At 67.1% G+C, this 461373-nt stretch carries 434 protein-coding genes, 6 tRNA genes and 3 pseudogenes (1 of these 443 only partly in view); 290 read left to right on the top strand and 153 right to left on the bottom strand.

The genetic code is table 11. The annotated features are described in order from the left end of the window. On the top strand, nt 1-7000 hold the 3' portion of the coding sequence (locus ACOGW9_RS08200; protein WP_419910162.1) for a fibronectin type III domain-containing protein. Its footprint begins 10016 nt before the window's first position; only the last 7000 of its 17016 coding nucleotides appear in the window; the start codon falls outside the window, past its left edge; it ends in the stop codon at nt 6998-7000. 122 nt (nt 7001-7122) lie between these two features. Continuing rightward, nucleotides 7123-8322: a Fic family protein gene (locus ACOGW9_RS08195; RefSeq protein WP_419910144.1), complete on the top strand. Its 1200-nt coding sequence runs from the start codon at nt 7123-7125 to the stop codon at nt 8320-8322. 15 nt (nt 8323-8337) lie between these two features. Here ACOGW9_RS08195 and orn read toward each other — a convergent pair whose 3' ends face one another. Next, entirely contained in the window at nt 8338-8922 is a 585-nt protein-coding gene (gene orn / locus ACOGW9_RS08190; RefSeq protein ID WP_419910160.1) for an oligoribonuclease, read from the bottom strand. Nucleotides 8923-8965: 43 nt separating this feature from the next. On the opposite strand from orn, the gene ACOGW9_RS08185 reads away from it, so the two are divergent. Further along, entirely contained in the window at nt 8966-9781 is an 816-nt protein-coding gene (locus ACOGW9_RS08185) for a potassium channel family protein (protein ID WP_419854868.1), read from the top strand. Here ACOGW9_RS08185 and ACOGW9_RS08180 read toward each other — a convergent pair. After that, nucleotides 9778-10068 (bottom strand): hypothetical protein, encoded by a 291-nt coding sequence (locus tag ACOGW9_RS08180; protein WP_419854867.1) that lies wholly within the window; start codon nt 10066-10068, stop codon nt 9778-9780. The two genes, ACOGW9_RS08185 and ACOGW9_RS08180, sit on opposite strands and share 4 nt — an antisense overlap. A 52-nt stretch (nt 10069-10120) precedes the next feature. Beyond that, complete coding sequence (dut, locus tag ACOGW9_RS08175; RefSeq protein WP_419910141.1) at nt 10121-10603, bottom strand: dUTP diphosphatase; 483 nt, start codon at nt 10601-10603, stop codon at nt 10121-10123. 343 nt (nt 10604-10946) lie between these two features. Between dut and ACOGW9_RS08170 the strand changes: the two genes are divergently transcribed. From ACOGW9_RS08170 to ACOGW9_RS08140, 7 genes are all read left to right on the top strand, one after another. After that, nucleotides 10947-11318, top strand: a complete 372-nt coding sequence (locus tag ACOGW9_RS08170; protein WP_419910139.1) for a hypothetical protein — start codon at nt 10947-10949, stop codon at nt 11316-11318. Further along, nucleotides 11315-11962, top strand: coding sequence for a hypothetical protein (locus ACOGW9_RS08165; RefSeq protein ID WP_419910137.1), 648 nt, complete (start codon nt 11315-11317; stop codon nt 11960-11962). The genes ACOGW9_RS08170 and ACOGW9_RS08165 overlap by 4 nt, the downstream gene beginning before the upstream one ends. Then, the gene (locus tag ACOGW9_RS08160) at nt 11947-15420 is read left to right on the top strand and encodes a pre-peptidase C-terminal domain-containing protein (RefSeq protein ID WP_419910135.1); all 3474 of its coding nucleotides are present in this window, start codon (nt 11947-11949) and stop codon (nt 15418-15420) included. The genes ACOGW9_RS08165 and ACOGW9_RS08160 overlap by 16 nt, the downstream gene beginning before the upstream one ends. A gap of 191 nt (nt 15421-15611) precedes the next feature. Then, nucleotides 15612-16805, top strand: a complete 1194-nt coding sequence (locus tag ACOGW9_RS08155; protein WP_419910133.1) for a hypothetical protein — start codon at nt 15612-15614, stop codon at nt 16803-16805. A 74-nt stretch (nt 16806-16879) separates the two neighbouring features. Beyond that, nucleotides 16880-17461 (top strand): hypothetical protein, encoded by a 582-nt coding sequence (locus ACOGW9_RS08150; protein ID WP_419910131.1) that lies wholly within the window; start codon nt 16880-16882, stop codon nt 17459-17461. Next, nucleotides 17458-17742, top strand: a complete 285-nt coding sequence (locus ACOGW9_RS08145; protein ID WP_419910129.1) for a hypothetical protein — start codon at nt 17458-17460, stop codon at nt 17740-17742. The genes ACOGW9_RS08150 and ACOGW9_RS08145 overlap by 4 nt, the downstream gene beginning before the upstream one ends. A gap of 75 nt (nt 17743-17817) precedes the next feature. Next, a complete protein-coding gene (locus ACOGW9_RS08140) occupies nt 17818-18294 on the top strand; it encodes an RDD family protein (RefSeq protein WP_419910127.1) in 477 nt (158 codons plus the stop codon). Between the two features lie 186 nt (nt 18295-18480). Here ACOGW9_RS08140 and ACOGW9_RS08135 read toward each other — a convergent pair whose 3' ends face one another. From ACOGW9_RS08135 to ACOGW9_RS08125, 3 genes are all read right to left on the bottom strand, one after another. Next, nucleotides 18481-18768 (bottom strand): hypothetical protein, encoded by a 288-nt coding sequence (locus tag ACOGW9_RS08135; protein ID WP_419910125.1) that lies wholly within the window; start codon nt 18766-18768, stop codon nt 18481-18483. Continuing rightward, nucleotides 18740-19294 carry an AAA family ATPase gene (locus ACOGW9_RS08130; RefSeq protein WP_419910123.1) on the bottom strand — a complete coding sequence of 185 codons (555 nt, stop codon included), beginning with the start codon at nt 19292-19294 and terminating at the stop codon, nt 18740-18742. The genes ACOGW9_RS08135 and ACOGW9_RS08130 overlap by 29 nt, the downstream gene beginning before the upstream one ends. Nucleotides 19295-19369: 75 nt before the next feature. After that, a tRNA-Lys gene (locus ACOGW9_RS08125) sits at nt 19370-19442 on the bottom strand. A gap of 97 nt (nt 19443-19539) precedes the next feature. On the opposite strand from ACOGW9_RS08125, the gene ACOGW9_RS08120 reads away from it, so the two are divergent. Further along, nucleotides 19540-19755 carry a hypothetical protein gene (locus tag ACOGW9_RS08120; RefSeq protein WP_419910121.1) on the top strand — a complete coding sequence of 72 codons (216 nt, stop codon included), beginning with the start codon at nt 19540-19542 and terminating at the stop codon, nt 19753-19755. On the opposite strand, the gene ACOGW9_RS08115 is transcribed toward ACOGW9_RS08120, so the two are convergent. Next, on the bottom strand, nt 19742-20446 hold the full coding sequence (locus ACOGW9_RS08115; RefSeq protein ID WP_419910119.1) for a histidine phosphatase family protein: 705 nt from the start codon (nt 20444-20446) through the stop codon (nt 19742-19744). The genes ACOGW9_RS08120 and ACOGW9_RS08115 overlap by 14 nt on opposite strands. Nucleotides 20447-20497: 51 nt before the next feature. Here ACOGW9_RS08115 and ACOGW9_RS08110 point away from each other — a divergent pair, with 51 nt between their 5' ends. The 10 genes from ACOGW9_RS08110 to hemL all read left to right on the top strand — a co-directional run bounded on the left by ACOGW9_RS08110 (nt 20498) and on the right by hemL (nt 30006). Further along, on the top strand, nt 20498-20740 hold the full coding sequence (locus tag ACOGW9_RS08110) for a MoaD/ThiS family protein (protein WP_419910117.1): 243 nt from the start codon (nt 20498-20500) through the stop codon (nt 20738-20740). A 17-nt stretch (nt 20741-20757) separates the two neighbouring features. Next, a complete protein-coding gene (locus ACOGW9_RS08105; protein ID WP_419910115.1) occupies nt 20758-21747 on the top strand; it encodes a hypothetical protein in 990 nt (329 codons plus the stop codon). A gap of 78 nt (nt 21748-21825) precedes the next feature. Next, complete coding sequence (locus ACOGW9_RS08100; RefSeq protein ID WP_419910113.1) at nt 21826-23121, top strand: glycosyltransferase; 1296 nt, start codon at nt 21826-21828, stop codon at nt 23119-23121. A 19-nt stretch (nt 23122-23140) separates the two neighbouring features. Next, nucleotides 23141-23623 (top strand): YbjN domain-containing protein, encoded by a 483-nt coding sequence (locus ACOGW9_RS08095; RefSeq protein ID WP_419910111.1) that lies wholly within the window; start codon nt 23141-23143, stop codon nt 23621-23623. 218 nt (nt 23624-23841) lie between these two features. Further along, nucleotides 23842-24633, top strand: a complete 792-nt coding sequence (gene proC, locus ACOGW9_RS08090) for a pyrroline-5-carboxylate reductase (RefSeq protein WP_419910109.1) — start codon at nt 23842-23844, stop codon at nt 24631-24633. 31 nt (nt 24634-24664) lie between these two features. Continuing rightward, the gene (locus ACOGW9_RS08085) at nt 24665-25489 is read left to right on the top strand and encodes an SAM-dependent chlorinase/fluorinase (RefSeq protein WP_419910107.1); all 825 of its coding nucleotides are present in this window, start codon (nt 24665-24667) and stop codon (nt 25487-25489) included. A 192-nt stretch (nt 25490-25681) separates the two neighbouring features. Then, entirely contained in the window at nt 25682-26941 is a 1260-nt protein-coding gene (locus ACOGW9_RS08080; protein WP_419910105.1) for a glutamyl-tRNA reductase, read from the top strand. Nucleotides 26942-26952: 11 nt separating this feature from the next. After that, entirely contained in the window at nt 26953-27840 is an 888-nt protein-coding gene (gene hemC, locus ACOGW9_RS08075; RefSeq protein ID WP_419910103.1) for a hydroxymethylbilane synthase, read from the top strand. Then, complete coding sequence (locus tag ACOGW9_RS08070) at nt 27833-28600, top strand: uroporphyrinogen-III synthase (protein WP_419910101.1); 768 nt, start codon at nt 27833-27835, stop codon at nt 28598-28600. The genes hemC and ACOGW9_RS08070 overlap by 8 nt, the downstream gene beginning before the upstream one ends. Nucleotides 28601-28713: 113 nt before the next feature. Continuing rightward, nucleotides 28714-30006 (top strand): glutamate-1-semialdehyde 2,1-aminomutase, encoded by a 1293-nt coding sequence (gene hemL, locus ACOGW9_RS08065; protein WP_419910099.1) that lies wholly within the window; start codon nt 28714-28716, stop codon nt 30004-30006. Nucleotides 30007-30059: 53 nt separating this feature from the next. Here hemL and ACOGW9_RS08060 read toward each other — a convergent pair whose 3' ends face one another. Then, the gene (locus tag ACOGW9_RS08060) at nt 30060-31331 is read right to left on the bottom strand and encodes a geranylgeranyl reductase family protein (RefSeq protein WP_419910097.1); all 1272 of its coding nucleotides are present in this window, start codon (nt 31329-31331) and stop codon (nt 30060-30062) included. A gap of 60 nt (nt 31332-31391) precedes the next feature. Continuing rightward, complete coding sequence (locus ACOGW9_RS08055; protein ID WP_419910095.1) at nt 31392-32168, bottom strand: c-type cytochrome; 777 nt, start codon at nt 32166-32168, stop codon at nt 31392-31394. Between the two features lie 365 nt (nt 32169-32533). On the opposite strand from ACOGW9_RS08055, the gene ACOGW9_RS08050 reads away from it, so the two are divergent. From ACOGW9_RS08050 to ACOGW9_RS07945, 22 genes are all read left to right on the top strand, one after another. Beyond that, nucleotides 32534-32968 (top strand): hypothetical protein, encoded by a 435-nt coding sequence (locus ACOGW9_RS08050; protein WP_419910094.1) that lies wholly within the window; start codon nt 32534-32536, stop codon nt 32966-32968. Between the two features lie 12 nt (nt 32969-32980). After that, nucleotides 32981-33397, top strand: a complete 417-nt coding sequence (locus ACOGW9_RS08045) for a 4Fe-4S dicluster domain-containing protein (protein WP_419910092.1) — start codon at nt 32981-32983, stop codon at nt 33395-33397. 114 nt (nt 33398-33511) lie between these two features. Continuing rightward, entirely contained in the window at nt 33512-34261 is a 750-nt protein-coding gene (gene extP, locus ACOGW9_RS08040) for a selenite/tellurite reduction operon b-type cytochrome ExtP (RefSeq protein ID WP_419910158.1), read from the top strand. A gap of 35 nt (nt 34262-34296) precedes the next feature. Next, entirely contained in the window at nt 34297-35064 is a 768-nt protein-coding gene (locus ACOGW9_RS08035) for a menaquinol-cytochrome c reductase cytochrome b subunit (protein WP_419910090.1), read from the top strand. Nucleotides 35065-35076: 12 nt separating this feature from the next. After that, nucleotides 35077-35964 (top strand): ubiquinol-cytochrome c reductase iron-sulfur subunit, encoded by an 888-nt coding sequence (locus ACOGW9_RS08030; RefSeq protein ID WP_419910088.1) that lies wholly within the window; start codon nt 35077-35079, stop codon nt 35962-35964. Next, nucleotides 35957-37105 (top strand): c-type cytochrome, encoded by a 1149-nt coding sequence (locus tag ACOGW9_RS08025; RefSeq protein ID WP_419910086.1) that lies wholly within the window; start codon nt 35957-35959, stop codon nt 37103-37105. The genes ACOGW9_RS08030 and ACOGW9_RS08025 overlap by 8 nt, the downstream gene beginning before the upstream one ends. Further along, on the top strand, nt 37102-38022 hold the full coding sequence (locus ACOGW9_RS08020; RefSeq protein WP_419910084.1) for a hypothetical protein: 921 nt from the start codon (nt 37102-37104) through the stop codon (nt 38020-38022). Before ACOGW9_RS08025 ends, ACOGW9_RS08020 begins: the two co-directional genes overlap by 4 nt. 69 nt (nt 38023-38091) lie before the next feature. After that, nucleotides 38092-38595, top strand: coding sequence for an NADH-quinone oxidoreductase subunit A (locus tag ACOGW9_RS08015; protein ID WP_419910082.1), 504 nt, complete (start codon nt 38092-38094; stop codon nt 38593-38595). Then, nucleotides 38595-39185: an NADH-quinone oxidoreductase subunit B gene (locus tag ACOGW9_RS08010; protein WP_419910080.1), complete on the top strand. Its 591-nt coding sequence runs from the start codon at nt 38595-38597 to the stop codon at nt 39183-39185. The genes ACOGW9_RS08015 and ACOGW9_RS08010 overlap by 1 nt, the downstream gene beginning before the upstream one ends. Continuing rightward, nucleotides 39185-39715, top strand: coding sequence for an NADH-quinone oxidoreductase subunit C (locus ACOGW9_RS08005; RefSeq protein ID WP_419910078.1), 531 nt, complete (start codon nt 39185-39187; stop codon nt 39713-39715). Before ACOGW9_RS08010 ends, ACOGW9_RS08005 begins: the two co-directional genes overlap by 1 nt. Next, complete coding sequence (locus tag ACOGW9_RS08000; protein ID WP_419910076.1) at nt 39712-41040, top strand: NADH-quinone oxidoreductase subunit D; 1329 nt, start codon at nt 39712-39714, stop codon at nt 41038-41040. The genes ACOGW9_RS08005 and ACOGW9_RS08000 overlap by 4 nt, the downstream gene beginning before the upstream one ends. Before the next feature lie 61 nt (nt 41041-41101). Next, entirely contained in the window at nt 41102-41731 is a 630-nt protein-coding gene (nuoE, locus tag ACOGW9_RS07995) for an NADH-quinone oxidoreductase subunit NuoE (protein WP_419910074.1), read from the top strand. 58 nt (nt 41732-41789) lie between these two features. Next, nucleotides 41790-43214, top strand: coding sequence for an NADH-quinone oxidoreductase subunit NuoF (nuoF, locus tag ACOGW9_RS07990; RefSeq protein WP_419910072.1), 1425 nt, complete (start codon nt 41790-41792; stop codon nt 43212-43214). Continuing rightward, the gene (nuoG, locus tag ACOGW9_RS07985; protein WP_419910070.1) at nt 43207-45696 is read left to right on the top strand and encodes an NADH-quinone oxidoreductase subunit NuoG; all 2490 of its coding nucleotides are present in this window, start codon (nt 43207-43209) and stop codon (nt 45694-45696) included. Before nuoF ends, nuoG begins: the two co-directional genes overlap by 8 nt. A gap of 70 nt (nt 45697-45766) precedes the next feature. Beyond that, the gene (nuoH, locus tag ACOGW9_RS07980) at nt 45767-47008 is read left to right on the top strand and encodes an NADH-quinone oxidoreductase subunit NuoH (protein WP_419910068.1); all 1242 of its coding nucleotides are present in this window, start codon (nt 45767-45769) and stop codon (nt 47006-47008) included. Further along, nucleotides 47008-47682, top strand: a complete 675-nt coding sequence (gene nuoI / locus ACOGW9_RS07975) for an NADH-quinone oxidoreductase subunit NuoI (protein WP_419910066.1) — start codon at nt 47008-47010, stop codon at nt 47680-47682. The genes nuoH (ACOGW9_RS07980) and nuoI overlap by 1 nt, the downstream gene beginning before the upstream one ends. After that, complete coding sequence (locus ACOGW9_RS07970; RefSeq protein ID WP_419910064.1) at nt 47682-48308, top strand: NADH-quinone oxidoreductase subunit J; 627 nt, start codon at nt 47682-47684, stop codon at nt 48306-48308. The genes nuoI and ACOGW9_RS07970 overlap by 1 nt, the downstream gene beginning before the upstream one ends. Further along, nucleotides 48305-48619, top strand: a complete 315-nt coding sequence (gene nuoK / locus ACOGW9_RS07965) for an NADH-quinone oxidoreductase subunit NuoK (RefSeq protein ID WP_419910062.1) — start codon at nt 48305-48307, stop codon at nt 48617-48619. The genes ACOGW9_RS07970 and nuoK (ACOGW9_RS07965) overlap by 4 nt, the downstream gene beginning before the upstream one ends. A gap of 81 nt (nt 48620-48700) precedes the next feature. Next, entirely contained in the window at nt 48701-50602 is a 1902-nt protein-coding gene (gene nuoL, locus ACOGW9_RS07960) for an NADH-quinone oxidoreductase subunit L (protein WP_419910060.1), read from the top strand. A 94-nt stretch (nt 50603-50696) separates the two neighbouring features. After that, a complete protein-coding gene (locus tag ACOGW9_RS07955) occupies nt 50697-52361 on the top strand; it encodes a complex I subunit 4 family protein (RefSeq protein ID WP_419910058.1) in 1665 nt (554 codons plus the stop codon). Then, the gene (locus ACOGW9_RS07950; RefSeq protein WP_419910056.1) at nt 52361-53956 is read left to right on the top strand and encodes an NADH-quinone oxidoreductase subunit N; all 1596 of its coding nucleotides are present in this window, start codon (nt 52361-52363) and stop codon (nt 53954-53956) included. The genes ACOGW9_RS07955 and ACOGW9_RS07950 overlap by 1 nt, the downstream gene beginning before the upstream one ends. A gap of 192 nt (nt 53957-54148) precedes the next feature. Further along, nucleotides 54149-55819 (top strand): RNA-binding domain-containing protein, encoded by a 1671-nt coding sequence (locus ACOGW9_RS07945; protein ID WP_419910054.1) that lies wholly within the window; start codon nt 54149-54151, stop codon nt 55817-55819. Between the two features lie 20 nt (nt 55820-55839). Here ACOGW9_RS07945 and ACOGW9_RS07940 read toward each other — a convergent pair whose 3' ends face one another. The 4 genes from ACOGW9_RS07940 to ACOGW9_RS07925 all read right to left on the bottom strand — a co-directional run bounded on the left by ACOGW9_RS07940 (nt 55840) and on the right by ACOGW9_RS07925 (nt 58313). Continuing rightward, nucleotides 55840-56328: a hypothetical protein gene (locus tag ACOGW9_RS07940; RefSeq protein ID WP_419910052.1), complete on the bottom strand. Its 489-nt coding sequence runs from the start codon at nt 56326-56328 to the stop codon at nt 55840-55842. A 214-nt stretch (nt 56329-56542) separates the two neighbouring features. Then, the gene (locus ACOGW9_RS07935; RefSeq protein ID WP_419910050.1) at nt 56543-57196 is read right to left on the bottom strand and encodes a hypothetical protein; all 654 of its coding nucleotides are present in this window, start codon (nt 57194-57196) and stop codon (nt 56543-56545) included. After that, nucleotides 57193-57948 carry an ATP-grasp domain-containing protein gene (locus ACOGW9_RS07930; protein WP_419910048.1) on the bottom strand — a complete coding sequence of 252 codons (756 nt, stop codon included), beginning with the start codon at nt 57946-57948 and terminating at the stop codon, nt 57193-57195. Before ACOGW9_RS07930 ends, ACOGW9_RS07935 begins: the two co-directional genes overlap by 4 nt. A gap of 167 nt (nt 57949-58115) precedes the next feature. Beyond that, nucleotides 58116-58313 (bottom strand): hypothetical protein, encoded by a 198-nt coding sequence (locus ACOGW9_RS07925; protein ID WP_419910046.1) that lies wholly within the window; start codon nt 58311-58313, stop codon nt 58116-58118. Between the two features lie 112 nt (nt 58314-58425). Between ACOGW9_RS07925 and ACOGW9_RS07920 the strand changes: the two genes are divergently transcribed. The 20 genes from ACOGW9_RS07920 (at nt 58426) to ACOGW9_RS07825 (ending at nt 82750) form a co-directional block, all read left to right on the top strand. Next, nucleotides 58426-58734 (top strand): hypothetical protein, encoded by a 309-nt coding sequence (locus ACOGW9_RS07920; protein ID WP_419910044.1) that lies wholly within the window; start codon nt 58426-58428, stop codon nt 58732-58734. 160 nt (nt 58735-58894) lie between these two features. Continuing rightward, the gene (locus tag ACOGW9_RS07915; protein ID WP_419910042.1) at nt 58895-62074 is read left to right on the top strand and encodes a hypothetical protein; all 3180 of its coding nucleotides are present in this window, start codon (nt 58895-58897) and stop codon (nt 62072-62074) included. Beyond that, on the top strand, nt 62071-62502 hold the full coding sequence (locus ACOGW9_RS07910; protein WP_419910040.1) for a hypothetical protein: 432 nt from the start codon (nt 62071-62073) through the stop codon (nt 62500-62502). Before ACOGW9_RS07915 ends, ACOGW9_RS07910 begins: the two co-directional genes overlap by 4 nt. 584 nt (nt 62503-63086) lie before the next feature. After that, on the top strand, nt 63087-66161 hold the full coding sequence (locus ACOGW9_RS07905; RefSeq protein ID WP_419910038.1) for a hypothetical protein: 3075 nt from the start codon (nt 63087-63089) through the stop codon (nt 66159-66161). A 119-nt stretch (nt 66162-66280) separates the two neighbouring features. Beyond that, nucleotides 66281-66646: an NADH-quinone oxidoreductase subunit A gene (locus ACOGW9_RS07900; RefSeq protein WP_419854818.1), complete on the top strand. Its 366-nt coding sequence runs from the start codon at nt 66281-66283 to the stop codon at nt 66644-66646. A gap of 20 nt (nt 66647-66666) precedes the next feature. Continuing rightward, entirely contained in the window at nt 66667-67218 is a 552-nt protein-coding gene (locus ACOGW9_RS07895; protein ID WP_419910036.1) for an NADH-quinone oxidoreductase subunit B, read from the top strand. An 8-nt stretch (nt 67219-67226) separates the two neighbouring features. Next, nucleotides 67227-67955 (top strand): NADH-quinone oxidoreductase subunit C, encoded by a 729-nt coding sequence (locus tag ACOGW9_RS07890; RefSeq protein ID WP_419910034.1) that lies wholly within the window; start codon nt 67227-67229, stop codon nt 67953-67955. Next, complete coding sequence (locus ACOGW9_RS07885; RefSeq protein WP_419910032.1) at nt 67952-69136, top strand: NADH-quinone oxidoreductase subunit D; 1185 nt, start codon at nt 67952-67954, stop codon at nt 69134-69136. Before ACOGW9_RS07890 ends, ACOGW9_RS07885 begins: the two co-directional genes overlap by 4 nt. Then, entirely contained in the window at nt 69133-70185 is a 1053-nt protein-coding gene (nuoH, locus tag ACOGW9_RS07880) for an NADH-quinone oxidoreductase subunit NuoH (protein WP_419910030.1), read from the top strand. Before ACOGW9_RS07885 ends, nuoH (ACOGW9_RS07880) begins: the two co-directional genes overlap by 4 nt. Then, nucleotides 70186-70806, top strand: coding sequence for a 4Fe-4S binding protein (locus ACOGW9_RS07875; RefSeq protein WP_419910028.1), 621 nt, complete (start codon nt 70186-70188; stop codon nt 70804-70806). An 11-nt stretch (nt 70807-70817) separates the two neighbouring features. Continuing rightward, a complete protein-coding gene (locus tag ACOGW9_RS07870; protein ID WP_419910026.1) occupies nt 70818-71312 on the top strand; it encodes an NADH-quinone oxidoreductase subunit J in 495 nt (164 codons plus the stop codon). A gap of 16 nt (nt 71313-71328) precedes the next feature. Then, nucleotides 71329-71628 carry an NADH-quinone oxidoreductase subunit NuoK gene (nuoK, locus tag ACOGW9_RS07865; RefSeq protein WP_419910024.1) on the top strand — a complete coding sequence of 100 codons (300 nt, stop codon included), beginning with the start codon at nt 71329-71331 and terminating at the stop codon, nt 71626-71628. A gap of 6 nt (nt 71629-71634) precedes the next feature. Further along, nucleotides 71635-73818, top strand: a complete 2184-nt coding sequence (gene nuoL / locus ACOGW9_RS07860) for an NADH-quinone oxidoreductase subunit L (RefSeq protein ID WP_419910022.1) — start codon at nt 71635-71637, stop codon at nt 73816-73818. 44 nt (nt 73819-73862) lie between these two features. Further along, the gene (locus tag ACOGW9_RS07855; RefSeq protein ID WP_419910020.1) at nt 73863-75425 is read left to right on the top strand and encodes a complex I subunit 4 family protein; all 1563 of its coding nucleotides are present in this window, start codon (nt 73863-73865) and stop codon (nt 75423-75425) included. A 2-nt stretch (nt 75426-75427) separates the two neighbouring features. Next, nucleotides 75428-77083: an NADH-quinone oxidoreductase subunit N gene (locus tag ACOGW9_RS07850; protein WP_419910018.1), complete on the top strand. Its 1656-nt coding sequence runs from the start codon at nt 75428-75430 to the stop codon at nt 77081-77083. A gap of 24 nt (nt 77084-77107) precedes the next feature. Continuing rightward, nucleotides 77108-78139 (top strand): SAM-dependent methyltransferase, encoded by a 1032-nt coding sequence (locus ACOGW9_RS07845; protein ID WP_419910016.1) that lies wholly within the window; start codon nt 77108-77110, stop codon nt 78137-78139. 157 nt (nt 78140-78296) lie between these two features. Beyond that, nucleotides 78297-80315: an acetate--CoA ligase gene (acs, locus tag ACOGW9_RS07840; protein WP_419910014.1), complete on the top strand. Its 2019-nt coding sequence runs from the start codon at nt 78297-78299 to the stop codon at nt 80313-80315. Between the two features lie 7 nt (nt 80316-80322). Then, complete coding sequence (locus tag ACOGW9_RS07835; RefSeq protein ID WP_419910012.1) at nt 80323-80862, top strand: hypothetical protein; 540 nt, start codon at nt 80323-80325, stop codon at nt 80860-80862. An 83-nt stretch (nt 80863-80945) separates the two neighbouring features. Beyond that, the gene (locus tag ACOGW9_RS07830) at nt 80946-82121 is read left to right on the top strand and encodes an AAA family ATPase (protein ID WP_419910010.1); all 1176 of its coding nucleotides are present in this window, start codon (nt 80946-80948) and stop codon (nt 82119-82121) included. A gap of 38 nt (nt 82122-82159) precedes the next feature. Beyond that, the gene (locus ACOGW9_RS07825; protein ID WP_419910008.1) at nt 82160-82750 is read left to right on the top strand and encodes a DUF3226 domain-containing protein; all 591 of its coding nucleotides are present in this window, start codon (nt 82160-82162) and stop codon (nt 82748-82750) included. Here ACOGW9_RS07825 and ACOGW9_RS07820 read toward each other — a convergent pair. After that, the gene (locus tag ACOGW9_RS07820) at nt 82747-83157 is read right to left on the bottom strand and encodes a hypothetical protein (protein ID WP_419910006.1); all 411 of its coding nucleotides are present in this window, start codon (nt 83155-83157) and stop codon (nt 82747-82749) included. The two genes, ACOGW9_RS07825 and ACOGW9_RS07820, sit on opposite strands and share 4 nt — an antisense overlap. A gap of 315 nt (nt 83158-83472) precedes the next feature. On the opposite strand from ACOGW9_RS07820, the gene ACOGW9_RS07815 reads away from it, so the two are divergent. Beyond that, the gene (locus ACOGW9_RS07815) at nt 83473-84582 is read left to right on the top strand and encodes a hypothetical protein (RefSeq protein ID WP_419910004.1); all 1110 of its coding nucleotides are present in this window, start codon (nt 83473-83475) and stop codon (nt 84580-84582) included. 207 nt (nt 84583-84789) lie between these two features. Continuing rightward, nucleotides 84790-85644 (top strand): M48 family metalloprotease, encoded by an 855-nt coding sequence (locus ACOGW9_RS07810; protein WP_419910002.1) that lies wholly within the window; start codon nt 84790-84792, stop codon nt 85642-85644. 51 nt (nt 85645-85695) lie between these two features. Here ACOGW9_RS07810 and ACOGW9_RS07805 read toward each other — a convergent pair whose 3' ends face one another. Continuing rightward, a complete protein-coding gene (locus tag ACOGW9_RS07805; protein WP_419910000.1) occupies nt 85696-86184 on the bottom strand; it encodes a YajQ family cyclic di-GMP-binding protein in 489 nt (162 codons plus the stop codon). Between the two features lie 72 nt (nt 86185-86256). On the opposite strand from ACOGW9_RS07805, the gene ACOGW9_RS07800 reads away from it, so the two are divergent. Then, nucleotides 86257-86341, top strand: a tRNA-Tyr gene (locus ACOGW9_RS07800). Nucleotides 86342-86348: 7 nt separating this feature from the next. Here ACOGW9_RS07800 and ACOGW9_RS07795 read toward each other — a convergent pair. Both ACOGW9_RS07795 and ACOGW9_RS07790 read right to left on the bottom strand, forming a co-directional pair. Continuing rightward, nucleotides 86349-87125: an SDR family NAD(P)-dependent oxidoreductase gene (locus tag ACOGW9_RS07795; protein ID WP_419909998.1), complete on the bottom strand. Its 777-nt coding sequence runs from the start codon at nt 87123-87125 to the stop codon at nt 86349-86351. 90 nt (nt 87126-87215) lie between these two features. After that, nucleotides 87216-87731 (bottom strand): MaoC family dehydratase, encoded by a 516-nt coding sequence (locus tag ACOGW9_RS07790; RefSeq protein WP_419854800.1) that lies wholly within the window; start codon nt 87729-87731, stop codon nt 87216-87218. Nucleotides 87732-87923: 192 nt separating this feature from the next. Here ACOGW9_RS07790 and ACOGW9_RS07785 point away from each other — a divergent pair, with 192 nt between their 5' ends. Then, nucleotides 87924-88757: a phytanoyl-CoA dioxygenase family protein gene (locus ACOGW9_RS07785; RefSeq protein ID WP_419909995.1), complete on the top strand. Its 834-nt coding sequence runs from the start codon at nt 87924-87926 to the stop codon at nt 88755-88757. A gap of 36 nt (nt 88758-88793) precedes the next feature. Next, nucleotides 88794-89378, top strand: coding sequence for a hypothetical protein (locus ACOGW9_RS07780; RefSeq protein WP_419909994.1), 585 nt, complete (start codon nt 88794-88796; stop codon nt 89376-89378). Nucleotides 89379-89388: 10 nt separating this feature from the next. Here ACOGW9_RS07780 and ACOGW9_RS07775 read toward each other — a convergent pair whose 3' ends face one another. Next, entirely contained in the window at nt 89389-91026 is a 1638-nt protein-coding gene (locus ACOGW9_RS07775; protein ID WP_419909992.1) for a SulP family inorganic anion transporter, read from the bottom strand. A gap of 297 nt (nt 91027-91323) precedes the next feature. Between ACOGW9_RS07775 and ACOGW9_RS07770 the strand changes: the two genes are divergently transcribed. Both ACOGW9_RS07770 and ACOGW9_RS07765 read left to right on the top strand, forming a co-directional pair. Further along, a complete protein-coding gene (locus ACOGW9_RS07770) occupies nt 91324-92172 on the top strand; it encodes a fibronectin type III domain-containing protein (RefSeq protein WP_419909990.1) in 849 nt (282 codons plus the stop codon). Between the two features lie 221 nt (nt 92173-92393). After that, on the top strand, nt 92394-93170 hold the full coding sequence (locus ACOGW9_RS07765; RefSeq protein WP_419909987.1) for an enoyl-CoA hydratase-related protein: 777 nt from the start codon (nt 92394-92396) through the stop codon (nt 93168-93170). 238 nt (nt 93171-93408) lie between these two features. Here ACOGW9_RS07765 and ACOGW9_RS07760 read toward each other — a convergent pair whose 3' ends face one another. The 3 genes and pseudogenes from ACOGW9_RS07760 to ACOGW9_RS07750 all read right to left on the bottom strand — a co-directional run bounded on the left by ACOGW9_RS07760 (nt 93409) and on the right by ACOGW9_RS07750 (nt 96545). Then, entirely contained in the window at nt 93409-94788 is a 1380-nt protein-coding gene (locus tag ACOGW9_RS07760) for an FMN-binding glutamate synthase family protein (RefSeq protein WP_419909985.1), read from the bottom strand. A gap of 140 nt (nt 94789-94928) precedes the next feature. Then, nucleotides 94929-95618, bottom strand: a pseudogene (locus tag ACOGW9_RS07755) (protein glxC); the annotation flags it as partial. Nucleotides 95619-95645: 27 nt separating this feature from the next. Continuing rightward, nucleotides 95646-96545 (bottom strand): class II glutamine amidotransferase, encoded by a 900-nt coding sequence (locus tag ACOGW9_RS07750; RefSeq protein ID WP_419909983.1) that lies wholly within the window; start codon nt 96543-96545, stop codon nt 95646-95648. Nucleotides 96546-96731: 186 nt separating this feature from the next. Between ACOGW9_RS07750 and glnT the strand changes: the two genes are divergently transcribed. The 3 genes from glnT (at nt 96732) to ACOGW9_RS07735 (ending at nt 100124) form a co-directional block, all read left to right on the top strand. Next, entirely contained in the window at nt 96732-98111 is a 1380-nt protein-coding gene (glnT, locus tag ACOGW9_RS07745; RefSeq protein ID WP_419909981.1) for a type III glutamate--ammonia ligase, read from the top strand. A gap of 12 nt (nt 98112-98123) precedes the next feature. Further along, a complete protein-coding gene (locus tag ACOGW9_RS07740; RefSeq protein ID WP_419909979.1) occupies nt 98124-98756 on the top strand; it encodes a cysteine dioxygenase in 633 nt (210 codons plus the stop codon). Between the two features lie 99 nt (nt 98757-98855). After that, nucleotides 98856-100124: a rhodanese-like domain-containing protein gene (locus tag ACOGW9_RS07735; RefSeq protein WP_419909977.1), complete on the top strand. Its 1269-nt coding sequence runs from the start codon at nt 98856-98858 to the stop codon at nt 100122-100124. On the opposite strand, the gene ACOGW9_RS07730 is transcribed toward ACOGW9_RS07735, so the two are convergent. Continuing rightward, nucleotides 100121-100999 carry an LLM class F420-dependent oxidoreductase gene (locus ACOGW9_RS07730; protein ID WP_419909975.1) on the bottom strand — a complete coding sequence of 293 codons (879 nt, stop codon included), beginning with the start codon at nt 100997-100999 and terminating at the stop codon, nt 100121-100123. The genes ACOGW9_RS07735 and ACOGW9_RS07730 overlap by 4 nt on opposite strands. A 130-nt stretch (nt 101000-101129) precedes the next feature. Between ACOGW9_RS07730 and ACOGW9_RS07725 the strand changes: the two genes are divergently transcribed. Continuing rightward, the gene (locus tag ACOGW9_RS07725; RefSeq protein WP_419909973.1) at nt 101130-102044 is read left to right on the top strand and encodes a 1,4-dihydroxy-2-naphthoyl-CoA synthase; all 915 of its coding nucleotides are present in this window, start codon (nt 101130-101132) and stop codon (nt 102042-102044) included. Nucleotides 102045-102058: 14 nt separating this feature from the next. Here the strand turns inward: ACOGW9_RS07725 and ACOGW9_RS07720 are convergent, their stop codons facing one another. Further along, nucleotides 102059-102571: an N-acetyltransferase family protein gene (locus ACOGW9_RS07720; protein ID WP_419909971.1), complete on the bottom strand. Its 513-nt coding sequence runs from the start codon at nt 102569-102571 to the stop codon at nt 102059-102061. Nucleotides 102572-102656: 85 nt separating this feature from the next. Here ACOGW9_RS07720 and ACOGW9_RS07715 point away from each other — a divergent pair. The 16 genes from ACOGW9_RS07715 to rpsJ all read left to right on the top strand — a co-directional run bounded on the left by ACOGW9_RS07715 (nt 102657) and on the right by rpsJ (nt 119573). Further along, nucleotides 102657-102729: transfer RNA gene (locus tag ACOGW9_RS07715), tRNA-Thr, on the top strand. Between the two features lie 155 nt (nt 102730-102884). Further along, nucleotides 102885-102958, top strand: a tRNA-Met gene (locus ACOGW9_RS07710). 107 nt (nt 102959-103065) lie between these two features. Beyond that, nucleotides 103066-103139 (top strand) — tRNA-Trp (locus tag ACOGW9_RS07705). Between the two features lie 82 nt (nt 103140-103221). Next, a complete protein-coding gene (secE, locus tag ACOGW9_RS07700) occupies nt 103222-103530 on the top strand; it encodes a preprotein translocase subunit SecE (protein WP_419909969.1) in 309 nt (102 codons plus the stop codon). 20 nt (nt 103531-103550) lie between these two features. After that, entirely contained in the window at nt 103551-104339 is a 789-nt protein-coding gene (gene nusG, locus ACOGW9_RS07695) for a transcription termination/antitermination protein NusG (RefSeq protein ID WP_419909967.1), read from the top strand. Between the two features lie 44 nt (nt 104340-104383). Then, nucleotides 104384-104836: a 50S ribosomal protein L11 gene (rplK, locus tag ACOGW9_RS07690; RefSeq protein ID WP_419909965.1), complete on the top strand. Its 453-nt coding sequence runs from the start codon at nt 104384-104386 to the stop codon at nt 104834-104836. Between the two features lie 28 nt (nt 104837-104864). Beyond that, nucleotides 104865-105551 carry a 50S ribosomal protein L1 gene (gene rplA / locus ACOGW9_RS07685; protein WP_419909963.1) on the top strand — a complete coding sequence of 229 codons (687 nt, stop codon included), beginning with the start codon at nt 104865-104867 and terminating at the stop codon, nt 105549-105551. A gap of 291 nt (nt 105552-105842) precedes the next feature. Beyond that, a complete protein-coding gene (gene rplJ / locus ACOGW9_RS07680) occupies nt 105843-106436 on the top strand; it encodes a 50S ribosomal protein L10 (protein WP_419909961.1) in 594 nt (197 codons plus the stop codon). Further along, nucleotides 106433-106825: a 50S ribosomal protein L7/L12 gene (gene rplL, locus ACOGW9_RS07675; protein ID WP_419909959.1), complete on the top strand. Its 393-nt coding sequence runs from the start codon at nt 106433-106435 to the stop codon at nt 106823-106825. The genes rplJ and rplL overlap by 4 nt, the downstream gene beginning before the upstream one ends. A 256-nt stretch (nt 106826-107081) precedes the next feature. Continuing rightward, nucleotides 107082-110711 carry a DNA-directed RNA polymerase subunit beta gene (locus ACOGW9_RS07670; protein ID WP_419909957.1) on the top strand — a complete coding sequence of 1210 codons (3630 nt, stop codon included), beginning with the start codon at nt 107082-107084 and terminating at the stop codon, nt 110709-110711. 63 nt (nt 110712-110774) lie between these two features. Beyond that, on the top strand, nt 110775-114740 hold the full coding sequence (locus tag ACOGW9_RS07665) for a DNA-directed RNA polymerase subunit beta' (RefSeq protein WP_419909955.1): 3966 nt from the start codon (nt 110775-110777) through the stop codon (nt 114738-114740). Between the two features lie 157 nt (nt 114741-114897). After that, on the top strand, nt 114898-115269 hold the full coding sequence (gene rpsL / locus ACOGW9_RS07660) for a 30S ribosomal protein S12 (protein WP_419909953.1): 372 nt from the start codon (nt 114898-114900) through the stop codon (nt 115267-115269). A 1-nt stretch (nt 115270) separates the two neighbouring features. Then, the gene (rpsG, locus tag ACOGW9_RS07655) at nt 115271-115741 is read left to right on the top strand and encodes a 30S ribosomal protein S7 (protein ID WP_419909951.1); all 471 of its coding nucleotides are present in this window, start codon (nt 115271-115273) and stop codon (nt 115739-115741) included. Between the two features lie 38 nt (nt 115742-115779). Continuing rightward, nucleotides 115780-117864: an elongation factor G gene (gene fusA / locus ACOGW9_RS07650; protein WP_419909949.1), complete on the top strand. Its 2085-nt coding sequence runs from the start codon at nt 115780-115782 to the stop codon at nt 117862-117864. Between the two features lie 190 nt (nt 117865-118054). Next, complete coding sequence (tuf, locus tag ACOGW9_RS07645) at nt 118055-119239, top strand: elongation factor Tu (protein WP_419909947.1); 1185 nt, start codon at nt 118055-118057, stop codon at nt 119237-119239. A 19-nt stretch (nt 119240-119258) separates the two neighbouring features. Then, nucleotides 119259-119573, top strand: coding sequence for a 30S ribosomal protein S10 (gene rpsJ / locus ACOGW9_RS07640; RefSeq protein ID WP_323671069.1), 315 nt, complete (start codon nt 119259-119261; stop codon nt 119571-119573). 36 nt (nt 119574-119609) lie between these two features. Here the strand turns inward: rpsJ and ACOGW9_RS07635 are convergent, their stop codons facing one another. From ACOGW9_RS07635 to ACOGW9_RS07620, 4 genes are read right to left on the bottom strand one after another with little or no spacing between them, the layout of a single operon-like run. Then, on the bottom strand, nt 119610-119861 hold the full coding sequence (locus ACOGW9_RS07635) for a MoaD/ThiS family protein (protein WP_419909945.1): 252 nt from the start codon (nt 119859-119861) through the stop codon (nt 119610-119612). A gap of 42 nt (nt 119862-119903) precedes the next feature. After that, nucleotides 119904-122177: a xanthine dehydrogenase family protein molybdopterin-binding subunit gene (locus tag ACOGW9_RS07630; RefSeq protein WP_419909943.1), complete on the bottom strand. Its 2274-nt coding sequence runs from the start codon at nt 122175-122177 to the stop codon at nt 119904-119906. 51 nt (nt 122178-122228) lie between these two features. Then, a complete protein-coding gene (locus tag ACOGW9_RS07625) occupies nt 122229-122708 on the bottom strand; it encodes a (2Fe-2S)-binding protein (protein ID WP_419909941.1) in 480 nt (159 codons plus the stop codon). Continuing rightward, the gene (locus tag ACOGW9_RS07620) at nt 122708-123598 is read right to left on the bottom strand and encodes an FAD binding domain-containing protein (protein WP_419909939.1); all 891 of its coding nucleotides are present in this window, start codon (nt 123596-123598) and stop codon (nt 122708-122710) included. The genes ACOGW9_RS07625 and ACOGW9_RS07620 overlap by 1 nt, the downstream gene beginning before the upstream one ends. Before the next feature lie 224 nt (nt 123599-123822). Here ACOGW9_RS07620 and ACOGW9_RS07615 point away from each other — a divergent pair, with 224 nt between their 5' ends. The 11 genes from ACOGW9_RS07615 (at nt 123823) to ACOGW9_RS07565 (ending at nt 133885) form a co-directional block, all read left to right on the top strand. Then, nucleotides 123823-124989, top strand: a complete 1167-nt coding sequence (locus tag ACOGW9_RS07615; protein ID WP_419909937.1) for an ROK family transcriptional regulator — start codon at nt 123823-123825, stop codon at nt 124987-124989. A gap of 5 nt (nt 124990-124994) precedes the next feature. Beyond that, nucleotides 124995-126236 carry a M20 family metallopeptidase gene (locus ACOGW9_RS07610; protein WP_419909935.1) on the top strand — a complete coding sequence of 414 codons (1242 nt, stop codon included), beginning with the start codon at nt 124995-124997 and terminating at the stop codon, nt 126234-126236. 21 nt (nt 126237-126257) lie between these two features. Then, nucleotides 126258-127451: a substrate-binding domain-containing protein gene (locus ACOGW9_RS07605; RefSeq protein WP_419909933.1), complete on the top strand. Its 1194-nt coding sequence runs from the start codon at nt 126258-126260 to the stop codon at nt 127449-127451. A gap of 99 nt (nt 127452-127550) precedes the next feature. Continuing rightward, complete coding sequence (locus ACOGW9_RS07600) at nt 127551-128522, top strand: ABC transporter permease (RefSeq protein WP_419909931.1); 972 nt, start codon at nt 127551-127553, stop codon at nt 128520-128522. Between the two features lies 1 nt (nt 128523). After that, nucleotides 128524-129732: an alanine racemase gene (locus tag ACOGW9_RS07595; protein ID WP_419909929.1), complete on the top strand. Its 1209-nt coding sequence runs from the start codon at nt 128524-128526 to the stop codon at nt 129730-129732. Then, a complete protein-coding gene (locus tag ACOGW9_RS07590; protein ID WP_419909927.1) occupies nt 129729-130502 on the top strand; it encodes an ATP-binding cassette domain-containing protein in 774 nt (257 codons plus the stop codon). Before ACOGW9_RS07595 ends, ACOGW9_RS07590 begins: the two co-directional genes overlap by 4 nt. Further along, on the top strand, nt 130499-131347 hold the full coding sequence (locus tag ACOGW9_RS07585; RefSeq protein ID WP_419909925.1) for an ROK family protein: 849 nt from the start codon (nt 130499-130501) through the stop codon (nt 131345-131347). The genes ACOGW9_RS07590 and ACOGW9_RS07585 overlap by 4 nt, the downstream gene beginning before the upstream one ends. 8 nt (nt 131348-131355) lie before the next feature. Continuing rightward, entirely contained in the window at nt 131356-132081 is a 726-nt protein-coding gene (locus ACOGW9_RS07580) for a glucosamine-6-phosphate deaminase (protein ID WP_419909924.1), read from the top strand. Nucleotides 132082-132236: 155 nt separating this feature from the next. Next, a complete protein-coding gene (locus ACOGW9_RS07575) occupies nt 132237-133262 on the top strand; it encodes an NADP-dependent oxidoreductase (RefSeq protein ID WP_419909922.1) in 1026 nt (341 codons plus the stop codon). A gap of 90 nt (nt 133263-133352) precedes the next feature. Next, nucleotides 133353-133559 (top strand): hypothetical protein, encoded by a 207-nt coding sequence (locus ACOGW9_RS07570; RefSeq protein ID WP_419909920.1) that lies wholly within the window; start codon nt 133353-133355, stop codon nt 133557-133559. Nucleotides 133560-133750: 191 nt separating this feature from the next. Next, nucleotides 133751-133885: a hypothetical protein gene (locus ACOGW9_RS07565; RefSeq protein WP_419909918.1), complete on the top strand. Its 135-nt coding sequence runs from the start codon at nt 133751-133753 to the stop codon at nt 133883-133885. Between the two features lie 50 nt (nt 133886-133935). Here ACOGW9_RS07565 and ACOGW9_RS07560 read toward each other — a convergent pair whose 3' ends face one another. Beyond that, nucleotides 133936-134163: a DUF2188 domain-containing protein gene (locus tag ACOGW9_RS07560; RefSeq protein ID WP_419909916.1), complete on the bottom strand. Its 228-nt coding sequence runs from the start codon at nt 134161-134163 to the stop codon at nt 133936-133938. A 332-nt stretch (nt 134164-134495) separates the two neighbouring features. On the opposite strand from ACOGW9_RS07560, the gene ACOGW9_RS07555 reads away from it, so the two are divergent. The 3 genes from ACOGW9_RS07555 to ACOGW9_RS07545 all read left to right on the top strand — a co-directional run bounded on the left by ACOGW9_RS07555 (nt 134496) and on the right by ACOGW9_RS07545 (nt 136724). Beyond that, complete coding sequence (locus ACOGW9_RS07555; protein WP_419909914.1) at nt 134496-134657, top strand: hypothetical protein; 162 nt, start codon at nt 134496-134498, stop codon at nt 134655-134657. 16 nt (nt 134658-134673) lie between these two features. Next, entirely contained in the window at nt 134674-136215 is a 1542-nt protein-coding gene (locus ACOGW9_RS07550) for a hypothetical protein (RefSeq protein ID WP_419909912.1), read from the top strand. 134 nt (nt 136216-136349) lie between these two features. Continuing rightward, nucleotides 136350-136724 carry a hypothetical protein gene (locus ACOGW9_RS07545; RefSeq protein WP_419909910.1) on the top strand — a complete coding sequence of 125 codons (375 nt, stop codon included), beginning with the start codon at nt 136350-136352 and terminating at the stop codon, nt 136722-136724. Nucleotides 136725-136741: 17 nt separating this feature from the next. Here ACOGW9_RS07545 and ACOGW9_RS07540 read toward each other — a convergent pair whose 3' ends face one another. Further along, nucleotides 136742-137671 carry a nucleotidyltransferase domain-containing protein gene (locus ACOGW9_RS07540; RefSeq protein ID WP_419909908.1) on the bottom strand — a complete coding sequence of 310 codons (930 nt, stop codon included), beginning with the start codon at nt 137669-137671 and terminating at the stop codon, nt 136742-136744. A gap of 152 nt (nt 137672-137823) precedes the next feature. Beyond that, nucleotides 137824-139083, bottom strand: coding sequence for an ATP-binding protein (locus tag ACOGW9_RS07535; protein ID WP_419909906.1), 1260 nt, complete (start codon nt 139081-139083; stop codon nt 137824-137826). Nucleotides 139084-139362: 279 nt separating this feature from the next. Between ACOGW9_RS07535 and ACOGW9_RS07530 the strand changes: the two genes are divergently transcribed. The 32 genes and pseudogenes from ACOGW9_RS07530 (at nt 139363) to ACOGW9_RS07375 (ending at nt 162045) form a co-directional block, all read left to right on the top strand. After that, the gene (locus tag ACOGW9_RS07530) at nt 139363-145248 is read left to right on the top strand and encodes a fibronectin type III domain-containing protein (RefSeq protein ID WP_419909904.1); all 5886 of its coding nucleotides are present in this window, start codon (nt 139363-139365) and stop codon (nt 145246-145248) included. A 168-nt stretch (nt 145249-145416) separates the two neighbouring features. After that, the gene (locus tag ACOGW9_RS07525; protein ID WP_419909902.1) at nt 145417-146097 is read left to right on the top strand and encodes a DUF433 domain-containing protein; all 681 of its coding nucleotides are present in this window, start codon (nt 145417-145419) and stop codon (nt 146095-146097) included. A gap of 9 nt (nt 146098-146106) precedes the next feature. Beyond that, nucleotides 146107-146382 carry a hypothetical protein gene (locus ACOGW9_RS07520; protein ID WP_419909900.1) on the top strand — a complete coding sequence of 92 codons (276 nt, stop codon included), beginning with the start codon at nt 146107-146109 and terminating at the stop codon, nt 146380-146382. Between the two features lie 411 nt (nt 146383-146793). Next, a complete protein-coding gene (gene rplC, locus ACOGW9_RS07515) occupies nt 146794-147441 on the top strand; it encodes a 50S ribosomal protein L3 (protein ID WP_419909898.1) in 648 nt (215 codons plus the stop codon). Further along, on the top strand, nt 147441-148103 hold the full coding sequence (rplD, locus tag ACOGW9_RS07510; protein ID WP_419909896.1) for a 50S ribosomal protein L4: 663 nt from the start codon (nt 147441-147443) through the stop codon (nt 148101-148103). The genes rplC and rplD overlap by 1 nt, the downstream gene beginning before the upstream one ends. After that, nucleotides 148100-148390, top strand: coding sequence for a 50S ribosomal protein L23 (gene rplW / locus ACOGW9_RS07505; RefSeq protein WP_419909894.1), 291 nt, complete (start codon nt 148100-148102; stop codon nt 148388-148390). Before rplD ends, rplW begins: the two co-directional genes overlap by 4 nt. A 10-nt stretch (nt 148391-148400) precedes the next feature. Next, a complete protein-coding gene (gene rplB / locus ACOGW9_RS07500; protein ID WP_323671048.1) occupies nt 148401-149237 on the top strand; it encodes a 50S ribosomal protein L2 in 837 nt (278 codons plus the stop codon). Between the two features lie 4 nt (nt 149238-149241). Then, nucleotides 149242-149520 (top strand): 30S ribosomal protein S19, encoded by a 279-nt coding sequence (gene rpsS, locus ACOGW9_RS07495; protein WP_323671047.1) that lies wholly within the window; start codon nt 149242-149244, stop codon nt 149518-149520. Next, nucleotides 149517-150212 carry a 50S ribosomal protein L22 gene (rplV, locus tag ACOGW9_RS07490; protein ID WP_419909891.1) on the top strand — a complete coding sequence of 232 codons (696 nt, stop codon included), beginning with the start codon at nt 149517-149519 and terminating at the stop codon, nt 150210-150212. Before rpsS ends, rplV begins: the two co-directional genes overlap by 4 nt. A gap of 2 nt (nt 150213-150214) precedes the next feature. After that, a complete protein-coding gene (rpsC, locus tag ACOGW9_RS07485) occupies nt 150215-151102 on the top strand; it encodes a 30S ribosomal protein S3 (RefSeq protein ID WP_419909889.1) in 888 nt (295 codons plus the stop codon). After that, the gene (gene rplP, locus ACOGW9_RS07480) at nt 151102-151518 is read left to right on the top strand and encodes a 50S ribosomal protein L16 (protein WP_419909887.1); all 417 of its coding nucleotides are present in this window, start codon (nt 151102-151104) and stop codon (nt 151516-151518) included. Before rpsC ends, rplP begins: the two co-directional genes overlap by 1 nt. Next, nucleotides 151518-151814, top strand: coding sequence for a 50S ribosomal protein L29 (rpmC, locus tag ACOGW9_RS07475; RefSeq protein ID WP_419909885.1), 297 nt, complete (start codon nt 151518-151520; stop codon nt 151812-151814). Before rplP ends, rpmC begins: the two co-directional genes overlap by 1 nt. Continuing rightward, the gene (gene rpsQ, locus ACOGW9_RS07470) at nt 151811-152089 is read left to right on the top strand and encodes a 30S ribosomal protein S17 (protein WP_419909883.1); all 279 of its coding nucleotides are present in this window, start codon (nt 151811-151813) and stop codon (nt 152087-152089) included. The genes rpmC and rpsQ overlap by 4 nt, the downstream gene beginning before the upstream one ends. Nucleotides 152090-152119: 30 nt before the next feature. Beyond that, nucleotides 152120-152488 (top strand): 50S ribosomal protein L14, encoded by a 369-nt coding sequence (gene rplN / locus ACOGW9_RS07465; RefSeq protein WP_419909881.1) that lies wholly within the window; start codon nt 152120-152122, stop codon nt 152486-152488. Between the two features lie 13 nt (nt 152489-152501). Beyond that, on the top strand, nt 152502-152843 hold the full coding sequence (gene rplX / locus ACOGW9_RS07460) for a 50S ribosomal protein L24 (RefSeq protein ID WP_419909879.1): 342 nt from the start codon (nt 152502-152504) through the stop codon (nt 152841-152843). Further along, a complete protein-coding gene (rplE, locus tag ACOGW9_RS07455) occupies nt 152840-153439 on the top strand; it encodes a 50S ribosomal protein L5 (protein ID WP_419909877.1) in 600 nt (199 codons plus the stop codon). Before rplX ends, rplE begins: the two co-directional genes overlap by 4 nt. 35 nt (nt 153440-153474) lie before the next feature. Next, on the top strand, nt 153475-153660 hold the full coding sequence (locus ACOGW9_RS07450) for a type Z 30S ribosomal protein S14 (RefSeq protein ID WP_419909875.1): 186 nt from the start codon (nt 153475-153477) through the stop codon (nt 153658-153660). Between the two features lie 28 nt (nt 153661-153688). Beyond that, on the top strand, nt 153689-154093 hold the full coding sequence (gene rpsH, locus ACOGW9_RS07445; protein WP_419909873.1) for a 30S ribosomal protein S8: 405 nt from the start codon (nt 153689-153691) through the stop codon (nt 154091-154093). A 9-nt stretch (nt 154094-154102) separates the two neighbouring features. Continuing rightward, nucleotides 154103-154672 carry a 50S ribosomal protein L6 gene (rplF, locus tag ACOGW9_RS07440; protein ID WP_419909871.1) on the top strand — a complete coding sequence of 190 codons (570 nt, stop codon included), beginning with the start codon at nt 154103-154105 and terminating at the stop codon, nt 154670-154672. Next, nucleotides 154669-155028, top strand: coding sequence for a 50S ribosomal protein L18 (rplR, locus tag ACOGW9_RS07435; RefSeq protein ID WP_419909869.1), 360 nt, complete (start codon nt 154669-154671; stop codon nt 155026-155028). The genes rplF and rplR overlap by 4 nt, the downstream gene beginning before the upstream one ends. Before the next feature lie 10 nt (nt 155029-155038). Next, nucleotides 155039-155689 (top strand): 30S ribosomal protein S5, encoded by a 651-nt coding sequence (rpsE, locus tag ACOGW9_RS07430; RefSeq protein ID WP_419909867.1) that lies wholly within the window; start codon nt 155039-155041, stop codon nt 155687-155689. Beyond that, nucleotides 155686-155895 carry a 50S ribosomal protein L30 gene (gene rpmD / locus ACOGW9_RS07425; protein ID WP_419909865.1) on the top strand — a complete coding sequence of 70 codons (210 nt, stop codon included), beginning with the start codon at nt 155686-155688 and terminating at the stop codon, nt 155893-155895. The genes rpsE and rpmD overlap by 4 nt, the downstream gene beginning before the upstream one ends. After that, on the top strand, nt 155879-156370 hold the full coding sequence (gene rplO, locus ACOGW9_RS07420; RefSeq protein ID WP_419909863.1) for a 50S ribosomal protein L15: 492 nt from the start codon (nt 155879-155881) through the stop codon (nt 156368-156370). The genes rpmD and rplO overlap by 17 nt, the downstream gene beginning before the upstream one ends. 9 nt (nt 156371-156379) lie before the next feature. Further along, nucleotides 156380-157708: a preprotein translocase subunit SecY gene (gene secY / locus ACOGW9_RS07415; protein ID WP_419909861.1), complete on the top strand. Its 1329-nt coding sequence runs from the start codon at nt 156380-156382 to the stop codon at nt 157706-157708. After that, complete coding sequence (locus tag ACOGW9_RS07410; protein ID WP_419909859.1) at nt 157708-158310, top strand: adenylate kinase; 603 nt, start codon at nt 157708-157710, stop codon at nt 158308-158310. The genes secY and ACOGW9_RS07410 overlap by 1 nt, the downstream gene beginning before the upstream one ends. A 40-nt stretch (nt 158311-158350) precedes the next feature. Further along, nucleotides 158351-158464: a 50S ribosomal protein L36 gene (gene rpmJ, locus ACOGW9_RS07405; RefSeq protein ID WP_323671035.1), complete on the top strand. Its 114-nt coding sequence runs from the start codon at nt 158351-158353 to the stop codon at nt 158462-158464. A gap of 18 nt (nt 158465-158482) precedes the next feature. Beyond that, nucleotides 158483-158860 (top strand): 30S ribosomal protein S13, encoded by a 378-nt coding sequence (gene rpsM, locus ACOGW9_RS07400; RefSeq protein WP_419909857.1) that lies wholly within the window; start codon nt 158483-158485, stop codon nt 158858-158860. A 58-nt stretch (nt 158861-158918) separates the two neighbouring features. After that, nucleotides 158919-159314: a 30S ribosomal protein S11 gene (gene rpsK, locus ACOGW9_RS07395; RefSeq protein WP_419909855.1), complete on the top strand. Its 396-nt coding sequence runs from the start codon at nt 158919-158921 to the stop codon at nt 159312-159314. A 1-nt stretch (nt 159315) separates the two neighbouring features. Then, the gene (rpsD, locus tag ACOGW9_RS07390; RefSeq protein ID WP_419909853.1) at nt 159316-159933 is read left to right on the top strand and encodes a 30S ribosomal protein S4; all 618 of its coding nucleotides are present in this window, start codon (nt 159316-159318) and stop codon (nt 159931-159933) included. Nucleotides 159934-159953: 20 nt separating this feature from the next. Next, entirely contained in the window at nt 159954-160967 is a 1014-nt protein-coding gene (locus tag ACOGW9_RS07385; protein WP_419909851.1) for a DNA-directed RNA polymerase subunit alpha, read from the top strand. 2 nt (nt 160968-160969) lie between these two features. Further along, nucleotides 160970-161320, top strand: a pseudogene (gene rplQ / locus ACOGW9_RS07380) (50S ribosomal protein L17); the annotation flags it as partial. A gap of 14 nt (nt 161321-161334) precedes the next feature. After that, nucleotides 161335-162045, top strand: a complete 711-nt coding sequence (locus tag ACOGW9_RS07375; RefSeq protein WP_419910156.1) for an RraA family protein — start codon at nt 161335-161337, stop codon at nt 162043-162045. Between the two features lie 40 nt (nt 162046-162085). Here the strand turns inward: ACOGW9_RS07375 and ACOGW9_RS07370 are convergent, their stop codons facing one another. From ACOGW9_RS07370 to ACOGW9_RS07340, 7 genes are all read right to left on the bottom strand, one after another. After that, nucleotides 162086-163024 (bottom strand): acyl-ACP desaturase, encoded by a 939-nt coding sequence (locus ACOGW9_RS07370; protein ID WP_419909849.1) that lies wholly within the window; start codon nt 163022-163024, stop codon nt 162086-162088. Nucleotides 163025-163146: 122 nt separating this feature from the next. After that, a complete protein-coding gene (locus ACOGW9_RS07365) occupies nt 163147-163482 on the bottom strand; it encodes a transcriptional regulator (protein WP_419909847.1) in 336 nt (111 codons plus the stop codon). Further along, complete coding sequence (locus ACOGW9_RS07360) at nt 163476-164108, bottom strand: hypothetical protein (protein ID WP_419909845.1); 633 nt, start codon at nt 164106-164108, stop codon at nt 163476-163478. The genes ACOGW9_RS07365 and ACOGW9_RS07360 overlap by 7 nt, the downstream gene beginning before the upstream one ends. 109 nt (nt 164109-164217) lie before the next feature. After that, on the bottom strand, nt 164218-164622 hold the full coding sequence (locus ACOGW9_RS07355) for a type II toxin-antitoxin system VapC family toxin (protein ID WP_419910154.1): 405 nt from the start codon (nt 164620-164622) through the stop codon (nt 164218-164220). Beyond that, nucleotides 164622-164846 carry a ribbon-helix-helix protein, CopG family gene (locus ACOGW9_RS07350; RefSeq protein WP_419909843.1) on the bottom strand — a complete coding sequence of 75 codons (225 nt, stop codon included), beginning with the start codon at nt 164844-164846 and terminating at the stop codon, nt 164622-164624. The genes ACOGW9_RS07355 and ACOGW9_RS07350 overlap by 1 nt, the downstream gene beginning before the upstream one ends. A 32-nt stretch (nt 164847-164878) precedes the next feature. After that, nucleotides 164879-165628 (bottom strand): ATP-binding protein, encoded by a 750-nt coding sequence (locus tag ACOGW9_RS07345; protein WP_419909841.1) that lies wholly within the window; start codon nt 165626-165628, stop codon nt 164879-164881. A gap of 336 nt (nt 165629-165964) precedes the next feature. Next, nucleotides 165965-166588 carry a superoxide dismutase gene (locus ACOGW9_RS07340; RefSeq protein ID WP_419909839.1) on the bottom strand — a complete coding sequence of 208 codons (624 nt, stop codon included), beginning with the start codon at nt 166586-166588 and terminating at the stop codon, nt 165965-165967. 118 nt (nt 166589-166706) lie between these two features. On the opposite strand from ACOGW9_RS07340, the gene ACOGW9_RS07335 reads away from it, so the two are divergent. Beyond that, nucleotides 166707-167051 (top strand): hypothetical protein, encoded by a 345-nt coding sequence (locus tag ACOGW9_RS07335; protein WP_419909837.1) that lies wholly within the window; start codon nt 166707-166709, stop codon nt 167049-167051. Between the two features lie 98 nt (nt 167052-167149). Continuing rightward, nucleotides 167150-170182: a M16 family metallopeptidase gene (locus ACOGW9_RS07330; protein ID WP_419909835.1), complete on the top strand. Its 3033-nt coding sequence runs from the start codon at nt 167150-167152 to the stop codon at nt 170180-170182. A 9-nt stretch (nt 170183-170191) separates the two neighbouring features. On the opposite strand, the gene truA is transcribed toward ACOGW9_RS07330, so the two are convergent. Then, nucleotides 170192-171022, bottom strand: a complete 831-nt coding sequence (gene truA, locus ACOGW9_RS07325) for a tRNA pseudouridine(38-40) synthase TruA (RefSeq protein WP_419909833.1) — start codon at nt 171020-171022, stop codon at nt 170192-170194. Between the two features lie 88 nt (nt 171023-171110). Here truA and ACOGW9_RS07320 point away from each other — a divergent pair, with 88 nt between their 5' ends. The 4 genes from ACOGW9_RS07320 (at nt 171111) to ACOGW9_RS07305 (ending at nt 175266) form a co-directional block, all read left to right on the top strand. Then, complete coding sequence (locus ACOGW9_RS07320; protein WP_419909831.1) at nt 171111-172850, top strand: N-acyl-D-amino-acid deacylase family protein; 1740 nt, start codon at nt 171111-171113, stop codon at nt 172848-172850. Nucleotides 172851-172946: 96 nt separating this feature from the next. After that, nucleotides 172947-173393: a 50S ribosomal protein L13 gene (rplM, locus tag ACOGW9_RS07315; protein WP_419909829.1), complete on the top strand. Its 447-nt coding sequence runs from the start codon at nt 172947-172949 to the stop codon at nt 173391-173393. A gap of 74 nt (nt 173394-173467) precedes the next feature. Next, entirely contained in the window at nt 173468-173860 is a 393-nt protein-coding gene (rpsI, locus tag ACOGW9_RS07310; RefSeq protein WP_419909827.1) for a 30S ribosomal protein S9, read from the top strand. A 14-nt stretch (nt 173861-173874) separates the two neighbouring features. Beyond that, nucleotides 173875-175266, top strand: a complete 1392-nt coding sequence (locus tag ACOGW9_RS07305; RefSeq protein WP_419909825.1) for a phosphoglucosamine mutase — start codon at nt 173875-173877, stop codon at nt 175264-175266. Here ACOGW9_RS07305 and ACOGW9_RS07300 read toward each other — a convergent pair. After that, nucleotides 175257-176180, bottom strand: a complete 924-nt coding sequence (locus ACOGW9_RS07300) for a catechol 2,3-dioxygenase (protein WP_419909823.1) — start codon at nt 176178-176180, stop codon at nt 175257-175259. The genes ACOGW9_RS07305 and ACOGW9_RS07300 overlap by 10 nt on opposite strands. Nucleotides 176181-176296: 116 nt before the next feature. Between ACOGW9_RS07300 and ACOGW9_RS07295 the strand changes: the two genes are divergently transcribed. The 16 genes from ACOGW9_RS07295 (at nt 176297) to sucD (ending at nt 197244) form a co-directional block, all read left to right on the top strand. Next, nucleotides 176297-180007: an SIS domain-containing protein gene (locus ACOGW9_RS07295; RefSeq protein ID WP_419909821.1), complete on the top strand. Its 3711-nt coding sequence runs from the start codon at nt 176297-176299 to the stop codon at nt 180005-180007. Nucleotides 180008-180011: 4 nt separating this feature from the next. Next, a complete protein-coding gene (locus ACOGW9_RS07290) occupies nt 180012-180380 on the top strand; it encodes a holo-ACP synthase (protein ID WP_419909819.1) in 369 nt (122 codons plus the stop codon). Nucleotides 180381-180395: 15 nt separating this feature from the next. Next, on the top strand, nt 180396-181838 hold the full coding sequence (locus ACOGW9_RS07285; RefSeq protein WP_419909817.1) for an NAD(P)H-hydrate dehydratase: 1443 nt from the start codon (nt 180396-180398) through the stop codon (nt 181836-181838). Further along, entirely contained in the window at nt 181835-183106 is a 1272-nt protein-coding gene (alr, locus tag ACOGW9_RS07280; protein ID WP_419909815.1) for an alanine racemase, read from the top strand. Before ACOGW9_RS07285 ends, alr begins: the two co-directional genes overlap by 4 nt. Nucleotides 183107-183118: 12 nt before the next feature. Further along, a complete protein-coding gene (gene tsaE, locus ACOGW9_RS07275; protein ID WP_419909813.1) occupies nt 183119-183616 on the top strand; it encodes a tRNA (adenosine(37)-N6)-threonylcarbamoyltransferase complex ATPase subunit type 1 TsaE in 498 nt (165 codons plus the stop codon). Further along, nucleotides 183610-184308, top strand: a complete 699-nt coding sequence (gene tsaB, locus ACOGW9_RS07270; protein ID WP_419909811.1) for a tRNA (adenosine(37)-N6)-threonylcarbamoyltransferase complex dimerization subunit type 1 TsaB — start codon at nt 183610-183612, stop codon at nt 184306-184308. The genes tsaE and tsaB overlap by 7 nt, the downstream gene beginning before the upstream one ends. Beyond that, complete coding sequence (rimI, locus tag ACOGW9_RS07265; RefSeq protein WP_419909809.1) at nt 184305-184904, top strand: ribosomal protein S18-alanine N-acetyltransferase; 600 nt, start codon at nt 184305-184307, stop codon at nt 184902-184904. Before tsaB ends, rimI begins: the two co-directional genes overlap by 4 nt. Then, entirely contained in the window at nt 184901-185908 is a 1008-nt protein-coding gene (gene tsaD, locus ACOGW9_RS07260; protein WP_419909808.1) for a tRNA (adenosine(37)-N6)-threonylcarbamoyltransferase complex transferase subunit TsaD, read from the top strand. The genes rimI and tsaD overlap by 4 nt, the downstream gene beginning before the upstream one ends. Nucleotides 185909-186041: 133 nt before the next feature. Then, nucleotides 186042-186332 (top strand): co-chaperone GroES, encoded by a 291-nt coding sequence (gene groES, locus ACOGW9_RS07255; RefSeq protein ID WP_419854708.1) that lies wholly within the window; start codon nt 186042-186044, stop codon nt 186330-186332. Nucleotides 186333-186366: 34 nt separating this feature from the next. Beyond that, entirely contained in the window at nt 186367-188016 is a 1650-nt protein-coding gene (gene groL, locus ACOGW9_RS07250) for a chaperonin GroEL (RefSeq protein ID WP_419909805.1), read from the top strand. A 151-nt stretch (nt 188017-188167) separates the two neighbouring features. Beyond that, entirely contained in the window at nt 188168-189745 is a 1578-nt protein-coding gene (gene guaA / locus ACOGW9_RS07245) for a glutamine-hydrolyzing GMP synthase (protein WP_419909803.1), read from the top strand. Between the two features lie 47 nt (nt 189746-189792). Further along, on the top strand, nt 189793-191436 hold the full coding sequence (locus ACOGW9_RS07240) for a thiamine pyrophosphate-dependent enzyme (RefSeq protein WP_419909801.1): 1644 nt from the start codon (nt 189793-189795) through the stop codon (nt 191434-191436). 125 nt (nt 191437-191561) lie between these two features. After that, nucleotides 191562-192770 (top strand): bifunctional glutamate N-acetyltransferase/amino-acid acetyltransferase ArgJ, encoded by a 1209-nt coding sequence (argJ, locus tag ACOGW9_RS07235; protein WP_419909799.1) that lies wholly within the window; start codon nt 191562-191564, stop codon nt 192768-192770. 19 nt (nt 192771-192789) lie between these two features. Continuing rightward, nucleotides 192790-195138, top strand: coding sequence for an ATP-dependent helicase (locus tag ACOGW9_RS07230; RefSeq protein WP_419909797.1), 2349 nt, complete (start codon nt 192790-192792; stop codon nt 195136-195138). A 63-nt stretch (nt 195139-195201) separates the two neighbouring features. Then, entirely contained in the window at nt 195202-196344 is a 1143-nt protein-coding gene (sucC, locus tag ACOGW9_RS07225; protein WP_419909795.1) for an ADP-forming succinate--CoA ligase subunit beta, read from the top strand. A 15-nt stretch (nt 196345-196359) separates the two neighbouring features. Further along, nucleotides 196360-197244: a succinate--CoA ligase subunit alpha gene (gene sucD, locus ACOGW9_RS07220; RefSeq protein ID WP_419909793.1), complete on the top strand. Its 885-nt coding sequence runs from the start codon at nt 196360-196362 to the stop codon at nt 197242-197244. 43 nt (nt 197245-197287) lie between these two features. Here sucD and ACOGW9_RS07215 read toward each other — a convergent pair whose 3' ends face one another. Beyond that, nucleotides 197288-198448: a glycosyltransferase family 4 protein gene (locus ACOGW9_RS07215; protein ID WP_419909791.1), complete on the bottom strand. Its 1161-nt coding sequence runs from the start codon at nt 198446-198448 to the stop codon at nt 197288-197290. 154 nt (nt 198449-198602) lie between these two features. On the opposite strand from ACOGW9_RS07215, the gene ACOGW9_RS07210 reads away from it, so the two are divergent. Further along, a complete protein-coding gene (locus ACOGW9_RS07210) occupies nt 198603-199601 on the top strand; it encodes a lysylphosphatidylglycerol synthase transmembrane domain-containing protein (RefSeq protein WP_419909789.1) in 999 nt (332 codons plus the stop codon). 33 nt (nt 199602-199634) lie between these two features. Next, nucleotides 199635-200963 carry a cytochrome P450 gene (locus ACOGW9_RS07205; protein WP_419909787.1) on the top strand — a complete coding sequence of 443 codons (1329 nt, stop codon included), beginning with the start codon at nt 199635-199637 and terminating at the stop codon, nt 200961-200963. 86 nt (nt 200964-201049) lie between these two features. Here ACOGW9_RS07205 and ACOGW9_RS07200 read toward each other — a convergent pair whose 3' ends face one another. Further along, the gene (locus tag ACOGW9_RS07200) at nt 201050-201337 is read right to left on the bottom strand and encodes a DUF1330 domain-containing protein (protein ID WP_419909785.1); all 288 of its coding nucleotides are present in this window, start codon (nt 201335-201337) and stop codon (nt 201050-201052) included. A gap of 47 nt (nt 201338-201384) precedes the next feature. Here ACOGW9_RS07200 and ACOGW9_RS07195 point away from each other — a divergent pair, with 47 nt between their 5' ends. Beyond that, nucleotides 201385-201993, top strand: a complete 609-nt coding sequence (locus tag ACOGW9_RS07195) for a pyridoxamine 5'-phosphate oxidase family protein (protein ID WP_419909783.1) — start codon at nt 201385-201387, stop codon at nt 201991-201993. A 69-nt stretch (nt 201994-202062) separates the two neighbouring features. On the opposite strand, the gene ACOGW9_RS07190 is transcribed toward ACOGW9_RS07195, so the two are convergent. Then, nucleotides 202063-203283 carry an aromatic ring-hydroxylating oxygenase subunit alpha gene (locus tag ACOGW9_RS07190; RefSeq protein WP_419909781.1) on the bottom strand — a complete coding sequence of 407 codons (1221 nt, stop codon included), beginning with the start codon at nt 203281-203283 and terminating at the stop codon, nt 202063-202065. A 47-nt stretch (nt 203284-203330) separates the two neighbouring features. On the opposite strand from ACOGW9_RS07190, the gene ACOGW9_RS07185 reads away from it, so the two are divergent. Beyond that, a complete protein-coding gene (locus tag ACOGW9_RS07185; RefSeq protein WP_419909779.1) occupies nt 203331-203813 on the top strand; it encodes a VOC family protein in 483 nt (160 codons plus the stop codon). Between the two features lie 4 nt (nt 203814-203817). On the opposite strand, the gene ACOGW9_RS07180 is transcribed toward ACOGW9_RS07185, so the two are convergent. Next, a complete protein-coding gene (locus ACOGW9_RS07180) occupies nt 203818-205455 on the bottom strand; it encodes an aromatic ring-hydroxylating oxygenase subunit alpha (protein WP_419909777.1) in 1638 nt (545 codons plus the stop codon). A gap of 56 nt (nt 205456-205511) precedes the next feature. Here ACOGW9_RS07180 and ACOGW9_RS07175 point away from each other — a divergent pair, with 56 nt between their 5' ends. Continuing rightward, nucleotides 205512-206792, top strand: coding sequence for an NAD(P)/FAD-dependent oxidoreductase (locus ACOGW9_RS07175; RefSeq protein WP_419909775.1), 1281 nt, complete (start codon nt 205512-205514; stop codon nt 206790-206792). A 40-nt stretch (nt 206793-206832) separates the two neighbouring features. Further along, nucleotides 206833-207678 carry a bifunctional 5,10-methylenetetrahydrofolate dehydrogenase/5,10-methenyltetrahydrofolate cyclohydrolase gene (locus ACOGW9_RS07170; RefSeq protein ID WP_419909773.1) on the top strand — a complete coding sequence of 282 codons (846 nt, stop codon included), beginning with the start codon at nt 206833-206835 and terminating at the stop codon, nt 207676-207678. A gap of 21 nt (nt 207679-207699) precedes the next feature. Here the strand turns inward: ACOGW9_RS07170 and ACOGW9_RS07165 are convergent, their stop codons facing one another. Both ACOGW9_RS07165 and ACOGW9_RS07160 read right to left on the bottom strand, forming a co-directional pair. Then, nucleotides 207700-207972, bottom strand: a complete 273-nt coding sequence (locus ACOGW9_RS07165) for a hypothetical protein (protein ID WP_419909771.1) — start codon at nt 207970-207972, stop codon at nt 207700-207702. Continuing rightward, nucleotides 207969-209075, bottom strand: a complete 1107-nt coding sequence (locus tag ACOGW9_RS07160) for an aromatic ring-hydroxylating oxygenase subunit alpha (RefSeq protein ID WP_419909769.1) — start codon at nt 209073-209075, stop codon at nt 207969-207971. The genes ACOGW9_RS07165 and ACOGW9_RS07160 overlap by 4 nt, the downstream gene beginning before the upstream one ends. A 190-nt stretch (nt 209076-209265) precedes the next feature. Between ACOGW9_RS07160 and ACOGW9_RS07155 the strand changes: the two genes are divergently transcribed. After that, nucleotides 209266-210258, top strand: coding sequence for a PaaX family transcriptional regulator C-terminal domain-containing protein (locus tag ACOGW9_RS07155; RefSeq protein WP_419909767.1), 993 nt, complete (start codon nt 209266-209268; stop codon nt 210256-210258). 96 nt (nt 210259-210354) lie between these two features. After that, nucleotides 210355-211344, top strand: a complete 990-nt coding sequence (locus tag ACOGW9_RS07150) for a malate dehydrogenase (protein WP_419909765.1) — start codon at nt 210355-210357, stop codon at nt 211342-211344. Nucleotides 211345-211356: 12 nt separating this feature from the next. Here ACOGW9_RS07150 and ACOGW9_RS07145 read toward each other — a convergent pair whose 3' ends face one another. The 4 genes from ACOGW9_RS07145 to ACOGW9_RS07130 all read right to left on the bottom strand — a co-directional run bounded on the left by ACOGW9_RS07145 (nt 211357) and on the right by ACOGW9_RS07130 (nt 212855). Beyond that, the gene (locus ACOGW9_RS07145) at nt 211357-211758 is read right to left on the bottom strand and encodes a type II toxin-antitoxin system VapC family toxin (protein WP_419909763.1); all 402 of its coding nucleotides are present in this window, start codon (nt 211756-211758) and stop codon (nt 211357-211359) included. After that, on the bottom strand, nt 211739-211987 hold the full coding sequence (locus ACOGW9_RS07140; protein WP_419909761.1) for a FitA-like ribbon-helix-helix domain-containing protein: 249 nt from the start codon (nt 211985-211987) through the stop codon (nt 211739-211741). Before ACOGW9_RS07140 ends, ACOGW9_RS07145 begins: the two co-directional genes overlap by 20 nt. Nucleotides 211988-212177: 190 nt before the next feature. Further along, nucleotides 212178-212636 carry a hypothetical protein gene (locus ACOGW9_RS07135; RefSeq protein ID WP_419909759.1) on the bottom strand — a complete coding sequence of 153 codons (459 nt, stop codon included), beginning with the start codon at nt 212634-212636 and terminating at the stop codon, nt 212178-212180. 15 nt (nt 212637-212651) lie between these two features. Continuing rightward, nucleotides 212652-212855, bottom strand: coding sequence for a hypothetical protein (locus ACOGW9_RS07130; RefSeq protein WP_419909757.1), 204 nt, complete (start codon nt 212853-212855; stop codon nt 212652-212654). Between the two features lie 343 nt (nt 212856-213198). On the opposite strand from ACOGW9_RS07130, the gene ACOGW9_RS07125 reads away from it, so the two are divergent. The 9 genes from ACOGW9_RS07125 to ACOGW9_RS07085 all read left to right on the top strand — a co-directional run bounded on the left by ACOGW9_RS07125 (nt 213199) and on the right by ACOGW9_RS07085 (nt 224352). Continuing rightward, on the top strand, nt 213199-214284 hold the full coding sequence (locus tag ACOGW9_RS07125; protein WP_419909755.1) for a DUF917 domain-containing protein: 1086 nt from the start codon (nt 213199-213201) through the stop codon (nt 214282-214284). Between the two features lie 65 nt (nt 214285-214349). Next, nucleotides 214350-215954 (top strand): hydantoinase/oxoprolinase N-terminal domain-containing protein, encoded by a 1605-nt coding sequence (locus ACOGW9_RS07120; RefSeq protein WP_419909753.1) that lies wholly within the window; start codon nt 214350-214352, stop codon nt 215952-215954. Beyond that, nucleotides 215951-217009: a dipeptidase gene (locus ACOGW9_RS07115; RefSeq protein ID WP_419909752.1), complete on the top strand. Its 1059-nt coding sequence runs from the start codon at nt 215951-215953 to the stop codon at nt 217007-217009. Before ACOGW9_RS07120 ends, ACOGW9_RS07115 begins: the two co-directional genes overlap by 4 nt. A gap of 8 nt (nt 217010-217017) precedes the next feature. Then, nucleotides 217018-218604 (top strand): PucR family transcriptional regulator, encoded by a 1587-nt coding sequence (locus ACOGW9_RS07110; protein ID WP_419909750.1) that lies wholly within the window; start codon nt 217018-217020, stop codon nt 218602-218604. Beyond that, a complete protein-coding gene (locus tag ACOGW9_RS07105) occupies nt 218601-219734 on the top strand; it encodes an NAD(P)/FAD-dependent oxidoreductase (protein ID WP_419909748.1) in 1134 nt (377 codons plus the stop codon). The genes ACOGW9_RS07110 and ACOGW9_RS07105 overlap by 4 nt, the downstream gene beginning before the upstream one ends. A 148-nt stretch (nt 219735-219882) precedes the next feature. Next, nucleotides 219883-221046 (top strand): sugar ABC transporter substrate-binding protein, encoded by a 1164-nt coding sequence (locus ACOGW9_RS07100; protein ID WP_419909746.1) that lies wholly within the window; start codon nt 219883-219885, stop codon nt 221044-221046. Continuing rightward, on the top strand, nt 221043-222602 hold the full coding sequence (locus tag ACOGW9_RS07095; protein WP_419909744.1) for a sugar ABC transporter ATP-binding protein: 1560 nt from the start codon (nt 221043-221045) through the stop codon (nt 222600-222602). Before ACOGW9_RS07100 ends, ACOGW9_RS07095 begins: the two co-directional genes overlap by 4 nt. Before the next feature lie 17 nt (nt 222603-222619). Next, nucleotides 222620-223597 carry an ABC transporter permease gene (locus ACOGW9_RS07090; protein ID WP_419909742.1) on the top strand — a complete coding sequence of 326 codons (978 nt, stop codon included), beginning with the start codon at nt 222620-222622 and terminating at the stop codon, nt 223595-223597. A 35-nt stretch (nt 223598-223632) separates the two neighbouring features. Further along, the gene (locus ACOGW9_RS07085; RefSeq protein ID WP_419909740.1) at nt 223633-224352 is read left to right on the top strand and encodes an aspartate/glutamate racemase family protein; all 720 of its coding nucleotides are present in this window, start codon (nt 223633-223635) and stop codon (nt 224350-224352) included. Between the two features lie 39 nt (nt 224353-224391). On the opposite strand, the gene ACOGW9_RS07080 is transcribed toward ACOGW9_RS07085, so the two are convergent. The 3 genes and pseudogenes from ACOGW9_RS07080 to purN form a co-directional block, all read right to left on the bottom strand. After that, nucleotides 224392-226077, bottom strand: coding sequence for a D-alanyl-D-alanine carboxypeptidase/D-alanyl-D-alanine-endopeptidase (locus tag ACOGW9_RS07080; protein WP_419909738.1), 1686 nt, complete (start codon nt 226075-226077; stop codon nt 224392-224394). 148 nt (nt 226078-226225) lie between these two features. Further along, a pseudogene (gene purH, locus ACOGW9_RS07075) lies at nt 226226-227784 on the bottom strand (bifunctional phosphoribosylaminoimidazolecarboxamide formyltransferase/IMP cyclohydrolase). Then, complete coding sequence (gene purN / locus ACOGW9_RS07070; RefSeq protein ID WP_419909736.1) at nt 227781-228404, bottom strand: phosphoribosylglycinamide formyltransferase; 624 nt, start codon at nt 228402-228404, stop codon at nt 227781-227783. The pseudogene purH and the gene purN overlap by 4 nt, the downstream one beginning before the upstream one ends. 83 nt (nt 228405-228487) lie before the next feature. Between purN and ACOGW9_RS07065 the strand changes: the two genes are divergently transcribed. After that, entirely contained in the window at nt 228488-231541 is a 3054-nt protein-coding gene (locus ACOGW9_RS07065; protein WP_419909734.1) for a UPF0182 family protein, read from the top strand. A gap of 35 nt (nt 231542-231576) precedes the next feature. Here ACOGW9_RS07065 and ACOGW9_RS07060 read toward each other — a convergent pair whose 3' ends face one another. After that, nucleotides 231577-231864: a helix-turn-helix domain-containing protein gene (locus tag ACOGW9_RS07060; protein ID WP_419909732.1), complete on the bottom strand. Its 288-nt coding sequence runs from the start codon at nt 231862-231864 to the stop codon at nt 231577-231579. Between the two features lie 113 nt (nt 231865-231977). Here ACOGW9_RS07060 and ACOGW9_RS07055 point away from each other — a divergent pair. Further along, nucleotides 231978-232054 (top strand) — tRNA-Met (locus ACOGW9_RS07055). 213 nt (nt 232055-232267) lie between these two features. Here ACOGW9_RS07055 and ACOGW9_RS07050 read toward each other — a convergent pair. Beyond that, nucleotides 232268-232951, bottom strand: a complete 684-nt coding sequence (locus ACOGW9_RS07050) for a hypothetical protein (RefSeq protein WP_419909730.1) — start codon at nt 232949-232951, stop codon at nt 232268-232270. Between the two features lie 56 nt (nt 232952-233007). Between ACOGW9_RS07050 and ACOGW9_RS07045 the strand changes: the two genes are divergently transcribed. Next, complete coding sequence (locus ACOGW9_RS07045) at nt 233008-234420, top strand: amidohydrolase family protein (RefSeq protein WP_419909728.1); 1413 nt, start codon at nt 233008-233010, stop codon at nt 234418-234420. 18 nt (nt 234421-234438) lie between these two features. Next, entirely contained in the window at nt 234439-234981 is a 543-nt protein-coding gene (locus ACOGW9_RS07040; protein WP_419909726.1) for a cupin domain-containing protein, read from the top strand. A gap of 233 nt (nt 234982-235214) precedes the next feature. Here the strand turns inward: ACOGW9_RS07040 and ACOGW9_RS07035 are convergent, their stop codons facing one another. The 5 genes from ACOGW9_RS07035 to ACOGW9_RS07015 all read right to left on the bottom strand — a co-directional run bounded on the left by ACOGW9_RS07035 (nt 235215) and on the right by ACOGW9_RS07015 (nt 237547). Beyond that, on the bottom strand, nt 235215-235793 hold the full coding sequence (locus tag ACOGW9_RS07035) for a Uma2 family endonuclease (protein ID WP_419909724.1): 579 nt from the start codon (nt 235791-235793) through the stop codon (nt 235215-235217). Nucleotides 235794-235946: 153 nt separating this feature from the next. Then, nucleotides 235947-236534 (bottom strand): mobile mystery protein B, encoded by a 588-nt coding sequence (locus ACOGW9_RS07030; protein ID WP_419909722.1) that lies wholly within the window; start codon nt 236532-236534, stop codon nt 235947-235949. After that, nucleotides 236531-236989, bottom strand: a complete 459-nt coding sequence (locus ACOGW9_RS07025; protein ID WP_419909720.1) for a mobile mystery protein A — start codon at nt 236987-236989, stop codon at nt 236531-236533. Before ACOGW9_RS07025 ends, ACOGW9_RS07030 begins: the two co-directional genes overlap by 4 nt. 193 nt (nt 236990-237182) lie before the next feature. Further along, nucleotides 237183-237308, bottom strand: a complete 126-nt coding sequence (locus ACOGW9_RS07020) for a hypothetical protein (RefSeq protein WP_419909718.1) — start codon at nt 237306-237308, stop codon at nt 237183-237185. After that, entirely contained in the window at nt 237305-237547 is a 243-nt protein-coding gene (locus ACOGW9_RS07015) for a hypothetical protein (protein ID WP_419909716.1), read from the bottom strand. Before ACOGW9_RS07015 ends, ACOGW9_RS07020 begins: the two co-directional genes overlap by 4 nt. A gap of 318 nt (nt 237548-237865) precedes the next feature. On the opposite strand from ACOGW9_RS07015, the gene ACOGW9_RS07010 reads away from it, so the two are divergent. The 4 genes from ACOGW9_RS07010 to ACOGW9_RS06995 are packed head-to-tail and all read left to right on the top strand — an operon-like array spanning nt 237866 to nt 242788. Continuing rightward, a complete protein-coding gene (locus tag ACOGW9_RS07010) occupies nt 237866-239380 on the top strand; it encodes an ABC transporter substrate-binding protein (protein WP_419909714.1) in 1515 nt (504 codons plus the stop codon). A 24-nt stretch (nt 239381-239404) separates the two neighbouring features. Further along, the gene (locus ACOGW9_RS07005; RefSeq protein ID WP_419909712.1) at nt 239405-240286 is read left to right on the top strand and encodes a branched-chain amino acid ABC transporter permease; all 882 of its coding nucleotides are present in this window, start codon (nt 239405-239407) and stop codon (nt 240284-240286) included. Then, nucleotides 240283-242091, top strand: a complete 1809-nt coding sequence (locus ACOGW9_RS07000) for an ABC transporter permease subunit (protein WP_419909710.1) — start codon at nt 240283-240285, stop codon at nt 242089-242091. Before ACOGW9_RS07005 ends, ACOGW9_RS07000 begins: the two co-directional genes overlap by 4 nt. After that, nucleotides 242075-242788, top strand: a complete 714-nt coding sequence (locus tag ACOGW9_RS06995; RefSeq protein ID WP_419909708.1) for an ABC transporter ATP-binding protein — start codon at nt 242075-242077, stop codon at nt 242786-242788. Before ACOGW9_RS07000 ends, ACOGW9_RS06995 begins: the two co-directional genes overlap by 17 nt. 61 nt (nt 242789-242849) lie before the next feature. On the opposite strand, the gene ACOGW9_RS06990 is transcribed toward ACOGW9_RS06995, so the two are convergent. Beyond that, a complete protein-coding gene (locus tag ACOGW9_RS06990; protein ID WP_419909706.1) occupies nt 242850-243467 on the bottom strand; it encodes a TetR/AcrR family transcriptional regulator in 618 nt (205 codons plus the stop codon). Nucleotides 243468-243690: 223 nt separating this feature from the next. Between ACOGW9_RS06990 and ACOGW9_RS06985 the strand changes: the two genes are divergently transcribed. Genes ACOGW9_RS06985 through ACOGW9_RS06965 form a run of 5 tightly spaced genes read left to right on the top strand, consistent with a single transcriptional unit; the run spans nt 243691 to nt 249247 of the window. Then, nucleotides 243691-245316 (top strand): class I adenylate-forming enzyme family protein, encoded by a 1626-nt coding sequence (locus ACOGW9_RS06985; protein ID WP_419909704.1) that lies wholly within the window; start codon nt 243691-243693, stop codon nt 245314-245316. Beyond that, nucleotides 245313-246107, top strand: coding sequence for an alpha/beta fold hydrolase (locus tag ACOGW9_RS06980; protein WP_419909702.1), 795 nt, complete (start codon nt 245313-245315; stop codon nt 246105-246107). The genes ACOGW9_RS06985 and ACOGW9_RS06980 overlap by 4 nt, the downstream gene beginning before the upstream one ends. Beyond that, nucleotides 246104-247117 carry an LLM class flavin-dependent oxidoreductase gene (locus tag ACOGW9_RS06975; RefSeq protein WP_419909700.1) on the top strand — a complete coding sequence of 338 codons (1014 nt, stop codon included), beginning with the start codon at nt 246104-246106 and terminating at the stop codon, nt 247115-247117. Before ACOGW9_RS06980 ends, ACOGW9_RS06975 begins: the two co-directional genes overlap by 4 nt. Next, nucleotides 247117-247878, top strand: coding sequence for an SDR family NAD(P)-dependent oxidoreductase (locus tag ACOGW9_RS06970; RefSeq protein ID WP_419909698.1), 762 nt, complete (start codon nt 247117-247119; stop codon nt 247876-247878). The genes ACOGW9_RS06975 and ACOGW9_RS06970 overlap by 1 nt, the downstream gene beginning before the upstream one ends. Next, nucleotides 247871-249247: an amidase gene (locus tag ACOGW9_RS06965; protein WP_419909696.1), complete on the top strand. Its 1377-nt coding sequence runs from the start codon at nt 247871-247873 to the stop codon at nt 249245-249247. Before ACOGW9_RS06970 ends, ACOGW9_RS06965 begins: the two co-directional genes overlap by 8 nt. Here ACOGW9_RS06965 and ACOGW9_RS06960 read toward each other — a convergent pair. Beyond that, complete coding sequence (locus ACOGW9_RS06960) at nt 249244-250611, bottom strand: protoporphyrinogen/coproporphyrinogen oxidase (protein WP_419909694.1); 1368 nt, start codon at nt 250609-250611, stop codon at nt 249244-249246. The two genes, ACOGW9_RS06965 and ACOGW9_RS06960, sit on opposite strands and share 4 nt — an antisense overlap. Before the next feature lie 249 nt (nt 250612-250860). Here ACOGW9_RS06960 and ACOGW9_RS06955 point away from each other — a divergent pair, with 249 nt between their 5' ends. From ACOGW9_RS06955 to ACOGW9_RS06920, 8 genes are all read left to right on the top strand, one after another. After that, entirely contained in the window at nt 250861-252234 is a 1374-nt protein-coding gene (locus ACOGW9_RS06955; RefSeq protein WP_419909692.1) for an aminotransferase class III-fold pyridoxal phosphate-dependent enzyme, read from the top strand. Nucleotides 252235-252268: 34 nt separating this feature from the next. Beyond that, the gene (locus ACOGW9_RS06950; RefSeq protein WP_419909690.1) at nt 252269-253261 is read left to right on the top strand and encodes an ABC transporter substrate-binding protein; all 993 of its coding nucleotides are present in this window, start codon (nt 252269-252271) and stop codon (nt 253259-253261) included. A gap of 711 nt (nt 253262-253972) precedes the next feature. Beyond that, nucleotides 253973-254746, top strand: a complete 774-nt coding sequence (locus ACOGW9_RS06945; protein WP_419910152.1) for an ATP-binding cassette domain-containing protein — start codon at nt 253973-253975, stop codon at nt 254744-254746. Further along, entirely contained in the window at nt 254746-255807 is a 1062-nt protein-coding gene (locus ACOGW9_RS06940; RefSeq protein WP_419909688.1) for an ABC transporter permease, read from the top strand. Before ACOGW9_RS06945 ends, ACOGW9_RS06940 begins: the two co-directional genes overlap by 1 nt. 71 nt (nt 255808-255878) lie before the next feature. Then, nucleotides 255879-256733 (top strand): phosphate acyltransferase, encoded by an 855-nt coding sequence (locus tag ACOGW9_RS06935; RefSeq protein ID WP_419909686.1) that lies wholly within the window; start codon nt 255879-255881, stop codon nt 256731-256733. 101 nt (nt 256734-256834) lie between these two features. Beyond that, nucleotides 256835-257458, top strand: coding sequence for a WHG domain-containing protein (locus ACOGW9_RS06930; RefSeq protein ID WP_419909684.1), 624 nt, complete (start codon nt 256835-256837; stop codon nt 257456-257458). A 120-nt stretch (nt 257459-257578) separates the two neighbouring features. After that, entirely contained in the window at nt 257579-259345 is a 1767-nt protein-coding gene (gene xsc / locus ACOGW9_RS06925) for a sulfoacetaldehyde acetyltransferase (protein WP_419909682.1), read from the top strand. A 4-nt stretch (nt 259346-259349) separates the two neighbouring features. Continuing rightward, nucleotides 259350-260102, top strand: a complete 753-nt coding sequence (locus ACOGW9_RS06920) for a hypothetical protein (protein WP_419909680.1) — start codon at nt 259350-259352, stop codon at nt 260100-260102. 130 nt (nt 260103-260232) lie between these two features. On the opposite strand, the gene ACOGW9_RS06915 is transcribed toward ACOGW9_RS06920, so the two are convergent. The 6 genes from ACOGW9_RS06915 to ACOGW9_RS06890 form a co-directional block, all read right to left on the bottom strand. Next, on the bottom strand, nt 260233-261357 hold the full coding sequence (locus tag ACOGW9_RS06915) for a transporter substrate-binding domain-containing protein (RefSeq protein WP_419909678.1): 1125 nt from the start codon (nt 261355-261357) through the stop codon (nt 260233-260235). A gap of 37 nt (nt 261358-261394) precedes the next feature. Then, nucleotides 261395-261916 carry a superoxide dismutase family protein gene (locus tag ACOGW9_RS06910; RefSeq protein ID WP_419909676.1) on the bottom strand — a complete coding sequence of 174 codons (522 nt, stop codon included), beginning with the start codon at nt 261914-261916 and terminating at the stop codon, nt 261395-261397. A 155-nt stretch (nt 261917-262071) separates the two neighbouring features. After that, nucleotides 262072-263064: an LLM class flavin-dependent oxidoreductase gene (locus ACOGW9_RS06905; protein WP_419910150.1), complete on the bottom strand. Its 993-nt coding sequence runs from the start codon at nt 263062-263064 to the stop codon at nt 262072-262074. A gap of 414 nt (nt 263065-263478) precedes the next feature. Further along, entirely contained in the window at nt 263479-263796 is a 318-nt protein-coding gene (locus ACOGW9_RS06900) for a hypothetical protein (RefSeq protein ID WP_419909674.1), read from the bottom strand. A 546-nt stretch (nt 263797-264342) separates the two neighbouring features. Continuing rightward, nucleotides 264343-265479 carry a nucleotidyltransferase gene (locus ACOGW9_RS06895; RefSeq protein WP_419909672.1) on the bottom strand — a complete coding sequence of 379 codons (1137 nt, stop codon included), beginning with the start codon at nt 265477-265479 and terminating at the stop codon, nt 264343-264345. Continuing rightward, nucleotides 265472-266476, bottom strand: coding sequence for a CBASS cGAMP-activated phospholipase (locus tag ACOGW9_RS06890; protein WP_419909670.1), 1005 nt, complete (start codon nt 266474-266476; stop codon nt 265472-265474). The genes ACOGW9_RS06895 and ACOGW9_RS06890 overlap by 8 nt, the downstream gene beginning before the upstream one ends. A 216-nt stretch (nt 266477-266692) precedes the next feature. On the opposite strand from ACOGW9_RS06890, the gene ACOGW9_RS06885 reads away from it, so the two are divergent. Together ACOGW9_RS06885 and ACOGW9_RS06880 are read left to right on the top strand one after the other, a co-directional pair. Then, entirely contained in the window at nt 266693-268072 is a 1380-nt protein-coding gene (locus ACOGW9_RS06885; protein WP_419909668.1) for an AAA family ATPase, read from the top strand. Between the two features lie 29 nt (nt 268073-268101). Beyond that, nucleotides 268102-268689 (top strand): RloB family protein, encoded by a 588-nt coding sequence (locus tag ACOGW9_RS06880; RefSeq protein ID WP_419909666.1) that lies wholly within the window; start codon nt 268102-268104, stop codon nt 268687-268689. 105 nt (nt 268690-268794) lie between these two features. On the opposite strand, the gene ACOGW9_RS06875 is transcribed toward ACOGW9_RS06880, so the two are convergent. Together ACOGW9_RS06875 and ACOGW9_RS06870 are read right to left on the bottom strand one after the other, a co-directional pair. After that, complete coding sequence (locus tag ACOGW9_RS06875; protein ID WP_419909664.1) at nt 268795-269094, bottom strand: hypothetical protein; 300 nt, start codon at nt 269092-269094, stop codon at nt 268795-268797. After that, nucleotides 269095-269343: a hypothetical protein gene (locus ACOGW9_RS06870; protein ID WP_419909662.1), complete on the bottom strand. Its 249-nt coding sequence runs from the start codon at nt 269341-269343 to the stop codon at nt 269095-269097. A 282-nt stretch (nt 269344-269625) separates the two neighbouring features. Between ACOGW9_RS06870 and ACOGW9_RS06865 the strand changes: the two genes are divergently transcribed. From ACOGW9_RS06865 to ACOGW9_RS06850, 4 genes are all read left to right on the top strand, one after another. Then, nucleotides 269626-270258, top strand: a complete 633-nt coding sequence (locus ACOGW9_RS06865) for a type IV toxin-antitoxin system AbiEi family antitoxin domain-containing protein (protein WP_419909660.1) — start codon at nt 269626-269628, stop codon at nt 270256-270258. Nucleotides 270259-270576: 318 nt separating this feature from the next. Then, nucleotides 270577-271872 (top strand): AAA family ATPase, encoded by a 1296-nt coding sequence (locus tag ACOGW9_RS06860; protein WP_419909658.1) that lies wholly within the window; start codon nt 270577-270579, stop codon nt 271870-271872. A gap of 234 nt (nt 271873-272106) precedes the next feature. Continuing rightward, a complete protein-coding gene (locus tag ACOGW9_RS06855; RefSeq protein ID WP_419909656.1) occupies nt 272107-272670 on the top strand; it encodes a hypothetical protein in 564 nt (187 codons plus the stop codon). A 515-nt stretch (nt 272671-273185) separates the two neighbouring features. Further along, nucleotides 273186-273830 (top strand): NYN domain-containing protein, encoded by a 645-nt coding sequence (locus ACOGW9_RS06850; protein WP_419909654.1) that lies wholly within the window; start codon nt 273186-273188, stop codon nt 273828-273830. A gap of 26 nt (nt 273831-273856) precedes the next feature. On the opposite strand, the gene ACOGW9_RS06845 is transcribed toward ACOGW9_RS06850, so the two are convergent. Continuing rightward, nucleotides 273857-274189, bottom strand: coding sequence for a hypothetical protein (locus ACOGW9_RS06845; protein WP_419909652.1), 333 nt, complete (start codon nt 274187-274189; stop codon nt 273857-273859). A gap of 71 nt (nt 274190-274260) precedes the next feature. Next, nucleotides 274261-274830 carry a Swt1 family HEPN domain-containing protein gene (locus tag ACOGW9_RS06840; protein ID WP_419909650.1) on the bottom strand — a complete coding sequence of 190 codons (570 nt, stop codon included), beginning with the start codon at nt 274828-274830 and terminating at the stop codon, nt 274261-274263. Between the two features lie 136 nt (nt 274831-274966). On the opposite strand from ACOGW9_RS06840, the gene ACOGW9_RS06835 reads away from it, so the two are divergent. The 6 genes from ACOGW9_RS06835 to ACOGW9_RS06810 all read left to right on the top strand — a co-directional run bounded on the left by ACOGW9_RS06835 (nt 274967) and on the right by ACOGW9_RS06810 (nt 283193). Continuing rightward, nucleotides 274967-275647: a hypothetical protein gene (locus tag ACOGW9_RS06835; RefSeq protein WP_419909648.1), complete on the top strand. Its 681-nt coding sequence runs from the start codon at nt 274967-274969 to the stop codon at nt 275645-275647. Continuing rightward, nucleotides 275647-276144, top strand: coding sequence for a hypothetical protein (locus ACOGW9_RS06830; protein WP_419909646.1), 498 nt, complete (start codon nt 275647-275649; stop codon nt 276142-276144). The genes ACOGW9_RS06835 and ACOGW9_RS06830 overlap by 1 nt, the downstream gene beginning before the upstream one ends. A 193-nt stretch (nt 276145-276337) precedes the next feature. After that, nucleotides 276338-276508: a hypothetical protein gene (locus ACOGW9_RS06825; protein ID WP_419909644.1), complete on the top strand. Its 171-nt coding sequence runs from the start codon at nt 276338-276340 to the stop codon at nt 276506-276508. Between the two features lie 276 nt (nt 276509-276784). After that, entirely contained in the window at nt 276785-278023 is a 1239-nt protein-coding gene (locus ACOGW9_RS06820; RefSeq protein WP_419909642.1) for a DUF6361 family protein, read from the top strand. After that, nucleotides 278023-279858 carry a phospholipase D family protein gene (locus tag ACOGW9_RS06815; protein WP_419909640.1) on the top strand — a complete coding sequence of 612 codons (1836 nt, stop codon included), beginning with the start codon at nt 278023-278025 and terminating at the stop codon, nt 279856-279858. Before ACOGW9_RS06820 ends, ACOGW9_RS06815 begins: the two co-directional genes overlap by 1 nt. Beyond that, complete coding sequence (locus tag ACOGW9_RS06810) at nt 279855-283193, top strand: DEAD/DEAH box helicase (protein WP_419909638.1); 3339 nt, start codon at nt 279855-279857, stop codon at nt 283191-283193. The genes ACOGW9_RS06815 and ACOGW9_RS06810 overlap by 4 nt, the downstream gene beginning before the upstream one ends. 151 nt (nt 283194-283344) lie before the next feature. Here ACOGW9_RS06810 and ACOGW9_RS06805 read toward each other — a convergent pair whose 3' ends face one another. Further along, entirely contained in the window at nt 283345-283650 is a 306-nt protein-coding gene (locus ACOGW9_RS06805) for a hypothetical protein (RefSeq protein WP_419909636.1), read from the bottom strand. Nucleotides 283651-284014: 364 nt separating this feature from the next. Here ACOGW9_RS06805 and ACOGW9_RS06800 point away from each other — a divergent pair, with 364 nt between their 5' ends. From ACOGW9_RS06800 to ACOGW9_RS06765, 8 genes are all read left to right on the top strand, one after another. Beyond that, nucleotides 284015-285070, top strand: a complete 1056-nt coding sequence (locus ACOGW9_RS06800) for a nucleotide kinase domain-containing protein (RefSeq protein ID WP_419909634.1) — start codon at nt 284015-284017, stop codon at nt 285068-285070. A gap of 185 nt (nt 285071-285255) precedes the next feature. Then, on the top strand, nt 285256-285585 hold the full coding sequence (locus tag ACOGW9_RS06795; RefSeq protein ID WP_419909632.1) for a hypothetical protein: 330 nt from the start codon (nt 285256-285258) through the stop codon (nt 285583-285585). Then, nucleotides 285582-286412, top strand: a complete 831-nt coding sequence (locus ACOGW9_RS06790) for a hypothetical protein (RefSeq protein WP_419909630.1) — start codon at nt 285582-285584, stop codon at nt 286410-286412. Before ACOGW9_RS06795 ends, ACOGW9_RS06790 begins: the two co-directional genes overlap by 4 nt. Beyond that, the gene (gene acpS / locus ACOGW9_RS06785; RefSeq protein WP_419909628.1) at nt 286409-286909 is read left to right on the top strand and encodes a holo-ACP synthase; all 501 of its coding nucleotides are present in this window, start codon (nt 286409-286411) and stop codon (nt 286907-286909) included. The genes ACOGW9_RS06790 and acpS overlap by 4 nt, the downstream gene beginning before the upstream one ends. Next, on the top strand, nt 286906-287283 hold the full coding sequence (locus ACOGW9_RS06780) for a helix-turn-helix domain-containing protein (protein WP_419909626.1): 378 nt from the start codon (nt 286906-286908) through the stop codon (nt 287281-287283). The genes acpS and ACOGW9_RS06780 overlap by 4 nt, the downstream gene beginning before the upstream one ends. A gap of 3 nt (nt 287284-287286) precedes the next feature. Continuing rightward, on the top strand, nt 287287-288588 hold the full coding sequence (locus ACOGW9_RS06775) for an ImmA/IrrE family metallo-endopeptidase (RefSeq protein ID WP_419909624.1): 1302 nt from the start codon (nt 287287-287289) through the stop codon (nt 288586-288588). Nucleotides 288589-288591: 3 nt separating this feature from the next. Then, nucleotides 288592-289332, top strand: a complete 741-nt coding sequence (locus ACOGW9_RS06770) for a C1 family peptidase (protein ID WP_419909622.1) — start codon at nt 288592-288594, stop codon at nt 289330-289332. Beyond that, complete coding sequence (locus ACOGW9_RS06765) at nt 289329-290252, top strand: MazG nucleotide pyrophosphohydrolase domain-containing protein (protein ID WP_419909620.1); 924 nt, start codon at nt 289329-289331, stop codon at nt 290250-290252. The genes ACOGW9_RS06770 and ACOGW9_RS06765 overlap by 4 nt, the downstream gene beginning before the upstream one ends. 38 nt (nt 290253-290290) lie before the next feature. Here the strand turns inward: ACOGW9_RS06765 and ACOGW9_RS06760 are convergent, their stop codons facing one another. Both ACOGW9_RS06760 and ACOGW9_RS06755 read right to left on the bottom strand, forming a co-directional pair. Continuing rightward, the gene (locus ACOGW9_RS06760) at nt 290291-291391 is read right to left on the bottom strand and encodes a hypothetical protein (RefSeq protein ID WP_419909618.1); all 1101 of its coding nucleotides are present in this window, start codon (nt 291389-291391) and stop codon (nt 290291-290293) included. Between the two features lie 200 nt (nt 291392-291591). Then, entirely contained in the window at nt 291592-292911 is a 1320-nt protein-coding gene (locus ACOGW9_RS06755; protein ID WP_419909616.1) for a hypothetical protein, read from the bottom strand. A gap of 213 nt (nt 292912-293124) precedes the next feature. On the opposite strand from ACOGW9_RS06755, the gene ACOGW9_RS06750 reads away from it, so the two are divergent. The 6 genes from ACOGW9_RS06750 (at nt 293125) to ACOGW9_RS06725 (ending at nt 302567) form a co-directional block, all read left to right on the top strand. Beyond that, nucleotides 293125-293742 (top strand): DUF4145 domain-containing protein, encoded by a 618-nt coding sequence (locus ACOGW9_RS06750; protein WP_419910148.1) that lies wholly within the window; start codon nt 293125-293127, stop codon nt 293740-293742. A gap of 115 nt (nt 293743-293857) precedes the next feature. Continuing rightward, nucleotides 293858-295417: a type I restriction-modification system subunit M gene (locus tag ACOGW9_RS06745; protein ID WP_419909614.1), complete on the top strand. Its 1560-nt coding sequence runs from the start codon at nt 293858-293860 to the stop codon at nt 295415-295417. After that, the gene (locus tag ACOGW9_RS06740) at nt 295414-296571 is read left to right on the top strand and encodes a restriction endonuclease subunit S (protein WP_419909612.1); all 1158 of its coding nucleotides are present in this window, start codon (nt 295414-295416) and stop codon (nt 296569-296571) included. Before ACOGW9_RS06745 ends, ACOGW9_RS06740 begins: the two co-directional genes overlap by 4 nt. Further along, nucleotides 296568-299987 (top strand): DEAD/DEAH box helicase family protein, encoded by a 3420-nt coding sequence (locus ACOGW9_RS06735; RefSeq protein WP_419909610.1) that lies wholly within the window; start codon nt 296568-296570, stop codon nt 299985-299987. The genes ACOGW9_RS06740 and ACOGW9_RS06735 overlap by 4 nt, the downstream gene beginning before the upstream one ends. A gap of 345 nt (nt 299988-300332) precedes the next feature. Beyond that, nucleotides 300333-301208, top strand: coding sequence for an SDH family Clp fold serine proteinase (locus ACOGW9_RS06730; RefSeq protein ID WP_419909608.1), 876 nt, complete (start codon nt 300333-300335; stop codon nt 301206-301208). Nucleotides 301209-301820: 612 nt separating this feature from the next. Next, nucleotides 301821-302567 (top strand): DUF5131 family protein, encoded by a 747-nt coding sequence (locus ACOGW9_RS06725; protein WP_419909606.1) that lies wholly within the window; start codon nt 301821-301823, stop codon nt 302565-302567. Nucleotides 302568-303015: 448 nt separating this feature from the next. Here the strand turns inward: ACOGW9_RS06725 and ACOGW9_RS06720 are convergent, their stop codons facing one another. Further along, nucleotides 303016-303606, bottom strand: coding sequence for an NYN domain-containing protein (locus tag ACOGW9_RS06720; protein ID WP_419909604.1), 591 nt, complete (start codon nt 303604-303606; stop codon nt 303016-303018). Nucleotides 303607-303843: 237 nt separating this feature from the next. Here ACOGW9_RS06720 and ACOGW9_RS06715 point away from each other — a divergent pair, with 237 nt between their 5' ends. Then, entirely contained in the window at nt 303844-304440 is a 597-nt protein-coding gene (locus tag ACOGW9_RS06715; RefSeq protein WP_419909602.1) for a hypothetical protein, read from the top strand. A gap of 264 nt (nt 304441-304704) precedes the next feature. Here the strand turns inward: ACOGW9_RS06715 and ACOGW9_RS06710 are convergent, their stop codons facing one another. Together ACOGW9_RS06710 and ACOGW9_RS06705 are read right to left on the bottom strand one after the other, a co-directional pair. Continuing rightward, entirely contained in the window at nt 304705-304968 is a 264-nt protein-coding gene (locus ACOGW9_RS06710; RefSeq protein WP_419909600.1) for an antitoxin Xre/MbcA/ParS toxin-binding domain-containing protein, read from the bottom strand. Between the two features lies 1 nt (nt 304969). Next, entirely contained in the window at nt 304970-305344 is a 375-nt protein-coding gene (locus ACOGW9_RS06705) for a helix-turn-helix domain-containing protein (RefSeq protein ID WP_419909598.1), read from the bottom strand. A gap of 143 nt (nt 305345-305487) precedes the next feature. Here ACOGW9_RS06705 and ACOGW9_RS06700 point away from each other — a divergent pair, with 143 nt between their 5' ends. The 3 genes from ACOGW9_RS06700 (at nt 305488) to ACOGW9_RS06690 (ending at nt 306767) form a co-directional block, all read left to right on the top strand. Further along, nucleotides 305488-306078 carry an ArsR family transcriptional regulator gene (locus ACOGW9_RS06700; RefSeq protein ID WP_419909596.1) on the top strand — a complete coding sequence of 197 codons (591 nt, stop codon included), beginning with the start codon at nt 305488-305490 and terminating at the stop codon, nt 306076-306078. A gap of 99 nt (nt 306079-306177) precedes the next feature. Further along, nucleotides 306178-306411: a CopG family ribbon-helix-helix protein gene (locus ACOGW9_RS06695; RefSeq protein WP_419909595.1), complete on the top strand. Its 234-nt coding sequence runs from the start codon at nt 306178-306180 to the stop codon at nt 306409-306411. Further along, a complete protein-coding gene (locus ACOGW9_RS06690) occupies nt 306408-306767 on the top strand; it encodes a type II toxin-antitoxin system PemK/MazF family toxin (protein ID WP_419909593.1) in 360 nt (119 codons plus the stop codon). The genes ACOGW9_RS06695 and ACOGW9_RS06690 overlap by 4 nt, the downstream gene beginning before the upstream one ends. On the opposite strand, the gene ACOGW9_RS06685 is transcribed toward ACOGW9_RS06690, so the two are convergent. Together ACOGW9_RS06685 and ACOGW9_RS06680 are read right to left on the bottom strand one after the other, a co-directional pair. Beyond that, nucleotides 306753-307739, bottom strand: a complete 987-nt coding sequence (locus tag ACOGW9_RS06685) for an ABC transporter ATP-binding protein (protein ID WP_419909591.1) — start codon at nt 307737-307739, stop codon at nt 306753-306755. The two genes, ACOGW9_RS06690 and ACOGW9_RS06685, sit on opposite strands and share 15 nt — an antisense overlap. A 55-nt stretch (nt 307740-307794) precedes the next feature. Beyond that, nucleotides 307795-308355, bottom strand: coding sequence for a DUF1697 domain-containing protein (locus ACOGW9_RS06680; RefSeq protein ID WP_419909589.1), 561 nt, complete (start codon nt 308353-308355; stop codon nt 307795-307797). Nucleotides 308356-308679: 324 nt separating this feature from the next. Here ACOGW9_RS06680 and ACOGW9_RS06675 point away from each other — a divergent pair, with 324 nt between their 5' ends. The 3 genes from ACOGW9_RS06675 (at nt 308680) to ACOGW9_RS06665 (ending at nt 311102) form a co-directional block, all read left to right on the top strand. Then, nucleotides 308680-310155 carry a hypothetical protein gene (locus tag ACOGW9_RS06675; protein WP_419909588.1) on the top strand — a complete coding sequence of 492 codons (1476 nt, stop codon included), beginning with the start codon at nt 308680-308682 and terminating at the stop codon, nt 310153-310155. Between the two features lie 88 nt (nt 310156-310243). Beyond that, on the top strand, nt 310244-310411 hold the full coding sequence (locus ACOGW9_RS06670; protein WP_419909586.1) for a hypothetical protein: 168 nt from the start codon (nt 310244-310246) through the stop codon (nt 310409-310411). A 64-nt stretch (nt 310412-310475) separates the two neighbouring features. Beyond that, on the top strand, nt 310476-311102 hold the full coding sequence (locus tag ACOGW9_RS06665) for an MSMEG_1061 family FMN-dependent PPOX-type flavoprotein (protein WP_419909584.1): 627 nt from the start codon (nt 310476-310478) through the stop codon (nt 311100-311102). Between the two features lie 44 nt (nt 311103-311146). Here the strand turns inward: ACOGW9_RS06665 and ACOGW9_RS06660 are convergent, their stop codons facing one another. Both ACOGW9_RS06660 and ACOGW9_RS06655 read right to left on the bottom strand, forming a co-directional pair. Then, nucleotides 311147-311332 carry a hypothetical protein gene (locus ACOGW9_RS06660; protein ID WP_419909582.1) on the bottom strand — a complete coding sequence of 62 codons (186 nt, stop codon included), beginning with the start codon at nt 311330-311332 and terminating at the stop codon, nt 311147-311149. 51 nt (nt 311333-311383) lie between these two features. Beyond that, on the bottom strand, nt 311384-311827 hold the full coding sequence (locus ACOGW9_RS06655; protein WP_419909580.1) for a VOC family protein: 444 nt from the start codon (nt 311825-311827) through the stop codon (nt 311384-311386). Nucleotides 311828-311983: 156 nt separating this feature from the next. On the opposite strand from ACOGW9_RS06655, the gene ACOGW9_RS06650 reads away from it, so the two are divergent. Then, a complete protein-coding gene (locus ACOGW9_RS06650) occupies nt 311984-312352 on the top strand; it encodes a hypothetical protein (protein WP_419909578.1) in 369 nt (122 codons plus the stop codon). 10 nt (nt 312353-312362) lie between these two features. Here the strand turns inward: ACOGW9_RS06650 and ACOGW9_RS06645 are convergent, their stop codons facing one another. The 3 genes from ACOGW9_RS06645 to ACOGW9_RS06635 are packed head-to-tail and all read right to left on the bottom strand — an operon-like array spanning nt 312363 to nt 315532. Then, nucleotides 312363-314015 carry an FAD-dependent monooxygenase gene (locus tag ACOGW9_RS06645; RefSeq protein ID WP_419909576.1) on the bottom strand — a complete coding sequence of 551 codons (1653 nt, stop codon included), beginning with the start codon at nt 314013-314015 and terminating at the stop codon, nt 312363-312365. 18 nt (nt 314016-314033) lie between these two features. After that, nucleotides 314034-314603, bottom strand: coding sequence for an NADPH-dependent FMN reductase (locus tag ACOGW9_RS06640; RefSeq protein WP_419909574.1), 570 nt, complete (start codon nt 314601-314603; stop codon nt 314034-314036). Continuing rightward, nucleotides 314600-315532: an alpha/beta fold hydrolase gene (locus ACOGW9_RS06635; protein WP_419909572.1), complete on the bottom strand. Its 933-nt coding sequence runs from the start codon at nt 315530-315532 to the stop codon at nt 314600-314602. Before ACOGW9_RS06635 ends, ACOGW9_RS06640 begins: the two co-directional genes overlap by 4 nt. Nucleotides 315533-315690: 158 nt before the next feature. On the opposite strand from ACOGW9_RS06635, the gene ACOGW9_RS06630 reads away from it, so the two are divergent. Beyond that, the gene (locus tag ACOGW9_RS06630) at nt 315691-316092 is read left to right on the top strand and encodes a VOC family protein (RefSeq protein ID WP_419909570.1); all 402 of its coding nucleotides are present in this window, start codon (nt 315691-315693) and stop codon (nt 316090-316092) included. Nucleotide 316093: 1 nt separating this feature from the next. On the opposite strand, the gene ACOGW9_RS06625 is transcribed toward ACOGW9_RS06630, so the two are convergent. From ACOGW9_RS06625 to ACOGW9_RS06610, 4 genes are all read right to left on the bottom strand, one after another. Then, nucleotides 316094-317071: a DUF1295 domain-containing protein gene (locus tag ACOGW9_RS06625; RefSeq protein ID WP_419909568.1), complete on the bottom strand. Its 978-nt coding sequence runs from the start codon at nt 317069-317071 to the stop codon at nt 316094-316096. An 85-nt stretch (nt 317072-317156) separates the two neighbouring features. Beyond that, entirely contained in the window at nt 317157-317993 is an 837-nt protein-coding gene (locus ACOGW9_RS06620; RefSeq protein ID WP_419909566.1) for an SH3 domain-containing protein, read from the bottom strand. Nucleotides 317994-318067: 74 nt separating this feature from the next. Then, the gene (locus ACOGW9_RS06615) at nt 318068-318529 is read right to left on the bottom strand and encodes an FxsA family protein (protein WP_419909564.1); all 462 of its coding nucleotides are present in this window, start codon (nt 318527-318529) and stop codon (nt 318068-318070) included. A gap of 60 nt (nt 318530-318589) precedes the next feature. After that, the gene (locus ACOGW9_RS06610; protein ID WP_419909562.1) at nt 318590-319909 is read right to left on the bottom strand and encodes a serpin family protein; all 1320 of its coding nucleotides are present in this window, start codon (nt 319907-319909) and stop codon (nt 318590-318592) included. Nucleotides 319910-320070: 161 nt separating this feature from the next. On the opposite strand from ACOGW9_RS06610, the gene ACOGW9_RS06605 reads away from it, so the two are divergent. After that, complete coding sequence (locus ACOGW9_RS06605) at nt 320071-321129, top strand: ADP-ribosylglycohydrolase family protein (protein WP_419909560.1); 1059 nt, start codon at nt 320071-320073, stop codon at nt 321127-321129. Nucleotides 321130-321180: 51 nt separating this feature from the next. On the opposite strand, the gene ACOGW9_RS06600 is transcribed toward ACOGW9_RS06605, so the two are convergent. The 4 genes from ACOGW9_RS06600 to ACOGW9_RS06585 form a co-directional block, all read right to left on the bottom strand. Further along, on the bottom strand, nt 321181-321486 hold the full coding sequence (locus tag ACOGW9_RS06600) for a putative quinol monooxygenase (RefSeq protein ID WP_419909558.1): 306 nt from the start codon (nt 321484-321486) through the stop codon (nt 321181-321183). A 58-nt stretch (nt 321487-321544) separates the two neighbouring features. Beyond that, nucleotides 321545-321919 (bottom strand): hypothetical protein, encoded by a 375-nt coding sequence (locus tag ACOGW9_RS06595; RefSeq protein WP_419909556.1) that lies wholly within the window; start codon nt 321917-321919, stop codon nt 321545-321547. A gap of 72 nt (nt 321920-321991) precedes the next feature. Then, the gene (locus tag ACOGW9_RS06590) at nt 321992-323413 is read right to left on the bottom strand and encodes an amidase (RefSeq protein WP_419909554.1); all 1422 of its coding nucleotides are present in this window, start codon (nt 323411-323413) and stop codon (nt 321992-321994) included. Nucleotides 323414-323472: 59 nt separating this feature from the next. Next, entirely contained in the window at nt 323473-324576 is a 1104-nt protein-coding gene (locus ACOGW9_RS06585) for an epimerase (protein ID WP_419909552.1), read from the bottom strand. Between the two features lie 233 nt (nt 324577-324809). On the opposite strand from ACOGW9_RS06585, the gene ACOGW9_RS06580 reads away from it, so the two are divergent. From ACOGW9_RS06580 to ACOGW9_RS06540, 9 genes are all read left to right on the top strand, one after another. After that, nucleotides 324810-325220, top strand: a complete 411-nt coding sequence (locus ACOGW9_RS06580; protein ID WP_419909550.1) for a hypothetical protein — start codon at nt 324810-324812, stop codon at nt 325218-325220. Nucleotides 325221-325253: 33 nt separating this feature from the next. Beyond that, entirely contained in the window at nt 325254-326420 is a 1167-nt protein-coding gene (locus tag ACOGW9_RS06575) for an acyl-CoA dehydrogenase family protein (RefSeq protein WP_419909549.1), read from the top strand. Nucleotides 326421-326488: 68 nt separating this feature from the next. Beyond that, nucleotides 326489-327532, top strand: a complete 1044-nt coding sequence (locus ACOGW9_RS06570) for a hypothetical protein (protein ID WP_419909548.1) — start codon at nt 326489-326491, stop codon at nt 327530-327532. A gap of 78 nt (nt 327533-327610) precedes the next feature. Beyond that, nucleotides 327611-328696, top strand: coding sequence for a hypothetical protein (locus ACOGW9_RS06565; protein WP_419909547.1), 1086 nt, complete (start codon nt 327611-327613; stop codon nt 328694-328696). A gap of 93 nt (nt 328697-328789) precedes the next feature. Further along, on the top strand, nt 328790-329596 hold the full coding sequence (locus tag ACOGW9_RS06560; protein ID WP_419909546.1) for an enoyl-CoA hydratase/isomerase family protein: 807 nt from the start codon (nt 328790-328792) through the stop codon (nt 329594-329596). An 8-nt stretch (nt 329597-329604) separates the two neighbouring features. Further along, nucleotides 329605-330087, top strand: a complete 483-nt coding sequence (locus ACOGW9_RS06555; RefSeq protein ID WP_419909544.1) for a hypothetical protein — start codon at nt 329605-329607, stop codon at nt 330085-330087. Between the two features lie 164 nt (nt 330088-330251). Further along, complete coding sequence (locus ACOGW9_RS06550) at nt 330252-332462, top strand: cell wall-binding repeat-containing protein (RefSeq protein WP_419909542.1); 2211 nt, start codon at nt 330252-330254, stop codon at nt 332460-332462. 200 nt (nt 332463-332662) lie between these two features. Then, nucleotides 332663-334375: a hypothetical protein gene (locus ACOGW9_RS06545; protein ID WP_419909540.1), complete on the top strand. Its 1713-nt coding sequence runs from the start codon at nt 332663-332665 to the stop codon at nt 334373-334375. Between the two features lie 92 nt (nt 334376-334467). Then, nucleotides 334468-335706: a hypothetical protein gene (locus ACOGW9_RS06540; RefSeq protein ID WP_419909537.1), complete on the top strand. Its 1239-nt coding sequence runs from the start codon at nt 334468-334470 to the stop codon at nt 335704-335706. 171 nt (nt 335707-335877) lie between these two features. Here the strand turns inward: ACOGW9_RS06540 and ACOGW9_RS06535 are convergent, their stop codons facing one another. Next, nucleotides 335878-336756 (bottom strand): LLM class F420-dependent oxidoreductase, encoded by an 879-nt coding sequence (locus ACOGW9_RS06535; RefSeq protein WP_419909535.1) that lies wholly within the window; start codon nt 336754-336756, stop codon nt 335878-335880. Nucleotides 336757-336958: 202 nt separating this feature from the next. Between ACOGW9_RS06535 and ACOGW9_RS06530 the strand changes: the two genes are divergently transcribed. Further along, complete coding sequence (locus ACOGW9_RS06530; RefSeq protein WP_419909533.1) at nt 336959-338299, top strand: MFS transporter; 1341 nt, start codon at nt 336959-336961, stop codon at nt 338297-338299. A gap of 94 nt (nt 338300-338393) precedes the next feature. On the opposite strand, the gene ACOGW9_RS06525 is transcribed toward ACOGW9_RS06530, so the two are convergent. The 6 genes from ACOGW9_RS06525 to ACOGW9_RS06500 form a co-directional block, all read right to left on the bottom strand. Then, complete coding sequence (locus ACOGW9_RS06525) at nt 338394-339191, bottom strand: YbaY family lipoprotein (protein WP_419909531.1); 798 nt, start codon at nt 339189-339191, stop codon at nt 338394-338396. Between the two features lie 97 nt (nt 339192-339288). After that, on the bottom strand, nt 339289-340137 hold the full coding sequence (locus tag ACOGW9_RS06520) for a hypothetical protein (RefSeq protein WP_419909529.1): 849 nt from the start codon (nt 340135-340137) through the stop codon (nt 339289-339291). Nucleotides 340138-340217: 80 nt separating this feature from the next. Next, nucleotides 340218-340979 (bottom strand): SDR family NAD(P)-dependent oxidoreductase, encoded by a 762-nt coding sequence (locus ACOGW9_RS06515; protein ID WP_419909527.1) that lies wholly within the window; start codon nt 340977-340979, stop codon nt 340218-340220. 31 nt (nt 340980-341010) lie between these two features. After that, nucleotides 341011-342249: a TauD/TfdA family dioxygenase gene (locus ACOGW9_RS06510; protein WP_419909525.1), complete on the bottom strand. Its 1239-nt coding sequence runs from the start codon at nt 342247-342249 to the stop codon at nt 341011-341013. Nucleotides 342250-342252: 3 nt separating this feature from the next. After that, complete coding sequence (locus tag ACOGW9_RS06505; RefSeq protein WP_419909523.1) at nt 342253-343461, bottom strand: mandelate racemase/muconate lactonizing enzyme family protein; 1209 nt, start codon at nt 343459-343461, stop codon at nt 342253-342255. A 1-nt stretch (nt 343462) separates the two neighbouring features. After that, entirely contained in the window at nt 343463-344302 is an 840-nt protein-coding gene (locus ACOGW9_RS06500; protein WP_419909521.1) for an SDR family NAD(P)-dependent oxidoreductase, read from the bottom strand. Between the two features lie 89 nt (nt 344303-344391). On the opposite strand from ACOGW9_RS06500, the gene ACOGW9_RS06495 reads away from it, so the two are divergent. Beyond that, entirely contained in the window at nt 344392-344757 is a 366-nt protein-coding gene (locus tag ACOGW9_RS06495) for a VOC family protein (RefSeq protein ID WP_419909519.1), read from the top strand. Between the two features lie 76 nt (nt 344758-344833). Here the strand turns inward: ACOGW9_RS06495 and ACOGW9_RS06490 are convergent, their stop codons facing one another. Then, nucleotides 344834-345997: an NAD(P)/FAD-dependent oxidoreductase gene (locus ACOGW9_RS06490; RefSeq protein WP_419909517.1), complete on the bottom strand. Its 1164-nt coding sequence runs from the start codon at nt 345995-345997 to the stop codon at nt 344834-344836. A 23-nt stretch (nt 345998-346020) separates the two neighbouring features. After that, complete coding sequence (locus ACOGW9_RS06485; protein ID WP_419909515.1) at nt 346021-346431, bottom strand: RDD family protein; 411 nt, start codon at nt 346429-346431, stop codon at nt 346021-346023. 87 nt (nt 346432-346518) lie between these two features. Between ACOGW9_RS06485 and ACOGW9_RS06480 the strand changes: the two genes are divergently transcribed. Beyond that, nucleotides 346519-347553 carry a dienelactone hydrolase family protein gene (locus ACOGW9_RS06480; protein WP_419909513.1) on the top strand — a complete coding sequence of 345 codons (1035 nt, stop codon included), beginning with the start codon at nt 346519-346521 and terminating at the stop codon, nt 347551-347553. A 39-nt stretch (nt 347554-347592) separates the two neighbouring features. On the opposite strand, the gene ACOGW9_RS06475 is transcribed toward ACOGW9_RS06480, so the two are convergent. The 3 genes from ACOGW9_RS06475 to ACOGW9_RS06465 form a co-directional block, all read right to left on the bottom strand. Beyond that, a complete protein-coding gene (locus ACOGW9_RS06475; RefSeq protein ID WP_419909511.1) occupies nt 347593-347805 on the bottom strand; it encodes a hypothetical protein in 213 nt (70 codons plus the stop codon). A gap of 114 nt (nt 347806-347919) precedes the next feature. After that, nucleotides 347920-348282, bottom strand: a complete 363-nt coding sequence (locus tag ACOGW9_RS06470) for a hypothetical protein (RefSeq protein ID WP_419909509.1) — start codon at nt 348280-348282, stop codon at nt 347920-347922. Between the two features lie 9 nt (nt 348283-348291). After that, the gene (locus ACOGW9_RS06465; RefSeq protein WP_419909507.1) at nt 348292-348930 is read right to left on the bottom strand and encodes a hypothetical protein; all 639 of its coding nucleotides are present in this window, start codon (nt 348928-348930) and stop codon (nt 348292-348294) included. Nucleotides 348931-349003: 73 nt separating this feature from the next. Here ACOGW9_RS06465 and ACOGW9_RS06460 point away from each other — a divergent pair, with 73 nt between their 5' ends. Next, nucleotides 349004-349273: a type II toxin-antitoxin system Phd/YefM family antitoxin gene (locus ACOGW9_RS06460; RefSeq protein ID WP_419909505.1), complete on the top strand. Its 270-nt coding sequence runs from the start codon at nt 349004-349006 to the stop codon at nt 349271-349273. Beyond that, a complete protein-coding gene (locus tag ACOGW9_RS06455; RefSeq protein ID WP_419909503.1) occupies nt 349270-349554 on the top strand; it encodes a type II toxin-antitoxin system RelE family toxin in 285 nt (94 codons plus the stop codon). Before ACOGW9_RS06460 ends, ACOGW9_RS06455 begins: the two co-directional genes overlap by 4 nt. Nucleotides 349555-349570: 16 nt before the next feature. Here the strand turns inward: ACOGW9_RS06455 and ACOGW9_RS06450 are convergent, their stop codons facing one another. The 6 genes from ACOGW9_RS06450 to ACOGW9_RS06425 all read right to left on the bottom strand — a co-directional run bounded on the left by ACOGW9_RS06450 (nt 349571) and on the right by ACOGW9_RS06425 (nt 353883). Next, nucleotides 349571-349963 carry a type II toxin-antitoxin system VapC family toxin gene (locus ACOGW9_RS06450; RefSeq protein WP_419909501.1) on the bottom strand — a complete coding sequence of 131 codons (393 nt, stop codon included), beginning with the start codon at nt 349961-349963 and terminating at the stop codon, nt 349571-349573. Continuing rightward, nucleotides 349954-350208 carry a type II toxin-antitoxin system Phd/YefM family antitoxin gene (locus ACOGW9_RS06445; protein WP_419909499.1) on the bottom strand — a complete coding sequence of 85 codons (255 nt, stop codon included), beginning with the start codon at nt 350206-350208 and terminating at the stop codon, nt 349954-349956. The genes ACOGW9_RS06450 and ACOGW9_RS06445 overlap by 10 nt, the downstream gene beginning before the upstream one ends. Before the next feature lie 275 nt (nt 350209-350483). Then, nucleotides 350484-350693, bottom strand: coding sequence for a hypothetical protein (locus ACOGW9_RS06440; RefSeq protein WP_419909497.1), 210 nt, complete (start codon nt 350691-350693; stop codon nt 350484-350486). A 78-nt stretch (nt 350694-350771) separates the two neighbouring features. After that, complete coding sequence (locus ACOGW9_RS06435) at nt 350772-351191, bottom strand: hypothetical protein (RefSeq protein ID WP_419909495.1); 420 nt, start codon at nt 351189-351191, stop codon at nt 350772-350774. A 285-nt stretch (nt 351192-351476) separates the two neighbouring features. After that, on the bottom strand, nt 351477-351701 hold the full coding sequence (locus ACOGW9_RS06430) for a hypothetical protein (RefSeq protein WP_419909493.1): 225 nt from the start codon (nt 351699-351701) through the stop codon (nt 351477-351479). A 316-nt stretch (nt 351702-352017) separates the two neighbouring features. Then, the gene (locus tag ACOGW9_RS06425; protein ID WP_419909491.1) at nt 352018-353883 is read right to left on the bottom strand and encodes a hypothetical protein; all 1866 of its coding nucleotides are present in this window, start codon (nt 353881-353883) and stop codon (nt 352018-352020) included. A 198-nt stretch (nt 353884-354081) separates the two neighbouring features. Between ACOGW9_RS06425 and ACOGW9_RS06420 the strand changes: the two genes are divergently transcribed. After that, nucleotides 354082-355377 (top strand): ISL3 family transposase, encoded by a 1296-nt coding sequence (locus ACOGW9_RS06420; RefSeq protein ID WP_419909489.1) that lies wholly within the window; start codon nt 354082-354084, stop codon nt 355375-355377. Nucleotides 355378-355392: 15 nt separating this feature from the next. Here the strand turns inward: ACOGW9_RS06420 and ACOGW9_RS06415 are convergent, their stop codons facing one another. Beyond that, entirely contained in the window at nt 355393-356622 is a 1230-nt protein-coding gene (locus ACOGW9_RS06415) for a hypothetical protein (RefSeq protein ID WP_419909487.1), read from the bottom strand. Nucleotides 356623-356703: 81 nt separating this feature from the next. On the opposite strand from ACOGW9_RS06415, the gene ACOGW9_RS06410 reads away from it, so the two are divergent. Next, nucleotides 356704-357477, top strand: a complete 774-nt coding sequence (locus ACOGW9_RS06410) for an SRPBCC family protein (RefSeq protein WP_419909485.1) — start codon at nt 356704-356706, stop codon at nt 357475-357477. 46 nt (nt 357478-357523) lie between these two features. On the opposite strand, the gene ACOGW9_RS06405 is transcribed toward ACOGW9_RS06410, so the two are convergent. The 3 genes from ACOGW9_RS06405 to ACOGW9_RS06395 all read right to left on the bottom strand — a co-directional run bounded on the left by ACOGW9_RS06405 (nt 357524) and on the right by ACOGW9_RS06395 (nt 360650). Next, nucleotides 357524-357916, bottom strand: coding sequence for a nuclear transport factor 2 family protein (locus ACOGW9_RS06405; protein WP_419909483.1), 393 nt, complete (start codon nt 357914-357916; stop codon nt 357524-357526). Nucleotides 357917-357992: 76 nt separating this feature from the next. Further along, nucleotides 357993-359051, bottom strand: coding sequence for an LLM class flavin-dependent oxidoreductase (locus ACOGW9_RS06400; RefSeq protein ID WP_419909481.1), 1059 nt, complete (start codon nt 359049-359051; stop codon nt 357993-357995). A gap of 48 nt (nt 359052-359099) precedes the next feature. Then, the gene (locus tag ACOGW9_RS06395) at nt 359100-360650 is read right to left on the bottom strand and encodes a trimethylamine methyltransferase family protein (RefSeq protein ID WP_419909479.1); all 1551 of its coding nucleotides are present in this window, start codon (nt 360648-360650) and stop codon (nt 359100-359102) included. Nucleotides 360651-360849: 199 nt separating this feature from the next. Between ACOGW9_RS06395 and ACOGW9_RS06390 the strand changes: the two genes are divergently transcribed. Both ACOGW9_RS06390 and ACOGW9_RS06385 read left to right on the top strand, forming a co-directional pair. Beyond that, complete coding sequence (locus ACOGW9_RS06390) at nt 360850-361665, top strand: enoyl-CoA hydratase/isomerase family protein (RefSeq protein WP_419909477.1); 816 nt, start codon at nt 360850-360852, stop codon at nt 361663-361665. Nucleotides 361666-362029: 364 nt separating this feature from the next. Beyond that, nucleotides 362030-362956: an NYN domain-containing protein gene (locus ACOGW9_RS06385; RefSeq protein ID WP_419909475.1), complete on the top strand. Its 927-nt coding sequence runs from the start codon at nt 362030-362032 to the stop codon at nt 362954-362956. A 100-nt stretch (nt 362957-363056) separates the two neighbouring features. On the opposite strand, the gene ACOGW9_RS06380 is transcribed toward ACOGW9_RS06385, so the two are convergent. Continuing rightward, nucleotides 363057-364961: a flavin-containing monooxygenase gene (locus ACOGW9_RS06380; protein WP_419909473.1), complete on the bottom strand. Its 1905-nt coding sequence runs from the start codon at nt 364959-364961 to the stop codon at nt 363057-363059. Nucleotides 364962-365058: 97 nt separating this feature from the next. On the opposite strand from ACOGW9_RS06380, the gene ACOGW9_RS06375 reads away from it, so the two are divergent. Continuing rightward, entirely contained in the window at nt 365059-366927 is a 1869-nt protein-coding gene (locus tag ACOGW9_RS06375; RefSeq protein WP_419909471.1) for a hypothetical protein, read from the top strand. Between the two features lie 36 nt (nt 366928-366963). Then, complete coding sequence (locus ACOGW9_RS06370; RefSeq protein WP_419909469.1) at nt 366964-368343, top strand: DUF3179 domain-containing protein; 1380 nt, start codon at nt 366964-366966, stop codon at nt 368341-368343. A 24-nt stretch (nt 368344-368367) separates the two neighbouring features. On the opposite strand, the gene bfr is transcribed toward ACOGW9_RS06370, so the two are convergent. The 3 genes from bfr to ACOGW9_RS06355 all read right to left on the bottom strand — a co-directional run bounded on the left by bfr (nt 368368) and on the right by ACOGW9_RS06355 (nt 369902). Next, nucleotides 368368-368841, bottom strand: a complete 474-nt coding sequence (gene bfr / locus ACOGW9_RS06365) for a bacterioferritin (protein ID WP_419909467.1) — start codon at nt 368839-368841, stop codon at nt 368368-368370. Nucleotides 368842-368851: 10 nt separating this feature from the next. Then, nucleotides 368852-369082, bottom strand: a complete 231-nt coding sequence (locus tag ACOGW9_RS06360; protein WP_419909465.1) for a (2Fe-2S)-binding protein — start codon at nt 369080-369082, stop codon at nt 368852-368854. Nucleotides 369083-369224: 142 nt separating this feature from the next. Further along, nucleotides 369225-369902, bottom strand: coding sequence for a metal-dependent transcriptional regulator (locus ACOGW9_RS06355; RefSeq protein WP_419909463.1), 678 nt, complete (start codon nt 369900-369902; stop codon nt 369225-369227). Nucleotides 369903-370022: 120 nt separating this feature from the next. On the opposite strand from ACOGW9_RS06355, the gene ACOGW9_RS06350 reads away from it, so the two are divergent. The 4 genes from ACOGW9_RS06350 to ACOGW9_RS06335 all read left to right on the top strand — a co-directional run bounded on the left by ACOGW9_RS06350 (nt 370023) and on the right by ACOGW9_RS06335 (nt 376596). Further along, complete coding sequence (locus tag ACOGW9_RS06350) at nt 370023-370790, top strand: SDR family NAD(P)-dependent oxidoreductase (protein ID WP_419909461.1); 768 nt, start codon at nt 370023-370025, stop codon at nt 370788-370790. A gap of 58 nt (nt 370791-370848) precedes the next feature. Beyond that, nucleotides 370849-373245 (top strand): xanthine dehydrogenase family protein molybdopterin-binding subunit, encoded by a 2397-nt coding sequence (locus tag ACOGW9_RS06345; RefSeq protein WP_419909459.1) that lies wholly within the window; start codon nt 370849-370851, stop codon nt 373243-373245. A gap of 193 nt (nt 373246-373438) precedes the next feature. Next, the gene (locus ACOGW9_RS06340; protein ID WP_419909457.1) at nt 373439-374698 is read left to right on the top strand and encodes an ABC transporter substrate-binding protein; all 1260 of its coding nucleotides are present in this window, start codon (nt 373439-373441) and stop codon (nt 374696-374698) included. After that, nucleotides 374698-376596, top strand: a complete 1899-nt coding sequence (locus ACOGW9_RS06335) for a hypothetical protein (RefSeq protein ID WP_419909455.1) — start codon at nt 374698-374700, stop codon at nt 376594-376596. The genes ACOGW9_RS06340 and ACOGW9_RS06335 overlap by 1 nt, the downstream gene beginning before the upstream one ends. 37 nt (nt 376597-376633) lie before the next feature. On the opposite strand, the gene ACOGW9_RS06330 is transcribed toward ACOGW9_RS06335, so the two are convergent. Genes ACOGW9_RS06330 through ACOGW9_RS06310 form a run of 5 tightly spaced genes read right to left on the bottom strand, consistent with a single transcriptional unit; the run spans nt 376634 to nt 386032 of the window. Further along, a complete protein-coding gene (locus ACOGW9_RS06330; RefSeq protein WP_419909453.1) occupies nt 376634-379471 on the bottom strand; it encodes an ABC transporter permease subunit in 2838 nt (945 codons plus the stop codon). Nucleotides 379472-379477: 6 nt separating this feature from the next. Next, nucleotides 379478-380941 (bottom strand): ABC transporter substrate-binding protein, encoded by a 1464-nt coding sequence (locus ACOGW9_RS06325; protein ID WP_419909451.1) that lies wholly within the window; start codon nt 380939-380941, stop codon nt 379478-379480. Nucleotides 380942-380954: 13 nt separating this feature from the next. Next, on the bottom strand, nt 380955-381719 hold the full coding sequence (locus ACOGW9_RS06320) for an ABC transporter ATP-binding protein (RefSeq protein ID WP_419909449.1): 765 nt from the start codon (nt 381717-381719) through the stop codon (nt 380955-380957). A 10-nt stretch (nt 381720-381729) separates the two neighbouring features. Beyond that, nucleotides 381730-384564 (bottom strand): ABC transporter permease subunit, encoded by a 2835-nt coding sequence (locus tag ACOGW9_RS06315; protein ID WP_419909447.1) that lies wholly within the window; start codon nt 384562-384564, stop codon nt 381730-381732. A gap of 58 nt (nt 384565-384622) precedes the next feature. Next, nucleotides 384623-386032 (bottom strand): ABC transporter substrate-binding protein, encoded by a 1410-nt coding sequence (locus ACOGW9_RS06310; RefSeq protein ID WP_419909445.1) that lies wholly within the window; start codon nt 386030-386032, stop codon nt 384623-384625. A gap of 178 nt (nt 386033-386210) precedes the next feature. On the opposite strand from ACOGW9_RS06310, the gene ACOGW9_RS06305 reads away from it, so the two are divergent. Continuing rightward, nucleotides 386211-387362: a serine hydrolase domain-containing protein gene (locus ACOGW9_RS06305; RefSeq protein ID WP_419909443.1), complete on the top strand. Its 1152-nt coding sequence runs from the start codon at nt 386211-386213 to the stop codon at nt 387360-387362. A gap of 96 nt (nt 387363-387458) precedes the next feature. Beyond that, on the top strand, nt 387459-388718 hold the full coding sequence (locus ACOGW9_RS06300; protein WP_419909441.1) for an LLM class flavin-dependent oxidoreductase: 1260 nt from the start codon (nt 387459-387461) through the stop codon (nt 388716-388718). A gap of 21 nt (nt 388719-388739) precedes the next feature. On the opposite strand, the gene ACOGW9_RS06295 is transcribed toward ACOGW9_RS06300, so the two are convergent. The 3 genes from ACOGW9_RS06295 to ACOGW9_RS06285 form a co-directional block, all read right to left on the bottom strand. Beyond that, entirely contained in the window at nt 388740-389048 is a 309-nt protein-coding gene (locus ACOGW9_RS06295) for a type II toxin-antitoxin system PemK/MazF family toxin (RefSeq protein ID WP_419909439.1), read from the bottom strand. Next, complete coding sequence (locus ACOGW9_RS06290; protein WP_419909437.1) at nt 389045-389293, bottom strand: ribbon-helix-helix domain-containing protein; 249 nt, start codon at nt 389291-389293, stop codon at nt 389045-389047. The genes ACOGW9_RS06295 and ACOGW9_RS06290 overlap by 4 nt, the downstream gene beginning before the upstream one ends. A 76-nt stretch (nt 389294-389369) precedes the next feature. Next, on the bottom strand, nt 389370-390902 hold the full coding sequence (locus tag ACOGW9_RS06285) for a carboxylesterase/lipase family protein (RefSeq protein ID WP_419909435.1): 1533 nt from the start codon (nt 390900-390902) through the stop codon (nt 389370-389372). Nucleotides 390903-391026: 124 nt separating this feature from the next. Here ACOGW9_RS06285 and ACOGW9_RS06280 point away from each other — a divergent pair, with 124 nt between their 5' ends. Next, the gene (locus ACOGW9_RS06280) at nt 391027-392178 is read left to right on the top strand and encodes an MFS transporter (protein ID WP_419909433.1); all 1152 of its coding nucleotides are present in this window, start codon (nt 391027-391029) and stop codon (nt 392176-392178) included. A gap of 36 nt (nt 392179-392214) precedes the next feature. Here the strand turns inward: ACOGW9_RS06280 and ACOGW9_RS06275 are convergent, their stop codons facing one another. Beyond that, nucleotides 392215-394479 (bottom strand): xanthine dehydrogenase family protein molybdopterin-binding subunit, encoded by a 2265-nt coding sequence (locus tag ACOGW9_RS06275; protein ID WP_419909431.1) that lies wholly within the window; start codon nt 394477-394479, stop codon nt 392215-392217. Between the two features lie 95 nt (nt 394480-394574). Further along, nucleotides 394575-396272: a flavin-containing monooxygenase gene (locus ACOGW9_RS06270; protein WP_419909429.1), complete on the bottom strand. Its 1698-nt coding sequence runs from the start codon at nt 396270-396272 to the stop codon at nt 394575-394577. A gap of 192 nt (nt 396273-396464) precedes the next feature. Here ACOGW9_RS06270 and ACOGW9_RS06265 point away from each other — a divergent pair, with 192 nt between their 5' ends. Beyond that, nucleotides 396465-397487 carry an LLM class flavin-dependent oxidoreductase gene (locus ACOGW9_RS06265; RefSeq protein ID WP_419909427.1) on the top strand — a complete coding sequence of 341 codons (1023 nt, stop codon included), beginning with the start codon at nt 396465-396467 and terminating at the stop codon, nt 397485-397487. A gap of 25 nt (nt 397488-397512) precedes the next feature. Here ACOGW9_RS06265 and ACOGW9_RS06260 read toward each other — a convergent pair whose 3' ends face one another. Continuing rightward, nucleotides 397513-398280, bottom strand: a complete 768-nt coding sequence (locus ACOGW9_RS06260) for a gamma-glutamyl-gamma-aminobutyrate hydrolase family protein (RefSeq protein WP_419909425.1) — start codon at nt 398278-398280, stop codon at nt 397513-397515. Between the two features lie 192 nt (nt 398281-398472). Here ACOGW9_RS06260 and ACOGW9_RS06255 point away from each other — a divergent pair, with 192 nt between their 5' ends. From ACOGW9_RS06255 to ACOGW9_RS06235, 5 genes are all read left to right on the top strand, one after another. Then, entirely contained in the window at nt 398473-400143 is a 1671-nt protein-coding gene (locus tag ACOGW9_RS06255) for a TolB family protein (RefSeq protein WP_419909423.1), read from the top strand. A 124-nt stretch (nt 400144-400267) separates the two neighbouring features. Continuing rightward, the gene (locus tag ACOGW9_RS06250) at nt 400268-401698 is read left to right on the top strand and encodes a UvrD-helicase domain-containing protein (protein ID WP_419909421.1); all 1431 of its coding nucleotides are present in this window, start codon (nt 400268-400270) and stop codon (nt 401696-401698) included. Then, the gene (locus ACOGW9_RS06245) at nt 401695-402384 is read left to right on the top strand and encodes a DarT ssDNA thymidine ADP-ribosyltransferase family protein (protein ID WP_419909419.1); all 690 of its coding nucleotides are present in this window, start codon (nt 401695-401697) and stop codon (nt 402382-402384) included. Before ACOGW9_RS06250 ends, ACOGW9_RS06245 begins: the two co-directional genes overlap by 4 nt. Beyond that, nucleotides 402381-404054 (top strand): ADP-ribosylglycohydrolase family protein, encoded by a 1674-nt coding sequence (locus ACOGW9_RS06240; protein WP_419909417.1) that lies wholly within the window; start codon nt 402381-402383, stop codon nt 404052-404054. The genes ACOGW9_RS06245 and ACOGW9_RS06240 overlap by 4 nt, the downstream gene beginning before the upstream one ends. A gap of 11 nt (nt 404055-404065) precedes the next feature. Then, on the top strand, nt 404066-405055 hold the full coding sequence (locus tag ACOGW9_RS06235) for a hypothetical protein (protein ID WP_419909415.1): 990 nt from the start codon (nt 404066-404068) through the stop codon (nt 405053-405055). Between the two features lie 175 nt (nt 405056-405230). On the opposite strand, the gene ACOGW9_RS06230 is transcribed toward ACOGW9_RS06235, so the two are convergent. Further along, on the bottom strand, nt 405231-405749 hold the full coding sequence (locus tag ACOGW9_RS06230) for a hypothetical protein (RefSeq protein ID WP_419909413.1): 519 nt from the start codon (nt 405747-405749) through the stop codon (nt 405231-405233). Between the two features lie 423 nt (nt 405750-406172). After that, nucleotides 406173-407216: a hypothetical protein gene (locus tag ACOGW9_RS06225; protein WP_419909411.1), complete on the bottom strand. Its 1044-nt coding sequence runs from the start codon at nt 407214-407216 to the stop codon at nt 406173-406175. Between the two features lie 166 nt (nt 407217-407382). Here ACOGW9_RS06225 and ACOGW9_RS06220 point away from each other — a divergent pair, with 166 nt between their 5' ends. Together ACOGW9_RS06220 and ACOGW9_RS06215 are read left to right on the top strand one after the other, a co-directional pair. Beyond that, nucleotides 407383-407715, top strand: coding sequence for a type II toxin-antitoxin system RelE/ParE family toxin (locus ACOGW9_RS06220; protein ID WP_419909409.1), 333 nt, complete (start codon nt 407383-407385; stop codon nt 407713-407715). A 25-nt stretch (nt 407716-407740) separates the two neighbouring features. Beyond that, the gene (locus tag ACOGW9_RS06215) at nt 407741-408832 is read left to right on the top strand and encodes a HigA family addiction module antitoxin (RefSeq protein ID WP_419909407.1); all 1092 of its coding nucleotides are present in this window, start codon (nt 407741-407743) and stop codon (nt 408830-408832) included. A 153-nt stretch (nt 408833-408985) separates the two neighbouring features. On the opposite strand, the gene ACOGW9_RS06210 is transcribed toward ACOGW9_RS06215, so the two are convergent. Beyond that, nucleotides 408986-409522: a DUF488 family protein gene (locus ACOGW9_RS06210; RefSeq protein WP_419909405.1), complete on the bottom strand. Its 537-nt coding sequence runs from the start codon at nt 409520-409522 to the stop codon at nt 408986-408988. 100 nt (nt 409523-409622) lie between these two features. Here ACOGW9_RS06210 and ACOGW9_RS06205 point away from each other — a divergent pair, with 100 nt between their 5' ends. The 3 genes from ACOGW9_RS06205 to ACOGW9_RS06195 all read left to right on the top strand — a co-directional run bounded on the left by ACOGW9_RS06205 (nt 409623) and on the right by ACOGW9_RS06195 (nt 412212). Further along, nucleotides 409623-410504, top strand: coding sequence for a hypothetical protein (locus tag ACOGW9_RS06205; RefSeq protein WP_419909403.1), 882 nt, complete (start codon nt 409623-409625; stop codon nt 410502-410504). Nucleotides 410505-410693: 189 nt separating this feature from the next. After that, nucleotides 410694-411701, top strand: coding sequence for a hypothetical protein (locus tag ACOGW9_RS06200; RefSeq protein WP_419909401.1), 1008 nt, complete (start codon nt 410694-410696; stop codon nt 411699-411701). 73 nt (nt 411702-411774) lie between these two features. After that, nucleotides 411775-412212, top strand: coding sequence for a GFA family protein (locus ACOGW9_RS06195; protein WP_419909399.1), 438 nt, complete (start codon nt 411775-411777; stop codon nt 412210-412212). Between the two features lie 96 nt (nt 412213-412308). On the opposite strand, the gene ACOGW9_RS06190 is transcribed toward ACOGW9_RS06195, so the two are convergent. The 3 genes from ACOGW9_RS06190 to ACOGW9_RS06180 all read right to left on the bottom strand — a co-directional run bounded on the left by ACOGW9_RS06190 (nt 412309) and on the right by ACOGW9_RS06180 (nt 414930). Continuing rightward, nucleotides 412309-413031, bottom strand: a complete 723-nt coding sequence (locus ACOGW9_RS06190; RefSeq protein WP_419909397.1) for a pyridoxamine 5'-phosphate oxidase family protein — start codon at nt 413029-413031, stop codon at nt 412309-412311. Nucleotides 413032-413099: 68 nt separating this feature from the next. Continuing rightward, a complete protein-coding gene (locus ACOGW9_RS06185) occupies nt 413100-414017 on the bottom strand; it encodes a HalD/BesD family halogenase (protein WP_419909395.1) in 918 nt (305 codons plus the stop codon). Nucleotides 414018-414021: 4 nt separating this feature from the next. Beyond that, a complete protein-coding gene (locus ACOGW9_RS06180; protein WP_419909393.1) occupies nt 414022-414930 on the bottom strand; it encodes an NAD(P)-dependent oxidoreductase in 909 nt (302 codons plus the stop codon). Nucleotides 414931-415073: 143 nt separating this feature from the next. On the opposite strand from ACOGW9_RS06180, the gene ACOGW9_RS06175 reads away from it, so the two are divergent. Further along, entirely contained in the window at nt 415074-416306 is a 1233-nt protein-coding gene (locus ACOGW9_RS06175) for an LLM class flavin-dependent oxidoreductase (protein WP_419909391.1), read from the top strand. A 1-nt stretch (nt 416307) separates the two neighbouring features. Here the strand turns inward: ACOGW9_RS06175 and ACOGW9_RS06170 are convergent, their stop codons facing one another. After that, nucleotides 416308-417186, bottom strand: coding sequence for a haloalkane dehalogenase (locus ACOGW9_RS06170; RefSeq protein ID WP_419909389.1), 879 nt, complete (start codon nt 417184-417186; stop codon nt 416308-416310). Nucleotides 417187-417372: 186 nt separating this feature from the next. Further along, entirely contained in the window at nt 417373-418302 is a 930-nt protein-coding gene (locus ACOGW9_RS06165; RefSeq protein ID WP_419909387.1) for a YceI family protein, read from the bottom strand. Nucleotides 418303-418330: 28 nt separating this feature from the next. Between ACOGW9_RS06165 and guaB the strand changes: the two genes are divergently transcribed. Genes guaB through ACOGW9_RS06150 form a run of 3 tightly spaced genes read left to right on the top strand, consistent with a single transcriptional unit; the run spans nt 418331 to nt 421855 of the window. Beyond that, nucleotides 418331-419410, top strand: a complete 1080-nt coding sequence (gene guaB, locus ACOGW9_RS06160; RefSeq protein WP_419909385.1) for an IMP dehydrogenase — start codon at nt 418331-418333, stop codon at nt 419408-419410. Nucleotides 419411-419445: 35 nt separating this feature from the next. After that, nucleotides 419446-419814 (top strand): preQ(1) synthase, encoded by a 369-nt coding sequence (gene queF / locus ACOGW9_RS06155; protein ID WP_419909383.1) that lies wholly within the window; start codon nt 419446-419448, stop codon nt 419812-419814. A 52-nt stretch (nt 419815-419866) separates the two neighbouring features. Next, nucleotides 419867-421855, top strand: coding sequence for a putative glycoside hydrolase (locus tag ACOGW9_RS06150; RefSeq protein WP_419909381.1), 1989 nt, complete (start codon nt 419867-419869; stop codon nt 421853-421855). Here the strand turns inward: ACOGW9_RS06150 and ACOGW9_RS06145 are convergent. Together ACOGW9_RS06145 and ACOGW9_RS06140 are read right to left on the bottom strand one after the other, a co-directional pair. After that, nucleotides 421852-423534 carry an AMP-binding protein gene (locus ACOGW9_RS06145; protein WP_419909379.1) on the bottom strand — a complete coding sequence of 561 codons (1683 nt, stop codon included), beginning with the start codon at nt 423532-423534 and terminating at the stop codon, nt 421852-421854. The genes ACOGW9_RS06150 and ACOGW9_RS06145 overlap by 4 nt on opposite strands. Nucleotides 423535-423575: 41 nt before the next feature. Then, on the bottom strand, nt 423576-424514 hold the full coding sequence (locus ACOGW9_RS06140; protein WP_419909377.1) for an LLM class flavin-dependent oxidoreductase: 939 nt from the start codon (nt 424512-424514) through the stop codon (nt 423576-423578). 59 nt (nt 424515-424573) lie between these two features. On the opposite strand from ACOGW9_RS06140, the gene ACOGW9_RS06135 reads away from it, so the two are divergent. The 3 genes from ACOGW9_RS06135 (at nt 424574) to ACOGW9_RS06125 (ending at nt 429251) form a co-directional block, all read left to right on the top strand. After that, nucleotides 424574-425713 (top strand): serine hydrolase domain-containing protein, encoded by a 1140-nt coding sequence (locus ACOGW9_RS06135; protein ID WP_419909375.1) that lies wholly within the window; start codon nt 424574-424576, stop codon nt 425711-425713. A gap of 104 nt (nt 425714-425817) precedes the next feature. Beyond that, nucleotides 425818-426534, top strand: coding sequence for a type 1 glutamine amidotransferase (locus ACOGW9_RS06130; protein WP_419909373.1), 717 nt, complete (start codon nt 425818-425820; stop codon nt 426532-426534). A 143-nt stretch (nt 426535-426677) separates the two neighbouring features. Continuing rightward, nucleotides 426678-429251: a CoA transferase gene (locus tag ACOGW9_RS06125; protein WP_419909371.1), complete on the top strand. Its 2574-nt coding sequence runs from the start codon at nt 426678-426680 to the stop codon at nt 429249-429251. An 18-nt stretch (nt 429252-429269) separates the two neighbouring features. On the opposite strand, the gene ACOGW9_RS06120 is transcribed toward ACOGW9_RS06125, so the two are convergent. Beyond that, nucleotides 429270-429770, bottom strand: coding sequence for a hypothetical protein (locus ACOGW9_RS06120; protein WP_419909368.1), 501 nt, complete (start codon nt 429768-429770; stop codon nt 429270-429272). Between the two features lie 29 nt (nt 429771-429799). Next, nucleotides 429800-430411: an NAD(P)-dependent oxidoreductase gene (locus ACOGW9_RS06115; RefSeq protein ID WP_419909366.1), complete on the bottom strand. Its 612-nt coding sequence runs from the start codon at nt 430409-430411 to the stop codon at nt 429800-429802. 267 nt (nt 430412-430678) lie between these two features. Between ACOGW9_RS06115 and ACOGW9_RS06110 the strand changes: the two genes are divergently transcribed. Together ACOGW9_RS06110 and ACOGW9_RS06105 are read left to right on the top strand one after the other, a co-directional pair. Continuing rightward, the gene (locus tag ACOGW9_RS06110; RefSeq protein ID WP_419909364.1) at nt 430679-432334 is read left to right on the top strand and encodes a class I SAM-dependent methyltransferase; all 1656 of its coding nucleotides are present in this window, start codon (nt 430679-430681) and stop codon (nt 432332-432334) included. After that, the gene (locus tag ACOGW9_RS06105) at nt 432322-433236 is read left to right on the top strand and encodes a XamI family restriction endonuclease (RefSeq protein ID WP_419909362.1); all 915 of its coding nucleotides are present in this window, start codon (nt 432322-432324) and stop codon (nt 433234-433236) included. The genes ACOGW9_RS06110 and ACOGW9_RS06105 overlap by 13 nt, the downstream gene beginning before the upstream one ends. A 125-nt stretch (nt 433237-433361) precedes the next feature. On the opposite strand, the gene ACOGW9_RS06100 is transcribed toward ACOGW9_RS06105, so the two are convergent. Beyond that, nucleotides 433362-435821 carry a CoA transferase gene (locus tag ACOGW9_RS06100; RefSeq protein ID WP_419909360.1) on the bottom strand — a complete coding sequence of 820 codons (2460 nt, stop codon included), beginning with the start codon at nt 435819-435821 and terminating at the stop codon, nt 433362-433364. 96 nt (nt 435822-435917) lie between these two features. On the opposite strand from ACOGW9_RS06100, the gene ACOGW9_RS06095 reads away from it, so the two are divergent. After that, the gene (locus ACOGW9_RS06095; protein ID WP_419909358.1) at nt 435918-437084 is read left to right on the top strand and encodes a thiolase domain-containing protein; all 1167 of its coding nucleotides are present in this window, start codon (nt 435918-435920) and stop codon (nt 437082-437084) included. Further along, nucleotides 437081-437500 (top strand): Zn-ribbon domain-containing OB-fold protein, encoded by a 420-nt coding sequence (locus ACOGW9_RS06090; RefSeq protein ID WP_419909356.1) that lies wholly within the window; start codon nt 437081-437083, stop codon nt 437498-437500. The genes ACOGW9_RS06095 and ACOGW9_RS06090 overlap by 4 nt, the downstream gene beginning before the upstream one ends. A gap of 25 nt (nt 437501-437525) precedes the next feature. Here the strand turns inward: ACOGW9_RS06090 and dtd are convergent, their stop codons facing one another. Genes dtd through ACOGW9_RS06075 form a run of 3 tightly spaced genes read right to left on the bottom strand, consistent with a single transcriptional unit; the run spans nt 437526 to nt 440914 of the window. Then, on the bottom strand, nt 437526-437963 hold the full coding sequence (gene dtd, locus ACOGW9_RS06085) for a D-aminoacyl-tRNA deacylase (protein WP_419909354.1): 438 nt from the start codon (nt 437961-437963) through the stop codon (nt 437526-437528). Nucleotides 437964-437967: 4 nt separating this feature from the next. Then, nucleotides 437968-438378, bottom strand: coding sequence for a RidA family protein (locus tag ACOGW9_RS06080; protein WP_419909352.1), 411 nt, complete (start codon nt 438376-438378; stop codon nt 437968-437970). Between the two features lie 52 nt (nt 438379-438430). Beyond that, nucleotides 438431-440914: a CaiB/BaiF CoA transferase family protein gene (locus tag ACOGW9_RS06075; RefSeq protein WP_419909350.1), complete on the bottom strand. Its 2484-nt coding sequence runs from the start codon at nt 440912-440914 to the stop codon at nt 438431-438433. A 246-nt stretch (nt 440915-441160) separates the two neighbouring features. Between ACOGW9_RS06075 and ACOGW9_RS06070 the strand changes: the two genes are divergently transcribed. The 4 genes from ACOGW9_RS06070 to ACOGW9_RS06055 all read left to right on the top strand — a co-directional run bounded on the left by ACOGW9_RS06070 (nt 441161) and on the right by ACOGW9_RS06055 (nt 445158). Beyond that, on the top strand, nt 441161-442861 hold the full coding sequence (locus ACOGW9_RS06070; RefSeq protein ID WP_419909348.1) for an ABC transporter substrate-binding protein: 1701 nt from the start codon (nt 441161-441163) through the stop codon (nt 442859-442861). 37 nt (nt 442862-442898) lie between these two features. Further along, nucleotides 442899-443885 carry an ABC transporter permease gene (locus ACOGW9_RS06065; protein ID WP_419909346.1) on the top strand — a complete coding sequence of 329 codons (987 nt, stop codon included), beginning with the start codon at nt 442899-442901 and terminating at the stop codon, nt 443883-443885. After that, a complete protein-coding gene (locus ACOGW9_RS06060) occupies nt 443872-444747 on the top strand; it encodes an ABC transporter permease (protein ID WP_419909344.1) in 876 nt (291 codons plus the stop codon). The genes ACOGW9_RS06065 and ACOGW9_RS06060 overlap by 14 nt, the downstream gene beginning before the upstream one ends. A gap of 132 nt (nt 444748-444879) precedes the next feature. Further along, a complete protein-coding gene (locus tag ACOGW9_RS06055; RefSeq protein WP_419909342.1) occupies nt 444880-445158 on the top strand; it encodes an HU family DNA-binding protein in 279 nt (92 codons plus the stop codon). Nucleotides 445159-445166: 8 nt separating this feature from the next. Here the strand turns inward: ACOGW9_RS06055 and ACOGW9_RS06050 are convergent, their stop codons facing one another. The 5 genes from ACOGW9_RS06050 to ACOGW9_RS06030 all read right to left on the bottom strand — a co-directional run bounded on the left by ACOGW9_RS06050 (nt 445167) and on the right by ACOGW9_RS06030 (nt 453445). Further along, on the bottom strand, nt 445167-446531 hold the full coding sequence (locus ACOGW9_RS06050; protein ID WP_419909340.1) for an MFS transporter: 1365 nt from the start codon (nt 446529-446531) through the stop codon (nt 445167-445169). A gap of 18 nt (nt 446532-446549) precedes the next feature. Next, nucleotides 446550-447767, bottom strand: coding sequence for a cytochrome P450 (locus ACOGW9_RS06045; RefSeq protein ID WP_419854516.1), 1218 nt, complete (start codon nt 447765-447767; stop codon nt 446550-446552). Nucleotides 447768-448160: 393 nt separating this feature from the next. Then, the gene (locus ACOGW9_RS06040) at nt 448161-449426 is read right to left on the bottom strand and encodes a hypothetical protein (RefSeq protein ID WP_419854515.1); all 1266 of its coding nucleotides are present in this window, start codon (nt 449424-449426) and stop codon (nt 448161-448163) included. A gap of 150 nt (nt 449427-449576) precedes the next feature. Next, complete coding sequence (locus tag ACOGW9_RS06035) at nt 449577-453077, bottom strand: PPC domain-containing protein (protein WP_419854514.1); 3501 nt, start codon at nt 453075-453077, stop codon at nt 449577-449579. Continuing rightward, nucleotides 453074-453445 (bottom strand): hypothetical protein, encoded by a 372-nt coding sequence (locus tag ACOGW9_RS06030; protein ID WP_419854513.1) that lies wholly within the window; start codon nt 453443-453445, stop codon nt 453074-453076. The genes ACOGW9_RS06035 and ACOGW9_RS06030 overlap by 4 nt, the downstream gene beginning before the upstream one ends. A gap of 430 nt (nt 453446-453875) precedes the next feature. Here ACOGW9_RS06030 and ACOGW9_RS06025 point away from each other — a divergent pair, with 430 nt between their 5' ends. From ACOGW9_RS06025 to ACOGW9_RS06015, 3 genes are read left to right on the top strand one after another with little or no spacing between them, the layout of a single operon-like run. After that, on the top strand, nt 453876-454598 hold the full coding sequence (locus ACOGW9_RS06025) for a crotonase/enoyl-CoA hydratase family protein (RefSeq protein ID WP_419854512.1): 723 nt from the start codon (nt 453876-453878) through the stop codon (nt 454596-454598). Between the two features lie 36 nt (nt 454599-454634). Continuing rightward, on the top strand, nt 454635-455654 hold the full coding sequence (locus ACOGW9_RS06020) for a zinc-binding dehydrogenase (RefSeq protein WP_419854511.1): 1020 nt from the start codon (nt 454635-454637) through the stop codon (nt 455652-455654). An 11-nt stretch (nt 455655-455665) separates the two neighbouring features. After that, the gene (locus ACOGW9_RS06015) at nt 455666-456547 is read left to right on the top strand and encodes an amidohydrolase family protein (RefSeq protein ID WP_419854510.1); all 882 of its coding nucleotides are present in this window, start codon (nt 455666-455668) and stop codon (nt 456545-456547) included. Between the two features lie 116 nt (nt 456548-456663). On the opposite strand, the gene ACOGW9_RS06010 is transcribed toward ACOGW9_RS06015, so the two are convergent. Then, nucleotides 456664-457152, bottom strand: coding sequence for a hypothetical protein (locus tag ACOGW9_RS06010; RefSeq protein ID WP_419854509.1), 489 nt, complete (start codon nt 457150-457152; stop codon nt 456664-456666). 29 nt (nt 457153-457181) lie between these two features. Next, nucleotides 457182-458591, bottom strand: a complete 1410-nt coding sequence (locus ACOGW9_RS06005; protein WP_419854508.1) for a DUF3696 domain-containing protein — start codon at nt 458589-458591, stop codon at nt 457182-457184. Nucleotides 458592-459584: 993 nt separating this feature from the next. Here ACOGW9_RS06005 and ACOGW9_RS06000 point away from each other — a divergent pair. Further along, nucleotides 459585-459959, top strand: a complete 375-nt coding sequence (locus tag ACOGW9_RS06000; protein ID WP_419854507.1) for a type II toxin-antitoxin system VapC family toxin — start codon at nt 459585-459587, stop codon at nt 459957-459959. Between the two features lie 83 nt (nt 459960-460042). Continuing rightward, nucleotides 460043-460462, top strand: a complete 420-nt coding sequence (locus tag ACOGW9_RS05995; protein ID WP_419854506.1) for a hypothetical protein — start codon at nt 460043-460045, stop codon at nt 460460-460462. 155 nt (nt 460463-460617) lie between these two features. Here ACOGW9_RS05995 and ACOGW9_RS05990 read toward each other — a convergent pair. After that, the coding region (locus tag ACOGW9_RS05990) for an alpha/beta hydrolase fold domain-containing protein (RefSeq protein ID WP_419909336.1) at nt 460618-461373 on the bottom strand (756 nt) is incomplete at its 5' end.

Raw genomic sequence — 461373 nt, 5'->3', positions numbered from 1 at the left:
GGTTGCGTTGACGAGCAAGCCGGCGGCTGACGTCACCGTCACGCCTTCGAGCAGCAGTGCTTCCGCCTCGTTCGCGCCTGCTTCTTACACGTTCACTCCGGTGGACTGGGCCACGGCCCGTGAGTTCACGGTGAGCGGCGTCGCTGTGGGCACGTCTGTCATCACCCATGTGGCGGCGAGCAGCGACGTCGGCTACCGGATCGGCGCGGGCGGCAACCCGTCGGTGGACGTGAGGGTGCTCTCCACCGACGCGACTCTCAGCGCCCTGTCGGCTTCTGCGGGGAGCCTGTCGCCGGCGTTCGCGTCGGGCACCGTTGCGTACGCCTTGGCGGTGCCCAGCGGCACCGCCGGCGTCACGCTGACGGCGAGCACCACCCATTCGGGCGCGTCGATGACGGTGGGGTTGGCCGGCGGCGCGAAGAAGGCGCTGGCCGGCGGCGAGGCGAGCGACGCCTTCCCCTTGGGTCAGCAGCCCGTGAAGATAGTGATCACGGTGACCGCGCAGGACGGCACGACCACCGCTGAGTATGTGGTGACTGTGAACCGCGCGGTGCTGGCTGTGCCTGTTGTCGATTCGGTGAGGGTTGGGGCGGGCACTGGTGGGTTGCCGTTCCTTTTGGTGAGCTACACCAATCCTGATTCGAGCCGTTACGCGGTGGTGGTTCAGGTGCGCGAGGGATCGGCTGAGTGGGCTGCCCGGGGTGTTGGTGGTGCTGGTGTTGGTTTGGGTCCTGGCAGGACGTATGTCGGCGTGGGTTTGAAGAAGGGCACCGCCTACGGTGTGCGTGCCCATCTGGTGGTGAAGGGGACGAATTCGGTTGTGGGGGCGTCGAGCGCTGAGACCAGGGTCGTGACGTGGGACGATCCGGGGCCTCCCACTGATCTGGTCGTGGCTGGGGGCGACTCGAAGCTGGTGTTGTCGTGGGCGGCGCCCGCTGATACCGGTGGTGTGAGCCTTGCTGGCTATGAGGTGGAGTACAAGGCGGACTCGGCGCCTGATCGGGCGTCGCCGGGGCGGGATCCGTCGACGGGCTGGGTGGACGTCGTGCCCGGCCCCGCGACGGCGGCTGCGACGATCGGCGGCCTGGTCAACGGCACGTCCTATGACGTGCGGGTCCGGGCCAAGAACGCGGCCGGCGCGAGTTCTTGGGTGTCGGGCTCGGGTGTTGCCGCGGATCCCACTGATGCGTCGTTGAAGTCGTTGGAGGTGGCTTTGACTGACGCCGGGGGCACGCCGGTTCCCTTGACGCCGCGGCGGTTGACGCTCGGGTCGAGGTTCACGGTCCGTGTCGACGACGACGTCACAGAGGTGAAGGTCTCGGCCGTGCCGACCGTTGCCGGCGCGGCGGTGACTGTCGACGGCACCCCCGGCGCCGCCAAGGTGGTCGCTCTTGGCTACGGCGACAACACGGTCACGGTGGTGGTGACCGCGGTTGACGGCACCACTGCCAAGACGTACACGATCACCGCGAAACGCGCCTACCCGGTGCCGGCGGTGGTGTCGGTGGCCGAGGGCGCCCACAGCGACGGCACACCGAAGGCCACCGTGGTGACCTCCAACCCCGACGCCGCTGCGTACACGGTTGTGGTCCAGGTCAAAGAAGCGTCGGCTGTGTGGCCGGCGCGGGCCGCGGCTCACAGCCTGCCGGCTGGTGTGTCCCGTGCGTCGTCGAGCACCGCTGACAGCCACGAGTTCACCGGCTTGGCCAAAGGCACGGCCTACTCGGTGCGCGCCCATCTGGTCACCACCGCCGCCACCCCTGTTGTCATAGCGGACTCGTCATCTGAGAAAGCGTTCATCGCCTGGGACGATCCCGGCGCGCCCGGCGGCCCCGACACAGCGGCATGGTCGACGACGCTCACCGTCGACGCCGACGGCGGCTTGTTGGGCTGCGACAACGCTGCGGGCGGCCTCGACGACTGCGCCGACGCCCTCAGCAGCGACCAGCTCTCCTTCGGCGGCAAGACGCTCCAGGTGACGGAGCTGTATGTGGACGCCGACGGCAACCTGAACCTCAAGATCGCCACCGCCGGCGACGCCCCCGCAGGCCTGCGGGCCGCGAAACTGCGCATTGGCGGCACCAACGGCGTCAGCTACCCGCTGACAAAAGGCCCCGGCAAACTCTATTTCTGGACCGGCGGCCCGACATGGACCGACGACCAGCAGGTCACCGTCGAACTGCTGGCGCCCTCGAACACCCCGACGGTCACCCCCGGCGACGCGAAGCTGACCGTCGGATGGGTGGCGCCCGCCGACCCCGGCGGCCGGGGCGCGGCGATCACCGGCTACGGCGTGGCGTACAAGGAGTCTTCGGCGGCTGATCGGGCGGCGACGGTTTCGGGGGATGCGTCTACTGGTTGGGTGGCTGTGGCGCATTCGGGCACTGGCACTTCTGTTGAGATCACTTCTTTGACCAACGCGGTGGACTATGACGTGCGGGTTCGGGCTGAGAACGCGGTGGGCGAGAGTGCTTGGGTTTCGGCCTCGGGCACGCCGCTGCCGGACAAGTACTTCGCGTTGTCGGCTGAGTCGGGGTCGGTTGGTGAGGGCGGGTTGATTCGTTTGTTGGTGGAGATGAGTCCGCGGCCGGCCCAGGAGGTGGTGGTGCCGTTGCTGCGTGATGGGCGTCTGTTCAAGAGGGTGCGGTTGACGCCGTCGAATCCGGCCGCGTACTACATCGTGCGGGCGGCGCAGAACGAGTTCGTGACCGGTGATGTGACCTATGTGTTCTCGCTTGGGGGTTTGCCCGATGGCTATGGTGCCGATCTGGGCTGGGAGGTGCTGGCGGGTTACGGCGAGGTGTCGGTGACGGTGGTGGACGATGATGCTGCGGCTTTGGTGGTGTCGGTGTCGCCTGCTCGGGCGCAGGCGGGCGAGCAGGTGACGTTCACGGGCCGGTTGTTGTCGTCGCGTTCGATCGAGGTGGGCCGTTTGACCGCTGACAGCGACGCTGCGTCGTCGGTGTCGTTCCATGACGCGGCCAGCGGGGTGACGTTGACGTTCGCGGGCAGCGGCGAGGACCGGTGGCTGAACACGGCTGCGGAGCGGACCGCGACGGCGACGTGGACGGTGCCTGACCCGGTCGCGGCGCCGGGGACGTCGTTTTCGTTCGTGTTCAAGGAGAACCCCGGTGAGCGCGCCCGTTTGGCGGCCAAGGATTTCAGTTCTTTGCCGGTGTCGGTGCGTGTGGCGCACAGCGAGCCGGCCAAGACGGCGAGTCTGGCCGACGCGCAGGCCGTCGAGGGCGCTGATCTGGAGGTGGTGGCGTCTTTCGCTCCGGCGGTGACCGGGGCCGGCGGGCTGCCGATTCCGCTGTCGTTCGTGCACGGCTGGACCAGTTCTGCTGATCTGGGGCTGCGGCCTTCGTCGTTCACCGCGGATCCGGGGGCGACTTCTGCGACGTACACGCTGGGAACCCGCGACGACACGCTGGTGGAGCCCGACGAGACGCTGGCGGTGTCTTTTGGCGGGAACCTCGGTCATGGCTACAACGACGTGTCGGGTCCGGCGACGCTGACCATCACCGACAACGACTCCGCGACCCTGGTCGTCTCCGCGACCGCCGACGGCTCCGCTGTCGCCCACGGCGACACTGTCACTGATCTGGGCGTTGCGCTGGTGTTCTCGGCCGCGTTGAGCCTCGACGGCTCGGCCACCGCGGTGGTGCCGCACCGCAGCTCTCGCGACGTGGTGCTGAACGCCTCGGTGAACGGCCGCGGCGTCGGCTCGTTCCGGTTCGTCGACACCAACCGCGACGGCCTGTTGACCGGCGACGAGCTGAACGCGACCGGCACGGTGGCCTGGAGCACCAACGGGCGGGCCGCGACCCTGTCGGTGACCCCGCTGGGGTGGGTCACCCACAACATCAACGCCGAGGACTTCACGGTCAACGCGCGGGGCCAGACCAGGGCCACGGGCCTGACGGCCGCAGCCGGCGACACGCGGGCCACGCTGAGCTGGCAGTGGCCCGACACCGCGCCCTCGGTGAACGGCTGGCGTGTCCGCCACCGCGACCGCTCCGACCCCTCCGGCGCCTACACCGTCCAGACCCTGGCAGACCCGGCGGCCCGGTCGTTCACCTTCACCGGCCTCACCAACGGCCGCGCCTACGGCGTGCAGATCGCCCCCTACACCGACGGCCCCGCCCTGTGGCAGGGCACCTCGCTGGTGCTGCCCGCCGAGCTCGGCACCTTCGCGGTCACCGCGGCGACGACCGCGACAGAGGGCGCCAACGCTTCGCTGACGGTCACGCTGAGCGAGAACGCGCCCGCCTCGGGGGTGGAGTTCACCGTCACCGCCGACTACACCAACCCGTCCACCGCCACCTCCGCCGACGTCGGGTCGATCACCAGCCCGGTCACGGTCGCTTCCGGGCAGACGACAGCCACCGTCACCGTGCCTTTGGTCGACGACGACCTCGACGAGAACGACGAGACCTTCACCGTCACCATCGCCGCCGGCGACTCCCGCTGGGCCAAAGCCGGCCCCGGCCAGGACACCGCCACCATCACCATCACCGACAACGACGATCCCAAGTCCGCCAACGCGAACCTGAGCGGGCTGACGGCCACGAGCTCGACCGCCCAGGACGGCACCTACACCTCGCTGGCGCTGTCGCCTGCGTTCGACGCGGCGAAGACCTCCTATGCCGCCTCGGTGCTCAACAGCGTGGGCTATGTGAAGCTGACGCCGACGGTGGCCGACACCGGCAAGGCCACGGTGAAGGCCGGCAAGGCGGGTTCTGCCCTTTCTACGGTGATGAGCGGTTCGGAGACGTCGGCCATCGCGCTGGCCCAGAACGCCGACAACGCGATCACGGTCACGGTGACGGCGGAGAACGGCACTGAGAAGGACTACACCGTCACGGTGACGACATACGCCGTCCCGACCCTCACGTCGGTCACCGCGGGCGCGGTCGGCGGCAAGCCCGCGCTGACGGTGGTCACGTCGAACCCCGACTCTGCCGGCTTCGATGTGGTGGTGCAGATCAAAGAGTCGTCGGGCGGCTGGCCGGCGAGCCGGGCCACGTCGCATCAGCTTCCCGACGGCGTCTCCCGCGACGCGGCGGCCAGCAGCGCGGGCTCGGACGTGTTCACCGGCTTCGAGAAGGGCGCGGCCTACACGGTGCGGGCCCATCTGGTGTCCAAGGGCGCCACCCCGGCGGCCAACCCCGGGTCGAGCCCGTCGGTGGAGGCCACCACCTGGGACGTGCCCGGCGCGCCGCCCGCGCCCACGGCGACCGCCGGGGTGGGCAAGCTGACGCTGAGATGGGCGGCGCCCACGGACGCCGGCGGCGCGGGCGCGGCCGTGACCGGCTACGACGTGGAGTACAAGGAGACCTCGGCCGCCGACCGGGCGGCCACCACCACGGGCGACCCGTCCACCGGCTGGGTCGACGCGGGCCACAGCGGGACGGGCACGAGGGCGGAGATCGCCGGGCTCACCGGCGGCACGAGCTACGACGTGCGGGTGAGGGCCCGCAACGGCATCGACCCCGGCAGCGCCTGGGCCGCCGCCCGAGGCACGCCGCAGGCGGAGCTGGAGTTGGCCTTCGACGCGGTCGCCTCAGAGGAGGCCGCCGGTGAACGGGGGCAGACGGTGCGGGTGACGGCCACCCTCACCGAGGCGGCCGCGGCAGAGACGACGGTCGCGCTGTCGGTGGACAACAGCAGCACCGCAACCCGCCACAAGGACTACTCCTGGTTCGTGCCGCGGGCCCTCACGATCGCCGTAGGCGAGACGTCGGTCTCGACGATGCTGACGGTGTTCGACGACGACATCGCCGAGGATTCTGAGACGATCGTGGTCGACGCCCGCGCGACCCGGACCGAAGAGGGCGTGGCGAGGACCATCCGGGCGCAGCGCCAGACGCTCACCATCGAGGACGACGACACGGCGGGCGTGCTGCTGGTCAAGCTGCACGACACCGGCGTCACCGGTGACGACTGGGCCAGAGACGTGGTGACGGCGGAGCTGAGAACCGTGACTGCGCTCACCGTGTCGACCGTGGTGCCGAAGGACACCTACTCGGTGAGGCTGGCAAGCGAGCCGACGGCCGACGTGACGATCGCAGCCGCCAGCGTGGCCCCGGGCGTGGCTGTGGTCAGCGGCGGCCCGCTCACCTTCACTGCATCGGACTGGAACCGGAACCAGACGCTCACCGTCACCGGGGTGGCGTCGGGCGCCACGTTGATCTCTCACATCTCCGCCAGCAGCGACCCCAAATACGACGGCGTCTTCATGGATGTAGCCGTGACGGTGACGCAGGGGCACTTTGTTCCCGGCGTGCCCCGCGACGTGGTAGCGGCCAATCCCAACGGCCAGCAAAGCGGGCAGCTAACGGTGGCATGGCGTCCCCCGGCCGACGACGGCGGGGATGCCGTCACCGGGTACGACGTGGAGTACAAGGAGAGCGCAGCCGAGGATCGAGCGGCTGCGACGCCGGGCGATCCCCGCTCCGGCTGGGTGGACTCCGGCCACACCGGCAGCGGAACCACCACACAGATCACCGGCCTCGACAAGGGCGCCAGCTACGAGATACGGGTACGGGCGGTCAACTCGGTAGGCCCGGGCGAATGGTCGGCCTCGGCGATGGGCACAACGCCTGAACCGCAAGAGGAGACGCCGCCCGAGGAGACGCCGCCCGAGGAGACGCCGCCCGAGGAGGAGACCCAGCCGCCCGAGGAGGTGCCGGATGCTCCTGCGGAGGTGCCCGGGCCGGTGACCGGTTTGGCGCTGTCGGCGACCGAGAAGACGGTCACCGTCACCTGGCAGGCCCCGGAGTCGGGCGGCGCCCCCGACGGCTACATCGTGCAGCTCAAGCCGGTGGGAGGCGGCAGCGGGAAGACGCATCGTCCCAAGGCGGGCAAGCTCACGACCACCTTCCGCAACCTGGAACCCGGCACGGCCTACAAGGTGTGGGTGCGGGCGCAGAACGACGCCGGCAAGGGCGAGCGCACCCACGCCCGCATAACCCTTCCCGCCGTCCCGCCGCGCTGAGCGGCGGCGCCGAGTTGCTGCTGGCCTTCGGCACAGTTTAAGTTACGGTTGAGGTATAACCGATACTTAGGTGATCGATGGCGTCACACTTGCGAAAGCGTTGGCATCCGAGATTCGAGGGGATGAGCCGGCAGGATCGGCGCGGCTGTTTCTATGACGCGTACGTTGCCGACCCACTCGTGGGGTGGGATCCGTCGATCACCGCGGATGTGGCCGCGGACATTGCAGATGCCGAGTCGGCGGTGCGAGCGCTGAATGTTGCCGACGCATCGCATGTGAGTCTCGAAGGTCTCGCGCGGTTCTTGTTGCGAGCTGAGTCTGTTGCGTCATCCAGGATCGAAGGTCTGCAATTGGGAGCCCGTCGGCTGGCGCTCGCGGAGGCGGCGATTGCGCTCGGCGGGGAGGCGGGAGACCGAGTGGCCGCGGAGGTGCTCGCCAACATCGCAGCGATGGAATCTGCTCTCGAGCTCGCGCTCAGCAGCGCGCGGTTCGAGCTTGACGACTTGCTGCGGGTGCATCGCACCTTGATGGACAGATCGCCTGCTCCCGAACTCGGGGGAGTCGTCCGGGAGGAGCAGAACTGGATCGGCGGCAGTTCGTACAACCCGTGCAGCGCGGCGTTCGTCCCGCCGCCTCCCGAGTGCGTGCCCGAGCTGCTCGCCGATCTCCTCGACTACGTCAATCGCGACGATCACTCACCGCTGACACAAGCCGCTCTTGCGCACGCCCAGTTCGAGACCATCCATCCATTTGCCGATGGCAATGGCCGGACGGGCCGCGCGCTGATTCATGTCGTTCTGAGGCGACGCGGTCTCGCGCCCACATTCGTCCCGCCCATCAGCCTGGCCTTGGCCACGCTGTCGGACGACTACGTCGGGGGCCTGATGACGTTTCGCCATCTCAGCGAGCCCCACAGCGCCGAGCGATCCGCCGCAGCGGCGGAATGGATGCGCATCTTCGCCGTCGCGACCAACCGGGCCTGCCGGGATGCGCAGAGCTACAGCGCCGACATCAGTGCCGTCACCGCTGGCTGGCATGCAAAGCTCGGCCGTGTCCGCGCCAACTCCAGCACCGACTTGCTGTTGGGGGTCTTGCCGGGCGCGCCGATCGTGACCGTCGAATCCGCGAGCTGCCTCATCAGCCGTTCCAAGGCGCGCACGGCCGATGCGGTCAACCAGCTTGCCGAAGCAGGCATCCTGCGACAACGCAACGCGGGCCGCCAGCGCTACCGAGTATTCGAAGCCACTGGAGTGCTCGACCTGTTCACCGCACTCGAACGAGCACTCGCCAGCCCAACCGGCGACACCCGATCTGCCTATTGATCTAGCGACAGCAGCTCACGCTGAGGCTGCGTCCGCAGCATCCTGTCGGAGCCACCGGTCGCGGTAGTAGCGGAGCTCGTCGATGCTCTCGAGCACGTCGTCAAGCGCTCGGTGCTTGGTGGACCCGGCACGCGATCTGCTGAGATCCGCCCACGCCTGGGCCACCTCGGGCTGCCAGCGCTTGGCGAGCTCCTTGATGGTGGACACATCGACCACCCGGTAATGCAAGTGCTGCTCGAGCGCCGGCATGTACTGGTCCAAGAAGCGACGGTCGGTGCCGATGGAGTTGCCGCACAGCGGCACGGTGCCCGGTTCGGGGACGTGCTCGGTGATGAACGAGAGCGTGCGTTCCTGCGCGTCGGCGACGGTGATGTTCGATGCTGCGATCTCGTCGAGCAATCCCGTGGCTTCATGCATCGTGCGGACCTCGGCGTCCATGGCATCGAGATCTGCTTGCGAGGCGCCGATCACCAGCGACGGACCCGTGGCGACGAGCTCCAGCGAGTCGTCGGTGATCACGGTTGCGATCTCCACGATGCGATGGCGGCGATGATCCAGCCCGGTCATCTCGAGGTCCAGCCAGACCAGCACGGCGGCCATGGTAGGCACGACCCGGGCTGCTGGTCGCAATAGCGTTCCATCGATGAAGGTCGTGTTGGGACGACGGCAGGCGCGCCGCGCTCAGCGATCTCGCGGCGGATCGCGGCGGCGCCTCGTTTCCGGTGGACTTGAGCCCGTTGAGCGGCTCATTGCCGGCCTCACGGTGCTCGCGGTCATCTTGGCAGCCGGCACGACGGGTTATGTACTGCTCGGCCTCGGTCTGCTCGACGCGCTGTATCAGACGGTCATCACCGTCTCGACGGTTGGCTACAGCGATCCAGCGGGCACAGGAGGCCGCTACCAGATCTTCACGATCGCCCTCATCCTGCTCGGCACCGGCACGTCGCTGTACACCGTCGGTGTTGTCATTGAAATGCTGTTCGAGGGACGGCTCGACGACCACATCAGGAGGCGACGCATGCAGCGCTCCATCGACAGTCTTTCCGGTCACGCCGTGGTCTGCGGTTACGGCCAGGTCGGCCAAGCCATCGCCGCGGCAATGATCGACGCAGGCACCGATGTGGTGCTGATCGACAGCGACTCCGACGTCGATCCCGGTGATCTGCACTTGGTGCCCGGCGACGCCACCCACGACAGCACCTTGCGGAATGCCGGGCTCGAGCGGGCCAGTTCGCTGGTGGTGGCTTTGGATTCCGACGCCGACAATCTCTATGTGGCATTGAGCGCCCGCGCCCTGTGCCCCGAGCTGTTCATCGTGGCGAGAGCCAATTCGGGCGACGCGTTGCCGAAGCTGCAACAAGCCGGTGCCGATCGCGTCATCAACCCGCACCAGATCGGCGGAGCACACATGGCCGAGGCTGCCCTGCGCCAAGACGCAGCCGGCGACGGCGAGCGCTAGTCGGCCACGAGGTTCAAGGCGCGGCGAGTTTGCTCGATGCGCTCGTAACCCTCGGTGTCAGCGAGGTAACGACGCTTCGCCAGCCGCGCACGGGCGCGGCGCCTGCGGGCCTTCACGGCTGCGGCACTTGCAATCTTTCGGCCAGCGCCTGCGGCAACAAGGCCGCTGGCTGCCAGCCCTGCGGACGGGGGCCGGGATGGCGTCTTGGCCGTGTGATCGGTCTCGAATTCGAACTGAGAAACATCGAACAGGGTGAGCGGTGGCTGCGTCGGCGGCTTCGTGGCCATGCCGTCATGGCTACAGATGGGGTGTGACAGTGCTGGCGCGGGGCGCACGGCGTCAGCGACCTGAGTGCCCGAACCCTCCAAGCCCCCGCTCGGTCTCGTCGAGCGAATCGACCTCTTCCCACTCTGCCTGTTCAACGCGCTGGATCACCAGTTGCGCGATCCGGTCGCCGCGCTGGATCTCGTAGGGCTCGCTGGGGTCGGTGTTCAGCAGCAGCACCCGCAGCTCGTCGCGATATCCGCTGTCGATCAGTCCGGGCGAGTTCACGCAAGTGATGCCGTGCCGCCACGCCAACCCGCTGCGCGGCTGGACGAATCCGGCATAGCCCGGCGGGATGGCCACGGCGATGCCAGTGCGGATCATGGCCCTGCCGCCGGCCGCGGCCAGCGAGACCGACTCGGCCGCGAGCAGGTCGCAGCCCGCATCACCCGGCTTGGCATAGGCCGGCAGCGGCAAGTCGGGGTCGATGCGTCGAATGGGCACAACCACCACGTCGAGCACTGTAGGCGTGCGATCAACGGCAGCGGCTCGACACATTCCGGATGGCGATGACCGTCTTGAGCGTCGCGCTCAGTAGTTGACACCCGCGGCGCGGTTGGCTACGTTGCCCCGCTCGTGACCGCCCAATGCGCATCGAACCTGTCCCCGGGGGGGGGGGGGTCGCGTAGTAGCCGCGCTGCTGCATCGGCGGCGCGGCGCCCACACAACCGGCGTCTGCTGCCGTGTCTGTGCCCGGTCGGAGGCGTCGCTGGCGGATGCCGGCCGGCGGAGGGATGCGTCGGGTGGCCGGCCGCGTGCGGTAGCAGCGGCCCGCCCGCGCAGAGCGGCGTCGGGGCGGGAATGCGCCCGATGTCGGGGCCATTGGGACGAGTCGGGTCTGGTGAGCCTGGGCTGGTTGCTGGTGGCGGCTGCTGTGGCGTCGGTTGCTGCTGGGGGCGTGGTGACGGTGCGGTCGGTGGTGGGTGGTGCGGGCGAGTCGGTGGCGGGCCACAGCGCGCGTTTGGCGGCGGCGAATCTGTGGGCGTCGGAGATTCATCGCGAGGCGCAGGCGTCGGTGCCGGGCGATGCCGATGAGGCCGATCGGCTGAACAGGCGACTGGGGTCGCGCTGCGGCCGGGTGCCGCTGGTGTTCGCAGATACCGGCGGCACGACGCACTGGAAGCCGGGCATTTTCGCGGGCCGCCCGGGGAATGCGTCGGATCCGCCGAGGTGGGCGGCGTTGCCGTCGTGCGCGTTCTTGGGTCCGCGGTGAGGGGCCGGTTGGGGCTGGCGGCGGCCGCGGTGCTGGTTGCTGTGGGGGTGCTGATGCCGGTGCCCTCCGCAGCGGATGCGGGCGGAACCGCTGACGGGGCGACGTCGGCGACCGCGCAGTGCGCGCGGGGCTATGTGTATGACTCGGGCAGCGGCGACTGCCACAAGCGCGAGACAAAGCCTGCGGCCGCTTCGTGCCCGGCGAGGATCGGCGGCCATGCGGTGGAGGTGTCGGGCAGCGGGTGTGTGACCGTGTCTGCGGACTCGATGCTGCCGGCCTACACGTGTGACACGGCGCAGGGATGGGCGCTGGTGGGCGATCCGCCGTATTGTCAGCGCGTCGTGACTCGTGAGGTGGTGAAGCGCCATACGGTCACCGACATGGTGCCCTATGAGCGGACCTATACGGTGCGTGTCGCGACCGTGGTGACTGAGCATGTGCGCTATGCGGTGCGCAAGCGGGTGCCGCCGTTGACAGTGCGGGTGCGGGTGCCGCCGCTCACGAGGACCTACATGGGCATGGAGCCGTACACCTACACGGCGCGTGTGCGCTACTGCGCAAAATGGGGCGTGGTGCTGGGCCAGTCGGTGTGCACGAAGTACGGCTACCGCGACGGCAGCGCACCGGGATGCGCGAGACGCTGATCACCGAGCCGGCGTACCACTACGAGAACCGGCCTGCGTACAACTATCGCACCGAGCAGGTGTGCTGCAAGCCGGTGACCCGCACCGAGTACCACGACGAGATCCGCACCCGCCAAGTGTGCTGCCGGCCCGTGACCCGCATCGTCACCACGACGCGCACCGTGCGCGAAACGCAGTCCAAGACGCCTGGCGCGGTGTGCACCGTCGCGGGCTATGCGATGAACTCGTCGTCGGGCTGCGAGCGGCCCGCCGGCGCTCGTCTCGGCACGGTCACCTACAGCTGCACTGCGGGCTGGGCCGCGGTTTCGGGCGACCCCAGCACCTGCGAGCGCACCCTCACCCGTGACCCGGGATGGACATGCAGCACGGGCCAATCGATCGACCGGGCCACCACGCCGCCGCACTGCCACCCCGACCCAGACGCCGACACCGACGACACTGACGACACCGACGACGACCCGGGCGACGAAGACAACGACACCGACGGCGAGGGCGATGACTGCTCGGAGGCGCTGGGCGCGCTGGGCTCAGGCACCGTGACGCGCACGGGCACCTGGGCGGCCGGCTGCAAGTCGTCCCAAAAGCACACCGACCAGGTGCCGTACTGGGCGTACAGCTACACGTTCTCGGTCGCCGGCGCGGCGACGCTGGACATCGACGCGGTCTCGGCGGGGGACCCCCACGTGTACGTCATCGACAGCGACGGGACGGTGGTGGGCTCAGACGACGACTCGGGCCCTGACGGCCGCGACAGCCGCATCCGGGGCCTGTCGCTCACAGCGGGCGCCTACACCGTGGAGGTCACCACCGGCACCGAACGCACCACCGGCGCGTTCACCTTGACCGTCACTACCGCGCTCGACGAGCCCCCAGTCGTCATCACCGATCTCGCCGACGCCACCGTGACCGGCAGCGGCACCCTCACCGCCGCCGACACATTCACCGTCGAGCCCGCGGATGCGACCTGCGCCGCCACCGCTGCGGCGGCGGGGGTGACCCTGTCGGTGGCAAAGACCGGCACCCCCGCCGAGCGCACCGTCAGCCTGACGCTGGCGGCGCCGTTCAGCCATCGTGTCACCGTGACCTGCGACGCCGAGGACCGGTCGCCCACAACGGCCGAGGCGACCCTGGCGGGGCGCCTGCGCGTGGTGTCGGTGACCGGCCTGGAGGACTCGGTGCCCGTCGGCGGTGCGAGCTACGCGCTGGACACCTTCACCGTCGACCCCGCCACGGCGCGCTGCACAGGCACCGCCGCGGGCCGCGGGGCGGGCACGCCGTGGGTCAGCAGCCTGTCCGCCACGCGCACCGTGCTGGTGCGTCTCGGCCCCGGCGCAGCCGCCACCGTCACGGTCACCTGTACCGCCCCCGACTACAGCCCCGGGGTGGCCGAAGCGGTGTTCTCCGCCGAGCCAAGACCGCAGATCGGCACCGTCACCGCCACCTTCGCACCCGACGACGCCTGCACCGTTACAGCGGCCCAGGACGCGGATGCCGCTCACAGCTGCACCCTCGCCCAAGGCAGCACGCTCGCCGTCACACTCACCGCCACTGCCGACAGCGCCGCCATCGCCGCAAGCTGGGACACCACCAGCACCATCACCGCCACGCCCGGCAGCGTGCCCGCAGCGACGCCGGTCATCGGCTCCGACAACGCCGCCGTCGGCAACTGGCAGATCACCGCCACCGCCGCACTGGCTTGCACCGCCGACGGCGCCGCCACCGCCACGGTCACCGCTGGCCGGCATCCCGCCGACGACACCCACACCACACACATCGGCATCGACTGCCAGGCCCCGGTGCGCATCTACGGCCTCGCAGACGCCACCGCCACCGCCACGGGCACCGGCAAGACCACCGTCGCCTCCGGCTTCGTGGTGCTGCCCGCCACAGCGGCCTGCACCACGTCACCCGGAGCGGCCACCGTCGAACCCGAGTCCGGTGCCCAGCGCACCGTGTCCGCTCGCCTCGACGCCCCCGACACGTTGCACGTCACCCTCACCTGCGGTGCCGCCGGCTACGCCGACACCACCCGCACGGTCACCCTCACCGCCCAGCTGCCCTGCTCAGAGCACCTCGGCGCGCTTGCCGCCGGAAAGACGGTCCGCAGCGGCACTATCACCGCCGACACAGCCTGCGTCTCCGCCAACCGCAGCCCCGGCACCCACTACGCGCGCCGGCACACGTTCACACTCGGCGCGGCCGGATGGGTCACCGTCGACCTCGCCAAGGCCGCCGCCAGCAGCCTCGACCCCTACGTGCTGCTGCTCAACGGTCACAGCCGCAACGGCTCAGGCACCGCGCTGGCCCACAACGACAACCACGCCAGCAGCACCGACAGCCGCATCGCCCGCAGGTTCCTCCAGCCCGGCCCCTACACGATCGAGGCCACCACCTCCGGTCCCGGCGGCCGAGGCGCGTACCGGCTGACAATTGCCGTCGACTACCGCATCACGATCACCGGCCAGCCCGAGGAGCTGATCGGCGAGGTGGGCAAGCCGATCACGGGCTCGTGGTCCTATGGCCCGGCCACCACCAGGCTGTCGGTCGAGTCGGCGGCCCCCGGCGGAATCACCGCGAGGGCTTACGGCGACAGCGGCGACGCGTCGCTGGTCGCGGTCGCGACCCGCGCCGACGATTACACCGTCACCATCAAATACGCCAACGGGCCCCGCACCCGCACCCAGTCCAGCACTGTCACCGCTGTGATCGTGGACCGCAGTTGTGCGCACAGCGACGGGCACCGGGCGCGTCTGGTGCATCACCACGACCCCGGCCGCGGCCACACCAACTGCCAAGCCCACACCCCGCCGCCGTGCGAGGATGGGCCGACAAACCTGTGGACCCCCGCGGGCGGCGGTCATCGGCCGCGAAACCTCAAGGGCTGCAACGACAAGAACAACAGCGGCATCGTTGACCCCGAATACCTGCCATGGAGTCCCTACGACGTCGACCGCGGCGGCAGGCCCGTGCTGTGCAATGAGCACGACCACATGAATGCCACCACGCCGCTGGCCAAGCTCCAGCAATGCATGCGACAACACAATCTCTTGATCTTGACGTGGAACAGCGGGTTCGACATGAACACGTGGATTGCCGAGTACACGGCGGACACACGTCGCAGCGTCTCGGCCGAGTTGCGCAGAGATCTGGAGGCGATCCAGCGCGCGGTTGAGAACGAGGAGACGATCCTCGTCGGCACTGAGGACTACACGCGTCCGATCGGGGACAGGGTTCTCGATGACGCGATCGTGAAGCTCATCTGCGGTGAAGTCGTCGAGTTCGGCGTCGATCGAGGCGTTGACGCGGCCGCGAAACGGGTGGGGGGCTGGGCCCAGAAGCGGTTCCCGTCGGGTGCGGTGCTGTCGGGGGTCTTGAAGCTGAACACGCTGTTGGGCTTTGCCCAGATAGCGCTGGACGTTCTGTGGACGAACTTCGGGACGGACGCCGCCTGTGACTGAGGCACGGAGCCGTCTTGGGGCGGCCCGGCGGGAGTCCGTCTTGCGCGATGGGCAGCAGGCGGTGGCTCGCGCGGGTGGTGCGGTCTCGCCTGGGAGGAGGGACTGCCATGTCCTCAGGTGACGATTCGACGGATGCGTCAAGGGGCGGTACGAGCCGCGCAGACAGGCGGAGCGGATTGCCGTCTGGACGTATGCGATGGGCGCTAGCCGGTGTCGTCGCGCTGCTCGTGGTATCAGGCGTTGTGCTGTTCGTGCTGTGGTCGGCCGATGACGGTGAACCGGCCGTTCCGTTGCCGGATGCGGGCGCAGTGTGGTCAGAGATAGCGGCTGAGGTTTCCGCGGATCCCGAGCGCCGCTACAGCGACGAGGAACTCGGCTTGTACGAACTCGTCGACAGGATCGCGTTCTCATCGCCGTATTACGTGCGATTCCGCACTGAAGAGGACCTCTTGGAACACGGTTCCCAGCACAGTGAGTATGTTGCTCTACAAGCGCGGGGGCACGAGCGGGAGCGATTGCGATTCGAAAGCGAAGTCGAAGATGCCATCCGGCGGGCGTATCACGACTTGCCAGCCGACTTGGGGAGCGGAGGACCGCTGGAGCGGGCATTTGTCGAGTGGATGGACCGATGCGCTGTTGATGCGGGCTTTCCGAACATCGTCTTCGATCTGCCAGTGGAGCCGAGCGGCTACCAGGCGGACTTCGGCCTGCCGTACGAGGACTTTCTGGATCTTCGCCAGAGCTGCGCTCAGCAGGCTGTGAATTATCCGACGCTTGACCCGGATGTACGCGACGAGATGCTCGCCCGCATGAGGCGGCACTACCTGCAGGCCGCACACGAGTTCATCCATCTTTCCGACATCGTCGAGATTCCTGTTGAGCACGATGAGGGGGTTGTTCATCCGTTGGAGGAGTCGTATATCGAGCGTTGCCTTGAGCTAGAGGTCGACGAGCGGGAGTCGTGCGCTGAGTACTACCGGGTGGAGCTGACCGAGGAACAGAAATCTGCGCCTGTCCCCGAGCGGGAACCGGTCGATGAGACTCGGCCGTATCCGCTGGTGGGCCAGCCCTGCGGGTTCAGCGATGCACCGGGACTCGTGGTTGTCGATCACGAGGGACGTCTCTGTGACATGTTCGAGAATCTGGAGTTCATCATCAATCATCCCGAGACATCTGAGAGCCAGACTCACGTGTCCAACCCCTTCCTCGGGGGAAGGAGGCTGCTGATCTGCCCCGATCACTGGCTGATCGATGAGCAGCACAAGTGCCGCTATCCCCACCCCGAGGAGGCCGAATTGAGGGAAGCCTTCATCGAGGCCCATCCCGAGCAAGCAGGTGTATACGGCATGGGCCTGCTGAGTTCGAACTATCCCGACAAGAACTGATCATCGGCGAAGGACCCACAGCACGGCGGCACGACGGCAGTGATTCCACCTCGCTTGTGGCAGTAGGTGAGCAGATGGTCTATGGACAGCCGATCAGCGGGACGAGCGCCATGGCGGGCACCGGCTCGGTTCGCAGGAGTGCGTGGAGGCACGTCGTAGCTCTGTTGTTCGCCGCGACTGGGTTGTTGGTGAGCTGCTCGGGCAGTGGTGACGCTTACGAAGATGCACTGTCGTTGGTGGCCGAAAACGCTCCGGGAAGCGATCCAGACCTCGTGGACGACGCAGATTCTGATCTTCACGATCTGGGGCGCGCCGAACTGCGCGACGGTCCTGCAGTGCGGCATCTAGGAGTCGCCCGGCAGCTGGGCGAGGGAGGGTTAATCGAACTGCTCGACAGCTATTTCGTCAACGTTCCCATCGGGGCATATTTCCTGGTCAACTTCGAGTTGCAAGCGGCAATGTCTGTATCGCGGCTCCTGCACGGCGGCGCAGATGCCGAAGCGGGACTGTTGCGGGACTTCGAGCGGGCGGTGCTGATTGCCTTTGACGGCGATGCTCTGAACCGTGCGCCCGCGCCAACAGGTGTGGATCTGCTGCATGACGCCTTTTCGAGGTGCTTGAGCAGTGCGGTCGGGAGTCGCCGTGGCCCGATGTGAAGATGTTCGAGAGAAACGGCAATGCTGCAGGCGATGTCCTGTATCTAGACCCCGAGCTGGGCATCTCGCTCTACGAGTACCGCGAACTGCTGCATGTGTGCGGCAGATATGCAGCGACCTATCCGACGCTCGACCCGGCGGTGCGTGACGATCTGCTGGCTCCCCAGCGGGCCTATTTCGCTCGTGAGATTCTGGACCGGCTCGACAATGAGTTGCCGCTTGTGGAGGTGCCTCCTGAGTATCAGGACGAGGTCGACGAGCTGCGTGCGAATGGCTGGTAGATCGGGTTCGGGGTCGGGGTTGTTCGCGGATCTGAAGAGCTTCGGGGTGAGCGCGGAGGTGCGCGGTTCGCTGAGTTGGGCTCGGGTGCCACCGTTGAGCTTCCGCGGCCTGCTGCGCGGCTCGCCGGGCGGGTGGTTGACATCTTCATCGTGGGATTCGCCTGGTTGGCGCTGTACTTGGCGTGGGCTGCTGCAACGGGTGCTGATGCTGTTGGTGCTGATGGCACCTTGGCGGTCGGGCAGCTTGGCCTGATGGCGCTGTGGGCAGTCGTAGATGGCGGCTATGAGGTGACACTGATCGCGTTGCGAGGCCGGACGCCGGGCAAGCGTTGGGCCGCCATCAGGGTCATCAGCCGTCGCAGCGGTGCGGTGCCCGGGTGGTCTCGAGCGTTTCGGCGCTGGGCGGTGCCATACGCGTTGGGTCTCGTGTTGAGCTTCGTTCCCTACCTCGGGGGTGCGCTCAGCCTGCTGTGCTATGTGAGCCTGACTTGGGATCGTGACCGCCAAGGCTGGCACGACAAAGCCGCCGGCACTCTGGTGACACGGGCATAGCCGCAGGGCTGCTCCGGGTTGCAGCCGGTCGATAAGGAAGAAACTGTTGTGGTGGGAACCGGCGCGCTGCCTTCCACAGCGGAAGACACAGTTACGTTCTCCGCTTGCCGCGAGGAATTGCGGGCAGGTGGCTGGTAGTTGAGCTTGACGGTGTGTGCGTTCAGCCGACGCGAAGTGGTGCCGGTGTCAGGCCTCGACGGACTCCATACGCAGGATCTGCTCGTCTTCGAATGGCGGCGGAATCAGATCCTCGTACATGGCCGGATCGGGTTTGAAGACGCCTACAGCTCCGTCATCGCGCCGGTAGAGCACGCCGGTGCCGGTCTGGTGCGCCACGAGATGGGCCCGCTTAGCCGCAAGCTGCATTGCCCGAGTCACCAGTTCCACAAAGTCCTCGCCATCGCTGGCGCCATTCTGGCCGATTCTCAGGCCATTGAGGGCCGGTTCAGTGCTGCGGGGTGGTGCTGATGGCATGTGTGGCAAGGTCAGTGCTCCTGCCGATGGGCACTGGATCGAAGTGTAGGCCGTCGAACAGTATCCACTCGTCAACGGCTTCGCGGTAGAGCTCCCGGAAGTTCCGCAGCCCCTTCTCGAATCGTTGACGCACCACGTCTTCGAGTACGTCATGACCTCCCTGGGACGCTCGCAGGCGCACTCGCTCGACTGCGTCGTCGGCCGACGGAAGCGAGCGGAACAGCAGCGTGACGTGGTAGCCGTCATTGCGCCACTGCCTGATCCTGCGGAGATAACCGCGGCCCGACAGCGTGGTCTCGAAGGCGAAACTCCGGCCTTCCGCAGCGAGCCGGTCGAGTTCGGCCAGCATCAGGCGACCTGCTCGATAGTCGGCGTGCAGAGCCGTTCCCGACGGCAGATCTGGGGCGATGCTGTCGGCATTCACGAACGGCATGTGGCGCTCCGACAACTCTAGGTAGGTGTGCGCAAAGGTCGTCTTGCCAGCGCCGTTGGGGCCGGCGATGATCAGTACTTCCTTGTTGGCCACCACTGCTGACGGTAACTGGCCTAGCGCGATCGGGACAGCACGAAGGGCTGGGTGCGGTGTGGTGTCTCGGTGCGGTAGGCCGCCCGGGGCTCGAACCCGGCACCTTGGGATTAAAAGTCCCCTGCTCTACCCGATGAGCTAGCGGCCCCACATCCGAGAGCATCCCTGCGGCGCTCCGGCACTCGCCCCGAGGCTAGAGCGGGATGTACCGATCCGGTCCGGCTCGCGGCCCTAGCCTTGCAGCGGTGCCCGACGAGCCGTCCCCAGCCGATCCGCAGAACCCTTCGGGGTTCCTGACTGACGACGAGCTCGATGCCATCGAGGACGACCTCGCACGGGCAGAGCGAACCTTGAGCCTGCTCGCGGACAACGATGTGGATCCGGCGGCTGCGTCTGCATGGATCGCCGCGCCCTCGGCACCGGATCCCCAGGACGCGACAGGCGCGGCTACTCGATCATGAGGTCGATGTCGCTCGAAACGAGCTCGACCCGGTTGCGCGGCTCCAGCTGATCCCAGCTCCAGTTCGCGTCCGCGGCAGCCCCGTCCAGCCAGAACCAGCGACCAGCGAGGTTGGGCACCCGTTCGTCGCCGAGTCCGACTCGCGCGTCGATGGTCTTGAGCACACCCGCATGACCCACAAGCAGTACGCGACCGCAGACGGAGAGGTGGCGGCGCAAGGCCGGCAGCAGCCGGCGAGCGATGCTCTCCTCGGATTCAAAGCCGGGCGGCCACCGCCGAGCTGCGACGTCGCCCGGCCAGCCTTCGTCGATCTCGGCCCGGGTGAGACCCTCCCACGGACCCGCACTGCGCTCTCGCAACGACTCGTCGGCGATCACCTCGCTGACGCCGAGCTGTTTCGCGATGATCTCGGCCGTCCTGCGCGCTCGTTGCAGGTCGCTCGAGACGATCAGGTCGAACGGCGGCAGATCGAAGGCATGCCGGGCGGTGTGCAGATCGTGACCACCCATGGCGGGTGTGCGCCAGCTGTTGTCCGACTCGGCGAGCCGTCTCGCCAGGGCATCAGCAGCAATCTCGGCCTGGCGCTCGCCCAGACCCGTCAGCGGGGGATCGGCCTGTCCCTGCCAGCGCCCGCGCAGATTCCATTCGGACTGCCCGTGGCGGACCGCCAGCAACTCTGAATGCTGTGTCACGGTGCCCGACCGTAGCTGGCCTGACCAGCACGGATGGGTAGCATCGCGGCGATGCCCACCGTCACGATCCGCCTGTTCGCGGGGGCGCGCGAGGCGGCCGGTGTCGGCACCACGCAAACTGAGGCGTCATCGGTCGCGGATGCGCTGGATTGGGCCAAGGCACACTTCGGCGAGGGTTTCAGCGCCGTGCTGGCGGCCAGTCGGGTCTGGCTGAACGGCGAGCCTGCAGATCCTGTGACGCAGTTGAGCGCCGGCGACGAGATCGCCGTCTTGCCGCCCGTGTCGGGCGGCTGAGCAGCGACAGCGGTGGCGTGAAGCCTGCGTCGCCGCCGCCAGATCCACCGCGGATTCTCTCGGCGGCGCTGTGGCTCGGCCCGCCCGTTGCGAGGGGCGACGCCAGCATCACGGCGGGAGTGGTGTGGCTCGCCGCGCTCATCGCTGCGCTTTGGGCGGGCGCCGCCGCGTTCGGGCTGGCAGTGTCGGCTGTCGCTGCACTCGGCGCCTGGCAGGCAGCGAGCGTGCACAGCGGCAGCGAAGGGGCCTCCCCGACGCGGGCATCCCAGAGCGGGGCCGCGGTCGCGGGAGGCGATACGCGCTATCGACTGCCGGCTGCTGTGCTTGCGGGCGCGGTCGGAATCGCCGGCGTCATTGACACCCGCTTGGCGGGCGCAGTGCTCGGTGCAGCCGTTGCCGCCAGCTTCATCGTGGTCTCCTCGTTGGGCGGCGGCCGTCCCGCGGGTGCTGTCGCGCGGCCTCAGCAGGTCGTTCCGCCGCCGGTGCTGGCGCGGGCGGGTCTGCTGGTGCGCTGTTGGATGCAGGTCGGCGTGGCTGCGGCGTGCGCGGCGGCGGTGGCCCGGTACTCGACGGGAGCGGCCCTCGTGCTGGTAAGCGCAGCGGCCTGTTACGACGCCGGCGCGTACGTCACCGCGGCGGACCGTCGACCGGGACTGCGAGGTCCCATCGCGGGAGCAGTGGCAGCGGTCGCAGCCGTCTTCGCACTGACCGGCGTGAGCGTTCCGCCCTTCGCGCCGTCTGACGTCATCCGCTACGGCGTGCTCGCAGCACTCACGCTGCCGCTGGGACCGGCGTTGGCCCGTTCGATCACCACGCCCGACTCTCGACTGCCGGATGCGCCGGCCACGGCGCACCCCGTCTCCGGCGATCCAGCCGATCGTGGGCGCCGTCCAGCGCTCCAGCGAATGCGATCGCGGCTGGATTCGCCCTGGGCCGTGCGCAGGCTCGATTCGCTCAGCTTCACTGCACCCGCTTGGATGTGGGGGTTAGGACTGCTGGTCATCTGAGTGGTCACTGCACGCCGGAGCGGTCGTGATGGGGCGACAGATCGTGGGCCAGCGACGATCTGCGTAGCGTTATCGGCCGTGGCCTCCACCACATCGGAAGATCCCCGACGCGATCCCGCCAGCCTGCGCGCGGCGCGCGACCCCCTCGGCGTCTCATCGGTTGCGGTGCTGTGCATGCACACCTCGCCGTTGCATCAGCCGGGCAGCGGCGACGGAGGCGGCTTGAACGTCTATGTGCGCGAGCTGACCGCCGCGCTCGCGCATCACGGTGTGAACTGCGAGGTCTTCACCAGGTGCACGGAGCGCTCGCAGCCCGAGACCGTCGACGTCGAGCCCGGCGTGCGCGTCACCCACGTCGACGCCGGCGGGCCGTCACTCGCCAAGGACGACCTTCCCGCCGTCGTTGCAGCCTTCGCAGATCGCGTTGGCGAGCACTTGATTCGACGGCCCGTCGATGCCATCCACGCGCACTACTGGCTGAGCGGCTTGGCCGGCCACGATTTGAAGCACCGTCTGGACATCCCGCTGGCCGTCACGTTCCACACGCTGGGTCGCGTCAAGACCAGCACCGGCGATCTCGAGCCGCGGCACCGCGGTGACGCAGAGCAGCACATCATCGATTGCTCGGATGCCGTGTTCACCTCCGGTGACGCAGAAGCAGCTCTGCTGGGTTCGCTCTACGACCTGCCGCCGGAGCGGGTCCACCGGCTGACGCCGGGCGTGGACCGGGCGATGTTCGCACCAGGTCAGCGTCACGCGGCCCGCGCGGCCATCGGCCTTCCGCCTGGGCCGGTCCTGCTGTTCGTCGGCCGCCTCCAGCCGCTCAAGGGCGCCGAACTGGCCGTCGAGACCCTCGCAGCGACCAGGGCAAGCACTCCGGCGGGCAGGAATGCACAGCTTGTCATCGTGGGCGGTCCGAGCGGGCCCGACGGCGACGCCACGCTCGCCCGGCTGAGGTCGATGACCGATGAGCTGGGACTTGCCGGTTGCGTGCGGTTCGTAGATCCGCTCCCGCACCACCTGCTGTCCACCTACTACCGCGCGGCCGATGTCTGTCTCGTGCCGAGCCGCTCGGAGTCGTTCGGCCTCGTTGCCCTCGAAGCAGCAGCCTGCGGGACGCCCGTCGTCGCCTCCGATGTCGGAGGCTTGCGTGACAATGTGTCCGAAGGCCGGACCGGGTATCTGGTAGCGGGTCGCGACAGTGACGCGTACGCCCGGCGGGTCTCCGACATCTTGAGCGATCCGCTGCTGGCGCTGCGGCTGGGAGATGCAGGCTCGCAACGGGCGGAGCGCTTCAGCTGGCTGGCCAGCGCCTCAGCGGCACTGGACGCGTTGGACGCCGCTGCACGTCACGAGCTTGTCGTCTGCGTATGAGCCTCACGGCTGCGTTCAGATGACCCGCCGCCCAGCCACCGACGCCGAACTCGACCGGCTGGAAGCGCGCATGGACGCTTGGCTGGCCGCGTGGGCCGATTCGCAGGAATCCGGCGCGCCCGATGACCGCCCGTTGCTGCTCGATGTGACGCGAGATGACGAGGTGCCCCGCCGCTGGTACGTGCGCTTGGCAGGGGATTCGCGAGATGTCATCGCCGTGTGGCTGACGCTGCGGCAGCGCACGCTGGCCTACGAGTCCTACGTGCTGCCGACGCCGCCGCAGCGAGCGCTGGACGTGGCTGACTTCGTCCTGCGCCGCAACTACTCGCTGGTCGGCGCGCAGTACGGCATCGGACCCGAGGACGCCCTGTTCCTGACAGGCGAGATCGGGACCCACTGCGTCGACGAGGACGAGCTGGACCGCATCGTGGGCTCGCTGTGGGCCTATATCGAACGGGACTTCTCGACACTGCTGCGGTTGGGCTTCTCCAAGCAGCATTGAAATCAATTTGACCACTTTCAGTGATTTCTGATTAATTCTGTGCTTGCCGGGGCATTCGACGGCAGGCATGCAGGGACGTGCCCCATTCTCAGCGAATGCCCCGGCACCATCAGTCGGGTGGGATGCTCGTGAGATCCGGTGCCGCGTGCCTCCGAGTTTCCCCGGCAGCAGGCGAATTCTCGGCAGCGGTCCGGATGCAGTCCGGTACCGTGACGCGCATGGCATCTGGAGTCGAACTGCTGATCGTGGGCGGCGGGAAGATGGGTGAAGCGCTCCTGGGCGGGTTGCTGGCAGCCGGCCGCTCCGCGCAGAGCATCGGCGTGACCGAGCCCATCGCTGCTCGTCGAGATGAGCTGGCGAGCCGCTACGGCGTCTCAACCTCGGATCACGTCGTCGCGTCGGCCGGCGCCATCTTGGCCACCAAGCCCGATGTCATCGGATCGGTTGCGGCGGAGGTCGCGGCCGCAGGCACCGACCGGATCCTGTCGATTGCCGCTGGGGTGACCCTGGCAACGCTCGACGGCGCGGCAGGTGCCGGCACGCCGATTGTGCGCGCGATGCCCAACACGCCAGCCCTCGTGTCCCAGGGCGCCGCGGCGATCTGCGGCAACAGCCAGGCCACCGACGCCGACCTCGCATGGGCGGAGGAGATCCTGGGTTCGGTGGGTCGCGTCGTGCGAGTTCCCGAGCACCTCATGGATGCCGTGACGGGACTGTCTGGCTCGGGGCCCGCCTACGTCTTTCTCGTGGCCGAAGCGCTCATCGAGGCGGGCGTGCTCATGGGCCTCGCTCGCCCGGTGGCGTCCGAGCTGGCCAACCAAACGCTGCTGGGCGCCGCGACGCTGCTCGCCGACGGCCGATTGCCGGCCGAGCTTCGCGCCGACGTGACCTCACCGGGAGGTACGACCGCAGCCGGTCTGCGCGAGCTGGAGCGCCACGGCGTGCGGGCGGCCTTCGCTGCCGCAGTCGAGGCAGCCACGCGCCGGTCCACCGAGCTCGGCGCTTCGTGACCGAAGGCGAGCCGATTCACGGCGGACCGAGATGAGTGGGTTTGACACCGTCACGTGCCTGAGCGACTTGGGCACCGCCGACGAGTCAGTGGGACTCATCCACTCGATCATCCGCCAGGCAGCACCCCATGCCGCCGTGATCGACCTGTGCCACCACATCGACCCGCACGACACCCGCACCGCAGCGCTGATGCTCGTGCGCAGCGTGCCGCATCTCGCGCCGGGGGTGGTGCTGGCATCGGTGGGTCAGCGGCTGGATCGAGGGGCGATCGCCGTGTCTGTCGGCGAGGGACAGTCGATGCTGGTCGGTCCCGACAACGGTGTGCTGGCCGCAGCCACGGCGGCGGTAGGCGGCGCGGATGCGGCAGTCCGCCTCGGCGCAGACAACGGCGCTGCCGGCGGGCAGGCACTGCACCCCGCGCGGGACGTGCTGGCGCCGGCCGCGGGCCGGCTGGCAGCGGGAGTGCCGCTCGAAGCGCTGGGTCAGCCGATCGATCCGACGCTGCTGCTGCCGTCCCTGGTCGCCGTTCCCCGCTCGTCCGACGACGGATCGGTGACGGCGGAGGTCCTGTCGATCACCCGCTGGGGCACGGTGCAGCTCAACGTGGATCGCGAGGTGCTGGCCCCGCTCGGCGGCGTGCTGGTCGCGGAATGGACCTCGACCGCCCGCGCCGGTGTCGCAGCAGAGGCGAATTCCCAGACGGTCCAGCTCGCGCCGCCCGGTTCGGCTCCAGCCGCCGGCTTGGCGCTGTCCGATGATCCCTACGGCCTGCTGGAGCTCACGGTCGCCGGCGGGAGTGCGGAGCACCTCGGCTTTGCCGCGGGCACCGAGGTGCGATTGCGCCGGGCGACATGAGTCTGCGCACGGCGATCGTGCTCGGCGCGCTCGCGGCCCTCATCCTGATTGCGGCGACGATCAGGCTGGTCTTCTTCTTCGCCTGAACGGCCGAGCGAACATTCTCCCGCGACGTTGGGCAGAACGCGTGGAAACCGGGTGCTGCATCGGCGAGACTGTGCGGGCCGCATTCCCGAACCCTGGGTAATCCACGTGTCCATCGTTGTCATGGGCGTGAGCCATCGCAGCGCGCCGCTCGAATTGCTGGAGCGCTGCACGGTTGCCGCCTCCGACGTGCCGAAACGACTGAGCGATCTCGCCTCCTGCGAGCACGTCAGCGAGGCGGTTGTCGTCTCAACCTGCAACCGCACCGAGGTGTACGTCTTCGCCGAGAAATTCCATGCTGCGTTCGGCGAGCTGCGCGACTTCTTCTGCACCCTGTCGGGGGCAGCGCCCGCCGAGCTGGCCGACCATCTCTACGTGCACTACGACGACGCTGCGGCGCACCACCTGTTCCGGGTCGCCAGCGGCCTCGAATCGGCAGTGCTCGGAGAGCACGAGATCTTGGGCCAGGTTCGCACTGCGTGGGACGCGGCCCGTGCTGAGGGCACCGCTGGCACGGTGCTGAATCAGCTGTTCCGCTATGGCATCAGCGCCGGAAAGCGTGCTCGCACAGAGACCGGGATCGCACGGGGCACCGCATCGATCAGCCACGCAGCAGTCCACATGGCGATCACCCACCTCGGCTCGCTGTCAGATCGCCATGTGCTCGTGGTGGGCGCCGGCGAGATGGCCGACGGCATGGTCGTTGCGCTCGCGGCAGCCGGCCCAGCGTCGGTGCAGGTTGCGAACCGCACGCCGTCGCATGCCGAGGCCTTGGCCGCTCGTGTCGGCGGCCGTCATCTGCCGCTGGGAAACCTCGAGGACGCGCTCGTCGAGGTCGATCTGCTGCTGACGTCGACGGGAGCTAGCTCGGTCATCGTCGACCACGCCAGCGTGGGAGAGGTCATCGCGCGCCGTGCCGGGCGTCCATTGCTGATCGTGGACATTGCGGTCCCACGCGACGTCGATCCGGCGGTTGCCCGAATCGCCGGTGTCACCCTGCTCGACATGGACGACCTGGCCCGCTTTGCACATGCAGGCGAAGCCAGCAGGCAGGCTGAGGTGGCAGCGGTCGAGTCGATCCTGGCTGACGAGACGGAACGTTTCTCGACCGACCGCACCGCCCGGCAGATGGCACCGCTGATCGAATCGCTGCGCGGCAGAGCCGAAGCGGTGCGCCAGAACGAAGTCGAGCGAGCGCTTGCGGCCAATCCCCAGCTTGACGATGACGCGCGTGAGGCACTTGAACTGGCCACGAAGGCCTTCGTGAACAAGCTGCTGCATCAGCCCACGGTGGCGCTGCGCTCCGCCGCTGGCAAGGCCAAGGGCGACCGGCTCGCCGACTCGGTACGCGACCTGTTCGATCTATAGATCGCGATTGCGTGAGGATCGCGACACGATCGAGCCCGCTGGCGACCTGGCAGGCGCGCGCCGTGGGGACAGCGCTGGCGGCGGCCGGATGGTCCGGAGCTCCTATCGAGCTGGTGCCGGTGTCCACCTCCGGCGACCAGGACCTGTCCACACCGATTTCGCAGATGTCCGGTCGGGGTGTGTTCGTGACCGAAGTGCAGGCGGCGGTGCTCGATGGCCGCGCCGATTTGGCGGTGCACAGCGCCAAGGACATGCGCTCTGAGCCGACGTCGGGTTTGATCTTGGCGGGCTGCCTTGCGAGAGGCGACGCCAGCGACGCGCTCGTCGGGCTCGCGCTCGACGAGATCCCGCACGGCGGGGTGGTGGCGACCGGATCGCAGCGCCGTCAGTGCCAGCTCGCGGCCAGGCGCCCGGATCTGCGCTTCGTCGGCCTGCGCGGCAACATGGCTCGTCGCATTGCCGCGGCCGACAATCCTGATATCGACGCGGCGGTCGTGGCTGCGGTGGCGCTGGAGCGCCTCGGCGAGTCCCACCGCATCGCGCAGCGCTTCAGCCCAGATGAGTTGGTGCCGCAGGTCGGGCAAGGGGCCATCGCGATCGAGCACCGCACCGATGACGCAGACATTGCCGTCGCCGTCGGCGCGATCGCCGACGCCGTGACGACACGGTGCGTCCGAGCCGAGCGCGCCTTCCTGCGGACGCTCGGCGGCGGCTGCGATCTGCCCACCGGGGCTCACGCCACTGTCGACGCCGACGGGCGCGTGCAGATGACGGCGTTGCTGGCGACACCCGACGGCAGCAGCGTCGAGCGCGCCTCGGGCAGTGGTGCCGATGGCGACGCGCTCGGCATCGCGCTGGCGCGTGAGCTGATCACTCGCACCGGCGGCACATATGACTGACCGCCGTTCCGACCCGCTCGCTGGCCGGACCGTCGTCATCACGCGCGCATCGCACCAGGCCGCGTCACTGGCGGCGGCGTTGCGTGAGCGAGGGGCGACTGTGGTTGTGGCACCCGCGATTGCGGTGGTGCCTCCGCTCGACGGCGGACAGCCACTCGACGATGCGCTGTTGCGGCTTGAGCAGTACAGCTGGGTCGCATTCACCTCTTCGAACGCCGTGGCGGCCACCTTCGCTCGCGCGGACCGGCGCGGTGTGCGCCGCCGCTTCGCCCGCGTCCGCACAGCAGCCGTCGGTCCGACGACGGCAGCCCGCGTCGAGGCCGAGATCAACCGCCCAGTCACGCTGGTGCCGGAACGACATGATGCTGTCGGGCTCGCCTCGGCGTTCCCCGAGCCCCGTCCCGACGACTGGTGTTTCGTGCCCCAATCGGCACAGGCCCGCCCCGAGCTCGTTGACGGCCTGCGCGCTCGCGGCTGGAGCGTCGATGCCGTGAACGCGTACCGCACCGTCACGCCTACGTTGTCTGATCATCTGGCCGCTGATGTGTCCAGCGCGGATGCCGTGGTATTCGCCTCGCCCTCCGCCGTGCGCGGCCATCTGTCACAGCTCGGCGGTGATTCCCTCACGGGCAAAGTGGTGTGCATCGGTCGCACCACCGCGGCGGCCTGCCACGAAGCCGAGCTTCCGGTCGCCGCAGTTGCCGACGGCCCCACCGACGCAGGTCTCGTCGAGGCTGTCGTTGCCGCGGTGCATGGCTGATGCAGTCCCGGTGTGACGGCGGTCATGGGCCGCTTCGGTCCCGTTTCGGCTGTCGGCTCGGCCCGTAGTTCGACGATGACTGCCCGCTGAGGCGTGGCCTACGCTGCGAGGCCGTGACCGGGCCGAACACCACGAACGCCGAACTGTTTGAAGCTGCGCGCAGGGTGATTCCCGGTGGCGTCAACTCGCCCGTGCGTGCCTTCGGTTCGGTCGGTGGCACGCCGTATTTCGTTGAGCGAGCCGAAGGGCCGTACGTCTTCGATGTCGAAGGCCGCCGGTATCTCGACTTCGTCCAGTCCTACGGGGCGATCATCCTGGGTCACGCTCACCCGGTGGTCACCGAGGCTGTAGCGAAGGCTGCAGCCGACGGCACGTCATACGGCGCCCCCACCGAACGCGAGGTGGCGCTGGCCGAGCGCATCGCGAGTGCCGCGCCGGGGGTAGAGCAGGTACGCCTGGTCAGCAGCGGCACCGAAGCGACGATGACCGCGGTCCGGCTAGCGCGGGGCTTCACCGGACGGCCGCAGATCGTCAAGTTCGCTGGCTGCTATCACGGCCATGCAGATGCGCTGCTGGCCGCAGGCGGGAGCGGTGTCGCCACGCTCGGTCTGTCCGGCTCAGCCGGGGTCCCGCCCAGCGCCGTGGCCGACACGGTCGTCGCGCCGTACAACGTCGTGCCAGAACTCGACGATCAGGTGGCCGCGGTCGTGGTGGAGCCTGTGGCGGCGAACATGGGACTCGTCCCGCCGGCGCCAGGCTTTCTCGAATCCCTCTCCGAGGCGTGCGATGCCGCCGGGGCACTGCTGATCTTCGACGAGGTCATCACCGGCTTCCGCTTGGGCCCGGGAGGCGCGGCAGAGCGTTTCGACGTCACGCCGGACATCTCCTGTTTCGGCAAGGTGATCGGCGGCGGTCTGCCCATTGGCGCGCTCGGCGCCCGCTCAGAGATCATGGAGACGCTGGCGCCGACCGGTCCGGTGTACCAAGCCGGGACGCTGTCGGGCAATCCGCTCGCGACAGCAGCCGGCCTCGCCGCGCTGGACCTGCTGACGCCCGACGCGTACGGCGAGCTCGAAGCACGCGCCGGCCAGTTCGCCGATGGCCTGCGTGGTGTGCTGGCCACAGCAGGCTTCGACGCCGTGGTCACCCAGGTCGGCACCCTCGTCGGCCTGTACTGCGGCTCGTCCTCCGAAGCCGACTGGGTTCCGGTCGACTACGACGGCGCACGCTCCACCGACGAGCAGGCCTACGCCCGCTTCCACGCCGAGCTGCTCAGCCGTGGCGTGGCCTTCGCCCCCGGCGCCTACGAGGTGATCTTCGTCAGCCTCGCCCACACCCCCGACACCATCGACGAAGCCCTCTCCGCCATCGCCGCCGCCGCCTCAACCGCTGCGACAGCGTCCTGAACGGCTGCAATCAGCATGCAGCCAAGCGGCCTCGACTGGACGCGTGGCGGCGTTCAGGTGCGATCTCGCCAGAGCCTTGCCATTCCGGCGGCCGCCCGGTAGACGCCGCGGGATCCGAGCGGACCAGTCCTGCTCTGCAGCAGATCGGTCGAGACGCGCATCGCCAGGTCGCCCATGCGAGGCGAGCGGATGGCGAGCTGGGTCAGCTTCCGCATCAGCCCGGGGCGGCCCAGGGCGCGAGTCGTCAGGCGGCCCAGATGGTGGTACCGCTCCCAGCGACTGGCGAGCGCGGTCTCGTAACCGCGCAGCATGAGGCCGTCATCGGCGTCGAGCGCGTGACCGATGACCTCGGCCGCCAGCCGACCGGTTGCCAGCGCTGGCCCGATGCCGTCGCCGTTCCACGGGTTGACGCTGCCCGCTGCGTCGCCGACGACAACCCAATTCGGCCCTGAGCGGGGCCTCACCGAGCCCCCCATGGGCAGCCGACCGCCGACCGGTGGGCTGCCGGGCCCGTCGGCGTCGATCTCCCAGCGGTCGGGGATCTGCTGGGTCCACTGTTCAAAGAGGCCTTCCAGCGATATGGCCTCGTTGCCATAGTGATGGCTGAGCAGGCCGATGCCGACGTTGGCGGTGCCGTCGCCGACCGGGAACACCCAGCCGTATCCGGGCAGCTGCTCGCCGCCCGAATCGGTGAGGGCGAAGACCGACTCGATCCACGGCTCGGCATGGCGCGGCGTGGGGTAGTACGCACGCATCGCCAAACCCTGCGCGTAGGTGCGCGTCCGCACGGTGCCGAGCGCACGGCCGAAGCTCGAACGCGGGCCGTCGGCAATCACGACGTACCGGGCGAGTGCGGTCAGCTCCCCGCAACCGCCGTCACTGCTCTGGCGGGCAAACCCATGGCAGCCCCGCAGGTGCCCATCGCTGATCAGCGGCGCAGTGACCTCGGTGCCGGTGAGGGTGCGCGCCCCAGCCGCCTGGGCACGGGCGAACATGAGCGCGTCCAGTCGTGGCCGGCGGACGACCGCGCCGTAGCTCGGCCACTGAGCATCCTGCGGCCACAGCACCTCGAGGCTCTGGCCGTGTGCCGTGATGCGCAGCCCCCGGTGCAGATGCCAGCGCGCAACGAGCGGATCGCAGCCCATGGCGATGAGCTCGCCGACAGCGACCGGTGTGAGCGCATCACCGCACGCGCGTTCACGCGGGTGCGACGAGCGCTCGATGAGCAGCACGTCACGCCCCTGTTGCGCGGACCAGTACGCGGCAGCGCAGCCGGCAGGACCGCCGCCCACGACCAGCACATCGCACGAGAGCGTCTGCGTCACGATGTCGGTTCGGGATCGCGTGGGGCGTGACAGGCGGGTCGTTGCACCCCTCTTCGGGCGCTAGTGCCCCCCGCCACCGCCCCCGCCAGTGACCGCGCCGCCCCCGAGGTGCTCCCACTCTGCGTCACGTTCAGCGGCGACTTCGTCGCTGATGTCCTCACCGCCGATCACCTCGCGCACGTATCGCGCGACCGAATAGAGCTGGTGTTCGTTGAGCACCTCGCCGAAGGCAGGCATGTTGGAGCCTGTCTCGCCCGAGATGTGAGCGCCGCCGGGCCGGTCCGGATCGCCGTAGGGCTGTCCCAATCCGATGCCCTCGGAGCCCACGGCAATCCACTCGATGAACGAACCATCCTCCAGGTTCGGGAACGTCAGCAGCACTTCGCCCTGCCACAGCGGCCGCCCCACACCGCTGCCGTCGCTGCCGGAGCCATCGCCGACATGGCAGCTCGCGCAGCGCACCGCGTAGGTTGCCGCGCCCTCGTTGATGGCCGTGATCGGCTCGGGCGGCGGTTCGGTGAGCTTCACGTACACGAAGGCCCACAGCGGCAGGCAGAACAGCACGGGCAGCACCCAGATCGGGATCCGGTGCCGGGTCTGCGCCGCGAGCACCCACTGTGGATCGGCAGGGGGCTCGGGCTCGACTTCGAGCAGCGCGGCTTCCTTGGCAGCAGCGATCATCTGCGCCTGCGAAGGTCCCGCTGCTGCAGCTTCGGCTGACGCCGCGGCCGCAGGTGCCGCCGCGCCGCTCTCGCCGCTGCCGTCGTCTTCGAGTACACCCAAGGCAATTCGACGCTGTCGCGAGCGCTCCAGCAGGTACTCGGGAACTTCGGTCACGGGTTCCTCCGCGGGGTTGCCCCCTGGGGGTCTGGCATCGGCGGCGGCGCCTGGTTCGCAGGGCACGATACGCGCCCCGGCACACCAAGGCGCAAGTCTGCCATGCACTCGCGCCGATGGCGCAGACAGTGCCAATGCAGTCGGTCATCGCAGTCGCGCCGATGGCGCGGACTGGGCCACCGGAGTCGGGCTTGAGGTTTTGTGGCGAGCGCACGCTGCCGTGCTAGAACATCACGCGCCATGGCCGGGGCGCCGGTAATCTTTGCCCCGGTCTTGCTGCCGCCGCCGCACCCGATGCATGATCGGATGTGTCGGCGATCAGCAGCCGACAGTCGCCGACGGGAGAACGTGGGAGGAGCGCAGGAGTGGTCGCACTCGTCACATCAATCCTCGTCACAGGGCTGATGATCTACGGAGTGGTGTGGTACGGCAAGCGCCGTCCGTCCGACCGTCCCACGACTTGGGGCGAAGCCATGCTCGGCGCCGCCTACGTCTTCATGATCCTGCTCATGGTCTTCGGGATAGTTCCCGATCGCTGGGTCCGTCTCACCGACAACGAGTGGGGCTGGTCCGTCGAGCGCTTCCTGGTTACGGAGGGGCAGTTCCTCACCTCGCCTGTCACCTTCCCTCCGATGCGCATCGACCTCAAGAAGGTCAGCGACATGGTCGTCGTGATCGAGCACGTCGCTGCGCTGGTGGGCCTGCCGGTGCTGTGGATGTGGTGGCAGCGGCGCGACAAGGCCCAGCCCACTGCCGAGCCGACCTCGGACTACGGCCGACCCCTCATCAAGGGCAACTGAGAGCGCGATCTCATGGCTTCGACCGACGCAAACCCGCCTATGCCCAAGTTCCGGGACGACTACGTCCTGCATCAGGTTGATGCTGGCTACCTCGACGCCGCGGTCAAGCCCAAACAGTTCATCAACATCGACCAGTCCGAGTGCATCCAATGCGAGGGCTGTGTCGACATCTGCCCGTGGAAGTGCATCTGGTACGTCTCCACCGAAGCCGTCGATGAGGCAGTAGGCGTGGACCTGCCGGGGCTGGATCCCACCGACAACGCCATCTTCATCATCGACGACGACGTATGCACTCGGTGCGCGCTGTGCGTCGACCGCTGCCCGACCGGCGTGATCACCTTGGGGCGGGTCAGCAATAATCCACCGCCGTCGGGCGATGTCCACGGCAGGACTCACACCCACGGCTACGCCTACGGAATGCGGCTGTAGTCCGGGTCCGATGCTTGTAGTGCTGCGACCGCGAAGGATCCGATCCACCTAGATCGAACAGATATGGCGAACACCCTCGAGTCTCCCAAGAGCAAGCCGAACCTGCCCCAGCGCATGCAGAACGCGCAACAGCAGGCGGCCGATTGGATGCAGGACAGCCAGTTCTGGACATCGATCTTCCGGCCGGGGTCAATCTTCCGCAAGGGCTACACCGACAGCCCGCGGAATCGCTCCTACGTCATCATGAACAGCGTCCTCTACCACCTTCACCCGGTGAAGGTGAAGCGGCATGCGGTGAAGGTCAGCTACACGCTGTGCCTCGGCGGGCTCAGCTTCTTTCTGTTCATCCTGCTGACCATCACGGGCATCTTCCTGATGTTCTTCTACCGGCCCACCGACACAGCTGCGTGGGCCGACATCGAGAGCCTCCACACGCAGGTCGCGTTCGGCCTGCTCGTGCGCAACATGCATCGATGGGCCGCGCACCTCATGGTGCTCACCGTATTCCTGCACATGGCCCGGGTCTTCTACCACGGCGCCTACAAGGCACCGAGAGAGTTCAACTGGGTCATCGGCGTGATCCTGCTGAAGCTGACGCTCTTGCTCAGCTTCACCGGCTACCTGCTGCCGTGGGACCAGTTGGCCCTGTGGGCGGTGACGGTGGGCACGAACATGATGGGCTTCACGCCCGTCTTCGGGTCCCAAGTTCGATTCGTGCTACTAGGAAGCCAAGACATCGGATCAGAGACGCTCTTGCGCTGGTACGTACTGCACGTCTTGATGCTGCCGTTCGTGATCGTCATCTTCATGGCGATCCACTTCTGGAGAGTCAGAAAGGACGGCGGTATATCGGGACCCCTGTAAGTCCTTGGTGAACACAGGCCGATGAGTACACGCAGATGACTGAGATCCCCGAACACCTCCTGCGGCGCAGCGCCGAAGCCAGGGCTCGCGCTACGGGCGCTCCCGCGCCCGGCGAAGGCGATGCTCCTGCAGCTGCGCAGCCGGATGACGACGACGGCGTCACGATCCCGCGCTCGCTGCTCGAGGCCAGCCAGCAGCCGGGCGGAGCGCCCGCTGTCGCAGGCATGGCTGGCGCCCGCGGACCGGCTGCGGCCGGCGGCGGCGTGGCCACGACGCTCCCGCCGTTGATGGCGGGACCGGCGGGCAACACCCACCGTCTGCTGACGGTCGTCAAGTCGGGTTCGATTCAAGACGTCAAGGCCTCCCCGGGCGACAAGGTCCACGTCTGGCCTCACCTGCTGGCCGCAGAGTTCACCGCAGCGCTGTTCATCACGGCCTTCACGCTGGTGTTCTCGCTGTTCATCAACGCGCCGCTGCTCGAGCTGGCCAACCACAACGAGACGCCCAACCCCTCCAAGGCGCCGTGGTACTTCCTGGGCCTGCAGGAACTGCTCACGATGTTCGACCCGATGATCGCGGGCGTGACGATTCCCGGCGTTGTGCTGGTGCTGCTGGGGTTTGCGCCCTACATCGACAAGAACCCGTCGCAGCGGCCCGAGGACCGCAAGTTCGCCATCTCCGTCCAGACGATCCACCTCATGTTCTGGGCGGTGCTGGTCATCATCGGCTCGTTCTTCCGCGGGCAGGGATTCAACTTCACCTACCCGTGGGACACCGGTCTGCACGGCATCTTCCACCTGTAGGAGCACGTCGGCATGTCCACCGGAACCATCCTCGCGATTGCCATACCGGTCATCGTCGTGCTCGGTGCGGTGGTCGGCTTTGTGTCATTGCGTCGCCGTGACGTCTCGGGGCTCGGCTACCTGTCGCGTGAGACCCGCCGTCGTGACGAGATGGCGGCCGCCAGTGCAGGCGAGGCACCCCCCGACGACGACGCCGGCGCGTTCGGCGTCAGCTCAGAGGCACGCGAGCTCGAGCGCTCTGTGGCGCTTGAACGCCGCCCGCCGCCTGTCGCGGTCGACGAGCCCGAGCTGCCGCAGGACTGGGCGCCGCCGCCTGCCGCGGAAGTCGGGGTCACGCGCCGGCAGTTCCTGAACCGGTCGTCGGTCCTGCTGATGGCGACCGGTCTGGGCACCTTCAACGCCGCCATGATCGCCTTCCTGTGGCCCCGCCCGACGACCGGTTTTGGCTCGAAGATCAAGATCGGCACGGTCGACGCAGTGGACGAGGCGATTGCGTCGGGGACTCCCGCGGAGAACTTCTCGTACTTCTCCGAGGCGCGGAGCTACATCCAGCCATATCCGACCGATGCCGCGACTCTGGAGAACGCCGAGGCAACCTACGGCGGATCGGTGCTCGAGGGCATGAAGCTGGGATATGTGGCGCTGTGGCAGGTGTGCCCGCACTTGGGCTGCAAGGTGCCGGTGTGCGGCAGCTCGCAGTGGTTCGAGTGCCCCTGCCACGGCTCGAAGTACAACCGTGTCGGCGAAAAGAAGTCGGGTCCCGCGCCACGCGGCATGGACCGGTTCCCGGTGACGATCGAAGACGGGAGCGTGTTCGTCGATACCGGGCGCGTGTCCCAAGGCCCTGCCATCGGTATTGACACCACGGGTCAGGGTCTTGAGGGGCCGCACTGTGCCTGAGTTCAGCCACATGCTGGCTGCCAGCACGGAGCGATCGATCGCGATCGTGCTGTTGACGATCGTGGTCGTCGGCTGGGCGATCTACGTCTTCGTCAACATTCGCCAAGCCAAGGCAGAGGTGGGCAGCGAGATCGAGCTGGCACCCAATCGCGGCAGCTTGCCCGATGACGAAGAACTGGAGGGCCGCCGTCTTGAGAAGGTGCAGGCGTTCGGTGTCTTGATGCTGCTGATCATGGCATTGGTTCTGCCGGTGTACTGGATGCTCGAAGGCGGTCGTCGTTCAGGGGCAGAGACCTCGTTCTCCGAGTCGGCTGTGAGTCGTGGTGCAGCGCTGGCTGCCGAGCAGGAATGCACCGACTGCCACGGTGCCGACCTGGGTGGCGCGAGGTTCGCACCGGTGGTGCTCGACATCGGTCACCAGTTCATCGACAAGACGTCGTTCACCATCAACACGACATGGGAAGCCCCATCTCTTGACGATGTCTTTACCCGATTCGACACCGAAGCCGAGACGCTGGACGAGGTCAGCGAGGTGCGGCAGATCTTGGTGTACGGCAGAGGTGTCATGCCTGCGTGGGGACTCGATGGCGGTGGCCCGCTCAACGACCAGGAGATCGATGACCTGGTGGCGTGGCTGTGGGATGCCAGGATCGACAAAGACGACGAAGACAACACAGAGGCGAGGGCTCGAGCCGAGGCACGTTTCGAGGCCGCGAAGGCGTCCGATGAGTACCAAGGAGCGACCGACGGAAAGATCTTGTTCGACCTGCATTGCGCGCGCTGCCACACGCCGCGCTGGCCCGCCCGCGGCACGGCTCGATTGCCCAACAATGGAGGAACGGTTGAAGTGCTTCCCGGTCCCGACGGAGCGGGTCGTTACGGGCCGGCGCTCAACGGTGTGAGCCTCCGACGGCTATTCCCCGACTTCAACGATCACGTGTCGTTCATCTCCAACGGTGCCGACGACAACGTGCCGTACGGCGAGTTCGCTCGCCTCGGCAACTACGGCATGCCGGGTTTCAAGAAGGTGCTGGATGAGGAAGACATCCAGAAGATCGCCGCCTATGAGCGCAGTCTCGATCCAGAACGCCAGAAGACTATGGGCTTCGAAATGCTCCATGAAGCGGGAGACGACGAATGAGTGCCGTGCACGTTCTCGGCATTGTCAGCTGGGATCCGGTCCTTACTGGCTATTTGGCGGTACTCATCGGCATCGCCGTGCTGTGCGGCTCTGTGTATCTGCTGCTGGCGACCAACTTGGGCGTCCGGCTTGGCTTCCTCGTAGCGTGGACGGGGCTATGGGGTTGGATGCTGCTGATGGCCATCGTGTGGTGGGTGTTCGGCATCGGCTGGATCGGCAGCCAGCCTGGATGGAACGTGCTGCAGGTCACCGGAGACACGCAGACGTCGTTGATTCCCGAAGTGCAGCAACTCTCGGCGTACCGCGGCGTCGGCCAGCCACCTCGCGACTGGACCGAGATCGTCGTCACGAGCAACGAGGATGACGATGAGGAGGAAACGGCGGTCAGCGAGGACGAGGTCGTAGATCCCGAGATCCTCGCGGCGCAGGCATTCGTGACTGATGTTCGATCGGCGGCAGACGGACACGTCGTATGCGACGACACCGATCCGAGGCGCCTGCTCGCCGTGAATTCCTGTCTGTTCACGGCGGCCGACCACTACAAGACGCACCGGGTGCTGATCCGGGGTGGCGAGCGCTACCGGCCGCTGGGCATTCCCGACAACGTCATCACGCAGTACTTCTTCCCGAGCAGGGGCGAACCGCACTACGCGGTCGTTCAGATCCAGCCGTACAAGCCGAGGGCCGAGTTGGATCCGAACCTCCTCGATGCGAAGGGAGAGATCGTGAAGGTCGTTCCGGTCGTCGACGAGGCTGCTCCCGTGTACTCCGTCGTGATGGTGCGCGACCACGGCAGCGTCAGGCTTCGACCGGCCCTGCTGACGATCTTCTCGGCGTTGCTGTTCGGTTTGGGCTGCTATCACCTGCATCGCAGGGACCAGGCCATCTGGGCGGTACGCGAAGCTGCGGGCCAGTGACGGTCTGGCCTCGCTTGGGCCAGACTGGGATCGGCATCTGATCGGCGACGCGCAGAGGGGGACCGGGTCATGAACAGCGGCTTGGCGGAATACCTGCCGGTGCTGGTGCTCGGCGTGCTTGCCGTGGTGTTCGTGCTGCTGAGCATCGTCGCCTCGCGGCTGCTGGCTCCCCAGCGCACCACCAACGCCAAGCTGGCGTCGTACGAGTGCGGCATCGTCGATCAGGCGGACATTCCCGAGCGATTCCCGGTCCGCTTCTATCTCGTGGCGATGCTGTTCATCATGTTCGACATCGAGATCGTCTTCCTGTACCCGTGGGCGGTCGCGAACGCCGAATTGGGACTCTTCGGGTTCATGGCGATGCTGATCTTCGTCGTGATCTTCTTCCTGTCGTTTGTCTATGAGCTGGCGATGGGCGGGCTGGAGTGGGGCCCGCGCAAGCGCCGCATGATGCCGCTGCCGCCGGCCACTCGCAGCGGTGTGACCGGCGTGCGCACGGTCGGGCTGGCCGGCCGCGAGTTCGTGCCCGCCGGCGCCGATCAATCCAGCGCGGCGATGGCGGAGGCGGGCTGATGGCGGGACTCGACGACCTCAAGTCGCGCCTCGGCATTGACGACGGCCTCGCCGGGCTCGGGCACAACGTCTTCACCGCACCGGTGGAGGAGCTGGTGAAGTGGGCTCGGCGACGGAGCCTGATGCCGGCCACGTTCGGACTGGCCTGCTGCGCGATCGAGATGATGGCGACCGGCACCGCGCACTACGACCTAGCGCGCTTCGGCATGGAGACGTTCCGGGCCTCGCCTCGCCAGGCCGACCTGATGATCGTGGCGGGCCGTGTCAGCCAGAAGATGGCGCCGGTGCTGCGCCAGATCTACGACCAGATGATGGAGCCCAAGTGGGTGCTGTCGATGGGCGTCTGCGCTTCCAGCGGGGGGATGTTTAACAACTACGCCATCGTGCAGGGCGTCGATCAGGTGGTGCCGGTCGACATGTACGCACCTGGCTGCCCGCCGGGGCCCGAGACGCTGCTGCACGCCATCTTGGCTCTGCACGAGAAGATCCGCACCGGTGAGCTGATGCAGCGGCGCGCCGAGCACCGCGGCGGCGCTGCGGTGGACCTGGCGGCACATGGAGTGCCGCAATCCGGCCTGGCGGCGAATTGATGGCCGACGACGCCGCAGAGACCGACGATGCCGCGCCCGAAGGGGAAGCGAGCGATCAGCCGATGATGTTCGGCGTGCCCTGCACGGACGAGCGCGGTCAGGTGGTGATCTATCCGAGCCGCGAGGAGTACCCCGATGTGCTCGCTCTGGCTGCGGCAGACGGCTTCGAGCTCTGCGTCGACCTGTGTGCTGTCGACGCGCTCACGAATCGCAGCCGGGTGGTGCCCCCGGGGGTCGAGCCCGAGCGGTTCGAGGTGGTGGTGAATCTGCTGGACATGCGAGGGCGGCGGCGGCTGCGCATCCGCACACAGGTTCCCGCGGACGATCCGCAGGTGCCCTCGGCAGTGAATCTGTACCCGGGCACCGAAGCGCCGGAGCGAGAAGCGGCCGACCTGTTCGGCATCAGCTTCATCGATCACCCTGATCCGAGCCGGATTCTCATGCCGCCCGACTGGGTCGGCCACCCGCTGCGAAAGGACTACGCGATCGGCGCGATCCCGGTGCAGTTCAAGGCGGTCGAAGGCCGATGAGCACCTCCACGACTCCCGTGCGCCGGCCGACCGATGCCGTGCTGCGCATCTCCGAGGAGGCAGCACTCGCCGCCGCTGTCGTCGACGACGAAACCGAGGCGGCATCGGCGGCATCAGATACCGCCGATGTTCCATCGGCGCAATCAGACACAGATCCAGCCGATGAGCCGATGCTCATCAACATGGGCCCCCAGCATCCCTCCACCCATGGCGTGCTGCGCATCGCGATGGAACTGCAGGGCGAGACCGTGCTGCGGTCCAAGCCGATCATCGGGTACCTCCACACCGGCATGGAGAAGACCGCCGAGGATCTCACCTACCTGCAAGGGCCGACCAACGTCACCCGGATGGACTACGCCTCGCCGCTGTTCAACGAGCTGGTGTTCTGCCTGGCGGTCGAAGATCTGCTCGGCACCGAGATCCCGCCCCGTGCCACGTGGATCCGGATGCTCATGTGCGAGCTGAATCGCATGAGCTCGCACCTGCTGTTCCTGGCGACGAACGGCATGGACCTCGGCGCGGTCGGCATGATGCTCTACGGGTGGAAGGAGCGCGAGGAAATCCTGCGGTTCTTCGAGAGCGTCACCGGATTGCGGATGAACCACAACTACATCCGGCCGGGTGGAGTCGCGGCGGACCTGCCGGACGGGTGGCAGGCGGATGTGGAGCACATCTTGGCCGTGCTGCCGGACCGGCTGGAGCAGTTCGACACGCTGATGACCGGCCAGCCGATCTGGCGGGACCGCACCCAGGGTGTCGGCGTCATCACGGCTGATGAGGCCATCGCCATGTCAGCCACAGGACCCCTGCTGCGCAGCACCGGAGAGGCGTGGGATCTGCGCCGCACCATGCCGTACCTGGCCTACGACGAGGTGGAGTTCGATGTCGTGGTCGGCGCGTACGGCGACACCTTCGATCGCTACGCGATCCGGCTGAACGAGATACGCGAGTCAATGCGCATCGTCGAACAGTGCCTCGACATGATGCCGAAGGGCCCGTACCGCACCGAGGACCGCAAGGTCACACCGCCGCCGCGGGCCCGCATCGACGAGTCGATGGAGGCCCTGATCCATCATTTCAAGATCTTCACGGAAGGTTTCCGCGTGCCGCCCGGCGAGACCTACGTGGCGGTGGAGTCGCCGCGCGGCGAGCTGGGCTGCTACCTCGTGTCCGACGGCGGTCCCAAGCCGCAGCGAGTGCACATCCGGGCACCGTCGTTCGTCAACCTCCAGAGCCTGCCTCATCTGATGTACGGCGGCCTGATCGCCGACGCGATCGCCGTCATCTCCTCCGTCGACCCGATCATGGGGGAGGTAGACCGGTGAGGGTCTGCGACCGCCGCGTCAGCGTCGACACCGCGCCGGACGGCGAAGGGACAGGCCGGCAGTGAGCTTCTTCACTGAGGAGAACCGGGCGCTCGCGGGCGAGATCATCGGCCGCTACCCGAAGCGCCGTTCCGCGATGATCCCGCTGCTGCACGTCGCGCAAGGACAGGCCGGCTGGGTCACGCCCGAGGCGATGATCGAGATCGCCGAGCTCGTCGACACAACACCCGCCGAGGTGCTCGGCACCTGCTCGTTCTACGAGATGTTCAAGCGTGAGCCCGTCGGCAAGTACCTCGTGAACGTCTGCGTCACCATGTCGTGCGCGCTCGCCGGGGCGGTCGAGCTGATGGAGCACGCCGAAGAGCGCCTCGGGGTGCGCGCCGGCGGCACGACGCCCGACGGCATGTTCACCCTGGCATCCGCAGAATGCCAAGCCGCCTGCACCGAGGCGCCGTGCCTGCAGGTGAACTACCGGTACCGCTACCGGGTCGACACCGAGGGGTTCGATCAGCTCATCGACGATCTGGCATCGGGCAGTCTCGACAGTGAGATCCCTCAGCACGGCATCACTGCTCGCGTGCGCCAGCACATCCCGGCCGACCGAGCGGTCGGGGCCGTGCCTCCCGAATCGGTCAATGAGCAGCCGGTCTGGCTGGCGGCGCCGGCCCCCAACGGAGCAGGTTCGTCATGAGGGCTGGTAGCCGCCGCGTTGGCGTGCGGCCCGCGTCGGACGGCGGAAGGCTCGGCTGATGGCGTCGTACACGATTCCCCATGCACCCGGATTCGTGGCGAACGACGCGCCGCGCATCGTCACCGAGCGGTTCGACGATCCCGCCAGCTTCACGCTCGAGCGCTACCTCGCCACCGGCGGTTACGACGGCCTGAGGGCCGCGCTCGAGCGGCCGCCCGACGAGGTGCACAGCGAGGTGCGCGACGCGACCTTGCTGGGCCGCGGCGGCGCCGGTTTTCCCGCCGGAGTGAAGTGGGGTTTCTGCCCGCCGGGAGTGTGGCCCCGCTATCTCGTCGTCAACGGCGACGAGTCCGAGCCAGGCACCTACAAGGACCGCCTCCTCATGGAGCTCGACCCGCACCAGCTCATCGAGGGGTGCCTCATTGCCTGCTACGCGGTGGGCCTGTCGCAGTGCTTCCTCTACATCCGTGGCGAGATGGCGCTGGCGCAGGAGCGTGTGGCCCAGGCGCTCAACGAGGCCTACGAGGCCGGCTGGGTGGGGCGCAGCATCTGCGGCACCGACTTCTCGGTGGACATCGTGCTGCACTCCGGTGCCGGTGCGTATGTCGTGGGCGAGGAGACGGCGCTCATCGAGAGTCTCGAGGGCAACCGCGGCATGCCGCGCCTCAAGCCGCCCTACTTCCCCGCAGCGATCGGGCTGTACGGCCAGCCCACCATCGTCAACAACGTCGAGACGCTCTCGAACCTGCCGTGGATCATGCGCAACGGCGCTGAGGCGTTCACCGCCATCGGCACCTCCACCTCGCCGGGCACGCGCATGATCGCCGTCAGCGGCCACGTGCAGCGGCCCGGCGTGTACGAGATCACCAACGGCACCACCACGTTCCGGGACCTCATCTACGGCGAGGACTATTGCCGCGGCATGCATCCGGGCCGCGAGCTGAAGGCCTTCGTGCCCGGCGGCGGCTCAGCGCCATGGTTCACGCCTGCACAGCTCGACCTGCCCTTCGAGGCCTCCGAGGTGGGCCCGCAGGGCTCGATGCTGGGATCGGGAGCGGTGATGGTGATGGACGACACCACCGACATCCCAGCCGCGGCGCTGACCCTGACGAAGTTCTACGCGCACGAATCATGTGGCAAGTGCGTGCCATGCCGCGAGGGCGCCACCTGGCTGGAGCGGGTGCTGCGGCGCGTCTGCGACGGCACCGGCACGCCGCGTGACCTCGACGTGCTGCTCGAGGTCGGTGCTTCGATCAGCCCGGGCGATTTCCCGCATGCAGCGGTGCCCGAGCGCGGTCTCGAGGCGAAGCCGTTTCCCTACCAGATGACGACGATCTGCTTCGTCGGCCCGTCGGCATTCGCTCCGGTGCACTCGGCGTTGACGCTGTTTCCCGAAGAGTTCGAGGCCAGAGTGGCTGCGAACGCCCATCTCGACGCTGAGCTGTCGGGAGATCCCGTCTCGGAGGTAACGGTCAGTGTCTGACGCGACTGCTGCGGAGGCGGCACCCAGCACGGTCGAGGTGACCATCGACGGCGTCGCCGTCGATGCACAGCCGGGCGAACTCGTCATCGCGGCAGCCGAGCGTGCCGGGGTGCACATCCCGCGCTTCTGTTACCACGAGCGGATGAGCTCGGTCGGCATGTGCCGCATGTGCCTCGTCGAGATCGACACCGGCCGCGGGCCGCAGCTGCAGGCGTCCTGCATGGTCCCGGTCTCGCCGCAGATGGTGGTGGACACCACCAGCGAGCGTACCCAGCGTGCCCAAGAAGGCGTGCTGGAGATGCTGCTCATCAACCACCCGCTCGACTGTCCCGTGTGCGACAAGGGCGGCGAATGCCCCCTGCAGGACCAGACGATGGCGTACGGCCCGGGCGAGTCCCGCTTTGTCGAGGAGAAGCGGCATTTCCAGAAGCCGATCCCCATCTCCGAGTTGGTGCACCTCGACCGGGAGCGTTGCATCCTGTGCGACCGCTGCACCCGGTTTGCGGACGAGATCGCCGGCGACCCGCTCATCGACTTCACCGAACGAGGCAACGACACCCAGGTGCTGACCTTTCCCGGCGAACCGTTCTCGTCGTACTTCTCGGGCAACACGGTGCAGATCTGTCCCGTGGGCGCGCTCACCGCAGCGCCGTATCGCTTCAAGGCGCGACCGTGGGACCTCGCCCAGACCGAGTCCACTTGCACGACGTGCGCGGTCGGCTGCCGGATTGCAGTCCAGTCGTCGCGCAACGAACTGGTGCGCTACTTAGGGGTTGACATCGATCCGGTCAACCATGGCTGGCTCTGCGATAAGGGTCGCTTCGCCTACGGATCGGTCGGCAGCCCAGAGCGTGTCACGCGGCCGTTGCAAGCGCGCTCGGGGGGCCGGGCCGCCGACGTAGCCGAAGTCGAGCCGATGCGCAACTTCGAACCGTCGGACTGGGCCAGGGCGCTCGACGCTGTTGCCGGCGCCATCAGGACCGCTCGGCCCGGGGCGATTGCCGTGCTCGGAGGCGCCCGCGGCACGAACGAGGACGCGTACGCCTGGTCCAAGCTGGCTCGCACCGTGCTGGGTACCAACCACGTCGACGCACAGCTCGGCGACGGGCTGCCCGCGGACATCACCGTCGGCCTCGGCACCGCGACGATCGATGACGCCTGCACTGCCGACACCACGCTGCTGGTGTGCGGCGATCTGCGGGAAGAACTGCCCGTGCTGCAGCTGCGCCTGCGGGGAGCGGCGCGGTCGGGCTCGACGCGCTTGGTCGAGATCTCCCCGACGGAGACCGGCCTCACCCGTGATGCCGCACGGAGCGAGCGGTGCCGGGGCGGCGAAGCAGCCTCGGTCCTGCGTGATCTGCTCGACGGCGATGACCCGCTGAGCGACGAGTTGGCCGCCGGATCGGTGGTGGTGGTGCTGGGGCGCTCCTCGGTTGCGGAGTCCGCTGACGCAGCCGCCGAGGTGGCGTCGGTCCTGGCCGATCGCGTGCCCCACGCCAAGTACCTGGTCGCCGCCCGGCGGGGGAACATCCGGGGCGCGCTCGACATGGGCCTCGCACCGGGCCTGTTGCCCGGGCGCAGCTTGAGCGCCGACCCGACGCCCGCGCTTGCAGCAGCGTGGGGCGAGCTGCCGCCCGAACCGGGACACGACGCGGCAGGGATCCTGGCGGCAGCCGCCGCCGGAGACATCGATGTGCTCTTCCTGCTCGGCGCCGATCCCCTGACCGATTTTCCCGACAGCGTGCTCGCACGGCTCGGCGTGGCAGGCGCGCGCACCGTCGTCGCGGTGGACACCTTCCTGAACCAGTCGACGGTCGAGGCCGACGTCTTCCTGCCCGCTGCTGCATTCGGCGAGAAGTCCGGAACCACCACCAACATCGAAGGCCGCGTCTCCGCGCTGAGCGAGTTGGTGACCGCGCCCGGGTCGTCCCGCCCTGACTGGATGGTTGCCGCCGAGCTGGCGATGCTCTGCGGCGCCGACCTGGGATTCGTGTCGGTCTCCGAGATCACGGCCGAGATCGCCGCAGTCTGCGAGACGCATGCCGAAGCGATGGGATCGCCGGCCGACGGCGACGGCGTGCTGGTGCGCGGTGCAGCGTTCGAACCTGCATTGCCGCCCGCGCACGTGGCACCGCCCCGAGATGCCTACGGCTTGCGCTTGGTGTGCAACCGCAAGCTCTACGACGGGGGTGTCACGGTCGCCCAGACCCCGGCGCTGGCGTCGCTGCGGGCCGAGACCGCTTTGCGCGTGCACCCCATCGATCTCGAGCGGGTGGGCGTCGCATCGGGCACCGAGGTGGAGGTTCACTCCGAGCGAGGCGCGTTGCGCCTGCCGATCGTGGCCGATTCCGGTGTCGGCCGCCACAACGCAGTGCTGGCATTCCCGTCACCCGAGCTCGACGTGGGGGCGCTCATCGACGCGACGGCGATGGTGACCGATGTCCGCATCGAGACCCGCGTCACCCAAGAGCTGGCGTTGTGACTGGTGACCCGCTCTTTGCGGATGGCCCCGAAGGGCAGGGCGGCACCGCGGCGCCTGATGGGGCGTTGTCATGACTGGTGACCCGCTCTTTGCCGATGGAGTCGACTGGGGCGACATCGCGGTCATGGGCGTCAAGGTCGTCGTGGCCTTCGCCGCCTTGCTCGTCGCCACCATGTTCATGATCTGGTTCGAGCGCAAGCTGATCTCGGACATGCAGCACCGCATCGGCCCCAATGTGGCCGGGCCGTGGGGCCTGCTGCAGGCGTTCGCCGACGGGGTCAAGTTCTTCTTCAAGGAAGATCTGCGCCCTGCGAATGCAGATCCGCTGGTGTTCCGCCTGGCACCGTACGTCTCGGCGGTCACCGCGTTCGTGGCGTTCGCCATCGTGCCCGTCGGCGGCGTGTTCGCCGACGAGCCTGGCCGTCAGGGCACGGTCACGCTGTTCGGCAGGGAGACCATCCTGCAGGTGGCCGACCCGCCGGTCGGCATCCTGCTGCTGCTCGCGATGTCCTCGGTCGCCGTGTACGGCGTGATGCTGGCGGGCTGGTCGTCGGGGTCGAAATACCCGCTCATCGGATCGGTGCGCGCGTCGGCGCAGGCGATCTCCTACGAGGCGGCGCTGGGCATGTCGGTGGTCGCGGTGGTGATCGTGGCGGGATCGCTCTCGACGCAGAGCATCGTGGCGTCCCAAGCCGGGGGAGTGAACACCTGGCTGCTGCTGACCACGGGCATCGTGCCGTTCCTGGTCTTCCTCATCTCTGCCACCGCCGAGCTGAACCGGCCGCCCTTCGACCTCGTCGAAGCCGAGCAGGAACTGGTCGGCGGTTTCCACACCGAGTACTCCTCTATCCGGTTTGCCCTGTTCTACCTGGCCGAGTTCATGAACGTCATCACGATGTCGGCGATCATGGTGACGCTGTTCTTCGGCGGACCGGCGGGCCCGGTCTTCTTCGGCTGGACCTGGCTGTGGCCGACGGTGTGGTTCCTGGCCAAAGTCGTCGCGTTCCTGTTCATGTTCGTCTGGTTCAGGGCCACGCTGCCGAGGCTGCGCTACGACCAGCTCATGTCGCTGGGATGGAAAGTGCTCATCCCCGTGATGCTGTTCTGGCTGATGTTCTTGGGCCTGCGACAGCTCGTGTTCGACCAGGAGAGCTGGAGCTGGGCGCAACAGCTGGTGGTGACGCTCGGAGTAAGCGCTGCCGCATTTGCGCTGGGGTGGGCACTGCTGGCGGCCGCGCTGAAAGCAGCCAAGCGCAACTCCGCTGATGACGACACCGAGCCGCTCCCGACTCATACGGCAGGGAGGAGCTGATGGGCTATCTCGACGGGTTCGTGGTCACCTTCGGCAAGCTCTTCGACGAGCGTGTCACCACCGAGTACCCCCACGACAAGCGACCGAAGCCACCTCGCTTTCACGGTCGCCACGTGCTCAACCGCTACCCCGACGGCATGGAGAAATGCATCGGGTGCGAGCTGTGCGCCGGGGTATGCCCAGCGCGCTGCATCTACGTGCGCGGCGCGGACAACCCCCCCGACAACCCGGTCGCGCCCGGGGAGCGCTACGGCTACGTCTACGAGATCAACTACCTGCGCTGCATCCACTGCGATCTGTGCGTGGAGGCCTGCCCCACCGAGGCCATCACCGAGACGAAGGTCTTCGAGTTCAGCTTTCCCACCCGGCGTGACGCCATCTACACCAAGGATGAACTCCTCACCGACGACGACGGCCAGCCCCGGCGTCAGCCGTGGGAGCTGTGGCACGAAGGTGACGACGAGCACACCTCGGGCTGGATGCGAGCGACGTCTCCCTCCGGCCAGCCGGCCTATGAAGGGCGTGTCGCGTGGAGCGGCGAGCTGGGGTACGGGGTGCGGGCGCCCGAGCAGGGCCAGCACGCCGAGCCCGACGACGACGAGCTCGAGGACCAACCAGTCGGCGACGATCATGGCGCCGCCGGCGATCAGCACAGCCACGGGAGCGGCCACTGATGGTCGAAGTGGTGGTGTTCGCGGTTGCCGCCGCCGCGTGCCTCGTCGGCGCGATCGGCGTGGTGCTCTCGCGCAATCCGGTGCACGCAGCGCTCATGCTGGTGATGACGCTGTTCGGCATCGCAGTGCTGTTCGTGGCACAGCAGGCGCACTTCATCGCGGCCGTGCAGGTCATCGTCTATGCGGGCGCGATCGTCGTGCTGTTCCTGTTCGTCATCATGCTGCTGGGCGTCGACCGGGCCACCGAGCTGTCCATGGGTGCGTTGCCGGCGCAGCGTTGGACTGCCGCTGCGTTCGGTCTCGGCGGTGCAGCCGTGCTGATCTGGCTGGTGGCGGCCGTCGACCGGCTGTTCAAGGGCGCCAAGTCGCTGGCGCTCGACACCGCAGGTGTCACGGACGCCGGTGCGGGCAGCGACCCCACCGACTACGTCGCAGATGTCAGCGCCCTCGCCCGGTCGCTGTTCTCCGACTATGTGTATGCGTTCGAGTTGACCTCGCTGCTGCTCATCGTAGCCGTCATCGGCACGGTGATCCTGGCCCGCCGCAGCGGTTACGGCGGCAGCCAGCAAAACGGCAATGCGTCGGAGGCCGCCAAGGCTGAAACGTCGAGCGAGGCCGGCCAATGAACGGTCTCGAGGTGGTGACGAGCTGGTACCTCGTCCTCGGCGCGCTGCTGTTCATCATCGGCGGCACCGGGCTGCTGGTGAGGCGCAACCCGCTGATCATGCTGATGTGCGTCGAGCTGATGCTGAACGGCGTCAATCTCAGCTTCATCGCGTTCGCGGATCGCTTCGGCGACGTGCATGGACAGACGGTGGTGCTGTTCGTTCTGGTGGTTGCCGCCGCCGAAGTCGTGGTGGGCCTCGGGTTGGTGGTCGCGGTGCTGCGTGCCTCGCCACGCGCCACGGCGGACGATCTGTCTGCCTTGAGGGGCTGAGCTCATGATGGAGCCTCGAAGAGTGCGACATCCGGCACTGCCAATGCGTAGCCCGGCGACCGGCGCAGGGAGCTGACAGCGATGGTGGAACTGGTGTGGCTCATTCCGGCGCTGCCGCTGGCTGGCTTCGCGATCCTGCTGGTGGCCGGTCCACGTCTCGGCGAGCCCCGGGCGGGTTGGCTGGCCACGGCCGCCAGTGCCGGATCGTTCCTGTTGACGCTCATCACGTTCGCCGGGTTGCTGGGGCTCGAGTCGGTCAGCAAAGGCGGTGCCGGGGGGCGCGGCGGGCGCGAGGACGTCTCGACGCTGTTCGAGTGGATGCCGATCGGCGGCCTCAAGGTTGACGCTGCGCTGCTGGTGGACCCGCTGTCGATGACGATGGCGCTGTTCGTGACCGGCGTCGGGACGCTGATCCATCTCTATTCGGTCGGCTACATGGGGGGCGACCCGAAGTACTCCAAGTTCTTCCTGTACCTCAACCTGTTCCTGTTCTCGATGCTCATGCTGGTACTGGGCGAGAACCTCGTGGTCACCTTCCTGGGCTGGGAGGGCGTCGGCACCTGCTCGTACCTGCTCATCTCGTTCTGGCACGAGCGGCCTACCGCTGCCACCGCGGGCAAGAAAGCGTTCGTCACCAACCGCATCGGCGACTTCGGCTTCATGATCGCCACGTTCCTGCTGTGGACCACGCTCGGCACGGTGTCGTATGCAGGCATCGCGGAAGCGTCTGGCGGCTTGGCAACCGGAACCGCCACCGCGGTGTCGCTGCTGCTGCTCCTGGCGGCCGCGGGCAAATCGGCCCAGCTACCGCTGTACGTGTGGCTGCCCGACGCCATGGAGGGCCCCACCCCGGTCTCGGCCATGGTGCATGCCGCCACGATGGTGACCGCCGGCGTGTACCTGCTGGTGCGGCTCAACCCGGTGCTGACAGACGAAGCACTGCTCGTCATCGCCATCGTGGGCGCAGCCACCGCGCTATTCGCCGCGCTCGCCGCGGTGGCCCAGCACGACATCAAGAAGGTGTTGGCGTACTCCACCGTCAGCCAGCTCGGCTACATGTTCTTGGCAATCGGCTCAAAGGCCTATGTGGCGGCGATCTTCCACGTCGTCACCCATGCGTTCTTCAAGGGACTGTTGTTCTTGGGTTCCGGCTCGGTCATCCACGGTCTCGGCGACGAGCAGGACATGCGCAGGATGGGCGCGCTGCGGGCGGTCATGCCCATCACGGCGGTCACCTTCATCGTCGGGTGGCTGGCGATTGCCGGGGTGCCGCCGCTGTCGGGCTTCTGGTCCAAAGACGAGATCCTGCTTGCGGCGTGGGAGCAGTCTGACATCGGTCCGCTGCTGTGGGCCGTGGGCCTCGTCACTGCCCTGCTGACCGCCTATTACATGAGCCGCCAGACGTTCCTGGTGTTCTTCGGCGGCCAGCGCTGGGACGACGGAGCACACCCGCACGAGTCGCCGCCCACCATGACGCTGCCGCTGGTGCTGCTGGCAGGAGCAGCAGCCATCGGCGGCGTCATGAACCTGCCGCTGGTGAAGGACTGGCTGGTGCTCGAGCACTTCTTGGAGCCCGTGCTGGCTCACCCGCACCACTTCTCCTCGGGCACCGGCACCAAGCTGCTGCTTGCACTCATTGCCGTCGTGGCTGCACTCGGGGGCATCGCGTTCGCGATCCGGGCGTGGCTGCAGGCGCGCATCCCTGCCGACCGGCTTGAGCCGGCGTTGCTCGAGAACGTCTTCTACGTCGACTCGACCATCTCTAACTTCGTGGGCGGCCCGGGCACCAAGGCGTTCGAGGCCGCCGCCACGGCCGACCGGCGGTTCGTGGACGGTGCCGTCAACGGTGTCGCACGGCTCGTCCAGATGCTGGGCCAAGCGGTGCGACCGCTGCAGTCGGGCTACCTGCGGCACTACGCATCGGGCGTGGCTGTCGGTGCGATCATCCTCGTCATCTGGCTGGCGCTGCGAGGCGCGGCATGAGGGTGCATCGATGCTGGTTCCATCGTGCGGGCGTTGCCGTCGCGCGACTGCCGGCAAGCGCCGTCTCTTCATGCGCGTGCCGCGAGGATGAGCGATGAACGCGGCGGCACTGCTCGGGGCTTCCGGCACCACCGACTTCCCGATACTGAACGCGTTGATCTTCGTGCCCGCGGTGGGGGCGCTGGTGGTTGCCCTGCTGCCGCGCAGCCGGCCCGACCTCGCCCGCCCTGTGGGAGCGCTGTTTGCCGGCATCGCCGGTGCGCTGGCGCTCGCGCTCGCCTGGCAGTTCGACACCGCCGCAGCGGCGAAGGCTGCGACCGTCGGCGAGGGCTTCCAGTTCGTCAGCCACCAGTCATGGATCCCGGAGCTTGGAATCTCGTGGCACGTGGGCGTCGACGGCATCTCGCTGTGGCTGGTGGTGCTGACCAGCGTGATCGTGCCGATCGTGCTGGCCGGCGTCGACCCCCACCACGACCCCAAGCCCTACACGGCATGGATGCTGCTGCTGCAGGCCGGCTCGGTCGGCGCGTTCGTCGCCCTCGACCTGTTCCTGTTCTTCGTGATGTTCGAAGTGGTGCTGGTCCCCATGTACCTGCTCATCGCGGGCTGGGGCTACGACGGGCGCCGCTACGCCGCCACGAAGTTCTTCATCTACACGATGGCCGGTTCCGCGCTGCTGCTCGTGGCGATCGTGGCCACGGCCGTGCTCGGCTCGCCCGAGAGCGGCATCACGTTCGACCTCGTGGCACTCGCCGAAGAACAGGGGCTGGCCACCAACACAGCGCGCCTCTGCTTCGTGGCGTTCGCGATTGCCTTCCTCGTGAAGGTGCCGGTAGTGCCGCTGCACACCTGGCTGCCCGATGCGCACACCGAGGCACCCACAGCGGGCTCCGTGGTGTTGGCCGCGGTGCTGCTGAAACTCGGCACCTACGGCCTGCTGCGGTTCGGCCTGTACCTGTTCCCCGAGGCGTCCGACTGGGCGGCGCCCGTGCTGGTGACGGTCGGCGTGGTGGGCGTCATCTGGGGCGCGATCACGGCTGCCATGCAGCGCGACCTCAAACGGCTCGTGGCCTATTCCTCGGTGGCCCACATGGGCTTCATCGTGCTGGGCATCTTTGCGTTCACCACTACGGCCATCGGCGGTGGGGTGATCCAGATGGTCAACCACGGCATCAGCACCGGCGCCTTGTTCCTGCTGGTGGGGATGCTGTACGAACGGCGCAGGACACGGCAGATCGACGAGCTGGCCGGCATCCAGTCGGCAGCGCCGGTCTATGCCGGGGTGTTCACGCTGATCATGCTGTCGTCGGTGGGCGTGCCGGGCCTGAACGGCTTCGTGGGAGAGTTCCTGATCCTGATCGGCTCGTTCGACACGCGGCCCGTATGGACGATCATCGCTGCAACCGGGGTGATCCTGGCGGCGCTGTACCTGCTGTGGGCTTACCAGCGGGTGTTCCACGGGCCCCCTGCCGCAGCCGATCGACAGACAGCCGACTTGCGCCGGGGCGAGCTGATGACGCTGGCGCCGTTCGTCATCGCTGTAGTGGCGCTCGGGGTGTATCCCAAACCGCTTCTCACCGCTACCGAGCCCGCCGCCAAGTGCTTGGTGATGCACGTCACCGTGCACAGCGCCGACGAGCTGCCTGACCCTGCCGATCCCGTCGTCGTCTTCGACGGGTGCGACATCCGTGACAGCGCCGACTCGGCCGGCGACGGCATCGGCGATCGCGTCGATGACACAGCCGGGGACGACCACTGATGCCGCCGCTCTTCGTGTCGCCGGGCGTCGACTGGTGGGTGCTCGTCCCGCAGATCATCCTCGTCGGTGCCGCGCTCGGGTTGCTGCTGGTGGCTTCGCTGGCGCCGCGAGCGCTGCCCGCCTGGGCGTCCACGATCGTCACGATCGCCACTGGCGCTGCCACCGCCATCACCGCTGCAATTCAGTGGACCGACTGGGGATCCGCGCCGCGCGCCACGTTGAAGGGCGCATTTGTCAGCGACGGCTTCAGCCTGCTCATCACCGTGCTCATCGGCGCGGGTGTGGTGATGACCGCCCTAGTCGCGCACTCCGCCCTCGACCGCTACTCCATGGCGCCACCGGAGTTCGCGGCGCTGCTGCTGGCGTCTGCCGCGGGCGCCGTGGTGATGGCGGGCGCCAACGACCTCATCGTGCTGTTCCTGGGCCTCGAATCGCTCTCGATCGCCTTGTACGTGCTGATTGCACTGGCGGGCCGGCGTGCGAGCGCCCGCGAGTCCGCCATGAAGTACTTCGTGCTGGGAGCGTTCAGCTCGGCGTTCTTCCTGTACGGCATCGCGCTGGTCTACGGCGCCACCGGCGGCACCAATCTCAGCCGGATCTCGGAGTTCCTCTTCGGAACGGTCCGAGACAACGACTACCTGCTGCTGGCCGGCGTGGCGCTGCTGCTGGTGGGCCTGGGATTCAAGATCGCCGCCGTCCCGTTCCACTTCTGGGCGCCCGATGTGTACGAGGGCGCCCCGAGCCCGGTCACCGGCTACCTCGCGTCGATCGCCAAGGCCGCGGGCTTCGCGGCGCTGGCGCGGGTGCTGTATGTGGCGGTATTCCAGCAGGGCACCGTCTGGTCGCCGATCATCGTGGCGCTGGCGTTCGCATCGCTGTCGGTCGGCGCGGTGATGGCCATCTGCCAGTCCGACGTAAAGCGCATGCTGGCGTTCAGCTCGATCAGCCACGCCGGCTTCGTCCTCGTCGGCTTGGCGGCCATCGATCCCGAAATCGCGGACCAGCTCTGGGCGAACTTCGCCGGCTGGGTCGGCGTTGCCGCCGATCTCGGCGACGGCGTCTCGTCGGCCGTCTTCTACCTCGTCGTCTATTCGTTCATGGCGCTGGGCAGCTTTGCCGTGCTGTCGGCAGTCGTCGGATCGTCGGCGGATCCCGATGACGGCACCAGCCGCCATGATCTCAGTCGGTACAGCGGGCTGGCCCGCCGGCGGCCGGTGCTGTCGCTCGCCTTCGCCGTGCTCCTGCTCGCGCAAGCTGGCGTCCCGCTCACGGCGGGGTTCGTGGCCAAGTTTGAAGTCATCCGCGCAGCCGTCGGCGAGGGCATCTATGTCCTGGCGGCCGTTGCTATGGTCACCGCGGTCGTGAGCGCCTTCGCCTACCTGCGCGTCGTGCTGGCGATGTACGCACCGGAGGGCGCAACCGCCGCTGGGGATGATGCTCCGACCGCCCGAGTCAGCCGCCCTCGCTGGGGCGACCTGCCCCTGACGACGGTGCTGGCCATCGCCCTCGCGGTGGCGGTGACCCTCGTCGTCGGCGTCCTCCCGCAGACGCTCCTCGAATGGAGCGCCGACGCCGCCCTGTCGATCTTCCCCTAGCCCAGCTCGCAGCTTTGCAAAGTTTTGATCAAGAAGTCAAACCCACGGCAAATTTCAAAACTTTGACTCCACAACATCGCCCCGCGACCTCAAGCGAGGCGCCCGGCAGTCCGACGGCACCTGTTATTGCAATGTTTTGAACGAGAAGTCAAAGTATTTCTAAAGTTCAAAACTTTGAACTAGACTGGTCCTATGGATATCAGCGACGTACGTGACCTCATCGCGGGCGGCGAGTCTCTGACCGTCGAGTTCAAGATGCAAGTCGATGCGACCGAGCTTGTCGAGGCCGTTGTCTGTCTCGCCAACACGGACGGCGGTCAGGTGCTCGTGGGCATCGACGAGAAATCCCGCGAGATCGTCGGCGCCGAACCGTGGCCCAGGATGGAACTGATCCCGGCTCGCATCGAAGCCCATGTCGCTGCCAACACCGAGCCGTCTGTCCGTGTGTCCGTCGAGGTCGTCAATGACGGAGCGTGCCCGGTGGTGGTTGTCGGTGTACCGCCCACCGATACCGTCGTGGCTACAAGCAAGGGCAAGTTCGTGCGACGCGCTCTTGATGTCCACGGCAGGCCACAGTGCCTGCCGATGCGGCCGAGCGAGGTGCTGTCACGAGCGGGAAGCACCGGGCAGCGCGACTTCACCCGAATGCCGCTGCCCGCCGCGACGTCCGATGACTTGGACCCACTGGAGATCCAGCGCTTCCGCGATATGGCGATCAGCGAGGACGGCGACGCAGTGCTGGCTTCTCTGGATGACGAAGCGCTGCTGCGTGCGCTGGAACTCGTCGACCTCACAGGTCAGCTGTGTGTCGGCAGCGTGCTGCTGTTCGGCACGCAGGCCGCAGTGCGCCGTCACATCCCCGTCGCCGAAGTCGCCTTCCAGCATGTCAGCGCAGCGCTGGATGTTCTGGCGAACGACATCAGCTGTGTGCCGCTTCTTCGGGCGATGTCGGAGCTGTTCGAGCGGGTGCAGGCGCGCAATAGCCAGGAAGAGCTGGAAATGGGCATGTTCCGTGTGCCGATCCCGCGATTTGCGGAAGTGACCGTGCGCGAACTGATCGCCAACGCTCTCACACACCGCGACTACTCGGCTCTCGGCCCAACCCAAGTCGTTCTCACCGACTCCGGGCTCGAAGTGTCCAATCCAGGAGGATTTCCTGTCGGAGTCACGCTGGCCAACATGCTGGTCGCGCCGCCGCGGCCTCGCAACCCGCTCCTCGCTGACGTGTTCAAGCGCGCCGGATTGGTCGAGCGAATGAGCCGCGGGATCGGCTTGGCATTCTGGGGCCAGTTGCGGCTCGGTCACCCCCCGCCCGACTATGCCGGCAGCAATCCGGCGTCAGTCGTGGTGCGAGTGCGTGCCGGCCCTGCTGACCGCGAGTTCGCGGGCTATGCAGAGGAAGCTCGGCGCGAGGGCAACGAATTGGAACTCGACGAGCTGCAAGTGCTGCACGAGGTGCGCCGCGAGCGCATCGTGTCCGCCAGACGTGTCGCCGAACTGATCCAGCGTGATCAAGCCCATGCTCGCGGGCTGCTCGGAACACTCATCGAGAAAGGACTCATCGAGCCTCGCGGTCGTGGTCGGGGCCGCGAGTACCACCTGTCCGCCTCCTTGTATCGCCGCTTTCATGAGGAACCGCGCTATGTGCGCACGCGCGGCTACGACCGCCTCCAACAGGAACAGATGATCCTCAGCTATGTGCGCGCGCACGGCTCGATTGCTCGTCGCGAAGCTGCCGAGCTGTGCCAGGTCGATTCGGCAGTCGCCGCCCGATTGCTTCGGGAGATGCGCGATGAAGGCACACTGGACCTCATCGGCGAGCGCCGCACTGCGCGCTATGTGGCCGCCCCTTCAGTTCGCTGATGTCGCAATCACATGGGACCTTAACCGTATGGGTTGAAGTCACTCAGGTTCACGGTCAATTCCAGTTCGGCCAGCACCGTGACTTCGGCCATTCCTGCCACGGCGCGATTTTCGGACCAATCAATACTTCGCACGGGAAAGCCATTCTGCTGCATCCTGGGGCCTTGGATTAGCAGCAGGTCAGGCAGCGATTCGAACTCGCCCGTGAAGACGAACGTGCAGCTCGGCTGTCGCTCGGCGACTGGGTACAGGATGCCGATGATGTTGCGAGTCTGACCGACCAGCGAGTAGGTGGCGTTTGGAACGTCGTCGAAGGCGCTGCCTCGACCGGTGACCCGGTCACACTGCGGCTCCAAGAGCGGTTCGTAGGTGATCACGTTGTAGAACCCCACGGTCAGCGCGTAGGTGGTCAGAGACGGTTCGGGCGGAGCGTCGGCCTCGATGCTGTTGGAGCAGCCCGCGATGAAGAGGGCGACTGAGAAACAGGCAGCAAATCGACGCATGGGCATGATTCAATCCTCTCATGCAGGGTTAGGTGCGCTGCTGACGCAGGCGGTTGACACCAGGGTTGGTGCGATCAGGCGGGCGCTCAAGCCAAGGCCTTGCGCGGCGGGGGCTTGGAACCCACAAGTGCCAAGTCCGGAACGCGCTCGAACCGTAACTGCTGGCCGCGCCCATGGGTCCAGTGCATACGTCACTGGATGCCGACGGCGGATGAGGCGATCACCAGTGGATCATCAAGAGCCCAACTGCTCCTACGGTCGCACCGATGACGATCCAGACGACACCGGTTCCGAGGTGGGTCAGTCGCGCAGCGTTGGTGTTCTCGCCCACGCCCACATTCTCGGCGTAGTCCCGAGCGAGAAACCCCTTCAGATCTGCGGACTCGTGCGTCAATTGGAGGGTGTCGGTCTTCATGAAGGATGCTCTGCCCGCGATGAGCGCTCCCATGACGAGAGTGCCCCAGATCGTCATTGCCGGTCCCAACAGGATTAGGACTCGAGCAATCGTCCTCTCAGGTTGCGCCAGCCTGCTGAGGTCGTTGAGGGCGGTGAGGAGGAACACCGTGACGGCGAGTCCGACTGGCAGGAGCGCGCTCGCTCGCCGGGTCAGATACTGCAGCTGGACGCGCTGTTCGTCTAGCTGCCTTCGGCCTTCCTCGATGGCGAGTTGGTGATCGTCGTCGCTCCAAGAGTCAATGCCGTCGCCGAGACGTCCTTGGTGGGCGCGCCGGTCCCTGTAATGGTTGATGCGGTAGCGGGTGAATACCGCGAGCACGAACGTTGCGTGATGATGGGTCCACCAGCGGGAGCGGTCGGACGCTCGTGCTTCGGACGGTGTCGGATCAGCCGAGTCCGGGGCAGTCTCGGGTCTCATCGCTGCCCGGCCAAGAAGTCGACTATGCGGTCGGTGATTGGATCGGCGACGTCTTTGGGCAGAAACAGCCACTGGCCGGCCGGGTTCAAGTCGATGAACACTGCCGGACCCGACTTCGGGACGAGCCAGTCCTGGCTTGAGAATCCGACGCCGAGCGCCTTGGCGAGGCGCACAGCTTGGCGTTCGACTTCTGGTGCCTCGCATCGCTGCCATGAGGTGTGGGCCTCGTCCGCCTCTCGCCAGTCGAGTGGCCACGATTCCGCATCAAGTGCAGCCGTGCACGCGGAGGCCACGGCAGTGACGATTCGCAGGTGTCGGTGCACCTCGATGCGCTCTTGCGTCACGAACGGAGCTGCGGCGAAGTCGCCGGACTCCAGAATGTCTGTCGTCAGCTGTGTGGTGTGCACGGCTCTTGGTCGGCCCTCGGCATCGACAAAGGCACCCGTCGCGAGCGGCTTGAGGACTGCATCGCTTCCCAACACGCGCCGAATCCGATCAGGGTCCGACGACACGAACGTCGAAGGCGTGGCTATCCCGAGTCCGTGAGCGACAGCCAACTGGTGAATGCGGTCTTCGGCTGCCTGCAACGCATCGATGCCAGTCAGCCACTTGCGCCTGCCGTGCCGGGCGATGGCCGCGACGAGACGTACACGGGCCCGCAGCGAGACGTCCGCGACAGAGCCCACGAGATCACCCGTCGTCCACCTGCTCGACGCCACGCGCCGCAGCCAGCCCCGACTCGCATCGGCCACCTCGACCCCTCCGATTGTGAGCTCTCTAGGGGAAAGCGAGTAACCGATGTGAGGCAGAGACTCCGCATCGAAAACCACCGGTTCAACGCCGCGGCTCTTCAGCTTCTCAGCAACTGCGCCTACATGACTGTCCGACTCGCTGCCGACCAGCAACGCCTTCCGGGGCATTAGTGCAGCGGCAGCAGGCCGTCGTCGTCGTAGGTTTCCCCAGTCACTCTTGTGATCGAGGTGCTGCGATCCAAGACCGACGGCAACTGTCCGTTGTCGTCGTAGGTCTCAGGAGAATCGGTCACGAGAGTGCCCTCATCACGAGCTGTATCCGAGACGGGACGACCCAGCAATTCGAACAGGTTGGCCTTCTGCATGATGCGCTCTTCGTCCGGCAGCGCTCTGAAGGCTAACTGCGGAGCTTCCGGGGGCAGCCACAGCCGACACAGCAACAGCGTCGCCTTTCTCAAGCTCGGCGGGTTCGAACAGATGGTCGACGCGCCTATGCCGGTGCGAATTGGCTGCAACAAGGTGCGAGTTAGCCACTTCCCGTACGTGCTCGACGAGGCGTATGACCTCAAGTGCCTCGATCTTCGCCCTCGCGACAACGGCAGTTGGCTGCTGCACGGCCATATCCACGAGAAATGGCGCCAGCGAGGCCGCCAGATCAACGTGGGAGTGAACACTTGGGACTCTTGCCCCGTGTCCGAGGACACCATCGTGCTGCCCATCGCACACGGCCCAGCCGACCGCGACGCGGTCGCACGCCAGACGCCGAACTCATTTCACCAGGTGTAGCCCGGGACATATCAAGTCTCGGCGGCTTGATGCGGCCGCAGCGCACCCTCCGCCCGGGTGCCCGCGATCAGCGCTTCGCGTTCACGCTCTTGCCGTAGTGCCCAGACTGCCGCCGAGAAAATGACGTTGTGACGCAGACTTCGCGCGCGAGGATCGTCTGGTGCCAGTTCCGAGTCTTGAGCCTGAGCTAGCCGAGCACTTGCGTGTCGAGTTCGGCGCGCATGGTTCGCGCGCGGTGGAGTTTCTTGATGCGGCCCGACGTGTGCTCGAAGCCCCGACCGACTCGGGGCCCCGAGTCGGCGAGACAGTGGCTTATCAGTGTCGTGAAGCGCTGGAGTCGATCACAGAGGCAGGTCGCCCCGGCGTCAGAAGCCCATGGCGGGAATTGTCCCGAGAGGTCGTCAAGTCCGCTGACCGATACGTCAACGCGGCGCAGACACACGACGCGGATGCTGCGCAGTTGCTTCGGGAGCTGCTGAGCCGGATCGATGAGGTCAGGCGCTTCCACGATGAGGGCGACCGCCGCCACCAGCAGCAGCTCATTGCGGTGATCGTCGAGCGAGCTGGCGTTCCGCCTTCGGAGGGCAGCGGAGTCGTCTCGGCATTCCAGGACCTGTTCGACCGTCTCAACGATGCTCTGCACGGCGACTGCCCCGTCGCGTTGGCGCGGGAGATGTACGGGGAGTGCGTCGCCCTCGTGCGCCGGCTGTTCATGCCGATGGAATCGCGCGACAGCGAACTGAGGTCGCTTGCCGCTGTCGAGTCGCCGAACCGAGGCGACGTGCAGAAACTGCTGGAGCTGGTAGCGACGCCAGTGCACATGGCCCAATTCGTCCGAAGCATGGCGACCTCCCAGTGGCTCGTGCAGCTCGACGCGGCCAGCGTGTTCGATCAGGAGCACATCGAGGTGTGGTGGGCCATCGCCGCGGCAGCGCAGCGTCTCGGGCCGACGCACGCTGAGTCGGTGTCGGGATTTCTCAGTAGGCTGTGGAACCGCAACGACAAGGACCCCGAACGATTGCGTTGCGTGGCAGACGCAGCGCGGCGCATGGGGCTTGCGGGCGCGCCGCTGATGCTCGAAGTGCTGAAGCGGCACCCCGACAACGGTGCTGTCGTCTTCGAGGCCTTGCAAGTCGCGACCGAACTCGATCCCTCGACGGACCTGGTGGCCGATTTCGTCGACTCGCTGTTCAACGAGGCGTGCTGGCCGCACCTGTTCATGCCCGAGGAGCTAGCGGACCATCTCGTGGAAGGCATCGATGAGCACAACGCGCATGCCCGGGTGAGGCTGGTGTGCTTCAAGTTGCGGGCCGGGGACCCCGACGATTTCCTGCTGGGGCAGCTGCGATGGGATCATCAAGGCACGCTCACCGAGTTCGTCGAGCCGATGGGCGAAGAGCGCTCGCCCGTTCTTGTGTCGTGTCTGGTGTCGGCATTGCGCCGTGCGTGGGAGCTTGTGCCGATTCGTGATCTCCTCGAGACGCTGCGGCTGCTGCCCGATGGGCTGCGCGAACGCACACGGGCTTGGGTGCTCTCCGAGGTGCCCGATGTCGACCCGGAACTGCTCGTTAGCGAGGTGGCGGGCGCTGTCGGTGCGCGCCTGATCACGGGCGACGATGCCGCTGTCGTGGATCGGGCAGTGCAATCGGTGCCTGCGGATGGCCTCGCGAACCGCTGGAGACAGGCGCTGGGGGAACCGCCTTCGGTAGAGCAGATCGGGCAGTCGATGGCGTCTGACTCGGTGCCGCGCGAGTGGCTGTGCCGGTCGAGCTGGGTTCGTTTCCTGCCCGACGATGCGACCAGTGCTTGGAGGAACGCGACGCAGCTGATCGAAGCAAGGTACGGCGCCCTTAACCGTGACTACATCTCGACACGACGGAGAGCCGAGTCGTTCGTCGTCACAAGCCCCTTCACCGAAGATGAACTCGGCGCGTTGTCACCAGAACAGGCATCAGTTCAGGTCGCCGCGTGGCGAGCGGGACCGCAGGACTGGGATCGCGGCCCCAGGGAGTTGGCCCGCACCCTGCAACGCGTCGTGCAGCAAGCCCCGCACGATTGGCTGAGCGACCCGGTCGGGCTTGCCGCCAAGCTCTACCACCCGACCTATATCAGCGCGTACCTCTTGGGCATCAAGGAATCCGTCCCCGACTGCGACATTCCCGTCGAACCGCTGCTCGACGTGCTTGGGCTCGTCGACACAGGCCCGTGGAACGTCGAGCCTCTCGCGGACAGCCCCCGCGACTTCGAAACGGACTGGCGTTCCGCCCGACGCGCCGGCATAGACCTCATCGCAGCGATGGCCGTTGCTGACGTCCAATTCGGCGACCGCTCCGACCAGGCCTGGAACCTGCTCCTCCACGCAGCCATCGACACCTCCGCGGAATCGTGGGCACAGATGGACTCGCTCACCCGCGCAATCAACCGGGACTGCACCCGCGCGTTCGACGCAGCAGTGCTCTTCGTTGCTGCCGAGCTGCGCTCAGGCAAGCCCGTCCGCGCCGAGTTCGCCGAATTGATGAGGTTCGCGTTGACCCGCGAGGGCAACGACGGCGAGGAGTTCCGGGCAATCGTGGCGCGCCGTCTCGCTTGGCTTCGCAATTCCATGGCCGACTGGGCCGACGACAACTTCGAACTCATCTTCGGCGACGACGCACCTGCCGACCTTGCGCAACTGACCGTTGACCTCGCAATCCGATGGGGCTGGCCGCACCGATGGCTGTTCGAGACGGTCCCTGACATGGTCCGAGACGCAGTCCTGCGCGACGTCGACGAAGCCATCGACCACCTCATGATCGCCATGCTCGGCGACTGGCCCGGCTTCCAGCTCGACGACATCGTCCGATTCATCGTGCGCAACCTGGACGAGTACCCCGATCTTGCGTCCCGAGCAGGTATCAGCATGAGCCGCATCGTCAGCCACGACGACATCGAAGAGCGATATCTCGAACCAGCAGTGCGACTGTGGGAAGAACTGCTCGACTCGCCGGCCGCATCCGCGCTCGCCGGATTCGGCAACATGCACCGAGCCGCAGCTCTGGACGAACAACGCTGGGCGCAGCTGACCCAGCGCACACTCGCAGACGAAACGAACAGAGGTCGCTGGCTCTACGGTGCCGCCAACCGCGCCATGCAGCTCCCTCCGACACAACCCAAGCTGGCCGTGCTCAACGCCATCGTCCGCGGTTACATGGAACCAGGGACCCGATACCGCATCTCAGCGGACATCGGCGAAGTCCTGGCGCAATCCACCGGACTCGAAGACTCGGACGAATACCGGCTGCTGGTCATAGCGCTCCGCGAGCACGACATCATCCGCGACGAACCCGAGGAGGACTCATGACCACTGAATGGGACGAGATCGCCCTGCCAGCTCTCAAGCAGATCCACGCGTGGGAGGACGACGAGAACGCCTTCGAGTACGACACGAGCGATGTGGCGAGGGCACTCGGAATCGATGATGTCAACCGGGTAGGCCGCCAGCTCGAGGCGCTTGAGGAAGCTGGCCTCATCAGGATGGGCAATGCCATCAGTAGTGGAAACCCGCACAACTACATCAGCCTCCGGATCACGGCCAACGGCAGACGCGTCATCGGCGAATGGCCGAGCGATCCGACTGCTGCTCTGCTCAAGGCGATTGAGAACGCAATCGAACTACACCTCGGCGGGCCGGACGAGAAGCGGCTCAAGAAGCTCCGGCGTCTCATAGGCAAGATGGCGCCCGAAGCCGTGCGTGCAGTCGCCCAAGGGCTCTTGGTCGTTGCTGTCTGATCGAGTGTCCGAACGCCGTTCATCCTGCAAGGTCGCGAACCCGATCGACACCCGCAGCCGTTAAGCAACGGAGGTCCCGCGGTATCGGAGCTGCCCGCAGGCTGTTGCCGAGGCTGAACAGGTTGCTGCCGGCGAGCACCGCAACCGGGTAGGGGCTCCCATCTTCGACAGTTGTCGCAACCTGACGCGTTTCGCGGCAGCGGTTCCACTTCGCCCTTTGCTGCGTCGGCTCGGGGTCGTCCTTACGCACTTCAGCACGAGGGTCGTTATCAAACCGGATTCGGGCTACTCGGCTTCCGATGACGCTGACGAGCCGTCCAACGCCGACGAGTGAGCAGCCTTCTGTTCACAACCAGCTTTTTGCCGACTCCAGGGCCGAACGTCACTCGCCGCCGCAGTCCCGTCACGTGTGGGCCGCTCTCGCATTCGGATGGGTTCGTGCTGGGCTGTGCCGTAGACAACGAGGCGAGGTCCGTACGGGATGCGCGAGGCATCAGTCAACCCTCCATAGAGTGATCGGCGAATTCGCAGAAGCAACCAAGACTGAGTGTTCATCAGCCGTCCTGAACGAGTGGAATGCTTCGATGCCTGAAGGAAAGCTCCACGAGCACGACTTCAACGCCGCGCTTGCCGAGGCGATGAAGCGAATGCATGCTGACAATCGCATCGCCTTCAGACACGAACGCGTTGGCGTGCTCAAGCCCGTTGCTGGGGGCAGTTCGCGGCGCGTGGACGTATTGGTGAGCGCCGCGAACCTGCTGCCCGTTGCAGTCGAAGTGGAGTACGACCGCCCCGGCGCCCAGCCTGACCGCGACGCTGCCGCACGGCTTGGCCTTGAACTCGCCACTGATGGCCGGGTGATCGAGTCGGCGATCTCGGTGCTGGCGCCCCGGCACGCCGAGCAGTGGAAGGATCACTCCGACGCAGTGAGTCGCCTCGTCGGCGGCGCACCGTTGCAGTACGCCGTCCTTTCCAGGACAGACGACCCGGACGAGCCGATCCGATGGCCTCGCTCCGGCTGGCTCTCCGGCACGGCGCAGTCGCTTGCCGAACTCGCAGTCATGGTCTCCGTTCCACCCGGGCAGGTCGAGCTTGTCGCCGCAGATGCCGCCGACAAGATGCGGGGCATCTCAGAGGACCTCGATACCAACCTCAGCGATGACGCCAAGCTTCGCCTGGCGATCGCCATGGGGCGGCCGTCGGGCTCGGACAGCCTCAACGTGGTCGGAGTGGTTTGGCTGAACGCCTTCTTGTTCCAGGATCGGATCGCGCAGTCCCATGAGGAAGTACCGACGCGATCCGAAGCAGCCCCCGACCACAATCCCATTCCTCAGTTGGTTGCGCAGGCCTGGGAAGCGATCCGAGCTATCGATTATCGATCGGTGTTCGACCCTGCGACCGCTGCCATGGGGATCGTCGAACAAGACATCGGAACCGCGCTGACTGCCGGTTTGCTCGGGCGGGCAGCACTCATGGCCGACCGCGTCGAATCGGGTGTCCTCGGCCTGTTCGACATTGGCGGTGAGCTCTTCCAGCGCCTCATCTCAGACAGGTCCGAGGCAGCGAGCTACTACACCCGACCGGAAGTAGCGGAATTCCTCGCCCACATCACGGTCAACGAGAGTGTGCGGCTCCCGCAGTCTGCTCGCGCGCTGGCGCTGGGCGAATCGGATCACATCGGCGAGGTATTCCGCATAGCTGACTTCGCCTGCGGTACGGGGACACTCTTGCGGGCTGCGTACCGCCGAGTCCGCTCGCTGGCGCGATCCGCGGGAGCGCAGCCACTGGGCTTGGCGGCATTGCATACGCATTTGATGGAGGAAGGCTTTTGCGGAGTCGATATTTCTCCGATCGCCGCTCACCTGACCGCATCAGGTCTCTCGAACATTGAGCCTGGTGCCGACTACCGCCACACCAACATCGGCGTCGCGCGGGCATGTGGACCACGGGGCGCTACCGGCTCCGTCGAGTATCTGCAGACCGAGTATCTCGCTGATCTCTTCGGATACGAGGCATCGACGACAGGAGCCGCGCCTCGCGCTGGCGCCGAAGCGGACGCGCAAGGTCTGTATGCCCCCAATGAGCGCTTCGACATCGTGATGATGAACCCGCCCTACTCGCGATCGCGCGGTGGTCAGGCCCTCTTCGACATCGCTGGGGCGACCGAGGCCGAACGCAAGCGCGCCCAGCAGCGGGCAGCGACCCTCGTACGCGACACGCCCGCGAATCTCAAGGCGGGTCTTGCCGCTGTGTTCTGTGAGCTCGCGCGCCTGAAGCTCAGTCCCGGTGGACGGGTCGGCATGGTGCTCCCCATCACCGCTGCAGCATCACCTGCGTGGTCGGACATTCGGGCCATGTTCGAGACTCACTTCGACGACCTCCTGCTCGTGGCGTTTCCGGGCGCGACCCGCGGCGGAGACAAGACGCTCTCGGCCGACACCGCCATGGGCGAGATGATCATCGCCGGCACCAAGCGATCCGAACCCCGCGCCGATCTCACAGCGGCCGAGATCATGACGGTGGCGCTCGATGAGCCTTTCGGCAGTATCGCCGTCGCCGCCGAAACGGGTCGGTCCGTTGATACCGCGCTCCGGGGCCGAGAGGAACAGCGGGAGGGCAACGTCACGGTGGGTACTGGCGTGACCGGCCGTTGGACCGTCCTGCCAGCAGCCGATGGAGGGCCTTGGGCCGCTGTCGGGGCGGCGAGCTTCGGTGCAGTAGCCGTCGCCGAGCGGCTGACCCGGCGAGGCGAGTTCATGCCGCTCGACGCTCACGAACCCGTATGTCGGGTAGCCATGACGACAATCGGCGAGCTGTTCGAACTTGGTCCGACGCATCACCGCATCGGCCATGTTGCGGGCAATGAGCCAATTGGTGCTTTCGAGCTGTGGTCGATCACTGACGATCAAGTACGCCCCGATACGTCGTTGTGGGCATCCGATGCTGAGGCTCAGACCACCTTGACCGTTGACCCCACGCATTACGGCCACGTCGTTGGTCCACGGCTCAGCGATGCGCGTGAACGCGCCCTCGTCCAGTTGCAACGCAAGCTGTCACAGACGAATGGCGGCAAACCCAGCGACGCAGCAATCGAGAAGGCACAGGCAGAAGCCGAGGCTGCCGAACGTGCCCGCTCACAAGACGCCATTACCGAAATGCGACGCTGCCGGTCCACGCTCTTCTATCAGCGCGGCATCTTCTGGCCGTCTCAGGTTGCGCTTGCGGCTGTCACCGACAAGCTCGTCATGGGCGGGAGAGCTTGGTGCGCGCTATTGCACGACGACCCGATCATCCGCTTCGCATTCGCAATCTGGGCGAATTCGACGCTCGGGATGGTCGTTCACTGGTCGCGTGCGCAACGCCAGCAGCATGGCCGCAGCAGTGCGCAACTGGAGGGCATCCGGCAGATGCCATGCCCCAACTTCAACGAACCCTCTACGTATGCCGCTGCCCGTGAGTTGCTTGAGACCGAACCTGAGCTGTTGCGCATGGCACTTATGCCGGCCCGTGATGCGTACCGCGACACCGCCCGTGCGGCGGTGGACGATGCTGCCGCGCGCCTGCTCGGAATCCCCGATTCAGAGTCTCTGCGCGATCTCGCCAACAACTGGTGCTGCGAACCCTCGGTTCACGACGGAACCCCGCCGGTCTTCGATTAGGACTCATCGCTGCACCTCTGCGGAGTGGTTGAGCATGACAATTGAGCGGGATTTCGTCGTCGCGAATGGCTGGCCGTGATTCGGCGCAGGGGGTCGCAGAGTCGCTAGCGTTGCGGTCCGTGTCCGACCTCTTGCGGAGCTATCTGACCGTCGCAATCTTCGGCGCAGCGGCAGTCTTGATGGCCTTCGCAATGTTCGGCGTCGCCCGCATTCTGCGCCCGCAACGACCGACACCGCAGAAGCTGATCGCGTACGAGAGCGGCGTCGATCCGGTCGGCAGCGACTGGACCCAGAGCCAAATCCGGTACTACGTCTTCGCGGTCCTCTTCGTCCTGTTCGACGTGGAGGCCGTCTTCATCTTCCCTTGGGCGACGCGGCTCGAGGTCTACGCCCTGTTCGGCCTGGTCGAGATGGCGATCTTCATCTTCATCCTGGTGCTGGGCCTGTTCTACGCATGGCGCAAGGGCGTCCTGCGCTGGGTGTGAGGGGCTGAGGGAATCTCGCGATGGCACTGGTCGACAAGGTCAAACTGCCCAAGCCGCTCAGCTGGCTGCTGAACTTCGGCAGGGCCCGCTCGCTGTGGGTGTACCAGTGGGGTCTGGCATGCTGCGCCATCGAGATGGGCGCCGCGTTCGGCTCGCCTCGCTATGACGTCATGCGGCTGGGCGTGATCCCGTTTCCGGCCAGCCCGCGCCAGGCCGATCTGGTGGTGATCTCGGGCACCGTCACCGACAAGATGGCACCGGTCATCCGCCGCCTGTACGAGCAGATGCCCGAGCCCAAGTACGTGATCTCGATGGGGTCGTGCGCCAACTGCGGCGGCCCGTACTGGGACAGCTACTCGGTGACCAAGGGCGTCGACCAGGTCATCCCCGTCGACGTGTACGTGCCGGGCTGCCCGCCGCGGCCCGAAGCCCTGCTCGAAGGCATCGTGCTGCTGCAGGAGCGCATCCAGCGCGAGGACATGCAAGAACGCTGGCGCGGCGAGCCGATAGTGGTCCCGGCTTCGCCGGGACGGTCAGGCACAGCGCCGTCTGCCTCGGCGGGATCGGCGTAGGCAGACCGATGGCCGACGAGACCGACGACGCTCATACCGACGACACCGCGCCGGGCGACGAGGCCCGCGAAGCGCTCGCGGCCGAGTTGTCCGGGCTGCTGGGCGACGCGGTGGTCGAGACACACATCGAGGCTGGCCAGAACCTCTGGCTGCGCATCGAAGTCGAGCACTGGCGGACCGCGCTCGCGGCACTGCGTGAGCACGGCTTCGTCTACTTCGGCTTCCTGTCGGCCATCGACTGGTCGGACGCACCCGAAGGCCGCTACGAGGACACCGAATTCGACGCTGCCGGCATCGGCGAGGACGACGACGCGACGAGCGCCACGGCCGCCGAGACCGTGCGGCGCGGCGGCGGCGAGACCCGCTTCCAGATGCTCGCCCAGCTCCATGCGCCGGCACGGCACGCAGCCGTCCTCATCAAGGCCGACCTGCCCGACACCGACGGCACACCGGCCGCAGTGCCGTCGATTGTCGATGTCTTCGCCGGTGCCGATTGGCACGAGCGTGAGGCCCACGAGATGTTCGGCATCGTCTTCGACGGGCACCCCAACCTGGAGCACATCTACCTGCCCACCGAATTCGAGGGCCACCCGCTGCGCAAGGACTTCCCGCTGCTGGCCCGTGCCGTCAAACCGTGGCCGGGCGTGGTCGACATCGAGGAGATCCCGCCCGAGCTCGAAGCGCAGCTCGAGGCCGAGGTGATGGCCGAGTTCGAAGCTTCTGGAGCGGGCGCGTGAGTCCTGCGACTGCTGCGACCGATCTGCGCTCCCAACAGGCGTACGTCGCGGCGCAGGCCGCTGACGCCCGGGTGAACGTCGAGCTCGACACCGGCGACATGACGCTCAACATCGGCCCGCAGCACCCCGCCACCCACGGCACGCTGCGCATCGCCTGCCAGCTCGACGGCGAGCAGGTCATCTCTGCTGAGCCGCTGATGGGCTACATGCACCGCGGTTACGAGAAGCTCTGCGAGGTCCGCACGTTTCCGCAGTGCACCACGCTGATCAACCGCATCGACTGGCTCGGCAGCTTCGCCAACGAGGTGCCGTTCATCCTGGCCGCCGAGCAGCTCATGGGCATCGAGGCCCCGCCCCGTGCCCAGTGGATCCGCACCATCCTGTTCGAGCTCAGCCGCATCGCCAACGTGTCGCTGTTCCTGGGCGACATGGGCGTGCAGGTGGGTGCCCTCACCCCGGTGTTCTTCGCCTTCCGCGACCGCGAGCGGGTGCTCAACCAGATCGAGGCGGTGACCGGCGGCCGGTTCCATCCCAACTTCGACCGAATCGGCGGACTCAAGGACGATCTGCCGCGGGGCTGGATCGACGAGACCCACGCCGTGATGGCCAAGATGCGGGGCTTCTGCGACGAGATGGAAGACCTGCTGATGGGCAACGAGATCTTCCAGACGCGCTGCCGCAGCGTGGGCGTCATCCCGGGTGAGGTCGCGCTCGACTTCGGCCTGTCCGGCGCCAACCTTCGGGCCAGCGGCGTCGACTGGGACCTGCGCCGCGACGCCAACCCGGGCCTGGCCTGGGACGAAGTCGACTGGCGGGTGTGGACCCACCCCGACGGCGACTCATTCGCCCGCTACTGGGTGCGGCTGCAGGAGACCCGCGAGGCCACCAAGATCGTCGATCAGCTGCTCGACAGCATTCCCGCCGGGCCGATCATGGCGAAGGTGCCGCGCATCATCAAGGTGCCGGCCGGCGAGGCGTATGTCTCCACCGAGAACCCGCTCGGCGAGATGGGCTACTACGTGGTTTCCAAGGGCGGGCTGGAGCCGTTCCGGGTGAAGATCCGCACCCCCAGCTTCAGCAACATCTCGGTCGTGCCGTGGGTGATGCGCGGCACGTACGTGCCCGACATCATCACCATCCTCGGATCGCTTTACTTCATCCTCGGGGATATCGACCGATGACGGGCCTGACGGCGATCGATGTGTCGGGCGCGCTCGGCTTGGCGTACTGGGCCGAGACCAGCATCAAGCTGGGTGTCGCGCTCATCGTCATCCCGACCGCGGCGCTGCTGCTGGGCTACCTCTTCCTGCTGAAAATGATGGCGTTCATGCAGAGCCGGCTGGGCCCCCAAGACGTCGGCCCCTACGGCACGCTGCAGCTCATCGCCGACGCGGTGAAGTTCCTCCAGAAAGAGGACATCCACCCGGCCACCGCCGACCGGCGGGTCTTCCGGGCAGCGCCGGTGGTGGTGCTCGCCTCGTCGTTCCTGCTGTTCGTGGTGCTGCCCACCGGTCCCGACGCGGTCGTGGAAAACCTCGACACGGGGATCTTCTACGCGATGGCGGTCTCGTCGCTGTCGGTTCTGGGCGTGCTGATGGCGGGCTGGGCCTCGGCCAACAAGTACGCCCTCCTCGGCGGCCTGCGGGCGGCCGGCCAGCTCATCGCGTATGAGCTGCCGCTGATCCTGGCCGTCATGGGCGTGGTCATCCAGGCCGACTCGCTCAACTTGCAGGAGATCGTCCGGGCGCAGGCCGAGGGCGAGATCTTCGGCTTCGGCCTCATCGGCAACCCGTTCATCCTCACCCAGTTCATCGGCTTCCTGATCTTCATGATCTCGGCCCAGGCCGAGCTGACCCAGACGCCGTTCGACATGCCGGTGGCCGAGACCGAGCTGGTCGGCGGCTTCCACGTGGAATACACGGGCTTCCGCTTCCTGCTGTTCTTCATGGCCGAGGTCGCCACGGCGTTCGCATTCTCGGCGCTGGCCACGGTGATGTTCCTGGGCGGCTGGTGGATCCCCGGCTTCGACTTCGACGCCCCGGCGCTGAACGTGCTCGGCCCCGTCGTGATGCTCATCAAGATCCTGGTGGTGGCCTTCATCATCTTCTGGATCCGCTTCACCTACCCCCGCCTGCGCGAGGACCAGCTCCAGAAGTTCGCCTGGAAGGTGCTCATCCCGCTGTCGCTCGCGAACATCGTCGTGACCGGAATCTTCAAGGTGGTGCTGTAGATGCCACAACTTCCCGGACTCCTCAAGGGCCTCGGCGTGACGGCACGCACCGCCGCACGCACGCTGTTCCCCAAGCGGGGCCTGCGCACGCTCATTCCTGCGCCGCAGCAGGGCTCGGTGACCGTGCAGTACCCGCACGAGAAGGAAGCCCCGCCCGATCGCGCCCGCGGCGTGATCGCCCTGCACGAGGAGAATTGCACCGCCTGCATGCTGTGCTCGCGCTCGTGCCCTGACTGGTGCATCTACATCGAGGGCCACAAGGTGAAGGCCCCGCCCCGGCGCGCCGGCGGTGCCGTCCGCTCGGTCAACGTGGTCGACCGGTTCGACATCGACTACGCGCTGTGCATGTACTGCGGCATCTGCGTGGAGGTGTGCCCGTTCGACGCGCTGTTCTGGTCGCCCGAGTACGAGTACTCCGAACCCCACATCGCCGACCTCCTCCACGACCGCATCCGGCTCAGCGAGTGGATGGAGACTGTGCCCGAGTTCGAGGACTACGAGCCCGGCTCGGAGCAGAAGGTGCGCAAGGTTCCCGACTTCGGCCCTGACGATTTCCTGCCCATGCGCCAGCTCGCTGACGACGATGCAACCCCGACGCCGGCTCCGGCGGCGGACCGGTAGGGGACGCTCTGATGGTTGCGCAGAACATCGCCTTCGGCATCATCGCGGCAATCACCGTGACGGCTGCCATCGGCATGGTCTCGACGCGCAACATCGTGCACGCAGCCCTGTTCTTGGTGGCAGTGCTGGGCGGTCTGGCCGCCAACTATGTACTGCTCACCGCCGAGTTCATCGCGACCACCCAGGTGCTCGTCTATATCGGCGCGGTGATGGTGCTGTTCCTGTTCGGCATCATGCTCACCCGAGCGCCGATCGGGCGAATACCCCGCATGACCGGGGCGACCTGGCCGGTCGCGGCGCTGTCGGCGCTCGCGTTGGGCGGGGTCACCGTGTATGCGCTGCTCGATCGGTTCGGCACCGATTCGCTGGCCACCGACAGCACCGTCTTCCGCACCGCCGACGTGTCGGACTCGGTCTTCTCGCAGTACATCATCCCGTTCGAAGCCGTCTCGGTGCTGCTGCTGGCAGCACTGATCGGCGCCGTCGTGCTGGCGCGGCGCGACTGAGGCGGGGGTTCTCTCGATGCTGCTGAACCAGTTCCTGCTGCTCGGTGCGCTGCTGTTTGCGGTCGGCGTTTACGGCGTGCTGGCGCGCCGCAACGGCGTGATGGTGCTGATGTCGATCGAGCTGATGCTCAATGCCGTCAACCTCAACCTGGTGGCGTTCGGGGTGCAGCACGACGTCGTCTCGGGGCAGGTCTTCGCCCTGTTCATCATCGCGGTCGCCGCTGCCGAGGTGGGCGTCGGCCTGGCCATCGTGCTGCTGCTGTACCGCAACCGCAAGTCGATCGCGGTCGACGAGTTCGACCTGATGAAGGGCTGAGCGCGTATGTGGATCCTTGAGAACGCGTTCCTCATCCCGCTGATCCCGGCGGTCTCCTTCGTCGTCATCCTGCTGTTCGGACGCAAGTACATCGGCGTCGAGCGTGTCCAGAAGGTGGGCATCACGGCGGTGGGCATCGTGTGGGTGCTCTCGATGATCGCGGCGGTGGCGTGGATCACCCGGGTGGAAGACAGCACGTCGTCGAAGTCGTACGACGCTGAGCACGCCCAGATAGCTGTCAACGAAGGATTGAGCGCTTCCGGTTCAAGCACCCTCGACGGCGATCTGCAACTCGCCGCCAGCGACGACGGCCACGGTGACGACGGGCATGGCTACGCCACCACCGAACCGGTCATCTCCAAGGTCGACGGCTGGTGGTCGAGCGGCGGCATCGACTTCGCCGTCGGCACGCTGGTCGACGGCCAGACGGTGCTGCTGCTCATCGTGGTCACGTCGATCTCGCTGCTGGTGCACATCTATTCCGCCGAGTACGTCAAGGGCGACCGGCGCTTCGTCCACTACTACGCCTTCCTGAGCCTGTTCACCGCCTCGATGCTCTTCTTCGTCATGGCCCAGAACCTGGTCCAGATGATCGTGGGCTGGGAGCTGGTGGGCGTGTGCAGCTTCGTGCTGATCGGGCATTGGTGGGAGGAACGCCCCAATACCGACGCGGCCGTGAAGGCCTTCCTGACCAACCGCGTCGGCGACATCGGCCTGCTGGTCGGCGTCATCATCCTGTTCGGCACCTTCAAGACCTTCGACATCGACTCCATCAACCGGATGGTCGGCGAGATGGGCTCAGAAGTCCACTTCGCCATGCTGATGGCGTCGATCGCGCTGATGGCGGCGGTGTGCTCCAAGTCGGGCCAGTTCCCGCTGCACACCTGGCTGCCCGACGCCATGGCGGGGCCCACGCCGGTCTCCGCGCTCATCCACGCGGCGACCATGGTCGTGGCGGGCGTGTTCATGATCGGCCGGCTGTACCCGGTCTTCTTCGAGGGCTTCTCCATCGGCACCTCGTCGATCAACCTGATGGCGTTCATCGGCGGCTTCACGGCGCTGATCGGCGCCGGGCTGGCCTTCGCCCAGTGGGACATCAAGAAGGTGCTGGCCTACTCCACCGTCAGCCAGCTCGGCTACATGGTGATGGCGCTGGGCGTGGGTGCGTGGACCGCCGCCATGTTCCACCTGTTCACGCACGCCTTCTTCAAGGCCTGCCTGTTCCTGGGTGCCGGCTCGGTCAGCCACGCCGCCCACCACACTTTCGACATGCGAGAGATGGGCGGCCTGCGCAAGTACATGCCGCACACCTACAAGACGTTCGTGATCTCGACGCTGGCGCTGGCCGGCATCTTCCCCTTCGCCGGTTTCTGGTCGAAGGACGAGATCCTGCTCGGGGCCTTCGCGGGCCAGCAGAGCGCCTACCCCCTCATGCTGATCTTCGGCTGCGTGGTGGCGCTGATGACGGCTGCGTACATGACCCGGGTCATCTGGTACACGTTCTGGGGCGAGTACCGGGGCCACGGCCACCCCCACGAGTCACCCAAGGTGATGACCGTGCCGCTGTGGATCCTGGCGGTGATGGCCGTCGTGGCGGGCGCCTTCAACCTGCCGACGCCGGTGCTCGAAGTGTTCGGCCTCGAGAGCCTCGCCCACCTCGTGCAGACCTACGCCGAGCCCACGCACTACCTCAATGCGATCGGCCTGTCGCACCCCGACCCATCGCTGTGGCTGGCGCTGGTGGGCCTGGGCCTGGCGATGGCCGGCATCGCCATCGCGTTCATGTACTTCTGGCGCAACACCGGGCCGCACGGGCTCACCGAGCGCAACCGCTACGCCAAGGCGGGCTACACCTTCATCGAGCAGAAGTACTACCTCGACCATCTCTACACCGACATCGTGATCGGCTCGATCAAGAAGCCCATCGCCCGGGCCGCGAACTGGTTCAACGACAACGTCATCGACCTGGTGGTCAACCGCGCCGGCGAGGGGGCGCGCGACGGCGGCAGGTGGGTCTACCGCCGGATCGACCAGGGCACCATCGACACCACCGTCAATGCGCTCGGCAGCGGTGCCGACGCGGGCGGTCAGGGTCTGCGGGTGATGCAGACCGGAAGAGTCCAGAACTACGGCTCGCTGCTGTTCGGCACAGCGGCCGTGGTTGCCATCGTCTTCGTGATCGTGCTGTGACCGGCGATGGGCAAGCAGGTTCGTAACCAAGAGGGAGCTTCGTAGTGGACGCAACTGGATTCGACGCTTGGGCGCTGACGCTGGCGGTATTCCTGCCGGCCGTCGGCGCGCTCGTGATGATGGCGGTGCCCCGTGCGCGCGAGCTCGAGCTGAAGACGATCGCGCTCGTGTCGTCGCTGGCGTCGCTGGCGGTCGGTGTGTACCTGCTGTTCGCCTTCGACTACGGCAACTCCGGGGCGCTGCAGTTCGTCGTGGAGAAGGGCTGGATCGACGCGATCGACGCCGACTACATCATGGGGCTCGACGGTCTGTCGTTGCCGCTGCTGATCCTGTCGATGGTGATCGTGCCGCTGTGCGTGATCTACTCGTGGGAGCACATTCCCGAGCCGGGCAACGCCAAGGCCTTCCTGATCCTGATGCTGATCCTGGGGTCGGGCATGAACGGCACCTTCGTGGCGCAGGACCTCATCTTGTTCTTCGTCTTCTTCGAGGTCGTGCTGCTGCCGATGTACTTCATGATCGGCGTGTGGGGCGGCGAGAACCGCCGCTACGCCTCGCTGAAGTTCTTCCTGTTCACGCTGTTCGGCTCGGCGCTGATGATCGTCAGCTTCGTGGCGCTGTACTTCGTGGCCACCAATGACGCCGGCATAGGACTGAACACCTTCGACATGCGGGCGCTGGCCGATGCCGCCGGCGGCGACCTTGCACGGGGCACCCAGGCGATCATCTTCGCGGGCCTGTTCATGGGCTTCGGCATCAAGGTGCCGATGTTCCCGTTCCACACGTGGCTGCCCGACGCGCACACCGAGGCGCCCACGGTGGGCTCGGTGATCCTGGCGGCCATCTTGCTGAAGCTCGGCACCTACGGCTTCGTGCGGATCGCGCTGCCTTTCCTGCCCGAAGGCGCAGCTGCGTGGGCGCCGTGGATCGGCCTGCTGGCGGTGATCGGCATCATCTACGGCGCCTTGGGATGTCTGGCGCAGACCGACATGAAACGGCTCATCGCGTTCAGCTCGGTGGCCCACATGGGCTTCGTGATGCTGGGCATCGCCACGCTGACCGACATCGGCATCAACGCTGCGGTGTTCGGCATGGTGGCCCACGGGATCATCACCGGGATGCTGTTCTTCCTGGCCGGCTCGGTGAAGGAGCGCTACCACACGCTCGAGATCAGCCGGCTGGGCGGGCTGCTCAAGTCGGCGCCGCGCATGGGCTGGATCCTGGGCATCTCCGCCATGGCGTCATTGGGACTGCCCGGCCTGGCCGGGTTCTGGGGCGAGTTCCCTGCGATCCTGTCCGCCTACAACCCCGGCGCCGGACTGTCCGAAGAGACGTTCCGCACCTACATGGTGATCGCCGCGGTGGGCACGGTGTTCGCCGCGGGCTACCTGCTGTGGCTGTTCCAGCGCAGCGCTTTCGGCGAGCCCAAGCCCGAATGGGAGGGCCACGCCATCGCTGACGTGAACCGCTACGAGTGGGCGGCGTGGACGCCGCTCATCATAGCGATGGTGCTCTTCGGCATCGTGCCCGGGCTGATCTTCGGCGTGGTCGATGACGTGTCGACCGGCATCGCGGACAGCATCTCTGCCGCTGTGGGCGGGGGGTGACGATGGACCTCGTTTCCCTCGTGGGATTCGTCCGGCCGCACCTTGACTGGCACGCGCTCGCGCCCGAGCTGACCTTGCTGGCCGTCGGCACGCTGGTGACCGTTGCCGACATAGCGCTCGACGACAAGGCCAAGCGGATGATGCCGACGCTCACCGGCGTCGGCCTGCTCGTGACGCTGATCCCGATCCTGACGCTGGCGGCCGACGGCGCGGAGCGGTCGATGTTCGGCGGGGCCTATGTCGTCGACGATTTCTCGCTCGTGCTCAAGGCGCTGTTCATCCTGGCCGGCTACGTGGTCGTGCTGATGTCGGTCGACTACGTGCGCGAGGGCGACTACTACGAGAACGAGTACTACACGCTGCTGCTGACGTCGCTGCTGGGCATGATCATGATGGCCAGCTCGCGAGACCTGGTCAGCGTGTTCGTGGCGCTGGAGCTGCTGTCCATCCCGGCGTACATGCTGGCAGCGTGGCGCAAGGGCGGGCCGCGTTCGAACGAGGCGGGCCTGAAGTACTACCTGATGGGGGTGTTCGCCTCGGCGGTGATGCTCTATGGCATGTCGCTGGTGTTCGGCGTGTCCGGCGGCACCGATTTCGGGACAATTGCCGCCGCGCTGACGGGCGAGGGAGCGAGCCCGATCGTCATCGTGGCGATCCTGTTCGTGCTGATCGGCTTCGCCTTCAAGGTGTCGGCGGTGCCGTTCCACACCTGGGCACCCGACACCTACGAGGGCGCTCCGACGCCGGTGACGGCGTTCCTGTCGGTGGCTTCCAAGGCGGCCGGCCTGGTGGCGCTGCTTGGGCTGGTGTTCGTTGCTTTCGAGGGCGCGGCCGACGTGGTGCAGCCGTTCTTCTGGGTGCTGGCCGTGGTGACGATGACCATCGGCAACCTGATCGCCCTGCGCCAGACGAACATCGTGCGAATGCTGGCCTACTCGGGCGTGGCCCAGGGCGGCTTCATGCTGGTGCCCTTCGCCGTGGCGTTCGAGGGCGATGCCTGGACTGTCCCGGGAACCGGCATCACCACCACGACGCTGCCCAGCGCGTACGAGGCGGTGATCGTCTACGCCATCATCTACGCCTTCATGAACCTGGGGGCATTCAGCGTGGTGCTGGCGGTGGCTCGCCGCACCCGCTCGGGCGAGATCGACAGCTACGCCGGACTGTTCAGGTACGCGCCGGGCATGGCGGTGCTGATGACGGTGTTCCTCGCATCACTGGCCGGCATCCCACCCGCGGCTGGGTGGTTCGCCAAGTTCGTGGTGTTCCGAGCGCTGGCCGATGCCAGCACGCCTGCCGGCTGGGTGCTGGCGGCGATCGTCGCGGTGAACGCCGTGATCGCGTTCGGCTACTACGCCCGGGTGCTGGTGCAGATGTGGTTCCAGCCGGTGCCCGAAACGGTGGCGCTCGGTGTCGATGCCCGAGGCGACGAGCTCGAACCTGAGCCAGCGGGCGCCGAAGCCGACGAGCACGAGGGCTTCCTGGCCACCGAGACACGCCAGACCACGATGGTGAGCTTCACACCCGGCCCGATCCCGATGACCGGGGCGCTGGCCGCTGCGCTGGCGATCACTGCGATTGCGACCATGTTGCTGGGCATCTTCCCCGGCCTGGTTAGCCACTTCGGCGAAGTCGCCTCGTTCTACCTCGGCGGCTGAGCGCTGGCGGGGCGCGTGGTCCCGATGTCCAACCGCATGCCTGAGGTCCACCGTTTTGACGAGTTCATGGATGAAGCGCTGTACGGCGCTTCGGGTTTCTACGTGCGCGGGGGTCGACCGGCGGCGCGGGGCGGTGATTATGCAACGTCGCCCGAGCTGGGCGCGCTGTTCGCTCGGTGCATCGCGGGCTACCTGGATCGCACGTGGGATGAGCTCGGCCGGCCCGATCCGTTCGTAGTGGTCGAGGGCGGCGCTGGCCGCGGGACGCTGTGCCGCGATGTGCTCGCGCATGTTGCGGCGTGCCGCGATGCCGTGCGTTACGTGATGGTCGAGCGGGTGGACTGGCAGCGAGATGAGGCGCTCGCCCGGATCGCCGATGCCGGTATGTCGGAGTGCGTCGTCGCGGCGCCTGATCTCCCCGCTGGCCAGCTCGTCGGCGTCGTGCTCGCCAACGAGCTGCTCGACAACCTGCCGTTCCGCCTGCTCGCACGCTCGGAGACTGGCTGGCAGGAGGTGCATGTTCCGCCCGACGGCGCCGTCGAAGTGCTGCGGGATGCTCCGGCCGATGCGGCGGCCATGGCTGAGACGATGGCCCCGGACGCCGCGCCGGGCGCGCGTGTGCCGCTGCAGCTGAAGGCTGCGGTCTGGGTCCGCCGGGGGCTGCGCTTGCTCGAACACGGTCGGCTGCTGACGTTCGACTACGGCGTGCGCCGCACGTTCGAGCTGGCACAGCGTCCCCAGAGCGAGTGGCTGCGCACGTACCGGTCCCAACGCCGAGGGCATGACCCGCTGGACGCCCCAGGCAGTGCGGACATCACCTGCGACGTGGCCTTCGACCAGATGCCGCCCGGTGCGACGTTGAGCACCCAAGCCGAGTGGCTCGCTGCAGCCGGCATCGATTCGATGACGGCGGACGCGCGGGCACTGTGGAAGCGGAAGCGATCCAAGCCGACGGCTGAGGCGCTTGCGGCCCGGACGCTGCTCGACGCAGCAGTCGCGCTCACCGACCCCGACGGCATGGGTGCCTTCTGGGCCGCGGAGTGGCGAGTCGGCTGACCGCCGGCAGCCAACCCGCCGGCTGGCCGGCACGCCCGTGAGGCGTCGGACGGAGGCCCACTACTCTGCGAATCTGGCTGAGCAGGTCCGGGCTTCGCACGCGACGCCGGCCCGATCCGCACTCGCACACCGCCAGCACGACGAGACAGGGGCACCGATGGCCACGACACCAGCGACAGGCACGAGCACCGAGGCGACGATCGAGGACTACTACGTCGAGGACCGCGTCTTCGAGCCCGCGGGGGACTTCCGCTCGGCGGCGCTGACGGCTGATCGGTCGCTGTACGACGAAGCAGCCGCCGACCGGCTGGCGTTCTGGGCTCGCCAGGCCCGCGAGCACGTCACCTGGTTCACCGACTTCCACACCGTGCTCGAGTGGGACCTGCCGTTCGCCAAGTGGTTTTTGGGCGGCACGCTCAACGTGTCCTACAACTGCCTCGACCGCCACGTCGAGGCTGGCCGCGGCGACAAGGTGGCCTACTGGTGGGAGGGCGAGCCCGGCGACATCCGCACCATCACCTACGCCGACCTGCTCGACGAGGTGTGCAAGTTCGCCAACGTGCTGAAGGGCCTCGGCGTGCAGCGCGGCGACCGCGTGTGCATCTACATGCCGATGATCCCCGAGCTGCCGGTGGCGATGCTGGCCTGCGCCCGCATCGGCGCTGCCCACTCGGTGGTGTTCGGCGGGTTCTCGGCCGACTCGCTGTCGGACCGCATCGACGACGCATCGGCCAAGCTGCTCATCACCGCCGACGGCGGCTACCGGCGCGGTGAGCCGTTCGGCCTGAAAGACACCGCCGACGCCTCCGTCGAGGCCACCACCACCATCGAGAACGTGGTCGTTGTGCGGCGAACCGGCCAGGACGTGTCCTGGAACGACAGCGTCGACCACTGGTACCACGACCTGATGGAGGGCGCTTCGGCAGACTGCCCGCCGGAGCACATGGACTCCGAGGATCTGCTGTACCTGCTGTACACCTCGGGCACCACGGCCAAGCCCAAGGGCATCATGCACACCACCGGCGGCTACCTCACCCAGGTGGCGTTCACGCATCGCTACGTGTTCGACCTCAAGCCCGACGTCGACGTCTTCTGGTGCGCGGCCGACATCGGCTGGGTGACCGGCCACAGCTACATCGTGTACGGGCCGCTTGCCAACGGCGCCTCGTCGGTGATGTACGAGGGCACGCCCGACACCCCGCGCCCCGACTTCCGCGACGGCGACCGGGCGTCATGGCCCAAGGACCGGCTGTGGGACATCATCGAGCGCTACGGCGTGACCCAGCTCTACACGGCACCCACGGCCATCCGCACGTTCATGAAATGGGGTGCGGGCGAGGTCGAGCGGCATGACCTGTCCAGCCTGCGGGTGCTCGGCACGGTCGGCGAGCCCATCAATCCCGAGGCCTGGATGTGGTACCACACCCACATCGGCGGGGGCACCTGCCCCATCGTGGACACGTGGTGGCAGACCGAGACCGGCGGCCACATGATCACCCCGCTGCCGGGCGTCACCACCACCAAGCCCGGCTCGGCCACCCATGCGCTGCCGGGCATCACGGTGGAGCTGGTGGACGACGCCGGCAACCCGGTCGAGCGGGGCGGCGGCTACCTGACCATCACCGAGCCGTGGCCGTCGATGCTGCGGGGCATCTGGGGCGATCCCGAGCGCTACCGGGAGACCTACTGGAGCACGTACGAAGGCCGCTACTTCGCCGGCGACGGCGCCAAGCTCGATGACGACGGCTACCTGTGGCTGCTCGGTCGTGTCGACGACGTGATGAACGTGTCGGGCCACCGCATCTCCACCACCGAGGTGGAGTCGGCGCTGGTCGACCATCCGTCGGTGGCCGAGGCAGCCGTGGTGGGCGCAACCGATGCCACCACCGGCCAGGCCATCGTGGGCTACGTGATCCTGCGAGGCGGCCACGACGCCACCGATGAGCTGCGCGAGGAAGTGCGCCAGCACGTCTCCACCAAGCTGGGGGCGATTGCCCGGCCCAAGGCGGTGGTGCTGGTGCCGGACCTGCCCAAGACCCGCTCGGGCAAGATCATGCGCCGCCTGCTGCGCGACGTGGCCGAGGGCCGCCAGCTCGGCGACACCACCACGCTGGCCGACGCGGGCGTGGTGGAGGAGATCCGCACCCGCGCCGCCGAAGCCCCCAGCGAAGACTGAGCTGGACATGGCGAAGGGCCCGAGGCACAGGCGAACCTTTGCCGCGTCGGTTTCCGAGGGCGACTGGCCGGCGTACTGGTGGTGGCGGGACGGGCCGGTGCCGCCGGGCGACTGCGTGATCGTCGACATCGACGGCGTGCTGGCCGATGCCTCCCACCGCCAGCATCACCTCGACGGCCCGTGGCGCGACTGGGACTCGTTCTTCGCAGACGTGGGCGACGACGACGTGCTCGACGAGGTCTTCGAGCTGCTCGTGCTGCTGAATCCCGAGCTGGTGGTGGTGGCCCTCACCTCCCGGCCGACCTGGGTGTCGGGCGCGACCCTCGACTGGCTCGTCAAGCACAAGGTCCGCTGGGACCTGCTCATCATGCGACCGATGGGCGACTTCCAGCCGTCGCCGCTGTTCAAAGGCGAGCAGACCCAAGCGTTGCTGAAGTGCGGCTACACCCCCCGCCTCGCCATCGACGACGACATGCGCAACGTCCGCATGTACCGCGACCTCGACCTGCCGACGCTCTACATCGACAGCGGCTACCACCCCCACTGACCTCGGCGTCTGCAGTAAATCTCTTGCAGTCGCCGATTTGAGGCGCGGTACCCTGCCGCTACGGGCGGCCTTGGCGGTGCGACATGCCTGACGACTCCACAGCAGACAGCTTGCACCTGCCGTCGCTGTCGATCCGCGGCTTCCGCGGCATCAACCGCCTCGACATCGAACGCCTCGGCCGCGTCACGCTGCTGGCAGGCCGCAACGGTGTGGGCAAGACCACGGTCCTCGAAGCAGTCGAGCTTCTGGCGGCGCGCGGCGACCCGCCCGCGCTGGTCAGAATCGTGCAGCACCACGAGGAACATCGTCTCTTCACTGACAGTCGGGGCGAGGCGAGAGAGCTTCCCGACTACGAGTCGCTCTTCTACGGCCGTGAGCCGGAACTCGGCACTGAATTCACTGTCGCGCCATGCCAGGAAGGGGCGCAGTTGGGCGTCGAGTACGTGCTGCCGTTCCGGCCTCGCGAGTGGAAGGCATTCACCACGCCCGACGGCACCCCGTTTCAGCCCGGTGCGTTCCTTCCAGTCGGTCCCGAGCTCAAGATCTCTTTCGACGGACAAGAACGGCGCCAGCCGTTGTTTGGAGGCGTGGTTGGCGAGAGTCCGATCGTGCGGGAGCGACCGTGGCCGATGACCAGTTTCGCTGACGCACCAGCCAACACCGGTCAAGCCGATTGGCCCGATCAACTGAACTGCAGCCGCCTCGGACCCGATGTGCCAGACAGCACGACGCTCGCAGAGCAATGGGACGACGTTGCGCTGACGCCCGGTGAGGCGCAGGCCAATTCGGCGCTGCAGTTGGTGACGGGCACCGACATGGAGGGCGTCGCGGCCGTCGGCAGGCGGGATCAGTCCCGCCAACGCCGCATCTTGGTCAAGCCGGATCTCGCTAGTCGGGTGCCGCTGCGCAGCATGGGTGACGGCGCGGTGCGGGTCTTTGGGATGTCGACGTCATTTGCCGGTGCCGTCGACGGATTCCTCCTGATCGACGAGGCGGAGAACGGCATCCATCACACGCTGCAACGCGAGTACTGGGCGATGGTGCTGTGCGCGGCCCGCGAGTACAACGTGCAAGTACTGGCAACCACCCACAGCTGGGACTGCGTTGCGGGATTCGCCCAGGCTGCCTACGACGACGAAGAATCCGAGGGCCTAGCAGTCCGGCTTGAGAAAGTCGATGACAAGGGCGGCGTCCGCGCCGTCGAGTACACGGAGCGCATGCTGAAGGTCGCTGCAGACCAAGGCATCGAAGTCCGGTAACTGCCGCGATGTCCATACCGACTGCCGACTCTCGACGCGTGCTGCTCGTTGAGGGACCCGACGATGACAGCGTGATCTGGCATCTCAACGACAGGTCCCCGTCATCCTTGGAGTTCCAGATCATCAAGAAGAACAGCGTTGAGCAGGTCGTAGCCAGTTTGGCAACGGAGGCAGTCCTCCCGGGCCGGACAGCGCTGGGCATCGTTGTGGACGCGAATTCGAGTGTCCCCGCACGCTGGCAGAGCATCGGTGACCATCTGTCAGACGCAAAGATCCAGTTGCCGCCTCAGCCCGACCCGTCTGGCACCGTCGTGCTGCCGCGTGAGCCAGGCCAACCCACTGTCGGCGTTTGGCTCATGCCCGACAATGTGAATTCCGGTGAGCTGGAGAATTTCGTCAGTGATCTGATTCCCGTAGGCGACACCGTCTGGCCGCACGCGCAGGACTACATCGCCGGGCTTCTGTCCGACGATCGGCCACCTCAGCCTGCAAAGGCAGAGGTCCACGCGTGGCTGGCCGTCCGGACGGAGGGCAGCCAGATGGGAACGTCGGTCCGGGCCGGAGCCTTCGACCTGGGGCGACCTGCGGCGCGGTCGTTCTTGGACTGGCTGCGCAGAGTCTTCGGTTAGGGCCGCCCGGCGACCGACTCGTCAGGAAGCTGAGGTGGGTCGACTGGTTCGTCGGCAGGCAGCGAGCGCAGCCGGGTGATCGCGGCCCTCCCGCCGGATGCTGCGCTGACCGCAACGATCATCGCGACGATGCGGAGCCCTGAGCGATCCGGCCAAGCCAACAACGCCAAGAGCGCTGCGATGATCGCCGCGATACTCAGTACAAACGTCGTCCTGATTCCTGCCGTCGATGTCCACCATCCGCTGAGTGTGATTCCCTGCCGAGTTCGAGCAGCGGCGGCAATGACCTCGAGACGTTTGCCCGTCATGACGCCGACTACAACGACGACTGTGACGGCAAGCACAACCCGGCCCGCATCATGTGGAGAGGATGCGACGAAGTCGATCAGGTATCGGACGAGCCACATCGCTACGAACATCGTGATCCAATAGCCGGCAGTCAGTCCCGTGGAACGCCGAATCTCGCGCCGCGAGAAACCCGCTTCTCGAGCACTCCGCTTCCACTCCTGTTGCTTGCACAAGTACGGGATGACGCTGACGATGATGATCCCAAGTCCGACAACAAGTCCGATAAGCGGAAGCGTCGTCGCCGAGCCGGACGAGATTTGGTCCTCGAGGAGCCAGCTGCCAAGCATCACGGCAAGCCCGAGCCAAATGGCGGCCGTGATCCACCGTCGCTGGGTCGGCCTGTCACTACCGGGCCAAGCTGGCAGCATGAGCAGATGGTAGCTACGGCGTTGGTGATCGGCGGCACGGGGCCGACGGGGCCTGGTGTGGTGAACGGGTTGTTCGAGCGCGGGTACGACATCACGGTCCTGCACACCGGGCGCCATGAGGTCGACACGCTGCCGCCCGAGTCCGAAGTGCCGCACATCCACACCAACCCGTTCCGCATCGACGAAGTCGCCGAGGCGCTCGGGAACGCCACGTTCGACGTCGTGTACGCCATGTACGGCCGGCTGCGCGACTTGGCGCCGTACTTCGTCGGCCGCTGCGGCCAGTTCATCGCCGTCGGCGGGATCCCCGTCTACAAGGGCTACGCACGTCCGGCGCAGAATTGGCCACGCGGCCTGCTCACACCGCTGCGCGAGTCGTCCGATCGGGCGGTGAACGATGCCAACGACAAGGTGGCCAAGATCGTCGCCACCGAGGACGTGCTGTTCGAACACCATCCTGACGCCACCATGTTCCGCTACCCGCTCATCTACGGGCCCGGCCAGATCAACCCCCGCGAGTGGCTGATCGTGCGGCGCATCATCGACGGCCGTCGCCGGATCATCGTGGCTGATGGCGGCCTCACGCTCCGTGCTGCGGCGTACGGCCCGAATGCCGGCCACGCCCTCACGCTGGCCGCAGATCATCGGGAGATCGCCGCCGGCAAGGCGTACAACATCAGCGACGAGCACACCCTGACAGCCCGCCAGACCATCGAGGTGATCGCGGCTGCGCTCGACGTCGAACTCGACATCGTCAACCTGCCCGGCGACCTGGCGACGCCTGCGCGTCCCTTCCTCGGGGAGGAGGAATCGCTGCACCGGTCGATGGCGCCCGACCTGATGATCGCCGAGCTCGGCTACCGCGACAAGGTCGGCGTTGTCGAAGCTGTCGGCATGACGGCCCGCGACCTGTATGAGAATCCGGTCCGGCGCGGCAGCACGAAAGAGCGCCGCATGCAGGACCCTTTCGACTACGACGCCGAGGACGCCATCATCGACGCATACCGGTCATCCATCGGGCACGCTGCCGAGCTCGCCGCGGCCTACGACCCCGACTTCCGGGGCCGCTACAGCCCGGGCTCAGACGACTGGCGCCTCGTCGACGCCAAGAACTAGTCGCCGTACCAAAGCCTCGCTGGTCCGCCGGCCTCGCCACCGCGGCCGTCCTGTCCACTGCACAACTCAGCTTGCGCTCGTGACCGTGACCATCCGCAGACTGTGCGCCCGTCCGATGCCCGCGAACGCGGCGACATTGCCCGTCACTAGCCTGAATCCGGGCATCATCACCCGCTCCCGCGCGACGCGAAAGGGGCGTCAAGCACAGTGCGCAACACGTTCAAGACCACGTTTCTTCTGGCCCTGCTCGCTGGCCTGATCCTGTGGATCGGCAGTTTCTGGGGCCAGAGCGGCCTCATTCTCGCCGTCATCGTCGCCCTGGCCGTGGTGGGCGGCAGCTACTGGTTCAGCGACAAGCTGGCGATCCGCTCCGCCCGGGCTCAAGAGGTCCAGCCGCACCAGCTTCCCGACTACTGGCGGGTCATGCAGGAATTGACCGAGCTCTCGGGCCTGCCGATGCCTCGGCTGTACGTCTCGCCCGATCCGCAACCCAACGCCTTCGCCACCGGCCGCAACCCCAACAACGCCGCCGTGTGCGTCACCGAGGGGCTCATCCGCCACCTCAGCTGGTACGAGATCAGGGGTGTGCTGGCCCACGAGATGGCCCACATCCGCAACCGCGACATCCTCATCGGCTCCGTCGCGGCGGCCGTCGCAACAGCCATCACCTTCGCGGCCTACATGGCCCAGTGGGCGATGATCTTCGGCGGCGGCGGACGCGACGACGATCGCAACCCGCTCGGCGAGCTGCTGCTGATCCTGCTGGCGCCGATTGCGGCGACCCTGCTGCAGATGGCCATCAGCCGCAGCCGCGAATACCAGGCCGACCGCACTGCTGCGCGCCTCATCGGCGACGGCGAACCGCTTGCCCGGGCGCTCGAGAAACTCGACGTGGCCTCCAAGACGGTGCCCAGCCTGGCCGACCCGAATCAGGCGCAGATGTACATCGCGAACCCGCTGGCCAGCCGCCGCATGGGCTTCAAGGGACTGTTCACCACCCACCCGCCGATGGAGGAGCGCATCCGCCGCCTGCGCGACGGCTCCTGGCAAGAAGCGATCTGAACCTGGCCAACAGCTGTCGAACGCCGGCCGCCTGCGCGACGCGGGCCGGACTCAGTCGCGGAAGTTCTCGAACTGCAGGGGGACATCGAAGTCTCCGGCCTTCAGTTCGGCGATGACGGTCTGCAAGTCGTCACGCTTCTTCGAGTTCACCCGCAGCTGATCGCCCTGGGTCTGCGACTGCACGCCCTTGATCCCGAGGCCCTTGATGAACTTGTTCAGCTCGCGGGCCCGATCCGACGAGATGCCCGCCTGCAGGGCAGCCGCCTGGCGCACCGTGCCGCCGCCGGCTTCTTCGACGTTGCCGTAGTGGACGGCTTTCAGGCTGACCTGGCGGCGCACCAGCTTCTCTTCCAGCACCTGGCGCATCGCGGTGAGCCGATCCTCGGTGCTCGACCGCATGTTGATGGCACCCTCGCCCAGCTCCACGGCACTGCCCGTGTTGCGGAAGTCGTAGCGGTTGGCGATCTCACGGGACGCCTGATCCACGGCGTTTCGGATCTCCTGCATGTCCACTTTGGACACAACATCGAATGAAGCCATAACCGCAAGCTAGCGAGGAAGGATGGTCTGGTTGTTGCGATGCCGCGACGCTTTAGGCTTTGCTGCTCATCTGGGTCGGTGCCCGAGCGGACAAAGGGAGCGGGCTGTAAACCCGTCGGCTTCGCCTACGGAGGTTCGAATCCTCCCCGGCCCACCAGCGCGATTCAACGACCGGCGGAGAAGCCGCCGTCGATGGGGTAGAGGCTGCCGGTGATGTAGCTGGCCTCGTCGGAGGCCAGGAATGCCACCAGTGCGGCGACTTCGTGGGGCTCGCCGTAGCGCTGAGCCGGCAGGCGCTCGGCGAACGCCTTGCGGATGTCGTCGGCGTTCTCGCCGCCGATGAAGGTTTCGAGCGAGCGCATCATGCGCGTCTCGATCGGCGCCGGGCAGACGGCATTCACGCGCACGCCCGACGTCGCCAGCTCCAAGGCTGCGGATTTGGTGAGCCCGGCCACGGCGTGCTTGCTGGCCGAATACGGCGAGATGCCGCGAGATCCGAACAGCCCGGCAACCGATGCCGTGTTCACGATGGCCCCGCCGCCCCCTGCGATCATCGCCGGCGCGGCGTACTTGATGCCCAGCCAGACGCCGCGCACGTTGACCGCGATGACCCGGTCGAAATCGTCTTCGGGGTAGTCGACCATCGGGTAGTAGGTGCCCTCGATGCCGGCGTTGTTGAACAGCACGTCGACACGGCCGAAGTTGTCCATGGCCGCCTGCACATAACCAGCCACCTCGTCGGACTGGGTGACATCAGCCCCGACGGCGAGCGCCGCAGCACCTTGAGCTTCAGCTGTCGCCACCGCCGCGCCCAAGTCAGTCGTGGCCAGATCCACCGCCACAACTGTCGCCCCCTCGGACGCGAACCGTTCGCACGCCGCCAGCCCGATTCCGCCGGCCGCCCCCGTCACGATCGCCACCCGTCCCGTGAACCTGCTCATCAGTCCTCCCGCAATTCCGGCCGACAGCCCAAGAACCAGCCCGCCGCACCAGCCGCCGACCGTACTGCCGCGACAGATCCTGCGCGGGGGCTAGTCGGCGTGGCGGCAGAGGATCATGCGGGTGGGGGAGTAGACCATCACGAGGTTGCCGTGCTGGTTGAAGACCTCGTTGCGGGTGGTGACGATGCCGCGGTCGCCGCGTGAAGTAAGGCGGGCGGCGGTGACCTCGGCCACCACTTGGAGCGTGTCGCCGACGAACGTGGGGCCCTTCACCTCGACGGTGGCGCCGAGGTAGGCGACGCCGGTGCCGGCTATGGCGCCGCCGCTGATGACCAGCCCTTCCGCCAGCGACATCACCAGGCTTCCGGGCACCAGCCGCCCGCTGTAGCCGGCGCGCTCGGCGGCGGTGGCATCCAGGAACAGGCCCTCGCCGAAGCCGAACTGGGTGGCGTACACCACCAGGTCGGTTTCGGTGATGGTCCTCCGGCTGGTGCTCCAGCGTTTGCCGACCGGCTGCTCGTCGAATGTCCAGCCCCGGTGCGGCTGGGGCGGCAGCCCCGGGATGACTCCCAAATCGCCGCCGTCGTTGCCGTGATCGTCGCTCATGTTCCCGCCCTGTTTCCCGATCTCGTTCGCCTTGCGCGCGGGCCGCTCGGGCCCGGGTCTCAGTCTGTGGCCGCGAGTCTGGCAGTGCGGCGTCGCGCCGTGCCATGGCTGGCAGTGCGACCGGTGGCACTGCAGTGCATTCATCGTGTTGACTTGGCACTGTTGACGCGACGTTGGCGACAGGGGACGACGATGAGCGACACGGTTCTGGACCGACCAGCACACGACCTCGTCGATGACGACACGATCGAGCGGTTCCGCGCCGACGGCGTGGTGGCGCTGCGCAATGTGGTCGACGACGAGTGGGTGGAGCGGCTGCGCGGCGGCGTTGCCGACGAGATGGCCAACCCCAGCCCCACGGCGCACAACTACGAGTCCACCGGATTCTTCGGCTCGCTGGATCTGTGGCGCTTCCATCCGCTGTTCGAAGAATTCGTCACGCAGTCTCGGCTCGGCGAGCTGGCGGCTGCCATGTTCGGCTCGCCCATCGTGCGCATGTACTACGACCAGCTGTTCGTCAAGGAACCCGGCTCCAGCCAGCCGGTGCCGTGGCACAACGACCAGCCGTACTGGCCCATCTCGGGTCGCCAGGTGATGTCGTTCTGGATCGCGCTCGACACCGTCGACGCCACCAACGGCCGGGTTGAGTACGTCCGCGGCTCGCACGCCTGGGACCGCTGGTTCCAGCCACGCACCTTCGCTCCGACGAACGCCCACGACTACGAACGCAATCCCGACTACGAGCTCATGCCCGACATCGAGGCCGACCGCGACAGCTACGACATCATCTCGTTCGATCTCGAACCGGGCGACGCGGTCGCCTTCTGGGCGATGATCCTGCACGGCTCGCAGGGCAACGCGGACCAGGGCCGGGCGCGTCGGGGCTACGCCGCCCGCTACATCGGCACCGACGTCCGCTACGACCCCCGCATCGGCACCGCCCAGGTGCTGCACGTGGACGGGCTCGACGCCGGCTCCACCATGGAGCTCGACCGCTACCCCGTGGTCTGGCCCCGCTCAGCCTGAGCCGCGACGCTGCGGGCTGTGGGTCACAATGGCGGCATGGACGAAGCGACGAACGGCGCACTGACGCCTTCTGACGAAGCACTGGTGCAGCGGCACGCCGGCGACGGCTACGAGATGATGGCGCCGATCATCGGCAGCGTCGCGGTGGCAGCCCCGCCAGCCGACGTCTGGGCGGCCATCAGCCCGGCTGGCAACCTCACCAACATCCATCCGTTCTGCGAGCGCAACGAGGTGAACGTCTGGGACGGCGCCCGCAGCCGCGACCACGTCTACTACTACAGCGGCGTCTACTACCAGCGGGAGTTCTGCGACTGGTTCGACGGCGTCGGTTACGACCTGGTGCTCGGCCCGCCGGGGGCTCGGACTGCCTTGGTGCGATGGCGCATCACCCCCCAGGACGGCGAGCCCAGCGGCAGCGACTTCAGCATCAAGGTGGTCGCGCTGCTGCGCGACGACGTGCCTGCAGTTGAGCGGGAGCACTATGCCGAGCACATGATCCGCCGGCCGCTGCCGTCATATCTCGACTCGGTGGTGCGCGGCGCCGGCTACTACGCCGAGACCGGCACCCCCGTCACGAAGAACCAGTTCGGGACACACCCCATCTATTCGCCAACCGGCTGAAGCGAGCCGCTCAGCCCGAATCCGGCGTCCCCAGCAGGTCCCCAGCAAGTTCCCGGGCCTGATCGAGCGAGTCCACTATCCGATCCCGCGGCACGCGCTCCAGCACGTCAAGCGCCTGCAGGCTCGTCGCGGGGGCGCCCTCGAGACCGAGCAGGATGACCTCGGTGTCGCTGTCGGCGGCAGTCTCGAGCAGGTTCTCAACCACGAGCGCCGCGCTGTCGTCCATGTGCACGGTGTCGGTGAAGTCGATGATGACCACTTCGTGCTCGGCGATGTCTGCGCCCAAGATGTCGATGAGGCTCTTCGACGAGGCGACGGTGAAGGTGCCTCGCAACGCCACCAGACCGACCCGCGCCGAGAAGCCGTCAGCGTCGGCCCCGTCCGATCCCTCGGCAAGGAAGCTCTGGTCGAGCAGCGGCACGGAGACCACGCTGTCGAGCTGCAGCCGCTCGAACTGGCGGGCAGCAGACATGGCCGCCACGATCAGGCCGATGGCCACCGCGGTGATGAGGTCGAGCACCACCGTCAGCACCATCGTGATGCCCATGATCATCAGGTGCTCGCGCTGCACCCGGTGCATGCGCTTCAAGAAGCGCCAATCCACGATGTCCCAGCCTACTTTCAGCAGGATTCCCGCCAGCGCCGCGAGCGGCACCGACTCCACGTAGCTCCCCGCGCCCAGCACCAGCGCCAGCAGCACCAGCGCGCGCAGCGCACCCGAGACCCGGGTGCTCCCGCCGGCCCGGATATTCACCACCGTGCCGACGGTGGCCCCCGCGCCCGGCAGCCCGCCCACCAGGCCGGCGGCGATGTTGCCCAGTCCTTGGCCGATGAGCTCCTGGTTCGGGTTGTGCCTCGTCCGGGTCATCGAGTCGGCGATCAGCGAGGTGAGCAGGCTGTCGACGGCGCCCAGCAGGGCGAGCGTGATGGCGGGCTGCACTGCGCCGGCCAGGATCCCCAACGACAGCGCAGGCTCTTCGAAGCCGGGCAGACCAGTGGGCACCTCGCCGATGGACGGGGCGTCGCCCAGAAACAGCACTCCCATCAGGGTCCCCACCGCGAGGGCGGCGAGCGTCGCCGGGAACCAGCGATGCAGCCGGCCGGGCCAGAAGATGCACACGCCCAAGCTGACCGCTGCAATGGCGACTGCGCTGGCATTCAGATCCAGAATTGCATCGGGCCATGCCCGCATCACATCGAGCGGACCGCCGTTCGCCGCTTCGGCGCCGAGAGCCGGAAGGGTCTGCAGGATGATGATGATGATGCCGACGCCCGACATGAATCCCGAGATCACCGAGTACGGGGTGTAGGACACGAAGCGCCCGAATCGCAGCACGCCGAGCAGCGCCTGGATGACCCCAGCCATCACGACAACCGTGAGCGCCTCCTGGAGCGTCGACGCATGGTCGGTGATGACCACCGCCATGGCCACGGCCATCGGCCCGGTGGGCCCGGAGATCTGCGAGCGAGTTCCGCCGAACACTGCCGCGAAGAAGCCCAAAGCGATCGCGCCGTACAGCCCCGCCATTGCGCCGAGTCCCGAGGCCACGCCGAAGGCCAAGGCGACCGGCAGGCCCACCACCGCCGTGGTGACACCGCCGAAGATGTCGCCGCGCAGCGTCGAGAGGGTGTACCCCCGAGCTTGCATCTGCTGCTCCCGAGATCGACGTTCCCGCTGGTGAGCGGGTTGGCCAGCTGAACACTACGCGGGCCGCATGAACCACGGCCACGTCTTGTTGAAGAAGTTCAGTCGCGCTAGCGGCGAGGGGCCGCAGGAGCGGGTGGCAGTGCGTGTCGCGTAGCATGTGGCGGCCGGTGGGCCGACTGCGTGCGCTCGCGGGCGGCTCACGAGAGTTCACGAACAAATCGGAGATCGTAATGAAGCTTCTGGGAAGGCCTATTGCCGGGGGGGGGGGGGCAGGCTAGCCCTTCCCGTTGTGTCGGCGTGATCCGCCGGCGCATAGCCGCAGTGGCTGCGGTCGCAGCGCTGTCGCTGGTGCCGACAGCGTCAGCCGGTGCTGCCGAGCCGGTCGAGTCGCCGCCCGAGCCGCCTACCGGGCTGCTGGTGGACGCGGCAGGCGACGGCATCACCGTGAGTTGGCAGGCCGCCACGACCGGCACCACGCCGACCGGCTACAAGGTGCGCGTCAACCCTGACTGCGGCGCGCGCAAGACCAAGACCGTCGCCGCGGACACGCTCACCGTCACGTTCGGCAAGGTCAAGCACTGCGACACCTACAAGGTGTGGGTCAAGGCCCAGCACAGCGCAGGCAGCAGCGACAAGCTCGCGACGACATGGCAGCGGCCCCAAGCCCAAGGGCTCGACGTCGAGCCGGTAACGGAAGCCGACGAAGCCGACCAGCCGGTACTGATGCGCTGCTCCTCGCCGTCAGAATCCGGCTGCGTGCCCATCGCCGACGCCAGCAACGAACCCGAGCTTGCCGAGGTGCTGCGCTGCTTCCAGAACCCGAGCGACTGCGAGTACGCCGAGGAAAGCGGCAACCACGGCGACGGCTGCTATGCGATTGTGCTCAAGTACCACGGCCACTGGCGTGCCACACAGGACAACACCGGATCGTGGTATCGCACCCCGTGTTTCTGGGACCCGGCACACAGGCGACAGGTCGAAGCCGGGGTACGCGCTGGCATACGGTTTCAAGCGATCAAGTGGTACCCCAACTACCCACCCGACCCCATCTGCGTAGACGGCGGTGAAGGCACCCGCAGCGCCCCTCACCCTGTCACAGGCAGGCAAGCCTCGATTTGGCGGTTCTACAACTGCCGCCCCCAATAGAACGCTGACGGCTTCGCCGGGCTGTTCCTCGATCACGGGGAGCGGCCCGGCGTTGCTGCCGTTTCGCACCACGCGTGCCATGACTCTGCTGTCTCAGTCGGACCCAGGGGACTGTCAGGGCAACCCGACCGATGCACCGGGGAACCAGACGACCCGTGGATGGCCGCCTATCCATGGGACCTCTCAGCGCAGCGGCCGCCTGACCACTAGGTTGCCGCGGCATGGGTGAATTCTGTTATGCGGAGCGCGACGGGCACCTGTTCGTCGTCACGATCAACCGGCCGGAGCGGATGAATGCGCTGCACCCGCCGGGCAATGCGGAGATGTCGGACCTGTTCGACGAGTTCCAGAACGATCCGGAGCTGTGGGTCGCGATCGTGACGGGAGAGGGCGACCGTGCCTTCTCGGCGGGCAACGACCTGCGGTACCAAGCCGAGGGCGGCGACCGTTCGGCGATGCCGTCGTCAGGCTTTGGCGGCCTGACCTCGCGCTGGGATCTCGACAAGCCCGTCATCGCGGCCGTGAACGGCGTGGCGATGGGCGGCGGCTTCGAGATCGCTCTGGCCTGCGACATCATCGTGGCTTCTGAGAACGCGCTGCTCGCGCTGCCTGAGCCCAAGGTAGGTCTCGCCGCGCTGGCGGGCGGCGTGCATCGACTGCCGCGCCACATCGGGCTGAAGCGCGCCATGAGCATGATGCTGACCGGCCGTCACGTGCCCGCAGCCGAGGCCAAGGAGCTGGGCATCGTCGCCGAGGTGGTGCCCCAGGGCGAGGCGCTCGCATGTGCCCGCCGTTGGGCTGAAATGGTGCTGGAGTGCTCGCCGATGTCGATCCGGGCCACCAAGCAGGCCGCCATGGCTGGTCTCAACGAGGCCAGCGTTCAGGCTGCACATGAAGGTCGCTACGAGGCGGTGCGCGCCATGAACAACAGCGCCGACTACATCGAAGGCCCGCGGGCATTCTCCGAGAAGCGCCCGCCCCAATGGCAGGGCCGCTAGCCCGCCTGCAGCTTCTAGAGTTGCGATTGCAAGTGCGTCGCCCCCAAGCGCTTCCCTGCTATGAGCGGTGTCAGGGGCGACGCACCGGCGCGTCAACCTACTGATACGGCCGAGACTCGAACCACTGAGTTAGGGCCCGCCGCGTGACAACTCGCGTGTCTGGGGGCCTCGAAAGGCAGCAGGGCAGCGGGTATCGCGCGTTCCAACGGCAGCAGTTGTCCTGTGGCAGATCCTTAGTTCAGTCTGCGCCGGGCACCCAGCTGGTGCCGGCCAGTGGCACCTTGGCCATTGCCGCGGCTTCGACCGTGAGCGCGGCCAGATCCTCGGGCTCCAGGTTCAGCACATGCGACTTGCCGTTGGCGCGGGCCAGGATCTGGGTCTCGATGGTGAGCACTTGCAGGTAGTTGGCCAAGCGTCGCCCCGCCAGTACCGGATCGAGCCGGGCCGACAACTCCGGGTCCTGCGTGGTGATGCCGGCAGGATCGGTGCCGGCCTGGAAGTCTTCCCAATAGCCGGCCGAGGTGCCCAGCTCGCGGTACTCGCTCTCATACGCGGGGTCGTTGTCGCCGATGGCGATCAGCGCGGCGGTGCCGATCGACGCGGCATCGGCGCCCAGCGCCAGCGCCTTGGCGACGTCTGCGCCCGATCGGAAACCGCCAGCGGCAATCAGCTTCACCTCGCGGCGGTGGACTCCGAGCTCGCGCAGCGCCCGCACCGCCTCGGGAATGGCAGCGATCGTCGGGATGCCGACGTGCTCGATGAACACGTCCTGGGTGGCTGCGGTGCCGCCCTGCATGCCGTCCACCACCACGGCGTCGGCACCGGCCTTCACCGCCAGCGCGGTGTCGTAGTACGGGCGGGCCGCGCCCACCTTGATATAGATCGGCACCTGCCAGTCGGTGATCTCGCGCAGCTCGCCGATCTTGATCTCGAGGTCGTCGGGCCCGGTCCAGTCGGGGTGGCGGCAGGCTGAGCGCTGGTCGATCCCGGTGGGCAGCGTGCGCATCTCGGCCACGCGCTCGGTGATCTTCTGGCCGAGCAGCATCCCGCCGCCGCCGGGCTTGGCGCCCTGGCCCACCACCACTTCGATGGCGTCGGCGGCCCGCAGATCATCGGGGTTCATGCCGTAGCGCGACGGCAGGTACTGGTAGACGAGTACCGACGAGTGCTCGCGTTCCTCCATCGTCATGCCGCCGTCTCCGGTGGTGGTCGAGGTTCCGGCGACTGATGCCCCCCGACCGAGCGCCTCCTTGGCCTGGGCCGACAGCGAGCCGAAGCTCATGCCGGCGATCGTGACGGGAATCCGGAGGTGCACCGGGCGCTCGGCCCGGTCTTCGCCGATCACGACGTCGGTGCCGCACGCTTCGCGGTATCCCTCCAGCGGGTAGCGCGACATCGACGCTCCCAGGAAGACCAGGTCGTCGAGGGTGGGCAGGCGCCGCTTGGCCCCCCAGCCGCGGATGCGGTAGATGCCGGTGTTGGCAGCCCGGCGGATCTCCGCGATCACGTTGCGATCGAACGTGTACGACTCGCGCAGGTGCCAGTAGTCGGGATCGGACCCGTCGAGTGCAGTGCGGTCAGCGGCCAGCGTGCCGGGGTCGTGAGGGATCTCGGTCATCGGCCGCCGCCGTCCTGTTCCTCGTCGAGCAACTCAGCGAGCTCAGCGCGCCGGTCGCGTTGCATTTCCGCAACCGCCTCTTCGCCGTAAGCGCCGCCCATCGGGATGTTCCAGCGCTCCGCGCGTTGTGCTGCGGCGAGCGCATCCACGTCGTCGATCGTGAAGTTGTAGAGGCGCCGGGCCGATCCGTAGCGGCGGAAGTCGCCGGCGTCGACCCCGCTGGCCGGCTCACCAGCAGCGGCAAGCAGCCTGCTCACGGTGTCGACGTGCTCGGGACGGACCTCCTTCTCGACGCAGTCGGCGCCGAGCGATTCCACGTCGCCTCGCACGAAGATCTGGGCCTCGTAGATGGAGTCGCCCAAGTCGGCAGCGGCATCGCCGCAGACCACCAGATTCCCGGCTTGGGCCATGAACGCGCTCATGTGGCCGACGTTGCCGCCGACCACAATGTTCACGCCCTTCATGGAGATGCCGCAGCGGGCACCCGAGTTGCCTCCCACCACCAACAGGCCGCCGCAGCCGGTGGCGCCCGCCGACATCGTGGCATTGCCGGTGATGTGCACCTCGCCCGACATGATGTTCTCAGCGAGGCCGGTGCTGGCATTGCCTTCCACTCGCACCCTGCCCTGCTGATGCATGCCGGCGCAGTAGTAGCCAACCGAGCCGCGCACCACCACGTCGATGTCGGCAGTGATCCCGCAGGCCACCGCGTGGGCGCCACGCGGGTTGACCACCTCGAATGATTCGCCTCCAGCGGCATCGTGAAGCGCCTGATTGAGTTCGCGCCCGCTCACTTCGGCGAGGTCGAAGATGCGGCCCGGCGTGCTCATGCTGGCTCGCTCACTTCGCGCGGCCCCTCACGCGGCCAGGCTCCAGGTGTAGATGCGGGCCGGCTCGGGTTCCCAGACCTCGGCGTCCAGCGCACCGGGCAGGCGGGCGATCGCGCGGTACTCAGACGACATGGCGACCCAGTCGTCAGTCTCGGCCACCACTGCGGGCTTGCAGGCAATGGGGTCGCGCAGGATGGCGAACCCGTCGGCGACGCCGATGGCGAAGGTGTAGAAGCCGTCGAGGTCGCCGAGAGCGCCTTCCAATGCCTCCGAGATGGAGTCGCCCGAGCGCATCCGCCAGGCCAGGTAACCGGCGGCGACCTCGGAGTCGTTCTCGGTCTGGAATGACTCGCCGTGGCCTTCGAGCTGGCGGCGCAGCCGGTTGTGGTTCGACAGCGAGCCGTTGTGCACCAGGCAGGTGTCCGAGCCGGTGGAGAACGGGTGAGAGCCGTTGGTGGTGACCGCCGATTCGGTGGCCATGCGGGTGTGCGCCAGCGCATGGGTGCCGGTGCGCGACGCCAGGTCGTAGCGCTCAGCGACGAGATCCGGGTAGCCCACGGCCTTGAACATTTCGATCTTGTTGCCCTGGGCCAGCACGGTCGCGCCCGCCACGTTGTCGATGATCCACTGGCGGGCGATCCGGCCGTCGCCGTCGGTGGAGAACACCGCGTGGTCGTGCACCGCCGCGACGGTCACCTCCGCGCCCAGGGTCGCTTCGAGGGCAGCGGCCACAGGCCCCCAGTCCACCTCGAGCCCCTCGGCCAGCACGGTGATGCGGGTGCGGCCTGGCACGCCGGCGTCGTACACGGCAAACCCCGCACTGTCGGGGCCGCGGTCGCCCATCTCGGCAAGCATGACCTCGGTCAGCCGTCCCAGTTCGTGCCGGTGCGTCTCGGTCTTGCAGAACAGGCCCACAATCCCGCACATGGCGCACCCCCAGCCCCGCAGTCCCTGCGTCTGTCCGTCGGGCCTCCCGCACCGTAGCGCTTCGCCTCCTGCGGCCAGATGCCTGCACGGTCCATCCGGGCTGATCGGTTTCGTTGACTACTGTGCGCGCGGGGGCATGGCCGACGATCTGACGGCCTCGATCCGAACACGCCGGGGGGGCGAATCATGAGCAGCGCGATCGACGCACTCGAAGAAATCCGAGCCAAGACCGAGGCCGACGGCGTGGAGTTCATCTACGCCATGTTCGTGGAGATGCACGGCAAGCCGTGCGCCAAGCTGGTGCCGGTCAGCGCGCTGGAGGGCTTGTTGAGCGACGGCGCCGGCTTTGCCGGTTTCGCCGCAGGCCCGATGGGCCAGGATCCCTCCAGCCCCGACATCCTGGCCCTGCCCGACCCGGCGTCGTACACCCAGCTGCCGTGGCAGCCAAACGTGGCCGCCATGCAGTGCGATCCCACCGTGGAGGGCGAGCTGTGGCCCTATGCGCCGCGGGTGATCCTGCGCCGGGCGCTGGAGGCAGCGGCCGAGCGCAACCTGGTGCTCAAGTGCGGCGTGGAGGCCGAGTACTCGCTGGTGGTGCGCAACGAGGACGGCTCGTTGGCCGTGGCGGACGAGCGCGACAACCTGACACTGCCCTGCTACGACGCCCGGGGACTCACCCGGATGCTGCCGCACCTCGAAGCGGTGTCGAAGAACCTCGATGCCATGGGCTGGGGCAACTACGCCAACGATCACGAGGACGCCAACGGACAGTACGAGCAGAACTGGCTGTACTCCGACGCCCTCACCACCGCCGACCGGCTGATCCTGTTCCGGCTGATGGTGCACACGCTGGCCCAGCGCGACGGCCGTTACGCCACGTTCATGCCCAAGCCGTTCGCCGACAAGACCGGCAACGGGCTGCACACCCACCTGAGCCTGTGGACCGCTGACACCGATGATCCGCTGTTCATCGGCGGCACCGCCGGCGGGCCCGACACCAAGGGCCTGGGCCTCAGCGAGCTGGCCTACCAGTTCGTGGGCGGGCTGCTGCGCCACGCCCGCTCGCTGGTGGCGGTGGTGTGCCCGATCGTCAACTCCTACAAGCGCATGGGTGTGGGTGCGCCCACCTCGGGGGCCACCTGGGCGCCGGCCTATGCGGCGTACGGCGGCAACAACCGCACCCAGATGATCCGCATCCCCGAGCCCGACCGGATCGAGATCCGCCTCGGCGACGGGGCCGCCAACCCGTACCTGATGTTCGCTGCGTACCTGGCCTGCGGGCTCGACGGCATCGACAACGGCATCGACCCGGGCGCGCCCAACATGGACAACCTGCATGCCATGTCTGCCGAAGACGTGGCGGCGAAGGGGATTGCGGTGCTGCCGCCCACGCTGCTGCACGCCGCCGAGGAGCTCGAGGGATGCGAGGTGCTCGCCGCAGGGCTCGGCGACACCGCCGAGGGCCCCTACCGCGACTACTTCGCACAAACCAAGAAGGCGGAATTCCTGGCCCACCACAGCGTCGTCACCGCCGGCGAGGTCGACCAATACCTCACCCTGTTCTGAGAGGATGAACCCATGAGTGCATCGGACGCCGGGGAGAAGAGGGCGGCCGAGCGGGCCGCAGCGGTCGCGGACGCGATGGAGGACATTGCCAAGATCGATGCGCATGGCCGCGAGCACGGCGGCATCGACCGGGCCGGCATCGCCCGCATCAAGGAGCGGCTGCTGGAGCTGGCCACCCACGAGCACCTGTTCCCGGCGGAGGACTTCCCGGCGCCCGACGGCGAGCGCGGCTCGCACAACTACCGCCTCGCCCAGAACGATGACGGCACGCTGGCGCTGTATGTCCAGAGCGTGGGCGAAGGCACGTCGGCCCCGCCGCATGAGCACCTCACTTGGGCGGTCATCGTGGGCATGCGCGGCCGGGAGCTGAATCGCTTCTACGACTGCTGTGCCGGCGAAGGCGAGCCGCACGTTGAGCGAGAGACCCTGGTCGAGCGCGGCACCGGCGTGGCGATGCTGGGCCACGACGTGCACTCGATCCACATCGAGGGCGCCTCGACCAACTTCCACTGCTACGGCCTGGCGATGGAGAACATGATCGGTCGCCGGTACTGGAATGCCGACGAAGGCGAGTGGCGGGTCTTCGCCGACTCGAGCAGCATCGTCGAGGCCCGCCCGGGCTATCCAGCGACGGCCGCTGCCTGAGCCACTCGGACACGGTCGGGTGGCGGCGCGTTCGCTGGGCGACGGCTGTTGGCCGAGCCGTTCCCGGGTGCGGCGTGCCGCGGTTGTGAAGGAAGAGTGATGGCCGACGTTCGCACGATCACAGCGGCTGAGCTGGTGGAGCGGCATCGCGGCCTGCTGCGCGGCAACGGCACTGAGCTGGCACTGGTGGATGCTCGCGAGCCGACCGAGTTCACCCAGCGGCACCTGCTGTACGCAGCGAACCTGCCGCCAAGCCACGTGGGCCTCGAAGTGGCCGCGCGCATCCCGCGGCTGGGCACGCCGGTCGTGGTGTGCGATGACGGCGGGGGACAGGCCGCGGCTGTCGCCCTGGAGCTCACGGTGCTGGGCTACACCGACACGGCGGTGCTCGACGGCGGTATCGATGCGTGGGCGGCAGCGGGCGGCGAGCTGTACTCGGGCATCAACGTGCCGTCCAAGCTGTTCGGCGAGCTGGTCGAGGAGCACTTCGGCACGCCGCACGTGACGGCGAGCGAGCTGGCGGGCTGGCTGGCCGACGGCCGCGACTTGGTGGTGGTGGACTCGCGCACCCGCCGCGAGTTCAACCGCATGAGCATCCCGACCGGCCGGTCGTGCCCCGGCGGTGAGCTGGTGCGCCGGGTGGGCGACCTGATCGACGACGGCACCACGGTCGTGGTGAATTGTGCCGGGCGGACCCGCAGCATCATGGGCGCGCAGTCGCTGCGTTCGGCCGGGCTACCCAACGCCGTGTACGCGCTGAAGGACGGCACGATGGGCTGGGAGCTGGCCGGTCTCGAGCTGGAACATGGCCGCGACGAGCTGGCCCCCGAACCGAGCGAGGCCGGTCGAGCCCAGGCCGCGGTGGCGGCGCAGGCCGTGGCAGAACGTTGCGGGGTTCGCACGATCGACCGCTCCCAGCTCGACGGCTGGCTCGCCGATGACGGCCGCACGACCTACTTCATGGACGTGCGCACGCCCGAGGAATTCGCCGCTGGGCACCTGCCGGGCGCGACCGGTGCGCCTGGCGGCCAGTTGGTGCAGGCAACCGACGAGTACCTGGCGACTCGAGGGGCCCGGGTCGTGCTGGCCGACGGCGACGGCATCGGCGCCACCATGACCGCGTCATGGCTCGTCCAGATGGGCTGGGACGCCTGCGTGCTGGAGCCGGGTTGGCTCGACGATGCCCAGCTCGTCGAGAGTGCCGCGGACGAGACCGCGGCCGCGATCCGCTCACGCCAGCCGCCGCTGCCCTACGACCCCGCCGACGCCGAGGTGGCACGAGCCGCCATGGAGGCCTACCTGGTCTGGGAAGTCGCCCTGCCCGACCAGTACGCCCGCGACGACCTCGTCGAATTCCGTTTCTGCTAGAGGTCGGCGAAGCGCTCGATGGTTTCGGCCCAGCCGCTGGCGTCGTCGGGCGTCGCGATGACGGTCTGCAGCCCTGCCATCGGTGACACGGGTACCGCGATCCGGCTGACGCCGCGGCGGGCCAACTCAGGGATCTCGTCGAGGTCGTTGGGCAACTGAACGGTGATCTCGAGCGCGTCGGGATCGCGGCCGTGCTCGGCGGCGGTCTGGCGCGCGAGGTCGATGAGGTCCCATGGGGCGCCGCGCGCCGGGAAGTAGCCATCGCCGAGGCGTCCGGCTCGCCGGGCCGCGACCCTGGAATCGCCGCCCACGATGATCGGCACCGAGCCGTTCACCGGCTGGGGCCGGCAGTACGCCGCGTCGAAGTTCACGAACTCGCCGTGGAACGTGGGCCGATCAGCCGACCACAGCTCGCGCATCGCGGCCACGTACTCGTCGGTGCGCGGGCCTCGGTCGTCGAAGTGATCGCCGACGCCGATGGCCTCGAACTCCTCGCGCATCCAGCCCACGCCGATGCCCAACAGCACCCGGCCGCCCGACATGTGGTCGAGCGTGGCGATCTGCTTGGCGCACACCACCGGGCTGTGCTGGGGCACGATCAGGATGCCGGTGCCGAAGTTGATGGTGGACGTGACGCCCGCCATGTAGGCCATCCACATCAGCGGATCGGGCAGCAGCAGATCCTCGACGCCGCCGGCCATCTTGCCGTCGGGGCTGTAGGGGTACTGCGACTGGTAGCCCGACGGGATCACGGTGTGCTCCACCGTCCATGCCGACTCGAATCCGGCCGCCTCGCCCGCCTGCACCAGTTCGGCGGCGAGCGCGGTGTCGGTGGCGAATCGGCCCGTGTTGCAATACCTGAGCCCGAATTTCATGTCGCAGTCCCTTCAGTGCGGCCCCGTCGGTGGGCACCGAGCCCGCAGTCTCGCGCGCCGCACCGCTCGTTGACCGGTGCGGCGCCTCGATCCAATACCGTGCCTCCAAGCCACTGGTCTCGGAGCACCTATGCCGTTCTTGCCACACGTCTCGGACATCTTCGACCCGTCTCGCTGGAGTGCGGTCGACGGGTTCGACTTCACCGACATCACCTACCACCGCAGCAACGAGCACGGCACGGTGCGCATCGCGTTCGACCGGCCCGATGTGCGCAACGCCTTCCGCCCGCACACCGTCGACGAGCTGTACCGGGCGCTCGACCATGCCCGCCAATCGCCCGACGTGGGCTGCATCCTGCTCACCGGCAACGGCCCCGCACCCGCCGACGGCGGCTGGGCGTTCTGCTCGGGCGGCGACCAGCGCATCCGCGGCAAGGACGGCTACCGCTACGCCGACGGGGAGACGGCTGCCGACATCGATCCGGCTCGCACCGGGCGGTTGCACATCCTGGAGTGCCAGCGGCTGATCCGGATGATGCCCAAGGTGGTGGTCTGCGTGGCGAACGGCTGGGCGGCAGGCGGCGGTCACAGCCTGCACGTGGTGTGCGACCTGACGATCGCCTCGGCTGAGCACGCCCGGTTCCGCCAGACCGACACCAACGTGGCCAGCTTCGACGGCGGCTTCGGCTCGGCCTATCTCGCCCGCCAGATCGGCCAGAAGAAGGCCCGCGAGATCTTCTTCCTCGGCCGCACCTACACCGCGCAGGAGCGGTTCGACATGGGCGACGTCAACGCAGTGGTGCCCCACGCCGAGCTGGAGTCTGTGGCGCTGGAGTGGGCGGCCGAGATCGTGTCGCGCTCACCCACCGCACAGCGCATGGCCAAGTTCGCGTTCAACTTGATCGACGACGGCCTGGTGGGCCAGCAGGTGTTCGCCGGCGAGGCCACCCGCCTGGCTTACGGCACCGACGAGGCCGCCGAAGGCCGCGACGCCTTCCTAGAAAAGCGCGACCCCGAATACGAGCAATTCCCCTGGCACTTCTGACCCGCGGCTCAGCCTCAGGCGGGACGGAGGCGCTGCATGAGGGTGACGTCGAGCCAGCGCCCGAACTTGCGACCCACCTCTCGCTCGACGCCGACGAGATCGAAGCCGTGCTTGGCGTGCAGCGCCACCGATGCAGCGCCGGCATCGGCGATCCGGGCGAAGACTGCATGGAAGCCGTGGTCGTCGGCGAGTGCCACGAGGTCGCCGAGCAGCAGGCTGCCCACGCCGCGCCCCTGGTGGTCGCGATGCACGTAGATGGAGTCCTCGACGCTGGTCGAGTACGCCGGGCGGGTGCGGTAGGGCGACAGGCAGGCCCAGCCCAGCACGGTGCCGTCGGGCTCGGCATCGTCGTCGCCGGGCACCGCGACGAGGCATGGGTAGGCGCCCGAGTGCTCCCGCATCCAGGCGGCTTGCTCGGTCGATGAGCGGGGCACCATGTCGAACGTGGCCGTGCCCTCGGTGACCTCGCGGTTGTAGATCTCCGCGATCGCATCGGCGTCGGCCATCGTGGCCAGCCGGGTTCGCATGGCAGCGAAGCTACCGAAGGGCCACGGATACACTCCGGACCCCACACTGTTCGGCGCACATCGCTGGCGATGGCGCACGAGCGTTGCCCCGTTAGCTCAGTAGGCAGAGCACAGCCATGGTAAGGCTGGTGTCGCCGGTTCGATTCCGGCACGGGGCTCGCCGCTACCCTGCGGCACAATTCGGCGGGATAGCTCAGTTGGTCAGAGCGCACGGCAGCGGCGGCCGCTTGCGGTCGCCGCATTGGACGCAGCATCGTGAGGTCCTGGCTGCAGGCGTTGTTGGTGCGGTCAGTAGGCTGCAATGCGATTTCTTGGCGGGATAGCTCAGTTGGTCAGAGCGCACGGCTCATAATCGTGAGGTCCTGGGTTCGAGTCCCAGTCCCGCTACCGCAAGCCCCTGGGACGCGACCCAGATGCCTGCCGGTAGCCTGTTCCGGCGGACATACAGCCCGCACCTGTGTCATACGCGCACCGCTTGCGGTACGCCAATGCCGAGGGCAGTAGCTCAATTTGGTAGAGCACCGGTCTCCAAAACCGGCGGTTGCGGGTTCGAGTCCCTCCTGCCCTGCGCTTCCGCCGCCCCGCTGAGCGCCAGCAGGGCGGATCAGCCACGCCCACACCCACGACAACCCAAGCCGGAGACATCCCCGATGGCCATGAACCGACGGACACGCCGTCACCTGCAGCGCCAGGGCGAGATGACGGCGGACGGCACACCCGCGGGCCGGCGCGAGCGGCGCCAGGCTCCCGCGGCATCGCCGACGACGGAACGGGCGGGACCGGCTCAGTTCGTAGGCGAGGTTCGCTCCGAGCTGAAGAAGGTCATCTGGCCGACCCGCTCCGAGCTCGTCAACTACTCGATCGTCGTCTTCATCACGATCGTGATCCTGACGGCGATGATCGCAGGATTCGACTGGATTCTTGGCGAGGCTGTGCTGCGCCTCTTCGACGTGAACTGACCGAAACCGAGCTGACGAACATGAGTGATCTGACCGAAACCTCCACCGCACCCGAGTCCGACCCGATGGCCGCGGCTCGCCGCCTGCTGACGTCGCAATCCGCGACCACCCTGGCCCCGCCAGCCGCCGAGGCCGCAGACGACACCGGCGCAGTCGAGAGCGTCGACGAGCCCGCGGCCGAGGGCGCCCTCGCCGACGTGCTCACCGAGGACGAACTGCTCGCCCCCGCCGAGCCCGAGCCCGAGCCGAAGCGTGTATCGCCCTATGACCGGCCCGGCCGCTGGTTCGTGGTCCACACCCAGTCGGGCTACGAGAAGAAGGTCAAGCAGAATCTCGAAGCCCGGATCGGCACCTTTGACATGGAGGACCAGATCCACGAGGTCGCGATCCCCATGGAGGACGTGATCGAGTTCAAGGCCGGCCGCAAGGTGGTTGCCAAGAAGAAGGTGTTCCCGGGATACCTGCTGATCCGCTGCCGCCCGAGCGATGAGGCCCACCACATGATTCGCAGCACGCCGGGTGTCACGGGCTACGCCGGGCCCGGCGGCAAGCCCTCGCCGCTGCGCCGCAGGGAGGTCGAGGCGTTCTTGGCAGAGCCCGACGAGGGGCCCGAGATGCCGCGCCGCACCAAGCCGTCGATGATCTTCGAGATCGACGAGAGCGTGCGCATCAAGGAGGGTCCGTTCTCGGACTTCCAAGGTCAGGTGATCGAGATCAACGAGGAACAGCTCAAGGTCAAGGTGCTGGTGAACATCTTCGGCCGGGAGACTCCCGTCGAGCTCGACTTCGTTCAAGTCGCAAAGATCTGAGCTGCAGCCCCAGCGCAGACTCACCCCAGATTCAGGAGCACAACATGGCAGACAACGCAGCACGGGCACCGAGGCGCAAGCGTGTCGCTGCAGTCGTCAAGATCCAGATCCCCGCGGGCCAGGCCTCGCCCGCGCCGCCGGTGGGCACCGCCTTGGGCCCGCACGGCGTGGCGATCATGGACTTCTGCAAGGACTACAACGCCAAGACCGAGAGCCAGCGAGGCACCATCGTGCCGGTCGAGATCACGATCTTCGAGGACCGCTCGTTCACCTTCATCACAAAGACGCCGCCGACGTCGGTGCTGCTGCGCCAAGCTGCCGGGCTCACGAAGGCCGCCGAGAACCCCGGTCGCGAGACGGTGGCTCACGTCACCGAGTCCCAGGTCGCCGAGATCGCGCAGGTCAAGATGGTTGACCTCAACGCCCGTGACATCGAGGCCGCCAAGCTGCAGGTGATCGGCACCGCACGCTCGATGGGCATCGAAGTCGCCGGCTGAGCTGGCCCGCGCTACAGGAGAGTCTCAGATGGCAGGAAAGAAGTACGCGGACGCCACTCGCCGCTACGACCGGCAGATGATGCACGAGCCGGCCCAGGCGATCGACATGGTGAGGACATTCGCCACCGCCAAATTCGACGAATCGGTCGAGTTGTCGGTCCGCCTCGGCGTCGATCCGCGCAAGGCCGACCAGATGGTCCGAGGCACTGTCGCACTGCCCTCGGGCACCGGCGGCGACGTGCGCGTTGCGGTGTTCGCACAGGGCGACGCGGCTGCGGCAGCCTCCGAGGCGGGCGCCGACATCGTGGGCGGTGCCGATCTCGCGGAGCGGGTCGAGGCCGGATACACCGAATTCGATGTGGCCATCGCAACGCCGGACATGATGGGCGTGGTGGGCCGCTTGGGCAAGGTGCTTGGCCCGCGGGGGCTCATGCCCAATCCCAAGTCGGGCACGGTGACCCCCGATGTCGGCAAGGCCGTCGGCGAGTTCAAGGGCGGCAAGGTGGAATACCGCACCGATCGCTACGGCAACGTGCACCTCGCAATTGGCAAGGTCAGCTTCTCGGCCGAAGACTTGAATGCGAACCTCGCGGCGGTCATGGACGAGCTCACTCGTGCGCGGCCCGCCAGCGCCAAGGGGCGCTACGTCCGCAAGATGGTGGTTTCCTCGACGATGGGTCCCGGAGTTCAGATTGACCCCGCCGACTTCGGCTGATCGCGGCGGTTGGACACAACTGCGACCGCCGGTAGCGTTCTGGCTTCTACAACCTGCTCGCCGTAGATCTCCGGTGGCTCCGGCCTGAAATCGGCCCCGTCTGAACCCAGTTCAGGAGCTTGCTCGACTTGAGCAAGCGGCACGGGTCGAGCCTGACGAGGCGGACTGGCTTCCTGTGCGCGTCAGCGTCGGGGTGCGGTTCTGTCTGGTCTGCGGACCGGCGCCCGATCCGGGGCCGGGAGCAACTACCCGCCCGACAACGACGACTCTCACCAACCAGGAGGTCCCCGAGTGCCCGCAGCCACTGCAGCGCCCCCACGACCGCCGCGGGCCGACAAGGTGGCGGTCGTCGACGAGGTGCGCGAGCGATTCGCCGAGGCCGAGGCGGTGCTGTTCACCGAATACCGAGGCCTTGACGTGACTGAGATGGCCGACTTGCGCGGTCGTCTCATTGATGCCGACTGCCGTTACAAGATCTTCAAGAACACGCTGGTCCGCCGTGCGCTCACCGACGATGCCCCCGACGGGGTCATGGAGCTGCTGCTGGGCCCGACAGCGCTGGCCTTCTGCGGCAAGGATCCCTCCGCGGCGGCCAAGGCCCTGCGCACGTTCGCGGACGAGCACGAAGCCTTGGTCATCAAGGGCGGCATCCTGGCCGGCACCCTGCTCAGCGACGGCCAGGTGCGCGACCTCGCCGACCTGCCGTCGCGCGACGAGCTCATGGCCCAGATGCTCGGAGTGCTCGCTGCGCCGCTGGGCTCACTCGCCTCGATGATGAGCAACCTCATCGGCGAGATGTCCGGCCTCGTACAAGCCCTGATCGATCGAAGCCCAACAGACCCAACAGACCCAGCCGCCCCTACAGACACGGAGAACAACCAGTGAGTACATCCACCGAAGAGATCCTCGACGCCATCGGCAACATGACGGTGCTCGAGCTGGTCGAACTGAAGAAGGCGTTCGAAGAGCGCTTCGACGTCACCGCAGCGGTGGCGGCCCCGATGATGGTGGCAACGGGAGCCGTTGCTGCCGACGGCGAGGGCGAAGCCGCCGAGGACGCCGTCGACGAGGTGACCGTCACGCTCACTGCAATCGGCGACAAGAAGGTCCAGGTCATCAAGGAGGTCCGCTCGCTCACGAGCCTCGGCCTCAAGGAGGCCAAGGACCTCGTCGAGGCGGCGCCGAAGGCCGTGCTCGAGGGCGTTCCCAAGGCCGACGCCGACAAGGCCAAGGAGGCCCTCGAAGCAGTCGGCGCCACCGTCGAAGTCGCCTGATCCATCACGGCCACCTCCAACGCAGCCCGGGCGTCGCAGTTGTGGCGCCAGCGGGGTCCCCGATAGCGTTGATCCAGCCGTGGCACAGGTGGCCTCTTTTCTCGCGCACCCCACCAGTCCCCAGCATCGAGACCGAGCGTTGAGGTCACTGATCGCTGCGGACCCTCGCGACTGCGCGCGCCTCCAACCCCCCGTTGGTTGCCACCGGCAGTCGCCCGCGACCCATCCCGCACAACTGAACCACTAGGAGAGTCCGTTGTCGTCTCGTGTCGGCCGCGAACGCTATTCGTTCGGCAACCTCGACGAAGTCCTGGAACTCCCGGACCTCGTGTCGATCCAGAAGGATTCCTTCCAACGTTTTCTCGACGTCGGACTCGCAGAGACCTTCGCTGATATCAGTCCCATCAGCGACTTCGGTGGGCACCTGCAGCTGGTCTTCTCATTCGATCCGCACGATGAGGACCTTCGTCCCCCGCCCAAGTTCTCGGTGGAGGAATGCAAGGAACGCGACATGACCTACTCGGCGCCGATCTTCGTGCGCGCCGAGTTCAAGAACGCCCACACCGGCGAGGTCAAGGCGCAGACCGTGTTCATGGGCGACTTCCCGATGATGACCCCCAAGGGCACGTTCATCATCAACGGCACCGAGCGCGTGGTGGTCAGCCAGCTCGTGCGATCGCCGGGTGTGATTTTCCAGCCCGGCGAGCGATACCGGCTGCGCAACATGTCCAAGCACCAGCTCGTGACCGCGACCATTCACCCCTACCGCGGCGAGTGGATCGAGTTCGACGTCGAGCACAAGCCGGGCAAGGACCCCACCGCCGGCAGCCGTGTCGCCCGCAAGCGCCGGCTCAGCATCTTCTCGCTGCTGCGGGCGCTGGGCTATGGCGAGGACCGCTACCCCGGGCTGCTCGAGCGCTTCGTCGAGCACTTCGACTTCCTCGAGCCGCAGTGGGAGAAGGACCGCCTGGTCGCACCGTCACAGGAAGAGTCGGTCATCGAGCTGTACAAGCGAGTGCGTCCCGGCGAGATGGCCACCGCCGATGCGGCCAACAACTACTTCCAGAACGCCTTCTTCGACGATCGTCGCTACTCGCTGTCCAAGGTGGGCCGCTACAAGCTGAATCGCAAGCTGGGCCCTGAGCTGGACCGCGTGGCCGAGCTGTTCGACCTGGACTTCGTCGACGCTGACGATGCGCGCGCAGTGGACCATCCCGAGCTGATCCGGCCCGATCCCGAGTCGACAGTGCTCACCCGCAGCGAGGTGCTCGCCACCGCCAGCTATCTGCTGCATCTGGCCAACGCCGAGCCCGGCTACCGGCTCGACGACCAGGATCACTTCGCCAACCGTCGCATCCGCTCGGTGGGCGAGCTCATCCAGAACCAGGTGCGCATCGGGCTGAGCCGCATGGAGCGGGTGGTGCGCGAGCGCATGACCACCCAGGACGTCGAGGCGATCACGCCACAGACGCTCATCAACATCCGGCCGGTCGTGGCGGCCACCAAGGAGTTCTTCGGCACCAGCCAGCTCAGCCAGTTCATGGACCAGGTGAACCCGCTCTCAGGGCTCACCCACCGCCGTCGCCTGTCCGCGCTGGGCCCGGGCGGCCTGTCGCGTGAGCGTGCCGGCTTCGAGGTGCGCGACGTGCACTTCAGCCACTACGGCCGCATGTGCCCCATCGAGACGCCCGAGGGTCCCAACATCGGGCTCATCGGAGCGCTCGCCACGTTTGCCCGCGTCAACGAGTTCGGCTTCATCGAGTCGCCCTACCGGGTCATCAAAGACGGCAAGGCGACCCACGAAGTGCGCTACCTGACCGCGGACGAGGAAGAGGAGTTCGTGGTCGCGCAGGCCAACGCGCCGCTGAATCCCGACGGCTCGTTCCGCAACCCCCGCGTGCTGGTCCGCAAGAGCCCCCAAGGCGCCAGCCTCGAGGATCTGCGGCTGCAGATGGAGCGCGACACCTACTTCGCGGCCACCACCGAGATCAGCTACGTGCCGGCGTCGGAAGTCCAGCTCATGGACGTCTCGCCGAAACAGATCGTGTCGGTGGCCACCGCGCTGATCCCGTTCCTCGAGCACGACGACGCCAACCGGGCGCTCATGGGCGCCAACATGCAGCGCCAGGCAGTGCCCCTGCTGCGGGCCGAGGCCCCCTACATCGGCACCGGCATCGAGGGGCTGGCCATGGCCGACGCCGCCGAGATGGTGCTGTCGGAGACCGACGGCGTTGCGACCGACATCACCGGCGATCAGGTCGTGCTCGAATCCGCCGACGGCGACGAGCACGTGTACCCGCTGCTCAAGTTCCGGCGCTCCAACCAGGACACCTGCATCAACCAGAAGGCATTGGTCCGCCCCGGCGACAAGGTGTCGGTCGGCCAGGTGATCGCCGACGGTCCCTCCACCGACCACGGCGAGCTGGCACTGGGCAAGAACCTCCTCGTGGCCTACATGGCGTGGGAGGGCTACAACTTCGAGGACGCCATCATCCTGTCCGAGCGTCTGGTGAAGGACGACGTGCTCACGTCGATCCACATTCACGAGTACGAGATCGATGCACGCGACACCAAGCTGGGGCCCGAGGAGATCACCCGGGACATCCCCAATCTGGCCGACGACATCCTCGCCGACCTCGACGAGCAGGGCATCGTGCGCATCGGCGCCGAAGTCGAGCCGGGTGCGGTGCTGGTCGGCAAGGTCACCCCCAAGGGCGAGACCGAGCTCACCCCCGAGGAGCGGCTGCTGCGTGCCATCTTCGGCGAGAAGGCCCGCGAGGTACGCGACACCTCGCTCAAGGTGCCTCACGGCGAGAACGGCGTGGTCACCGACATCCGGGTGTTCAGCCGCGACGCCGACGACGAGCTGCCGCCTGGCGTGAACCAGCTCGTGCGCGTCTATGTGGCCCAGAAGCGCAAGATCAGCGTGGGCGACAAGCTGGCCGGACGCCACGGCAACAAGGGTGTGATCTCGAAGATCCTGCCGGTCGAAGACATGCCGTACCTGGCTGATGGCACCCCGGTGGACATCATCCTGAGCCCGCTGGGAGTGCCCAGCCGCATGAACGTCGGCCAGGTGCTCGAAGCGCACTTGGGGTACGCGGCCCGCTGGGGCTGGAAAGCGACCGACGCGAGCGGCAACGAGCAGATGGTCGGCGCCGAGCCCGTCAGCAACACTGCCCGCAAGACGCGGCCCACCACCCAGCCGTCGGTGTTCATCGCCACGCCGGTGTTCGACGGCGCCCGCTGGGACGAGGAGGAGGCCGCGGGCCGCCATCCCACCATCCAGCAGACGCTGGCGAACCTGCGTCCCGAGTCGGTCACCGGCGACAGGCTCATGACCGACACGGGCAAGACGACGCTCTACAACGGGCGCACGGGCGAGCCGTACGACGAGCCGATCATGGTGGGCTACAGCTACATCCTGAAGCTTGCCCACCTGGTCGACGACAAGATCCACGCCCGGTCCACCGGTCCGTACTCGATGATCACCCAGCAGCCGCTGGGCGGCAAGGCACAGTTCGGCGGCCAGCGCTTCGGCGAGATGGAGGTGTGGGCGCTTGAGGCGTACGGCGCTGCGTACTGCCTGCAGGAGCTGCTCACCATCAAGTCAGACGACGTGCTGGGCCGGGTGCGGGTGTACGAGGCGATCGTCAAGGGCGAGAACATTCCCGAGCCCGGCATCCCCGAGAGCTTCAAGGTGCTCATCAAGGAGATGCAGGCGCTCTGCCTCAATGTCGAGGTGATGTCGACGGCTGGCCAGCAGATCGACATTCAAGGCCTCGACGAGGACGTCTTCCGCGCCGAGGAGTCGCTGGGCATCGACATCAGCCGACCCGAACGCGGCAGCGACGAAGAAGACGAACTGCGCCGCCAGCGCGTCTGAGCGGCACTGACAACCACTGACCGAGACTCGACGAGCCAGACACACGGGGCCAGAAACACTCACATGATCGACGTCAACGACTTTTCTGACATCCGGATCGGCTTGGCTACTGCCGACGCCATCCGCACATGGTCCAACGGCGAGGTGCGCAAGCCCGAGACCATCAACTACCGCACGCTCAAGCCCGAGAAGGACGGCTTGTTCTGCGAGAAGATCTTCGGTCCCACCAAGGACTGGGAGTGCGGCTGCGGCAAGTACAAGCGCGTCAGGTTCAAGGGCATCATCTGCGAGCGCTGCGGCGTGGAAGTCACCCGCTCCAAGGTGCGACGTGAGCGGATGGGCCACATCGAGCTGGCGGCTCCGGTGGTGCACATCTGGTACCTGCGGGGCACCCGTTCGTGGCTGGCGTACTTCCTGACGGGCCTCGATCCCCGCCAGGAGCTCAAGGCCAAGGCGCTCGAGCGGGTCATCTACTTCGCCGCCAATCTCGTCACCAAGGTCGACAGCGAGAAACTGCACGCGGACCTGCCCCAGCTCGAAGCCGAGAAGGCCGAGGAGCTCACGGTCATCGACGAGGAGCTGGCCGAACGGCGAGCTGAGCGACTCAAGGAGCTCGAAGACGAGCTCGCATCGCTGGAGTCCGAGGGTGCGCGCGACCGCGAGATTAAGTCCAGCCAGCGCGAGGCCGATCGGGACCTCGAAGCGCTGGACGAGGAGGCCGCCGAGGAGAAGGACCTCGTCGAGCGGACCTTCAGCGCGCTCTCCGAGCTGCACGAGCGGATGATCGTCGACGACGAGGATCTGTGGCGCGAGCTGGAGGACCGCTACGGCCAGTACTTCGAGGGCGGCATGGGCGCCGAGGCCATAGCGCAGCTCATGGCCAACATGGACTTCGACGTCGAGGAGGCCGAGCTTCGCGCCGCCATCGAGGCGTCCGACGGCCGGCGCCCGCTGTCTGCGCAGCGCAAGCAGAAGGCGATCAAGCGGCTCAAGATCCTGAGCGCCTTCAACCGCCGCGACGAGCACGGCCGCCGCATCAATGACCCGCGGGCGATGATCCTCGACGCGGTGCCCTGCATCCCGCCAGACCTGCGCCCGATGGTGCAGCTCGACGGCGGCCGGTTCGCGACCTCGGATCTGAACGACCTCTACAGGCGTGTCATCAACCGCAACAACCGGTTGAAGCGGCTGCTGGACCTGCGGGCGCCCGAGATCATCGTCAACAACGAGAAGCGCATGCTGCAGGAAGCCGTCGATGCGCTGTTCGACAACGGCCGGCGCGGTCGGCCTGTGACAGGCCCCGGCAACCGGGCGCTCAAGTCGCTGTCGGACATGCTCAAGGGCAAGCAGGGGCGCTTCCGCCAGAACCTGCTCGGCAAGCGAGTGGACTACTCGGGACGCTCGGTGATCGTCGCGGGGCCCACGCTGCGCCTGCACCAGTGCGGGCTGCCCAAGCTGATGGCGCTGGAGCTGTTCAAGCCGTTCGTCATGAAGCGGCTGGTGGACTCCGAGATCGCCCAGAACATCAAGTCGGCCAAGCGGATGGTGGAGCGCCGCCGCGCCGACGTCTGGGACGTGCTCGAGGACGTCATCAAGGAGCACCCGGTGCTGCTGAACCGGGCGCCCACGCTGCACCGGCTGGGCATCCAGGCCTTCGAGCCGCTGCTGGTGGAAGGCAAGGCCGTGCAGATCCACCCGTTGGTGTGCGCTGCGTTCAATGCCGACTTCGACGGCGACCAGATGGCAGTGCACCTGCCGCTGTCCTCGGAGGCCCAGGCCGAGGCCCGGGTGCTGATGCTGTCGGCCAACAACATTCTCAGCCCCGCGGACGGCCGCCCGATGACGGTGCCCAGCCAGGACCTGCTGATCGGCAGCTACTACCTGACCGAGCTGCGCGGCAGCGACGGCACTGCCGAAGCGGACGCCGACAAGCCGGTTTTCCGCCACCTGCACCAGATCCAGCGGGCGCTCGAAGGGTCCCAGGTCGGGCTTCATGAGCTGATCGAGTGGCGCATTCCCGAGCTCAGTGACGGCAACGGCGGCTACGAGCCCACCACGGCGGGCCGAGCGCTGTTCAATGCTGCGCTGCCCGACGACTTCGAGTACGTAAACCGGCCGGTGCGCAAGGGCGACATGGGCCGCATAGTGCGAGCCCTGTCGGACAACTACTCCACCAGCGACATCGCCGTCAGCCTCGACAACATGAAGGACCTCTGCTACGAGTACGCGAGCCGATCGGGCTTGACGATCTCGGTCGACGACGTGCGCACGCCGCCGGACAAGGCCGAGATCCTCGAACGCCACGAGAGCGAGGCGGAGCGGGTCGAGACCCAGTTCCGGCGCGGCATCATCACCGACGGCGAGCGGCGTCAGAAGGAAGTGGAGATCTGGACCGACGCCACCGACGAGGTGCGCCGCTCGCTCGAGGCTGAGCTGGCCCGCACGACGTTCAACCCGATCGACATGATGGTCGGGTCCGGCGCCCGCGGGAACATGATGCAGGTGCGCCAGATCGCGGCGATCCGCGGCCTGGTGGCCAACCCTCGCGGCGACATCATCCCGCGCCCGATCAAGTCGTCGTACCGCGAGGGTCTCGCCACTTTGGAGTACTTCATCTCCACGCCTGGCGCCCGCAAGGGCCTGGTCGACACCGCGCTGCGGACGGCCGACTCGGGCTATCTCACTCGCCGGCTGGTCGATGTGGCCCAAGAGCTGATCATCAACAGCGAGGACCCCTTCGAACGATCTGGCCCCGTGAACGGGCTGTGGATCGAGGATGTCTTCGCTGACCGTCCCGACAGGCGCACCCATCTCGACACTCGGCTGTTCAGCCGCTGTCTGGCGTCAGAGGTGGCGCTCAGCGATGGCAGCGTGCTCGAAGCCGGTCGCCTCATCGGCGAGGACGAGCTGATTGCCCTGCGTGACGATCCCGAGGTCACCCGGGTGCGCGTGCTGTCCCCGCTCACCGACGACTCAGAATTCGGCGTGTCGGCGATGGCCTACGGCGGTTCGCTGGCGACCGGCAAGCTCATCGAGGTGGGCGAGGCGGTCGGCGTGATCGCTGCCCAGTCCATCGGCGAGCCGGGCACGCAGCTGACCATGAGGACGTTCCACACCGGCGGCGTCATCGGCGGCGAGAACATCGCCGGCGGTCTGCCCCGGGTGGTCGAGCTGTTCGAAGCTCGCACCCCGCGCGGCAAGGCCGTGCTGGCCCGCCGCTCAGGTGTGGTGCGCATCGGCGAGGACGACGGTCGGGGGCGCCAGATCGACGTCATCGGTGATGACGGCTCCGAGGACACCTACACGGTGCCGTCCATGTCGCGGCTCGCCGTGACCGACGGGCAGGACATCCGCGCCGGCGACCCGCTCGTGGACGGACCGCGCGATCCCAAGGAGCTCATCGAGATCCGTGGCGTGCGCGAGACCCAGCAGTACCTCGTCTCCGAGGTGCAGAAGGTGTACCGCGAGCAGGGCGTGTCGATCCATGACAAGCACATCGAGCTGATCATCCGCCAGATGACCAGGCGGGTGCTCGTCGGCGAGCAGGGCGATTCGCCGTTCCTGCCCGGCGAACAGGTCGACCAGCGGAACTACCGCGAGGCCAACCGCGAGCTGGTGGCCCAAAGCCGCCGCCCCGCCGAGGGACGCCCGATCATCATGGGCATCACGAAGGCTTCGCTCGCGACCGAGTCGTGGCTCTCGGCTGCCTCCTTCCAGGAGACGACCCGCGTGCTGACCGAGGCTGCCATCGAGTCGCGTCGCGACAGCCTGAAGGGCCTCAAGGAGAACATCATCATCGGCAAGCTGATTCCGGCGGGCACCGGTCAGGACGTGTACCGCAACATCGACACGATTGCCCCCGAGTACGAGCCGATGGAGTTCTGGTCGTCCGAGGAAGCCCAAGACCCAGCAGCGTGGCTCGCGTCGATCGGCGAAGAGGCTGGCCTCGACCCCAATGGCCTCGACCCGAATGGCCTCAATCCGGATGGCTCGGCGGACAACGTGGCGTCGATCGTCGACGCCAGCTGAACCGACCCCTGCGCGTGCGGTTGCCAGTTGTGGCGCTGGGACGCGCTGCCTAGCCTTGAGCGCCGGTTTCGGCGCGTTGCCGGTGGGGCAATGCGCAGATTTGCCGGCTCCTGTCCATGAGCCTGTCCCCTGACAGCCCCAACCCGCAGAGGTCTTCGTGCCGACGATCCAGCAGCTGGTCCGCAAGGGCCGCAAGTCGAAGTCGACGAAGGTGCGCACGCCTGCGTTGAAGGGATCGCCGCAACGGCGAGGGGTCTGCACCCGCGTCTACACCCACACCCCGAAAAAGCCGAATTCCGCTCTGCGCAAGGTCGCTCGCGTACGCCTCACCAGCGGTGTCGAGGTGACGGCGTACATCCCCGGCGAGGGACACAACCTCCAAGAGCACAGCATCGTGCTGGTCCGCGGCGGCCGCGTGAAAGACCTCCCCGGCGTTCGCTACAAGATCATCCGTGGCGCACTCGACGCTTCGGGCGTGAACTCCCGCCGGCAAGCGCGCTCGCGCTACGGCGCCAAGCGGGAGTCCTGACATGCCCCGCCGAGGCGCAGCGCCCCGCCGCGACATCGACCCCGATCCCGTCTACGAGTCCACGCTGGTCACCCAGTTCATCAACAAGGTGCTGCGGCGCGGCAAGCGCTCGTTGGCCGAGCGCATCGTGTACGGGGCAATGGACCTCGTCGGCGAGCGCACCGGCGGCGAGCCGCTCGAGATCCTCAAGCGTGCGGTGGACAACACCCGACCCCAGGTCGAGGTGAAGAGCCGCCGGGTGGGCGGCGCCACATACCAGGTGCCGGTCGAGGTGCGGCCCCGCCGTGCCACCGCCCTGGCCATCCGCTGGATCGTGGGCTTCGCCCGCGAGCGCCGCGAACGCACCATGTCCGAACGTCTTGCGAACGAGCTGATGGATGCCTCCAACGGCACCGGCTCGGCGGCCAAGCGGCGCGAGGACACGCACCGCATGGCAGAGGCCAACAAGGCCTTCGCGCACTACCGCTGGTGATCTGATCGGGATATCTGATCAATTGAGGCACGTCTGAAATGGCTCGAACGCAACCTCTCGACCGCGTCCGCAACATCGGGATCATGGCCCACATCGATGCGGGCAAGACCACAGTGACCGAGCGGATCCTCTACTACACCGGCGTCAACTACAAGATCGGCGAGGTCCACGACGGCGCCGCCACGATGGACTGGATGGAGCAGGAGCAGGAACGGGGCATCACCATCACCTCCGCTGCCACCACCTGCCACTGGAACGACCACGTCATCAACATCATCGACACGCCGGGCCACGTCGACTTCACCGTCGAGGTGGAGCGCTCGCTGCGGGTGCTGGACGGGGCCGTTGCGGTCTTCGACGGCGTCGCCGGCGTCGAGCCGCAGACCGAGACTGTCTGGCGGCAGGCCGACCGCTACGGCGTGCCCCGCATGTGCTTCATCAACAAGCTGGACCGCACGGGAGCGTCGTTCTTCGGCTCGCTGGCCAGCATCGAGGACCGGTTGACGCCCAACACGGCGGTGCTGCAGCTTCCCATCGGCATCGAGGCCGGCTTCGAGGGCGTGGTCGACCTTGTCGAGATGAACGCAGTGGTGTGGAAGGGCGACGACCTCGGCGCCACCTACGACACGATCGAGATCCCCGCTGATCTGGCCGATCAGGCGTCCGAATATCGCAGCCTGCTGCTCGAGCGTCTTGCTGATGTCGACGAGGACATCATGCTGGCGTACCTCGAAGGCGACGATGTCGACGTTGCCACCGTGCGCCGCGCGATCCGGCAGGGCACGATCGACGGTCAGATCGTGCCGGTGCTCACCGGCAGCGCATTCAAGAACAAGGGCGTGCAGCCGCTGCTCGATGCGGTCAATACCTATCTGCCCTCGCCGGTGGACATTCCCGCGATCGGCGGCAGCTCGCTGAACGGCAGCGAGGAGCTCGAGCGCAAGCCGAGCGACGATGAGCCGTTCTCGGCACTCGCGTTCAAGATCATGACCGATCCCCACGTCGGCAAGCTGACCTATTTCCGGGTGTACAGCGGGAGCTTCGAGCGGGGCGGTCAGGTGCTCAACACCACTACCGGCAACCGCGAGCGCATCGGCCGCATCCTGCAGATGCACGCCAACAACCGCGAAGACCGCGAGAACATCGCGACCGGCGACATCGTTGCCGGGATCGGGCTCAAGAACACCCGCACCGGCGACACGCTGTGCGATTCGTCCAAGCCGATCGTGCTCGAGCAGCTCGACTTTCCTGATCCGGTCGTGCATGTCGCCGTCGAGCCGAAGTCCAAGGGCGACCAGGACAAGCTGGGCCGGGCCCTGACCGCGCTCAGCGAGGAAGACCCCACCTTCCAGGTCAAGACCGATCACGAGACCGGCCAGACCGTGATCTCGGGCATGGGCGAGCTGCACCTCGAGGTGCTCGTCGACCGGATGCTGCGGGAGTTCAAGGTGGACGCGTCCATCGGCAAGCCGCAGGTGGCTTACCGCGAGACGATCACCTCACCGGTCGAGAAGTTCGAGTACCGCCACATCAAGCAGACCGGCGGCTCGGGCCAGTACGCGGTAGTGGTCATCAACCTGCGCCCGTCAGAGCCCGGTGAGGGGTATGTGTTCGAGGACAGCATCCGCGGCGGCGTGATCCCGCGTGAGTACATCAGCTCGGTCGATGCTGGCCTGCAGTCGTCGCTGGAGAACGGCCCGCTGGCCGGCTTCCCGCTGGTCGATGTGTCTGTCGATCTCATCGACGGCAATCACCACGACGTCGACTCCTCAGAGATGGCGTTCAAGATCGCCGGCACGATGGCCATGCGCGACGCCGCCCGCCTGGCGCGACCGGTCCTGCTGGAACCGGTGATGTCGGTCGAGGTGGTGACGCCCGAGGACTACATGGGCGACGTCATCGGCGACCTCAACTCCCGCCGTGGACGTGTCGGGCAGATGGAGCTGCGCGGCGTCAATCAGGTGATCGATGCCAAGGTGCCGCTGTCGGAGATGTTCGGCTACGCCAACGACCTGCGGTCTCGTACCCAGGGCCGAGCCACCTACAGCATGCAGTTCGACAACTACGAGCAAGTGCCGCGCACCATCGCCGAGGAGATCATCAAGCGCATCCGCGGTGAATGACCCTGCCAGCCGCCGGCGGGCGGGCCGCGGCCGGTCCCGTTGCGGGCGAATTCGGCCGGGCTTATTGGAACTGGGCCACGGCATCCCTAGCCTCACACCGTTCATAACGGTGAAGAAACAAAGAAAACAGACAACCCTGCACCTCACTCACACCCGATAGGCGAGCAGAACCCCGAAAGGCGGGTACGACATGGCAAAAGAGCGTTTCGAGCGGACCAAGCCTCACGTCAACGTGGGCACGATGGGACACATCGACCACGGCAAGACGACACTGACGGCTGCCATCACGCGTGTGCTGTCCGAACAGGTCGGCGGCCAGGCAACGGCGTTCGACGAGATCGACAAGGCGCCCGAAGAGCGCGAGCGTGGCATCACGATTTCGATTGCTCACGTCGAGTACGAGACGGCCAACCGGCACTACGCGCACGTCGACATGCCCGGTCACGCCGACTACATCAAGAACATGATCACCGGCGCCGCCCAGGTGGACGGCGCCATCCTGGTGGTGTCCGCTGCTGACGGCCCGATGCCCCAGACGCGTGAGCACGTGCTGCTGGCTCGTCAGGTCGGCGTGCCCTACATCGTGGTCGCGCTCAACAAGGTCGACATGGTTGACGACGAGGAGCTCCTCGAGCTCGTCGAGCTCGAGGTGCGTGAGCTGCTCAGCGAGTATGAGTTCCCCGGCGACGACGTCCCAGTCGTGCGTGTCTCCGCGCTGAACGCGCTGGAGGGCGACGCGGCAGCAGCCGAACAGGTCGTCGAGCTGATGAACGCGGTCGACGAGTACGTGCCCGAGCCCGAGCGCGACACCGACCGTCCGTTCCTGATGCCGATCGAAGACGTGTTCTCGATCACCGGCCGCGGCACCGTGGTGACCGGCAAGATCGAGCAGGGCGTCATCAACTCCGGTGACGAGATCGAGATCGTCGGCATCCGTGACACCCAGACCACCACCGTGACCGGCGTGGAGATGTTCCGCAAGATCCTCGACCAGGGCCAGGCGGGCGACAACGTCGGTCTGCTGCTGCGAGGCACCGGCAAGGACGAGGTCGAGCGCGGCCAGGTCTGCACCCAGAAGGCTGCGATCACGCCGCACACCAAGTTTGAGGCGCAGGTGTACGTGCTCACCAAGGAGGAGGGCGGCCGGCACAAGCCGTTCTTCTCGAACTACCGGCCGCAGTTCTACTTCCGCACCACCGACATCACCGGCGTGGTCGACCTTCCCGCAGGCACCGAGATGTGCATGCCGGGCGACAACACCGAGATGACGGTCGAGCTGATCAACCCGATCGCGATGGACGAAGGCTTGCGCTTCGCCATCCGCGAGGGCGGCCGCACGGTGGGTGCCGGCCGGGTCACCAAGATCATCCAGTAGGACAGGCGGGAACAGATCGATGGCAGCACCTCGCATCCGGATGCGCCTCAAGGCCTACGACCACGAGATCGTGGACCAGTCGGCGCAGAAGATCACCGAGACGGTGCTGCGCACCAACGCCAAGGTGCGGGGCCCGGTGCCGCTGCCCACCGAGAAGCATCGCTACACGGTCGTGCGGTCCCCCCATAAGGACAAGGACTCGCGCGAGCACTTCGAGATGCGGATCCACAAGCGTCTCATCGATGTGATCGACCCCACCGACAAGACGGTCGACTCGCTCCAGCGTCTCGACCTGCCCGCCGGCGTCGAGATCGAACTCAAAGTCCAGCCTTAGCGCGCTACCCGCCCGCGAGCGGGCGCAGTGCTGGCTCTATCCGCCCGCGAGCGGGCGGACTAAGTGCACCTCTGAGGTTGGGGTGAGGGCTTCTAACCAAGGGTCGGGGATGATCTCGCCGTCGATTGCGACTGCGGTGGACGATGTCTCGACGAGGTGTGCGTTGAGCGACGGGTAGCGCTCTGCGAGCTGCCGCACGAGGTCGCGCACATTCGCCGCGTCGATGGTGACCTCAGATGTGCCGCCGGTGTGCTGGCGCTGGTCGGTCGAGAAATGAACGACCGCCATCGAGTTGCCTCGACGAATCGGCTCAGCGAGCTCGGGTGCTGATCAGCTCTCGGCGGCTGTCAGCGCTTCGAGCACTCGCGGTGGCGAGAGCGGCAGGTCACCGATGCGCACGCCGGTGGCATCGGCCACGGCGTTGGCCATCACCGGCAGCGGCGGCACGATGCCTACCTCGCCGACACCGCGCACGCCATAGGGATGCGACGGGTTCGGCACCTCCACGATGCAGGTCTCGATCATGGGCAGGTCTGATGCCACCGGGATGCGGTAGTCGAGGAATCCCGGGTTCTCGAGGTTGCCGTCGTCTGAGTAGATGTACTCCTCATTGAGCGCCCAGCCGATGCCCTGCACCACGCCGCCCTGCATCTGGCCTTCCACGTAGCTCGGGTGAATCGCTGTGCCGGCGTCCTGCGCGGTGGTGTAGCGCTCGACGGTCACCCGCCCGGTTTCCTCGTCGACCGACACGTCGGCGACCTGAACCGAGAAGGCCGGGCCGGCGCCCCGGGCATTCAGCGACGCAGTGGCGCCCAGCGGGCCGCCGGTGCGCTTGGCATTGCCGGTGATGGCGGCCAGCGTCAGCGGTTCCTGCTCGCCAGGTCCGTGCACGGCCGAGCCGTCCACCCACTCGACCTCTTCCACATCGCAATCCCAGGTCTTGGCCGCACGCTTGCGCAGCTGCTCCTTGAGATCGCGGCAGGCCTCCACGACGGCCATGCCCGTCGCGAATGTGGCGCGGCTGCCCTCGGTCACGTCGGTGAAGCCGACGACCTCGGTGTCGCCCACGACCGGCTGAATCAGGTGCACGTCGAGGCCCAGCTCCTCGGCGGCCATCAGCGCCATCGACGCCCGGCTGCCGCCGATGTCGGGGCTGCCGGTGATCACCGTGGCGGTGCCGTTCTCGTTCAGGTTGACCGTCGCGCTCGACGCCTCGCCGATGTTGAACCAGAAGCCGCTGGCCACGCCGCGGCCCTGCCCGTCGGGCAAGTCCGACTGGTAGTGGTCGCTGTCGCGGATCGCCTCGAGGCACTCCCGCAGGCCGATCATCGGCCACTTGGGCCCGTACGGCGTCGGGTCGCCCTGCGAGGGGCAGTTCTGGATGCGCAGGTCGATCGGGTCCATGCCCACACGCGCCGCGATCTCGTCGACCACCGAGTCCATCGCGAAGGCCGCCGCGGGTGCCGACGGCGCCCGGTAGGCCACGTTGACCGGCCGGTTGAGCACCACGTCGAAGCCCTCCACATAGAGGTGATCGAGGGTGTAGGCCGACACGACGCACATGCAGCCGAGCATCGCGGCAATGCCCTGGAAGGCCCCGTTCTCGTAGGCCAGCCAAGCCTTCGCCGTGGTGATCGTGCCGTCGTCGCGGGCGCCCACCTTCATCTTGATGATGGCCCCAGGTGCGGGGCCGGTCGCCCGGAACACGTCCTCGCGGCTCATCACGATCTTGACCGGCCGGCCGGCCTTCGTCGAGAGCAGCGCCGCCACCGGCTCGATGTAGATCGTCGTCTTGCCGCCGAAGCCGCCGCCGATCTCTGCGGGGATCACCTTGATGCGCGAGGTGTCCCAGCCCAGCACCGTGGCTGTCGACGAGCGCACCATGAAGTGGCCCTGGGAGGAGGCCCAGATGACCGCCTTGCCTTCCTGGTCGCAGTCGACCACGCAGGCGTGCGGCTCGATGTAACCCTGGTGCACGGCCTGGGTCGAGAACTCCCGCTCGATCACGATGTCGGCCTCGGCGAACCCCTGCTCGACATCGCCGCGTTCGTACACCGTGCGGGCCGCGATGTTCGACGGCTCGGTGGGCCGCGGCTCGACGCCGCGGGTGAACAGGTTGTCGTGCAGCACCGGTGCGTCGTCAGCCATCGCGTCGGCGATGTTCAGCACGTGGGGCAGCAACTCGTAGGTGACCTCGATGGCCTCCGCCGCTGCCTTGGCCTCACGGCGCGTCGACGCCGCCACCGCAGCCACGGCGTGGCCGCTGTACAGGACCGTGTCGCGGGCGATGACCGTGCACATCAGGTTGCGTGTCGCGCCCTTGGGCGGCGCTTCGGGGAAGTCAGCACCGGTCACCACGGCCTTCACGCCGGGCATCGCCTCGGCGGCCGACGTGTCGATCGACACGATCCGTGCATGGGGATGGGGCGAACGCAGGATGTGCCCGTACAGCATCCCCGGCAGGTTCAGGTCGGCCGCGTAGCGGGCCTTGCCGGCGACCTTGTCGAGTCCGTCGTGGCGGACGGGGCGGGTGCCGACCCAGCGGTATCCGCTGGCCCCGTTGCCGTTGGTGCCGGTGCTCGCTGCAGCTTCAGTGGTGCTCATGTTCTGGTGTCCTTCTGCGGTGTCGGGTGAGTCTCAGCCAGCCGACGTCAATCAGGCTGGGGTACGGATCTGGACGGCGGCCTCGAGCACCGAGCGCACGATCTTGTCGTACCCGGTGCAGCGGCACAGGTTGCCGGCGAGCGCGTAGCGCACTTCGGTTTCGGTGGGGTCCGGGTTCTCGTCGAGCAGTGCCTTGGCGGCGATGAGGAACCCGGGCGTGCAGATGCCGCATTGCAGCGCAGCGCCTTCGAGGAAGCACTGCTGCAGCGGGTGCAGTTCATCTGCGCTGGCGAGACCCTCGCAGGTGGTGATGGAGGCGCCGTGGGCCTCCGGAGCGAAGATCAGGCAGGCGCACTGCAAGCGGCCGTCCATGATGACCGAGCACGCGCCGCAGTCGCCGGTGCCGCAGCCTTCCTTGGCCCCGATCAGCCCCAGCTCGTCTCGCAGGGCGTTGAGCAGCGATTCGCCGTCTTCGGTCAGAAAATCAACAGCGTCGCCGTTGACCTCGCAGTTCACATGGGTGCGGCTCATCAGGAGACCCCTTCTTGATTGCTGGTCTGTCCGTTGCGTGTGCGAATCCGGTCGGCGGCGATGCCGGCGGCTCGGCGGGTGAGCACGCCGGCGACCTGGCGCCGGTAGTTGATCGTGCCCCGCTTGTCGTCGATGGGGTTGCAGGCATCGCTCGCCGCCGCGGCAGCGGCCGCCAGCGCAGCGTCGTCGAGGCTGCTGCCCACAAGCGCTGCCTCCGCGGCGGGCACCCGCACGACGGTGGGCGCAACCGCTCCGAGCGCAACGGCAGCTGCGCTCACGTTGCCGCTGTCGTCCAGCGTGAGCCGGACGCCCGCACCCACCACGGCGATGTCCATCTCGGTGCGAGGGATGAGTCGCAGGTAGGCATCGGAGGTACGGGCGGCTGGCCGGGCGAGCTCGAGGCACACCACGATCTCGTCGTGCGCCAGCGATGTCTGGCCGGGTCCGGTCACCACGTCGGCGACGGGCACCCGCCGCTCGCCGCCGCCACCCGCAATGACGGCGACGGCATCGTTCACCACCAGGGCCGGCACCGAGTCGGCGGCAGGGGAGGCATTGCACAGGTTGCCGCCGAGGCTGCAGCGGTTCTGGATCTGGTCCGACCCGATCAGGCCCGAAGCCTCCGACAGGCCCGGGAAGTCGGCGGTGAAAGCGGCGTCTGCGGTCAGCACCGAGGTCGGCACCGCTGCGCCGACGCTCCAGGTCTCGCCCTCGAGACTCACTGACATCAGCCGGTCGATCTTCTTGAGATCGATCACCAACGACGGCTCGGGCCGGCCGCCACGCATCTGCGGCACCACGTCGGTGGCACCGGCAAACACGATGGCGTCGCCGTCGGCAGCCAGCAGGGCTCTGGCCTCGTCAATGGTGGTCGGCGCGGCGTATCTCATGCGGCGCATCTCCCTCGTGTGCGGCGGATAGCGGCGGATTCGGCAGCGCTGCCGTACAGACGGCGGCACTCCCGGCAGCGGACGATAGTTGCGCCAGCGACTGTCGGCACGATCCAGACGAGAGCGACTCGGTTCGCCAACCGGGTCTTGACATGCGCTATTTGTAAGGTAGTGTTACTAACAATATGCCGGAAGTAGCGGGGGCAGCGGCATCAGGTTCCGCGATGTTGCGGCTGCTGAGCGGCCAGCGGATCGCTGACGCGCTGTTTACAGCGCATCCGGGGCGCATGTCCCGCGCTGAGATTGCTCGCGCGACCGGACTGTCCAAGCCGACGGTGTCGGCATTGATGGCAGACATGGAGTCGGTCGGATTGGTCCGGCTGGCTGAGGACAGCGCCCGTTCGGGTTCGATCGGACGACCGGCGGCGCTGTACGAGCTGGTGCCCTCGGCTCGACACTGCGTGATTGCCGATGTCGGCGCGACAACGCTGCGAGCCGGTCTCGCTGATCTGCTGGGCAACGTCGTCGCAGAGGCGGTCGTCGAGACCGGCCCCGATGCGCGCACGGCCCTGGAGCGGCTGGTTCAGGCGGTGTCGCCGATGCTCGAGGCGGCTGGATCGCCGTGTCATGCAGTGTGTGTCGGCGTACCGGGGATCTACCGGCCAGAACTGGACCGGGTCGAACAGTCCCTCAGCCTGCCCGGCTTCGACGATGTGGGGGTGGCCCAGCTCCTGGGCGACGAATTCGGCGCCCGGGTGTTCGTGGAGAACGACGTCAATCTGGCTGCCCTGGGCGAGCTGACCTGCCTGGACGATGAAGACGGCGGGGGAGACTTCGCCGCAGTGTTTGCCGGGACCGGCATCGGTCTGGGCCTGGTGGTCGGGGGAAAGCTGTACCGCGGCGGCACCGGATCGGCGGGCGAGCTGGGGTCGCTGGTGGTGGCGATGCCCGAGCCCGATGCGGCGCCGGTGACGCTCGAGGACGTGGCGTCGGCGCCGTCGATTCGCAAGCGCCTGGGTCAGGCCATAGAGGAAGGCCGAGAGTCAGCGCTGGATCTGAGTGCCGATGTCGCCGAGATCATCGTCGCGGCGAGCCGCAACGATGCGGCCGCTGCTGCCGTATTCGGTGAAGTTGTCGATGCGATGGCGTTGGCGGTGTCGCATCTCTGCCTCATCGCGGACCCCACTCGCATCGTGTTCGGCGGCCCGATCGGGGCGGACCAGCTGTTCGTGGACGCGGTGCGCGATCGTCTCGGGAGCCTCGTCACGGTCCCGCCTGCCCTGATGGCGTCGAGCCTGGGGGAGCGGGCGACGCTCATCGGCGCCGCGTCCGTGTCGCAACGACACGTCCGCGAGTCGCTGATCTCAGAAGTGCTCGGAGAGCAGCAGTGAGTTCGATGGCTGACCGGGCCGCCGCCGCAGTGGACGGCGACGAGATCGTCCGGCTCGTGCGAGCGGCCGTCGGTATCCCCAGCGTCACGCCGAACGAGGAGGCGTTCGGCCGGTGGGTGCTCGATGCCATGAACGCCGCCGCCGGATTCGATGATGCCGGCCTTGTCGCGTTCGAGCCAGGCCGGGCAAACGTGTGGGGCTTCGCGGGCGACGACGCCGGCAGGTCGCTCTTGCTCGCCGGTCATCTGGACACGGTGGCGACGGACGACTGGTTGCAGCACTGGCAGGGCACCGACCGTGAAGACCCGTTCGGCGCGCATGTGATCGACGGCGAGATCTGGGGCCGCGGAGTCGCTGATCAAAAGGCGGGGATCTGCGCAATCATCGAGGCGGTCAGTGCCGTGCGGCGAGCTGGACTGCGGCCCGCCGGCAGGGTGTCGGCGCTGTTCGTGTCCGACGAAGAGTCCGGGCAGCCCGGCAGCGGCGTGTCGGCGGGCATCCGCGCGGCAACCGAAGGGCGCAGCGGCCCGCTCCCTGCGGCCGACTTCGCGATCTACACCGAGCCGACGACATCGGCGATCTACACCGCGCAGATGGGCTTCTTGATCGCGGACATCACCTACACCGGCGTGTCGGCGTACTTCGGCCGACCCGAACTGGGCGTGGATGCGCTGCGGGCAGGCCATGTGCTGCTGGAGCGCCTGTGGGCCTGTTCCGACGAGATACGCGGATCGGTTCCGGCTCACGAACTGCTCGGCGAGGCCTTCCTGCTTGTCACCTCAGTGAGCTCGGGCGGCAACATCGCCGTACCGGGCCGCTTCGACCTGTCATTGATCCGCAAGGTGCTGCCCGGCGAGAGTTTGGACAGCGCCGCCGAGCAGATCGGCTCGATTGCCGCTGAAGCCGCCCACGAATGCGGCGTGGAGTGCGACGTCCGCTTCAGCGCCCCTCGCGACCACCGGGTTGGCGGCACTCCCGACGAAGTGAACGCTGACCATCCGGGCGTGCTGGCGCTGGCTGATTCGATCGAGGCCGTCAGCGCCCAGCCGGCGCGCATCGAAGGCGCTCCCTACTGGTCCGAGAAGCCCTTCTTGCGCGACATGGGAATCCCGAGCGTCTATTTCGCCCCCGGCGACATCTCGAACTGTCACACCCCGCACGAACGGCTCGACATCGACGAGCTGGTGACAGCCACCCGAACCCTCGCCCACTTCATCGCGCAGTGGTGCGAGGCCGCTGATCAGTAACCGAAACCCTGGGAGGGGGACATGATCAAGAACAGACTGGCATCCAGGCTGCTGCTATGGGTGTCGCTGCTGGCAGCTTTCGCCATGGTCGCCGCGTCGTGCGGCGATGACGGCGACAGTGCAGCCCCGGCGACCACCGCTGCGGCACCGGAGCCGGAACCCGAACCAGAACCCGAGCCTGAGCCGGTGCCAGAGCCCGAACCGGCACCTGAGCCGCCGAAGACCCAAGGACCCGGCGGTGAGGAGGCAGTGGCGTCGAGCGAGATCACCTTGAGCGATGACGAGATCGCCGAGGTGCAGCAGGGCGGCTACACCGCCGCGCTGCTGTGGCACACGGCTGGGGCGTTCACCGACGCCGTCAGCCAAGGTGCCCGCGACGCGTTCGCAGAGCTCGGCATCGAGGTGATCGCCGAGACCAACGCCAACTTCGATGCAGCGCAGCAGGCCAACGACGTCGAGACGGTCATGGCGCAGCAGCCGGACATCATCATCAGCCTCGCCATCGGACCGGATGCCGGTGCAGAAGCATTCCGCCCCGCGGTGGATGCAGGCGTGCAGCTGGTGTTCCTGTCCAACATCCCGCAGGGCTACGTGCACGGCGAGGACTACGTCGGCATCGTCACCGACGACCTGGCGGCGATGGGCATCACCGCGGCAGACCTGCTCGCTGATGCACTCGGCGGCGAGGGCGAAGTGGGCTTCATCTTCCATGACGCCGCGTACTACGTCACCAACCAGCGCGATCAGGCATTCAAGTCGTGGATCGAGATCAACTACCCCGACATCACGATCGTCGTCGAGCAGGGCCTCGCCGACCCAGCGGCCGCTGAGGAGATCGCCACGGCGATGCTGACCCGCCATCCAGATCTGGACGGCATCTACGCGCCGTGGTCCGCCGGACCCGCGGACGGGGTGCTGGCAGCGCTGCGTGCAGCGGGCGCCTCCGATGTCGCACTCGTCACCATGGACCTCGACACCAACGTCTCGCTGGACCTGGTCGAGGGCGGCAATGTCGTGGGCATCGCCGCCGATGAGGCCTACAACCTCGGCCGCACGATGGCGCTGGAGGGCGCGTACGGACTGCTGGGCAAGTCGGCGCCGGCGTTCGCTGTCGTGCCGGCGATCGGCGTCACCGCCGACAACATCGTCGAGGGGTACCAGCAGTCGCTGGCCGCAGATCCGCCCCAAGAGGTGCTCGACGCCCTGGATCGCTGACTCGGGATTCCTCCCCGTGGCTCGCGTCCCGCCGGCGGGTGCCGTCGGCGGGACGCGAGGATTGCCTTGCCGTTCCGCCCCTGAGTTGCGGTCATCCACTTGACTGAGTCTGCGATCACACGATTCATGCAGCGCTGGCAGCTGGTGGCGCCTCGCCACTACGTCGTCTATGCGGCGGCGGCCCTGATCTTCGCTCTGTTTGCCATCGTGCTGCGAGACGACGGGTTCGTGTCGGCGTCGAATCTGCTGAACATCGGCCGCCAGGCCGCGCCGATCGCCGTGATGGCCGTCGGGATGGCGTTCGCGCTGGGCGCTGCGGAGATCGACCTGTCCGTCGGGTCGGTTGCAGCACTGTCGTCGCTCGTGGTGGCTGACGCGGTAGGCAGTTTCGGCTTTGTCGCCGGGGTCGCGATCGCGTTGGCCGTCGGCGTCGGGATCGGCGCCGTCAACGGCTTGATCGCGGTCAAGGTCCGCATTCCGTCGTTTCTGGTCACGCTGGGGATGCTCGGCATCGTCAGCGGCATCGCGCGCAACCTGAACAACCTCCAGTCGTTGCCGATCCGCAACGACGCGTTTCTCAGCGTGTTCGGTGCCGGCTCGGTCGGCCCGATCTCGTCGCTGCTGATCTGGACGATCATCATCGGCATCGTCGGGCATCTCGTGCTGCACCAGCTGCGCTGGGGCCGTCATGTGCTCGCCGTGGGCGCTGATCGGGCCGCGGCGTCGGCGGTCGGCATCAACACTGACCGAGTCCGCATCACCGCCTTGGTGGCCAGTGCCACGGCGGCAACCTTTGCGGGAATGCTGCTTGCCGGCCGGCTCGCCATCGGCCGCCATGACCTCGGCGAGAACCTCCTGTTGACGGTCATCGCCGCCGTCGTGATCGGGGGAACGAACCTGTTCGGCGGCCGGGCGTCGGTCGTGGGGGCCATCGCAGGCTCGATCGTCATGGCGATGCTCAACAACGGTCTGATCCTGATGGGCCTGCGCGTCGCCGATCAGCTCATCGCCAGGGGCGTGATCATCATCCTCGCCGTGGCGTTGAGCATGCGCGAGCAGAAGGAGACCTGAGGTGTTCCTGCGATCTCTGCTGCAACGCAACCCGCGATTCGTCGAGGCTGCCGTCGAGCTGCACCAGGCCGGGCTGATCCCGCCGAACAGCTACGTGGTTGACCTCGACGTGCTCAGGTCCAATACCGAAGGACTCTGCCGCACCGCGCGCGATTTGGGGCTGACGGTGTACGCGATGACCAAGCAGATCGGGCGCGCCGCCGCCGCGCTCGACGCGATCGACGCCGGCGGTGCTGACGGATTCGTAGCTGTCGACATGGCATGCGCCCGCCCCATCGCCCGGGCCGGGCACAGCGTGGGGCACCTCGGGCATCTCGTCCAAGTGGCCCCCAGCGAGACCGCCGAGGCGGCCGCGCTCGAGCCCGACTGCTGGACGGTGTTCTCGCGCAACAAGGCATCGCAGGCCGCCGCGGCGGCTCATGCGCTCGGGCGCTCCCAGCCGCTGCTGGTGCGCGTGTTCGACGACGGCGACGAGTTCTACCCCGGCCACGAAGGCGGCATCCCGCTGAGCGATCTCGGTTCGATGATCGACCACATCGCCGCGCTCGACGGCGCCACATTCGCCGGGCTCACCACGTTTCCTGCGCTGCTGTACGACGCCGAGTCCCAGGCGGCTCGGCTGACCCCGAACATGGACACCCTGGCACGAGCTGCGGCCGTTGCCCGGCGCCACCCCGCATGCCCTGAGCAGCTGCACCTCAATGCGCCTGGCACCACATCCACGCAGGTGCTGCCGATGCTGGCCGAAGCGGGTGCGACCCAGGTAGAGCCGGGCCACGGTCTCAGCGGCACGACTCCGCTGCACGCTGTCGGAGAACTGCCCGAGCTGCCTGCGGTGCTGTATCTCAGCGAGATCGCGCACATCCACCAGGGCAGGCCGCTGTGCTTCGGGGGCGGGCTGTACATCGACCCGGTGTTCGGCGACTACGAGGTGCGCGCTGTGGTGGCTGATGACCCCTCGGAGATCTCGACCCAGCCGGTGCCCGTCGAGATGCCCAGCCCCGCCGCAATCGACTACTACGCCCCGCTCGCTCCACCGCCGCAACGGCGCTTGCGCGAGGGCGCCACAGTCATCTTCGGCTTCCGTGTCCAAGCCTTCGTGACCCGCGCGTTCGTCGCCGGAGTCGCTGGTGCTGCACGGGGCGAACCTCACGTTGCCGGAATCTGGAATGGGTTCGGCGACGCAGTGCAGTTCGGGATGCACGCATGAACGCCGCCGCGCCAGCGCTGGAAGTCGAGGGCCTGTGCAAGTCATTCCGTGCGGTGCAGGCCCTCGATCACGTGGCGCTCACGCTGCGCTACGGCCAGGTCACCGCCCTGCTGGGCGACAACGGCGCCGGCAAGTCGACCTTCGTGAAGTGCGTCGCCGGCGTCTACACGCCAGACGCGGGAGTCATGCGGATCGACGGCGACGAGACCACGGTCGGCTCGCCCGATGCGGCCCGGGCGCTGGGCATCGAGACGGTCCATCAGACGCTCGCGGTCGTCGACACGCTCGACGTTGCCGAGAACCTCTTCCTCAACCGCGAGCAGACCCGCGGTGGGCGGGTCGGCGCCTGGCTCGGCGTGCTCGACAAGAAACGCATGCGAGCCGAGACCGAGCAGATACTCGACAGGCTCGGCATCCGCATCCCGTCGCTGCGCCATGCGATGGGGGCGCTGTCGGGCGGGCAGCGCCAAGCGGTCGCCATCGGGCGGGCCTCGGCCTGGGGCCGCCAGATCGTGATGCTGGACGAACCCGCCGCCGCGCTCGGCGTCGAACAGGCCGCACGGGTCCTCGAGCTGATCCGCAAGCTGCGCAGCGACGGCGCAGCGGTGCTGCTGATCACCCACAACATGGATCGGGTCAGCGAGGTCTGCGACCGCGCAGTGGTGCTGCGTCAAGGCCGCAAGACCGCCGAAGTGAACATCAGCGATGTCACCAAGGACGACCTCGTCGCCTACATCACCGGTGCCAAGTCCCAGCAGGCCCCCTCATGAGCGGTCAAGGCGCACGCCCGGCGGCTGGCTCGTCGGTCGCTCCGGCCGTCGCGGAGACTGTCGACGGCGATCAGCCGCAGATGCAGCTCGGCGTCGACGTCGGCGGAACCAGCACCAAGGGCGCGATCGTCGATCTGCGCAGCGGCCAGCTCGCCGGGCCCATCCACAACGCGCAGACGCCCGAGGGGGCAACGCCCGAGCATGTCGCCGCGCTCGTGCGGCAGATCGCCGCAGCGGAAGGCTGGATTGACGGTGTCGGCATCGCCCTGCCCGGTGTGATCGCGGGATCGCGCCTGCGTCATGCGCCCAACCTCTCGCGCGCATGGGAGAGCGACGGTGCGCTGGACTGCCTGCTCGACGGTGCAGACACCACCGCCGTGCTGATCAACGATGCCGACGCCGCCGGCCTCGCCGAGCTCATCTATGGACGCGCCCAGCCCTCCGACGACGGCCTGACCGTCGTACTCACCTTCGGCACCGGCATCGGCAGCGCTCTGCTGCACAATGGCGATCTCATCCCGAACTCCGAGCTCGGCGGGATCACGAGCGGCGCGGACCGGTTCGAGGATGTTGCGTCGGGGCGCGCCATCTCCGAGCATGACCTGACGCCTGCCCAATGGGCTGAGCGTGCCCAGCCGTACTTTGACCTGCTCGAGACGCTCCTCAACCCGGGCCGCTGGGTTCTGGGCGGCGGCCTCACGGAGAACTTCCAGCAGTACGCATCCCGGCTCGATCTGTCCAGGCCGGTGAGCGCGGCCCATCTCGGCGTGCATGCCGGGATTGTGGGTGCGGCTGCCGCAGCCCGACGGTTCGATTCCTCGGCGAGTCGGTCCCCTCGTCGATGAAGCTCATCGTGGCGCCTGACCGGGCCGCGGTCGCGCAGCTCACGGCGGACTTCATCGAGCCCTTTGTGAGCACGGCCATGCCGGCCGCGCTGGGCATCGCGACCGGTGCGACGATGGAGGAACCCCTCGCCGAAGTCGTGCGACGTCACCGGCGCGGCGCCTTCAGCCTGGCCAGCTTGCAGGTGTACTTGCTCGACGAGTACCTCGGCCTCGAACCCGGTGGTCGCGACACGTTCAGGCACACCGTCGAGCGGCGCCTGGTATGCCAGACCGACTTGCCGCCTGCCGCAGTGCACTCGCCTGATCCGCATGCGGCTGACCTGGGGGCCGAATGCGACCGGTACGAACGCGAAGTGCGCGACGCGCGGATCGGGCTCCAGCTCCTCGGCATGGGAACCAACGGCCACATTGCCTTCAACGAGCCCGGGTCGGCGTTGACGAGCACGACTCGTGTGGTCGAGCTGAGCCCCCAGACGAGAGCCGACAATGCCCGGTTCTTCCCGCAGGGCACTGCGCCGCCCGCGACAGCGATGACGCAAGGGATTGCGACGATCCTCGCCGCGCAGGAATTGCTGCTGGTCGCATGCGGCGAGTCGAAGGCATGCGCGCTCGCTCGAGCTGTGATTGGGCCGGTGAGCGAGCTGGTGCCCGCGTCTGCGCTGCAACTGCATCCCAAGGTCACGGTCATCGTGGATCCCGGAGCCGCGTCGAACCTCGCCGAACGCCCCAACTGAGGCGCCGCGGGGTCGCCGGATCAATACCCGTCCCAGAAACCGAAGGCGTGCTGCAGCCGGTATGCCGCAAGCCGCTGTCGGACCAAGAAACGCCGCTCGAAACCAGCAATCATGTCGGGCGGCGGCGACGCCCGGCAACGAACGAGGAGCGGATGATGGCTGGAGATACGAACACGGCGCGGGTGTCGGACTGCGTGGTGCTGGCCAAGGTTCCCGACGGACCGCTCAGCGCCGAGCACTTCGCGCTGCGGAACGAAGAAGTGCCCGAACCCGGGCCAGGCGAGGTGCTCGTGCGGGTCCAGGCGATCACGATCGGCGCGGGGCAGCGGGCCGGCCTGCAGGGCAGTGCCAGCTACGCGGGTGCCCCCGAAACGGGCGTGGTCATGCGGGGCACGGGCGCGGGCATCGTGGAGGCATCGAATGCCGACGGCATCAGCGCGGGCGACACGGTCGTGGGCTGGACCGGTTGGCGCCGCCATGCCGTGATGGCCGCTGACGAGCTGCGCGTCGCAGACAGCACGCTCGATCCGGCCCTGCATCTCGGAGTGCTGGGCACGAACGGGCTCACCGCCTACTTCGGCCTGCTCGACGTCGGGCGGCCCACCGCAGGCGAGACCGTGGTGGTATCCGCCGCAGCGGGATCGGTGGGCCACATTGCGGGGCAGATCGCCAAGTCCCTCGGTTGCCGGGTCGTCGGCGTGGCCGGCTCGGATGAGAAGTGCTCGCTGCTGGTCGACGAGATCGGCTTCGACGTGGCGATCAACCGGCATTCGCCCGACTTCCGAGCCGAATTCCGCGCGGCCACACCCGACCGCATCAACCTGTACTTCGACAACACGGGCGGCGAGATCCTCGGCTCCGCGCTGTTCCGTATGGCCACGTTCGGCCGCATCGTGTGCTGCGGCGCGGTCTCGGCCTACGACACCGCCAACCCCGATCCCAGCCCGCGAGGCATCCCGGGCCTGCTGGTGAACAACCAGGTGCGCATGCAGGGCTTCATCGTGTTCTCCTACGCCGATCGCTATGACGAAGCTCGCACGCAGATGCGCGAGTGGATCGAAGCCGGTTCGCTGGTTCCCCGCCATGTCACCTACGACGGCCTCGAATCGGCAGGCGGAGCCTTCGTCGATCTGCTCGCCGGCCGCACCGTCGGCACCACCATCGTCCGCCTCGGCGACTGAACGGCGCTGCCTCCGCGATTAAACCTGCTTGTCCAACCTCGTCCGAGGCCAGTAGCTTCGGCGACGAAGGACAGGACGGGAGAGGGGATCGTGACGGCACAGCCGATGTCAGCAGAACTCGACATGGATGCGGTCACGCTTGACGACCTCGACGCGGCGACAGGCTTGGCGTCACTTCCTGCAGGACAAAGCACGGGCGTCATCTATGGCACCGATGAGGAGTTTCTCGCTCATCTTGCGGATGAGCCGATCGCCGGCCGTACCATCGGCACCACCGTCGTCCGTCTCGGCGACTGAGTGCGCGTGCATCGGCTGTTTCACCGGAGTCGAGTGCACCGATACATAGGCTCGGCTCATGACGGCCGCCGATCCGCCTGGGCGAATTGAGGCCGAGCATCTGGCCCACTACACCGAGCGGCCTACCGCAGCGGGCAGGTTCGCGGTCCGGGTCTCGTACCCGGCCGTGATCCTGCTGGGAGTCGGCATCTATGCCGCTGTACCTGATCGGCTACGACTTGATCAGCTTCGGTTGGTACATGGTGGTGCTGGCCGGTGTTGCTGCGCTGTACGAGCTCGGCGGTCGGTGGTGGAAACGACGGCAGCGCAAACTTGTACAAACCTGACTCACACGACCCCAATTTTCGCAGGCGGGCCGAGGCCAGCCCCACTGCGATCAGTTTGGCGGCGGGTACGGATCGTTGCCGTAGCTGTTGCGCTCACCGATCTGACCGTTCTGCTTGTGGATCAGATGCTCAGTCGAGTCCCGCATGGCAGCCTCACGGCCAGCCGCTTGGGCTTCAGCCTTGGTGGGGTGCGTGTCGAATACCCGGCTGGAGCCTTCCCGTCTGTTCGCCCAGCCGTCCCCATGAGGGACGGTATGGATGGCTGGTTTCTTGGGCATCGTCCTGCCTCCTTCTGCGGGTAGCCCCTGCATCAAATCACGCACCTGTGTCGGCGCTGGAGGCACCGTACCGAGCGCGGCACGGGGATCGCTAGTGGACATCTTGGGGAAATCTGCGGGGTCGTTTGTGGAAGCCAAAAGCGCGCCGACTGGTGCCGGGTCGTCGCCTGTACATCTGTTCTCAGCTCCGCCAGAAATATGCAGGTCAGACCAGACGCCGAATCTGGACGATCACCCACGATCACTGGGAATCGTCGTACTAACCCCTACGCTTTTGCGTGTTGGTTCACCGCAAGCCGCATGGCTCATGGTGCTGAGAAGGGGAGCCCAGCATGAGTAAATCGGTGCCGCGTTCTGCCCCTGCGGGGCTGCCCAGCGACCCTCGTGACCTGCTCACACAGCAGGAGTGGCAGGACCTCTACGAAGATCTCGAACGCATGGCCCAACTGCGTCGCCGCGCTGCAGCGAACGCCGCAAACATGTTCGTGGGCTGACCAGGCCGACCGTACGGTGGACATCGACACATGGGACGAGCAACCGCTGCTCCATGCACAGCAGCCCTCGACAGATGAAGAGTGGAGAGCGTCTCTCGGCCAATACCTAGAAGCTCGCAATGACTTGCCGCTGCTTCGCTGTTTAGCGGTAGCGCGTGAATCTGGCGCTAGCACGCTGGTCGCGGAAACCGGGTACATCGACGCTGACTACCGCAGCGAATACGGCAGTTACTTCGCGCACCAATTCCGACACCGCCCGGACACTGCCCACCGGCTGCACTTTTTCTCCGAACGGCTGTCCCTCGACGAAATCGAACGAGGGACAAGCCCAGATTCGTACTTGGGGTACGTCGTCTTGCGCCCTTGTGAGACCGGCCCCGTTTCACGAGCGATGCTGCAGCCACCGCCAAGTGTCGCTGGTGCCGTCCGCACATCCGTCGTCGACAAGATCAACCTCTGCGGTCAAGATCTAGCCGTGAGCGGTGTGCCCTTCTCGCAACAGGACGCACAAATGGGGTCGTGCGCCCATGCATCGGCGTGGATGTGCCATTACACCGCTGCTCTGCGCGGGGACGCTGCTCGCCAGACAACTGGCTATCTCGCTGAGTGCGTCGACTCCAAACTCAATACAAGCCGCCCGATCCCGACTCAGGGCCTGACCGTCCTGCAATTGAGTGAACTTTTCCGCTACTTGGGGCTGCCCGCCTATGCCTACGAAGTGGGCTCGTTGCCCAGCCCTGGACTGCCATGGCAACGCTCTGACCCGACACCACCGTCTGGGGGCAACCCCGTTCCACCTGGGACATGGGATGACCGCATCGTGCCGGTTGTGTGCCGTTTCTTGAATTCAGGTCTGCCGGTACTTGTCGGGGCCATCGGGCCCGACAGAGCCAACGGGCATGCGTTCGTTCTGTGCGGCTACAAGCGGACAACGCGTGACGGCAAGCGGTGGGTTGAGTTCGTCAGGCACGACGACCAACGTGGCCCGTACCTCCGTGTTGACGATGTGCTTGCTGATATCGACCCGGATACCGGCCACAGTTACGGGCCATGGTCGACGATCCATATCCCAGCCCCAGAGAAACTGTGGCTGGGGCCGGAACATGCCGAAAGAGCAGGGGGGCTTCTTCTCCATAGGCAGGCGACTCTGCTGGGCAATGACCAGCAGAGTGTGGTCGCAAGCCAGTTGCATGACATCGTGGCAAACGGCCGATTTTCTGTGCGTTCCTACGCGATGCGGTCGAACCGTTTCAAGTCGGAACTCCCAACCCGAGGGGTCCCAAGTGACGTGGCGGTGGCCTACCGGCTCATGTCACTCCCACGCTATGTATGGGTTGTGGAGGCCATCGACCGAGCCCGGCGTGACCGAGGCGAGCCCTGTGTGCTAGGCGAGACACTGTGGGACGCAACTTCGTCCGACCACCGGCCCGAAGTGCTGACATCCCACATGGCAGGATTCATGCTCATCGCTTCGAACGTGCGGTCCTGCTCTGAAAGCCCGATCTTTGTCAGTGCGGATTTTCAGCCCTACGAGAGCGGCGGGGTCGGACCCGTCTGACTCGGCTCTAGCAGTTGCCGGGTTTCTGGCTGCCACAATCACCGGCGTGGTTACTCATATACATAATTCCCCTCGACAAGGGGGGCGGCTGCAACATCGAGCAGCTGCTGGGTGTTGCTTCAGGCCCGCCCGACGTGGCCTACACCGCGGTCCTGGGCGACATGGGTCTGCTGCTGTATCGATGGCAGCTGCGCGGCTTCCGCGTGCGCGGATTCACCGACTTCAAGGTGAAGCTCTCGGGCTCGCCGCGGCGTGACCGCGCCAAGCTGGCCCCGTTCGTCTCCCGGGGCTCGAGCACCGCGACGGTTCGCCTCGATGCGAACAACCTCTGGGAGACGCCCGAGCAGTGCACAGCGCACCTGGACGCCCTGGGCGACATTGCATTCGCCGTCTTCGCTGCCGGGAAGTGGTTCACTGCCTACCTGCCGACGGCATTCCACTTGGTCCTGGCGAGCGAAGTGATGCTGTTCGCGGCCTACCAACGACGGCGCCCCCAACCCGCCGGCTGAACGGTCATGAGGTTGGGTCAGGGCGTGAGGCGGAGGGCGTCGGTGAGCACGTCGCGGCAGCGCCGGCTGCGGCGGTCCCAGCGTGCAAGCGTCGTCTCGGCGACACCGCTGTCACGGCACTGATCCACTGCGAACTCGGCAATGGCGAGCGCCGCCGCGGCGCGGTTTCGAAGCTGTTCTTCGTCGAAGCGGGCCTCGGGCCGGTCGGCGCTATAGGCGGAGCCTTGACGCCACTCGTGCAGATCCCCCAGATCCAGCACGCCTTGGGCGAGCGTTGCGAACGTCTCGCCCACTTGTTCAGGCTGCGGCGCGACCAGGGCCGGGATGCTGTGCGAGTGCGCAGGTGCGGTCCCCACGCGGGCGATGTGGGTGGCCTTGGCAGCAGATTCCACGATCATCGCGATCTCGCCCATCGCGGCAGCGAAGCGCACATCCTCGAGAGCGGCAAGTTCGCCTGCGTCGCCGTCGGCGATGGCGTCGACTTCGGCGCGCGAAGGCCGCAGGCTTCCTTCCAGACGCACCACGGCATCGGACACGTCTGTGAGGCGGCTCGCCAACTCGGCGGCAGGATCTGCGGGCAATCCGATCTCCTTGTCCCAGTCGATGCTGTCATGCGTGCCGGCGTCAGCCAACTCGATTGCGTAGGTCGAGATGCGGGCTTCCAGCGAGCACGGCACCTTGCTGGTGCGAACGGCCCACTCGGGTGCGTCGGTCACGTACACGTCGACGCGGCGCTCGGCGGCAGCCTCGGCTCGCCGTTCCAGGGCGCAGCGACGAGACCCCCGTTCGGCGTAGTCGAGATCGTCGTAGATGGCTACCAGATCGATGTCGCTGGCATCGGAGGCTTCGCCTCGAGCCAACGAGCCGAACAGCAGCACCCGGCCGACTCCTGCATCGAGCATCGCACCGGCGGCACGTCGAGCCGCCACAAGATCAGGCGCGGCCATACAGCCGAGACTAGCGCCGCGCTCGTCCTTCAGCGGATTGCTGTTGTGCAGCCTCCGCAGCCATGACTCGACCGCGGGATGCAGCGAAGCGTCAGTCGTGTCGATCGCCGGCCCCGACTTGGACCGGCCGTCGGCGATGGCCGGCTGGGGGTTCAGGCTTCCCAGAGCGTCTTGACGGGCATGGCGTGCAGGCCGGGGGCAGCTTGCTGAATGCGATCGCCGTTGTGCAGGAGGATCCCGCAGGCGAAGCTGTCGCCTGCGGCATCGCGCAGACGTCTCAGGCCGGTGAAGTCCCGAGGGTGTGCTGTGGCCCGCGACTTGACCTCGATGCCGACGATGGCGCCCGGCGAGCGCTCGAGCACGAAATCGACCTCGGCGCCGCTCTTGTCGCGGTAGTGGCTGACGGTCGTCATGTCGCTGCTGAGCGCTGCGGTCTTGGCGAGTTCCCCATAGACGAAGCTCTCGAGCAGAGGGCCGAGACGTTGGCGATCATCGGCGATGCTCGCCGCGTCGACACCTTGCAGCGCGGCGAGCAGGCCGGAATCGAGGAACTGGAGCTTCGGTGCCTTCACCAGGCGCTTGAGGCCACTGCGGTGCCATGCACGTACGCGGCGAATCAGGAACATGCGCTCGAGCAGGACGAGCCAGCGATCCACGGTCTTGCCGTCGACGCCGAGACGAGTTCCGAGCGCCGACATGTTTGCCAGCCCGCCGGCTGCGACGGCTGCGTGATCGATCAAGCGAGGCAATTCGCCGTGTTTGGAGACCTGCGCGATGTCGCGGACATCGTGTTCGGCGACCATGCGCGCATAATTCCGCAACCATGATTGGCGCCTGGCCGAAGCGGTGCGGGACAGCGCTTCGGGGAAACCGCCGCCCACCACCCGTCCAACCAGATCATCGGTCGGTCCGGCGATGTCGAGGCCGGCGAAGTCGCACGCGAAGGCCCGGTCGATGAACGAGGAGGGCCCCGTGCCGGCGGTCTCGGCTTGGGAGAAGGGCAGGAGTTCGACCGTCTCGACCCGCCCGGCGAGAGAATCCGGCGACAGCGACCCCGCGAACAAGTCGACCGAGCCAGTGATCAGGAACCTTCCGGGGCGAGGGTCCTCGTCGACGATTCGCTTCAAGGCCAGGATCAGGTTTGGGGCGCGCTGGATCTCGTCGATCACCACTCGGTTCAAGCCGCGGGTGAATCCGGCTGGGTCATCCTGCGCGAAGCGCCTCGACTGCTCGTCGTCGAGGGTGACGAACTGTCGGCCGTCGTCGTCGGCGATACGGCGGGCGAGCGTCGTCTTGCCCGATTGGCGCGGCCCGACAATGGCGACGATGCGAGTGTCGGCCAGGGCTGCGCGGACGAGAGGCTCGGCATGCCGGGCGACAAACGCTCCGCATTGGTCGGTCTGGTTCGGCATGAGGCGCCGTCCGATTCGGAATGTGCTCCGGGCTATTTCGGAATCCGCACCGGGCCAATCCGGAATCTAGCGGTTGCGGCACGTCGGTGGACAGCCAGCGGCGTGTTCGTGATCCGTCTGCGTGCTGAGCCTCTAGGATGCTGGGGCCGTGCTGAGCGTGCGGGTTGCGCCTGCGGTTTGTGGACTGATGAGGTTTTGCTGATATGAAGCTGTCTCTTTTGTGGGATAGGTCGGGTTCTTTGGTATCCCCCCCCCCCCCCGGTTATGCGCCGTGGGCGTATGAAGCGGCTGCGGCGTGCGCACGGCTCGCGTCGGAGTCTGTCGCGGGCGCTGGCGGCGTTGTTGGTGCTGGGGGTGTTCGCGGGGCTGCTGGCGCCTGCTGAGCGCCCGGCGGCGGCTCAGTCGACTTCGACGCTGGCGTTCTCTGAGGTCACCTATCTTGTCAGCGAGGGCAGCGCCATAAGAGTCACCGTTGGGATCAGCCCGGCGCTGGCCGCGGACAGCCGCGTGCTGATCACCCACAGCAGCCCCGAAGGCGCCACCTCTCCTGAGGACTACACGGTGTCGGGGCTGGACGCCTCGGGCCATCTGGTGCTGCCGGCGGGAGCGGCCCAGGCCTCCTTCGTGGTGCACGCGGTGGCGGACTACGTCAACGACGACGGCACCTTCAGCGGCCTCAACGAGACCGTCGTGTTCCGGATGGCCGCGGTCGCGGGCGAGCCTTACACCGTGGGCGGCGGGTCGACGACGGAGGTCCTCATCTTGGACGACTCGCTCCTGTGGACTGCCGACCTGACGCCCAAGAGCGTGAACTCCAACGCGGCGTTGGGCTGCGACACCGACGATACGACGGCGGCCAACAAGTGCAGCGCCACGGCGACGCTGTCCGACGACGACTTCACCCTGGGCAGCACGACGTTCTCGGTCAGCTACATCGGCTTGGTCAACTCCTCCAAGAACCTGTTCGTCGAGTTCGACGCCACCATCTCCGACGAGCTCAAGGGCTACACGCTGCACGTCGGCAGCGCCAGGTTCCTGCTGGCCGACGCCACGATCACCTCAGCCAGCAGCCTCACCAACAACACCGCCTCCTGGACGAGCACCGGGCTGAGTTGGACCGCGAACACCGGGGTCGAGATGCGCCTGGAGCCGTCACAGGCGCCCGACAAGCCCAAGGATGTGGGCGTGTCGGCGGGCGACCGGCGGCTCAACGCCTACTGGCAGCCGCCCGACGACCCGGGCGATTCGGAGGTCACCGGCTATGAGGTGCAGTACAAGGAGTCCTCCGCGCCCGACCGCGGGTCTGACGTGTTGTGGGACGCGACGCTGACCGTGGACCGCAGCGCGCAATTTTTCGGCTGCACTGACTTCAGCGTCCTCGATGCCTGTTCTGTCGCCCTCGACGATGCCGGCTTCAGCCTGGGCGGCGTCGAGTACACAGTCATTGAGCTCGATCTCAGTTCGTCGACCGGCGAGTTGGTGATGGGCTTCAGCACCGATATCGGTGCCCTCGCGGACTATTCGCTGGTCGTCGGCGGCTCCCGTTTCTCGCTGTCGCCCTTCCGGGACTTCAGCTCCACCAGCTGGACGAGCTCCGGCGTCACGTGGACCGACGGCCAGCAGGTCCGGCTGTCGCTCGTCACCAGCGACGGCACCCCAGCCGCCAGAGGCCCCGGCGACGGCTGGGTTCCCGTCCCGCATTCGGGCACGGGGATCCGCGCCGCTGTGCTGGGCGAGCCGGAGCCGGTGTGGGAGGCGACGCTGACGCCCAAGAACATCCGGAACCTCGCGGCCGTTGGCTGTGAGAACGCCGAGTCGGCCGCGGCGAACAAGTGCACTGCCGCGGCGACGCTGTCCGACGACGACTTCACCTTGGGCGGGACGGCGTTCTCGGTCACCCGCATCGCCCAGTACGGCTCCTCCAGGAATGTGTGGGTCACCTTCGACAACGTCATCAGCGACACGCTCAAGGGCTCTGTCCTGCATGTGGGCGACGACGAGTTCGCTCTGGCCGACGCCACGATCAGCGGCAGCGGCACCATAGCCATGTGGGCGCATGCAGACGAGATCTTGACCGCGGGCAGCGCGGTCAGCTTGAAGCTGGTGCCCTCGGGCGGGAGCTTGGTGAATTATCGGGGTTATGACGTGCGGGTGCGGGCGGTGAACTCGGTCGGCGCGGGCGCGTGGAGCGCGGTGGTGTCTGGGGCGCCGGCGCGTCAGCGTGAGGTGTGGTCGGCGACGTTGACTTCCAAGGCGGTCACGCCGGCGGGGGTGGCTTCGGGCGAGGCTCGGGGCTGCGATGCCAGCGCCGCGGGGCAGTGCGCGGCTGCGCTGACCGACAGCACCATCGATGTCGAGGGGGGGACCGCTGTCGACGTGTTCGACCTGTTTTTGCTTAATGACCTGTCGTGCGGGGACGACAGCATGTCGCCGTGCGACACGCACAACGCCCTGACCATGACCCTCGCGTCCGCGGGTTTCCGGCGGGATCACACACTGGTGGTGGGCGGTGTGCAGTTCTCGTTCGCGGAGGGCTTCCATAGCAGCTTGGAAGCGCAGTGGCTGTCGAGCGGTCTGGTGTGGAGCGAGTGGGCGGCGGGCCAGTCGGTGGAGCTGCGGATTCTGAAGTCGTTGGTCACGCCGGGCGTTCCGGCCGGTTTGGCGGTTGCGGCGGGCGACGGGCAGTTGACGGCGTCGTGGTCGGCGCCGTCGGATGTGGGGGGTTCGGCGATCTCGCGTTATCAGGTGTCGTACAAGGAGCGCGCGGCGCCGGACCGGCTGGACAACCCGACCGGCGATCCTGCTGATGGGTGGGTGTCGGCGGGGCGCGTGGCCCCGGCGGGGTCGGGGCTGTCCTTGGTGATCGCCGGTCTGGACAATTTGACGCAGTACGAGGTGCGGGTGCTGGCGGTGAACACCCAGGGCGCGGGCGGCTGGTCTGATGCGGTGCGCGCCATTCCGCTGCCCGAGGGCACTCTGTGGGCGGCGAAGCTCGCGGTGTCCGACCTGGGCGCGGGGAATTTCGGCTGTCATTGGCCCGGCGGCGCGATGTCGAGCCTGTCGTGCCAGAACCTCGCCTTGCCGGTGATCGAGGACAACGATTTCGTGCTCGACGGCGCGACGTACAGGGTCGTCACGGTTTCGGTCAACCAGGGCAACCTCGCTTTCGCGATTAGCGATCCCGGGCCGGCGTTCCCGGCGGGGATCAGGGCCTATGTGCTCCAGGTCGGCGACGCGCAGTTCCCGTTCGCGAATCCCGACGTCGCCGACGACACGAACATCAAGCAGTGGAGCGGCGCCCCCTCCTGGACGGTCGGGCAGGTGGTGCAGCTGCAGATCAAGCTGGGCACCGTCCCGACGGGGCTGACCCTGGAGACCACGCAGGACGCCATCGACGTGTCGTGGACCGCTCCGAGCGACCCGGACTTCGCGGTGGTCGGCTACGACGTGGAGTACCGACGCCACACCGCGCCCGACGAGGCGGCCACCACCTCTGGCGACCCCGGCACCGGCTGGGTGGACACCGGCCATTCGGGCACCGGCACCGCCGAGCGGATCGCCGGCCTGGACACCTATGGCCGCTATGTGGTGCGGGTGCGGGCGTCCGATGCGGAGGGGCCGAGTTTCTGGTCGTCGCCGTCGTCGGTGCGGGTGCTGCCGGCGGATCAGCGGGTGGTGTGGGAGTCGGATCTGTCGGTGGGTGAGGTGTCGTTCGGGCTGGGCCATGGCCGGTCGGCGTCGGCGTTGGGGTGCGGCGCGCCCGCAGCCGATGTCCGCTCGGGGCCGGTGTGCTCGTCGGCGATGTCGGCGGGCAGGGTGGCCTTCCGGGGCTCGCCCGTGGGTGTGGCCTATGTGAATCTGGGCTCGGGCCATTATGTCCACTTGGGCTCGAGCACTCTGGCCCATCAGGACTCTGGTGCGGGGACGTTGAGCTTCGCGTTGGAGTCGGTGCTGGGCGAGTGGATGTTCCTGTCGCTGGTCGTCGACGGGACGGTGTTCCCGCTGCTCACCGGCGAGAGCTACAACTACGAGGCCGTCTCGGGCCGCGCCCCCTACCTGTTCGCCTGGCCCGGCGCCGGGCTGGGCTGGTCCGCGGGCGACACGGCGGACCTGGCGTTGGTGTACACGCCGCTGTTGTGGATGGAGTCCACCACGAACCGGCCCGACCGGCTCGGGTCGTTCCCGATGCACGTGCGCGAGACCCCCCCTGCGGGTTCCATCGTGGACGTGCGCGGCAAGGATCCCGACGAGCCCGCCGGGGCCTACTACTCGCTGCCGATCTGGATCAGCGAGCCCGCCCCGCCGGGCGGGCTGCGGGTCAGCCTCGAGGTGGACCCGGCGAGCACGGCGACCGCGGGGGTGGATTATGAGTGGCTGAACTCCTATGACCCGTTCGTGCCGGCCGACCGGCAGGCCAAGGTCACCACGGCGCCGTATGTGTTCTTCGAGGAGGGCGAGACCGGCTACCACCGGGTGTTCCTGCGCATCATCGACGACGCGCACGAGGACAGCGGCGAGACCATCATCGTCAAGCCGACAGCGGAGGGGTTCGAGGGCCGCGGGATGGTCATCACCATCTTGAACCACGACACCGGCGCGCCGCCGGGCGCGGCCGAGGCCGCGCCGACCAGCCTCGCCGCGGAGAAGACCGCGGCGGAAAAGCGCGAGCGCGACAAGCCCAGGCGGCCGATACCGGGCAAGTCCGACAACGCCCGCCTCGCCGGGCTGTCTCTGCGCGACGGCTGGGTGCTGTCTCCCGCGTTCGACCCCGACACGACCGACTACCGGGTCCACCACACCGCCTCCCAGGCCTCCCACATCTCGGTGCTCGCCAAGATCCGCACGGAGCACCCCGAGGCGACGTTCGCCGCCCCCGGCCACGACACCGGCATCGGCTGGTGGTCGCTGGGCACCGGCTACACCTTCCATGAGCCCGTCGCCCTCACCGTGACAGTGACCGCCGCGGACGGCTACACCACCACCACCTACACCCTGACCACCACCACCGACCCCGTCCCGGTGCCCGCGGTGACCGTCACACCGGCATCGCTGAGCATCACCGAGGGCGCGGCCGGGGCCTACACCGTCGTGCTGGACACGAAGCCCGCCCACGACGTCACCGTCGCACCCGCAAGCAGCGACCCCGCCGCGGCGGGCATCTCGCCCGCGTCGGCGACGTTCACCCCCGCGGACTGGGACATCCCCCGGACCTTCACCGTCACCGGCACGGCCGACGGCGACACCCACGACGAGAACGTCACTGTCAGCCACCGGGCCGCGAGCAGCGACGCCCAATATGACGCCATCACCATCGACTCGGTGACGGTCGCGGTCGCTGACACCACCGTCGAGCTGCCCGGGCCGGTCACCGGACTGACGCTGGCCGCCAAGCCGCGCAATGTGACCGTGTCCTGGCAGGCTCCCGACACCGGCGGCGCCCCAGACGGCTACATCGTGCACATCAAGTGCGGCAGAAACGGCAAACACCGCACCGTCGACGCACCCAAGACGACCACTGTGTTCCGCAACCTCAAACCCGGCACGACCTGCAACATATGGGCACGCGCGCAGAACGACGCCGGCAAAGGCCCCCGCACCCACACCACCACCACCCTGCCCCAACAGCAGCCACAGCCCGACCCCGAACAAACGGACCCCGAGCAGACAGACCCCGAACAGACAGACCCCGAACAGACAGACCCAGAGCAGCCAGACCCCGAACAGACAGACCCAGAGCAGACGGACCCCGAGCAGCCCGAGCCGCAGCAGTCCGAGCCGGAGCCGCAGCAGCCCGAGCATCCCGGCGACGGCAGGCTCGAGCCGTTCAACGTGCAGGTCGTGCCCGGCGACGGCACCCTGACGGTCACCTGGATCGTGTCGCCGCGCGCCGGCGAAGCCGACGACGACATCCACCACGCCCTGCGCTGGAGCCAGACCGCCGGAGTGTGGGCCAACCCCGCAGGACCCAGAGGCCACCACAACGACGGCATCGTCATCTGGGGCGGCACCGCCACCTACACCATCACCGGCCTCACCAACGGCATCGCCACCGGCGTGTTCGTCCGCTCATTCACCGGCACCAGAACCGGCGAGGACAGCCCCCACACCAGCAAATGGGTACGCATCAAAGGCCCCAACACCACCCCCCAAGCCCCCGGCTCGTAGGTTCACGGTTGGCGCAGCAGGGCCTGGGCCCGGATCGTCCGGCTCGGGCTGATGCTGTCAACCTGACACCCTGTGGCTAGGGTCGCTGCTGAGGTGCAGGGCGCGGGCTGAGATCGGACGCGGGAGTCGTGGCGTTCTCGAGCCAAGTGCAGAGGAGCGGAGGTTCTCGTGGGTGACGTTGTCTCGCTGCTGGACCGCGAGGTGTATGTCCTGAGCCAGGTTGACCGCCTGCTCGACATCGCTTCTGGCACGGCGAAGCGCTGGATCGACGGTTACAAGCGGCGTGACCAGATGTATGAGCCGTTGGTTCGGTCTGAGCCGACTGGTTCGGACATCGTCACGTGGGGCGAGTTCGTTGAGACCCGTCTGATCGCGGAGTACCGCCGACACGGGGTCAACGTCGCCCGCATGCGCCCTGCGATCATGGCGCTGCGCGAGGAGTTCGGCACGTCCTACCCGCTTGCCACAGCGGAGCCGTTTCTGAGCACCGAGGGCCGAGAGCTTGTGATGCGAGTGCAAGGCGAGACGGGCCTGCGTCCGTCGCTGTGCTTCGTCGTCCGCAATCAGCAGTCGTTGCTCGATCTGTCGATGGAAGTGCGGCGATTCCAGCAGGATGCCGACTACGAAGACTCTCCTGAAGTCCGGAGACTGCGGCTTCTCGGCACTTCGACGGTGGTCATGGACCCCGAGTACGGCTTCGGCGAACCCACGATCAAGGGCCGACGACTGCGGGTGTCAGCCATCGCGGAAGCACTCGAGGCTGGCGAGAGTCGACAGGAGATCAAGAGCCTCTGGAGCATCACTGACGAAATGGTCGATGACGCTCTGCGATGCTCCCGCGTTGCCTGATCTCCTTTCATGTCAGAACGGGCCGCATTCGACGGGGTGTTTGTCGACGAGGACATCCTCGGCGTGGCTCACGAACTCGCTCGTTTGCGTCCAGGCGAGGTGTACTACGTCGGACACCCCGACGTTCCAGAGATTCCGCCCGGGACTCTCTACAAATTCTCAGCTGCTGCGTTGATCGACGATCACTGGTCGGAGATTGTCGACAGCATCGGCAAGCAACCGGGTCCGGCGGTTTGGTCGCTCACGAGGCCAAACGGACTGCGGAGAATAGACGCCGATCTATAGACGACGATCGACGCTCGTCTGAGACGAATCACGCCAGGTTTGGCAGAGACCGTGGGGGTCCCTGAGTTCGGTCGAGTACTGCAGCAGAGTCAGGATGGCTTCAGCGGCCTGGGTGTCCGAAGCCTCCGAGGCCCCGCCCGGGCCGTGGGGCTCGGGCGAGGGTTGGGGCAGTGGGGGACCCTCGGTAGCCTGTTTCATTCGCGGCGCGGACTTCCTGCGCCGAACTGACGTCCGGCAAGGCCGGATGCCTCCCCGCAACGGGTCGGGTGTTCGGAACCGGTCGGCACAACCAGAACACCGCTCCGCCGGCAGCGCCGTGCGGAGCGTTTACGTGCCGCCCGGCAGGGCGGAGCATCTGGCAAAGCCGCTCCCGGGGCGGCGTGAGGGTACGAAGGCACGAGAGAGACGGCCATGGCGAACAAGGCGCTGGTCGCCACCAAGGTGGGCATGACACAGCTCTGGGACGACGACAACCGCGTCGTCCCGGTCACTGTGCTGCGCGTCGATGACTGCCGGGTCACCCAGGTGCGCACCAACGAGCAAGACGGCTACACCGCGGTGCAGGTCACCTACGGCCACCGCGAGGCCCGCAAGGTCAACAAGCCCACCAACGGCCACTACGAGCGAGCCGGCATCGACCCCGGCGTACGGCTCGTAGAGCTGCGGCTCGACGATGTGAGCGAAGTATCGGTCGGCACCGAATTGGGTGCCGACCTTTTCAGTCCTGGAGAGCTCGTCGATGTGACAGCGACTTCGAAGGGCAAGGGCTTCGCGGGCACCATGAAGCGGCACAACTTCTCAGGCCAGCGCGCTAGCCACGGCGCGCACCGGGTTCACCGGGCCCCCGGCGCCATCGGCGCCTGCGCCACGCCCTCACGTGTGTTCAAGGGCACCCGCATGGCGGGCCGCATGGGCGGCGCGAAGGTCACCACGCTCAACCTCGCGGTGGTCGAGGCCGACGCCGAGCGCGGCCTGCTGCTGGTGCGCGGCTCAGTCCCCGGGCCCAAGGGCGGCACCGTCGTCGTCCGCAACGCAGTCAAAGCGCCGGCTGAAGTCTGATGCCGCTCACGCTTGACGTTCGCACCCCCGACGGCGGCACTGCCGGCACCGTGGAGCTCGACGCGGCCATCTTCGGCATTGAGCCGAACATGGCGGCGCTGCACCAGGCCGTCACGGCCCAGCGGGCCGCCCGCCGGAGCGGCTCTCACAGCACGCTCACTCGTGCCGAGGTACGCGGCGGCGGCGCGAAGCCGTGGCGGCAGAAGGGCACCGGCCGGGCTCGCCAAGGTTCGATCCGCTCGCCGCAGTGGGTTGGCGGCGGCGTGGCACACGGTCCCAAGCCGCGCGACTACCGCCAGAAGGTGAACCGCAAGACCGTGCGGCTGGCGCTTCGCTCCGCTCTCAGCGACCGGGCTCGCAGCGAACGCGTGATGGTCATCGACGAATGGAACTTTGCCCAGCCGCGCACGAAGGACGCCATCGCAGTGCTCGAGAACCTGTCCCTCTCCGGACAGGTTCTGCTGGTTCTGGGCGACAGCACGGCACACCAGACGGCCGATCGCAGTTTCCGCAACCTTTCGTCGGTGCACTCGGTCAGCGCGGCCGAGCTGAACGCCTACGACATCCTGCGCTCGGACTGGCTTGTCTTCACCCGCGACACCCTTCCCACGAGCACTGGGCCCACCACGAACGGGGCAGCGAGCGAGGGGGATGACCAGTGAAGGATCCCCGCGATGTGCTGATCGCTCCCGTCATCTCGGAGAAGTCGTATGACTTCCTCGAAGAGGGCATCTACGTGTTCCGCGTCCACCCGTCCGCAAGCAAGCCGGAGATCCGTCAAGCGGTCGAGGAGATCTTCGACGTCAAGGTCGCCAAGGTCAACACGCTGAACCGCAAGGGCAAGAAGCGGCGCAACCGGCGCAACAACACCATCGGCAAGCGGCCGGACACCAAGCGGGCCATCGTCACCCTCGTCGAGGGCGACTCGATCCAGATCTTCAATTCCTAGGCGGGGCGTCATGGGTATTCGAGTACGCAAGCCGACCAGTCCCGGCCGAAGATTCCAGACGGTTTCGGATTTTGCCGACATCACCGCGACCAAGCCCGAGCGCTCGCTCATTGCCAAGCAGCATTCCACCGGCGGCCGCAACAACCACGGCCGCAAGACCTCTCGCCACCGTGGCGGCGGTCACAAGCAGCGCTACCGGGTGGTCGACTTCCGGCGCAACAAGGACGGTGTGCCCGCCACGGTCGCCACCATCGAGTACGACCCCAATCGCAACGCGCGCATCGCGTTGCTGCACTATCACGACGGCGAGAAGCGCTACATCCTGGCGCCGGCAGGGCTGGAGGTGGGCGACAAGCTCGCCAACGGAGCCCAGGCGGAGGTGCGTGTCGGCAACGCCATGCCGCTGCGGTACGTGCCGGTCGGAACCACCGTGCACAACGTGGAGCTCAAGCCGGGCGCCGGCGGCCGCATGGCCCGTTCGGCCGGCGCCAGCGTGCAGCTCGTGGCCAAGGAGGGCGCGTACGCCACCTTGCGCCTGCCGTCCACCGAGATGCGCCGGGTGCCGATCGACTGCCGCGCCACCATCGGCTCGGTGGGCAACGCCGAAGCCGACCTCATCAAGATCGGCAAGGCGGGCCGCAATCGCTACAAGGGCGTCCGCCCCCAGACCCGGGGCGTGGCCATGAACCCCGTCGACCACCCCTTGGGCGGCGGTGAGGGCAAGTCGTCGGGTGGGCGCCACCCGGTGTCGCCGTGGGGCAAGCCCGAAGGCCGCACCCGCTCCAAGAACCGCAAGTCCAACGACCTCATCGTCCGCCGCCGCCGGACGCGCGGGTCCCGGAGGTAGAGCGATGCCGCGCAGTCTCAAGAAGGGCCCGTTCGTCGACGACCACCTGCTCTCGAAGGTGGACGAACTCAACGAGAGCGGCGAGCGCAAGGTCATCAAGACGTGGAGCCGGCGCTCCACGATCATCCCCGAGATGATCGGTCACACCATCGCGGTTCACGATGGGCGCAAGCACCTGCCGGTGTACGTGACCGAGTCGATGGTCGGCCACAAGCTCGGCGAGTTCGCGCCGACACGGACGTTCAAGTTCCACGCCGGCCAGGAGCGAGGGGGCCGGCGATGAGCGGCCTCATCGATCTTGACGTCATCGCAGGAGCCAAGGCGACGCTTCGCTACGGCCGACTGTCGGCATCCAAGGCCCGGGTGGTGCTCAATCTCATCCGCGACGAGGACCTGGCCCTGGCTCGCGACCGGCTGCGATTCTGCGAGCGCGGAGCGGCCGAAGTGGTGTCCAAGGTGCTCGAGAGCGCCGTGGCGAACGCCACCAACAACGAGCAACTCGACGCCGATGAGCTGTACGTGGCCGAGTGCTGGGCCGACGAGGGACCGGTGCTGAAGCGCTGGCGCCCGCGGGCACGGGGACGCGCCACGCGCATCCACAAGCAGACCTGCCACATCACGGTGATCGTTGCGCAGCTCAGCCCCGAGGAGCTCGAGATGCGTGAGGCTCGCTTGGCGGCCTCGGGCTCGCAGACCGCCGCGGCGGCCCGCGCGGCCCGTGTGGCCGCCAGCCGTGCAGCCGATACGGGCGATGACGAGCCCGACGCCGAGACAGATCTCGATGAAGCAGAAGTCATCGAAGCGGTCGCGGCGGTCGGCACCGATGCCGATGCCGGCACCGAGCCAGAGGCCGTTGCTCCAGACGACGACACAGACGGCGATGACGACGTCGAGACCATCGAAGCCAGCGACAGCGACATCAGCGGGGCCGAAGCTGCTGAACCCGAAGCTGCCGACCCCGAAGAAAAGAACTGATCATGGGTCAGAAGGTCAACCCGTACGGTTTCCGCTTGGGAATCACCACCGATTGGAAGTCGCGCTGGTACGCCGACAAGGAGTACCAGGACTACCTCATCGAGGATTGGAAGATCCGCGACTTCCTGCGGACTGAGCTGCCGCATGCAGCCATCAGCCGCATCGAGGTGGAGCGCACCCGGGATCGCCTGCGGGTTGACGTGCACACCGCCCGTCCCGGCATCGTCATCGGGCGCCGCGGCAGCGAGGCCGACCGCCTGCGCACCAAGCTCGGCAAGATCTCCGGCAATCCCAAGGTGCAGCTCAACATCCAGGAGATCAAGCAGCCCGAGCTGGAAGCAGCGCTCATCGCCCAGGGGGTGGCAGATCAGCTCGCCGGCCGTGTCGCGTTCCGCCGGGCCATGAAGCGTGCCGTGCAGAACGCGCAGAAGGCGGGCGCGCTCGGTATCCGGGTGCAGTGCTCAGGCCGGCTCGGCGGCTCCGAGATGGCCCGCACCGAGTGGTACCGCGAGGGCCGCGTGCCGCTGCACACGCTGCGTGCCGACATCGATTACGGCTTCCGCGAGGCCCGCACCACCGCGGGGCGCATCGGCGTCAAGGTGTGGCTCTACAAGGGCGACATCCTCCCCTACAAGGTGTCCTCCGACGAGCGCATTCACCGCGAGGCCGCCATGGCAACCGGGCAGACCTCCGGTGACGGTGCGCCGCCCTCAGGGGTCGTGACATCGGCCGGCCGGCGCAACGACCTCGATGAAGTGCCCGAAGAACCGGTCCCGCTGCTGCGTGAGGCCGACCCCGAGTTCGAGCGCCTGCTCGAAGAGGAAGAGCAGATCGAGCGGGCCACGCGCGACCAGTCCCAGACGCCCAACTTCAGGCCGGGAGACGACTGATGCTGATGCCTCGCAAGGTGAAGCACCGCAAGGCGCATCGCGGCCGCATGAAGGGCCGCACCAAGGGCGGCACGGCCGTGCACTTCGGCGACTACGGCATCCAAGCGCTCGAGCCAGGCTGGATCACGGCCCGCCAGATCGAGGCGGCCCGTATCGCTATGACCCGCCACGTCAAGCGCGGCGGCAAGGTGTGGATCAACATCTTTCCCGACAAGCCGGTGACCGCAAAGCCCGCGGAGACCCGCATGGGGTCCGGCAAGGGCAACCCCGAGAAGTGGGTCGCCGTGGTGAAGCCGGGTCGGGTGATGTTCGAGCTGGGCGGCGTGAACGCCGAGCTGGCTCGTGGCGCCATGGAGCGCGCCATCCAGAAGCTGCCCGTGCGGGCACGTGTGATCTCGCGAGAGGAGGCCATCTGATGGCCAAGGCCGCGACGCTTCGCACGCTGTCAGACGACCAGCTGCTCGACGAGCTCGAGAGCGCTCGCCAGGAGCTCTTCAACCTGCGGTTCGCGTTCGCTACCGGGCAGCTCGACAACTCCGCGCAGATGTCCGCGACCCGGCGTGACATCGCACGCATTCACACCGTGCTGCGTGAGCGTGAGATCGCTGCCGCCGACGCGCTGGCTGGCGCCTCGCAAGGCTCGGCTGTGTCCACTGGCGCCTCGCAAGGCTCGGCCGCAGTCGACACTGCGGAGACAGGAGACCCCTCATGAACACAGAGTCGGCACCCGACGCTGAGCGCAACCGGCGCAAGATCCGTGAGGGCATCGTCACCTCCACCAAGATGGACCGCACCGCGGTGGTCTCGGTGGTCGAGCGCGTGCGCCACCCCCGCTACTTCAAGACCGTGCAGCGCACCAAGAAGCTCTACGTCCACGACCCCGCGGGCGACACGCGTCCGGGCGACCGGGTGCGCGTCATGGAGACCCGCCCAATCTCGAAGACCAAGCGCTGGCGCCTGGTCGAGATCACCGAGCGGGCCCGCTGAGCCCCGAGCCAGAGAAGAACTGCGTACCTGATGATCCAGCAAGAGTCCCGACTCAAAGTCGCCGACAACTCGGGCGCCCGCGAGGTGCTGTGCATTCGCGTGCTCGGCGGCACGGGTCGTCGTTACGCCTCCATCGGCGATGTGTTCATCGCCACCGTGAAGGACGCGATTCCCGGCGCCTCGGTGCGCAAGGGCGACGTAGTGCGCTGCGTCGTGGTGCGCACACGCAAAGAGCGCCGGCGTCCCGACGGCAGCTACATCCGCTTCGACGAGAACGCCGCCGTGCTCGTCGACGACAACCGCCAGCCGCGGGGTACCCGCATCTTCGGTCCCGTCGGCCGCGAGCTGCGCGACAAGCGCTTCATGCGCATCGTGTCGCTCGCGCCAGAGGTCCTCTGAGGGGGGAGTGGAGATGGCACGTCAGCGAAACCAGCTGCCCCGGCTGCGAGTCCGCAAGGGCGACACCGTGCGCGTCATGTCAGGCCCCGACAAGGGCCGCGAGGGCGAGGTCGTCTCGGTCGACCCGCTGCGCCGCCGCCTCACGGTCGAGGGCGTCAACGTCGGCCACAAGCATCAGCGTCCCTCCCAGCAGAACCAGGAAGGCCAGATCATCGACTACCTGCTGCCGATCGACGTGTCGAACGTCGCGGTCGTGTGCCCCCGCACGGGCCAGCCGGGTCGGGTCGGGTTCCGTCTCGAAGGCGAACGCAAGGTGCGCTACCACCGGGCTTCCGGGGAGGAACTGCCGTCATGAGCGTGACTGAAGCTCCCGAGGCTGCCGTCCCGTCCGCGCGGCCCGAGCCGCGGATGAAGGCGCTCTACCGAGACTCCGTGCGCGCCCAGCTCCAGCAAGAACTGGGGCTCGCAAACATCATGCAGGTGCCCGCGCTCAGCAAGATCAGCGTCAACATGGGTGTCGGCGCGGCACTCACGAACCGGGGCCTGCTCGAAGGAGCCATCGACGACCTCAGCCGCATCTGCGGTCAGCGGCCGGCGATCACCCGGGCCAAGCGCTCGATCGCAGGGTTCAAGCTGCGCGAGGGCAACGCCATCGGCGCCCGGGTGACGCTTCGCCGCGATCGCATGTGGGAGTTCTACGACCGGCTCGTGTCGCTGGCGATTCCTCGCATCCGGGACTTCCGCGGACTGTCGCCGCGCAGTTTCGACGGGCACGGCAACTACACGTTCGGCATCACCGAACAGCTGGTCTTCCCAGAAATCGATTACGACAGCGTCAACCAGATCCGGGGCATGGACATCACGCTCGTGACGTCGGCAGTCGACGACGAGGGCGGACGTGCCCTGCTCGATGCGCTCGGATTCCCGTTCCGCCAGGGTCCCACCCCCTAGCACCCCTCTTCACACCTCCAGCAAAGGCAGTACTGATGGCCAAGAAGGCACTGATCAACAAGCAGCAGCGCACCCCCAAGTTCAAGGTGCGCGCCTACACGCGTTGTCGCGTGTGCGGTCGACCGCGGTCGGTGTACCGCAAGTTCGGGCTGTGTCGAGTGTGCCTACGAGAGATGGTCCATGCCGGCGAGGTGCCCGGCGTGACGAAGGCCAGCTGGTGAGGGGCCAGCAGATGAGGGAGGTGCGCACATGTCGATGACTGATCCGATAGCGGACATGCTCACCCGCATCCGCAACGCCAACCTGGTGTTCAAGGACGAGGTGGCCATGCCGTCCTCGAAGCAGAAGGAGCGCCTCGCGGCGATCCTCAAGCGCGAGGGCTACGTGAGCGATTTCAAGGTGGAAGGCTCCCATGGCAGCCCCGACCGCAAGCTCACCATCAATCTCAAGTACACGTCGGACCGGGATCGGACGATCTCGGGACTGCAGCGGGTCTCCAAGCCCGGGCTGCGCGTGTACACCAAGTCCGACAAGGTGCCCCGCGTGCTCGGCGGCCTCGGCATTGCCGTGCTGTCCACGAGCCGGGGCCTGATGACCGACCGCGAAGCCCGCCGCAACCGCATGGGCGGCGAGGTCCTCTGTTACGTCTGGTAGGAGGCGACGATGTCACGCGTGGGCAAGGCGCCCATCTCGATCCCCGACGGGGTGACAGTGACCGCACAGCCGGCCCCCGATGCCGCCGGTTCGACCGCTGGTGCCGTGGTGACGGTCAGCGGCCCGCAGGGTGAGCTCACCCGTGAGCTGGCCGCAGGCATCACCGTGAACGTCGACGACGGCGCCGCCACCTTGGGCCGAGCCGACGACAGCCGCTCGCAGCGGTCGCTGCACGGGCTCAGCCGGGCACTGGTGGCCAACATGGTCGAAGGCGTCTCGACGGGCTTCTCCAAGGAGCTGCAGATCGTCGGCGTGGGCTACCGGGCCGCGGCCCGCGGGCCCTCGGCGCTCGAGCTGTCGCTGGGGTTCAGCCATACGGTGCCGGTGACAGCACCCGAGGGCATCAAGTTCGAGGTGCCGAGCCAGACGTCGATCATCGTCAAGGGCATCGACAAGCAGCTCGTCGGGCAGGTCGCGGCCAACATCCGCAAGCTGCGCAAGCCCGAGCCCTACAAGGGCAAGGGCATCCGCTACATCAACGAGCGCGTGCAGCGCAAAGCCGGAAAGGCGGCGAAGTGAGCGTTCCCCCCAAGGCAGCGCGGCGAGCTAAACGCCGCAATCGCGTCCGCAAGCGGGTGTCGGGCACCGCCGAGCGCCCGCGCCTCGCGGTCTTCCGGTCGAACCGGCACATCGGCGCCCAGCTCATCGACGACGACGCAGGTCGCACGCTGGCTGCCGCGTCGACTCGCGAGGCCGCGCTGGCTACTGCAGGCGGCGGCAACGTGTCCGCCGCCGGCGAAGTCGGACGGCTGATCGCCGAGCGCGGCGTGGCGGCCGGCACCACAGTCGTGGTCTTCGACCGCGGCGGCAACCGTTACCACGGCCGCGTCGCGGCCCTTGCAGATGCTGCCCGCGAGGGCGGCCTGAAGTTCTGAGGGAGAACTCGTGGCAGATGCACCTACGACCGAGGCTCCACGGGAGCGCGGCGCCGGCCGGCGCCCGCGCGAGCGGCAGTTCGACAACCCGCGCAACAGCGGCGACGAGGGCCTGCGCGAGTCGCGGGTCATCGACATCAACCGTGTGGCCAAGGTCGTCAAGGGCGGGCGCCGCTTCTCGTTCTCCGCGCTCGTGGTGATCGGCGACGGCGCCGGCCGGGTGGGCCTGGGCTACGGCAAGGCGAAAGAAGTGCCGCTGGCCATCCAGAAAGGCACCGAGGAGGCGCGCAAGAGCCTGTTCGATGTGCCGCTGGCCGGCTCCACGATCATCCATCCCGTGCTGGGCGTGATGGGCGCCGGCAAGGTGCTGCTGCAACCCGCCGCGCCCGGTACCGGCGTCATCGCCGGCGGCGCCGCGCGGGCGATCCTGGAGGAGGCGGGCATCAGCGACGTGCTGGCCAAGTCCCTGGGCTCGTCCAACCACATCAACGTGGCCCGTGCGACCATCGCCGGGCTGGCTGCGCTGAAGCGTCCCGACGAGGTCGCCAAGCTGCGCGGGCTGTCGGCTGAAGAGTGCATCCCCGCCGGCCTGCTCGAGGCCTACCGCGAGACCGAGCGCACCCGCAAGCTGACCGATGCGGATGCGGGAGCGCAGGCATGACCCAGATCGTCGTGACCCAGGTGCGTTCGGCCATCGGGGCCAAGCCAAAAGCGCGTGGCGCCTTGCGGGCTCTCGGGCTCGGGAAGATCGGCCGCAGCCATACCCTTCCTGATCGACCCGAGATCCGCGGCATGCTGCGCAAGGTCAGCCACTTGATCACCGTTCAAGAGATTCCAGGAGAGGTCGGCGATGCTGAAACTGCATGACCTGACCCCGCCGCCGGGTGCGAGGCGCAAGCGCAAGCGGGTGGCCCGCGGCACCGGCGGCAAGGGCGGCAAGACCGCAGGCCGCGGCACCAAGGGCACCCGGGCACGGGGAACCGTGCCGGTCTGGTACGAAGGCGGCCAGCTGCCGCTGCAGGTGCGCATCCCCAAGCGGAAGGGCTTCACGAACCCGTTCCGGGTGGCCTACCAGCCGGTGAACCTCGACACGCTCGATGCGTGCGGCCTCGACGACATCACGCCTGAGGCACTGCTGGGGCGTGGCTTGGTGTCGGCGGGCTCGATGGTCAAGGTGCTGGGCCGCGGCGAGATCACCCGGCCGATCACGGTGAAGGCTCACGCAGCCTCCGCCTCGGCCCATGCGGCTATCGAGGCCGCCGGGGGCAGCATCGAGATCCTGCCGCCCACGTTCAAGGGCCCGCGGCCAGCCGCTCAGGGCAACCAGCACACCAATCGCTAGGGGCTCGTCGTGCTCGGCCACATGCGCAACATCTTCCGGATCCAGGATCTGCGCCGGAAGATCATGTTCACGCTGTTCATCATTGCGGCGTACCGGCTGGGCTCCCAGGTGCCCGTGCCGGGCATCGACTTTGACGCCATCGTGTCGTTGCGCGAGCAGGCCTCATCCACCGGCGGCGTGCTGGCGCTTCTGAACCTGTTCTCGGGCGGCGCGCTCACCAACTTCGCGATCTTCGCCTTGGGGATCATGCCGTACATCACGGCATCGATCATCATCCAGATCCTCACCGTCGCGATCCCGCGCTTCGAGCAGCTCCAGCAGCAGGGGGCCGTGGGCCAGCGCAAGCTGACCCAGTACACCCGCTACCTGACGCTGGGCATCGCCTTCGTGCAGGCCACCGGCATCACCTTCATCTTCGGGCGGGGTCAGGGCACTGCGCTCGGCAACACGGCGGGGGTCATCGTCATCCCCGACTTCACGTTCAACCGGGTGGCGCTGGTCATCCTGTCGCTCACGGCGGGCACGGCGCTGCTCATGTGGATGGGCGAGCTGATCAGCCAGCGCGGTGTGGGCAATGGCATGTCGCTGCTGATTTTCGCCTCGGTGGTGTCGACGATCCCCTTCGACGGGGCCCGCCTGATGGCGGTGCAGGGCACCGTGTATCTCGCGGCGGCGATCATCGTCGCCATCGGGATGATGGTCGCGATCATCTTCATCGAGCAGGGCCAGCGTCGCATCCCGGTGCAGTTCTCCCGGCGGCAGGTGGGCCGGCGGCTCTACGGCGGGCAGAACACTTACATCCCGCTGAAGGTCAACCAGTCGGGTGTGATCCCGGTCATCTTCGCCAGCTCGATCCTGTTCCTGCCGGTGCTGCTGTCGAACGTGGCGAACTGGGGCTGGCTGCAGACCGCCGTCGACGACTACCTCACCCAGCCCGACAACATCGCCTACATCCTGTTCTTCGGCGGGCTGATCGTCGGCTTTGCCTACTTCTATACGGCCATCACGTTCGACCCGGTGCGTCAGGCCGACAACATCCGCAAGCAGGGCGGCTTCATTCCCGGCATCCGGCCCGGGCCGCAGACCGAGCGGTACCTGGCCAGAGTGCTCAACCGCATCACGCTGCCCGGCGCGCTGTTCATTGCCATGGTGGCACTGTTGCCCAGCGTGCTGCTGTCGCTGACGAGCGACCTCGATGCGCTGGGCTCGGGCGGCGCCGGTGCGGCCATCGGCTTCGGCGGCGTGTCGATCCTGATCGCCTCCGGCGTGGCGCTGGAGACCATGAAGCAGGTCGACAGCCAGCTGCTGATGCGCAACTACGAAGGGTTCCTGGCCTGATGTCGGGCTCCGCCGCCCGACGGCTGGTCATCTTGGGCAAGCAAGGGGCCGGCAAGGGAACCCAGTGCGAGCTGCTGGTCAAGCGCTACGGCGTGGCCCACATCTCCACGGGAGACATGCTGCGTGCCGCGGTCGCCGCCGGCACCCCCTTGGGCCGCCAGGCCAAAGAGGTGATGGATGCAGGCGAGCTCGTCAGCGACGAGCTGATCCTGGGAATCGTGGCCGAGCGCCTCGAGGCGCCCGATACCGCTGCCGGCTTTCTGCTGGACGGCTTTCCGCGTACCGAAGCTCAGGCCGACGGGCTGTTCGCCCTGCTGGCGCCGCACGCGGTGAGCCGAGCGATCGACCTCGATGTGGCCGATGACATCGTCACGCGGCGCATGCTGGATCGGGGCCGCGCCGACGACACTCCCGAGGCGATTGCCCGCCGGCTGGAGCTGTACGAAGCCGAGACGGCGCCGCTGCGCAAGCTGTTCGCCGATCGAGGCGTGCTGGTCACCGTCGACGGCCTCGGCACCCCCGCCGAGGTGCATCAGCGCATCGTGGCGGCCATAGAGGCCGCACCAGCTAGCACAGTGGCGGCAATTGAGGCGGCGCCGTGACCCCTATACTTGCTCGCTCGTCTACAGCGCAGGTCCACCGATGAAAGTCCGTCCGAGCGTCAAGAAGATCTGCGACAAGTGCCGTGTGATCCGTCGCCACGGGCGGATCCGGGTGATCTGTGAGAACCCGCGGCACAAGCAGCGGCAAGGCTGAGACAGGAGTCCCGTATCGATGGCCAGAATTGCCGGCGTTGACATTCCGCGCGAGAAGCGTGTGGAGATCGCGTTGACCTACATCTATGGCATCGGCCGTTCCGCCAGCCAGCAGATCTGCGAGGACTTGAACATCGCTGAGCGCACCCGTGTGCGCGACCTCACTGATGCCGAGGTGGCTCGCATCCGCAACCACATCGACGCCAGCCTCACGGTCGAGGGCGATCTGCGACGGGACGTCGCCCAGGACGTGAAGCGCAAGATCGAGATCGGCTGCTACCAGGGCGTGCGCCACCGCCGCGGCTTGCCGGTGCGAGGCCAGCGGACCCACACCAACGCACGCACCCGCAAGGGTCCGCGCAAGACCGTCGCGGGCAAGAAGAAGGTACGCAAGTGAACGTGCGCGGCCGAATCTGTCGGCAACCTCAGACCGGACGCATGAAGGGCGGGCTGAAGTGAACCAGCAGCAGCCGGCTCGCCGCGGGCGTCGCAAGGAGCGCAAGAACGTCGGCGACGGCGTGGCGCACATCAAGAGCTCGTTCAACAACACGATCATCACGTTCACCGATCTGCAGGGCAACGTGGTGTCGTGGGCGTCGGCGGGCAATGCCGGCTTCAAGGGTTCTCGCAAGTCGACTCCGTTTGCTGCGCAGCAGGCCGCCGAGCAGGCCGCCGAGCGGGCCATGGAACATGGCGTGCGCCGGGTGCATGTGCACGTGAAGGGCCCCGGCTCGGGTCGTGAGACTGCGATCCGCTCGATCCAGAATTCCGGCATCGAGATCAAGGGCATCCGTGACATGACACCGGTGCCGCACAACGGCTGCCGGCCTCCGAAGCGCCGGAGGGTCTGACGTGTCTCGCTACACAGGTCCCAAGGCACGCGTCTCGCGGCGGCTCAACACCAACATCTGGGGCACTGAGGGCGAGACGAAGGCGCTGGACCGGCGCCCGTACCCGCCCGGCGAGCACGGCCGTGGACGCCGGCGCAGCCAGAATTCCGAGTTCCTGATGCAGCTGCAGGAGAAGCAGAAGTGCCGCTTCACCTACGGGATGACCGAGCGGCAGTTCCGCAATCTCTATGAGGAAGCCGCCCGCCAGCGGGGCGTCACCGGCGAGAACCTGTTGCGGCTGCTGGAACTGCGCCTCGACAACATCGTGTACCGGGTCGGTTGGGCCGCGACCCGCCCGCAGGCCCGCCAGTTCGTGAGTCACGGCCACATCGACGTCAACGGTCGCCGGGTGAACATTCCCAGCTACCGGGCCCGCAAGGACGACGTCATCTCGTTGCGCGCGCGGTCCCGCGAGATCGTCACCATCCGGTGGAATCTCGACGTGCTGGATCGCACGCCGCCGCCGTGGCTCGAGGCGAGCGACGGTGCCCAGCAGGTCACCGTGCGCGAGCTGCCGATCCGGTCTCAGATCGAGATCCCGGTGCGCGAGCAGCTCATCGTCGAGCTCTACAGCAAGTAATCACCCACGAAGGGGTCAATGTGTCCGTCTCCGACACCTTGGTCATGCACCGACCGACAATCGACATCCTGGGCGAGCCCGATCCCAATCGGCAGCGCTTCGCCATCGGCCCGTTGGAGCCCGGCTTCGGGCACACGCTGGGCAACTCGCTGCGGCGCACGCTGCTGTCGTCGATCCCCGGTGCCGCGATCACTCAGGTCCAGTTCGACGATGCGCTCCACGAGTTCACCACCATCGAAGGTGTGGTCGAGGACGTCACTGACATCGTCTTGAACCTCAAGGACATCGTGCTGCGGTGCCACAGCGACGAGCCCGTTGCTGTGCGTCTCGACGAGCGCGGCGTGGGTCCGGTGCTCGCTGGCCATGTCGACTGGGGTGTCGATGTCGAGTGCCTGACGCCCGATCTGCACATCGCAACGCTGGGCGAGGGAGCACGGCTCGCAATGGACCTGACGGTCGAGCGCGGCTGGGGCTACTCGGCCCCCGACAGCGACCGCATCGGCGGCGCGATCGGCGTGATTCTCATCGACGCGCTGTTCAGCCCGGTGCGGCGTGTGGCCGTCGAAGTCGAGCCGGTGCGCGTGGAGCAGTCCACCGATTTCGACCGGCTGGTGCTCGACATCGAGACCGACGGCGCAATGACCCCGCGCGAAGCGCTGGCATCGGCCGGCGACACGCTGTGCCGGCTGATGCTTATGATTGCCGAGCTCTCGCCGGAGAACCTCGGACTTGACATCGCCGATGTGGCGGTGAGCGACGGCCGCACCAGCGACCTGGAGCGACCGATCGAGGATCTGGGTCTGTCCGAGCGGGCACGCAACTGCCTCAAGCGCGCGCAGTTCAACACGATCGGCGAGCTGCTCGATCAATCCGTGGAAGAGCTGATGACCGTGCCGAACTTCGGCCAGAAGTCGCTGGACGAGGTCATCGAGAAGCTCGACGAGCGAGGCCTGGCACTGCGTGGCATGAGCCCGACGCCCACCGAGGAGCCGTCCGAGCAGAACGGGTCGGCCGAACCGGCGGCGGTGAGCTGACGATGCCCACGCCCACCAAGGGCCGCCGGCTGGGCGGTAGCCCGAGCCACCAGCGCTCGATGCTCGCCAACCTGGCGGCGTCGCTGTTCGCCGCCGAGGCCATCGAGACCACCGAGGCCAAGGCGAAGGCGCTGCGGCCGTATGCCGAGAAGCTCATCACCAAGGCGCGCAAGGGCGGATTGGCACGCCATCGCCAGATCATCGCCAGCCTCAACGGCGACCAGGAAATGGCCCAGAAGCTGATCGACGAGATCGGTCCCCGCTATGAGGGACGCCCGGGCGGCTACACGCGCATCCTGAAGCTGGGCCCGCGCCGCGGCGACAACGCCCCGATGGCGCTGATCGAGCTGGTCTGACTCCCTCGTCGCTGAATGACATGACCGCCGATCCGCTGGGTGCCGAGGTGCTCGACGCTTTGGCGGCGCTGGACACTCCGACTATCTGCAACGCGCTCGAGATCGTTGCACCGCACCGCCGGGCATACGGCTACACCACGTCGCCGCTCGTCTGCCCCGATCCCGACACCGTCATGGTCGGCTACGCCCGCACGGCGACGATCCGAGCCGCAGCGCCGTCGGGTCGAAGCGGCGACGATGACCTCGCGATGCGGGTCGGCTACTACCGCCACATGGCCGAAGGCCCCCATCCCACCGTGACCGTCATCGAGGACATCGATGCGGCGCCGGGCTACGGCGCCTGGTGGGGCGAGGTGAACAGCAGCATTCACTCGGGGTTGGGCTCGCTCGGAGTCGTCACCAACGGGTCCATCCGGGATCTGGCCGACTGGGCACCGGGCTTCGGTGCGCTGGCCGGCTCCATTGGTCCCTCGCATGCGTGGGTGCACGTGGTCGAGTTTGCGGTGCCGGTGACGGTGCACGGCATGTCGGTGCAGCCCGGCGATCTCATTCACGCCGACCGCCATGGTGCGGTCGTGGTGCCGGTCGATGTAGCGGCTGAGGTTCCCGCGGGGGCCGCGAAGATCGCAGCCGCTGAGCGTGTCCTCATCGACGCTGCCCGCAGCCCGGATTTCGGCATCGAGGGGCTCACGTCGCTGCTCGACCCCAAGGGCGACCACTAGCCCCACCGGGCCCGCTCGGCTCTTGGGTGCAGTTGGGGGTCTATCGCACGAGCGCCGCGTTGCGGCGCAGCGACTCTCGTGCCTCGGCGTAACGCTCCGCGAGGCGCTGACCGACGCGTCCGATCCGATCGATCATCTTCATCAGGCCGTCGCGTGCAACCTCGGCGATGCTCGACAGCTCGGTCAGGCCGGGCAGGTTCCAGTCGCGCAGCACGACCGGTTGCAGGATCTGGTCATGGTGGATGGCCAGGTCGTAGATCCCGGCTTCGGCGATGATGCGGGAGTGGGCGTCGAAGTCGGTGATGCCGACTCCGGGCATGGCAAAGCTCTTGACTTGGTTGGCGATGGCCACCACCGCGCTGGAGGGGTCGATCTCGACCGCGGCGCTCATGACGTCGCGGTAGAACAGGAAATGCAGGTTCTCATCGAAGGCGACCCGCCGCATGATGGCTTTGCCGGCAGGGTCGTCGATGTGGCGCCCCGTGTTGAAGTGCGCGATGCGGGTGGCCAACTCCTGCAGCGTCACGTAGGCGAGGCCTTCCAGCAGGCTCGGCGGCTGGGGTACTTGCCCGCACTGCACCTGCGCCATGCGCGCCCGCTCCAGTGCCACGGGGTCCAGAGCGCGGGTGACCGACAGGTAGTCGTAGATGACCCGGCCGTGCCGTCCCTCTTCCGCCGTCCAGCGGCGAACCCACTCGCCCCAGGCGCCCTCACGGCCGAACAGCCGCTCGCTGTCACGGAAGTAGTACGGCAAGTTCTCCTCGGTGAGCACGTTCACGAAGAGGGCGCTGCGAGCCTCAGGGGTGAGGTTGGCTTCCTCAGGTGACCATTCGTAGTCGGGCGCGAAGTCTTGGCCCCGGCTCCAGGGCACGAGCGCGTGGGGGTGCCATTCCTTGGTTTGCCGAAGATGGCGCGCGAGGAGTCGCTCAACCTCCGGCTCCAGATCGGCGAGCGTCCGGGCATCAGCCTCTACCGGCATCGGGCTTCGCCAATCACCATGCGGGATGGAGCCTAATGATGTAATCCCACCGTTCAGGACGTGCCGAGCCATGAGGATCTCGCGCCGAAGCCAACCGTCAGCCGCAACGGGCGATCTCGGCGTCAAAAGCTGGTGCGCACGCCGAGGGCCCGCTCGAGGTTGACGAGGTACCCGGCAAACGCCTTGCGTCCTGTCACCGTGGCTTCGATCCACGTGCGGGGCTTGGCGCCGCGGAACTCCTTGGTCGTCGCCACGTAGTCGGCATTTTCCAGCTTCCGCAGGTGAGTCGTCAGGTTGCCGGGCGTCAAGCCCAGCTGCTTCTGCACGAACCCGTAGGCGAGCCGGTCCCGCTCGTCCAGTGACACGAGCAACGACATGATCTGCAGTCGCGCCGGCTGGTGGATGATCTCGTCGAGGTCGATGGCACCGCCGTCGGGCACGGCGCTGGGATCTACCATTCGCCGGTCCTGCGCACCCACATGGCGATGGCTCCGAGCAGTCCGAGCATCGCGAAACCCGACACTGCTGGTGCGATGTCATCGAACAGGTAATGCGGAACGTAGAAGGCCGCGGCCATGCCCACGCCGAAGGCGGCGATCACGGTCCGGTTCAGGATGCCGAAGAGCACGTAGCCGAGCGCGATGACGCCCATCAAGACGAAGGGGATCTTCTCTGCGCCGGACTCGTTCCACAGGCCCGCCGCGCCTGGGAGCAGTCCAGCGGCCGCAGTGACGGTCATCCAGTAGGCAAACACGCGGATCCCGGCGTGTTGCATGGCGAGGCCCGGCGACAGGGCACGGCCGGCGCGATAGCCGATGGTCATGCTGCCGATGACGCCGAAGGACGTGATGATTGCCCACAGTGGTCCCGGGAACCACGGGTAGCTGTCGGCGAAGTCGGTTGCGAACGTCGACACGGCGTACTGGGCGAGGTAGGCGATCGTGATGACGCCTGCCCACAACAGCAGGATCGCCGTGCTTCCGGCCGTGTACATGGCGCTGCGAGCGCCATGCATGGTGCTGAGAACGGTCTCCCAACCCTCGTCGGGTTTCAGAGCTGTCGATTCTCCGCTGTTTGTCGACATCACAACCTCCTAGGTCCGCGATGCAAACTAGTTTGTATCACAAACTAAACGCACGGGCAAGCAGTTGCAAGCGCAACTCCGTCTGCTCACGGTCTCGTTCGCGTCCGAGCTAGGGGAGTAGTTCCAGCCGTTCGCAGTGGTTCGGCCTCACGATGCCGAAGTGCCGCCGGTCGAGCGTCGCAACAGTGGTCACATCGAGGCGTTCTGCCAGGGCGATGACCGATGCATCGACGGTGCCCAGCGGCAGATCGTCATAGGCATGCACCAGTTCGGCAATGCGAAGCCAATCGCTGGCAGCTACCGGTTCGGTGATCAGGTCACCCGAGGCGAGATCGCCCAGGAAACGCACCTCGGCTGCGGTGCCCATGCGAGTCCCCACCAAGTAGGCCACCTCGGTGATCACCAATGTGGGAACGATCAGCGGCCCAGGATGGCTTGAGAGCAACTCGAGGCTGGCTGCGTGATGCCGGTCGTCTGCATCGACATAGGCATACAACGGACCCGCATCGACGATCAGCGCGATGACGTCACCTCACTGGCGAGGATCTCCTCGATGCGCTCGGAGATGTCCGACTGACCGCTACGGCCCGCCGCCGCTGCACCCAGACGTCGTCTCGGAGCGAGATGGCACTCGATGGCTTCTCTCGTCAACTCGGAGATCGTGATGTTGCGCCGGGCGGCCTCGTGCCGCAGCCGGGCGTCGAGTTCAGCGGGGAGCTTCACGGTGGTCCGCATCATGTATGTCAGCATACCCTCACGAGTGCGTGAGTTCACTGCGATGCCTGCCACAGCGTGCTTATCGGGAGCGCCCACAGCCGATCGCCGAGCCGAATCGGGAGCTGTCCGCTGTACAGGACGATGCCCGCATGGAAGCTGTCTCCCAAGCGATCACGAAGCCAGCGGAGGTGCTTGGCATCGTCGCGGCCCGCGGAGGTGGCGGACTTGACCTCGACCCCCACGAAACGGCCGCGTCGTTCGAGCAGAACGTCCACCTCGTGGCCCGACTGGTCGCGGAAGTGGTGCATGAACGTCATATCGGAACCGGCTTCGAGATGCGGCAGCAGTTCTGATACCACGAACGTCTCGACGAGCTGGCCCACCGCAGAGGCATCGAGCGACAGGTCGATGGCATTGAGTCCGAGGAGATGTGCTGCGATGCCCGGGTCGGCTACGTGCACCTTCGGTGATCGCGTGAGGCGATAGAGGCGCTTTTCGTGCCAGGCCGGAACCCGCACGACCATCGAGAGATCTTCGAGCAGGCTGAGATGGGCATCGGCTGTGACTGCGGTCACGCCGGCGTCGCGGGCTGTCGCCTGCTTGTTGAGGACTTGGCCGGTACGTGCGGCGCACGACGACAGGACAGCCCGCAGCTTCTGCGGCTCGGGCCGGCCGCCCGCATCGACAGCGCGCTCGACGGCGCCGATGATCTCCGGTGCTTCCTGCAATTCGTCGATCACAAGGCAGCCGGAGACGGCGCTGAGCACACCGTCGGGGGTCTTCGCGAGCGGCGCGAGCGGCACCGAGGCGTGACAGGTCAACGGCTGCGTCGGCGAACTCTGCCGCTGAGGTGGACTTGCTGCACCCTGGTGGCCCGACGATCAGGACGGCAGCGAAGTCGCGCAACAGGTCATCGCGCAAGACACGCTCGCCGATTCTGGGGTAGCGATGCAAGCCGGGCTGCATGGCATGACTGCCGACGGCGTTCCGGCGTTCGTGCTATAGGTTTTCCGAGCGTTTCGCTATGTGATTTCCGCCGCCATCAGTAGGTGATTCGCGCCATGTTGACGGTAGATGCGGCGGCGTCGGCTCGAAGGCGGTCGCGCTCTTGGTTCGATCGCTGGGCTCTGCGGTGCCCGTCATCGGCTGCGGGCGTCGAGCGCGGCGCCGTAGTTGGCGGAGGCGAATTCCCAGCTGATGAGGTGCTCGACGAACGCATCCACGTACGCGGCCCGGGCGTTCTGGTAGTCGAGGTAGTAGGCGTGCTCCCACACGTCGATCACGAGCAGCGGAGTCAGGTCGTCGGTCAGGGGCGTCTGGGCGTCGTCGGTCTGGACGATCCGCAGCGATCCCCCTTGGTCGCCGCCCGAACCGTCGAACACGAGCCAGCCCCATCCCGACGCGAAGTTGCCGACCGCTCCGGCGGCAAAATCGGCCTGGAACGCGTCCACGCCTCCAAAGCTCGCCTCCAGCGCCGCCGCCAAGTCGCCGCTGGGCTCGCCACCGCCACCAGGCGACATGGACTGCCAGTAGAAGTTGTGGTTCCACGTCTGGGCTGCCGCGTTGAACAACCCGCCCGCTGGCAGCGAGCACACCAAGTCCTCCAACGCTCGACCCTCGTCGGGCGTGCCGGCGACGCCGTTGTTCACTGCCTTGACATAGCCAGCGTGGTGCTTGTCGTAATGGAAGCTGATCGTGCGCTCGCTGATGTGCGGGGAGAGCGCATCAGGTGCGTATGGAAGGTCTGGCAGCTGGATGGTCATCTGTTTCCCACGTGGTCACCGGCCCGGGCGAGTATGCCAGCGGAAGCCAGCTCTTCAGCGTCGCTCGGGCATGCAACCCGCGGCAGGGGCGTAGTCGCCGAACGATATGGTGCGGCGCGTGCGGCTGGTGGGCATATACGACGCAGACGGCGGGCTCGCTGGCGAGTTCCGCTATGCGCTCAGCAAGCTGAGGGGCCGCAACACCTGCGCCCTGTGCGACCTCACCTATGGCTGGAACCCGCTGGGCTCACGGTCGTGGAAGCAGGCCTGCGTGGCGTCGAGCGTCGATCTGGAGCTCGTGCACCGTGACGAAGCCTCGACCTCTCAGCTCGCTGCTGCCGCGGAACTGCCCGCCATCGTGGCCGACGATGGCGAGGGTTGGTCCCAAGTCATGACCAAGGTTGACATCGAGGCGTGTGCAGGGTTTCCTGAGAAGCTCTTGAAGCGACTCAGCGCACGCTGAGATTGCATGAGAACTTGTCCAGCGACCGCGGCCGCGGGCAGGTGATCGGCGAGTACCGTCCGATGCCGCACGCTGTCGGCCGAAAGACGAGTTCTTCGATGAAACCAGCCCTCTGGCGCAGATTTCTGGCCTTGCTCTTTGCGACCGCCCTGTTCGCGGCTGCGTGCGCACCTGACGAACATGACGCGGTCCGCGAACCCGAAGCGGCCGATGACGAGATGGCAGAAGTCCACGAGGACGAACCAGAAGCCGATGATGCTGCCGAAGAGACTGAAGAGATAGACGAGCCTGAGCCCGCAGACAAGCCTGAGCCCGCCGACGAAACCGAGCCTGCCGACGAATCCACCCCAGAGCCCATCGGCGACCCGGTCGATCTAGGCAAGTTCAACGACTACGAGCCTGCCGACCTCGATCCGTCGCTGCTGCCCATCGACCCTGACGTGGTGATCGGCCAGCTCCCGAACGGCCTCACCTACTACCTGCGCTCGAACGACTCGCCGGGCGATGCCGTCGTCATGCACCTCGCGGTCAATGCGGGAGGGGTGCTCGACCCCGAAGGCGCCGAGGGCGCAGCGCACTTCTTGGAGCACATGCTGTTCAACGGCACCGAGAAGTTCTCCAAGAACGAGCTCGATCAGGTGCTGCGCGACATCGGCACCGACTTCGGCCACGACCTCAACGCATTCACCAGCCCTGACGAGACCGTCTACATCCTCGACTTCCAGCTCGATGATCCCGAGGCACTCGATCTCGCGTTCACCGTGCTGGCGGAATGGGCGTCAGCCGCCACCATCCTTTCGGCCGACGTCGAGCAAGAGCGGGGCATCATCCTCGACGAGTATCGGCTGCGGGACGAATCGGCATCCGGCCGGATCTCCAACTTCCTCAATGCCATCTACTACGAGGGCACCGTGTATGAGGGGATGGAACTCGGCGGCAACGAGGAGTCGAACTCGTCGATCACCGCTGAGGTTCTGCGCGACTTCTACGACACGTGGTACCGGCCCGACAACATGGCCGTCGTCGTCGTGGGCGACCTGCCGGTCAGCCAGATGGAGGAGCTCGTCGTCGAGCACTTCGCAGACCTGCCGGCGCGTGCCGATGCTCCGCCTGCCCAGCCGGATCGGAATCCGTTCACGGTGCAGTTCGTGACCGAGCCGGTCACTGACGTCGTGACGCACCCCGATCACGGCCCCATCTATATCTCGCTGGACTGGCAGCTGCCCGCGTGGCCGACGGACACCCGTGGCGGCGAGCGGCTGCTGCTCATGGAGAACCTGATCGCGCAGATGCTCGACATCCGATTGGACGCCGCGTATCAGGCCGGCTTGATGGCCCAGGCGACGGAGCCCCACTTCAGCGCGTTTGCGGCTGCGCGCGGATTGCGGCTGTATGGCACCAACTACCAGGGTTCCGATTTGGTGCAGGCCACCACTGACTATCTGTCGGTCGTCGAGGGCGCGGCCCACTACGGCTTCACCCGGGACGAACTCGAGCAAGCGGTCAGCGCGATTCGCACGTCGCTCGACTTCCAGCTGCAGAGTGACGAGACGCGACAGGACGACGCGTATGCGATCGGCTACGTCCAGCACTTCCTGTCCGGATCGGACATCTCGTCCACTGCCGAGCGTGTCGCCCGCCTCGAAGGCTTGCTGGACACCTACTCGATCGAGGAGTTGACGGCGCACCTGCGTTGGGTGCTCGACATCGCACCACCGCTGGTCGTTTCCATCGGACCCGACCCATCAGCGGTGCCGGCCGCAGACGAGCTGCTCTCGGCTGTCGAAGCGGCGCGACCAATCGCCCCGCCGCAGGCAGAAGAAGCCGTCGACGCGCTGATGGAGGCGCCCAGCCCGGTCGCGCCCGTCGCCGAGGCCGCTGTTGACCTGTTCGACGATGCCTACGAATGGGAATTCGCCAACGGCGCCCGGGTCGTGTTCGCTCCATCGGACATCGCAGCCGGCGAAGTGAACGTCGTGGCCGAGAGTCTCGGTGGCTGGTCGACGCTGACCGAGGGCGATTCGGCGCTGGTGCGCCACGCGGTCGGCGCGGTGGCCTCCAGCGGCGTGGGGAGTGCCTCAGCGACCCAGCTCGACGAGTATCTCGCCACGACGACGGCATGGGTCAGCCCGTACATCGGAGAGTTGTCCGAAGGCTTCTCGGGTGGGTCCGGAGCAGGTGATCTCGAGGCGCTGTTCACGCTGATGCACCTGTACATCGCCGAGCCACGCATCACTGAGGTCGCCGTCGGCGAGCAGATCCAAGCCATGCAGACACGGCTTGCCAACGCGGAGACCTTCCCGCTGTGGATCTCCGAGTTGGAATTGCTCGGTGCGCTGTACGAGGGCAGCCCGTGGTACCAGTTCGTTGCCACCCAAGCTCAGATCGACGCGACGACACCAGACTCGTTGCTGAACCTGTACCAAGCGCGGCTGAGCGACGTGGACGACATGGTCGTTGCCGTGGTCGGTGACATCGACCGCGCCACGGTGGCCGACTTGGCGGCGCGCTATATCGGCACCCTGCCCGCCGGTGAGAGCGACACGTTCGTCAATCACCACTCGGGCTTCCCTCGGGGAGTTCAGCGCCTCACGATCGCGGTCGATGCCGATGCCGGCGCATCGGGCTTCGACGTGATGTTCGGTACCGAGGCGCCGATCTCCACCCAGACCAGGGTCGTTGCCGACGTGGCGGCGGCGGTAGTCAACAACCTGCTGACCGTGAGGGTGCGTGAAGAGCTCGGCGACACCTACTCGGTCGGCGCGTCGGTGTCGCCGAATGATGCCGTCGGGACGTGGGAGGCGCGCATCAGATCCACCGGTCCGTCAGAGGGCCTCGAGACCGGTCATGCGGAAGTGCTGGCGATACTGACTGAGCTGATCGCGGATGGACCTGCCGATCGCGACCTCGCCCAGGCGATCGCCGTGGTCCGCGACAACTACGTGCTGGAGACCAACCCGGTGCTGATCAACACGTTGTTGAGCCGCCATCACCGTGACGATGCTGACGTGGCCACTCCGGATCGTCGACGCGCCGCCCTCGACGATGTCACCGCTGCTGACGTGCAGCAGTTCATCGCGCTGCTCTTCAACCTCGACAACCGCATCGAGGCCTTCCGCACTGCCGAATAGCCGGCCGCATCAGCACGCAGAGTCGGGGTAGCTGACTGCGACAAGGGTCAGACCCTGTGGCGGCGCGATTGCCGCCGCAGCATCCCGGCTGCGCGCAGCCAGCACGGCTGGCACATCGCTGGCCGCGCGGTCGCCGCGTCCCACAGCCACGCACTGGCCCACGATGGCCCGCACCATCTGGTGACAGAAGGCGTTGGCCTCGATGTCGAATATCAACTGAGCACCGTCAGCACTCCAGTGCGCCCGGGTGACGGTGCGCACCAGCGAGGCATCGGGACGGCCCTTCGGCCGGCGGCAGAACGAAGAGAAGTCGTGCTCGCCGATGATGTGACCCGCGGCTGCGTTCATCTGGACGATGTCGAGCGGCGCCGTCACGTGCCATTCGAGGTCGGCAAGGCGGGGGTCAAGATGCGGGGCGTAGCGGACCCGGTATTCGTAGGCCCGGGCGGTTGCCGAGCGGCGCGCATCGAAGCTGTCGTCAGCAAGCGAAGCGGTCGTCACCGCGATGTCGGGGTTGAGCAGGCGGTTGAGCCCCGACGCCAATCGCGCTCGGCCGGGATCAGCCGCGGCTGGCGCGTCGCCGGTGATCCGCCGGAGCCCCTCGCCGCCGATCCGGAACGACACCACCTGCGCGGTGGCGTGGACGCCCGCATCGGTGCGACCGGCCACGGTCAGCACCGGTGATTCGCCGAGGATTCGCTCCAGCGCAGCGCCCAGATCGCCTGCGACCGTCCTCACGCCCTCATTGGCCGCAAAGCCGCGAAAGGCCGTGCCTCGGTAGGCCAGATCCAGCCGCACCGTCCGCTGCCCGGCGTCTGCGGCCGCCCCATGCTCGTTCACCGCTGGCACGGTAACTTCGCTGGAAGCGGTTCGGGCACGGCCGGACTTCGGCAGGAACGCACCGGCACGTCACAGGGGGACACGGCAGATGCTCGATATCAGGATTGCGGGCGGCACGATCATCGACGGCACCGGTGCGCCGCGCACCGAGGGCGACATCGGCATCCGCGATGGCCGCATCGTGGCCGTCGGCGACGAAGCCACCGCCGCGGCGGGACCCGCCGATCGCACGATCGACGCTTCCGGCCAGGTGGTCGCACCCGGTTTCGTCGACATCCACACGCACTTCGACGCGCAGGTGTTCTGGGACACGACCCTGTCGCCGTCACCGCTGCACGGCGTCACCACGGTCATCGGCGGCAATTGCGGCTTCACCATCGCACCGCTCGAGCCCGACCACGGCGACTACCTCATGAGGATGCTCGCCCGGGTGGAAGGCATGCCGCTCGAGTCGCTGCAAGAGGGCGTGCCGTGGGACTGGCGCAGCTTCGGCGAATACCTCGACTCGATCGACGGCACGCTGATGCCCAACGCCGGTTTCCTGGTGGGGCACTGCGCGCTGCGCCGGGTCGTCATGGGCGAGCGTTCGGTGGGCCACGAGGCCACGCCCGACGAGCTCGACGCCATGAAGCGCATGCTGGCCGACAGCATCGCGGCAGGCGGTCTGGGCTTCAGCTCGTCGTGGGCCAAGACCCACAACGACGCCGCCGGCGAACCGGTGCCGTCGCGCCACGCTTCGACCGGCGAGTTGATCGAGCTGTGCTCGGTGCTGCGGTCCTCTCCTGCGGTGGCAATCGAGTTCATCCCCACCATCGAACGCTTCGACGATGACGTGTACCAGCTGCTCGCCGACATGTCGGTGGCGGCCGACCGGCCGCTCAACTGGAACGTGATCTTCGCAAACGGCCGCCACCGCGATGTCATCGACCAGAAACTCGAAGCCAGCAACTACGCGGCGCGCCAAGGCGGGCGCGTGGTGGCACTCACGGCCCCGATGCCTGCGGTGAGCCGCCTGTGCTTCGAGAGCGGCTTCCTGCTCGACACGCTGGCCGGCTGGGCCGAGCCGATGGCGTTGCCGCCCACCGAGAAGATGAAGCTGCTTGCCGACCCCCATCGACGGGCCGAACTGAACGATTTGGCGCAGCAGCCCAGCGCGTTCCGGGGCGTGGCTCGCTGGGAGCGCCTGACCGTGGGCGAGGTCACCAAGCCGGAGCTGGCGCACTTCGAGGGTCGCACGATCGGCGAGATCGCCGACAGCCAAGGCACCACGCCGTGGGATGCCCTGTGCGAGCTGGTCGTAGCCGACGACCTCAAGACCGGCCTGTACCCGCGCGCCGCCGGCGACGACCCCGACAGCTGGACCATGCGCCAGGAGCTGTGGAATGACGACCGCTGCGTGATCGGGGCATCGGATGCCGGTGCGCACCTCGACTTCCTGGCGACCTTCAACTACTCGACCTACCTGCTGGCTGCCGCCCGTGACCGTGAGATGCTCGAGCTGGAAGACGCCGTTCACAAGCTCACCGACATCCCCGCCCGCCTCTACGGCCTCGCGGGTCGCGGCAGGCTGGCCGAGGGCTGGCACGCCGATGTCGTGGTGTTCGACCCCGACGCGGTGGGGCCCAAGCCGATCGAGGTCCGCGAGGACCTTCCTGGCGGCGCGTGGCGGCTCTACGGCGAAGCCGAAGGAGTCGACACCGTGCTGGTGAACGGCGAGGTTGCGGTCAGCGGGGGTGCCTTCACCGACGCCCGTCCGGGCACGCTGCTGCGAGCCGGCCGCGACACCGAGCCCGTTCGAGCATCGGGGTCGGCTGCAGCGACTGCATGACGGCATCCGGCCCGGGCGCCGGTAGCCTCGTGGGGCCGTTCACCCTGCCGAAGGCAGCTCGCGGCCGACCTCACAGACCTCAAGCGGAGTTCCAGCGTGCGTACCTACGCCCCCAAGGCATCTGAGATCGAGCGTGCATGGTTCGTCGTCGATGCCGACGGCATGGTCCTGGGCCGGATGGCCACCGAGGTCGCCAAGGTGCTGCGCGGCAAGCACAAGCCCGCCTTCGCCCCCTACATCGACTGCGGCGACCATGTGGTGGTGGTCAATGCCGACAAGGTCGTGCTGACGGGTGACAAGGCCACCAAGAAGCTGGTGCATCGCCATTCGGGCTATCCCGGAGGCCTGCACAGCGAGAAGTACGGCGATCTGCTGGCTCGCCGGCCCGCCGATGCGGTCCGGCGGACGATCCGCGGCATGCTGCCGCACAACCGCCTCGGCCGAGCGCAGCTGCGCAAGCTGAAGGTGTACGCCGGCCCCGACCATCCCCACGCCGCCCAGCAGCCCCAGCCGCTGGACCTGCCCGACGCAATGGCGCATTGAGCCAGATAATCCGGGCCAGACTGTCCTGACGCCGCCTTGACGACGCAATATCCGACCAGAAAGACACAGAGTTCGTGCCCGTACCGCTGACGCAAACCACCGGACGCCGCAAGCGAGCCGTCGCCCGGGTGAGATTCCGGGAAGGCAGCGGCAATATCGCCGTGAACGGCCGCCCCTTCGACGAGTACTTCACCTCCTCGGTGCACCGCATGAACATCACCGAGCCGCTGCGGCTGACCGGGACCTCTGAGGCCTACGACGTGGACGCCACCGTCGACGGCGGCGGGGTCGCTGGACAGGCCGGTGCGATCCGGCTGGGCATCGCCAGGTCGCTGCTCGTGCTGGATTCGGAGATGCGGCCAGCGCTGAAGTCGGCCGGGTTGCTGCACCGCGACGCCCGCATCAAGGAATCCAAGAAGTACGGGCTCAAGAAGGCCCGCAAGGCGCCGCAGTACTCCAAGCGCTAGCGGCTCTGCCCAGCGTGGAACCCACCTTCGGAACCGACGGCATTCGAGGGCGGGCGTTTAGCGACATCGACGAAGTTGTCGCGCACGCGCTGGGTCGCGCGGCAAGACGAGCCGTATCGGGCGGCACGACTGGAGGCCGATGGGTCGTCGGCCGCGACACCCGCGAGTCGAGTCCCGCCCTCGCCGGGGCACTGGCCGCGGGCTTGCGCGCGACCGGTGCAGACGTCTCCGATCTCGGCGTCGTACCCACACCGATCGTGGCGTTCGCGGCCCAGCTCGAGGGAGCGGCAGGGGCGATGGTCTCCGCCTCTCACAACCCGTGGCACGACAACGGCGTCAAGCTGTTCGGGTTCGGCGGCACCAAGCTGGACGATGCTGCCCAGGCGGCCGTGGTGCAATGTCTCGAAAATCTGCGATTGACGCACGGCGATCGCCCGTCGGTCGCGGAGGTGGCGCGCCGACCCCAGCTGGCCGCTCAGGCGCCCGGCTCTCGATCGGCCCGCGAGGCGCCTCGTGTGCTGGCGGCCTACGAGGCGTCGTTGCGCGCAGCCATCGAGGGGCGCACCCTCGCCGGACTCCGCCTCGTCGTCGATGGCGCAAATGGGGCGAGCGCACCCCACGCGCCCGCGCTGCTGGGCCGGCTCGGCGCGCAGGTCACCGAGCTGTTCTGCGACCCCGACGGCCGCAACATCAATGACGGCTGCGGCTCGGTCCATCCGGCGGCCTTGCAGGCAGCGGTGACCGCACAGGGCGCCGACGCGGGCTTTGCCTTCGACGGCGACGGCGACCGGCTGATCGCCGTCGACAGCGACGGCGGCCTGATCAACGGCGACCGCCAGATGGCGCTGTTCGCGGCGGATCTCGCCGAGCGAAGTCTGCTGGTCGGCAACACGCTCGTCGTCACCGTGATGTCCAACCTGGGCTTGCGCCGGGCGATGGCCGCGGTGGGAATCAACCTGGTGGAGACCGCGGTGGGGGACCGGTCGGTGCTCGAAGCCATGGACGCCGGCGGCTACAGCTTGGGCGGGGAGCAGTCGGGCCACCTGATCTTCCGCCACGAGGCCACGACTGGCGACGGGCTGCGCAGCGCCGTGCATCTCGCCGACCTGCTGGCACGCAGCAGATCAGCCCAGCCAGGGCGGACGAGTGCGGCTGTGTCGAGCGCGGCGATGCAGGACGCCCCGCAGGTGCTGCTCGGCGTGCCCGCCGAATCAGCGACGCTCGATGAGCACACCCGGGCTGCTATCGACGAGATGGCTCGGAAAGCGGGCCCCGACGTGCGCGTGCTGGTGCGCCCCAGCGGCACCGAACCGGTCATCCGGGTGATGGTCGAAGCCGCGACCGAGCGCGATGCGACGGCCCTCGCTGACCGCCTCGTCGAGCTGTTGAGTGGCGATCAGGTGTAGACGTTCAGGAACGCCTCGTTGAGACGGCGATCGACGTAGAACACGCCCTTGCCGAGCTGCTCCGCATCCCACGTGCGGCGGGGGACATCGGGGTAATGGATGTAGCCGCCCGAGAACACCTCGTTGCGGTTGCCGGACGGATCCCAGAAGTAGATCGTCTGGCCGCGGGTGATGCCGTGGCGGGTCGGGCCGATGTCGACCGGGATGTCGTAGCGGCTCATGACGTCGCCGGCGTGGGCCACGTCGTTCCAGCTCTCCAGATAGAACGACACGTGGTGGAAGATGGCCGGCTCCTCGGCCGCGACGAACGCCACGTCGTGGGCCTTGTTGGCGCACGTCATGAACGGCGCGATGTAAGACCCGTCGGGTGCCACCACGACCTCGGCCAGCTCGAAGTCCAGCACCTCGGTGAACAGCTCCACCGTCTCGGCGATGTTGGGCCCGTACAGCAGGCAGTGGTCCATTCGGGTGGCCCGCATCCCGCGAGGCTCCTCATCCCACACGTCGGGGTTGTGCGTCGGCGGCGTCTTGTCCGCGATCGCCATCTCCGAATACAGGTGGATGGTGTGGCCAGCCGGAATCTGGAAGCTGACCACACGGCCCAGTCCCGGCTGTGATCCCGGCTCGAGATGGTCGACCTGCACCCCGTGGTTGTACAGCCGGTCGGTGAGTTCGGTCAGGTCGGCGTCGTTGCGCACCTTGAAGCCCATGAAGTCCATGCCCGGCTCGTCGGCTGGCCGCAGGACCACGCTGTGATGGTCGAACTCGTCGTAGGCCTTGAAGTACTCACGACCGTCGTCGCCGGTCCCGACATGGGAGAGGCCGACTCGATCGCGGTAGTGCTCGATCGATCCTTCGATGTCGGTGGAGCGGATCTGTACATAGCCAGCTCGCATGACTCCCCTGATTGCCATGGCGGTACCCCCAATTTGTGAGCAGGTTCATATATCTAATCACGCAGCCCGAACACCCGCCGCCCGTGACCCTTCGCGGGCGAGATGGCTGCCAAGTGCTCGGTACCCTCGCTGGTGTGTGCGGGATCGTGGCCGTTGTCGGCCGCCGCGACGACATCGAAGCGCTGCAGGCAGCGGATGTTGTCCCGCTCCTGCACGACGCCACGGCGCTGCTTGCCGATGCGCAGGCCACCGGTCGATCCGATGCCGGGGCCGGCAGCTCCTTCATCGACCTGATCGAGACCGCCGCGGACTCGCTTCGGCGGGCCGATGAATCGCTGCGATCGCTGCCGGGGGTCCGCCTGCTGGTCGCCGATGCGAAATGCGCGCTCGACATCGAGGCTGCGCTGGAGACAGTGGACGCGCACATCGCAGATATCGACCGTCTGGTCGAGATGGGAGAGGTACTGAGCGGCGAGCGCGACCGCGCTGGCGGCGCTGACGCTCATGCCGCAGAGAACCAGTTCGAGCGCATCAACGCAGGCTTGGGCGAGCTGAAGGACCACGCTTTTGCCGTGCAGCGCGATCGACTGCGGACGGCTCGCCAGATCGCCGATCTGTGGGGTGGCACGCCACCGCCGGCGGCTGTGCAGGGGCTCTGGTCGATCCAGGTCGCGCTGTCGGCGCTGGACCGGCTGGAGGTTCGGGGGCGTGACTCGGCTGGTCTGCAGGTGTTCGTACGCGGCGCACGGCTCGACCCCGACGCCTCCGGCAGCGCCGCCGGCTCGCAGCCCACGCGAGTGAACGATCCGCTGTTTGGTGCCGGCGCAGTCCGGGATACGCCGAACGGGCTGGCATTCGTCTACAAGACCGCTTCGGAGATCGGCGAGCTGGGCGACAATACGGCCGCACTGCGAGCGCAGATCAGCGATGACAGCCTGCTGCGCTGGGCGCTGAGCGCCGACGGTGCCGAAGCCGTGGTGCTGGCGCATACCCGCTGGGCCAGCGTCGGCATCGTCTCGGTGCCCAATACCCATCCGCTCGATGCGTGGGCACCCAATGGCGGCGACGTCACGTACGCCGCTGGGTCTGATGGCGGCGACGTCACGCACGTCGCCGCTGTGCTCAACGGGGATGTCGACAACTACGCGGACTTGATCGCCCAGCGCCGCCTGCAGATCCCGTCCGAGATCACCACCGATGCCCGAGTCATCCCTACGATGCTGCGCCAATCACTGGCTCAGTCGAACGAGCGAGGCGTCGCCGGCGCCGAGCGGCTCGGGAGGGCGTTCGTCGACGCAGTCAGCGGCTTCGAAGGCTCGGTGGCCATCGCGGCGCATGCCGCCGAGGTGCCCGATGTGCTGGCACTGGCGCTGCGGGGCAGCGGGCAGGCGCTGTACGTGGGATCGGCAGGACCGTCGTATGTCATCGCCAGCGAGCCCTACGGGCTGGTCGAGGAATGCCGCACCTATGTGCGTCTCGACGGCGAGACGCCTTCGGACCCATCGAATCCTGTCGGCAGCCGCGGCCAGATCATGCTGGTCCACACACCCGCCGAGACGGCGGCCGACCTCGCTGCGCTGCGCCGCTTCTCCTATGACGGCACGACGCTGCCCGTCGAGCCCGACGACATCGTCGATGCGGAGGTCACCACCCGTGACATCGACCGGGGCGACAACCCGCATTTCCTGCTGAAGGAGATCCGCGAGGCGCCCAGGTCATTCCGGGCAACATTGCGTGGCCGCATCGACACAGCAGAAGCCGACCTCCGCGCCCGGCTCGGACCCGAGATCCTGCCGCCCGACGTGCGCGCTCGGCTGGCCGACGGCTCCATCCGGCGCATCGTCGCCATCGGCCAAGGCACCGCGGCGACTGCTGCAGCATCGCTGCCGCACTTTTGCGAGACGTTGCTCGAACACTCCCAGGATCAGCGCAGCCTCGAGGCAGTGGCATCGCTCGCCACCGAGTTCAGCGGCTTCGGCCTGCGCTCGGACCTGTCCGACACCCTCGTCGTTGCGGTCAGCCAGTCCGGCACCACCACCGACACCAACCGCACGGTCGATCTAGCGCGTGCGCGCGGCGCATCGGTGATCGCCGTCGTCAACCGGCGAGGCAGCGACCTCACCGATCGGGCAGATGGCGTGCTGTACACGTCCGACGGTCGTGACGTGGAGATGTCGGTGGCCTCCACCAAGGCGTTCTATGCACAGGTCGCGGCCTGCGCGCTGCTGGCTGCCGCGATTGCGGAGGAGGTCCGGCCTGACGACCCTGGCACCGCGCAGGCCACCAGCGACTTGCTCGCAGCTCTCGGCGACATGCCTGCGGCGCTCGAAGCAGTCCTGGCCAGCCACGACGAGATCGCGCGTGTCGCACGGCGCCATGTGGGATCGCATCGCCACTGGGCGGTGGTGGGCAACGGCGCCAACCGCATCGCCTCGCGCGAGATCCGTATCAAGCTCTCTGAGGTCTGCTACCACGCCGTTGCCGAGGACGGCACCGAGGACAAGAAGCACATCGACCTCTCGTGCGAGCCGCTCATCTGGGTGTGCGCCACGGGATTACGGGGTTCGGTAGCCGACGATGCAGCCAAGGAGGTGGCGATCTACCGGGCGCACCGGGCGACACCGATCGTGGTGACCTCGGCGGGCACCGGTCGATTCGACTCAGCTGCAGACCTGCTGGAGGTTCCCGCCGTCCATCCCGCCCTGGACTTCGTGCTGGCAACTGCCGCCGGCCACCTGTACGGCTACGAGGCCGCGCTCACCATCGACGCGCTGGCCGATCCGCTGCACGAGATGCGCGCCGAGACTGAGACATTGCTCGCTGCTCAGAGCAGCGACGGGACATTGCTCGCCGCCCCCCGCAGCGACGGGACATTGCTCGCTGCTGGCCGCAGCGACGGAGACCTGCTCGGCGTGCTGGCAGAGCGGCTCCGCCCTGCTGCCAACCGCTTCCGCGACGGTGTCCGCGCCGGGAACTACGACGGGCACTTGCGGGCGGGCACCGCAGCTCGCCTCGGTGCCGTGCTGCGCTACGCGGCCGGGCTGGCGCCGCTCGAGATGTACCAGCTCGACCTCGGCAAGGTCGGCCGCCCGTCGGTGGTCATCGACGACTTCACCGATGCGCTCAACATCGCGATCGACGAGCTCACCCGACCCATCGACACCATCAAGCATCAGGCCAAGACCGTCACCGTGGGCACATCTCGGGCTGACGAGACGTTGCTGGGCTCGATGCTCGTGGCCGCAGCGTTCGACGCCGGGGCACCGCGCGATCGGCTTTCCTACAGCGCGCTGCGAACGCTGGCCGCGCTGGACCCGGCGGTGGCCGAGGTCACCGGCTGGTCGCGCTACCGCATCGAGGGCGACGTGGGCTCCGCCAGCAGCCCCGAGGTCACCATCTGGCTGACCGATCGCGGCGGCACCGCACTCGGGATCGAATCGCGCACCTTGGCCAACCCGCAGCTGCGCGGCAGCAAGCACCGGGCGGCGTACGAGCGCGAGGTCACCGTGGCCCGCGGCAGCGACGGCCGGACGGTGCTGCACATTCCCGAGACCAAGGACGGCACCGCCACCGGGCTGACCTTGCTGCACTGCCGCTTCACTGAGCGGCTGGCCGCGCCGGCGATGCGCTCGGTGATGATGGGCTACCGCGGCCGCTACGGCGCGCTCGCCGACGCGGTGACCGAGACGCTGCCGTGGTTCCGGGACGACCTGCTCGGCATGATCGATGTGTTCGATCTGCTGACCCGCCCGGTGTACGTGCTGGCCGAGCACTGGCTGGGCCAGGCGGCGAGCACCGACCACCCCGACGGTGCTGCGGGCACACCTGACGAGCAAAGGCCGTAGCCGGGTGAGCACTGCGATCGGGCTCGACATGGTGGATGTGCGCCGCTTCGCCGCCGTGCTCGAACGGCGCGCCGGCATGCGCCGTCGGCTGTTCACCGAAGGGGAGCTGTCGTACGCGATGGCCACGGTCGACCCCGACACCCGCCTCGCTGCCAGGTTCGCCGCCAAGGAGGCAGTGATGAAGGTGCTCGGCGTCGGCTTGGGCGCGTGCAAGTTCCGCGACATCGAGGTCATCCGCCACGCCAGCGGGCGCCCGGAGCTGCTGCTGCACGGTCTCGCCGCCGAGCGCGCGGACGCAGCCGGTCTGGCCGACTGGCACGTATCGCTGAGCCACACCGATTCAGTGGCAGCCGCCATGGTGCTGGCGCAATAGGTCCGGAGCGACGCAGTGCTGCCGATCGTGACGCCGGCGGAGATGGCAGAGATCGACGCCGCGGCGCCCGAGGGCACCGACGTGCTGATTGCGCGCGCCGGTGCCGAGGCAGCCATTGCGGCCCGCCGCATCATGGGCGGAACCTACGGGCGCCGGGTGCTGGTGGCCGCGGGCAAGGGCAACAACGGCGCCGACGGTCGGGTCGCTGCGGGGGTGTTGCAGCGATGGGGTGTCCGCTGCCGTGTCGCGACGCCTTCCGAGGCGCTGGAAATCGTCGCTGCTGGGACCTCGAGCGGCTCGAACCGTCTCGATCTCGTGATCGATGCCGCGTACGGCACGGGCTTGCGCGGGTCATGGGGCGCGGATCAGCCGCCCCGCGTGCCGGTTCTGGCCGTCGACATCCCGTCCGGCATCGACGCGCTCACCGGTGAGGATCACGGCTGCTGGCCCGCGGCCGAGACCGTCACGTTCGGCGCGCTGAAACCCGGTCTGCTGCTGCAGCCCGGCGCCGCGGCCGTCGGCGAGGTGCGGCTGGCGCCGATCGGCCTCGATGCCAGTGCTGCTGGGTCCTGGCTTGTCACCGATGCCGATGCCGATGACGCATTGGTCGGCCTGCAACCGGCTGCGCACAAGTGGCGGCGCTCGGTGCGGGTGATCGCCGGATCGCCCCAGATGCGCGGGGCCGGCTCGCTGGTTTGTGCTGCGGCCCAGCAGGCAGGCGCGGGCATGGTCGTCATCAGCTCGCCGGGTGTGCGCTCGAGCGACATCGCCCGGCCCACCGAGGCAGTCGCTCGCGACCTTCGACCGGGTGCCTGGGCAGAGCCTGCGCTGGAGGGCATCGAGCGCTTCGACGCGGCAGTCATCGGCCCGGGTGTCGGCACCGATCCCACATCGTCGGCCCAGATGGCGCATTTCATCTCGGAGTGCCCGCTGCCGCTGGTGGTCGACGCAGATGCCCTCACCGCAGTCGCGGAGCATCCCGAGTGCCTGCGGCGCAGGGCTTCGTTGACGGTGCTCACGCCGCACGACGGCGAGTTCGCCAGGCTCACGGGTGCGCCGCCCGCAGCTGACCGGTTCGAGGCAATCCGGGGCGCCGCCGACTCGTTCAACGTTTTTGTGCTGCTGAAGGGCCCCACAACGCTCATCGCCACTCCTCCGTGTCCGCCGACGGCGCCGTGGGTACTCGCGGTCAACTCGGGCACTGCACGACTGGCAACGGCAGGCTCGGGCGATGTGCTGTCGGGAGTCATCGCGGCGGTGCTGTCTGGCGGTCACGTCCCGCACCACGCCTCGGCGTCGATCGCGGCAGCGGCCCACTGGCACGGTCGCACAGCCAGCGTCGGAGCACCAGCGTCCCAGCCGGCCATGATCCCGCTGGTGGCTACCGCCCAGGTGGAAGCGCTCCCGGCCGCCCGCGCCGCGCTCCGCCGACCCCAGCCGGAGCCAACGCAAACATGACCGACGCATCAGAGATGCAGCCGGGCCCGCTCGACGCGTCAGCGATGCATCCGGGGCCCATAAACGCGTCAGCGATGCGTCCGGGCTCGATTGACGCATCTGAGATGCGTCCTACCTGGTGCGACATCGATCTCGCTGCGCTGGGGCGCAATTTGGCGACGGTCCAAGCGTTCGTGGGCGATGCCGAGGTTGCGCCGGTCGTGAAGGCCAACGCCTACGGCCACGGCATCGGCCCGGTGGGTCGTGCCCTGCAAGCGGCTGGTGCGGCCACGCTGGCCGTGGCCTACGTCGAGGAAGCCATCGCCCTGCGCACTGCCGGCATCACGATCGACATCCACGTGCTGGGCGGTGCCGTCGTAAGGCAGATCCCACTGTTCCTGCGGCACGATCTCATCTTCACGGCACCGTCGATCGACAAGCTGCACCAGATCGACGAAGCAGCCCAGGCTGCAGGCACCACCGCGCGGGCCCATCTCAAGATCGACACGGGGATGGAGCGGATCGGCATCCATCACTACAACGCCGATCGGCTGATCGAAGCATCGCTGGCATGCCGATCAGTGCAGATCGAAGGGGTCTTCAGCCACTTCGCGAATGCCGACGCCGACGATCTCACCGACGCCAAGCTCCAGCTCGAGCGCTTCTGCGAAGCAACCAGCTTCTACGAGCGGCGCTCGCTGCCCACGCCCACCCGCCACATGGCCGGCTCGGCCGCCACCGCCCGGCTGCCCGAAGCGCACTTCGACCGGGTGCGCCCTGGCATCGTGCTGTACGGCGTGCACCCGATTCCCCAGATAGGTGCCGCGCTGCCCACCGAGCCGGTGATGTCGTGGCACAGCGAGGTCATCTATTTCAAGGTGGTGCCCGAAGGCGCCTCGGTGGGCTACGGCAGCACGTGGACCGCACCGCGCCAGACCCGGGTCGTGACCCTGCCGGTGGGCTACGCCGACGGCTACGCGCGCTCGCTGGGCACCGGCGCGGCAACGCCGCCCGCCAGCGTGCTCATCGACGGCGCCCGCCACCAAGTCGTCGGCAACGTGTGCATGGACCAGACGATGATCGACATCGGCGGTGCCAGTGCCTACAACGGCGATCTCGTCACGCTGATCGGCGGCCAGGGCGACGAGCGGATCACCGCGGTGGACCTGGCGCGCTGGTCGGGCCGCAGCCCGTATGAGGTCCTCACGTCAGTATCGGCACGCGTCCCGCGGGTCTACCGCCGCGCCAGCGACACTCCGTCTGTCGAAACCGCAGCCGGCGGACGCTAGACAGGCTGCGTTATGCAGTTCCGAACGACCAGCGCCGCCCGGACGCGTGCGGTTGCGGCTGCGCTCGAACCGCTGTTGGAACCCGGCGATGTCGTGCTGCTGTCGGGTGATCTCGGAGCCGGCAAGACCGTGTTCACCCAAGGGCTGGCGGCTGCGCTCGGCGTTGTCGAGCAGGTGACCAGCCCCACGTTCACCCTGGCGCAGAGCTTCGAGGGTCGGCTGCGGCTGCATCACCTCGACGTGTACCGGCTGGAGAATCTGGGCGAGGTGCTCGATCTGGACCTGCCCGAACTGCTTGATGACGATGCTGTGGTCTGCGTCGAGTGGGGCGAGGTGGTCATTCCCGAGCTGCCGCGCGACTTCCTGCACCTGCGGATCCGGCTCGCAGATCCCGACGAGGGAGTCGATGTGCGTATCTTCGACATCGAGCTGGTGGGACAGAGCTGGCGAAGCCGTGCGCTTGCCGTCGAGACCGCATGCATTTCGGGCGCGGAGGCAGCGCCGTGCTAGTACTCGGCATTGAGACCGCGACGCCCCAGGTGGGCGTCGCCATCGGCGGCCACGAGGGGATCATCGCCTCGTTCCACACGACGCGAGACCGGCGGCATGCCGAGACGCTGGCGCCTGCCATCCGGTTCCTGTGCGAGCAAGCGCAGATGAAGCTGTCCCAGATCGGCCTGGTGGCAGTGGATGTCGGTCCCGGGCTGTTCACCGGTCTGCGGGTGGGCCTGGCGACTGCCAAGTCCATCGCGCATGCCTGCCGGGTCCCGATGATCGGCGTGTCCAGCCTCGATCTCACGGCGTTTCCGGCTCGCTTCAGCGACCGGCTGATTGTCTCGACGGTCGATGCCCGCCGGGGCGAGATCTTCTACGCCACTTACCGCCGTGCCCCGGGCGGGATCCAGCTCTTGAGCGAGCCCGCGGTCGACCAGCCGGCCGATGTGGCAGATCAGCTGATGGCCCTGGGCTCGGAGACACTGATCGTGGGCGACGGCGCCGAGCGCTACGCCGACGTGCTGGGAGCGGTGCGAGGGGCCGAGATCGGTCGGGAGGGCCTGCGGCATCCGAATGCGGGCGCGCTGGTGGAGCTGGCGCACGCCAGGGCGCTGCGCGAGGAGTTCGTCAGCCCGTCAGAGATCTTGCCGCTGTACTTGCGTGCGCCCGACGCTCGCATCAACTGGCAGCAACGGGAGCGATCGTGAGCACTCAGGTGACACCGCACCTCGCGATCCCGGCAGGGCACAAGCGCGCTGACGCGGACCCGGCGCCGATCATCGTCCCGATGCGTCGCAAGCACCTGCGAGAGATCCGCCGCATCGACCGGCTGGTGTACCCGCGGCCGTGGTCGATGGCGCTCTACCTGGATGAACTGCAGCGGCACGGCGAGCGGGTGTATCGCGTGGCCTGCCACGCCGATCCAGCGGGCCGTCCCGGCGGGGTCATCGGCTACGGCGGCTTCATGATCGTGGCCGGCGAAGGACACATCACCTCGGTGGCGGTGCATCCCGAGTGCCAGGGCCGAGGCGTGGGCGCTCGCCTGATGCTCGCACTTCACCGAGAGGCGCGACGCATCGAGGGGCTCGAGGCCCTCACGCTCGAGGTGCGTGTCTCGAACGACGCGGCGCAGCGGCTCTATCGCTGGTTCGGCTACGCGCCCGTCGGCAGCCGAACGAACTACTACCGGGGCGGCCCCGGCGGCAAGCGAGAGGACGCCCTGGTGATGTGGTGCCACGACATCGACAGCGACGAACACGGCACACGGCTGGACGAGATAGCAACCAGCATGGGGGTGGAATGACCACGATCCTGGGCATCGAGACCTCCTGCGACGAGACGGCGGCGGCCGTGGTGGACGACGGGCGCGAGGTGCGTTCCAGCATCGTCAGCAGCCAGGTCGATCTGCATGCCCGCTATGGCGGCGTCGTCCCCGAGATCGCCGGCCGGGCCCACGAAGCACTCATAACTCCGGTGGTGGCTGAGGCGCTCGTGGAAGCCGGCGCTGCCGACAGCGACGTCGACGCGGTGGCGGCGACCTGCGGACCCGGCCTCATCGGCAGCCTGCTGGTGGGAGTCGCCGCCGCCAAGGCGCTGGCGCTGGTGTGGGATGTCCCCTACATCGGCGTCAACCACCACGAAGCGCACCTCTATGCGGCACTGCTCGACCCCCACGACACCGACATCGAGTTCCCGCTCATCACCCTGCTGGTCTCGGGCGGCCACACCATGCTGATCTCGTTCGAGGGCCATGGCCGCTACCGCCTGCTGGGCGCGACTCGCGACGATGCCGCGGGCGAGGCGTTCGACAAGGTGGCCCGCTACCTGGGGCTGGGCTACCCGGGCGGACCGGTCATCGACCGGCTCGCGACCGAGGGCGACCCCACTGCCGTCCCGCTCACCCGGGCCATGCTCGACGACGGCTACGACTTCTCCTTCTCGGGTATCAAGACAGCGGTCATCAATTGGGTGCGGGCCCATCCCGAGGTGGAGACCGCCGACGTGGCGGCCTCGTTCCAGGCCTGTGTCACCGATGTGCTCACTCACAAGGCGCGCAAGGCGGCCCGGGAGACGGGCGCCGCCGGCATCTGTCTCGCCGGGGGCGTCGCGGCCAACAGCGCCCTGCGTGAGCGAACGCTCGACATCTGCGTGGAGGACGGCATCAACGCCTACCTGCCGAGCCGTGCAATGTGCACCGACAACGCAGCGATGATCGCTGCGCTGGCCTGGTACCGGCTCGCCAGCGACGGCCCTTCAGCACTCGACAGCGGCGCCGATCCCAACCTCCGGATGGACTTCAGCGACTGAGCCGCGGACCCGCTGCGGCGCTGGTGATCCGAGGTTGTGGCTGATCGCGAGGGCTCGTATCGTTAGCACTCGCCCGGTGAGAGTGCTAAGTGCTGCCGGGCGTTCCCATGAGCCACAGGAGGCACATCCGACCATGAATCTGAAGCCACTTGAGGACCGCATCGTTGTGCGCCCGAGCGACGCCGAGGAGACCACAGCCAGCGGGCTGGTCATCCCCGACACCGCCAAGGAAAAGCCCCAGCAGGGCGAGGTGCTCGCAGTAGGCCCCGGCAAACGCTCTGATCAGTCGGGCGACATCATCCAGATGGACGTCGGCGTCGGCGACACCGTCGTCTACAGCAAGTACGGCGGCACCGAGATCACCGTGGCCGGCGAGGACCTGCTCATCCTGAGCGCCCGCGACGTGCTGGCCATCGTCGCCTGACGCTGACTGCGCGGACAAGAAAGAGAACCAACACATGCCGAAGATCCTGAAGTTCAGCGAGGAGGCCCGGCGCGGTCTCGAAGCTGGCGTGAACAAGCTGGCTGATGCCGTCAAGGTGACCTTGGGCCCCAAGGGCCGCAATGTCGTGCTCGAGAAGTCATTCGGAGCGCCGACGATCACCAACGACGGTGTGAGCATCGCCCGTGAGATCGAGCTCGACGATCCGTTCGAGAACATGGGCGCCCAGCTCGTGAAGGAAGTGGCCACCAAGACCAACGACGTCGCCGGCGACGGCACCACGACGGCAACGGTGCTGGCCCAGGCCATGGTGCGCGAGGGCTTGCGCAATGTGGCCGCCGGTGCCAACCCGATGGAGCTCAAGCGCGGCATCGAAGCCGCCGTTGCTGCAGCGGTCGATTCGATGGGTGACATGTCCACCGACGTCTCCGACGACAAGGGCAAGATCGCCAGCGTCGCCGGTATCTCATCGGCGGACACCACGATCGGCGAGACGCTCGCCGAGGCCTTCGACAAGGTCGGCAAGGACGGCGTCATCTCGGTCGAGGAGTCGAACACGTTCGGCGTCGACCTCGAATTCACCGAGGGCATGCAGTTCGACAAGGGCTTCCTGTCGCCGTACTTCGTGACCGATCCCGACCGTCAGGAAGCTGTCTTCGACGAGCCATACCTGCTGTTCGTGAACGGCAAGATCGGCGCGGTTGCCGAGATGGTCCCGGTGCTCGAGAAGGTCATGCAGACCGGCAAGAGCCTGGTGATCATCGCCGAGGACGTCGAGGGCGAGGCGCTGGCCACGCTGGTGGTCAACAAGATCCGCGGCACGTTCTCATCGGCAGCGGTGAAGGCCCCGGGCTTCGGCGAGCGTCGCAAGGCGATGCTGGCCGACATGGCCATCCTGACCGGCGGCCAGGTCATCTCCGAGGAGGTCGGCCTGAAGCTCGACAACACCACCCTCGACCTGCTGGGCACTGCCCGCAAGGTGATCATCACCAAGGACGAGACCACGATCGTGGACGGCGGCGGCGACGGCGGCGACGTCGAGGGTCGCGTCGTGCAGATCAAGCGTGAGATCGAGGACACCGACTCCGATTGGGACCGCGAGAAGCTGCAGGAGCGGCTGGCCAAGCTGGCCGGCGGCGTTGCGGTGATCCAGGTCGGCGCGGCCACCGAGGTCGAGCTGAAGGAGAAGAAGCACCGCATCGAAGACGCGGTGTCGGCCACCCGGGCTGCGATCGAAGAGGGCATCGTGCCCGGTGGCGGCACTGCGCTGCTGCGGGCTCGTGCCGCCGTGGCAGGGCTGGATCTCGACGGCGATGAGGCCACCGGGGCTCGCATGGTGCATCGTGCGCTGGAAGGCCCCAGTCGCCAGATCGCGCAGAACGCCGGCTACGAGGGTGCTGTCATCGTGCAGCAGATCGAGTCGTCGGATGGCAACACGGGCTTCAATGCTGACACCGGCAAGTTCGAGGACCTGGTGTCGGCGGGCGTCATCGACCCGGCGAAGGTGACGCGTGCGGCGCTGCAGAACGCGGCGTCGATCGCGGCACTGCTGCTCACCACCGAGACGCTGGTAACCGACAAGCCTGAGGAGGCCGATCCCGCCGCTGCCGCTGCAGCCGCTGCTGCTATGGGCGGCGGCATGGGCGGCATGCCGGGAATGATGTAGTTCCTCACTCCTCCCAAACAACAGGCACGGGGCCGGCGTTCGCGCCGGTCCTGCGCCGTTGTCGGGCGTTGCCAGCGTGTGAGATCCCGCAAGGCGTCGGGGACCCAGCGGTACCCTCGTAGTTTTCCCGAACCTGGCGCGGCTGCGGCCTATGTCCCCACACTCCCCGGCGGCCGGCCCGGTCGCCCACCCGACAGTCCTCGTGGTGGATTTCGGCGCGCAGTACGCGCAGCTGATCGCCCGGCGGGTGCGCGAGGCGCAGGTCTATTCCGAGATCGTCCCCCATACCTCGACGGCGGCTGAGCTGGCCGAGCGCTCGCCGGCGGCCGTCATCTTCAGCGGCGGGCCGGCCTCGGTGCATGTCGACGGCGCCCCGGGCATCGACCCCGGCGTGTACGAGCTGGGCGTGCCGATCCTGGGCATCTGCTACGGGTCGCAGCTGCTGGCCCGCGACCTGGGCGGACAGGTGGACCGCAGCGGACGCGGCGAGTACGGCCGCACGACGATGACACACGCTGGGGTGCCCTCCGAGCTGCTCGGAGAGCCCGACGATGGTGCCGGCTCGACCGAGCCCGTGTGGATGTCGCACTTCGATGCCGTCACCGAGCCGCCGGCGGGGTTCACGGTCACCGCATCCACCGCCGACAGCCCCGCTGCGGTGATCGAAGACCCCCAGCGGCGCTTCTACGGCGTGCAGTACCACCCCGAGGTGATGCACACGCCCAGCGGCCAGGCGCAGCTCGAGCGGTTCCTGCACGGCATCTGTGAGATCAACTCCGAGTGGACGATGGCCAACGTCATCACCGAGAGCATCGATGCCATCCGGGCCCAGGTGGGCTCCGCCCGGGCCATCTGCGGGCTGTCGGGCGGCGTGGACAGCGCTGTGGCTGCAGCGCTGACACAGCGGGCCATCGGCAGCCAGCTCACATGCGTCTTCGTGGACACGGGGCTCATGCGCGCCGGCGAGGGCGACCAGGTGACCGACACGTTCCGGCGCACCCAGGGCATCGAGCTGATCCACGAGCGTGCGGCTGACGAGTTCTTCGAGGCGCTGGCGGGGGTGACCGATCCCGAGGACAAGCGCAAGATCATCGGCGAGAAGTTCGTGCGCATCTTCGAGCGGGCCGCGGGCGGTATCACCGATGCCCGCTTCCTGGTGCAGGGGACGCTGTATCCCGACGTGATCGAATCGGGCTCGCCGACCGCAGCGAAGATCAAGAGCCATCACAACGTGGGCGGGCTGCCCGAAGACATGACCTTCGAGCTGGTGGAGCCGTTGCGGCACCTGTTCAAGGACGAGGTGCGGGCTGTCGGCGCCGAATTGGGCCTCCCCCCCGAGATCGTGCAGCGCCAGCCGTTCCCCGGGCCGGGCCTGGGAGTGCGCATCGTCGGCGAGGTCACACCCGAAGCCGTCGAGACGGTGCGGGCCGCCGATGTCATCGTGCGTGAGGAGATCGCCGCGGCCGGTCTCGACGGCGAGGTCTGGCAGGGGTTCGCCGTGCTGGCCGACATCCGCAGCGTCGGCGTGATGGGCGACGAGCGCACCTACGCCCGCCCGATCATCGTGCGTGCGGTCACCAGCGAGGACGCCATGACCGCGGACTGGGCCCGCCTGCCCCACGACCTGCTCGAAGTGATCTCCTCCCGGATCGTCAACGAAGTGCCCGGCGTGAACCGTGTCGTCTACGACATCACCTCCAAGCCCCCCGGAACCATCGAGTGGGAATAGCCGAGTGGGAATAGCCGAATGGGAATGAGGCGAACGGGAACAGCCAGATGACGCAGTCGGTGGCGAGCTTGGCGGTGGAGACGCTCATCGCGAACGGCTTCGACAACCTGTACTGCCTGCCTGGGGTGCAGAACGACCCGTTCTTCAACTCGCTGTACGACTGCCGCGACACCCTGGCGCCCATCCAGACCCGCCACGAGCAAGGCGCGGCCTACATGGCGCTGGGCGCTGCGCTGGCGACCGGTGAGCCGCAGGCGTTCTGCGTGGTGCCGGGGCCCGGCCTGCTGAACACCGCCGCGGCGCTTAGCACGGCGTACGCCACCAATGCGCCGGTGCTGGCCTTGGTGAGCGAGATCCCCTCGTCGGGGATCGGCCGGGGGTACGGCGCCCTGCACGAGCTGCCCGACCAGCTGGGCGTGCTGGAGCGGCTGACCCGGCAGGCCGAACGCATCAGTGACGGCGCCGATGCTCACGCCGTGCTGCAGCGTGCGATGACCGCGCTGCGCTCGGGCCGCCGGGGACCCGTCGGCGTGGAAGTGCCGACCGATGCCTGGAGCGCGGCCGTCGAATCGGTACCCGATGATCTTGTCGCTCCGGTGCGCCCGGGTCCCGAGCCCGACACCGCAGCCATCGCGGATGCGGCACAGCTCATGACCGGCGCGCAGCGTCCGATGATCATCGTGGGCGGTGGTGCACAGGATTCCTCAGCGCACGTCACTCAGCTCGCCGAGCGGCTGTCAGCGCCGGTGGTCGCCTTCCGCAGCGGGCGCGGTGTCCTGCCCTCGGATCACCCGTTGAGCATCACCACGCCGACCGCGTACCAGCTCTGGCCGCACGTCGACCTGGTGATCGGGCTGGGCAGCAGGATGGCCATGCAGCAGTCGGTGTGGGGCGTCGACAGCGACCTCAAGATCATCCACGTGGACATCGACGCCGATGAGATCGGTCGCTTCGGACCGCCGACGTTGGGCATCCACGCCGACCTTGCCGACGCGCTGCCGCTGCTCGCCGATGCGCTCGACGCCACCCAAGCCGACCGCTCCGAATGGCGAGCCGAGCTCGAGGTCGCCCGGGCCGATGCCGAGACCGCGACCGCCGAGGCGCTCGCGCCCCAGTACGGCTGGCTGGGGGCCATCCGGGCGGAGCTGCCGCCCGAGGGCGTCTTCGTCGACGAGATGACCCAGTGCGGCTATGTGTCCTGGCTCGGGTTCGACGTCTACCGACCCCGGACGTTCCTCACCGCTGGTTACCAGGGCACCCTCGGCTACGGGTTCGCGACCGCGCTGGGCGCGGCACATGCCCGGCGCGACGTGCCGGTGCTGTCGATTGTCGGCGACGGGGGAGCGCTGTTCACGATCAACGAACTGGCGACCGCGGCGCACCACCGGATCCCGCTGACGACGATCGTGTTCAACGACCATGCCTACGGCAACGTGCGACGGATCCAGCGAGAACGGTTCGACGGCCGGGTCATCGCCAGCGAGCTCACCAGCCCGGACTTCGTGAAGTTGGCCGACGCATTCGGCGTGCAGGGCGTGCGCGCAGCCACGCCAGACGAGCTGCGCCCGTGCCTGCGCGAGGCGCTGAGCTCGGACGAGCCGACGGTCATCGAAGTGCCGTTCGGCGACGTGCCGTTCCCGTGGCCGTACATCATGCGGCCACCGATCCGCGGCCAGCAGCCGCGCGGCTAGCGCCCGTGCCCGACAGCGATCGCTGAGCCCGATCGCAAAATTGGCGGAGGCTCCCGGCACAAGCGCAACTACCTTGGCCCCACAACCGCGGCCGTGCCGCGGCGAGCGTGCGACAAGGGCTGATCATGACTTCAGCAGGGGCCGGAAATGCGGCGGCATCGGTGGACTTGCCGGCGGGGTTCGCTTGCCATGTGGGCAACATCGGCATCAAGGACGACACCGACGATGTGATGGTGCTGGCGGCTGATCGGGTGTCGGCTGCGGCCGGCGTGTTCACCAAGAGCTTGTTCTCTGGCGCCAGCGTGCGCCGCAGTCAAGCCAACATCGCCGACGGACGGGTGCAGGCCGTGGTGGTCGTGTCGAAGAACTCCAACGTTGCAACCGGCGAGCAGGGTGAGCGAGACGCAGCGAACCTCGCGCATCGCGTCGCCGAGCTGGTGGGCTGCGAGCCCGATCAGGTGCTGGTGGGCTCCACCGGCCTGATCGGCGTGCCGTATCCCGAAGGCAAAGTGGACACGTATTTTGACCGGCTGATCGCCGGCCCTGGACCGGCGCTCGACAGCAACGACGCCGTGGCCGCCGCAACGGCGATCATGACCACCGACACGCATCCCAAGACCGCGAGCGCTCCGGCGGGCGCCGCCACGGTGGTGGGCATCGCGAAGGGCTCGGGAATGATCGAGCCCGACATGGCCACGATGATCTCGGTGATCACCACCGACGCCGAGATCGCTCCCGACCGGCTCGACGCGATGCTGCGCCGGGTCTGCGATGTGACGTTCAACGCGCTCAGCGTGGACACCGACACCTCCACCAGCGACATGGTGGTGATGCTGGCGAACGGCGCTGCCGGGCCGGTCGACGAGACTGAGTTGGAGGCGGCGTTGGGCGCCGTCAGCCTCGACCTGACACGACAGCTGGCCTTCGACGGCGAGGGTGCCGAGACCCTCATCGTGGTCACGGCGAACGGTGCCCGCGACGAAGCGCAGGCCAAGCGGGTCGCCAAGGTCATCGTGAACTCGCCGCTCGTCAAGACCGCCGTGCATGGTCGCGATCCCAACTGGGGCCGGGTTGCGATGGCGATCGGCAAGTGCAGCGACGAGACCGACATCGACCCCGATCGCGTCCGTATCCGCTTCGGCGACCAAGAGGTGTATCCCACACCGGCAACACCCGAGGCACTTGCCGAGCTGGAGGCGTACCTGGCATCTGAGGAGGTGCTGATCTCGGTGGACTTGGGCGTTCGTTCCGATGGCGCAGCCGGCTCGTTCACCGTGTACGGCTGCGACCTCACCGACCAGTACGTCCGCATCAACGCCGACTACACGACGTAATCGATCCCCATGGCCGCCCGTGAATGACGACCTGAGCAGCGATCCGATCCTGGCGCCGTTGAACGCCGGTCAGCAGGCCGCCGTGCTGCACGGCGACGGCCCGGCACTGGTTGTCGCCGGGGCAGGTTCGGGCAAGACCCGCGTGCTCAGCCACCGCATCGCCTACCTGCTGGCTCACCGCCATGTCAGCCCGTTCGGTCTGCTGGCGATCACCTTCACCAACAAGGCGGCTGGCGAGATGCGCGAGCGCATCGGCAGCCTCGTCGGCTCGGTGGCACACCGGATGTGGATCTCCACCTTCCACAGCGCGTGTGCCCGCATCCTGCGCAGTCACGCCGACGTGCTCGGCTATCCCTCGGCGTTCAGCATCTACGACCAAGCCGACTCGCGGCGGCTCACCCGGTACGTGGTGCGCGACCTCGACCTCGACCCCCGCAAGTTCAACGAGCGAGCCGTCCACGCAGCGATCTCGACGCTGAAGAACCAGCTCACGACCCCGCTTCGAGCAGTCGATCTGGCCGAGTCACCCGACGGCGGCGGCCCGTTCGCCCGTGAGGTGGCCCGTGTCTATTCCGAGTACCAGAAGCGGCTGCGCCGCGCCGGCGCGATGGACTTCGACGATTTGCTGATGCTGGGCGTGGAGCTGCTGGCGAGTCATGACGACGTGGCCGAGCACTACCGGCAGCGATTCGAGCACATCCTGGTCGACGAGTACCAGGACACGAACCTGGCGCAGGTGCGGCTGATCGGGCTGCTCAGCGGGTCCGCCCAGAACGTGTTCGTCGTCGGCGACTCCGACCAGTCGATCTACGCCTTCCGGGGCGCGGACATCACCAACATCCTGGAGTTCGGGGCCACCTTCGACGATGCCTCCACCTACGTGCTGGACCAGAACTACCGCTCCAGCCAGGCCATCCTCGACGCGGCCAACTCGGTGATCCGCAACAACCTCGGGCGGCCGCCCAAGAACCTGTGGACCGACCAGTCCGGCGGCGCGAAGCCGATCCGCTATCGCGGCCGGGATGAGGAAGACGAGGCGCACTACGTGTGCGCTGAGCTGCGCCGCCTGCACAGCGACGGCCAGATCGACTGGTCCGATGCCGCGGTGTTCTACCGGTCCAACGCGCAGTCACGCGTGATCGAGGAAGAGCTGGTCGCCAACGACGTGCCGTACCAGATCATCGGCGGCACCCGCTTCTACGACCGGCGCGAGGTCAAGGACGCGCTGGCGTTCCTGCGAGCCGCGGTGAACCCGTCTGACGAGGTGTCGCTCAAGCGGGTCATCAACCTGCCGGTGCGCGGCATCGGCGACCGTACGGTGGCCAAGCTCGACGACGCCGCGGCGCGGGCCGACGGATCGCTGGCCGAGGTGATCGAGGCGGTCGAGGCCATGGGCATCCGCGGCAAGGCCCGTGCCGGCCTGCTGCAATTCCGCGAGCTGATGAACCAGGCCCGGGCCCAGGTCGCCAACGGCCCAGGCGCCGTGCTCAAGCTGGCACTGTCCGAGTCGGGTTACATCCGGTCGCTGCAGGACGAGGGCACGATCGAGGCAGACGGGCGGCTGGAGCATCTCGAGGAGCTCCTCGGGGCTGCTGCGGAATTCGAAGACTGCGAGGAGTTCTTGGAGCAGGTCTCGCTGGTGAGCGACGTGGACGAGATGAGCGATGCCTCCCAGGTGGCGCTGATGACGCTGCACTCGGCCAAGGGGCTCGAATTCGACATCGTGTTCGTGACCGGCATGGAGGACGGGGTATTCCCGCATCACCGCTCGATGACCGATCCCCTCGAGCTCGAAGAGGAGCGTCGCCTCGCATACGTGGGCATCACCCGGGCACGCAAGCAGCTCTACCTGACGCACTCATGGAGCCGGCTGCTGCACGGCCAGACCAGCTACAACCCGCCCAGCCGCTTCATCGACGAGATCCCGCTGGACCTGCTCGATGACCGGTCCGACGACTCGCAGCGTCTCGGCTCGTCGTGGCGGCCCGCCACGAGCGACTGGGGCGCCAATCGCCGCGCCAGCGAGCCCAGCGAGTACAGCCAACTCGGCGAGGCCGAGCTGGCCGAGCGGCGCCAGAAGCGCAGCGATCCCGCCCGCCACGACGACAGCACTGCCAAGGGGCGCGAGTCCCGCCGCGAGGAGGCCCGCCGCCGGGTCGCCGCCCGCATGGGCGAGCCGAAGCCGGCTCCTTCAGCCGACCTCGGCTACGGCGTCGGCGACGACGTGCTGCACGACCGTTTCGGGGCCGGCGTGGTCCAGGACGTGCGCCCCGACGGCGACGACTGGGAGGTCACCGTTCACTTCGCCGACATCGGCCCGAAAACGCTCGTCGCCAGCTTCGCCAACCTCCGCCGCATCCGCTCCTAGAGCGCCCGAATCCGTTGCTGGCTTCGCAGCGGGCGGCAGGGCTCGGCTCCTATGCTCCCCGCCGTGGATCTCTTCGAGTATCAGGGCAAGCAGTTCTTCCGCAGCTACGGCATGCCGGTATCCGACGGCGAGGTCGCCTTCAGCGTCGACGAAGCCGTTGCTGCGGCGGAGCGCTTGGGCACGCCGGTGATGGTGAAGGCGCAGGTGCACACGGGTGGCCGCGGCAAGGCGGGCGGCGTGAAGTTCGCGGCCACGACCGACGATGCCCGAACGCACGCCGCCAACATCCTGGGGCTCGACATCAACGGTCACATCGTGCAGCGGCTGTGGATCGAGAAGGCGTCGGACATCGCCGAGGAGTACTACGCCAGCTTCACGCTCGACCGGTCGGCCAAGAAGCACCTCGGGATGCTGTCCGCCGAGGGCGGCGTGGAGATCGAGACGGTGGCGGCCGAGAACCCGGACGCGATCAGCAGGGTGCTGGTGGACCCTGCCGAAGGCCTCACCGAAGAGGCCGCCCGGGCGTGGGTGGAGGGCGCCAACCTCAACCCTGTTGCCACCGATCAGGCCGTCGACATCCTGCGCAAGCTCTACACGGCCTATGTCGAGGGCGACGCCGACCTCGTCGAGATCAACCCGCTGATCCTGACGCCCGACAACCGGGTGCACGTGCTCGACGCCAAGGTGACGCTGGACGCCAACGCCGTGTTCCGCCACGAGGACTACACGCAGTACGACGAGACCCAGCCCCGCGACGAGCGTGAGGAGGCTGCCCACGCCAAGGGCCTGCAGTACGTGGGCCTGGCGGGCAGCGTCGGCGTGATTGCCAACGGCGCCGGGCTGGCGATGAGCACCGTCGACGTGGTGAACCAGGTGGGCGGCAAGCCCGCCAACTTCCTCGACATCGGCGGCGGCGCCAACGCCCAGGTGATGGCCAATGCGCTCGAGGTCATCAACAACGACCCCGACGTGCGGGCCATCTTCATCAACATCTTCGGCGGCATCACTCGCGGCGAGGAAGTGGCCAACGGCATCATCGGGGCGCTCGACGCGGTCGACATCGAAGCGCCGATCGTGCTGCGCCTCGACGGCACCAACGCCGCCGAGGGGCGTGAGATCCTCGCACCGCACCTCAACGAGAAGCTGGTGATGGAACCGACCATGCTCGACGCTGCCCGTCGAGCCGTCGCGATGGCCGCGGCCTGATCACGGGAGCGTGACGTGAGCATCTTTGTCAACAAGGACACCAAGGTCGTCTACCAGGGCCTCACCGGTTCGCAGGGCCGCTACTACGGCATGCTGAACCGCGATTACGGCACCAACGTGGTGGCGGGCACCAATCCCCGTAAGGCCGGCACCGACGTGGAAGGCGTGCCGGTGTTCGCTAACTGCACTGAGGCCGTCGCAGCCACGGGCGCCAACGCGTCGTGCATCTTCATTCCCGCGCCGGGTGTGTTTGCCGCCGTGATGGATGCCGCCGAGGCGGGCATCGAGTTCGTGGCCTGCATCACCGAGGGCGTGCCTGCCCACGACGAGGCCCGCTTCTTCAACATGCTCAAGCGCGACTATCCCCACGTCCGGCTGCTGGGCCCGAACTGCCCGGGCATCATCACGCCGGGCGAGTGCAACATCGGCATCACCGCGGGGCACATCGCCAAGCCGGGCGGCCCGGTGGGCATCGTCAGCCGGTCGGGCACCCTGACCTACCAGGCGCTCTACGAGCTGCAGCAGAAGGACATCGGCGTCACGACGTGCGTGGGCATCGGCGGCGATCCTGTGCCGGGCACCTCGTTCATCGACTGCCTCGAGGCGTTCGAGGCCGATCCCGACACCAAGGCCGTGATGATGATCGGCGAGATCGGCGGCTCGGCCGAGGAAGAGGCGGCCGAGTTCATCAAGCACCACATGTCCAAGCCGGTGTCGAGCTACATCGCCGGCGTGACTGCGCCCCCGGGCAAGAAGATGGGCCACGCGGGTGCCATCGTCTCGGGCGGCAAGGGCACCGCCGAGGCCAAGATGGAAGCGCTGCGCGACGCCGGTGCGCGGGTCGGGCTCAACCCCACCGAGGCCGGCGAGCTGATGGCCGAGATCGTCGCCGGGCTCTAGAGCTTGGGCCCCGTGTATTCCGGAGTTGCGTACTCGATACGTGTCAGTTCTGACTGAGTTCGGCGTAGATCTCTAGCAGTGCTGCGGCATGGGCCTCGGGGCCGAACGGTGCCGGCGCTGCAGCGTTTGATGCAGCCGAAGTGGAGAAGTCTGACCGCAGGGCCTTGGTGAGCGCTGCCGACAGCACTTCGGCGTTGTCGGGCGGGACCAGGCAGCCGTTCACGCCGTCGGTGATGAGGCTGGGTGCAGCGCCCACGGCGGTGGCGACCACGGGTCGGCCTGCAGCGAGCGCCTCGGCGGTGATCATGCCGAAGCCCTCGCGCCGGCTGGGCACGCACACCAGGCGGGCTCGCCGGTACCACTCGCCGACCTCGCCGGGTGCAACGGCTCCGGCGAAGGTCGCGTTCACGCCGCGCCGCAGCGCCAGCGCCTCGAGCCGGCTGCGATCGGGTCCATCGCCCACGATGACGACGTCTGGTCGCTGGGTCGCATCCATCAGCGCGACAGCCTCGATCAGCACATCGAAGCCCTTCTCGGCCATGAGACGGCCGACGGCGACGACGGGCCCGTCGGCCGGAGTCGGTGTGACTGGCCCGAGCCGGTCGACACCCACCGGCATCGACACAACCTGCAGCCGCCGACCGCGTCGCTGCGCCAGCGACGACGCCCAGTCACTCAGCTCCTCGGATACCGTGACCACGGCAGCCGCACGGCGCAAGACCCGCCGCCCCAACCACCGGTGGATGGCGTTCGTGGTGACGGCGGCGTCCGAACCGTGGATGTGCGCCACGCTGGCCGTCCTCCGTCCGGCAAGGGCTGCGGCAGCAACGGCCACCAGCCCGCAGGGAAACCACCAGTGGCCATGGATCACTGCTTCGTCACCGGTACGGCGACGTGCGTGACGGGCTGCGGCCAAGGTGAGCCGGGCGATCATCGGGACGACCCACAGCGCCGACAGTCCAGAGAACACCCGGTAGCTCTCACCGAGCGCCACCCGCGCTTCCACGCTCGCCGGAGCGAACCGCACCCGGCGCACCTCCACGCCACCGACCTCGTGACGGCTCGGCGCATCCGGATGAGCGGGGCACACCACCGTCACTTGGGCACCGGCACCGGCCAACGCCCGTGCGTGATCAGCCAGGAACGGCTTGTGATGATCGTCCAGCGACGTCGGAAACCCAGGAGTGACCAGCACCACTCGCACATGCCCAGTCTCGCAATGTTGCGGCTGCGTGCCGCCCGAGGGGGCTCCGGGTGGCTCTCGACAGCCCCGGTACGCTCGGCGGGATGCTGGCTGGGCACCAGATGTGCCGGGTGCGCCGGACATGCCAGACGCTCAGCAGCGCGGGCGTGCAGTCGTGACGGGGTCGGACGGCGGTTTCGGCGAACGGCAGCGATCAGGCACCGCCGTGAGGTGGGCGCTGGGGTTGGCGACTGCGGCGATGATCGTCTGGCTTGCCGTCCGGTACTGGGACGACCTGCGCCAGATCGACCTTCAGGTGGATGCCGTCGGGCTGCTGGCCGCAGTCATCGTGTCGATGACTGCCACGTGGTGCCTGGCGCTCGGCTGGCGGGAGCTCATCGGCGGTTATGGCACGCCGCTGGCGCACGGCCCGGCGCTGCGCATCTGGATGCTGTCCCAGGCAACGCGCTACCTGCCGACCGGGCTGGCACCGGTCGTCGCCCGAGCCGGCCTGGCTGCCCCGTTAGGCGTGAATCGGGCCGCCGCCGGGGCATCGGTGATAGTCGAGACCGCCACGCTGGTCGGCTGGTCGGCCGTGTTCGCCGCGTTGTGGGCGCCAGCCGACTGGCTGGGCACCGCTGGGGGCTGGCTCGCCCGCGTCGTGATCGGCGTGAGCGCGGCGACCGGCCTGGTGACGCTGCCATGGACGTTGGCCGGCGCCGGCAGGTGGTGGCGCCGCATCGATGGGCTGATGCGGCGAGCGGCGGTGCTGCGATGGCTCTCAGGACGGGTTCCTCCCGATGCGCTCAGCGCCGAACGGCCAGCCGTCTGGCGAGCGGCGTTCATCTACGGACTGGCAGTGGCACAGCGCCTCATGGCCGCGGCAGTGCTGGCCGCTGCGCTGCTTGCCGCCGGCGTTGATGACATCTGGCTGATCGCCGGTGCCACCGCCGCCGGCATCGTCGTCGGCATGGTCGGCATCACGCCGGCGGGGCTGGGCGTGCGCGAGGTCGTGGTTGCGGCCCTGCTGGCCGAGCGCTTCGGAGTCGGCGACGCAGCGGCATTCGCGATTGCGGTGCGTGTGCTCGAGTTCGCCCACGAACTGGTGCTGCTCCCGCTCGCCACGGCGGCCGGACGACGCAAACCAGCCTCCACCGACGACGGTGTCGGCTGAGCGAACGGGCGTCGGGGGCGGCAGGCTGTAGCGGTGCCGCAACGGGACCTGAGCTCCGCAGACACGAGCGAGGCGCCTGACGTCGACCTGGAGGACTTCGGGCTGTTCGACCCCGCAATCCAGCAGTGCCCGCATGCCTACTACGCCAAGATGCAGCAGGAGGCTCCGGTCTTTGCGGCTGCCACGCCGGGCGCAGAGCTGTACCTGATCACCCGCTACGACGATGTCGTCGAAGTGGTCCGCGACACCGACACGTTCTCCTCGCAGTTCGACACCAGCAGCCACATGAGCAGCGAGCTGGCGAAGCGCATGGCCGACCTGTACCGCAGCGAAGGCGGCTACCCGCCCGTGCGCACCATGCTGACCGCCGATCCGCCGGCGCACACCCGCTTCCGGCGCCTGATCAGCAAGGCGTTCACACCCAAGGTCATCTCCGATCTCGAGCCGACGATCCGCGACATCACCACCGGGCTGATCGACGCGATGCTGGCCGCAACGGCTGACGGCTCATCGCTCGATTTCGTGGAGGCGTTCGCCGTGCCGCTGCCGGTCACGGTGATCGCGAAGGCGCTGAACGTTCCCGATGACCGGCTCGCCGACTTCAAGCGCTGGAGCGATGCCTCCATCGCCGGCATCGGCACCAACATCAGCATCGAAGAGCGGCTCGACGCCGAACGCGAGGTGATCGAATTCCAGAAGTACTTCGCCCACCAACTTGAGAACCGCGAGACATCACCGCAGGACGACCTGCTGACGAACCTGCTCAGCGCCCGGATCGACCGGGACACCGACGGCATCTACGACACCGAGGCTGATCACCTGACGATGGCCGAGATGCTGAGCATCATCCAGCAACTCTTGGTTGCCGGCAACGAGACCACGACGAAGATGCTCACCGAGATGATGCGCCTGCTGGGCGAGCATCCCGGCGAGTGGCAGCACTTGCGTGAGGATCCCGAGCGCGCCCGATCGATCATCGAGGAGACACTGCGAATATCGACGCCGGTCCAAGGCATGTTCAGAGTGGTGCGCCATGACACGACCGTCGCGGGGGTCGACATCCCCGCCGGTGCCCGAGTGGTGGCGATGTACTCGGCCGCGAATCGTGACTCAAGCGTGTTCGACGAGCCGGAGTCGTTCTGCCCCGAGCGTGACGGGGCCACCGATCACCTGGCGTTCGGCCGGGGCATCCACTACTGCGTCGGGGCGGCCCTGGCACGGCTTGAGGGCAAGGTGGCCCTCGAAGAGCTGGCCCGTCGACTGTCGTCGTTCGAGCTGGACCCCGCCAACACGTTCGAGTACCACCCCAGCTTCATGCTGCGGGGGCTCAAGCGGCTCGACGTGAACCTGACGGCCACCTAGCGGCATCCCCGGTTCAGCCTTCGGCAGTGGCTCTGGGGCTGCGCCGGGAAGGGCGCCGCGCGTGTCTCGGAGGGAAGAGGGTCGCCTCAGCCCATGCCGTCGGCAAGCACCGCCCGGCCGTTCGCGGTCGCGCCGAGACGGATGCCCACGACGGCCTGGTAGTCGTCCGACTCGTACGCGGCCCGGGCGGCCTCCATCGTCGGATATTCGATGACGACCGTCTGTGCTCCGGCGTCGCCTTCCTTGATGACCGACGCCGGGTCGAGCACGAGGAGCTTGCCGCCGCCGGCCATGATGGGCGCGGCGCCGCGCTGGTATTCCTTGTACTTGTCCGGGTCGACGACGTCGTAGTTCGCAATGAGATACGCAGGCATCCGCCCGGTCTAGCAGGCCATGCAGTTCGTCGCCGGGTGTCACTACGGTGAGCGAGAGCGCGAAGCACACGAGCCGACCGGCGCTGCCGCCGGTCGCCACCGACGCTGCCGAACGGAGTCACGCCATGGCTGAGCAATCGTCGGAAGCCCATCCCGAGGAGAACTACGAAGACGTCACGGTGTACGACCTCGACGCCGATGTCGAGGAAGAGCTGCTGATGGCGCACAACGAGTGCACCTTCATCTGGGCGAACCGCGAGGGCTGGCCCGTCGGCGTGATCATGTCGTATGTCTGGCGCGATGGCCGCTTCTGGCTGACGGCATCAAGCCAGCGGGCGCGCATCAGCGCCGTGCGACGTGATCCGCGGGTGTGCGTCGTGGTCACCAGCACGGGCTCGCCGATGCCGCGCAACAAGGCGATCACATGGAAGGGCACCTGCACCGTGCACGACGACGCCGAGACGAAGGCTTGGTTCTACCCGGCCCTCGCCGAGGCGCTCTGGCCCCGCAACGAAGCAGGCCAAGCCGCGTTCGTCTCGTTCCTCGACTCGCCCCGGCGGGTGATCCTCGAGGTGGAGCCGATGCAGCGCATCGGCTACGACGGCTCGAAGATGGCCAAGGCCACGGCCGACTGGCTCGCCACGCGCAGCGACTGAGCCACGCGCGAGCTGCCGCTGACTGGACTGTCGCTTCCAGCTAGCGCTGACTGTGTTTGGTGCTTCCAGCTAGCGCTGGAAGGACACCTCAGCACCAACAAAGAGCTGGGTGAAGTCGTCGTCGGTCTCTGCGGCCACGAGGCGATCTACCCAGCCGTGGAAGCGCTGACCGCCGGCCTCGTTGCGACCGAAGAAGAACTCGGTCTTGGCCCCGGTCTTCACGGCCCGCTGGATGCGGTTGCCGTTGTAGTAGTCCTCGTCGCGCACGACATGCAGCAGGAAGGCCTTCTGAGCTTCGATCAGCCCTTCGAGCTGCTCGAAGAGCTCGAATGTGGCGAGGAAGTGCTGGACCGTGCGAGACGTGTCGGGCGTGTCGCCGGGGAACAGCGTCGAGATCATGTACATCCGCCCGCCGCCAGGCACCTCGTCGGCGCCCACTTGGAAGCCGGCGACCGAGGTGTGCGGGAAGATCGTCCACACGCCGTCGGTCAGCAGGTCGGCGGGCCAGTCGTCTTCGGGGAGGCTGTCGAGCGCCAGGAACCGGCGGTCGGGTGAGGTCACCCGCTGGTGCGGACCCCACGCGTCGTAGATGGCCTTGTTGGAGTAGCCGGGTCCGAACGATTCGCGGTGCAGGATCGGCAGGTGATAGAAGTCGAGATAGCCGTCGTAGGCCACCTTCCAGTTCGGACCGTCGACGGCCTGGCTGCCCACGTAGGCACAGCTCGCGAACTCGTGATGGGCCAGCATCTCGCCGTAGCCGCAGAGGTAGGCGTCGATGTCGAAGGGCGCCCCCGGCGTCAAGCCGCCGAAGACAATGCCGGCTCGCTCGGCGACGGGCAGCGGCGTGAGGCCATGGCAGTCCGGGTCGAGGTCGCCGAATTCGTCTCGGTCGAGGATTCCGACCAGCCGACCCTCGCTGTCGTAGCTCCACGCGTGGTACGGGCAGGTGAAGCGGCGGGCCGTGCCGGTTCCCTCGGCGACGACGATCGAGCCGCGGTGGCTGCACATGTTCACGAACGCGCGCATCTGGCCGTCGGCGCCCCGTGACAGCAGGACAGGCACGCCTGCGACCTCCAGCGCCTTGTAGTTGCCGGGCTCGGGCAGCTCGCAGGTGAAGCCCAGCGCCAGGGGAGTGCGCTTGAACACCCGGGCCATCTCGAGTTGCCAGCGATCGGGGTCGTAGTAGTTGGATGCCGGCACCCGGCCGATGTCGCCGGCCAGCGGCACCGTTCCCGCGCGGGCGTGCGCGAGCGTCCTGCGTGTGAGTTCGACAAGCGTCTCGCGGCTCATCCTGACACCCCCTGCGCGAGTATGGCTGCTCTCGGGAGGACTGTCCGATGATCGACTACCAGCGGCTCTTCCACACGGGGATCCGGGTGCCAGACCTGGATGCGGCGATGGCAGAGATGGGCGAGACGCTGGGCGTGAGCTGGGCGTCGGTGCAGCACAACGCGGCGCAGCAGGTGTGGACGCCGCAGCAGGGCCTGCAATCAGTCGAGCTGACCTTCACCTACTCGTGTGAAGGGCCGCAGCATCTTGAGTTGCTGGCTGGCCAACCAGGCACTATCTGGGACGGCTTGGACGAGCCCGGGGTCCATCACGTGGGCGTGTGGGTCGACGACGTGGCTGCGGAAACCGAGCGCTGCCTGCAGGCTGGCTGGCACGTTGCCGCAGCGGCCGCGCCGCCCGACGACGGCTACGGCGTGTTCGCCTACGTCGTGCCCCCGAGCGGGCCGATCGTCGAGCTGGTCTGGTCGGCGATCGAACAGCGCTTCGAGTCGTGGTGGTCAGGCGGAAGGCTCGGCAGCGAGCGCGACTGAAAGCTCAGCCAGGGCTGCCGTTCTCTCGCGTGCCCACGCCCACGGCGCTTTCCGATGCAACAGCCACCGCACCCGTCGAACGGTCGATTCGCGGCCCCAACCCGTCGAAGTACAGCTCGTAGAAGTGCCGGATCTTGGTTTCCTGGTAGGAGGCGAAGATCACCTCCTGCTGCTCCTGGGCTCGCAGGCCCTGCTGCACCAGCGGCAGGTTGAGCGAATCCTGCTGGAAGATCTTGGACAGCGGCCCCAGCTCGGGCGCCAGCGTCCAGTCGTCGTCGAAGCCGAGGTGACGCACCTGCGCCGGTGCCGGTCGATCGGCCGGATCGGGCGGGGCCAGCGGGAACAGCATCACCTCGAAGATGCACTCCTGGGGGTTGTCGCCGTTCGGCCGGAACCGGTACATGATCGGGTTGAAGCAGCCCCACGGCGACCAGTTCGGGAACACCGAGAAGAAGATCGAGTCGATCAGCTCCGCGTCGCTGACGGCCTCGACGTCGACGGCGTCACCCACCTGCCGTTGCACCTGGGCCCGCTTGCGGTCCGCCAGCCAGCCCCGCACATTGGTCACCTCCGGCGGGGGATGAGGCGTCATCAGCGGCATCTCCTCCAGGCCCGGCGGCAGCGGGCCGCCGATCCACTTGCACAGGTGCGGGTCGGCCTGGGTCTGCGCACCGTCGATGTGGTTGCCGTGCTCGTCGAAGGTGCTGACGTTGCCGTCCAGGTCGGTGACGGCCACCTGCCCGTCGTCATTGCGCTCGTAGATATGGCCGCTCATCGGATGCCGCCAGCGGCCGTACTCCTTGCCGTCGTCGATGCGCTCCCAGCGGGGCTGCCCGTCGAGATGCGGGCTGGGCACGCCGGTGGCGGTCATCGCACGGCTGTAGTTGCCGAAGGTGTCGTAGCGGCTGTTGGCGTCGCCGAGGGATTCCATCAGCGTGGGATGGGTCGCCACCACGTGGTAGCTCTCCATGAAGGCCTCCTGGCAGGTCTTCCAGTTCATCGGCATGAGCTTGGAGACGTGCGCCGCCTTGTACCGGCGCTCGAACGGCACGAATTCGAAGTGGTCGGCTAAGTCGCCTAGGTAGTCGGCCAGTGGCGCGGCGTTCCGGTCGGGGTTGATGAACACGAAGCCGTGCCAGGTGTCGACCAGGGCTTCGGGCAGCCCGTAGTCGGCCATGTCCACATCGGGAAAGTCCCACTGGCAGGGGATCTCCCGCAGCGAGCCGTTGAGCTCCCAGCACCAGCCGTGGAACGGGCAGCGGAGGCTGGATGCGCCCCGCCCGTGGTGCTCGCGCAGCTTGCGGCCCCGGTGCAGGCAGGCGTTGCGGTAGGCCTTGATCTGGTCGGGGGCGGTGCGGACGATCAGGAACGACAGGTGCGCGATGTCGTAGACGTGGTAGTCGCCGACCTCGGGAATCTCTTCCTCCAAGCAAGCGAGCTGCCACACGCGGCTCCACAGCCGCTCGACTTCAAGGTCGTGGACGTCCTGCGCGTAGTACACCCGGGCCGGCAACCGCGTGTTGCCCGGCAGGTGTTCGCCGACTCGCCGCAGAACGTCCGACACCGGGTGCGTGTCGTTGTCGAACAGCTCGTCGTAGCTGATCCCAGCCGAGCGGTCGGTGCCCGTCAGCGTTTCGGTCATGGCAAGAACGTAGCGACCGGTGAGCGATCCGCAGTCGGCGGCGGCAGGCTGTAGCGGTGCCGCACCGGGACATGATCGTGATCGGGGCTGGTCCCGCCGGTGCGGCGGCGGCCATGCGTGCTGCGGGCGCCGGCATCAAGGTGACGGCGTTCGAGAAGGCTCCTGCGGGGCGCGACAAGGTCTGCGGGGACGGCCTGACGCCGCGGGCGGTGGCCGCGCTGGACGAGCTGGGAGTGTCGCTGGACGAAGCGCACCGCATTGCGGGGCTGCGGATGATCGCCGGACGGCGCGTGCGCGAGCTGGACTGGCCCGCCAACGGCCAGTTCGGCCCCTACGGAGCGGTGTGGCCCCGCCGCCGCCTGGACAGCGCGCTGTGCGACGGCGCGGCTGACGCCGGGGCCGAGCTGTGCTTCGGCACCGAGGCGCTGCCGATCATCGAAGACGGCCGGGCAGTAGGCGTGACTGCCGCGGGCGAACGCTGGACTGCCGACTTGGTGGTGCTGGCCGCCGGTGCCCAGGGCCAGGCCGCCCGGATGCTGGGTGCCCTGCGCGATCCCGACGAGCCGTTCGGCCTGGCCATCCGCACCTATGCCGAGACGCCCCGCCACGCCGAGGAGTACCTCGAAGCCTGCCTGACGCTGCGTGATGCCGAGGGCACCGCGGTGCCCGGATACGGGTGGCTGTTCCCCGCCGGCGACGGCACGGTCAACATCGGCGTCGGGGCGCTCAACACCATGAAGGGCTTCGCCAACCTGAACCTGAACCGGCTCTGCGACAGCTACCGCGACCTGGTGGCCGAGAGCTGGCAGCTCGGCCCGTACCTCGAACGGCCCCGGGCGTGGCGCCTGCCCATGAGCGCCACCAAGCGCCACGGCCCCGGCTGGGTGGCCATCGGCGACGCAGCAGGGCTGATCAACCCGATGAACGGCGAGGGCATCGACTACGGCCTCGAGACCGGGATATTGGTTGCCGACCTGTTCTCAGAGGACCCGCCCGCGGTTGCCGACACCTACGACCGCATCGTCGCCGAGAAGTTCGACGCCTTCCTGCGGACGGGTCGGCGGTTCTCGTTCCTCATCGGCCACCCCCGCATCCTGCGAGCAGGCCTGCGACTGGCAGTCGGCACCGACGCCATCGCCCGCCTCACCCTGCAAGTGATGGGCAACCTCATCGACAACGAGACCCCTGGCACTGCGGGCCGGGTGCTCGGCGTCGCCGACCGCGCCCTCGCCGCAGCCTCGCCCACCCTGCGCAAGCTGCACCAGCGCCGCACCGCCCGCACTCCCGTCTCGCGCAGGGCTGCCTCGGCCGGGCCCGCTCCGACCGACAACGCCTGACGGCAAGCGTCCGGGCGCAGCGCCACTACGGTGGCAGCCCGTGACTGCGGTGCTATTGGACGGCCAAGCGCTGGCCGAACAGATCAAGGACGACCTGCGAGCACGGATCGAAGCCGAGGGTCTGCAACCGGGACTCGGCACGATCCTCGTCGGCGACGACCCGGCATCGCACAGCTACGTGGGGGCGAAGATCCGCGACTGCGGCGAGGTGAGCATCTCCTCGATCCACGAGGAGCTCCCTGCCGACATCACCCAGGCCGAGCTGGACGCGGTCATCGAGCGCTTCAATAACGACCCCGCGGTGCACGCGTACATCGTCCAGCTGCCCCTGCCCCGCCAGCTCGACGAGGAAGCGGCGCTGCTGGCCATCGATCCCGACAAGGACGCCGACGGCCTGCACCCGGTCAACCTGGGCAGGCTCGTGATGGGCGTGGACGGCCCGCTGCCGTGCACACCGCGGGGCATCCAGGTGATGCTCGAGCACTACGGCGTGCCGGTGGAAGGACGCCACGTGGTGGTGGTGGGCCGCGGCCTCACGATCGGCCGCCCGATGGCGCTGCTGATGGCGCTGAAGCGGCCGGTGGCGAATGCGGCGGTGACCGTCGTGCACACCGGCGTGGCGGATCTGGGCGCCTATACCCGCGAAGCCGACATCGTGATCGCGGCCGCCGGCGTGCCCGGCCTGATCACGCCCGACATGGTGAAGCCCGGCGCCGCCGTCGTCGGCGGGGGCATCACCCGCGAGGGCCGCAAGATCCTGTCCGACGTGGACGAATCAGTCGGCGAGGTGGCCGGCTGGGTGACTCCCCGCCTCGGCGGCGTCGGCCCGATGACCCGCGCCATGCTGCTGGCCAACACCGTCGACGCCGCCGCTGCAACCGGCTAAGTCAGCGTGGCGAGGCGCTCGTCATCCGTCGGGATAGAGCAGCCACAGCAACGACAGCGCCACCCAGGAAGCGACGATCAGCCAATAGGTGATCGGGTCGCCTCGCCGAGTGACGCGCTGTATGAAGCTGCTCTCGCCCGTGATGATGTCGTAGGCGGCCCAGCCCAAGAACAGCACCGACCACATCCAGTACTGCCCGGAGAACGTCAGCACCCAAAGGGCGACGAGCCCGGCCCACGTCATCCAAGGACGCCGGAGGCGGGTCAGTGGTGGATCGTCCCAGCTCTGGATCATCGGTTCTCTCCTGTGTCGGGGGCCGTGTGCACGGCCGGCGGCTCGACGCCGTTGAGGCGCCAGTTGAGGTAGTGCCCGAAATCGGCAACGACCCGTTCGATGGGAACGAGCGGTCCGGGAGCGAATTCGCCGATCGCACCACGCTGTCCTCGCTCGCAGATCGCTTTGTCTTCCGGCAGGAAGTCGGGCAGTCCGTATGCGGCGCCGCTCACCTGGCGGCTGAACCAGCTCGCGATCCGGCTGCGAGGGCGGGTGCTCGATGCCGTGCCCCAGGCAGCGCCGGTTCTCACGGCGCATCGTTCGGCATCGATGGGGTGGACGGCCTGCCACAGAAAGGCGCCCGAGTTGAACACGCCGACAAACCCGGGCGGGAGGCTGATCAGCAGGTAGTCGTCGCCGGAGGAGGTCGCGCCGCCCGTGGCAGTCGCCCGAGCCGAACCGGTGATGTAGTAGGCCCCTTTAGTCGGCGAGAACGGCTCGAGGGTCTGGGGATGCACCCGGAACAGGTGGTAGCTCTCCATCGCGTTGAGAATCGCGAGCTTCCAGTTGCAGGCCCATTCCTGCGTTTCTTGCTGATCGGACCGGTGTGCCATGGCGTCGAGGCCGTGTGCGGCGACGTGAGGCTCCACCGCGGCGAACCGCTCGGCAAGCGGCTCAGCATCGGGGTTCAGGCTGACGAAGATCAGGCCATGCCACGACTCCACCCGGTAGGTCGGCAGGCAGTGCGCCGGCTTGTCGACGGCATCGCGTGGCGCGTGCGGCACCGACAGCAGCCGCCCGCCGTCGTCGTAGGTCCATGCGTGGTACGGACACTGGATCCGCTTGGTGTTGGACGGCCGGTCGACCAGCAGCGTGCCTCGATGGGCGCACAAGTTCGACAGCGCAGCGAGATCGCCGTTCTGCTGGCGGAGGAGCAGCACCGGCTGCCGGCCGATGATCACCGGCAACTGGTCGCCGGGATTGGGCACGGCATCGGCGGTGGTGACGAACACCCAGTCGCTGTGCCAGATCGCATCCAGCTCCGAGGCAAAGATCATCGGGTCACGAAAGGCGACATTGGGCAGTGCCGAATCGGGGTCGAACACCATCTGGCCGAGGCTCATGCGAGCAGCATAGGCCAAATGCCGCATTAAATCAACGGCCGTTGATAATCTACGGCATAAGAGCAGGAGGCTGAGCCGTATGGCGAAGCCGTGGCCCGAGCGGCCCGTGAGCGCAGCGAACATGAGCGGGTATCAAGAGGTCACGCGAGGGCAAGTTCCGCCTGTCCGCGCACGTCTTCAGGAGTCAGCATTGAGCGATCACGCAGCGGGGGAGCAGATCACGCTCCCGACCCGCGCGCTGGTGCTGTCGACGGTCGGTACTGACGGCGCACTGCACGCCGAGCCGATCTTCGTCATGTCGGCCTTGCTCGGCCACAGCGACAAGGCGGTGCGTGACTGCCTGGCTCGGCTTGCCGGGGAGGGGTTGCTCGTCCGCGATGCTGGGCGGGGCCGCGGCGCCAGCTACCGGGTGACTGCTGCGGGCCGTGCGGCCATCGAGAGCGACATCGGGTGGGCCGCCTACGCGCACCGCGTCGATGCAGGTCTCGAACCGTGGGACCGATCGTGGTATCTCACGGCCTTCGAGGTGCCCGAGCGGCGTCGAGCCGCACGCGATGCACTGCGTCGCTTGCTCATCGAGCTCGGTGCCGCACCGATCCAGTCGGGGCTGTACGTGCATCCGCACGATCTCTTCGATCTGGTGTCCCAGCTCGCCGAGCATCTCGAGGTGCCTGACGCGGTGCGCAGCTTTGTCACTCCGTCGATCCGCACAGGACTTCCCGCGGCTCAGGGCGGCGAGCCCTCAGACGACGATCCGGCGGAGTTCGCGGGACGTATCTGGCCCCTCGATGAGCTTGCCAATCGCTACGACGTTCTCGAACGCAGGCTCGCATCGATCGAAGCGGATGCCGACCGTCTCGGCGGCGAACAGCTCGCCGCTGTCATGTTCGCTGCCGCAGCAGAAACGGAGGCAGTCCATCGCGACGACCCGCTGCTGCCGGCCGAGGTGTTGCCCGACGACTGGGCGGGAAGCCGGGCGCGGCAAGCGTTCATGGCTGCCCACGCCGCGGTGAGCGCTCACAGCGAGCTCTACCGCAATTCGCACTCGATGTCGTCATTCGTCGCCGAGATCCTCCGGTCGCTCGACGAGACCTCCGAGCAGTTCTGGCAGCGCTGGTGGCCCAGGTTCCTCGATGCCTACCGGGCCAAGCTTCCTCCGGCCGCTACCGGCGAGACCCGCTGAAGCTGACAGCCTCAGCGGGGTGCAGAAGGAAGGTTGCTGCGCTAGAAACGCACGCGGCCGGGGCGGGTGCCCGGCGCATCGAACCAGGAGAGCGCAGTGAACGATCCCGTACGCGTTGCGGTGACTGGTGCAGCGGGCCAGATCGGCTACAGCCTGCTGTTCCGGATCGCTTCGGGGGCCATGCTCGGCCCCGACCAGCCCGTTGAGCTGCGGATGCTGGAGATCCCCCCGGCGATGGGCGCGCTCGACGGCGTGATGATGGAACTCGACGACTGCGCCTTCCCGCTGCTTGCGTCCCGCACCGGCACGTCCGACCCCAACGAAGCCTTCGAGGGTGCCGACTACGCGCTGCTGGTGGGCTCGATGCCCCGCAAGGCCGGCATGGAGCGCAGCGATCTGCTCGAGGCCAACGGCGGCATCTTCACAGTGCAGGGCAAGGCGCTCAGCGATTCGGCCAACCCCTCGGTGCGGGTGCTGGTAGTGGGCAACCCGGCCAACACCAACTGCCTGATTGCCATGCGTAATGCGCCCGGCATCGCCGACGGGCAGTTCACCGCCATGACCCGGCTCGACCACAACCGGGCCGTCGCCCAGCTCGCCGCCAAGGCAGGCGTGTCGGTGAACGACGTGACCCGCATGACCATCTGGGGCAACCACTCCGCCACCCAGTACCCCGACATCTTCCACGCCGAGGTCGGCGGCCACAACGCAGCGGCCTTGGTCGACGACCAAGCGTGGCTGGAGGACGACTTCATCCCCACCGTGCAGCAGCGCGGCGCCGCGATCATCAACGCCCGCGGCGCCTCCTCGGCAGCCTCGGCCGCGTCGGCCGCGGTGGATCACATGCGGGATTGGTCCTCGGACACGCCCGGCGGCGACTGGGTGTCGATGGGCATTCCGTCCACCGGCGACTACGGCGCCCCCGAGGGCATCATCACCTCGTACCCGGTCACCGTCTCGGGCGGCCAATACCACGTCGTGACCGGCCTCGACCTCGACGACTTCAGCCGCGCCCGCATCGAAGCCTCCTGGGCCGAACTGGTCGAAGAGCGCGACACCGTCGGAGGAATGGGCCTCCTCGGCTGACCCGACCGCCGTTCAGCTCAGCTGGATGTGATGAACGGCAATCCCAAGATTCGGTGCGCGGGTGAGTCTGCCGTCGGCCGTGAGCAGCGGTGCACCCCTGGTGACAGCTACGGCGACATACATGGCGTCGTAGGCCGTGACGTTGTCGCGGTAGCGCCATGCCGTCCGTGTCAGGAAGCGATGTGAGACACGCTCGATAGGAAACGCGGCGAGGTTGTCGAGCAGCGCCTCGGCGCGCGCTACGGAGATGGCTTCGTTGGCCACGAAGCGGCGCATCGCCGAGACGACTTCGGCATCGAACAGCTCGGGCGCAGCCAACGAACATTCCGCGATCGTGTCCGCAAACACGAGTCCTGCAGGAGTGCGCAGCAGGTACTCAATCGCAGCGGACGAGTCAACTACGTAGGTGTCCAAAGAGTTCCTCATCTCGCTCGCGACGCACTTCGTCGAGGGTGGCGACGACGTCGATTTCGATGTCCAGCGGAGGAATCGACTCCCATCGTTCTTGCCATTCGGACCACTCGAGTTCGCGCTTGAGGGCCTGCAGCACGACTGCGCTCATCGAACAGTTGCGCTGCTGTGCGCAGCGCTGCAGCCGCTCATGGAGTTCATCGGGCACGTTCCGCACTTGAAGATTCGCCATTGCATGAATCTAGCATGAAATATTCATGCACTATGCCTGACACCTCGTCTGAAAAAGCAGAGAAAGTAATGAAATTCATACCTGGAGCATCACACGCGCCGCCATGCAGCACCAAGTCGATTTCGTGAGGCTCGCCGACTTGGGATTCAGCGCCTGCGGTGGGCCGGCGCGTTTCGGCGGCGATGCCTGGTCAGAGGTGGACGCTGCGAATTGGGATTGCGTGTGTGCGAGCGGCGTCTTGGAGGGGTTCGTTGTCGTTGCCTTGGGCGCAGCAGATCTCCGCACCAAGAACGCGAGCGGCAGCCAGGGCTTCGAGCGAGAGCAAGTTGAGGCGCGCACCGTCACGCACGATTTCGCCCATCGGCCAGCCGAGGGTGCGAAGCGACATCAGCTCGATCGATTCCGGCAGCTCGATGACGGTCGCGATGACGTCGACCGCGATTTCGGGCGACACGCCTCCGAGCCGGCGCGACATCGACCCGACAACGTCTTGAGCGGCGAGCGCACGGCAAAGCCGGTGGTACCACAGCCCGGTTGTGGCGATGATGCCGCCACGGGGCCGAAGCTCTCGTGGCTCCTCGCCGAGCAGCAGGCTCAGCAGGATGTGGTCGTCCACGAGAACGACATCGTTCACGGACGACTCGGGCATAGGGGAGCCACAGGCTCAAGCGAGATCAGGCTCGCTGGCAGCGACCCGACGCGCGAGCGACCGGTAGCCGCCGGCGTCCTCGAGGGCCTCGCTGAGCATTGCCCGCAATCCGCCGCGGCCTGCGGGCACCACCACCAGCACCGTGCCGAGATCGGCGATCTCGACTGCGCCGCCGTCAGCGATTCCCCAGCGGCGGCGTGTCTCAGCCGGCAGCGCCATCTGGCCTCTCTCGGAAACTCGATAGTGCGCAAGGGCCATAGTCTTAGTTTACAAGGTAACCATGTCGATCTACAAGGCTGACCAAGCGCGCTGTTTGGCTCCCAATGCCGGTGGGGTCGAACGGTTCCGAGAGATTTCATTCGGCGAGTGTGATGCGTGCGATGACCACGGGCGCAATCGTTTTCGGGAAGCGTCCCACCGGTCGTGCCCAGACGTCGACGTGCGTAGGGCAGAGTGCGTGGTTGGGTGAGCTTGGGGTTGCGATGTGCCCATCGATGGCCGGCGCAGCGGCCACCTACATTCGCTGGCCAGGCGGTCGAGCCGTCCCGGCGGAAGGATGTGCGTGAGAGAACTGACCCTCGACGACATCGACGACCTGGCGCTCGGAGCAACGCTGCTCGGCACCGGCGGCGGGGGAGACCCCTACGTCGGCAAGCTGCTGGTCTCCCAAGCCATCGCCGACCACGGACCCGCCCGTGTCGTGAGCGCCGACGAGCTCCCCGACGACGGCCTGGTGCTGACCACCGCCATCATCGGCGCGCCGACGGTCATCTTGGAGAAGATCCCCGCCGGCACCGAGTTCCGGTCGGGCATCCAGGCACTGGCTGCCTACCTCGGCGAGGACCCGGTGGCGCTCATGCCGATCGAAGTCGGCGGCGTCAACACCCTCGTGCCGATCGCCACCGCCGTCGAGATGGGCCTGCCGGTCGTCGACGCCGACGGCATGCGTCGAGCATTCCCCCAGATCGAGATGACCGTCTTCACCCTGCACGACCTGCCCGCCGGCCCGCTGTCGATCGCGGACGAGAAGGGCAACATGTGCGTGTTCGAGGCGAACACCAACCAGATCGCCGAGTCGCTCGCCCGCGCTGCCGTCATCCAGCTCGGCCTCGCCGACGCAATCAGCTGCTACCCGATGAAGGTGGCCGACGTACGGCGAGCCGGCATCGCAGGCTCGATGAGCTACTGCACCGAGGTCGGCAAGCGGCTCGCCCAGGTAAAGCGGGGTGCCGAAGGAGCGTGGGACGAACTCCTCGACTACACCGATGCGGCCCACGTCTTCAGCGGCAAGGTGATCGACATCGACCGCCGGACCACCGAAGGCTTCGCCCGCGGCACGGTGGTGCTTGAGCACCTCGACGATCTCGGCCGGACGATGCGCGTCGAGATACAGAACGAGAACCTTGTTGCGTTCGAAGACGGCGACGCGGTCGTCACCGTGCCCGACTTGCTCTGCCTGCTCGACTACGAGTCGGCCGATCCGATCACCACCGAGGGACTGGCCTACGGGCAACGCCTCAATGTGCTGGCCATGCCGTGCGCACCCGAGTGGCACCGCGACGGGATGCTGGACCTCGTGGGGCCCAGGGCCTTCGGATACGACATCGACTACGTCGACTTCCGGGAGCGCACGCGATGCGGAGGCTGAGCCGAACGGCGAAGCCGGGGCCCGAGCGGCCCGTGAGCGCAGCGAACAAGAGCGGGAGACAATAGGTGACTCAGCGAGAAGATCCTTCGATCCGCGTTTCCTCGAAGGACCTGCGGCTTGGCGTCGACGTCGGGGGAACGAACACGGATGCCGTCGTGGTGGACGGCAACGGCCACATCATCGTCGAGACGAAGACTGCGACCACTCCGGATCCCATCGACGGCATCATCGATGCGATCACCACAGTCATCGACCAGATCGACGACACCTCCCGGCTGGGCAAGGCCATGCTGGGTACGACGCACCCGACCAACGCCATCATCCGGCGCCGCGACCTGGACCGGGTGGGCGTGCTCCGGCTGGCGGCACCCTCATCGCTGGGCGTACGGCCCAGCGCCAACTGGCCCGATGACTTGCGGGATCTGGTCATCGGGCGCAGCCAGATCATCGAGGGCGGCTTCGAGTACGACGGAACGCCGATCGCACCCCTCGACGAAGACGCCATCCGCCGGTTCGCCGGCGAGTGCGCGGGCGACGTCTCTGCAGTTGCGGTGTCGTGCGCATTCAGCCCGGCCTGCACCGACCATGAACTGCAAGCCGCTGCGATCATCGAAGCCGAATGCGGAGCCGATCTGCCGGTCTCGCTGAGCCACACGGTCGGATCGCTGGGCCTGCTCGAGCGTGAGAACGCCACGATCCTCAATGCATCGCTGCTGACGGTCGCGAGGCGGGTGGTGAACGGCTTCCGTGACACGCTCGCCGACCTCGGACTCGACGTCGAGAGCTTCCTGACCCAGAACGACGGGACGCTGATGACGGTAGAGGAGGCAGATCGCTACCCAGTGCTCACCGTCGGCTCAGGCCCGACGAACTCGATGCGCGGCGCGTGCGCGCTGGCGGGACTGACCGATGCGCTCGTGATCGATGTCGGCGGCACCTCGGCAGACATCGGCATCCTGGTCAACGGCTTCCCCCGTGAGTCCACTGCCGCGGTGGAGGTCGGCGGCGTGCGCACCAACTTCCGCATGCCCGACCTGATCTCGGTGGGTCTCGGCGGCGGCACCATCGTGCGCCACGACGGCGAGGCTGACGGCGCGGGCGTGACGGTCGGTCCGGACTCGGTGGGCTACCGGGTCATCAGCGATGCGATGTGCATGGGCGGTCCCACGCTGACGCTGTCCGATGTGTCGCTGGCCGTGGGACGGCTGGACGGGTTCGGCGATCCGTCGCTGCTGCGCGGCGTCGAGAACGAGATCTGCGAGGCGGCGATCACTTGGGTCGACGAGCGGATCGGGGTGCTGGGCGAGCGGATGAAGGCATCCAGCACACCGCTGCCGCTGATGGCCGTGGGAGGCGGCGCCCACCTGGTCCCGGCGGAGCTGTCTGGTTTCAGCGAGGTCATCTGGCCGCCGCATCACTCGGTGGCGAACGCGTTCGGCGCGGCCATCGCCGAAGCCGCGGGATCGATCGACAAGGTGTACAGCTACGACGCCACCAGCCGCGAGGACTGCCTGCGCAGCGCCCGGGAGGAAGCAACAGACGCCGCCATCCGCGCCGGTGCCAACGCCGGCGAGGTGCGGATCACGAGCGTCGTGGAGATCCCGATGACGTACGTGCCGGGCGGCGGGTGCCGGGTCATCGTCAAGGCGGTCGGGCCGCTCGCCGCGTGAGCCACGCCGGGGTCCGCGTCGCCGACGCTCACAACGACCTGCTGCTCGCGGTCCTGCATCAACGAGAACGCGGCCGTTCCGACCCCTTCGGGGACTACTGGCTGCCGCAGCTGCGCTCCGGCGGTGTGGACCTGCAGTTCCTGCCGATCTTCACCGAGGACCAGCACGTCGGCGAGGGCGCCTTGCGGCGCGCCTTGCTGCTGCTCGAAGAAGCTCGACGCATCGCTCACGTCCACGCTGCCGATGTCGCCATCGTCGAGACCCCGTCTGATCTCGAACAGGCGCTGGAATCCAACCGGATCGGGCTGCTGCTTGCCCTCGAGGGCTCCGAGCCGCTCGGCGCTGATCTCGAGCTGCTCGAGACGTTCTTCCGGCTCGGCGTGCGCAGCATGTCGATGACGTGGAACCGTCGCACGATGATGGCTGACGGCGTCGGCGAGGCCGCCACCGGTGCTGGGCTGACCAGCCTCGGCGCCGATGCTGTGGCCGAAATGGAACGGCTCGGGATCATCGTCGACGTGAGCCATCTCTCGGCGGCCGGCGTGGCCCACGTGTCCGAAATTGCGACCCGTCCCTTCGTGGCGACCCATTCGTCGTGCCAGGCGCTGTGCGGCCACCCGCGCAATCTCAGCGACGAGCAGATGCGCCAGATCGCAGCTGCCGGCGGCGTCATCGGTATCAACGCGTTCGGCGGCTTCCTCGCTGATGAACAGCCTGCGCTGGCCGACTATGTGGCGCACATCGCCCATGCGCTCGAAGTTGCGGGTGACGGGGCGGTTGGTCTGGGTCCCGATTTCATCGACGATCTCCTGCACACGATCGACCCGATCCTGGGCGCAGGCCTCGTCGATCCTGACCGCCTGCCGCTGGTGGACGAGCTGCGCTCGCCGGCCGATCTGGCGCCGCTCGTCGAGCTGCTGGTGGCGAAACTCGGCCCCGAGATCGCGTGCCGTGTCGCGGGCGACAACTGGATCGACTTCGTCCTGGCCAATCTGCCGTCCCGCCGACCGCAAGAGGTCGCGGAGAATAGAGCTGCCGGGGCCGCCGACGCCTAGGAGCCAGCGTGTTGCAATCCAGCGAGCAAGCTCGACCGCTGACCCTGCGGCAACTGCTGGCGGCAGGCGTGCTCGGCGAGTCGCATGTGGTGGCCGGTGCCAAAGGGCTCGACAGTGTGGTTGCCGATATCGCCGTAACCGAGCGTTGCGACCGGACGACGCCGATCTCCAGCGGGCTCCTGGTGGTGCTGGACGCGAGTTCGCTGGCGCCGAACTCCTACGCGCTGGACATCGCTCTGCGCGCGGTGCGCGACGGCAGCGGCGCCGGACTGGTGGCGGTCAACGCCGTGGCAGCACCAGGACTCGCCACGCGGCGATTGGCCGATCGCTTCTCCACGGCCCTCGTCGAGGTCAGCACGCCCGATGTGCTGTCGATGGCAGCTGCGGCACGCGAACTGCTGCTGCAGCCCACCGTCCGTCAAGCAGCGATGGTGTCCAAGCTGCTGCATGGCCTGATGGGCACCAAGACCGTGCCGGACACGCTGGCGCTGGTGACCGACGTGCTGGGCCGACCGTGCTCGCTGGTAGAGGCCACCGGCGCGGTGGTTGCCGGTCCTGATGTCGCCGTCGAAGCTGGCGCGCTGCGCCAGAGTGCTTTCAGCTCTCCCCGTGTGGGTGGCGAAGGCGCGGCGGGCATGACGTGTCCTGTGATCGTGGTACCGGGCGAGCCGGCCCGCTTCTGGCTGGTGTGTGTACTCGACGCAGCCGACGAGGCATTCATGGGCACCGGGCTGGAGCTGATGGGCGTGGCGTCGTGGGCGGTCGGCGCCTATCTGGTTCGGGATCGGCTGGTAATGGAGCGCGACGCACGTCACCGGCTGGCGCTGCTCAACGAGATCGTGGGCGGCGGTGAATTGCCCGATGAGACCGTGCTGGCGCAGATGGCCACCGCCGGCTGGTCGGCCGCGGGATGGGTGACTGCCTTCCACGTCGAGGTGTCCGGCGCGGTCGATGCGGCATGGGTGCTGGTGAACACCGACACGCTGGGCGAGCTGCTGAGCGCCTGCGGCATCGACGGCCCCTTGATCGAGCGCACCGACGGCTGGTCGGGCTGGGTCAGCGCTCGCGCGGAGCCCCCCGTGGAGGAATACCGGGCGATGACCCGCCGGCTGCGGGACGCGGTCACCCAGCTCACCGACGAGACAGCCGACGTGATGGCACACGGCGGCGTCGGGCGGCCGGCAGCGGGCCTGCCAGGCCTGCGCGCCAGCCTGACCGATGCGCGCCAGGCCGCAACCTTGGCTGGCGCCGGCGGACGGCGGGTCGCAGTGCGCCACATCGACGAACTCGGCATCCAGCGGATCATGCTCGGCTGGTACGGCTCCGCCGACTTCGGCCGGGTGGTCGATGCATTCCTGGCACCGCTGGAGGCCACCGATGCCGATGAGACTCTGCTGCGGACGCTGGAGGCGTACCTGGACTGCCAGTCCTCAGCCACGAACACCGCGGCCATGCTCGGCGTGCACCGCAACACGGTGATGAAACGGATCGACCGCATCTCCGAGGCACTCCACGTCAATCTCGCGGATCCCGATCAGCGATTGGCCCTGCAGCTCGTGATGCGCAAGCACCGGTTGGACCGGACCCAGCAGTGACAGGCCCCCAAGACGGGGCCGATGTCGTGGTCATCGGCGGCGGCATTGCGGGCATCTCGGCTGCCTTCGAGCTCGCGGGGACCGGGCACGAGGTGGTGCTGGTGGAGCGCGAACCGACGCTGACAGCGCACAGCACCGGTCGTTCCGCAGCCCAGTTCCTGGCCTCCTACGGCGAAGCGACCAATCGACGGCTGAGCGCGGCCTCTCGGCAGTTCCTGGACTCGAGAGCCGATGGACTCGCCGACAGCGATGTGCTGCTGCCGCGCAACGTGCTCTGGATCGCTCCGGCAGGACACGAGGCTCATCTGGAGGAGCGGCTACGAGCCAATGCCACTACCGGCACGCCCTGTGATCGGCTCGACGTCAGCGAAGCGCTGCGGGTGTGTGGGGCACTCGACCCCGCATGGATTGCTGGGGCTGTGCTTGAGCATGGCGGATTCGACATTGACGTCGCGGGTCTGCATCAGGCATACGTGAGAGGCGCCCGCTCGCGTGGGGTCAGGATCTTGCGGCAGCACGGCGTCCGCGGCCTCGACCCGGCCGGCGACGGCTGGCGGGTGCGCACCGAGGCGGGCGAGATCCGTTGCAAGGTTGTCGTGAATGCAGCTGGCGCCTGGACCGACGAGGTGGCCACGTTCGCGGGCGCACGCCGACTCGGCATGCGCCCGCTCCGCAGGACTGTCTTCACCTTCGCGACGAGCCATGACTGCGACGACTGGCCGCTCGTCATCTCGGCCGACGAGAGCTTCTACTTCAAGCCCGAAGGGCCACGGCAGCTGCTGGGATCGCCGGCCGACGAGCACCCTGATCGACCGGGCGATGCACGGCCGCGCGAGGTCGATGTCGCGCTCGGCATCGAGGCCGTCAACCGGGCGACCACGCTCGCCATCCGAGCCGTTCGCTCGACATGGGCGGGACTGCGGACGTTCTCGCCCGATCGCGTCCCGGTCGTCGGATTCGACCCGCGCGTGCCGGATTTCTTCTGGTGCGCCGGCCAAGGCGGGACCGGAATCCAGACAGCGCCGGCTGTTGCCCGGCTCACGGCTGCGCTCATTGGGGGCGAGATTCCTGCTGGCGACTTGGGGGCGCTCGAGTCGCAACTCAGTCCGAAGCGCTTTGCCGCCGTCTAGCTGCCTCCCTTACGTGAAGCCCCGCCTCGGGCATGCGTGATCTGCACCACTAGGGCCTCCAATCGCAGCGATCTGCCCATTGAGGGGCGAAGTCCTCCTCCTTACGTTCGCCTCCACAGGCCGGAACGAGGCCCTGAGGGGGGATCCGATGAAGGCACGCACCTTGATGAGACTGCTCGGCGCGGCGCTCGCGCTGATGCTCGTTGCCGCCGCATGCGGCGACGGTGACGACGACGGCGGCGAAACGGCCGATGTCACCGCCGCGCCCACGCAGACCGCCGCGGAACCCGCGGCGAGCGACGACGAGCCCGACGCCACCGCGGACACCGCCGCGACCGAAGCCGACGACAGCGCCCCGGCAACCACCGCGGCGCCCGCCGAACCGGCTGACGAACCCGATCCCGAGCCGTGGCGCATCGCCTACCTCTCGGCTAGCTCAGCCAACACGTTCCTGCTGGCATCAGTCGGCGAGATGCAGCGGCTCGCGGACGAGAACAACATCGAGTTGGTCGAGTTCGACGCCCAGTTCAACGCCGAGCTGCAGACCACCCAGCTGCAGGACGCCATCGCCAGCGGTCAGTACGACGGCATCATCCTGGTTGCCCTCAACGGACCCGGGCTCGTTCCCGACGTCGAGGCAGCGCTGGCGAGCGGCTTGCAGGTCGTGCTGTTCAACCAGATCGTCGGCGACGATCTCTCGACGAACGAGCCGCAAGTCGACGGCATCGCAGCCTCGGTGATGGCGCCTCCGGTCGTGACCGGCGAGCGCGCGGGCCGCCTCACGATCCAGGCATGCGAGGGACTCGACCCGTGCCGTGTCGTGTACCTGTTCGGCATCCGGGGGATCCCGCTGGACGTGGCGCTGCGGCAGGGCTTCGACAGCGCTGTTGCCGGGCACGCCAACATCGAAGTAGTCGCTGAAGGCGAGGGCCTGTACCTGGGGCCCGAGGGCGGCATCAACGCCATCCAGGACATCCTGCAGGCGCAGCCAGAGTTCGACGTGGTGGTCGGCGCCGACCAGTCGCTGCAGGGCGTTGAGCTGGTGCTGACCGACGAGAGCAAGCTCGACGGTGTCGCCCTGATCGGCTTGGGCGGCTCCTCACCTGCGATCGAAGGCGTGCGCGACGGCCGCTGGTTCGCCACCGTGTACTACGCGCCAGCGAGCGAAGGCCGCCTGGCGATGGAGGCGATGATCGCCGCCCTGCGCGACGGCACCATGACCGGCGGCATCGACCCCAATGCCAACTTCCTCGATGAGGGTCTGGTCACTTCCGCCAACGTGGATCAGTTCACTGCGGAGTGGGATGGGTGATCGTCGAGCCGGCTCAGGGCCCAGTCCAAGCACCGGTCCACATTGAGCTGACGGGCGTCTCCAAGCGATTCGGATCGACGCAAGCGGTGGACGGCGTGAACCTCGCCGTCCGCCGCGGCGCGATCCACGCCCTCGTCGGCGAGAACGGTGCGGGCAAATCCACGGTCGGCAAAGTCGTCTCGGGGCTGTACGGCCCCGACAGCGGTTCGGTGGCTGCGAACGGTCGGCCGGTCCGGTTTCGGTCGCCGCGGCACGCCTTTGACGCCGGCATCACGGCCATTGCCCAGGAACTGGCGCTGGTTCCCGACCGCACCGTGGTGGACAACGTGTTCCTCGGCGTGGAGGCCACGCGATGGGGATGGGTGCGACCCCAGGAGCAGCGCAGGCGGTTCCGGGCGCTGGCTGAGCGCACTGGCATCCACGTCGACCCCGCCGCGAGGGTGGGCGACCTCAGCGTTGCCGACCAGCAGTGCGTCGAGATTCTGCGAGCGGTTGCGCGCCGCACCGAGTTGGTGGTGATGGACGAGCCCTCGGCCCGGCTCTCGATTGCGGAGCGCGATCAGCTTCACCGCTTGGTCCGTTCTTTGCGCGATCAAGGCATCACCGTGCTGTTCATCTCGCACTTCTTGGACGAGGTGCTGGCGTTGGCCGATGAGGTGACGATCATGCGCGACGGGCGGGTCGTGCGTACCACGACTCCATCGTCGGAGACGGCTGATTCGCTGGTCGAGGCCATGATCGGCCGGGAGCTCGAGGCCACGTTCCCGCCGAAGCCTGCACTGCCTGACCTCGTTGGCATGCCCGCGCTGCGTGTGCGGGGACTGCGGTGCACAGGTTCGGTCCGCGTGGGCTCGCCGGCAGGCCTGGATCTCGACGTGGCTGCCGGTGAGATCGTCGGCATCGCCGGATTGGTCGGCTCAGGTCGCACCGAGTTCTTGCGAGCGATCTATGGGGCGGACCCCGGCGATGGCGGCGAAGTGGTGGTTGGCACACAGTCCCTGCGGGGTTCGGGTCCAGACCGGGCTATCCGAGCGGGTGTGGGCCTGATCCCTGAGTCGCGCAAGGACCACGGGCTGCTGATTGAGCGCAGCGTCCGCGAGAACGTCAGCCTGCCTCATCTGGAACGGATGACCCGAGCGGGCGTCGTCAACCGCATCGCCGAGCGCCGCTTCGTCCGGGCCGCGAGCACTGATGCCGGGGTGCGCGACGGCGGCATGGAAACCCCCATGCGGCTGCTGTCAGGCGGCAACCAGCAGAAGTGCCTCTTCGCACGCTGGCTGGTGCCGGGGCTGCGGGTGCTGATTGCCGACGAGCCGACCCGAGGCGTCGATGTGGGCTCCAAGCGCGCCATCTACGACCTCATCGCATCCGCTGCCGCAGACGGTCTCGCCGTGCTGGTCGTGTCGTCCGAGCTGGAGGAACTGGTGGGCCTGTGCCATCGCATCTTGGTGATGCGCAACGGCAGCTTCGTCGGCGAGTTCACCCACCCTGACCTTGACGAGGCCGAGTTGCTGCGCCATGCCTTCGGCGAAGCCTCCCTGAGCGCAGCGACGTGAGAGCCGGGGGGCCTGCCGTGGCCGATGCCGCAGTATCCGTTCCGTCGACATCGGGTGCCAGGCACCAGCTCAGCGTCCTGGCGCGCTTCGGCATCGTCTGGGTCACCCTTGCGCTCTTCGTCGTGCTGGCCATCACGACAGATGGCTTCCTGACTGCTCCGAATCTGCGCAATGTGCTGGATCAGCAGGCGACCCTGCTGATCGCAGCCTCGGTCGCAACGCTCACCATGATCGCCGGCGGCTTCGACGTGTCGATCGCCGCAGTGGCGGTCGTAGCGCCGCTGGTTGCGCTGCGGGTCGAGAACGCCACCGGTTCGGTGGTGGTAGCGCTGATTGCCGGGTGCGCCTTCGGTCTGGCGGTGGGGCTCGCCAACGGGTCGATCGTGGCGTTCGCACGCATCAACTCATTCATCACGACGCTGGCCATGTCGTTCATCGTGTTCGGACTGGGCTACATCGTGAGCGAGCGCAGCATCCTGAGACCGGTCAGCGAGAACTTCCGGGACATCGCACGGACTCGCGTGCTGAGCCTGACCACAGCGACATGGATCTCGCTCGCCGTGGTGGCAGTGGCGTGGGTTTCGCTCGCAGGCACCCGCTTCGGCCGCCACGTATACGCAACAGGCGGCAACGCAGAGGCAGCGCGACTCGCAGGTGTGCGCACCCGGCGCATCGTGGTGTCAGTCTTCGCCCTGTCGGGGCTCGCAGCCGGCCTGGCCGGTGTCGTGGCGGCCTCCCGCACGATCAGCGCCACCCCCTCCGATGACTTCAGCTTCGTCTTCGGCGTCATCGCCGCCATCGTTGTCGGCGGCACATCGATCGCCGGCGGCACCGGTGCCGTGTGGAGGACACTGCTCGGCGCTCTCTTCATCGCCTTCATGGTCAACGGCTTCAACCTGCACCAGGTCGACCCGATCTGGCAGCGAGTCATCCAAGGCGTTGTGATTCTTGTTGCGGTCGCCGCTGACGCTTGGTCCCGTTCGCGCCGATCCTGATTTCTGTCTCTTCATTGCATACGAAAGGACTCACCATGAAGATCCACATCGTCGTTCCGATCACCTCGGACACGTTCAACGAACAGATCACCCTTGAAGCTCGAAGCTTCGTCGGGCCGGAGATCGACATTGAGGTCTCGAATCTGCGCTACGGGCCGGCCTCCATCGAGTCGTTCTACGACGAGGTGCTGGCGGGCCCAGCAATTGTCGAGGAGGTGCGCCGCGCAGCCGACTCCGGGGCGGACAGCGTGTTCATCACCTGCTTCGGCGACCCGGCTGTGCCTGCGGCCCGCGAGCTGGTGGACATCCCCGTCGTCGGCGGTTTCGAACCGGCCATCGCGACAGCGCTCACTTTGGGTGCTCGCTTTTCGGTCATCACCGTGCTCGAGAACGTTGTGCCCATGATCTCGGATCTCGCGACACGAATGGGCATCCGGGAGCGCATGGTCTCGGTCGAAGTGGTGGACACGCCTGTCCTCGAATTGCACGACGGCGACGCCCTCCTCAAGAGTCTCTCCCAAGCGTCACACCGTGCCTTGGATCAAGGTGCCGATGTGCTGGTGCTGGGGTGCACTGGCATGCTCGGCGTGGCAGCGGCACTGCAGTCCCAGCTCGCAGCGGAGCGCGTGAGGGTTCCCGTTGTCGACCCGACCGGTGCTTCGCTCGGACTCCTGCTCACACTGCACTCGATGGGCTTGAAGCCGAGCCGGCGCACCTACATGCCACCCCCAGACAAGGAGCGCATCAGCGCCTGAAGGGGAGTTCCAGCGCCCTTGGGCGCCAGCGCCAGCGGCTCAGCTTGCGGGGCCGTAGGTGTAGCGGCCTATGGCGTCGAGCGTGAGCTGGCGCAGGGTGTTGCAGCTTCCGATCCGGATGATGAGCGGTTCGTTGGCGATCATGGCGAAGGTGAGCACGTCGCCGTTGGCCGCGGTGCTGACCCCGGCGATGGCCGAGCTGTCGTTGAGCTGTCCGCCCTTGGCGAAGACCGTGTTGGCGGGGCCCTGCCCGTTTCCGGGAGGCCGCGGCCCGCAGCTCTGCAGTGTCGGGGTCCGTCCGGCGATCGACAGCGAGCCCACGAAGCGGGAATCGCTGCCCGCCATCAGCAGCAGTCTCACCGCGGCCTCGCAGCTCATGCGGTTGTGAACCGACAGCCCGGAGCCGTCCACCAGGGTGATCTCGTCGGCCGCGGTTCCCAAGAGGCCGCCGAGGGCGGCGGTTGCTGCTGCTGCCGAGCCCGCCCGTGACGAGTCGCCGTGATGCCGACCGATCTGCTTGAACAGCATCTCCGCCGGGGTGTTCTCCGAATAGCGCAGGATCCGCACCAGCATCTCGGCGATCGTGGGCGAGACGATGCGGCCGAGAGCGGTCGAGTCGTTGGCTGCGGGGGCGCTGCCCGATCGGGGCCGATGGCGGATGACCAGGCCACGTTCTTCGAGCAAGTCGTCGAAGTCGGATGCCGCGGCCTGGACGGGGTCGACGCTGCGGGTGTGGCTCCGGCGGTCGATGGTGTAGGGCGAGTAGCCATCGTTGATGATCAGCCCCGACAAGACGCCCACGAAATTGCCTGACAGGTACGACTCCTTCCACACCGCCGGGGTCTCCGATGTCGCTCCGGGCGGGAACTGGTCGGTATAGGTCCGCTCGCCATCGGCGAACCACGATCCGTCGCCGACGATCGCGCCATCGATGGTGTCGATGCCCGCAGCATCGAGCTCTGCCATCACGCGGTCCGCCAGCTCGCTCGCGTCGGTGTAGGGGCGCGCATCGGCAATGCGGTTGATGTAGCCGGGAGTGGCCAGCACCGGGTCGCCGCCGCCGATCAGGTACAGGTCGCCCTGCAGCACGCCGTCGCTGGCCGCAGCGAACTCGCTGGCGTCGGCGACCACCCGTGTGGTGAACGTCGCATTCGCGCCGAGCTCGTTCAGCGCAGCGGTGACGGTCGCGAGCTTCATGAGCGATGCCGGCAGCAGCGGCATGTGGGGCTCGTGCTCGAAGATCGGCTCGTCGTTGCGGTACAGCGACATGCACATGTCCTCGGGCGCTTCGCTGGATTGCAGAGCGGCCGAGAATTCGGTTGTCAGCCGCTGCTGCCACGCCGGTGCGCTGCTGTCGGGCTGAGGCACAGCGTCGGCGGGATCCTCTCCCGCTGCGAGCGCTGCAGCGACGGCGCCCACAACGGCTGCGGTCTCCCATCGATCTGCGCCGTACACGCGGGTCATGTCGCGGTTCGGCAGCTTTGCCTCCGGCACCGCTGCGGGCCCGCCCACCACGTATCCGCCCGGAGCGGCCGCGGCCAGCCGCTTCAGCTGGTTCTGCGGGAATGGCTCGTCTCGGCCCCCGGCCAGCACGATGCAGCTCGCCGCCCCGAGCACACCCTTGAGCGTGACCGCCGAGTAGATGTCGGACTGTGCGTCGGCATCGGATGCGACGACCACCGGCACCGCATCGGTGCAGTCGCCCAGCACCTCGGGCGGCGGCAACGTTGCGGACCCAGTCGCCTGTGCGCCCGCTGGACTCGCAAGCGGCACGCTGAGCGCTGCCGACAACACGACTGCCGCTGCGACCGCTGTACAGCGTCGCCGCCGTCTTGGCGTTCCCACGTTCCGCCGACCTCCGTTCAGGTACTTACTAGTGGCGGAACTGCCGCTCGCCGGTGAACAGCATGGCAAGGCCGAGCTCGTTGGCTCGGGCAATCACATCGTCGTCGCGCAGGGCGCCGCCGGGTTGCACCACCACGGCCACGCCGGCCTCCGCAGCAGCCTCGACGCCGTCGCCGAAGGGGTAGAACGCGTCGCTGGCGCAGGCGCCGCCGGCAGCCCGCCCATCGGCTTTCGCGGCGGCGAGCTGCCCGACTCCACTCGGTTCTGCTGGCCGGCACCAATGCCCCAGGCTGTGCGGTCCCGCGCCAGCACGATCGCGTTCGACATGACGTGCCCGCAGACCCGCCAGGCGAAACGGGCGTCGGCCAGCTCGCTCGCCGTGGGCTTGCGCTCAGTCACCACCTGCCAGTTCTCAGGCGCCGATGCGAACGTGTGGGGCGACTGCACCAGCCATCCGCCGTTGATCTGCCGCAATGACAGGCCGGCCTCGTCGGGCCGCGGTGCCTCCAGCACCCGGGTGTTGCGCCGCTTCGCCTCAAGACGCTCCACCACGCCGTCCTCGTAGCCCGGCGCGATGATCAAATCGGCCTGGGCGGCGGCTTCGATGCGCTCGACCGTGTCGAGGTCGACGATCTGGTTGAACGCCACGATGCCGCCGAATGCCGAGCGGGCATCGCAGTCGTACGCCCGCTGGTACACGTCGGCGAGATCGTCGCCGGCCGCGGCACCGCACGGGTTGGCGTGCTTCACGATCGCGACCGCCGAAGAGCCCTCAGCGGCGCCGAGGTCGTGCACGATCCGCCACGCCGCATCAGCGTCGAAGAAGTTCAGGTAGCTCAGCGCCAGCCCGCTGTGCTGGTAGGCGTGGTCCCACCAGGTCGACTCGCCGACCGGCCGGTAGCGGGCGCCGCGATGGTGTGGGTTCTCGCCGTAGCGGCATTCGTCCACCCGTTCCAGCGCCAAGTGCACGGTCGGCGGCAGGGGAGTTGACTCACCGGCCCCCGCCTCCATCTCGCCCTCGGCGGGCTCGTCCAGCCAGCTCACGATCGCCGCGTCGTAGGCAGCCGTATGGGCGAAGGCGGCCCGCGCCAGCCGACGCCGCGTCGCCGCGCTCAGCCCACCAGCACCTGCCTCATCCAGCTCGGCCAGCACCGCCTCGTAATCGGCGGGGTCCACCACCACGCCCACGCCGCCCGCAACGTCACCGTGGTTCTTCGCAGCAGCGCGCACCATTGCCGGCCCGCCGATGTCGATGAGCTCGGGCCCCGGGTCGGACCGGAACGGATACAGGTTGCACACCACCAAGTCGATGGCCGCGATGCCGTGCTCGTCCAGCGACGCCAGGTGCGCCGGCTTCGACCGGTCCGCCAGGATCCCGCCGTGGATGCGCGGGTGCAGCGTCTTCACCCGGCCGTCGAGCATCTCGGGGCTGCCGGTGACGTCCTCCACCGCCAGCACCGGCACGCCGGCCTCGGCCAGCGCCGCGGCAGTCCCGCCGCTCGACACGATCTCCCACCCGAGGTCCGACAGCCGGGTCGCGAACTCCACCACGCCGGTCTTGTCCCATACCGAGATCAACGCCCTCATCTGGTCTGTCCTTCCGGGATCCGTTCTTGGGTGCACCGCTCGAGAAACGCCGCAATCGTCGCCGGGTAGAGCTCGCGTTCGGTCGCCTTGATGCGCTCGTGCAGCGTGGCCTCGTCGTCGCCCGCCAGCACCGGCACCGCCTGCTGTGCCAGCACCGGGCCGGCGTCCACCTCGGGAATCGCGACGTGCACCGTGCAGCCCGACTGGGCGGCCCCGGCTTCGAGCGCGTCGCGCACCGCATGCCAGCCGGGAAACGCCGGCAGCAGCGACGGGTGGGTGTTCAGCACGCGCCCCCGGTAGCGCCCGTCGCCCCATTCGAAGAACGACCCGTCCAGCACCGTGCCGAAGCCAGCCATCGCCACCACGTCGACGCCTCGTTCGGCCAGCACGGCGGCCAGTTCGCAGCTGTAGCCCTCCCGATCGAAGCGCCGCTGCGCCGCATCGCCGGCCCCGCCCATCCAGTCCGCACGCGCCACCAGCACGGTCTCGATCCCGGCATCGGCGGCGATGCCCAGCCCCCGGCACGGCCGATCGGCCCCCACCAGGTCCACCGGCAGCCCGCCGCCGAGCATCGCTTCGAGGATGGATCCGGTTCCCGAGACCAGTACCGCCAGCCGCACCGCGCCGAACCTACGCGCCCCGCCCGACAAACCGGCGGTCCGCCGCCTGCTGGCACGACGCGCCCCAGTAGCCTCGCTGCCGTATGCGTCCCCCCGAGGACATGCCGCCTCCCTCCTCCGAGCCACCTCCCGGATCGGGGGGTCCCCAGCGACCGCAAGGTCCCCAAGGCCCCCAAGGCCCGCAGGGTCCGGGCAGGCCCGGCAGGCCAGGCCGCCCACGGGGCCTCACGCGCTTCCGGCTGATCATCGCCATCATCGTTGCGGCGGGCTTCATCCTGCTGCTGTCGGTCCGGGGCCTCGCCGGCTTCTGGACCGACTACCTGTGGTTCGACAGCCTGGGCTACGCCTCGGTGTGGTGGAAGGTGCTGTGGGCCAAGATCGGCCTCGGCCTGCTGTTCACGGCGATCTTCTTCGTCCTGCTGTGGGTGAACCTGTTCATCGCCGAACGTCTGGCGGGCCGTGCCGCACTGGCAGGCCCTCCCGAGGACATCGCAGCCCGCTGGCGCCAGATGAGCGGCCGCCGCCGCTTCCTCATCCGCACCGCGGTGGCGCTCATCCTGGCCTTCATGGTCGGGGCGGGCGTCTCAGGCCAATGGGAATCGTGGCTGTTCTTCGTGAACGCCACCGACTTCGGCCTCGAAGACCCCCAGTTCGGCCGCGACATCGGCTTCTACGTCTTCCGCCTGCCGTTCTTCAACTTCCTCGTCAGCTGGGCGTTCGCGGCAATCCTGGTCACGTTCATCTTCACCGCGATCTGGCACTACCTCAACGGGTCCATCCGGGTCCAGGCGCCCGCGGGCAACCGGGTGACGCCCCAGGTGAAGGCGCACCTGTCGCTGCTGCTGGGCCTGCTGGCGCTGATCAAGGCCGTCGGCTACTACTTCGACCGCTTCGAGCTGACGCTGTCCACCCGGGGATTCGTGGACGGCGCCACCTACACCGACGTGAACGCTCAGTTGCCGGTGCTGCAGCTGCTCATGGTCATCAGCGCCTTCAGCTTCGTGCTGCTGGTGGTGAACATCTGGCGGCGGGGCTTCACCTACCCCGTGATCGCGGTGGCGCTGTGGGCCGTCGTCGCGGGCCTGGCGGGCGCTGCCTACCCCGCCATCATCCAGCGCTTCCAGGTGGAGCCGTCCGAATCGACCCGCGAGGCGCCCTACATCGAGCGCAACATCGAGATGACCCGCATCGCACTGGGGCTCGACAACGTCACCCAGAGCGAGTTCCAGTACGAGCCGGAGCTGACCGCCGAGGACATCGAGAACAACTTCGACACGGTGCGCAACGTGCGGCTGCTCGACCCGGCCGTCATGCAGGACACGTTCCAGCAGACCCAGGGCATCAAGAGCTTCTACGACTTCCGCGACATCGACGTCGACCGCTACGAGATCGACGGCCGGGTGACGCAAATCGTGCTGGCAGCGCGTGAGCTGCGACCCACCGAGCTGCCCACCGATACCTGGGAGACCGAGCACGTCGCCTACACCCACGGCTACGGCGTGGCGGCGGCGCCGGCGAACGGGGTGGACGCCAACGGCCGCCCCGCGTACGTGCTGGGCGACATCCCCGGCGTGACCGAGCCTGGCGCCGAGACGCTCGAGCTCGACGAGCCGGGGTTGTACGTGGGCGAGGGCCTCGCCGGCTACGCCATCGTGGGCGCCCAGCGTGCCGAGGTCGACTTCCAGGACGACGACGACCGCACCGAGACCACCCGTTATGACGGTGAAGACGGCGTCGGCATCGGCGGCATCTTCCGGCGGCTGGCGTTTGCCGTGCGTTTCGCCGAGCCGAACCTGCTGGTGTCGGGGGAGATCCAGGGCGACAGCCGGATCCTCTACAACCGTGACATCCAGGACCGGGTGCGCCTGCTGGCTCCTTTCCTGTCGTATGACAACGACCCCTACCCGGTGGTGATCGACGGGCAGGTCAAGTGGGTGCTCGACGCCTACACCACCACGACGCAGTTCCCGTATGCGCAGCGGACCAACCCGCGGGCGGCGACGCTGGGCAGCGACCTGCGCGAGACGATCAACTACGTGCGGAACTCGGTGAAGGCCACCGTGGACGCCCACGACGGCACGGTCACGTTCTACATCGTCGACGAAGACGACCCGATCGTGCAGTCGTACAAGAAGCAGTTCCCGGACCTGTTCGCGGACGGACCGCCGCCGATGGAATTGCAGGAGCACTTCCGCTATCCCGAGGATCTGTTCCGGGTGCAGACCGATGCCTGGGGCCGGTATCGCCTGAGCGACCCGTCGGAGTTCTACGACGCCGCGGGTGCGTGGGCGGTGGCGCAGGACCCGGGCGACTCGATCGGCCAGACCACCGTCGAGACGGTGCGCGACGAGACGACCGGTCAGGTGATCGCCACGGTCGAGGCCCGCATCTCGCCGCAGTACCTGCTGTTCCGATTGCCGGGAGACGATGCCGAGTCGTTCGTGATCTTCCGGCCGTTCGTGCCGTTCTCCGAGGATGACTCAAGGAAGAACCTCGAAGGCTTCATGGTGGTCCACAACGACCCCGATCGCTATGGCGACATCGAGGTGTTCGAGATCCGGTCGGACCAGCCGATCGACGGTCCGGCGCTGTTCAACTCGAACATCCAGACCGAGGAGGAGATCTCCGAGCGGCTGACGCTGCTGAACCAGAACGGCTCGGTGGTGCGGCCCGGCAACCTGCTGCTGATCCCGGTGGAGAACTCGCTGCTGTACGTGCGGCCGCTGTTCATTGCGGCGACTGGGCCGACGGCCGTGCCCGAGCTGCAGCTCGTGATTGCCGGCATCGGCTCGAGAGTGGTGATCTCCGAGACGTTCGAAGGGGCGCTCGAGAAGGCGATCGGCGGGGCCGAGATCGACATCGGCAACGGGACGATCCGATCGACCACTGCGGCGCCCACGACACCCGACGAACCCGAGGACGAGCCAGCCGCAGCTGTGCCCGACGACGAGCCCGACACCGCACCGGACACCGACGACGTAGGCGACCTGCTCGAACGTGCCGCGAGGGCCTTCGAGCGAGCCGACGTCGCCCTGCGAGAAGGCGACCTGGCCGCCTACCAAGAGGCCGTCGACGAAGCCGAGCGCCTGATAGCCAGAGCCGCCCGAATCCTCCAACAAGCCGCCACCGGCGGCTAGCCCGCAGCCCGTCTCTGATAGGGCCTCGGGCCTGATCAGGAGGCGCGTGCTACGAGCCGAATATCGGCATCGAGAGCGTCAGCGATCCGCTGGAGGGTGCGCGCCGTCGGACTCGTGGAGCCGCGCTCGATCCTGCTGATGTCGGCTTGATTCACACCGCAGCGTTCGGCCAGCTGGCCCTGGGTCAAGCCGTGCTTCTCACGCAGGTCCACGACCTGCATCGCAATCTCGTACGCCCGCGCGAACACCTCGCCTTGAGCCGCGACCTCAGGGGCAAGTCGTGCCCGGCGTGCTGAGACGACCTCTTCGTAGGGAAGTGACATAGGTAGGCCATCCCTCCTCAACCCATTATGGGGAATTCACCATAGGGGTTGCCAATGGGAGAACCGCGACCTTGCTGGCCTCGGGAGGCCGCTGGTAGTGTTGACGCTCTCGCCGCGGGGTGGAGCAGTCTGGAAGCTCGTCGGGCTCATAACCCGAAGGTCGCAGGTTCAAATCCTGCCCCCGCCACCAAGGGGTCTTGGCCAGTGCACCCCATTTGTGTTGGCCAGTTGCACCTAGATCGGGCCTTTTTGGCCCGATTTTGCGCGTTTCGGCCCGTGTTCAGGGCTTGTTTTGGTGGTGGTTTGCCGGTTCGCGTTCGTTAGGCGGTGAGGTGCGTGTGGACGCACGCGACGAAGCAGACGGCTTCGTGGCCGTCTGCTTCGCTGGCGGGTCGCCGGTCCGCTATGGGGGTGGTCGTGCGCGGAAGTCGGGTGCCTCGCCGGTCGGCGGGCTTGAGGCCGGTTGGTCGGTGTCCGGCTGCTGTTGGGGTGTGTTGTTTGTGGGTTGTGTCTTGTTGGCGGCTCGTCGGGCCTGTTTGGCGGCTGTGAGTTCTGCTTCGAGTTGTGCTTCGCCGTTGCGGGTGAGTTTGAGGTTGTACCAGACGGCTTGTGCGAGGCACATGATGTGGCGGGCGGCGATGCCCATGATGCGGTTGACCTTTTTGGAGAGGCCGTTCTCGTCTTTGATCTGGGCGAAGATGTTCTCGGCGGGATTGCGCTGTCCGTAGACCTGGTCGTGCAGCGGTGTGCCCCATGGTGGCCACTGGAAGTAGTCGAGGTCTTCGACGATTGCGGTGATGAGTCCTTGGTGGAGGATGCCTTGGGGGAGGTTCTTGAAGATGCTGGTGAGATCTGCCGGCGGCGGGTACAGCGGCTGTTGACTGGGTCCGGCGTTCTGGTCGGGGTCGATGTTGAGCCGTCCGTCTCGGGTGGGCGACGAGAGCCGCTTGGCGCCGCCTTCGATGTGCGCGTGGACTCGCAGCGCGAATCGTTGGGCTCGTTCTGTGTAGAACTGCTGGAGCTCGTCGCCTTTGAGTCCTGGTGGGGGTTTGCGCCAGCTGCGCGGGGTGCAGGCGTTAATCGCCAATCACCGAAGGCAGGCCAGGGGGGCGTGCCCATATTCGAACTACTACGGTCGACGACATGGCTGAGAACGCTGCGGTGGTCATCAAGGGAGCCACGATCGTGTCGATGGACGCCGAGATGGGCACGGTCGTGGGCGACGTGTTGATCCGGGACGGTTCCATCAGCGCGGTCGGGTCGGTCGACGAAGCCACAACACGTGATGCGGAGCGGGTTGACGCTCGCGGGATGATCCTCATCCCAGGGCTGGTCGACTGCCACCGTCACGTGTGGCAGCTTCCGCTGCGCAGCGTGACGGCGAACTGGTCGCTCATGGACTATGTGATCGGCATTCGCACCACGGCCGCCGACGCGTACCGGCCCGAAGATCTCTACATCGCGCAGTTGGCCGGGGCGCTCGACGCGTTGAGCTGCGGCGTCACGACGGTGGCCGATTACAGCCACAACATCTTGAGCCCGGCCCACGGCGCGGCCGCATTGCGGGGCCTTTCCGAGTCCGGGATCCGCGCGTGGTGGGGAGCGGGGTTCAACGTCCCGCCGGGAAGCGCAGACCGCTACGGATCCAATGCCGACCGGGCGGCGCGGCTCGTCGATCTCGCCGCCGCGGCGGCCGACCATCCGCTCATCACGATGGGCATCTGCCCCGAGGAGTTCGGTATAGCGCGGCCCGTCGACGTGCCCGATCAATACGAGTTCGCCCGATCCAATGGGCTGCGCATCATGCATCACGTCAACAGCACCGCCGGCGGCCACGAGGTGGGCAACCACCTCGGTCCCCGGGGGTTGCTTGGCCCTGATGTCTTGCTCGTCCACATGAACTTCAGCACCGACGAAGAGTGGGAGACCGTCGCGGCCTCCGGTGCGTCGGTGGTCTTCACCCCCGAGACCGAACTCCAGATGGGCATGGGCATGTCGTCAACCGAGAAGGTCCGATCCGCCGGCATGGCGCCGACGATCGGCACCGACATCGTCTCCAACAACAACGGCGACATGTTCTTCGCGGCCCGGCTCGCGCTCCAGGTCGAACGGGCCCTGGCCAACGAGGCCCGCATCGCATCCGGCGAGATGTTCAGTGGCACCACGGTTGCGGCCGGCGACGCGCTCGCGTGGATAACCGTCAACGGTGCGCGAGCGTGCGGCCTCGAGGCAACCGTCGGCCGTATCGCCGTGGGTATGGCTGCCGACCTCGTACTGCTCGACGGCACCGACATCTCGATGAGCGGCTGGACCGGCGCCGACGCGGCCGGCCACGTCGTGCTTCAAGGCCACCCCGGAGTCGTCGACTCGGTCATGGTCGGTGGCACGTGGCGCAAACGCAGCGGACGACTGACCCACGATCTCGAACAGGTACGCGGTCTCGTGACCGACACCGCCCAGTACCTCCGGCAATCGATCGACGACGCCGGCGGATTCCTCAACGCCCAGTCCTTCGAGGCGATCGCCAACCAGCTCGCCATCATCGAGGGCGAGTAGAGCCAGAAAGGTCAGCTCATGCACACGAGACGCGTCGTAACCGGCCACAACGAACAGGGCAAGGCCGTCTTCACCATCAACGAGGTCGTAGAACCGATCGCGTCCGCCGTCGCCCCCGGGTACGAGTTCCGCCGCATTTGGGGCGCCGACACCATCCCCGAGTTCCCCGACGCCGGCCAACCACGACCAAGTCACGACTACTTCCCGCCGACCGGCGGGATCCGGTTCGCGACCTTCACCGTGCCGCCGACCCAGGTCGTCGACCTCGACGACATCGACTTCGAGGCGGCCGCGGCGGAGATGGAGGAGCGCCTGCCCGGCCTGGCCGGCCACATGGAGCCCGACAACCCGGGAATGCACACCACCGCCTCGATCGACTTCGACTACGTCGTGTCGGGTCGCGTCGTGCTCGAACTCGACGACGGAGCGGCCGTCGAACTCGGCCCTGGCGACGCCGTAGTCCAGAACGGCACCCGGCACGCATGGCGCAACCCATTCGACGAACCCGCGGTCATCGTGGTCACGCTCATCGGCACCACCCACAACGGCCTACCTGGGTAACGCTTGGGTAACGGACTTCTCACGATTCGCCGGCACAGCCCGGGACCAGCCGGACCCCCCCTCCGCGGATTCCCGCAGAACTCAGCACAACCCGGCACTCGACGGGAGCGGACCGCACCGGCGGGCGGGAATTCCTAAACCGTGCGTCGCAGGTTCAAATCCTGCCCCCGCCACCAAGGGGTGGGAGTGAGTTGCTGCACGTCCCCACCGGGTCACGGCGGGGGAGCGTTGCCTCAATCGCCGGGTTCGGCGAAGATCTGAGCGAGGGGGCAGCTGAAACCGGGCAGCACGTCGTGCCCGTCGAGCGAAGCCTCGGGCGCCAGCAGTTCGACCGGTCCGTCGAGCCGGTGGACCCGGGCCGAGCGTGACTCGGGATAGATCACCCACACCAACCGCACGCCGAAGCTGAGCCACATGCGAGCTTTGTCGTGCGTTTCGCCACGGCGCTCGCTGGGCGAGGCCACCTCGACCACCAAATCCGGCACGACTTCGGCGTACCCCGCCAGCTCCTGCCCGACAGCCAGCCGCCGTGCGGAAGTGAACGCGATGTCGGGCTCTCGCACTGTGTCGGGATCGCGTTCGAGCAATACCCCCGAATCAGAGCCGACCACGGTGCCGAGGCCAGCAGGCGCCACGAAGTCGACCAGTCGCGCGCCTAACCGCATGACGATCGCTCCATGCATCTGGCCCGCCGACATCGTCTCGCAGAACACCCCTTCGATGAGTTCGCCACGTACGCCGGAGCCGTCGAGCCGCAGCAAGTCGGCTGCGGTCAGCAGCGCCGTTTCAGCTCTCGCCTCGGTCATCGTCATCGGTCTCCGCGGAACCTAACCCTGTCCAATCGTAGGTCCAAGCGATTATCGGCCAGCAACTCCAAGGCGGCCCGGACTGGTCACGGCCACTTGAGGTTCGGTGGTTGCTCCCAAGATCACCCAGCGAGATCGTGGGTTGTTGGGTGCCATGAGTCAGCTGCGGGCGAAATTGAGCAGCGGGGAGACATCCCCGCGGTCAGCGGTGCGCAGCGCACTCAGGTAGGTGCGCCGGAGCGCGTCAGTCTCCAGCTGGAGGCGGTCGCCCCAACTGAATGGCGGGCGTCCGAGCGCTTGAGCGAGGTAGTCGGCGCTGATGCGGCTGTGTCGCCCGTTGCCGTCGGGGAAGGGGTGGATGGTGACCAGCCGGTGGTGAAAGCGCACGGCGAGCTCGTCAGGTTCGAAGTGACCGCGCGCAACCCATTCTGCGGCATCGCCTGTGAGCATCCGCAAGTCCGTGGCGATGTGGGCCGGGGCGACGCCGATGTTCGTGACGCGCTGCCGGTACTTGCCTGCCCATTCCCAAACGTCACCGAACATCGCCTTGTGCAGGTCACGCAGGTACATGTCGTCGAGGAGCCTGTCGGCGGAGGGCGCTCGGCGCCGGAGTGCCTTGGTGAGGTTGCGCTGTTCAGCGTCGTTGAGGTCGTCGCGGGTCGCGATATGACTGAGCAGGAGACCGTGTCGGTCCTCTTCGGACAGCGGGGTATGCCCGCTGTCTTGGGGAATCCGCCAATCGCTCATGAGTTCTGGGCGTCGCTCCACAGTCCGCGTCGCTCGGCGAGCTCCGCGGCGAGTTCTTCGATCTGCTCGGCGAGGTCGGCTTCGGTGGGCTGTTGATCCTCGAGTCGGGAGTGCTGCGTGACGCGGCGCACATGCTCGGTTGCTCGTCGTCGTGCCTGATCGTGGACCATGTCGTCGAGGCTGGTGCGAGGGACGAGCGCGTAGACGAGCTTGCAGTCGAGTGCATGAGCCGCGCGCATCAGCGTGTCGAGCTTGATGGTCATGTCCTGCTCGCCGCGTTCGATCGCCGGCACGCGCTGCTGGCTGACCCCCATGCGACGCGCCAGGTCGGCGCCGGACATGCCGAGGGCGTCGCGCAGCGCCCGGATCCAGCCCTTGTTTGGCCGCGCCAGATCAGGCACGCCCGCGAGGCGCGCGTCGAGACGGTTGCGGGCGACAGCTCGTTGACTCTTCATCGTGGTCCTCACAGGCCCTTGCCCTAAAGTGCACATTATCACAATGTAAATATAGTGAGAAATGAGTGCGACGACAAGTTATATATTGTTCTTGAGATCGGGTCTCACAACTCGTCCTTCGACTCGTGCGATGACTGCGAGCACTGCCGGGGTGCCGCCGACGGCGAGAAGGCTCGGTTCCGTTCTTGCGGGGTCAGCGCCGTTGAAGAGTGCAGATGCCCCTATCGATATTGACGGCGAAGCGCTCGATGATGTCCATGGCGATTTCGATCTCGGTGACGATCTGGCTCTGGTGGATCTCGACGACCCGCTCGCTCACCCCGGCTCACCGAGGCTGAGCGCGCTGACGAACACAGGCTCCGCGCCGATCTCCTGGAAGGAGAACTCGCCTCTGCGATACCTCTCCATGCCGGCCGCGAACGCGGACTCGCAGTCGCCGTAGATGCCGACGACCTCCTCGTCGTGCATGAGTGCGACCTTGCCGTTGTGCTCGGGTTCGAGCTCGGCGCGATGTCGCGCTTCGTACGCATCAAAGTTCTTGAGAGCCTGAGTGGCCATGGATGATCTCCGCGTCTGTGAGGACTCGACTGGCGCCCAGCCGGGCGCACGCGAAGGTAATTCCAACGATACGCGCGCCGCCGCAGCGCGCACCCTCGCCTTCTACACCGGCAGCGACAGCCCCTAGACGGCGTCAACCGCTCGCGGCTCTGAGCACCAGTCATCTCGGGACGATTGTCGTCCGATAGCAGCAATAATAAAAAAGCGACATCGGTCTCTTGACTTGGGGTCTGGGGCTGCCTAGTGTCGGGCGCACATCGATCTCGGTCGGTCGAATGCGACAGCCGGAGACCGGCCCTGGCAGCCCAAGGAGCGGCTATGCCTAGAACCCGGCCCCGCAACCGAACGCGATCCGCAACGACGTGGCGCTTACTGATAGTTCTGCTCGCCGTAGGCGGGCTGCTCGCGGCTGCATGCGCCGACGACACCGACACCGACTCGACTGCCGACGCCGAAGCCCTCCAAGAGGCACAGGACGCCGCGGCAGCCGCACAGGCCGAAGCCGAAGAGGCCGCCGCCGCGGCTGCAGCAGCCGAGGCTGCCTTGGCCGAGGCCGAAGCCGCTGAAGGTGTCGACCCCGAAGTCGTCGCCGACCTCGAGCAGCAGCTCGAAGAGGCGCGCGAAGCCGCCGCCGCAGCCGAGGCAGAAGCCGAAGCGGCCGCTGCCGCGGCAGCCGTCGACGAGCGCAACTGCGTCGACGAGGTGGTCATCGGCACGGTGTGGCCGATGTCGGGAACCTTCAGCTTCGTCGGCAGCGCCGAGATCGCCGGCGCCAGCAAGGCAGTGGAGGACATCAACGCAGCCGGCGGCATCGAATCGCTGTGCAACGCCACGCTGCGACTCGCGATCTACGACGCCGGCGGTTCCGCCGAAGAGGCAGCCACCGCCGTCGAGCGCCTGCTCGACGACGAGCCCGACGTGTCGGCGATCGCCGGATCATGGCTGTCGTCGTTCAGCCTGGCCGCGACCGAGGTCTCCGAGCGAGCCGGCATCCCGTTTGTCACCGAGAGCTTCGCCGACTCGGTCACCGACCGCGAGGGCTTCACCCACGTGTTCGGCTACTCGCCGCCGGCATCGGCCATCAAGGGCCTCATCCTCGACGCCATCCAGCCCGGGCTCGACCAGGCAGGCATCACCATGGAGACCGTGGCAGTGGTGGGCTCCACCTCGGCTGCAGCCGTGCCGCTGCAACAGGCACTGCTGGCCGAGTTCGCCGATCGGGGCATCGAGGTGGCCGTCACCGACACCTGGGCGCCCGGCGGGCTCGACGATCCCTCCGGCGTGGCCACCAAGATCGCCAACGCCGATGTCGACGTCATCTTCAACATCGCATTCGCATTCAGCGACGTCAGCGGCCTGCAGAACGAGCTGATCGCCCGAGGCGTCACCGCGCCGGTGATCCAGAACGGCGGCCAGGGCCTGCTGCCCGCATGGGCCGACCTGGGACCGGAGGTGGCCGGGCTGTCGACCTTCGTCTACGCCAACCCGCTGGCAGGCAGCGATGCGTTCGACGAGCTGGCAGCCGCGATCGACCAGCCCTACGCCCGCCAGGACCACATCGGCGGCTACTTCGTGGTGCACCTCATCGCCGCCGTGCTGGAGCAGTCCGGCGACCCATCGCCGGCCGCCGTCGCCAAGGCGTTCAACACCGTCAAGCTGACCGAGGGCGTCGCGGTGGACCTCATGCCGGCCTCTGCCATCAGCTTCAGCGCCACCGGCCGCGTCGACCAGCACTTCGGCGTGCTGGCCCAATGGCAGGAAGTGGACGGGAGGCTCATCCCGTGCACCGTCTATCCGGAGGAGTTCGCAATCTGCGACCCGGTGTGGGAGTAGCGCCGAGCTCAACCCCGCCCACAGATGACTGAATTCCTGCAGTTCCTCGTACCGGGGATCCTCATCGGCGGCGTCTACGCGCTGCTGGCCTCGGGGCTCGGCCTGATCTTCGGCGTGATGCGCGTGGTCAACTTCGCCCAGGCCGACTTCATGATGCTGGCCATGTACCTCTCGTGGGCGCTGTTCGCGGGCGGCATCGGCATGGACCCGTTCCTGGCCATGCCCGGCATCTTCGCCGTGTTCCTGCTGCTGGGCATGGCGATCCACTGGCTGTTCATCCGCTTCGTGATCGGCCGGCACGAGAACCACGACGCGCAGGTCATCCTCACCATCGGGCTCGGTCTGATCTTCCAGAACCTCATCCTCATCAGGTACTCCTCGGAGCCACGCGTGGTGGCGCCGTCCTACGCCAACACGGGCGACTTCATCGGCGACATCTTCATCAGCCGGGCCCGCCTCTACGCCTTCCTGCTCTCGCTGCTGGTGGCAGCGCTGCTGTTCCTGTTCCTCAACCGCACCGGCACCGGCCGCGCCATCCGGGCCGCCTCGGAGAACTGGGAAGCCGCCACCTACATGGGCATCAACATCGACCGCACCAACCGCATCGCGTTCGGCGTGGGCGTGGCACTCACCGCCGTGGGGGGAGCGGCCCTCGTCACGTTCCAGAGCATCACGCCGTTCGTGGGTCTGCGGTTCGTGGTGGTGATGTTCGCCGCCGTCGTGCTCGGCGGCCTCGGCAGCGTCAGCGGCGCCTTCGTGGGCGGAGTGCTCATCGGGATCATCCAGTCGGTGTCGCAGGTCTGGACGTCGGCAGCGGTGAAGAACGTCTGGGTGTTCGCACTGTTCCTGCTCATCCTGTATGTGCGGCCCAACGGATTGTTCGGCAAGGTCCAGCGGGCCATATGACGCGACGCCTCATCCCGTTCGTCGTGCTGGTCGCGGCCGTGGCGATACTCAACGGCTGGCTGTACCAGCGATTCCATGTGCGGGTGCTCACCCTGGCCGTGGTGTGGGCACTGGCCGGCGTGGCCTGGAACCTCATGGCCAAGGCCGGGCAGATCTCGCTCGGCCACAGCGCATTTGTCGGCATCGGCGCGTACGGCTTCACCGTGCTGCTGCGCGAGGGCGGCATGTCGCCGTGGACCGGCATGGCCATCGGCATGGGCGCCGCCGCGGTGGTTGCCTTCGTGATCGGCCTGCCCACCTTCCGGCTGAAGGGCTTCTATTTCACGCTCGCGACGATCTCGTTCCCGCTCATCCTGGAACTGCTCGTCTCCCACTACGGCGAGCCCGAGCTCACGGTGCCGTTCCACCCGGAGAACCAGTGGAAGTTCATGGAGTTCTCAAACGCGCACACCTACGTGTGGGTCGGTCTCGGGATGCTCATCGTGGCGCTGCTGATCAGCGAGCTGATCGATGTCACCTCATTCGGATTCGCCCTGCGAGCCATCCGAGACAACGAAGTGCTGGCACGCGCCGTCGGCATTCGGACGGTGGCGTGGAAGTCCGCCGCCTTCATGATCTCGGCAGCCCTGTCGGCAGCCATGGCCGTGCTGTGGGTGAAGGCAGTGCTGCGGGTGACAGTCGCCGAGGAGGTCTTCGGCATCACCGTCGTCATCGTGATGCTGTCGGTGGCGTTCGTGGGCGGGGTCGGGATGACCTGGGGACCGGTCGTCGGCGCGGCGTTCCTCATCCCGCTGGCGATGTTCCTGGACGACTCGATCGGCGAGGCAGTGCCCGGCGCGCAGGAGCTGGTCTATGCCGCGGCCCTCGTGCTCGTGGCACTGCTGATGCCGCTGGGCATCCTGCCCGCTGCGGGGCGGGGCTGCCGCTGGCTCGCAACGCGGCTTGCCCCAGCGACCGGCTCACCGGCCAGGCGACTGCTGCAGCGGGCCTTGGCGCCCCCGCCGAGGCCCTCGCCGCTGCTGAGCGTGCCGCGCAGGCCACGCCGTCCGGCCGCGCTGCCCGCAGCGGGCGAGGCGCCGGTGCTGGAGGTGGAAAGCGTGGCCAAGAGCTTCGGCGCCAACCAGGTCCTGACCGACGTGTCGTTCACGGTTGACGCCGGTCGGCGGGTCGGCATCATCGGGCCGAACGGTGCCGGCAAGACGACGCTGTTCAACATCATGACCGCCCACCTGCGCGCCGATGCCGGCCGCGTCCGCTTCAAGACCATGCCGATCGACCGGATCCGCGCCCCGCGGCGCTACGAGCTCGGCATCTCCCGCACGTTCCAGGTGCCGCAGGGCTTCGGGGGAATGTCGCCGCTCGACGACGTGGTCGTCGCCGCCATCGGCGCTTCGGTGCGCCACCCGGTGGATGCTTCGATGGCGATGCTCGAACGGGTCGACCTCACCAGCAAGTCGCTGGGTCAGCTCAGCGCCCTCACCGTCGCTGAGATCAAGAGCCTCGAGCTGGCCCGGGCCATGGTGAGCGACCCGCATCTGCTGCTGCTCGATGAGCCGCTCGCAGGCCTGAACGAGGCCGAGCGCGATCGCTTCTTTCAGATCGTCGACGACCTCGTTGCACCGCACACGGCGATCGTGGTGATCGAGCACTCGGTGCGGTCGCTGGTGCGCTACGCCGAAACGGTGGTGGCGCTCGACGAAGGCCACATCATTGCGCAGGGCTCGCCCGACGACGTCGTGTCCGACCCCCGTGTGATCGAGGCCTACCTCGGCTCGAAATGGATGGAACGTGCTCGAGATCAGTGACCTGTCCGCCGGCTATGACGGCATCCCTGCGCTGAGATCAGTCGATTTCCGCGTCGGCGCCCGCGAACATGTGGCCATCTTGGGCCCCAACGGCGCCGGCAAGACCACCTTGCTGAAGGCCATCAGCGGCACCGTCCTGCCCGACTCCGGCTCGATCAATTTCGATGGCCAGGATCTGCTGGCCCACGCGCCGCACAAGCGGGTCGAGGACGGCATCGTGCATGTGCCGCAAGGGCGGATGATCTTCGCGTCGATGACCGTGGCCGACAATCTGCGGCTCGGCAGTCACCGCAGGGCTGCACAGAACCGGCATGACGAACGCCGCGATCTCGTCTTCGAGATCTTCCCGGCGCTGGCCGAGATGCTCGGCCGCGACGGCGGCGCACTCTCGGGCGGCCAGCAGCAGATGCTGGCGGTGGCGCGCGGCGTGATGGCGTGTCCCCGGCTGCTCATGCTCGACGAGCCGTCCATGGGGCTCGCGCCACGGGCCGCGGACGACATCTTCGAGGGCGTCACCCGCCTGATGCAGAGCGAGACGACGGCGATGATCGTGGTGGAGCAGCGCGCCCATCAGGCGCTTGAGGTCTGCGACCGGGCCTACGTGCTCGAGTCCGGCGAGGTGTCGCTGGAGGCCACCAGCCGGGAGCTCCTCGCCGACGAGCGGCTGGCAGCCGCCTACCTGGGCTCAGAGCTCTGAGATGATCGCCCGACGTCCGCGCAGTCGCGGCACCCACAGCGGCACCGCCGGTCGGGCCCGCTCAGCCCCCGTCGGGCGCGCCGTAGAAGCTGCGGTACCAGGCTCGCGTCACCACTCGTGCCACCGTCTCCACGTCAACCGTGGTCGTGTTGAGCGCAGCGTGGGCGAACGTCGTGTACGCGGTCTGCTCGACCAACGAGGCCATCGCCCGGGCCATCGTGGTCGGGTCGAGCCCATCGAGCTGGACACGGTCGTCGTTCTCGATCGCATGCACGAACCGGGCCACGTGACGCTCGCGCATGGTCCACCAGATCGTCGTGAAGCGCTGCTCCACGGTGGTCGCCGCGATGAAGGCACCCATCACGCCGCTGTTGTCGTGGTAGTGCTGCAGGTATCCGAGGTTGGCTTCGAACAGCGCAGCCTCGGGGTCGTCGCTGATCGGCGTCGACGACCTGCTCCGCCGGAAGAGCTCCTCATGGATGTCGCGGATCACGCTGCTGAACAGGTCTTCCTTGTTCTCGAAGTACCGGTAGAGGCCGCCGAGCGAGAGACCGGCCTCTGTGGCGACGTCGCTCATGCGGGCGTCGACGTAGCCGTCCTTGCTGAAGACCCTCGACGCTGCATCGAGGATCGTCTGCCGTGTGCGACGACCCTTCGGGGTGGTGGGCTCAATCGCCATGTTCGCTCCAGCGGCCCGAAGGCCTGCGTACGGAATGAGGCACGTGACTGATCCCCGCGTCAGCGTTTCATCTGCGGGCCGACTCCCCTCGGGAGGCCCGCAGCGAGCAAGCCTACCTGCACATCTTCAACGGACTAAAAGTAAAAGTGAAGTCGTTCTAGTGAAAGCTCGGCAAGCCTGCAATACTCCCGAGAACGGACCCTGCCGCGAACTGAGGAGCCACGTGAGCGACAACCGGGCGAAGCGCTACCGCCTCGCCGGATGGTGGACGGGCCGGCGGCTGGTCGATCGATTCGAGACCCATGTCGGCGAGAGCCCCGGCCGGCTGGCCCTGGTCAGCGATGGCACCGCCATCTCACGGTCCGAGTTGTGGCAGGCGGCCGGCGAGGCTGCAGAGCAGATCCGCTCGCTCGCCGGGACCGCCAGGCGACCCGTCGTGATCCACCTTCCCAACCGCACCGACTGGATGGTGATGTTCCTGGCGGTGCTGCGGGCGGGCCATGTCCCGGCCACGACGCCTGTCACCACGCCCGAGGCCCATCTGCGCCACATCTTCGAGCTCACCCGTCCGGCCCTGGTCGTCTGCGACGGTCAGAACCGCGCCAGCCGCTCCGCGGACGCCGTCCGGCGAGCCGCCGCTGCCGCAGCCTGCGGGCCCATCGCCGTCGCACTGGCGAAAGGGGGCCGGCTGGCGCCGGATGGCCCGCCCATCCGCCCGACTACTGCCGCCGAGGTGCCCGAGGCCACCGCACACCTGATGTTCACCTCGAGCACGACCGGCCCTCCCAAGGCGGTGAGCCACAGCGAGGACTCGCTGGCCGCGCTCAACCTGCACTTCGCCGAGCGCTTCGATCTCAGCCAGGACACGCCGGTGTTCATGCCGTCCCCGCTCGGCCACAGCGTCGGCTCCATTCACGGCTGCCGCCTGTCGCTGTTCGTGGGCGCGCCGCTCATTCTCCAAGACGAATGGGACGCCGAGGCGGCCTTGGAGCTGGTAGCCCGCCACGGAGCCGACTTCACGGCCGCGGCGACACCGTTCCTGCTGGATCTCGCCAACGCCCACTGGGACCGCAGCGAGCCCAAGCTGGCATCCATGCGCAGCTTCCTCTGCGGCGGCGCCCAGGTGCCGCCCGCCCTCATCCGACGCTGCCGCGACGAGCTGCCGAACACGTTCGTCACCCCGCTGTGGGGCATGACCGAAGGCGGTCTCACCACTTGTGTTCCGACGTCGACCGAGTCGCAGCTCGAGACCACGGTGGGGGTGGGACTGCCCGGGCTGGAGCTGCGCATCCTCGACGCCGAGGGGGCGCTGGGCGATGAGGGCAGCGGCGAGCTGGTCATGCGCGGGCCCGGCGTGTTCAACGGCTACTACGGCCAGCCCGAGCTGTACGCCACCGAAGTCATCGGCGACGGCTTCTTCCGGACCGGCGATCTCGCCCGAATCGATGCCGACGGCTACGTGTCGATCACCGGACGGCTCAAGGACCTGATCATCCGCGGCGCCGTCAACATCTCGCCCGTCGAGACCGAGAACGCGATCGCCGCCCATCCCGACGTGGTCGGCGTGGCCGTGATCGGATGGCCCGACGAGCGACTGGGCGAGCGCATCTGCGCTGTCGTCCACGCCCGCACACCGCTCGACCTTGACGAGGTGCTCGCCTTCTGCGCAGAACAGGAGCTGCCACGCCGGTACTGGCCCGAGCGGCTGGTGCCGGTCGACGGCTTCCCGCGCACAGCAGCGGGCAAGATCCGCAAGCAGCAACTCCGCGACGAGCTCGTCGCAGCCTGCGATCCTGCTGAAGCGACGGCCGGCAGCGGCGCCGGCCCCGATGGGGACTCGGGCCGATGAGCACCGTCGAGCTGGCCGACATCACCGTCAACTACTCCCGGCACGGCTCGGGGCCGCCCGTGGTGCTGCTGCACGGACTGGCCGAAGACCATCAGTCGTGGGACGGCGTGGCCGACCATCTCCGCGAGTTCGCCGTCTATTCGCTCGACCTGCGCGGCCACGGTCGGACGACAGCCGGCGAGGGCGCCGGCACGCTGGCACAGCTGAGCGGCGATCTCGACGCGTTCCTGCGGAGCGTGACCGGCCCCGCTGCAGTGGTCGGCTACTCGCTGGGCGGCACCATCGGGCTCCACGCAGCGACTGAGCCGGGGAACCTGATCGACCACTTGATCGCGATTGCCACCTCGTCGGTGGTCGGCTCGGCCGCGGCCGAGTTCTTCGCAGGACGTGTCGCCCAGCTCGAAGCCAGCCAAGCGACCGGCTTCGCCGCCGGCCTGCGCGACGATACGGCCGCCCAGATCGTCACCCCAGCCGACATCGACGAAGTGACCGCGAGGCGACTGGAAGCCATCGGCGACGGCCGTGGCTACATCAATGCGGCCCGGGCGATGATCGGCATCCGGTCCGAGCCGCTCAACCCCCTGCTGGAGAACATCGAGATTCCCGTGGACGTCATCGGGGCGTCGGACGACGTCTTCTGCCCCCGGCGGGCATCGGACATCATCGTCGAGCGTGTCGTCGGCTCTCGCTACCACGAGATCGCCGGCGCCGGACATCTGATCTCCGTGGACCAGCCCGATGCGTACGGCACGCTGATCGCCACGCTCCTGGGCGAGAGGCAGTCAGCATGAGGCGCCGCTACGGGATCTCGATGGGCGTCAGCCCGCGCGAGCCCCTGAGCCGCGCGGGCGAACTGGCCCGAGCAATCGAGGACAGCGGCTTCGAGGCGCTGTGGTTCATCGACTTCCAGCTCGGGATGAAGGACGTGTACGCAGCCATGAACCTGGCCGCGCTCGCCACCGACAACCTGCTCATTGGGGCGGGCGTCACCAATCTCGTCACCCGTCACCCCACCGTCACGGCCAACGCCACCGCCGCTGTGGACGAGCTGTCCGGCGGCCGTGCCGTGCTGGGTCTCGGTGCGGGCTGGTCAGCGGTGCTCGGCGCCGGGGGAGCGCCGTCCAAGCTGGCCGAGCTGCGCTCGGGGATCGACGAGTTCCGGCAGCTCTTCAGCGGTGAGCCATGCGATCTCTACGGGAGCCAGGTTCGCCTGGCCACCGCGACGCGCCAGATCCCCATCTACCTGGCCGTGTCGCAGCCCGCGATGCTGCAGCTCGCCGCACAGACGTGCGACGGCATCGTGCTCATGGGCGCTGCCGACCCCGAATTCTGCGCGTGGCAGCTCGAGTTCATCCACCAGGGTTTGGCCGCAGCCGGTCGTGACCGCTCAGAGCTCACCGTCGACCTGTTCGTCACCATGTCGATGGACGACGACTGCCAGTCCGCCGTCGACGACGTCAGGGCCTGGGCCGTCAGCCAGGCGGCCACCTTCCATCCGTGGAAGCGCATGCCGCCGGCGTGGGAGCGATTCCGCCCCGAGTTCGAGCGCGCCGCAGACGCGTACGGCCTGGTCGACCACCTGTCGCTGCAGGCGGAGCACAAGCACATCGTGTCTGACGACTTCGTCACGTCAGTGGCGCTGGCGGGCGACCGCGACACCTGCGTCGAACGGATCCGTCAGCTCTGGCAGCTCGACATCGACCGCATCACGTTCGCGCTGCTGTCGGGCGGCCGTCGCCAACGCCTCGCGCAACTGGCCGACGACCTCATCGCCAACGTCGAAGCAGAGGGAGCAGGCTGATGACTACGGATCCGCGAGTGGCGCTGGTGACCGCAGCCGCCGGCGCCGGCATCGGGGCCGCAGCGGCAAGGCGGCTCGCCCATGACGGCTTCGACGTCGTGGTCACTGATGTCCACGAGCGCCGCTGCCACGAGTTCGCCGACACGCTCGCCGGCGAAGTGGGGAGGCAGGTGAGCGCGTACCACCTCGACGTCACCGACCACGCCCAGGTGCAGGGCGTCATCGAGGCAGCCGTGGCGGACAAGGGCAGGCTCGATGTGCTGGTCAACAACGCCGGCTGGTCGAAGATCGAGCCGGTGGCCGAGATGTCGGTGGAGACGTGGCAGCGCTGCCTCGATGTCGACCTGACCGGCACGTTCGTGTGCATGCGCGCTGCACTGCCGCAGATGATCGCCGCCGGGAGCGGCTCGATCATCAACATCTCGTCGATCGCGGCCTGGGAGATGTCGGCCGAACACGGCGCGGCCTATTCCGCAGCCAAGGCTGGCGTGCTCGCGCTCACCCGCGTCGCCGCCGCCGAGAACGGCGCCCACGGCATACGGGTCAATGCGATCGCCCCGGGCCTGATCTACAACGACTTCCTGCGCAGGATCTACCCCGAAGAGTTCTTCACGAGCTACCTGACCGAGAAGGCGTTCCTGGGTCGCATCGGCAAGCCCGACGATGTTGCCGCCATGGTGTCGCTGCTGGCATCGGATGAGTCGAGCTACATCACCGGCGAGGTGTTCACCGTCTCGGGCGGCGTGTCGGCTCGTGGATGAGGGGCCCCTGTGGTGGCCGGTGCGCCAGCTCATCGATGCGTACCGCAGCGGCTCGCTGTCGCCGGTCGATGTCTGTGAACAGGCCCAGGAGCGCATCGCTCAGCTCAACCCCCTGCTGCATGCCGTCGTTCTGACCACCGGAAAGTTGGCCCGCAGCCAGGCGGTGGCCGCGGAGGCGGCGTATCGCAGCGGTACTGCCGGCCCATTGGCCGGCGTCCCGGTGTCGATCAAGGACGCCTTTCATCTCGAAGGTCACGTCACCACGCTCGGTTCGCTGGCGCATGCCGACGAAGTGATGCCGCACGACTCGGGCGCCGTTCGCCGGCTGCGCCGCGCCGGGGCGGTCGTCGTCGGCAAGACCAACGTGCCGGAGTTCTGCCAGTCGGCCACCACCGACAACCTGCTGGGTCCCGACGCGGCCAATCCCTTCGACCTTCGCCGCACTGCCGGCGGCTCCAGCGGCGGCGCGGCATCGTCGGTTGCCGCCGGCATGTGCACCCTCGGCCTCGGGTCCGACGGCGGCGGATCGATCCGCATTCCTGCGTCGTTCTGCGGCCTCGTGGGATTCAAGCCCACCTACGGAACCGTCCACGACGAGGGAGGGTTCCGTGCGTTCAGCCCGTTCATCTCGGTCGGCCCGCTGGCGCGGTGCGTCGATGACGCTCGTCGCATGCACGATGTGCTGTCCGACGGAGGCGACGGCGCCCAGGATGCTTCCGACGATCCGAAACCCCGCCGTGTCGCATGGTGCGCCAAGCCCGAGGGTCGCCCGATCGATCCCGGCATCGGCGCGGTGACCTCGGCGGCGGTGGACAAGCTCGCGTCCTGCGGGCACGAGGTGCACCCGGTGGATCTCGATCTCGCTGGCTGGGAGGAGATCTTCGGCCCGCTGGTGCTGGCAGACGAGGGCGAGCGCCGCGGACACCTGCTGAACGGCCCCCATGAGCTGACCTGGTACTGCCGCCGGTCCCTCGAAGCAGCGGAACGACTCGATCCCGCCGCCGTCTCGGCGGCCCGCTCCGCCCAGCGGGCGTACCGCGAGCGCGTGGATCGCTGGTTCGGCGACTACGACGTGATCGCCACCCCCGCGACGGCCACCACCGCCTTTGAGCTCGGATGCCGTCCGGCGGCCATCGCCGGCGAGCCGGTATCCAAGCTGTGGGGGGCCTTCCCGTTCGCAGTGCCGTTCAACGTCTCCGGGCATCCCGCGGTGGTGCTGCCCGCCGGGTTCGTCGAGGGCTTGCCGGCAGCGATCCAGCTCGTCGGGCGCCACGGAAGCGACCACGATCTGCTGGCCGTCGCCGAACAGCTCGAAGGTGCGCTGGATGTACGCCCATTCGCTCGCCAGCCCGTCGGCGTCAGCGTCTAGACGACGCCGGACGCCAGGAGGTCTGCGACGTGGTTGGCGGTGCTCTCGCCGGTGGAGAGGGCGCCGTTGACCGAGGGGATGCCCATGTAGTCGCCGGCCAGGAACAGGTTGTCGATGTTGCCCGCGAGCTGCCCGGGCACATCCGCCAGTGCGGCGAGCATCCCGGGCATCCCCATGCACAGCGCCTCCTCCCAGCGGTACACGCGGAAGAAGTGGCCCTCGTCATCGCCGGGCAGGGCTGAGCCCGGCGGCGCATTGCGGCGAGCGGCGGCGAGCAGCTCGCGCTTGATCGTCTCGTCGTCGAGCGGGATCAGCTCCTTGGCACGGTCGCGGCCGATGAGCAGGTCGAGGATGCTCTTGCCCGGCGGCGCGCAGTCAGGCAGGAACTTGGATCGGTCCATCAGGAGCGGAGCGTCGTCGTCCTCGGGGTAGAGCGCACCATGCCAGCCGGCCGGCAGCGGCGAACCCTCGACGCCGATCACCACCCTGCAGCCGGTCGAGTAGTTGATGGTGCTGAGCGCCCGGCGCACCGCCTCCGGCAGCTCTGGCACCAGCTCGGCGACCTTGGTGCCGGGCACGGCGCAGATGACCGCGTCGGCATCGATCGTCTTGCCGTTGGCGACCACGCCGGTCGCCTTCCCGCCCGCGACCACGATCCTGCTGACGGGGGTGGAGACCCGGATGGCATCGGCGCACTTGGCGGCCAGTGCTGCGCTCAGCGAGCCGATGCCTCGCTCGGGCATCGACACCGCACCTCCGCTCAGCATCGTCTCGCCGATGTAGGCCCGCATCAGCGCCTGTCCGGCCGGCATGGGGTCGCCCAGGACCATCTTGAGCGGTCCGGTGAGCGTCACCTGCAGCTTGTGGGGCACGCCGAGCCGCTGCAGGTAATCGCCGAAGGCCTCGTCGTCGTCGATCTCGGCGAGCGGGCTGTCGCCGGCGAAGCTCATGTACTCCGACTGGCGATGGATCTGCCGCATCACCTTGGAGCCCGACAGGAACCCCTTGGGCGACATGAAGCCCAAGGCGATGGCCGCAGGAATCTGGCGTACGAAGCTCCCCAGCGATCCCTCCGGCGAGGTGGTCACCCAGCGCCCGCCGCGGAAGTGGCCGAACTTCATCTGCGAGCGCACGAGCGGCAGCCCCAACTCCTCGCAGATGCGGAACGCGGTGTCGTAGGTGGCGGTGAAGACGAACGCGCCCATGTCCACCGAGAAGCCGTCGATCTGCTCGCCCTTGCCGCGCCCACCCGCACGCTCGAACGACTCGAGCAGCAGGGGAGTGATGCCCCGCTTCATCAGCGTGTAGGCGGCGCTGAGCCCCGCGAACCCCCCGCCCACGATGACGACCCGCTGAGCGCTCATGGACGCAGCCTCCCGCCGAGCTGCAGGTGCATCCCCGCACCGTAACCCTCAGCAGTTCAGGGCCGGTGCCGAGCCGGTCGCAGCGAGAATCGAAGGCACGAGGTGCTGATCCGCGTCGAGGGGCACGGAGGTGAAGTGCACTGCCCGCTCAGTGAAGGACTGCTTCCGCGGTGGAAATTGGCCTAACCCGAGTGTGATACTCTCTAACCGCTAGGTCGGCGTCGCTCATGGGAAACCTGGGGGGTGTACATGTCGGACGACCGGGAGCTGGCTCGCCGCCATCTCGTACCTCACTTCACGTCTGCGGGCACTTGGAACGCCGACGATCTCGTAGTGATCGAACGCGGCGAGGGCTGCTATCTCACCGACGCCGACGGCAACGAATACCTCGACGGGCTCGCCGGCCTGTTCTGCACCAACCTCGGCCACGGCCGAAGCGACCTGACCGCAGCCGCCGCCAAGCAGATGGACCAGCTGGCGTTCTACTCCAACTGGGGGTTCGCCCATCCCGCCGCGATCGAGGCGGCGGCGATGATCGCCGAGTTTGCGCCCGCCGACCTCGACCGGGTGTTCTTCGTGAACTCAGGATCCGAGTCGGTGGAGTCGGCGATCAAGCTGGCCCGCTGCTTCCACCTGGCCAACGGCGAGGAGCAGCGCCACAAGGTGATCGCCCGCAAGATGGCGTATCACGGCACCACCCTCGGCGCCCTCGCGCTGACCGGCATTCCCCGGGTGCGCGACCCGTTCCTGCCGATGATCACCGACACGGTCCGCCATGTGGCCAACACGCTGGACTGGCACCTCGAACCGGGCCAGTCGGTCGCCGATCTGCCGTGCGTGACCGAGGTCGAGGAAGCCATCGTGGCCGAAGGCCCCGAGACCGTCTCGATGGTGATCGCCGAGCCGGTCCAGAACGGCCGCGGCGCGCTCGTGCCGCCCGACGGCTACTGGCAGGAACTGCGCCGCATCTGCGACACCTACGGCGTGGTGCTGTGCGCCGACGAGGTGATCAACTCCTTCGGTCGCCTCGGCTACTGGTTCGGGAGCGAACGCTTCGGCGCCGAGCCCGACATCATCACGTTCGCGAAGGGCGTCACCAGCGCCTACGCCCCCCTGGGCGGCATCGTCGCCAGGGATTCGCTGGTCGAGCGCGTGTGGGACTCGCCGCTGGCGATGTTCACCCACGGCTCCACCTTCGGCGCCCACCCGGTTGCCACCGCGGTCGCCGTGGCAAACATGACCGCCATGCGCGACGAAGACGTGTTCGCCGGGGTGCTGGCGAACGAGGCGCACCTGGCCGGCGGGCTGGCCGACCTGATGGACGCCCACGCCTGCGTCAAGGAGATCCGCGGGGCCGGCTACTTCTACGCGGTGGAGTTGATGTTCGACCGGGCGTCGGGCACCGAGCTCACCGAGGAGCAGTTCGCATCGCTGCTGCCCGGCGGCGTGCTGGACGGCTTCGTCCGGTCCGAACGGGTGCTGGTGCGGCCCGACGCCCGGGGCGCCGCCATGATCATGATCGCGCCGCCGCTGGTGGCCGACGTTGCCGTAATCGACGACCTGCTGAGCCGGGTCGACAAGGTGCTGGACCGCACGAGCGGTTGGCTCCATGCCTCGAGGTGAGGCAGAACACATCCATCAACATGGAGGGACCCCAATGAAACGACTACTGGCATTGGCCGCAGTGCTCGCGCTTGCCGCTGCCGCGTGTGGCGGCGATGACGCACCCGAGGAGCTGAACGTCGCCTACTTCTTGGAGTGGCCGACGGCCAACCAGGTAGCCCAGCTCGAGGAGACCTACGACGACGAGCTCGGCGTGACGGTGAACTGGATCCCGTTCGCCTCAGGCGGCGACATGGCCCAGGCGATGGAAGCCGGAGACATTGACATCTCCTACTCCCAGGGCCTGACACCGTTCGCCAACTTCGTGACCGGCGGCTCTGATCTGCTGCTGATCGGCGTGGCAGTGAGCTACGCCGACGCAGACAACTGCGTCGCCCATCCCGACTACGGGGTCACCGCCGACAACGCGGCCGACACACTGGCGGGCCAGAGCATCTACACGCCGCTGGGCAACGTGACGCACTTCAAGCTGCTGAAGATGCTCGAGCATCTCGGCGTGGACACCTCCACGGTCGAGCTGATCCAGTCCGAGGGCGGCCCCGCGGCCGTCGCGGCCCTGGACTCGGGCGAAGTGGCGATGGCGTGCGCATTCGGCGGAGCCGTCAACGAGATGATCGCCAACGGCGGCAACCTGGTGATGACCGGTTCGGAGCAGGAGGCCATCGGCATCCGCGTCTTCGACATCATCTCCACCACCGGAGACTTCGCGGAGACCTATCCCGACGTCCTGACGACCTTCCTGCAGGTCACCGAGGACGCCAACCGGGCCTACAACCGCGACCGGGCGCCGTTGATCGACACCATCGCCGAGGCTGCGGGCATGGACCGCGCACCGACGATCGCCCTGCTGGATGCCTTCTCGTTCCCCGAGAAGGACGTGCAGCTGTCTGAGGCGTGGCTCGGCGGGACCGTGCAGCAGGTGATGAAGGACCAGATGGACTTCTTCGTCGCCCAGGGCGAGATCGCCTCGGCGCTGTCCAGCTACGCGAACTTCGTCGACACGAGCTTCCTCGAAGGCGTCGAGTAGCAGAGCAGGTAATGGGCGGGCGCCGTCCCTCCCCAGGCGCCCGCCCATATCTGCACCAACGGGCATGATTGCTCAGGGCCGCCACCCACACAGCGGATTCAACGGCACGGCATGGACTCAATAGTCGACGTACTCGCAGACATCTACGACGGCATCACGTACGTGGTGGCGCGGGGTGCCTACTGGATCTCGATTGTGTTCCTGTTCGTCGCCGGGCTCGGGGTGGCGGCCATGATCGTCGACCTGCTCATCACCCCGTCGCGCCGCTTCAAGCAGGCGGACCGGGCCGCGCATCCCACCAACGGGATGATCTTCATCGGCCAGCTCATGGCCGGAGTGGCGTTCGCGGGCGGCGTGGTGCTGATCTTCCGCGACACGGCATCGCCGTGGCAGCCGGCGGCGGCGCTGGTCGGCGGGGTCGCCTTGATGGCGCTGCTGGTTGCCTACCGCCGGGCCGACGAGGCACGCCAGGCGGCGCTGGTTCGCTACCTGTGGCTGTCGCTGGCCGCGAGCTCCGCCGTGGCCGTGGTACTGGCGATCATGCAGATCGAGGGCAGCTCGATCGTCTACCTGGGTCTGCTCGCCGTGGCGTGCCTGCAGGCCCGGGCCTGGCTGGTGCTGGCCCGCCCCGAGGTGCGCTTCGACGCCTCCGAGGTGGAGATCACCGAGGAGTCCCGCACCGAGACCCCGCTGGTCGTGGAGCACCTCGGGATGGTGTACGAGCTGCCCGACGGCGGGACCGTGGAGGCGCTCAAGGATGTGTCGTTCACCCTCGAGCCGGGCCGGCTGCTGACGCTGCTGGGGCCGTCGGGGTGCGGCAAGACCACGCTGCTCAACATCATCGCCGGGTTCCTGGCGCCCACATCGGGCGAGGCCAAGCTCGGCGACACGCCGATCACCGGCCCGAGCCAGGACCGCGGCATGGTGTTCCAGCAGGGTGCGCTATTCGAGTGGCTGAGCGTCAACGACAACGTGGGCTTCGGCGCCCGCATGAACGGCCGCTCCCGGCCGGCCTCGCGTGAGGCGGTGCAGGAGCTGCTGCGCATCGTGGGCCTGTCGGAGTTCGGCGACAAGGCCGTCTACGAGCTCTCGGGCGGCATGCAGCAGCGGGTGGCGCTGGCCCGGTGCCTGGCCAACGACCCCACGATCATCCTCATGGATGAGCCGCTCGGGGCGCTCGACGCGCTGACCCGCGAGAAGATGCAGAGCCTGGTGCTCAACCTGTGGAACCAGACCGGCAAGACGATCGTGCTGGTGACCCACAGCGTGGAGGAGGCGCTGTACCTCGGCGACCAGCTCTTCGTGATGGCGCCCCGCCCGGGCCGCATCGAACGGGTCTACGACCTGCCCTTCGCCCAGCAGGCGCTCACCGCCGATGCCCGTGAGCTGAAGGCGTCGCCGGAGTTCATCGAAGCCCGCGAGGAGATCCTCTCGCTCATCTGGGAGATGGAGGAACAGATCATGGGCACCGGGGAGGGCGGCTGATGGCCGAAGGACCCGGCGGGCACGCACTCGACGACAACATCGACCAGCAGAACCGGATCGCCAACTGGCCCTTCAACTGGCTGTTCTCGAAGCGCGGCCAGGGCACCCGCAAGACGGTCACCTTCGGCGACGCCGCCGAGGTGAGCGGGGCGCTGAGGTGGACCGTCGTCAGCCTCATCGTCATCTTGGTGCTGTGGTTCATCTCCACCACGGTGTGGGGGCTGCCCCAGCAGTGGTACGACCACGCGGACGAGGTCCGTGCCGGGCTGTCGGCGGACGAGAGCTACGGCCAGCGAGACCTGCTGCGCGACTGCGACGCCGCCGAGGACGATCCCTCGCTGTTCCCCGAACTGCCGGCGTGCTCGTACACGCAGTGGCTCAGCGAATCCACGCTGCCCAGTCCGATCCAGGTGTGGGATGCCTCCTGGGACTTCGCCCGCAACGGCTACAGCGGGTTCACCCTCTGGCAGCACCTGTGGCTGAGCTTCAGCCGTCTGGCCAAGGGGCTGTTCTGGGGCGTGGTCATCGGGGTGCCGATCGGCTTGGCGATGGGGCTGTCCAGCCGCTGGCGGGGCATCTTCGACCCGGTCGTAGAGCTGCTGCGACCCATCCCGCCGCTCGCGCTGATTCCGCTGTTCATCGTGTGGTTCGGCATCGGCGAGGAGGGCAAGGTCAACCTGCTGTTGTTCGCTGCGATCTGGATCATGGTGATCGCGGCCAGATCGGGCGTACTCGCTGTCAACACCACCAAGGTGCACGCCGCCTACTCGCTGGGCGCGTCCAAGGCCCAGGTGCTGCGCCACGTGATCCTGCCCAATGCGCTGCCCGAGATCTTCACCGGGCTGCGGGTGGCCATCGGGGTGTGCTGGGGGACGCTCGTGGCTGCCGAGCTGCTGGGCGCCAGCTCGGGGCTCGGCTTCACCATCTTCAAGGCCCGGCAGTTCTTCCTGCTCGATCTCATGCTCTCGGCCGTCATCCTCATCAGCATCCTGGGCGTGACCATGGACGTGGCGATGCGCATGGCGGAGAAGCGGCTGATCCCCTGGCGGGGCAAGGGTTGACAACCCCCGAGCCGGCCGCTGGCCGGGAACCTGTCGCCGAGTCGTGGCGGCGTCAAGCACGAGCGGCGCAGATGCGGGTGGTGCTCGCCGATGGGGCAGATGAGCGTGCCCGGGTCGCGGCGGCCCGGCTGGCTGCGGAGGGACTGGCCGATCCGGTGCTGCTCGAAGACGCTGCGAGTGCGTGTTCGCCGGCGGTGCGGGCCCAGGCTGAGGCATCGCCGTTTCGCGAGCGCATCGATCTGCACGACCCGCTCCATGTGGCGGCGCTCATGGTGGCCGCGGGCGAGGCCGATGCCTGCGTCGGCGGTGCCAGCCGTGCGTCTGCCGACGTGGTGCGGGCGGCGCTGTTCTGCATCGGCCCGGCGCCCGGCATCGACACCATCAGCAGTTGCTTCTTGATGGTGCTGGCCAACGGAACGCCGATCACCTACGGCGACTGCGGCGTGATCCCCGAACCCGACGCCGAGCAGCTCGCCTCGATCGCCATGGCAACCGCGGCCACGCACGCCCAGCTCACCGGTGACACGCCGCGGGTGGCGATGCTGTCGTACTCCACCAAGGGCAGCGCCGAGGGTGCGGGTGTGGATCGGGTGCGCGCTGCCACACGGCTCGTGCGCGAGCGGATGGGCTCGCTGGCCATCGACGGCGAGCTGCAGTTCGACGCGGCTTGGGATAGCGGCGTGGCTGCGGCCAAGGCCCCCGACTCGGAAGTCGCGGGCCGGGCCAACGTGTTCATCTTCCCCGACCTCGATGCGGGCAACATCGCCTACAAGATCACCGAGCGGCTGGCCGGCGCCCGGGCCTACGGTCCGCTGCTGCAGGGGACCGCGCGGGTGATGCACGATCTGTCGCGCGGCTGCGACGCGGACGACATCGTGTCGGTGGCGCTGATCGCGGCCTGCCAGGCCGCGCAGGGCCGCCAGTAGCGTCCGCTATATCTAACAGTTTCGATATAGCTGCTAACTTCCGCGTGAGAGTGCCGTGCAATCGGCTTCGGCAGCGGCGCAGCGACAGGAAGCGGGGCGGCATGGTCGGACGCAACGGGGACCGCTCCATAGCCCGCCGACCGCTGGACCGCGGCAAGGTCGTCGCAGCCGCCGCCGAGATTGCCGATGCCGAGGGGCTCGACAAGATGACCCTGACGCGGGTCGCCGCAGGACTGGGCGTCCGTCAGCCGGCCCTGTATCGCCACATCGACGGGTACGACGATCTGCTGCGCAGCCTCAGCCTGCAGGGCCGCGAGATACTTGCCCAGCGGTTGACCGACGCCGCCGTCGGCCTGTCGGGTGACGACTCGGTCGCCGCGGTGGGTCACGCCTGGCGGGCGATGGTGCGAGACCATCCCGGCATTTACGCCGCCACCGACCGCTACCCGTGCGCCGGCGATGCCGAGCTGGAGGCCGCGGTCGAGCGTGTGCTGGCCGTGCTCGGGCAGACCCTGAGGGGCTACGACCTCAGCCCCGAAGACCGGGTGCACGCGGCCCGCACGATGCGCAGTGCGTTCCACGGGTTCAGCCACCTCGAGTCGGGCGACGGTCACCCCCTGCCGCACGACCCCGAGGACACCTTCGAGCATCTGGTCCAGCTGCTGTGCGCCGGCATTCACCGGCTCTCGCGTACCCCTGCAGGTGCCTCAAAGGGCGCGCGATAACTGCGTCATCCGCCCCTGCTCAACCTCTGTTCGACGCCTTCCGCTATCGGTTATAAGCTCTAACACGGCGGCGGGGTGGGCGTCGATCAGTCGGGAATTCGTTCAACGAAGGGTGAAGACATGACCCGCATGACCCCTAGCGAAGCGTTCGTGGAGACGATGGCGGCCCACGGGGTCGACACCATCTTCGGCATCATGGGCAGCGCGTTCATGGACGCCATGGACATCTTCGAGCCGGCCGGGATCGAGCTAGTGCCGGTGGTGCACGAGCAGGGCGCCGCCCACATGGCCGACGGCTTCAGCCGCGTCAGCGGCCGCCACGGCGTGGTGATCGGCCAGAACGGGCCGGGCATCTCCAACTGCGTGACGGCGGTCGCCGCTGCGTTCTGGGCGCACAGCCCGGTGGTTGTCATCACCCCCGAGACCGGCACGATGGGCATCGGCCTGGGCGGCTTCCAAGAGGCCAACCAGCTCCCGATGTTCGAGGAGTTCACCAAGTACCAGGGCCATGTCAACAACGAGCACCGCATGGCCGAGCTGACCGGCCGGTGCTTCGACCGGGCGCTGTCGGAAATGGGGCCGACGCAGCTCAACATTCCCCGTGACCGCTTCTACGGCGACATCGACGTGGAGATCCCCCAGCCGCAGATCGTCGATCGGGGCCCCGGCGGCGAGCGCACGCTCAACGAGGCTGCCGACCTGCTGGCCCGGGCCGAGTTTCCGGTGATGATCTCCGGCGGCGGCGTGGTGATGGGCGATGCCATGGCTGAGACGATTGCGCTGGCCGAGCGGCTGGGCTGCCCGGTGGTCAACAGCTACCTGCACAACGATTCGTTCCCGGCGTCGCATCCGCAGTGGTGCGGGCCGCTGGGGTACCAGGGCTCGAAAGCGGCGATGCGGCTGATCTCGCGGGCCGATGTGGTGCTGGCGCTGGGCACCCGGCTCGGACCGTTCGGCACGCTGCCCCAGCACGGGCTGGAGTACTGGCCCGATGAGGCCAAGATCATCCAGGTGGATGCCGATGCCACGATGCTCGGCTTGGTCAAGCGCATCGACGTGGGCATCTGCGGCGATGCGGGCGCGGCGGCCGTGGCGCTCACCCAGCGGCTGGCCGGCCGCGAGCTGGCGTGCGACGCCACCCGGGAGCAGCGGGCCGCGGAGCTCGCGGCCGACAAGGCCGACTGGGAAGCCGAGCTGGACGACTGGATCCACGAGATCGACGACTTCAGCGTCGACATGATCAAGCAGGCCGCGGAGGAGAGCTACAACTGGATGCATCCCCGCCAGGTGCTGCGCGAGCTCGAGAACGCCATGCCCGAGCGGGTGATGGTGTCGACCGACATCGGCAACATCAACTCGGTCGCCAACAGCTACCTGCGCTTCGAGGAGCCCCGATCGTTCCTCGCTCCGATGAGCTGGGGCAACTGCGGTTACGCGCTGCCCACGATGATCGGGGCCAAGAAGGCGGCGCCGGACCGGCCGGCGGTGGCCTATGCGGGCGACGGGGCGTGGGCCATGAGCATGGTGGAGATCATGACGGCGGTGCGCCACAACATCCCGGTCACCGCCGTGGTGTTCCACAACCGCCAGTGGGGCGCGGAGAAGAAGAACCAGGTCGACTTCTACGGCCGCCGGTTCGTGGCAGGCGAGCTGGATGGCGGCGAGAACTGGTCGGAGGTTGCCCAGGCCATGGGCGCCGAGGGCGTGCGCGTCAACCAGCTCGAGGATGTCGGCCCGGCGCTGGAGCGGGCCATCGACGCCCAGATGAACGGCGGCCGCACCACGGTGATCGAGGCGATGTGCACGATGGAGCTGGGCGACCCGTTCCGCAAGGATGCGCTCAAGCGCCCGATCCGCTTCCTGGACAAGTACGGCGAATACACCTGATCCCGTGCCGATCCGCAGGATTGCGGTTGCGTGCGGGCTGGCGCTGGCGACGATGCTGGTCGCCGGATGCGTCGAGGCCGCGTGGGATGTCGAGATACACGAGGACGGGTCGGGCACGTTCGAGTGGAGGTACACCTTCGACGACGCCGCGGTCCCATTCGATGCGGAAAGCGACGACGGCGACGACCTGACGCCGCATGCGGCGTGCGAGCGGTTTCTCAGGCGGTTCGACGGCGCCGGTCCGGTGCGGCCGCACATCGCTGCTGTGACGACGCGAGTCGAGACCCGTCACAGCGACGGCGTGTGCAGCTATGCCTCGAACATCACGTGGTCCGCGGACGAGTCAGAGGACGTGCTGGCCTCGCTTGCGTTGAATCAAGGCCCGGAAATCCGGCGCATCACCGGGGGCGGCTGGAGCTTCGACTTCGAGACTCGATTCGTCGATGAGTACCTGGCAGCCGGCGGGCCGCTGTTCGAAGCGGTCGGCGAGCTGCATCCGACGTTCACGCTGTCGTTGGCGCTGCCCGGCACGCTGGTCGAGAGCAACGCCGACACCACCGACGGGTCGACCCATGTCTGGGTCATCGACTTGGCCGAATTCGAGGGCATCCCCAAGGTGCTGCACGCCGAGTCGGCCACGGCCGGCGGCGGATTCCTGCCCCAGGTGATCGGGATTGCCCTGTTTGCGCTGGTGCTCGCACTCGCCGTGCGCTACCGCCTGAACAAGCGCCGCCGCGACCGAGCCGCCCGCTGGTAGCCGCCGGTGCAATCGTCGCGGTGCGGCCGGGTTACGTACAGCCCGAGCCGCCCGTCGCCAGTATCCAATTCACGTCGTTCGGTCTGCATGCGCCCCCCGAGCAGTCTGCGCGCCTGCACCGCAACCGCCCTCAGGCCGGGGGCTGCCACTGGCGGGCGCGCGTGGCGAAGACCGTGTTGTCGGCGAGCCAGTGGGTGATGCCGATACGGCCGTTGTCGGTGAGCCAGGCGACTGCGGAGTTGATCGCCGAACGCAGTTCGGCATTGGCTACGTCGATAGCGAAGCCGCCGTGCTCGACGGCGTGATCGAGTGCGGTGACTGCGAACTCCCCGTCTGAGTCGAACGCCGTGGCGGCATTGCCGATGGCGCCCCCGGCAACGGCATCCACGTCGCCGCGGGACAGCGCGTCGAGCAGCTCCTGCTCGCCCGCCGACTCGTCCGGATACACCACATCGGGCAGGTTCGGGTCAGCTGGCTCGATGCGGGTCCGGTGAGCGAGATCGGCCGAAGCACCGGCTGCCGTGATGCTGTGCCGCCCGTCATCACCGACGAGCACCACGCCTGCCGGCGTGTGGACACGGGTGCCTGGGGCAAGTCGGCCGTCGTCGGTGATATCGAGCAATTGCAGCAACCGTGCCTCGCCGGTAGTGCCGGTGAGCACGCCCACACGGTCGGTGGCGCGCAGGTCGCCGTGGCTCCGAATGCGCTCGGCATCGGCGGAACGCACCAGCAGCGACTGGCGGAACTCGATGTGCGGTTCGGTGAAGGCGATGACGGCGGCGCCATCGGCGTCACGCGTGCGGCTGTCGAGCGCGGTGATGCCGCCGCCAGTCATGTCGAAGGAATCCGACGCTGCCATGAGCCAGATGCCGGGCCACTCGGTGATCGGGCTTCGGACGAAACGCAGCCCGAACCCGTCCATCGCCTCGATGGCGCTCAGCAGGTCGGCTTCGTACCCGATGTGGCCGCCTCGGTCTGACTGCTGCTGGCCGCTGCCCGAAGCGTCATGTTCGCCGTGCTGATCGTTCTGGCCGTCGGCCAGCGCGCTCACCGGTTCGAAGTAGGCATAGAACCCGTACCGCACGAGTGTCTCTGCGGCGGGGCTGTCCGATTGCCGCTCCTGCGAGACCGGCGGTTTGCCGGTGCAACCCGTCAGCCCGGAGAATGCGAATAGTCCCGGCGCTGCGATGGCGGCCAGCCAGCGGCGCGGGCCAGCCTTGAGTGACGCAGGCCGGTCGGCCCTGCCCTGCGTCATGTGCAGCCCGAATGGCGGTTCGCCGGTGCCGGGCGGGTCAGCTTCGTTCGATCACGCCACAGGCCGCGCGGTCGCCGGCGCCGGGTTCGGCACCGTAGGAGTCGGGCTGGGCGTGAATGATGATGGCTGAGCCGTCGGCGTCGAACACCGTGGTGTCCGCGCCAGCCGCGAGCGTGACCTTGCTGGTGAAGACGTCTGCCCGAGCGCTGCCGTCGCTGGCGGCGTAGAGGTTGGGAAGATCACCGGCGTGCTGGTCATCGCCGTACATGAACCCGTGGCCGTGACCGCTGGGGGCGAAGTGGCCGCCGGCTGCGGAGAAGTCCGGTGTGCAAGCGCCCACATCGTGAATATGGAACCCGTGCGGACCCGGCGTCAGCCCGCTGACGTCGGCAGACACCAGCACGCCGTTCGGACCCTGCTCCAGGGTGACGGTGCCCATCGGCGATCCGTCGGGCCCAGCCATTGCCGCTGTCGCTCGCTGGCCGACGCCGGCGATCTCGTCGCCGTCGTCGCTGCTACAGGCGGCAAGCCCTGACAAGGCGAGGAGCCCCGCCGCCAACGCAGTGATCGTTCTCCGAAAGCGCATACCCGGTCCTGACTGTTTCTCCAGCTGCAAGCGCCGACCACGCTAGGCCACGGCGAACCGGGTACCCGGGAGTCAATTGACGGCGGAGTGCGGCACCGCAGTGGCGGCGAACCTCCTCGGCGCCGCGGCTAGGCGGCGTTGACCTGAGGCAGGATCTCGTCGTTGAGCTGGCGGAGATCTTCCAGCGTCTTCGAGACCGGCACATCGGCGAACGGCGGCCAGATGAGCGGCATGGTCATGCCGGCAGCCTTCAGCTCGATCAGGTTCTGCGTGATCTGGTCGGCGGTGCCCGCCAGCAGGTTCGTCAGCTTGCCGTTGCGGGCCTGATCGGTCGGCTCGTCGGTGATCACGAACCAGCACATGCTGGAGATCTCCATGTCGTCCACGCTGTGCGACCCGCCGAGCTTGTCGAGCTCCTCGCCGATCGCGCTGAGCCACTGCGTCAATTCCTCGGGCGTGTCCTGGATGCCGATCCAGCCGGCGAGGTTGTACTGGGCCACTCGCTTCGCCGAGATGGCCGGGCTGCGCAGGCCACTCATGAAGATCGGCGGATGCGGATCCTGCAGCGGCTTGTGGCCGAAGCCGCTGGGGCCGAAGTCTGCGAATTCGCCGTGGTACTCGAACAGCTCGTTCGTCCAGATGCCCAGGCAGATCTCGATGGTCTCGCGCACGTGCTTGTGCCGCTTGGGGAACAGGTGCGATGCGCTCGCGGCAGCGAACTCTTCGGGCATCCAGCCCGAGCCGACGCCCACGTTCACTCGCCCGCCCGACAGGTGATCCACCGTGGCGATCTCGGCGGCGAACACGCCGGGCGAGCGGTATGGCGTGTCGGTGATGCTCATGCCGATCCGGCACTTCGAGGTCTTCGCAGCGAGCCAAGGAATGAGCGGCCAGCCCTGGAACCACTGACCGCGGGCCGAAACGGGGAGCTGCGTGGGGAACTGCTCCATCATCCCGAACGGGTACTGGAGCTCCCCGCGATCGGATGACTCCGGCACGACGATGCGGTCGAGCGTCCAGATCGAATCGAAGTCGAGTTCCTCGGCGAGGTCGGTGAGCTCTTCGAGTTCCTGGACGGTCACGCGGTCGCGGAAGTTCGGCAAGTACAGCGCCAGCTTCATGTCCGCCATGTCAGTTTCCCCCTGTGTGTGGTCAACACCGAGCGTCGGCGCCGACGCGACGAACGTTAGGAACCGCGTGTCGTCGCGGTCAAGACGGATGAGATGCGCTACTCCGCCAGCCGGCGTCCGCCAGCAACTCGGAACGTCAGCTCGTTGCAGCGACCGTCGCCGGCATTGCGCCGGCAACACTGCTCAGAGGAAATCGCACTGCTTAGCCGAGTGCGGTGGCTATGCTCACTACCTAGACCACCCGGCCCTTGAGGGGCCGGGTTTTCATTTGCCTGCCAGCCAGTCGGTTTGGACAGGGTGCCGTTCAGGAGTACATCTCGAAGCGGCCGTCGCACATGGTGAAGCACAGCCTCGAAAGCAAGTCCATGCCGGCCACGATGTCGGTGTTGAACGTTGTCACCCGTGTCAGGCCAGGGCGGCGGCCATGATGCCCAGTTCGATCGGCTCGGAACGGATCTCTTGGGTGGTGAAGTTTCCGACTCCGCAGCGTGCGTTGCCGGCGGTTCGTGCTTCGCGAATGCTCGCGTAGGTGCCGATGAGCTGGCCGTCGTGCAGCACGGCGAACTGCCCGAGATGGCCTGCTTCGAGTTCTGCCCGCATGGCTTCGAAGGCTGCGTAGTTCTTCAGCACATCGGCTCGTTTGATCGCGGCCTCCGAGGTTGCGGCGCTGAACTGCACGGTAGCGACGCCGGCACGCGTGTCCCGGAACCACCGACGCTTCATCCGGCCACATCGGTGCAGGCAAGTCCGTGGGCAACGTAACTGTGGCTCAATCGGGATCCGATGTTCGGATTGGACGCCGAGGCGGTAGGCGTACACGTAAGTGCCGACGACTTCGGCGTCGTCACGATGGCTTGGTGCGTTCAAGCGGCCTCGGTCTCGGGTTCGTGTCCGCCCCCGCTCCAGGTTCCTCCTGACGCAAGCCAGAGTTCGTAGTGCAACAACCACTCAGATGCCCAAGGGACGATCGTTGTCGTAATCAGGTCTTCAGGCCCCCATTCTTCGTGGAGGTGCAGGCACAGGTCACCGTCCTCAAAGGTGTGGGGCAGTTCCTTTCCCGGGATGCCCTCAAGGGGCGGTGATAGCACCTTGACTACCGGGCGGGAGTAGCCGTTGTATTCGACCCTCACGGTGTAGGACCTACTCAGTGGAGTGGGCTTGAGATCAAGGACGCAGACAAGTCCGGGCGGGCTGAATTGGATACGGGCGTCACTGAAGCGGCCGCGGAGGCCGAATGCCTGCTGAGCCAACGTGAGCCGCCGACGCACCTCAGGCCCGTCCGTAGAACTTGTGGGGCCGGACAGCGGCAGCTGGCCGAGCAGACCCCACCACCAAACCACCGGTACCAGCAGCGGAAGCGAGCTTGCCGCCCTCCCGGCTCGACCTGTAGGTCTGCCCCAAGTCTTGGGCCGACATGCGAACTTCGGGCCCAAAGGACGTTTCCAGACGGTCGACGACACTGTCGAGGCCACGGCAACCGGCAGCTTCGTTGAGATCTCGCTGCAACTGGGCGACCCACCCAAAGAAGGCCCTTGCCCTCTCCGGGTGCTCCCTCCACTTGTCGGCAAAGTTCTCCTGCGGCAATACGGGATTGGCGACCCAGATCACACCGTTGCGACTCTTGACGGACTGCGTCATGTGCGAAGCGATGTGCAGGACTGCCTCGAAGAGGTTGTCTTCACGTCCATATGCGAGGCCAGCGACGGTCGTCACGAGGATTGACGGCGGCTTCAGCGACTGTCGACCAGCGAAGTAGATGTCACGATGCCGCTTCAGCACTTGGACCGCCTGTTGCAGGGTCGTCTTGACCTCCCACACCGGTACATCGTCGATCTGAGCGGCCCGCTCATCAGCCAGCAGTGCGCGCCGCCGAATGAACTGGTCACGCATCTGGTCGTGGAACCAGGCAGCGAACCCGATGGGGTCGCTGCATTGCCACAGGTAGAGATCCCGATCGGTCAACCAGATGCCGGTGGGAGGGTTCTCTGGGCTCGGCAGTGCGGGCAGCACATCCATGTGGAAACTCGGCCACCGCAGGGTCCAGCATCGGCTGCCCTCCTTGAGACGTACGCCCGTGCTTGAGTGCGCCGCGTACTGCCCAAGCCGCTGCCCGGCGAATTGCTTGAGGTTCGCCTGCGTGGTCTGCTCCTTCGTGGCGGACACTCTGAGGACCAAGTCGATGTCGTAGTCCGAATCCGGCGCCGGCCGGATCACCGTCCCCAAGCGGAAGGAACCCTGCGGATAGATCAGCAGGTCCTTGTCCTCCTTCTCGTCCCCCGCACCGAGAAAGCGGGCAACGCTCTGGTACTTGGCGACTGCCTGGCGGTACATGTCGGGAGAGATGTCGAGCTGCGCAATCGCCCCCGTGAGCAGGGCTGCGAGCTGTTCTTCAGCGGAATCAAGCATGAGAAGCCTCCTTAGGCGTGGTTGGTGCTTGGTACGGAGTGGAAACGTGGTCGTAGAAGCGCTCTTGGACTCGCGGTGCAAATTGACGGGACTCGCTCGCGGCCCACGCGATCGCGTCATCGGCACGCAGACGGTCAAGGCGTAGGAGTCGGCGGGGTACTGGCGGGTTGATCCGCTCGACGTTGTCTGCGCCCAGCAAGAGCTGTGCAGCAGTGAAGGCGCCCGTCGATTGACCCGTCATGAGGATGTCGATCAATGCGGAATCGCGGATCCACTGGAAGGCACCGCCTCGCATGAGTGAGCGAGGCAGGCCTCGAAACTCGCTTGTCGTGCCGATGCTGAGCAGTCGAACGTTGGCGAGAGGAGCCCGCAGCAGGCTCATCGCTTCCACGACGCCCACCAAGCACGGATTGTTGGCCCAGACCCCACCGTCCACGAGCACGGTCCGGTCTTCGCTGAGAACGTGAGCGGGCAGATACGTCGGCGCTGCGGCAGTGGCACGCCCCACCTCCCACATCTGAACGCGCCAATCGCGCCGCAGACGGGGGTGGTGGGGTGTCTTGAGCAGGTAGACATCATTCCGGGTCATGTCGAAGGTGGGTATGACGAGGCGCACGCTGCTGTCACCAAGCAGCTTCTCGCCGAAGAGGCGTCGCAAAGCCGAATCGAGCGCCCGGCCGTTGTACTTGGACCGCGCGAGATGACGGATCGCTCGCACGCGCGGGGCCCGAAACACCTGAGGGCCTTCCTCGACGAAGAACTCGAGGATCGATCGGGCAGGTACGCCGGCACCGAGTGCCAAGGCGATGAGGCCGCCCGTGGACGTGCCCGTGACCAGGTCGAAGTGGTCAAGTACCGGCGAGTCCAAGTCCTCTTCAAGAGCCGTGAGCACTGCGGCGGAGAAGATCCCGCGGAGTCCGCCTCCGTCCAGGGACAAGACCTGACAGCGGCCTTCCCATGGTGGGGGGTAATCGGTTATTCCGTTGAGTATCGCCACGTCGGCTGGCTCCGTTCGTTGCGGAGAACCAGTCGGTCGCGTACTATCCGGGGCGTTCAAGCATGGATCGTGGCGACCGACAGGTCTCCAGATTCTGCAAGGGGTCGGCCGTATGGCCGGCCCCTCTTGGTTATGAGAACAATCTACCTCATCACACTGCTGTAACTACAAGGCTGCAATGGCCATCATCGCGCACAACGGCAACCCACGTCAAACTTGCTGCAAGTTTCCTGCAATAATGCGCCTGTGACGGGCCAAATCACAGTATCCCAGCCTTCTGTTCTCTTGACGTTCCGCGCGGACAACGCGCGCTCGTTCAGGGACGAACTCGAATTCTCGATGCTCGCTACCCGGTTGTCCGAGCGTCGCTTTGTCCGGCGTGTTGAGTGGCGAGAGGGCGGAACACCGATTCCGGTACTCCCAGCTGCTGGTGTGTTCGGCGCCAATGGCTCCGGCAAGAGCAACCTCCTCAAGGCGATGGACGACATGCGCGGGTGTGTCCTCCACTCATTTCGTCGTGGTGATCCTGAGGGCCGCATTCCCCGGAGGCCGTTTGTCCTGAACCGGGCGCGGCGGGCTGAGCCGACAGAGTTCGAGGTTGATCTCATCCTCAACGGGATCCGGCACATGTACGGCTTTTGCATCGACGACGAGCGCGTCCTCGACGAGTGGGCATTCCACTATCCCAAGGGGCGGCCAGCACTCATCTTCCGGCGATCTGACGAGAAGGTCGACGCTGGCAGTGTCGAGCGACAAAAGACTCGCGCAGTCCAAGAGCTGTTGCGGCCGAATGCGCTCTTCCTGTCGGCGGCAGCCTCCGCCAATCACGCAGCGCTCCTGCCGCTGTATCAGTGGTTCAGTCGCAATCTTGTGCTTGCTGAGGCAGATTCACGCCCGTTTCGACAAGCCCTGACCACCGACATGCTGGGCGACGAGGCGAGTCGTGATCGTGTGCTCGCGCTTCTGCAGGCGGCGGATCTCGGGATCGTTGATGCACGTAAGCAAGAACCCGATCCAGTGATGCAGGAACGCCTGCGACGAGCGATCCGAATCTTGGCAGGCACAGACGGCGAGTCCGACAGCGACGATGGGCCCGCATTTGAAGAGCTGGGCGTGCGCCTCGTCCACCGCGGCGCGGATGGGGAGGAGGTCGAACTGGACGCAGCGGATGAGTCCTTCGGGACCCGCGTTTGGTTCGGCCTCATCGGCCCGGTGGTGCAAGCCCTCGAAACAGGGTCGGTCTTCCTCGCAGACGAATTGGATGCGAGTCTCCATCCGGCACTTGCGGCAGAGCTTGTGCGTCTCTTCCAAGATCCGAATACCAACCCGCGGCGGGCGCAGCTGATCTTCAACTCGCACGACTCCACGCTGCTCGGTGATGCCGCCGGCGATCGACTCCTCGGGCGGGATCAGATCTGGTTCACGGAGAAGAGCGACGACGGCAGCACTCGCCTGTACCCACTCATGGAGCTTGAGCCGCGTAAGCAAGAGGCGATCGGCAAGCGGTACCTGGACGGCCGCTACGGGGCGACGCCGGTCCTCTCGCACGGGGAATTCGCATCGGCCGTGGCACTAGAGCCCGCAGGCGTCCATTGAGAAAGGGCAGCCCTGGGCGGCCACGCCGAGTGACGAGCAGCGCTGCCCGGCGGGAGATCCTTGTCTTCACGGAAGGGGAGAAAACCGAGGACGGTTACCTGCTTCCGTGGCGCCGGGCCTACCGCGATGCAGTGCTTCTCGAGATCGATCCGTTTCACGGGGTACCGCTGTCTCTGGTCGAACGGGCGGTAGCGACCAAGAAGGCGGAAGCACGCGATGAGCGACGTGGGCGCGGTCGAGCGCACGACGAGATCTGGTGTGTCTTCGACATCAATTCCCACCCCAATGTCCCCGAAGCCATCCAGCTGGCCGAGGCCCACGGCATCGGATTGGCGATTTCCAACCCGTGCATCGAGCTGTGGTTCATTCTCCACTTTCGAGACCAAACGGCATACCTCAGCCGCCACGAGGCGCAGTCGGCGGCGAGCGCATTGTTGGGCTGCGGCAAGACTCTCACGCGCCCGGCGATGGAGCTCTTGTACAACGGCTACAAGGACGCGCGAGACCGTGCGCGGCGTCTCGACGCAAAGCACGATGGGGACGGTTCACCGCCCGGGTCCAATCCGAGCTCGAGCGTGTGGTCGCTCATCGAGGCGATCCGGGCGCAGAGACTGTGACGGAATTCGCTCTGCATCCAGCTGCACGGAACTTCCGCCGAGGCGGCATCTCGTGGGGATGAGCGTCCTAGGTCTTGACGGCCGATCAGGCCGAACCTAGACCGCTCAGTCGGGGATCCAGTGTTCGGTTTTGATGCCGAGGCCGTCGGCGATGCGGTTGGCGTAGGCGTAGTAGCCGACCACTTCGGTGATGTCGAGGATGTCGCGGTCAGAGAAGTCGGCGTGGCGCAGGGCGTCGACGTCGGCGTCGTCCATGTCGGCGGGTGTGGTGGTGAGCTTGACGGCGTAGGCCAGCATGGCGGTGCGCTTGGGTGACAGCGGGGCGGTGGTCCAGTCGTGCTCGACGGCTGCGACCAGTTCGTCGTCGGCGATGAGGCGGCGCAGACCGCGCCGGTGGTGGACCACTCAGTAGTGGCAGTGGTTGGTGAGGCTGACGACCAGGGCGATGAGCTCGCGTTCGACCTTGCGCAGCGTGGCGGTGCCGGCCATGGCCGATTCGTAGATGCCTTGGTGTGCGGCCATGGAGCGGGGGTTGAGCGAGTGGACGGCCAGGATGTTGTCGACCCGGCGGTGGGTGGGGTCCACGACTCGGGGGTGCAGCTCGCCGAGCTCGCCGTCCCAGGAGTCGTCGGGGATCATCTCGATTCGCGCCATGAGCCAGCGTGACACACCGACTGGGCAAAGCCCGCACCGGGTCGCGCCTCGCCCGAAAACAATTCTTCGCCGCTTCTCGCCATAGGTACATTGAGGCGCAGTTCACCCTCGGCAGAAGCCGTTCGCGATCGTTGGCCACCCCCTTTTTGATGTTTGAGGTGTGTCACCGGAATCGTCGCTGGTGTCGCTGATTGCTGAAAACCTTGCACGTTATGAAAGGTATTCAGTACAATTTCGAGTGCCACCGTGGACACCGGCGGCCTGTGGCGAAAGGACAGAGCGTTGGGCGCAACCGTGGTCGGCCGTCTTGGGGACGTGCCCGCAGCTCAGCATGGCTATTTCACCCGTGCTCAGGCGGCAGAGGTCGGCGTGCCCGACTGCGACCTCACCCGCTCGGTGCAGCGCGGGCTGATTGAGCGGGTCGGCCACGGCGTGTACCGGGTGGCTGGTGCGGGGCACGACCCGCTCGCGGACCTGCGTATCGCATGGCTGCGTCTGGACCCCGCCCGCGGCCCTCGCGAGCGGGTGATGCAGCCCACGGTGTGGGTCACGCTTGGGTCCGCGGCCCGGGTTCACGGCTTGGGGGTGTTTGCCGGCGCCGGCCACACGTTCGCGTCAGCGCGGCGCATCCAGACCGGCGGGCTTGTGGCGGTGCATCGCCGCGTGGGCGGCGTGCCGCGAGCGGACTGGGAGGTCAAGGACGGGTTCGCGGTGACCACCGTGGCCCGCACAGCCGTTGACCTGCTTGCTGCGCGCACCGACGGCGGCCACATCGGCCGGTTCCTTGACGACGCGCTCCGCGTCGGCGCTGTCACCAAGGACCAACTCGCCCACCGCCTCGCCGTCAGCCACGACGACATCGAAGCGCTGATAGCCCAAGCTGCCCAGCACCCGGCTCCGGCGCTTCATGGCTGACCCGGCCGTCGGCGACACTCCAGCCCAGCGCTATCGCACACCCGAGGCATTCCGCCAAGCCCTCGCCGCTCGAATTGCCGACTGCGCCGCCGAGGGCGGCATCGCAGCGAGCGAGATACGGCGCCACTTCACATACGACCGACTGCTCTCGCGACTGTTCATCGCAGACGACGAATGTGTGCAACCACGGCCAAGTGGTGGCCGAAACCGCCCGCGAAGCGGTCTTCGGCGACAGTTCTGCAAGTTTCCTGCGATAATGCACCTGTGAATAGCAGTGACACTGCGTCTCAGCCGTCTGTTCTCCTGAGTTTTCGCGCGGTGAACGCGCGGTCGTTCAGGGACGAGTTCGAATTCTCGATGCTTGCTACCCGTATGTCGGAGCGTGGAGTCGTTCGGCCTGTCGAGTGGCGGGAGGGCGGTGCGTCGGTCGACGTGCTGCCTGCTGCTGGGGTGTTCGGTGCCAACGGATCGGGCAAGAGCAACCTGCTCAAGGCGATGGACGACATGCGCAGCTGCGTGCTGCACTCGTTTCGGCGCGGCGATCCCGGGGGCCGCATACCCCGTCGACCGTTCGTCCTGGACCGGGCCCGGCGCGCCGAGCCGTCGGAGTACGAGGTCGACCTTGTACTCGACGGGGTGCGGCACCGGTACGGCTTCAGCATCGACGACGACCGGGTGCTCGACGAGTGGGCATTCCACTATCCCAAGGGACGGCCGGCTCTCCTGTTCCGGCGCACGAACGAGCAGGTCGACGCCGGCAGTGTGGAACGCCAGAAGACTCGGGCGGTCCAAGAGCTCGTACGGCCGAACGCGCTGTTCCTGTCCGCCGCGGCTTCTGCCAATCACGCCGCGCTGCTTCCGCTGTACCAGTGGTTCAGTCGCAATCTCGTGCTTGCCGAGGCCGACTCGCGCCCGTTCCGGCAAGCGCTCACGACCGAGATGCTGAGCGACGGGGCGCACCGGGAACGCGTGCTGGCGCTGCTGCAGGCGGCGGACCTCGGCGTGACGGGCACACGCAAGCAAGAGCCCGATCCGGTCATGCACGAGCGCCTGCGGCGAGCGATCCGCATCCTGGAGGGCACCGACGGTGACCCCGACAGCGACGACGGGCCGGCGTTCGAGGAGCTCGGCGTCCGGCTCACCCATCGTGGCGCCGATGGCGAGGAGGTCGACCTCGATGCCGAAGACGAGTCTCTCGGCACCCGTGTTTGGTTCGGCCTCATCGGCCCGGTGGTGCAGGCCCTCGAGTCGGGGTCGGTGTTCCTTGCCGACGAGCTGGACGCCAGCCTCCATCCGGCGCTGGTAACCGCGCTGGTGCGTCTGTTTCAGGACCCCAGCACCAATCCGCGGCGAGCGCAGTTGATCTTCAACTCGCACGACGCCACGCTGCTGGGCGACGCCGCCGGCGACCGGCTGCTCGGAAGGGACCAGATCTGGTTCGCCGAGAAGCGCAGCGACGGCGGCACACGCCTGTACCCGCTTGTCGATCTTGAGCCGCGCAAGCAAGAAGCGATCGGCAAGCGCTATCTCGCGGGCAGGTACGGGGCGACGCCGGTCCTGTCGCATGGGGAGTTCGCATCGGCGGTCGCACTTGAGGCGACAGGCAACCGTTGAGAAAAGCTGCTTCTGGACGGCCCCAGTTGAATCCCAATTGGAGCGTGTGGTCGCTCATCGAAGCGATACGCGTGCAGGACGACAAAGGGAGGAGCGGCCCGAATGCGGCTCCTCCCGGCCTTGACACCCTTGCGTGTTGCGACCGGGGTTCTCGGCCGGCAAACGGTTTCTTCGAGGTGTCGTCACCGGCAGACTGCGCACGGAAGTGTCTGATCGGCCGGCGGGGGACCTGACGTGAGCACCGTGCGCCACAGTGATGATGCGCCCACCGGGGCGCTGCTGTTGGACAGCCTCGACGAGGCACTGCGCTCGTTGACGGTGCGCTACGCCGGGGAACGTTTGGCATCGCTGCTGGACCGGTTGGCCGCGCTCGGGTTCTCATGGCGGGACATCGCCCGTGTCGCCGGTGTCTCGGTGCCTGAGCTGCGCAAGTGGCGAAGAGGCGAGTGGGCTACGAGTGCTGGCCGCCAGCGTGTCGCCCGATTCGTGGCGTTGTGTGAGGTCGCAGCAGAGCGCTGCCACATCGCCGACATCGCGGCTTGGCTCGAAAGGCCGCTGCACCCCGAAGCGCCGCTCACCGGGCTCGACCTTGTAGAGGCTGAGCGTCTTGATCTCGTTCTCGCGCTGGCTCGGGACCGGCCCGGCGGCCCCGAACAGGTCTTGGACGAATTCGATCCCGACTGGCGCGCCTGGCACCGCTCCGACGTAGAGGTCTTCACGGCAGCCGACGGCAAGCCGGGCCTGCGACTCGCTGGTGCCGACCGCTGGGCCGCCTCACTTGTCGACCGAAGCGCTTGAAGCTTCGGGCTGCCTGAGATTCACGATTTCGGTGCCGCCTTTCGCTGCTGCTTCGAAGTCGAGTCGCTAGCTTTCGTCGTGATCGCCGCTGCCGGGGGAAGGTCACGCCGATGCCTCGACGCAAGCGCCGGCACGATGCCGATGATCGGCCGAAGCGGCAGCGCCGTGGCGAGTTGGCGCTGGGGTACAGACCGAGGGCATCGATTAGGCCTGAGGACGTCCCGCCGGGCGCCTTCGAGCCACCCTTGCTGGCGAGCGGGGAGGCCCCGCCTGAGCGCCGCGGCACTCCCCGCGATGCGTTCGTGTACTGGCAAGACTTGTCACCCGCTGCAGACGGTGTTGCGCCAGCCGACCGGTTCTGACGACGGAGAATCTGAACGCATGCAAAAAAAGCGCGGCCAAGCGGGGGCCTTGAGGAGACCGGGCTCGGGTTGGTACCACAGCGTGGTACAGTTAGTGCATTCCTCCCCGCCTGGCCGGCTCTGCCGGGCATGGCGGGGTTATCTTTTGCCCCCATGTCCGAGCGGGTAGCGACTACGCGCATCGCAGTGTTCTTGGACTACCAGAACAGTTGGCACCGAACCCGCGAACTGTTCGGATCGCCGAGCGCCCCGCCCACGATGGGCCATGTCCATCCTCGCCGTCTCGGGGAGCGGTTGTGCGACCTCGGGCGCAGGATCGATCCCGCACGGAGTCTCAGCGAGGTCCGCGTGTACCGCGGTCAGCCTGGATTGCGGAGTCATCACAAGCTGAGACTGGCGTTCGATCGCCAGACCGCTCGTTGGGCGGCGCTTGACGATGTGAGCGTTCACACACGTCCATTGCGCTACTCGCCCGCAGAACGCTCGCGTGAGGGCAGGGTCGTGCGCTGGCGCGGTGAGGAGAAGGGTGTCGACGTGCTGCTGGCGCTGCATCTAGCGCTCGGTGCCCGCGATGACCAGTACGACGTGGCCGTCGTTGTATCGGCCGATACAGATCTGCTCCCCGCCATCGAAGAAGCCGTCAGAATCGGAAAGAGGGTCGAGACCGCATCTTGGTGGAAAGCACCCCTGCCGCGCCGGGCGCTGCACATCCCTGGCCGTTCGCTGTGGAACCACTACCTAGACGCAGCTGATTTCGCCGCCGTGCGCGACGACACCGACTACCTGGCTCAACCCTGAACCCGCAACGAGCGTGGTCAGCCGGGTCAGGCCGGGACACCGGCGGCCATTCTCAGCTCGATCGGCTCGGAACGGATCTCCTGGGTGCTGAAGTTCCCGACCCCGCAGTGCGCGCTGCCTGCGGTGCGGGCCTCGCGGATGCTCGGGTAGATGCCGACGAGCTGACCGTCGTGCAGCACGGCGAACTGTCCGAGGTGGCTGGCTTCGAGTTCCGCGCGGATGGCTTCGAAGGCTGCGTAGTTCTTGAGCACGTCGGCTCGTTCCATGGTGGCCTCCGAGGCCGCGGCACCGAACTGCACGGTATCGACGTCGGCAGCAGCACGGCTGGACCGGAGCACATGGCAGGTCTCGTCCGTCAACTCGCGATCCTGTTGGTGCCAGTGGCCGTGAGCGTCGATGCGCCCGGGTCCGGGGCGACTGCGGCCGGCGATCAGTGCCCGCTGATCTGGAAGTCGAGCGCGCGGCGGATGTTCTCAAGCCGGGCGAGGTTCTGGTCGATTCGCCCGTTGTCGACGGCGAGTCCGTCGGCCTCGGCGCCCATGCGGCCATGGGCGATGAGATCGATCATCTCGACGACATCGTCGCGTGCCTGCGCTCCGCTGATGCCGGCGAAGTGGGCCCACTGATTGCGGGCACGTAACGAGTTGCGGAGTCTCTGGTCAGCCTCGCTCCCGAGCAGAGCCGACGCAGCCTTCCGCTCCTTCTGGAGGATCTTCAAGTGAACATAGGGATCGCTGGGAGAGACGCGGAACCGGTGGCTCCCAAGGATGCTGTACCGACTGCAGAGCTCCTCATGCCAGTTCTCGCCCCAGGCGGGGCGGAACCTGGGCTCATTCAGCAGACGCAGTGAGCCGCCGAGCAATTCGAGCGCTTTGCCGAGCAGGTCGCGGGCGCTGTCGTCGGGCGAGTCCGGCCAGTACGACTTGATGGTGTCGCGCAGCCTCGCCGGCACCAGCTTGCCGCCGTCGCCGATCCACACCTCGTGCGCGATGTCGCCCATCGGGTCGCCGCGACATCACCGGGCCGCGCCTCGCCCGAAAACCATTCTTTGCCGCTTACCGCCATGGGTACATTGAGGCGCAGTTCGGCACTGGTGAGCGCCGTTCGCGGCCGGGACTCGGAGCCAGATCAGATCGATGACCGCTTACGAGCCGCTCTCTGCACGCCTGAACGCCGCATTCGACGGCTGCTACGAGGCCCACCGCGCCTCGGCCCTGTCGGGCGTGCCGCAATCGACGGTGTACCTGTGGGCTCGCAACGGGCTGGTGACCCCGTCGGTGTCGCTCACCCGGGTGAAGCTGTGGTCCTACGCCGACCTGATGGCGCTGCGCATCGTCTATTGGCTGCGGCATCCGAAGTTCGAGATGGACGAGAGCGTTCCAGCGAGCCCGATGCAGCGTGTGCGCGAGGCCTTGGCCGAGTTGGAGCGGCTCGGCTTGGACATCTGGGACGACAGTGGCGGCCGGCTGACTTCGCCGCTGCGGGTTGATGCCTCCGGCAAGATCTGGGTTGACGTGGATGGCGTCCCGCATCAGTCGGGACAGGCGGCGATGCTCGAGTCGATGGATCTCTTGGGTCCGTTCGATGTCGCCGACCGCCGAGGGCCCGATCTCATCCGCCCGCGCCCGAACCTGCGCATCGTTCCGGGCCGGGTTTCGGGCGAGCCGCATCTGGCCGGCTCGCGCATCACGACCCTGTCTGCCGCCGCGCTCTACAAGAGCCTCGGCGACTATGAGGCGGTCGCCGGTCTCTACCCGGGCTTCGACACGGCAGCATTCAGGGACGCAGTCGAGCTTGAGAGCTCACTGGCTGCGTGATGCAGCTCCCGCTGGATCACAACTTCCCTGAACCGATCGTCAACGCCCTGAAGCCTTGGATGGGCTCGCTGGAACTGTTGCCCATTCGTCAGATCGATGACCGGTTGACCCATCTCGACGACCGGCCGTTGCTGATCGCTCTGCGCCAGCTCGGGTTTGAGGGACTGGTGACACTGAACTACCGCATGCTGCGGAATCCGAGTGAGCTGGCTGCTGTCATCAAGACTGGGCTCACGGTCTTCGCGATTGAAGGAGTCGGCCACGATCCGCTGCGCGCTACCGGTGCGCTGCTCCTCGACCTGCCGTCTGCGGTCAATGCCGTGGAGGCAGGGGCGACGGGAGTCTTCTGGATGAGACCGCGTGCGCCGCAACCGCAGGATCCTCGCGACCTGTTCGACGAGGCCGCAACACGGCGACACGAGGACCCCGATGCGCTCTACGCCAGCGTCGAAGTGTCCGATGCCGAAATGCAGACGCCCGTGTTGGCTGCCAGCTAGAAGGCGCCTTGACCGCCGGGTCGGCAGCACGACATCTGGGACCCGACCACTTCGCAATGGGCCGAAGGACCCCACGCCGGCACCACGTAGCGCCGCCGGCCAATCTCAGCGATGCCGCACAGGCCACCGCGGAGATCACTCCCAGTTCAATCACCTGAGGAATACGCTGAGCCCCTCGGAGGCGGGAGACGCGATGGCCAAGAACGGTGCGAAGGGCGGCGGCCGGCACGGTGCAGTAACGGGCCGCAGTCAATTCCAGAACCCGAAGAACGGAAACTGGACCAAGCGCGACACAGCCTCGGGCCGGTTCATGGCGATGAAGAAATCAGGCGGTCCGTTCAAGGGCGTGCGGCGCGAGCGCTAATCACCACAGCCGCTTCTTCACCCTTGAGGCCAGGAGGCGCTGAGTCGAAGGCGCTCAGCGCCGCACATGGGTCGGTCAATCGGAGACCCAGTATTCGGTCTCGATGCCGAAGCCGTCGGCGATGGGGCGGCGCGGACCTCGCCGGCGGTGGACCAGTGGCAGTGGCTGGTGAGGCTGATGAGAGCGTCGGGGCGCGGCTCCGAGCCAGGACTAGTCGTGTTGGGGCAGAATTCGTGGCGGCCAGTTGGTTTGTGATGTGACCGCGGGAGGTCGGCATTGGAGACGACTACCGCATACGCGCCTGCGTCGTCGCTGGGGTGGCTTGATCTTGACCGTGCGGCGAGCGAACGGGTTGGTGAGCTGCTGCGGGCGCTTGACGAGCCGGGCACGCTTGATGTGCTGGGCCTGGGCACCGTGCGGGATGCGTTCTCGGGGATGCTCAATCCCGGAACCTCGACCATTCAGACCAGGCTCCGCTACTTCCTTTTCATCCCTTGGATTTGCGCCAGGCTCGAAGCGGAGCGCGTGCCTCCAGCGGATTTCTCGCGCAGGCTACGCGACGACGAGGCACGGCTGATCGACTGCCTCCGTCATCTCGGGCACAACCAAGGCGTCATTGGCTACGCCGCCGGCCGGAACCTCAAACGCATGCCGAGTGATGCCTACTGGGGAGGCCTCTGGACCTGGGGCCTGCGTCAGCTCGATCTCAGCATCTTTGAGTACGGCCAGCGTGTAGCGGCGCTCGGGAGGACACGGCCCGAGCGAGACGACGACGGCAACGCGATGACGCGAAACGTTTCGATGTGGGCGTCGTTGCCACCGCCTCCGGACGACTTCTTGGAGGCAGAGATCACCTTCGACCTTGCCCAGGAGGAGGCGCAGGTGCTGGTGGACAACATCCGGCGGCACCACGAAGGCACGTTGTTGGCCGTGCTGTGTGCAACACCGGATGCAGCAGCCGGTGTCGATTACCCCTGGGAATTGCCGACGCACGGAATGCCGAGCCAGCTTGTCGAGACCCTCGGCCACGCCCGGAACTTCTCCGAGCTGACGGCTGGACCTCAGCACGTCTACAACATGCTGCTGGCGCGTCGGGCCCGAGAAGAGTTCGGCTGGAAAACGGGTGATCTCGAAGAGAGCGAGCTCGGCCGCTTGGAAGCGTGGTCCGAGCGGATCGGCAAGCGCCTCGACGTATTCCGCTCCTGGGCGGCAGAAATGCCGAGATTCTGGGCGCTCCTGGCTGAGCATCACATCAGCTACAGCGTCCAAGAATTCGTGAACGCCATCGTCACCCGTGCTGCGGAGGATCCCGAGGGATTCGCCGAGGATCGTGAGGTTCACAAACTCATCGGCAAGCGTGAGCTCCGCTTGAAATCGAAACGGGCACGGTTGGCACACCGATCCGCGCTAGAGAACTGGAACGGCCTTGGCGTCGGCGGCCAGTTCGACTACCGCTGGGGCATCACGAAGTCATTCCTGACCGACATCGCCGACGGACTGCGGGCAGGTAGCTGATGCTGCAGCCCACCAACCGCCTGACCCTCATCGACGCGATGCGTCCGCCAGCGGGCTTCCGCATCGAGTCGGCAATGGCCGTCACCTTCACGCTCGACCTTCGAGCACTGCTAGCCGCGCCGGCAGCATTCGCGCTCACCGGGCCCGACGGCACCGTCGCCGGCAGTGACCAACTTGAACCCATCGAGCTGCTGCACGCCCTGCGCTCCCACGCCGACAAGATCACCGTGTTCAGTCAGGTCGGCCACATCGCGCTGCCTCCATCTCGACGGGTATTCGCCTTCCTCGAAGGTGCGGTCGTTCCGGTGGATGGGCCGCTCGGCGGCATCGTGCATCCCAAGGTGTGGGTGCTGCGCTACGAGTCGCGTGAGGCACTGCTGGACGGCCAGAGCCACCAACAGCGCCTGCGGGTGCTCGTCGCCAGCAGGAACCTGACCTTCGACACCAGTTGGGACACCGTGCTCCGACTCGACGAGCATCCGGATGCGAGCGGTGTGCGGCTTGAACCGGTCGGGGAGCTATTCGAAGGCCTGATCGACGCCGCTGTCGGTCCCGTCGACGAGGTACACCGGCAGCGCGTCGACTCGCTTGCAGCAGCGCTGCGGACAGCAACGTTCGCGTTGCCCGATGGCGTGGACGACCTGCGAGTGCATGTGCTGGGCCTCGGCCGACCGGGTTTGTCGCCGACGGGCTCACCCTTGCCGCACGATGCTGAACGCTCGCTGGTCATCTCGCCGTTTGTGAGCGACGGGTTCTTCGAGTCAGTGCACCCGCACTCGATCGGCGAGTTGGTCGCCAGAGAGGAATCGCTCGATTCGCTGCAGAAAGGCGCCCTCGCCGATGTCGGCACCACGTACGCGTTTGACGACGGCAGCGCGGTCGATTTCGACGCTGCGGAGGATGAGTTGTCGCCGCACGATCCAGGCCGACCGCTTGTCGGCTTGCACGCCAAGGTCTTTGCTTTCGAGCACGAGGGCCGGGCGCGTCTGTTTGTCGGCTCTGCAAATGCGACCTGGTCGGCATTCCACAGGAGCGTGGAGATCCTCGTCGAGTTGACCGGTTCGACAGCAGCGCTCGGCATCGACCGGCTGTGCGACGGCAACGACGACGAGCCCGGGCTGCGGAATTGGTTCATTTCGTATCAACCACCCGACCCGCCGATCGCGCAGCCTGACACTTCGGCACTCGACGCGGCGCGCCTCGCCATCGCACGGCTGCCGCTAGAGGGAATCGTCGAGCCGAGCGGCGACGAATGGGCCGTCACTTACCGGTCAGAGGAATCGCTGCCGACTCTGGACGACGTGACCGTCCACTGTTGGCCGCTTGCATCACCAGGGAATCGACGGCCGGTTGCCGGGGGCAGCGCTTTCGAGGAGCGCTTCGAGACCAGCCTTGAAGCACTCAGCGGCTTTCTGGCCTTCGAGCTTGCTCACTGCGATGGCGTCAAGACCGAATTCGTGGTTCCCGTCACGTTGACCGGCGTGCCGGAGCACCGTGACCGGTTCCTGCTGCGCACGCTGGTCGGGAACGCGGAGCGTTTCTTGCGGTACCTGCTGGCGCTGCTCGACGAAGACTCGGGTCACATGGAACTGCTGGACGCCGTCGAGCGAGCCAGCGCCGACGCCGCGGGTGACGGGCAAGGCTTCCTCAACCTTCCAGTGTTGGAGAAGCTGCTGCGAACCATGCGCCGAGACCCGGCGAAGCTGGCAAGCCTCCACCCCCTCGTGTCAGACCTCGCGGCCGACGATGCGCTGCCGCCGGGCTTCGCCGAACTCTGGAATGCGATCTTCGATGCAGCGATCGCCGGAGCCGCCGACAAGGCAACAGTCCGATGACCGGCAGTCACGTCGACGTCGAAGCAGTCCTCGGCGACCTGAAGGACTTCCAGCAGCGGACTGCTCGTTGGACCTTCCGGCGGATGTTCGACGAGCACGATCCCGCCTACCGGTTCTTGGTTGCCGACGAAGTCGGTCTTGGCAAGACCCACATCGCCAAGGGCGTGATCGCACAGGTCATCGAGCATCTCGGCAGCATCGACGACCCACGCCACGACATCGTCTACGTCTGCTCGAACGCGGCCATCGCCCGCCAGAACCTTCGCAAGCTCGTCCCCAAGGGCATCGAGCCGCTCGAAGACGTCGGCCGGCTCGCCATGCTCCCGCTCACTGCCCTGAACGAGGGCAACAGCAGGCAACCAGGCATCAACCTCATAGCGATAACGCCCGGCACGTCGCTGAAATTCGGTCGCAGCACCGGCCAGTTCAGAGAACGCTGCTTGGCGTACACATTTCTGCGGGAGCACTGGGGAGCCGAGGTCATGACCGCGCCGGCTCGAAGGATCTTCTGGGAGGGCATCACAGCCGGAAACCCCGATGGGCGCCTGCGCTCGTGGGAGCGTTGGTACCGGCCGAAGATCACCGGTTCGCTCAAGGCCTTCGCCGAAGAGCTTGCAGAGGTCGACAAATCACGCCGTCGCCACGGCAAACCCACGCTGCGCACGCTCTTCGACCGGCTGGTCGAGGGGTTGAAGTGGAAGCGGGCGTTCCCCGACGAACTGTGGGACGACCGCAGGGTGCTGATCGGCGAGGTTCGGCGCATCTTGGCGATCGTCGGCATCGCAGCGCTCGAGCCCGATCTCGTCGTGCTGGACGAGTTCCAGCGCTTCAAGGACCTGCTGCGACCCGATCCGGACAACTTCGCCGCCGAGCTGGCGCACCGATTGTTCGACTACAAGGACAGCGCCACCGGTCGCCTGACGCGGACGCTGCTCCTGTCGGCCACTCCGTACCGCATGTACACGACGGCCGACGAGATCGACAGCGACCACTACGCGGACTTTCTCGACACGTGCCGGTTCCTGATCCAAGACGAGGAGCGAGTCGACCGGCTGAGGCACCGCTTCGCCGGCCTTCGGTCTGCACTCACATCGGCCGAGTCGCTCCCGAGCGCCGAAGCGATCTGCACCGACATCAGCTCAGACCTCCGCAAGGTGATGGCGCGGACCGAACGACTCGCAGCCACGCCGAGCCGTGACGGGATGCTCGCCGAGCATGAGACTCAGGTGACGGTGGCGCCCGACGACCTGCGTGCGTATCTGCGCATCGGCAATCTCGCGGAGACGGTCGAGCATCACGAGCCAACCGAGTACTGGAAGTCGGGCCCGTATCTCGTCAACTTCATGGAGCAGTACAAGCTGAAAGAAGCCGTCCGGCAAGCCGCAGCCGACGGCCGGCTCGCCGACGAGGACCGGCTCGACCCTGGTCCCGGCTTGTTGAGCTGGGAGGACGTCGAGGCGTACCAACGCATCGATCCCCAGAACGGCCGGCTGCGGTGGCTGCTCGAGGACCTAGAGCAGCGCCGAGCGTTCGAGATGCTGTGGGTGCCGCCGTCGCTGCGCTACTACGACACCGGTTCGGTGTACGAATCGCCCGAGGCAGACGGCTTTACGAAACGGCTGATCTTCTCGGGCTGGGCCGTGGTGCCGAAGGTCGTGTCGTCGCTCGTCAGCCTGGAGGCCGAGCGGCACGCATTCGCCGATCGCAACCACAACTACAGCGCCGACTACCGCCGGCGGGGAGGACAGCGCCTCAGTTTCCGTACCAGTGAGCGCACGACGAGCGAGACACGTGCAGGGGAGGCCAGGGGTGCCCGACGGGCCGCGGCGATGACGTCGTTTCTGCTTGTGTGGCCCAGCCCGAGCCTTGCCGAACTGGGTGATCCCCGGCTGCGGGCCCAAGGCGGGCGACGCCATGTCTCGGAGTTGCTTGCAGAGGTGACGGCGCAGCTGGCCGATGCCATAGCGCCGCTGATTGAGCCCGCACCGGCGGAAGGCGTAGTCGATCGACGTTGGTACTGGGCCGCGCCGTTGTTCCTCGACCGGGAGCGGCACCCTGTGACGGTAGATCTGCTGCTCGCCGATAGCGCTGCCTGGTACGGGGATAGCGCTGACGCGGGGAGCGAGTTCATCGCCCATCTCGCCGAGGCGCGTGCGATGCACAGCCATGGCCCGTCGGTGCTCGGTCGCCCACCCGATGATCTCGCAGAAGTGCTGGCCGAAGTCGCGGTCGGCGGGCCGGCGCAGTGTGCATTGCGGGCGGTCAGCTCGACCGTCGGCCTCCCGATCTCGCATGAGTGGACGGTGCTGAATGCTGCCTGGATCGCTGAGGCGTTCCGGCACTTCTTCAACGCACCCGAGATCACTGGCGTCATCGTTGGCGGGCGGTCCGGAGATGCCGACGGTGAGGCCGGTGTCGAGCGGTACTGGCGCGATGTCGTGCGGCATTCGATTGACGGCAATCTCCAGGCGGTGCTCGATGAGCATTGCCACGTGCTGCGCGATTGGCTCGGCCACCTGAGCCTTGGCGATGACGATCAGCGCACGGCAGCAGCCGACGACATCGGCTACAAGGTGGAAGAGGCGCTCGACCTTCGGACCTCGCTGTTCCGCGTCGACATTCCCCGCCGAGCGCCAAACGGCCAAGAGTTCGTATTGGACGAACACCGCCTGCGAACGAGATTCGCCGTCGCCTTCGGCAACCAGACACTCGATGAGGGTGGAGAAGCTCGCATCGAGGCCGTTTCGAGGGCGTTCAATTCCCCGTTCTGGCCGTTCGTGCTCACGTCCACATCGGTCGGGCAAGAGGGCCTCGACTTCCACCTGTGGTGTCACGCAGTCGTCCACTGGAACCTGCCGACCAATCCGGTCGACCTAGAGCAGCGCGAGGGGCGCGTGCACCGATACAAGGGTCACGCCGTGCGCCGGAACCTCGCCGCAACCCATGGGCCGGACCTGCTCGCGAACGGCGCGGCGCCCAACGGCGACCTGTGGGACGAGCTCTTCGACACCGCTGTGGAGGAGAGCCAGGGCGCCGACGGGGCAATCGTGCCCTACTGGGTCTTCAACGACGGCCCGGCGAAGATCCAGCGCCACGTGCCCGTGCTGCCGTTCAGCCGAGACGCAGCAGCCGTGTCACAGCTACGCAAGTCCCTCGCCGCGTACCGCCTCGCGTTCGGCCAACCCCGCCAAGAAGAACTGGTCGAGTTCCTCAGCGCCGACCGCTCCGGCGAGGAACTGCTGCAACTGACCGCCCGCCTGAGAATCGACCTCTCCCCGCCTGCCACGGCCGACGAGCGCTGGCAAAGTCTGCCGGCGCGCGCGCAGTCTGCCTAGCCGTCGCCCCATGCGCTGAACCACGTAGTAGCGACGCAAGCGTGCGTGTCCTGGAACTACCCGCGCTTCATCCGCCCTTTCCAGTATCCGCGTTCCGCGGCTCTCTCCATGCACACAATCGAGAGAACGAGGGAGATGCCGAATGTCCGATTCAGCACCGATCACCTGCAAGACCCGTGGATGCGTCAACTTCGCCGGTATCGATCACCACGGTCACCCGTACGACTATTGCGGTGTCTGTTAGCGGCTCTACTGGATGGAGCAGAAGCTCAACGACGTTCTCGGAATCCTCGTCACAAGCGTCAACAGTGGGCCCCGCAACCTCGACACGGTCGATGCCGAACTCAATGAGGTCCAGATTGCGGCGCTCGCTCGACTCGATGCACGCCGACATGACGCAGCCAGCGCGTAGGTGTTCTTCGATTACGGCTAGCTCGTCGTCGGTCGAGCGTCTCATCGTCACGCATTCGTGACCTCCGAGTGAAGGCGCGGTCCCTTCTCGCTCTCTTGCCTTGCCGATGGGGTCGCGAGCACGGTTGTCAGACGTTGCCGACGCTTGTCGGCGGTAGCCAGCGCAGATACGGTCCAGAACAAGTCGGGCAGTGGAGAGGGGGTGATTCCCCCTCGTTGAAACTGCCTTGGCTACGGGATCGGCCCCCCCATTACCTGGCGGTTTGGGAATTCGGGCCGGTCCCGTCAGCGTTTCGCTGGCCGGCGAGCGTGGGTGGCTCGGCCGCAGGCGCAAACCAACTTCGCTGACGTCTCGGTGTCGCCACCGGCCTCAGCGCCCGTGTGCCATGCCACAAGTACTGTGAGCCGCAGTGTCCCTCGATGTCCGTGAGCCTGAGCAAGGCCAGCTTCCGTTCGCGGAGAACCGCACGATCCGACTTGCCGGGCGGCAAGTGGAGGTGACCGAGGTCTTCTGGTCATACTGGCGACTGGCGGCGGAACGGCAGGCGATCTTCTTCAGCCGGGCCGCAGGTGAGCTTGGTCCGTGGACCAGCGATCGCGTCCTAGCGCGGCACAGGTTCACCAATGCGTATCGGGCTTCGGATCGCGTCAGTCAGTACCTGCTTCATCACGTGATTTACGACGAGGAGCGTGACGTACACGACACGATCCTGCGGGTCCTGCTGTTCAAGATCTTCAACCGGATCGACACCTGGGAACACTTGGTCGAGCGTGTCGGGCAGCCGACAGTGGCCGGCTTCAGCGCTGAGGAATACGCGCCGGCGATAGACGAGCTGCTTGACCGCCGCCGCCGGGTGTATTCGGCGGCGTACATCATGCCGGACCCACGGCTTGGCGCAGACCGCAAGCACCGCAACCACTTGTCCTTGCTGGAGATGCTGCTGCGGACCGGTGTGCTCGCCGACTTCGAGCGAGCTCATTCGCTGCGATCTTTGTATGAGCGGCTCTGTGAGGTGCCGTCGTTCGGCCCATTCCTCGCCTTTCAGTACGCCATCGACCTGAACTACTCGCCGCACTTCGACTTCGACGAGATGGAGTTCGTCGTCGCCGGTCCAGGAGCTGTTCGCGGCATCCGCAAGTGCTTCGCGGACGTGGGCGGCCTCAACGCGGCCAGCCTGATCGCGGCAATGGCCGACTCAGCCAGCGAGTTCTTCGAGATGACCCCGATGCCGACACCGTTTCGGGACCTGTGGGGCCGTCCACTTCAGCTCATCGACTGTCAGAACCTGTTCTGCGAGGTCGACAAGTACGCGCGGGTTGCTCACCCTGAGCACTCAGTGGACGGGCCTGGTCGGATCAAGCAGGTGTATAGGGCTGACCGCCGTCCCGTGGCGCTGGGCTACCCGCCCAAGTGGGGTTTGCCGTTTTCCGCGCAGGCCCCTTCCTGCCTCGGCGTCGCCGACTAGCGGCCGGCATCGCAAACCTGCTCGAGAGGCCTCCGCGGTCATCGGCTCGCCAAGCCCGTGACCTGCGGCTTCACGGATTCCGGCGACCGCTTTGTGCGACTGGTCAGCGGCTCCGTTGGCGGGCGTCACTGTGCCACGACTTCTAGGGCTTGACGCCTGATGTCGGATATTCTAACATTTGTGTCATGTCAGACGACATCGACACGGGGAGCATCGCCCCACCTCAACCCCGAACCGAAGCGGCGGCCGATGTCCGCAGGCTCACGGAGAGCGAGCTTGAGGTTCATGTGAATACGTTGCTCAAGAGCGTCGGCGAAGTTCCGAGCGGCCCCAGCGCGTGCGTGGCGAGTCTGGTGGCGGTCTGGGTGATCAGTCAGGTCGAAGAGGCATGCGGAGCAGGCCGCCTCGTCAACCCCCAGGACCTCACCAAAGACGACTTCGCCACGCCTGCGGCCCTGAGCCGAATGCTGCACCGGCAGATCCGTGAGCGGGTCCTGCCGCTTGTGGAGTCATGAGCGCTCTACTCGACCCGACCAAGACGTTGAGCGAAGCGTGGCTCCAGGCATTGACGCACACGGCTAACCAGCGGGGTGGACGCGACATTCACGTAGTGATGACGATCGCGAACCCCGGCGCGGAAGACGAGGCTGTCCGCGCGGCCCTCGACCAAGCCCTCGATGCAGCCGAAACGCCGGGTGTGGAAACTGTCGCGAACACCATCTTCCCTGCGGCGCTGTACCCCAGTCCCGGGTGCTCGTGGTCTCCTGATCCTGACGATCCATCCGGTGATGCCCTGGATGCGGCAGCGCAAGCGCTCTACGACCGCTACTTGAGCATGTTGCCCGTGCTGCGAAGGGTCCAGGCGAACAATCGAGGAACCTATTTCTCGCGAATGATCTCTTGGCCGGGCAAGGAACCTGGCGGAACGAATCAGCTAGACCTGAGAATCTCGCGCATTCGCGGCGAGTTCCGGGCGGGCCGTCGAACGAACAACACCCTCGACATCGACCTCGGTGCCGATGCGCTTGAATCCGAACCGCTGCGGGGAGTGCAGATCTATGCGCCCACGGACCAGCGGACGCGTGGCTTTCCCTGCTTGGTGCACGTCGATCTGACTCTCCACGAAGGCGCGCTGCACTGCACGGCGGTGTACCGCCACCACTACCTCGTCACCAAGGCATACGGGAACCTTGTCGGCCTCAGCCGACTGATGAACTTCTTGTGTGAGCAGACGGGTGCCACCTGCGGCGAACTGGTCGTCCACGCAACGATGGCCGACGCGGAACTCGGCCATCGCGCGCGGCCACGGGAGCTCGCGCTGTCGATCGGAGCGCTCCTGTGACTGGTGCCGACGCGATGAAGACAGCGCCGGCCGCGGTACTCGTCGCAGCGTTCGAAGCCTCAGCACTGGCCGAGGGCGATGGCATCGTCGGTGTTGGGCTCGATGTCGTGTCCGTACCGAAGATGAGCCGGCTCCTAGCCGCGGGCGGGTCGGCGTTTCTTGAGCGTGGCTGGACACAGCGTGAGCGCTCCGACGCCAACGATGACCCTGAGCGGCTTGCGGCAAGGTGGGCGGTCAAGGAAGCGGTGATGAAGTGCCTTGGCCTAGGGATCAGCGACCTCGACCCGCGAGACATCGAAGTCGACTCATCAGAATCGGGCGTACCGAGTGCTCGGCTGAGGGGCGCCGCTGCCGAGTGGTCCCGACGGCTTGGCATCTCGAAGATCCACGTCTCGGCCTCCCATGAGGGCGGCTGGGCTGCCGCAATCGCAGTGGTCGCGTCCGGGACGCGACAGCAACACCCTGAAACAGAAATCCATCGACAGGAGGGACCATGAGCACCGACACGCCCGAGTCCGAGGCCAGCGAGGAAATGGCGCTTGCGCAGAGACTGAGGGAAGCGCGCGAGTACATCGGTCTGCTGCAGGAGGATGTCGCCACAGCGCTCGACATCCCGAGAGCGAGCGTGTCGGCGCTTGAGTCGGGCAAACGTCGCGTGTCATCACTTGAGCTCCGGCGCCTCGGGCGTCTGTACCGCCGGCCGGTGGCCTGGCTGCTCGGCGAAGAAGGCGCCGAGCTCGACATGGATGCTCCTCTGTACCGAGCCACCGCGGCGCTGTCGGATCAAGACAAAGAACAAGTGCTGCGCTTCGCCGAATTCCTCGCCGGCGCGGGACGGCCCGGACCCGCCCGAGCCGAGCGAACGGAGTAATCCGTGGCCTCCGAATACTCGCGACGCCTCGCGGCAGCCAGCTCTGCGAGTCGGCTGCTGACCGAGGCCGGCGTGGATCAGACGCGCCAAGTGGACGTGTTCGGCCTGATCGAGAGCTTGGGACTCTGGCTCGCCTTCTTCCCGCTCGATGGACTCTTGGGGGCCTACCTGCCTGAGGGCGTCGGTGGCATCCTCGTCACTACTGAGCGCTCGACTCCGATCCAGCGCTACACGGCGGCTCACGAACTCGGCCACTGGCGGCTCGATGGCGGCCACGACGGCGCGCTCGATTCGGAGTCTGATGTGCTGGGGCGGACGGGCATCGAGCAGGAGACGCTCGCGCAGGTGTTTGCCGGAGCGCTGCTGATGCCGCCTCCGCTGGTCCACAGCATCCTGTCGCGGCGCAACGCGACAACACTCGGCCCGCTGGATGTCTATTCCGTCGCTCGTGAAGCGGGAGTCAGCTACGAGGCTTCGGCTAGGCAGTTGCATCACCTCGACCGGATCACACGGTACGAACTGCGAGAGTTGCTCAAGGTGCAGCCGCTGAAGTTGAAGCAGGCCATCGGTGCCGGGCGCAGGCCCGCCGAAGGCGACGCGGACGTATGGCCGGTCGACTTGGCATGGCATGGCCAGCGGCTCAGTGTCCGCACCGACGACGAGATCATCATTTCGTTGCCCGAGAACCGCAGTACCGGCTATCGATGGTCAATCGCTGACGCCGAGCGATACGCGCCACGATCTCCGGCACCGCCGCCTCCCTCCTTCGCCGACAGCAGCCTCCGAGGCTCGGCAGAGCTGGTGGCAGCGGCACGGCAAGCAACGCCGCGCAGCGCGCCACCGCATCAGGCCGTCCGACGGGCGCGTCAGCCGTTGCCGACGGCACAGCCGAAGCCGCTCACCATCGCCGGCGGACGTGCAGTCGTGGTTGGCGACGTGTACCTCGCGGACGATGCTTCTCAGGCGTTGACCAACGCTGCTATCCGGAGTCGCCGCTTGGCGAGACTTGGTGCCTCCCAGGCACAGGACGCCCTTGAGCATGTCCGCAACGAGAGGATCATCGCGGGCACGGCAGGCCGTCGGGTGCTGGGCATTCGGCTGAGCGAGCCTGGCGAGACGCAACTCCGGCTTGAGCTACGCAACGAGTACAGCGATGCCGACCCGGTCGAGGAGTATCTGCTCACCGCAACTGTCGAAGCGCGGCGAGAGGCATTCACCATTGACCAGCTCAGCGACGGCTCGGCGAGCGAAGCGCGAGATCGTCGACGTTCGACCGCCGCAGTGCCGACAGATGAAACCCGCTAGGCGATGGTTTCCTACGATGCGAGGCGCCAGCGCGGTTTGGCCCGGCCGCCGGTCGATCTGAGGCCGATGCTCGCACCGGCGCTCGACCAGGGAATCTGGCCCCTCTGCATCCCGATCGTCGTAACTGCCGCCCATGAAGCGTGTCGCGTCCAGCCGCCCGAGCCGCTTGCACCCGATGCCTTGTGGTCACGCTGCGTTGCTGACGGCACAGCGTCTCGCGAGGGCACAACACTCGAAGCCGTCAGCGACGCGCTTCGCGAAGACGGCCAGCCAACCCTCGTTGACTGGCCGTTCAACAACGCGATCAGCCACGAAGCTGACAGCATCCCTCCAGCGGCTCAGGTCTCCATCTGGCACCAGGCCGACTTGGCGCCGTTGCCTGTCGCCAACGACGGCGTCGAGGACGAGGTCGAGGACGCGCTCGCGGGTGGCTCCGTGGTTGCGTTGCTCATTGAAGTCACGACTGAGTTCGAACGGGCCGCACCCGATGGCGCCATCGCCGTGCCTCCGTTGACGGCACCGCAAGGTTCGTACCACGCCGTCCTAGTGGTCGGAGCGCGAACGCATGAACAGGCTCGGGTCCTGCTCGTCCGAAACAGTTGGGGACCTGGGTGGGGCGCGGGTGGCTACGGCTGGTTGCCTGTGGATTACCTCATCGCGTTCGGAGCGCGCGCCGGCGCGATTGACGTGTCGAGCCTCACCAGCACCGCGCAGCCGAACTCACGGAAGGCCGTCGCCTCATGACACACGATCCGCTCACCCTTGCTGAGTACCAGCGGCGATCCCGACAGACAGACCACTTCCCACAGCCCGACGATGAAGGTCACGACCCCCTGCTGGGCCCCCTGCTCGGTCTTGCGGGCGAAGTCGGAACTCTGCTCGCCGCCTACAAGAAGCGGTTGCGAGACGGGGCCGCGTACGAGCTGTTCCAGGACAATGTCGCTGAAGAACTCGGGGACATCTTGTGGTATTTGGCCAATGCAGCTGAGAAGGCTGGCCTCTCGCTCGACGAGGTAGCTGAGCGCAACCTGGCTAAGACCTCTGATCGATGGCCGGTGCAGGACGGCCATTCGCCGACGAACCGGAGGCCATCAGAGCAATTTGACGCCGATCTCCCGGAGCAACATCAGCTGCCTCGGACGTTCGAGGTGACGATTCGCCCGGTACCCGACGATGGGCCCGAGCCGATGATCGAGGTGATTTGGAAGAACCGGCGCGTCGCCAGCAGGCTCGGAGATAACACCTACGGCGACAGCGGCTACCGGTATCACGACGCTTTCCACTTGGCCAACGCCGCTGTTCTCGGCTGGTCACCGGTTGCCCGCGGCCAGATCTTCGGGCGTAAGCGTCCGAAGGGAACGATGGCCGATGCCGTCGAAGACGGTGGCCGGGCAATCGTGGTCGAAGAGGCGTTCGCTGCATTCATGTTCGAATACGCCCGCCAGCACAACGACCTCCAGGATGTACGACACCTCGACTACAACGCGCTCAGGACCTTTCGAATCTTCACAGCCGGCCTTGAGGTCGCGCAGCGCCACCTCTCGGAGGTCGAGGAGGCGGTGTTCCAAGGGTTCGCCGCATGGCGCGAACTACGCGCGAATGATGGCGGCGTCCTGCAAGGCGACCTCGCCGCCAGAAAGCTCACCTACGAACCGTTGGCGTAGAAGCAGCGCGACGTGCGCTCGCTGGTCTCGCCGTCGCGCTACGGCCCCCCTCGAGGTCGCCGAATGGAGCGCATGATCGCGTTCAGCAGCAGCACGCCGGGTATGGCGTCGTCTACCTGGGTGAGCTTGCCCAGCAAGCGCAACATGAACAGCAGGTCCTGCGCCGCTTGAGTCACGTAAGCCGTTGACGTGGCCAGTAGGGCCGGAAACACTGCCACTACCACCAGGATGAGCAGCAAACTGAAGTCGGCCTCTTCGAGGCTCGGTTCAACGATCTCGTGGAGGTCACCGTCATGGCTGATCGGGTCACGGTCCCGTGGACCCACGAGGTCAGCGGCCACATCGGCTCGGTTGGCGGCACGTGCGATGTGCTGAATGTCAGCGGCGAGTTCTCGCGACAGGCCGACCGACCGGGCCAAGCTTGCAGCTGACTCAGCCACAGCGGAGAGGTCGGGCCTCATGGACAGTTGGCGCATGATCTCGGACATCTGCCTATGTGGCAGCAATGCTGGATCAATTCGATAGGACTTGAGCGCATTGGTAATGCCGTCGAACTGACTGTGCAGTGCCCTTGCGAGTTTGTCCACGCCTAGGTCCACTGTTGCCCCGAGGGCCTTGAGTGAGTCGGCTTTGAGGCCGATGCCTGTGGGCGTCGATTGAGCGGGGAGGCCGATGCTGGTGGTGCCGAGCGCCTTCTGGATGTCGTAGTTGTGCTTGACGGCGGCTGCCAGTGTGGTCGCGGCGTCTGGTCGCATCGCCGCACTGGCCGCTGCGAGCGATTCCGTGTGGTGGCCGATGTCTGTGAACGTCGATTGATCGGGGACGCCGATGCTGGTGGTGCGGAGCGCCTTCTGGATGTCGTTGTTGTGCTTGACGGCGGCCTCCAGCGAGGTGGCCACGCTTGGTCCCATCGCTGCTCTTGCTGCTCCGAGCGATTCGGTGAGGTGGCTGATGTTCGCGAACGTTGAATGGGTGGCTGCGACGGCCGTGGCGCTGCCCAGCATCGTCTGCATGGCCTTGTTGTGTTCCGCAGCGATCGCCGCGATGCCGTCCCGCCACCGAACGGAGCCCTGCATCGCCGTCGCGATGCGTTCCGCTTCGAGGAGATGCGAGGCGACACTGGCCCCCGTCTCAAACATCTGTCGGCTGACCGCCTGATCTTGTTGACGTGCTTGATACGCCATCTGCCGGTGTGAGGCGCTGCAGTACTTGCTCGGTCGTCCAGGGCCGGCCGACTCCTTCAGGGGCCCTCCGCACCACTCGCACTGTTTGGATTTTGCCATTGATGAAATAATAGCTGTAGTCTCGAACGAGGAGGCAGCACTTCGGCCAGCTTCGCTCAGGTCCAGTTGGGGGCGTTGTCGCCGGGTGCCCATTGCTCCCATTCGGCTTCGTCGGGGAAGCCGCTGGGGGCCGCGGGCCCGTCGTAGAGCCATTGATCGCTGGGCGGTCCGGCGGCGCCGATGGCGAACCAATGCCCGGTGATCGTCCGACGGACTGCGTACCAACTCTGGCCGTCACGGCTGATGTGCATCACGACGCCGTTGGGCCTCGGCAGGCCGTACTTGTCGGACAGATCGTCGATGATGATCTCCAGGCCCTCGTAGTACCGGTTGCCTCGGTTCCTGTAGTGGCCCATCTGGCAGGTCGCCAACCAGCGAAGCGCTTGCATGGTCTCGGCATGCTCTCGTTGATCGAGCTGCTTGCCGGTTGAGTCTGTGCCGACGAGGCCGGCGTTGAGCTCGAGCCGCCGTTCTGCTGCGAGCTGAGCTTCGCGTTCCTCGCGTTGATCTTGCTTGATATCGCCGATCTCTCGCCAAGCGGCACGGAATCCGTCGGCGCGTCCAAGGCGCCAAGAATCGGTCCCTTGCAGCTCGCGCAGCGCACCGAGCCGTCCGGCACTGCGGATCATCACAGCCAGTCGCTGGGGGCGAATCGGCCGACCGTTTGCAGCGAATCGCATTCTGGCTCGAACGCCCTCATAGGCCGCGAACCAGGACAACGGATAGATGAGCAGCAGTGCGACCGGTGTCAGCCACAGCGGCAACAAGAACTCGCGGAGGAGCAGGACCCTGTCAATGTCCGACCAGTCGTCCACCAGCCGCCACGCTGCCCATCCGATCGCCGCCACACCGAAAATGCCCAAGTAGGTGTTTGCCATCTTCACGACACCGGCGTGTTCTGCGTCCTGCGAGCCAAACACGGCGAGGAGAGTGCACAGGGAGGCGAGCAACCCCGCGGGGATCTCGACCCAGAGGGGGAACGAGGCCAAGTTCGCGATGAATTCGAAGACGACGACGGCCGCGACGACCCGCTTGAGCGCTCCGACGAAGACGCCCTTTTCCTCGACGGCGCTGAACGCCTTGCCGAACAGGCCGATGCCCGAGATCAAGCACCAGACGACTGTCGCCTTCAACAGGGCGGTGTCCCAAAGCCACCAGCGGCTCGCCAATGCCACAGTGGCGGCGACGCAGCCCACGTAGCCGGCGAACAGGAGCGGTATCTTCGTGCTCACGAGCGTCGCGAACGCTGAGCGGCCAGCCTGAAGTATCTGCCCACCCGAACCGTCGCGGACAACGGCGACAATGGCCAGCATCACAAACGCCGCAAGCGTGACGAGAGACGCGATCTCGCGATTCGTCAGCAGCGCGTCGTCCACCCCGACGACTGTATGGGTGACATGCGCCGTCGGGTCCGATGGCGATACCTACCGGGACCGAGCAGTGGGTTCCTTAGGATTCTCAGCCGTAGCGACCAAGAAGCGAGCGGAGACATGCCTTCGACGACAGCTGCGTTCGACGCATTTGAGAGCCTGAGCATGTGTCCCGCATGCGAGCGCGCCAATACACAGGACTGGTACGGCCAGGTGAACATGACGGTCAGCCAGCTTCTCGACGGGCTGCCGCCGAGGCTTGAGATTGATACCGGCCGCAGCCGCGTCTGGCTCGCTCGTTGCAACAATCTGCACTGTGGGCAGTTGAGCTACTGGCTGCGAACTCGTGATCTCCAAGATGAATACCTGTGGTTGGACCCACGGTTTGTCGCCTTTCACTACGACTTGCGGCAGCCTCCAGATGAGGGCTTGAACGAAGACGAGGCGGATCTCTATCGGCAGGCCACAACGGTTGCTTCTGCGTCACCTCGTGCCGCGTGCGCGCTGCTCCGCGTGTTGCTGGAGATCTTTCTGCGGCGTGAGATCACGTCACGCGGCCACGACGTCGGCCGCAAGCGGTTGGTTGAGCTCATCGAGTTTGCCGTGGAGCATCTCAACCTGTCCGCGACATTGCGGAATGGGCTCAGCGCGATTCGTGTGCAGGGAAACCAGGCCGTGCACGACGCCTACGGCATCAGTCAGCCCGCGAACGAGGACACGGTCCATTGGCTCTTCGTTGCCATCGAAGACCTAGTCGACGATCTGTACGTCAAGCCACAAAAGTGGGTGCCGCTGACCGACACGAGCCCACCGGTGCCGGAAGAGGAGCCCTTCTAGCGCTTTGGGGCCCCGAATGGATCCCTGCATCGTCACCGGCGCATGTCGCGGCCGGTGAAACAGCCACAGTTGGGCGTCAGGCGATGGCCGCTTTCCCAGAGCACAATGGGCGGCCATGGTCACGGGTGAGCTGAAGCGGCAGATCGACGCGGTGTGGAACGACTTCTGGTCGGGGGGCATCTCGAACCCGCTGGAGGTGATGGAGCAGCTCACCTACCTGCTGTTCGTGAAGGCGCTCGACGAACAGCAGACGCTGGCGGAGAACAAGGCGAACCGCACGCACGAGCCGATTCCGGCCGAGGACGACATCTTCCCCGACGGGCGGGAATTCCGGCCCGAGGGGCGCGCCGAGGGCCGGCCGTACGGCGACCTGCGCTGGTCGCGGTTCAAGAATCGCCCAGCCGCCGAGATGTTCGACATCGTCGAGAACTACGTGTTTCCGTTCCTGCAGCAGCGGGCCGGCGAGAGCAGCCACGCCAAGCACATGCGTGATGCCCGGCTCACGATCCCCACAGCGGCCCTGCTGCTGAAAGCGGTGGACGGGCTCGATGCCGTCGAGATGGCGGACCGCGACACCAAGGGCGATGTCTACGAGTACATGCTCTCGAAGATCGCTACGGCCGGACAGAACGGCCAGTTCCGCACGCCTCGGCACATCATCGAGCTCATGGTCGAGATGATGGCGCCCCAGCCCGATGACGTGATCTGCGACCCTGCCAGCGGTACTTGCGGGTTCTTGGTCGGTGCCGGTGAGTACATCCGTCGCGAGCATCCAGGTGCCCTCACCGACGACCGCCAGCAGCAGCACTTCCACAACGGGATGTTCTCGGGCTACGACTTCGACAACACGATGCTGCGCATCGGCTCGATGAACATGCAGCTCCATGGAGTGCAGAACCCGAACATCAGCTACCGGGATTCGCTCGCCGAGGACCACGCCGGCGACGCCGAGGCCTACAGCCTGATCCTTGCCAATCCGCCGTTCGCCGGATCGCTGGACTACGAGGGCACGGCCAAGGACCTCCTGCAGGTAGCCAGGACGAAGAAGACCGAGCTGCTGTTCCTCTCGCTGTTCCTGCGGCTCCTCAAGCCAGGGGGTCGGGCAGCGGTGATTGTCCCCGATGGGGTGCTGTTCGGCTCGACCAAGGCGCACAAGGAACTTCGTCGGATCCTTGTCGAGGATCAGAAGCTCGACGGCATCGTCTCGCTGCCCGCCGGTGTGTTCAAGCCGTACGCCGGAGTGTCCACGGCGATCCTGCTGTTCACCAAGACGAACTCCGGAGGCACCGATCTCGTCTGGTTCTACGACCTCCGAGCCGACGGCTACAGCCTCGACGACAAGCGCACGCCGCTACTCGACGAGGATTGGCTTGGTGTTCTTGGCGACTGGCGGTTGAGCGAGCAAGAACACGAGAAGAACAACCTGCCCGACGTGCTTGCCCGCTGGCACCAGCGCGACGGTTCGGAAACCAAGCGGGAGCCGACCGAGCAATCGTTCTGCGTGGCGAGGGCTGACATCGTTGCCAACAACTACGACCTGAGCATCAACCGGTACAAGGAGGTCGTCTTCGATGAGGTGCCGCACGATTCGCCGGTCTTGATCATCGATGAACTGCTGTCGCTGGAGGCCGAGATCCAATCGGGTCTCCACGAACTCAGGACAGTTCTTGGATGAAGGCCGTCCCCGTTAGTGAGTTTGCTGCTCGGGTCGACTACGGCGTCACTGCGTCCGCATCAAGGGACCCGATCGGTCCGAAAATGCTCCGCATCACTGACATCCACGGCACCAGCGTCAATTGGTCGACGGTGCCCCATTGCGCCAGTGCGACGAAGGGCGTGCAGGACCGCCAGCTCGAAGTCGGGGACATCGTCTTTGCCCGAACTGGGTCAACGGGCAACAGCCTGCTGATTCGCGATTGTCCGGAAGGCGCCGTTTTTGCGTCGTACTTGATTCGACTGCGGGTGCAGCCTGAGGTTGCCGACGCCGGTTACGTAAGTCACTTCTTTCGATCCCCGGGCTACTGGCGACAGATCGCGAGCGCGTCAGATGGCGGGGTTCAGAAGGGTGTCAACGCGTCGAAGCTGAAGAAGCTCCTCGTTCCGCTGCCGCGCCTTGGAGAGCAGCGACGGATTGCGTCCGTGCTGGATGCTGCCGAGGCGCTCCGTGCGAAGCGCCGACGGGCGGTTGCGAAGCTCGACGAACTGATTGAAGCCATCTTCCATGACATGTTCGGCGACCCGTTGACCAGCGACGCAGTTGCTCGTGCCCCGATTGGCTCGTTGGCGAGCGTGGTCACTGGGAACACGCCATCCCGTTCAAATCCGGCTTATTTTGGTGATCACATCGAGTGGCTCAAGACGGACAACATCAGACCGTCGGGTGAAATTGAACGTGCCGCTGAGCATCTGTCCGAATCCGGCCGAGCAAAGGGCCGGGAAGCCCCTGCCGGCTCGACCCTCGTCGTGTGCATCGCAGGAAGTCCAAGCAGCATCGGTCGTGTTGGCCTATTGGATAGAAGGGCGGCCTTCAATCAGCAGATCAACGCCGTCGTGCCTGGTCCGGAACTTCGCGCGCTTTTCTTGTTTCACCAGCTCAAGACTGCCCAACGCTTGGTACAGCGTGCGTCGACGGACTCGATGAAGGGCATGGTCAGCAAGACTGCGCTGGCGGCCGTGGAGGTGCTAGTCCCTCCGCTCAATGAACAGGACACGTTTGTCGATGTCGCTGAGCAAGTCCGCACTATGCGAAGGTGCTCGTCCAAGTCGCTTGACGCCAATGGCACCCTGTTCGCGTCGCTGCAACAGCGGGCGTTTCGGGGTGAGCTGTGAGCGAGTCGCAGTTCTCGTTCCTCGAAGCTGAGTTCGAGCCGGAGTTCAGATCGGCGGCGCGGGCCGAGGGGTATGCGTTGTCGGACCCGGGCGCCGCGGTCATCTATGCGCGCAAGTGTCTCGAATCTGCTGTCAAGTGGGCGTACCAGCACGACCGGTCGCTGCCCGAGCCGTACGACGACACGCTCGGAGCGCGGCTGAACGAAGCGGCGTTCAAGGCGCTGGAAGGCGGCCGGGTCTTCAACGTGGCGCGGAAGATCCAGCTAGCCGGGAATCGTGCTGTCCACGAGTCGAAGGCACCGTCGAAGCTGGAGGCGGTCGAGATCGTCTCGGCGCTGTTTCAGTTCTGCTTCTGGTTCGCCTTGAACTACGGGCGCTCGGCAAAGCCCGACCCGGTGTTGCGGTTCAATCCGCACAAGCTGCTCGACCCGGGCAAGGCCGAGCGAGCGTCGCTGCGCGAGCGCCAGGAGCTTGAGGAACGGCTGGAGCGGGAGACAGCGGAGCTTGCTTCCGCTCAGCTGCGATTGGCCGAATCGACCCGAACTGCCGATGAGCTGAGCGCCGAACTGGCGAAGCTGCGAGCAGAGGTTGCCGCGGCGAAGCAGCAGGCGGCCGAGACGGTCCCGCCGGAGGCGTACGACTGGTCCGAAGCCGAGACGCGCAAGTACAAGATCGATGCGCTGCTGGCGGAAGCCGGTTGGACCGACCTAATCGAAGGCCGCGACACTGAGTACGAAGTGCACCGGATGCCGTCGGGGTCGGGCGTCGGCTACGTCGACTACGTGCTGTGGGGGCCCGACGGGCGGCCGCTCGCAGTGGTGGAGGCCAAGAAGGCGCTCGTGGATCCGAAGGTCGGCGAGCAGCAGGCCAAGCTCTACGCCGACTGCTTGGAGGAGGCCTTCGGGCAGCGGCCCCTCATCTACGTCAGCAACGGCTACGAGCACTGGCTGTGGGACGACACCCAGTACCCGTCGCGACCGGTGCAGGGGTTCTGCACCCGAGACGAACTGGAACTGCTCATCCAGCGGCGCACGTCGCGCAAGGCGCTGGCATCGCTAGATGTCGGCGAGCAGATCGTCAACCGTCACTATCAGGAGCGGGCCATCCGGGCCATCGCCGAGCACTTCGACAACGACAAACAGCGCAAGGCATTGCTGGTGATGGCCACCGGTGCCGGCAAGACACGTACCGTGATCGCGCTGGTGGACCTGCTGATGCGCGCCCAGTGGGTCAAGCGGGTGCTGTTCCTCGCCGATCGCACTGCGCTGGTGAACCAAGCGGTGAACGCGTTCAAGACGCATCTGCCCGATTCGGCGCCGGTGAACCTGGTGACCGAAGGCAACGAGGACGGCCGGGTGTACGTGTCGACCTATCAGACGATGGTCGGCAAGATCGACGAGTACCGGCCCGACGGGACCCGCCGGTTCGGCGTGGGGCACTTCGACCTGGTGGTGATCGACGAAGCGCACCGGTCGGTGTACCGCAAGTACCGGGGCATCTTCGACTACTTCGACTCGCTGCTGGTGGGCCTGACGGCGACTCCCAAGGACGAGGTGGACAAGAACACCTACGACCTGTTCGACCTCGAGACCGGCGTGCCCACCGACGCGTACTCGCTGGACGACGCCATCAAGGACGGCTACCTGGTGCCGCCGCGGGGTGTGTCGGTGCCGTTGAAGTTCGTGCGCGAGGGCATCAAGTACGACGACCTGAGCGAGGACGAGAAGGACGACTGGGACGAGCTCGACTGGGGCGAGGACGACGAGGGCAACCCGCTCGACCCGCCCGAGGAGGTCGACGCTGCTGAGCTCAACAAGTGGCTGTTCAACAAGGACACCGTCGACCAGGTGCTGAAGTACCTGATGACCGACGGCATCAAGGTGGCCGGCGGCGACCGGCTGGGCAAGACGATCATCTTCGCCAAGAACCAGCGCCACGCCGACTTCATCAAGGAACGCTTCGACGCCAACTACCCGTCGCTCGATGCCGGCGGCTTCGCCCGGGTCATCACCCATCAGGTCAAGTACGGCCAGAGCCTGATCGACGACTTCTCCAACAAGGCCAAGCCGCCACACATTGCGATCAGCGTGGACATGCTGGACACCGGCATCGACGTGCCCGAGGTGGCCAACCTCGTGTACTTCAAGCTGGTGCGGTCGAAGACAAAGTTCTGGCAGATGCTGGGGCGGGGCACTCGGCTATGTGCGGACCTGTTCGGGCCTGGTGACGACAAGACCGAGTTCAAGGTGTTCGACTTCTGCCAGAACCTGGAGTACTTCAGCCAGGAGCTGGTGCCGGCGGACACGACGGGCGTGAAATCGCTCGGCGAGATGCTGTTCAGCACGCGGCTGGAGCTGCTGCAGGCGCTGGGCTCCATCGAGGCGTACGGCGATGAACGGGCTGAGGTTGCGGCGACGCTGCATACGGCGGTCGCATCGATGAACCCGAACAACTTCTTGGTGCGGCCTCACTTGGAGTTGGTGGAGCGGTTCAGCAAGCTGGCTGCGTGGGAGGCGGTCTCGGTGACGGACCTCGCGGCGCTGAATGACCGGGTCGCCAGGCTGCCCGATCAGCTACGCGCCGACGATGAGGACGCCAAGCGCTTTGACGTTGTGATGTTGAACGCGGAGTTGAGCCTGCTGCGGCGGGAGTCGTTCGAGCGGCAGCGCAGACGCATCATCGGTGTGGCGTCGGCCCTGGAGGACTTGGGCACGACGATTCCTGATGTGGTCAAGCAGCTGGAGTTGATCACTGCCATCCAGACCGATGAGTGGTGGGTGGATGCCACCTATCCCATGCTCGAAGACGCTCGCAAGCATCTCCGGGGCCTCGTCCACCTGATCGAGCGCACGAAGAAGAACGTGCTCTACAGCGACTTCACCGACGAGCTCGGCGATGCGGAAGAGGTCGTGCTGCCGGGTGCCGGGGGAGCGGCCGTCAGCAACGAGTTCGACCGGTTCCAACTGAAGGCCAAGCATTTCTTGAAGGAGAACCTGGCCGAAGACGTGGTGGCCAAGGTGCGCAGCGGCGAGACATTGACGCTCGTGGACATGGAGGCCTTGCAGCGGGTGTTGGTTGGGGCCGGCATCGGCGACACCGACACCTTCGCCGAGGCGTCGAAGCGCGCCGGCAGCTTTGGGCTGTTCATTCGCTCCTTGGTCGGGCTGGACCGGGCCGCAGCGATGCGAGCGTTCTCCAAGTTCCTCGACGACAAGCGCTACAGCGCCAACCAGATCCGCTTTGTCGAAATGGTGATCGAGTACCTCGCCGTCAACGGCACCATCGATGAGCGACGTGTCTACGACTCGCCCTTCACCAGCGTCGCCCCCCAAGGCCCCGAACTGCTCTACGGCTCAAGCGACGCCGACGAGTTCTTCGAGATCGTCAAGCACTTCCACAACACCGCCTCCGTCTGACAGTGCAGCGACGTGGCCTCACCTGCATGCTGTGTCGAACTGCTCGATGTCGACGGATCTTCGCTACGCTCGCACGTGTGCTCAAGATCGCGGGCCGGTATCCCTAGCACCGAAGGGCCATGTTCCCTCTTGTCGTTAGCTAGGTAGAGCAATCGTCCGTGAGCATCGCACGATCGGGACAGGATGGGTGCCCAAGTCTTGGCAACCTCCGCCGAGAGGAAGCCCGACGCGCGAGCATCCGCTACCCCGGACCGACAAGGAACCGGGATAGGTTCACTTCCAGTATCTTTCCGAATCTCGACGATCGCTGATTGAGGTGCGCGTAGTGGAGCAGGAGTTTGGAGAATGACGACGACGCCAACTGTCCCGCTGCCCCCGACGACACAGGACAGCGCCCGAGAATGGGCCACAAACCGTTTGATAGCAATCGAAGATATGTTAGATGCGGATGGCCTAACGATTATTTCGCCCATGCAACATGGGGTCGAGCATCGTGCTAAGATTGCTATCGAGGCCAGACACGATCGCAGAGACAATCTTTTTGTAATTGTTGATACTCCCGGCGGCGTTGTGGAGGTCGTTGAACGGATTGTGCGAGTCTTTAGGGAACACTACAGAGAAGTCCAATTCATCGTTCCGGATAGAGCGATGTCTGCTGGCACAGTACTAGTCATGTCAGGTGACCATATCCTGATGGACTACCATTCATGCCTGGGGCCAATCGATCCACAACTTGTACTTGATGATCGCTTGGTACCGGCGCTCTCGTATCTCGCGCAATATGAGCACTTAATCGAAAAGAGCGAGAACGGCTCACTTTCCACTGCTGAACTCGTACTGCTACAGAAGCTCGACTTAGCAGAGCTCCATCAATTTCAGCTGGCACGCGATCTGTCGATCGAACTCTTGAAGCAGTGGCTTACTAGCTACAAATTCAAAGATTGGACGACGACCGAGACTAGAGGCATACCCGTTACGAAGGAGATGAAAGAAGATCGGGCCAGTGACATTGCGCGAAAGCTGAGTGATCAAACGCGCTGGTTGACACACGGTCGCGGAATTGACATGAATACGCTACGGGATGAGCTTCACCTCAAGATTGATGACCTCAATGAGCAACCGGATTTGAAGCAAGCTGTGTGGAACTATTTCTGGTTTATTCGTGACCATATGGTAGGAAACGGCAGCGATTCTTTCGTGCATGCCATCAATTTCTTTTAGCACTAGAATAGGATAGGAACAATGGAACGGCAACATCCTGAAGAAACCCTAGATGCCAATCGCAATGTGGATAAGAAGGCTATGGAACGCTGCGACCAAGCAGCAAGACAACTCGCGGATGCGGGAATTGAACTGGGTGGATACCGACTGGGACCGGCTCTCGGGGGTTCCGCATTTGACCGTCCGATACTGACTTCAATACATCTCGACCACGAGAACGAGTAGCGGATGATAGTCGCCAACACAAGCGTGAGTAGCCTGCTGCAATAGTCCACTACTTGGAGTACATCGCCGCGAATAGCCCCACTTATTCCGACACCAACTAGGTCGGCAACGTGGAGTAAGGCACTCGGTGCGAGATTTGGCTGCACAAGGTGGACCACCTTCAGGCGTGCCACTCCTAGTGCATCAGGAACAAGGACAGCGCGGTGGAAGTACTCCTTGGTCGATCAGATGATGCTGCTCGCGTTGATGCTGGCTGAGAACGGTTCCGAGTTTCGAGTGCTACTGGAGCCCGTTCAGGGCCGCTAGCGTGTCGCGCCCTGCGCGGGGTCGCGGCAGCAAACCGAATCCAACGTCATGACTGTGACACCCCGTCTCTACGGTTGGAGCGTGGCTGACAGGTCGGGGATCGAGTGGACCGAGGCGACGTGGAACCCGACCACGGGCTGCGATCGGGTGTCGCCGGGCTGCGACCGCTGCTATGCGCAGACGCTGGCCAAGCGGCTCAAGGCGATGGGGTCGCCGAAGTACCAGAACGACGGCGACCCGTCGACGAGCGGGCCGGGCTTCGGGCTCACCTTGCATCGGTCATCGCTCGATGTGCCTCGACGCTGGAGCGCACCCCGCCTCGTGTTCGTGGACTCGATGAGCGATCTCTTTCACGACGATGTGCCGCAGGGGTTCATCGCGCAGGTCTTCGAGGTGATCCGCGAGACGCCCCAGCACACCTACCAGGTGCTCACCAAGCGAGCGCAGCGGCTGAGCCGGATCGCACCTGAGCTCGACTGGCCGTCGAACCTACCGATGGGCGTGAGCGTCGAGACTCGCCGGTACGGGTTCCGCATCGACCACCTGCGCCAGGTTCCCGCAGCGGTGAGGTTCGTCAGCGCCGAGCCGCTGCTCGGCCCGCTCGGCGAGCTCGATCTTGCGGGCATCGATTGGGTGATCGCCGGCGGCGAGTCCGGTGCCGGCGCCCGGCCCATGGAGCTGGGCTGGGTCACCGAGCTGCGCGACGCCTGCATCTCGGCCGGCGTGGCGTTCTTCTTCAAGCAGTGGGGAGGCCGCACGCCCAAGGCTGGCGGCCGCGAACTCGAGGGCAAGCTGTGGGACGAGCTGCCGGTGGGGGCGGCCGGCTAGGCCAGCGGCGCTTCCGACTGGAGTGTCGGCGCCGACCGGGCATCCGCTGAAATGGGCAGATTCAGAATTGCGTTGCCTGCGTCGCAGGAGTGCCAATACTGTGGGTGTTGTAAGCCCCTCGTCGGCCTCTCGTTGAAGCTGCTTGGGGCAGAACTTGGGGGCGACGCCAACTGCGGCGGCGCCCCCCGAATGCTTTTTCGAGGAGACCTCGGCCACGCCCTCACCGAGCGATCAGCGGTTCTGAGCTGACCGTAGGCAGCATGCGAGCGTCGGCTGAAGCCGTTTTTTCGAGACCGTGTCCACACCCCACCGGGGCGCGTAACCCCGGTCCAACGGCCCCGGCTTCGGTCGGGGCTGTTTAGCGTTCAGGCAGCGAACGTCGTCGGGTCGTGATGGATGTTGGTCATCGTTCGAGGGGCTCCGATATGGCGTGCCTTGCCCTAACGCGTCAGTGCCGTTGCGCTCGATAGTCGCGGAGGTCGCGGCAAGCGTCGTACATCGCCTTGTCGATAGGCAGCCATGTGGTGCCTGGAACGCCCCTCGACGATCGCACGCGGCGGCTGGAGGGAAACGCAGATTCAAAGACGAGTTGCCGACTCTGCGCTTGAGCAACCGTCTTGGCCAGCCGAACTGCCGGGCCGAAATCGGTGTCCTGGCTGACAATGATGGAGACGTCGTAACGCTGCTCGTGGGTTGCCTGCACAAGATCTACGGCGAGGCTGACATCAACTCCCTTCTCTTGGCGCCCTGCGCTGACTCGGCCCCGGTAAACGTGAACGCCCTGATTCGCCAAGTGGCGAAGCTTGTTGGTCCAAAAGTCGTGCCAGAACCTGTTGGCCGCTCGCTCGGGCACGCCTGTGTAGAAGCGCACCTCCACGAGCTCGCGTCCAGTGCGAGCGTCAACGAGAGCCTGCGCGAGCTTCACCACGTCGTAGCTCGGCCATTCGTACGGCGAGCTACGACGGCGCGGTGTTGGCGCCCACGCGACGCGGGCCAAGTGCAGCAGGTTTTGACCGTCAATCTGTACGAGTGCTCGCATGACAAGAAACACCCGCCCGGGGGCTGAACCGAAGTTGCAGCCCAGCGGGCGGGGAGCAGATGCCCGCAGCGTAGCGGGTCGGTCGACTGAACCCCTGTGCGGTTCGATTGGACATGCATGTCACTGTTCGGTGTGTCGCATCGCTGGCGGGGGTGCTTCAGGGCGGAGCGGAAACCCGAATCGATGCCGACAAATTCGCTTAGCAGCTTTGAGAAATTATCAATACGATTTCTTCTCATGAGCGTTGCTGAGACGGTCCGTGAGCATGTCGAGCGCCTGCCGGTGCGGTCGTTTCTGTCGCGAAGCGATCTGCCGACACCAGGTCACGCAGTCGATTGCGAGCTGGCGCGGCTGGCAGGCCGGAATGAGCTGATGCGCGCCCACAAGGGCCTGTACTGGAAGGGGCCCCAGACACGGGCTGGGATGGTGCCTCCGGCGCCGCTCGCGGTCGGGATGGCAGTGGCGGGCGCCGGGGCCGGCCCAGCTGGCTTCTCGGCTGCAACAGCACTGGGCTTGACGACGCAGGTTCCCTCTGTGGAGGCGGTGGCGGTCGCCGGCCGTGCTCATCGGCCTCCCCGAGGAGTGGTGTTTGCGGCGAGGTCTGTCGAGCGTCGGTTCCGGGAGCTGGAGCCGCTTGAAGTCGCGGTGATCGAGCTGATGCGCGACGGCACTCGATACGTCGAGGTCAGCTGGGACGATGTCGAGGCTGCTGTCGTAGGCCTGGTTGAGTCCGAAGCCGTCCGGCCGCGTGCGGTCTGCGAGCAGATCGACGACGAGCATCACGTGGCAGCCCGCACACGCTGGCAGGCCATCGAACGTCGGCTCGGCTTGTGAAGGCCTGCTCAGGCAGCGACTCGAACCGATTTGGCTGGGGCTCGGATCGGGCCGTATAGTGCCCGTGTACTTCTTCAACGGCGCTTAGGCCCGAGGCCGAACGCCACGTCCTACGGCCGCCTTCGGGCGGCCGTAGTTGCGCATCAGGCGACGTGCGGCAGTTGTTCCAGCGACCGATGCGACCGGTACTATGAGCGCACCCCACCGGGGCTCGTAACCCCGGTCCGACGGCCCCGACTTCGGTCGGGGCTGTTTAGCGTTTGGTCAGGACGTGACGCCCTCCGCCAGCGCATGCAGCAAATCGACGACGCGTTGGTGCTCGCCGGAGGCGATGACGTCCAGCGGTGTTCGGTCGCCGAGGTTCGGGTTGGGAGACTGCAGCCACGGCCTGACGGCGTCGTCGCTGATGACCGTGCGGGCGAGATCAATAGCCGCTTGCAGCTCCTGCGGCTGCTCCTCGGTCTCAGGGTGGGGAGCTGTCGGCTGCGTCCGCCGGCGAGCGACGCCGCGGGGGTTCGTGCCACTCACGTCAGCCGGCGACGAGTTGCTGGACCCGCTGGTGTGACACGCCGAGGAGCCGGGCCGCATCCCGCCGTGAGACGCCGGCCTCGGTGAGACGCAACGCGGCGGCCCGCTGGCGAGCCAAGTAGAGCTCGTGCGCCTCCAGCGCCTGGTCGCGCAAGCGTGCGAGTTCGCCGACATCGACGTCGGCAACTTCGATGCGCTCGTCGAGCTCCACGGCGGACTCTGGGATGTCGACCGTGACGGCGATGGCCTCGCGGGCGTTTGTCGCCGCTTCATCGAGGTTCCGGCCGAAGGTGTGGACGTCGGCCATGGCCTCGATGTCCACAATCCAAGCATCGTCGCCCGGATCTCGCCGGTAGGTCACCGTGTAACTGCTCATCGCCCTACTCCGTTGCCGCCCACGTGTCTATTGCACTAGACAAGCTAGTAGGCCTGCGGCCGTGAGTTCGCCTGTGATTGAGACCTGAACCATCAGTCGACAAGCGCTTGCGATTCTGTGTCATGGAATAAACTTCTCTAGATATGGGAAAGACTGAGGCGCCGAAGTTGCTGCCGCTGTTGCGGTCGCGCCAGCAGGGCGAGATTCTTGCTCTGCTGCTGGGCGATCCCGAGCTCGAAGCCAGCGTCACGGACATCGCAGCCATGGCGGGTGTTCCGATCAGCTCCGTGCACCGTGAGATCGAGCGAGCCGAAGCCGCCGGCATCGTCACGAGCCGCAGAATCGGCAATGTCCGGCTCGTGCGAGCCGACACCGACAGTCCCTACTACCGGGGACTCGCCGACGTGCTGGTCAAGGCGTTCGGCCCGCCGCAAGTGCTCGCTGAGGTTCTTGACGACGTCGACGGCGTTGAAGCCGCGCACATCTTTGGCTCATGGGCAGCCCGCTGGGCTGGAGAGGGAGCCGATCGTCCCGTCGCCGATATAGATGTCCTCGTGCTTGGCGCGCCCGACCGCGACCGGCTCTACGCAGCGCTCTCCGTCGCCGAGAAACGACTCGGTCGTCCGGTGCAGGACGCCATTCGCCCGGCCGACTGGATCGCGGAGGGCACGGGCAGATTCCACGCGACCGTCGTCAGCCGGCCCCTAGTGCCGATCAACCTTGGTCAGGGTTGAAGGGCCCCAGGGCGTCTGCTGCGCCGATCTGCTTCGACCCGTCGACAGCAGCCTTCGCCCGCGAGATGAGCGGTGGTATGACTTGGTTATACTGCGGGCATGAAGATCGCCGTTTCGATTCCGGACGATGTGTTTCGGGCAGGGGAGGAATTGGCGGCGCGTGAGCGCTGCTCGCGCTCAAGCCTGTATGCGGAGGCGCTGCGGCGTCTGCTGGCCGAGGCGGAGCGGCAGGAGGTCACGGCCAAGCTCAATGCCGTGTACGAGGCCGAGCGCTCCGATCTCGGGGCCGGCCTTCGTGAGGCGCAGGCTCGGGCGCTGTCAGGCCGCCGGTGATTCAGCGGGGCGATGTCTGCTGGGTGGACTTCGGCGAGCCGGCCGGTTCGGAACCGGGCTATCGGCACCCGCTGGTGGTGGTCTCCGATGACAGCTTCAACCGCAGCCGCATAGCGACGGTTGTCGGGGTAGTGGTGACAAGCAATCTGCAGCTGCTCGACGCGCCCGGCAACGTGAGCCTGCCCGCCGCCGAAGCGGGCCTGCCCCACGACTCGGTGGCGAACGTGTCCCAAGTGGTCACTATCGACAAGGCGGAACTGTCCGAAGCGGTCGGCGCCGCCGGCCCGGCCACGATGGAACGCATCGACGACGGTCTCCGACTGGCGCTCGGCCTGTCCAGCTCACTGCGCCGCTGAGGCTGCTGAGGCGGAATCGGTCACCCGGCGAGGCCCTCTTTCGGCTTGTGGGCTCGGAATTGCCACAGGGTGATGGCGGTGAACAGCGCTGCGAACCCGACCAGCATGGCGATGGCGCGGCCGAATCCCTGCTCGCCGTTGAGCACGCTGCGGTAGGCGTCGATCACCCAGTACACAGGGCTGGCCGGGGCGATGGCCTGCACCCAGCCCGGCAGCGCTGCGATCTTGGCGATGGCCCCGCCGGCGCCTGCGATCGCCATGGCGACGTACATCGCCGAGCCGGATGATCGTCGCCGGGTCGGGGTCGGCAGCGAGCAGGTCGTCGAGCGGACCGGCCGCGACCCGCCGGCCGTGGTCGATGATCACCAGCGAGTCACACGCCTCGTCGGCTTCCTCGAGGTAGTGGGTGCTGAAGATGACCGCAGTGCCGCCGGCCGCGAGCCGTCGGATGGCGTCGATCACCCGCCGTCGCGCCGACACGTCGAGGCCTGCGGTCGGCTCATCGACCAGCAGCAGCGTGGGCTCATGTATCACGGTCGACGTCAGGTGCACCAGCTTCGCCTGCCCCACGCTGAGGTCGTTCACCCGGCGGCCGATCAGCGAGTCGAGGTCGAACAGGTCGACGATCTTCGCCACCGCCTCCGAGAGCGCCCGGCCCCGCAGCCCGTACAGGCCGTCGAAGTAGGCGAGGTTCTCTGACACGCGCAGCGACAGGTACAACGCCGTGCGCTGGGCTGCATACCCGACCATGGCGCTGACCGTCTTCGACTTCGGCGCCAGCCCGTCGACGGCGATGTGGCCGCCGTCGGGTTCCAGCAGGCCGACGATGCAGCCCATCGTGGTCGTCTTGCCGGCGCCGTTGGGGCCCAGCAGCCCGAGCGTTTCGCCGGGGGCCACCGAGAACGACAGATCGTCGACGGCGGTGATCGAGCCGTATCGCTTGGTCAGCGATTCGACCTCCAGCAGCGTCACGGCCGACATTCTGGCCGCCCGAGGTGGTCGGCCGACATTGCGCGGGGCTGGCTGGCTAGAGCCTGGCTGCGATGCGTTCGAGCGTGTTCCAGTTGCGGGCCGTGGCGGTCACGCCGAAGTGCCGTTCGAGATGTGCGTATGTCAGGCGGAGCGCCTTGATGCCCTCGGGGGCCCAGACGTATGCCTCCGAGCCCTCGACATGGAGGACTTCGGGGGTGTGGTCGGCTTCGGTGAGTTCGCGCACGGCCTCGGGGCTCGGTTCGTCCGACAGGAAGTTGACTAGGTAGCGCGACCCGTCATCGGCGAGGTGGCGGAGGGGATTGCGCTCGAGGATGGCTTCGATCTCGGCGGCGGTGCGGGCCACGCAGGCCACGTGGACGTCGAATTCGTCGGCCAGCAGCTGCTGGACGGAGGCGGCCACTGCGCCGGCTACTGCGGAGGGGTCCGGGGCATCGTCGGGCTGGTCGGCGGTGACGATGATGTTGCCGCTCTGGAGAATCGTGACGGGGTCGGTGTAGCCGGCGTCGGCCAGCTTGGGGCGCAGCTCGGCCATGGGGACCCGATTGTGCCCGCCCACGTTGATGCCCTTGGGCAGCACGACGCATCGGATGGTCATGGCAGGCGGCTCACTCGGGTCGCTTCGGCCATGACCGAACGGTAGGGCGACGGCGGCAGTCGGTGCCACGAACACATGTCACACCCCCCTTCTACGTTGACCGTCATGACCTCCGCCGTGGGAAGCCGACCAGCGACCGTCCGGCGTGGTCCGGGCGGTCGCCCTGCGGGGAAGGCCTGCCTGGCGGAGATGCGTGCGCGGTTGGCGCTGCGGTGCGGTGGTGACGGTAGCGACGGTGGCGGTGACGTGGATGGCGGCGGTGGTGCTGTAGTTCGGTGCGCGGTCGATGCTGCGGTGGGGCCGCTGGTTGGTGGGGATCCGTTGGTGGATGCGGCAGCGGTTCGGTCTGTGGGCGATGAGGACTTGGTGTGGTGCGCGCAGGCGGTGCAGCGCGCCATCAACGTGCTTGAAGGGGCACGCAGCGCGCTGGCTGCCGAAGCGGTACGGCGTCGGCTGCATGCGCGCCGCGGGGAGGCATCGGGGGCAGAAACGCTGGTGAATGCCACCGCGGTCAGCGGTGCGCTGGCGCGTCGGATCGAACGCGAGGCTCAGGCTGTGAACGCCCAGCCGCCGGTTGCGGAAGCGCTGGGGCGCGGTGACATCAACTCCGATCAAGCCGCGATGGTGGCCGCGGCAGAAGTACCCGACGACGTGCGGCGCGAGCTGTGCAAGCAGGCGAGGAGCCAGACAGCCGATCAGACACGGCAGACCGTGCGTGCCGCAGAGGCGGCGTGGCGGCGCGAGAGCGACGCGCAGCGGCGGGCTCGCCAGCGCGCCGCGAGGTCGGCATCGATGTGGGTCGACCCGCACGACGGCATGTGGCACTTGCGTGCGAAGTTCGATGCGCTGACCGGCGACGCCGTCAACCGCCTGTTGGTGGCCGCGATCGAGCGGAACTGGCGCAGCGACAAGGACCTGCCCGACTCCAAGCGGCGCAGCGTCCCCCAGCGCGCCGCCGATGCGCTCGTGTGGCTGCTCACCGCCGCCGGCGCGCAGAGCGCTGATTGCGCGGAAGAACGTGACGCGAGTTCCAGGAGCACCGGCAGCGCGGGACCAGCGCAGGGCGCGGACTCCGCTAGCGGTGACGCTTCGAGCCCCAGCTGGGCAGGACACGCAGGTTCTGCGGCTCGAGATGCTGTGTCGGCCCCAGGTGATCTCGAAGCGACACCCGCAGCCCCCGATAGGTCAACTGTCGCTGGCGGGGGCTCGGGTGACGACGGCTGGGTGGTGCCGAGTCCGACGCAGATGATCGTGCTCACCACCCTGGACAACCTGCGCGGCAGTTCTCCGCACAGCGCAACCGATCCCGAGTGCACATGCGCGGCGTCGAGACCTGCGAACGATCTGCTGGCGGTGCCGGGCGCCGCGGCGATTGCCGAGACCGGCACGGTGCTCGGCGCGGCCGATCTGCGCAGGATCGCCTGCGACACTCAGGTCATACCGGTGGTGATGGGCGGCCCTGGCGAGGTGCTCGACGTGGGTCGCGCCAAGCGCACCATCCCCCCGGCCATCCGCCGGGCGCTGATCGCCCGCGACCAAGGCTGCGTGTGGCCCGGCTGCGACCGGGCGCCGATCCACTGCGACGGCCACCACATCCAGCACTGGCTCGACGACGGTCCCACCAGCCTGAACAATCTGGCGCTGCTGTGCCACAGCCACCACCAGCGGCTGCACGAGTACAACCTGGTGCTGCACCCGCCGACGGCGCCGGCACCCCCCGGCGAAGGCTGGTCGGTCACACCAGCCCCGCCCCGCAAGCCCCGCACCCCAACGGGAGACCACGTCCGTCAGAACTGCTGAGCGGTGGATCTCCTGCCCGCCGGCTTGCCGAACGTGCGCAGTTGCCTAGCGATGCGGCGACGCTCGAATTTGCCGAGGTGAGTCTGATGTGCCGCATGCGAGAGGTGCAGCGGCCCCGCAGGGCAGAGGGTCGGGACACGGGGATGACGCCGCCTACGGCGATGGCATCGACCTCGACCTGCACCTCGGCATCGGCATAGGCCTCGACCTCGCAACCGGCTACGGGCGGCGGCAGCGGGCTTTGACGAAGCACTGAGCGTCCGGGGACCGCCAAACTGGTCCACGCGGCAGAACGAATGAGACAAGCAAAGGGACGGGCGATGAATGGACAGGTCAGCGACACCACGGCACTGCGGGAGATCTACCGGCAGCCGTCCAAGCTGGTGGCCAACAAGAACGTGCCGGCGATCGATGCTGAGTCGACTCGATTCCTGGCGATGTCGCCGCTGTGCGTGCTGGCGACCCATGGCCCGGGCGGGACCGACGCGTCGCCCCGTGGCGGGCCTCCGGGGTTCGCCCGGGTGCTCGATGACGGTGCACGCTTGGCTTTCGGCGATCTCGCCGGCAACAACCGGCTCGACTCGTACACCAACTTTCTGGACAACCCCCAGGTCGGTTTGATCTTTTTCGTACCAGGCAGCGACCACACCGTGCGGGTGAACGGCGCTGCTTCCCTCACCACCGATCCCGACGTCTGTGCGGCGACAGCGGTGGGGGATCGGGTGCCCAAGACGGCCGTGGTCGTCGATGTCGACGAGTGCTTTCTCCACTGCGGGAAGGCGCTGATACGCGCCGACCTCTGGGACACGTCGACGTGGCCGGATAGCGACGTGCCCACGGCGGGCGAGATCCTCGCCTCCCAGCACGAGCTGCAGGCTGAGCCAAGCGCCATCGATCAAGACCTGGAAGCTGGCTACGAAGCCACGCTGTGGTCTGACGCGGGTTGATCTCCTGGGCCACTGCTTCGCGGGCGCGCCCTAGTCCAGGGTCGTCAATCTGAGGCTTCGAGCATCCATCGGAAAGCAAACCGAGCCATGACGAGCACTGCCGCGCCGGTCAAGAACATGGCCAGCGCCAGTGCAGGGCGATCGGCGATCATCGTCGCGGCTACGGCGACCGGCACAATGGCGCCGACCAGCATGAGCAGGGTCGTCCAGAAGCGAAAGGACGCCGACACAAGAAAACAGTAACTCTTGGGGCGGGACACTCCGTCCCTGTATGTCTGCCCCTACGGGGCTGCGATGTAGCCGACAGCCGGGTCGTAGGGATGAGTCGGCGGGCCCTTGAGCTCGACGGTGTTGCCGTCGGGATCGTCCACATACATCGACGGCCCGCGCCCGTCGGCACCCCAGTTGTTGTACACGCGGCCGGGCTCGACACCGTGGTCAGTCAGGTGCCGGCGCAGATCGTCTTCGTCGAATGGCTCGATCCGAACGCAGAAGTGGTCCACGTTGTGCGCCGTCGGACCCGGAGGCGGGCCGCCCTCCCTTCCGAGCACGCCCGCCACGTCGACGAGGTCGATGATGGAATCGCCGGCGCGCAGCTGGTACAGGCCGATCTCATCGTTCATGTGCTCGACGGTGCAGCCGAGCACCGAGGTGTAGAAGGCCATGCTGCGCTCGACATCGGCGACTCGCAGCACGATGTGGTCGAGCGACGTCAGACGGAACACCTGGCAACCCCCCGGGGCCTGCCGACGAGCAGGACACTGCCCGCGAGGGTATTCGGGCTCGCCAGCGGACGGTGCTCCGAGCGATCGCCCTAGCATCGAAGCGAGGACTCCCGCCCGGTCGTCCCGGATCGGGCACCTACCGAGAGCGCACGTGCCATGAAGAGCATCTGGCGAGCCATTCGCAACGCTCTCGTCAGCTTCGCCAATTTCTTCTACCTGCTCGTCCGCATGCCACTGCGGGGACCGCGAGTGCCGCAGAGCCACACGGGGATGGCCCGCGAAGCCATGCACGTGTCTCGCCGCGGTTCGGGGACCACCGCCACCGACAAGTTCCTGGCAACCGAGATCTCCAAGGGACACCAGATCGAGCTGCATGGCGACCCTGGCTCAGCGCGCCCCGTCGCCAGCTACGGCGGACGGCCACCGGTGTACAAGCGGCGGTCAAGCCTGATCACGATCGTCCTGTTCGTGATGACCCTCGCCGCAATCATCGGTTGGGTCCTCGAGGCCAGCGGCCGCTGGTGAGCTGAGCCCGCTATCGCATCAGCAGTGCATCGAGCGCGGCCAACGCGTTCGCCATGCTCGACGTGCCTGCAGAACCCGCGTCGCGCCAGGCGACGTGACCGTCGGGCCGCACGAGCACAGCGCCGTGCGCACTGATGCCGTGAGCCTCAGCGAGCCGGCCCCCGGGATCCGCAAGATCAGCCCCGAGCCAGAGCACGCGCAGCATCGGATGAGCAACTGAGGCGTCATCTGCGGCACCCCCAGCCTCAGCGCCGCACAGCATCACGAATTGCGTGTCGTACAAGTCCAAGGTCGACGTCGCACCGTCGAATCGGATCGGCACATGGGGCGCCCGATGTCCTGGACGAGCGGTCGGCGCGTAGTCCGACACAGGGTCGTCCACCTGCGGGGGGTCGCTGCCGTCGGGAATCAGGCATCCCTCGTCGTAGTGCAGCCCGAGGTCCATGCCGAGCCAGTTGCCGTAGCGCGCCGAAGCCCCGATGGCCTCGCGCTTCTGCTCGACGGTCGCCGTGCCCGACTCGATCAGCCGCCGGATCCGTCCCACGCTGCGCGAGTTGTCACGGGAGCGGTCAGCGTTGTACTGGGCGATGGGTGCCCGCTCGGCCTCGTAGGTGTCCAGCAGCCCCTCGCCGGCATCGCCGCCGGCCACCGCAGCGAACTTCCACGCCAGGTTGTGGGCATCCTGAATCGCCGTGTTCATGCCGAAGCCGCCCGTCGGCGGCAGCTGGTGCGCAGCATCGCCGATCAGAAACACCCGCCCGTCCCGGAATCGCTCAGCCACCGTCGAGGACATGACCCACGGAATCACATCGGTGACTCGCAGGTCGAAGTCCGCGGGCAAGTCCGGACCGATCGACCGCCGGATCCACTCAGTCGCTACCTCGGTGCTGAAGTCCTCCGGCCGGTGCATCGACGGGTCGTAGTTGAGCTGGCACAGCCACCGGTCGTCGGTGTCGATTTTCTGGAAGACGTTTCGGGCCGGGTTCGTCGTCCAGTACAGGGCAGCAGGCCGATGGTCGGTCCAGGGCCCCAGGTCTGCGTAGAACTGGCAGTTGATCATGGTGCCGAAGCTGGCGATGCCGTCCATCTCGATATCGAGACTGCGCCGCACCTTCGACCCGGCCCCGTCGGCACCCACCAGCCAGCGCGCCGTCAGCTGCTGCGTGCCCGATGGGCCGCGCACCTCGGCCGTGACCCGCTCACGGTCTTGGGCCACCTCGACCAGCTCGGCGCCCCAGCGGATCTGCACCTGCGGCATGTCTCCCAAGCGGCGCAGCAGGATCTCCTCGATCCGATCCTGCGAGGTCAGCAGCCACGGCGCCGGCGACAGCTCCACGCCGTCCACAACCGGCTGCACCCCCGTCGTCACCCGGCCGATCTCGGTGCCCGCCAGCGTCTCGCAGTACACGAACTGCTCCGTCCACGGCAGCGGCAGGCTCGCGGCCTCGATCTCGTCCAGCACACCCCACGGCCGCATCAGCTCCGCAGTCCGCACATTGACCGACCGCGCTCGGGGGTGGGGGTTCACACCGCCGCGACGCTCCACGACGATCGCGTCGAGCCCGAATCGAGCCAGCAGGATCGCCATCGACAGCCCAGCCGGCCCCGCACCCACGACCAGCACCGTCGTATCGGGCGCACCGGTGTCGGCAGCGGCGGTCAAGGCAGTGACCCCGGAGATCTAGCTCTGCAAGACCGTGGCCAGCTTGGCGAGAGCGGCGCGCAGCTCCGCGTCGAGCTCGGCGTCAGAAACGGCGCCTGCCTCGGTGTCGAAGTTCTCGCCGAACCGTGGGATCGCCAGGCTGGCCAGCACCTCATTGCCGAAGTAGCCCGCGAGATGGCCGGCGGTCCGCAGCACGAACCCGCCCCCGCCACCGCCGGGCGATGTGGACAGCATCACGATCGGCTTGTCGTGGTAGACGCGCATGTCGATCCGCGACGCCCAGTCGAAGACGTTCTTGAACGCGACCGTGTACGAGCCGTTGTGCTCGGCGAACGAGATCAGCAGCGCGTCGGCAGCCCCGATCGTGTCGTAGAAGTCGTGAGCTGCCTGCGGGATGCCACCGGCCTCCTGCCGGTCAAGGCTGTAGATCGGCATCTCGAACTCGTTCAGGTCGAGCGTGCTGACCTCGAGCGCATCGGGGTCCACGCCGTCGATCTCGCCGCCCTGCAGCAATCCGAGGGCGTAATCGACAAGCTGCCGGTTGATCGATTGGCTGCTGTTGGAGGCAGCAAAGGCCAAGAGCTTCATGATCTCTCCGCGTGGGCAGTGTGGCTGATGATGGCATCGACGATGACGGGCCACAGCGGCTCGGGCAGGTCGTGACCCATGTCGCCGAGCAGCAGCAGGTGTGCGCCGGGCACCAGCTCGGCCGTGCGTTCGCCCCCGTTCGGCAGGATGAGCGTGTCGTCCCGCCCATGGATCACCAGCGTCGGCACGTCAAGCTGCCCGAGTGCTTCGGCCCGGGGCGCCGAGCCCCGAACGGCCGCCATCTGGCGGGGGAGTCCCTCGGGATAGAACATTCGGTCGAACGCAGTAGCCAGGAACCCGGCCATCGCATCGGGGTCGTAGTGACGGCGGCTGGACCAGATCTTCGATGACGCCACGCCGTTGGCGATGAACTCGTCCCGGTCAACCGGCGGCGGAGCGGTCAGCGCTTCGAGCGCCTCGGGCGCCGCCTCGAAGTAGCCCCGCTCGCCAGTGGTCGACATGATCGAGGTCATCGACAGCACCCGGTCGGGATGATCGATCGCCATCTGCTGCACGATCATCCCGCCCATCGACACACCGGCGATGTGCGCGGCCCCGACTCCGAGATGGTCGAGCAGTCCCATGCCGTCGTCGCCGAAGTCCGACAGCGTGTAGGGGACCGGCGGCACCGGCTCGCCCGCCAAAGCGGCCTTGGTGACTGCCACGACGTCCACCTCGACCCCGTCCAAGTGCGTCGAGAGGCCGACATCGCGGTTGTCGAAGCTGACGACGAACCGACCCCGTTGCGCAAGCTGCTCGCGGAAGCCCGCCCGCCAGCCGAGGATCTGAGACGAGTACCCGTTCACCAACAGCAGCGCTGGATCGGCCGGATCGCCGTGGGTCTCGTAGTACAGCTCGATCTCTGTCGGGCCGACCTCGTTCGAGCCGAACTGCTCAGGCTCGAATCTGTTGACTGGCGCAATGGGCATGGCGATGAGTCTGCCGCACGAACTGCTTGCTCAGGCCAATCTCAGCACGCCGTCACATCGCCGGTAGGCAGTCGGCACACCGCGGGTCAGGGATAGCTCAGAGACTTGTCCGGCAGTGTCCTTTCGCTCGAACGATGGGGTGCCGTAACGTTCGGGCTATGCGGCGCATGCACATCGGACTGCAGGTCGACGACCTCGACGAGTCGATCGAGTTCTATTCCCGGCTGTTTGGCTGCGAGCCCACGCTGCGGCGCGCCGACTACGCCAAGTGGATGCTGGACGACCCCCGGGTCAACTTCTCGCTCGATGTCCACGGCGACGGGCCGCCCGGCTCGGCCCACTACGGCATCCAAGTCGAATCGCCCGAAGAATTGGCGGCGATGCGCACTCACATCGACGCGGCCGACCTGCCCCGATCCGATCAGGACGACATGGTGTGCGGCTACCAGCTGCAGCACAAGTCGTGGGTCACCGACCCCAACGGCCTGTGGTGGGAGGCGTTCTTCACCGAGGGCGTCGTGGACGGTGGCTACGGCACCGCCGAGATGCCCGATCCGTGAGCTACAGATACGCCGCCCGTGACCGGCGGCGACGCGGGCTGAGCGGGTTCGGCACGAACATCGGCACCGCGGCCTGGTACTGCCGGTAAGCGGGGTACCTCGACGCCGAGATTCGCTCGGTCAGCCGCGTCGAGACGGCAAACAGCAGCAACAGAACCAGGCAGCCCCCCGCGGTCCAGTGCCACAGGTCTCCCGACGCCGAGATGGCGAACAGGTAGAAGACCAGCCACATGGCTTGCTCGGCTGTGCAGTTGGGGTGGCGGCACCAGCGAAACAGCCCCGTGTCCAAGAACGGCTTCGCCACCGGCTCGCCCGCCGCGATCCGCCGTTGCTTGTCCTGCTGGAAGCGCCACATCTGTTGGTCCGCGACGGTCTCGATCACCAGCAGCCCCACGAACGCCACGATCGCGACGTAGTCCAGCCAGCCCAGCGGCACGTCCGCGTGCAGCCACGCCTGGTGGACCGGCGACGTAAACCACCACACGAGCGCCATCTGGCCGTACGACACGAAGAGCACGTTGAATGTCTGGAAGCCCACCTCGCCGATCTGCCAGCCGAAGATTCTCCGCTGGTTGATCTGCTCTCGGAGGTAGCTCCAGCGGTAGTCCTCGCTGTCGGGCCGCCACCCGCCCCGGCGGATCAGGTTGAACGTGAGCCGCGCCCCCCACGCGCACGCCAGCGCTGTCATCACGGCGACCCGGCCCGAGCCGAATCCCACGTCGGCGAGCACGATCCCGCAGTACAGCGTCGGCACGATCGACCACAGCCGGTCGACCCACGAGGCGTCCCGCGTCAGGATCGACGCCATCCAGCACACAGCTGCCAACGCAGTGCACACACCCAGCGCCACGCCGTACGGAGTGCCGACGAGCGGATGGTCGATGTCGGGATAAATGGTCGCGCCGAGTACCGCCGCAGCCGCGCCGATGACGACAACCCCGGCCCACCCGGGTGCGCCGACGCGGATCCACGGTGTCATTCGTTTGCCTGCATGACTCGAACGAGGACTGCGCGATCAGCCGGCACGACCCGGACTCCCGAGCAGCAGTGCTCCGAATCGGAACTCAGTTGCAGAAGCCCTCGGCGCTCACGCCGCGCTCGGTGTAGCACATCAAGGTGCCCTCGACGTTGCGCAGCGTGTAGCCGTCGCCGCCTTCGCTTGCCTGGGCGAACACGCGCAGCCGCAGACCTCGCAATGAGTCGTCCGGCGATCCGACCACGTCCATCGTGATCCCCGAGACCACGCCCGCCACCGGCGCTCCCGAAATCCTGACCCGCGGCTCGGGCTCTGCCGGCGCCAGCGCGTTGGCCACGAGCTGCCCGAGGCCCGTCAGCGTCTCGGCGCTCGGCGACTCGCCCAATATCGCGACGACTTGCGGCGTGATATCGAACGTCGTCCCCAACGGCGCCACGTACTCGGCGCTGACCCAGCCGACGGTCTCGTCTACCTGCACTTCGAGCCAGATCGTGTCCGCTTGCGAGCGGGTCGTGCCGGTAGGCACGATGCCGGTCGCCTGCGAATCCAGCCTGCCGATCACCTGGCCCTCGGGAGCGTTGCGCAGATTCAGGTTGCTGTCATGGCCGATGCCGACCACTGACAGCACCAACGGGCCGGGCTCATCAGTGGCCATGTCACCCTCAGCGGTCGTGGTTGCCGTGACGATCTGCTGAGCGGCAGCCGTCGTGGGGGTGGGCGGCAGGGTCTGAACCGGTCCCAGGGTGGTGGTGGTGCGCGCCGTCGGCGTCGTCGCCGGTGCGGGTGCCGCTGTCGTCGCGGCCACGGTTGCGGACTCGGCTGTCTGGGCGTCGCCGCCATCGCCGTCGTCGACGGCGATGACCAGCGCGACGACCGCCACGACCAGCGCCAGCAGCGAGATGCCGAGCGGAAGTCGATCTCGCATTGCGATGAGCCCCTCACCGGGCGGACGACCGCCGTCTGGGGGGCCTGGGAATTCAGTGGGATCGGTCATTCGTGTCAGTCGTCCATGTCTGTCGGGTAGCTGTCGGCGTCGAGGGTGGGCCCCGAACGGCGGCGCCCACCAGGTGCGCCTGGCCCGCTGGTCCAGCCGGTGGCCGTGATGCGTTTGGAATAGCGGCGCACCAGTACCGAGCGTACGGCTATGCGGGTCGGTGGGAAGAGCAATACCAAGCCGACCGCGTCGGTCAGAAAGCCCGGCGTCAGCATGAGCGTGCCCGCAACCAGGATCAGCACCCCGTCGACCAGCTCGTTGCCGGGGAGCTCTCCCCGTTCGAGGCGGGTGCGGATCTGGTTGAGCACGCCGAGCCCGGATCGGCGCACCATCCAGGCACCCACGACCGAGACGGCCAGCAACAGCAGGATGGTCTGGCCGACACCCAGCCCGCCGGCCACCTGCACGATCACGTAGAGCTCCACCAGCGGCACCGACACGAGCAGGAGAATCAGCACCGCCAGCACGCCGTCCACCATACGGCCGTCCGGCAACTGCCCTCAGTCAGGCCTTCCAGGCCCCCAGGTTCACGCGGCCGGATTGACGAGGCGCCCGACGAAGAGGACGGCTTGGGTCTCGCGGTGAATGATCGCCCACAGGAACGGCCGATCGGCAACGACGGTGAGGTCGGGCGGCGGCGGCATGGATTCGAGGAACGCCATGGCCGTCGCTGCCGCCGCTTCGGTGCCCTTCTCGTCGACGATCACCTTGGCGCTGTGCAGCGCGGAGGTGATGAAGATGCCGGGGGCGATGCCGTCGAATCCCGCTCCGGCGCAGAAGCCCTGCGGGCACAGCCACTCGAAGAGATCGGCTGGCGGCAGTGTCTGCTCCCACTTGGGCATGGTGAGCTTGACTGTGCCCGACTGGGCAACGCTGTCCAGCTCAGCCAGAGCGGCAGCGTCGAGCGATGCTTCGACGGCCTCGAGGCCATCGCGTTCGTGGGGGACGATGAGCCACATCGCCAAGTCGCGGCCGACGTAGGGCAGTTCCACGGCATCGGCGCTCTCCATCAGGACGTAGCGGCGATCCTTCGCTCTGTGATCGCGCATGAACGGCACCGTCACCGTCTGGCCGATGTCGGTGGTGAATTGGCCGTCGCCGGTGAGGTCTGCCAGGAAGGGCTTCAGCCAATCGGCCTTGAGATAGACGGTGTTCACCAGGATCAGTTGCTGACCTTGGACCGTGCGCTGGTCGACGATCATGGGGATGAGTCCGCGGGTGCGCCCGGACACCCAGTCGTTGATGACGCCAGCCGCCTCGTCGCCGTTGGCGGTGTCGACCGGCTGCGTCGTCGCGCCGTAGTGCGCGGCGGCCGTCTCGAGGAACTCGGCCCGCGGCGAGAATTGGTCGTCGGGGAAGAGGCGGTTGGCCACTTCCACGGTGTTCGGCTCAACCGAAGCCTCGGCCAGCAATAGGCCAACCGCGTTTGCGGCGCTGTGGTTGCCCTGCTCGGGGAACCCGAAGATCGCATCGAGGGCTGCAGCGCTGTTGGCTGAAGCGCCGGCCCGGCTCAGGCTGAACGCGACACCGATGCTCATCGGGCTCGACACGGCGTTGCCTTCCAGATGCCGGTGGAAGTCCCATCCGGCTGCATTCACTCCTGAGACCCACTCAGCCGTCGGGGCGTCAGGGTCAGCCGGCAAACGATCAGCGACCAGCTCGACGGCTGTGGTGACAGTCGGTTCCGCAGCGGTCGCGCTGGTGACGGAAGCCGTCGCCGTTGGCGCGCCTGCAACGTCTTGCCCGCCAACGCCATCCGTGACGCGGCCAGCGGTGCCCGTCGAGCTGCCGCACGCCGTTGCCACCATGCCGAACAGCACCAGCGACGTAATCAGTCGCACCCGCACCCTGCTCACCTTACGGCTGGCTCCGGTCTGGGTGACCGCGCCCCCCGCTGCGTGCGGTACGCCGGGCACGAGCCGCAGCCCCCGGGAGCAGCGGTCCAACGGGAGTGGTAGTCAGGCGTCATGGGACGGAGCCGAAGTTGCCGATGGCGGGAGGCCACGCCGTGACCAGTCCGAACCACGAACAGCGGATTCGCAACGCCTGGATCGGCCGCATCAGCGGCTGCATGCTCGGCAAGCCCGTCGAGCTGCTCTCGATGCGCCAAGGTCCAGCAGCACTCAGCGACTACCTCGCCCAGGCGGGCGCACTGCCGCTGCGCGACTACGTGCCGCTGCTGCCGGGCGCCCCGTCTGCCGTCGAACGCAACGCCGACGCCTGCAAGGACCGCCTCATCGCAGCCGTGCCCGACGACGACATCAACTACACGGTCCTGTCGCTGATGCTGATGGAAGAGCACGGCACTGGCTTCACCACCGAGGACGTGGCCCGGGCCTGGTTCCGCCTGCTGCCCGGCGGCCTCACCTTCACTGCCGAGCGGGCCGCCTACGCCGTGCTGATGGCCAAGGCCTCCACGCCATTCGCTTTCGGCCAGCCCGCCGGCTTCGACCTCGACGAGTGCAGCGACAACGAGTTCAACGACTGGATCGGCGCACAGATCCGCGCCGACATGTACGGCTGGGTGGCACCCGGCGATCCCGCCCTGGCAGCCGAACTCGCCGCCCGCGACGCCCGCCTGTCCCACCGCGGCGAGGGTGTTTACGGCGCCCAAGCCGTCGCTGCGATCGGCGCAGCCATCCCGTCCAGCCCGACCGTGCTGGCTGCGATCGAAACCGCCATGGAGCTGCTGCCGGCCGACTCGGCATGCGTCGCGTCCATGGCGCTCGGCATCCGCTGCGCCACCTCAGGCGACGGCCCGGCGCCGATCCACGCGGCCTATGACGGCATGTCGCCGGTGCACACGGTGAACAATCTGGCACTGGTCACATGGGGCCTCCTTTCCGGCGATCACGACTTCTCGACCGCCATAGGCGACACCGTCGCAGCGGGGTGTGACACCGACTGCAACGGCGCCACCGTCGGTGCCCTGTGGGGCCTGACCGGCCGCCCGATCCCCGCGCACTGGCCCGACGCCTGGGACGGTCGCGTGCAGGTCACGCTGGCTGGTGTCGGTGAACTCGCCCTCGACGACCTCGTCACCCGAACCGTCAGCGTTTGCAGTTGAGCGGCTGCCTGCGGAGCTCGGCGCGCCTTGCGCGGCGCCCGTGCGACGCGCCTAGAGATCGAGTCCGATGGCCGCGACCGGTGTCGTCATCTGCATCTGCGGCGGCGAACCCATGAGCGGACCGAACGCAGCCATCGCCTCCTGCATGGCAGGGGTCTGGCCGTGGTGCTGCATCGACTCCGCATCGCTCATCAGCGCGAAGAACCAGAACGTGTTGCCCTCGCCCCGGTGGTACGAGTAGATCTCCACGCCCGGCTCGTCGCGGGCGGCCTCGACCATCGAAGCCAGCACGGCCTCCATCTCGTCGGCCTTGCCGTCCTGGCAGTCGAAGCTGCCGATCACCGTTGCCTTGCCCATGGCCGTGCTCCTCGCTAGTTCGGGGTTGTCGCCGGCTGAGTCTGCCTGAGCGCCGTCGTCAGGCGCGCCAAGCAGACGGATCGGCGTCTTCGGGCAGTACTGCGAACACCACCGTGGCGCCGTCGGGGATGAACCGCGACTTGTGGCCCTGGCCGTCCAAGTCGTCGGCCAGCAGGGCATCGCCGGTGCCGATGTGGCGCACCGTCCCGTCGCCGACCTCGACTTCAAGTTCACCGCCGAGAGGGATGACCAGCTGCCGGCGCGGAGCATTGTGGAAATCCATGTCGAGTGCTGGCTGGCCAGTGCGGAAGAAGACACCGTCGATCTGCAGCAGCGGTGTCTCGTCGCCCCGCTCACCTCGAGTCGTGGCGATCTGCAGATCCTCGAACGTGGTCCGGCCGTCGGCGCCGGTGCGCATCCAGGTGATCTTCATGGGCGAATGCTCCTGATCTGGTCGCCGTCCGTCTGACGCTGGCCGACCGTGCTGGTCATCGAACGGCGCCCCTCAGCCGCCGGCCCACAGGGGCGGCGTGGGCATTGGGCCGCGAGCTGCCTCGTACGCCGCTGCCAGCGACAGCGACAACGTCTCGTCGCCGCCCCGGCACATGAACTGGATCGAGGTCGGCAAGCCGCCCCCCGGTCCGGCCGGTGACACGCCCGTCGGCACGGTCGTCGAGCACAGCGCCAGGAAGTTGCCGGCCCGGGTGAACAGCGCCGGGGTGTTCGTCTCGTCGGCCTCGTCGACGGGCAGCGGCAGCATCGGCGTGGTGGGCGTCACCATTGCGTCGAAGCCTTCGAACGCCTCGGCGAACTCGGCCAGGTCGATGCGGCGCTGCATCATCGCCGCGATGTACTCGCTGGCAGAGATGCCGGCCCCCGGCAGCACCCTGGCCCGCACCCGCTCGTCCACTTTCGAAGCCGGATTCTCCATCATCTCGCCGTAGTGGTGGTACGACTCGGCGGTCACGATCACGAAGCGGGTGTTCTTCATCTCCTCGAACGACGTCGGCGGGTCGAAGGGCACCACCTCGGCACCCAGCCCGGCCAGCACCTCGAGCGCAGCGTCGTAGGCGGCGAGCTGCGCAGCATCCACCCCGGCACGCTCGGCATCGCTCAGGCAGCCGATGCGCCGCCCGCCCAGACCGCCCTCGATTGCCGCCCGCATTGCCCCGTAGCGACCGCGACCGGCCAGCCAGGCCCGCTCAACCTCGGCTGGCGGCGTGCCCAGCATGGCGTCGAACATGAGCGCTGCGTCCAGCACCGATCGGGTCAGCGGCCCCGGCGTGTCCAGCGTGTGCGACAGGGGAACGATGCCGTCGATCGGCAGCAGGCCCTCGGTGGTCTTGAGCCCGACGATCCCGCACAGTGCCGCCGGCAGCCGCACCGACCCGCCCGTGTCGGTCCCTACAGCGCACGGCGCCATGCCCGCAGCCACCGCCGCACCCGACCCAGACGACGAGCCGCCCGGCGTGCGCAGCACATTCCGATCCCACGGGTTCCACGGCGTGCCCATGTGCTGGTTGGTGCCCCAGCCGCCCATGGCGAATTCGACCGTCTTGGTCTTGCCCAGCAGGATTCCGCCCGCATCCAACAGTCGCTGCGCAACCGTGCCCGTCGCCGGCGAGACCCGGTCGGCCCACTCGGCCGATCCCGCCGTGGTCACCCGGCCTTCCACGTCCACGATGTCCTTCAGCGCGAACGGCACCCCGAAGAACGGCCCCAGCGACGCTCCCGAGTCCCGCGCCGCCGCCACCGCCGCCTCGGCAGCCCCAGCCGCCGCCCGGGCATCGTCCGCATACACCGCCTGCCAGGCCCCGACCCGCCCGTCCAGCGACGCAACCGCCGTCAGGCATTCCTCGGTCGCCTCCACCGGCGACCGGGACCCATCCCGGTAGCCCGCCGCCAATTCAGCAATCGTCGACGTCACGCTGTCCCCAACTTTCCGACCTCATCGCAGCGAGCAGTCTCGCGCCCCGGCCAGTCCCCTCACGCCCGGAAGCTGCCGCGGCGGCCGCCGGGGTTCTCGCGAGGTCCGTAGTAGCCGAAGGTCCAGCCGGGCAGTTGTTCCCACTCGATGCGCCCCACCGCCTCCGCATAGCGCTCGGTCGCAGCGATCAGGGCGTCCTCGGCGGCGTAGTCGAACGGATCCTGCAGCCGGGTCGCGGCGCCGTCGTCGCCGGGAAGGTTCTCCGCCTGCCATCGCACTGTCCGCCGCAGCCCCTCCTCGGGGTCCACCTTGTCTCGATAGCCGAGCTGCCGGCGGATCTTCTCGGTGCTGAGGATCGAGTGCGCCGACGAGTGGTTGAGCAGGAACGGTCCGCCGGTCGCGGCCAGCTCCCCGGGCACCGAGACAAGCTCGAACGGGTTGCCGAGTTCATGGCCGACGATCTGCGCAATCTGCCCGTACGTGAACTGCCGATCGTCGCCCACGTTGTAGATCTCGCCCGCCGAGCCGTCGATGTGATCCACCGCGAGCAGCACCGCGGAGGTGGCGTTCTCGACGAACGCCGACGTGGCGACGGTGAGCCCGCCGTCGGGCACGATGATCTGGCGCCGGCCGTCGAGCGCACGCTTGACCAGCGTCCACTCCCGCGGCAGCACCTGGTTGGGGCCGTAGATGTACGGGTAGCGGAAGTGCGTCGCATCGGGGTGCAGCGAGAACGTCAGCTCCTCGGACTCGGCCATCTTGAGCGGCTTGGGCCCCGAGCGCTCGTCGCCGACCAGCCGAGCGTCCTCACCTGTCGGGACGGCCATCCCTTCGGGAAACTCAACAGCGGGCTCCGCATATCCGCTGTACACCGGCACGCCGCCAATGGAGATGAGGCGGGGAGTCCGGCCGACGAGCACCTTGGCGATTGACCGCAGCCGGCCGTACATCGCAAAGACCACATCGAAGTTGCGGCCCTCGATCGACGACCGGAAGGCGTCCTCGTCGAAGGGATCGGTGTGGATGTGCTCGAGATGGTCGGGGATGGTGTCGACCTCATGGCGTCCGGTGTGCAGGATCGTCACGGTGTGACCACGGTCGACCAGACCGTTCACAATGTGGGGCCCGGTCGGCCCCGTCCCCCCGATGACGAGGATGTCCATCCCTGCTCCCGTCGCACGTAGTCCGGACGCCGCCTGAACCGGGTCCACCGGCAGGACAGCGTGCCATCCTCGCGCAGCCCGCACGCGTGCCACCAGCCGACTCCGCTGTTGAGCGCGGCTGCTGGCGCAGGGGTCGCGGACGCCGGCTTCTCGGTTGAACAGTGGCCGGGCGGCGAGTCGGGACGGTGGGTTAGGTTCGGCGCTGGCGTGGCGCATTGACGAGGGGGATTGCGATGGCCGATGAGATGGACAGCCATGAGCTCGACAAGATGCGGGGGCTGACGTTCCTGTGGGTGCTGGTGCTGGTTGGCGGCATGGCGCTGATGTTCGCCCTGACCCAGTGGGGCCTGCTCGACGACGTCCCGATGAGCGAGGTCACGGCCATTGCCGTAGGTGCCGGCAACGGCGTCGGCATTGTCGCATTCGGCGGGTGGAATGCCATCGGCATCGTGGCCATCGGAGGCGCGAACTCCATCGGGGTTATCTCGATCGGCGGGCTCAACAGTCTCGGCGTGATCTCGTTCGGGGGATTGAGCTCGGGTGGCCTCATCACCTTTGGCGGCTTCAACTCCTTCGGCGTCATCCGGGGCACGCGGTTCCTCGCGTGGTCGCCGCTCAAGATGCGCGGAGGCAAACCCTGCTGAGATTGAGGCGCTGCGGGCCCAAGGAATAGTGCTGTGACGGAGGCACTGGCAGAGCCCGATCTGCGCATCGACGGGCGCACCGGCGCAGTGCTGGCCGAGCACGCCGCCTGGAACGAAGAGCACCGTCACCTCTCCGAGCAGTCGATCTCGGCGTTGCGCGATTCGGGCGCGTTGCGGCTGCTGGTGCCCGAACGGGTCGGCGGCGACGAGCTGACGCTCGCCGACATGGTGGCCAACGTGCGCGAGGCGGCTCTGTCCGACGGCGCCGCAGCCTGGGTGCTGATGGTGCTGGTCGGCCATAGCTGGATGATCGGCTCGATGAGCGAAGACCTCCAAGACGAGGTGTACGGGGCCGATCTCGACGCGATCGTGCCGGGTTCGCTGGCCCCGGTCGGCTCGGCCACCGAGTGCGATGGCGGCTGGCTCGTTGACGGGCGCTGGCCGTTCACGAGCGGCGCGGTGTGGGGCGACTGGTTCCTGCTGGGCTCGCAGGTGCTCGAGCCGGGGGAGCGGCCGCGCCTGATCCACGTGGTTGTGCCCCGCGCCGACATCGAAGTCGACGACAACTGGTATGCGATCGGCCTGCGCGGCACCGGCTCGTGCGATGTCACCGCCGAGCAGGCCTTCGTGCCCACCCACCGCATGCTCGACTCCGGGGAGCTGCTCGGCGCCCGCTCGCCTTGGTCAGCCCGCCACCGCACATCGCTGTACCACACGCCGATCCTGCCTGGTCTCTCGGTGCATGTCGCGGCCACCGCCCTCGGGCTCGCCCGGGCCGGGCTGGACGATGCCGCCGACCGTTTCGGCGTTCAGGACGATCGCTACATGGGCACGGCCAAGTCGCGCCGGCCCGGGCTGCACATGCGCCTCGCCGAGGCCAACACCGAGGTGCGCTCCGCGGAGATGCTCATCGCCGACACGATCGGCCTCTTGCGCCAAGCCGCCGAGGGCGACGACTCCAAGGCGCTGCGGGCTCACGCCAAGTACCAGGGCAGCTACGCCATCGAGCTGTGCCGCCGGGCACTCGACCGGGTCACCACGGCCGCCGGCGGGCGGGCAGTCTTCGACGGCAGCCGCCTGCAGCAGGCCTTCCGGGACGTCACGATGGCCTCCCAGCACCAGGTCGCCGATCTCGACACAGTCGGCGAGGCCTACGGCCGCACCCGCCTCGGCATGGACCCCGGCCCCCACCCGCTGTAAGCAGAAAACTTCATGTTGTCTGGCAGTATGTGCCGCGGAGACATAGCAGCGCAGTGCAAGGGAACACGATGAAGATGCGACCCACGCAAAGGCGGTCAAGGCGGCCGCTGCTCGCGCCGTTCATCGCCGCAGCAGTCCTCGCCATCAGCGCGTGCGGTGGTTCGTCCGACCAAGAAGTGATCGCAGGCAGCCAGGCCGACGGTCTGGCCGACGTAGACCGACCGGATCCATCCGAGCTCAGCGCCCGGGAACTCGTGCTAGCGGCCATGAACGCCGAACACACCGAATCCAGCCGAGTCCGTACCACCACCGACGCGGGTGGCGCCGAGGGCGGGGCGCAGGAGGAGTACTCCGAGATCGACGAGCACGGCAACACGCGCACGATCACGCATATTGGGGTGGGATTGGACGACCCTGAAGCGCAGGCCTCCGTCGAGATGCTCATGGTTGATGATGTCGTGTACGCCCGGGTCAGCATGCCCGAGGAGCTGTACGACGACGTTCCCGAGGAGCTGCTCGACGAGTTGGGCATCGAGTTTCCCGACGGCTGGCTGACGATGGGCCGTGAAACGATGGAGTTGCTGGGCCTCAACTGCGGCCCTCTAGTGCCGGTTTCGGGGCCTGACAGCGACGAGTGTGTGCCGCCGAACGATCTCTCCGAGATGACGGACTTCGTACTCGAGGCCACCATCGTCGGCCGCGAGACTGTGCGCGGCGTCGAGACGATCAGGGTTCGGTCCGCGCTCGACTTCAAGTCGCTCATGGAAGAGGCCCTCGGCGAAGCCGTCGATGGCGGCTTGATGGCACTGGCGCTCGCATCGATGCCCAGTGAGGTGCCCATCGAGATGTGGGTTGACGATGATCTCCGGACACATCGCATGAGCATGGAACTCACGCTGAACTTCGAAGCGTTGGGTGAAGCGTTCGGGGAAGAGATCGACGAGACACCGACGGTGGTCATTGTGGGGGACTTCTACGACTTCGGCGCCGACATCACCATCGAGGCACCGCCCGCGGACGAGATCGTCGGTGAATTCGGTGAGTGGCTCGACGACTTGGGATTCGCGGACTTCCTCGAGGATCGGATGTCCGATCCGATCTCCACGACATAGCTGTCAGCGCCGGCACGGGCTCAAACATGTGACCAAGTGCGGGAATGACCAACTGAGATACTGGCCGCAGGCCGGTTCGTGTCCGCGGTGCCCAACAGCCGGCACCGTCGCTCCGGCAAGGAGATGATGAATGTGAAGGCTCGTTGGGCGAGATGTGCCGCGGGACTAGTGGCGCTGGTGCTCGCAGCCGCGGCGTGCGGTGCCGGCACCGACAATGACGAGACAGCCGACGATGTCGTCACGGCAGCGACGGTTGCCGCCACAGAGGCGCCTGCAACCACCGCGGCAGCCACTACGGCACCGCCGACCACCGTCGCGGAATTGCCGGCAGATGCCATGGAATTGCTGGTGCAGGCATTCGAGAACAGCGCCGAGCGGTCGGTGCGCGGCGACATGCAGATGGACATGGGCGAGCTGGCCACTGTCGCAATGCACTTCGAGAGCGACGGCCAGCAGAACTTCTCGATGACGATGAATTTCGACGAGATGATGGGCGCTGGAGGTCCCGCCGGATTCGGGTTTGAGATTCGGTTCGTCGACGGTGTCCAATACCTGCAATTCGTGGTGCCCGAGGAGCTGCGAGCACTGGTCGGCGACGAGCTGCCCGAGGGGTGGTTCACCCTTGACGCAGAAACTGCCGCGGCGATGGGGATTGTGTGCCCGTCCGCATTGCCGGGGGAGACACCGGTGGATGGGGCGTGCCGCCTGCCGAATGACTACACGAATCAGATCGAGTTCGTCACTGGCGCGGAGATCATCGGCAAGGAGCTCATCGACGGCCGCTCGACGACCCACCTCCGCTCCACCCTCGATTTCGCAGCGATGACCGAAGAGTTCGTGACGGAGCCCGAGGGCGCAGACGGCTCGCTTCCCTTCGTCGGCGACATGTTCTCCGGCGAGATCACCTACGACATCTGGATTGACCAATACGGCCTGACCCGTCGCATCAGCGTCGACGTGGGCCCGCTCGTGGAGGAGCTCATGGGTGACCTCGACGAATCCGAGACCGAGGGCATGGAGGAGGAGCTTGCGGGCTTGTTCGACATCTCCAACGTGATGAATTTCTATGACTACGACGCGGACATCACGATCGAGGCGCCGCCGCCGGATGAGATAGAGGGCGACTTCGGCGATCTGATGGGAGCGGGATTCGGCGCCGGCTGACGGACGTTGTTCGTTGCAGCGGTGCGCCCGAACGTCGTGTAGCCGGCGCGTGTCAGACTGCCGCGTAAACAGCAGTCCAAACGGGGAGCAGCGATGTCGGCAGATTCGGGGATCGTTCTGGAGACTGTGCGGGTGGACGGCGATGGGCCGGTGCGCCACTTGGTGCTGAACCGGCCCGAGGTTCACAACGCCGTCAACTCCCAGCTGATCGCCGACGTTCACGCTGCGTGCTTGGCGCTGGATGCCGACCCGAGCGTGCGGGTGGTGATCGTGCGCGGCGAGGGCCGCAGCCTGTCCTCGGGTGCCGATCTCAAGCAGCGGCGGGGCACCAGCCTCGACGCCATGCTCGGCTCCAAGGCGGGCGCCCGCATGTACGACACGCTGATGAATCTCAACGCGATCACGATCTGCCTCTGCCACGGCTACATGATCGGCGGGGGAGGGGTGCTGCCGGCCGCGTGCGACTTCCGCATCGGCAGCCCGTCGATGAGCCTGACGCTCAACGAGGTCAGCATCGGCTTCAACCTCACTTGGCACTCGGTGCCGGCGCTGGTGAACCTGGTGGGGCCGCATCGTGCCAAGGAGATGCTGATCCTCGGGCGCACCTACGGCATGGAAGAGCTCGACGGTTGGGGCTTCTTCACCGAGACCGTGTCCGGCGATGACGAACTGGTGCCCGCCGCCGAGCGCCTGGCCGCAGCCGTCGTGAACCAGCCGCCGGTGCCGGTCACGTCTTCGAAGGCGTCGATCAACGCGCAGGCGATGCCGCTGGGACGGGCCATCAACCACCTCGACCACGTGGCCGTCGGCTACATGGGCAAGAGCGAGAGCTCCCGCACGGCCGTGCGCAGCTACTTCGACCGCGACGATCCCGACGCCCGCACCTGGTCTGACGACTGAGCAGGGCGATGGCTGGGTCCGGGAGCGCTGAGTCTGACGGCGTCGAACCGGACGGTCTTGGACCTGACGACTCGTCACCGGTTGACCCAGGTTCGAATGCCGGCGGGCCGAGCCGGCGCGACAGAGGCTGGCCGAACCAGCGCACCCTGCTGCTGTACCTGGTGGGCGGGCTGCTGATCGCGGCGATCCCCGTCGTCGTGGCGCGCTTCGTCGACCAGCCCGCCGGCGACACCTACACCATCGACATACCGCCGGGGACGGCCGCCGCGATCGCGGCCGGCGAGGACGTGGAGGTCATTCCCGACGAACTGGGCCTCACGCTTCGGGACGTGCTGATCATCGTGAACCGTGACTCGGTGGCGCACACCATCGGCCCGTTCGAGATAGGACCCGGCGAGCAATCCGAGCACTCGTTCAACGAGGTGGCTGCCATCAGCGCCTATTGCTCGCTGCACCCCTCCGGCAGCATCAGCATCTCCATCGGCGAGTAAACCCGGGACGGGGATCGTCAATGCATAGCCGTATGAATATGGCAGTTATTGGGGTATAGATGTGAAAATGACGGGTTGTCGGGGGGGGGGGGGTATGTGATAACAATGGCCGCTCGTGACGGGCCCGTCTAGCTCTCGCGGCGGCTCTTCAGGCGCTCGTGCTGATGCGGTCTGACCGCCCGTGCGCAGTCGTCCGGGTAGGGGCGGCAGTCGGCGCAGTCGCTCTGGCGGTTGCGGCGTTCTCTGTGGCATTCGTGGCGCCCGCGGGCGCCCAACCGGACGACGACTTGGCCGACGACCTGGCCGAGATCAGCCTGATGTACCCGATCCACAATGGCTTTCAGGTGTACTGGCACCCGCCGTACAAGAGCGGCGTCACCGACTACGACATCGAGTGGCGCGAATACGACGACAGCAGCTCGACGTGGGGCCAGTGGCATGAGAGGGATCACACAGGAACAGCCACATACACGCTGCTGACCGGCTTGACAGCACGAAGGAAATACCAGGTTCGAGTTCGCTATTGGATCGGCGGTCGATACAGCCCTTGGACGACATCAGCAGGGCACGGTCTCAACACGGCATGGGCTCAGAACTATGAGGACAGAGGCTTGCCCGACCCGCCTGTCTGGCCGACGATCACCCAGAGCGCTGGACGACTCACCGTGTCGTGGGTCGATCCCGGCACCGGCAACAACTCCGTGGACATCACGGGCTATCGGGTGCAGTGGAGCACCCCCTCGGAGGAATTCGCAGGTCCGCTGCTGCCCGCGACGGCAACGTCGTACGACATCCCCGGCCTGGTTGCCAACACCGAGTACCACGTGGCTGTCACCGCGTGTGCTGCTGACGACGGGAGATGGACGCATTCTCCCAATGCGAGGGTGAAGAACGCGCCGCAGACTCCTCCACGCTCCTCGTTGCCTACTCTCACGCTGTCTGCCAGCCCTGCGTCGGTGACCGAGGGTCCTGACGCGAAGGTCACGGTGACTGCCCGGCTCGACAACGCGGCCACTCCCTCGAGCGCCGGAGGCATGGAGGTGACTTTGATTGCCGCCGCGGGCAGTACCGCTACGGCCACCGACGACTACACGCTCCCCGCTGCCTTCACGATCGACTGGTGCCACGCCTCTGCCGACGCCGAGATCGCCATCGTCGACGACGACATCGTCGAGGGCCAGGAGCTTGCGAATCTGGGGGCCAGCACGACGCCGAGCGGCACAACGGTCAACGGCACCTCGATCACCATTGACGACGACGATCCGAATGATCGGGTGATCAACAATCCGCCTGATGATGATCCGCCTGATGACAACCCGCCTGATGACGATCTGCTTGGTGGTGATCCGGATGACACCACGGAGCGTGACGTGTCGACGACGCGTGTGGGCGGTCCTGATCGCACGACGACATCGGTGGATGTAGCGGAGGAATATCGCAGGCGGATCGAGGCGTCGGGCGGCGAGGTGGACACCGTCATCGTGGCGACGAGCCGGAAGTTCCCTGATGGGCTCGCGGCATCCTCGTTGGCGGGCACGGTGCATGCACCGATCCTGCTCACTGATCGAGATCGGCTCTCAGAGGAAGTAGCAAGCTTCATTGAGCGCCACTCGATCTCGCGCGTGTACATCATGGGCGGGCATGAAGCGGTGTCGTTCGGCGTCGAGCGGTCCTTGGAGGCGCTCGAACCGGTCGAATCGCTCATCCGTCTCGGCGGTGTTGACCGCTACGAGACCTCGATGCTGATCGCTCGCGAGGTCGGTGTCCCGCGTCACTTCTGCAACAGAACCTGGCGCACAGTGCTGCTGGCAACGGGCACGAAGTTCCCCGACGCGCTTGCAGCCGCCCCTGTCGCCGCGGTCGGCCCCCACCCGCTGCTGCTGACGCGGCCCGACGCTCTGCCGCCCAGCGTTCGGGATCATCTGCGCAGCTATGCGGGATACGGCTGGATTGATGAGGTGCTCGTTGTCGGAGGGCAGGATGCCATTTCCTCCGATGTCGTCCGGGCCATCGTCGACATGGGCGTGCGTGTCACCCGCGTCGGTGGGGCCGACCGCTACGAGACGGCGACCCTGCTCGCCGAGCATGTGGTGTTTCCCGCGTCGCCCGCCCCGGATCGCTGCCTCGGCAACGGTCATCTCGGCGTGGCCATCGGCACGACGTTCGCGGACGCTCTGGTGGCCGGTCCGCTGCTCGCGTTCGTGCAGGGCCCGACCCTGCTGGTGGAGCCAGCAGATCAGATTCCCGCAGCCGTCGCGGCGTACCTGCCGAGGTTCGTGCACGACTCAGACTCGCTCGAGCTGCTCGCTATCGGCGGCCCTGCCGTGCTCACCGATCGCCTCATAGAGCGCTTGAAGGCCCGCGCCACGAGATGACTGCCTCGCCCTCGGAGCGCAGCTGCTCGAGCATCTGCGATTCCCAAGCCTCATCGAGGATCCGATCTCCACGACGTAGGCGATTTTGGCGACACGATGGGGGCCGGAATGAGAGCCGGCTGACACGAGGGCAGCGATGTCGTTGCCAGTCAACGATGCGCTGTGCAGCGGTTTCACCAAAACATGGTCAGAATGGGCCGATGAGATTGCGCACAGGCACGGTGGGCGCAGCCGCAGTGCTGCTGGTGGTGGCACTGCTGGCCCTGCCTGCCGCTGCACAACGCCCGGACGGGCCGGTGCTCGCCGTCAAGGATCGCTGGACCGCGCTCGCAGACATCGGGTTCCCGGCCGCGTTCACTGCCGTGTCGGCCGGCTTTGACCATTCGTGCGGGCTGCGTCCCGGTGGTGAGGTGGTTTGCTGGGGCGACGACGAGTTCGGCCAGCTTGACGCGCCGGAGGGTTCGTTCACGGCCGTGTCCGTCGGCAGCCATTCGTGCGGGTTGCGCCCGGACGGTGAGGTGGTCTGCTGGGGCCGCAACTACTTCGGGCAGCTTGACGCGCCGGAGGGTTCGTTCACTGCTGTCGCTGTCGGCAGTGTCCATTCGTGCGGGTTGCGCGTCGGTGGTGAGGTGGTTTGCTGGGGCGACAACCAGGGCGGCCAGCTTGACGCGCCGGAGGGTTTGTTCGTTGCTGTTGCCGCCGGCGATTTCCATTCGTGCGGAATTCGCGCCGGTGGCGCGATTCTCTGCTGGGGTGACGATGAGTTCGGGTCACTTGATGCGCCCGCGGGTTCGTTCACCGCGATCTCTGCTGGCCTGCTCCATTCGTGCGCCGTGCGCTCCAACGGCGAGGTGGCCTGCTGGGGTGCCGACCACGGCGGGCCGCTTGACGTGCCGGAAGGCTCGTTCATCGCAGTGTCTGTGGGCCTCGACTTTTCGTGTGGGCTGCGTCTCGGTGGAGAGGTCGTCTGCTGGGGCGTCTGGGTTGACGGCGATCGGCATGTGCCGGATGGATTGTTCACCGCGGTATCCGCCGGCTTCGACCATGTCTGCGGGGTCCGCGTCGGTGGGGAGGTCGTCTGCTGGGGCTCCCGTTACGACGGCCAGCTTGAGGTGCCAGGGGGTCCGTTCGAGATCCTGGCCACTGGCTCACAGCATTCGTGCGGGCTGCGCCACGGCGGGGAGGTTGTCTGCTGGGGTGACGACGAGTTTGGACAGCTTGACGTGCCGACAGGTCGGTTCGCCGCCGTGGCCGTCGGCGAGCACCATTCGTGCGCGGTGCGCATCGACGGCGAGGCCGTGTGCTGGGGCGAGAGCCGCTACGCGCAGCTCGATACGCCCGACGGCGCCTTCGCCGCGGTATCCGCTGACGGTTTTCATTCGTGCGGGTTGCGTCCCAGCGGCGAGATTGCCTGTTGGGGCGCTTCTTGGCACGGTCGGCTTGACGCGCCGGAGGGTGCGTTCGCCGCCGTAGCTGCGGGTGACGATCATTCGTGCGCCGTGCGCGCCAGCGGCGAGATTGTCTGCTGGGGCGACAACGAAGACGGCCAGCTTGACGCGCCGGAGGGTGTGTTCGTTGCTGTCGCCGCCGGCTTCAACCATTCGTGCGGTGTGCGCGCTGATGGCGATGTGGTTTGCTGGGGCGACGACGGGTTCGGCCAGCTTGACGCGCCAGCGGGCTCGTTTACCGCCGTGGTAGCTGACTTCGGCTATTCGTGTGGATTGCGCGTTAGCGGGGAGGTCGCTTGCTGGGGCAGGAACGACGCTGGCCAGCTTGACGCGCCGGAGGGTTCGTTCACTGCAGTCGCCTCTGGCTCCAACTACTCGTGCGGGCTACGCGCCGATGGCGACATTGTCTGCTGGGGCTACTGGCAGTCGGACCCGAGGATTGCGCCGACACCGCTATGGGAGTGATAAACGCAAGCGACGCTGCTTGCGTGGGTCGCCGCGTGAAACAAGGCACCGTTCGCAGACATGAACTGCTGAGAGACTGGACCATGAGCCGGATGAATCGCTCACAGCTGATCGCCACGCGGCCAGTGCGGGAAGGCAGACGCTCAGTTTCGTTGCTCACCCAGCGGTCACCCCGAAAGAGCTGGTCCCTCAAGAAGGCTTCTGCGGGCTTGGTCGGGGGCGTCTTGCTTCTTGCCGCGGCATGCGGCACCGGCACCGGCCAAGACGAGGCAGTCGGCGAAGTTGCCGACCAGGCATCGGTCGCGGTCACCGAGGTGCCTGCAACGGCCACAGTGCCATCCACCACTAAGGCGCCGCTCACGGCGGTGCCGACGACCACCGCGGCACCGCCCACACCCACCACAGTGCCGCCCGTCAGCACGGCACCGCCGACGACCGCGGCTGCACTTCCGACCGATGCAACGGAACTGCTCCGAACCGCATTTGAGAACAGTGCCACCCGGTCTGTCCGCGGTGAGATGCACATGAACATGAGCATTCTGTTCAGTGTGTCCGCCGAGTTTTGGAGTGACGGCAGCGGGAACTTCTCGATGGTGATGAGCTTCGACCAGATGCTGGATGAGGATGCGACCGGTTTCGGCTTCGAGATGCGGTTCGTCGAGGGTGCCGCCTACGTGTCATTGGCGGTCCCCGAGGAGATGCGAGATCTCGCTGACGATGCGATGCCCCAAGGCTGGTTCACACTCGATGCCGCGACTGCCGCCGAGATGGGCATCGTGTGCCCGTCGCCGCTTCTTGGCGCTACGCCGAATGACGGCTTGTGCCGGCTGCCCAACGACAACCTGTACCTGATCGAGCATGTACAGAGCGCCGAGATCGTCGGCGAAGCCGACATCAGCGGCATTGCGACGACGCAGGTGCGTGCCACCTTGAACTACGCCGCTGCTCTTGAGGACTACGTTGCTGAGCCAGCGGGTGGTGACGGCTCGATCCCGTTCGTGGGAGACATGTTGCCCGGCGAGGTCACCTACGACATCTGGATCGACCGTGACGGACTGACGAGGCGGATGAGCATCGACATCGGCTCGCTCATGCGAGACATGCTCGACAACCTGGACGATCCCGAAGTTGAGGACGCCCAGGAGGAGATTGACGACTTTCTTGAGCTCCTCCTGTCTGATGTATCCAACGTCCTCAACTTCTACGACTACGGCGCTGACATCACTATCGAGGCACCGCCGGCGGACGAGATCGTCGGCGAATTTGGCGATCTGATGGGATCCGACTTCGGCGAGGCTTCAGCCACCGCTCCGGAAGACGGGAACTCGTAGCGGCGTGTCGGACTGCCTCGTGGACGGCAGCGGAACGGGGGAGCGGGCATGTCGCTGGAGTCGTTGGAACTGGAGACCGTGCGGGTGGACGGCGATGGGCCGGGCGATCAATCACCTCGACCACGTGGCTGTCGGATACATGGGCAAGAGCGAGAGCTCCCGCGTGGCCGCTTATGCCTCGTTGCAAGCTGGTAGGGCCTCATCGGCGAACTGCACGACCGCATCCTCGGGCCGGCCCATGCGCAGCGCCGCAGTGTTGATCAGCAGTCGCTGCACACCGTGGTCGCGGTACACCTCGAGCCCTTCAAGCCCCTCGCGGTGGTAGTTCCAGTACGCCGTCAGCGCCAGCTCGGCCGGGTCGCGCCCCTGCCGGTCGCACTCGGCGCGCATTTCGCCGATCAGGCGCTTGAAGTCGTCGAGATCCTTGTGGATCACATACCAGCCGTCGCCCCGCGCCACCAAGCGTCGGATGGCCGGCGGGGTCGTGCCGCCGATGAGCAGCGGCATGCGGGGCCGCTGGGCCGGCGTCGGCAGCATGGAGAATCCCGTCCAGTCCAGGAACTCGCCCCGGAAGTCCACATCCTCGCCGGTCCACGCGGCGGTCATGGCGTCGATGTACTCGTCGGCCCGGGCGCCCCGGCGGTCGAACGGCACGCCGAGCGCGTCGAACTCCTCTTCCAGCCAGCCCACGCCGATGCCGAGCTCCAGCCGCCCGTCCGACAGGTGGTCGAGCGATGACGCCTGCTTGGCGAAGTACAGGGCGTTGGCCTGGGTGACGATGTTGACGCCGGTACCGAGCCGCAACCGCTCGGTGGCCCCGGCGACGAAGGTCAGCGCGATGAACGGGTCGGTGAAGCCAGCGTCCGTTGGGAGGCCCAGCTTGCCGCTGGGGTTGTACGGGTACCGGCTCTCGTAGTCGTGCGGCACGATCACGTGCTCGAACGTCCACACCGATTCGTAGCCGAGCTCCTCGAGCTGCTGGGCGAACGACCGCAAGTACCCGGGGTCGAGGTAGGCAGCCGAGTTGATGGGGGTGATGCCGACGTGCATCTGCGGGACTGTACGCAACACCCGCAGCAAGTGCCGGTGGCCCCGCTGGCGGCTTCGCCGGCCCGATCTGCCGGCTATCCCATTCCGCTTGCCGAGCCACTAGCCCGCCGAGCTCGCCCAGCCTGCCGGGCCAGGTTCCGCGCAGTCGTGCATGCAGCGGCCCGGTGCGCCAAGCTGTTGCGGTGCCTGGGGGGAGATCGCCGTGAGCGACGCTGTGTTCTCGGTGCAGCGCGCCTCCGCGTACACGCGTGCCGACCAGGAGCGCGTCCAGCGGCGCACGGTCGTGGTGCTCATCGCCAGCCAGGCCGCCGGCGGCTTCGGCCTCGTGGCCACCTACATCGTGAGCGCCCTGCTGGCCGAGGACATCACCGGCAGCTCCACGCTGGCCACGATCGCCGCGAGCAGCCTGTCCATCGGCTCGGCCTCGGTCGCCGCGCCGATGTCGAAGCTGATGAACAAGTACGGCCGCCGCTCGGGCCTGCGCTTCGGGTACCTGGTGGGCGCGGGCGGCGCCACGCTGGCGGTGCTGGGGGCGATCCTGCTCAGCTACCCGCTGCTGTGCCTGGGCGTGTTCGGCGCCGGCGCTGGCAACGCCGCCAATCTGGCAACCCGCTACGCCGCGTCGGACCTGGCGCAGGAGAACCGGCGAGCCAGCACCATCAGCATGATCGTGTGGGCCACCACGTTCGGTTCGTACACCGGCTCGGTGGTGTCGGGCTACGCGAGCGAAGTCGGCGTCTCGCTGGGCCTGCCCGACAAGACCGGTTCCTACGTGTTCGCCGGCGTGATGTTCCTGCTGGCAGCGGCGATCGTGGAGATCTTCCTGCGCCCCGACCCGCTGCACATGGCCAATGAGCTGGCGGCCGAGGGCGTCGCCAACGGCACGCAGAAGGCCCAGGCCAGGCCGACGGTACGCGAGGCAGTCTCGCTGATCATGCAGCAGAGCCAGGCCCGCCTCGCCGTGTTCGCCATGATCGTCTCCCAGGTGACGATGGTGGGGGTGATGGCGCTCACTCCGCTGCACATGAACGCGGGCGATCAGTCCCAGAACGTCATCGGCCACATGATGGGCTTCCACATCCTGGGCATGTACCTGCTGTCGCCGCTCATCGGCCGGCTCACCGACTCGGTCGGCAAGTACCCGATGCTGTATGTCGCTGGCGGGCTATGTACCTGGGGCGCGTGGTGGGCGGCGGTGACGCCGCCCGCGGGCGTGCTCGGCGTGTTCATGGGCAATTTCCTGATCGGACTGGGCTGGTGCTTCGGCGTGGTGGCGGCGTCGAGCCTGCTGGTGGAGCTGTACCCGATCCATCAGCGGGTGTCGGTGCAGGGCGTGGGCGATTTCGCCATGCTCGGCGCCGGTGCGTTGGCGGGGCTCAGCTCGGGCGCGCTGTACGAGACGTTCCAGTACCGCGGTGTGAACTACGCGAATGCGCTGTTCGGCGTGGCGCTGGTGCTGGTGACGTTCTTCACCTACGCCGGCGTGCGACGGGCGATGCGCCGACCCCGCCGCCAGCAGCCCGCAGTCGCCGTCGGCGGCTGAGCCACAGCGCCGCCGGGGCGCCGCTCGTCCAGGGGTTGCTGGACGGAATGCTCTTGCAAGGCCGACCGGGGCGCGCAGTGCGCGGCTTCGCTCGCTAGGGCGCGGTGAAGGTGAAGGTGCGCTCGCCGTTCAGGACAACCTCGAACGTCTCGCCCGAGATGAACCCGTCGTCGAGGTGGACCATGGCGTCGAGTTCCAGATCTCGCTCGGAGCAGTCCTGCGCCCACGGCACCGGTGCCGGCACCCATGCCGTCACGGCGACCTCGAAGCGGCTGCCGTTGCGCACGGCTTCCTCCCTGCCGATGTGGTAGCAGCCGTCCTCGCTCGAGGTCACGAACGCAACCCGCAGGTACCCGCTGCGCTGGCTGCCGGTTGAGCCCTCCCAGATCATTCCCACATCGGTGGCGTGCACTGGCGCTTCGACTCGGTCGGGGTCGGTCGGGCTCCAGCCGTCGGGCGCCAGCTCTGGCGGCGGCTCCACCATCACGAGCGTCATGTCGACTCGGCGCGGGTTGCCCCGGGTGATCACGTCGTACGCGGTGTCGTTCGTGAACGCCATCCGACCGTCGCCCTCGGTGATCGTGGCCGAGACTGAGTAGACGTTGCGGTCGTCGATCTCGTCGCTGACGTAGCGCAGGTCGAAATCGATGGGCACCTGGCCGGGACTGCTGATGATCTGCTCGGCGATGAGCACTGAGGCTGCATCGGCGAGGGACGTGTCGCGCAGCTGCACCGTCACGACGGCGTCGGGCGTCAGCGCGATGCGCTCGCGGTAGGTGATCGTGCCGCGCACCGACGCGTCGGCGCCCGGCGGTGCTGGGGTGACGATCTCGGTGGTGTCGTCGTAGTAACCGCATGCACTGACGATGAGCGCGACGCAGGCGACCGGCATCGCTGATCGGAGTGCGCGGCGTCGGGCCTCGCTTCGAGCTGCGCGCGTACGGTGTGCGTACGTCAATGGTGCAGACATGCGGCGCTGTCTCCGAGAACTATCCGGCCGCGGGATCGCTCTGCAGCGAGGCCAGCAGCGAGCCCTGCTGGCCCAGCGGCTCCACGCCGAGCGTGCGGAAGATGCGCCAGTACAGGCTGATGTCGGAGGCGATGATCGGCACGCCGAGCTGCCCTTCGATGTCGGCGGCCAGGCTCACGAAGCGGCGCGGCAGCCCGTCGGTGCCGCGGTAGTTGGACATGCCGTTGACCAGCACTGCGTCCACGTCGGGCGCCTGGCCCAGGGCGTGCTCACAGGATCGCAGCGCTAGCTCGCCGGGGAATATCCAAGTGCAGTCGTTCACCTCGTCTTGGGTGGCGTACCAGCCCTGATCGACGAAGTTCCCGGCCCACACGACGTCGATGTCAGCACTGCGCAGGAACCGCACGACGCCGTCGCGCCAGTCGGGCCAGAAGTACACGGCGTTGAGAGCGATCCGCTCGTAGCCGTGGGCCTCGCAGGCCTCCACGAGCGTCAGGCCGGCCATGTGGAACGGCGTCTCGTACTTCTCGGAGATCTCGGCGGTGAATCGGCGGATATCGGCGCAGTCGGTGCCGGCTGCGTGCACCCAGTTGGTGCCGACCTGACCCACTACGTCGGCGCCGCTGCCCGACAGGCAGTGCACTGTCTCTTCGAGCAGGTGAAACAGCCCGGCCCGGTCGCTGAGCCGGTGGGCGTAGCCGGGGGCGTGCAGCAGACGGCCGTGCACGCCCACCGACGGCGGGCACATGCGCAGGAAGTCGGTGGGAGCGGCGTCGAAATCCATCGGTGGCGCCGTGAAGCCGACCTGGTGCGGGAACAGCTTCTTCGCCGGGTCAGACCACTTGGCCGGCTTGATGGGCGTGCTCACCGGATGTGACTCCTCGCGGCTGGTGTTGTGCCGGTGCTCTGCCGGGTCTGGGGCGAGGACGTGCGGCAGCGGGCCGGCATTCAGGCGCTCCAGCCGCCGTCGACGTGGATCGTCTGGCCGGTGATGTAGCTGGCGCCGGCGCACAGAAACAGGCATGCGTCGGCGTACTCGGCCGCAGTGCCGGGACGGCCCAGCGGCAGCGACTCGGAGTCTTCGAAGACCGTCGCCCAGCGGATCGGGAAATTGGTGGAGTCGGGGTGCACGTAGCTGGGGGAGATGGCGTTCACCCGCACTTCGGGGGCGAGGCCGCGCGCCAGTTCCTTGGTGAGCGTGATGAGGCCGCCCTTGGCCACGCTGTACGGCGAGCTGGAGCCGCCACCCCGCCAGCCCGACATGGATGCGGTGTTCACGATGGCGCCGCGTGCTTCGGCGAGGTACGGCGCAGCGGCCTTGGCGGTGCGGAACGCCGACAGCAGGTTGATCGACAGCGCTTCTGCCCACAGTTCCTCGGTCTGCGATTCGAGGTCGCCGGCGGGGATGGTCTGCAGGGTGACGGGATGCCCGGCGATGTTCAGCAGGTAGTCGATGCCGTCCATCCGGTCGGCGGCAGCTTCGACCATGGCCACCACCGACTCGTTGTCGCGCAGGTCGCATGGCGCTTCGAACACGTCGAGGTCGTCCTCCCGCAGCGCCTGAACGGTGCCGGTGAGCCGCTCGCCGGGCAGGTCGGCGATGGCCACCGTGGAGCCGTTCTCGGCGAACGTACGGGTGACGCCGAGGCCGATGCCGCTGGCCCCGCCGCTGACGATGCTCCGTTTGCCGGTGAGATCGGCGCTGATCATGTGGCGGCCCCCTTTGTTGATCGGTGATCGTTCATGAGCCCTGCGGCAGGTGCTGGTCGTGGCGCCATGGGTCGAGCCGTAGGCTGAGCTCGCGCAGGCGGCCGTGGAACTCGTCGCGGGGCACGTGGCACAGGCGGATGTGGCGGCCCGATGCGGGGTCAAACTCGGTGCGGCCGTGCATGACCCGGTGGTTGTCGATGAGCACGCCCTGGCCGGGCTCGACCCGGATGGCGGCGGTGAACTCGGGGCTCAGCATGCGGTTGCTGTAGGCCCGGATGGCGTCGTAGAGGCGGTCGACATCGCTTGGCGGCACGTCGAGCGGGCCGAGCGCCCGGTCGAAGTAGCGGATGCCGCTGAGGCGTCCGAACTCGTCGAGCCGGATGACCGGGCTGCGGCTGCGCAGGTTGATCTCGCCGGGGTGGCGCCGCACATGTGTGACGGGCAGCGTGGTGAGGGCCTCGAATGCGTCGGGCTCGGCGGCACGCAGCGACTCGGCGATGGCGAAGCCGTCCACGTAGGTGCTCATGCCGCCGACATCGGTGTTGACCAGGCAGTGGAAGATGTCGATGCCGGGCGGGGAGTAGTAGAAGGCGTCGTCGATGTGGGGCGCCTGGGCCATGCCGGTCTTGGCGCCCAGCTTGGCCACCGGCTCGGCGCGCACGTCGTAGATGCGGCCATAGACGGTCGTCTCGTGGATGGGGCCGACGAGGTTGGCGAGCTGCTCGGTGCACGCGGGGTCGCCGCCGAGGTTGTCGATGCGCACGATGCCGTAGCTGGCCAAGAGCCGGTAGGCGTGCAGTTGGCCGGCGCCGCCGTCGCTGGCGTCGGCCCAGTCGACGGTGGGGAAGTCGTCGGCGAGTTCGGCCCGCCAGGTGGTGGGCTGCCAGTCGGCCCTGCGCTGGCGAGCCTCGTCGTCGTAGGCGTTCGCCGCGAGCCAATCGCTGCCATAGGTGGAACAGTGCCCGTCCGGCCACGTCAGCACTAGGTCGCCATTGCAGGCCCCGGCGTGCGCCGGTGCGATGTCGGGCGGGATACTCGCCACGGTGGTGAAGCGGATGCCGTCGGCGGGGTTGCCGCACTCGGGGCACCAGCAGCAGTGCCGCAGCCACTGCGCCGAGTAGGTGCGTTGGCGGGCGTCGGCGAAGGTGACATGCACATGGCGCCCGTCGATAACCGTGCCGATCACGGCAGGTGCGTCAGCGATGCCGAGCCGGTTGCCGAGATGCGGGTTGTAGGTGGTGATGCCGCCCACAGCACCGTGCTCGCTCACTGGTCAATCGCTCCCGTCGCCGGCTGTATCGAGTGTGTGGGCAGCCACAAGTTCTTCGTTCAGTTCCACGCCAAGCCCAGCACCGGTAGGCAGCGCTGCGTAGCCGTCGACGATCTCGGGCTCGGGCGGGTGCACCAGCTCGGTGCGCAAACGGGACGGTCCGAGCCGCGACGATCGGAACTCCACCATCGGGATGGTCAGCGCTGCTGCTTGGAGATGGAAGTTGGCGACGTCGGTGATGCCGGTGGCGAAGCTGTGGGGGATGAGCTGCGCGCCGTGCAGCTCGCACAGCTCGGCGATGCGTATCAGCTCGGTGAACCCTCCGGCGCGGCTGACGCCGGGCTGCACCAACGACACCCCGCCGGTGGTTAGCCATTCCCGCACCTCCCAGCGTCCCGCTGCGAACTCGGCACCGCCCACCCGGATGGGCGATACGGCGGCGAGGCGGGCATGGCCGGCCAGGTCGTCGTGCCGCAGCGGGGCTTCGGCGAAGGCCACGTCGAAGTCTTCGATGCGCCGCAGCGCCCAAGCGGCGTCGTGCCAGTCCCACCAGCGGTAGCCGAAGTCGAGCGCCATGGTGAGCTCGTCGCCGAGCGCTTCCCGGCAGCTGCCGACGAAGTCAACGACGGCCCGGTCGGACACCTCAGAGCCGAACAGCACCGGCACCTTGACCGCGGTGAGGCCTTGGTCGGCGGCGATGGCGGCCTGACGGGTGATCTCGTCGAGCACCGCAGACATCGGCCCGTCGTAGATGTCGCCCGGGTAGCAGGTGGCATAGGGCCGGATGCGCTCGCTGCGGGCGCCGCCGAGCAGCTTGTACACGGGCAGGCCGAGCTGGCGCCCGGCGAGGTCGTACAGCGCGATGTCCACGGCCGAGTACGCCTGGATGTAGGTGCCGCGGCGCCCGTGGTAGAAGCTGCCGTGGTACGCCCGGTCGTACAGTGCTGCGGCTTCGATCGGGTCGGCACCCACCACCACGTCGGTGATGCCTTGGCTCCAGAAGTGAATGGTGCGCTGGTCGATCATCGCCTTGACGACGGCGGGCGTGCACACCGACTCGCCGATGCCGACCCGCCCGTCCTCGTCGGTCACCTTGACGAGCAGCGTTTCCTCGGAGCCTTCGGCGAAGGCGTTCCCGACAGCGGGCACCGACACGATCAGGGCTTCGACCGCCGCAACCGGGCAGACACGTCTCACCGGACTGTCAGCCAAGTCAGCCGCCGATGGGACTCTGTGCTGTGAGGCCACCGTCCACAGTAAACACGCTGCCTGAGACGAAACTGGCCGCCGGCCCCGCCAGCCACGCGACCACTTCGGCGACGTCATCGGGGGTGCCGAGCCGGCCGACGGGATGGCGCTCGACGGCTGCCTGCCGGGCCGCGGCGGGGTCTGCCTCGAGGTCGAACACCGCATCGGCGAGCGCCGTGGCGATCCAGCCGGGGCTGACCGCGACGCAGCGGATGCCTTGATGGCCGTGATCGATCGCGATGGCCCGGGTAAGGGCCTCGACGGCACCTTTGGACGCGTTGTAGACGGCCATGCCGGCGTCAGCGTGGGTCGCGGCGATCGACGCGATGTTGATGATGACGCCGCCGTCGTGCCGACCAGCTCGCCAGCCGTCGGGCTGCTCGGCTCGCTGGCCTTCCTGCTGGCTCGACATGTGACGAATCGCAGCACGGCACATGTTGAACACGCCCCGCACGTTGACATTCATGACGTGATCGAACTCTTCATCGGTGGTGTCGGCGACGGTCTTCTCCACTTGCACACCGGCGTTGTTCACCACCACATCCAGCCGCCCGAACCGCTCGACGGCGGCAGCCACCAGCGCATTGGCCTCCGCCGGATCGGCCACATCGGTCTGCAGCCACTCGGCGCCTGCGAGATCGGGCTCCCGCCGGCTGCCAGTCAGCACTTCCCAGCCGTCCGCCACGAACCGCCGAGCAATCGCCTCGCCGATCCCCGAGCTCGCCCCCGTCACCACCACACTGCTCACAGTCACCCCTCCGCCACGGTCTCCCGCCGCAGTTGGCAGGATTGCAGCATGGCTCATCGGCACGATGCTGCTGGCGCATTCCCGGCGTCGCTCCGCATTCGCGTCGGTTCGGCCAGCGGAGTCGGACGGCGGGGCGGTTCGGTGTCGTGAGAATTGTCGCTATTGATCACGTGCAGCTGGCGATGCCAGCTGGCGAGGAAGCAGCGGCCCAAGCGTTCTACGAGGGCCTGCTCGGGCTGCCGCGAGTGCCCAAGCCAGCGCAGCTCGAGCGCCGGGGAGGGTGCTGGTTCGAAAGCGACAGCGTCAAGATTCACCTCGGCGTCGAGGACCCGTTCAGCCCTGCCCGCAAGGCCCACCCCGCTCTGCAGGTGCAGGATCTTCCGGCACTTGTCGAGAGGTTCCGTGCCGCTGGTGTCACCGTCCGGGCCGACGAACCGCTCGAAGGCTTCGACCGCGTCTATGTGGACGATCCCTTCGGCAACCGCTTGGAGTTGCTGGAGCCCGACGCCTGAGCCGCGAGGTCGTGCCCACCTCGGGACACCCGGTTCGCAGCGTTCTGATCGAGGCGTCTGGTTCCCGACGTCCGGTTCACGCGCCGTTTGACGGCCGGAACGACTCGAGTTTCAGCACTGGGTCGGTCCAGCCTTCGTCGGTGAACAGCGTCCCTGCGAGCCGGCCGATCTCATCTGCTGACTTGGCTGCCGAACTGCATCCGCCTACCGCGACGGCGACGCGATCGTCCACCCAGTCGATCCAGGGGAGATCGTGCGGCGTGTTCGTGACGACGCAGGGCTTGAAGTCGCGAGAGCGGATCGTGCGGTCGGGGAGGAATTCGCGCAGTCGCTCCTCAAGGTCGTCCGCCTCGGCTATGCCCCCGCCGCTGCGGAACCAGTCGACCACGGTGGGCACATCGTCGGCCATGGTGGCAGCGGGGTCGTAGCCGCCGATCTTCAGCATGACCCGACCGTCGGGGAACCGAACCGGCGGTACCCAGTAGACGTCGTGGCGAGGATCTTCCTCGCAGGTGGCCGGGTCCGTCCGGGAGATTAGGCTCGGCAGCGCGGGCCCGTCGTCGAGCTCGGCCATCAGGATCGTCCGCAGGCTGCGCTCGAGCGGCAGGTCGACCCCGACGAGCTCGGCCGCCCACGCGCCGGTGCAGAGCAGTAAGCCCTGGGCGAGCACCGCGTCGTTGCCGACGGTCAGCTGCACGCCGTCAGACGTCGGAGCGACCGCCGAGACGGGCGCGTCGATGACGGTCCCGCCGGCTGCGCCCGTCAGCTTGCTCTGTGCCGCGACCATCCGCCGCGGGTTGATATGCCCCGCCGGTGCGGCTTCGAGGATGATCGCGTCCGCGCTCGACATGTCGATTCCGAAGCGCTCTGCGATCTCGTCAGCGGTGACCTCACGCGCATCGACATCGAGTTCGAGCGCGTGGGCGAGGTCCGCATGCGGATCAGCACCCGAATAAACCAGCCCGGTGCCCGAATGAAACTCGCTGCCGGAGCGTTCCTCGATGTCGGCGTACCTGCCGATCGAGCGGATCGCCAAGTGTGACCAGGCCGGATCCGGATCGATCATGCGAGTGATGCGGCCCTCGTCGTAGTGGCTCGCAAACGGACCGGTTGACGCGGCGTAGTCCTCCGGCTCACCCGGCCCGATCAGCGCGACCGAATGCCCGGCCTCCGCGAGATGGCGGGCGGCAGCACTGCCGATCAGCCCCCGCCCGACAACCGCTACCTCAAAGCTCGACACGCCCGCAAGCTAGACGGGCGGGGCTAGGACCGCAGTGCCGAGGTGTGGACGATGGTGCTGTTGCGGACTCGGTCTGCAACCGTTCGGGGCTCGTCGCTGAGCGCGAGCAGTGTGATGTCGATGACGATGCCGAGGCCGAGCGTGAAGCCCCAGGTCATGAGCTTGAAGATCTCGCGCACGAACATCTGACCCCAGCCGAACCGCTCACCGTCAGGCGTGACGGCTGCCAATCCGAATACCTGCTTGCCGGGCGTCTGCCCACGCGTCAGGGCGAGGAGCCACCACGCGGCATAGGCGATCACGATGTACCAGGTCACCAAGGCCGACATCAGAATCGCAGCGTCCAGCGCGATGGCACCGAGGCGGCGAGCCAGTGTGGCGGCCATCCCGTCAGGATCCGAGCGGTCGTCTGGCGGCTCAGGCTCCCCGGGCACGAGCGGAGTCTGTCAGCGCGCCACCTTCGACGCTGTGATCGATGTCGCGTGCATGCCGGATGCGTCGGGACACGGCAGGCTGTGCGGATGGCGGACGCCACGCGCCCAACCGATCAGCCGGCCCAGTCAACTCAGGATGCCGGCCACCACGACGCGGGCCCCGACGACGCCGTGTACGACGACGACTACCGCTTGGCCAACGGCCTGGCGGGCGAGGCGCTGACTATCCCGTCGGCGAACCCCACCAACTTCCATCAGGCCATCTCGGACACTGCTGCGATGCCCGGCCAGGACATCTGGGCCAAGCTCTTCCTGCCCGACGAACCCGGGCCGTTCCCGGTGGTCATCGTGGTCCCGGGCAGCCTCGGGCTGCAGCCCCACCATCTCGCCCACGCATCGGCCATCGTCGACACCGGCATCGCCGCGTGCGGCCTCGACCCGTTCGGCCCCCGCAGCGTCACCTCGACCGTGGCCAACCAGGTCCAGTACTCCTTCGCGGCCAGTGCGTGGGATGTCCTTGCGGCCGCCGAGGTGCTTGCGGCCCGGCCCGATATCGATGCGACGCGCATCGGCGCGCAGGGCCACAGCCGGGGCGGCTCGGCGGTGCTGAGCGCGGCGTCGGTGCACCTCGCAGCAGCCTCCGGCGCCCCCAAGCTCGCCGGCGCATATGCCGCCTATCCGTGGTCGGGCCACCAGTTCGTGGATCCGTCTGTCGGCAGCACCCGTGTGCGGGCGATCATCGGCGATCAAGACGACTGGTGCTCGCCGATGCAGGTCCAAGCCCATATCGGGGCCATGCGGGTGGCAGGCGGCGACGCCACGGTGCGAATCGTGCCCGACGCCCATCACAGCTTCGACCGCTCCACCCCGCTGGAGCACATTCCCGATGCGGCCGTGACACCGGGAGCACCCACCGTCTACATCGCCGACGACGGCGCCTTCATCCCGCCGACCTCCGACGAGCCAGACCCGTCAATAGTCGATCTCGACGGCTTCCTCTACGCCATCAACGCCGGCTACGGCATCCGCGGCGCCCACATAGGCGGCACCCCCGAACTCGCCCCCCTCTTCACAGAAGACATGCTGACCTTCTGGACCGCCGTCATGTCCCCAACCCGATGATCCGGCACATCACATGGTCGCTGACCGCACCGGGGAGACTTACGGTGCCACCCCAGTCGTTGTGTCAACAAAATTGACGGACAGGTCGTCGAGCACGCCCTCGGCCTCGGCCCATTCACGGATGGCATCCATGAGATCCGGCAGTTGGTCAGCCCCGCCGGTGAAGCCGAGATCGTCCTCCGCCCACCAGTTGGTGCCGTCCTCGGTGTTTCGGTACACGCGCACGGTGTGCATCTGCCTCTCCAGTGGCATTGCGCCTACTTCCATAGTAGGTCTCGTATCTCGGCCTCAGTCAGGCCGACGCGCTCGCTGAGGATGTGCCGCAGCGCCTGACCCCGCGGCGCGTGTTGCTGAGCCAGACTGGCGTTACCAAGTGCGCGCCAGTTCGCGCAGGCTGGTCAGTTCGAACCGGCGGTCCTGGCACCACCACCAGGCGTAGCTGCACACGGCACCGTTGGTGAGGTCGTACGAGTCGGTGATCTGGCGCAGATGGTAGATCGACAGGTAGGCCTCGGCGTGGGCGTAGGCGACGACCGATGGATCCCAGCGCTCGGTGTCGGTGCTGGCCCACTCGTAGGCGTGGGCGAACGTAGCTGTGGCAACACGCACGGCGGCCGGCACGACCTCGGCCGACCAGTCGCGCACTGCTGCCTGCACTTGGTCGGTCTCGGCCGGTGACGGATCCGGAACGTCGGGATCATCACGCGCTGACAGGTAGGTGTGCAGCATGTCGGCGTGCTACTGATGGCTGACCAGCGTTCCCGCAACTGCGGCGTCGAGGTCGCACCTTTCACGGTCGAGCGCCGGTGGAGCCGCGGGCGGCGGCCACACCACCGGGCCGGGAACGACATGGGTGAGGCACAACCCGAGCGAGCTCGAAGCGCTCACCTCGTTCGCTAGCTCCACGACTGCCTGGAGGGCCTCGTGCATGCCTGAAGGCCATCGCACATCAGGGTTGCTGAACGATCGCAGCGCAACGCCGTGGTCGTAGAGGACAGGGTCAGCCTCTGGTGCTGCGTGCGGGCGGCTCGCCAGTCCGTCCAAAGTCGCGTCCCAGCAGCGCGGGTATGCCCTGCGGCACAGCTCGTTCGAGTCGTACGGCGAGACGGCCCGGGTCGCGATGTCGCCCAGCAGCGCCGCGGCCATGGCGACCTGCAGCCCATCGTCGGGAGGGTCGCTGCCGGGTCCGGGAATGCCGGGAAGCCCATCGGCGGCAGTGGCCATCTCGTCGCACGCGCGTACAACGAATTCGGACCAATCGATGGACTCGTTCGTCGGCAGCGCTGCGCGCCACGCCTCATGGGCGCCGTGCACCAGCCAAGCCGGCCGCTCGGCGGAGTCGTAGTCGGGAAGGATGCGTGTGGTGTGTTGTGTCATGGCCCGCAACGTACGAAGGGGCTGTCACAAGTCCGGTTGGAGCTGGCTACCGCAGCGTGGCACAATTGTGGTCATGACAACCGAATCGCTGCGAACGGTACGAGATGGCTTCTCCGACTTCGTCGATCGTGTGTGCAGGCACCACGAACGTGTCGTAGTCACGCGCAACGGCACACCCGCAGCGGTGCTCATCAGCCCGCAAGATCTCGAGTCGCTCGAAGAGACTTTGGCAATTCTGAGCGACCCCGATGCGATGAAGGAGATCGCCGAGGGCTTGCAAGCTCTGGAGAGCGGCGATGTGGTGCGAGGTGTTGACGCCGTACGAGCGCTACGGCCTCAATGACCGCCGCACCAGACGAACTCGTCGTTACGCGGCCTGCATCCATCGATCTCTCCGACCGGCTTCCCGAATCTGTGGCATCGGCAGCCATCGAGCTGATCACCGGCTCACTGATCGATGCTCCCCGGCGCATCGGAGCGGCTCTGCGCGACGAATACGACGGGCTCTGGAGCGCCCGGCTCGGAACGTACCGCGTCATCTATCGAATCGACGATGCGAATCGGCAGGTCGAGGTTGTCCGTGTTCTTCACCGGCGCGATGCGTACCGGCCCCGGAGTTCCTAGGGACGCCCGCATGTGGTCATACGCGGACCACAGCTAGGTCGTCGAGCTCAGGAAAGTCGGCGTCCTGAGTGACGACAGGAACGCCATGGGCGACTGCTGTGGCCGCGATCCATGAGTCGTTGATCGGCATCGCCAGGCCTCGCTCTCGAAGAGTGACTCGCAGCCGTGCCCATGCGGCAGCCACCTCGCCATTCACCGGAAGGGGATGCAGTGCCATTGCGCTGGCCAGTGTCGAGAGTCGGCGATCGCGCACGACGGTGTCGGTTGCTCTCAGCACACCGACGCGGAGCTCGCCGATGGTGATGGCCGACACGCTCAGACGATCAGGAATTGCATCGGTTCTCAGGGGGCGACCCGTCTCCCGTGCGATGAACAGGGACGTGTCCGCCAGCCCGCGACTCACGGCCATGGCAGATCGTCCGTCGTCTCGGACCTGAGATCTGCCAGGTCGTCAGACAGACCGGGGTCTGCCTGATGTGCCAGGACGTCGCGGATGAAGCGCTCGCGGCTCATCCACTGAGGTCGTTCTTCGATGGGACGCAGCTCGGCAACCGGCCTGCCGTGCACAGTGATGCAGATCGACTCGCCGGCCGCCACTCGATCCAACAGGGCCCGCGTCTGGTTGCGCAGATCTCGCGAAGCAACTTCCTCCATCATGGAAGTGTCGCATATATGCGACATTTGTCGCAAACCTTGCCGAGTTGGATGCGTGGCGTCTGACGTGCCGAGTGCTGTCCTCGACTCAACCATCCTCGCGACCGTAGAAGCGATCTCCCGCTCGGACGCAATCGTTTTCTCGGTCGCTCCGTCTGCGGCACCTGTTCTCGATCGCGACGACTGCAGCGCCGGGATCGCTTGGTGTCGCGTGACCACGAGCGCAGGCCTAGCTCTCTGATTCGGCGCCTCGAGCAGCCACAGTTCACGCCGAGCTACGACGGCTCAGCCTCGGTCATGGCGATCGAATTGGCCAACGCTGCGGCGTCCTCGTCTGGCCCCTGCGGCATCTGCCGGTAGGACTCGGCAATCGCTTCGCCTTCGCGTGTCCGCCGAACGCTGTCGGCTTCGACCAGATCGCCCGGTGCGACCCGGTTCGCCCAGCGTTCCAGCGCTGCTGCCCGCTGCGCCCGTGTCCGTTTCATGACGTGAACCATCTTGTCAAGAACTTGTCACTCGCTGGCGTCGCCGAATGCGGTGGAACCGTGCTCGGCGGCTCAGTGTCAGTCGTGGGGCAGGGTGAAGCCAACGTTGCGCTCTTCGGTGAGGTGCAGGCTCTCGCTGATGTAGGAGAACTCGTCGAGGGCTCTGATCCAGCGTCTTGTGCTCGGCAGCGCGAACGCCACGGTTCGTTTGCCGACGTCGGCCACCAGGCCGGACTTGATGAGGCGGGCGCGATAGACGCTGACGTATCCGCTGGTCACGTCCATGCGGCGTGCAATGTCGGTGAGCTGCGATTCGCCGTCGTCGTGGGACATGGCGATAAGAAATCGTCGCGCAGCGGCGGGCTGATCTCGCCACAGCGGTGCGATAACCAACTGGCCGATGTGCTGCTGAGCCACCTGAGCGCCCTCGACGACATCGCTCAAGGCGACGGCGGTGTCGGGCTCGGCGGCAGCTTCCCAAGTGTGGAAGCCGACCAACTACACCATGAACGGGTAGCCGCCAGCAGCCTCGGTGGCGTGATCGATCGCCTCGGGCGACATGCGGCCGCCTCGCTGGCGGAAGGGCTCGGCGAGTGCCGTCCGTCGGAGCGAAGGGGTTGGCCGAGCGCATCAGATGCCGGCGGCGGCGGGTCTTATGTCGTTGACGTTAGCGCTGTTGTTGGACTTGTTGTTTCTTGTTGCAGTTGTTGTCTTTTGTTGTCATTGTTGGACCACGTGTCCCCGCGAGAGATGTCGTCCGCACCAGTGATAAGGGTTCCAAAGTCACAAGCCGTGGCGCTCGGCCAGCGCCGAGACCTCGTCAGGGCTGAGCGGGCCTGCTTCGGCCTCCCACGCTTCGAGGAAGTCGCTGAGCGCCTGCTTGCGGTCGTGATCGGCTGCGAGTCGCCGTAACGCCTCGCCCACGGTCGCCTCCCGACCGCCGAACTCGGGCGCGATTCGCTCAAGCAGCAGCCGGGTCTCCTTGTCAAGCCGCACCCTCGCCCTCATCACGCCGCCGACTGTATTGGGCGCCTGTCTGGCAGTTGCCTGATTTTCGCCGGTGGAGCGCTGCGTGGCCTGCGGTGTTGTCGCAGTCGTCAGAGGAGGTCATAGCCTGACGCCAGTTCCCCCAGCCGCTTCGGTGGCTGGGTGCAGGGCCCGCTTCGGCGGGCCCTTGCGTCGTTGGCAGGCCCGACACCTGCGAATCCCCTCGTGGTCGCCGGGCACTGATGGCAGGTCGCGCTGCCAGATGAGGCGGAGACTCGACGGTTCATTGGGTCGGGTGACGGCATCGGTCTCGTCGCTCCGACCGCTCCATTGGTGGTCAGCAAAGCTGCTGAACCCGAGCAACATGGTGTTGCATCGCCGCGGAGGGGTGTTGTAGAAGGGAACTGCCGATTTCTTGGGCAGCGACGCCCGGGATACCTGGAACCGCTGCGAAGCCCTCAAGAAGCGCGATTGGCAACTGACGGCTGTCGTCGCCGGCCACGTCCCAAGCGAGGTCGATGTCGGCATCGCTCGCCCCCAGGGCAACCAGATAGCCAATCGTTTGTGCCGCTTGGTAGCGCACAGAGAAGTCGGTGTCGCGAACGAGGAATCTCAATAGCAGGCGACGATTGGTGCAGGCTGATGCGTGCAGTATCAAGCATGCGTCCTCGCGTTCTTGAGGTGAACCCAGCGCGAGTCGGGCCACGGCGTCGTCGACCCCCGTGGCGTCAATCAGACCCAGTGCGATCTGGAGTCTGAGTCTTGTGCCCGCTGCTTCCGCACCCGGCCAGAATGAGGCAGACCCTGAAGCTGCGACATCAACGACGGCAGCAAGTTGGTCTCGTACGTCCCTCGGAATGAGCTGCGCATCCGTAGCGAGGGCAATGCAGATGGCGCTTCTGTCTTCGATGAATGTTCGCGCCTCGCCGAGAAACGCGATGACCGGTTCCCACCGAGCAACCTCGGGAAGTCTCAGGTTCAGCCAAGTGAGTGCATGACAGAAAGCACTGTTCCCACTGTTGCCTCCCCCCGCAAGCGCGTCCACGCGGGCATGCTCAACTCGTTCTACAAGAGTGTCAATGAGCTCGGCGCCTTCGGATTCTTCGAATGCAGACACGTCTTTGATCTCGGCCAGTGCGTAGATGTCGCCCTGTGCAGCAGCTTCCGCGAGCGAACGTAGGGCGGCGGCGCTGCCATGGTTCGCGAACCAACCCCAGACAGCGCTGCTCAGTCGGGCATGACCGCGGTCCGCGAGCGAGAGCAACTGTTGTCGGGTCGGGTGGCTGACCTGGGCGTAGTCGAGGAAGAAGAAGGCTCGCTCTAGGCCGCGGAGGAACGTAACGGGTAGCACTTCCGGCAATTTGGCAAGGTGGCCAGCGAAGTCGTCATGCGCGCTACGAGACGCAGCCGGAAGTACGCCAGCGGCTGCTTCCGTTGCAAATGAAGGAAGGTTGAAATAGCCCTCATCCTGAGTGCATCCGAGGTCAGTCGCCTCACCGCAAGCGGCTCGAGCGCACTGCTCAAGCAATTGGTCCGCAGTTGCATGTTCGAGGAGGTCCCCGGCCAAAGCGAGCGCTTCGAAGTTCGTTCGTGCGGTCGTATGAGTCCATCCTGATGTCGGGACCTTGGCCACCGAGGCGGCAATCGGTGCGAGGGGACCGACCTTGAGCAGGTGGCGCATGGCCTTCGTGAGGCGGCTCGAATCGCCGCAGCGTCGAAGTGCGTCAATGCCGTTCTCCAGTTCAGCAGCTGCATTTGGATGGGACGGCGCGCGCATGAGGGTCTGAATGCCACGACGTGCGGACAGTGCCTTCCACTGCCCGTGCTCCCCGGTGATGTCGGCATTGAGCTCAGCAGATTGGAGCCTTGTCTCAGGCATCGGACTTCCGCCGATGTACTGCGGCGGATCGTCTTCCGCCCATGACTCAAAGTCGCTGTCCTGCTCTCGCCCCAGTGCAAGAGCCGTAGCTTGGCTCCGCCACCACGAGACTGCGGTGTCAGACGCCTTGAGTAGCTCAAGGTAGGCCTCCTGCTGTCTGGCGATCCAGGCTTCGGTGGGTTCAGCATCCCCCGCGCCTCCTCGGAATCGCCTCGTTGTGACGATGACGTCGGCGGTTCGCGCAGCGCCCGCGGCAATTGCCGACACCATGGGTGCCGAGACCTCTTCATCGTCATGAACCAAGCGGAGAAGTTCCCGTGCCATCGATACGTCATCTTGAGCTGGGCCGAAGTCGCCGCGATCGGCGTGGAAACGGCCGCGCTGAACGAGTGCCCATGCGCGATCGAGGGAATCAGGCTCTTCGCGTTTGAGGGGGCAGTAGGGGTGTGAGGGTGCGGGCCTGAATGGGAGGGATCCCCCAGAATCGGAGGTGTTGATGCTTCCGAGTGCTGGAGGATCCCTGTGGAGGCTGACCCTACGCGTGTCAATCGTGTGCTGGTGGGCTTGGGCCCCGGCGTGGAGGTGGTCGGTGTTGTCGACCGGGCTGGGCGGCCGTTGGGGGTGCATGTGCGGCTGGGCGGGGACCGGCCGTGCTGCGGGTCGTGCGGCAGGCGGGCGTGGTCGAAGGGGTCCCGCTGTGTGGTGCTGGTGGATCTGCCGGTGTTCGGGCGGCCGGTGCGGCTGGTGTGGCACAAGCGTCGCTGGCGCTGTCCTGATGCGGCCTGCGCTGTGGGGTCGTGGACCGAGCAGGACTCCCGGATCGGGGCTGCGCGTGGGCTGCTCACGGCCCGGGCGGCTCGCTGGGCGACCCGCCAGGCGGGCGCGGGACGCGATATCGCAGCGGTGGCCGCGGAGCTGGGCTGCGGCTGGCACACGGTCATGGCCTCGGTGCGGCGCTGGGGCGAAGCGCTGCTCAACGCTGACCGGGGCCGCCTCGACGGGGTGACCGCGCTGGGGATGGACGAGATTCTCGTCGTGCGGCGAGGCCGCTATCGGCGCAAGACGTGGGCAACCACCGCGGTGGACGTCCGCAGGGGCCGCCTGCTCGATGTCTTCCCTGGTCGGACTGCCAACGCCGCCGCGGCGTGGCTGCGCAGCCGGCCTCCGGGATGGCGTCGTGCGGTGCGCTGGGCGGTGCTGGACCTGTCGGGGCCCTACCGCAAGGCGTTCGGCGACGCGCTGGCGCACGCCCGCCAGGTCGCGGACCCGTTCCATGTCGTGCGGCTCGCCAACAGCGTCCTCGACGAGGTGCGCCGACGCGTCCAGAACGACACCCTGGGCGGACGCGGCACCAAGCACGATCCGCTGTATCGGATACGCAAGCTGCTCGTCATGGCCAAAGAACGCGTCGCCCGAGCCGGACAGGCGAAGCTGCAGGGCCTGCTCGCCGCCGGCGACCCCCACGGCGAGGTGCGCGACGCATGGCTGGCCAAAGAGGCCGTCCGGGACATCTACCAGGTGCCCACACGCCGCTGGGCCACAGCCGCGCTCGACGAGCTCGCCCGCGATCTCCAAGACGACGCGTACAGCCCCGAGCTGAACCGTCTCGGACGCACCCTGGCCGCGTGGCGCCCCCAGATCACCAACTGGCACGCCTCCCGAGCCACCAACGGACCCACCGAGGCAGCCAACAACCTCGCAAAACGCGTCAAACGAGTCGCGTTCGGATTCACCAACTTCGACAACTTCCGAATCCGCGCGCTGCTCTATGCCGGAAAACCCGACTGGACCCTCCTCAAAACCCTCACTCCCCCCTAAATCGCGGAGAACCGGTTATGCGGCTGCCCGCATCGAGTTCGCTACGGCGGTCGCATAGGGCTCGCTGCCGAGCCAGACCTCGATGTTCGGATCGAGCCAGCGCTGGACGTTGGTCACGAGACGGTGGATCGTGTTGCCGCAGGTGCCGTGCGGCAACACAGCGGTGAGCTGACGGCTCGTGGCTTCCAGCAAGAATGGCTGCCAGAGATGCCGGTCGATGGCGGCGACATGGACCTTGGCAGGGCCTCGCCATGTGATGTACCCGCCGATGCGAAGCCGGCTCGTCCGGCGTTTCAGGCCGAGATCGACGAAGAGCGCGAACGTGTCCTCGCTCAGCGGCTGACTGAATCGGATCGTGACTGGGGCACCCTTCACCGTGAAGGCGTCGTCGCCGACCTCGGTGGTGTCCAGCCAGAGCTGGTCTTCGGAGTGCTGGGTGACGCCGCGATACAGGTTCAGCACCTTGGCGATCTCCTGGCGGTGTTCGACGAATGAATCGCTTCGGTTGGTGGCGTGCCCGTCGTGGTACAGCAGGTGGCCGCCCCGGTTGCCGCCGGGGATCTGCAACTGCACCAAAGAGTGCATCGGGTCGTACAGATCGAGGAACTGCGGCAGCTTGTCTTGAAGCACGCCGAGCCGTTCGGTCAACGTCACCCGCGACCGGCGCCGCTCCGCCAGCCCTCGGGCCGAGTCGTCGCTCGCGGGTTCGTCGTCTTCTATGCGCTCGTCGTCGCCTTCATCGAGCCCAGGCGTGGCCTCGTACCAGGCTTCGTGCTCGAACCCGAGGCGTACGTAGCGATGGGCCGGGGTGTTGCGCTGCACGTAGTTCCACAGTTCGAACAGGATCGGCGACGAGAGCCAGAGACGGTCCAGCCACGGGTTCCGGTCGACCGCCTGCCGGACCCACTTGTTGCTGTCGTCGGCGTCCAGCGTCGTATAGAGCACGGGGTGCCGTTTTTCGAGCATCTCCAGCAGCCCGACTATCTGCCCCTCGTGCGTTTCGTCCTCGACCCGGTACAGCGTTTCGTCGATGCGATGCAGATGGATACGGGATGGGAAGATCGACTCCAGGCCGGGCGTGTCGTGGTCGTGTCGGGCCGTCTCGAGCATGTACGTCTTGAGCAGCTTCCGGCTCAGCTTGCCGTCGCGAAGCTCGGCGACAGCGGGCTCGGTGTAGCCCTCGAGGTGATCGACGTACGCCTCGCGCGACTCAAGCCGCGGCATGTATCCGGTGCCCGTCGCCATAGTCCGGCAAGCGTACGCAGCAGTGCGGCCCGACGCGAACCGAGGGCTGTACCTGCGTCGGCAGCAGGGCAGAATGAGCGCATGGCGGACTCGGGACGAGTGATTGATTTGTCGGTCGAGGTGATCGGCGACGTTGAGACGGTGTGGCGAGCAGTGGCGACCGGGCCCGGGATCTCGGCGTGGTACGTGCCTCACACTGTCGAGGAGCGCGCTGGGGGAGCGGGCGTGGCTTCGTTCGGCCCCGAGCCTGAAATGCAGATTGCTGGCCGGGTGGCGGTCTGGGAGCCGCCGCGCCGGGTGGTGTTCGACGGGGGCGAGGGTGTCGGTGGGCTGTCGTTCGAGTGGACCGTCGAACCGCATGACGACAACACCTGCACCGTGCGGCTGCACAACGCAGGCTTCGGCGACGACGACCCTCAGTACGACGCCATGGTGGACGGCTGGAAGCTGTTCATGTCCAACCTGCAGCTCCACCTCGAGCACTTCGCCGGGCAGACCGCCACCTCCGCGCTTCCGATGGTGATGTGGCCGGTCACGCCCGAGCAGGGCTGGGAGATCCTCGCCGGCGGGCTCGGCATCGGCCAGATGCCCGGCGTCGGCGACCGTCTCGACGTGGCCACCGACGACGACACGAAGCTCGGCGGCACGGTCGTCGGCACCGGCCCGCGTCGCATCAGCCTGCTGCTCGACACCCCCGCACCCGGCACCGGCTTCCTGACCTCCGAGGACGGGGGCGGGTTCACGATGGTCTCGGTGTGGCTGTATCTCTACGGCCCCGACGGCGCAGTCGCCGCCGAACGCGACGACGCCCGCTGGCGCGCCTGGCTCGACAGCCGCGCCCCGGCGACCGACTGACGTCTCGACTGTCTTCCCGCTGGCCCGAAACAGGGCCTGCGACAACTCAGTCGGGGTACACCTGCGTGCGGCGGCGCTTCAGCATGCGGTCCTGCACACGCCAGCCATCCGGCGTCTTCACCACTTGGTCGTGATACGAGGCAGTGCCGACCTTGCCGCCGCCGAGCAGCGCCAGGATGCGGAACTTCAGCTCCACGCCGTCGGTGGTCTCGTTCACGTAGATGTTGGTCATGGTGTGCGTGCGCGGGTGCTCTGCCTCATCGGCCATGAAGTCGCGGATCGCCGTCAAGCCCTCCAGCCGCGGTGCCCCCAGATCGGTCAGGTCGAACACCGCATCGTCGGTGAAGACCGTCCCCAGCCGGTCCCAGTCGCGGTCGTCGATGATGTCGCCGTAGCGGCCCGGCAGTTCGTGCAGTTCCAGACGGTCAGCAATGTCCATGCCGGGACCATAGGCCACTCGACGCATGCGTTCCCCGGGGAATCCGGCCTGAGGCCGCAGTTTCCGGACCGGACCGTCAGCGGGAGAGGTTGGCGCGCACCCTGGGGATGACGTCGCGGGCCATGCGCTCCAGCGAGGCGTTCATCACCGACGGGGGGAGGCCGGGCGGGCCGCCCCAGGTGACCAGGTCGGTGACGTCGTGGTCCTGGATCATGGCGGTCAGCTCGGCGACGCAATGGTCGGCGTCGCCGACGGTCCACACCAGTGGGTTCAGCGGATCGGGCTGGCGCGGACCGGTGCGGGCCGCACGCTCGCGGTCCGTTTGCTTGTGGTCGGCGCTGGCCTTGATGATGCCGATATAGACATCGCGGCGGTACTTCTCGGCCGCAGCCACCGCCTCCCAGACGGGGTCGTCGGCAGGGTCCGAGCCGTCGGTTACATACACGCCGCGGATGATCCCCACCCGCTTGTCGCCGGGATCCCGGCCATCCGCCGCCAGCGCTTCCTTCCACGGGTCCAGCACGGCAGCCTTCGGACCCTGGGGCAGCAGGTTCGTATTGAAGCGGGCAGCCCGCAGCGCCCCGGCGCGGCTCGTGGCCGCCACCCACAACGGCGGCCCGCCGGGCTGCACCGGATCGGGCGTGACCCGCAGATCCTGGTAGCTGTACCGCTTGCCCTGATAGCTGAACGGCTCGCCAGACCATGCCAGCCGCACTATCTCGATGGCCTCCTCGGTCAGCGACACCCGCCGGCTGAGCGGCAGCCCGAAGCCGGCGAACTCATGCGCGGCATAGCCCATGCCGACGCCCAGCTCCATGCGGCCATCGGAGATGTTGTCGAGCACGGCCAGGTCCTCGGCCAGCCGCACCGGGTCGCGGAACGGCATCAGGCAGATGTCGGTGGAGAACCGGATGCTGCTGGTGAGGGCCGCTGCCGCACCCGCCACGGGCACGAAGTTGGGCAAGTAGCCGTCGGCCATGAAGTGGTGCTCGGTGAACCAGCACAGCTCCATGCCGAGCTGTTCGGCCAGCACCACCTGCTCGAACGTCTCGGAGTACACCTGCGGCATCGTCACGTCGCTGCCCGCCGGGCAGCGGAAGTCGTGCACGATCCCGAACCTGAGCGATTGCGCCATGCGGCGAAGCTAGTTGGGCAGCCCCAGGCCGGCCCGGGCTCGTTCGGGTCAGTACCAGGCGTCGGGCACGGCTGATTTGCGGTCTTCGACGAAGGCTTGCAGCTCGCGGTCGACTGCGCCCTCGAGGGGTGGGGGCGGCTCGTAGTTGGCGAGGGTTTGCTTCCACTGCTGGTTAGCTCGCTGGGCCATGTCGAGCGCACCCTCTTCTGACCACTGCTCGAACGAGCGGGTGTCGCACAGCGTGGCCTCGAAGTTGGCTGTCTCGAAGTTGGCGATGGTGTGGGCGGTTGCCAGGTAGTTGCCGCCCGGGCCGGCTTCGCTGAACGCCTCGCCGCCGAGCTCGTTGCTGTCGACGGACAGGCCGTCTATGAGGCGATGCAGCATGCCGCAGCGGTCGGCGTCCATCACGAACTTCTCGTACCCGAGCGTCAGCCCGCCTTCCAGCCAGCCAGCCGCCTGCAGGATGAAGTTCGCTCCGGCCAGCAATCCCGGCGTCATCGCATCGGCTGATTCCTGCATGGCTTGCGCGTCGGCGACCTTCGAGGCCGTGTAGTGGCCACCGCAGCGAAACGGCAGGCCGAGTCGCCGAGCGAGCTGTCCGATCGCGTAGGTGGCCAGCGTCGATTCGGCAGTGCCGAACGTGGGCGCACCCGAGCGGAGATCCATCGTGGTCAGGAAGTTGCCGTAGATCATCGGCGAGCCGGGCCGCACAAGCTGGGTGAGCGCGATGCCGGTCATGGCCTCAGCATGGGCCTGTGCGACAAGGGCGGGCTGGGTGACGGGCCCCATGCCGCCGCCGATGATGAACGGCGAGATCAGGCAGCCCTGGTTCGCCCGGGCGTAGGCCTTGAGGGCACCGCTCATGGTGGCGTCCCACACGAGTGGCGAGTTCACGTTGACGTTGCCCTGGATGACGCAGTGCGTCTCCATGAACTCGGCGCCGAACACGATGCGGGCCATTGCGATCGAGTCCTCGGCCCGCTCGGGTGCGGTCACTGCGCCCATGAACGGCTTGGCCGACCAGCGCAGGTGGGCATCCACCATGTCGAGGTGGCGCTTGTTGACCGGCACGTCGACCGGCTCGCACACCGTTCCGCTGCCATGCGCCAGCCACGGCGACATCCAGGTCAGCTTCACGAAGTTCCGGAAGTCGTCGATGGTGGCGTAGCGGCGGCCTTCGTCGAGATCCGTCACGAACGGCGGGCCGTACGTCGGCGTGAACAGCACGTGATCGCCGCCGATCTCGATGCGCCGGCCGTCACGGCCCCACATGGAGAACTGGCGTGGAGCGGTCGAGCAGAGCTGCCGGGCCAAGCCGGGCTCGAAGCGAACCCGCACGCCGTCGACGTGCGCCCCGGCGGAGCGGAACAGCGCTAGCGCCTCGTCGTCGCCACGGAACTCGACGCCGATCTCGGACAGGATCCAGTCGGCGTGCGCCTCAAGCTGTTCCAGTGCGACATCGTCCAGCAGCTCGTAGGTGGGAATGCGCCGACGCGGCGTGAGCTGCTCCGCAGACGGCAGCGGCGCAGCAGTGCGTGCCGCGACCCGACTCGACCGCCCCCGCCGTGTGCGGCGTTCGCTGCCACCTCCGCCAGCCATCGGCACATTCTGGGCTACGTCTCGCGTCGCCGTGCCCGACGCCGACCACAGCACAGGTCGGCGCCGCCAGTCCGTACGTGCGCCGCCGCATCTGCGAACCAAGCAGGACCAGTCTGATCCGCCCGAGAGGGCTTCGATCCCGCTGGCTACTGTGCTGTCGCTGCGCAACACAGCGGCTGCTGAGCGAGAGGATGCCCCGATGTCCGACGGCTACGAGAACCTGAGCATCGATGCGCCCGCCGACGGCGTCACCCGCATCACCTTCAACCGGCCCGAACGGCTGAACGCGATTACGCATGGGCTGGTCAGCGATCTCCACGACGCGCTCAGCGCTGTCGACAACGACCACGACACCCGCGCCATCGTGCTCACGGGCGCCGGCCGAGGTTTCTGCGCCGGGCTCGACCTGACCGGTTACGGCACGGTGCCGGGCACCGAGGACCACGGCGGCCCTCAGCGCGGCATGGCTGTCCAGCAGGAGATCGCCGAGCTGGTCCACCACATGCGAGACGTGCGCCAGCCGATCATCGCAGCCATCAACGGCGCGGCAGCCGGCGGCGGGTTCGCCATCGCCTGCGCGTCCGATGTCCGCTACTGCGCCGAGACCGCCAAGTTCGGCACCGCCTTCGTGCGCCTCGGCATCTCGGGCTGCGACATCGGCGTGAGCTGGATGCTGCCCCGTCTCATCGGCGCCTCCCGGGCCTGGGAGCTGCTGCTCACCGGCCGGGTGATCGACGCCGCCGAAGCCGACCGCATCGGTCTCGTCAGCGCCGTGGTCCCCGACGACGACCTCATGGATACCTGCCTCGGCGTCGCCGCCGAGATCGCCGCCAACAGCCCCTTCGGCGTATGGATGACCAAGGAAGTCATGTGGTCGAACCTCGAGATCGGCAGCCTGCGCGCCGGCATCGACCTCGAGAACCGCACGCAGATCATGTCCTCGCTCACCGAGGACAGCAAAGAGGCCATGGCGTCGTTCCTCGAACGCCGCCAAGTGAAGTGGTCCAACCGCTGACCCGGATTGCCGTCGGCAGCCCGGCGCGCTAGTCAGCCAACAGCCGCACTCGACTCCGCTCGACGCCGGGGTCGACGCAGCGCCGGGCTGCGCTCGCAGCGCGAAACTGATTCGTCTTCGACGCACCCGCCATGCTGTGATGCCCACATGGCATCACCACGCTTGGCTGGCGATCTGCAGCACATCGATCAGATGCGCGCCCGTCGTCACGCCGGCTCGGCTTTCGGTATGCTGCTGCGTATAGAGCTGGCGCCTCCGATGAGGTGTCTGGCCGGGTCTCAGGGCCCGGCGCATAGAACTGGCGCTTCTGATGAGGTGCTGAGCGGGAGCCGAAAAGGCTCCCGCTTTTGCGTTCGGAGGATCGATGGACTCCTTTCTGATCTTGGTTGACGCGGGCTACGTGTACGCGTCTGCAGGAACACTCGTCCATGGCACGAAAGCCCGTCACGAACTGTTGCTGAATCACGGTGCGCTACGTGACCATCTTGAGTCCTTTGGACGCGAGACGACTGGCGTCTCAATGTTGCGGATGTACTGGTACGACGCCGCTCCCAATCGGATGCCGACCCCCGAGCATGACCACATTGCGAGCCTGCGTGCAGTTCAGCTTCGCCTTGGCCGCTTGTCGAATGCCGGACTGCAGAAGGGCGTTGACTCCCTCATCTACCGAGATCTGTTCACGCTGTCGCAGTCCGGCCGAGTCAGCGACATCTTCTTGGTAGCCGGCGATGAGGACCTGTTGGAAGGCGTGAACGCGGCGAAGGACTTCGGCGTGAGAATCAGCCTGATTGGAATCGAACCCAACCGGAGCAACCAATCAGACGCGCTTCGCCACGCCGCGGATGCCGTCTACATTTTTCAGCGCGAGCAGCTTGAGCCGCTCATGCATCGCAAGCGAAGCGTCGAATCCTCGCAGCCGCCCTCAGCGGATCGGTCTGGCGCTCATCAGCAGTCGGAAGTACATGACGGCGACAGTGACGCCGAGTCAACACCAGATGGCGATGAGATTGTTCGGGGCGCTGCGAGGCAGGTCGCGCATGAGTATTGGTCGCAGTCCGATGCTGACGAACGTGCCTATCTCGAAACCGAGGAGCGGCGTGCCGTTGCGAATCGACGACTCCCGCAGCGGACGGACGGCTGGATGCTGCGAGTCGCGGCCGAAGGGTTGAGCCGACGCCTCACCGAATCCGAGAAGTGGCTCGCGAGAGCCGAATTCTGGAAGGAGATCGCAGTGATTCTCGGAGAGGCTGATGGATCGTCCACAGCTGGCACCGAGGCACGCGACGCCTGATCCGATCCGCGGGCTGGCCGCGCATCTGACTGATCGTCGAGCAACCGGTGGTCGACAGATCGTCGACCCTCGGGCTGCCAAGCGCATCCCCGGCGCTGGGCTAGCCGGCGGGCTGGGCCACCTGGTCCGGCTTGAACTCGAACAGGTACGGGTCGAGCGATTCCTGGGCGGCGATCCGCCACTTGTGCCAGTAGCCGCCGCCGTAGTACGCCAAGCTGCCCGGCTCGGCGTCGCCGTGACCGTTGTAATACGACAGGCAGTCGCGCAGCGGCGCGGTGGTGATGTCGGCCACGCGGCAGTGCTCGGCGTAGTTCACCTCTGAGTCTTCGGTGATATCCACCACGTTCCACGCCTTGTCGCGCATCTCGGTGAGCATCCAGATGATGTAGTCGCCGTGGGTGTCGATGGCGTCGGTGAAGTTGAAGCTGCCGCCGCCGCCCTGCGGGCCCGACACGATGAACAGGTTCGGGAAGCCGTGGCTGTGCAGGCCCAGGAAAGTCCGGGTGCCCTCGGTCTGCCACTTCTCGCTCAGCGTCACGCCCTCACGGCCCGAGATCATGTTGAACGTCGACGTCGCCATCCACTGGAACCCGGTGGCGTAGATCAGCACGTCCAGCGGGTACTCGATGCCCTCGTGCACCACGCCCCGCTCGTTGATCTCCTGCACGCCCATCGGGGCAGTGTCCACCAAGTGAACGTGGGGCAGGTTGAACGTGGGCAGGTACTCGTCGTGGAAGGTGGGCCGCTTGCAGCCGTAGGGGTAGTACGGCTTCAGCGCCTCGGCGGTCGCAGGGTCTTCCACGATCGCGTCCACCCGGGCACGGATCTGCTCCATGATCCGGAAGTTGGTGTTGAGCTGCTTCTGCACCAGCTCGTCGGGCGACAGCTTGCGAGCGTGCTGCTTGCGCTCCTTGAAATCGTCGACCCGGCCGGCGAGGTAGTCGTCATTGGCCTTGATCGCGGTGCGGCCCGATGAGATGCGGGAGAAGCGCTTGCGGCGGGCCCGTGCCCAGCCGGGCTCCTTCGACCACTCGGCGATCTCCTCTGGGTCGGTCTCGCGCTGGTCGCGCACGTCGATCGACGATGGCGTCCGCTGGAACACGTACAGCTCGCCGACCACCTTGGCGATCTCGGGGATGACCTGCACCGCCGTGGCCCCGGTGCCGATGATGCCCACCCGCTTGCCTTCGAGGTCGATGTTGTAGTCCCAGCGTGACGTGTGGAACGACTCGCCCGCGAAGGAGGCCATGCCGTCGATGCGGGCCAGCTTGGGGCTGGTGAGGATGCCGTTGGCCAGGATCACGTAGCGAGCCTTCATGGCATCGCCGCGGTCGGTGTAGACGGTCCAGCGTCCGGTCTCCTCGTCCCACACCGTGGAGTCGACGGTGGTGTGGAACAGGCAGTGGTCGTAGAAGCCGAACTTGTCGGCCATCGCCTGGCAGTACTCGAGAATCTCGAAGCCCGAGGCGAACTTCATCGTGGGGATGTACTTCATCTCTTCGAGCAGCGGCAGGTAGCTGTACGACTCCACGTCGCAGGCGATGCCCGGGTAGCGGTTCCAGTACCAGGTGCCGCCGACGTCGCCGCCCTTCTCGCAGAAGCGCACGTCGGTGAATCCGGCGCTGCTCAGCTTGTGCCACAGCAGCAGCCCCGCGAACCCGGCGCCGATGCACAGCACATCGCACTCGTCGTGGAGCGCCTCGCGCTCGATCGGCGGCTCGGAATAAACGTCGTCGAGATAGCGCTTGAACTCGCCCTCCATCGCCATGTAGTCGGCAGCGCCCCGGCGCGCTTCCTTGAAGTCGCGGTACTTGGCCTGCTCTTCGGCGTTGAACACGGCACCCGGCGGGGGCGGGGGCAATTCCTTCAGTTGCTCATCGGCATTGACCGAGTAGCCCTTGCCGGCGATCTTCTCGGACGCCTTCGCCGCCTTGGTGTTGAAGATCTTGCGACCCGTCGCGGGATCGATGCTGATCGCCGGGCGCCCGCCCGCGTCTGTTGCCACCTGGCCCTCTGACATGGTGCGACCTCCGTGAATGCCCCATTCGATGTTAGGGGAGGCGTCCGCCGGCGCGCCGGGGTGTGACAGCCTTCGCAGAGACATGCAGCGCGACACGCCGCGGACTTTTGTGTGGGCCCTCACCGGGGCCGTTGTGCTCTTCGCAGTGCTCGCTGTGCACCTGCGCACGGCGATCGCGGCCGGCGGACCGGTCGCGGTTCCCGACATCCCGGCCTACCTGGGCATCGCCCAATGGGTCGGCGGCGATGGGCTCGCGCTCCGCGATGTCCTGTTCCAGCCGGGGTACGGGCTGCTGATTGCGCCGCTGGTAGCCGTCTCGAAGGTTTCACTGCTGGAGACCCAAGGCGAGGCAGTGCACTACCTGGCTCTGGTCGTCAACTCGCTGGCGGCAACCGCTGCTGTGGTGGTGGCAGCCCGGCTCGGCCTGGTGGGATCGCAGCGATGGTGGGTGGCTGGGGCAGGGGGACTTCTCGCGGCGGTGCACCCGTCGCTGTCGAGCGCTTCGCGCATCGCCTGGCCCGAGACCCTGCTCACCCTCGTCGTGCTCGCGGTGGCGCTCGCAGTGGGCTTCGCTGTGGCGGTTGACGGCTCGGCAGCGAGCCGGCGAGCGTGGGCACGTGCGGGCCTGATCGCCACGCTGGCTGTGGCACTGCATGCCCGCATGATCGTGCTGGTCGTTGCGGTCGTGTTGACAGCACTGCTGTGCCGGATCGGCCGCCGAGCATGGTCGGCCCTCGCCGCCGGCCTGCTCGTCGGCGGGGCTGCGACGGCAGCAGCCCTGACGCTCACCGACACCTGGCCGACCAAACGGCTGAGCGAGGCAGCTCAGCTCGACAGGGGAGCGGAGCCCTTCGCCACCGTCTCGGGCCAGCTCCTGGCGCTGGGCGGGGGAACCCTCGGCCTCGGCCTCGTCGGCTTGGTCACCGGTCTCGCTGCGACGCTCTGGTTGGTCCGCAGATGGCGCGTCGGCGATCCCGTCGGGTCGTCGAGTTCGATGTCTCAGACCCTGCAGCCGCAGCAGGGGACTGCTCTGGCCCGCCCCGACGCGCTGACTGCCACGTTGCTGTGCCTCTCATTCGGAGCGACCGGAGCCGTGATGCTCGGCGGCTGGACGCTGACCGGCAGCGAACGCCCTGATGCGATGCTCTACGGGCGGTATGTCGACCCGTGGGCCGTGCCGCTGGCCGTCGCGGCGCTCGCACGGCTCGCGACCCGGCAACGAAGCCGCCCCGACGCACCTGCACTGCTCGGAGCGAGCGCGGTCGTGGCCGCTGTCGCATGCGTCGTGGTCGTGGGTGCTGCAAGCGGCTACGGCGCCGCGGCGCGCCGCATCATGACTCTGTCGTTCAGCCCTGCGTGGAGCTGGCTCGATGAGCGCTTGGGTGCAGTGGCCGTCGCGGCTTTCGTGGTGACACTGTTCGGAGTCCTGCTCGCCGCGGTGACCCAGCGCGGGCGTGCGCCGGCTGGCCACGGCGAGACGGTCCCATCGGCCTCGCCGCCGACATCAGACGCAGCATCTGCCACTGCCCGCGTGCGTGCGGCGAGCACCCCCGCAGTTGCCATGGGCGTACTCGTGGCGACAGTGCTGGCGCTGGGGGCGACGGCCACCGTGTTGAACCACCGCCATCTCGCCGATGTCGGCGCTGTGGCACGCGATCAGGTCACTGCAGCCGCGACGGTGTCCGACGCTGTCGAGGACGACGGGCTGGCCTGTCTCGCCCACGACCGCACCGAGGTGCCCGACTATGCGCTGTGGCTCTACCGGCTGGAGCTGCCCGACATCACCCACGAGCGCGTCGACATCACTACCGGCGACCGGCCGTGCTCGGCGATGGTCATCGCCCATGACGACCTGACGGCGCGCTGCTCGAACGCCCGGCATCTCGTCGACGAGCCTGCAGCATCGTGGGCGCTGTGGCACCTACCCGAAGGTCGATGCATCGGCTGGTGAATGCCCCGCTGCGGTGCATAGGGATAGCGTCGCATGATGGCTTCACAGCAGCGGCATCCGTTCCGGCTGAGGTGGCTGCCATCTCGACGGGCCGCCCGCGCCGTGATTCCCACCGCGGTGGCCGCAGGTCTCGCGTGTGTCGCATTCGGATGTTCAGACACGTCATCCAGCGATGTCGCGGCCGCCCCCGAGGCGACGGCGGAACCCGCCCCCGGGGCGACCGTGGCGACCGCCACGAGCACCTCCGCGCCAGCGACAACCGCTGCACCCACGGCAGCTCCGGTGACAACGCTGGCGATCATCCCACTGCAGGTCGAACAGATCCCCGGCGACCCACCGGAGGTCACCGTCTCTGCGCTGCGCGACGGCATCTTGGCGCCGTCGCTGCCGGAGCCGCTCGTCTCGCCGCTGGACATCATCTCCGGCGGACCTCCGCCCGACGGCATCCCCCCGATCGAGTCACCCGAGTTCGAACGTGCCTCCGAGGTCGGCTACCTGCAGCCTCAGGAGGCCGTCGTGACGCTCACGATCAATGGCGATGCCCGCGCCTACCCGGCGCAGGTCATGATCTGGCACGAGATCGTCAATGACACCATCGGCGGGGAGCCGGTCACGGTCACCTTTTGCCCGCTGTGCAACACCGCCATCGCGTACCACCGCCGGCTCGGCGACCGCATCTTCGACTTCGGCACCTCGGGCAAGCTCTACAACTCGGCGCTGGTCATGTACGACCGCCAGACCGAGAGCCTGTGGACGCACTACACCGGCCAAGCCATCGCCGGCGAGCTCACCGGGACCCAGCTCGAGCTGATCCCCATGGCGACGGTCGCCTTCGAGACCTTCCAGGCCGAACATCCCGACGGGCTCGTCTTGAGTCGGCCCGCCGGCTTCGGGCGGTCCTACGGCAGCAACCCGTACGTGAACTACGACGCGCCCGATGGCATCCCGTTCCTCTTCGCCGGCGAGCCTGACGATCGACTGCCGCCGCAGACCCGCGTGCTCGTCATCCGCCACGCCGGGGACGCCATCGCAGTGGTGCACGAAACGCTGCGGTCCGAGGGCGTCATGACGGTCGATGTCGGCGGCACCGGGGTGGTGGCGTTCCACCTGCCGGGCACCGCAACACCGATCCAGAACTCCCAAGTGGCCTTCGGCCGGGACGTGGGCGCAACGGCCGTCTATGACCCGACGGTGGACGATCAGCAGCTCACGTTCGCTCGCAAGCCGGATGCTGCGAGCTCGGTCGAGCCCGGAGCGTTCGTCGACGATCAGACGGGTTCGACATGGTCATTGCTCGGCCGCGCCCTCGCCGGCCCGCTGGCCGGAGCGCAGCTCGCACCCATCGAGCACATCGACACGTTCTGGTTCGCAGCCGCCGCCTTCGACCCCGGAATCTCCTACATCGGCAGCCTGTAGAAGACCCAGCGTCGGCGTCGAGCGCTAGTCGTCGCCGATCTGGCTCAGCAGGTAGCGCTCGATGCCGATGTCCTGGATGAGGCTCTGCTGGGTCTCGATCCAGTCGAGATGCTCTTCCTCGCCGACCAGCAGGTGCTCGAGCAGCTCGCGGGTGCCGGCGTCGCCCTGGTCGAGGCACAGGCGCACACCGCTGCGGTACCGCTCGATGGCGTGTTCCTCAAGCTGCCGGTCGAGCGCGAGCTGCTCCGGCACGGTCTCGCCGATCATCACGGTGCCCAGCCGCTGCATGTTGGGCAGGGCATCGAGCAGCAGGATGCGCTCCATCAGCTTCTCGGCGTCGCGCATCTCCTCGACGGACTCCTCGTGATACTTGGAGGCCAGTCGGTGATATCCCCAATTGTCAGCGATCTTGGAGGCAGCGAAGTACTGGTTGATGGCCGTCAGCTCGGCCGTCAACGCTTCGTTCAAGAACTCGATGACCTCGGGTGATCCCTGCATGAACTCCAGCTTATGCGCCCACCGCGATCGCTTCGAAGGCGATCGAGTGGACAGGGTGATGCTCGGGGTCGATTGCCTCGAGCACGCACTGGTCGAGCACCGCTTGGATCATGGCGACGCAGCTGCCGCAGTCGGTCCCGGCCCCGCACGCCATCGATACGTCGCGGACTGTTGTGCCGCCGTGCGCGGCAAGCTGCCGGATGGCGGCCTCATTCGTCGCGAGACATTGGCAGACGATCATGGATGTCGGGAACTTCGGTGCAGTGCTGAAGCGCGCACCACCGTGGTGCACGACTCCTTATGGCCCATGTTAGGCACTGCTAACGCACCGCGCGCAAGCGCGGAGTGTGACCGCGCGCAAGCGCGGTATGTCGCTGGGTCGTTCAGTCGCCCGCGGTGACGAGAATTCGCTGGGCGGTGTATGCGCTCACGCCGACAGTGCCCTCGGGCATCCGGACGGTGGCGGTGCCGTCGGGAGCAACCGAAATGACCTCGCCTGCGCGGCCCGGCATGAGCCCCGAGTGCTCGAGGAATTCCAGTTGCCCCGGCTCGAATTCGAGTTCTTCGGGAATGCGCTCCACGGTGAAGGCGCCGCTGGTGCCGACGTCGGCGAGCGGCTTCGCATCTGGCGGGGCCACATAGTCGGTGCCGGGAATCGGGTTGCCGTGAGGGCACGTGTTGGGATCGTCGAGCACGTCCATCATCGCCCGCTCCACGACGGGCGAGATGACGTGCTCCCAGCGGCCGGCCTCGTGATGGGCGACTGCCCAGTTGAGCTTGAGAATGTCGGTGAGAAACCGCTCGGCCAGCCGGTGCCTTCGCACCACGGTGGTGGCGATCTCCTGTCCCTCGTCAGTGAGGCTGATATGGGCGTCGTCATCGACGCTCACCAGGCCCTCACGTTGCATGCGGCGGATCATCTCCGACACCGCCGGCCGCGAGACGTCCAGCCGTTCGGCGATGCGCGCCTGGATGACCTCGACCCCGTCCTCCGCCAGCTCGTACACCGTCTCGGAGTACTCCTCGAAGGCCGGATGGTGTTCAGTCGGCTCATACCCCACGGTCGCCACCATACCCCTAGCCCAGACTTTCGCTGCACCGACTTTGCAGGCGCGCAGCTACCGCTCAAGGCAGACTGACGCCGTCCGCATCGGGCGCCGGGGCGCGGAGGGGAGTGCGAGATGGATCTGCAACTGGCAAGAAAGAACGTCCTCGTGACGGGAGCGGGCCAGGGACTCGGGTTGGCCATCGCTGCGGCATTCGCTGACGAGGGTGCGAACGTGGCCTTCGCCTACAACGTTTCGAGCGAGGGGGCGGAGAAGGGAGCGGCGGCCGCGCAGGAATCAGGCCGGGCGGCGCTCGCGATCCGTTGCGACGTCACGCAACAGGAGGAGGTGGACCGCACTGTCAGCGAGGTGGTCAGCGAGTTCGGCACGGTCGACGTGCTCGTCAACAACGCCGCCTACACCGACACCGGCCCCTTCGTCGACGCCGATCCAGACGATCTGGCCCGAATGGTGGACGTGACCGTGATGGGCACCCTGCGGATGACTCAAGCGGTAGTGCGGCACATGGTCGATGCCGGTGTCGAAGGCTCGATCGTGTCGCTGATGGGCGACTCAGGCCGGGTGGGCGAGAGCCGCTTGGCGGGTGTCGCAGCGACCCGGGCATCCACGATGGGCCTGATGAAATCGGTCGCCAAGGAGTTCGGTCGCAACGGCATCCGCGCCAACACGGTGTCGCTGGGCCTGGTGCGCTCTGAGAGGTTCGCCCACCACACGGGCAATGCCGACGACGAGCGCATGGCCCGTATCGCCAAGATGTACCCGCTGCGCCGGGTCGGCGTGCCCGCCGACGTGCCACCGATGGTGCTGCTGCTGGCGTCGCCGCTGTCGAGCTGGATCACCGGCCAGACCGTTTCGGTCAACGGCGGCTACTCGATGGTCTGAGCGTCAGGCCGGACGGCAGACGAGGCGCTGCCGACACCCCGACCGGGAAGATTGCAGCGTGGCAGACGAGTCGTTCCGGCTGGATGAAACAGCGCCCACCGAGGGCGGTCCGTTCGGCAAGCCCGTGCCGCGACGGGAGGACGGCCGGCTGCTGCGAGGACGCGGCCGCTACATCGCGAACGTCCGCTACGACGGGCAGCTCGCGGTGGCGTTCGTGCGCAGTCCCGTCGCCCATGCGCGGATTGCCTCGGTCGATGTCGCCGCTGCCCGGCAGGCCCCCGGCGTGGTCGACGTCGCGACCGGCGCCGACCCGGACTTCGCCGGCTTGGCGCTCATTGCCGAGTCGGCACTGCAGACACATGTGAACACCCCCCAGCCGGTGCTCGCGACCGAGAAGGTGCGCTACCAGGGCGAGGCCGTCGCGGCAGTGGTCGCCACTACCCGGTCAGAAGCAGTCGACGCCGCCGAACTCGTCGAGGTGACCTACGACGAGCTCCGGGTGCACGTCGACGCTGTCGCTGCCGCAGCAGATCCCTCCGAACCGGTGCACGACATCGCGCCCGACAACCTCATCGTCACCCGCACCTTTGATGCTGGCGACGCCGGCGCGGCGCTTGCCGGCTCGCACCTGGTGGTCGAACGCCACTACCGCACCAACCGGCACGGGGCCACGCCCATGGAGGGCCGCGGCGCGGTGGCGATCTGGGACAGCGGCGGCACCAAGCTCACGCTGCACGCCACCTCGCAGGTGCCGTACCTGCACCGCAACGGCCTGGCCAAGGTGCTCGGATTGGCTGACGGCGCCGTGCGCATGGTGGTCGGCGACGTCGGCGGCGGCTTCGGCGTCAAGGGAGCGCTGTATCCCGAAGATGTCGTGGTCAGCCAGCTCGCACGACGGCTCAGCCGCCCCGTCGGCTGGGTGGAAACCCGCTCAGAGCACATGGCAACCGCGCTCCACGCCCGCGACCACCACTACTCGGTGCGCGCCGGCTTCGAGGCCGACGGCACGCTGGTGGCGATCGATGCGGTGCTGCATGCCAACGTGGGCGCGTACAGCTCGCCGCCATGGACGGCGGGCATCGAGCCGCTGATGGCCGGTGGTCTGCTGACCGGCCCGTACAAGCTCGCCCACTACCGCTGCGAGGTGCTGGGCGTGGCCACCAACACCACGCCGACCGGCCCGTACAGGGGTGTAGCCCGGCCCGCGACGGTGTTCGTGATGGAACGCCTGCTCGATGATGCAGCCGCCGAGCTCGGCATGGACCCCCTCGACATCCGCCGTCGCAACCTCGTAGCACCCGACGACTTGCCCTACACCGCCCCCACGCGGCTCGTGCACGACTCGCGCACTTACCTCGACTGCCTCGAACAAGCCGTCGAGCTCATCGACTACGACGCGTTTCGTTTGGCACAGCAAGCTGCTCGCGCCGACGCGGACGGCCGGCTCACGGGCATCGGCTTCGCTTGCTACAACGAGCTAACCGGTCTCGGCCAGAAGGCCTCGGCGGGTCCGCGACTGCCGTTCCGCACCGGCCACGAGTCGGCTGAGGTGCGGGTGGACCCGTCGGGAGCGATTACCGCGGCCATGGGCGTCACCTCGCAAGGCCAGGGCCTAGAAACCACCATGGCGCAGGTCGTGGCCGCCGAGCTTGGCGCTGGCGTCGAACAGGTGACCGTCGAGATGGGCGACACCGATCGCATCTCGTTCGGGATGGGCGCCTTCGCCAGCCGCCAGGGCGTGATTGGCTCGGGCGCCGCCACGCTGGCCGCTCGCGCTGTGCTGGCAAAGGCACTGGTCATCGCGGCTCACCTGCTCGAAGCCGAGCCCGAGTGGCTGAGCATCGACGACGGCTTGATCCACACACAGGACGCGCCCGCGGTCGGCGTCACCCTCGGCGAGGTCGCCCATGTGGCGTACTTCGAGCCCCACCGCTTGCCGCCCGGCCTGGAGCCCGGCTTGGAGGCCATGCGCTTCTATGACCCGATGACCGGCACGTTCGCAGCGGGCGCGCAAGCCGCCGTGGTCGCGGTCGACCTTGACACCGGCGAGGTGGACCTACAGCGCATCGTGTGCGTGGAGGACACCGGCCGCGTGATCAATCCGATGATCGTGGAAGGCCAGATGCACGGCGCCATCGCCCAAGCTGTGGGCGGCGCGCTGTACGAGCACTTCGTCTACGACGCCGACGGCCAGCTCCATTCAGGCACGTTCATGGACTACCTGGCCATCACCGCCGACCGGATGCCGTCGATCGAGCTGGGTCATATCGCCGATCCGGCGCACAACCTCAACCAGATCCGCGGCGTGGGCGAGGGCGGCACCCTCGGCCCCTACGCCGCCATCGCGAACGCCGTCTGCGACGCCCTCGCACCGTTGGGCATCACCATCGACGAGCTGCCCCTTAGCCCCGCCCGCATCCACGCAGCAATCGCCGCAGCTCGCTCCCAGTCATAGATCGCACCATCCGGCGCTCGCCTGACGACCTCACTGCACAGATGCGGGCGTTGTACGCGCTGCAGACCTTTGTGCACCTGTTGCATGCGCCAAGGAGCGCGCATTGCGTATAGGCGAACCGTGCGCATCTACGCTCCTCGTATCCATCGATGGATGCGGCGCTCCCCGCGACTCTCAGCAAAGGAAGGACGCCATGTCTACCTACCTCCCCCCGGCAACTGGGCGGTTGGCAGCTCTGGTTGCGGGCGTGGCCATCCTGGTGGCGGCGTGCACCGGTGCCGCGCCGGATGATGATGCGACGGCCGATACATCAGAGGCTCCTGCGCCGGCGACAGCACCGGCGTCCAGCGACCAGGCGAGCCCCGGTGTCTCCGATGATCGTGTGCTGTTCGGGCAGTCTGCGGCATTCAGCGGCCCGGCGCAGGCATTGGGACATGCCATGCGCTTGGGCATCGAGGCCGCGTTCGCGGAACAGAACCAAGCAGGCGGCGTGCACGGCCGCATGCTTGAGCTCGTCACGGCAGATGACAGGTACGAGCCGGGATTCGCCTTCGCGAACACCCGCGACCTGATTACGAAAGAGCGAGTGTTCGCGCTGATCGGAGAGGTGGGAACGCCGACTTCACGTTCCGCTGTTCCCCTTGCCGAATCGCGGGCCGTGCCGTTCGTGGCTCCGTTCACCGGCGCAGGCTTTCTACGCGATCCCGATCTCAACTCGGTGGTCAACCTGCGAGCCTCCTACGCGCAGGAGACCGAGCACATGGTGGAGCGTCTCACCGAAGACCTGGGCGTCACCAGGGTCGCGGTCATGTACCAGAACGACTCGTATGGGCAGTCCGGCCTCAACGGGGTGATCGAGGCTCTGGACAAGCGCGGGCTTGCACCGGTCGCTACCTGGTACTACGAGCGAAACTCGAGCGCCGTGAAGGCTGCGGTGTTCCACATCGGTGACGCAGATCCCGAAGCGGTCATCTTCATCGGTGCCTACCAGCCCGTGGCCAAGGCGATCACGCTGCTTCGCATGGACATTGATCCGGTCTTCATGGCGGTCTCGTTCGTGGGAAGTAATGCGCTCGCACAGGAGCTGGGAGATGATGCGCCCGGCGTGTACGTCACACAGGTGGTTCCGATTCCAGATGATGCCGGGACCCCGGTCGTGGCGGAGTACCGGGAGGCGCTCAGCGAGTTCGATCCGAGCGCTGCGCCCGGGTTCGTCTCGCTGGAGGGGTACCTCGCAGGGCGATTGGCCATCGTCGCACTCGAAGCGTGCGGAGCAGACCTGACCCGCGAGTGCTTCTTGAGCGCATTCTCCGAGTTGGGTGCCGTCGACCTGTCCGGCGTCAGCCTCGAGTACGGCCCGGGTGACAACCAGGGCTCAGACGAAGTTCTCCTGACCGTGATCAACGACGACGGCAGGTTCGTTCCGGCGACGAACCTCGGCGACTCGCAGTAATGAACCGCCTGCGGGTGTCGGCTCGGCTGGCGACGGTCACGCTGGTCGCGTTTGCGATCATCGCCGCGAGCACGGCCGTGGCGTGGATTGCCGTCGGGGATTCAGCAGGCCAACCAGACGAAGAACCCGACATCGGCGCGGTGACGTCGGCTCTGGCATTTGTACGGCAAGTGAAGTCGGTGGCGGACGCCGCCACGGTGAGCACGCAAGCAAGCATGACGCCGGAGGACTTGGCCGAGTCACGGGCCTCCCTGGACGCCGAAATCGAAGTGCTGCACAGGCAGCTCGACGCTCTGGAAACCGCTGGGTACGCGCAGGCCGCGGCGGCGATGCGGGATATGACCGTTGAACTGGCGCGCAGATCGGCGGAGATCGAAAACCGTCGCCCGGAGCTCGCGGAGGTCCGACGCGAGTCTGAGCGACGCCGCCAAGAGCTCATCGCGACCACCAATTGGCAACTCCTGCCCGCCTCTGTAGCGAGCGAGGACGACGTGTTCTATCGCTTGATCACCGACGGCGGCGATGCCGTCACCCCTGACGATCTGCTGCGGTATTCGCGCCTCGCGCTCTTGACGCAACAGGTCGACCAGGGCTCTGTCCTGCTGGAGGTTGCGGCGAGGCAGTCTGACATCGCGTTCGTTGCCACCGTCGAGGAGAACGTCGACTTGGTGATGTACCAGCTCTCCGACAGCCTCGACGTATTTGCCGAAGACACCCAGCAAGATCTGCAGCCCGCGCTGATCCCGCTTTCTCGAGACCTCGTGGACGCTGCCTACGGCGACGCGAACCTGATCGACATGATGAAGTCCCGCTTGGGCTTGGCGGCATCCGAAGCGCGCAACATCGCTGCGCTCGAAGGGATCTTGGTATCGCTGCAGACTGAGGCCACGGCGCTCCTGGCCCAGACCATCGACAGCGTCGGATCTGTCGATAGATACGGCGGGATCGCTGATGCTTTGGACGCTGCACTGGCGACCGACCGGCATCTGAGCGCAGTTGCGGCAGTTGCCACGGCCAGAAGCGCCCCGACGACGCCACTGGGTGAGATGCCGGCAGTCCGCGATGCTGCCGCGGCCGGCTTCGCTGGCGTTCGCCAGCACTTGGACGTGCTCGACGGCGCAGGTCACAGCGATGTGGTCGCGCCGATGCGCACGTCGGTCGACCGCATGCAGTCGAATGTCGACAATGTCCACGATGGCCGCCCGGCGCTGGTTGAGGCCTTGCAGTCCGCAGCAGGTCAGCGGGCGCAGCTGAGGGCCTTCTTCGACTACCAGCTTCGGCCGGCGGTGGTCTCGAGCCTCGACAACCAGCTGTATTACATGCTGACCGGCCGCAGCGAGTTTGCCGACGGCGGGGCGAGCGGCTCTGAACCGCTGTCACGTGAGGAGCTCTTGCGCTACCGGCACCTGACGCTGATCTTCAACTCGCTCTTCCGGACCTTCTCTGGCCTCATCATCGCCATCATCATCTCCGAGCCGACGCTGATCGCCGAAGCCGAAGAGAGGTTTGCGACCGCGGCGCACCGCCTGGAGTCGAGCATCGGGTACTTGGAGCAAGAAGGCGGCAGCGAGGTACATCCTCAATTGGTCCCGTTGGCTCGCCAGTTCATTGCCTTCGGCAACGGGGAGGCGAACTTTTTCGACTCGCTGCGGCACCGCCTTCCGCTCATCGCTCAAGAAGCGCAGCTGATCGAGTCGAGCCGTCAAGCGACGCTCGAACTGCAAGCTGGCATCGACACGTTGCTTGACGACGTTCTCTCCGACGCTGCCGCTCTCGATCCCGATGCCAACGAACCTGATGCGCGGGTGATCGTGCTGGTGATCGGCATCGTTGCTGCGATCGCCACGCTGCTGCTTGCCGCTGAGGTTTCCCGGCGCCGCGATCCCGAGTCGGTCTGAACCGTTCGTTCGAGGCGTCAACCGGGCTCAGCGTCGCTCAGGTGTGAGCGCCTGAACCCAGATAGGCATCGACCACCGTCTCGTTGGCCCGGATCTCCGCTGAAGTGCCCTCAGCGATGATCTGGCCGAAGTTGAGCACGTAGATGTAGTCGCAGATGTCGAGCACGAGATTCATGTCGTGGTCGATCAGCAAGATCGACACACCCTCAGATGCCACGTCCAGCAGCCGGACGCCCAGCGCGATGCTCTCGGCAGTGGTCAACCCAGCGGCCGGCTCGTCAGCCAGCATCACCCGAGGATCCGAGGCCAGTGCCCGCGCAACGCCGACCAGCTTCTGGCGGCCGAGCGGGAGGTTGGCTGGTCGCGTCTCAGTGTCACCGACCAGGCCGACGATTTCCATCGCTGCATCAACCCGCGATGTGTCCGTCGGCCGCTCGGGTATGACGAGATCGGCGAGCACCGAGCGCATCGAGGATCGCTCGGCGGCGACCTGCACGTTCTCGCGCACGGTCAGGTCATCAAACAACTCCAGCGACTGCCATGTGCGCGCCAACCCCCGCTGGGCGCGCACATGGGGGGCTTCACGGGAGAGCCGTTCCTCGCAGAACGTCACACGCCCACGGGACGGCACAAATCCGGTCAGCGCGTCGATCAGCGTCGTCTTGCCGGCGCCGTTCGGTCCGATCAATCCCACGATCTCGCCCTCGCGGACTCGCAGCGACACCTGGTCCAGTGCTTTGAGCCCGCCGAAGCGCACGGTGAGATCCTCGACTGCCAGCACGACCGGCTCACCCTCGAAGCTCCGCTGCCGTTCCTTGCGTCGATACTCGGACAAGCGAACCGTCTCGCCGAACTCCCCGCCGGCAGGTTCGGTGGGCATCGCTCCGAGTTCGCTGCGCTCGCGCGCCTCGGCCCGGGCCCGCCTGCGTGACCGGAATGCTCGCAAGCGTGCGAGGTTCTGGCGGTACGCGCCGGCCACGCCTTCGGGGAAGAAAATCGCAGTTGCTACCAGGGCGACGCCAGCCACCAACTGGTACCACCGGCCTAGTTCGGCAATCCGATCTGCGGTGATGTAGACGATGCCGAGCGGGGCGAACAGCCCGGCGATGATGGCGCCGGGCACGCTCGTGATCCCGCACAGGTAGGCCAGCGCCAAGAAGCTCAGGCCAATGAGCACGGCGAAGCTCTCCGCGGAGAGCTGGCCCCGGCTGTAGCCGATGAACGCGCCGCCCACGCCAGCCAGGAACGACGCGAGCGCGAACGCCAGCATCTTCGTGCCCGCAACATTGATGCCGACTGACGCGCCCGCCCGCTCGTTGGAACGGACGGCCAGGAAGCGGCGCCCGGTCGCACTGCGGGCCAGGTTGCCCACCGCGATGGCGCACACGGTCACCACGGCCAGCACCAGGAATCCGAATTCCATGCGGGCGAAGTTCCTGCCTTCGCGAATGCTGAGGTTCGCGCCGAACAACGAAGGACCTGTAATGGGATTGCCGTACAGACCAGTGATGGCGGAGTTGCGGAACACGAACTCCTCGAGCGCGACTGCACCGGCCAGTGTGACGACCGCGAGCTGTGCACCGCGGATGCGCAGGGCGGAGACGCCCACCACGAGCCCGAAAGCGGTGGCCATGAGCGCTGCGAGCAGCAGCGAGATGGGAAACGGGATGCCAACCGAATCGCCCAGCTTGCTGAGCGCGAAGCCCGCGGCTCCCGCGATGGCAGCCTGGGCCAGCGAGATCTGGCCGACGAGGCCGGTCAGCACCACCAGCGACAGCATGACGATCGTCATGATCATGCTGGTCATGATCCCGATGCGGTAGCTGCCCTGCGCCACAGCGGTCAGCACTCCGGCCGCCACCACGGCCGATGCGACAACGCTCGGTCGCATCTTCGGCCGTACCACCTCGGGCAGGGCATCGGCTTCGACGGCACCACGGGTCGGCAGGTTGTGGCCCAGGCCGAACAGGGCGATCACGATGACCCCGAACGGCAGCGCGTCGGGTATGCCGGTGATTGCCCAATCGGGCCACCACGGATTGGTGGTCTGGTACACGACGATCGACTGGAAGATGCCGAGCCCGAACGCGGCCGCCACCGTGACGGCGATGGACAGCAACCGACCGATGACCGCAGCGGCGAGTGCCGGAACGATCGAGAGGTATGTCCACGGGCTGAGGGAGACGATCGGCGAGGCCATGATCAGCAGGAAGCCGACGAGGGTGCTCGACAGCACCCACGTCGAGCCGGCCAGCACCTGCGGCGAGTAGCGGGCCAGGCTGACCGCCCGCTCATTCTCGGTAGAGGCTCGCGTGGCGAGCCCCAAGCGCGTGAAGCGGAACCACGCCCATGCCGCCGCGGCGGTCAGCAGCACGACGGCCGTGAGCCAGAGGCGATCGCGAGAGAAGCTGACCCCCGCGAAGCTCACTGGCTCGTTGGGCAGGATCGGAGCGACGACGCGGGCGCTGCTCATGAAGTGCATCACGATCAGGGCTTGGATGACCAGCAGCACGCCGACCGACGCGACCACGCGAGCCAGGATCGGGGCTCGCCGGAGCGGCCGGAAGACCAGGAAGTGCACCATCAGCCCGATGAGGCTGCACGACAGCACGGCAAGGATGATTGCCACCCCGAAGGGCACGCTGCCTGAGCTGCCTCCGAGGCTGATGCGGCTGCGAATGATCACCAGCGGCAGCACGAGATCGCCGGTGTCGCTGAGCTCGTCGTATACGTACGCCCCCCACATCGCCATCGCGCCCGTGGCGAAGTTGATGATGCCGGTGCCCCGGTAGGTGATGACCAAGCCCATCGACAGTGCCGCGTAGAGGCAGCCCGATCCCAAGCCGATGATCGCGAACAGCAGGTATTGGTCCACGCTCCCCTACAACCCGCTCAGCTCGTACGCGTCAAAGAGTCCGTCGCCGACCACGATCCGGCGCAGCGATCCGTCGTCGGCCTCGACGACCTGCCAGACCATGATGTGCGACATGCAGTGCGAGGACTCCGGCGGCCATGGTGCTTGACCGCAGCGCAGGTTGGGGCCGAACCATCCGGGAGTCTCGCCGGCGTTGGTGAACGCGTCGGTGATCGACTCCGAGGTGATCGGGCCCTCGATGGTCTCGAGGATGAACTTGATCTCGCGCCATGCTCCGTAGGGGGCGATGGCGAAGCCCTCGATCAGCTGCTCGTGACCGGCCGATGTCATGTGGTCGGCGTATTCGGCGAGGCGTTCTTGGATCTCGGGCGGCGCAAATTCGGCAACCCACGGGACCCACTGGTCGCCTTGGGTGTAAGTGCCGATGGCGGCAGACCCGAGCACGCCGATGTACAGCGTGCAGGACCCGGCGAAGATCGGCTTGTCGAAGCCGCTCGCGGCGGCCGATCCGACCATGCCGATGCAGCCGAATTCGTCAAGCTGGCCCATCATGCCCTCGACACCGGCGGACTGCGCCGCAGCGATGGCGGCGGTCCAATCGGGCGCCGCGATGTCGACCACGACGCGCTCCATCTCGATGCCGTAGTGCTCGAGCACCGGGGCGATGATGTTGTCCATGAAATCCAAGGCGGTGGAGGAGTCCTGGACGACGACTGCGATGTGGTCGATGCCGAGTTCGGAGAAGGTCTTGGCGGGTCCCACGGCGAATGCCCCGGTTGCCACGTGGAGCAGGAAGGAGCCGGGACTGTTCCTCTCGGTTTGGCCCCACGAGTGGGATGAGACGTAGGGAATGCCGGCGTCGAGCCACAGTCCGAACGCCGCTTCGGAGCCCAGCTCGACGCCCATGTAGGCCATGTCGACGTCTTCTTCGATCAGCTTGATCGCGCAGTTGATGGCGCTCTCGGGCGTGCCGTCGGAGAGGCAGACGACCGGCTCGATCATGGCACCGTGGATCCCGCCGGCGTCGTTGATCACCTCGATGGCCACCTCGCCGCCGATGCGCAGCTCCGGCAGCGAGATGTTGCCGCCCTCGTTGTTGACGTAGCCGACCCGGATGACCTCGCCGGTGCGGTCGATGGGTGCGCCGTCGTCGCCGTCTTGTGCTGGTTCGCCGCCGGTGGGTTCATCGTCCGGCGTGTCGCCGCCGGCGGAGGTGCCGGCAGCGTCGCCAGGCGCTTCGGCTGTGGTCGCCGCCGGCTGGGCGCCGTCGCCATCGCCGTCCGAGCTTGCGCATGCAGCAGCAACGAGCCCGACAGCCAGCAGCAGCACCGAAAGGCTGCGCCGATAGCTGATCCGTCTCGCTGTCACACCTGTCGCTTCCCGCTCTTGTTCGCTGCGCTCACGGGCCGCACGGGCCACGGCTTCGCCTGTCGGCTCAGCCTCTAGGAATCGTGTCAGTGGTGAACCCATAGAGGCCACGACGCTACTCCTGGTCAAGGGTGCGCTCCCCGAGGTAGCTGGCCTCGAGCACCTCGGGCCGCTGCGCCAACTCGTCCGCGGTGCCCGACAGCGCCAGCTCGCCGTGATTGAGGACGTACGCCCTGTCGGTGATGGCGAGTGCGGCATGCACGTGCTGCTCCACGAGCAGCACGGCGGTGCCGGTTTCGTCGGCGATGCGCCGCACGACCGGCAGCAGGCGCTCCACGATGATCGGCGCGAGCCCGAGGCTCATCTCATCCACCATGAGCAGCTTCGGATCGGCGATGAGCTTGCAGCCCAACGCCAGCATCTGCTGCTCGCCGCCAGAAAGCAACCCAGTCCGGCGATCCAGCAGCGCCTCGAGCGCGGGGAACCAGCCGATGATGTCGGCTTCGGTCACCTCGCTGCGACGGTGGCGGTGCAGGCGCAGGTTCTCCGCGACGCTGAGCTGGAAGAAGATGCCGCGATCCTCGGGCAGCAACGCGGCGCCCCTGCGGGCCACCTGGTGCGCGCTGGCCCCGCCGAGCGGCTCGCCGAGCACATCGATCTCGCCGTCGATCGGCCGCAGTATCCCTGCGATGGTCAGCAGCGTGGTCGTCTTGCCGGCACCGTTGGGCCCCAGCAGCGCCACCACCTCGCCGGGATGGACGTGCAACGACAGGTCGCGCACGGCGGGCACGCCGCCCCAGCCGGCCACGAGGTTCCGCACGTCCAGCGCCGGGGCCGTCGAGGCATCGTTGCCCGGCATCTGCGTCTCGGTGCTGGTCATGTGAACGCGCTCATGTGTGGACCTCAGAACCAAGGTAGGCGTCGATGACGGCTTCGTTCGCACGAATGTCGGCGGCGGTGCCCTCGGCGATGATCTGGCCGAAGTCGAGGACGTAGATGTAGTCGCAGACCTCCAGCACCAGGCCCATGTCGTGGTCGACCAGCAGGATTGACACGCCGCCCTCGGCGATGTCGATGATCTCACGGCCCAGTGCCCGGCTCTCGGCGGTGTCGAGACCGGCTGCTGGCTCGTCGGCCAGCATCACACGCGGAGAACTGGCCAGAGCCCGGGCCACGCCGACCAGCTTCTGGCGCCCGAGCGGCAGGTCGCCAGGCCGGACGTCAGCATCGCCTGCGAGACCGACGAGGTCGAGCGCCGAGTCCACGCGTGTGAGGTCCACCGGTCTCGCGGGCTTGACGAAGTCCGCGAGCACCGAGCCGACGGTGGCTCGCTCGTCGGCGACTTGCACGTTCTCTCGCACCGACAGATCCCCGAACAGCTCCAGCGACTGCCACGTACGCGACAGGCCCAGGCGCGCCCGCTGGTACGGCTGCTCGGTTGTGAGCTCAGCCCCGCAGAATTCGATCCGCCCCTCGGAGGGAATGAACCCCGTCAGCGCGTCGATCATCGTGGTCTTGCCTGCGCCGTTCGGCCCGATCAGCCCGACAATCTCGCCCTCGCGGACTCGCAGCGACGCGTCATCGACGGCCTTGAGGCCGCCGTAGCGCACGGTCAACTCGTTGATTGCGAGCACGACCGGGGCATCGTCGAAGCTCGGCCGTTGGGTGGCGCGAGGTGCCGGCGCAGCCGCGGTGGGCACCGCCTCGGGCCCAACCGTGCCCGCGCCAGCGGCGTCGTCGCCGTCGACGGGCGCGGCCTTGGCGGCGGCGCGGGCAGCCAGCCCGGCGCGCATCTTGTCGAAGTTCTTGCGGTTCGCGCCCGCGATTCCCTCCGGATTGAAGATTGCTGTCAGCACCAGGCCGATGCCCGCCAGGATCTGGTATGCCGTCCCGATGTCGAGGGCACGGTCCAAGATCACAAATCCGATGCCCAGCGGGGCGAAGGTGCCGGCAATGATCGCGCCGGACACCGTGGTGATGCCGCCCAAGTAGGCGAAGGCCAAGAAGCTCAGTCCGACCATGACGGTGAAGCTGTCCGCAGACAGCTGCCCACGGCTGTAGCCGAGGAACGCACCGCCTACGCCTGCGAGGAACGACGCGATGCCGAACGCCAGCAGCTTGGTGTTCGCAATGGAGATGCCGACCGATGCGCCGGCACGCTCGTTTGACCTCACGGCCAGGAAGCGCCGGCCGGTCGCGCTGCGTGCCAGATTCCCGACGAGAATCGAGCACACCGTGACGACGAGCAGCACGAGGATGGCGAACTCGACGCGTGCGATCGTGCGACCTTCCCGGATGCCCATGTCGAGGCCGAACAGCGTCGGGTCCGCGATGGGGTTCCCTGCCGCCTCGGCCAGCTGGGTGTTGCGGAAGATGAACTTCTCCAGCGCCACGGCGCCCGCCAGGGTGACCACGGCGAGCTGAGCGCCACGGATCCGCAACGCGGGAATACCGATCAGCACGCCGAAGACGGTCGCCACCAGCGCGGCCAGCAGCGGCGAGATCGGGAACGGAATGCCTGCCGCGTCGCCCAGCTTGCTGAGGGCAAAGCCGGCAGTGCCGGCGATGCCGGCCTGCGCCAGCGAGATCTGCCCGACGAGCCCGGTGAGCACCACCAGCGACAGCATGATGATGGTCACGATCATGCTGGTGATGATTCCGAAGCGGTAGCTGCCCGAAGTCAGGGTGGCCACCACGCCTGCGCCGATCACGACCGGGGCAATCACGGCGGTTCGCATCTTCGGTCGGTACACCTCGGGCAGCGGATCCGACTCGACCGCCCCGCGGCTCGGCAGCGAATCACCGACCACGAAGAGCGCGATGACGATGACCACGAACGGCAGGGCGTCGGACAGCCCCGCCTTCGCCCACTCAGGCCACCAGGCCTTGGTGGTCTGGAACACCACGATGGACTGAACCATTCCCAGCGCCAGCGCCGCAGTCACCGTGACGGCGATCGACGAGAGTCGCCCGATGAGCGCCGCAGCCAGCGCTGGCACGATGGCCAGCACGTAGGTCAGCGGGTTCAGGATCACCGTCGGCGAGGTCAGGATGACGATGAAGCCGACAACGGTGCTCGACAGCACCCAGGTGGAACCGGCAAGCACCTGCGGTGAGAAGCGGGCCAAGCCGATGGCCCGTTCGTTCTCTGCAGATGCTCTCGTGGCCAGCCCCAGACGCGTGAAGCGGAACCACGCCCACATCGCCACGGCGATCACGATGACCACGCCGGTGAGCCACAGGCGATCGCGCGAGAAGCTGATGCCCGCGAAATCCACTGGCTCGTTCGGCAGGATCGGTGCCACCGCTCGCGGTGTGCTGGTGAACTGCATCACGATGAGGGCTTGGATGGCCAGCAGCACGCCCACCGATGCCACGACGCGCGCCAGGATCGGTGCCCGTCGCAGCGGGCGGAACACCAGGAAGTGCACGAGCAGCCCGATGAGGCTGCACGACAGCACGGCCAGCACCAATGCAAGCGCAAAGGGCACCGAGCCCACGCCGTCGCCGAGGCTCACCTTGTGCGGGATGATCGCGACCGGAAACACTAGGTCGCCGGTGCGGTTCAGCTCATCGAAGACGTAGGCGCCCCACATCGCCATCGCGCCGGTGGCGAAGTTGATGATGCCGGTTCCGCGGTAGGTGATGACCACGCCCATCGAGATGGCCGCGTAGATGCAGCCGAAACCGAGCCCGACGATGGCGAACAGGAGATACTGCTGCACGTCGTGTAGGTCGAGTGCTCAGCTCTTGGCGAAGCTGTTGGCGGCTGGGTTCAACCGCCTAGAAACCGCTGAATGCGAAAGCGTCGATGAAGCCGTCGCCGACCAGGACGCGCCCGATCGTGCCGTCGTCTCGCTCGGCGATCTGCCACACCGCGATCTCCGACTTGCAGGCGGACGACTCAGCCGGCCAGGGCGCCTCGCCGCAGCGATGATTCGGGCCGAACCAACCGGGCGTCTCGCCAGCATTCTTGAAGGCGTGGAGCACCGATTCGGCGGTGATCGGGCCCTCGATCCTCTCGAGGATGATTTCCATCGCGCGCCACGCGCTATACGGCGCAACAGCGAAGCCTTCGATGTGGTCTTCGTATCCGGCGGCGGTCATGAGATCGACGTACTCGGCGATCTGTGCCTGGATCTCAGGCGGCGCGAATTCGGCCGTCGACGGGAAGAAGACGTCGCTCTGGGTGTATGCGCCGATCGCGGCGGGACCCAAGATCGGGATGAAGAAGCTGCACGAGCCCGCGAACACCGGCTTGTCGTAACCGCTGGCGGCAGCAGCACCGACCATGCCGATGCAGCCGGGCTCGGTCAGCTGGCCCCAGACGCCGTCGACACCCGCCGCTTGCGCAGTGGCGATCGCCGCAGTCCAGTCCGGCGCTGCCGGGTCCACCAAGATGCCCTCCCATTCGATGCCGTGGTGCGCCATGATCGGGTTGCTGGTTGCATCCATGAAGGCGTTGCCCGCAGGAGTGTCCTCGAGGATCACAGCGATGTGGTCGATGCCGAGATCGGCGAACGTCTTCGCCGGACCGACTGCATACGCGCCCGCGGCCGAATGCATCAGAACCGCACCGGGGCTGTTCTGCTCGGTGACACCCCACGCGTGTGACGAGATGTATGGAATGCCAGCCTCGACCCACAGGTTGATCGCGGCCTCCGACGCCACCTCGATGCCCATGTAGGCAAGCACGACGTCGGCTTCGATCAGCTGGTTGGCGCAGTTGATGGCGCTCTCGGGCGTGCCGTCGGACAGGCAGAGCTCGGTTTCGATCATCGCACCGTTGATGCCGCCGTTGTCGTTGATGAACTGGATCGCCACCTCGCCGCCGGTACGGAACTCGGGCAGGGCGAATGCAGCGCCCTCGTTGTTCACGTAGCCGATCTTGATGACCTCGCCGGTGCGGTCGATTGCGGTCATGTCGTCGCTGTCGTCGGCCATGTCGTCATCGGTCATGTCGTCGCTGTCGTCGGCCATGTCGTCATCGGTCATGTCGTCGCTGTCGTCGGCCATGTCGTCATCGGAATCGTCGGCCATATCGTCGTCAGCCATGTCGTCGCCGTCATCGGCCGCCGTTGCTGCCGGGGCGTCGTCGGCTGCACCGTCGCCGTCCGAGTCATCGGCGCAGGCGGCGGCAATGAGGCTGAACGCAAACAGCAGTGCGAGAAGCCGAAGCAGTCGTGAATTCATGGAGTCCCCTGATCCCTGAGTCGCTCTTGGCAGGCACCGCTGGGAGCCCGCACGACCGTCGTCGCGCCGAGCGAATGGCGCCGATCCTATGTCACATCGGCGGCGGCCGTTAGCGGTTGCTGCAATGATGAGCCCTGAATTGCCGGCAGGACGGACCGGCGCCACAAGGGGGACAGCCATGGAAGTTCACGGGATGTGCAAGGAGGGCTTCGAGGCGGTCCGCGACGGCTTCGTGGAGAACTTCGAAGAGGGGCTGGAGGTCGGCGCAGCGGCGGCGGTGACGGTCGACGGTGAGCTTGTGGTGGACATCTGGGCCGGAGACGCGGACCCCAACGGCACGCCGTGGGACCGGGACACGATCGTCAACGTGTACTCGAGCACCAAGACCATGGCGGCCACCTGCATGCTCGCCCTCGCCGACCGCGGCGAGCTCGATTTCGACGCTCCCGTGTGCCAGTACTGGCCAGAGTTCGCCCAGAACGGCAAGGAAGGCGTGCTCGTCAGCCACGTCATGGCGCACACCGCCGGACTGCCGGGTTTCGTGCCGCCGGTGACCGCAGCAGACCTGTACGACCTCGACGCCATCGCCGAGCGGCTCGCCGCCCAGGAGCTGTGGTTCGAGCCGGGCAGCAAATCGGCCTACCACGCCGTCACCCAGGGCAACCTCGAAGGCGAGATCCTCTACCGCATCACCGGCAAGCGCATGGCGGACTGGTTCCGCGACGAGATCGCCGAGCCGCTCGGGGCCGACTTTCACATGAGCCTGCCCGCCTCCGAGGACGGCCGCATGGGCGAGCTCATCCCGCCGGAGGTGAACCTGGAAGCCCTCGAGATGAACGGCGTGCCCATCGAGCTCGACTCGCTCTGCGCCAAGACGCTGATGAGCTGCATGCTGGACGCCTCCGAGCCGCAGACCCGCGAATGGCGTGCGGCAGAGATCCCCGCGGCTGGCGGCATCGGCAACGCCCGCTCCATTGCGCGGATTCACTCGATGCTGGCCTGCGGCGGCGAGGTGGACGGCGTGCGGATCATGTCCGAGGCCGGTGCGCGCAAGGCCCTCGAGGAGCAGATCGACAACGTCGATGACGTGCTGTACATGCGGATGCGCCATGGCCTGGGCTTCGCCCGCGATCTCGACGGCTGGGTCACCAGTCCCAACCCGAACCACATGTTCTGGGGCGGTTGGGGCGGTTCGGTGGCCGTCGTCGACTTCGACGTCCGGGCATCGGTCGCCTATGTGATGAACCGCATGGAGAGCACCATCACCGGCGATCCCCGGGGCAACCGCATCGTGGATGCTGCGTTCGCCAGCATCGCTGCGGCGGGCTGAGCACACTGGCCCGCTGCCGCCCGCTTGGGGCTGCCCCAAGTAGCGACAGTCACGGCAAACTAGCGAGCCGCTCGTCGCCGCTCGAAGGGGTCAACCGTGCGCTTCAGCATCTTCTACGAACACCAACTGCCGCGCCCGTGGGACGAGGGGGCGGAGGCCCGCGTCATCAGCGAGGCACTCGAGCAGGTGCAGCTCGCTGACAAGCTTGGCTTCAGCACCGTGTGGGAGGTGGAGCACCACTTCCTGGAGGAGTATTCGCACTCCTCGGCGCCCGAGGTGTTCCTGTCGGCATGCGCCGCGACCACCCAGAACATCCGCATCGGCCACGGCATCGTGCCGGTGCTGCCGGGCTACAACCATCCGGCCCGGGTGGCCGAGCGCATCGGCACGCTCGACATCATCTCGAACGGCCGCGTGGAGTTCGGCACCGGCGAGACGTCGAGCGACATGGAGCTGGGCGGTTTCGAGATCGCCCGCGCCGACAAGCGGGCCATGTGGGAAGAGGCGGTCCCCGAGATCGCCAAGATGATGGCGCAGTCACCGTACGAGGGTCACACCGGCAAGTTCTTCTCGATGCCGGTGCGCAACGTGGTTCCCAAGCCGTTGCAACGCCCGCACCCGCCGATGTGGGTGGCGTGCAGCCAGCGCGACACGATCCTGATGGCGGGCCAGCGAGGCCTCGGGGCGCTGAGCTTCTCGTTCATCGATCCCGACGAGGCCCGCCAGTGGGTGTCGGACTACTACGCGGCCTTCGAGGCCTGCACCGACCCGGTCGGCTTGGCACCGAACCCCAACATCGCAGTGACGACGGGCTTCATGTGCCACCCAGACGAGCAGACGGCGCTCGACCGGGGCCTCGACGGCTTCCACTTCTTCGCTTACTCGCTGCTGCATTACTACGCGTTCGGCACCCACACGCCGGGCGCCACCGACATCTGGAGCCAGTTCGAGGAGAACCGCGAGGAGATGGGGTTCGCCAAGCTGACCGCCTCTGTGCAGGCGGCGGTGGGCTCGGACGGCGCCGACAACCTGGTGACAGAAGGCGGGCTGGACTCGCTGCGCGGCTGCATCGGCACTCCGAGCCAGATCCGCGAGTTCGTGCGGGCCTACGAGGACGCCGGAGTCGACGAGCTGATCTTCGTCAGCCAGGCCGGCCGCAACCGCCACGAGGACATCTGCGAGTCAATGGAGCTGTTCGCCCGGGAGGTCATGCCCGAATTCGCCGAGCGTGCCCCCGAGCGGGAAGCCCGCAAGCGCGAGCGCTACGCGGAGACCATCGAGCGGCTCCAGAACTTCCACAACCTCGACTTGACGCCCGAAGTCACGACCACAGTCCAAGCGGCCGCCACCGCCTGAGTTTGTCCTGCGTCTAGTAGGTCAGCAGTCCGCCATGGCGCCGAGCGCGGCGCAGACTTCAGGCCGGCGGTGGGGTAAGGCGCTTATGCGCTCCGTCAAGTGTGACTTGAGCACCACGCGAAGGTTGTCGAACGAAGCTGCGCTTGGGTGGGGGAGACCGTCGTCCGCGTCGAGCGCTACCTCGGTCGGGATGCCCCGAACAGTACGCGTGATCGGGGCGACGACCAGCTTGTTGAGCACTCCGATCGCCTCGTTGCGGGTGACGATGAGCACCGGCCGAACCTCGTTCTCGCTCTCCGCCCACCAAACGTCGCACTGAGCAGGTGTCACCAGGGTTCCTCGGCGATCATCGTCCGGGTGCTGTGCGCCGCCCATTCCATCTCGTCGTCGGTCTCGGGGATTCGGCGGTACGCGTCGACGATGGCCTCGCCGACTTGGCGCCGTCGCCGCCGGTCGAGCATCTCTTCGAGTGCTCGCCGCACCGCATCGGAACGGGACCGTGCGTCCCCACTCGCTACGAGTTCGTCAAGCTGGGCAAGCAGGCCGTCGTCAATTCGTGCCACCAATTGCGTCATATGTTGAGTCCAACAAGACGCAATGCATAACGTCATACAACGGCCTTGCTACCGTCTCACCTAGTTCTGGCTGCCGCTACAGGACGCCGTCCCAGAGGCCGATCTCCGCAGCAGCGGGGTTGTTCTCGACGCGGCATTCGTTGTCGAAGAGCATCGTCGGCCGGCTGCTCGCATCCCAGCGTGGCCAGTTGGGCAGGCCGCCGTGGTTGGGGTTGCCGTCTGTGGCGAACCGGACCCAGGCGTCGTGTGTGGCCGCAATCAGGTCCGCCGGCGGGTTGTCGCCGACGAAGCCGCGACCCATGTCGTTGTCGGCCTGGTCGAACGCGAACGGCACCTCGATGAAGTGGTGTGCACCCCACTCGCCGTCGCGCTCGGGGTTCTCCCAGTCGAACCGGTACATCCACAGATCTGCGTTCTGCGCCGATTGAGCGTCGGCAAGACGGATGGCAGGCACGGTGAACATCCGGTCGGTCTCAATCGCTGCGGCGAGTTCGTGCGGCGCAGCCCCGGGCCGGTTGTCGGTGTACAGCTGCAGCGCAGCGCCGCCGTCCTTGCCGGCCATGCCGAAGACCGCCCCCACGGTGGCCTGCACGAGTTCTTCGTTGAATATCTCTTTGAGATCCACGACGAAGATCAGCGCTTCCTCCTTGGTCGAACCGACCATGACCGACACGTCCTTGGCAGAACCGCCGGCAATGGCGTCGATCGGTCGTTGCGGCAGCTCCTCGGTGAAATAGGTGGGCTGGAACGCCATCGGCACTGCCGCTGCCTCGCGGTACTTCTCGGGGTCACGTGTCGCCCCCAGATCGTCGGTGATGGCGATCTGCGCGGCGAGCAGATCGTCGTTGCTGACGGCAGCGAGCGCAGCCGAGTCGCCGGGTGTGACGCCGACCGCCTCCATGACATAGGTGCTGATGAGTGACGCCGTGTCGGCGCTGAGGCCGTTGTGCGCGGCGCCGCTCTGGGGGATGGCGGCCCGGAACAGGCCGTTGGCGGAAGGCATCGCCATCAACGTGGAGCAGCTCATGCCGCCGGCAGATTCCCCGGCGATGGTGACCTTGGACGGATCGCCGCCGAAAGCAGCGACGTTCTCCTGCACCCATTGCAGGGCAGCGACCTGGTCGAGCATGCCGAGGTTGCCTGACTGGGCGTACTCGCCGAAGTGCCCGCCCAAGTTCATGAAGCCCTGCACGCCGAGCCGGTAGTTGATCGTCACGCACACGACGCCATCACGGGCGAACGCTGCGCCGTTGTACACGTCGTCGACGCCGCTGCCGGCATAGAAGGCGCCGCCGTGGATCCACACCAGCACCGGCATGCCGCCGGCACTCGGGTCCGGCGTCCACACGTTCAGCCGCAGGCAGTCGTCGCCAGCGGGATTGGGTGGTGTGCCCAGCTCGCCGAAGATGCCGGGCATGGGCTGCTGCAATGCCACGGGGCCATAGTCGGAGGCGTCGCGCACACCGTCCCAGCTCGCTGGGGCTGCTGGCGGTCGGAACCGAAGATCGCCCACGGGCGGTGCCGCGTAGGGAATGCCCTTGTAGGCGTGGACCCCTTGATCGTCGCCGCCGGCGAGTCGTCCAGAGTTGATCGTCACTTCTGCAGCCATGTCTGCCCCCTGTCGTTGCGCGGCGATGCTATGCGCGAGTCCGCGTGTCATGAGCCAGCCGCAAAGCGCTCGGACCCTGCCAGCGGTTGGGAAGTAGCGTGCGGGGGCTTATGGGGGGACGGCAGTGAACGGCGAGTGGCGCCGGGTGCTGCTGTACATCGGCGGGATGATGGGGCCGCTCGGCACCTTCGTGATGCTGCCGATGATCCCGGAGCTGCGCGACACGTTCTCGGTCACTACCAGCCAGATCGGCTGGGCGCTCAACGTCTACCTGGTGCCCTTCGCCGGCCTGCTGCTGGTGTCGGGCACGCTCGGCGACAAGTGGGGTCGAGTACGCACGCTGCGTACTGCCGTCGCGCTGTACGCGCTAGCGACCCTCGGGTGTGCCCTAGCCCCGAACTACGGGTGGTTTCTCGCGGCGCGTGCCGGTCAGGGGGTGATGAACGCGTTCATCACCCCGTTGCTGCTGGCGACGCTGACCGAGACTGCACCCACCGGAGGGGTCGGTCGCATCGTGGGCCGCTACGCGGCCTGCCAGGCGCTGGGCCAGCTCGCCGCACCGATGCTGGGCGGGATCGGCGCGGACACGAACTGGCGCTTCGCCTACGTGGCTACGGCCGCTATCGGCGCGGTGATTGCACTGCTGTTGCCGGCCAGCGCACCCGAAGCCGATCCAGACGATCGCCGGCAGGCAGATGCTCCGCCTCGATTCCAGTCCTTGATGCGACGCCCGACGTTGCTGGTGGCTGCTACCGCGCTGCTGTGTGCCTTGGGACCCATCGGGGCCAGGATCCTGGTGAGCCTGAGCGGCCGCGACGTGGTCGGATTGACGGGCTCGCAGGTGGGAGCGCTCCTGCTGGCCGGCGGGCTGGCCGGCATGGCAGCCGCGCCCTTGTGGGGGATCGCGCTCGACCGCTTGGGCGGCTTGCGGGCGGCCACCATTGCCATTGCCGTCTGCTCGGGCCTGGTGGCGCTGCTGCCCGCCGCAGGCGCGGCCTGGAAGTTGGCCGTGCTCTGGTTCGTCACCGGCGCCGCGACCCAGTCCGTGGTGGTCAGCTTCCAGTCGCTCGCCTCGGTTGCGGCACCCGACAATCGCGCCGGCGCACTGTCGTTCACGCTCTCGCTCCGCTTCGGCGGTCATGCGCTCGGCGCGGTGATCTGGCTGCCAGTGTTCGCCTTCAGCCCCGCGGGGGCTTACATCGGCTCCGCAGTAGTGGGCGCGATGGCTGTCGTGACGGTGCTGGCCAGCCGGATCGATACCTCCGGCCAAAGGTGAGTCAGCCGAGCCGATGCCGTACCCGGACGGCGGGCGTCAGGCGTTCTGGAGGTGCTGCCAGACGCGCTCGGCAGTGCAGGGAAGCTCGATGTGGCGCACGCCGAGATGCGACAGAGCATCGACCACGGCGTTCTGCACGGCTGGCGTGGCGCCGATGGTGCCCGACTCGCCGATGCCCTTCACGCCGAGGGGGTTGCGATCGGTCGGAGTCTCCATGGGAATCCGCTCGATGCTCGGCAACTCTGCCGCTGAGGCAATGGCGTAGTCCATGAAATTGGCGGTCAGCGGGTTGCCGTCGTCGTCGTAGACGAACACCTCGCCGAGCGCGTGGGCGATGCCGGAGGCCACGCCGCCGTGCACCTGGCCTTCCACGATCATCGGGTTCACGATGACGCCGGCGTCATCGCACGTCACGTGGCGCAGCGCGGTGACCTGGCCGGTGTCGCGGTCCACCTCCACGACCGAGAGTTGAACACCGAAGGGGAAGGTCGCACCCGGCGGCTGGAAGTCGCTCTCGGCCTGCAGCTCACGGCCGTCGGACTCGTTGACGTGCGCCGCGACCTGGGCCCAGTCGAGCGAGCGGGCGGGTGTGCCTGCAACGGCGAACGTGCCCGCATCGGCGTCGAGCACGATGTCGGCAGGGTCGGCTTCGAGCATCGCGGCTGCTGCCTGCTTGGCGACTTCGATGACTGCTTCGGCTGCCTCGAAGACAGCGACCCCGCCCGACTGGAGCGAACGCGAGCCGCCGGTGCCGCCGCCGCGCTTCACCTCGTCGGTGTCGCCGTGGCGCACCTCGATCCGATCGAATGCGATGCCGGTGGCATCGCTGGCGATCTGCGCATAGGCCGTGTGGTGTCCCTGGCCGTGGTTCGACGATCCCGTCAGCACCAGCGCGGAGCCATCGGGACGCACCTCCATGCTGCCGAACTCCGGGCCGACGACGGGGTTGGAGATCTCCACGTACGCACACCAGCCGAGGCCGAGCAGCTTGGTGTCTCCCTGGGAGAGCCGCCGCTGCTGCTCGGCCCGCAGCGCCGGGTAATCCGCGGCTTCGATGACCGCGTCGAGGGCCTTGGCGTACTCGCCTGAGTCCATCTCGCTGCCGGTGGGGGTCGTGAACGGGAACGACTCGGGCGGGATGAAGTTGCGGCGGCGCAGCTCGCTGGGGTCCATCCCGATCTCGGCTGCGAACACGTCCATCATCCGTTCGATCGCCAGCGTCGCTTCGGGGCGCCCCGCACCGCGGTACGCGCCGATGGGTGCCGTGTTGGTCGTGACCGAGTTGGTGTTGACCGACACCTTGTCGATGTCGTACACGCCGCTCGCCACCATCCGCACGAACATCGGCAGCAGCGCGCCGATCATCGGGTAGGCGCCCGAGTCCTGCAGCGCGTCCACCGAGTAGGCCGTGATGTTGCCGTCGCGGCTGCCGCCGAGGCGGGCCACGTAGGAGATGGCCCTTCCGTGAGCGAGGCCGAGCATGCTCTCCGAACGGGTCTCGGTCCAGCGGACCGGCCGTTCGAGGCGGCAGGTCAGCCGGGCGACGACGAAGTCCTCGACGTAGTTGGCGTTCTTGGTGCCGAACCCGCCGCCGACGTCGGGCGTGATCACGTGCACCTGGTCTTGTTCCAGACCGCAGAATCCGGCGAGGACATCTCGTGAGCGGTGCGGGAACTGGGTGCATGCCCAGTAGGTGAGGCGCTGTTCGGCGGGGTCCCACGAGGCGAGGGCGGCACGCGGTTCGATCGGGGCGCCGTTCAGGCGGGGATTGTCGAACGCCAGCTCGACGGTGACCTCGCAGTCGTCGAACAGGCCGTCTTCGTCGCCGCGGGGTATGGCGAACACCGTGTTGGTGCCAGCTTCGGGGAACAGCAGCTTGTCGTTGCCGGCGGCCTCGGCGGTATCGATGACCGCGTCGAGCGGTTCGTAGTCGGCGTACACCAGCTCGGCGGCATCCGTGGCTGCATGACGCGACTCCGCGACCACCACAGCGAAGGGATCGCCCACGTAGCGCACCCGGTCCTCCGCCAGCGGCGAGCGCAGCATCTGCTGGTTCAGCACCGGCATCGAGGGCGGGTCGGCGCTGAGATCGAGTTCGGCCGCGGTGTACACGCCGACCACGCCCGGCATCTGGGCCGCGTCGGCGGTGTGGATGGCGGTGATGTCCGCGTGAGCCATCACCGAGCGGACAAACACCGCATGCAGTGCGCCCGCGCATTCCACATCGTCGACATAGGTGCCGCCGACGGTCAGGTAGGCAGGGTCTTCCTTGCGCACGACACGCGTGCCGATCATGCTCATGGGCCCGTCAGTCCTCCGGTTGCGTCGTGGTTCGCTGCGATGTCGCCCCGCGAAGATGCGAGGCAATCCATCAACAACGAGATGTCCGGGCGAAGTTAAGCGGTTCCGGCCAGCGCCCGCTCAGAGCTGAAGGCGACTTCCTGGTAGTCGCCGTCGGCGACTTCGTCGATGCGGCGCTTGTACTTGGGGGCGCCGCCGTTGTACACGAAGTATCGGATCGTGCCGGCTTCGTGACCGTCGATGTTCGAGTTGTACCCGGTGAACCAGCCCTGCGCCTTGCGCATCAGCATCATGCTGTACATCTCGATGACGTGGTTGGTCCACTCCCGCTCGGCATCCGCGTCAGCCTCGAAGCGGGTATAGCCGTTCTCCCAGACGAAGTCCATCAGGCCGGTGATCCACTCAACGCCGATCTCGATGCCCCGCGGGTAGTTGGTGGAGGCTGAGCCGCTCTGCGGGCCGGCGATCGTGAGCAGGTTCGGGAAGCCGTTGACCATCATTCCCAAGAAGGTGATCGGGCCGTCCTTCCACTTGTCAGCCAGCCGCTGACCGCCGCTGCCCCGGAAGTCGATGCGGTCGAACGCGCCGGTCATGGCGTCGAAGCCGGTGGCGTACACGATCAGGTCGAACTCGTAGTGCTGGTCGCTGGTCTGGATGCCGGTGGGGGTGATCCGCTCGATCGGGGTCTCCTGCAGATCGACCAGCGAGACGTTCGGCCGGTTGTACGTCTCGTAGTAGTGCGTCTCGAGCGGGACCCGCTGCACGCCGAATCCGTGGTCCTTGGGGATGAGCTTCTCGGCGATGACCGGATCGTCCACCCGCTCGCGGATCTTGTCGGCGATGAACGCCGACAGCTCGGCGTTGGCCTCCTCGTCGAAGAAGATCTCGCGGTAGTTGGCCATCCAGATGCCGAAGCCGGGCTCGCCGTAGAGCTTCTCCCACATCGCACGGCGCTCCTCGGCAGAGACGTTGTGGAAACCGGTGCGGATCGGCTCGTGCTCGAATCCGCCCGGCGTGCGAGCGCACAGGTCGAAGATGTCGTCGTAGCGAGCGCGGATGGTGGACATCTCCTCGGGGGAGATCTCGCTGTTGTGCAGCGGGGCGCACCAGTTGGGGCGCCGCTGGAAGACCGTCAGGTGCTCGGCCTGCTCGCCGATGGCCGCAATGGCCTGCACGCCGGTGGCGCCGGTGCCGATGACAGCCACCCGCTTGCCCTTGATCTCGACCGGTTCCGCAGGCCAGTGGTAGGTGTGGAACGACGGTCCTTCGAACACGTCGGTGCCGTCGAAGTCGACGCCCTCGATGCGGGGGTAGGTGGGCGCGGACAGCAGGCCCAGCGCGGTCAGCAGGAAGCGGCAGCTCAGGTCGCGGCCGTCGGCCAGGTGCAGGCGCCACTTGCCTGCCTCGTCGTCGAAGTGCGCCGACTCGACGGTGCAGTTGAACTGCATGTACTGGCGCAGGTCGAACTTCTCGGCCACGTAGTTGAGGTAGCGCAGGTTCTCGGGCTGGCCCGAGAAGCGCTCCTTCCAGTGCCACTCCTCGAGGAGTTCGTCGGAGAAGGAGTAGCCGTAGGTGTAGCTCTCGGAGTCGAAGCGGCAGCCGGGGTAGCGGTTCCAGAACCAGGTGCCGCCGAGGTCGCTGCCCATCTCGAGCACCGTCGCGTGGACGCCGCGCTCGGCCAGCCGGTACATCTGGTAGATGCCCGCCACGCCCGCGCCGATGATGATGACTTCGTAGTCGTTGGTGCTGTCGGCGCTGCCGTTCGAGGTTCCGTTGGTCGCTGCTGCTGCCATGTCTGGTGTCCCCCAAATTGAGATCGTACGGCGCATCGCCGGATCGAGCGGCTGCGAATCCGCCGGTGTCGTCGCCGGCGCTCCGGACCCGTCTCCTCACAATAGTCGAACGCGCATTAGGAAATTTCGTGGCTGCTCTGCGTCGAACGGCCGGCCCGGTGAGCCGGCCCGGCTCGGCCCTAGTCTCCGGCCATGGCTCAACCTCTGCGATTCGGCGTCGTCCACGATCTGCGCAGCCCGCCCGGCAGCGAGGTGACGCTGCCGGAGATGTACGCGCAGGCGCTCGACCAGCTCGAAATGGCGGACGAGCTGGGATTCGAGCTGGCGTGGTTCACCGAGCACCATTTCCTCGACGACGGCCACCTGCCCAATTTCGTCCCGATGGCGGGAGCGGTGGCGGCGCGCACGTCCCGTCTGCGCATCTCGACCGACATCCTGCTGGCGCCGTTCGTCCACCCAGTCCGGCTGGCTGAGGATCTCGCCGTGCTCGACAACATCTCGGGCGGGCGCATCGAGCTCGGCATCGGCATGGGCTACGCGGCGCACGAATTCCGCGGCTTCGGCATCCCGCAGTCGCGCCGGGTGTCGCTGACCGAGGAGCTGGTGCAGATCCTGCGGCTGGCCTGGCAGGGCGAGCCGTTCAGCTTCGAGGGCAAGCGCTGGCGCTTCGACGATCTGCTGGTGACCCCGGCGCCGGTGCAGCCAGGCGGCCCGCCGCTGTGGATTGCCGGGATGAGCAGCAACGCCGCCGTGCGGGCGGCCCGCTTCGACACGCACCTGCTGCCGCAGGGCGCTCCCGACATCGTGTTGGAGCCCTGGAAGGACGAGCTTCGTGGCTCGGGCCGTGATCCCGACGATTACCGGGTGGGCATCATCCGCTCGATCTTCGTGACCGATGATCGCGAGGGTGCTTGGCAGCAGATCAGGGCTGCGGAGCGTTACCGGGCGGGCGTGTACGCCCGGCTCTTCGACGAGACCCCCGACACCTTCACTGCGTTCGACCCGTCGAAGGGTGCGATTCCCCAAGGCTGGATCGTCGGCGACGAAGACCATTGCACGGCCGAGCTGATCGAGTTCATCGGGCAGTACGGCTTCACCGACGTGTGCACCTGGGGCGGTCCGCCCGGCCTGCCGCCCTCGGTCATGAACGATTCGCTGGAGCGCCTCGGACGCAATGTGATCCCGCGGGTGCGCGCCGCGGTCGAGGGCGGCTGAGACTGCAGTTGACGGGCTCTGCTCGTCAGCGGCTGGCGTGCTCGATCAGCCAGTCGAAGCAGGGATCCGACAGTGCGCCCGTCATCAGCTCGGGATGCCATTGCACGGCGACGACGGGCAAATCGACATGCTCGAACCCCTCGATGATGCCGTCGGGGGAGTGAGCGGTGGCGACGTAGCCCTCGCCGAGCCGGTCAGCAGCTTGGTGGTGCAGCGAGTTCACGGCCAGCTCGGGTCCGTACATCCGGCGCAGTTCGCTGCCGGGGGTGGTGGTGACGATGTGAGGCGTGGCGTCAGCGGGCGCGTCGGTGCGTGCGTGGTCCGGCAGGTCGAGGTGCAGCGTGCCGCCAGCAGCGACGGTCAACAGCTGGGCGCCCCGGCAGATGCCGAGCACCGGATGATCGGCCGCGATGGACGCGTCGAGCATCGCCAGCTCGAATGCGTCTCGCAGCGGGATCTCCTCGCCCCCCGTCAGCGCATCGGCGGGGGTGTCGAACGCGCTGCCCGGTATGCCGATCGAGGGGTCGATTGATCCGGGTTCCAACCGGTCTGCATATAGGCACGTGGCGATGTCCTCGCCGCCGGTGAGCAGCAGACCGTCGAGCCGCGCCGCCAGCTCCTCCGGATCGGATTCGAGCGGCAGGAACACGGGGATGCCGCCGGCTGCTGCCACGTCACGGGCGTACGCGCAGACATAGAGATCGACATCGATCTCAGCAAAGTTCGACGGGAAGCCGCCGATGCGTGAGCCCTTGCGTCGTCGGCCCACGACCCCGATCAGCGGTTTCTGCACCCGACCACCCTAGATGGGCACCCTGGGGCGTCCTCGGGTTGCGTCTGTCTGCGGGCGGTTCGCCGGACACAGCTACGGTCGGGCACATGGTGGTGCAGTGCCCGGATCGCCGTGGCTGCGTGAACGCCACGGGGGCGAAGGAGCGGTTCTGGCGTGCCTGCTGAGCACGACAGATCGATGATTGTGGTTCCGTTGGAACCAGTGGGGGGCGAGCCCTCCGCCAGCGAGGATCCCCGAGGCCCGACTCGGCCTCGACGGGGATGGTGGCTGGTCATTGCCTTGGTAGTGGTTGTGGGCGCTGCCGCAGTCGTTGTGAGCCTGCCGGCTGGACCGGATCCGCTCACCGACGACGCTGCAGAGGGCGCAGCCGCAGAAGGCGATGAGGCTGCGGAGACTTCCGATGCGGCGCTACCGGAGGCTCAGGAGACAGCCGACGAAGCGTCGGCGGATCTCACGACGCCGGCGGAGCAATCCGATGACGACCTCGCGGCCGGCGAGCCACCGCCTGCCGATGCCGAAGACACTGAAGAGCTGTCGGAGGCCTTCGGCGAGCCGGAGCACCCGGTGTCCGGTGTCGAGCCCTACATCCCGAGCCGGGTGCGGCCTGCGGAGCTCGGTCCGCCTGCGGAGGTGTGCTTGGGAACGCTGCCCGCATACCGCATCCAGCTTCCCCTGCGCTTCGCCAGCACCAAGCCCGAGGGCATCGATCACGTGTCGTGGTCGCCGGACTGCCGACGCATGGTGTTCCGAGTTGGCCCCGCGTTGTGGCTGGCCGGCGGCGATGGCACCGGGGACATGCCGTTCCTGACGGCGCAGTACGGGCTCAGCGATCCGGCATGGTCACCCGACGGCGAGTGGATCGCGTTCTCCCAGGACGCAATCGTCGACGGGGAGCGGACAAGTCACATCCTCCTTGTCCAGCCAGATGGCCTTGGGCTCAGCCAGATCACCGACGGTGTGGTGCTCGACCGCGACCCGGCGTGGTCGCCCGACGGCAAGCGGCTGGTCTTCTCGCGGCGAGCACGGGTGTCCGGTGATGGTGCCGGCGAGTTTGACCACTTCTTCGTCGCGGTGGACATCGCGACCGGCGACGAGCAGGTGCTTGCCTCCGGCGTCGGACCCGATTCGCGGCCGTCGTGGTCGCCCGACGGCGAGCTGCTCACGTACGGCTCAGGCATCACGCTGATGGCGCTGCGCCCGCGAGACGGCGTGGCACGGGTCATGCTGGCCGACGCCGCGGGGCGGGGTGCAGCGTGGTCGCCCGATGGCTCGCGGGTCGCGGCGTTCCGCCACTGGCACGACGACCGGACGATGATCGTGGTCAGCGACCTGCCGGGGCTGTACCCGGGCGATGAGCATGTGATCGAGGTGGAAGGATTCGAGCCGTTCTCGCCAAGTGCGGCGCCGAGCCTGCAGTGGAGCGCTGACGGCCGACGCGTCTTCTTCTACGCCGCGGACACGCCCGGCAGCCACTGGGCGTACTCGGTCGTGGTGCCCGAACCGGCGCGCCCGCCCGAGTACTGGGCAGCGCTGGCCACCGTCGAGGACGTGCTGCAAGCAGCCGGGTACAGCGAGGTCAGCGCACAGCACTCAGTCGACGTCGAGGCCGAGTTCGTGATGAGAGGCCGCGCCGCCGCAACGGCAGTCGAGGCATGGGTCGCGTTCGACCGTACCGAACCACGAGGCGTCTTCGACGCCATCGAGAACACCCACTCCGACATGCCCGCCATCACCCGCGGCGACGACCGCAACGGCGTCTGGTTCACCTGCAACAACCTCTACGGCGAAGTGCTCGCCCAATCGCTGCAAGAGGCCGACGCCCTGGCCGCCACCCTGATCCCAGCCCTCTGCCCCGCCAACTAGCTCGTCGCGGTGACCTACCGGGACTCAGGCCGCGCGATGGCCGCACACTGGGAAATGCTCTGGCGCGGTATTCTCGTTATCACGTGGTCCCAGGCAGTGGGGCCGACAACAGAGAGCTATCGAGATGCGCGTCTTGCCGTCCGTCACCCCGACACCCGAGCAGCTGAAGGTGCTCGCCGATGTCAAGCCGGGGTTCCGAATAATTCGGGGTGCTGCAGGAAGCGGCAAGACCACGACGGCTCTCTTGAGGCTGAAGGAGCAGATCCGGGTTCGCTTGGATCGACGCGAGCGCCTCGGCCACGAAGCGCCGGTGCGGGTGCTTGTCCTGACCTTCAACAGGACACTTGAGGGCTACATCGCTGAACTCGCTCGGAACTCGACGCCACAGGACGATGCGCTGGACCTCGAGATCAAGACCTTCGGCCGCTGGGCAAGGTCGCTCGTAGGCAATGTCGACATCGTCGACGGCGACGAGATCGTGGCCATGCTCCGGCCACACATCGACAGCTTCGCTACGAAGCGCCAGCATGAGTTCTTCGTTGACGAGGTTCAGTACGTCATGGGCCGTTTCGAGTACGACCCTGTCGACTTCGACCCCGATGATCTCTCGGGCTACCTCACGGTCGACCGGGAAGGCCGGGGTAAGGCTCCGCGTGTTGCTCAGCCGACGCGTGAGAAGTTGATCTATGGGGTGATACCCACCTACATGGACTCGAAGCGGCAACGCGGGAAGATCGACTGGAGCGATCTCACGATGCTCGCCTCCGCGGCTAGCTCCTACAAGGCCTATGACGTCGTGATCGTCGACGAGGCACAGGATTTCTCAGCCAACCAGATACGCGCCATCCAGCAACACCTGCAGGACCCGCACAACACGACATTTGTGCTCGACGCAGTGCAGCGCATCTACCCGCAGTACTTCAAGTGGCGCGAGGTCGGCATCAGTGCCCGTCCAGAGATCATTCACACCCTCAAGACGAACTATCGCAATACAGCCGAGATCGCGGCCTTCGCGTACCCGTTGGTGGAAGGGCTCCCGCTAGAGGACGACGGCACGCTGCCGGACTTCGAAGCGTGTCGCCGATCAGGTGCCAAGCCGTTGGTGGTGGCTGGTAAGTACAGCGACCAGCTCGAAGTCATGCTCGATCGTCTCGAGAGTGTCGCCGATCTGGAACAAGAGTCTGTTGTCCTGCTGCAGCCGCGTGGCGGCGGTTGGTTCAGCGAGGCCCGCAAGGTGCTAGCCGAGCGCGGAATTCCATTCTGCGAACTGACGAGACAGAACGAATGGCCTACCGGGCCTGAGGTCGCTGCCCTTTGCACAATGCACTCTGCAAAGGGACTCGAGTTCGATCACGTACTGCTTCCTGGCTTGAGCCAACGGGTGACGCCGCATGGCGCCGACGAAGGCGACGCCGACCTCGAGCGACTTCGGCGGATGCTGGCGATGGCCGTAGGCAGAGCCCGCACGTCCGTGATGGTCGGATACAAGCCTGGCGAAGAATCCTCGCTGATCGGCCTGTTGGACCCCTCGACCTATGAGTTGGTCAGCACATGAATGCACGCAAGCGCGCGCCGGACGCCGAGCCGCAGACGCGCGAGCAGGTACGGGACACTCCACGGTGCCCAGATGTTGTCAAGGCCGCGATTGAGCGTGGCATCACTGGCATTGTGCACTTCACGACGGTCAAGAGCCTCGTGGGGATTCTGTACAGCGAGGCTGTGAAGAACCGCCAGGACCTTCCAGTGGACGAACTGGTGCAGCATGTCTACGAACCGAATGCCGTCGATCGGCACCTCGACGAGCGTTGGCATACCTACGTCAACCTGTCAGTGACGGCCATCAACCTCCACATGTTCAACTTCTCGAGTCGTAGGCGCCCAGAGGAAGAATGGGTGATCTTGGAATTCGGCCCGGAGATCCTCGGCGATCCTGGCGTCGTCTTCTGCACGACGAACAACATCTACCCAGCTGCGCTGCGTTGGGCCGATCTCCCCGGCTTCGAGCGGCTCTTTGCACCAAGGGTTGCTGGCCGCTACGGACGTGTGACTCAGCGCAACAGCAAACCGGCGAATCGCACCACCGATCCGCAGGCGGAGGTGCTGTACCCCTTCGAACTGCCCCTAACCCACCTGCACACGATCTCGGCGCCCGTCGACGATGTTTACGAAGCGGCTATCGCTGCACTGACTCACTCCTCGCACGAACCTAGGGTTGTGATCGATCCGGAGGCGTTTCGATGACTGAGGCAGCGCACGCCGAACGCGGGCAGGTGAGGCTCTTCGCCGACGCCATCGAAGAACCTTCGGCTCCCGGCCCAAGGGCAGCAGACGCGACGGCATCTCGAATTCGGAGTTCGATGCTGTGGGCGGCCTACGGGGACGCGCTTGGGTTCATCAGCGAGCTGACCGACCGTAAGGGCCTAGAGCGCCGCACGCATGGCAAGCCCTTGGATCGGTTGATGGCCTGGCGGCGAAGAGTCGGCGGCAGGCAAGGCACTGACGTCGAGCTTCCCCCCGGTTGTTGGTCGGATGACACTCAGCTTCGAATGGCCGTAAGCAGGTCCTTGACGAGCCGCGGATTCGACGTCGAAACGTTCGCGCGGATCGAACTTCCGGTCTGGCCCTCGTATTCCTTGGGAGGCGGCCGGGCCTCCAAGGCGGCCGCAAAGAACTTGGGCAAGCCTCGGGCGTTGTGGTATGCCAACACGTTTCGTGGATGGGTTGATGCGGGCGGCAACGGTGCTGCCATGCGCGTTCAACCGCACGTATGGGCGTCCAAGGACCTGTTAGACGACTTTCTGCCCGCCGTGATCGCCGACAGTGTCTGCACTCACGGGCACCCTCGCGCCATCGTTGGTGCGTGTTTCCACGCTGCGACTCTCGCCCACTGCATGATGTTTGGTGCGGTTCCGGACCCCAACGAGTGTCACCACATCGCGGTCAGGGTCGGCGTCTCGCTCTCGCTAATCGAGACTCATCAGAGTCTCGGTTCTGCTTGGGTCGGCCGCTGGGAAGAAGCAACCCATGCGCGCTTCAGTGACGGTTGGCAGACGGCAATCGGAGAATTGCACCATGCCATCGATGACGCGAAGGCCTGCTCTGGCAGGGCGAGGCACGCCGAAGTGGCGTACATGGACATCGTCGAATGTCTGGGTTTGTCCGATGCCAGCCAACGAGGAAGCGGGATCCTCACGACCGTCGCCGCGGCGGCTATAGCCGAAGTCGCATCCGACGTTCATGAGGCGGTTGTCGTGGCAGCGAATGCCGTTGGTACTGACACTGACACCATCGCCACCATGGCAGGGGCCTTGCGGGGTGCCTGCATAGGCGCCGACGATCCGCCGGAGATGCCTCTCGACAGCGACTATCTGGAGAGCGAAGCGCGCCGTCTAGCTGCCCTCAGTCGAGGCGAGGCGGTCAAGGCACATGCCTATCCAGACGTGCTCACCTGGACAGCACCGAGAGCTCAGGCGGATGCGCTCGTCACGAGCGACGGCCGCTTGGTGGTAGAGGGACTTGGGCCAGTACAGGAGTTGGCAGCTGACATCGCTCGCGCGGCTAGCAATGACTTCGGCTGGCAATGGGTGAAGACAACGTTCGGTCAATCGCTGCTTATCAAACGGCGGCCAAATCTGCGGGAACTCAGCGCAGGCAACAAGATCGACCTGCCGCAAGCGAAGCCGCAGAGGGCAGCTCGTCGCGAATCACACTCTGCCCGTAAGGATGCGAGCAGTTCGTCGCCGAAGCCGCTGGACCGCGGAGTATGCGTAGACGACGCGATAGATCACGCCAGAAAGAACATCTCCGAAGACGACGCCCTCGGTTACACCGTTCGGCGCGTGGCTCGTGATGGAACGATCGCCGACCTCGCTGCTTTGGTGACGGCTCTCCGCGACGATCTGCGCCGCTGAATCAGCACAACATGACGGATTGGGCGCAGCGGCTCAAGCAGTTCGTCGAGTACTTGCAGCGCGAGCGGCGAGTTGGGTCGAGCGCGCAGCATCAGTATCGGAGCATCGTCAAGGACTGGATCGAGTTCTCACTGGTGCGCCATCACGATCCGACAGTGTTCGACCAGGCGCTCGTCGACTCGCTTCTTGACCATCGAGCTCACAGAAACAGCAGAGGCGTCTTGGCAGCGGGTTCGCGCCTGAGCTACGCATCCAATCTGAAGGTGTTCTGCGACTGGGCCTCTGCCCCGCGACCTCGGGCACCGTCACACCGGCCTCCGCCGCGAGCGGTCGCGTCTTCGTCTGCGCCACAGCGTTGGCAGCAGAGGGGACACGCGGAGGCGAGAGTGCCGTCGACTCGGCCGGCGTCATCACAGGTCTGGATCGACTCGTGGCAGGGACCGCTGCCGGCTCCGATCGATGCTCTGGAACAACTGCTGCAGGAAGGTGGCACCACCATTGTGCGAGCGGCGTTTCAGTACTCGTTCTTCGCTCACCCCGATGCGGTACGGAGCAAGACGCCGTGGTACCCGCAGCGAGCCAGGACCAGCCGCGAGCATTATCCGGGACGCGACCGGGGCGACTCGGCTATGTGGCGAGATCGCACAGTCACGCTCGGTGACAATTCCTACGCGCAGCACGCGTGGGTGAAGTACACGGGACGCCCGATCGAGCGGGGCTCCGGATTCGGGGTGCGTCACATCTGGGGCAACCCTTGGGATCCCGCCGCCTTCACTGCTGGTTGGAACCTGTGCTACATGCCGTTCTGGGCGGGGATGCTCACCGAGAAGCAGCATCCGCATCCGCAGCTTGAAGCGGCAGTCCGCCAAGCCGCGTGGAATCTCTATTTTCTGACTGATCCGGTGTGCGAGCCGCCCGAGTTTGTGAACGACCCTGGCATCGACCTCGGTCACCTTCTCGGAACGCAGCCAATCCGCGTGCTGCAACCCAGCGCGAACTGATGCCGCATCTGTCTTGAAATCGTGCGGGCTCCGCTAGCAAATGACAGGTTGAAGTTGTGGGTCGCCCGTCCGTGCATGAGTCGTCAACTCCACACCGACAATTGTGAATACGCAGGCTACGGAGCGAACGATGGCCCATCGGTGCGCTGCCCTTCATCGCCGCGGCGCAATCAGTTCATCGGTTGCCCTTGAGTGACGGGAACACCCGCAGGTGCTGTCTGGCTGCTCGGACGAAGGCGTTTGTCACAGGCTCGAGCTCGGAGAGATCGACGTCATTGACACGCATATCGGCCCACTCGGCACGGGGCCGCTGGTCCCATCCCTCTGCGATTGGAGGTCCTGCGACTGATCGGGTTTGCTCGACGAGCAGTGCGTATGCCTGACCGACGCGTCGTGATTCGATGGTGAGGATGGCGATATATCGATTCAGTGATCCTTGAACGCCGGAAAGGGCTCTGGAGATGTCACTGCGTTCCGCGTCGCTCGCTCGGCGACGCACGATGTATGGGTACTCGCGGTACTCCATGACGGCGGCCAAGGCCTCGCCGAAGAGGCGACGCTGCCTGTCTTGGCGTGCGGTTCGGGCACCTTGCCATATCCCGAGCAGAGCGACGCAGGCGGAGACGACAGCTGCGATGAGGATGGCTTCCCACCGGCCGATACCGGTGCCAGCTGCGCACAGTGCAGAACCCACCGTTACCCAACCTTGACGCCTTCAGCATGAGACACTTCGTCACCTGGCCAGCGACCGGTGGTGCGCCATAGGTGCTCCTTGACTAGGTGCGCGGAAACTTGGCCCAAGAGTGCCAGCAGTCCATCGTCGAACACCCAGCGGCGTTGTAATGGATCCCGCGGATACCACATGCACAGCGATCCGTCGTCGTAGCGATGTGGAGAATCAGCAGGTCCGTCCACGTGGACGCGTGGGATTCGCGGCGAGGTAATCGGAAACTCGATACGCACGCGCCGACGTTCGCATCCCGGTGGGGTGACGCACCAGCGGTATCGCACTCCACCATGTCTCGCGCGGCGGGGCACTTGCAGCCCAATCACGTGCCGCCGAGCGTCGCCTTCGAATCGCAGGCGGTCCGCGAAGCGGCCGTACCAGGGTCCCGAACTACGCCGTGTGTACACCATGGCCGCCGTAGGACCGGGTCGACTTGACGGGTGTCGAACGGGACACAGTGCCTGCGACCAGCGTTCCGCTCGTGGTGATGGACAGGGAACCGCCGCCAGAGATCGCTTCATGCACGGCAGCGGCTTCTGGGCCAAGCGGTGGCTGGATGAGCTTCCAGAAGACGCCAAATGCAGCCAGAGCGTCGTGGACCTTCTCGCTGTCATCGCCGGCATCGATGGCCAAGGAGATGGCGTCCGCCACCTTGCGAAAGCGTGTCACCGCAAGGTTGCGATCAGACACCTTGATCGGCGCGCTCACGCCTGCTGGGTCCTTCGTCAGGTGTCGCGCCAACGAGGAGGCGGCGTATTCGTAAAAGCGCAACAGTGCACGGTCAAGCGGCTCGGCTAACTCGATGCACTCCCAGGCGAGTGCGGCGATGTTGAACGAGCACACCGCGGGATCAGCGAACTGCTTCGCCTGAGCCTTGGCCACACGCACCACGTGCTGACGCGTCTGCCTCAGTGTGGGCCAGCCCGCAGTGAAGAGTTCGACATGGCGCTCGGGGTGGCTCGGATCCCAGCGATTTCGATCGAGGTTGGGAATCCACAATCCGGGTGCGTCGACGCGATTGAGTGCGACGACCAAGTCCACCGTGGGATCCTCACCAGAAGGGAGTGGATTGTTGAAGCGCACCAGAAGGCCGCGCTTCATGGTCTCGACGCGTACCCGGGGGTACTGCCGGACCAGCTGCGGTCGGATGAGCCGGTGCACATCGTTCACCAGCCGGCGGGGCAGTTCCCCGGCACCGTCTGGCCCGAGGCTCGGATGCTTGCGGCGATCGATGACGAGACCGCCGTCTGCGTCAGCCACCGGCCGGTTGGTGAACTTGGACGCGAGCGATCCTGATCTGTAGGTGCGCAGCGCGTCTCGGTGGACCTCGGCCGCTGCACATACTGCAGCGAGCCGCTCGCGCGCCTCCTTCAGCGATGACGAGTCGGCGGCGACGCCTCTGCGGATGGTCTCAAGCGTCGTCAGTGCGTTCATGATGCTATCTTTCTTGGTGATGGGGGTACACTGGCTTCAGTGTAATCGAATATACCTAATAGGTGTATCAATCTAGTGCAGCATGATGCACCTCTAGGCTCTGGACTGGCCGTCAAGCACTCGGCCTCGCTGCGGACACGTCCGCTTCAGCCCTCAGGAGCGTTACGTGGAAGTCCAGTTCGCGACGCGCAAACTGCAGCGACGGATCAATTCCGACGCCGAGGCGCGCAAGGCGTACGGCGACCAGATGGCCAAGAAGATCGCAATGCGACTGCAGCAGATGAGTGCCGCCCGCCACTTGGGCGACCTTCGCAACCTGCCGGGGCGCTGGCACGAGTTGACCGGCGACCTGCAAGGTGCCCTGGCATGCGACCTAGTGCAGCCATACCGCCTGATCTTCCGGCCCACCGAAGAGCCCCCGCCGCGCACCTCAGACGGCGGCCTCGACTGGTCCGCTGTGGACAGCGTGACTGTGACCGACATCGACGACTACCACTGACCATGACACTCAGGAGCACCGCAACATGGGCACCCGTACGGAGACCCGCTACGTCTACGAACCCGACCTCGTATATGCGCCGGGCGAGACGCTGGTCGAATGGCTGGATGAGCATGGGATGACCCAGGCCGAACTCGCTGCTCGCCTGGGCCTGTCGGCGAAGCACGTCAATCAGATCACGAAGGGCTCGGCACCGATCACCACCGAAACGGCGTTGGGTCTGGAGCAGGTCACCCAAGTGCCCGCAGAGTTCTGGAACAACTTGGAGCTGAACTACCGCGCGCATCTCACTCGCTGCGCTGAGCGGGAGCGACTGGCGCAAGACATCGACTGGCTCAACGAACTCCCGGTCTCGGAGCTCGTGAAGCGAGGTCGGATTGGCAAAGGGAATCTGGATGCGGAGCGCGTGAGGGAGGTCTGTGCGTTCTTCGGGGTTGCGAGCGTGGCAGCGTGGCACGACCTTTGGGAGCGGCCGGCAGCCGCCTACCGAGCGTCGAAGGCCTTCACCAAGAACCCGGGCGCGGTGGCAGCGTGGCTGCGCATCGGTGAGATCGAGGGATCGAAGGTGGAGTGCGAGGAGTTCGACAAATCGGCACTACGGGCCCTGCTGCCCGAGCTTCGCTCCTTGACGAACGAGGCCGACCCGTCGGTGTGGGTGCCCACGGCACAGGAGTGGTTCCGGGATGTCGGCGTTGCGTTTGTGGTTGAGCCTGAGATCCGAGGAACTCGGCTGAATGGCGCGACGAGGTGGCTCGGCCCGAACAAGGCCTTGGTCCTACTCAGTACCCGCCACAAGCGGCACGACATCGCTTGGTTCACGCTCTTCCATGAGATCGGTCATCTACTGCTGCACTCCAAGAAGGAGACGTTCATCGATGACGATGACAGCGCTGGCCCGGTCGAGCAGGAAGCCGATGCGTTCGCTTCCCGCGCACTCATTCCACGCGAACACGAACCTGAGCTCGGGCGGCTGGACTCCGCGGCCGACGTCACGCAGTTTGCCCACTTGATTGGGGTGGCCCCCGGCATCGTCGTCGGGCGGCTGCAGCACATGGAATGGTGGAAGCACTCCGAAGGCAAAGACCTGCAGTGGACTTTCGACTGGCCAACGTCTTGAGACAGTGGTCACACGCCGCGCCAATTCACCGTTCCTGAGCAGGTTCGGACCGCACGTCGGCGTTGACGAACATCGGCCGGGCGGCAAGAGAGTGATCGTTGGACCCCTGGCATAAGCGGACATCACCGAGGTGTCCACCGGATGGCGAGTCTCTCAGTGGGGATCCTCATCGAATAGCGCCAACTGCGGTCCTGCGACGGTGTTGGGGGCCTGCATGCCAGCTTCCGAAACAAGGCGACCGTCGCCTCGAATGTGGGCCACCGACGGTGGGGTTTCATTCTTGAGCAGTGCTCGGGCGATGAGCAGACGGCGATGGCAGAACTCCGGGTTCTCTTCGCTGCACATGGCAGCGACTTGCTGCGTCGCGGCGGCGGCCATCAAATGACGCAATCCGTCTGCGAAGCGTTCGGTGCGCGCGACCCGGTCGTACAGCACTTTGCCGGCGTCGTCGTAGAGCTCCGGCTCCTTGGGACGACCGCCCAGCTCATTTCCCAGGAACAGGTAGCCGATACCGATTCCCGACAGCAGTTCTCGCAGGCGCGACTGACGGAAGTGCGGTGAGAAGCGGCTGTATGGCTGCGAGCGGACGTCGGCGACTGTCTCGATGCCGTGCTGCTGGAGCAGGGCCCCGAAGCGCTCCGCCGAGTTATTGGAGTGGCCGATCGTCCAGAGCTTGGCGGGCTTGTTCACAGGGCGAGCCTTCAGCAGCAGTTGGTCGCGGCCGCCACGAGTCTGGCCCAACCGTCGGTTCACCGAAGCCTGTCACAGCCTGGGGGTACGGTCGCCGGGCATGGCGATACAGGTTGTGAGTTGGAACGTGGCGAAGCGGCACGCCCCGTGGCGCGAGCTGGTTGAGATGGATGTCGACGTGGCGCTGCTGCAGGAAGCGGGCAATTTTCCGGCCGATGTTGCCGACAGGGTCGACACCGGGCCTCCCGAGAGCTGGGATTCACATCGTTGGAACTCGGACTGGTGGCAGGGTCGCTTCCCACGACTCTTCGACCGGTGGGCGAAGATCGTGAAGCTGTCCGATCGTGTCGACGTCGAGTGGTTTCGGCAGGTCAGTCCGATCGGCTGGGTAGACGACGACGAGATTGCCGTCAGTGGTATCGGAACGATCGCGGCGGCACGAGTCTCGTCTGCTCGCGCCGAGCCGTTTGTGGTGGTGTCCATGTACGCCCGCTGGCTTTCGCCGCACCCGTCGACGCGCAGCAAGTGGGGTACGGGTTACTCGGACGGCTCGGCGCATCGGATCATCTCGGATCTGTCGGCCTTCATTGGTGACACCGATCCCGCCACCCATCGGATTCTCGCTGCTGGAGACCTCAACACGTTTTACGGAGCTACTGATGACAACCGCCTGGTGCTCGCAGCGCGTGACCGAACGGTCTTCGACCGGATGGAAGCGCTCGGGTTGGAGTTTCTTGGCCCGCAAGCACCAGAAGGCGGCCGTCGAGCCGACCCGACGCCTCAGGGGCTTCCGGCCGACACCCAGAACGTGCCGACCTTCTGCGTGGCTGGTCGGAAGCCGGAAGACGCCGCGAATCAACTCGACTACGTCTTCGCATCGCGAGGATTTCATGAGCAAGTCAAGGTTCGAGCGCTGAACTCGCCGGAGGAATGGGGCCCGAGCGACCACTGCCGCATCCTCATCGAGGTCGAGGACGGATAGCGCGCGTAGCGGGCGTTGGTCAGGGGAGTACGTGTAGGAAGACGGCGACGGCAAGACTTCCAGGTCTCGCGGACGACCTGATCCGTCGTCAGGACTTGCTCGGCTTGGTTGAGGTTGCCGACTGTTGGGGGTTGCGGCGCGGTATACCCGAGGTTGCTGGCATTTGGACTGACAGGGGCCGCTGCGCGCATGACGAACCGATTTGTTGCCGTTGTGGCGTTCTCGGCGCTTGTGCTGTCGGCGCTGTCGCTGTTCGTCGCGTTGGGTGCAGTAGACGACGAGACACCGGCGGCATCAACGGCTCCGGCGGAGACCCCGGTTCAGACTGATGCCGACGACGGCCGCGATGCGGAAGTGCCCACAGCGACCGAAGCCACTGGCGCGGACTCCACCACTCCAGCAACCGTGCCGCTGGTGACGGCAGCCCCGGCGGTGACCGCTGCCGAACCCGCCTGGCCGACCGCTTCGACCGTGCCAGACGACTCGCTGCCGGGTACGCCGGCAGCGTTCGGCCCAGCGGAGGGCACCCGGCTCGGCGTCATCGGCGTCAACCATGACGATTGGCTCAACTTGCGCGAGGTGCCCAACGGGACCGTCGTCGCGACTCTGTTGATACGCATCGGCAACTCTGCGGCGGAAGGCCCGTCGCTGCTGGTGCAGGAGCCCGACGCCGTGGGCCACGTCGCAACGCTCGACATAGCGGGGCTGATCGCGACCGGTCGTACACGCGATCTGGCGACGTCCACCTGGCACGAGATCCAAGCCGGTCCGGTGGTCGGCTGGGCGAGCAGCAACTTCCTGGCGCCGCTGGCACCGCAGGCGGCGCGAGACGTCACTCAACAGGTCGTCGACGCTGCGGGAGAGGTGCTCGAGACCGACACGCTGACCGAGCTCGCAGGCCTCGTCGTCGCCCAGTTCGCATCCACCGCCGACCCGCAGTCGCGCGTCCGGACCGTCGCGCCGCCCAGCGTGTTCGAAGGCGTGGCGGAGGTGACGATCGACGTCGTCGGGCAGCCGGACGATTCAGTGCGCGGCTTCCGGCTGGCCATCGCCGCGGACGCCGCCGGTGACTGGTCGGCTGCTGCGGCTGACGGAGACATCGCTGCCGACGCGGGGCCGTACACCCTGCGCAGCGTCTCGGTCACGCCGCTGTGCTACAGCCATCGGGGCGTCAGCGACGACGGCCGCTGCAACTGACGCCGGGGCGCGGCGCACGCCGTGGGAGAATCGGGCCTCGCCGCCTGCACGGCGGGATCTCGGAGGTGCCGCGATGAGTGAATCGGCCGGGACTGCACCGGGGCCAGTGGCCTCGGGTCACTGCCTGTGCGGCGCGGTGAGCTACGAGGTGCACGGACCGATCCGGCAGGTGTGGAACTGCCACTGCTGGCGATGCCGGCGCTGGACGGGCCACTTCATGGCGGCGTCGGGATGCGATCGCTCCGACCTGCGGTTCGTGTCCGACGCCACCTTGGCGTGGCACCACCCAGCCGATGATCCCAACGTGGGATACGGGTTCTGCCGGGAGTGCGGTGCATCGCTCTTCTGGAAGGTGATCGAGGGCTCGGCAGAGCAGATGAACAGCATCGCTATCTGCGCCGGCACGCTCGACCTGCCCTCGGGTCTGTACACCGAGCTGGCGATCTTCGTGGACGACGCCGCCGACTACCACGCGCTCGATCCGGCCGTCCCCACCGTCAATCGCGAGTAAGCGGGTGGCGGGCGACCGTCACGTGCCGTAGATGGCGTCTTCGATCTCGTCTGGCCCCGCGCTCAATCCCTCCGGCCCGAAACCAGCATGGGCTCTTCAAGGATCGCCAGCAGTCCTTGATGCGTTGTCATGCCTGGTGTCGGGCGTGCGGTGGGCGAGGTTCGCGACGGCCGTGGGCATGGGGATGCCCTCGGTGAGGTCGGCAGCGGGGGTGGGCAGCTCGAAGCGTGTCGTCAGCGGCACTACGCCCGCCCACCAGTTGCCGGCCATGTCCTCGGCGTCGTCGACGGGGTCGCCGGAGCGGACCTTGGCCGACGCTTCGGCCAGCGGCAGCTCCAGTACCAGCGTTGCCCGCAGATCCTCGGCACTTGGCGGCCGGGAGGCGTCCCAGTTGGCCACGATGTGGTCGGTCACCAGCTTGAGGGCCCGTTCTTTGGCAGCGGCGTCGGTGATCCTGCGGGCGACGCCGCGCACCACCACGCAGCGGAAGTTCATGGAGTTGTGGAACGGCGTGCGGGCCATCACCAGACCGTCGAGGTGCGTGACGGTCACGCAGATCTCCGCTCCCTCGCCGGAATTCAGCAGGTGGTTCGCCAGCGCACCGTGCAGGTAGAGGTTCTCGTCGTCGCGGCCGTAGGCCATCGGCAGCACCAGCGGCCCGTCGGGCGTGTCCACGCCGACATGGGCGATGAGTCCGGCGTCCAGGATCTCCCGCACGTCGTCGTCGCCGTAGCGGCCCCGCTCGGCCATCCGCCGCAACTTGGTGCGCGGCGAAGGAGCTTCGATGCCGTTCTTGTCTGACTGGTCTGAATCGCTCACGCCAGCACCGTACGCGGCGCCCATACCGCCGTCACGGTGATTTTCTGACGCAGATGCGCAGCGTCCTGTCAGTCGAGCAGGTCGTCCTCGCGTACGCGGCGACGCTCGGCTTCCTCATGCTCAGGCAGGACCCGTCCGAAGAGCTGCCGCGTGCGCACGACGCGTCCGATCACGCCCGGTTGCTGGGTGTAGGCGAATATGGCGGCGTGACGGGGCTGCGACGCCGGCGCCACCCGGGTCACGCGGTGCAGCGAGTAGCGCCCGCGGAAGATCTGCAAGTCGCCTGGCTGCAAATCGAGGGTGTGCACGCCCTCGCGGCCGCCCCGAAGCAGGTTCCCGACCGCCTCGAAGCCCTCGTCGTCGGCAGACCGCACCGCAGGCGCGTACTCGAACAGGCCTCCCTCCTCGGCAGGCTGCACCAGCACGGTCACGGCGAAGTCGTTGGTGTCGAAGTGCCAGGGGAATTGCTGACCCGGATCCAAGATGTTCGCCGTCAATCCCGCCAGCGGATCGTCGTAGCAATGCAGTTCGTCGATCTCGAGGCAATCGGCGAGCAGGCGGCACACCGCGGGAGCTCGAAACAGTGTGTCCATGGCGCAGACCGCCGGCCAGGCGTCGCCAGGGATGAACCCGCTCGAACGCTCGGTGAAGGTGTTCACCGCATGGTCGTCGCTGAACTCGGGGTTGACCTCGGTGTGGAAGTACGGGTTGATGACCTGCGACGAGAAGTGCGTACTCGGCTTCGCAGCAGTGATCTCGTCGTTGAGCAGGCGCACGGCAGCCGGGGTGACGAATTGCTTCAGCAGCGCACAGCCGTCCGAGCGCAGACCCACGCGAGCCGTCTCGACTGCGTGCCAGTAGGCAGCGTGGCGCGCATCGACAGAGGGCAGGTCTCGCCCGACCAGCGGATAGCGCTGGGTGTCAACCAGGTCGTCCACGGTGATCAGGTCGTCAGGACGGGCCGGGCTTTCGCTGGCCGTGCTCATCTCGCTACGCCTCCCAGTGCGGGACCCAGTCGCCGTCGAGTCGCAGCGACAGGTCCGCATCGTCCTCGATGCGGCGGGCCACGCTCAACTCGGGTCCGTCCATCCCGTAACGCTCGGCTGCGCGCTCGAAGGCGCCCCGCGCCGCTGCGGTCATGGGTAGGTCAGCCCCGACGTTGGTCTCCAGCTCGGCCACCAGCGCCAGATCTTTCACGCACAATTCCAGTGAGAACGATGGGTCGTAGTGCCCGGCGAAGATGCTGGGCGCGTCATGACGGGCCACGAAGCTGTCGCCCACGCTGGCCTTGATGGCCTCCCAGAGATCGCCGAGCTCGACGCCGTTGCGCACCCCGACAGCGAGGCCTTCTGCCAGTGCAGCGGCGCCGACGAACCACAGCTGGTTGGTGACCAGCTTCGCAACGCAGCCGGTGCCCAGCTCGCCGCAGCCGATCACTCGTCCGAGCCGTTCCAGCACCGGGCGCACACGCTCGACCGCTGCGGGCTCGCCGCCGGCGAACAACGTCAGCGTGCCGTTGCGGGCACCGTCCACGGCGCCCGTGACCGGCGAGTCCACCACCTCGACGCCCTCGGGTGCCTCGCCCGCCAGACGCCGGATCAGCTCGGGACGGCTGGTGGTGAGGTCGACCCACGTCGATCCTGGCGGCAGCGCTGCGAGCGCACCGGCGTCGCACATCACTGCCTCGACATGGGAAGGCGCAGGAAGAGACGTCAACAGCACATCCACGCCAGCGGCTGCGTCTGCGGCCGATCCCGTGGCCGTGGCACCAGCACCCACCGCAGCATCGAGCGCATCAGGCCGCAGATCGAAGGCCTTGACCGCGTGGCCGGCACCGGACAAGCGAGCGCACATCGGCCCGCCCATCGTGCCCAGTCCGATGAATCCGACGGTCTCCATCGTCGCTACGTCCTCACCGCCGCGTCTTGTTCCAAACACTAGTGTTTGTTCCCTTCCCGAGCAGCCCTGTCGAGGCGCCCCGGGAACGAGCAGACACCCCCCACCTAGGATGGCCGACGGTCCGAGACCCCGGGAGGCGGTCCATGAAGTTCGGGATCTTCTACGAGCTGCAGTTGCCGAGGCCGTGGAACGACGACTCCGAGTTCGTGCTGTTCCAGCAGGCGCTCGACCAGATCGAGCTGGCCGACAAGCTCGGCTACGACTACGCGTGGGAGGTCGAGCACCACTTCCTCGAGGAGTACAGCCACAGCTCGGCACCCGAGGTGTTCCTGGCGGCAGCCAGCCAGCGCACGAAGAACATCCGGCTGGGCCACGGCATCGTGCAGCTGCCCACCAACCACCCCGCCCGCGTGGCCGAGCGGGTCTCCACGCTCGACATCGTCAGCGGCGGCCGAGTCGAGCTGGGAATCGGCGAGGGCTCGTCGGTCACCGAGCTGCACCCCTTCGACCGCCGCTTCCGCGACAAGCGCGTCGTCTGGGAAGACGCCGTGCGCTGCCTCATGCCGATGTTCCAGGAGGTCAACCACAGCTACGACGGCGAGATCTTCAAGTTCCCCGCCCGCAACGTGGTGCCCAAGCCGTACCAGAAGCCGCACCCGCCGCTGTGGGTGGCATGCAGCCAGCTCGACACGATCATCATGGCGGCACAGCGGGGCATGGGTGCGCTGGGCTTCTCGTTCGTATCGGCCGACGCCGCCCGGGCCTGGGTGAACGCCTACTACAACAACTACCTCAACCACCTCGACCTGCTCTGCGACTACCAGACCAACCCCGGTGTGGCAGTCGTGAGCCCGTTCATGTGCGCCGAGACCGACGAGGAAGCCCAAGCCAAGGCCGAGGGCTGGACGTTCTTCCAGTTCTCGCTCGTCTTCTACAACTCCCACGGCCCCGTCGAGCCGGGCTCGGTCAACCTGTGGGACGAGTACCAGGAATGGAAGAAGTCGCCGAAGGGCCAGAAGGCCAGCAACAACGTCGGCCTCGTCGGCTCACCCGACACCATCCGCCGCAAGCTGGAGATGTACGAGGACGCCCACGTCGATCAGCTCATCCTGCTGAATCAGGCCGGCAAGAACACCCACGAGGACATCTGCTCCAGCCTCGAGCTGTTCGCCGCCGAGGTCATGGGTGAATTCCACGAGCGCGATGCCGAGCACCAGGACTGGAAGTCATCAGTGCTGGCCGGCGACATCGTCCTCGACGACATCGACACCGACCTGTACCAGGTGATCACCAACCAGACGCCGGTGGAGAAGCGCGAAGAGATCGAGCGCAAGCAGCGCGAGGCCAGAGCCCGCCAAGCAGTCGGGCTGAGCTAGCTCAGCGGTTCGCCAACCAGTCGGCGATGGCTTGGCCGATCTCGTCAGGGCTGTCTTCCTGGCAGAAGTGATTGCCTGCGACGGTCACCTCGGTCTGGTTCGGCCAGGTGCGGCAGTACTCCAGCTGCGGGCCGTTGAGAATCGCGCCCGGCTCGGCGTTGACCAGCAGCTTCGGCACGTCTGAGCCCGACAGCCACTCGCCGTAGTCGGTCACGATCTGGGTCACGTCGGCAGGCTCACCCTCGATCGGGATCTGGCGAGGCCACGTGAGCGTGGGGCGCCGGTGCTCGGGCTCAACGAACGGGCGCCGGTACTCGTTCATCTCCTCATCGGACAGCTTGCGCTGGATCGAGCCGGGCAGCACGGCCTCGACGAACAGATTCTTGGTGATGACCATCTCCTCGCCTGCGGGCGAGCGGAAGCCCTGGAAGATGCCGGCTGCCGCTTCGGGCCACTCCGCCCAGTTCATCGGCCGCACGATGGCCTCCATGTAGCAGAGGCCGCCGACGCGATCGCGGTGCCGGTTGGCCCAGTCGAAACCGAGCGCCGATCCCCAGTCGTGGATCACGAACGTGATGTTGTCGCCCAAGTCGAGTTGGTCGAGCAGCCCGTCGAGGTACTCGCGGTGCTCCACGAAGCGGTACGAGTCGGGCCCGGTGTCGTCGAGCTTGTCCGAGTCGCCCTGGCCGATCAGGTCCGGCACGATGCAGCGTGCGTGCGGCGAGACATGGGGCACGATGTTGCGCCACAGGTACGACGAGGTCGGGTTGCCGTGCAGGAATACCACCGGGTCGCCGGAGCCCGACTCGTGGTACGCCATGCGCTTGCCGTTGACGGTGGCAAAGGATTTGGGCAGCGGATCTGCAGAGATAGGTGCCATTGGTGCTCCTGTGTGCTGTAGGGGTTCAGCCGGATCGGCGCCTCATCATGCCCGCCCCGTCAGGGCGATGCACCGAGACTCAGCCCGTCCTCCGACCGTGTCTGATGCTCCAGACGCCTAACGGCGCCGCTGAGTCTGATGCTTCAGACGCTCAAGAGCGTCTTCTGTGTCTGATGGTTCCGGCGCTCAAGAGCGCCGGAACAGCAACAAGAACTCCATGATCCCGTGGTCCTCGGCGGACAGCACGATCGGGACCTGCGGCACCGTCACGTCAAAGTCGGCGAAGGTGATCTCGACCGAGCCGACCACGGCGATGACGCTGCCCACCAGCCGGGCCTCGATGTTGATGGTCACCGGCTGGGTGATGCCCTTCACCGTCAGGTCGCCCGGTGCCGCGAGGCTGACGGGTTCGCCGCTCTCCACGGCACCCCCGATGTCCAGTTCGGTGGTGAGCGAGAACGTGGCCGCCGGGTGCTGAGAGGTGCCCAAGGCGCGTTGCACGGCCCCGTCACGGCGGCTGTCGTCGGTCCGGAGCGTGGTGAGGTCGACCTCGATCTCCACCGACGTCACGTGCTCGTCAGCGATCTCCAAGGTACCGCTGACATCGCCGGTGCGGCCCACCGCAGTGAAGGCGCCGATGCGCGCCAGCTCCTCATCGACGCGGAAGCCTGCGAAGGAACCGGTGGCGTCCTCCAGCGTGAACTCCCCGGTCTCGGCGTCGACGGTCCAGGTGCCGTCCAGCTCAGCGGTCGAGGCCACGGTCGCGTCAGGCGCCGCGGCTTCATCGGGGTCGCTGCCGCCCGCCGCCGACTCGGCACGCGCGTCTCCGTCGCCCGCACCCGATCCCGCAGCGCCGTCGTCTGCAGCGCCGGCGCCCCCGCTGTCACCCTCTTCGGGCGCAGCGCTCTCGTCCTCGGCGGCATCGCTGCCGGCAGCCGGCGCGGCTGGTTCCGACCCGGCGTCCTCTTGCAGCTGCTCGGCAAGCTCCTCCGCCTCTGCAAGGCTGACCTCGTCGGGGGCGTCGCCCAGCACACGCCAGACGCCGATAGCTGCCGCCGCGGCGACGATGACCAGCAGCACCACCACCGTCAGGACAGTCCGGCGACGGGTGCTCATGGCGGGTCACGGTAGCTTGGGGCCGCTCATGAAACTGCGCGACCTGCGAACCGGGCTGACCTTCGACGACGTGCTGATCGTGCCTCAACGATCTTCGATACGCAGCCGCAGCCACGTTTCGGTCCGCACCCGCCTGTCACGCAATATCGAGCTGGATCTGCCGGTCATCGCGGCCAACATGGACACGGTCTGCGAGCACGAGATGGCGATCGCCATGGGACGTCTCGGCGGTGCCGGCATCGTCCACCGATTCATGCCCATCGGGGCCCAGGCAGCCCAGATTGCCGCCGTCAAGGACGTCGACGGCGGCGCCCTTGTCGCCGGCGGTGCGGTCGGCACCGACCACGACATGGGAGACCGGGCCAAGGCGCTCGTCGCCGCAGGGGCTGATGTCCTCGTCTTGGACATCGCGCACGGCCACGCTGATCACGCCATCGACGGTGTGCGCCGGTTGAAGGACCACTTCGACGATGTCGACGTCATCGCGGGCAACGTCGCCACGCCAGACGGGGCGATCGACATGGCTGAGGCCGGAGCGGATGCGATCAAAGTCGGCGTCGGACCCGGCGGCGTCTGCACGACCCGGCTGGTGGCCGGTGTCGGCGTTCCGCAGCTCAGCGCCACCGACGACGTGGTGATCGCCTTGGCAGAAGCGGGGCTCGATGTCCCCGTCATCGCTGACGGGGGCATCAAGAACTCCGGCGACATTGCCAAGGCACTCGCAGTCGGCGCCGAGACCGTGATGATCGGCAGCATGCTGGCGGGCACCAAGGAGAGTCCCGGCGAGGTCGAGCAGGGTCCCCACGGGCTGCGCAAGCGGATCCGGGGCATGGCGAGCTTCGAGGCCATCGAGGCCCGGGCCGAGCGCCACGGCGAAGAGATCGACGACGAGTACTTCGAGCAGCGGGCACCCGAGGGCGTCGAAGGCACCGTGCCCTACCGGGGCGAGGCGGGCAAGCTGATCGGCGAGCTGATGGCCGGTCTGCGCAGTGCCATGAGCTACACCAACGCCCGGACCTTGGCGGAATTCACCGAGCGGGCGTCCTTCGTGGCCGTGACGCCGCTCGGGTTGGCGGAGAACACGCCGCACGCCACCCTGTCGTACTGACGGGCACCCCTGCCCGCCCCTCGAGGAGATCCGACATGGGAAGCGAACCGTCACGAGAGCTGATCGCGCTCGACGACCCGTACCCCGACCGCGACTACGAGGTGCGCTGCACGACGCCTGAGCTGACCTGCGTCTGCCCGGTGACCGGCCAGCCCGACTACGCCACCGTGGAGATCGCCTACATTCCCGACCGCCGCATCGTCGAGCTGAAATCGCTCAAGCTCTACCTGTGGAGCTACCGGGACGAGCCGGTCCACCACGAGGCCGTCACCAACCGGATCCTCGATGACCTGGTAGCGGCCGTCGCCCCGAAGCAGGCAACGGTCGAGACTCGCTGGCTGGTGCGGGGCGGGATCACCACGACGGTGACGGCCCGACATCCCGCCGAAGCCTCGCTCGGCTGAGCAGCCCGTCGCTGACTGAAGCTCGCAGAGCGGCCTCAATACACTCGCGTCGATGCCGTTGCTGGCGCCGGCCGACAGGCGCATTCTGCGCGAGCTGCTTTCCCGCGGCGGCTCGGCCGAGATCGGCGAGATCAGCGCGGCCACGGCCTTGGACGGCGAGGCAGTGCAGACCTCGCTGGCCACCCTGCATCAATCGGGCATCGTGGCGCCGGTCGGCTCGGTGCCGGGCTTGCGGGGTGCTCGGTGGTCGCTCACCCAGCACGGTCACGAGGTGGGGCCGTCGCTGGTCGGCAACGACCTCGCTCAGCAGCACGCCGACGACGCAGCGACGCAGGCCGCCGATCCGGCCGAGGGCTGGGGCTTCCCGTGGCGACCGCCGAAGCCCGAAGCACCCCTCTATGCGACCGGCCTGAGCCGCCGCGCTCGACGCGTTGCCGATCGAGCCGTTCTCAGTACGGCAGGACCGCGCCGTCAGCGCCGGCGCGGCGGCCGACTGCTGCTCGTGATCCTGCTGGTAGCCGCAACGATCGGGGTCGGCATCGTGGCCCTCGGTGCGGTGCGTGTCACCGAGATCACCGTCAGCGGGATCAGCGAGAGCGCGATCCTGCGCCCTGACCAGGTCCAGGGGACCGTGCTCGAGTTCACCGTGGACGGCGGCGACCTCGCTTCGGCGCAGCTGCTGCTCGACGGCTTGCCGGTCAGCGGCGTGCAGCGTTACGACAATTCGATCGTGTGGCCGGTGCCCGGATTGACCGAGGGCACCCACGTCGTGACGCTCGATGTCGACCGGCGCTTCTTCGGCACAGCGCAGGCGGCGGTGGCGTTCACCGTCGATGGCACGCCTCCCGAAGTGGAATTGCCGAGAGTCTTCGACCCGGTGGAACTGGGCGAACCGGTGGTCGTGGCCGGGTCGGTTGAGCCTGGTGTTTCGCTGCGGATCGGGGATCAGCAGGTCGATACGGCATCGGGCTCGTTCAGCCTCACCCTGCCGAGCCCGCCCGGCGGCCCAGTCCCGGTGATCGCCGAAGACACCGCTGGCAACAAGACTGAGTTCAACGTCATCGTGCCCATCGGCTACCCGCACACCACGGGAGTTCACGTCACAGCCGCAGCATGGGACCACGACGGGTTGCGCGAGTCGGTGGTGGAGCTCATCGAGCAAGGTCGCATCAACACCGTGCAGCTCGACCTCAAGGACGAGGACGGCCGTATCGGCCACCGGACCGATGTCCGGCTCGCCCAGCTGGCCGGCGCGTCGCGAGAGCTCTACGACTTGCGGGAAGCCGTCGACGAACTGCACGGTCTCGGCGTGCGGGTCATCGGTCGCATCGTGGCGTTCAGGGATCCGACGCTGGCCCGCTATGCGGCGGCCAACGGCAGCCGCGACTGGGTGCTGCAGACGCCCGACGGCAGGCCGCTGTCGAGTTACGGCGGGTTCACCAACTTCAACCACTCGATTGTGCGGCAGTACAACCTGGACATCGCGGCCGAGGCGGCAGAAGCCGGCATCGACGACATCTTGTGGGACTACATGCGCCGGCCCGAAGGCGACCTGAGCGGCATACGGATTCCCGGTTGGGACGGCGGCGACCCCTCACAGGTCATCGTGGAGTTCCTTGCCGAGGCAGGTTCCATGCTGCGCGAGGCGCAGGTGTTTCACGGTGTCTCAGTGTTCGGCATCGCGGCCGACCGCGGCGAGTGGGTGGCGCAGGACATCGGCGCTATGTCCGAACACGTCGACTATGTGGCGCCCATGGTGTATCCGTCGCACTGGGGGCGCGGCGAGTACGGCGTGGTGCACCCAGAGGCGCAGCCCTACGACATCACCAGGGCGTCGCTGGCCCAGTTTCAGCGCGTCCTTGCGGGCACCAACACGGCGGTGGTGCCGTGGCTGCAGGACTTCTCGATGCGAGTGAACTACGGCCCCGCCGAGGTGCGTGCCCAGATCGACGCCGCAGCCGACCTCGGCATCAGCGACTGGCTGCTGTGGGATCCCCAAGTCACCTACACCAACGAGGGCATCCCCGTCTCGTACCGCTAGCTGAGGCGTTCGCGCAGCCGGTACTTCTGGATCTTGCCGCTGGGGGTCATCGGAAATTCGTCCACGATGACAAGGTCCTCGGGCCAGAACTGGCGGGTCACGTTCTGGGCGTCGAGAAACTCGGTGAGCTCGGCAAGCGCGGGCGGCTCGCCGACAGGCTGAACGAATGCGCAACCGATCTCTCCGAGACGGGGGTGCGGCTTGGCCACGATCGCCGCCACGCCGACGGCCCGATGGCGCATCAGCACGTCCTCGATCTCTTTGACCGGAACGTTCTCACCGCCCCGGATGACGAGATCCTTCGAACGTCCGGCGATGCTGATGTAGCCGTCGGCGTTCATGATCGCCCGATCGCCGGTGTCGAACCAGCCGTCGATCCAATGCTCCGCGGTGAAGGCCCGGCCGGCTGCGTAGCCGGCGAACAGCGCAGTGCCGCGGCACTGCAGGTCGCCTTCGGCGTCGAGCACGGGCTGCCCGGCGGGGTCCACCACCCGCACCTCGTTTCCCTCTACAGCGCGACCGTCGCTCAGTCGCAGCTCGAAGGGATCGCTCGGCCGCCCGACTGTCAGCAGGCCGCATTCGGTCATGCCCCAGCCGGGCAACACCGTGCACCCCGGCAGCAGCTCGACCGCCTGCTCCAGCACGCCGCGCGGGATCGCCGCTCCCGCACACAGGAAGCGCTCCCACGAGGAGAGGTCGTAGCCGTCGAGCCGCTCGACCCCCAGCACATCGGCGAGGAACGGCGTGGCGCCCATCGACATCTGGATCCGGTGCTTCTCGATGAGGCCCACGAACTCCACGGGGTCCCACACGTCCTGCATGACGACGTGGCCGCCGACATAGAGCGGGAGCCGCATGCCGTACAGGTAGCCGGTCTGGTGGCCGAGCGTGGAGGCCATGTGGGTGACGTACGCCTGCGGCGCGCCCGCGCCCGGGTGCGGGCTCAGACCCTCGCACACCGTGGCCAGGTACACATCGACGGCTACGGCGAGGATGTTGTGAGTGTGCATGACGCCCTTGGGCATGCCCGTGGTGCCGGAGGTGAACATCACCTCGCAGACGTCGTTGGGACCCGGGCGGCACAGGTCCACCGCGGCGCGGTCGTAGGACGAGAACACGCCCTCGGAGACCAGCTCCTCCCAGGTCATGGCGCCCTCGGGCAGCCACGATTCGTCATCTGGGGAGGCCGACGGGCCCGGCACCACCACCAACTCGTTCACCCAGTCGCAGCGCTCGCGCAGCTCGGCATGCATTGCGGCCAAGCCGAAGCCCCGGAAGCTGTCGGCGGTTACGACCACCGTCGGCCGGGCGAGTTCGCTCATCACGGTGACTTCGTTGTGGCGGAAGATCGGGGCGACGGGATTGACCACGGCCCCGATGCGGTCGCAGGCGATGGCAGCCACGGCGAAGTGGCGCCAGTTGGGCAGCTGCAGTTGGACCACCGCGCCGGGACGGACGCCGATCTCGAGCAAGCCCTTGCTGGCCGCGTCCACCTCGGTGCCGAACTCTGCCCAGGTCATGGTGCCGAATCGATCGGTGATGACCGGTTCGCCGGATCGCTCTACGGACCACTTGTCGACGTGCTCGTCCAGCAGCCGGTTCGGCCATGCCCCCGAGGCGCCCAGTTCGTCGATGCGCCCGGCTTCGAGCGTCGTCTCGAAGAAGCGCTTGGCGGACATGGGTTCCTTCCTGGGCCGGCTGCCGGACTAGCCGGAGGTCTTCAGTCTTGCGCCTCGCGAATGCGCGGCAGCACCTCATCAGCCATGAAGCGTTCGCTCTGTTCGACGTAGCCGGTCGGTGCGGCAGAGCTGAGCACGATCGTGCGAGCGCCGGCGTCGATGTACTCCCGCAGCCGCGCTTCGCAGCGGTCAGGATCGCCCGCAATGGCGAACTTGTGAACGAGCTGGGAGAAGTCCTGCGCGTACTGCTTGGACAGCCGCTGGGCGGCGTACTCGATGGCCGTGTCGTTGTCTTCGTGACAGCAGAAGAACACGAACAGGCCGGGCTCCACCGGTGTCGGATTGCCTTCGTCTTCGCGGTAGCCGGCGATTGCCTCGATTGACTGCGCGAGCCGCTCGGGTGTGTACATGTACGGCAGCCAGCCGTCGCCATAGCGGGCTGCGCGCCGCCAGGCGGCGTCCTGCCGCCCCGAGACCCACACCGGCGGGGGAGACGCCGGCTTGGGTGCCAGCGTGACGTCGTTCAGGGTGTTGAAGCGGCCCTCGAAGGTCACGTTGTCCTCGGTCCACAGCCGCTGCATGATCTCGAGCGCCTCGTTGGTGCGAGCGCCGCGCTCTCGCACGGGCACGCCGCACGCCTCGAACTCCGAGGGCATCTCGCCGCCCACGCCGACGCCGAGGTGGAAGCGGCCGCCCGAGGCCACATCGAGCGCTGCGCTCAGTTTGGCGCACAGCGCAGCCGGGTAGAGCGGGATCAGCGTGATGGACGTCATCAGCTTCAGCGTCGTGGTGGCGCCAGCTGCCACCGCCAGCGAGATGAAGCCGTTCGAGGTGGGCACGTGGAAGAAGACGTGCTCGCCGGTGGTGGCGTAGTCGTAGCCGAGCGCTTCGATCTCGCGGGCCTGCCCGGCGATGTCGTCGCTGCGGCGGATTGCCAGCCCGAACTCGATCTTGCCGTTGGCCGTCGTGCTGTCGCTCATTGCGTCCCCCTCGTGCTCATGTGGAGCGAGACGGTAGCCGCGGGTGCTAGGCCAAGGCCGTGAGCACAACAATTGACGCCGCATCCACTGTCCAGCAATCCCGCATCGACACGCTGCTCGACCGCTGCAAGCGCGAGGTCGAATCGGGGCTCCTGCCGAGTTGCCAGGTTGCAGTCGGCTTCGAGGGCGAGATCGTCGCGCAGGCCACCTACGGCGACGCCACCGACGAGACCCGCTATTGCATCTTCTCGGCCACCAAGCCGTTCGTGGCCTCCACTATGTGGCAGCTCATCAGCGAGGGGGTGGTGGAGCTCGACGCCACAGCAGCCAGCTACGTGCCGGCATTCGGCGAGAACGGCAAGGACCAGATCACGGTCGAGCAGGTGATGCTGCACACGTCGGGCTTCCCGCACGCCCCGCTGAAGCCGCCGGAGTGGGATACGTCGGAGTCGCGGTTGGTCGCCATGGCGAACTGGCGGCTCAACTGGGAGCCCGGCACCCGCTACGAGTATCACCCCACCTCGGCGCACTGGGTGCTGGCGGAGATCATCAACGCCGTCACCGGCAACGACTTCCGCGACGAGGTACACGACCGTGTCACCGGTCCGCTGGGTCTGCCCCGGCTGCTGGGCCTGGCGCCCGACAACCAGGACGGCATCGCGGAGCTGATCCTGGTGGGAGAGCCGGCCACGCCCGACGAGCTCGAGGCGACGTTCGGCGTGCGGGAACTGCCCATGACCGAGGTCACCAACGAGGCGATCCTGCGCTTCAACGAGACGTCGGTGCGCGAGGTGGGCGTGCCGGGCGGCGGGGGATTCGGCACCGCGGTCGACCTGGCGCTCTTCTACCAAGGCCTGCTGCACAACCCCGACGACCTGTGGGATCTCGAGATGCTGGCCACCGGCACCGGCGAGGTCCGCAACACGATGCCCGACCCGATGGGCATGCCCGCCAACCGCTCGATCGGGCTGTTCCTGGCGGGCGACGACGGGTTGTCGAACATGCGCGGGCTGGGCCGCACCGTGTCGCCGATGGCGTTCGGCCACAACGGCGCCGGCGGGCAGCTCGCCTGGGGCGACCCGGCCACCGGCCTGTCGCTCGGCTACACCACCAACGGCTACGACGAGCACGAGGTTCGCCAGCCCCGGCGTGACACGGCGATCGGCAGTCTCGCCGGGCTCTGCACCACCCCCGGCTGAGAGGCTGAGCCGGGACCTCGGCGGTTCACAGCGCATCGCAACTGGCCGCCGGTGACTCGTTCGCTGCCTTGGCGCGCAACGGGGACGTGGTAGCAACGGGGGCGATGCGGCTCCTCGTCCTTCAGCACATCGACTGCGAGCATCCCGGCCGGCTGCGTGACTTTCTGCGTGCCGACGGCGTGGAGTGGACTGCGGTGGAGCTCGACGACGGCGAGCCCATCCCGCCGCTCGAGGACTACGACGCCATGTGGGTGATGGGCGGCCCCATGGACGTGTGGGACGTGGAGGACTGCCCCTGGCTGGTGCCCGAGAAGCGCGCGATTCGGCGCTGGGTGCGCGAGCTGCAGCGGCCGTTCCTCGGGCTGTGCCTGGGGCACCAGCTGCTGGCCGATGCGCTCGGAGGAACCTGCGGGCCCCAGCGCCCGCCCGAGATCGGCGTGCTGGCCGTCGATCTCACGCCGGAGGGCCGCAGTGACCCGATCTTCCGCCAGATGAGCGACCGCCAGCACGCCCTGCAGTGGCACTCGGTGCAGGTGGCGCAGCCGCCCGATGACGCCGTCGTGCTGGCCAGCTCGCCGGAGTGCCGGGTCCAGGCGATGCGGGTCGGACCCCGGGCGTGGTCGATGCAGTACCACGTCGAGGTGGAGGACGACACGGTGCGCAACTGGGGCGCTATCGACGCCTACCGCGACGCCTTGGAGTCGACGCTCGGCCCTGGCTCGCTCGACGCCCTTGGCGCCGACGCCGACCGCGCCATGGAGGGCTTCGCCGCCGACGCCGAGCAGCTCTACCGCAATTTCATGGCGGCAGCGTTCGACTAACCCACCTTCGCCTTCACTTCCCGCTCTTGTTCGCTGCGCTCACGGGCCGCTCGGGCCACGGCCTCGCCATGCGGCTCAGCCTCTGGGCAGGAACCCGCGTCACCATGGGCTGAAGTGCGCGCCGGGGCTAGCTTCGGGCCGTCATGATCCAGCCGGTCAACCCTCATGGTCGCGACTCGTCGACCGTCCATGGAGCGCTGTCGGGACTGCGTGTCGTGGACCTGACCGGGGACGCCGGCCGGTTCTCGACGAAGCTGCTGACCGAGCTAGGTGCCGACGTGGTGCGGGTTGGCACCGGAGCGGCGGGCATGCCGCTGGCCGATCCGGCTGCGGCTGCGCTGGGCGGCGTCGCCGACTGGTGGTACGACGGCGGCAAGCGCCGCTGCCGTGTTGACCTGGGCACCGCTGAGGGTCAAGACGCCTACCGCCGGTTGGCTGTTGCGGCCGACATCGTCGTGGAGACCGAGCGCCCCGGCCGGCTGGCCGAGGCGGGCATCGACTATCCCGACATCAGCGCCGACAACCCGGCGCTGGTGCAGGTGTCGATCACGCCATTCGGGCGCACGGGCCGGCGGGCGCAGTGGCTGGGCTCGGACTTGGTGGCCGCTGCGATGGGCGGGATGATGGCGCTGACGGGCCTCGCCGACCGCCCGCTCAACGTGTGGGGCCGCCAGGCGTACAACTACGCGGGTTTCGTGGCGGCGACCTCAGGCATTGCGGCCGCATTGTCGGCGCGCTCGACAGGTCGGGGCGCGCACGTCGACCTGTCCGTTCACGAGGCCGTTACGGGTTCGATCGAGAACCTGTTCATGCAGTACTTCTTCGACGACCTGCTGCCGCTGCCCAAGGTGGCCCCCCGCCAGGGCGCCCTGCACTGGCTGCGCGCCTACGACTTGGCGGAGTGTGCAGGCGGCGACGGCGGATACGTCATGATCACGCCGACGCCGACCCCTGACCTACTGCTGGAGTGGATGGTCGAGACGGGATCCGACGATGTCGACAAGTGGATCGGCCTCGACCCCGGCGAGCTGCTGCTCAGCGTGGACGAAGTCATGGATGCCGTCCGGCGCTGGATCGCCCCGCAGGATGCGCGCGAGGTCTGGTGGGAAGCGCAGGAACGGCACGTGGCGTTCGGCGGGGTGCTCGACATCGCCGAGGTCTGCGCGAACCCGCAGTTCGCACACCGCGGGTTCTTCGCGGACATCCTGCCGCCCGGCCGCATCGCTGCGAACGGCTCGCTGGTCTCGACTCCATCGACTGACACAGGCGCGGGCAGCGCCGCTGGCTCGGTGACGCTGCCGGCGCGCTTGGTCCGATGGAGTGATTCGGGTCGATCCGGTTCCGTGCCGCCCGGCCCCCCAGCCGCTGAAGACACATCGCTCGAGGAGATATTGGCGTCGTGGGCGGCGCCTGCGGGCGAGGCTCGCAACGGCGATGCCCGTGTTCACGGCGCCGACGAACCGGGCACTGCCGCGTCAAGTACCGGCGCATCGGATCTTGCTGCCGTGAGCGGCGGCGAATCGGGTCCCGGTGAAGATGACCGGCGCCCGCTCGACGGCATCCGTGTGGCCGACTTCACCTGGGTGCTGGCCGGACCGTCGGCCACCAAGCTGTTGGGCGATCTCGGCGCCGATGTGATCCGCATCCAGAGCGAGGAGCGATCCACCCTCGTCAACTCGCCGGACTTCCCGTACTACTTCGTGTGGAACCGCTCCAAGCGCAGCGCCACGCTCGACATGAAGCATCCCGACGCCCTGGCGGCAGCGCGGCGGCTGATCGAGACGTGCGATGTGCTCATCGAGAACTTCAGCGCCGGCGTGCTCGACTCGTGGGGCCTCGACTGGGAAACCGTGCACGAGTGGAACCCACGGCTCGTCTACGTGACCATGTCGGGCTGCGGCCACGACGGACCGTGGCGGCATGTCATCTCCTACGCGCCCACCGTGCATGCCGTGTGCGGCATCACCCACCTGACCAACTTCGCCGACCGCGGCGACGTGGGCCCGGGCTTCTCGCTCAATGATCACTTGGCCGGCTTCGCCGCGGCGGTCTCGACCGTGGGAGCGCTGTACGCCCGCGAGCGCACCGGTGAGGGGCAGCGCATCGACATGGCCCAGCTCGAAGTGGGCACGTACGCGATCGGCGCCGCGATCATCCGCCAGTCGGCCGGGTTGTTGCCGCCGCGGCCCGAGGGCAACCGCGACTGCATAGCCGACCATGTGCCCAACGAGGTGTACGCGACGGGCGACGGTTTCGTGGCGGTGACGGTGACCGAGCCGGCGCAGTGGCTCGGGCTGGTCGGCTTGCTTGCCGATCCCCGGCTCGACGATCCATCGCTCGTCACCGAAGCAGCCCGCCGGGACCGCAGGTCGATGATCGACGCCGTGCTGGGGGAGTGGGCCGCCGGTCGCACTGCGGCCCAAGCAGCCGATGCCCTGCAGGGTGCCGGTGTGCCGGCGGGGCCGGTGCAGAACTCACACCAGCTGTTCACCGACGATCCCCAGCACACCGACCGGGGCTTCTGGCAGCCGGTCGACCATGCGGTCTTCGGCGAGCGGACCGTCGACGCGTTCGCAGGGCTGTGGAACGGCCAGCGCTGGACGCCCCGCTATCTCAGCCCCGCATACCTCGGCGAGCACAACTTCGACGTCTGGGCCGATGCCGGCTACTCGCCAGAGGAGATCGCCGAGGGCATCGGCGACGGTCTGTTCCGCTGAAGCTGGACCAGCTGGCTCTCAGCTAGCGGCGATCTCCGCGATCAGCGAGAGGATCGCGTCGGACGTCTCGCGATCCTGTTGGATCCGGTCGTCGGTCTCGTAGGTGATCTTGCGGGCGATGCGCGTGCCCGAGTCGCTGACGGCTGCGATGTGCGACCGGTCCTCGCCCCGTCGGGGCGGATCGGTCACCAGCGCCGCCGTGCACGAGATGCCCGCCAGCGGCCACGGCTCAGTGCCCGGCTTGGGCGTCGAGACGAGGTACTGCGCCCGGGTCAGGCAGCCGTCGGCCATCGCCAGCGCCGCTTCGTCGGACACATGCGGTTCCAGCTCCGAGCCCATCACCTCGTAGAGCGACTTCACCGAATACGGCACGCCGGCCTCGAGGATCGTGCGCGAGCCGCCCGGCACCGTGAGCAGGTCGCTGAGGGCCAGCATCCCGCCGCCGGTCACCGACAGCACGATGCGCAGCGGCGAGTCGTGGATCGCCCGGATCGTCGCCAAGCGCTCGTCAGCGTTCATGTGCGAACCTCGCCTTCGGGGGTGCGTGCCTACGACGTCACCGTGATGGTCTGCCGGTTGTAGCTGCCGTCGTCGAGTTGGCTGACGAGGAAGCCGGCGAGTGCAGCGCGGTGAATGCGACTCGTTCTGTTCGTGTTGGAAGCGTTCACGGTGCGACGGTCCAACTTGTCAGACAGGACTGCTGCGCGGACGATGGTCCAGTCAGCAGTGCTGGCGCGCACCACGTCCTCTTGCGTCTGATGGTCTGCGAGCACGTTCCGCAACATGGTCCTGAACATCAGCTTCGAACTCCACGGAACTTGAGACCAGCTGTCGCCGACGCCCGCTGCAGATACCACCACGAGCCGCCCGACGCCGTGACGATCGACGGCGTGGACGATGTGCTCGGTGCCTCGCGTCAGCGTCGAGCGGTCCTTCAGGTTCGCGCTTCCGAGGCACACAATGGCAGCGTCGTGGCCGGCGACGGCATCGCTGACCGTTTCAGCTTCGAAGACATCGCCCTGCGAGAGCGTCAGACCGCTCTCGACGCTGAGCTTCCCCACGGAACGTCCGAACGCTGTCGCTTCATGGCCCGCGCTGAGTGCCTGACGGGTCGCGTGCTGCCCGGTCTTGCCGGTGGCACCGAAGATGATGACGCGCAACCCGGCTCCTCAATCGCCTCGGCGGCGCAAGCGGCCCGTGCTGCGCCTGCGGCCGCACACCCTACTTGTGACCCAACGTCCAACCGAGCGGCGACAAGCGTCACGAGGATGGCTGGCGACCGTTCCCGATGCTGAGGTGCCGTGTCAGTGAACGGGGCTGCGCGGCGACGTGTCGGGCGCGTGTCACACCTCGTCGTCAGGATGACGGCACGGAGCGGGGTCCGTGCTCCGCGTAGCCCGAGGTGGCGTATGCGAACATGCCAGCAGATGGCCTTGATATTGAACGACGCCGCGGCCATGAGGGCCGAAGTTGACGAAATCGCGGACGAGCAAGCGCTGTGCGCAGCAGCGTGGGGCCTTGCGCGGGACGGCGCTCTCGCCGATGTGAGCGCAGGTGAGGCGAGTCTCATAGAAGCGTCGGGTCCTTCGCCCTCGCCCGAGTTCCTCGATTGCATCGCAGCAGCCATCCGAGCAGGTGAAGACCCACTCGGCACAGCCTTCGTATCGCTCCGTTCGGCGCCGACGCGGCGCACACTGGGCGCGACCTATACCCCGCCGTCGCTTGTCGGGCCGATGTCGGAATGGTTGGCCCACTACAAGGTCGCAAGCCGCATCGTGGATCCGGGCGCCGGTTCGGCCCGATTCCTCTGTGCGGTCGGCCGCTACCTGCCGCAAGCGCAGCTCATCGCAGTCGAGATCGATCCCTTGGCAGCACTGACGGCTCGCGCCAGCCTCACCGTGCTGGGTCTCGATGCGCGATCGCAAGTGCACCCGACGGATTACCGCTCGCTGGACCTATCGCCGGTGTCCGGCCCCACGGGGTTCATCGGCAATCCCCCCTACGTGCGTCACCACGACATCGCGCCCGAATGGAAGGCATGGCTGCGAGAACGTTCTGAGGAGTTCGGCTTGAAGGCGTCAGCGCTCGCGGGATTGCACGTCCACTTCCTCCTCGCAACGGCACATCACGCGCGAGCGGGCGATTACGGCGTTTTCGTCACCTCGTCTGAATGGCTTGACGTGGGCTACGGACAGCTCGCACGCGAGCTGATCGCCGGGCCGATGGGCGGCCTGTCCGTTCAGGTTCTCGATGCCCGAAGCCAGGCCTTCGCGGACGCCGCGACCACCGCCGCCGTCACTGCGTTTGAGGTGGGCGACTCGCAGCGCGGCGTTCGCGTGCGCAAGATCAGGCGAACGGAGGACTTGCGAGGTCTGCAGGGCGGCAGGCGGTTCAGCCGTGAGAGGCTGCGCACGACGCGCCGCTGGTCGTCTCTCTTGGAACCCAAGGTCACCGTGCCGCGGGAGTTCGTGCCGCTAGGCGAGTTCTGTCGAGTGCACCGGGGAGCGGTCACCGGAGCGAATGCGACGTGGGTGACCAGTCAGAACGACCCGAGACTGCCGGCTTCGGTGCTGTTCCCCGCTGTGACCAGAGCTTCTGAACTCATTGATCTGGCCTCTGTCGTACTAGGGGACGACAGCCAGCTCAGAGCCGTGATCGACCTGCCAGAAGACCTGGAGGTCTTGGACGCAGACGGTCGGGAACTCGTCGAGCGCTTCTTGCGTTCAGCTCGTCGGGCGGGTGCAGCGAGTGGCTACATCGCCCGTCACAGGAAACCTTGGTGGTCCGTCAAGTTGCGTGATCCGGCGCCGATTCTCGCCACATACATGGCTCGGCGCCCGCCGACGTTCGTGCGCAATCTTGCTGCGGCTAGGAATCTCAACACGGTGCACGGCATCTATCCGACCGAACCGCTGTCAGACGAGGCGCTGTGCAGGCTCACGAGATCCCTGGGTGAGCGCGCCACTGTGGCGGGTGGTCGCACGTATGCGGGCGGCCTCACCAAGTTCGAGCCTTCGGAGATGGCGCAGATCATGGTTCCTCCGCCGAATTGGCTGGAATCGGACGAGCCGTGGCGCTCATAGACCCACCCCGCTGGTCAGAAGAAGAGCTCGAAAGAGAGCGACGCAAGGCCGTCGAAATCTTCCGCAACGAGCGGCTCACCGAGCCGCTTGAGCGCTATCTCCAAGCGTTCGACGATTACACAGCAAGCATCGAGCAGTTGCTGCACGACACCAGTGACCTTCGGTCGTTGCACGACGTCGCCCAAGAGGTGCTGTGCAACGCCGAATTGCTGGAAGCGGTCCGTTATCTGGCGGGTCCGCCTGTCTCTGCTGATGATCTGATGGAGTTGGCCGAGACGCAGTTGACGGTCAGTCGCCTACGGGACGACCCGGTTGCAGCCAAGCGGGTGATCGACACAGTCGCCGCCATGCTCGACAGCCGCCGCTTCGCGTGGGTGGCAGAGGATCGGTCCCCCACCGATGGCGAACGCAGTGCCGCCGCCATGGCCTCGGCTGCACTGATGGCGAGTCAACGAGTGCGGACGAATCGGGCAAACACCGCCAAGTCGGATCAAGAAGCTGGCGTCCGCAGCCATCTCGCTGCGTCGGGAATGGCCGAAGCGCCAACCCGAGAGATATGGACGCCATCGGATGCACCTTCACGGGGCGAGTTCTGCGGTGAATGCTCGGTTGTGGGTCGCAAGGCCGATGTCGTTGTCGGACTGCACGATGGCCGGCTCATGCCCATCGAGTGCAAGGTCTCGAATTCCTCCACGAACTCCGTGAAGCGCCTCAACAACGACGCCGCTGTCAAGGCCGATGTCTGGATTGACAAGCTCGGCAGTCACGGAGTCGTCCCTGTAGCGGTGCTGTCTGGGGTCTTCAAGACCCTCAATCTCGTGCAAGCCCAAGACCGTGGCTTGACGATCTTCTGGGCCCACGATCTGGCACCGCTCACCGATTTCGTATCGGCCACGCGCTGACTCGATGTGTGGCGGCTGCCACTCGTGAGTTGCAGCATCAGAAACTGCCGATGGGCTGCTGCTGGGGCCTTGCACTCGGCATTGGCGACCTCGCATCCCGAGTGTCGAAGGTGCGCTCGATTTGGTCAGCCGATGGCGCCGGCTACGGCGAGCTCGACAACGCGGTCGTCGTCGTAACCGAGGATGTCCCGCAGGACCAGATCGTTGTGCTCGCCCAGGCTGGGTCCTGACCTGGTGACCTCGTGGGGTGACGCGCTGAGCTGGAGGCGGGGTGCTTCGACGACCATGCGGTCGTACACCGGGTGCTCGACATCCATCCAGTGGCCGCGGTGATTGAGCTGCGGATCGGCGAAGCAGCCGAGACTGTTCTGACTGGCGTGTGCGGGGACGCCCGCAGCCTGCAGCGCGGCCTCGGCGTCGACTGAGGTGCGCCCGGCGGCCCATGCGGCGATGGCGGCGTCGACTTCTGTGCTGCGCGCGAGGCGTCCCGCTGCGTCGAGGCCGGCAAGTTCCGCCGGCACCGGCTGGCCGTCGCGGCCGAGCACCTCACACAGCGACTCCCATTGGTGTTCGGTCTCGCACACCACGGCGATCCACGCTTCTGGCGGCTCGAGCGGGTTGTCGGGGTCGGTGTCTCCAGGGTCGCACGGGTACATCGCATGGGGGCTGCTGAAGGCGTCTGCGTTGCCGGACCGAGTGGCGGCCGTGCCGTTGACCGTGTGTTGGAGCACCTCGGTGGCGAGGAAGTGCACGGCAGCCTCGGCCTGAGCGAAGTCGAGATGCTGGCCCCGGCCCTCCGGGTCGGCGTCGCGCGCATCGAGCGCGGCCAGCAGCAACGGCACCATGTACTGCGGGGTGACGTAGTCGGTGTAGGCGAGGAACGGCCCTGCCGGAGCCCGGTCCGGCCAGCCCGTCATCTCGTAGTAGCCGGTGATGGCGCCGGCCAGATTGCCGAAGCCGGCGAAGGTGGCGAGCGGTCCGGTCTGGCCCATCAGGCTGGTGCTCAACATGATCAGGCCCGGGTTGCGGGCTGACAGCGTCTCGTAGCCGATGCCCCAGTCCTCCAGCGTGCCGGGGGTGTACGACTCGACGTAGATGTCGGCCCACTCCGCCAGGTCGCACAGCACCTCGCGGCCCTCGGCGGTGTTGAGATCGACGGTCACGCCGAGCTTGCCCGCGTTGAGTGTGCCGTACTGGATCGAGGCGTCGGGCCCCATGTCGCCTCTCAAGCCGCCGCCCGCGCCACGCGCGGCGTCGAACCGTGCCGGCCCTTCCACCTTGATGACCGTGGCGCCGAAGTCGGCGAGCACCCGCGTGGTGAACGGCCCGGCGTACACCCACGTGGTGTCGAGCACCTTGATCCCCTCCAGAGGCCGTGGGCTCGACGGATCGCCACCGGCGTTCCGAATCTGTTCGGCGGCGTCCAGCAGCGCCGAGCGCGGCTTCGCCTCGGTGGCTGCGGTGTGGGCGCCGAGATCGGGCGGGGCGCCGAGGGAGCGCAGTGGCGTGCGGCTGGGCTTGCACCAAGCACCGGCTGTGATCACGCTGCCCCACGCGGGATCGTTGACAGCATCCCAGTAGCCGCGCTCGTTGAAGTGCTCAACGCCCGTCAGTTCTGCAGGCGCGTACACCGGGGCGAGCAGCAGTTCGCGCCGCTGTGCCTCCGCGAACAACTCGGCTCGGGTCCGCGTACTGGTCAGCCGGGTGATCGCGGCCTTGGTCTCCTCGAGCTGACCGGGCGCGCTGTCGGGATCGGTGAAGAGCCGCATCCCGAAGTCGATCCAGTCCAGCGCCGCGAGTTCGTCGCTGCAGCAGCCTGCCTCGTGCACCCACTCCATCAGCCGGGCGGTGAAGCGCCCGATGGTGTCGCCGAACAGGAGCGTGATGGAGACGTAGCCGTCGGCTGCCGGGTACACGAACTGCAGGTGGAAGTTGAGCAGCAGAATGCCGCCCGAGGTGCGCCGGGCCGACGGGTACTGGTTGGGCGCGTGGACGATGCCGGGGAATGCCGTCTGCATCATCGCCTGCTGTGCCGAGATGTCGACGTGCTGGCCGTAGCCGCTGCGGTCGCGCTGGCGAAGCGCCAGCGCCGTGCCGACTGCCCCGTGCGATCCCGCGTGCAGCCAGCTCTGGGGTGCCGTGATGCGCAGCGGCGCGCGGTCGGCGTCGCCGGTGATGGCAGCGCTGCATGCCGCCGCCGCAATGGTCAGGTCCGACGCTGCCCAGCCGGACTTGGGCCCGGTGCTGCCGAATGGGGTCACGGTGGTGTGCACGAGTCCGGGATTGACCGAACGCAGTTCGTCGTAGCTGAGGCCAAGTCCGGGGTCGGGCGATTCGATGAGCGCGTCGGCGCCGGCGACCAGATCCATGAGCTCGTTGCGATCGTCGATGACGCAGCTCTGCGCACCGCGCCGCAGGTTCCACCAGCCCAGCGACGTCCCGTCGGGACCCGTCTCCCTATGGTCCCGTCCGCGGCCGTCGGGGCCTTCGACGAGGATCACCTCCGCGCCCAGCGAGCCGAGGATCGAGGTGCACATCGCGCCCCGGTGATCGGTGAGGTCCAGCACTCGGTATGGCTTCAGCATCGCCGCGAAGCTAACGCTCGCTCTCGACGCCGACCGACGACCCGGCACCGGCGCAGATCGGGCACCGCGTCGGGAGCGGCGGCTAGCGTGCCGCCGGTGACGATTCGAGGCAAGGCGCTGATTGCCGGGGTGTACGAGCATCCCGGCCGTGAACTGCCCGACCGCACGCTGCCGCAGATCCACGCCGAGGTAGCTGCGGGCGCCCTGGCCGATGCGGGGCTAACGCTGGCCGACGTCGACGCCTACTACTCGGCCGGCGACGCACCCGGCTTCGGCGCCCTGTCGATGGCGGAGTACCTCGGCCTCGACCTCACCTACATCGACGACACCGAGACCGGCGGCTCGGCGTACTTGGTCCATGTTCAGCATGCCGCTGCGGCCATTGCTGCAGGCCACGTGAATGTGGCGCTGATCACGCTGGCCGGCAAGCCGCGCACCGGCGGCGCCGGGCCGGGCGGCAGCGCTCGGTTCAGTTCCGCGCCGGAGGCATCGTTCGAGAACCAGTTCGGCATGTCGGTGCCCGGTGGGTACGCGCTGGCCGCTGCTCGGCACATGCACGAGTTCGGCACTACCTCTGAGCAGCTGGCCGAAGTCAAGGTGGCTGCTTCGACCCATGCGCAGCACAATCCGCACGCCTTCCTCCAAGACGTGGTCACCGTGGATGAAGTGGTGTCCTCGCCCGTGATCTCCGACCCGCTGCATCGCCTGGACTGCTGTGTGATCACCGACGGCGGCGGTGCCCTCGTACTGGTCAGCGAAGCGGTGGCGGCATCGCTGAACCGCCACTGCGTGCCCGTGCTCGGCACAGGAACCGCCATCAAGCACACATCGGGCGGGCGCATCGATCTGACCCACACGGGCGCGACGCGCTCGGGGCCGCTGGCGTTTGCCGAAGCCGGCGTGACACCCGCCGACATCGACTACGTGTCGATCTATGACAGCTTTACCATCACGGTGCTGATGACGCTGGAGGACCTCGGCTTCTGCGACAAGGGTCATGGCGGACGCTTCGTGTCCGACGGTGCTCTGCAGTCGCCCGGCGGTGCTCTGCCGTTCAACACCGACGGCGGCGGCCTGTGCAACAACCATCCGGCCAACCGCGGCGGCATGACCAAGGTGGTCGAAGCCGTGCGCCAGCTGCGCGGCGAGGCCCAAGCGGCCGTGCAGGTGCCCGACTGCGAGCTGGCCCTGGCGCACGGCACCGGAGGCAGCCTCGCCACCCGCATGGGAAGCGCCACGCTCGTGATGGGCAGGTCGACATGAGCGAACTCGGGCAGTTCGGCCTGCCGGTGCCGCCGCCGACGGTGAATCTCGAGACGCAGCGGTTCTGGGATGCCACCGCCGAAGGCCGACTGGTGCTGCCCCGCTGCGACGACAGCGGTGACGTCGTGTGGTACCCGCGGGAACGCTGCGATGGGCCCGGCAGCACCTCGGTGACCTGGTTCGAGGCTTCGGGGCGAGGCACCGTCTACAGCTGCACAGTCACCCGCCGCATCCCCGGTTCGTGGCGCAAGGCGGCCCCGTTCGTGCTCGCCTACGTCGAGTTGGAAGAGGGTCCCCGAGTGCTCACCAACATCGTCGGCTGCGACCCCGACACGGTCCATATCGGCCAAGCCGTGCAGGCGGTCTTCGACCCCACACCCGACGGCCCCGCCCTGCTCCGCTTCACGCCGGCCTGACCGCTGTTCAGCGGGAGCGCCGGAGTCAGACTTCGAGCATCAGCGTGACCGGGCCGTCATTGATCAGCTCGACCGCCATCTCGGCCCCGAACGAGCCAGTGGCCACGGTGGCGCCCAGGCGACGCAGTTCGGCAACCAATTCGTCGATCAGCCCGGTTGCCTGATCGGGCGCTGCTGCTGCAACGAACGACGGGCGGCGACCCTTGCGGGTGTCGCCGTAGAGCGTGAATTGGCTCACCACCAGCACCTCGCCGCTGGTATCTGCTACTGACCGGTTCATCTGGCCGTTGTCGTCGGCGAAGATGCGCAGGTTCCAGATCTTGCCGGCAAGCTTGTGTGCCGACTCAGTGCTGTCGTCGTGCGTCGCACCCACCAGGCAGCACAGCCCGGGACCGATCTCGCCGATCACCTCGCCGCCGACTCGCACCCGGGCCTCGGCGGCCCGCTGCACCAGTGCTCGCACGCGCTCAGGGAATGATCGCGTCGACTTCGATCTCGATGACGAGGTCGGGATGGATCAGCCCCGACACCTCGACGAGCGTCGACGCCGGCCGGATGTCGCCGAACACCTCGCCGTGGGCGCGGATGAAGTCGTCGAGCATCCCGATGTCCGTGACGAACGAGCGGGTCCGCACGACATCGCTCATCTGCGCTCCAGCCTCTGCCAGCGCCTGCTCAATGACGCCCAGTGTGTAGATGGCCTGCTCGTAGCAGTCGCCCGGGTGCGCCACTCCGTCGGGGCCCAGCGACGTGCTCCCCGACACCGCGACCCAGTCGCCGAGCCGCACAGCCCGTGAGTAGCCGGCCACGGGCTCCAGCGGCCCGCCGCTCGAGATGTTCTGCCTGTCGACGCCTGAAGCGCCGCTGTCTGTGCTCATGCTGACCTCAATTCGGCATGGTCGGGTTCGGTGGAAAGCTGACGGAGAGTCCTTAGGCGAGGGCGCCGGCGATGACGAGTTCGGCGATTTTGTCGCCGTCGTAGCCGAGGATGCCTTCGAGCACTTCCATGTTGTGCTCGCCGAACATCGGGCCGCCCCACAGCGGCCGGCCGGGCGTGCGTGACAGATCGAAGTTGCTGTCCTCGACCCAGGTGTGGCCGTGCTTGGCGTGCGGCACCGACACGAAGTGCTCGCGGGCCACGATCTGAGGGTCGGCCATCAGATCTGCCGCGTCGTTCACACGGTGGGCGGGCACGCCTGCCGCTTGGAGCGCCGCCTCGACGTCGGCTGCTTCTTGAGGCTCTGTCCACGCGGTGACTGCGGCGTCGATGGTCTCGGCGTGCGCTCGACGGCTTCCTGCATCGAGGCCTGCAAGGCTCCCGTCTGCGCTGGCGTTCAGCATGTCCAGCGTCTGATCCAGATAGGCATTGCCGGCCGCAGCCTCAGTGAGCATCACCGCCAGTGCGCCCCACTGAGCGTCGGTCTCGCAGGCGATCGCAACCCAGCGGTCGTCACCGGCCGCCGGATACACGCCGTGGGGGTACATGTGGCGGTCGGCGTTGCCGGCCCGGCCCGCCGTGCGGCCGTTGATCTCTTCGTCGGCGAACTCGGTCGCCAGGAAGTGCAGCGCCCCCTCCATCTGGGCGAAGTCGATGTGCTGGCCCTGCCCGGTGCGGTCGCGCTCGGCCAGCGCGGATAGGATCAGCATCACGCCCAGCTTCGGCGAGATGTAATCGGTGTAGGCGGTGAACGGCCCCGCCGGGATGCGGTCTGGCCATCCGGTCACCGGGTAGAAGCCGGCGATGGCTGCAGCCATCGTGCCGAAGCCGGCGTACATGCGCATCGGCCCGGTCTGGCCCATCAGGCAGCTCGAGAACATCACCAGCTCGGGATTCACCTCGCGCAGCACGTCGTAGGTGAGGCCCCAGTTCTCCATGGCCTTCGGCGAGAACGACTCGGTGAGCACGTCGCACCACGCGACGAGGTCGAGGATGACGTCGCGGGCCTCCGGCAGGGACAGGTCGAGCGTCAGGTCCATCTTCCCGGCGTTGATCGAGTGGAACTGCAGGGCGTTCTCCTGCCCGCCCTCCTCGCCGATGAACGGGTGGACGCCGCGCAGCACGTCGGGCTTCAGCTCGCTCTCCACCTTGACCACGGTGGCGCCGTAGTCGGCCAGCGTGCGCGTGGCGCCGGGGCCTGCCAGCGCCCACATGAAGTCGAGGATCTTGACGTCGTCGAGCGGGCGCTCCAGCGAGCGACCAGTGGGGGCGATCTCGGTGCGAGGGCGCGCCGTGATGGCAGTGCCCGGCGAGCCATCGCCGTTCAGGTACGCCTCAGTGTGCTGGCCGAGTCTCGGAGCGACGGGCAGCACCGCCAATGGCCCTCCGGTGGTCTTGGCCAGCGAACCGCACAGCCGCACGGGCGCCGAACCCCCGGCCCGGGGCACCTCGACGTGCTCCCAATAGTCACGCACTTCGAGATGGTCGAGCGCCAGCACGTCGGCGGTCGTCGTGATGGGCGCGATCAGCAAGTTGTCAGCCAGCGCCCGTTCCAGCAGTTCGGCCTTGGTCTTGGTGGCCACGAACGCGGTGAGGGCCTTGATGGCCTGATCGAAGGTGTCCATCGACTCGCGGCCCTCCACGATGGCCATGCCGAAGTCCACCCAGTCCTTGTCGCGCAGCTCGGGCTCGCAGAACCCCTCCTCGCAGATCCAGGTGAGGATCCTGCTCGTGAACGGGGCGATCATCGGACCGAACAGGAACGTGACGGTCACGTAGCCGTCGGCGCATTCGTACACCCACGGGATCAGGAAGCCGCCCAGGTTCACCGCTCCCGGCAGCCGCACCGGCACTTCGCCGCCGGTGAGCACCGCCATCATCTGGAATTGGGTGCAGTCCACGAACGACTGCTGGGCCGAGGTGTCGACGTGCTGGCCCAGGCCGGAGGTCTGCCGCTCGTGCAGCGCCATGAGGATTGCGCCGGCGGTGTCCACCGCAGCGTTGTGCCAGGTCTGCGGCGGCCCGATGCGCACCGGCGCCCGGTCGCGGTCACCGGTCAGCGACATCGTGCCGCTCGAAGCGGCGATGGTGAGGTCGGTCGCGGCCCAGCCGGTCTTGGGGCCCGTCTCACCGAACGGCGTGATGGCTGCCGTCACCAGCTGCGGGCTGGCTGCGCGCAGCGCATCGAGGTCGACGTCGAAGGCGCCGCATGAGATCACCGCATCACAGCCGGCAGCAAGCTCGGCAATCTGCGCCGGGTTGTCGACCACTACCGAGTGCTTGCCCCGGTTGTAGACGAGGAACTCGATGGAGCGCTCCGGATCGACAACGTCATCGACGTACGGTCCACGGTGTCGGGTGCGGTGCCCGCCGGGCGGCTCGCAGAGCACCACCTGGGCGCCGAGCTGGGCCAGCAGCATTCCGGCGAGGTGGCCCCGGTCGTCGGTCAGATCCAGTATCCGGTAGCCGTTCAGCACCTCGGTATGCCCCCAGTTGTCGCCGATGAGCCGGAGTGCCCGGCTGAATCCCGCAAACTCTGCCAGAACCGCTCACCGCACGCGTGCAATGCGTGCGGTGTCCGGTCCGCGGAACTGCCGCTCGGCAAAGAGCCTGAGCGTTACTTTGCTTGCATGACCACGCTTGAGGCACAGGGAAGCTCGAAGGGTTCGTCGAGACCGTCAGGCCCGCGTCGGCGCCGCAGTCGACGTTTCGGCATCGCTCTGATGGCCGTCGTATTTCTTGCCGCAGCGTGCGGCAGCGATACGTCCACCGACGAGCCGGTGCCCGATGAACCGGCATCCGGATCTGCGACCACTGTCGCACCCGATACCGGGGATGACCCCAGCGGCGGCACGCTCGTGCTGGCCGTCGAGCAGTGGCCCGAGTGCGTCAACCCCGTCACCTCGTGTGCCAATGCCACCTGGACGATCTGGTCGGTGCTGATCCACTACCTGCCGCGGCTCATGGAGCTCGACCAGAGCAACACGTACGTGGCGTCGTCGTTGCTGGCCGAAGAGCCGACCGTGGCGAACGGCGGCCTCGTCACCGCAGACGATGGCACGTTCACGCTCACCTACCGCCTGAATCCTGACGCGACGTGGAGCGACGGCACGCCCATCACCAGCACAGATGTCTGGTTCAGCTGGCGCGCCGGGCTCGACACCACCGGCACGCTCAGCACCATCGGTCTGGATCTGATCACCGACATCGACCATTCCGACCCACATACGGCCGTCATCACCTTCAGCGAGCCGTATGCACCGTGGCCGACGCTGTTCGGCGGCTTGCTGCCGGCGCACGAGCTGGGTCCCGACACCGATATCGCCGACAAGTGGAATGACGAGATCACGGTCTCGGGCGGTCCGTGGATCCAGGAGGAATGGAATCAGGAGCAGCACATCCTGGTTCCGAACCGCAGCTACTGGGATGCCGAGCGCATCCCACTGGTGGATCGGGTGGTGATGGTGCCCCGCGAGGACACCGACTCGGAACTGCTGGCCCTGCAGACCGGCGAAGCCATGGCCGCCTTCCCCCAGCCGTTTCCCGGTGCCCGCGAGCGGATCACCGGTGATCTGACCTACAAGGTCGCTGAGGGCACCTACATGGAAGGCCTCTGGATCAACCAGGACGCGCCCGACCGCCGCTTCGACATGACGCGCAACGTGCGCCAAGCCGTCGCCTATGCGCTGGATCGCGAACGCATCGCCGAAATTGCGCTTGGCACGATCACCGCCGACCCGCCGGTCCTGCAGTGCACTGGCTGGAATCCCGGGTTCGGCCCCTGGTGCCAGGACGACTTCGCCCGCTACACGCAGGATGCGGCCAAGGTCGCCGAGCTGCTCGAGGCCGAGGGCTGGACACGACCCGACCCCGACGGCTTGTGGATGAACGCCGAAGGCGAAGAGCTTGTGCTGGCATGGAACACCGTCGCCGGCAACAACCGGCGCGAGGACGTGCAAGCGCTGGTCGTCGACATGACCGCTCCGCTGGGCATCGGCTGGGAGATCATCAACTACGACCCGGGCGAGCTATTCCAGAATCGACTGCCGGCGCTGAACTTCGGCCCGGTGGCGCTCTTCGCGAACAGCACCAACCCGGATCCCTCCGTAGCCAATCTCTACGACATCGACGGCATCCCCACCGAGGAGAACGAGTACACGGGCCAGAACTTCACGGCCTACCGCAGCCAGCAGGCCAGCGACTTGGCGTTCGCGATTGATGCCGAAGTGGACCCAGCAGCCCGCTTGGAGCTGGTTCACGAGTTAAGCCAGATCCTGGCGGCCGATGTGCCGTGGATCCCGCTGTACATGCTGCCCAACATGATCATCTGGGACCCCAATGCGGTGTCGGGACCGGGCGCCTATGTGTCGAGTCCCTACGGCGGATTCTTCGACATGTTCGACTGGACCGTGCACGTCGAATGAACGCATAGTCCGCGAACGGGCTGGCAGGCTCAACATCGTGGCGCGCTACGTGCTGAGACGGCTCGCGACGACGGTCCCGATCCTGCTGGCCATCTCGTTCGCCGTGTTCTGGGCGGCGAATCAGGTCTCGGATCCCACGGTCGCGCTCACGGTGAATCCCCGCATCGCGCCAGAGGACATCACCAGGTACCGCGAACACCTCGGGCTCGGTGATCCGATCCTGAGCCGATACCTGCAGTGGCTCGGGGACTTCGTGCAAGCCGATCTTGGCATCTCGCTGGTGCGCAACGGTGCGGATGTATGGCCCATCGTGCGCACGGCGCTGGTGAACACGCTGGTGCTGGTGAGCTTGGCGGTCGCGCTCTCGCTGGTCGCGGGAATCGCAATCGGTGCGATCTCGGCCATCCGTCGCGGCTCATTCATCGACTACTTGGCCACCACGATCTCGTTCCTGGGGATTTCCATCCCGGTGTTCTGGCTGGGCCTCATGCTGCAGCTGTTCTTCGGCTTGTACCTCGCAAACTGGCTGGGGATCGGTCCACCGCTGCTTCCGACGGCGGGGCTGTACTCGCCCGGCCAGCAGGGCTTCGACCTCGCCGACCGAGTGCGACACCTGGTGCTGCCCACGATGGCGCTGTCGCTGCAGCTCATTGCCGTCTACAGCCGCTATATGCGGGCCAGCCTGCTTGATGTCATGAACTCGGATCACGTGCGCGCTGCTCGTGGACGAGGCTTGCCGGAGCGCACCGTGGTGGTTCGTCACGGCGTGCGCAATGCGCTGCTCCCCGTGACTGCGCAGGCCGCCACCGATGCTGGTCAGCTGGTCGGCGGGCTGGTGGTGACCGAGCTCGTGTTCCAGTACCCGGGCATGGGCCGGTTGTTCGTCGACGCCCTCTACGGCGGCGACTATCCCGTGCTGCTGGCCTCCGTGATGATCGTTGCAACAGCGGTTTTCTTGGTGAACCTCGCAGGCGATCTCTCCTACGGCGTCCTCGACCCCAGGATCCGGCGTGGCGCTCGCTGAGCACGAGCTCGCAGAGCGCCCGTTGATGGCAGCCTGGCGGCGCTTCGCCAGCCGTCGCGTGTCGGTCGTAGCGCTCGTCGCGCTCGTGATCATTGCCGCGGCAGTCGCCGGTGCCGACCTGATCGCCCCCTACCGGTCAGGACAGCAGCATCTCGATCATGTGCTGGCGCCTCCCGGGGCGGAATTCCTGCTCGGGACCGACACCTTGGGTCGGGACACGCTGAGCCAGACGCTGTATGCCGGCCGGATCTCGCTCGTCATCGGCATATCGGTGGCGCTCATCGCCTCGCTGCTCGGCACAACCGTCGGCGTGGTCGCCGGCTATCTGGGCGGACGCATCGATGCCGTGTTGATGCGTTTCACCGACACGCTGCTCGCGCTGCCGCTGCTCATGATGATCATCCTGCTGGCGCGCATCTTGGGCGACAGCGCCGCTGATGTGGTGTTCGTGCTGTCGCTGCTGGGGTGGATGGCGCTGGCCCGCATCATCCGGGCGAAGACGCTGGCGCTGCGCGAGCAGGAATTCGTTGTGGCGGCCAGCTCGATGGGCGCAAGCACCACGCGGATCATGGTTCGCCACCTGCTGCCAAATCTGGTCGGTGAGATCTCTGTCGCGGTATCGCTCGCAGTCGCGGGTGCAATTCTGGCCGAGTCAGTGCTGAGCTTCCTGGGATTGGGGGTCAGCTCTGCCCACACGCCGACATGGGGAAACATGATCGGAGGCAACGAGGGCTTCATGACCGTTGAGCCGTGGCTGGTGTGGGCGCCCGGATTGGCCATCGTCATCACCGTGTTGGCCGTGAATTACGTCGGCGACGGCCTGCGCGATGCGTTTGACGTGCGAGGTGAAGGCCGCAGCTGACGGTCGCCCCGACTGTCGTCGCGGGGTGCAAGAACCGGGTCGCGCCGGTAGACAGCGGGCCGCAATTCCACCACTTCAGGGCTTTTGTGTGCTGATGTGGTACCCCGAATCGTTTCAGAGAGGAACTGGACTGTGGCGAACAAGGCAGAGACCATCAAGGCAGTAGCCGCCGAAGCCGGTGTGACTGCGAGCGACGCAGAGCGGACGTTGTCGGCATTCTTCGATCTCGTTGCAGCCGAAGTGAAGGCCGGCGGCAAGGTGACCTGGCCGGGATTCGGCTCCTTCTCCATGTCTGAGCGTGGTGCCCGCATGGGCCGCAACCCGCAGACCGGCGAGTCCATCGAGATCGGCCCGAGCCGATCGCTGAAGCTGGCAACCGCTGCTGCCATGAAAAAGCAGTTGATGAGCTGAGCTGACGCTCAGCTCAGCGGCGCCGGCTGTGGCGCCACATCATCCCTGCGGCGCATCGTCGCCATGCAGATGCATGCAGTGAGGGCCAGTGCAGCGATGACCGTATAGGTCGCGCTGAAGCTGCCCGTCCGGTCGGCGAGCCAGCCGCTCGCGGCAGGTCCGATGACCGACGCGGGTCCATAGAACATCGTCATCGAGCCGAGCACCGCGGCGAACGTGCGGTCGGACACGTGATCGCTCACGAACGTCGCGGTGAGCGATGGGAACGAGAATGACGCTGCGCCGAAAATCACCACGGCGACGATGATCGCCGCGCCGGGCGCACGCGTCGCCAGGACCACGGCAGCGCCGGAGCTCAAGGCCATGACCGTGGCCATGGTCAAGGGTCGCCCGATCCGATCGCTGAGCCGTCCAAAGGCCAGCGCTCCCACAATCGAACCCGCGCCCATCCACGAGAACATGAGCGTCGCGGCGGTGCGGCTGAATTCGTGATCGCCCTCCAGCGCTCGCCCCAAGAAGTTCGCGAACGAGGACGTCATGTAGGCGAATGCCATGTACGCCGCGACCGCGCGCTTCCACCCGTGAATCCGGAACAGTGCCCCGAAGCCGCCGGCACCGGCGACTCGCTCGGTGCGTCGAGCTCGGACGAAGACCGACAGGGCCGCAAGCAGCACCACCGACAGCGCAGCCTGGGCCACCCAGACGGGCCGCCAGAGCGCATCGTCGGCCGCAATGCTGCGCAGGGCAGCGGTCGCGATGGGCACGCCGATGAGCGCGGCGCCCATGGTGGCGGTGAGCGTGCCGAGCGCAGCACCGCGGCGGCTCGCCGGCACACCCTCGCTGGCGATCACTGGTGCCGTGAGCCAGATGCCGCCGCCGCCGAGACCGGCCAGTGCAGTCCCGATCACCACGGCTGCCGGGTCCGACGCCGTGCCGATCACCGCAAGGCCCGCGGTGGAAGTGATGATGCCGGCGCGCAGCAGGGTGAACGGTTCGATTCGGCCGGCAGTGAATGTGACGATGATCACTCCGGTGAAGTAGGCGCCCATGTTGGCCGAGCCGAGCGCGCCGATCAGAGTGTCGCTGAGGTCGAGATCGTCGGCCATGGCGGGCACCAGCACGCCGACTGTGGCCCGGCCGAAGACGTGCGACACCACCCCCGAAAGAGCCACCAGCACCACCCGTCCCCAGCGGACGCGTTCGCGCGGCGTGCTCCCGACCTCGCCGGGAGCGGCGCCATCGGGCGGCGCAGCGATCGACTGCCGCTTGGCCGTCGCAGTGCCTCGCGGAGCTGCCGTGGCATCGCTGTGCGCAGCTGGGCTAGATGCGGCCTGGCCCGACGTGACCTCGAAGACGTCGGGCAGGCGGCCCATCAGCGTGGCTGCGGGGGTTCAGTGCCCCGGCGTGAACCTGATCGGCAGTGTCGACGGCCCCCAGATGCCGTTGGACACCGGCTTCCATTCCACGTCGCCGTCGAGGCGCAGGTCCGGCATTCGCTTCGCGACGGCTTTGAGGGCCTCCTGCAGCTCGGCTCGTGCCAGGAACGCGCCGAGACAGTAGTGGATGCCGCTGCCGAAGGTCATGTGCGGCGCGCTCGACCGGCGTGTGATGTCGAAACGCATCGGCTGATCGAACTGCGTCTCGTCATGGTTGGCGGCGGTGAAGCTGGGAAAGATCAGCGTGCTGGCCGGGAACTCGATGTCGCGGTAGGTGACGTTCTCGCTGGCGTAGCGGGCGGTGCCCCGGATGGCGCCGAAGTGCCGCATGACCTCTTCGGCAGCCTGGGGTGCGAGTGACGGCTCGTCGCGCAGCAGCCGGAGCTGGTCCCCGCAGCGAGCGAACAGCTCCACAGCGCAGGCGAGCTGGTTACGCGTGGTGTCGGTGCCGGCGAGCAGCACGGCGTTGGCAAGCGACTGCATCTCCTCGGTGCTCAGCCGGTCGCCTTCCTCTTCCGCAGCGATCAGGTCCGAGAGCAGGTCGTCGCGAGGCTCGGCCCGCCGCTCGGCGATGAGCTTGGACATGTAGGCGCCCATCTCGTCCTGCGCGGACATGATCGTGTGCAGGTCGCGTGCCAGATTGCCGTTGAACACCCGGAAGATGTCGGTGGCGAGACGGCTGAACAGCTCCCAGTCGTCGCGGGGTGCGCCCAGCAGCTCGCAGATGATCGGAATGGGGTACGGCTCGCAGACCTCGGTGACGAAATCGCCGTGCCCGCGAGCACACAGCGGGTCGAGCAGATCATTGATGACCTCGGCCATGAACGGGCGCAGCCGTTCGGCGGCCTTGGGAGTGAACGCCGGCCCGACCAGCCGGCGCAGCCGCTGGTGCTCGTCGCCCTCCATGCCCAGGATGTTCTGCCCGCTGCGACGGTTCCATTCGGCGTCGTCGACGCCCTGCATCTGCGCGATGAGGCCGATGGCGCTGAACCAGCGCTTGTCGCGCAGCATGGCGGTCACGTCCGCATGACGGGTGATGACGTACCCCAGCGGGGTGCGGGCGATCCAGTTGCGCTCAGCGAGCCCGATCAGCGCCTCTCGCCGCTCGTCCTCGCCTTCATCGCCTCCGAGGCCGACCTCAGGCATGTCGACATCAGCAACAAGAGTGGCCATGGCCGAACCCTAACCAGAGCGGCTGCTGCGCCGAACAGAAGCCCCATGACATCGAGTTCAGGCCGATGACGGCTGTTGACGCCGAGGTTGCGTGGGCGGGCACGAGGCCGAACAGCGAACGGACGACGCGTTGGCGAGCAGGAGAGCTTCGCAGGGCTAGGCGGCGCGGGCCGCTTCCAGCCACTCACCGATAAACCCCTCCCCGGGCCGCGTTCCCGTAGGGGACCTCGCAGCCAGCAAACGGAACGCGTGACGGCCCGCGTAGCGGCTCTGGCGGCCGGTGCTGCCGTAGCAGCCCAACGACCTCGGCCTCGAATCGGGGCTCAGCGTGATCCACAGCTCCCGGCGCGGGGCCTCTGTCGTCTCGCCGCTCGACAGATGCTCCGCCGAAGATCAGTCCCTGCCCGGATAGAACGAGCTGATCAGCGGCGGCCCTTCTGCCACCTCCGGATGCGCTTCGAGGAAAGCCTCTCTCTTCGCTGCGTCCTCAGGGTGGGGATAGCGGCACTTTCCCTCGCCGTCGATCGCCCAGCTGTCGGGACAGTTCAACAGCCTCGGCCCGCCGTAAAAGAAGTTGCCCACATACGACCGGCTCTCCTTCGTATCGGGATGATTGATCCTGAACTCCAGATTCTCGAACTTGTCACAGAAACGGCCATCGCGATCGATGATGACATCGCCCGGAATCGGCGAGAACCCGCAGGGCTGCCCCACCAGCGGGTACGGCGTTGTCTCGTCGACTGGTTCTCGTTCGGGGACAGGCGCTGCTTTCTGTTCCTCGGTCAGCTCCACCCGGTACTGGTCAGCGCACGACTCCCGATCAGCGGCCAGCCATTCAAGACAGTACCGGATGTACGACTCCTCCAACGGGTGGATAACGCTCTCATCATGCTCGATCGGGATCTCTACAATGTCATAGTTGCCGAGATAATCATGCGCCGCTTCGAGATAGTGCTTTCTGACACGGTAGAGCAGTTCGTCCCGCACCTCGGAGTCGAGAGTGGGATAACTCGCAGCCCGCTGAGCACACTCAAGCCGCAAGTCGTAGAAGCTCTCAGACGACAGTCCGAACTCGGATTCATAGTAGGCCCGTTCTTCCTCCGACGCTCCCATGGGATTGATATTGGGATAACCCCGGTCTGCCGCGCATTCCCTCATCGCATCTACGAATGCCGCCTCAAGCAAGCCTCCCGCTCCCAGGTCCGAAGGCAGAGAACTGTATGCACTATGGACAGCGTCCTCGATTTCGCGCTCAAAGGCGAGCCGCTCACGCTCATGACCCGACGCAACCGATGAAATATACTCGTCGCGACTAGCGTCCGCCTTGCCGGCATCCTCGGCAGTACGGAATCTGACATAAAACGGCGTGTCGAAGATCACGCGATCAACCAAACCAAACAGCCCGAGTTCTTCGTCGCTGTAGCGCCGATCAGGATCCACGGGCACCTCAGATGCGATCTGTGTCCACACAGCCTCCGCGTCCGGCAGCGCTGCGACGCGATCGCCGCCGTCACGCATCCACATCCAAGCCGCCAGCACAACCGCGAGCATCGCAACAACGGCCACGGCGATCACAACCCACCGGACACGCCCGTCCGCGGCGCGGCCGGCGGTGCGATCACGCAGCCCGCCGCCGTCCGAGTCGCCTGCCGAGGTCACGATCTGTCCGCCCTCTCACATGCCGTCATCTCACGCAACGCCCTTCTTCCCCGAAGACCGATTGATGCACTCGCCGTTCCCAGAACCATGCCTCCGCCGAGCTTGGCGGGCGGTGCATCCAGCCGAGGCTCGCGAGGACAGAACGGCATCTCAGCCGCACGCCGCGTCCGTCGCGAAGTTCTCCCACAGCACCCCCAGCGCGGTCTGAGCGAAACTCAGCACGGTGCTCAGCCGCACCGCGCCCCGCAGCACCGTCCCGGCAGGGAACCTGTTCTGGGCCCAGCCGCCCACTCGCTTCGCGGCCGCGTCGACGCCTCGATCGACGCCGAACTCGACGACCTCACCGCAAATGAGCTTCACGATCGCGTCATCGAGACCCTTGTCCCCGGTCGGGCGCGTGTAGTCCCCGGTGCCGACGAGAATCGTCTCCTCGTTCTCGATCGCGTGCTGGATCGCCTTGAGATCCTTGCGCAACTCAGTCGAGATGCTGCGACGCGTGTCCGCCGTGTACTCGGCAATCCACATGTCCAAGTTGAACCCGCTCGTCAACGTCACCACCGCAAGATTGTGGCGATCCATGCACATCTTGAGCCGATCCCCAGGGTCAGGAAACTCAATCGGCGAGACATCCGTACAGAACACGGGCCGGCCGCCGAGATCAACGTCGTACGGGGTCCAGGGGAGTTCCTCGACGTTGACGATGCCTCTGTTGTTCTTGTAATTGCAGCCGCTCAGGTTGCGCGACAGGTGCTCGTGGCCGGGGATCCAAGGGTTGGAATACGCGTTCTTGCACGCGGGCGGGGTGTGGGCTTGGCAGTTGGTGTGGCCGCGGCCGGGGTCGTGGTGATGCACCCGACGCGCCCGGTGCCCGTCGCTGTGGGCGCAGCTGCGGTCCACGACCACCGCGGTGACAGTGGTGGGCTGGGTGCGGGTGCGGGGCCCGTTGGCGTATTTGACGGTGACGGTGTAGTCGCCGGCGCGGGTCGCGACCGCGACCAGCGACGCGTCGCCGCTGTCGCCGTACGCCCTCGCGGTGATTCCGCCGGGGACCGCCGACGCGACCGACAGCCTCGCAGCGGCCGGGCTGTAGGACCACGAGCCCGTGATCGGCTTGCCGACCTCGCCGATCAGCTTCTCGGGCTGGCCGGTGATCGTGATGCGGTAGTCGACGGCAATGGTCAGCCGGTAGGCGCCTCGGCCGTCGGGACCCGAGGTGGTGGCCTCGATCGTGTAGGGGCCGGGCTGGAGGAACCTGCGAGCGATGCGGCTGTCGGTGCCTGTGCCGGAGTTGTCGTCGCTGGCGAGCGCGGTGCCTGAGCCGTCGCTGCTGTGACCGTTGAGCAGCAGCACGTAGGGGTCGAGGCTGCTCGTGGTGGTCTTGGCGAGGTCGACGGTGACCCACCCGGGCGCGCCGAGTGTGAAGGTGTGGCGGCGTGCGTAGTGGGTGCCGGGGCTGCGCTTCGCGGAGATGCAGGCAGCGTCGGCGGTGATGGTGCCGCTGCGGACCGTCCGCGCGGCGGCGAGGGTGCCGAGGTGGTCGTTGCAGGGCAGCTGGGTGGAGAACAGTGCGCTGGCGGTGCCGGGGCTGTGTCCGGGGGCGGTGCAGGTGACGGTGACGACCGCGGCGGCGCCGGGCCGCAGGAGCACGACCACGGTGCGTGTCGCGGACAGGCTGCTGACCCACGGTGTGCCCGCCCCGCGGCCCGCCGCGGTGCCGACGCAGCGCGCGGAGGCGGGACTGACGGTGAACCTGTCCAGCGCGTAGCTGGCGCCGTCGGCGGGAGCGGCGTCGTCCAGGCCGGTGACCGACACCGCCCGCAGGCGCCCCGCCAGGGTCGCCCGGGCGGCAGCGCGCGAGCGGCCCGGCGCGTCGCAGGCGACGGTGACGGTGTGGCTGAACGGCACTGCCAGAGCCAGTGACACGACGCGCTTGTCCGCAGCCGGGCCCGCGGTCACCTTCGGCTTCGCCCCCGCAGCCGCAGCGGTGGCGGTGCAGGCCGCGGCGGCGGGCTCGACGGTGAACTCGTCAGACGCGCTCACCGTCGTTCCTGCTGCGCCGTGGCCGGTGCCGTCGGCGAGATCGGTGATGACGACCGGGGGCTCGTCGAAGGTCGTGGTGAGGGTGAGGGTGAATGTGCCGGTGGCGCGCTCGGTGCCGGTGGTGACCTCGATCGTGTAGGCGCCCGCTGTGAGCGACAGGCCGCGGATGCGGCTGTCGCGGCCGTCAGGGCCCGAGTCGTCATCGGAGCCGGCCACCGTGCCGTCGCTGCTGGTGACGTACACGTGGGGGTCCCCCGCCGAGGCCGCGTCGATGTCGAGCGTCGCCGCGGCGGTCACCGAGAGCGTGTAGCTGTACGCCCAGTACGGCACCTGGTCGGTGTGCTTTTGGGACGACTCGCAGCCCGCAGCCCACACCCCGCTGCGCGTCACCGTCCCCGAGCCCAGCACGCCCAGCGCCTCCGAGCAGTCGTCGCCGTCGCCACCGTCGGTGTCATCGTCGGTGTCATCGTCGGTGTCATCGTCGGTGCCGGTGCCGGTGCCGGTGCCGGTGCCGTCGGTGTCGGTGTCGTCGGTGTCGTCGTCTGGGTCGGGGTGGCAGTGCGGCGGCGTGGTGGCCCGGTCGATCGACTGGCCAGCGGCGCATGTCCATCGCGGGTCACCGGTGAGGGTGCGCTCGCAGGTGCTGGGGTCGCCCGAGACTGCCGTCCAGCCCGCAGCGCAGCTGTAGGCGACCGCGCCGAGGCGGGCGCCGGCGGGCCGCTCGCACCTCGACGACGAGTTCATCGCATAGCCCGCGACGGTGCATGCCGCGGACGGCACCGCAGACTGCGTGTCACGCACGGTGCGCGTGGTGGTGACGGTGCGGGTCACCGGCCGGCAGCACACCTGACGGGTGCGGGTCTCGTCGTGGTACTCGGTGCGGGTCACCGGCTTGCAGCACACCATCTCGGTGCGATAGTTGTACGCAGGCCGGTTCTCGTAGTGGTACGCCGGCTCGACGTGCAGCGTCTCGCGCACTCCGGTGCGCTGCTCGTTGCGGTAGCTGTGCTTGGTGCACACCGACTGGCCCAGCACCACGCCCCATTTCGCGCAGTAGCGCACCCGCGCGGTGTAGGTGTAGGTCTCCATGCCCATGTAGGTCCTGGTGAGCGGCGGCACCCGCACCCGCACTGTCAACGGCGGCACCCGCTTGCGCACCGCATAGCGCACATGCTCAGTCACCACGGTCGCGACACGCACGGTGTAGGTCTGGCTGTAGTGGACCATGTCGGTGACCGTACGGCGCGTGGACACCTTGCGGGTCACGACGCGCTGACAATAGGGCGGGTCGCCCGCCAGCGCCCATCCCTGCGCCGTGTCGCACCCATAGACCGGCAGCATCGAGTGCGCAGAGCTGGTCACGCACCCGCTGCCCGACACCTCCACCGCATGGCCGCCGATCCTCGCCGGGCACGCAGCGGCCGCAGGCCCCGTCTCGCGCTTGTGGCAGTCGCCGCTGCCCGAGTCGTACACATAACCCCGCGCGCACTGCGCAGTCGCCGACGTCGCCCCCTCGGCGGTTCCGCCCCCATCCGCTGCGGAGGGCACCGGCATCAGCACCCCCACCGCAACCAGCACCGCGGCCGCTGCCAGCCCCAACCGGCCCCTCACCGCGGACCCAAGAACGCGCACGACGGCAACGCCGCCCACCTCGGCGGATCCGACGCATTCCCCGGGCGGCCCGCGAAAATGCCCGGCTTCCAGCGCGTCGTGCCGCCGGCATCTGCGAACACCAGCGGCACCCGCCCGCAACGCGACCCCAGTCGCCTGTTCAGCCGATCGGCCTCATCGGCATCGCCCGGCGCCGACGCCTGCGCCTCGCGATGAATCTCCGACGCCCACAGATTCGCCGCCGCCAAACGCGCGCTGTGGCCCGCCACCGACTCGCCCGCAGCGCCCACCACCGACCGCACCGTCACCACGCCCGCAGCAGCAACCGACGCCACAGCAGCCGCCACCAGCAACCAGCCCAGGCTCACCACACCCGACTCGTCCCAACAGCCCCCACACCGGGCGCATCCCCGCCCCGACACCGCGCCGCGCCGCCGGCGCAGCAGCACGGCTGCTACGCGACTACCCCCCCCCCCCCCCGGACAGGTTAGATGCGCATTCGGCCGTCACGAGCGGCGCAACGTAGCCAACCGCGCCGAATGTGTCAACCGGCGAGCGCGACGCTCGAGACGGTCACCGTCATCCGGCTAGCGTCGCGGCGATGCCGTTAGGCGCACGCTCCGTGTCGAGTGTCGCAGGCGCTCGCCAAGGGCAGGGGCTGCGGTGAGCACATGGCTGCTGCGCCGAACAGAAGCCCCGTGACATCGGGTCGAGGCCGACGCTGGTCGTCGATGCCGAGACTGCGGGGTGGGCACGAGGCCGTGCACGGTGCCATTTGGCAGCCGTACCATTCGCGCGATGAGCGCTACAGCAGACAACGGGAACGGCACGGTTTCGGCAGAGCGGCACGGCGATGTGCTGCTTGTCCGGGTGGATGACGGCAAGGCCAATGCCTTCTCGGTGCCGATGCTTGCGGCGCTCGATGCCCAGATCGGCATTGCGGAGGCAGACGATGAGATCGGGGCGGTGGTCATCGCTGGCAATGATCGGGCGTTCTTCGCGGGCTTCGATCTCAACGTGATCCGCGGCGGCGACCGTGCTGCGATCGGCGAGCTCGTTTCGGCGGGCGGCGCGATGGTGCGGAGGGCCTATGGCGCATCGGTGCCGGTGGTGGCGGCCTGCACCGGCCACGCGGTCGCCGCCGGCGCCCTGCTGCTGCTCGGCTGCGACCACCGCGTCGGACCCGACGCGCCGGTCAAGATCGGCTTGAACGAAGTGGCGATCGCGCTGACGCTGCCCGACTGGGCCATGACCATCTCCAAGGAACGGCTGTCGCGGCGTCACCTGCAGCGCTGCGTGGCCAACGCACGCCTGCTGGACGGATCAGGCGCGACTGAGGCGGGGTTCTTGGACGAAGCCGTCAGCCCCGAGTCGGTGGTGGACAGGGCGCTCGTGGTAGCAGCAGAGCTAGCCGAGACTCTGGATTCCCGTGCCTATGCCGGCACAGTGACGGCGCTACGCGGCGATGTGCTGGCTGAAATGGACGCCTCAATCGAACGAGACCGCGCCGCAGCGACCTGAAACAGGAATGACAGCCAGCAACATGGGGACTCAGTGATGAAGGCAATCGTCTTCGACGAGCACGGCGATATCGACGTGCTGGCGTACCGCGACATCGACACGCCCGAGCTGCAGCCCGGCGAGGTCCGGATAGCGGTGCGGGCCTGCTCGCTCAACTACCACGACGTGTTCACCCGCCGGGGCATGCCAGGCATCAAGGTGCCGCTGCCCGGCATTCCTGGTTGCGACGCCGCCGGGCAGGTGGCCGAGTTCGGGTCCGACGTCGAGGGATGGTCGGTGGGCGACCGGGTGCTCGTGGACCCCGTGCGGTGGGACCGCGGCACCGGCAAGTTCTCCATGATCGGCGACACGCTGTGGGGCGCGTACGCCGAGTACGTCGTGGTCGCAGCGAGCCAGCTGATCCCGCTGCACGAAGACGTTTCCTATGAAGATGCTTCGTGCCTGCCGGTGGCCTACGGCACCGCACACCGGATGATGATCACCCGCGGCGAGGTCGGCCCCGACGACTCGGTGCTGATCCTGGGCGCCAGCGGGGGAGTGGGCACCAGCGCGCTGCTGATCTCGAAGATGCGCGGCGCCAAGGTGATCGCCGCCGCAGGAAGCGACGAGAAGTGCCAGCGCCTCGCCGATCTCGGTGCCGATGAGACCATCAATTACTCCGAAGTCGACATCGCCCGGTACTGCCGCGAGCAGACCGGCGGCCTTTTCGGCGGGGGCGGCTACGACGTGGTCGTCAACTTCACCGGCGGCGACACCTGGGCCCGTTCGCTGCGCTGTGTGCGCCAGGGAGGGCGCGTGCTCACCTGCGGCGCTACCGCCGGCTACGACCCGCCGACCGACCTGCGGTTCATCTGGACCGCCGAGATGGACATCCGAGGCTCCAACGGGTGGCAGCGCAGCGATCTCGACGAGCTGCTGCGGATGGTGCAGACACGCGAGCTGGTGCCGGTCATCGATTCGCTGGTGCCGCTGCCCGAGGGCGTGCAAGCGCACCGGGCCATGGAGGAGCGTCGCTTCTTCGGCAAGATCGTCATCACCGCCGACGCGCCGGTCTGAGCATCGCTGCCGTGCCCGACGACGGGAGTCCTCCGGCCGACGGTGGTGACAGGGACGACATCGCCGTCATCGACTTCCGGTTCCGGCCGATCGGGGCGCGCAGCTGGACGCCCGAGACCACCTATCACTACCTCGAGCGGATGGGTCTCGAGCCGTGCCCCAGCTTCGAGGCCCAGTCGCGCGACCTGATGTTCGCCGAGATGGACGAGGCCGGCATTGCACTGGGCGTCATCGGCGTGCCCGGGCCGACGGGCATCCGCGGGCTGGATCCCACCGGCTCCGCCGAGATCCGCCAGATCGTCTCGGAGCATCCGGATCGATTCGTGGGGTTCGGCTCGGTCGAGCCCAGCGATGTCGAGGCCGCAGTGTCCGCCGTCGGCGAGCTGGCCCGCCAGGGCATGCGCGGCGTCACGGTCGATCCGTCCACCGCCCAGATCAGCCGCCGGTTCGACGATCGCGATCTCTACCCGATCTACGAGGAGGCGCAGCGCCTCGGGCTGATCGTGTCCACCACCATGAGCTGCCTGCTCGGGCCGTACCAAGACGACTGCCGCCCGGAATACGCCGACCACGTCGCCACCGACTTCGGGGGCCTCACCATCTCGATCCAGCACGGCGGTTGGCCGTACGTCCGCGAGACGCTGGGCGTGGCCTACAAGCAGCCCAACGTGGTGATCGTGCCCGGCCAGTACGTCCACTACGGGTTCCCCGGCTCGGAGGACTACGTGACCGCGCTGGCCCGCCAGCTTCCCGACCAGATCCTGTTCGGCAGCGTCTATCCCAACTGCGGCCCGCTCACCGACCTGCGCCGCATCGTGGCCGGCTGGGAACTGCCGCCGCACATCGAGCGCAAGTACCTGCGCGACAACGCCGCCCGAGTCTTGGGCCTCTGAGCATTCGGTGAGTCCGCCGTGAGCACCGCCGCCGCGGCTCGGCAGCTACATGGAGTAGGCGAAGTCGCGCAGGGCTGCGGTGGCTGCGATGTCGGGAACTCCGTGTGACTGTGCGGTTATGGCTCGACCTTGATGTGTTGCGGGCAGAGTTCGTCAACCCGGATGCCGGCCTCCTGAAGAGCTGTTTGGTGTTCGGCGTAGTCGTTGTCGAGCGCGTTGGCAAGGACTGTCGGACCGGACTGCGAAGCGACAGCGGCCGCTGCGACGAACATGCGATCGTCTGGATCGAAGCCTCGGAGGCCTTCGCTCGCAGGAAATTCAGTGAAGGTCCGCGTCGCGTGGGGTGTCAACTGCACATCGAGTCTCGGAGCCGTTCGCGATGCCCACACGAAGAACCGCTTGGCTGGCGAGTTGGGACTTCCAGCACCAACCAGTCGCTGGTACTCGCGCATGATGTTCTGCTGTGCATCCAAGACGAGGGCAGCGTTGTCCTGAGTCGCCTGCAACCGTTGTGCGCAAGTCAGCTGGCACGAGCTGTCTGCATGCGTGTCGATAGTGCCGTTTGCGGCAACGAGCACGTTGGTGTCGATGACTTGAAGATCCATGCTCAATGGTGGTGCGGGCGATTAGTCGATCATTCTGCGCGATACGTCCGCGCTTCGACCATCGCCACAGCTTCACCTGAAGCGTCTCCAAAGAACTCTGGCGGCCAATTGCCGATTTCGCCGAAGTCATTCACTTCCAACGGAATAGCAGTCGATTCTCGGCCATCATGACTACAGAAATAGAGCGCCATGTCGTCCTTGCTGGCACTGCCTTCGGCGATACGTCGTTGCAGCCGGGTCAACAGGTGCTCACTGTGACTCTCGACGAGAATCTGAAGCTTCCGCACCTTGGCCGCTTCTAGTAGAATGTCAGCGAGCCGAGACTGTGACGCAGGGTGTAGATGCATTTCCGGTTGCTCAAGGAGCACTACTGCGCCTTCGGGTGCGTAAGCCAAGAGAACGAGTACAGGCAGTACCTGTGAAACACCGAATCCGACATCAGTCAGCGATATCGGGCGTGCGGCGCGGGTCGCTCGGATCAGTGCTTCATAGCGATCATTGTCGCCTAACTTGCGAATCTCGAAGACTTCTGCCAACCCTAATTCACGTAGCCACTGTGCAACGTGTTCGTCGACAGCAATCGGTTCAGCCGGGCTTGTATCGTCTGGTACCTGCCGCGCGTTGATACGTCCGCGATCGCGTGCTGCCAGCAGAGCCTGTATTGCAAGCGAGCCATCACTGCCCACATCGAATGGCGCAGATTGCTGCCACAAGTATGTGCGTGCTGCTCTCTGTCTGAGGGGCCCCAAATAGAACAATCGTTGAAGGAACTGAAGCTCGAATGAGTGCTCCAGTGACCTGAGTATTGAGGACGCGTTGGTAGCCGTGCGTGCCTCGCTTGAGAACCCGTAGCACTTTATGGGCGGCGGTAACTCCGAATAGCTGTGCTCCATATACTCGTCGGGCGGACTCGACTCATCGGCGATCATGCGCAATTGGTACCTGTGGCTCTCTGGCAACGTAGGTCCGCTAGTTTCTGCGTACTCGATGACGCCGGGCCCTGATTGATATCGCAAACTTTTGGCGTGACCACCCAAGGCTGGCATAAGGAACTGAAACTGCACGTCGTCCTGAAGCAGGATGCTGCTATACGCTTCGTTGAAGTCGCTGGTGGTTGGAGGACTGTGAGAGGTGAGTAGTGCTAGCGCGGCGTCAAGTGGTGGAACATCCCAAGTGAACATCATTCCCAGATTACTGAGAAGGTTGCCATGACATACTTGTGACAGGTTACCAAAGTCGATTATTGAGTGATGACCGCTGAGGTTAAGCGCGCTACTGATGTCGTTTGACTGTGCAGTTTGTTTCATCAAGACGAACGAATGTAGCAGGCTGGACTTGCCTGAGCTATTGGCGCCGAAGAAACCGGTGATGGGTGCGAGGCGAAGTTCACCGGTATTTGCCCAAGACTTGAAGTTCTGCAGTTTCATCGCTGTGAACATGGATGCCGCCTCAACCGATGCGCTTGGAATCTGTTGTTTGTTTATGCAAGCTGCCCAAATGTACCTGCCAAGCCTGCCGGCGATGAGCCCGGCATCATGCGCTTCAGACGCCAGGCGCTGGGGCTTGCTGGTGCATCCCTCGCCGGTTGCGGCAGCTTTCCGTGCCGAGGTGCTCAGTTGCGAGGGCGAGCGAGCTGCGCCCCGAACGCTGTGGGCGGCCCGCACCGAAAAAGGCGCTGGCGCGCGAGCATTGCCGTGGCAGGATGCGGGGCGTGAGCAGTTCGGCGGTGCTTGGTGGATCGCGGAGTCAGGTTGGGAGTCCGGTAGTCAAAGGGCCGTTCGATGACGGCCGCGAGCACATCGGGTTGATCTCGTGTGGCGCTCTCCAGCGACGACGGCCGCGAAAGGGTCCGCTGTGCCGACATCGAAGACGCGCTCGGCACGAAGGTGGTGTTCTGCGGCTCTCACTGTCTCTGCTGGCGGCGTCCGTCCGACGAGCGCACCAACGGGTGCTGCGCCGCTGGCTGCCCAAGTGCATGCGTTTCGACCTCAAACCCCCGGCAGTCCATCGATCAGCCGGGACGACCTCAACGGGAGGCTCCGCCGAGTCCGTCATGGGCAAGCGGCCGCCGACTTCTACGCTCAACTCACTCGCCAACAGCAGCAGAGCTAGCTTGGACTCGGAAGATCCCAGTTTTGGAGATACATCACATCAGCCGACACAACAGAAAGCACCACGATGAATGGGCAAGCCACGTCCGCCGAGGTTCCCGCCAGTAGGCCGCAAGCAGCCATCACTGCAACTGTCCACGCCCGGGTGATGGCTCTGGTGGCAGCGATTCGCGCTTGCGTCAAGAATATGGCTGCGACTGAACGCGACAAAGGAGACTACTCAGCTGCGTTACGTTCGTTACGAGAATACTTAGGGGACACCGACATGCTCGGAGATCTGCTCAAGGCGAGACGGAAAGCAGCAGCCGAAGAAGACGAATTATGAGCGTCGTGCTCGATGCATCAGCTGTCCTCGCGTACCTGCAAGACGAATCGGGCGCCGATCTTGTAGAACGCGCCATATTGGAAAACACTGCACTCTGCGGAGCGGCAAACTGGTCCGAAGTTTGTCAGCAGGTGCTTGACAAGGGACGCAGTCTCGAAGTCGTGGTAGAGTTTTTGTTAGATCGTCAATTGGTAACCGTGGTGCCCGTGAGTCGAGACGATGCAGAATGGGCAGCTCATCGCTATGTTCGCGGCGAGGGATTGTCACTGGCGGATCGGTTGTGCTTGGCTCTGGCGAGCCGACTTGATTCTGTCGTACTGACGGCGGATAGAGCGTGGGGAGAAGATGGTTACATTCGGCAAATCCGATGACGTGCCTATCGATCGGCATATTGCTGGGATGCAGAGCCAATGTCAACTACTGAATTCGTTCAATTTACGCAGAGGGCGCCACAATGAAGCATGAGAGAAATGAGCCAAGCGAGGCCATTTGGTTTAATGCGCAGGCCATCGCCGATGACAGGTCGATGAGTACCGAGCAGGCATCGGAATTCTGGAATAATCATCATGACGAGTATCTTGCATTCGGTCAGCGACGAGTACTATGTTCTCAGATCTCTTCCTATTGGCAAGAGTTATCTGATGCTTGGAGAGCTCTTGCTGATGCCGACCACGAGTGCTTGGCACCGGAAGTCTATTTGGCAGCGGATGAAGATGTAAGTCAAACGATTACTCTCGGTAACCCGACTCAGGGGCTCGGCTTGCGATCCGCGTTGCAAGTGATAGCCGCTGTTCACCGCGAAGATGCAGTTGAGCGCTCGATGGAAAAGTCGATCACCGCAATTGACTTAGTGCTGGGATTGGCTGACACCTGAGAGTATGTACCGCCTTCGGAATCACAGAAGGTTCGATCTACCCGCTGAGGGGTGCGGGGCCGTCGAATCCCAAGATTGCGCGGTGTGCAATCCCAAGAATGCACGCCGCGCGAGTCCTCGGCCTCTGAACGAGCGGCGTCACCGCGGCGCGGCAGCTACACCGAGTAGGCGAAATCCCGCAGGGCTGCGGCGGTTGCTGCGTACACCTCGGGCATCGCGCCCCGGAAGATCACGTCGCCCGCATGGCAGGTGCCGTTGACCGTGCGGGCCTGCACGCTGTTGCCCGCAGCAGCCAGCTTGCGGTAGTAGGCGAGGCCCTCGTCGCGCAGCGGATCGAGCTCGTTCACCGAGATGACGTGCGGGGGCAGCCCGGTCAGGTCGTCCACGCTGGCGTGGAGCGGCCACGCCAGCGGGTTGGTGCGGTCTGGCCCGCCCAAGTCGTACACCTTGGCGATGCCGCCCATGTTCTCGCAGTCCAGGAAGTACTGGTTGTTCTCATGCAGCGACGGCAGGCCGGCGGGCGGGTCCGCGTACATGCCCGAGATGTACGGGCACTGGGCGAACACTCCGTCGATCATCTCGAGATAGCCGTCGCGCTTGGCCTTGAGCGCGGTGGCCAGGGTCAGGTTCCCGCCGCCCGACTCACCCGAGACAGTGATGGTCGACACGCCCAAGGCATCCTTGTTGGCCGCGACCCACTGCAGGCCCGAAGCGCAGTCGTTGAGGCCGGCGGGGAACGGGTGGTTGCCCAGCTCGCCGCCGCCGTTGCGGAACTCGACGCCGATCGCGACCAGCCCGAGCGCCGCCAGCTCGTCCCGCCAGCGGACATAGGACTGTCCCGATGCTTTCAGCAGCACCATCCCGCCGCCGTGGATGTGATAGACGCACGGCTGCGGGCCCGCAGCATCCGA

Source organism: Candidatus Poriferisodalis sp., from assembly GCF_965203655.1.
In the GTDB taxonomy this organism is placed as follows: Bacteria; Actinomycetota; Acidimicrobiia; order Acidimicrobiales; family Poriferisodalaceae; genus Poriferisodalis.
Note: the sequence above shows the minus strand (reverse complement) of the source record. Positions and strands in the feature narration are given on the sequence as shown.

Excerpts from the sequence above, each read along its gene's own strand:
- ACOGW9_RS08195 (WP_419910144.1), top strand. The coding sequence starts at position 7,123 with ATGAGCCGGCAGGATCGGCGCGGCTGTTTCTATGACGCGTACGTTGCC.
- orn (WP_419910160.1), bottom strand. The coding sequence starts at position 8,922 with ATGGCCGCCGTGCTGGTCTGGCTGGACCTCGAGATGACCGGGCTGGAT.
- ACOGW9_RS08185 (WP_419854868.1), top strand. The coding sequence starts at position 8,966 with ATGAAGGTCGTGTTGGGACGACGGCAGGCGCGCCGCGCTCAGCGATCT.
- ACOGW9_RS08180 (WP_419854867.1), bottom strand. The coding sequence starts at position 10,068 with ATGGCCACGAAGCCGCCGACGCAGCCACCGCTCACCCTGTTCGATGTT.
- dut (WP_419910141.1), bottom strand. The coding sequence starts at position 10,603 with ATGTGTCGAGCCGCTGCCGTTGATCGCACGCCTACAGTGCTCGACGTG.
- ACOGW9_RS08160 (WP_419910135.1), top strand. The coding sequence starts at position 11,947 with ATGCGCGAGACGCTGATCACCGAGCCGGCGTACCACTACGAGAACCGG.
- ACOGW9_RS08155 (WP_419910133.1), top strand. The coding sequence starts at position 15,612 with ATGCGATGGGCGCTAGCCGGTGTCGTCGCGCTGCTCGTGGTATCAGGC.
- ACOGW9_RS08150 (WP_419910131.1), top strand. The coding sequence starts at position 16,880 with ATGGTCTATGGACAGCCGATCAGCGGGACGAGCGCCATGGCGGGCACC.
- ACOGW9_RS08135 (WP_419910125.1), bottom strand. The coding sequence starts at position 18,768 with ATGCCATCAGCACCACCCCGCAGCACTGAACCGGCCCTCAATGGCCTG.
- ACOGW9_RS08110 (WP_419910117.1), top strand. The coding sequence starts at position 20,498 with ATGCCCACCGTCACGATCCGCCTGTTCGCGGGGGCGCGCGAGGCGGCC.
- ACOGW9_RS08095 (WP_419910111.1), top strand. The coding sequence starts at position 23,141 with ATGACCCGCCGCCCAGCCACCGACGCCGAACTCGACCGGCTGGAAGCG.
- proC (WP_419910109.1), top strand. The coding sequence starts at position 23,842 with ATGGCATCTGGAGTCGAACTGCTGATCGTGGGCGGCGGGAAGATGGGT.
- ACOGW9_RS08085 (WP_419910107.1), top strand. The coding sequence starts at position 24,665 with ATGAGTGGGTTTGACACCGTCACGTGCCTGAGCGACTTGGGCACCGCC.
- ACOGW9_RS08070 (WP_419910101.1), top strand. The coding sequence starts at position 27,833 with ATGACTGACCGCCGTTCCGACCCGCTCGCTGGCCGGACCGTCGTCATC.
- ACOGW9_RS08045 (WP_419910092.1), top strand. The coding sequence starts at position 32,981 with ATGGCTTCGACCGACGCAAACCCGCCTATGCCCAAGTTCCGGGACGAC.
- extP (WP_419910158.1), top strand. The coding sequence starts at position 33,512 with ATGCAGAACGCGCAACAGCAGGCGGCCGATTGGATGCAGGACAGCCAG.
- ACOGW9_RS08035 (WP_419910090.1), top strand. The coding sequence starts at position 34,297 with ATGACTGAGATCCCCGAACACCTCCTGCGGCGCAGCGCCGAAGCCAGG.
- ACOGW9_RS08030 (WP_419910088.1), top strand. The coding sequence starts at position 35,077 with ATGTCCACCGGAACCATCCTCGCGATTGCCATACCGGTCATCGTCGTG.
- ACOGW9_RS08020 (WP_419910084.1), top strand. The coding sequence starts at position 37,102 with ATGAGTGCCGTGCACGTTCTCGGCATTGTCAGCTGGGATCCGGTCCTT.
- ACOGW9_RS08015 (WP_419910082.1), top strand. The coding sequence starts at position 38,092 with ATGAACAGCGGCTTGGCGGAATACCTGCCGGTGCTGGTGCTCGGCGTG.
- ACOGW9_RS08010 (WP_419910080.1), top strand. The coding sequence starts at position 38,595 with ATGGCGGGACTCGACGACCTCAAGTCGCGCCTCGGCATTGACGACGGC.
- ACOGW9_RS08005 (WP_419910078.1), top strand. The coding sequence starts at position 39,185 with ATGGCCGACGACGCCGCAGAGACCGACGATGCCGCGCCCGAAGGGGAA.
- ACOGW9_RS08000 (WP_419910076.1), top strand. The coding sequence starts at position 39,712 with ATGAGCACCTCCACGACTCCCGTGCGCCGGCCGACCGATGCCGTGCTG.
- nuoF (WP_419910072.1), top strand. The coding sequence starts at position 41,790 with ATGGCGTCGTACACGATTCCCCATGCACCCGGATTCGTGGCGAACGAC.
- nuoH (WP_419910068.1), top strand. The coding sequence starts at position 45,767 with ATGACTGGTGACCCGCTCTTTGCCGATGGAGTCGACTGGGGCGACATC.
- nuoI (WP_419910066.1), top strand. The coding sequence starts at position 47,008 with ATGGGCTATCTCGACGGGTTCGTGGTCACCTTCGGCAAGCTCTTCGAC.
- ACOGW9_RS07970 (WP_419910064.1), top strand. The coding sequence starts at position 47,682 with ATGGTCGAAGTGGTGGTGTTCGCGGTTGCCGCCGCCGCGTGCCTCGTC.
- nuoK (WP_419910062.1), top strand. The coding sequence starts at position 48,305 with ATGAACGGTCTCGAGGTGGTGACGAGCTGGTACCTCGTCCTCGGCGCG.
- nuoL (WP_419910060.1), top strand. The coding sequence starts at position 48,701 with ATGGTGGAACTGGTGTGGCTCATTCCGGCGCTGCCGCTGGCTGGCTTC.
- ACOGW9_RS07955 (WP_419910058.1), top strand. The coding sequence starts at position 50,697 with ATGAACGCGGCGGCACTGCTCGGGGCTTCCGGCACCACCGACTTCCCG.
- ACOGW9_RS07950 (WP_419910056.1), top strand. The coding sequence starts at position 52,361 with ATGCCGCCGCTCTTCGTGTCGCCGGGCGTCGACTGGTGGGTGCTCGTC.
- ACOGW9_RS07945 (WP_419910054.1), top strand. The coding sequence starts at position 54,149 with ATGGATATCAGCGACGTACGTGACCTCATCGCGGGCGGCGAGTCTCTG.
- ACOGW9_RS07940 (WP_419910052.1), bottom strand. The coding sequence starts at position 56,328 with ATGCCCATGCGTCGATTTGCTGCCTGTTTCTCAGTCGCCCTCTTCATC.
- ACOGW9_RS07935 (WP_419910050.1), bottom strand. The coding sequence starts at position 57,196 with ATGAGACCCGAGACTGCCCCGGACTCGGCTGATCCGACACCGTCCGAA.
- ACOGW9_RS07925 (WP_419910046.1), bottom strand. The coding sequence starts at position 58,313 with ATGCAGAAGGCCAACCTGTTCGAATTGCTGGGTCGTCCCGTCTCGGAT.
- ACOGW9_RS07920 (WP_419910044.1), top strand. The coding sequence starts at position 58,426 with ATGGTCGACGCGCCTATGCCGGTGCGAATTGGCTGCAACAAGGTGCGA.
- ACOGW9_RS07910 (WP_419910040.1), top strand. The coding sequence starts at position 62,071 with ATGACCACTGAATGGGACGAGATCGCCCTGCCAGCTCTCAAGCAGATC.
- ACOGW9_RS07905 (WP_419910038.1), top strand. The coding sequence starts at position 63,087 with ATGCCTGAAGGAAAGCTCCACGAGCACGACTTCAACGCCGCGCTTGCC.
- ACOGW9_RS07895 (WP_419910036.1), top strand. The coding sequence starts at position 66,667 with ATGGCACTGGTCGACAAGGTCAAACTGCCCAAGCCGCTCAGCTGGCTG.
- ACOGW9_RS07890 (WP_419910034.1), top strand. The coding sequence starts at position 67,227 with ATGGCCGACGAGACCGACGACGCTCATACCGACGACACCGCGCCGGGC.
- nuoH (WP_419910030.1), top strand. The coding sequence starts at position 69,133 with ATGACGGGCCTGACGGCGATCGATGTGTCGGGCGCGCTCGGCTTGGCG.
- ACOGW9_RS07875 (WP_419910028.1), top strand. The coding sequence starts at position 70,186 with ATGCCACAACTTCCCGGACTCCTCAAGGGCCTCGGCGTGACGGCACGC.
- ACOGW9_RS07870 (WP_419910026.1), top strand. The coding sequence starts at position 70,818 with ATGGTTGCGCAGAACATCGCCTTCGGCATCATCGCGGCAATCACCGTG.
- nuoK (WP_419910024.1), top strand. The coding sequence starts at position 71,329 with ATGCTGCTGAACCAGTTCCTGCTGCTCGGTGCGCTGCTGTTTGCGGTC.
- nuoL (WP_419910022.1), top strand. The coding sequence starts at position 71,635 with ATGTGGATCCTTGAGAACGCGTTCCTCATCCCGCTGATCCCGGCGGTC.
- ACOGW9_RS07850 (WP_419910018.1), top strand. The coding sequence starts at position 75,428 with ATGGACCTCGTTTCCCTCGTGGGATTCGTCCGGCCGCACCTTGACTGG.
- ACOGW9_RS07845 (WP_419910016.1), top strand. The coding sequence starts at position 77,108 with ATGTCCAACCGCATGCCTGAGGTCCACCGTTTTGACGAGTTCATGGAT.
- acs (WP_419910014.1), top strand. The coding sequence starts at position 78,297 with ATGGCCACGACACCAGCGACAGGCACGAGCACCGAGGCGACGATCGAG.
- ACOGW9_RS07835 (WP_419910012.1), top strand. The coding sequence starts at position 80,323 with ATGGCGAAGGGCCCGAGGCACAGGCGAACCTTTGCCGCGTCGGTTTCC.
- ACOGW9_RS07830 (WP_419910010.1), top strand. The coding sequence starts at position 80,946 with ATGCCTGACGACTCCACAGCAGACAGCTTGCACCTGCCGTCGCTGTCG.
- ACOGW9_RS07820 (WP_419910006.1), bottom strand. The coding sequence starts at position 83,157 with ATGTGGCTCGTCCGATACCTGATCGACTTCGTCGCATCCTCTCCACAT.
- ACOGW9_RS07815 (WP_419910004.1), top strand. The coding sequence starts at position 83,473 with ATGGTAGCTACGGCGTTGGTGATCGGCGGCACGGGGCCGACGGGGCCT.
- ACOGW9_RS07805 (WP_419910000.1), bottom strand. The coding sequence starts at position 86,184 with ATGGCTTCATTCGATGTTGTGTCCAAAGTGGACATGCAGGAGATCCGA.
- ACOGW9_RS07795 (WP_419909998.1), bottom strand. The coding sequence starts at position 87,125 with ATGAGCAGGTTCACGGGACGGGTGGCGATCGTGACGGGGGCGGCCGGC.
- ACOGW9_RS07790 (WP_419854800.1), bottom strand. The coding sequence starts at position 87,731 with ATGAGCGACGATCACGGCAACGACGGCGGCGATTTGGGAGTCATCCCG.
- ACOGW9_RS07785 (WP_419909995.1), top strand. The coding sequence starts at position 87,924 with ATGAGCGACACGGTTCTGGACCGACCAGCACACGACCTCGTCGATGAC.
- ACOGW9_RS07780 (WP_419909994.1), top strand. The coding sequence starts at position 88,794 with ATGGACGAAGCGACGAACGGCGCACTGACGCCTTCTGACGAAGCACTG.
- ACOGW9_RS07775 (WP_419909992.1), bottom strand. The coding sequence starts at position 91,026 with ATGCAAGCTCGGGGGTACACCCTCTCGACGCTGCGCGGCGACATCTTC.
- ACOGW9_RS07765 (WP_419909987.1), top strand. The coding sequence starts at position 92,394 with ATGGGTGAATTCTGTTATGCGGAGCGCGACGGGCACCTGTTCGTCGTC.
- ACOGW9_RS07760 (WP_419909985.1), bottom strand. The coding sequence starts at position 94,788 with ATGACCGAGATCCCTCACGACCCCGGCACGCTGGCCGCTGACCGCACT.
- ACOGW9_RS07750 (WP_419909983.1), bottom strand. The coding sequence starts at position 96,545 with ATGTGCGGGATTGTGGGCCTGTTCTGCAAGACCGAGACGCACCGGCAC.
- glnT (WP_419909981.1), top strand. The coding sequence starts at position 96,732 with ATGAGCAGCGCGATCGACGCACTCGAAGAAATCCGAGCCAAGACCGAG.
- ACOGW9_RS07740 (WP_419909979.1), top strand. The coding sequence starts at position 98,124 with ATGAGTGCATCGGACGCCGGGGAGAAGAGGGCGGCCGAGCGGGCCGCA.
- ACOGW9_RS07735 (WP_419909977.1), top strand. The coding sequence starts at position 98,856 with ATGGCCGACGTTCGCACGATCACAGCGGCTGAGCTGGTGGAGCGGCAT.
- ACOGW9_RS07730 (WP_419909975.1), bottom strand. The coding sequence starts at position 100,999 with ATGAAATTCGGGCTCAGGTATTGCAACACGGGCCGATTCGCCACCGAC.
- ACOGW9_RS07725 (WP_419909973.1), top strand. The coding sequence starts at position 101,130 with ATGCCGTTCTTGCCACACGTCTCGGACATCTTCGACCCGTCTCGCTGG.
- ACOGW9_RS07720 (WP_419909971.1), bottom strand. The coding sequence starts at position 102,571 with ATGCGAACCCGGCTGGCCACGATGGCCGACGCCGATGCGATCGCGGAG.
- secE (WP_419909969.1), top strand. The coding sequence starts at position 103,222 with ATGGCCATGAACCGACGGACACGCCGTCACCTGCAGCGCCAGGGCGAG.
- nusG (WP_419909967.1), top strand. The coding sequence starts at position 103,551 with ATGAGTGATCTGACCGAAACCTCCACCGCACCCGAGTCCGACCCGATG.
- rplK (WP_419909965.1), top strand. The coding sequence starts at position 104,384 with ATGGCAGACAACGCAGCACGGGCACCGAGGCGCAAGCGTGTCGCTGCA.
- rplA (WP_419909963.1), top strand. The coding sequence starts at position 104,865 with ATGGCAGGAAAGAAGTACGCGGACGCCACTCGCCGCTACGACCGGCAG.
- ACOGW9_RS07665 (WP_419909955.1), top strand. The coding sequence starts at position 110,775 with ATGATCGACGTCAACGACTTTTCTGACATCCGGATCGGCTTGGCTACT.
- rpsG (WP_419909951.1), top strand. The coding sequence starts at position 115,271 with ATGCCCCGCCGAGGCGCAGCGCCCCGCCGCGACATCGACCCCGATCCC.
- fusA (WP_419909949.1), top strand. The coding sequence starts at position 115,780 with ATGGCTCGAACGCAACCTCTCGACCGCGTCCGCAACATCGGGATCATG.
- tuf (WP_419909947.1), top strand. The coding sequence starts at position 118,055 with ATGGCAAAAGAGCGTTTCGAGCGGACCAAGCCTCACGTCAACGTGGGC.
- rpsJ (WP_323671069.1), top strand. The coding sequence starts at position 119,259 with ATGGCAGCACCTCGCATCCGGATGCGCCTCAAGGCCTACGACCACGAG.
- ACOGW9_RS07635 (WP_419909945.1), bottom strand. The coding sequence starts at position 119,861 with ATGGCGGTCGTTCATTTCTCGACCGACCAGCGCCAGCACACCGGCGGC.
- ACOGW9_RS07630 (WP_419909943.1), bottom strand. The coding sequence starts at position 122,177 with ATGAGCACCACTGAAGCTGCAGCGAGCACCGGCACCAACGGCAACGGG.
- ACOGW9_RS07625 (WP_419909941.1), bottom strand. The coding sequence starts at position 122,708 with ATGAGCCGCACCCATGTGAACTGCGAGGTCAACGGCGACGCTGTTGAT.
- ACOGW9_RS07620 (WP_419909939.1), bottom strand. The coding sequence starts at position 123,598 with ATGAGATACGCCGCGCCGACCACCATTGACGAGGCCAGAGCCCTGCTG.
- ACOGW9_RS07615 (WP_419909937.1), top strand. The coding sequence starts at position 123,823 with ATGTTGCGGCTGCTGAGCGGCCAGCGGATCGCTGACGCGCTGTTTACA.
- ACOGW9_RS07610 (WP_419909935.1), top strand. The coding sequence starts at position 124,995 with ATGGCTGACCGGGCCGCCGCCGCAGTGGACGGCGACGAGATCGTCCGG.
- ACOGW9_RS07605 (WP_419909933.1), top strand. The coding sequence starts at position 126,258 with ATGATCAAGAACAGACTGGCATCCAGGCTGCTGCTATGGGTGTCGCTG.
- ACOGW9_RS07590 (WP_419909927.1), top strand. The coding sequence starts at position 129,729 with ATGAACGCCGCCGCGCCAGCGCTGGAAGTCGAGGGCCTGTGCAAGTCA.
- ACOGW9_RS07585 (WP_419909925.1), top strand. The coding sequence starts at position 130,499 with ATGAGCGGTCAAGGCGCACGCCCGGCGGCTGGCTCGTCGGTCGCTCCG.
- ACOGW9_RS07575 (WP_419909922.1), top strand. The coding sequence starts at position 132,237 with ATGGCTGGAGATACGAACACGGCGCGGGTGTCGGACTGCGTGGTGCTG.
- ACOGW9_RS07565 (WP_419909918.1), top strand. The coding sequence starts at position 133,751 with ATGCCGCTGTACCTGATCGGCTACGACTTGATCAGCTTCGGTTGGTAC.
- ACOGW9_RS07560 (WP_419909916.1), bottom strand. The coding sequence starts at position 134,163 with ATGCCCAAGAAACCAGCCATCCATACCGTCCCTCATGGGGACGGCTGG.
- ACOGW9_RS07555 (WP_419909914.1), top strand. The coding sequence starts at position 134,496 with ATGAGTAAATCGGTGCCGCGTTCTGCCCCTGCGGGGCTGCCCAGCGAC.
- ACOGW9_RS07540 (WP_419909908.1), bottom strand. The coding sequence starts at position 137,671 with ATGGCCGCGCCTGATCTTGTGGCGGCTCGACGTGCCGCCGGTGCGATG.
- ACOGW9_RS07535 (WP_419909906.1), bottom strand. The coding sequence starts at position 139,083 with ATGCCGAACCAGACCGACCAATGCGGAGCGTTTGTCGCCCGGCATGCC.
- ACOGW9_RS07530 (WP_419909904.1), top strand. The coding sequence starts at position 139,363 with ATGAAGCGGCTGCGGCGTGCGCACGGCTCGCGTCGGAGTCTGTCGCGG.
- ACOGW9_RS07520 (WP_419909900.1), top strand. The coding sequence starts at position 146,107 with ATGTCAGAACGGGCCGCATTCGACGGGGTGTTTGTCGACGAGGACATC.
- rplC (WP_419909898.1), top strand. The coding sequence starts at position 146,794 with ATGGCGAACAAGGCGCTGGTCGCCACCAAGGTGGGCATGACACAGCTC.
- rplD (WP_419909896.1), top strand. The coding sequence starts at position 147,441 with ATGCCGCTCACGCTTGACGTTCGCACCCCCGACGGCGGCACTGCCGGC.
- rplB (WP_323671048.1), top strand. The coding sequence starts at position 148,401 with ATGGGTATTCGAGTACGCAAGCCGACCAGTCCCGGCCGAAGATTCCAG.
- rpsS (WP_323671047.1), top strand. The coding sequence starts at position 149,242 with ATGCCGCGCAGTCTCAAGAAGGGCCCGTTCGTCGACGACCACCTGCTC.
- rplV (WP_419909891.1), top strand. The coding sequence starts at position 149,517 with ATGAGCGGCCTCATCGATCTTGACGTCATCGCAGGAGCCAAGGCGACG.
- rpsC (WP_419909889.1), top strand. The coding sequence starts at position 150,215 with ATGGGTCAGAAGGTCAACCCGTACGGTTTCCGCTTGGGAATCACCACC.
- rplP (WP_419909887.1), top strand. The coding sequence starts at position 151,102 with ATGCTGATGCCTCGCAAGGTGAAGCACCGCAAGGCGCATCGCGGCCGC.
- rpmC (WP_419909885.1), top strand. The coding sequence starts at position 151,518 with ATGGCCAAGGCCGCGACGCTTCGCACGCTGTCAGACGACCAGCTGCTC.
- rpsQ (WP_419909883.1), top strand. The coding sequence starts at position 151,811 with ATGAACACAGAGTCGGCACCCGACGCTGAGCGCAACCGGCGCAAGATC.
- rplN (WP_419909881.1), top strand. The coding sequence starts at position 152,120 with ATGATCCAGCAAGAGTCCCGACTCAAAGTCGCCGACAACTCGGGCGCC.
- rplX (WP_419909879.1), top strand. The coding sequence starts at position 152,502 with ATGGCACGTCAGCGAAACCAGCTGCCCCGGCTGCGAGTCCGCAAGGGC.
- rplE (WP_419909877.1), top strand. The coding sequence starts at position 152,840 with ATGAGCGTGACTGAAGCTCCCGAGGCTGCCGTCCCGTCCGCGCGGCCC.
- ACOGW9_RS07450 (WP_419909875.1), top strand. The coding sequence starts at position 153,475 with ATGGCCAAGAAGGCACTGATCAACAAGCAGCAGCGCACCCCCAAGTTC.
- rpsH (WP_419909873.1), top strand. The coding sequence starts at position 153,689 with ATGTCGATGACTGATCCGATAGCGGACATGCTCACCCGCATCCGCAAC.
- rplF (WP_419909871.1), top strand. The coding sequence starts at position 154,103 with ATGTCACGCGTGGGCAAGGCGCCCATCTCGATCCCCGACGGGGTGACA.
- rpmD (WP_419909865.1), top strand. The coding sequence starts at position 155,686 with ATGACCCAGATCGTCGTGACCCAGGTGCGTTCGGCCATCGGGGCCAAG.
- rplO (WP_419909863.1), top strand. The coding sequence starts at position 155,879 with ATGCTGAAACTGCATGACCTGACCCCGCCGCCGGGTGCGAGGCGCAAG.
- ACOGW9_RS07410 (WP_419909859.1), top strand. The coding sequence starts at position 157,708 with ATGTCGGGCTCCGCCGCCCGACGGCTGGTCATCTTGGGCAAGCAAGGG.
- rpmJ (WP_323671035.1), top strand. The coding sequence starts at position 158,351 with ATGAAAGTCCGTCCGAGCGTCAAGAAGATCTGCGACAAGTGCCGTGTG.
- rpsM (WP_419909857.1), top strand. The coding sequence starts at position 158,483 with ATGGCCAGAATTGCCGGCGTTGACATTCCGCGCGAGAAGCGTGTGGAG.
- ACOGW9_RS07370 (WP_419909849.1), bottom strand. The coding sequence starts at position 163,024 with ATGCCGGTAGAGGCTGATGCCCGGACGCTCGCCGATCTGGAGCCGGAG.
- ACOGW9_RS07365 (WP_419909847.1), bottom strand. The coding sequence starts at position 163,482 with ATGGTAGATCCCAGCGCCGTGCCCGACGGCGGTGCCATCGACCTCGAC.
- ACOGW9_RS07360 (WP_419909845.1), bottom strand. The coding sequence starts at position 164,108 with ATGTCGACAAACAGCGGAGAATCGACAGCTCTGAAACCCGACGAGGGT.
- ACOGW9_RS07350 (WP_419909843.1), bottom strand. The coding sequence starts at position 164,846 with ATGATGCGGACCACCGTGAAGCTCCCCGCTGAACTCGACGCCCGGCTG.
- ACOGW9_RS07340 (WP_419909839.1), bottom strand. The coding sequence starts at position 166,588 with ATGACCATCCAGCTGCCAGACCTTCCATACGCACCTGATGCGCTCTCC.
- ACOGW9_RS07330 (WP_419909835.1), top strand. The coding sequence starts at position 167,150 with ATGAAACCAGCCCTCTGGCGCAGATTTCTGGCCTTGCTCTTTGCGACC.
- ACOGW9_RS07320 (WP_419909831.1), top strand. The coding sequence starts at position 171,111 with ATGCTCGATATCAGGATTGCGGGCGGCACGATCATCGACGGCACCGGT.
- ACOGW9_RS07300 (WP_419909823.1), bottom strand. The coding sequence starts at position 176,180 with ATGGCAATCAGGGGAGTCATGCGAGCTGGCTATGTACAGATCCGCTCC.
- alr (WP_419909815.1), top strand. The coding sequence starts at position 181,835 with ATGACCGACGCATCAGAGATGCAGCCGGGCCCGCTCGACGCGTCAGCG.
- tsaE (WP_419909813.1), top strand. The coding sequence starts at position 183,119 with ATGCAGTTCCGAACGACCAGCGCCGCCCGGACGCGTGCGGTTGCGGCT.
- tsaD (WP_419909808.1), top strand. The coding sequence starts at position 184,901 with ATGACCACGATCCTGGGCATCGAGACCTCCTGCGACGAGACGGCGGCG.
- groES (WP_419854708.1), top strand. The coding sequence starts at position 186,042 with ATGAATCTGAAGCCACTTGAGGACCGCATCGTTGTGCGCCCGAGCGAC.
- groL (WP_419909805.1), top strand. The coding sequence starts at position 186,367 with ATGCCGAAGATCCTGAAGTTCAGCGAGGAGGCCCGGCGCGGTCTCGAA.
- guaA (WP_419909803.1), top strand. The coding sequence starts at position 188,168 with ATGTCCCCACACTCCCCGGCGGCCGGCCCGGTCGCCCACCCGACAGTC.
- ACOGW9_RS07240 (WP_419909801.1), top strand. The coding sequence starts at position 189,793 with ATGACGCAGTCGGTGGCGAGCTTGGCGGTGGAGACGCTCATCGCGAAC.
- argJ (WP_419909799.1), top strand. The coding sequence starts at position 191,562 with ATGACTTCAGCAGGGGCCGGAAATGCGGCGGCATCGGTGGACTTGCCG.
- ACOGW9_RS07200 (WP_419909785.1), bottom strand. The coding sequence starts at position 201,337 with ATGCCTGCGTATCTCATTGCGAACTACGACGTCGTCGACCCGGACAAG.
- ACOGW9_RS07190 (WP_419909781.1), bottom strand. The coding sequence starts at position 203,283 with ATGAGCCGCGAGACGCTTGTCGAACTCACACGCAGGACGCTCGCGCAC.
- ACOGW9_RS07185 (WP_419909779.1), top strand. The coding sequence starts at position 203,331 with ATGATCGACTACCAGCGGCTCTTCCACACGGGGATCCGGGTGCCAGAC.
- ACOGW9_RS07180 (WP_419909777.1), bottom strand. The coding sequence starts at position 205,455 with ATGACCGAAACGCTGACGGGCACCGACCGCTCGGCTGGGATCAGCTAC.
- ACOGW9_RS07165 (WP_419909771.1), bottom strand. The coding sequence starts at position 207,972 with ATGATCCAGAGCTGGGACGATCCACCACTGACCCGCCTCCGGCGTCCT.
- ACOGW9_RS07160 (WP_419909769.1), bottom strand. The coding sequence starts at position 209,075 with ATGAGCCTCGGCCAGATGGTGTTCGACCCCGATTCGGCACTGCCCAAT.
- ACOGW9_RS07140 (WP_419909761.1), bottom strand. The coding sequence starts at position 211,987 with ATGGCGAATCTTCAAGTGCGGAACGTGCCCGATGAACTCCATGAGCGG.
- ACOGW9_RS07135 (WP_419909759.1), bottom strand. The coding sequence starts at position 212,636 with ATGCCCGAGTCGTCCGTGAACGATGTCGTTCTCGTGGACGACCACATC.
- ACOGW9_RS07130 (WP_419909757.1), bottom strand. The coding sequence starts at position 212,855 with ATGGCGCTGCCGGCTGAGACACGCCGCCGCTGGGGAATCGCTGACGGC.
- ACOGW9_RS07100 (WP_419909746.1), top strand. The coding sequence starts at position 219,883 with ATGAAGGCACGCACCTTGATGAGACTGCTCGGCGCGGCGCTCGCGCTG.
- ACOGW9_RS07085 (WP_419909740.1), top strand. The coding sequence starts at position 223,633 with ATGAAGATCCACATCGTCGTTCCGATCACCTCGGACACGTTCAACGAA.
- ACOGW9_RS07065 (WP_419909734.1), top strand. The coding sequence starts at position 228,488 with ATGCGTCCCCCCGAGGACATGCCGCCTCCCTCCTCCGAGCCACCTCCC.
- ACOGW9_RS07060 (WP_419909732.1), bottom strand. The coding sequence starts at position 231,864 with ATGTCACTTCCCTACGAAGAGGTCGTCTCAGCACGCCGGGCACGACTT.
- ACOGW9_RS07045 (WP_419909728.1), top strand. The coding sequence starts at position 233,008 with ATGGCTGAGAACGCTGCGGTGGTCATCAAGGGAGCCACGATCGTGTCG.
- ACOGW9_RS07040 (WP_419909726.1), top strand. The coding sequence starts at position 234,439 with ATGCACACGAGACGCGTCGTAACCGGCCACAACGAACAGGGCAAGGCC.
- ACOGW9_RS07035 (WP_419909724.1), bottom strand. The coding sequence starts at position 235,793 with ATGACGATGACCGAGGCGAGAGCTGAAACGGCGCTGCTGACCGCAGCC.
- ACOGW9_RS07030 (WP_419909722.1), bottom strand. The coding sequence starts at position 236,534 with ATGAGCGATTGGCGGATTCCCCAAGACAGCGGGCATACCCCGCTGTCC.
- ACOGW9_RS07025 (WP_419909720.1), bottom strand. The coding sequence starts at position 236,989 with ATGAAGAGTCAACGAGCTGTCGCCCGCAACCGTCTCGACGCGCGCCTC.
- ACOGW9_RS07015 (WP_419909716.1), bottom strand. The coding sequence starts at position 237,547 with ATGGCCACTCAGGCTCTCAAGAACTTTGATGCGTACGAAGCGCGACAT.
- ACOGW9_RS07010 (WP_419909714.1), top strand. The coding sequence starts at position 237,866 with ATGCCTAGAACCCGGCCCCGCAACCGAACGCGATCCGCAACGACGTGG.
- ACOGW9_RS07005 (WP_419909712.1), top strand. The coding sequence starts at position 239,405 with ATGACTGAATTCCTGCAGTTCCTCGTACCGGGGATCCTCATCGGCGGC.
- ACOGW9_RS07000 (WP_419909710.1), top strand. The coding sequence starts at position 240,283 with ATGACGCGACGCCTCATCCCGTTCGTCGTGCTGGTCGCGGCCGTGGCG.
- ACOGW9_RS06990 (WP_419909706.1), bottom strand. The coding sequence starts at position 243,467 with ATGGCGATTGAGCCCACCACCCCGAAGGGTCGTCGCACACGGCAGACG.
- ACOGW9_RS06980 (WP_419909702.1), top strand. The coding sequence starts at position 245,313 with ATGAGCACCGTCGAGCTGGCCGACATCACCGTCAACTACTCCCGGCAC.
- ACOGW9_RS06975 (WP_419909700.1), top strand. The coding sequence starts at position 246,104 with ATGAGGCGCCGCTACGGGATCTCGATGGGCGTCAGCCCGCGCGAGCCC.
- ACOGW9_RS06970 (WP_419909698.1), top strand. The coding sequence starts at position 247,117 with ATGACTACGGATCCGCGAGTGGCGCTGGTGACCGCAGCCGCCGGCGCC.
- ACOGW9_RS06960 (WP_419909694.1), bottom strand. The coding sequence starts at position 250,611 with ATGAGCGCTCAGCGGGTCGTCATCGTGGGCGGGGGGTTCGCGGGGCTC.
- ACOGW9_RS06955 (WP_419909692.1), top strand. The coding sequence starts at position 250,861 with ATGTCGGACGACCGGGAGCTGGCTCGCCGCCATCTCGTACCTCACTTC.
- ACOGW9_RS06950 (WP_419909690.1), top strand. The coding sequence starts at position 252,269 with ATGAAACGACTACTGGCATTGGCCGCAGTGCTCGCGCTTGCCGCTGCC.
- ACOGW9_RS06945 (WP_419910152.1), top strand. The coding sequence starts at position 253,973 with ATGGTGTACGAGCTGCCCGACGGCGGGACCGTGGAGGCGCTCAAGGAT.
- ACOGW9_RS06940 (WP_419909688.1), top strand. The coding sequence starts at position 254,746 with ATGGCCGAAGGACCCGGCGGGCACGCACTCGACGACAACATCGACCAG.
- ACOGW9_RS06935 (WP_419909686.1), top strand. The coding sequence starts at position 255,879 with ATGCGGGTGGTGCTCGCCGATGGGGCAGATGAGCGTGCCCGGGTCGCG.
- ACOGW9_RS06930 (WP_419909684.1), top strand. The coding sequence starts at position 256,835 with ATGGTCGGACGCAACGGGGACCGCTCCATAGCCCGCCGACCGCTGGAC.
- xsc (WP_419909682.1), top strand. The coding sequence starts at position 257,579 with ATGACCCGCATGACCCCTAGCGAAGCGTTCGTGGAGACGATGGCGGCC.
- ACOGW9_RS06915 (WP_419909678.1), bottom strand. The coding sequence starts at position 261,357 with ATGACGCAGGGCAGGGCCGACCGGCCTGCGTCACTCAAGGCTGGCCCG.
- ACOGW9_RS06905 (WP_419910150.1), bottom strand. The coding sequence starts at position 263,064 with ATGAAGCTGGCGCTGTACTTGCCGAACTTCCGCGACCGCGTGACCGTC.
- ACOGW9_RS06900 (WP_419909674.1), bottom strand. The coding sequence starts at position 263,796 with ATGAAGCGTCGGTGGTTCCGGGACACGCGTGCCGGCGTCGCTACCGTG.
- ACOGW9_RS06895 (WP_419909672.1), bottom strand. The coding sequence starts at position 265,479 with ATGCTTGATTCCGCTGAAGAACAGCTCGCAGCCCTGCTCACGGGGGCG.
- ACOGW9_RS06870 (WP_419909662.1), bottom strand. The coding sequence starts at position 269,343 with ATGGCGCGAATCGAGATGATCCCCGACGACTCCTGGGACGGCGAGCTC.
- ACOGW9_RS06850 (WP_419909654.1), top strand. The coding sequence starts at position 273,186 with ATGTCCGAGCGGGTAGCGACTACGCGCATCGCAGTGTTCTTGGACTAC.
- ACOGW9_RS06840 (WP_419909650.1), bottom strand. The coding sequence starts at position 274,830 with ATGGGCGACATCGCGCACGAGGTGTGGATCGGCGACGGCGGCAAGCTG.
- ACOGW9_RS06835 (WP_419909648.1), top strand. The coding sequence starts at position 274,967 with ATGACCGCTTACGAGCCGCTCTCTGCACGCCTGAACGCCGCATTCGAC.
- ACOGW9_RS06830 (WP_419909646.1), top strand. The coding sequence starts at position 275,647 with ATGCAGCTCCCGCTGGATCACAACTTCCCTGAACCGATCGTCAACGCC.
- ACOGW9_RS06825 (WP_419909644.1), top strand. The coding sequence starts at position 276,338 with ATGGCCAAGAACGGTGCGAAGGGCGGCGGCCGGCACGGTGCAGTAACG.
- ACOGW9_RS06815 (WP_419909640.1), top strand. The coding sequence starts at position 278,023 with ATGCTGCAGCCCACCAACCGCCTGACCCTCATCGACGCGATGCGTCCG.
- ACOGW9_RS06810 (WP_419909638.1), top strand. The coding sequence starts at position 279,855 with ATGACCGGCAGTCACGTCGACGTCGAAGCAGTCCTCGGCGACCTGAAG.
- ACOGW9_RS06805 (WP_419909636.1), bottom strand. The coding sequence starts at position 283,650 with ATGAGACGCTCGACCGACGACGAGCTAGCCGTAATCGAAGAACACCTA.
- ACOGW9_RS06795 (WP_419909632.1), top strand. The coding sequence starts at position 285,256 with ATGTCAGACGACATCGACACGGGGAGCATCGCCCCACCTCAACCCCGA.
- ACOGW9_RS06790 (WP_419909630.1), top strand. The coding sequence starts at position 285,582 with ATGAGCGCTCTACTCGACCCGACCAAGACGTTGAGCGAAGCGTGGCTC.
- ACOGW9_RS06780 (WP_419909626.1), top strand. The coding sequence starts at position 286,906 with ATGAGCACCGACACGCCCGAGTCCGAGGCCAGCGAGGAAATGGCGCTT.
- ACOGW9_RS06770 (WP_419909622.1), top strand. The coding sequence starts at position 288,592 with ATGGTTTCCTACGATGCGAGGCGCCAGCGCGGTTTGGCCCGGCCGCCG.
- ACOGW9_RS06765 (WP_419909620.1), top strand. The coding sequence starts at position 289,329 with ATGACACACGATCCGCTCACCCTTGCTGAGTACCAGCGGCGATCCCGA.
- ACOGW9_RS06760 (WP_419909618.1), bottom strand. The coding sequence starts at position 291,391 with ATGTTTGAGACGGGGGCCAGTGTCGCCTCGCATCTCCTCGAAGCGGAA.
- ACOGW9_RS06750 (WP_419910148.1), top strand. The coding sequence starts at position 293,125 with ATGACGGTCAGCCAGCTTCTCGACGGGCTGCCGCCGAGGCTTGAGATT.
- ACOGW9_RS06745 (WP_419909614.1), top strand. The coding sequence starts at position 293,858 with ATGGTCACGGGTGAGCTGAAGCGGCAGATCGACGCGGTGTGGAACGAC.
- ACOGW9_RS06740 (WP_419909612.1), top strand. The coding sequence starts at position 295,414 with ATGAAGGCCGTCCCCGTTAGTGAGTTTGCTGCTCGGGTCGACTACGGC.
- ACOGW9_RS06730 (WP_419909608.1), top strand. The coding sequence starts at position 300,333 with ATGACGACGACGCCAACTGTCCCGCTGCCCCCGACGACACAGGACAGC.
- ACOGW9_RS06720 (WP_419909604.1), bottom strand. The coding sequence starts at position 303,606 with ATGCGAGCACTCGTACAGATTGACGGTCAAAACCTGCTGCACTTGGCC.
- ACOGW9_RS06715 (WP_419909602.1), top strand. The coding sequence starts at position 303,844 with ATGAGCGTTGCTGAGACGGTCCGTGAGCATGTCGAGCGCCTGCCGGTG.
- ACOGW9_RS06705 (WP_419909598.1), bottom strand. The coding sequence starts at position 305,344 with ATGAGCAGTTACACGGTGACCTACCGGCGAGATCCGGGCGACGATGCT.
- ACOGW9_RS06700 (WP_419909596.1), top strand. The coding sequence starts at position 305,488 with ATGGGAAAGACTGAGGCGCCGAAGTTGCTGCCGCTGTTGCGGTCGCGC.
- ACOGW9_RS06695 (WP_419909595.1), top strand. The coding sequence starts at position 306,178 with ATGAAGATCGCCGTTTCGATTCCGGACGATGTGTTTCGGGCAGGGGAG.
- ACOGW9_RS06680 (WP_419909589.1), bottom strand. The coding sequence starts at position 308,355 with ATGACCATCCGATGCGTCGTGCTGCCCAAGGGCATCAACGTGGGCGGG.
- ACOGW9_RS06665 (WP_419909584.1), top strand. The coding sequence starts at position 310,476 with ATGAATGGACAGGTCAGCGACACCACGGCACTGCGGGAGATCTACCGG.
- ACOGW9_RS06650 (WP_419909578.1), top strand. The coding sequence starts at position 311,984 with ATGAAGAGCATCTGGCGAGCCATTCGCAACGCTCTCGTCAGCTTCGCC.
- ACOGW9_RS06640 (WP_419909574.1), bottom strand. The coding sequence starts at position 314,603 with ATGAAGCTCTTGGCCTTTGCTGCCTCCAACAGCAGCCAATCGATCAAC.
- ACOGW9_RS06635 (WP_419909572.1), bottom strand. The coding sequence starts at position 315,532 with ATGCCCATTGCGCCAGTCAACAGATTCGAGCCTGAGCAGTTCGGCTCG.
- ACOGW9_RS06630 (WP_419909570.1), top strand. The coding sequence starts at position 315,691 with ATGCGGCGCATGCACATCGGACTGCAGGTCGACGACCTCGACGAGTCG.
- ACOGW9_RS06625 (WP_419909568.1), bottom strand. The coding sequence starts at position 317,071 with ATGACACCGTGGATCCGCGTCGGCGCACCCGGGTGGGCCGGGGTTGTC.
- ACOGW9_RS06620 (WP_419909566.1), bottom strand. The coding sequence starts at position 317,993 with ATGCGAGATCGACTTCCGCTCGGCATCTCGCTGCTGGCGCTGGTCGTG.
- ACOGW9_RS06600 (WP_419909558.1), bottom strand. The coding sequence starts at position 321,486 with ATGGGCAAGGCAACGGTGATCGGCAGCTTCGACTGCCAGGACGGCAAG.
- ACOGW9_RS06595 (WP_419909556.1), bottom strand. The coding sequence starts at position 321,919 with ATGAAGATCACCTGGATGCGCACCGGCGCCGACGGCCGGACCACGTTC.
- ACOGW9_RS06585 (WP_419909552.1), bottom strand. The coding sequence starts at position 324,576 with ATGGACATCCTCGTCATCGGGGGGACGGGGCCGACCGGGCCCCACATT.
- ACOGW9_RS06580 (WP_419909550.1), top strand. The coding sequence starts at position 324,810 with ATGGCCGATGAGATGGACAGCCATGAGCTCGACAAGATGCGGGGGCTG.
- ACOGW9_RS06570 (WP_419909548.1), top strand. The coding sequence starts at position 326,489 with ATGAAGATGCGACCCACGCAAAGGCGGTCAAGGCGGCCGCTGCTCGCG.
- ACOGW9_RS06560 (WP_419909546.1), top strand. The coding sequence starts at position 328,790 with ATGTCGGCAGATTCGGGGATCGTTCTGGAGACTGTGCGGGTGGACGGC.
- ACOGW9_RS06555 (WP_419909544.1), top strand. The coding sequence starts at position 329,605 with ATGGCTGGGTCCGGGAGCGCTGAGTCTGACGGCGTCGAACCGGACGGT.
- ACOGW9_RS06550 (WP_419909542.1), top strand. The coding sequence starts at position 330,252 with ATGCGGTCTGACCGCCCGTGCGCAGTCGTCCGGGTAGGGGCGGCAGTC.
- ACOGW9_RS06545 (WP_419909540.1), top strand. The coding sequence starts at position 332,663 with ATGAGATTGCGCACAGGCACGGTGGGCGCAGCCGCAGTGCTGCTGGTG.
- ACOGW9_RS06540 (WP_419909537.1), top strand. The coding sequence starts at position 334,468 with ATGAATCGCTCACAGCTGATCGCCACGCGGCCAGTGCGGGAAGGCAGA.
- ACOGW9_RS06535 (WP_419909535.1), bottom strand. The coding sequence starts at position 336,756 with ATGCACGTCGGCATCACCCCCATCAACTCGGCTGCCTACCTCGACCCC.
- ACOGW9_RS06525 (WP_419909531.1), bottom strand. The coding sequence starts at position 339,191 with ATGCCGGTCGCCTGCGTCGCGCTCATCGTCAGTGCATGCGGTTACTAC.
- ACOGW9_RS06515 (WP_419909527.1), bottom strand. The coding sequence starts at position 340,979 with ATGATCAGCGCCGATCTCACCGGCAAACGGAGCATCGTCAGCGGCGGG.
- ACOGW9_RS06500 (WP_419909521.1), bottom strand. The coding sequence starts at position 344,302 with ATGAGCCATGCTGCAATCCTGCCAACTGCGGCGGGAGACCGTGGCGGA.
- ACOGW9_RS06480 (WP_419909513.1), top strand. The coding sequence starts at position 346,519 with ATGGCGGACGCCACGCGCCCAACCGATCAGCCGGCCCAGTCAACTCAG.
- ACOGW9_RS06475 (WP_419909511.1), bottom strand. The coding sequence starts at position 347,805 with ATGCCACTGGAGAGGCAGATGCACACCGTGCGCGTGTACCGAAACACC.
- ACOGW9_RS06470 (WP_419909509.1), bottom strand. The coding sequence starts at position 348,282 with ATGCTGCACACCTACCTGTCAGCGCGTGATGATCCCGACGTTCCGGAT.
- ACOGW9_RS06465 (WP_419909507.1), bottom strand. The coding sequence starts at position 348,930 with ATGACACAACACACCACACGCATCCTTCCCGACTACGACTCCGCCGAG.
- ACOGW9_RS06460 (WP_419909505.1), top strand. The coding sequence starts at position 349,004 with ATGACAACCGAATCGCTGCGAACGGTACGAGATGGCTTCTCCGACTTC.
- ACOGW9_RS06455 (WP_419909503.1), top strand. The coding sequence starts at position 349,270 with ATGACCGCCGCACCAGACGAACTCGTCGTTACGCGGCCTGCATCCATC.
- ACOGW9_RS06450 (WP_419909501.1), bottom strand. The coding sequence starts at position 349,963 with ATGGCCGTGAGTCGCGGGCTGGCGGACACGTCCCTGTTCATCGCACGG.
- ACOGW9_RS06445 (WP_419909499.1), bottom strand. The coding sequence starts at position 350,208 with ATGGAGGAAGTTGCTTCGCGAGATCTGCGCAACCAGACGCGGGCCCTG.
- ACOGW9_RS06440 (WP_419909497.1), bottom strand. The coding sequence starts at position 350,693 with ATGAAACGGACACGGGCGCAGCGGGCAGCAGCGCTGGAACGCTGGGCG.
- ACOGW9_RS06430 (WP_419909493.1), bottom strand. The coding sequence starts at position 351,701 with ATGAGGGCGAGGGTGCGGCTTGACAAGGAGACCCGGCTGCTGCTTGAG.
- ACOGW9_RS06425 (WP_419909491.1), bottom strand. The coding sequence starts at position 353,883 with ATGGCACGGGAACTTCTCCGCTTGGTTCATGACGATGAAGAGGTCTCG.
- ACOGW9_RS06415 (WP_419909487.1), bottom strand. The coding sequence starts at position 356,622 with ATGGCGACGGGCACCGGATACATGCCGCGGCTTGAGTCGCGCGAGGCG.
- ACOGW9_RS06410 (WP_419909485.1), top strand. The coding sequence starts at position 356,704 with ATGGCGGACTCGGGACGAGTGATTGATTTGTCGGTCGAGGTGATCGGC.
- ACOGW9_RS06405 (WP_419909483.1), bottom strand. The coding sequence starts at position 357,916 with ATGGACATTGCTGACCGTCTGGAACTGCACGAACTGCCGGGCCGCTAC.
- ACOGW9_RS06400 (WP_419909481.1), bottom strand. The coding sequence starts at position 359,051 with ATGGCGCAATCGCTCAGGTTCGGGATCGTGCACGACTTCCGCTGCCCG.
- ACOGW9_RS06395 (WP_419909479.1), bottom strand. The coding sequence starts at position 360,650 with ATGGCTGGCGGAGGTGGCAGCGAACGCCGCACACGGCGGGGGCGGTCG.
- ACOGW9_RS06390 (WP_419909477.1), top strand. The coding sequence starts at position 360,850 with ATGTCCGACGGCTACGAGAACCTGAGCATCGATGCGCCCGCCGACGGC.
- ACOGW9_RS06385 (WP_419909475.1), top strand. The coding sequence starts at position 362,030 with ATGGACTCCTTTCTGATCTTGGTTGACGCGGGCTACGTGTACGCGTCT.
- ACOGW9_RS06375 (WP_419909471.1), top strand. The coding sequence starts at position 365,059 with ATGCAGCGCGACACGCCGCGGACTTTTGTGTGGGCCCTCACCGGGGCC.
- ACOGW9_RS06370 (WP_419909469.1), top strand. The coding sequence starts at position 366,964 with ATGGCTTCACAGCAGCGGCATCCGTTCCGGCTGAGGTGGCTGCCATCT.
- bfr (WP_419909467.1), bottom strand. The coding sequence starts at position 368,841 with ATGCAGGGATCACCCGAGGTCATCGAGTTCTTGAACGAAGCGTTGACG.
- ACOGW9_RS06360 (WP_419909465.1), bottom strand. The coding sequence starts at position 369,082 with ATGATCGTCTGCCAATGTCTCGCGACGAATGAGGCCGCCATCCGGCAG.
- ACOGW9_RS06350 (WP_419909461.1), top strand. The coding sequence starts at position 370,023 with ATGGATCTGCAACTGGCAAGAAAGAACGTCCTCGTGACGGGAGCGGGC.
- ACOGW9_RS06340 (WP_419909457.1), top strand. The coding sequence starts at position 373,439 with ATGTCTACCTACCTCCCCCCGGCAACTGGGCGGTTGGCAGCTCTGGTT.
- ACOGW9_RS06335 (WP_419909455.1), top strand. The coding sequence starts at position 374,698 with ATGAACCGCCTGCGGGTGTCGGCTCGGCTGGCGACGGTCACGCTGGTC.
- ACOGW9_RS06325 (WP_419909451.1), bottom strand. The coding sequence starts at position 380,941 with ATGGGTTCACCACTGACACGATTCCTAGAGGCTGAGCCGACAGGCGAA.
- ACOGW9_RS06320 (WP_419909449.1), bottom strand. The coding sequence starts at position 381,719 with ATGACCAGCACCGAGACGCAGATGCCGGGCAACGATGCCTCGACGGCC.
- ACOGW9_RS06310 (WP_419909445.1), bottom strand. The coding sequence starts at position 386,032 with ATGAATTCACGACTGCTTCGGCTTCTCGCACTGCTGTTTGCGTTCAGC.
- ACOGW9_RS06305 (WP_419909443.1), top strand. The coding sequence starts at position 386,211 with ATGGAAGTTCACGGGATGTGCAAGGAGGGCTTCGAGGCGGTCCGCGAC.
- ACOGW9_RS06290 (WP_419909437.1), bottom strand. The coding sequence starts at position 389,293 with ATGACGCAATTGGTGGCACGAATTGACGACGGCCTGCTTGCCCAGCTT.
- ACOGW9_RS06285 (WP_419909435.1), bottom strand. The coding sequence starts at position 390,902 with ATGGCTGCAGAAGTGACGATCAACTCTGGACGACTCGCCGGCGGCGAC.
- ACOGW9_RS06275 (WP_419909431.1), bottom strand. The coding sequence starts at position 394,479 with ATGAGCATGATCGGCACGCGTGTCGTGCGCAAGGAAGACCCTGCCTAC.
- ACOGW9_RS06270 (WP_419909429.1), bottom strand. The coding sequence starts at position 396,272 with ATGGCAGCAGCAGCGACCAACGGAACCTCGAACGGCAGCGCCGACAGC.
- ACOGW9_RS06265 (WP_419909427.1), top strand. The coding sequence starts at position 396,465 with ATGGCTCAACCTCTGCGATTCGGCGTCGTCCACGATCTGCGCAGCCCG.
- ACOGW9_RS06250 (WP_419909421.1), top strand. The coding sequence starts at position 400,268 with ATGCGCGTCTTGCCGTCCGTCACCCCGACACCCGAGCAGCTGAAGGTG.
- ACOGW9_RS06245 (WP_419909419.1), top strand. The coding sequence starts at position 401,695 with ATGAATGCACGCAAGCGCGCGCCGGACGCCGAGCCGCAGACGCGCGAG.
- ACOGW9_RS06240 (WP_419909417.1), top strand. The coding sequence starts at position 402,381 with ATGACTGAGGCAGCGCACGCCGAACGCGGGCAGGTGAGGCTCTTCGCC.
- ACOGW9_RS06235 (WP_419909415.1), top strand. The coding sequence starts at position 404,066 with ATGACGGATTGGGCGCAGCGGCTCAAGCAGTTCGTCGAGTACTTGCAG.
- ACOGW9_RS06225 (WP_419909411.1), bottom strand. The coding sequence starts at position 407,216 with ATGAACGCACTGACGACGCTTGAGACCATCCGCAGAGGCGTCGCCGCC.
- ACOGW9_RS06215 (WP_419909407.1), top strand. The coding sequence starts at position 407,741 with ATGGGCACCCGTACGGAGACCCGCTACGTCTACGAACCCGACCTCGTA.
- ACOGW9_RS06205 (WP_419909403.1), top strand. The coding sequence starts at position 409,623 with ATGGCGATACAGGTTGTGAGTTGGAACGTGGCGAAGCGGCACGCCCCG.
- ACOGW9_RS06200 (WP_419909401.1), top strand. The coding sequence starts at position 410,694 with ATGACGAACCGATTTGTTGCCGTTGTGGCGTTCTCGGCGCTTGTGCTG.
- ACOGW9_RS06195 (WP_419909399.1), top strand. The coding sequence starts at position 411,775 with ATGAGTGAATCGGCCGGGACTGCACCGGGGCCAGTGGCCTCGGGTCAC.
- ACOGW9_RS06185 (WP_419909395.1), bottom strand. The coding sequence starts at position 414,017 with ATGAGCACGGCCAGCGAAAGCCCGGCCCGTCCTGACGACCTGATCACC.
- ACOGW9_RS06180 (WP_419909393.1), bottom strand. The coding sequence starts at position 414,930 with ATGGAGACCGTCGGATTCATCGGACTGGGCACGATGGGCGGGCCGATG.
- ACOGW9_RS06175 (WP_419909391.1), top strand. The coding sequence starts at position 415,074 with ATGAAGTTCGGGATCTTCTACGAGCTGCAGTTGCCGAGGCCGTGGAAC.
- ACOGW9_RS06170 (WP_419909389.1), bottom strand. The coding sequence starts at position 417,186 with ATGGCACCTATCTCTGCAGATCCGCTGCCCAAATCCTTTGCCACCGTC.
- ACOGW9_RS06165 (WP_419909387.1), bottom strand. The coding sequence starts at position 418,302 with ATGAGCACCCGTCGCCGGACTGTCCTGACGGTGGTGGTGCTGCTGGTC.
- guaB (WP_419909385.1), top strand. The coding sequence starts at position 418,331 with ATGAAACTGCGCGACCTGCGAACCGGGCTGACCTTCGACGACGTGCTG.
- queF (WP_419909383.1), top strand. The coding sequence starts at position 419,446 with ATGGGAAGCGAACCGTCACGAGAGCTGATCGCGCTCGACGACCCGTAC.
- ACOGW9_RS06150 (WP_419909381.1), top strand. The coding sequence starts at position 419,867 with ATGCCGTTGCTGGCGCCGGCCGACAGGCGCATTCTGCGCGAGCTGCTT.
- ACOGW9_RS06145 (WP_419909379.1), bottom strand. The coding sequence starts at position 423,534 with ATGTCCGCCAAGCGCTTCTTCGAGACGACGCTCGAAGCCGGGCGCATC.
- ACOGW9_RS06140 (WP_419909377.1), bottom strand. The coding sequence starts at position 424,514 with ATGAGCGACAGCACGACGGCCAACGGCAAGATCGAGTTCGGGCTGGCA.
- ACOGW9_RS06130 (WP_419909373.1), top strand. The coding sequence starts at position 425,818 with ATGCGGCTCCTCGTCCTTCAGCACATCGACTGCGAGCATCCCGGCCGG.
- ACOGW9_RS06125 (WP_419909371.1), top strand. The coding sequence starts at position 426,678 with ATGATCCAGCCGGTCAACCCTCATGGTCGCGACTCGTCGACCGTCCAT.
- ACOGW9_RS06120 (WP_419909368.1), bottom strand. The coding sequence starts at position 429,770 with ATGAACGCTGACGAGCGCTTGGCGACGATCCGGGCGATCCACGACTCG.
- ACOGW9_RS06110 (WP_419909364.1), top strand. The coding sequence starts at position 430,679 with ATGGCCTTGATATTGAACGACGCCGCGGCCATGAGGGCCGAAGTTGAC.
- ACOGW9_RS06100 (WP_419909360.1), bottom strand. The coding sequence starts at position 435,821 with ATGCTGAAGCCATACCGAGTGCTGGACCTCACCGATCACCGGGGCGCG.
- ACOGW9_RS06090 (WP_419909356.1), top strand. The coding sequence starts at position 437,081 with ATGAGCGAACTCGGGCAGTTCGGCCTGCCGGTGCCGCCGCCGACGGTG.
- ACOGW9_RS06080 (WP_419909352.1), bottom strand. The coding sequence starts at position 438,378 with ATGAGCACAGACAGCGGCGCTTCAGGCGTCGACAGGCAGAACATCTCG.
- ACOGW9_RS06070 (WP_419909348.1), top strand. The coding sequence starts at position 441,161 with ATGGCCGTCGTATTTCTTGCCGCAGCGTGCGGCAGCGATACGTCCACC.
- ACOGW9_RS06050 (WP_419909340.1), bottom strand. The coding sequence starts at position 446,531 with ATGGGCCGCCTGCCCGACGTCTTCGAGGTCACGTCGGGCCAGGCCGCA.
- ACOGW9_RS06045 (WP_419854516.1), bottom strand. The coding sequence starts at position 447,767 with ATGGCCACTCTTGTTGCTGATGTCGACATGCCTGAGGTCGGCCTCGGA.
- ACOGW9_RS06025 (WP_419854512.1), top strand. The coding sequence starts at position 453,876 with ATGAGCGCTACAGCAGACAACGGGAACGGCACGGTTTCGGCAGAGCGG.
- ACOGW9_RS06020 (WP_419854511.1), top strand. The coding sequence starts at position 454,635 with ATGAAGGCAATCGTCTTCGACGAGCACGGCGATATCGACGTGCTGGCG.
- ACOGW9_RS06010 (WP_419854509.1), bottom strand. The coding sequence starts at position 457,152 with ATGGATCTTCAAGTCATCGACACCAACGTGCTCGTTGCCGCAAACGGC.
- ACOGW9_RS06005 (WP_419854508.1), bottom strand. The coding sequence starts at position 458,591 with ATGTTCACAGCGATGAAACTGCAGAACTTCAAGTCTTGGGCAAATACC.
- ACOGW9_RS06000 (WP_419854507.1), top strand. The coding sequence starts at position 459,585 with ATGAGCGTCGTGCTCGATGCATCAGCTGTCCTCGCGTACCTGCAAGAC.
- ACOGW9_RS05995 (WP_419854506.1), top strand. The coding sequence starts at position 460,043 with ATGAAGCATGAGAGAAATGAGCCAAGCGAGGCCATTTGGTTTAATGCG.